We start from the raw sequence: 446,700 nt of genomic DNA, 5'->3' as shown, positions 1-446,700 counted from the left end.
TGGCGCTGGGGCAGGAGCCTTATGCGCGGGCGGCGACGGAACGGATCGCGCTGGTCGGCGAGACGCAAGGCCAGGTCCGCGACGTCATGATCGAGGGTGTCTCCGGGCTGCTCTCGATCCACACGCGCTGGGAGCGGCCGAGTTGGTATCCCTCGCGGCGTCGGCTCGAATGGCCCAATGGCGCCATCGCGCAGGCCTTTTCGGCGGAAGATCCGGAAGGGTTGCGCGGCCCGCAATTTGGCGCCGCCTGGTCCGATGAACTGGCGAAATGGCCGAACCTTCAGGAGACCTGGGACATGCTGCAATTCGGGCTTCGCCTCGGCGACCGGCCGCGCCAGATCATCACGACGACGCCGCGTCCCGTGCCGCTGATCAAGCGGCTGCTGGCTGATCCTGAAGTGGCCGTCAGCCGCGCCGCGACGAGCGCCAACCGCTTCAACCTCGCGGCCGATTTCATCCGCAGCGTGACGCTCAGCTATGGCGGCACGCGGCTCGGCCGGCAGGAACTCGACGGCGAACTGGTCGAGGAAAGCGCCGATGCGCTCTGGACGCGGGCGATGATCGAGGACTGCCGCGAGCCGGCGGCGCCGGCTCTGGCGCGGATCGTGGCGGCGGTCGATCCGCCGGCCTCGTCCTCGGCGCGGGCCGATTCCTGCGGGCTGGTCGTCGCCGGCGTCGACAGCGACGGAATCGGCCATGTGCTGGAGGATGGGACGGTGGCGGGTGCCCGCCCGCATGAATGGGCGGCCAAGGCGGTCGCGCTCTACCGGCGCTTCGAGGCCGATGCGCTCGTCGTCGAGGTCAACCAGGGCGGCGAGATGGCGACCGCGGTCATCCGCGAGGTCGATGCCGGCGTGCCGGTCAGTGCGGTCAGGGCGACGCGCGGCAAATATCTGCGGGCCGAGCCAGTGGCGGCGCTCTATGCGCAGGGGCGGGTGCGCCATGCCGGCGCCTTTCCGGCGCTGGAAGACGAGATGTGTGATTTCGGCCCCGGCGGCCTCAGCTCCGGCCGCTCGCCCGACCGGCTCGACGCGCTCGTCTGGGCGCTGACCCATCTGATGCTCGGCCCCAAGGGCCGGCCGCGGGTGAGGGGGATTTAGACCTCGTCATTCTCGGGCGTAGCGCAGCGAAGACCCGAGAATCTCGGGACGAGAAGACCCTGGTTTCCGAGATGCTCGGGTCGAGCCCGAGCATGACGGCAAGGCCATCAACGCTTCAACAGCGAGACGTCCATGCTCAATTTCCTTCGCCACCTGCGCGGCTCCGCCGCGCCGGAACGCAAGCGCTCGCGCGTCGGGCCGCTGATCGCGCTGCATGAGGCCGGCCGCCCGGTCTGGACGCCGCGCGATTATGCGGCGCTCGCCCGCGAGGGCTATGAGCGCAATCCGGTCGTGCACCGCTGCGTCAGGTTGATCGCCGAGGCCGCGGCGCAGACCCCGCTGATCGCCAAGGTCGGCGACCGGGAGAGGCCCGAGCATCCGGCACTCGCGCTGATTGACAGGCCCAATCCGCGCCAGGGCGGCATCGCCTTCCGCGAGATGCTGTTCGGCCATCTGCTGGTCGCCGGCAACGCCTATGTCGAGGCGGCCGGCACGGGCCGCGAGCCGCGCGAACTCTACGCGCTGCGACCCGACCGGATGAAGGTTGTGCCCGGGCGCGATGGCTGGCCGGAGGCTTATGATTACAGCGTCGGCGGCGACACCATCCGCTTCCGGCAGGATGACGGCGTGGTTCCGCCGATCCTGCATCTGACGCTGTTTCACCCGGTCGACGACCATTACGGCCTCTCGCCGATCGAGGCCGCCGCCTGCTCGCTCGACATCCACAATGCCGCCAGCGCCTGGCACAAGGGCCTGCTCGACAATGCGGCCCGACCCTCCGGCGCGCTGGTTTATGACGGGCCCGACGGGGCGAGCCTCACCGACGCGCAGTTCGAGCGGCTGAAAGCCGAGCTGGAGGACAGCTTCCAGGGTGCCCGCAATGCCGGACGGCCGCTGCTGCTGGAGGGCGGGCTCGACTGGAACCAGTTGTGCTCAATGGACACCGAAGATAGGACTGCTTCGGCGAGGACATCATGCACGACACCACAGCGGCTAAGCCCAAGGCATACAGCTACCTGCGATTTTCCACGGCAGAGCAGAGCAAGGGGGACAGTCACCGCCGCCAGCTTGCGCTCGCCGAGGAATACTGCCGCCAGCGAGGTTTGGAACTCGACCGTACAACCTCCTTCGAGGACCTTGGCGTCTCGGCCTTCTCGGGAAAGAACCGCCGCAAGGGTGGGGCCTTGAGGGCATTCCTCGACGCTGTCGAAGAGGAGATCATCCCATCGGGCAGCTACCTTCTCGTTGAAAGTCTGGACCGAGTTTCCCGCGAGGCCATCCTCGACGCGCAGGCCACATTCCTTCAGATCGTCAATGCCGGCATCGTCCTAGTAACCCTGAAGGGCACGCCGAAGGAATACTCCAGGGCAACCGTCAACGCGAACCCTATGGACCTTCTGGTCTCCCTTCTGGAGATGATCCGCGCGAACGAGGAGAGCGAGACCAAGTCCCAGCGGATCAAGGCCGACTGGACCCGGAAGCGAACTCGGGCGGCTGCGGGGGAGGCCATCACGTCGCTTGTTCCGGCATGGCTCCAGCGGGTCGGCAAGGGGTTTGAGGTCATAGAGGAGCGGGCCGCCATCGTGCGCCGCATCTACGATCTGACCCTCCAAGGACTGGGGCAGCATGCCATCACCGCGATCTTCAACAAGGAGGGCCTCAAGCCTTTCGGAAGAGCGAAGTGGTGGCATCGATCCTATGTACGGCTCGTCCTCAATCACCCGGCCGTGGTCGGGACGTTCGTTCCCCATCGGATGATTGGTGGGCGTAGGGAGCCGCTGGAGCCGATCCTCAACTACTATCCTGCCGTCATCGCCCAAGAGACCTTCGAGGCCGTAAGAGCCCTCGATAAAGCCGTAGCGGGACCGTCGACTAGGGCCATCGCCTCGATGTTCTCGGGGCTGGTAAAGTGCGAGGAGTGCGGCGGCCCGATGGTTCGGACGCGGAAGGGGCAGGCTCCCAAGCCCTTCTATCACGTCTTCGTCTGCCAGAATGCGAAGCTCGGCCAATCCTGCGAGTGCCGCACGGTGCGACAAGAGACCTTGGAGGACACGCTTCGGGACCAGATGTTCAAGTTCATCGAGGATGCCCCGACACATGACGCGGACCTCACCGAGGAGCTTAACCAGATCGAGGTGGGGATCAGCGAAACGCAAGATCTGGCCCGCTCGTTGGTCGAGGCCATCTCGCAACGTCCCTTGCCGCAACTCGTCGACCGATTGGCGCTGCTGGACGAGGCGCTTGGCCTGCTGCCGGTTTCGTGGACACCGAGATTGGGTGTTTCATGAAGCCGGAGGTGGCAGATGCAGCGAAGACGATTTGGGCGTGAGTTCAAGATCGAGGCGGTTCGCCTGATCAAGGATCGCGGTGTGAGCGTCGCGCAGGCGGCTCGGGATCTGGAGGTCCACGAGAACCAGCTGCGCAAATGGGTGAAGGAATTTGCCGCCGATCCGGCGCAGGCCTTTCCCGGACCTGGTCAGTTGAAGCCCGAGCAGCTCGAGATCGAGCGGCTACGGCGTGAGGTGACCAAGCTCAAGGCGGAGCGCGACATCCTAAAAAAGGCCGCAGCCTACTTCGCGAGGGAAGCGATATGAGATTTGCTTTCATCGCGAGGCACCGTTCGATCTGGCCGGTGGCATGGCTTTGCGACGCGCTGGATGTCTCCCGCTCCGGATTCCATGCCTGGCTGACGCGCTCGCCGAGCCAGCGCTCCGTGGACGACGAGGTGGTTGGCGCCAAGGTCCGCGCGAGCTTCAAGGCCAGCGACCGAACCTATGGCGCTCGTCGGGTCTGGCGCGATGTCTTGGCGGAGGGCGTCTCCTGCGGTTTGCACAGGATCGAACGACTGATGCGCGCTCAAGCCTTGCGGGCACGTCCCCGCCGGCGAGGCCTTCCAAAAGATTGCGGCGAGCGGCCGATCTCGGCTATCGCGCCCAATGTTCTCGATCGCCAGTTCACGGCGATGCGGCCGAATCAGCGTTGGATCGCCGACTTCACCTATGTCTCGACGGCCGAGGGCTGGCTCTACGTCGCTGTCGTGATCGACCTGTTCTCGCGGCGCGTCGTCGGCTGGTCGATGAAGGCCGAAATGACGGCCGCGCTCGTGACAGATGCGCTCATCATGGCGATCTGGCGCCGTGGCAAGCCCGACGCCCTGCTGCACCACTCGGATCAGGGCAGCCAATACACCAGCCAGCACTTCCAGGAACTGCTGGCCGAAAACGGGGTCACCTGCTCGATGAGCCGATCCGGCAACGTCTGGGACAACGCCGCGATGGAGAGCTTCTTCTCCTCGCTGAAAACCGAGCGGATCAGGGGCCAGATCTACCGCACGCGCGACGCGGCCAGGGCAGATGTGTTCGACTACGTCGAGAGGTTCTACAACACCATCCGCAGGCACTCAACCATCGGCTATCTCAGCCCGGTTGAGTTCGAGCGGAACGTGGGATTAGCTTAACTGCGTGTCCACAAAACCGGCAGCAGGCCAGCTCGTCGAGATGAAAGCGCAGAAGCTGGAGATTGAGGTGGCTATCCGTGACACCGCTCAACCCGTCGTGCTGAAGCGCCTGACCGATCTCGACGACCTGCTGGAGAGTGGAGAGGGCGAAGTCCGGCCGAGGGCTCAAATCCTGCTGCGGCAGGTTCTTGACCACGTCATCATCCACTTCGACCGAGAAGCATCACGCAGGAAGCCACGAGGTCACCTTGAGTTCGTCTGGAAAAGCGGCGGGCACTCGTATCTGAACTGGGGCCCGATGTTTTATCCAATCAAGCCGACGAGGCGCACCAGCAGGAGGGCCGATGGCAATGGCGAAACCAAGCCGAAATGAAATCGAGGTCCGCTGGAAGGGCGCTCAACTCGTCGCCCGAGGGTGGCCCGCGAACCTGTGTACTGTCGCTGCAATCCTGCTGTTCATCTGGTGGCTCTCAGCCGAAGGACATGGCCGGTTCTGGTGAGCGCGTGACCTCTCAGGGTGTCTCATTTGGACATCCTAGGGATGAGACAGGAGAGCGTCAGATGCCGACGTCTTCCTCCTCGTCCTCGGCCTCTTCGGCGGCCCGTGCGATCTGCTCCGGCGTCATCACGTCCCGTAGCTGGTTGAAAAGATCGGGGAGCTTCCGGCCGAAGTGAATGGCGAAGGCCATGGCGGCCACCTCGGTGTTGCTGGAGAGCTTGTTGCCGAACTCCTCGGCCAGCCGGTCCGCGTACCTGCGGGACTGCTCGTCCTTGAATGTCTCTGCATCGAACTCAGGTTGAGGCTCCATTCCATCAGCATGCATCCGAGCAGCCCGCCACGTCTCGAAGCACTGGGCGAGGTTGCCAAGGGTTTTCTTGGCGACCCTCATGCGGGCCACTTGTGCCTTGCTGACGCCAGCCTTCGCGGCAATGAAGTTGAGCGAGTAGCTGCCCAGCGCCTCCATCTTCCACGCGTGGTTCTGCTTATCGGCGTTGGTCATAGGCAGGCGGACGTGGGAGTTGCGCTCGCCAGCCTCGGCCAAGGCGTCCTCAACGGTCCCCTCGAAGAACTCGACAGGGACCTCATCCGCCCATTTCGCCTCCTTGTAGGCGGCCATGCGGTGGTGGCCATCGAGCAGGTAGACGTTGTCCCCCGCCGCCCAGACCACAACCGGCGTCAACACCCCATGCGTCCGTACGGCCCTCGTCAGCAGCGAGATGTTCTGCTCGTTCATCTCGCGGGGCTGGAAAAGCTCCTCAAGTATCGTGATGGACACCGCTGGGAGGTTCTTGGGCCGTGGCGGGACCTCCGCAGGCCGGGGTAGGGCACGCAGCTCGCTGATGGCCATGGACGCGGCGGTCCGTTGGAAACTCGTGCTCATGTCAGGTCAGTCAATGCCTTGTGAAAGTCGGCTTTCGCCTGTCCGGCCTGCTCGATGTCGGACCGATGGAGCTTGGCCATGTGAAGCCCAACAACCCCGAGCGTCTCGATCAGCCACCCGCTGATGACGTCTGAAGCACCGGGCGTGAAGTCCCTGTAGGTCCGCCTCACGCGTCCCGTCTGGTGGTCATGCCACTCAGCCACGTTGACCTCGCTGAGGCGCATGACGCGGCGGACCAACTGCGTCCTGAAGGCACTGTCAGAGCGGAACCGACGGGCCTCAAGATCCATCATCATGTACATGGCAAGGACGGTTTCGACGACCACACGGGGCTCAACATCGGCACCGATCCTTACAATGGCCTTGGCCGCCGTCCGCTCGTTCCTGTCGCCCGGCACGCCCCTGCTGGCCTCCGCGAGGATGCCCTTCGCGTGGTCCACGACTGCCCGCCAACGGTCGTCGCAGGTGGCCCATGTGGGGTTGTCCGGGTTCTTGGCGATCCTGGCCCGCACGAGGTCCACATAGGGCTTGAGGACCTCCTTGGTGATGCCCACCTGCCCGGCATCGCCATGCCGCCTCCAGCGGCTCTTGTGGGTCGTGCAGAAGTGCCCGTAGCGGGTGGCCAGCTGGCCGCACCCCGGAGCACGGCATGCGCCAGCCATCCGATGATCCAATAAGTTGCGTCCGTCCCCTGACAGACAGACGCGGAAATACATTCGCGACTGGCGCCTCGCAAGCGGGTTTAGATGGGCGGCTGTCCGTCCTCAGGAAGTGCAGTGACTGCACCCCGCTGAGAGATCGTCACCCTTCCGGCGGTGCCATCTTCACTGGCCCGTTGCTGCCATGCTGATCAATCTCATTCAACATGCGCCAGATGGCGATGCCGGCTAGCTCAAACAGCGCCTTCGCGCTCACCATGTCTAGGGTGGCCTCGGGGTGCGCAAGAGGATTTCGATCTAGGTCTTTGATTTCGCGCAAGGTTATAACGGTCCTTTGATCAGGATGTTCCACCCCCTTGGCCTTGCTCGCCTCTTCGAGTTGCGGAACGAGGTAACCCATCGTCGCCCGCTCCGGGACCGGCCCGATGAAGGCACGATAGTAGCGTTGAAGGATGGCCTCGACCGCTCTTGCAGAGTGGAAGCCGCTCGCGGTCGGCATCTCGAATGCTAAGCATTTGCCTGCCTCTCGGAAGTCGATCAGAGGCGTCCCTTGAAAGTCCTCCCGCCCTCCCAGCTCAGCGCACGAGGCCGCGTCGAGGATCAGCGTAGGGGTGCGATAGCCCCACCGCTGAGGGACGGTGAACGTCGCTGAGTTCGTGAACTCCGCCGCGAGCACGTTATGAAAAAAGTCGATGCTGAGGACGACGAACTCCCATGCCGGGACCGACGAGGCGCCCCAGTTCTTGGAGGTGTCGAGTACTCCGTCCGGCCCGTCGAAGTGGCGCTGTCTTATGCCCCTCAGCTCAGTCAACAGGGTGTAGGCGGGGTTGGCGCTGGTCTCTAGGCGGATCGGGTGGCCGTTATCCACGAGGCGGGAGAGTTTCTCCATGAGGTCGCCGAGAGGGGGCCACGCTTCAAAGAAGGGGACGTCCGCTTCGCGTTTTGCGAATGACTTCAACAGGGCGATCGATCCGCCCAGTTCGACAAAGAAGCTGAGGTTGACGTGCTGCACGCTCTACCTGCGGTGAAGGGGTGGATTGCGATCTGACGTGAGGGGGCACTCGTCCCCTTGTCCAGCTTCCCTTGGGGTGCCCGCGCGGTTTTCCCGCGGATGTCCACTGGAACCGCACTAAGATACTTGGACGGCTGCCTTGCAGGGGGGCACGGATCGATGATTGGAGCCCTCATGCTGGACCTGATCAAACAGTGGGCGCGGGCGCTGAAGCGCGATGTCGTGGCCCTCTGGGTAGCTGCTCGTGATCCTCGCACCCCGTTGGTCGCCAAGCTGGTAGCCACCGTGGTGGCGGCCTACGCGCTGAGCCCCATCGACCTCATCCCCGACTTCATCCCGGTGCTGGGCTATCTCGACGACCTTCTGCTCGTCCCCGCCGGAATAGCGCTGGCGATCAAACTGATCCCGATTGCTCTCATGGAGGAGTTCAGATCGGAGGCCGACCAATGCATTCAGCGGCCTCGAAACACGGCGGGAGCCATCGTGATAGTCGCGGTATGGGCCGCAATGCTTATTGTCGCTTGCGTCTGGCTTTGGGGATGACGGCCGATGGCAACCGCTGAGATTTACGGGCAATCGGGGCAGGGGCATCAGCTACTTCCGGCCGGGCGCTGTCCCTTCAGGATGCGGTGGACGCTGGCCTTCCCGATCCCCAGCTGCCTTGCGATTGCCGACAGGCTCACGTCCTCCGCAGCCAGCGCCACAATCTGCGCCTCCTTCGCCCGCGCTGTCGGAGCCCGGCCCTTGTACTTGCCGGCCGCCTTGGCCTTCGCGATGCCCTCCCTTTGGCGTTCCAGCATGATCTCCCGCTCGAACTGGGCCACGCTTCCCAGTACGTTCAGCATCAGGCGTCCCGTGGGTGTCCCGGTGTCGAGGTTCATGGACAGAATGCGAAGGGTGGCGCCCTTGGCCTCGACGAGCTTCAGTAACTCCATGAGATGGGACATGGACCGGGCGAGGCGGTCCAGCTTGGTTACGACGAGCACGTCCCCCGAACGGAGATTGTCGAGGGCGCGGGCTAGCTCCAGCCGCTCGCCAACGTCCACCGACGAGACCTGTTCAATGTAGGTCCGCTCGCAGCCCACCTCGATAAGGTCCCGGTGTTGGGCTTCAAGGCCGGCTGTCTGGTCGAGGGTGGAGGTGCGAGCGTATCCGATGAGCATGGGCGATCTCCAGTGGTGACGTTCCACTAGGTTCTAAGATGTTGCCGTGAATGTCAATGGACCACTCGTATGGAACGGCATGGGTTGATCGTGGAACGGTCCACTAGGGCAAGCCCTGCGGAACGCTTGTGGTGGAGCTGGGAGCGGCTTGGGGCGGCCATCGGCGTGCGGCTTGAGGGGATGGTGCCCTTGATCCCCGACCGCGGTACGTGGGCGCCGGAAGGCTGTCGACGACCGCGACAGTGGTGCCGGGGCACGGGGGGAAATGGACGCCCGCGCTAAGGTAGATGGGCTCTCAGATTTTTCTGCCGGAGAGCGGGGGTGCTCCGGATCTAACACCCCCGCCCACCTTCAGATCATGCGCTTGATCTCGGTGTAGGCGCCGTTGGTCTTCAGCTTGATCGTGACGTCCGCCCGCCCGCGGTTGCGGAAGAACCAGCCATGCACACCATCGCTCTCGGCAGTGAGAACGCCTTCGTCACTGGCGGCGCCGCGGCCTTGTTTGTAGCTCTTCTCCTTGGCGCCCCCGGCAGGCGTGCCGTGCATGTCATAGTTCACGGCCCCGTTGTCCGTCGCCCAGCTGAAGTTCACCTTCGCCCCCGCCTTCATGGTGAGCTTGTACTCGACCCCCTCATTGGGCTTCAGGGTGATGACCGTTTCATCCGTCCGGGAGGCCGTTTGGGCTTGCGCGGGGGTCACGAAGAGGTTCGCCAGGATGGTGCCAAGCAGGCTCGATTGCTTGTCGGGAGCCGGGGTGGCTGGAGGGGCTTCTGCGGGCGTCGCAGGGGCTTGGCGGTCGCGAGCACGATCCGCCTCGGCCTCTTGAGCGAGCTGGGCCTTGATCTCGCCCATGTCGGTCAACTGCAAGGTTCGCCCTATGCCAGTGGGGTCGATGGCGTACTCCGCCGGTAGGACGATGGTCACAAGGATCGCCACTGCCGACACGAAGGCGATGACGGTGGAGCGCAAGAGCTGCTTGGTCGTTGGCAGCTCGGCGCGGGTCGGAATGTCGGTGTTGTACATCGGATGAGTTCCTTGAAGGTCAGGAGACGAAGAAGCCGGTGAGCTGGTAGCCGACGAGGACGAAGCCCGCGGTGAGCATCCAGACGTTGGCCGCGTAGGCGTGGCGCCAGAACCCTGCGGTGCGGCGCCAGTAGCCCATGGCGATGAGGATCATCGCGAGCGCCGTCAGTTGCCCGAGTTCAACGCCTAAATTGAAGGCGAGGAGGTTCGGGACGAGGCCGTCCGGCGAGATGTTGTACTCAAGGATTTTCGTCGACAGGCCGAGGCCGTGGAACAGGCCGAAGATCAGCGTGGCGGCCTTGGTGTTGGGCTGGAAGCCAAACCATCGCTGGTAGGCCCCCATGTTGTCGAGGGCCTTATAGACGACTGACAGGCCGATGATCGCGTCGATGATGTAGCTGTTCATGCCGACGTTGAAGTAGACGCCGAGTAGCATGGTCGTCGAATGGCCGAGCGCGAACAGGCTGACGTAGATCGCGATGTCGTTCAGCCGGTAGAGGAAGAAGATCACCCCGAACAGGAACAGGATATGGTCGTAGCCGGTGACCATGTGCTTCGCCCCGAGATAGGTGAAGGGCAGCAGATGGATGCCAGTGATCTCCTTGATGTAGCCCTTGTCGCCTTCAGCAACTGCGTGGGCGAAGGCGGCGTTGAGGCTGATGAGCCCCAGCATCGCGACGAGTAGTAAGACGGGCAGCGCACGCAACTTGCGGCGCCCCTCGATTGAGGATCGTTTCATCTGGGTTCCGAGATTGTCGTCGTTGGGGAACGCCGCTGACTGCGGCGCACGTCAGGCGACGAGGCGTCTCGGTGGACGATCTAGGCCGTGCTGGAGGCCTAACGTGGTGCGTTCCTGAATGGCCGGCATGGTCACCCGAACCGGCGCCCGCGTGCGTAGGCCGGGCACGGGGAGGATCATCGCCGCGTCGTGGATGTGGTCGGCAGAGTTGTGGCCGTGGAGATGGCCGGGGAGACGCTCGGCCTCCTCGCCGTCGAAATGGGAGTGCCCATGATCGGCAACTTCGACGGCAAGTTGAGCGTGGCGCTCGGTCTCGGCCTGCACGAGGACAGCCGGGTTATGACTGGTCGCGACGTGGGCCGCGGACAGCAGCATGCCGGCCGCCACCACGAAGGTGACGACGAGCTTCATCAAGTGGGCGGTGCTGCGACGCGTCATTCCCGAGCAATCTCCGGCGTCATTCTTAACGAGGCGTTGATGCTGATGTCGACCCTGTCGGTCTTCAAGCATCCCCCCTAGGGGGATACAAGCGAGGGATGTCAGAGCCCCATCGCCACGCCACCCACCCGGCCATCGTCAAGCGCCTCAAGCGGGCTGGTGGGCACCTCGCCAAGGTCGTCCAGATGATCGAAGAGGGCCGACCCTGCCTCGACATCGCGACCCAGCTTCAGGCGGTCGAGAGCGCCATCTCGCAGGCCAAGCGGACGCTGGTGCAGGACCATCTCGACCATTGTCTCGACGAGGCCGTGGGCGACCTGCCGGCCGAGAAGCGTCGGCCCATCGACGAGTTCAAGCAGATCACCAAGTTCCTCTGAGGCCGGCATGTTCAAGGTACTCGCACATCGCATCTACGGACGGCTCTTCTCCGCCCAGATCATCGCGTTGGTCGGCACTGGCCTTCTAACGGTCGCTCTTGGACTGCTCGCCTTCGACATCGCCGGGGACAAGGCTGGTGCTGTCCTAGGCACGGCGCTGGCCATTAAGATGGTCGCCTACGTCACGGTCGCCCCCTTCGTCGGTGCCTTCTCCGCCCAGCTGCCCCGGCGGGCCTTCCTGATCTCGATGGATTTGGTCAGGGCGGCTATCGCCTTGTCACTGCCCTTCATCACGGAGGTATGGCAGGTCTACCTCGCCGTCTTCGTCCTGCAATCGGCTTCAGCCGCCTTCACCCCGACCTTTCAGGCGACCATCCCCGACGTGCTGCCGGACGAAGAGGACTACACCAACGCCCTGTCGCTCTCACGGCTGGCGTATGATCTCGAAAGCATCGTTAGCCCGATGCTGGCCGCCGCGCTTCTGACCGTCATCAACTTCCATTGGCTGTTTGCCGGGACTGTGGTGGGTTTCCTGATCTCGGCTGCGCTGGTCTTGTCGGTCACGCTGCCCGTCTCCCCAGCCAAGCCGCGCGACGGCGGCATCTATGACAAGACCACCCGCGGTTCGCGCATCTACCTCGCGACGCCTCGGCTTCGAGGGTTGCTTGCGCTGAACATGGCGGTGGCGATGGGGGGCGCATTGGTCATCGTCAACACCGTGGTGATCGTGAAGGGTCGCCTCGGCCTCGACGACAACGCGGTCGCCCTCGCGCTCGCCTGCTTCGGCGCCGGGTCCATGTTCTCCGCCCTGACGTTGCCGCGGGTGCTGGGGCGCGTTGCTGACCGCACGGTGATGTTGACCGCTGCGACGTTCCTCGCCCTCGTCTTGGGGGCCTTCGCGGCAGTTCTTCATGCCAATGGCTGGGCCTTTGCGCCCGCCGCCACGACCTCTGGATGGGGCCTCCTGCTCCTGACGTGGGCCTTGCTGGGGTGCGGGTACTCGGCCACGCAGACACCCTCTGGGCGCCTCCTGAGACGCTCTGCCCACGCTGAGGATCGGCCGGCCGTTTTCGCCGCGCAGTTCGCGCTGTCACACGCTTGCTGGCTGGTCACTTATCCCCTTGCGGGGTGGCTCGGTGCGTCGCTGCCACTGGCGACACTGGCGGGCCTCTTCGCGCTGGCCACCATCGTTGCGACCATCGCGGCCGCAATGCTCTGGCCCGCAGGCACCGCCGGTGCGCTCCAACATGATCACCCCGACCTCCCGGCTGACCATCCGCATCTCATGGGAGACGGTGCACACCATGCCCACGCCGTCGTGATTGACGACCTCCATCCGCGGTGGCCAACGCGAGCCAGCTAGGCGGCCGAGCGATCCACGGCACGCATCTTCGTCGTCCGGTGAGGGGTAGTGCAGAAGATTTTCGGTGTGTTTGGTTGATAGCTGGAAGCCGCTCTCGCTGACGCCGGCGGAACTCGATTTCGTCGCGGCCAAGGGCGTCGCGGCGCGCGAGATCGCGCTCGCCTTCGGCGTGCCGCCGCTGCTGCTCGGCCTGCCCGGCGACAACACCCATGCCAATTTCGCCGAGGCCAACCGCGCCTTCTGGCGCCAGACTGCGATCCCGCTGGTCAGGCGCACCGCGCAGTCGCTGGCGCAGTGGTTGGGGCCGGCCTTCGGCGGCGAGCTGATGCTGGAGCCCGATCTCGACGCCATCGAGGCGCTCGCCGAGGAGCGCGAATCGCTCTGGCGCCGGCTCGGCGCGGCGACCTTCCTCAGCGAGGACGAGAAGCGCGAGGCGGTCGGCTACGGCCGGGCGCCCGGAGGGGGAGGGGTCAGCCCATGAACCTGCTCGACCAGATCGTCACCGCCTTCGTCGGGCGCGCCGATGTCGGCCATCTCGGGTTGCTGCTCTGGGCAGCCTGCGCCTCGGGCTTCGCCTTCTTCGTGCTGCGCGAACTGACCGCCGCCAACCGGCGCTTCGACGATTTCGTGCGCGAACTCAACCGCTTCAACGCCCGTCACGAGGGGGACCAGCCATGACGCGTTCCGCAGACCAGAAGCCCGCCCCGCCGAAAGCCTCCGGCCCGGGCCGCAACCCGCCGCGGCAGCCGGCGCGCGGGCCGGCCAACACCGAGACCTTTGGCCGCTTCCTGCGCCATCTGGCCCGGCTGGAAGGCGGTACGGGTCGCGTCGGCAAGGCCGGGGAGCGGGCGCGATGAGGGCGTTGCCTCCCGCCGGCCCCTTCGCCCGCGAGTCCAAGTTCCTGCCGCTGCCGCCGGCGCGCATCGGCCTCGACGGGCTGTTCGAGGGCTATGCGAGCCTGTTCGGCGTCGCCGATCTCGGCAAGGACATCGTCGAGCGCGGCGCCTTTCGCGAGAGTCTGGTGCGGCGCGGGCCGGGCGGGGTCAAACTGCTCTGGCAGCATGATCCCGCCGAGCCGATCGGCCGCTGGCTCGCGCTCACCGAGGATTCGCGCGGGCTTTTCGTCCGGGGCCAGCTCTCGCTCGCCGTCGCCCGCGCCCGGGAGATCCACGCCCTGATGCGCGAAGGCGCGGTGGATGGGCTCTCGATCGGCTTCCGCTCCGAGCGCGCCCGCACCGAGCCGCGCAGCGGCCTGCGCCGGCTCGAGCGGATCGACCTCTGGGAGATCTCGATCGTCACCTTCCCGATGCTGCCGCAGGCGCGGATCTCCGCCGTCAAGGCGCTGCGCAGCGCGCAGCCTTCATCTCACGCCGCCTTCGCTCACGCCTGAAACCGTTTTTTCCCGAAGGAGAGACCATGACCACTGTCAACCACGCTCCCGAGAGCAAGGCCGCCGGCGCCGATCTGTCGCTGGCCTTCGACGACCTGCGCTACACGCTGGAAAGCTACCGCGTCAGCAATGACGAGCGCCTGGCCCAGATCGAGAGCCGCCGCGGCGTCGACCCGCTGACCGAGGAGAAGATGGCGCGCATCGACACCGCGCTCGACGAGGCGACGCGCCGTCTCGACCGGCTGACGCTCGACCGCAGCCGCCCGGCGCTCGGCCGCGACGAGCCGCGCGACCCGCTGGTCGGCGAGCACAAGGCCGCCTTCGCGGCCTATGTCCGCAGCGGCGAGGCGAGCGGGCTCAAGCGGCTCGAGGCCAAGGCGCTCTCGGCCGGCTCGGGCCCCGATGGCGGCTATCTCGCGCCCTCCAGCGTCGAGAGCGAGATCCTGCGTCGGCTTTCGACGGCCTCGCCGATCCGCGCCCTGGCGACGGTGCGGACGATCTCGTCGGGCACCTACAAGAAGGCGTTCTCGACCACCGGCCCGGCCTCCGGCTGGGTCGGCGAGACCGCGGCGCGCCCGCAGACCGGCTCGCCCACCCTGGCGGAGCTGAGCTTCCCGGCGATGGAGCTCTACGCCATGCCGGCGGCGACGCAGACCCTGCTCGACGACGCCATCGTCAACCTCGACCAGTGGATCGCCGAGGAGGTTGAGAGCGCCTTCGCCGAGCAGGAGGGCGCGGCCTTCGTCAATGGTGACGGCATCGACAAGCCCAAGGGTTTCCTGGCCTATCCGATGGTGGCGGAGGCGAGCTGGAGCTGGGGCAATATCGGCGTGCTCAACACCGGCGTCGCGGGCGCCTTTGCCGCTGCCAGCCCCTCCGACATCCTGGTCGATCTCGTCTATGCGCTGAAGGCCGGCTATCGCCAGAACGCGTCCTTCGTGATGAACCGCAAGACGCAAGGCACCGTGCGCAAGTTCAAGGACTCGACCGGCCAGTATCTCTGGCAGCCGCCGGCCTCGATCGGCGCGCCCGCCACGCTGATGGGCTTTCCGCTGGTTGAGGCGGAGACCATGCCGGACATCGCCAACAACGCCATCGCGCTCGCCTTCGGCGACTTCCGGCGCGGCTATCTGGTCGTCGACCGGGCGGGCGTCCGCATCCTGCGCGATCCCTATTCCGCCAAGCCCTATGTGCTGTTCTACACCACCAAGCGCGTCGGCGGCGGCGTGCAGGACTTCGCCGCGATCAAGGGGCTGCGGTTCGCCGTCTGAGCGGGTCTCTTCGCCCGCCGAGGACGACCGGCCTCAGCGGGCGAACCACCAGCTGTAGCCCGCCGCGGGCTGGGCCCGTTCGGCGAGGCGCGGCCTGGGGCCGAGCGCCAGCAGCCGCGCGGCCGAGTCGGTGATCCAGACCCGGTGCTCGCTGATCGGCGTGATCGCGGTGAAGCCGCCGCAGATGCGCCGCTCGCGCGTGTTGAGCGGGCCGCTCGACCAGCTCACGATCCCGACAAGATCGCGCGAGCGGATGTCGCCGCGCAGGACGGGGCCGCCGGAATCGCCGCGGCAGGCGCCGGCGCCGGGGGTCTCGCCCTTGGCCGCGGCATCGACCGCGACCTTGACCGTGTTCTGCGTTGTGTAGTTGCCGGCATTGACCAGCCGCGTCTCGCGCAGGCGGCGCGCCGTTTTCTTGTTGGTCTCGATCGAGAGGCCGAAGCCGGCCATGGTCACGGTCTCGCCCTGCCAGAGACTGCCGCCCAGGGTGACGGGCTGGATGTCGGCGGGGAGGGGCGCAGCCAGCCTGAGGATCGCGAGGTCGGCGCCCGGCTGCGTGCGCGGAGTCGTTCCGGGCACGAAGCTGGGATGCGGCAAGACGGCGATGACGGCATGCCGGCGGGCGCGGAACCGGGTGTCGAGGCTGACGACGCTGACCGATCCACCGCCCATCAGGCAATGTGCCGCGGTCAGCACCAGTTCCGGGGCGATCGCGGCGCCGGAGCAGAGTTCGCCGCGGCTGGTCTCGACCCGCAGCGTCGAGGCCCGGGCACCGCGCACATCCTGCGACGGCACGCCGCCCACCACCGCCAGCGCCGGCGTGATGCCGACGAGAAGGGCGCAGGCCAGGACGAAGAAAAAGCGGCGCGGTGTCATGATGCGAACCGGTTGAGATACCGCCTTTAATCTAAGGGCTGCGCCGCCGCAGTCCAGCCTTTTGCCTCACGACCCCGGCGACCAGTTGGCACGCTCGCCCCAGCCGGCCAGCGTTCCATCGATCCAGCGGCGTTGCGGCGCGACGAGAACGCCCTGGCTGAGCAGGCCGCAGCTTTTCCCCGAAGGGCCGGTCGACCAGCTCGTGACCGCGACGACACCGTCGCCGTCGCGTCCCACCATCGGACCGCCGGAATCGCCCTGGCAGGCGCCCGGGCCGGCCCTCTTCCCGGCGCCGACGGGGTCGGCCGCCCAGAGCAGCACCTTGCCGGGCCCATAGGGCTCGACCACTGCGAGGGCTGCCGAGCGATAGACGCCGGTGCTGCGGGCCTCGCCCTCGCGCGAGACGCCATACCCGGCCAGCACGACCGGCGCCCCGCTGCGCGGCGGCGCGCCGTCCTGCAGATCGGCCGGCGTGAACCGGCGGGGCAGGGGCTGCGCCAGGCGCAGCAAGGCGAGGTCGATCGAGCGCTGCCGCGTCGCGACGGCGTTGGCGCGGAAGTCCGGATGCATCGCGACGGCGGCAGTGGGCAGCAGAACAGGCTCGCCGCCTTCCTTCCAGTGGATGCGCAGCTCGGTGCCGCCCGCCGCGCAATGGGCTGCGGTGAGAACGCTTCGCGGCGACAGCACGATGCCGGTGCACACGCCGCCGCGTGCGTTCAGGACCATCAGTGTCGAGCCTCCGAGCGGCCCGCCCTCCCGGCCGCCGACCACGGCGCCGGCCGGGGGCACGGCCAGCGCCAGACCGCAGACGACGCTGCCCAGGCTGATCAGACGTCCGATGCGCATCGCGCTTCTCCGGTGAAGGGAGACGCTCGATAGCGCGTCGCTCCCCGCAATTGAACCCTCGATCGGAGCGCCCATGACGCCGCTTGCCCTGACCCCACCGGCCGAGGAGCCGGTCTCGCTGGCCGAGGCGCGCACCTTCCTGCGCCTCGAGGAGGTGGCGGAGGACGATCTGCTCGCCACGCTGATCACGGCCGCCCGGCTGATGGTGGAAGCCGCGTCGGGACGCCTGCTCGTCGATCAGACCTGGCGCATCGTGATCGATCGCTGGCCGCAGGGCGGCGCGCTGCGGCTACCGCTCTCGCCCGTCGGAGCGATCACGGCCGCGCGGGTCTATGACGCGCTCGGCATCGCCCAGCCGGTCGGGCCGTCCGGGCTGCGTCTCGACACCAGCGCCGATCCGCCGCTCCTGCAGGTGGTCGGGGAGGTGCCGGAAATCGGCCGCGCCCAGGGCGCGATCGAGATCGACGTCGTGGCCGGCTTCGGAGCGACCGCGGCCGCGGTTCCGGCCCTGCTCCGACAGGCGGTCCTGCGCCTTGCCGCGCGCTGGTTCGAGCATCGCGGCGACGTCGTCGGGCGCGATGCCGAGGCGCTGCCGCCCGAGATCCTGGCGCTGATCGCGCCGTTCCGCCGCGCGAGGCTCTGAGCCATGGCGCCTTCGAATCAGGATCGGGCCCCCGTCGGGGCGCTGCGGCGGCGGCTTCTGCTGGAGGCGGCGGTGGCGACGCCCGACGGTCTCGGCGGAACGACGCAGGCCTACGAGACGGTCGCCGCCGTCTGGGCCCAGCTCGAATGGCTTGCCGGCGGCGAGCACTGGCGCCGCGGCCGGCCCGAACAGGCCGCGACGCACCGCGTCACCCTGCGCTGGCGCGCCGGGGTCGATGCCGGCCAGCGCCTGCGCGACGGCGACCGCCTCTTCGACATCCGCGCGGTGGCCGACCCCGTTGGCGGCCGGCGCCGGCTGGTCTGTCTGGTGCAGGAGATCGGACCGTGAGCGACTCCATTCTGGCCCTTCGCGCCGCGGTCCAGGCGCGGCTCGAAGCCGATCCTGGCCTCACGGCCCTGATCGGCCCCGCACGCATCCATGACGAGGCGCCGCGTGGCGCTAGCGGCACCTACATCGTGCATGGCGAGGTCGAGGCGCGCGACTGGTCGACCGGCAGCGACAGCGGTTGCGAGCAGGAGTTCGGCCTCACCGTCTGGGCCGGCGAGAGCGGCTCGTCGCGGCTGGCGCTGGAAGCCACCGCACGCATCGTCGTTCTGCTCGACGGGGCCGGTCTCACGCTGTCGGGCCACCGGCTGGTCAATCTGCGCTGGCGCTCGAACCGCCTGGCCCGCGACGCCGCGACCGGTCTGGCATCCGTCGCGATCCGCTTTCGCGCCGTGACGGAAGCGCTCTGATTTCAAGCATATCGTGATGAGGGAGAGGCCGGATGTCGGCACAGAAGGGCAAGGACCTGCTGCTCAAGGCGGCGGATGCGGGCGGGGTGTTCGTCACCGTCGCCGGGCTGAGGGCGCGCCAGATCGCCTTCAATGCGGAGACGGTGGATGTCACACATTCCGAATCCGCCGGTCGCTGGCGCGAATTGCTGGCGGGAGCCGGCATGCGCCGCGCCGCGATCAGCGGCGCCGGCATCTTCAAGGACGAGGCCTCGGACGCGCTGGTCCGCCAGATCTTCTTCGACGGCGTGATCCGCGACTGGCAGGTGATCGTGCCCGATTTCGGCACCGTGACCGGCCCGTTCCAGCTCTCGAGCCTGGAATATCGCGGCGACCATGCCGGCGAGGTCACCTTCGACCTGTCGCTGGAATCGGCCGGCCAGCTCGCCTTCACGACCCTCTGAGGAGACGGCGATGATCAACCGGCACAGGGGCGACACCGCCCTGATGGTCGAGGGCGAGGCGCTGCCTATGCGGCTGACGCTGGGGGCGCTGGCCGAACTCGAACATGCCTTCAGCGTCGACAGCCTGCCGGCGCTGGGCGAGCGCTTCGCCTCCGGCCGGCTTTCGGCGCGTGACGTCGCGCGCATACTCGGTGCCGGGCTGCGCGGGGCCGGCGCCACGATCGACGATCGCGAGGTCGCCGAGCTCGGTTTCGATGGCGGCCTCAACGGGGCCATCAGGGCCGCGATCGCCCTGCTCGACGCGACCTTCGCCGATCCCGCCGCCGAGCCCATCGCCGGCTGCGGCCCGCAGGAGACGCCGCCGCGCCCTCCCTCGCCGCCGTCGGCCTGAAGCCGGCGGCGGCCCCCTTTCCCTGGGGCGAGGTCATGGCGTTCGGGCTCGGGCGGCTGGGCTGGCCGCCTGCCGTCTTCTGGGCCGCCAGCCCGCGCGAGATCGCCGCGGCGCTGCGGGCGCACGGGCCTGCCGGAACGGCGCAGGCGCCCGGTCGCAGCGTGATCGAGGCTCTGATGGCGGCCCATCCCGACGACCCGACCGGGCCTGCTTCCAATGCTCCCTCCGAGGTGCCCCATGCTCGATGACGAGATCGACCTGTCCTCCCGCCTCTCCGACCTGCGCTCGCTCGGCTCGCTGACGCAGAGCCTCGACAAATCCGCAGCAAGCTTCGGCAAGTCGATCACCAACGCCTTCGCCAAGGGCATCATCGAGGGAAAGCGCTTCGAGGACGTGCTGCGCAGCGTCGGTCGCTCGATCACCGAAACGCTGCTGAAATCGGCGCTGAAGCCGCTCCAGTCGAGCCTCTCCAGCCTGCTCGGGGCGGGAATCAAGGGGCTGACGGGCCTGTTCGGCGGCGTCGGCCTGGGAGGAGGGGCCGCCGCTCCGGTCGCCCCCTTCGCCGAAGGCGGGGTGATCGCCTCGCCCGCCTATTTCCCGCTCGGGCGGGGGCTCGGGCTGATGGGCGAGCGCGGGGCCGAAGCGATTCTGCCGCTGTCGCGCGGCGCCGACGGCAAGCTCGGCGTCCGCTCCTCGGCCGAGACGCGCCGCCCGCTCAACGTCGTCGTTCAGGTCTCCACACCGGATGCCGACAGCTTCCGACGCTCGGAGGCACAGGTGTCGGCCGCGATCGCGCGGGCCGTCGCCCGCGGCGGCCGCGCGCTCTGAAACGGGGGGCTCATGAGCGATTTCCACGAGATCCGCTTTCCGACCGACATCGCCCGTGGGGCGCGTGGCGGGCCCGAGCGCCTGACGCAGATCGTCGCGCTCGCGTCGGGCCGCGAAGTGCGCAACAGTCGCTGGGCCCATTCCCGCCGGCGCTACGATGCCGGCCTCGGCATCCGCACCCTCGATGCGCTGGCGGCGGTCGTCGCCTTTTTCGAGGAGCGCCGCGGCCGGCTCTACGGGTTCCGCTGGCGCGATGGCCTCGACTGGAAGAGCTGCCCGCCCTCGCAGAGCCCCACGGCGACCGACCAGGCGATCGGTACCGGCGACGGCGTCACGGCGAGCTTCCAGCTCTGCAAGCATTACGGCACGGGCCTGGCGACCTACCGCCGGCCGATCCGCAAGCCGGTTCCCGGCGAGGTCGCGGTCGCGATCGGCGGCACCGCCGTCGACCCCGCCCGGGTCACCTGCGACGCGACGAGCGGTCTGGTGACCTTCGCAGCCGGCCATGCGCCCGCGCCGGGCGCCGTCGTCACGGCGGGCTTCCTGTTCGACGTGCCGGTGCGCTTCGACCTCGACGCGATCGAGATCGATCTCACGGCCTTCGAGGCCGGGGAGATCCCGCGGATTCCGGTCGTCGAGATCCTGTCCTGAAGCCCTGCAGGAGCTGTCCCATGCGCGCGATTCCCGAGGCTCTGGCCGACCATCTGGCCCAGGGCGCGACCACGCTGTGCCGCTGCTGGAGCCTGACCCGGCGGGACGGCCTCGTCCTCGGCTTCACCGACCATGACGGCCCCCTCGTCTTCGACGGCGTGACCTTCGCGGCGACGACCGGGCTCGAGGCGGCGGAGACGAGTGCCGAACTCGGCTTCGCGGTCGGCGGCGGCGACGTCTCCGGCGCGTTCGCGGCGAGCGGACTGAACGAGGCCGATCTCGCCCGCGGGCTCTATGACGATGCCAGGGTGAGGCTCTGGCTGGTCAACTGGGCCGATCCCGCCCAGCGCCTCCTTATCGAAATCGGCTTCGTCGGCGAGGTTCGCCGCAGCGACGGCGCCTTCACGGCCGAGGTGCGGGGGCTGGCCAAGGCCTTCGACGAGGAGCGCGGGCGGCTCTACCTGCGCTCATGCTCGGCCGATCTCGGCGATGCCCGCTGCGGTGTCGCGCTAGCGCCCGCCGAAGCCGCCGTGATGACGACGGACGGCCGGTTGAGCCTGACGGCGACGGCGCTGGCCGCCTTCGCGGACGGATACCTCACCGGCGGCCGGTTGGTCTTCACCGGCGGAGACGCCGTCGGTTTTGCGACCGAGGTGAAGCGCCACGCCGCGACCGGAACGGATGCCTCGCTGGAACTCTGGCAGGCGTCACCGGCGGCGATCCGGCCGGGCGATCCCTTCACCGTCTCCCCCGGCTGCGACAAGAGCTTCGCCACCTGCCGGGCCAAGTTCGGCAACGGGGTCAATTTCCGCGGCTTCCCCCACATTCCCGGCAACGACTTCATCATCGGCGGCGTCCGGCCGGGTGATGGCGCCCTCGACGGCGGCAGCCTGTTCCGATGAAGGCGCCCCTGCTCCGTGACGACATCGTCGAGGCGACGAGGGGCTGGATCGGCACGCCCTATCACCACCAGGCTTCCCTGCGGGGCGTGGGCTGCGACTGCCTCGGGCTCGTGCGCGGCGTCTGGCGCGATCTCCATGGCAGCGAGCCGGAGCAGCCGCCCCCCTACACGCCGGGCTGGGCGGAAAGTCTCGGGACGGAAACGCTGGCCGCCGCGGCGCTGCGCCACCTCGTCCCCGTCGAGCCGGGCGAGGCACGCGCCGGCGACGTGCTGCTGTTTCGTTGGCGGGACCATCTGCCGGCGAAGCACTGCGCGATCCTGAGCGCGACCGATCGCATCATCCACGCCCATGACGGTGCGGCGGTCGCCGAGGTCGCCTTCACGCCGTGGTGGCGGCGGCATCTCAGCCACGCCTTTTCCTTTCCCGGAGTGACCGACTGATGGCGACTCTCCTTCTGCAGGTCGCGGGCAGTGCGCTCGGCAGCGCGGTCGGCGGCCCGATCGGCGCCGTGCTCGGCCAGGCGCTGGGCGGCATCGCCGGGGCGCGCATCGACCAGTCCCTGCTCGGCGGGTCCGCGTCGACGCGCCGCGTCGAGGGCCCGCGCCTGACCGAGATCAGCGGCCTGGCCTCGACCGAGGGCGCCGCGATCCCGCGGATCTATGGCCGGGCCCGTCTCGGCGGGCAGCTGATCTGGGCGACCCGCTTCGAGGAGGAGATCAAGGTCACGGTGACCCGGACCAAGACGGGCGGAAAGGGCAGCCCGCGCGCGAAGACGGTCGAGACCACCTATGCCTACCATGCCAACCTCGCGATCGGCCTCTGCGAAGGGCCGATCGCCTTCGTGCGCCGCATCTGGGCCGATGGGCGGGAACTCGACGTCACGACGGTCGCGATGCGCGTCCATCTGGGCGACGAGGCGCAGGAGCCGGACCCGCTGATCGTGGCGAAGGAGGCCGGGGAGACGCCGGCCTATCGCGGCCTCGCCTATGTCGTGTTCGAGCGTTTCCCGCTTGCCGATTACGGCAACCGTGTCCCGCAATTTTCCTTCGAGGTCGTGCGGCCCGTCGAAGGCCTCGCCCAGATGATCCGGGCCGTGACGCTGATCCCCGGCGCCGGCGAGTTCGTCTACGAGACGCGGGCCGTCAGCCACGAGCCCGAGCCGGGCGTCACCGAAAGCCTGACCCGCCATCAGCTCTACGGCGGCGCCGACGTCGACACCGCGCTGGCGCATCTGACCGCGCTCTGCCCCGCTCTCCGGCGGGTTGCGCTCGTCGTCACCTGGTTCGGCGACGATCTGCGGGCGGGCGCCTGTACGATCGCGCCGCGCGTCGAGATCGCCCATAAGCCGACGCTCGGCGCCGAATGGGCGGTGGCGGGCCTCGGTCGTGCGACGGCCCGCGTGGTGAGCCAAGCCGAGGGGCGGCCGGCCTTCGGTGGCACGCCCTCGGATGAGAGCGTGATCCGCTTCATCCGCCGCCTGCGCGACGACTACGGCCTCGACGTGGTGCTCTACCCGTTCGTGATGATGGACATCCCGGCCGGCAATGCCCTGCCGGACCCGGTATCGGGCCTGCCCGGGCAGCCGCGCTATCCCTGGCGCGGGCGCATCACCTGCACGCCTGCGCCAGGGGCGCCCGGAAGCGCAGATGGCACCGCCGAGGCCGAGGTCCAGATGGCGGCGTTCCTGGGCAGCGTCGCCGCCTCGGATGTCGTCATCGAGGGGGAGCGGGTCGTCTGTGCGGCTCCGGACGAGTGGAGCTACTGCCGCTTCGTGCTGCACTACGCCAGGCTGGCGCAGATTGCCGGCGGCGTCGCAGGCTTCGTGCTGGGTTCGGAAATGCCGGGCCTGACCCATGTCCGCGGTACGGGCGGCTACCCGATGGTCGCGGGCCTCGTCGACCTCGCCGGGCAGGTGGCAACCATTCTGCCGGCCGCCACGCTGACCTATGCGGCCGACTGGACCGAATACGGCGCCGATGTCCGCAATGGCGGCAGCGACGTCGCCTTCCCGCTCAACCCGCTCTGGGCCTCGCCCGCCATCGGCGCGATCGGCATCGACTTCTACCCGCCGCTCTCGGACTGGCGCGACGGCGCCGGCCATGCCGACAGCGCCGCGGCGACGGGACCGGCCGATCTCGGCTATCTGCGGGCTCGGCTGACCGGCGGCGAGGCCTATGACTGGTACTATGCCGATGCTGCCGGTCGCGCCGCGCAACTGCGTTTGCCGATCACGGACGGAAGCCACGGCAAGCCCTGGGTCTTCCGTCCGAAGGATCTCGTTGGGTGGTGGAGCAACCCGCATGTCGAGCGGTTGGGCGGCGTCGAAACGTCCCCCACCGCCTTTGTGCCCGGAGCCAAGCCGATCTGGCTGACCGAGATCGGCATTCCCGCCGTCGACAAGGGCGCGAATGCGCCCAACGTCTTCCCGGACGCGAAATCCGCCGAGAGCGGCGCTCCCTATTTCTCCAGCGGTGCGCGCGACGACCTCGTCCAGGCACGCGGGCTCGAGGCGGTCATCTCCGGCTTCGATCCGGCGCGCGAGGGTTTCGAGGCCGCGCGCAACCCGGTCCATCCGGGAACCGGCATCCGCATGATCGACCCGGCGAACATCTTTGTCTGGAGTTATGACGCCAGGCCGTTTCCCGCCTTTCCCGATCTCGGAGGGATCTGGGCCGATGGCGCCGCCCACGACACGGGGCACTGGCTCAACGGCCGCATCGAAGGCACCCCTGTCGACCGGCTGCTGCATCGAATCCTCGCCGATTTCGGCCTGCCCGCCGCCGACGTGATCGCCGTCGACGGCTTCCTCGACGGTTATGTGCTGGAACGGCCGCTTTCGGCCCGCCAGGCGCTGGAGCCGCTCGGCCAGGCCTTCGGCTTCGACGCGACCATGAGCGCGGGCAAGCTCGTCTTCCGCGGCCGCTCCGGCCCCATCGCGCGCCGGGTCGCGAATGACGATCTCGTCCTCGATCGCGAGGGCCGCCCCTTCGCGTTGCGCCGGGCCGAGGAGAGCGAATTGCCGCTCGAACTGCGCCTCGGCTTCACCGACAGCGAGACCGACTACCGCGGCACGGCGGCTCGCTCGCGCCGGCTGGCCGGTGCTGCGCGCCGCGAGATCGGCGTCGACACCGCGATCGTCACCCGCCCGGCCGAAGGCCAGCGGCTGGCCGATCAGCGCCTGCAGGAGATCTGGGCCGGCCGCGAGACGCTGGACCTCGACTTGTCACCGCGCTGCCTCGATCTCGAGCCCGGCGACGTGGTGGCCCTGCCGGTGGCGGGCGATGACAGGCTGTTCCGGCTGACACGGATCGAGGAGGGCGCGACCCGCCGGGCGAGCGCGCGTGCCGTCGAGCCGGCGATCTACCGCGACAACGGCGTGCCCAGTCTGCCGCGCACGCCGCGCGCGCCGCCGCCATTGCCCGGTCGGCCCCTCGCCATCCCGCTCTCCCTGCCGATCGTGCGCACGCAGCCGCCGCCGCTGCTGTCGCTCGCCGCCTTCGCCCAGCCCTGGCCCGGCGCACTCGCCGTCTGGCAGGCGGATGGCGCGGGGCAGTTCGCGCTGCTGCGCCTGGTCGAGGCCCCCTCGATCGTCGGTGAGACGCTGACGGCACTGCCGCCGGGTCCGCTCTGGCGCAGCGACCGCTGGGCTACTCTGGAGGTGCGGCTGCGGGGCGGCGTGCTGTCCTCGGTGACGCCGGAGGCGGCGCTGGGTGGGGCCAATGCGCTCGCGCTCATCGGCGCCGATGGCGTGATCGAGATCGTGACCGCGGCGCAGGTCGAGTTGATCGGCCCGCAGCGCTTTCGCCTGTCGGGCCTGCTGCGCGGGCTGGGCGGCTCCGAGATGGCGGCGGGTCGGACCCTGCCGGCGGGGGCACGCCTCGTCGTGCTGGACGGCGCCGCCGTGACCCTGACTGACGACCTCGCCGATCTCGGGCGCGAGCAACGCTACCGGGTCGGTCCCGTCCAGCGCGACATCGGCGATCCGTCCATGGCGGAGATCGTGGCGACGGCGGGGCCGGCGGCCCTGCTGCCGCTGTCGCCGGTGCATGCCAGGGCCCGGCGGGCAGCGGGTGGCGTCGCCATCGACTGGATCCGCCGCAGCCGCATCGACGGCAATTCCTGGGATCTGGCGGAGGTTCCGCTCGGCGAAGAGGCCGAACGCTATGACGTCGCGGTCCGGCTGGGCGGCGTCGTCCTGCGTCGTGTGACCACCGAGCGGGCGAGCTGGTTCTATCCGAATGCCGAGGAAATGGCCGATTTCGGCGCCCCGCAGGACGAGATCGAAATCGTGATCGCCCAGATCAGCGCCGTCATTGGGCGGGGGCAGGAATACCTTGGACGCCTGGCGATCCGCTGACATACTCAGGGCGGATCGCAGCATTCATGGCGTGTTCACGCGTGCGGGATTAGCCGATGTCGATCATGCCCGTCGAAACCTTCCTGGCCCTGTCCCTGCTGGCGACTCCGTTGCCGATCCACCGGATCGACAATCCGGAGCCGATTTCCTGCCTGTCCGCAGACGAAACGCGCGACGCTGTGGCCGAAGGCCGCGTCATCCAGCCGGCGCAGGCGTCCCGTCATGCCCGACAGGCCGCTCCGGGCGAGGTCGTCCGCATCAGGCTCTGCCGCCAGGGCGACGAATACGTCTATGTGGTCACGACGCTGAAGCGCGACGGCCGCGTCGCCCGCGTGACGCTCGAGGGACAGTCGGGCAAGGTCGGCACAATTCGCTGAGCGCGCCGGGCGTTCCCAGCCCAACAGGAGTTGATCCGCCGTGAGATTGCTCGTCGTCGAAGACGACAAGGACCTGAACCGCCAGATCGTCACCGCACTCGAGAACGCCGGCTATGCCGTCGACAAGGCGTTCGACGGGGAGGAGGGCCTCTATCTCGGGGAGACCGAGCCCTATGATGCGGTGATCCTCGATCTCGGCCTGCCCAAGGTCGATGGTGTCGCCGTGCTGCAGGGCTGGCGACGCGCCGGCAAGACGATGCCGGTGCTGATCCTGACCGCGCGCGACCGCTGGAGCGACAAGGTCGGCGGTTTCGACGCCGGTGCGGACGACTATGTCACCAAGCCCTTCCATGTCGAGGAACTGCTGGCGCGCGTGCGGGCGCTGCTGCGGCGCGCCGCCGGGCACGCCACGTCCGAACTCGTCTGCGGCCCTGTCAGGCTCGATACGCGCGCCAGCCGCGTCGTCGTCGACGGCAATCCGGTCAAGCTGACCTCGCACGAGTATCGGCTGCTGGCCTATCTGATGCACCATCAGGGTCGCGTCGTCTCCCGCACCGAATTGGTCGAGCACCTCTACGACCAGGATTTCGATCGTGATTCCAATACCATCGAGGTGTTCGTCGGGCGCCTGCGCAAGAAGCTGGGGGTCGAGGTCATCGAGACCGTCCGCGGCCTCGGCTACATCTGCGCCGCGCCCGCCAAGGTCTGATCGACGGCGATGCCGTTCCGCCCGCATCGCTACTCCCTCGGCGCACGGCTCTTCGTCTCGGCGGCGGTCTGCTGCGCGCTGGTGCTGGTGCTGGCGGGCGCCGGGTTGACGACGTTCTACCGTCGTTCGGCCGAGCGGGGCTTCGACGAGCGCCTGAGCGTCTACATCAAGGAACTGATTGCCGATCTCGCCGCGCCGCCCGAGACGGAGCGCCAGGCGATCGGGGATCTCGGCGAGCCGCGCTTCGATCTGCCGCTGTCGGGTTGGTACTGGCAGATCATCCGCCTCGACGGCGAACGCCCGACGATCCGCGCCTCCCGCTCGCTCGTCGGCGGGCAATTGCCCAAATTGCTCGACCAGCCGATCCTCCCCAATGCGCGCGGAATCCGCGAAAGCTACATTTCCGGTCCCGACGATCGTTCGCTGCGCATTCTCGAGCGCGAGATCGACGTCGGCGAGGATGGCCGCTTCACGGTCGCGGTCGCCGCCCCCTCCGACGAACTCGACGCCGATATCCGCGAGTTCCGCTTCGCGCTGACCATGACCTTCGTGCTGCTCGGGCTGGCGCTCGTCGCCTCGACGATCGTCCAGGTTCGCTTCGGCCTTCGCCCGCTTGCGAGGCTGCGAAGCGCCGTCGGGATGGTGCGCACCGGCGAGACGCCGCGCATCGTCGGGGAGTACCCGCCCGATCTCGCCCCGCTCGCCGGCGAGCTGAACCTGCTGATCGACGCCAATCACGAGATCCTCGATCGCGCCCGCACCCAGGTCGGCAATCTCGCCCATGCCCTCAAGACGCCGCTGAGCGTGATGCTCAACGAGGCGGAGATCGGCGATGGCAACCTCCCGCAGACCGTCAAGGCCCAGGCCGCGGTCATGCGCGATCAGGTTCAGTACTATCTCGATCGCGCGCGCGCGGCCGCGCTCTCCGGCGCGCTGGGCGGCGTCACCGAGGTGGTCCCGTCGCTCGAAGCGCTGATACGGACCTTCGCCAAGATCTCGCAGGGCCGTGGCATCGCCGGGAGCCACAGCGTATCAACCGGCGTGCGCTTCAGGGGCGACAGGCAGGATTTCGAGGAAATGCTGGGAAACCTCCTCGACAATGCCTTCAAATGGGCGGAGTCCACGGTCGCCGTTTCGCTCGATCCGGCGCCCACCGGTTCGGGGAGGATCGTCCTGTTGATCGACGACGACGGCCCGGGGCTGCCTGACGATGCGCGTGCCGACATGCTCAAGCGCGGGCGGCGCCTCGACGAGGGCACGCCCGGCTCGGGCCTCGGCCTGTCGATCGTCGTCGATCTGGCGAAGCTGCACGGCGGCGCGCTCTCGCTGGAGCGCTCGCCGCTCGGTGGGCTGCGGGCGCGCCTGACATTGCCTTCGGTCTGACGAGATGGTGCACCGCGTGACCCTATGTCGCCATCATCGGGGCATGAAGCGGCGGCCGCTTTTGGCTATGAGCTTAGCATGCTGATCTGGATCATCTTCGCGGTCATGACCGGGGCCTCCGTCTTTGCCCTGCTCTGGCCGCTCGGCCGGGGCCGGTCGCTCGCATTCGCCGATGTCGGGGACGCCACGAGCCTCTATCGCGCGCAACTCGGCGAGATCGACCGCGACCTCGCCCGCCGCCTGATCGGGCCGGTCGAGGCCGAGGCCGCACGCGCCGAGGCTGCGCGTCGCCTGCTGCGCGCCTCGGGGGATGATGCGGCGCCCGCCGGCGAGACCGAATCCTCGCTGCGCCGCCGCCGCGCCAGCTCGGCGCTGGCTCTGTCCTGCGTGCCGCTCCTCGCCTTGCTGGTCTACGGCGCCTATGGCTCGCCCGGAAAGCCGGACCAGCCGCTCGCGGCGCGTCTCCAGGCCGATCCGTCGCGGCAGGATTTCGCGCTCGCGCTCGCCCGCATCGAGGCTCATCTCGCCGCCAACCCCTCCGACGGCAAGGGCTGGTCGGTCATCGCGCCGGTCTACATGCGTCAGGGCCGCTACGAAGACGCGGCCACCGCCTTCGCGGCGGCCATTCGCCATGGCGAGGCGAGCGCCGATGCCTATGCCGGCCTCGGCGAGGCGCGGGCGTTGGTGGCGGGTGGCGTCGTCACCGCCGCCGCTCGCGAGAGTTTCGCCGGCGCGCTGCGTGTCGATCCGAAGAATGCCCGGGCCCGGTTCTTCCTCGCCATCGGGCAGGAGCAGGATGGCGACACGCCCGGCGCCATCGCCAGCCTGCGCGCCCTGCTCGACGAGGCCGCCGCCGACGCGCCCTGGACCCAGACCGTCCGCCAGCGCCTGGCGCGGCTCGAAGCCGAGACGGGTGCCGGGGGAATCGCGGCGCTGCCGCCGGCCGAGCAGCAGGCGGCGATCCGCGGCATGGTCGAGGGCCTCTCGGCGCGGCTGAAGGCAGGCGGCGGCACGCTGCCGGAATGGACGCGCCTGATCCGGTCGCAGGCTGTTCTCGGCGACAAGGTGGCGGCGCGCGAATCGCTCGCCGTGGCGCGCGAGCGGCTGTCGCAGGAGGCCTCGGCCGCTGCGGCGCTGGACGCGCTGGCCGGGGAACTCGCCCTCAAGGAGACTGCGCCATGACCGCCGTCGAGCCCCTGCGCCCGCTCGCCGGGAAGCGCCGCTATACGCGAAAGCAGCGTCGGCTCATGCTGATCGGCGCCGCCGGACTCGTGCTCGCGCTGTCGGCCGGGCTCGTGCTGTTTGCGCTGCGCGACACGATCGTCTTCTTCTACGGCCCGACGGAGATTTCGGAGAAGGGCGTGACGCCCGGCACGCGCATGCGCCTGGGCGGTCTGGTGGAGCAGGGCTCCGTCGTTCGCGGGCCCGGCCAGCGCGTTGTCTTCTCGATCACCGACAGCCGCACCACCATCAAGGTCACCTATGAGGGGCTGCTGCCTGACCTGTTCCGCGAGGGGCAGGGCGTCGTGACCGAGGGCGTCTTCCAGGGCGGCGATCAGTTCCGCGCCGACTCCGTGCTCGCCAAGCATGACGAAACCTATATGCCGCGTGAGGTGGCAGACACGTTGAAGAAGCAGGGCCATTGGCAGCCGGGCGGGACGGGGACATCGGCTTCCCCGTCGAAGCCGGCCCCACAGGCGTCGCCATGAGGCAGTCATGATCGTCGAGATCGGCCATTTCGCGCTGGCGCTGGCGCTCGGCGTCGCCGTGGTGCAGTCGCTGGTGCCGCTCTGGGGCGTCGCGCGGCACGACCGGGCGCTCGCCAGCGTCGGCTCGGCGGCGGCCGTCACCTGCTTCCTGCTGGTCGCGCTCGCCTTCGCCGCGCTGGTCACCTCCTATGTGCGCTCCGACTTCTCGGTCGAGAACGTCGTCGCCAACTCGCACTCGACGCAGCCGCTGATCTATAAGCTGACCTCCGTCTGGGGGAACCACGAGGGCTCGATGCTCCTCTGGGTGCTGATCCTGACGCTGTTCGGCGCGCTCGTCGCGCTGTCGCGCCGCTCGCTCCCGTTGCGTCTGCGGGCCGGGACGCTCGCCGCCCAGGGCATGGTCACGGTCGCCTTCCTCGCCTTCACCCTGCTAACCTCGAATCCGTTCCGCCGGCTGGTTCCGGCCCCGCCCGAGGGACAGGATCTCAACCCGATCCTGCAGGACCTCGGCCTCGCGATCCATCCGCCGCTGCTCTATGTCGGCTATGTCGGCTTCTCGATCACCTACGCCTTCGCGGTCGCCGCCCTGATCGACGGGCGCATCGATGCCGTCTGGGCCCGTGCGGTCAGGCCCTGGACGCTGCTCGCCTGGGTCTTCCTGACGCTCGGCATCGCGATGGGCTCCTACTGGGCCTATTATGAGCTCGGCTGGGGCGGCTGGTGGTTCTGGGATCCGGTCGAGAACGCCTCGCTGATGCCCTGGCTGGCCGGCACGGCGCTGATCCACTCCACGGTGGTGATGGAGAAGCGCGACGCGCTCAAGGTCTGGACGATCCTGCTCGCGATCCTGACCTTCTCGCTTTCGCTGCTGGGCACCTTCATTGTCCGCTCCGGCGTGCTGACCTCGGTGCACTCCTTCGCCACCGACCCGGAGCGCGGGCTCTTCATCCTGATGATCCTGGTCTTCTTCGTCGGCGGCTCGCTGGCGCTCTTCGCCTGGCGCGCGCCGCTGTTGCGGCAGGGCGGCCTGTTCGCGCCGGTCTCGCGCGAGGGCGCGCTGGTCGTCAACAACGTCTTCATCGCGACCGCCTGCGCCACGGTCTTCATCGGCACGCTCTATCCGCTCGTGCTCGAGATGGTGACGGGCGACAAGATCTCGGTCGGCCCGCCCTTCTTCAACGCCACCTTCGTGCCTGTGCTGGTGCCGCTGCTGCTGCTCCTGCCGCTCGGCCAATCGCTCGCCTGGAAGCGCGGCGACCTGCTCGGCGCCGCGCAGCGCAACCTCGCGGCCTTCGGCCTGGCGATCCTCGCCGCGCTCGCGCTCATCGCCCTGACCTGGGGCGGCCCCGTGCTGGCCCCGCTGGGCATCGGCCTGGGTGTCTTCCTCGTCGCCGGTGCCGCCTTCGATCTCGGCGAGCGGATCGTCAGCCGCGCCAGCGGGTGGCCGGCCGTCTGGTCGCGGGCCAAGGGGCTGCCGCGTTCGGCCTGGGGCACCGCGCTCGCCCATGCCGGCGTCGGCCTGAGCGTCATCGGCATCGCCGCCGTGGCCTGGAGCACCGAAGCGATCGGCGTGCTGAAGCCGGGCGAGCGCCTCACCAGCGGCCGCTACACCGTCGTGCTGGAGTCGGTCATGCCGCGCACGGGTCCCAATTTCCGGGCGGATGTGGCGCGTTTCCAGGTGTTCTCGGGCAACCGCGAGCTCAAGCCCGTCGAGGCCGCAAAGCGTGTCTATCTCGCCCGCAACATGCCGACCACGGAAGCCGGCATCCGGACCGATGGCCTGAGCCAGGCCTATGTCGCGCTCGGCGAACCGCAGGAAGACGGTGGCATCGCGGTGCGGCTCTACGACAAGCCGCTGATCCTGCTGATCTGGATCGGTGCGATCGTGATGTCGCTCGGCGGTGCGCTGTCGCTGACCGACCGGCGCTTCCGGCTGGCGGCGCCGCGGCGCGCCAGGGCCGAGCCCGTCGCCGCCGCTCCCCAGCCGGCGGAGTGAGCGTCATGCGTCGAGCCCTCTGGCCGCGTCTCGCCCTCGCCATCCTGCTGACACTCGCGCCCGGCCTTGCCGCGCAGGCGGTCCAGCCGGGCGAGATCCTGCCCGACCCGGCGATGGAGCGCCGCGCCCGCGCGATCTCCGCCGAGCTGCGCTGCCTCGTCTGCCAGAACCAGTCGATCGACGATTCGGACGCCCCGCTCGCCAAGGATCTGCGCGTGCTCGTGCGCGAACGGCTCGTCGCCGGCGACAGTGACACGGCGGTGCGCGATTTCGTCGTCGCCCGCTATGGCGATTTCGTGCTGCTGCGGCCGCCCTTCGACGTCAGGACGGCGTTGCTCTGGGCCGCGCCGCTGTTGATCCTGCTCGCGGCGCTGCTCTTCACCTGGCGGCGCGGCCGCGCCATGCCCGCCCCGGCGAGCGCGGCGCCGCTGTCCGATGAGGAACGCCGTCGCCTGCAGCGCCTGCTGGATTCCGAGACGCCCTGAAGCGGCGCGACCGCTGCAGCAACATTTCGCAACCTTACGAAACAGTCATCTTCGGGCGAAATCGGCGTAAGGCTGTGCCCGTCATGGTCCTCGTCACGAGCAGGGAAGGCCCTGCCGCTGATTTCGAGGTTCTCGCCATGACGACCCAGACCACCCCCTCCCGTTCCATCCTGAAGCGCGGCGCGCTGCTCGCCGGCGCGGCCACCCTCGGCATCGGCCTCGCGGCCGGCCTCGCCGACGGCGCGCTCAAGCTCGACCACCCCGCCTTCGCCCAGCCGATCGAGCTCTCCGGCGTTCAACCGCAACTGCCATCCTTCGCCGACATGGTCGAGAAGGCCAAGCCCGCCGTCGTCTCCGTCCGCGTCAAGCAGACGATCGACGCCGCCGATGACGGCCAGGGCAGCCTCGACGACCTCCCGCCCGGCCTGCGCCGCTTCTTCGAGCAGCAGGCGCCGCGCGGCGCCGTTCCGGGCCGGCCGCAGCCGCGCCAGGGGATGTCGCAGGGCTCGGGCTTCTTCATCAGCCAGGACGGCTATGTGGTGACCAACAACCACGTCGTGGACAAGGCCTCCGAGGTCCAGCTCGTCACCGACGACGGCAAGACGCTGAACGCCAAGGTCATCGGCACGGACCCGCGCACCGACCTGGCCTTGCTCAAGGTGACCGAGGGCGGCAGCTACCCCTTCGTACGGCTCGCCACGGCCAAGCCGCGCATCGGCGAATGGGTGCTGGCGGTCGGCAACCCCTTCGGCCTCGGCGGCACGGTCACGGCCGGCATCGTCTCGGCCCAGGGTCGTGACATCGGCTCCGGCCCCTATGACGACTTCCTGCAGATCGACGCGGCGGTGAATCGCGGTAATTCGGGCGGGCCGACCTTCAACCAGAAGGGCGAGGTCGTCGGCGTCAACACGGCGATCTTCTCGCCCTCGGGCGGCAATGTCGGCATCGCCTTCGCGATTCCCGCTTCGACCGTCGAGCAGGTCGTGGCGGCCTTGAAGAAGGACGGCAAGGTCTCGCGTGGCTTCATCGGCGTGCAGATCCAGCCGGTCACGCCCGAGGTTGCGGAGGCGATCGGCCTGAAGGATCCGCATGGAGCGCTTGTCGCCGCCGCGGAGAAGGAGGGCCCCGCCGCCAAGGCCGGCATCAAGCGCGGCGACACGGTCCTCGCGGTCGATGGCGCGAAGATCAAGGATGCCCGCGAGCTCTCGCGCAAGATCGCGACCTACGCCCCGGGCTCGAAGGTGAAGATCACCATCTGGCGCGACGGCAAGGAGCGCGAGATCGGCTTCGAGGTCGGCCGCCAGCCGGCCGTCTGATCGGTCCCATCTCCCGCGTCGGCCGCGACGGCCGGCGCGGGACAAAGGCAAGGCTCGCGTGCTCCCGGCAGTCAGTCGCCCCCGCGCCGGGGGACCAGCCTTCACCGCGGCAGGCCGGATGCGTATCCTCCGGCCTGCCGTTTTTTGTCATTCTGGGATAGGCTTGGCCGATGCGACTGCTGATCGTCGAAGATGATGCCGAGGCCGCGGCCTACCTGACCAAGGCCTTCCGCGAGGCCGGTCATGTCGCCGACCATGCGGGCGACGGGCTGGAAGGCTATGCCATGGCCGAAGGCGGCGGCTACGACGTGCTCGTGGTCGACCGCATGCTGCCGCGGCTCGACGGCCTCTCGCTGATCCGCTCGCTTCGCGAGCAGAAGGACGCGACCCCGGCCCTGATCCTCTCCGCCCTGGCGCAGGTCGACGACCGCGTGAAGGGGCTGCGCGCCGGCGGCGACGACTATCTGCCCAAGCCCTATGCCTTCTCCGAGCTTCTCGCGCGGGTCGAGGTGCTGGCACGTCGGCGCGGCGCCCCGGCCTCGGAGCCCACGAGCTACCGTGTCGGCGATCTCGATCTCGACCGGCTCGCCCATCGCGTCACGCGCGCTGGCACGGAGCTCCCGCTGCAGCCGCGCGAATTCCGGCTGCTCGAATATCTGATGAAGCATGCGGGGCAGGTGGTGACGCGCACCATGCTGCTTGAGAATGTCTGGGACTATCACTTCGACCCCCAGACCAACGTCATCGACGTGCATGTCAGCCGGCTGCGCGCCAAGGTCGACAAGGGTTTCGAGCACCCGATGATCCACACCATCCGCGGCGCGGGATACATGGTCCGTGACACGCAACGCTGATCCCTCCGCGGGGGAGACGAGGGTTTCGCCGCGGCCGGCGCAGCGCTTCCTGCCCAACCTTTTCCGCACGACCGCCTTCAAGCTGACGGCGGTCTACCTCGTCGTCTTCGCGCTCTTCGCGGGGCTTCTGCTCGGCTATGTCGCCTGGAACGCCAAGCGCCTGCTCGACGACCAGATCCGCTCCACCATCGACGCCGAGATCCAGGGCCTGGCCGAGCAGCAGCGGCAGGGCGGGATCCGGCGGCTGGTCAACGTGATCGAGCGCCGCTCGCGCGCGCCCGGCGCCTCGCTCTACCTCGTCACCACTCCGGTCGGCGAGCGGATCGCCGGCAATGTCGAGGCGCTGCCCCCGGGCACGCTCGACCGTCCGGGCGAGGCCGAGATCGAATATGCCCGCACCAGCGAGGCGGTGGACAGACCGAGCCGGGCCATCGTGCGCGTCTTCGTGCTGCCGGCCGGCTTTCGTCTGCTGGTCGGCCGCGACGTCGAGGAGCGCGAGCGCCTCGGCATCGTCATCCGCCGCGCCGCGGGCTGGTCGCTTCTCCTCGTCTTCGTGCTCGGCTGCCTTGCGAGCTGGTTCGTGGCGCGGCGCGTGCTCAAGCGCATCGACGACATGACGGGCACCGCCCAGTCGATCATGGCCGGCGACCTCAAGGGCCGCCTCGCGATCTCGGGCACGGGCGACGAGCTCGACAGGCTCGCCCTCAACCTCAACGCCATGCTCGAGCGCATCGGCGAACTGATGACCGGCATGCAGCAGGTCTCGGACAACATCGCCCATGACCTCAAGACGCCGCTGACGCGGCTGCGCAACCGGGCCGAGGAGGCGTTGCGCACCGCGAACTCGCCCGACGAACTGCGCGCCGCGCTCGACGGCTCGATCGACGAGGCGGACAACCTGATCCGCGTCTTCAACGCCCTGCTGATGATCGCACGGCTCGAGACCGGCCGGATTCAGGACAGCATGGACACGCTCGACCTCTCCGAGATCGTCTCCGGCCTGGCCGAACTCTACGAGCCGCTGGCCGAAGAGGCGGGGCTTTCGCTCGTCACCGAGGTGTCGCCGGGTCTGCGCGTCTCCGGCAACCGAGAACTGATCGGCCAGGCGCTGGCGAACCTGATCGACAATGCTCTGAAATACGGCGAGCCCGCGGCCGGCGAACGGGCGCAGGTGACGGTGGCGGCCCGGCAGGAGGGGAGCGAGATCCTGCTCTCCGTCGCCGATCATGGGCCGGGCATCCCGGCGGAGGACCGCGCCCGCGTGCTCGAGCGCTTCGTTCGGCTCGACGTCAGCCGCAGCAAGCCGGGCTTCGGGCTCGGACTCGCGCTCGCGGCCGGCGTGGTGCGCCTGCATGGCGGCCAGCTGCGCCTCGAGGACAATGCCCCGGGCCTGCGCGTCGTGATCGCCCTGCCGATGCAGGCCAACTCACCCGTCAAGCGGGACGGGATCGAGGCCCAGGGCGCGCCCAAGCCTGTGGACATGCCGCCGTCCCGCGCGCGTCCCGGCTCGACAGACGCGCCAAACCCTGTTGGCGTCCCCTCGCTCTGAGGGGAGACGAGGCATGGCCGGGCGGCTCTGTGACCGATTGAACGCCGCGCCGGTTCTGCCGGCCCGCACCCGCGCCGCGAACCTGCTGGCGAAGGATCTGATCGAGCGGCTGCACGACGAAGCGTCCGCTCAGGCGCTGGCGGCCCATTTCGCCGAAAACGAACGCAGCGCCGCCTTCGTGGCAGGCCTGGTCGCGCATGCGCCCTTCCTCACCCAGATCATGCGGCAGGACCCGGCGGGGCTGCTCGCCTGCCTGACGGGCGAACCGGAGGCGCAGCGCAATGCGCTGCTTGCCGAGGTTGCCCGCGCCGGGGCGGCGGCGACCGAGGCGCCCGAACTCATGCGCCTGCTGCGCCGCTTCCGGCGGACCATGGCGCTGCTGATCGCGCTCGCCGATATCGGGGGCGTCTGGGACGTCGAGACCGTCACGGCGGCCCTCACGGACACGGCCGACACCGCCGTCAGGCTCGCCACCGACCACGTTCTTTGCCAGGCAGCCGATCTCGGCCGAATCCGCCTGCCGGATCTCACCGATCCGGGGGCGGGCTCCGGGCTCGTCGTGCTCGCGCTCGGCAAGCATGGCGCGGGCGAGCTGAACTACTCCTCCGACATCGACATCGTCGTCTTCTTCGACCCCGACGTGGCCGAGGCCGCCGGCGTGGGCGAACCGACCAGCTTCTATGTGAAGCTCACGCAAGCGATCGCCCGGATCATCCAAGAGCGGACGCCCGACGGCTATGTCTTCCGCGTCGATCTGCGCCTGCGGCCCGATCCCGCCTCGACCCATGTCGCGGTGCCGCTGCCCTCCGCCTATGCCTATTACGAGACCGTCGGTCAGAATTGGGAACGCGCGGCGATGATCAAGGCGCGTCCCGTCGCGGGGGACATCGCGCTCGGCCAGCGCTTCCTGAAGGACCTCGCCCCTTTCATCTGGCGCAAATATTTCGACTTCGCGACCATCGCCGACATCCATGCGATGAAGCGCCAGATCCAGACGGTGAAGGGCCATGAGACGATTGCGGTCGCCGGCCACAATGTGAAGCTCGGCCGCGGCGGCATTCGCGAGATCGAGTTCTTCGTGCAGACGCAGCAACTCGTCTTCGGCGGCCGGCGCACCGCCCTGCGCGGTCCGCGCACGCTGGAGATGCTGGCGGAGCTGACGCAGGAGGGCTGGATCACGCCCGCCGCCCGCGACGAGCTGGCGGAGTCCTATCGCTGGCTGCGGACGATCGAGCATCGCCTGCAGATGCGCCACGACGAGCAGACGCAGACCCTGCCCAAGGCGGCGGCCGATCTCGAGGCCTTCGCCCGCTTCTGCGGCTATCCCTCGACGGCCGCCTTCGGCAAGGCCCTGACCGCTCATGCCCGGCGCGTCGAGGGCCATTACGCACTCCTGTTCGAGGAGGGGCCGAGCCTTGCCAGCGAGGCCGGCACGCTGAGCTTCACCGGCTCGGATCTCGATCCGCAGACGCTGGAGACACTGCAGAAACTCGGCTTCCGCCAGGCCGGCACGGCTGCGGAAACGGTGCGGGGCTGGCATTTCGGCCGTCGTGCCGCCGTCACCAGCGCCCGCGCCCGCGAGGTTCTGACGGAGTTGACGCCGGCCCTGCTGGTCGCGCTCGGCCGCACCGCCGATCCCGACGGCGCGCTCGCCCATCTCGACAACGCCTTCGTCCGCATGCCGGCCGCCGTCGAACTGCTGACGCTGCTGCGCTCGCAGGGCTCGCTACTGACGCTCTTCGCCGAGATCCTCGGCAGCGCCCCGCGCCTGGCCAGGGTCGCGGCGCTGCACCCGCATGTGCTCGACGGCGTCATCGACCCCGCCTTCGGCCAGGCCTCGATCGACTGCGACGCGCTGGTGCGCCGGATCCGCGGCGTCGTCGGCTCGCCGCCGCCGAGCGTCGAGGAGGGGCTGGACCGGTTGCGCGACGCCGCCCGGCAGGAGAATTTCCTCGTCGGCGCGCGTCTCCTCTCCGGCGTCTATCCGGCGCAGGCGGCGGCCCAGGCCTATGGCACGGTGGCCGAGGCCTGCCTGCGCGTCGCCTTCGACGATACGCGCGCGGCCTTTGCGGCCGATCACGGCGTGATCAGGGGCGCGCAGAGCGTGGTGGTCGGGCTCGGCCGGCTCGGTGCGGGCGAACTCACGCCGTCATCGGATCTCGACCTGATGCTGCTTTATGACCGGCCGGAGGATGCCGAGCCCAGCAAAGGTCGCCGCAGCCTCGATCCCGTGACCTGGCATGTCCGCTTCACCCAGCGCCTCGTGGCGGCGCTGACGGTGCCGACCCGCCGCGGCACGCTCTACGAGGTCGACATGCGGCTGCGCCCGTCGGGCAACAAGAGCCCGGCTGCGACCCAGTTCGCGGGCTTCGAGGCCTATCACCGCGGCGAGGCCGAGATCTGGGAGGAGATGGCGCTGACCCGCGCCCGGGTCGTGGCGGGCGATCCCGAACTGGCGGAGCGCGCCGAGGCTTCGATCCGCGTGATCCTGAGCCGCCGCCGCGAGCCGGCGAAGGTGGCCGCGGCCGTGGCCCAGATGCGCGCCCTGATCGCAAAGGAGAAGGGCGAGAAGAATCCCTGGGACCTCAAGCTTGCCCTCGGCGGCCTGACGGACCTCGATTTCCTGGCCCAGTATCTCGTGCTGGCCCATGCGGCCGATCACCCGGCCCTGCTGGTGCGGGACACGGTGTCGGTCTTCGGCGCCGCGCGCGCGGCCGGGCTGCTGGCGGCGGCCGATGGGGCTGCGCTGGAGGAGGCGGCGCGGCTGATCGGCGATGTCCAGCTCTGGCAGCGCTTCACCGTCGAGGAGGCGTTCGATCCCGCCGCCGTGCCGGCCCGCGTGCTGACCCGGATCGCCACCGCGGTCGGGCGGCCGGACGCGAAGGTCCTGCGGGCTGAACTGGACGAGGTGCGCGGCGGCGTCCGCGCGATCTTCAACCGGGTTCTCGGCGCCGCCCGCAGCGGTTGATGGTCAGGCCGCCCGGGCCATGACCCGGCCGGCGCCGCCATCCAGCGGCAGATGGACCATGACGATGGTGCCGGCGCCGATCGCGGAGCGCAGCCGCAGCGACCCGCCATGCAGTTCCGCCAGCGAGCGGGCGATGGCGAGGCCGAGGCCCGAGCCCTTGTAGCTGCGGGTGAGGTCGCCCTCAACCTGCTCGAAAGGCCGGCCGATGCGGTGGATCTTGTCCCTGGGAATGCCGATCCCGCTGTCCTCGACGAAGATGTTGACGGCGCCTGGGACGGGTCGGATGCGGATGGCGACCTGGCCCTCCTCGGGGGTGAATTTGACGGCGTTGTCGAGCAAATTGCCGAGGATCTGGAAGAGCGCGTGCGGATCGGCCTCGAGATGGGTGTCGCGCGGCCCTTCGATGGTGAGCGCGAGGCCCTTGCGGTCGATCTCGTCCTGCACCTCCCGCACGGCCTCGTCGATGACGAGCCCGATCGCGATGTCGGATTTCTCGAGGCTGACCTTGCCGGATTCCAGCCGCGACATGTTCAGGATGTCGTTGATGAAGCGCAGCAGGTATCCGCCGCTCGAGTGGATGTCGCGGACATAGTCGCCGTACTTGTCGTCCAGCTGGCCGAAGAGGCCGTCCCGCATAATCTCGGAGAAGCCGATGATGGCGTTGAGCGGCGTGCGCAACTCGTGGCTCATATTCGCCAGGAATTCGGATTTGGCGCGGTTGGCGCTCTCGGCCGCAGCCTTCTGCTCGAGATAGCGCTCGGCCATGTCGGCGAGCTGTTGCGCCTGCGCCTCCAGCTTCTGGCGCGAGGCCTTGAGATCGGTGACATGCATCAGGAGTTGGTGCTCCGATTGCGTCAGCCGCTCCTCCTGCTGCTTGAGCTTGGTGATGTCGGTGCCGACCGAGACCGAGCCGCCGTCCTTGGTGCGCCGCCCGTTGATCTGGAGCCAGCGACCGTCCGACAGGCGGGCCTCGTAGGACGACGAGCCATCATGGCCGCGCGTCAAGCGCATCGGCTCCTGGTCGATGCTCGGCTGGGCGCTCGAGCGCATGATCTCGTCATGGCAGACGCCGGCGATGGCGAGTTCGGGCGGCAGCTTGTGGAGCTGCTGGTATTTGGCGTTGCACAGGACGAGGCGGTTGTCGGCATCCCACAGGACGAACGCTTCCGAGATGGCTTCGACAGCGTCGCGCAGGCGGGCATCGGCGGTGGCGGTGCGCTCGGCCATGCGGCGCTGCTCCGAGATGTCGACGACGATGCCGACGAGGTGCTGCGCCTGGGTCCGCCGGTCGACGACGAGTTCGGCGCGGGCCTTGAGCCAGATCCAGTTGCCGGCGCTGTCGCGGACCCGGAACTCCTGGTCGAGATGCCTGGCTTCGCCGCGGCTGATCGCGTCCGCCAGCGCATAGAGGTCGACGTCGTCATGGTGGATGAAGCCGCTGACCTCGCCGAAGGACATGTACTGTCCCATCCGGGCATAACCGAGCATGGCGTACATCGAATCCGACCAGTAGATGCGGCCGCGGGCGAGGTCCCAGTCCCAGAGGCCGCAATGGCCGCGGTTCAGCGCCGTGTCGATGCGCTCGCGGATGCAGTCGCAATCCTCGTCGGCGGCGCGTGCCCGGCGCGATTGCACGATGAAGCCGATCGTGATGGCGGTCAGCACGAGGGCGGCGGTCGCAAAGAGGAGCGCCAGCCCGCTGCGCCGCTGCTGCCAGATCGACAGCACCCGGGAGACCGGGTGCAGCACCGCGACCTGGCCGAGCGGCGCGGCGAGGTTGCGGACCGCGGCGATGGCCTCGACGCCGTCGGGCAGGATGATCCGCATGACCCCGGCTCGGTCGCCGAAGGCGGTGAGCGGCTGTGTCGGGCCGAGAAAGTCGACGAGGCTTCGCTTGGTCTGCCCGATGGCGGGTTGGCTGGAAATGACGTGTCCGTCCTCGGCGCTCACATGCACGATGCGCCCATGCGCGGCGAGGTGGCGGGACGCGAGGGAGGCGAGCACGGCCGCGGGAGCGACCCCACGCTGCGAGGCGCTGTCGAGTTCGCGGGCGAGCAGGGCCGAGACGAGGTCCATGTCGCCGGCGGCATCGGCCAGCGCGTCCTCGCGCATCGCCGTCGTCTGGATGGCGCCGCCGGTGGCGAGGAGGAGGATAAAGAGGGCGACGAGACCGGGGATAACGGTGCGGAATGTCGGCTCGAGGGACTCAAAACGCTGGTACAGTGGATGTGTCAGCGATCGTGCGACACCCAGAATCGAATCTGCGCGCACAGTTGCGCAGTCCGCGTTGGCACGCGTCATGCCCGTCCCCCTTCGGATACCTTGCCGTCAGTAGATCGGGAGACGTGCCGCATCCCCGCGAATCACTTTCAGTTGAATCCGAGTGACAAGATTTGTCTAGCCAGGAGTTGAATCGGAGACGTCGAATTCGCCTTCAGGTTGTGGCGTGGGAGTGATTGAATCTTGTGCGCGTAATGAAACGTTAACCTTTTCGACAGGCTGCCGTTAACCTTCTCAGGCCAGCGTCCGTTCGGCGATGTCGGCCACGTCGCGGGAGAGGTTGGGCGTCCGCGCCACCATCGCCAGCTTGGCCTCCGCGAGGGCCTTGCGCCGCGGTTCCAGCATCCGCCAGCTCTTGAACGAGGCGAGCAACCGGGAGGCGACCTGCGGATTCGTGCGATCCAGTGCGATCACGATCTCCGCCAGGAAGGCATAGCCTTCGCCGTCCGTGCGGTTGAACTGGGTCAGGTTGGCCGCGAAGCCGCCGATCAGCGCGCGCACACGGTTCGGGTTCGTCAGCGAGAAGGCCGGGTGCTGCATCAGCGTGCGCACGCGGTCGAGCGTGCCGCTTTCGGGGATCAGCGCCTGGGCCATCAGCCATTTGTCGAGGACGAGCGGTTCGGCCGCATAGGTCTTGGCGAACCGCGCGATCAGGGCCTCGCGACCGTTGCCTGGGATCAGCGTCATCGCGGCGAGTGCCGCCAGCCGGTCGGTCAGGTTGTCGCCGGCCGCGAACTGGGCCTCCGCCAGTTGCGCGCCGCTGTCGGGGGCGGACAGCGCGATGAGCCCGAGCACCTCGTTGCGCAGCGCCCGCCGGCCGGCCGAGGCCGCGTCGGGGCTGTAGCGCGCCGCCGAGGCCAGCCGCTCGCGAAGCTCCAGCAGATCGCGCCCGAGTTGGCGACCGATCTCGGTCGAGAGGCGGCGATGGGCCGCCTGGATCGCATCGGGGTCGACATCGCGCCCGATCTCGCGTGCGACGTCGCCAAGCGCCGGCAGCCGGAGGACCTGCGCCGCGAAGGCGGGGTCGGCGGGGGCCTCGGTCTTGAGGAATTCGCGCAGTCCCGCAGCCAGGGCCTCGCCTGTGCCGGCGAGGGCGTCGAGGCGGCCGGGGTCGCGTCCGGTCTCGACGAGCGCGCGCATCGCCACCGTCTGCCAGGCCTGCCAGCGGTTGAACGGGTCGCTGTCGGCCGAGAACAGGCGCAGCAGCGCGGCTTCGTCGAGATCGAGTTCGAGCCGCACCGGGGCGGAGAAGCCGCGCAGCAGCGAGGGGATCGGCGGCTCGGCGACATCGGTGAAGGTCACCGACAGCGACGGCTGGTCGAGGATGACGACCCCGTTGCCGGCATAGGCCTCGGACGCCGTCGCGAGCGGCAGGTCGCCTCGGCCTCCGACGAGCCCGAGCGCGACCGGCAGGACAACGGGCTGCTTCTCCGGCTGGCCGGGCGTCGGCGCCGTCTTCTGCGCCAGATCCAGGGTGTAGCTGCGCGCCGCCGCGTCGTAGCGGCCCGAGGCGACGATGGTGGGCGTGCCGGCCTGCTCGTACCAGCGCGCAAAATGCGTCAGGTCCTGGCCCGAGCTCTCCGCGAAGCAGGCGAGGAAATCCTCGATCGTCGCCGCCGTGCCGTCGCAGCGCTCGAAATAGAGGTCCATGCCGGCGCGGAAGGCGGCCTCGCCCACCAGCAGCTTGAGCATCCGGATCACCTCCGCGCCCTTCTCATAGACGGTGGGCGTGTAGAAGTTGTTGATTTCCTTGTAGGCGCGCGGGCGGACGGGGTGAGCGAGCGGCCCGGCATCCTCGGAGAACTGCGTCGTGCGCAGCGTCCGCACATCGGCGATGCGCTTCACCGGCCGCGAGCGCTCGTCGGCGGAGAACTCCTGGTCGCGGAAGACGGTGAGACCTTCCTTCAGGCAGAGCTGGAACCAGTCCCGGCAGGTGATGCGGTTGCCGGTCCAGTTGTGGAAATACTCATGCGCGATGATCGCCTCGATCGAGGCGTAGTCGCCGTCGGTCGCGGTCTGCGGGTCGGCCAGTACGTATTTGTCGTTGAAGATGTTGAGGCCCTTGTTCTCCATCGCGCCCATGTTGAAGTCGGACACGGCGACGATGTTGAACACGTCGAGATCGTAATTGCGGCCGAAGACGCGCTCGTCCCAGCGCATGCAGCGCACCAGGCAGTCCATCGCCCAGCCGGCGCGGTCGGCCTTGCCGGGCTCGACATAGACGGCGAGTTCGACGCTGCGTCCCTCGGCGGTGACATAATTCTGCCGGACATGGTCGAGCGCGCCGCCGACCAGGGCGAAGAGATAGGCGGGCTTGGGGTGAGGGTCGTGCCAGACCGCGAAATGCCGCTCTCCGCCGGGCAATTCGCCCGCGGCCACGCGGTTGCCGTTCGACAGAAGCACCGGCGCAATCAGCTTCCGGGCCTCCAGCCGCACCGTGTAGACCGACATCACGTCGGGGCGATCGAGGAAATAGCTGATCCGGCGGAAGCCATCCGCCTCGCACTGGGTGCAGTAGACATGCGAGGAGAGATAGAGCCCCATCAGCTTGGTGTTGGCGGAGGGGTCGACCTCGGTGTCGATCATCAGCGTGAAGCGCCGCGTCGGCGGGGCATGCAACGTCAGCTGCTGCGGGGTGACGCTGTAGGCGGCATCGTCGATCAGCAGCCCGTCGAGCCTGATCGCCACGAGCTTCAACTCGTCGCCGTCGAGCACGAGCGGCGCGCCGGGCCGCCCGGCCGGGTTGGGGCGCAGGGCGAGCTGGGAGCGGATGCGCGTCTTCGTCGGGTGCAGGCTGATGTCGAGATCGACCGTGTCGATCAGCCAGTCGGACGGGCGGTAGTCCTCGAGACGGATCAGCGGGGTGTCGTCGGAGCGCATGCGGAACTCGGAAAATGCGGCGTTTCGGGTCATCCGGCGCGCCGGATCATTGAGGTGGTCTGTAGCCCGCCGACCCGACGGCCGAAAGGGTGCGCCGCGTCGCTCAGCCAGGAGCGTGCCCGACAGGGCCTGCTCCTAGCTTGCCGGTCCCGCAATGGTCGGCTCGGCATGGCTGACCAAGCGGCAGACCTGCGGCCGCGCGATCCTGATCGCCCGCTCGATCTGGTCGACGGCGGCATGGACCGAGGCGACGTCGAGGGCAGGGTCGACGCGGCAATGGTAGTTCACCACCAGGCCGTTCAGGGTCTGGCGGACCCTGACATTGTGGATGTCGTGGATCGGTCCTTTCAGCGTCGCGGTCTCGCTGGCCAGCGCCTTGCCGATGTCCTCGACCGTCTCCCAGGCCGCGCCATGGCCGGCTGGCGCACCCGTCTCCATCGGCTCGATATGCGTCTCGACCTCGGTCTCGCCACCGAATTCGTCCCGGATAGCGGCCTCCAGCCGTGTCGCGATCTCGTGCGCCTGGCCAAGCGGCAGCCGTGCCTCGACCTCCATGTCGAGGCTCACCGAGAGCCGCTGGCCGATCGTGTGCACCGAGACGTGGTGCACCGGGATCTTGAGCTTGAGCGCGATCAGCAGCACGCGCTCCAGCGCGGTCTCGTCGTCGACCTGCACCGGGTCGGTCGTGACAGCGATCGCGGCGCCGGGTTCGATCCGCTCGAACTCCGCCGTGAGCGCCTCGCGGATCGCCGCCACCCGCTCCAGCGGCAGCGTGCGCGAGACGGTGATGCCGATTTCGCCATGGATGCGCCCGCCCGTCGGGCGGACCTTGAGCCAGTTGACGCCGACCACGCCGGGCACGCCCTCGGCGCCCTCGCGCAGGCGCTCGCTCACGCCCTTGGGCGCTGCGTCGAGCAGGGTGTCGATGGTCCGCCGCCCCAGCCGGTAGGCCGACAGCGCGGTGAAGGCCGCGATCGCGAAGGCGGCGATCGTGTCGGCCCGGGCGACGCCATACCAAACGCCGATCAGGCCGGCCAGAACGAGGGCGGAGCCGACGAAATCCGCCGAGAAATGCGTCGCCTCGGCGGCCAGCGCCTCGCTCCCGGTCTCCTTCGCGACTTTCGTCAGCGAGCGCCAGCGGATCGCATCCACCACCATCGAGAGCAGCATGATGCCGATCACGATGGGCGTGACCGAGACGGTCTCGATCAGCCCCGTCCAGAGCCGGTTGCCGGCTTCCCAGAGGATCGCGCCCGCCAGCGTGAACAGGATCGCGGTCTCGACCAGTGCCGCCAGCGCCTCGACCTTGCCATGGCCGTAATGGTGCTCGTCATCGGCCGGCTTGTCCGAGACGCGCACGGCGAACCAGGTGAACAGCGTCGAGCCGACGTCGATCAGGCCCTGGAGCGCGTCCGTCAGCAGGGCGAGCGAGCCCGACAGGATCGCGCCGACGAATTTGGCGCCGGTGAGCAGCAGCGTCGCCATCACCGAGAGGATCGCGGCCCGCTGCTTGATCTGCGCCATCTGGGCGGCGGTGGCGCGGACGGGCGTGCCCTCCAGGCCGTCTTGCGTTGAGCTCATGGCCTGTCCTGCCGTCTGCGTCTTGGAACTGTGTTCACGAGCGGCGATGCTTTCGCCCGATTCAACGGCAGGATCAACCCGGTCCCGACCGACGGGCCCCGCCATCACGAGCCCGGCTCCGCAAGGCCAGCCATGGTGGATGACCGACATGCGTTATCTCCAGACGGTCGCGCATGGGGCGATTCGGACTGGCCCGGTTCAATAAGTGGAATCCGCAAGGGTGGTAATCGCCGCACTTATTGTTGAGGATCTGGATTTCGGCGCCTTCCGTGAAGGCGGTCGCGGTTTTGCGTTGCTGATTTTTCACCGCGGCGTGGGCTGCAACCTGAAGAGCGGTTTTGAGTGTCGGACTGTGGCGGCGGACGGACCATATCAGCCCTCACCGCCCAATCGCCGATCCGTTATTTCAGAAGCCTGCTGATGATCGCCACCACCATTGCTACCCCAGCAGCAAACAGAAGCATGGAGGGCGTTTCTCTGATCCTGTTCTCGTAAAAACTGTCTGGGTGTCTTTCCAGCTTTAGAATGGGTGCAAGCTCAGGATAAACAATTGCACCGATCAAAAGAATGATCAAAATGGCGAAAATTGCCACAATCAAAAAAACGACTGGCCACTTGGGCCTCCATTCGCCAGTCGCCACAATGCAAATCCTCGACACGGGTCATTGGGTGAAACCCTGCAAAGCAACCGGTTTCAAGCGCAGGTTAGGCTGAGTTATTTAAAACATACGAAACAGACGGTGTTAATGTGCTTGTCTCCCATAAACCGACATCCCCCAAGTGGAGTACTACCTTACGTCAATGGCGCCTGATTCTGCTCGCTGGAGAGGTGTGTTGCGCCCCGAGCGGTGGCGAGGTCGATGACGGTCGGCGTCATGTCGGGCCTATGACGATCAGGCTTTCAAGGGTGATGAAGCCCGGGCAGGCGCTGGCGAACGCGATGTGCACCCGACTGGCAGTCTCGGTGACGCGGCCCGCGACCTTGAATCGCTGCGACAATCCGAGCTGTCTAATCCGAACTATTAGAGGTCAGTTCCCACGCCGAGACCATGCGGGAGAAAATGAGCGAGGCAGGGCTCGCTATCGGGGCAACTCCATCAGGCTTGACCTCGATGCAGAGGTGCCGCGCTTGTTCGCGTCGTGAGTGCCAAATACAAGGTCGCGCAAGTGTCGGGCATCAACAAAAAGATCGTGCTAGCCTGATGCAAACAGACGTTCCACGCCAGCGCAAATTGCGCAATGTTCGTAAGAGGTTGAAACAACGATGCGCTATCTCCACACCATGGTCCGCGTGACGGATCTCGCGGCTTCGCTTGATTTCTACGTGAACAAGTTCGGCCTCGTCGAAACCCGCCGGATCGAGAACGAGAAGGGGCGCTTCACCCTGGTCTTCCTGGCTGCGCCCGACGAGGTCGAGACGGTGCGCCAGCAGGGCAGCCGCGGCCGCCCGACGCTGGAACTGACCTACAACTGGGATCCCGAAACCTACACGGGCGGGCGCAATTTCGGCCATCTCGCCTATGAGGTCGACGACATCTACGCCACCTGCGACAAGCTGATGAAGGCCGGCGTCACGATCAACCGCCCGCCCCGCGACGGCAACATGGCCTTCGTCCGCTCGCCCGACAATATCTCGATCGAACTGCTCCAGAAGGGCGATCCGAAGCCCCCGGCGGAGCCTTGGGCGAGCATGCCGAACACCGGCGTTTGGTGACGATTGGCGTCTGACTACCTCCGTGATATCATGGAGTGATATCACGGAGGTAGTCATGGGTATTCTCGTGAGAGACGAGAAGATTGATCGGCAGGTTCGGGAGCTGGCGGCCAAGTCGGGGACAACGCTGCAGGGAGCGATTGGCCGGGCCGTTGAGAACGAACTCAAGCGGATTGAGGCGCGGCGCCAGCAGGTTGAAAGGGCCTTTCGGCGCGCTCAGGAGCGCTTGGCTGCATTTCCGCTGGTCGATGATGGGCTGACGCACAAGGAGTTCTTCGACCGCGAATACGGCGACGCGTGATGTTTCTCGATGCGTCCGTGATCATTGCCGTGTTGGCCGGCGAACCCGAAGCCTTTGCTCTCAAGGCGGCGATGATTGATACGGAAACCATGGCGACGTCACAGGTCGCCATTTTCGAGGCGTCGTGCAGGCTCGCTAAGCTGCGGGGCCTGTTGATTGCGGACGCGCATTTCGAGGTCCTCGATTTTCTCCAAGCCCTCGGTGTCGAGAGAGTTTCGATCGACGACGATGTCGGAGCGGCCGCCCACCACTGCGCCGCTCGCTACCATCACCTTACGGGCCACCCCGCCCGCCTAAACATGGGCGATTGCTTCGCCTATGCGGCCGCCCGGACCTCGGGATTGAAACTCGCCTACAAGGGTAACGACTTCGTCCATACCGATATCGACGGCGTCCGCTTCGGCGCCGAATCTGTGCCGTCACGCCCATGACCGGCGTCTTCTGCCTGGGCATCTCGACGCTGGACTATGTCTATAGCGTCGAGACCCTTCCTACTCGAGGCGAGAAATATCGCTCGAAGGGCCTCGCCGTGGTCGGCGGAGGCTGCGCCGGCAATGCCTCGGTCGCGATCGCCAGGCTCGGCGGTCGCTGCTGGCTGGCGACGCGCCTCGCCGACGATCTGCCGGGCGATGAAATCGTCGCCGACCTCATGCGCGAGGGCGTGGAGACCGGCTTCGCCCGCCGCGTGCCCGGCCTGCGCTCGCCGGTCTCGGCCATCCTCGTCGATGCGCAGGGCGAGCGCATGGTGATCTCCTATTCCGATCCGGAGATGCCGGAGGACACCGACTGGCTCCCGACGGTCTTGCCGGAGGGGGCGCGGGCCGTGCTCGCCGATACGCGCTGGGGCGAGGGCGCGCTCGCGGCGCTGCGGCTGGCCCGCGCCGCCGGCGTGCCCGGTGTGCTCGACGGTGACCGCAAGCCGCCCCATCCCGACCTGGTCGAAACCGCCAGCCATGTCGCCTTCAGCGCCCAGGCGCTCGCCGAACTCTCCGGCGAAGCGGACCCCCGCGCCGGCCTCGCCCGGATCGCATGCGAGGGATCGACCTGGCTGGCGGTGACCCTCGGCAAGGATGGCGTGCTCTTCGTCGAGAACGGGGCCGTCGCCCATCTGCCCGCCTTCGCGGTCGAGGCCGTCGATACGCTGGGCGCTGGCGACGTTTGGCACGGCGCCTTCGCGCTCGCGCTGGCGGAGGGGCAAAGCGAGCGCGCGGCGATCCGCTTCGCCTCGGCGGCCGCGGCGATCAAATGCACCCGCTTCGGCGGCAGGGCCGGCGCGCCGCGACGCGATGAGATCGAGGCCTTTCTGGCGCAGCGCGGCTGATCGCTGGCGAGGCGGCGATTGCCCATCATTTGGGCAGCCGAGGCGGGCGAGGCTCTTGCCGGGAAACGGCGCGCGCGGAAGATTGCAGCATCGTTCGACTTCGCCAGCCCGCTCCGGGAACCTTCATGTACGCGCCGCCCGTTCCGGCCGCCTCCGATCCGCTGCTTCCCGCCTATGTCCGCGCCGCGGGCGGGGTGGCGCTGCGCTTCGGCCGCGTCGGTGCGCAGACGCTGCGGCTGGACCTCTCCGAATCCGGCGGCTACCGCGCCCGTTTTCCCACCACCTTCGACGCGACCAGCGAGGCCGTGCTGATCAACACCGGCGGCGGCATGGCCGGCGGCGACGCGATGGGCGTGACGGTCGATCTCGGCCCCGGCAGCGAGGCGATCGTCACCACCCAGGCGGCCGAGAAGATCTACCGCAGCCAGGGCGCCGACACCCGGATCGAGACCCGCCTGACCGTCGCCTCCGGTGCCGCGCTGGCCTGGGTGCCTCAGGAGAGCATCCTGTTCTCCGGCGCGCGCCTGAATCGCCACCTCACCGTCGATCTCGCCGCCGATGCCCGGCTGGTCGCCTGCGAGAGCGTGTTCTTCGGCCGCAGCGCCATGGGCGAGAGCGTGCAGCGCGGCGCTTTGCGCGACCGCTGGCGCATCCGCCGCGAAGGGCGGCTCATCTTCGCCGAGGATGTCCGGCTGGAGGGCGCGATCGCGCAGACGCTGGGGCGCTCGGCGATCGGCGCCGGCGCCCGTGCCGCCGCGACGGTCCTCGTTGCCGGTGGCGACCTCGCCGGCAGGCTGGAGCCCGTCCGCGCGCTCGCCGGGGACTCGCAGGCCGGCGCGGTCGAGCTCGGCGCCGGAGTCGTCTCGGAGCTTCTGGTCGTTCGCCTTCTCTCCCCCGATGCCCAGGCCCTGCGTCGCGTGCTCGTCACGCTGCTCGGGCATCTGACCGGCCGTGCGCTGCCGCGCACCTGGTCAACTTGAGGAGAGCATCATGCTGGCGATCCAGGGTCTGAAATGCATCTATGACACCGGCGCGCGGGGCTGGGCGATCGAACTGGCGCTGAGCGGCGAGGGCGAGGAGGCGGTTCGTCGCTTCGATGTCGACGGGCCCGACGACGCCGAGATGCTGATCGAAGCCTTCGAGGAATCGACCTCCAGCGCCTTCGACCCCGCGACGGGCGAGATCGTCTTCGCCTATGAATATGCCGATTTCGGCGTCGAGGACGAAGACGAGTCGGAAGACGAGGACGGCGAGGACGAGGATTCGGACGGCGCCGACGAGGACGAAGAGAAGGGCAAGCAATGAATCTGACGCCGCGCGAAAAGGACAAGCTGCTCGTCGCCATGGCCGCCATGGTCGCGCGACGCAGGCTCGAGCGCGGCGTCAAGCTGAACTACCCAGAGGCCGTCGCGCTGATCACCGACTTCGTCGTCGAGGGCGCGCGCGACGGCCGGTCCGTCGCCGACCTGATGCAGGCCGGCGCCCATGTGGTGCGGGCCGACCAGGTCATGGACGGCATCGCCGCCCTCATCCACGACGTCCAGATCGAGGCGACCTTTCCCGACGGCACCAAGCTCGTGACCGTCCACGAGCCGATCCGTGGCGCCTCCGACGCGATGAAGCCCGGCGAGGTGACGACGCTGCCGGGCGACCTCGTCATGAACGAGGGCCGCGAGAGCCTCTCGCTCACCGTCTCCAACACCGGCGACCGGCCGATCCAGATCGGCTCCCACTACCATTTCTTCGAGGCCAATCCGGCGCTGTCCTTCGAGCGCGACAAGGCCCGCGGCTTCCGCCTCGACATCCCGGCCGGCACCGCCGTGCGCTTCGAGCCGGGCCAGACCCGCGAGGTCCGGCTCGTGGCGCTCGCTGGCAAGCGCGAGGTCTATGGCTTCCGGCAGGAGGTGATGGGGAAACTGTAGGGCATTTGTTGCCTTACTTCGGGAGCCGCCTTACATTGGGTCAATGTAAGGCGAAGGCGGAGGCTGGTGATGTCGATCACGATTGACGCGACCCTCACGTCGAAAGGGCAGTTCACGCTGCCGGCCGAGATCCGGCAGGCGCTCAACCTGCGTTCTGGCGACCAATTGCGCTTCGAATTGACGGACGACATGGAGCTCAAGGTCGTGCCGAAGCGGCGCCGGAGCATCCGCGAGTTGCGGGAACTCCTGCCGCCGCTGACCTTGGGCCGTCCGCTGACGCAGGCCGACATCGACGATTCTGTGACAGAAGCGATGAACGAGCAGGAAGAGCGTGTGCGCTCGGGTCGCTGATGCGCGGGATCGACACCAACATCCTGGTGCGAACCGTCGATCTCACGGATGAGCGGCAGACGGCAGCCGTCGAGCGGCTGCTCGACGAGGCTGCCGAACAGCCGCTATTCGTCAATCACATCGTTCTGAGCGAATTCGCCTGGACCCTCGAGCGACGATATAAACGCTCACGGGCGGAGATCGCCGTGCGCTTGCGGAATATTCTTGAGGCGCCGGACTTCATCGTGCCTCAGCCGACGCTCGTCGAACAGGCGATCGGCGCATTCGAGGCCGGCAAGGCGCAGTTTCCCGACTGCCTGATCGGTGTCGCGAATCTTGCATCTGGCTGCAAGACGACGTTGACCTTCGATGGCGACGCCGCCGAGATGACCCAGATGTTTTCGCCCGTCCCGCGCTGAGGCTCAAGCCCATGCCCTTCAACTACCCCCGCAACGCCTATGCCGCGATGTTCGGCCCCACCACCGGCGACACGGTGCGCCTCGGCGACACCGAACTCGTCATCAAGGTCGAGAAGGATTTCACCACCTATGGCGAGGAGGTGAAATTCGGCGGCGGCAAGGTCATCCGCGACGGCATGGGCCAGAGCCAGGTCCGCAATGCCGACGGCGCGGTCGACACTGTCATCACCAACGCGCTGATCCTCGACCACTGGGGCATCGTGAAGGCCGATATCGGCATCCGTGCCGGCCGCATCTGCGCCATCGGCAAGGCCGGCAATCCCGACATCCAGAGCGGCTTCGGCAATTTCGACCCGGCCGAGACGATCATCGTCGGCCCCGGCACCGAGGTCATCGCGGGCGAGGGCAAGATCGTCACCGCCGGCGGCTTCGACAGCCACATCCACTACATCTGCCCGCAGCAGATCGAGGATGCGCTGATGAGCGGGCTCACCACCATGCTCGGCGGCGGCACCGGCCCGGCCCATGGCACGCTGGCGACGACCTGCACGCCCGGCCCCTGGCATCTCGGCCAGATGATCAAGGCCGCCGACGCCTTCCCGATGAACCTCGCCTTCGCCGGCAAGGGCAACGCGGCGCTGCCCGGCGCCTTGGTCGAGATGGTCGAGGCCGGCGCCTGCGCCATGAAGCTGCACGAGGACTGGGGCACGACGCCCGCCGCGATCGACAACTGCCTCTCCGTCGCCGACGACTACGACGTGCAGGTGATGATCCACACCGACACGCTCAACGAGAGTGGCTTCGTCGAGGACACGATCGCCGCCTTCAAGGGCCGCACCATCCACGCCTTCCATACCGAAGGGGCGGGCGGCGGCCATGCGCCCGACATCATGAAGGTGGCAGGGCTGGAGAACGTCCTGCCGTCCTCGACCAATCCGACGCGGCCCTTCACGGTGAACACGCTCGACGAGCATTTGGACATGCTGATGGTCTGCCATCACCTGTCGCCGTCGATCCCGGAGGATCTCGCCTTCGCCGAGAGCCGCATCCGCAAGGAGACGATCGCCGCCGAGGACATCCTGCACGATCTCGGCGCGCTCTCGATGATGTCCTCCGACAGTCAGGCCATGGGCCGCGTCGGCGAGGTCATCACCCGCACCTGGCAGACTGCCCACAAGATGAAGGTCCAGCGTGGCACGCTGGCGCAGGATGTCGGCACCGGCGCCGACAATTTCCGGGCCAAGCGCTATGTCGCGAAATACACGATCAACCCGGCCATCGCGCATGGCATATCCCGCCATATCGGCTCGATCGCGATCGGCAAGCTCGCCGACATCGTGATCTGGTCGCCGGCCTTCTTCGGCGCCAAGCCCGATCTGATCATCAAGGGCGGCATGATCGCCGCCGCGCCCATGGGCGACCCCAATGCCTCGATCCCGACGCCGCAGCCGGTGCATTACCGCCCGATGTTCGGCGCCTTCGGCAAGGCGGTCACTTCGACCTCGCTGGTCTTCGTCTCGCAGGCGGCGATGGCCAACGGGCTGCGCAACCGGCTGGGCACCGAGAAGGAGATGGTCGCGGTCGAGAACACCCGCGGCGGCATCTCCAAGAAGAGCATGATCCACAACGACGCCACGCCCGACATCCAGATCGATCCCGAGACCTATGCGGTCGTCGCCGACGGCGAATTGCTGGTCTGCGAGCCCGCCAAGGAGCTGCCGCTGGCGCAGCGCTATTTCCTGTTTTAGTTCATGAACAAGCTATCGGATGCGGAGCTTATGTCGCGGCGTCCATCAGCTGCCAGCCGAGAGCGATGAGGGATTTAGTAGCACGAACGATCAATCGTGCTACTAAAACGAAATGAAGCGCATCCCGCTGAACATCCAGACGCTCTATGCCGATCTGCAGCAGCAGGTCGAGATGGCGTCGCCGGACGAGGCCACGGTCGTGGCGACGACTGTGGGTGGCATCGCATATCTGCGCCTCCAGCGCTGGGTCGGTGCGAGCCGGACGATCGAGCATCTCGGACGTGGCGACGATCCCGATGTGCAGGCGCGTGCCGAAGCGGCCAGAACGGAAATGGCCCACCGGCAGGAACGGCGAAGGCTGGTCTCGACGCTGCGCCGCCTCATTCCCGCGCCCGCGCCGATCCTCGGCAAGGTGTTGGATGCCGTGTCGCAGGCCGGTCTGTTCCGGCGCGGGGCGGTGCTCGTGGGAACGGCCGCCTATCAGTGCTACGCGCCGCTGCTCGGGACGATCCTGCCGTCTGCGACCGTGATGACGCAGGATGCCGACCTGGCGACCGCTGATCTCGCTCTGCAGGGCGATAGCGAGGGCGAAAGCCTGCTGGGCATCCTGCACAGGGCGGACAAGACCTTTGCCGGCCTGCCGGGCCTCGATGTAAAGGCGCCGCCGGCGCGATTTCGCAATGCCGAAAACTTCGTCGTCGATCTCCTGACACCCCAGAGACGCCGCACGGATCGCAATCCGATGCCGCTGCGCCGGCTGGCCGCCGGAGCCATCCCTCTTCAGCATCTCGACTGGCTGATTTTCGAACCGGTTCCCGCCGTGGTCCTGCATGGGGCCGGCATTCCCATCGTCTTGCCGCAGCCGGCGCGGTTCGCGGTCCACAAGATGATGCTGGCCCAGAAGCGCGGGGCTCACGAAGCGGCCAAGAGCCGCAAGGATCTTGAACAGGCAGCGGCGCTCGTCGCGGCGCTGCGGGAGACCGCCCCCTTTGCCCTCTCAGATGCCATGGCCGATGCGAGCGCTCGCGGCCGCGAGGGCTGGGCGAAGCCGATCGAGCGTTCGCTGTCGCAGATCGGCGCGGGCTTACCCTGAGCCATACTGCATCCGCCGCCTGCTCCACCGTGTAGCCGGACTCACATCCGTTGCCGTCCGGAGCCTGGCCTGTTGTCCGACCCCTTTATCGTCATCGCCCGCATCGAGGTTCGCCCCGATGCCTGGGAAGAGTTCGTCGCCGCCGCGGGCACCTGCATCGAAGCCACCTGCCGAGAGCCCGGATGCCTCGCCTACGAGATCCATGAAAGCCTGACGCGGCCCTGCCGCTTCGTGTCGTTCGAGAGTTGGGAGACCCGCGCCGACATCGACCGCAACATGACCTCGCCGCACATGCGCGCCTTTCTGGAGGCCGCGAGGGCTTGCGTCACGGCGCCTCCGGTGATCGAAGTGATGGAACCGCGGTCGATCGACCGCCTCTGATCGTCGCTTCAGTCACGGACTTCATCATCATGCTTCGCGCCACCTCCGTCGTTCGCAAGGCCGCCGTCAGGCAAGACCGCGTCGTCGATACGCTGACGCTCGACCATGACGACCGCAACCGCCGCCGCCTCGCGCTCAAGGCCGATGGCGGGCTCGGCATCCTGCTCGATCTCGACAAGGCGACCGCGCTCGGCGACGGCGACGCCGTCAAGCTCGAGGATGGCCGCCTGGTCCTGGTCAAGGCCGCGCCGCAGAGCCTGCTGGAAATCCGCGCCGAAAACCCGCTGCGGCTGATGCGGGTCGCCTGGCATATCGGCAACCGGCATACGCCGGCCGAGATCACCGCCGACGCGATCTATATCGAGAACGACCATGTGCTGGCCGAGATGGTCCGCGGCCAGGGCTGCGCGATGAACGCGGTGATGCGCCCGTTCCAGCCCGAGCGCGGCGCCTATGACCACGATCACGCCAATTGCGACCATCCCAGCCACGCCCATGGCCACAGCCATGGTCATGACCACCACGACCATGGCCACGACCACGCCCATCATGGTCACGATCATGCCGCCCATGATCACGGCCATAAGCCCCATGCGCACACCGAGGCTCATAGCCATGCGCATGCCCATGGCGACGCCTGCGGCTGCGGCCACGATCACGCCCATCACGACCATGGCCACAAGCACGGCGCCGAACACGGCCCCAAGGGCCACAGCCACGATCACTGAACAGCCCGCATGGCGGCCCATCTGCCCCTGATGATCTGGCTGTCGCCGTCCTTTCCGGTCGGCGCCTTCGCCTATTCGCACGGCCTCGAATGGGCCTTCGAATGCGGCGACCTGCATGACGCCGAAACCCTGCGGGACTGGCTCGAGGCGCTGGTCGTTCATGGCTCGCTGCGCAACGACCTGATCCTCTTCGCCTGTGCCGCTCGCGCCATCGAGGCCGGCGACGATGCGGCGCTCGGCGAGATCGCCGAACTGGCGCTGGCGTTGGCGAACTCCGCCGAGCGCCGGCTCGAGACGGTGACCCAGGGCAATGCCTTCGTCGCGGCGCTGCGGGCCGCCTGGCCCTGCGCGGCGATCGAGCGCCTGAAGCGGGTCTGGCCGGGTGACGTCGCCTATCCGGTCGCCGTCGCGGCGGCCAGCGCGGGGCATGCCCTGCCGCTTGCCGCGTCGCTGGAGGCCTATGGGCTGGCCTTCGTCGCCAATCTCGTCTCGGCCTCGGTGCGGCTGGGCATCGTCGGCCAGACCGACGGACAGAGGCTCACCGCCGCGCTGGTTCCCGCCGTCCAGGCGGCGGCTGCGGAAGCCGAGCCTGCGACGCTGGACGATCTCGGCGGCTGCGCCTTCCGCTCCGATCTCGCCTCGCTGCACCACGAGACCCAGTATTCGCGGCTGTTCCGCTCGTGAGCGCGGCGCGCGAATTGCAACCACCGTCATCCACTCTCCGGGCCGCACCAGCCTGCTGCACCGCCTGACCGTCAAGGGATTTCAAAGATGTCGCGCTCTCCCCACGGCCCTCTCCGCGTCGGCATCGGCGGCCCCGTCGGCTCCGGCAAGACGGCGCTGATGGAGGTGCTCTGCAAGCGCATGCGCGACCGCTACGACCTCTGCGCCATCACCAACGACATCTACACCAAGGAGGATGCCCGGCTTTTGACGGTGGCCGGCGCGCTGCCGCAGGAGCGCATCATGGGCGTCGAGACCGGCGGCTGCCCGCACACCGCGATCCGCGAGGATTGCTCGATCAACCTCGCGGCCGTCGAGGAGATGCGCGGCAAGTTTCCCGACCTCGACATGATCCTGATCGAGTCCGGCGGCGACAATCTCGCCGCCACCTTCTCGCCCGAACTGGCGGATCTGACGATTTATGTGATCGACGTCGCGGCCGGCGAGAAGATCCCGCGCAAGGGCGGCCCCGGCATCACCCGCTCCGACCTGCTGGTCATCAACAAGACCGATCTTGCCCCCCATGTCGGCGCGGATCTTGCAGTCATGGAACGCGACACGAAGACGATGCGCGGCAAGCGGCCTTACGCCTTCACCAACACCAAGGCGGGCGAGGGCGTCGATGTCGTCATCGACTTCATCGAGATGGCGGGTGGCCTGCGGGCCGCTCCGGCCGCGTGACGGACATGCAGGGGAGACGGCGATGCGCGCGATGGCAAGACGGACGGGGCCGGTGGTGATCGCGACGGCGCTCGCCGGGCCGGCCCTGGCGCATACCGGCGTCGGCGCCGTGCATGGCTTCGGGGCCGGCCTAATGCATCCGCTCTTCGGCGTCGACCACGTGCTTGCCATGGTCGCGGTCGGCCTCTGGGCCGGGCTCACCGGCGGGAGGGCGCGGCTGGCCTATCCGCTCGCCTTCGTCGGCATGATGGTCCTCTCCGGCCTCTGGGGCATGTCCGGGGCCGCCTTGCCCGGCGTCGAGATCGGCATCGCCGTCTCCGTCGTCGTACTCGGCCTCGCCATCGCGCTGCGGGCGACGCCGCCGCTGGCGGCGGGCGCAGCCGCCTGCGCGATCTTCGCGATCTTCCACGGTCATGCCCATGGCGCCGAACTGCCGCAAGGCTCGAGCGGGCTCGCCTATGCGCTCGGCTTCGTGCTGGCGACCGCTGCCCTGCACGGTGCCGGCCTCGGGCTGGCCGGCCTGCTGGCGGCGCGTGCGCCGCTGCTCGCCCGCGTCGCCGGCGGCGGGCTCGCGCTGGCGGGTGTCGCCATTCTCGCGAGCTAGCCGTTTGAGCAAGCCGGCCGCCCTTTGCAGGGAGGGCCGTAGTCGGCCGACGCGAGCCTGCGGCCTTCAGATGATGCGGCGCCGCAGCCAGCCGCCGATCTGCTCGACCGCGACCACCAGTGCGAAGACGGCCAGGATGATCGTCAGCGCGGTGTCGTAGTCGAACAGGTCGAACGCCACCTTGAGCTCGACGCCGATGCCGCCGGCGCCGACCAGCCCGAGCACGACCGAGGCCCGCGTCGCCTTCTCCACGCAAAACAGCGAGGTCGCGATGAAGGACGGCATCGCATTGGGCACCACCGCCGAGAAGATCAGACCGGTCTTGCTCGCGCCGATCGTCGAGAGCGCCTCGCGCGGGCCCTTGTCGGTCTCCTCCATCGCCTCGGCGAAGAAGCGCCCGGCATAGCCGATCGTGTCGATCATCAGCGCCAGCACCCCGGCCGCGGGGCCGAGCCCGACGGCGATGACGAAGAACAGCGCCCAGATCAGATCCGGCACCGTCCGGAAGAAGGCGATCAGCCCGCGCGCCAGCGTCCGCACGATCGGATGCGGCGAGAGCCCGTCGGCGGCGAGGATCGCCAGCGGAAAGCTCAGGATCAGGCCGAGCACGCAGCCCGACACCGCCATCTGGAAGGTCGTCGCCAGCGACCAGAAGATCTGTTCGATGCGGCTCAGATCGGGCGGGAACATCCGGGTCAGGATGTTGCCCATATAGGGGATGCCGCGGATCAGCTTCTCGGCCGACAATTCGGAGCCGCTGAAGGACCAGATCACCAGCGCCAGCGCCAGGAAACCGCCCATGAAGGCGACGGCGCTCGGGCGTTCGAAGCGGTCGACGGCGAAGGTCGGCCGTGCAGTCTGGGGCAGGCTCATGCGAAAACCGGCGCCGGCGCGCGCGCCGGCTCCTCTTGGGGCTCGGAGCGGTCGCCCGGCTCCTCGAAGAAGGCGGCGAGTTCGGCCTCGGTGCAATGACCGGCCCGGCGGTTGAGCGCGATCGTGCCGCCACCAAGCCCGACGATGCGGTCGGAAAAGCGCAGCGCATGCGCCATGTGGTGGGAGACGAAGACCAGGGTCAGCCCCTTGTCGCGCGTCAGCCGGAACAACAGCTCCATGATCTCGCGGCCGGCGCGCGGGTTGAGGCTCGCATCGGGCTCGTCGGCGAGCACCAGCTCGGGCCGCTGCATCAGCATGCGTGCGATGGCGACGCGCTGCGACTGCCCGCCCGAGAGGGAATCGGCCCGTTGCAGTGCCTTGTCGGCCAGCCCGACGGCCTCCAGGCAGGCCATCGCCTCGTCGCGCACCGCGGCCGGCGCGAGCGACTGGGCCCATGTGCGCGGGCCGGAGCGACGCGCCTGCACGCCATGCACGACATTGGACAGCGCGCTGAGCCGCGCGACGAGATTGTGCTTCTGAAAGACGACGCCCACCCGCGCCCGAAAACGCTTCAGCGCCGATCCGCTGAGATCGCCGACCGTCTCGCCGAGAACGCTCAGCCGGCCCTGGTCGGCTTCCGCCAGCCGCACGATCATGCGCAGCAGCGTCGATTTGCCGGTGCCGTTCGCCCCGATGAGCGCCAGCGACTCGCCGGCCGGGACGGAGAGGTTGAGCCGCTCAATGATCGTGCGGGGCCCGAAGCTCTTGCGCAGGCCGTCAATAGCGATGACGGGGGCGCCGGCCCCCGTCATCATCGGCCCGGTGGCGGGCGAGGATGTCATCACTCGATGAACTTGTTGAATTCGGTGATGCCGATCGTGGCGTAGATCGAGCGGACATAGTCGTAGTCGCTGTCCTTGACCTCGGGCAGGAAGACGCCGCCGGTGAATTTGCGGTTGTCGTCGGTGCCGGTGACGACCGCCTTCATCAGCTCCGTGCCGTGGTTGAGGAAGGCCTTGCGCACCCTGGCGACGATCTCGGGCTTCACCTTGGGGCTGGCGATCATCACGTCGTTGGGCAGGTCGCGGCCGCGCGCCACCACGGTGAAGCCGGTCTTGCTGTCGCTCTCGCGGATGCGCTGGAGATGGGTGAGGTTGAGGCCGATGGCGGCGATGTCGCCGCGCTTCATCGCCTCGACCGCGACGTTGCGCTTCACGAAGATCGGCTTGTAGTCGACATTGTACTTCAGGCCGAAATCGGCGAGCGCCTGCGCGGGCCCGAGATGCTGCGAGGTCGAGCCGATCTCGCCGAAGGAGATCGTCTTGCCCTTGAGATCGGCGACGCTCTTGATCGGTCCGGTCGCGAGCACCGCGACCTGGCTGAAATAGTCCGGACGCTGCCAGCCGACCACCGGCACCGCCTGGGTGCGGGCCTTGAACACGACATATTCGGCAGGTCCCGTCAGCACGAAGTCGACCTGGCCGGCGGCCATCGCCTCGACCGCGGCGGTGCGGCCGGACACCGCGAAGAACTGCACCTTGACGTCGGCGACCTTCTCGAAGGCGGCCTTGAACGGGCCGAATTCGCGCTGGAGCGATTCCGCCCCGTCGATGTCGGTGACGGCGAAGCGGATCGCGTCCTGCGCCTGGGCGGCAGGCGTGGCGAAGGCGGCCGCTGCGGCGAGCAGCGCGACGGCGATGGGCTTCAGCATGGGGCGGTCTCCCGTTTGACGATGGGTCAGCGGCTAGTGAAGCCTTGCGACGCAAGGGTGACGGCTGCTTGACGGTTCGGTGACGATGTCTGTCATGCGGCCGTCATCCCCGGATTCCATGCGCGGTCGGCCGCACCCTTCGATCGCGGCAGGGAGATGGATGTGGCGATTTCGATTACGGGCGGCGATATCCTGGGCGATGGCCTCGAGCGTCGCGACCTCGCTGTGGCTGACGGCCTGATCGCCGCCTTCGACACCGCGCCGCGCGCGGGCGCTCTCAGGCTCGACGCGACGGGGCTCCTGGTGCTGCCCGGCCTCGTCGATTGCCATGGCGACGCCTTCGAGCGCCACATCATGCCGCGGCCGCGCGTCGCCTTCGACATCGATCTCGCCCTGAAGGATGCCGACCGGGCGCTTCTGGCCAGCGGCATCACCACCGCCTTTCACGGCGTCACCTGGTCCTGGGAGCCGGGCCTGCGCGGGGCGGAGAATGCCCGCGCCCTGGCCGAGGCGATTGCGCGGCTACAGCCGGAACTCGGCGCCGATACGCGCTTCCATCTGCGCCACGAGACCTTCAACCTCGAGGCCGAGCCGCAGATCATCGACTGGCTGGCGGAGGGGCGCGTCGGCGTGCTCGCCTTCAACGACCACACCGAGGGTACGCTGAAGACGCGCCACCGCCCCGACAAGATCGGCAAGATGGTCGAGCGCACGGGCCTCTCGACGGAGGCCTTCATGGCGCTGGTCGAGACCGTCTATGCCCGCAAGGGCGAGGTCGAGGGCTCGATCGCGCGGCTCGCCGCAGCGGCGCGCGCGGCTCGTGTGCCGATGTTCTCCCATGACGACATGACGCCCGCCATGCGCGCCTGGTACCGCTCGCTGGGCGTAGCCGTCGCCGAATTCCCGATCGACGAGGCGACCGCCCGCGAGGCGGCAGCCCACGGCGAGGCGATCGTCTTCGGTGCGCCCAATGTCGTGCGCGGCGGTTCGCATACGGGCTGTCCGAGCGCCGAGGAGATGGTGCGCGCCGGCCTTTGCACCATCCTGGCGTCGGACTACTACTATCCGGCCCTGGCGCTCGCGCCATTCCTGCTGGCGCGCAGCGGCGCGGCCTCCTTCGCCGAAGCCTGGGCGCTGGTCTCGCGCGCGCCGGCCCACGCGCTCGGCCTCCACGACCGTGGCGTCATCGCGCCGGGCAAGCGCGCCGATCTCGTCCTCGTCGAGGAGGGACCCCATCCCCGCATCGTGGCAACGATCGCCGCCGGCCGCCTCGTCCATCTCGCCGACCAGCGCCTGCTGGGGTGAGGCTTGCGGGGCCTCGTGGCCCATGCGCCCGGGGCTGGTCGCGGCCTGATCCTGCGGGTGGCCGCCGCAGGTGCATCGCGTCGCATTTTCGGCTAGTCAGCCGCCATGACCGCCCTTTCGCCCGAGCAGCTGCGCTTTTCCGTCGCGCCGATGATGGACTGGACCGACCGGCACTGCCGCGTCATCCACCGCCTGATGTCGCGCCGGGCGCGGCTCTACACGGAGATGGTGACCGCGCAGGCCGTGATCCGGGGTGACCGCCAGCGGCTGATCGGTTTCGACGCGGTCGAACATCCGGTCGCGCTGCAGCTCGGCGGCAACGATCCCGCGCTTCTGGCGCAGGCGGCCCGGATCGGCGCCGATTTCGGCTATGACGAGATCAATCTGAATTGCGGCTGCCCTTCGGACCGCGTCCAGGGGGGCGCCTTCGGGGCCTGCCTGATGCGCGAGCCGGCGCTCGTCGGCGACTGCGTCGCGGCGATGAAGGCGGCGGTCGCGATTCCCGTCACGGTGAAATGCCGCATCGGCGTCGACGACCAGGACCCGGAAGCCGCGCTCGACGCGCTGACGCGGGCGGTGACGTCCGCCGGCGTCGATGCGCTGATCGTCCATGCCCGCAAGGCCTGGCTGCAGGGCCTCTCCCCGAAGGAAAACCGCGAGATTCCGCCGCTCGATTACGACCGCGCCTACCGGCTGAAGGCGGCCCATCCCGATCTGCCGGTCGCGATCAATGGCGGCATCCGCGCCCCGGAGGAATGGGCCCGGCATCTCGCGCATCTCGATGGCGTCATGATCGGGCGCGAGGCCTATCAGAACCCGGAGATCCTGCTGCGGGTCGATCCGCTGCTCTTCGGCGAGGAGGCGCCGGTGGCGGACGCCTTCGGCATGCTGGAGGCGCTGGAGCCGCATCTCGCGCGTTATCTCGAGGCCGGCGGGCGGCTGCATGCCTTCACGCGCCATCTCGTCGGGCTGTTCCCCGGTCGTCCCGGCGCGCGCCAGTTCCGCCGTCATCTCGCCGAGCATTGCGTCGCCGCCGATGCGGACCTCGCGGATCTGCGCGCGGCGGTCGCCCATGTTTCGCGGCACGACACCATCCGCGCCGCCTGAGGAGGCATGACGATGGCCGAGGCTCCTTCCGACACCGAGATCGCCCGCCGCGTCGCCGAGAGCTTCGACAAGCAGGGCTTCATGACGACGCTGGGCGCGCGCCTTCTGCGGGTGGCGCCGGGCGAGGTTGAGATCGAACTGCCGGTCGGGCCGCAGGTCTCGCAGCAGCACGGCTTCGTCCATGCCGGTGCGGTCGCGGCCATCGCCGACTCCGCCTGCGGCTATGCGGCGCTGACGCGGATGCCGGCGGGAGTGGGTGTCCTGACGGCCGAGTTCAAGATCAACCTCTTGGCTCCCGCTGCCGGCGAAAGGCTCATCGCGCGGGGCCGGGTGGTCAAGGCTGGGCGGACGCTGACGCTGGCCCTCGCCGAGGTCTTCGCGGTCCGGGACGGAGCCGAGAAGCTCTGCGCCATGCTGACCGCCACCTGCATGGCCGTCGGCGGGCGCGAGGGCGTGTCGGATTGACGCGCCCGTCGCTGTTGACGCACCCGGCCGCCCCAAGGTAACTTAACGCAATGGTTAAGTTGGAATCCTCGCAGCTGGATCGGACCTTCTCCGCACTGTCGGACCCGACCCGCAGGGCCATGCTCGCGCGTCTCGAAGGCGAAGAGGCGGTCTCGGTCAGCGAACTGGCGCGGCCTTTCACGATGTCGCTGCCGGCGGTGATGAAGCATCTCGACGTCCTGTCGGATGCCGGGCTGATCACGCGGACGAAGACGGGCCGTACCGTCTCCTGCCGCCTCAATGCCGACCCGATGGAGGAGGCGATGGGCTGGCTCGCTCGCTATCAGAGATTCTGGACGCAGCGCCTCGATGCTCTGGAGGCGATGCTGGAGGCGCGCCGCAAGGCCCCCACCGAGGCCGAGTGAACGCCCCGAGAGAGGACCGGCCATGCACGAGCGCGTCGCGACCACGCCGAGCCTGACGATCAAGCGCCGGCTCAACGCCACGCCGGCCGAGGTCTTTGAGGCCTGGACCGATCCCAGGCTGCTGATGCAATGGTTCGGGCCGGAAAACGTCGTGACGCAGGAGGTCTCGGTCGACGCCCGTATCGGTGGCGGTTTTCGCGTGGTGATGCTGGAGGATACCGGCGAGCGTCATGAGGTCTCCGGCACCTATTACGAGGTCGTCGCGAACGAGAAGCTGGTCTTCTCCTGGTCCTGGATCACGACACCAGAGCGCGTCTCGCAGGTCACCGTGACCTTCAAGCCCGATGGCGCGGGCACGATCCTGACCCTGCTGCACGAGCAGCTCTTCGACGAGCAGGCGGTCAAGGGCCACACCCATGGCTGGACCGGCTCGCTTGCCAAGCTGGAGTCGCTCTTCGCCTGACGTCCAGATCCCGTCATTGCGAGGAACGCAGTGACGAAGCAATCCAGGGGCCGCCGAAACCGACGGGCTGGATTGCTTCGCTGCGCTCGCAATGACGGCTCAGCGCAAGGCCCGTTCAGCCCGGCCCGGCGCCCTGCGTGCCCAGATAGAGCGCGTAGATCGACTGGCTCGCCGCCATGAACAGCCGGTTCCGCTTCGGCCCGCCAAAGCAGATGTTGCCGCAGACCTCCGGCAGGCGGATGCGACCGATCAGCTTGCCGGCGGGGTTGAAGATGGTGACGCCGCTATAGCCGACATTGCGCCCGGCATTCGACGAGGCCCAGAGATTGCCCTCGACATCGCAGCGTAAGCCGTCGGGCCCGCAATGTACGCCCTCGATCATGCAGTCCGAGAAGACGCGGCCATTGCTGAGCTTGTTGTCGGCCCCGACATCGAAGACATGGATGTCGCCCTTGCCGCCCGGCCCGGTATCGCCCGGTCCCTTGCCGGTCGAGGCGATGTAGAGCCGCTTGAAATCGGGCGAGAAGCACAGGCCGTTGGGGTCCGGCACCTGCGATTCCGGCACGACGAGCTCGACGCGCCCGCTCGGGTCGATGCGGTAGGTGTTGGTCGGCAGCTCGCGCTTGGCGAGCCCGATGCCCGGCGGCTGGCCGAGGCGGGGATTGATCTTGCCATTGGCGTTGCTCGGCCCGCCGGGAGCGTCAGGCGCACCCTCATAGAGCTGCCCGCCATAGGGCGGATCGGTGAACCAGTAGCTGCCGTCCGGGTGGGCGACGATATCGTTGGGCGAGTTCAGCTTCTTGCCGTCGAACGAGTCGGCGAGCACCGTCGCCGAGCCGTCGAGCTCGTAGCGCACGACGCGGCGGTTCAGATGCTCGCAGGAGAGCTGCCGGCCCTGGGAGTCGAAGCTGTTGCCGTTGCTGTTGCCGGACGGCGCGCGGAAGACGCTGACATGGCCGTCATCCTCGATCCAGCGCATCTGGCGGTTGCGCGGGATGTCGCTCCAGACGAGGTACCGGCCCTGGGCGTTCCAGGCCGGTCCCTCGACCCACAGGCCGCCGGTCCAGATCCGCTGTATCGCGGCATTGGGCTGGGCCAGCCCATTGAAGGCCGGATCGACGGCGATCACGTCCGGGTCCCAGAAATAGGTCGTCGGGGCGCCCTGGCGGCTGAAGTCGCGTGGTGGCGTGGTGATGGTGGTCGGTGGGGACGGCCGGTTCGCGCTGGATTGGGCGAAGGCCGGCCCAGTGGCGGCGGCGAGCGCTCCGAGCCCTGCGGCGTGGATCAGGCGGCGCCGCGACAGGGTCGCCGCTTGCGTCTCGGTGGGATCGTGGTCGTGAACAGTAGGGTCTGTCATCGCTTTATCCTCCCAGATGATGGTTGTGGTCCGGCCTGATGCCGGCCTTGGTTTCGTCTCGACGCTCTCCTTTGCAGGGGTTCGCCCGCGACGGGCGGGCGACCCGCAGATCATCAGGGCGGGCGGCCGGGGTCGAGCGGCGCCGGCGTGGGGACTGCCGCGCAAGGCTAGCATGCGCGGAGGCTCTCCGCGGCATCCGTCTTGCTGGGCGCAGGGCATGGCTGGGCCCCGCTGTCGGATCACCGCTGCATATCGGCTCCGCCCTGCCGTGCTTGCTCCGGCGCCGGAAATCCCCCACAGCAGCCTCCCCTCCTGTCGGAACGCTGTCATGCTTGCTGGAATTCCCGTCGGCGACCTCGTCTTCCTCGCCGTCTCGCTGGTTGCGGCGGGCGCCGTCACCGGCCTGCTCGCGGGCGTCTTCGGCGTCGGCGGCGGCGCGGTGATCGTGCCGATCCTCTACGAGGTGTTCCGCGTCATCGGCGTGCCCGAGGATGTCCGCATGCCGCTCTGCGTCGGCACCTCGCTGGCCGTCATCATCCCGACCTCGATCCGCTCCTTCAACGCCCATCGCGCCAAAGGCATGGTCGACATGTCGATCCTGAAGATCTGGGCGGTCCCCGTGGTGCTCGGCGTCATCGTGGGCAGCTACATCGCTCGCTTCGCGCCCGCCGACCTGTTCAAGATCATCTTCGTGATCGTTGCGTTCTTCAGCGCGCTGCGCCTGCTCTTCGCCTCCGACCGCTGGCAGCTCGGCACGGAGATGCCTGGCCGGGTGCTGATGACGATCTATGGCGGCGTCATCGGCGTGCTCTCGGCACTGATGGGCATCGGCGGTGGCCAGCTCTCCAGCCTGTTCATGACCTTCTATGGCCGCCCGATCCACCAGGCGGTGGCGACCTCCTCGGGACTCGGCGTGCTGATTTCGATCCCCGGCGCGCTCGGCTTCATCTATGCCGGCTGGCCGAAGATGGACGTGCTGCCGCCGCTGTCCCTCGGCTATGTCTCGCTGATCGGCTTCATCCTGTTCATCCCGACCTCGATCTGGACGGCGCCGATCGGCGCGCGCCTCGCGCACCGTCTCTCGAAGCGCAAGCTCGAGGTCGTCTTCGGCCTGTTCCTGCTGCTCGTCGCGGCCCGCTTCATCTGGTCGCTGGTGGTCTGACCGTCTCAGAACCGTTGAACTCGTCGCGGGAGCAGAGAGGAAGCCGGTGAGGGCGTCTGGACTTCCGCCCGGACAGTGATCAAGCTGGCGGGATGAAGAACGTGTCGCTGGCTGAGATGAAGGATCGCCTCGCGGAACTAGCGAACGCCGTCGAGGCAGGCGAGACGATCGTCGTCACGCGCGATGGTCGTCCGATCCTCGATCTCGTGCCGCATCGCGCGCGGCCCCGGCTGAATCTGGCGGCGCTGGATGTCTTCAAGAAGGAGCGCGGGATCGACCGTATCGTGACCTCGATCGCCGACGATTTCGACGAGCCGCTGGCGGCAGATTTCCTGCTGCAGCCATTGCCACCCGGCCGATGAGGCTTCTGCTCGACACGCATGTCTTTCTTGCCTTGATCGAGCCGCAACTCACGGGATTCCGTCCCTTGACGCGATGGCTGGCGCGACAGCCCGACGCCGAGCTGAGCCTCAGCATCGCTTCGCTTTGGGAGATCGCGATCAAGCGGCGGCTCGGAAAGCTCGATCTGCCCGTTGAGCTGTCCGAACTGCCGGGACTTGCGCGGTTGCTCGGGATCGAGTTGATCGTGATCACGGCGCAGCATGTCCTGTCGCAGCTCGATCCGGAGCCCGTGACGCGTGATCCCTTCGATCGCCTGCTGCTGGCGCAGTGCGGCGCGGAAGATCTCAGGCTTCTGACGGCCGATCGCGCTCTGGTCCGCCATCCCCTTGCGTTCGACTGGTCGTAGCGGCGTCGTGCCTCGGCATCCCTCGCTCCGTCAGCGTCGCCATCACGGCCAGGCGCTCCGCCTCACTCATCCTCTGCCAGCCCGCGATCTCGGCGAGCGTCCGGCGGCAGCCTTCGCAGAGCCGGTTGACCGGATTAATGACGCAAACTCTGATGCAGGGCGTCGCGATGGCGCTCATCGACCCGCTCCAAGCATCAGTGCAAAGCCCAGATAGAGCGCGATCTCGTCGAGCTGCTGCGTGGCTCCCGCGATGTCGCCGGTTTGGCCGCCGATCAGCCGGCGGCAGAGGCGCCTGACGAGAAGCGCGTTGAGGGCAACCAGCGCGAGCCCGAGCCCCAGCCCGGCGAGCGGCAGCCGGCAGGTGAGCGCGAGCCCGCCCGCGAGCAGAAGGCCAATGACGGAAGCCAGCCAGGCCGTCGGCAGGCTCGGCCGCCCGACCGACGCCGAGGCGCCCGCCGGGCGGGCCGGCGCCATCCCCGCCAGCAGATGCAGGCCCGACAGGCGCGACAGCACGCCCGCCGCCACGAGCGCGCCGCTCGCTGCAAGAGGCCCGGCCCGGTCGAGGATCAGCGCCAGCGCGAAGACGCGCAGCAGCAGCGCCAGTCCCATCGCCAGGGCGCCATAGCTGCCGAGCCGGCTGTCTTTCATGATCTCGAGCCGGCGCTCGGGCGTGCGCCCGCCGAAGAGCCCGTCGGCACTGTCGGCGAGTCCGTCCTCATGCAACGCGCCCGTCGTCACCGCCAGCGTCGCGACCGCGAGCGCAGCCGAGAGCAGCCCGCCGAGCCCAGCGGCGCCCGCTGCGGCCAGGATGAGCGCGGCCGGAAGGGCGATGACCAGCGCCGCGAAGGGCAGGGCGCGCGGCACGGTGCGGAAATCGGGCGCGGCATGGGGATCCGCCTCGCCGGGCAGGGCCGGGACCGGCAGACGCGAATAGAAGCGGATGCAGATCGCGGTCGCGACGATCCAGCCGGGCCAGGCCGGCTCGGCGTCCGCCGGCGGCATGGGCGCGTCCTGCGGCGGCGCGGCGTCCCTGTCCTCGATTGTCTTCATCCGCCGCAGCCTATAGCAGCAGCGGCAACCGCGGGGCCATCGCCGAAGCGCCGCCGCCCGTCCTTAGCCACAGAGTCCGCCATGGCCGTTTCTGGATTGCCCTTCGACGACATCCGCGAGCTGATCGCCGCGATGCCCGGCCCCGATATGGCGGCCGCGAACATGGTGCGCGCCCGCGACAAGGACCTCACCAAGCCCGCCGGCAGCCTCGGCCGCATGGAGGAGATCGCCGAATGGCTCGCCGCCTGGCAGGGCAAGGGCAAGCCTTCTGTCGACCGTCCGCTGGTCTGCGTCTTTGCCGGCAATCACGGCGTCGTCGCCCAGGGCGTCTCGGCCTTTCCGCAGGCGGTGACGCGCCAGATGCTGGAGAATTTCGCGGCCGGCGGGGCCGCGATCAACCAGATCTGCGCGGCGTTCGATCTCGGCTTCAAGGTCTTCGATCTCGCCCTCGACCTGCCGACGGGTGATTTCACGCAAGGTGACGCGCTCGACGAGCGCGCCTGCGTCGCCACCATGGCCTTCGGCATGGAGGCGCTGGTCGGCGGCACCGATCTGCTCTGCCTCGGCGAGATGGGCATCGGCAACACCACCTCGGCGGCGGCGATCTATGCCGCGCTCTATGGCGGCGACGCCGCCTTCTGGTGCGGTCGCGGCACGGGGCTGGACGATGACGGCCTGAAGCGCAAGATCGCCGCCGTCGAGGCCGGCATCGCGCTGCACCGCGCCCATCTCAAGCATCCGCTGGAGGTGCTGCGCCGGCTGGGCGGGCGCGAGGTCGCGGCGATCTGCGGCGCCATCATCGCCGCCCGCTCGCAGCGGATTCCCGTGATCCTCGACGGCTATGTGGTGACGGCCGCCGCCGCCATCCTGCACGCGATCGAGCCCTCCGCGATCGACCACTGCATCGCCGGCCATCTCTCGGCCGAGGGCGCCCATGCGCAGGTGCTGGCGACGCTCGGCAAGGCGCCGCTGCTGGCGCTCGACATGCGGCTGGGCGAAGGCTCGGGCGCCGCTCTCGCCGCCAGCCTCGTCAAGGCGGCGGCCGCCATCCACAACGGCATGGCGACCTTCGCGCAGGCGGGCGTGGCGGGGAAGGATCAGGCCTCGTAGCTCGTCTTCAGCCCCGCCCGCTCGGCATGGCGCTCCTGCGCCAGCTCGACCAGCCGCGTCAGCAGGGCGGGGTAGGGCATGCCCGAGGCTTCCATCATCTTCGGATACATGCTGATCGCGGTGAAGCCCGGCAGCGTGTTGATCTCGTTGAAGAAGAAGGCTCCGCTCTGGCGGTCGAGGAAGAAGTCGACCCGCGCCAGACCGTTGCAGTCGAGCGCGACGAAGGCGTCGATCGCCAGTTGCCGCACACGCGTCATCTGCGCCGCGTCGAGCTTGGCCGGCAGATCGACGCTGGCGCCGTCCTGGTCGATGTATTTCGCCTCATAGGAGTAGAATTCGTGTTGCGGGCCGGCATTGAGCTCGCTGGCGACGCTCGCCACCGGCGGTTCGCCATCGAGCACCGCGACCTCGATCTCGCGGGCGTCGATGCCCTGCTCGATCAGCACTTTGAGATCGTATTCGAAGGCGTCCGCGAGCGCGGCGTCGAGATCCTCCCAGCGCTTCACTTTGTGGACGCCGACGCTGGAGCCCATATTGCAGGGCTTGACGAAGACCGGCAGCGTCAGCCCGGCACGGGCAGCTTCCGTGGCGGCGGCAGGGTCCCGGCGATAGTCGCGGCGTGCGACCGCGAAATAGGGCGCGACGGGAAGGCCCGCCAGCGCCGCCAGCCGCTTGGCGATGTCCTTGTGCATGGAAACCGCCGAGCCGAGCACGCCCGAGCCGACATAGGCCGCGCCCGCGAGTTCGAGCAGCCCCTGCAGCGAGCCGTCCTCGCAGAGCGGGCCATGGATCACCGGGAAGACGACGTCCACCGGCGCGATCGCGGCGGCATCGGCGTCGCTCGGCAGGATCGCGGTGCGCCCATCCGCCTGAGGTTCGACGCGGATCGCCGGCGAGTCGGCGGGAATCGGCAGGCTCTCGGTGTTGGCGGCCTCGATCCGGCGCAGATCATGGCACTGCCAGCGGCCGTCCTTGTCGATGCTCACCGGCACCGGCTCGAAGCGCTCGCGGTCGAGATAGCGCAGCACGGACGCCGCCGACTTGAGCGACACCTCGTGCTCGCCCGATTTGCCGCCGTAGAGCACCGCGACGCGCGTTTTCCGGTTCATGATCGAGCAATCCGAGAGGGAGGAGAGACAGAGCGCGCAGGGCAGGGCGGACAAGATGTCGGCGAAAGCTGTGGCACGATTCGGGCGGTGGTCACGCGGCGCGCGTCTCCGGTTCGGGCAGGGCCGCGAGCGTGTCCATCACGCGCACCGGCGGCAGGGTGATCGTCACCTCGGTGCCGGCGCGCGGCTTGGATTTCAGGCTGAAACCGCCGCCATGCAGGTCGATCAGCCCCTTGACGATCGGCAGGCCCAGCCCCGAGCCCTGTTCGGCCGTCTTGATCGCCAGCGAGCCGCGCCCGAAGGTCTGCAGCACGATCGGGATCTCGTCCTCGGGAATGCCGGGGCCGGTATCGGCGATCGAGACATACTGCCCTCCATTGGCGGTCCAGCCGACCTTGATGGTGATCTCGCCGCCCGGCGGGGTGAACTTGATCGCGTTCGAGAGGATGTTGAGAACGACCTGGCGGATCGCGCGCTCATCGGCCCAGACCCTCGGCAGATCGGGCTCGAAGGCCTCGCGGATCGTCTGGCTCTTGGCCTTGGCGCGCAGATTGAGCATGTGCCGGCAGTCCTCGGCGATGTCGGCGAGCGAGAGCGCCTCCTCATGCAGCTCGTATTTGCCGGCCTCGATGCGCGATAGGTCGAGGATTTCGTTGATCAGCTCGAGCAGATGCTGGCCGGAGCCGTGGATGTCGCCCGAATACTCCTTGTAGGCGGCATTGGCATGCGCGCCGAAGACCTCGTTCTTCATCACCTCGGAAAAGCCCAGGATGGCGTTGAGCGGCGTGCGCAGCTCGTGGCTCATCGTCGCCAGGAAGCGCGATTTGGCGAGATTGGCTTCTTCCGCCTTGCGTCGCGCCTCGTCGGAATTGGCGTTGGCCGTTTCCAGCTCCGCGATCAGCGCGTCCTTCTCGGCGCGGAAGGCGATGGTCGAGACCGAGCTGACATAGAGGCGGTTGGCCAGGAAGACGAAGAACAGCTGCGCCGCCGCCGCCATGACCGCGGTCGTCAGGCTGTCCATGTCCGTGCGCCCCCAGAAATAGGCGGCGATGCCGATCATGATCGGCACGATGCCGGCATAGACCGCCATGGGGATGGAGGCGGCAAGCATCACGGTGAGCGCGCTGACGATCAGCAGCGTCGTGGTGACGAAGACCTTCGCGCCGGGCGCATCGACCTGCGCGAAGACGAGCAGCATCATCGCCCAGCTGATGCCGTGGAAGCCCTCCGCCAGCGCGAAGCCCCGCCGCCAGGGCCGGATCGGCACCTCGGCCGCGGGTTGCGCCAGGAAGCGTCGGCTGAGGACGACGATGACCATCGTCGCCAGCAGCACCGTGCCGACCCAGGGCGTGACCCGCTCGATGGGCACCCAGAGGCAGGCGGCGGCGGCCACGGCCAGAGCCAGGATCAGCGTTCCGACCGAGCCGTTCATCCGGTATTCGGCGAAAACCCGCAGCAATTCGTTGTCGAAGGCGCGTTCCAGGCCGGTCGAGGAAGTCAGCCGCTCGCGCACTGACTTGACCTCGCGGGTGACGAGCTTGCGGCGTGCGACGGCCGTCGGGTCCGGCCCGCGCCCGCGCTGCACCTGTTCGGCTGTCACTTCCGGCATGATGGCGCGATGCGGGTCCTCTTCCTGCGCGCGGTCTGCGCGACGGGCCTGCCATCATGGTCGGCAAATCGTTAAGCTCTTCCTGATGACGCGCCTCGGATTCACACGGTGGAGGAACGGACCGCTCGGTTGGCGGCGCGTCGGGCGCCCTGTCGACATCGTCGTGGCGCTCGGGATCCTCGGGCTCCTGGCGATCGCCGGCGCCGTTCTGCAGTATCGTCTCGGGCCGGCTCGCACGCTGGTCGGCGTGGCCCGCGCCATCGACGGCGATTCCCTGCGCATGCTGGGCGAGGAGTTGCGGCTCGAGGGCTTGGACGCGCCGGAGATGCGCCAGAGATGCAGCGACGCCGGCGGGCGGGAGGTCGATTGCGGGCGGGCCTCGCGTCGCGCGCTGGAGGCGCTGCTGGCGCGTGGGCTCGTCACCTGCGAGATCGGCAAGATCGACCGCTACGGCCGCGGTCTCGCCCGCTGCCGGCAGGGCGAGACCGACATCAACGCGACGCTGGTGCGGGAGGGGCATGCGGTCGCCTATGGCGGCTATCGCAGCGAGGAGGCGCAGGCGAAGGCTGCCGGCCGCGGCATCTGGGCGTTTCGGTTCGAGCCGCCGGAAACCTGGCGGCGCAGACACGCCCGCTGATGCGGGGCACCTCTGCCACACAACCATCACGAAACGCCTTGAAAGGATTGACCATCCGCCCTGCGGCATGGTCGGGTCGCGCGGCGACGGGGAGAGGATTTCGATGAAGCTCTATGACGGTGGGCGGGCGCCCAATCCGCGGCGGGTGCGGATCTTTTTCGCCGAGAAGGGCGTCCCGCTGCCCGAAATCGTCCCGGTCGACATCGGCAAGCGGGAACACAAGAGCGAGGCCTTCACCCGGCTGAACCCCTCCCAGCGCCTGCCTGTGCTGGTGCTGGACGACGGCACGGCCCTGGCCGAAACCATTGCGATCTGCCGCTACATCGAGAGCCTTCACCCGCAGCCGCCGCTGTTTGGCCGCGACGCCCGCGAGCAGGCCCTCGTCGAGATGTGGAACCGGCGCATCGAACTGGGTCTTTTTGCCGCCGTCGCGGCGGTCTTTCGCCATTCTCACCCGTCCATGGCCGAGCTCGAGACTCAGGTGCCGGAATGGGCCGAGGCCAATCGCGAGCAGATCGACGACCATCTCTGGCTGCTCGAACTGCAACTCGCGGGCAGCCGCTTTCTCTGCGGCGAGGAGCTGACGGTGGCCGACATCACCGCCGGCATCGCGATCGACTTCATGAAGCCCTCCCGCATTCCGCTGCCGGAGGAGTTTGTCCAGATCCGGCGCTGGCACGCGGAACTGACGGCGCGGCCGAGCTGGAAGGCGTGATGCGCTCAGCGTTGCTCCTGCTCGGGGTCCTGGTCGCACTGCCGCTGCCCGCAGCGGCGGTGGAGCGTCTCGACGGACAGGCGATCCGCCGGGCCTTTGAGGGCAACACCGTCAGCGGCCGCTACACCAATGGCGGCTTCTTCACCGAGTTCCACGACCCTGACGGCCGGGCGCTCGGCCATAATGGCTGGCAGCCCAACCGCGACGCCTGCTGGACAACGCGCGCCGACCAGGTCTGCTACTATTACGGCCCGCAGACCGACCGAACGGTGCATTGCTTCACGGTCGAGCTGAACCGGGATCTCTACATCCTGCGCAATGCCGGAAACGGCCAGATCAATGCGCTGGCCTCCGTCGAGCTCGGCAATCCGCGCAAGCACAGCGACCAGGGTGAGCCCTGGTATTGCGATGGCCTCATCTCCAAGGCGCCCGCGATCCCGATGACGCGGCGGCGTCTGGCGGCGCGCTGATGCGGCTGCCGGCCGCGGTGACCGTCCTCGTCGCGATGATGGCGGCCCCGGGCCATGCCGGCGCCGCCGAGCGGCTCGATGGCGAGGCGATCCGCCGCGCTTTCGAGGGCAACACCGTCGCCGGGCGCTACGCCGGGACCAACCGCCCCTTCAGCGAGCATCACCATCCCGATGGCCGCGCCACCGGTCACAACCGCGGCGTTCCCAACACCGACGCCTGCTGGACCACCACGGCAGACGCGGTCTGCTACTATTACGGCCCGCAGGAAAAGCGTCGCACCTACTGCTTCACGGTCGAGCGCAGCGGGGCGCTTTATGTCCTTCGCAATCGACCGAGTGGCCAGATCAACGCCATCGCGACGGTCGAGGCTGGAGATCCCCAAGGCTGGAGCGGGACGCCCGCGACCTGGACTTGCGACGGGCTGTTGTCGCAGGCTCCCGGTCGCAGGCATTTGGCCCGACGATGACGGGAGACGACGGGCTCGAGGCGCTGCTGGCGGAACTGAGGGCCTGCCGCATCTGCCGCGATGCACCCTTGCGCGGGCGGCCGCTGCCGCACGAGCCGCGTCCGGTCATCCAGGCCTCGGCGACGGCGCGGCTGTGCATCGCCGGACAGGCGCCCGGCACGCGCGTCCATGCCAGCGGCCAGCCCTTCACCGATCCCTCGGGCGTGCGGCTGCGCGGCTGGCTCGGCCTCGACGAGAGCCGCTTCTACGATGCCGCCAAGGTCGCGATCGTGCCGATGGGGCATTGCTTTCCGGGGCTGGACGCCAAAGGCGGCGATCGGCCGCCGCGGTCCGAATGCGCGCCGGTCTGGAGGGAGCGCGTCTTCGCGGCGCTGCCGGCGGTGGAACTCGTTCTCGCGATCGGGCGCCATGCGCAGCTCTGGCATCTGCGCGAGGTGGCGGCGGGCACCCTGTCGGAGACGGTGGCGGACTGGCGCACGATCTGGGCGCGTCCGGACCGGCCGCGCATCCTGCCGCTGCCACACCCGTCCTGGCGCAACAACGCCTGGCTCAGGCGCAATCCCTGGTTCGAGGTCGAACTCGTTCCAGTGCTGCGAGAGGAGGTGGCGCGCCTGGTCGGCTGAGCCGCCGCCAGCCGTCAGCGATAGATGTAGGAGCCTGAATCGAGCCCGCGGTCGACCTGTCCGCGCATCCGGACGACGGTGCGGACCTCGCCGAAGCTCGAGGGGCCACGGCCTTCGAACTGGACCAGCGCCCCGGTCGAGCTGCCATATCCGCTGCGCGAACTCTTGCCGACATCGACACGAACCGAACCGCCGGCACGAACGCAGAAGGACGAGCCGTCCACCCTGACGAAGCCCGGACCGTATTCGGGGCAGGGCCGCATCGGCTGTGCATCGGCACGAGCGGGTTTCGCGCGCTCCTTGCCGGCTCCACGGCCCGGAATGGGTTCGCCGATCGACTGGGCTTGCGCGCCGGTCACGACCAGCAGGAGGGCGAAGGCGGAACTGGCGATGCGCAGCATGGAAGACTGTCCGATCGTGACCCGGCGCGATCCTGGCCGAACAAGGCGGCGCAGATGTGGCGGACCGATCCTAGGACAGGGCGGCCGAACCGAAAACCCCGGCCTCGCGGCCGGGGTGTGGGGGTAGTTGGGCCGCGATGCGGCCGGTCGCTCCTTGTCAGAGCTGATTGGCCGCGCGCGCGCGGATCATGAAATTGTCGAAGGTGTATTCGGCGATCTGGAACCAGAGATATTCGTCGTTCCGGAAGGCCGCCATCGCGTCATAGACCTTCTTGAAGTCGGCGTTCTTGGCCGAGGTCTCGGCATAGACCTCCTTCGCCGCCTTCAGGCAGGCCTCGAGGATCTCCTGCGAGAACGGCCGCAACTGCGCGCCGGCGCCGACGAGCCGCTTCAGAGCGGCGGGGTTGCGGGCGTCGTATTTGGCGAGCATGTCGACATTGGCGAGGCCCGCGGCCGTGGTCAGCACGGACTTGTAGACCTTCGGCAGCGCCTCCCACTTCGCCGTGTTGAGGAAGAAGTGCAGCGAGGCGCCGCCCTCCCACCAGCCGGGATAGTAGTAGAACGGCGCGACCTTGTTGAAACCGAGCTTCTCGTCATCGGCGGGGCCGACCCACTCGGCCGCGTCGATCGTGCCCTTTTCCAGCGCCGGATAGATGTCGCCGCCGGCGATCTGCTGCGGCACCACGCCGAGCTTGGACAGGACCTGCCCGGCGAAGCCGCCGATGCGCATCTTGACGCCCTGCAGGTCGGCGACGGTCTTGATCTCCTTGCGGAACCAGCCGCCCATCTGGCAGCCGGTATTGCCGCCGGGCAGGGCATAGATGTTGTGCTTCTTGTAGAACTCGTTGAGCAATTCGCTGCCGCCGCCATGATAGAACCAGGCGTTCTGCTGGCGGGCGTTCAGGCCGAACGGAACCGCGGTGCCGAAGGCGAAGGTCGGATCCTTGCCGACATAGTAATAGGACGCGGTGTGGCACATCTCGACGGTGCCGTTGGTCACGGCGTCGGCGGCCTGAAGGCCCGGAACGATTTCGCCGGCGGCGAAGACCTGGATCTGAAACTTGCCGTCTGTGGCCTCCGAAACAGCCTTCGACAGCACCTCGGACGCGCCATAGATCGTGTCGAGCGACTTGGGGAAGGATGAGGTCACCCGCCACCGGACCTCTGGCATGGCCTGCGCGATGGCGGGACTCGCGATCGCGCCCGCAGCGGCACCGGCTCCGGCGACCTTTATGAATTGACGACGCTTCATACTTTATCTCCTCCCCTGGAGCGTTTTCGCGCGCCTGCTGTCCAGGCCATCACGATCACGTCAGAAAAACAGGTCTGCGCGCCAACGCAAGCAAAAAATGCATGCAATGCATGCGTCTAGATCATGAATGCCGCAGCGGAAGGTCTTCGCGCCGCATTCAGCGCACACCTGGACCTGGCGGCGATGTCGCCGCGGCCTGAAACGCAGAAAGCCCGGCCGAGGCCGGGCGTTCGAGCAGCACCACGGGGAGGGCGCGAAGTCCCGCGTCCTCTTGCCGGGATCAGCGGGCGCGCGAGCGCACCTGGAAGACGTCGAAGCTGAGCTCCGCCACCTGCCACCAGAGATACTGGTCGCCGCGGAAGGCGGTCATCGAGTCGATCGCCTTCTTGAAATCGGGGTTCTTCGCCGAGATCTCGCTGTAGAGCTCGTTGGAGGCCTTGAGGCAGGCTTCCAGGATCTCCTGCGAGAACGGGCGCAGCTGCGTGCCGGCGCCGACCAGGCGCTTCAGCGCCGCCGGATTCTGCGTGTCGTACTTCGCCAGCATCTGCGTGTTGGCATAGGTGCAGGCGGCGGTCAGCGCGGCCTGATACGCCTTGGGCAGGGCGTTCCACTTCTCCAGATTGACGAAGGCGTGGACGCAGGGGCCGCCTTCCCAGAAGCCGGGATAGTAGTAGAACGGCGCGACCTTGGAGAAGCCGAGCTTCTCGTCGTCATAGGGGCCGACCCACTCGGCGCCGTCGATGGTGCCCTTCTCGAGCGCCGGGTAGATGTCGCCGCCGCCGATCTGCTGCGGCACGACGCCGAGCTTGGCCAGCACCTGGCCGGCGATGCCGCCGATGCGCATCTTCAGACCCTGAAGATCGGCCGGGGTCTTGATCTCCTTGCGGAACCAGCCGCCCATCTGGGCGCCGGTGTTGCCGCAGGGCATGCCGTGAATGTTGAACTTCTTGTAGAATTCGTTGAACAGGTCGTTGCCGCCGCCCTGGAAGAGCCAGGCGTTCTGGCCGCGCGCATTCAGGCCGAACGGCACCGACGCCGCCACCGCGAAGGTCGGGTCCTTGCCGACATAGTAATAGGACACGGTGTGGCACATCTCGACGGTGCCGTTGGTCACGGCGTCGGCCGCCTGCAGCGCCGGGACGATTTCACCGGCCGCGAAGACCTGGATCTGGAACTTCCCGTCGGTCAGGTCGGAGACCATCTTGGCCATGACCTCGGCGCCGCCATAGATCGTGTCGAGCGACTTCGGGAAGGAGGAGGCCAGACGCCATTTCACCTCGGGGGCCGACTGGGCGACAGCCGGGGAGGCAATCGCCGCGGCGGCGGCACCGGCGGTGGCGGTCTGGATAAACTGACGGCGCTTCATCTCGGGACATCTCCTCGATTGTGACTCGGCGGGCCGAGTGTCGTGATGGGTGGGACGCGGTTCAGCCGCCGTCGCCAAGCATTGGGACTTGCTTGGCTTTCTAGAGGAAGGCGCTGGGCTTCGCGAGCGTTTTCGGGCCGGTCGCATTCAACTTTCGACTAGGTCGTGTGCCCCCTTGGCCGAGCGACCCCGGGGGTGGTTAATGCAGCCGATGCTGGACACCGAACGCTTGCGCCTGCGCCCACCCCAAGCCGATGATCTCGACGCGCTCCATGCGTGGCGCAGCGACCCCGCCGTGGTGCGTTTCGTCGGAGGGCGCACGCTCGAACGCGAGGAAGCCTGGCAGCGTCTTCTGCGCATCGCCGGCCACTGGTCGCTGTTCGGGCATGGCCTGTTCATGGTTCAGGAGAAGACTGGCGGCGCCGTCATCGGCGAGGTCGGGCTGTTCTACGGCCGCCGGAGCCTCGGGCCCGATTTCGACGCTGCGCCGGAAATCGGCTGGATTCTCGCCGCCGAGGCCCAGGGCAGGGGTTATGCGACCGAGGCGGCGCTGGCGGCGCAAGGATGGTTTGCCACGACGCATGGCGAGCGGCGCTGCGTCTGCATGATCGACCCTGCGCACGATGCCTCCTTCCGGGTCGCCGCCAAGCTCGGCTACAAGCGCTATCGCTCGGCCGATTATCAGGGCGGCTCCGTCACGTTGCTGGAAAATCGGCTGGCCTGATTGGCCGCAAGGGGGCATCATGGACCAGGACAAGCTCGCGAAACTCCGGGCGCGCTATGCCGACGCCAGCGGTGCTGACATCCACGACCCGCATTTCGCCAGGGTCGCCGCCGACCAGTTCAAGGGCGACAGGCGTAAATGGCCGTTCTCGGACGTCGCGACCTTCCTCGGCGCACCCTATCGTCCGGATGCCCTGGCCGCCCCGGGGCTCGGCGGCCTCGACGTCGCGATCATCGGCCTGCCCATGGATCTCGGCGTCACCAATCGCGCCGGCACGCGGCTCGGCCCCCGCGCGGTGCGTGCCATCGAGCGCATCGGGCCCATGGACCATGTCATGGGCACCGCGCCGCTGGGCATGCTCAAGGCGGCCGACATCGGCGACGTGCCCTTCCGCTCGCGCTATTCGCTGGAAAGCTGTCACGAGGACATCGAGGCGACCTTCCGCACCATCGTCGAGGCCGGCGTCTCGCCGCTCGCCGTCGGCGGCGACCATTCGATCACATACTCGATTCTCAAGGCGGTGGGAGCAAAGCGGCCGGTCGGCATGGTCCATATCGACGCCCATTGCGACACGTCGGGCCCTTATGAGGGCTCGAAGTTCCACCATGGCGGCCCGTTCCGGCAGGCGGTGCTGGACGGCGTGCTGGACCCGGAGCGCGTCATCCAGATCGGCATCCGCGGCGGCGCCGAATATCTCTGGGAGTTCTCCTATGAGAGCGGCATGACGGTGATCCATGCCGACGAGATCGACGGGCTCGGCATTGAGGCTGTCATCGCGAAGGCGCGGGCCGTGATCGGCGAGGGGCCGACCTATGTCTCCTTCGACGTCGATTCCATCGACCCCGCCTTCGCGCCCGGCACCGGAACGCCCGAGGTTGGTGGCCTGACGCCGCGCGAGGCGCTCGCCATCCTGCGCGGGCTGAAGGGCGCCGACATCGTCGCCGCCGACGTCGTCGAGATCGCCCCGCAATATGACGCGACCTCGAACACCGCCCATTGCGCGGCCCAGGTGCTCTTCACCGAACTCTGCCTGATCGCTGAGGCGAGGGCGCTGGGGAAGGGGCGGCCCTGAGGAGGGCGCTCACGCCTTGCGCGCCAGCCAGATGATGTGGCGGGCGCCGGCCTTGCCGCGATGGGCCCGCACCATCACCTCCTCGACGGCGAAGCCGGCATGCCGCAGCCGCCCCGTGAAACGGCGGTCGGGGCCTTGCGACCAGACCGCCAGGATGCCGCCCGGGCGCAAGGCCGCTTTGGCCAGGCCGAGCCCACCATCCTCGTAGAGTCGATCGTTGGCGGCGACCGTCAGTGCTTCCGGCCCGTTGTCGACATCGAGCAGGATCGCGTCGTAGCGCCCGGCGCCGTCGGCGATGACGCGGCCGACATCCTGCACGGCGATGGTGACGCGGGAATCGTCGAGGCAGCCGGCGAAGAGCTCCGCCATCGGCCCTCTCGCCCAGTCGACCACGGCGGGGATCAGTTCCGAAACCGTGATCTCGGCCCCGGCGGGAAAACTCGCCAGGGCCGCGCGCAGCGTGAAGCCCATGCCGAGCCCGCCGATCAGGATGCGCGGCTTGGTGCGTCCCGCCAGCCGCGTCGCGACCAGCGTGGCGAGGGCTTCCTCCGAGCCGCTCAGGCGGCTGTTCATCAGTTCGATCGTGCCGAGCATGATCGAGAACTCGGCGCCTCGGCGCTTCAGCCGCAACTCGCGCCCTGCGGCACCTGGCAGGGTGGCCGTGTCCAGCAGGGTCCAGGGGATCACGGGCGCATCTCGCGGTTGGAGGGGCTCCCGGCGGGGGGAGGGCGAGGCGGTGGTAGGCAACCCCGGCGGCGCCGTCCAGCGTCTCCGCACCGACAGGGCGCCGGTCGCTTGCCGTATAATTCGGCGCGCGGGCCCAGAAAAGCTGCGCAAGCCCACTTGCGGCCGACCGGCCCCATCGCCCAATCTGTGAGCAGAGCCGGCAATGGGACGGTGAGATCCGGCCGGACGAACCCTGTGGGAGGCATCATGAACGGTTTCGCCAAAGTTTTCGCCGCGGCCCTGCTGACGGTCCTCGGTGCCACCGGCGCGATGGCGCAGGCCAAGGAGTGGAAGGAAATCCGGATCGGCACCGAAGGCGCCTATCCGCCCTTCAACAACCTGAATGCCAAAAAGGAGCTCGAGGGCTTCGAGATCGACTATGGCAACCTGCTCTGCGAGCGGATGAAGGTGAAGTGCACCTGGGTCGTGCAGGACTGGGATGGCATCATCCCGGCGCTGCTCTCCAACAAATACGACATCATCATCGCCGGCATGAACGCCACCGACGAGCGCAAGAAGCGTGTCGACTTCACGGCGGTCTACACCAAGACGCCGATCTGGATCATCGGCCCGAAGACGACGACCTCAACCGACGTTTCGCCCGCCGCCCTGAAGGGCAAGGCGATCGGCGTGCAGGGCTCGACCGTCCATTCGAACTATGTCGAGAAGGTTTACAAGGATTCCACCGCGCGTCCCTATCCGACGCAGGAGGAGGCGAACCTCGATCTGCTCAGCGGCCGTCTCGACTACATCATCGCCAACTCGCTCTCGCTGGAGGATTTCCTCAACGGCAAGGGCAAGGATTGCTGCAAGAAGATCGGCGAGATCACCCGCGATGCCACGATCCACGGCCCCGGCGTCGGTGGCGCCGTCCGAAAGGAGGACACCGCTCTGAAGGCGATGTTCGACAAGGCCATCGCCGAGACGATCGCCGACGGCTCGCACAAGAAGATCGCCGACAAGTACTTCAAGATCCCGATCCTCTGATCGGTTCGGCATTCGCGGCCGGCGCGGCTTCCCCGCGCCGGCTCACGCTTCAAAGGCCCGGCACCCCTCTCGATGTTCGACAAGTTCGCGCTCCTCGGTTTCGGCGATGGCGGCTGGGGGCTGGCCCTGCTTCAGGGTGCGGGCATCACCATCTCGATCGCGCTCGCGACCCTGCCCTTCGGCCTCGCGCTCGGGCTCGTCGTCGCGCTCGGAGCTCGTTCGCAGCGCGCCGTCCCCCGGCTTCTGGCCACGGGCTACACCACCGTCTTTCGCGGCGTGCCGGAGCTTCTGACGCTCTACATCATCTATTTCGGCGTCCAGGTGCTGCTGCAGGAGGCCTGGCGCTGGCTCGGCCTGCCGGGCTCTTTCTCGATGCCGCCTTTCGTCGCCGGCATGATCGCGCTCGGCGTCGTGCTGTCGGCTTTCTCCAGCGAGGTCTGGGTCGGCGCGCTCAATTCCATTCCGAAGGGCCAGCGCGAGGCCGCCGCGGCGCTGGGTCTGACGAAGGGCCAGGCCTTCCGCCTCGTCGTGTTCCCCCAATTGATCCGCGTCGCGCTGCCCGGCCTTGGTAACAACTGGATGGTGCTGCTGAAGGAAACCTCTCTGGTCTCGGTCATCACTCTGCCGGACATCATGTTCATCACCACCCGCGCCAATGTCGCGACCAAGGAGCCCTTCCTCTTCTTCGGCGCGGCGATGGCGCTCTATCTCTTCTTCTCGATGATCTCGGCCTGGGGCATCGGCCGGATGGAAGCGCGCGCCAACCGTGGCATTGCCGCCTTCGGGGGCGCGACGCGATGACCTGGTGCGAATACCCGGGCTGGTTGGTCGGCAGCGAGGTCCTGCAGAACTATGGCTGCCGGATGGCCACTGGCGTCGGGCTGACGCTTCAGCTCGTCGCGATCTCCGTGTCGCTGGGCTTCCTGCTCGCGATTGGACTCGCCGTGGCGCGGCTCTACGGACCGCGCTGGGCGCAGGTCCTGATCAACGGCTACACCACCTTCTTCCGCGGCACGCCGCTGCTCTGCCAGCTTTTCCTGGTCTATTACGGGCTCGGCCAGTTCCGCCTGTTCTGGACCGATCTCGGGCTGTGGTGGTTCTTCCGCGAGCCGTTCTACTGCGCGCTCCTGACCTTCGTGATCAACACCGCCGCCTATCAGGCCGAGATCCTGCGCGGCGCCATCCAGTCGATCCCGCGCGGCCAGTTCGAGGGGGCGCTGGCGCTGGGCCTGCACCGCTGGTCGAGCCTGCGCCATGTCATCCTGCCGCAGGCGATGATCCTGGGCCTGCGGCCGCTCGGCAATGAGCTGATCGTGATGATCAAATCCAGTGCGCTCGCCTCGCTGGTGACGCTCTACGACCTGATGGGGGCGACCAAGCTCGCCTTTTCGCGTTCCTTCGACCTCTCGATCTATCTCTACGCGGCGCTGCTCTATCTGCTGCTCGTCGAGATCGTCCGCCGGGTATGGGACAGGCTGGAAGGGCGGTTGACGCGGCATATGGCCCTGCGCTGAGGGCCGCCGGCCGCCTCTTCGTGGTCAGGCCGGCAGCGTCAGCACCATCGCCCCCTGGGCGGTGGCCACCAGCGTATGCTCATACTGCACGGTCAATGCGCGCGGCTCGCCATAGAGCGTCCAGGGATCCTCGCCATTCTCGGCCCGGGTCGCGCCGAGCGAGAGGAAGGGCTCGATGGTGAAGACCTGGCCCTTCTGCATCACCCGACGCTCGGACCGGTCCGGCCAGGTGGCGAGCTCGGTCGGCTCCTCATGGAGCGAGCGCCCGACGCCGTGGCTGGCGAGATTGCGCACCAGCGTATAGCCGTTCTTCTCGGCGAAGCGGCCGATCGCAGTCCCGATGCCCGACAGCGGCTTGCCGGCGCCGACCTGCCCGATCCCGACCCAGAGCGCGCGCCGACCGTCGCGGCAGAGCCGCTCGGTCTTGCGGGCCACGGGCGGCACGGCGAAGGAGGCGCCGGTATCCGAATAGAAGCCGCTCTTTTCGGCGGAGACGTCGATATTGACGAGGTCACCGGCCTCGATCCGCCGCGCGCCGGGAATGCCATGCGCGATTTCGTCATTGACGCTGATGCAGGTCGCGCCCGGGAACTGGTAGTCCAGCTCCGGCGCCGAGCGCGCGCCCTCCCGCTCGAGCAGGGCCCGCCCGATCCGGTCGAGCTCGGCGGTCGTCATGCCCGGCTCGATCGCCTTGCCCATGGCGGCCAGCGTCTGCGCGACGATGCGGCCGATGTCCTGCAGGCTCTTGAGGTCGTCGTCATTGGAGATCGTCATGGCCGGGTGCCTAGCCCTAACCCGGGCCGCTCACAACCGACACGGCGTCATCGCGCATATGCGGCAGCACAGCCGCGCGCCTTTGCAGAGGGGCAGCCGCAGGCTAAAGCCCTTGCCGAAATCAGAAACAGTCAAGCGGAGCGAAACATGGCCAAAGTCGCGTTCATCGGTCTCGGCGTCATGGGCTATCCCATGGCGGGTCACCTCAAGGCCAAGGGCCACGAGGTCACGGTCTACAACCGCAACCCGACGAAGGCTCAGGCCTGGGTCTCGCAGCATGCCGGCGTCTCGGCGCCGACGCCGGCCGATGCCGCCAAGGGCCAGGAGATCGTCTTCGCCTGCGTCGGCAACGATGACGACCTGCGCTCTGTGACGCTGGGCGGGCAGGGCGCCTTCGCCGGCATGGAAAAGGGCGCGATCTTCGTCGACCACACCACCGCCTCGGCCCATGTCGCGCGCGAACTCGCCGCGGCGGCGCAGGCCGGCGGCTTCGGCTTCGTCGATGCGCCGGTCTCCGGCGGCCAGGCGGGTGCCGAGAACGGCGTTCTCACCGTGATGTGCGGCGGCGAGCCCGAGACCTACGCCCGCGCCGAGCCGGTGATCGCGGCTTATGCCCGCATGTGCAAGCTGATGGGCCCGGCCGGCTCCGGCCAGCTCACCAAGATGGTCAACCAGATCTGCATCGCCGGCCTCGTCCAGGCGCTCTCCGAGGGCGTGCATTTCGCCAAGCGCGCCGGGCTCGATGTCGAGGCCATGCTGGAGGTGATCTCGAAGGGCGCTGCTGGTTCCTGGCAGATGGAGAACCGCGGCAAGACCATGAACATCGGCAAGTTCGACTACGGCTTCGCCGTCGACTGGATGCGCAAGGATCTCGCCATCGTGCTCGAGGAGGCGCGCAGCAACGGCGCGCAGCTGCCCGTCACCGCGCTGGTCGACCAGTTCTACGCCGAGGTCCAGAAGATGGGCGGCCGCCGCTGGGATACCTCCAGCCTGCTCGCCCGCCTCGAGGAGTGAGGCAGGCGGCCTTGCGGCGCGGCGGCCTCAGCGCGCCGCCGCCCCGCTCCGCCCGAAATGGATCGCGATCATCCCGATGATCGTCAGCAGCCACATCAGCACGACGAGCGAGGGCGGCCAGATCGTCACGACGAGGCTGATCGCCACGGTCATCAGTGCGCTGAAGCCGAGCTGAAGCGCGCCCATGAGGCCGGCGGCCGAGCCGGCGAGGTCTGGCCTTGCCGAGAGCGCCTCGGCGGTCGAGCCGGGGATCGTCATGCCGTTGCCGATCGCGTTCACGGCCAGCGGCAGGAACAGCATGATCGGCGACCAGTCCGCCCTCAGCGACAGCGGCACGGCCACCGTCATCGCGACGGAGGAAATGACCAGCCCGAGATGGACCATGCGCGGCGCGCCAATCTTCATGACCAGCCGCGCCATCGCATAGTTGCCGACCATGTAGCCGGCCGCGTTCAGGATGAAATAGGCGCCGTAGGTGTCGCTGCCGCGCCCCATCGTCTCGACGACGATATAGGGCGCCGCCGCGATGAAGGCGAAGAAGGCGGCCGAGCTGGTCGAGACCGCGATCACGTTGAGCACGAAGACGCGGTTGACGATCAGCGTCGGGAAGGCCCGGAAGACGCCGAGCAGCGGCGTGCGCAGTCCCAGATTCGGCGCGGTCTCGGGCAGTTTGACCAGGGTCAGCAAGAGTACGATCACGCCGCTGACGGTCATGAACCACAGGATCATCCGCCAGCCGAAAGCGGTTTCGATCTGCCCGCCGAGCCAGGGGGCGATCATCGGCGCGACCACCATGACCATCGTCACGGTGGCGATCTGGCTGGCGGCCTCGTCCCGGTTGGCCGTGTCGCGGATGATCGCGCGTGAGAGTGCGAAGACGGAGCCGGAGCCGGCCCCCTCCAGGATGCGCGCCAGCAGCAGGACCTCGATCGAGGGTGCGAGCGCGCCCAGCGCCGAGCCGGCGATGAACAGCGCGATGCCGGCATTGACGCAGGGCCTCCGCCCGAAGCGGTCGGAGAGCGGCCCGCTGACGAGCTGGGTCAGGGCGACGGCGACCAGGAACAGCGTCAGCGCGAGCTGGATCGTGGCATAGCTCGAGCCGAAATGGCGCGAGAGCGCGGGCGCCGCCGGCGCGAGCAGGTTGAGCGCGAGCGGCTGCAGGGCCGACATCGCGACCAGCACCGTCAGGGTCGGCTTCAGGGCGCTGGCGCTCATGTCGGGGGCGTGCTCGGCAGCTTGAGCTGCGACTGCGGCACCACCTGCTGCCGGTGCATGGTGTAGAGCCCGCTCGCCACGATCATCGCGATGCCGAGCCCGGCGATCGGGTCGGGCAACTGCCCCCAAACCAGATAGCCCATGATCACCGCGAGTATCACGACCGAATAGCGATAGCCGGAGACCACGCCGACATCGGTGTTGCGATAGGCGCTGATGATGCAGATGCTGCCCGCGGCCATCAGCGCGGCCGCGGCGGCGACATAGGACGTCTCGCGCCGCCAGACCGGCTGCCAGACCTCCAGCAGCCCGTAGCCGCAGGCCACGATACCGACGATGGCGGTGGTCATCAGCGCGATCACGGTGGAGGGGATCTCGTTGCCGATCTTGCGCGTCAGCAGGTCGCGGGCGGCGGCGAGGCAGGCGCTCGCCAGCGCGACCAGAGCCGCGGCGTTGAAGGAATCGGTGGCCGGCCGGAGCACGACCAGAACCCCGCAGAAACCGATGAAGACCGCGGCGGTGCGGCGCCAGCCGACCCGCTCGATCCGCAGCACCACCGCGAGCACGACGATGATGATCGGCGAGGCCAGCAGGATGGCGGTGACGTCGGCCAGCGGCATTTCGGCGAGCGCCCAGATGAAGGTCAGCGTGACCGCGGCGTCGATCAGCCCGCGCAGCAGCACGATCGGCCGCAGCGCGAGGCGCAACTTGGCGCCCTCCCGGAAAGCGAGCACGAGGCCCAGCGCGATGATCAGGGCGAAGCCGGTCCGCAGCGTGATCGCCTGGCCGGCCGGATAGACCTCGCGGGCGAGCTTCATCAGCGCGTCGTTGCAGACGAAGAGCGCCATGGCGGCCAGCATGGCGATGATGCCGCGTCGGTTCTGCTCGGGGCTGGCCACGCGGCTTGGTTCTTTCGTCTCAGGCCGCGAAGCGCGCCAGCGAGAAGGGCGCGAGGTCGAAGCGCGACCGGCCGCTGTCGGAGAGGTCGGCCAGGATTTCGCCGATCGCGCTGGCGAATTTGAAGCCGTGCCCGGAGCAGCAGGAGGCGAAGACCGCCTGCGGCACGCCGGGCACATGGTCGATGATGAAATCCTCGTCCGGCGTCACGCTGTAGAGGCAGCCCTTCAGCGTCAGCGGCTCGCCGGCCGCATCCGGGAGGTACCGCGCGAGGCAGGCGCGGATCAGCTCAACCTGCCGGGGGCTGGGCGTGCGGTCGTCCTCCCGCGGATCCATCGGCTCGCGCCCGAAATGCGGCCCGCCCAGCTTGAAGCCAGGATGCTCGTAGAGTGGAAAGCCGTAGAAGCTGCCTTCCTCGACGGTGAGGATGAAGACCGGGAAGACGCCCTCGCGGTAGAGCTCGGGCTTGCGGGTGGTGAACCAGCCGATCGCCTGGCGCACCGTCGTGACCGTCCGCGCCAGCGCAGGCACCGCGTCGGCGATCCAGCCGCCCGAGGTGATGACGAGCCGCCCGGCGCTGTAGGTGCCGCGCGCCGTCCTGACCGTCACCCCGCCATCGGCGGTCGGCGTCCAGTCGAGCATCGGCTCGTTGGTGCGGATCTCGGCGCCGCGCGACTGGGCGAGCCCTACATGGGCGAAGATCGCCTTCTCGGAGGCGACGAAGCCGCCACCGGGCTGCCACAGCCCGATATGGCCCGATGGCAGCGTGAAGCCCGGAAAGCGCTGCGCGAGCTCTTTCGCGTCGAGCTGCTCGTGCTCGAGCCCATGGTCCAGGCAGGATTGCAACGAGGATTCGACCTCGCCGGAGCCCGCCGGCGCGAGATCGAGCGATCCGGTGACGTGCAGCAGCTTCAACCCGGCCTCGTCGCCTGTTGTCTGCCAGAGTTCATGCGCGCGCTGGACGATCGGCACATATTTCGAGCCCTCGAAATAGGCCAGCCGGATGATCCGCGTCAGCCCGTGCGAGGAGCCCATCGTGTGGCCGAGGTCGAAGCGCTCCAGCCCCAGCACCTTCAGCCCGCGCTGCGCCAGATGCCAGCAGGCGGCCGAGCCCATGGCGCCGACACCCGCGACGATCACGTCATAGCTGTTGCTGTTCATGGCGGCGCTCGCTCGAAGGCGGGAAGCAGGACGGAGGGCATCTGCGCTGATGAGGCGCCGGTCCCGGAGGCTTACAGGCACAGGCCGGAGTGGTCCATGCTCGCCAGCGCGTGAGGCCACCGTCTCCGACACAACAGTCAGACTTTTTTAACCCTATCGGACCATAAAGAATTGTGGCGTGAAGGGACTGGATGGGCCGATGCAGGGCAGGGTTCGACGCTGGCTGAGCCGTCGAAGCCAGGCGCGCACCGCCGAGTCTGCGCAGCCCGTGGAGGCGTTGCCGGCATCCGTGCCGACGCCCGCCGACATCGCCGCCCTTGCCGACCGCGAAGCCGTTTCCGTGCTCGAGCAGGATGTGGTCGCGGCGATGCGGCGGCTGGCCGCCGATCTCGGCCGCGCCGAACAGTCCTCGACGCAATCCGAGACGCGCGCGGGCGCGATCCACGACAGCGTGCTCGGCATGCGGGAGGCCACCACCACGGCGAGTACCAACTCCGCCGCGCTTGTGACCGCCTCTCGACAGGTCTCCGACTCCGCCGAGGAGATCGGCTGCTCGATGAGCCGTGCGCGCGAGCGCCTCGACGCGGCGGCGATCCGCGCCGGCGAGGCGACGGACATGATGACGGGCCTCGCCATGGCCACGGCCGAGATCCGCGGCATCGTCGACTCGATTGCCGAGATCGCCCGCCAGACCAACCTGCTCGCCCTGAACGCGTCGATCGAGGCCGCCCGTGCTGGGGAGGCCGGCCGTGGCTTCGGGGTCGTCGCGCAGGAGGTCAAGGTTCTCTCCGTCGAGGTGCGTGAGGCGGTCGAGCACATTCGCAGCCGCGTCGACCGGCTGACCCAGGCGGCGCATGGCTCCGCGGCGATCGTCACCGATGCGCTGCAGATGGTGCGCGACGTCAATCCCGTCATCGCCGCGATTGGCCAGGCGTCGCAGGAGCAGGCGGCGGCCACGGCCGAGCTGTCGCGCAATGCGGGCGAGACGGCCCGCTTCGTCGAGACCGTCGCCGAGCGTGTGGCCGAGATCGACCGCGTCGCCCTGGCGGCCGCGACCGAGAGCGCCAGCGCGCGCAGGGCGACGGCGCGGGGCGCCAGCCTCGCCGGCGGGATGCTGCGCCGCTTCATCCCGACCTTGCGGCACTCCTCCTTCGCCGACCGACGTCAGCACGACCGCTTTCCCGCCGAGCACCCCGTCGAGGTCAGGCTCGGCGCGCACCAGTTCAGCAGCCGGACGATCGACATCGGCCGTGGTGGCGCGCTGATCGCCCGTCCCGAGCAGGACGAGCTCGCGCCGGGCCTCGGCGGCAGCCTCACTGTGGAGGGCCTGCCATCGATGCCCTGCCGACTGGCTGCGGTCAGCGATCTCGGCCTGCACCTGGCCTTCGACCGCCAGACCTTCGACCATGCGCGGCTGCTCGACGCGTTGCTCGAGCAGACCGAGAGCGGCTACCGGCCGCTGATCGAACGCACCCACGCCTTTGCCGCCGCCGTCGAGTCCTTGTTCTCCGAGGCCCTCGCGCGCGCGCGTCTGACCGAGGGCGACCTGTTCGATGTCGACTATGTCGCGATCGCCGAGACGGACCCGCAGCAATACCGCAACCGCGCTTTGCCGGTGTTGGAGGAGATCCTGCCGCCGCTGCTGGCGCGCTTCGTCGCGGCCGATCCGCGGTTGCTCTTCACCGTTCCGATCGACCGCAACGGCTTCATTCCCGTCCACAACGCAGCTTATGCGCTCCCGCAGCGGTCGGGCGATCCGGTCTGGAACGCGGCGCATGCGCGCAACCGGCGCATCTTCGATGATCGCGCCGGCATCGCGGCCGCACGCTCGATACGTCCCTTCCTCGTCCAGTCCTATCTGCGTGACATGGGCGGCGGGGTCCATGAGATGGTGCGCGAGGTCGATGCGCCCGTGCGCGTCAACGGCCGCCACTGGGGCGGGGTCCGCATGGCCTACGGCATGTAGGCGGGCGGGCAGGTTGCGGGCCGCTCAGAGTCGCTCCCAGACGAAGGCGATGCCCGAGCTGCGAAGGGCCTGCTGCCAGAGCGTGCTCGCCTGTTCGAGCCGTGTCGGATCATAGACGCCCTGAACCTGGTGGACCTGCAGCTTCCAGTCCCGCGCCCCGGAATCCTGCCAAACCTTCGTCACGAGGCGCTTGAGGCGCTCGGGATCGCGCACGGCCGGATTGCTGCCGAAAACCGAGAACGGCGCCGAGTTCTGCATCATGTCCGAGACCAGCACGAGCGACTTGTCGCCCTCGCGGACCCGCGTCTCGGGGCGCGACGCCACGTCGCCGACCGCTTCCACGATCGGCGAGAGATTGCCCTTGGCCGGCTGGGTCAGCACCGCCAGCGCCTCGTCGAGGGGCCGCCCGAACTTCTCCACCCAGCGGATGTAGTCGCGCCGCGGATTGCCGATCAGTTCGCTCGCCGTGCGCCCCGGATTGCAGAGCGACAGCAGGGGCGGAAAACCCGGCTCGAAGGCGTCGTTGAAGACGTAGATCGAGAGCATCCGGTCCGCGGGCAGGCCGTCGCCGATCTGCTTGACCAGCCGCTTCAGGCGCCCGGCCTGGACCTCGCTCCACGGATCGCTCTTGTCTACCAGGACCAGCGTGTGACCCACGGCCCCGGATGTGAGGCACAGCGAGTCGGGGTCGCGCGGCGGGCCCTTCAGCAGCGACGGGGCGGCGAAGAAGCCGACCAGCGCGACGCCCGCCACGATCGAGGCGACGATCGCCCAGCTTTCGCTCTTCATGTCTCGCTCATTACTCGCTGCGTGCCTGTGGGTCTAACGCGGCATTGCGGCGAATTCCGCATTGATCTGTCGCCGCGTCGCCTCGTCCTGCTCGAAGGCGTCGCGCCCGGCTTCGGCGGCCCGCGCCTTCAGCCGCTCGATCTCTCCGGCGAGATCGAGGCCGCGCACGAGGGCGAGTTGCTCGCGCAGCTTCGCCTCCACCAGCGCGGGCATGGTGGCGAGCTGGCGCTCGAAATCGTCGATCAGATTTCGCAGGGCGACATACTCGGCGAGCGGCGTCGGCTGGTCGATCTCGGTGACGTTGAGGGTTTGCGAGAAATAGGCCGGCGGCATGTCGGTCCGCACCCGCAGATTGGCCTCGCGATACTGCATCAGGGCCGCATCCTTGGCCGCGCGCAGCTGGCCGAGCCGCGCGGCATAGAGGTCGCGGGCCTCCTCGGCCGCCGCCTTGGAGCCCTGGAGGCGGCTGCTCTCGCGGGCGCAATCCTCCTTGAAGCCGTCGATCCGCGAGCGCACCGCTTCCAGCTCGGGCAGAAGCTCGACATCGAGGCGCCGCCGCTCCTCCTCGACCGCTTCCCAGCGCTGCCGCCAGCGCTTGTAGGCGCCGCCGTGGCCGGGATAGGTGCCGAAGGCGGAATAGCCCTTCACCGCCGCGGCGAAGGCGACGATGCAGCCGATGATGACGAGCGCCGCTGATTTCAGCTCGGCAATGCCGAAGGGGCTCTCCAGCAGCCGCGGCAGCACCTGCAGCGACCGCGCATCGGGCGTGGCGATCAGCATCTCGCGGTAGTGCCCGACGGCGAGGTTGAACATCACGATCAGGATGATCAGGCCGACATAGGCGGGCAGGGCCCAGAACAGATGCGTGGCGCGCACATGCTGGCAGTAGCGCGCCGGCCATAGGCCCACGAGGAAGCCGAGCGCGATGTTGAGCGCCGAGATGATGACGGCGGTCGCCGCCCCGCCGACCAGGCCGAACTCGCTCGCTTCGGCAAAGAAATTGCCGTTGAGCAGGCTCTCCAGCGTCAGCGGCACGATCAGGAACAGCAGGATGAACTGCCACTTGTCGATCTTGGGATCGGCCGTGCGCTTGTGGATGTAGTTGAAGTATTCGTATTCGCGCTTGGCCTTCAGAGCGTCGTAGACGCGCTGTTCCAGCTCCCCGCCATGGCGGTTGAGCAGCGCGCGCATCGAGGCCTCGATCGAGCGGATGCGGCTCTCATAGCGCTCCTGCGTGAAGGTCTCGCGCCTTGCGGCGATCTCGGCCTGGAGCCCGTTCAGGGTCGCGGAGGCCTCCTGCCGGATCGCGGTGAAGAGTTCGATCACACGCGCCAGCAGTGTCATTTCCGTCTGCGAGGGCACGGCGGAGGAGGGCGCCGGCTGGTTCTCCAGCGCGTCGGCGGCACCGTGGCGTCCCGCTTCGACCACCTCCGCCAGGTGATGGGCCGTGATCGGCGGTAGCGCCCCGGCAGGGCTGCGTTCAGACGCCATGGGCGTCTCGGTTGATGAAGCGCCGCGCCTCGACGATGTCGACATGGAAGTCGCGGAAGCCCGGCCCATTCGGCGTGCGATAGCGGCGCTCGAACCAGATCGTCAGCGTCAGCAGCAGGGCGGTCACGCTCAACACCGCCAGGCCGTCGGTCCGGAGGACGGCCTCATCGCTGAGGCTTGCGAGTGCGGCCGCGACGGCCAGCAGGCTCGACATCGCGAGCAGCACCGCACTGCGGTGGCGGCCAACGTCTCGGGCGATCTGCAGCACCGCGCCGATGGCTGCAGTCACCGCAAAGGCGGCGAGTTCGAGCACGATCGCAGCGGCCAGGATGGCTCCGATCGCCGCGCCGATGCCGCTCGTGGACACTGGCGACAGGGCGAGATGCACGCTGCGGGCGCTGAGCCCCGCCAGGACGATGCAGAAGCCACATAGCAGGGCGACCAGGGCGGCCAGCAGCTTCAGGCGCGGCCACAGGCGCGTCGCCATGATCGCCAGACGTGCGATCTGCATTTCGAGCACGAAGTGCCGGACCGGTCGTCCGATCGCCCTCAGCCGGAACAGCAGTTTCCTCATCATCGAACGCTCGCAACCTCCACGCCGCGCAACCGTCGGACCTTTGGCGAGAGGCGTCAAGGCGCCCTTGCACGCGAAAAAGCGCGCCAAACCTGCCCTAGGGGAAGCGAAACGGCCTGGAAACGTCAGCCGCCGGTGACGCTCATATGGCGCCCGACGGCGGGCTTCGCGCGACGGCGGTCGATGACGAAGTCGTGGCCCTTGGGCTTGCGCGCGATCGCCTCTTCCATCGCCTTGTGCAGCAGCGCGTCGTCGGCGGAGGCGCGCAGGGGCGCCCGCAGATCGGCGGCATCCTCCTGACCGAGGCACATATAGAGCGTGCCCGTGCAGGTCAGCCGCACCCGGTTGCAGCTCTCGCAGAAGTTGTGCGTCATCGGCGTGATGAAGCCGACGAGCCCGCCGGTTTCCTGCACCCGGACATAGCGCGCCGGCCCGCCGGTCCGGTAGGGATCCTCGACGAGGTTGTATCTGTCCATCAGCCGGGCGCGCACCACCGAGAGCGGCAGGAACTGGTCGATGCGGCCCGGCTCGATTTCGCCCAGCGGCATCACCTCGATCAGGGTCAGGTCCATGCCGAGACCATGCGCCCAGATCATCAGGCTCTCGATCTCGTCCTCGTTCACGCCTTTCAGCGCGACCGCGTTGATCTTGACCCGCATCCCGGCCTTGCGCGCCGCCTCGATGCCGCCCAGCACCTTGTCGAGATCGCCCCAGCGCGTGATCTGGCGGAACTTGTCGGGATCGAGCGTGTCGAGCGAGACGTTGATCCGGCGCACGCCGTAATCGGCCATTTCCTGCGCGTAGCGGTTGAGCAGCGAGCCGTTCGTGGTCAGGGTCAGCTCCTCCAGCGCGCCCGACGTGAGATGGCGCGAGAGCGACCGGAACAGGCTCATCACGTCACGCCGCACCAGCGGCTCACCGCCGGTTAGGCGCAGCTTGCGCGTGCCCCGCGCGATGAAGGCGGTGGCGAGACGGTCGATCTCCTCCAGCGTCAGCAGGTCGCGCTTGGGCAGGAAGGTCATGTCTTCCGACATGCAATAGACGCAGCGAAAATCGCAGCGATCCGTCACCGAGATGCGCAGATAGGAGATGTCGCGGCCGAACGGGTCGGTCAGCACCGGTCGCGCCAGGGGGGCGGCGGTGGGCCGGAGCGCGGAAACGGGCAGGGGGCTGTCGAGGAGCACGATCGCTGTCTGTCCACTCGGTTGCCGGGTGTTCGCGGAGCCTGACGCCCATCCGGCATTGCGTTGAGCCGCAGACATTGGCATTGCAGCGGCCGAGGTCAAGCGCAGCGATCGTCGCGGACCGTCGGCGGAGAGCCCCATCATGTCGTCCTGGCCGACCGAGATCCGTCTCTCGAAGGACCGCCGGACCCTGCATGTCTCATTCGACGACGGGGCGAGCCACGCGCTCTCCGCGGAACTGCTGCGGGTCGAGAGCCCTTCAGCCGAGGTCCAGGGCCACGGCCCGACGCAGAAGAAGACCATCCCCGGCAAGCGCGAGGTCGAGATCCTCAAGGTCGAGCCGGTCGGTCACTATGCCGTGAAGCTGACCTTCGACGACATGCACGACACCGGAATCTTCGGCTGGGACTATCTGCGCGAGCTCGGCGAGACGGGCGAGGCGAAGTTCCAGGCCTATCTCGACGCGCTCGAGGCCCAGGGTCTGTCGCGCGAGCCGCTCCGTCGCAGGTGACGGCCGCAGGGGATTCGTCGTATCGTCATCAAACTGTCATCTGGAGCCGACACGAACGCCGGAGATTCACCGATCGGGAGATGTCCATGAGCCTCTTGAAGACACTGGCCACCCTCGCCGGCGCCACTGCGCTGTCCCTCACCTTCTCCGTCAGCGCCTTCGCGCTCGATGCCCGCTTCAAGGATGCCAATGGCGACATGGTCGCCGATACGCCGACGAACCCGGCCGAGTTGATCGACCCGCCGACGCTGATCTTCGCCTATACCCCTGTCGAGGACCCTGCCGTCTACGCCAAGGTCTGGGACGGTTTTCTCAAGCACATGGAAAAGGTGACCGGCAAGAAGGTCCAGTTCTTCCCGGTGCAGAGCAACGCCGCGCAGATCGAGGCGATGCGCGCCGGCCGTCTGCATGTGGCGGGCTTCAACACCGGTTCGAACCCGATCGCCGTCGCCTGCTCCGGCTTCGTGCCCTTCGCGATGATGGCCTCGAAGAAGGACGAGTTCGGCTACGAGATGGAGATCATCACCTATCCGGGTTCGGGTATCGAGAAGATCGAGGACATCAAGGGCAAGAAGCTGGCCTTCACCTCGGAGACCTCGAATTCCGGCTTCAAGGCGCCCTCGGCCCTGCTCGCGCAGGAGTTCAAGATGGACGCCAAGAAGGATTACGAGCCCGTCTTCTCCGGCAAGCACGACAATTCGATCATCGGCGTCGCCAACAAGGACTATCCGGCCGCGGCGATCGCCAATTCGGTCAAGGCCCGCATGATCGCTCGCAACGTCATCAAGCCCGACGCGACCAAGGTCATCTACAAGTCGCAGACCTTCCCGACCACGGGCTACGGCTATGTCTACAACCTGAAGCCCGAGCTTGCGGCCAAGGTCAAGGAAGCCTTCTTCAGCTTCAACTGGGAAGGCAGCGATCTTCTGAAGGAATTCGAGAAGTCGCAGCCGCCGCAGGAGAAGTTCATGCCGATCACCTTCAAGACCCATTGGGAGGTCGTGCGGCAGATCGACAAGGCGCTGAACGTCAGCTACGCCTGCAAGTAAGCCGTCCTGTTCGACTGAGTACCGGCCGCGCTCTCGCGCGGCCGGCCCCGTTTTGGAGGCAGGCATGCTCGTCATCGAGAACCTCACCAAGCGCTACGCCACCGGCGACCTCGCGCTGGAGAAGGTCACCCTGTCGGTCCCCGCCGGGCAGGTCGTCGGCCTGATCGGGCCCTCGGGCGCCGGCAAATCCTCGCTGATCCGCTGCGTCAACCGGCTGGTCGAGCCGAGCGAAGGCACGATCAGGCTCGGCGATCTCGATCTGTCTCGGCTCGCGCGCGGGGCTCTCGGCCAGGCGCGCCGCCGCATGGGCATGATCTTTCAGGAATACGCCCTGGTCGACCGGCTCTCGGTGATGGAGAACGTGCTCTCGGGCCGGCTCGGCTATGTCGGCTTCTGGCGCTCTTTCTTCCGGCGCTTCCCGCAGGCCGACATCGACCGCGCCTTCGCCGTACTGGATCGTGTCGGCCTGACCGAGCATATCGACAAGCGTGCCGATGCGCTCTCGGGCGGCCAGCGCCAGCGCGTCGGCATCGCCCGCGCGCTGGTGCAGGAGCCCGATCTGCTGCTGGTCGACGAGCCGACCGCGAGTCTCGATCCCAAGACCTCGCGCCAGATCATGCGGCTGATCGTCGAACTCTGCGCCGAGCGCAATCTCGCTGCGATCGTCAACATCCACGACGTCGCCCTGGCCCAGATGTTCGTCCAGCGCATCGTCGGCCTGCGCAAGGGCAAGGTCGTCTTCGACGGGCCTCCCGACGGGCTGACACCCGAGGTCCTCACCGAGATCTACGGCGCCGAGGACTGGACTGCGACGATCCGCAAGGCTGAGGAGGAGGAGGAGCAGGCCGCCGCTGCTGGCGCGCCTGTGATTCTCGCCCGCGATACGCCGCTGGTGACAGCGTGAGCGCGGTCTCCCGGCGCTGGACGCCGCCGCCGCTGATCGCCAATCCGATCCTGCGCTACGTCATCTATGGCGGCGTCGCGCTCTATCTGGTGGTCGCCTTCGGCACGGTCGAGCTCAACTGGGCCCGCATGTCGGAGGGCGTGGTGCGGGCCGGCCGCCTCTTCGCCGGCTTCCTCCAGCCCGATTTCACCTCGCGCTGGGACGATATCCAGGCCGGCCTGCTCGAGAGCCTGACGATGACGGTGACCTCGACCATCGTCGGCATCATCCTGTCGGTGCCCTTCGGCATCGGCGCGGCCCGCAACATCGCGCCGCTCCCGGTCTATGCCTTCTGCCGCGCCTTCATCGCGGTTGCGCGCAGCCTGCAGGAGGTCATCATCGCGATCTTCCTCGTCGTGCTGTTCGGGTTCGGGCCTTTCGCCGGCTTCCTGACGCTCGCCTTCGCCACCATCGGCTTTCTCGCCAAGCTGCTGGCCGAGGATATCGAGGATATCGACCCCGCCCCGTTGGAGGCGATCCGCGCCACCGGCGCCGGCTGGTGGCAGGTTCTGGTCTATGCGGTGCTGCCCCAGGTCGCTCCGCGCCTGATCGGGCTGTCGATGTACCGGGTCGACATCAACTTCCGCGAGTCGGCCGTCGTCGGCATCGTCGGGGCCGGCGGCATCGGGGCGACGCTCAACACGGCGATGGACCGCTACGAGTTCGACAGCGCCGCGGCGATCCTGCTGATCATCATCGGCATCGTACTGGCCTGCGAATACGCATCCGGCTTCATCCGCGCGAAGGTGCAGTGATGCCGGTCTCGATCGCACAGGACGGCACGAAACTCTGGCAGCGGCGCACCAGCCGGGCCGAGTGGCTGCACTATGCCGGCTGGTTCGCCCTGCTCCTGCTCTTCGTCTTCACCTGGCAGGTGATGACGCGCGACACGATCTGGGCCTTCGTGCTGGACGCCCCCCGCCAGGCGGCCGATATCGGCTCGCGCATGTGGCCGCCGCGCTGGTCCTATATGAGCGCGGTCTGGAAGCCGCTCTGGGACACGATCAACATGGCGACGCTGGGCACGCTCCTGGCGATCGTGCTGGCGGTGCCGCTGGCTTTCCTCACCGCGCGCAACACCACGCCGAGCGCCAGGTTTGTCCGCCCCGTCGGCTTGCTGATCATCGTCTCCTCGCGCTCGATCAACGCGATCATCTGGGCGCTGGTGCTGGTGACGATCCTGGGACCCGGTGTGCTCGCCGGCATCCTGGCGATCGCGCTGCGTTCGATCGGCTTCATCGCCAAGCTGCTCTATGAGGCGATCGAGGAGATCAGTGTCGAGCCCGTCGAGGCGATCCGCGCCACCGGCGCCTCGCCGCAGCAGGTGCTGGCCTGGGGCATCTGGCCGCAGATCACGCCGGCCTTCGCCGGCATCAGCGTCTTCCGTTGGGACATCAACATCCGCGAGGCGACGGTGCTGGGGCTGGTCGGCGCCGGCGGCATCGGCGTCAACCTCGAGAGCTCGCTGAACACACTGGCCTGGCCGCAGGTCACCCTGCTGCTGCTGGTCATCCTGGGGACGGTGGTCGTCAGCGAGTGGGTCTCGGCGAAGATCCGCCACGCGATCATCTGAGACGGGAAACGCGGCTCAGTAGAGCCGCAGCCCGTCCATGGTCGAGACATGGGCGGAAATCACCTTCCAGCCCAGCTCCGGGAAGCGCACCCAGCTCTGGCTCTGCCGGCCGATCAGGTCGCGCCCGCGCACCTTGAACTCGAGGTTCACGGTGGCGATGTCGCGGCCCAGCGTCAGGATCTCCAGCCGGATCCGCTTCTCCTTGATGCCGGGACCGGGCGGCCGAGCGACGCGGTGGGCATGGATTGCGTCGAAGCCGTAGCCGTTCTCGTGCAGCGCGTAGCGGATCGTGTGCGGGCTGTTCCAGAAAGTCGCATCGAGGACATCGACGTTCTTGTCGATCAGCGCCTGCTCATAGGCCTCGAACAGCGCCGAGACCTCGGCGACGACCTCCGGCCGGTTGGGGGTGAGATCGGTCATGCGGCGGCTCCCATGGCCTGAGCGACGGCGATCAGCGTGGCATCCGTGCCGCGCCCGCCGATGATGGAGAGGCCGACGGGGGACCCGTTGACGGTCGCGCCGGGCAGGCTGACCTGCGGCGAGCCGGTGAGGCCGCCCTGCGAGCACAGGCAGCTGATCCGGTCCTTGAGCGGCTGCAGCACCGGCTGCGAAAGCCCGCGCAGGGGCGCCGGGAAGGCGGTCGTCGGCAGGCACAGGATCGTGCCGGGCGGCAGCAGATGGCGAAGCCGCGCGCGCGCCTCCAGCCGCATCATCTCGGCCCATTGCTGCTCGCCCGCCGGCATCCGCGCGCCGTTGAGCAGGCCGGCTGCGACGCTGAAGGCCATGCGCGGATTGGCGGTCTCGACCCAGTGGCGGAAGGTGTTCCAGGCCTCGACCGGCTGCAGCGTGCGCTGTGCCCTTGCCCAGACGGACAGGCCCTGCGGCGCCATGATCTCCTCGCGCACCTCGCCGACGATCCGGCTAAGCCGTGCGACCATGGGCTGCAGCGCCTCCGCCACCTCCGGATCGGCGAAGGCGAAGGCATCCGTCGCGATCAGCAGCCGCGTCGGCAGCGCCCCCGGCGCCTCGCCCAGCAGCGCGGTGGAGACGCGCGCGAAGGTCTCGGCGTCGCGTGCGAACCAGCCTGTGGTGTCGGAACTCGGCGCCTGCGGCAGCATGCCGGTGAGATCGAGCCGGCCATGCGTCGGGCGGATGCCATAGAGTCCGCAGAAGCTCGCGGGCACGCGGACCGATCCGCCCGTATCGGTGCCGAGTGCTGTGTCGCACAGCCCCGCTGCCACGGCTGCTGCCGAGCCCGAGGAGGAGCCGCCGGGCACGCGCTCGGGCGCGGCGGTGTTGATCGGCGTGCCGTCGAAGGCATTCTCGCCGAGGATGCCGAGCGAGACCTCGTCGGTGATCGTCTTGCCGACGAAGCCGGCGCCTGCGTCGAGCAGGGTCTGGACGGCCCAGGCATGGCGCTGAGGGACAGGATTGACCAGAGCCCAGTCATGATTGCCGCCGCCGGTCGGCAGGCCTGCGACATCGAACAGGTCCTTTACGGCGAAGCTCAGCCCGTCGAGCGGCCCCCCGGCCTTCCCGCGGATGGGGGCCAGAGTGCCGGGTACGAAGGCGTTGACGATGTGGTCCATAATCGATCCTGAAAAAGGCCGGGTCCCCCCGCTCGCAAGCAGGATGCCAGCCCGGGGCCCCAATGGAAAAGGGCCGCCCCGGAGGACGGCCCTTGCGTAGGGAGCAGAGGTCTCGGCTCAGCGCGCGACGACGACGCGGGTGCCGACCTTCACGCGCTCGTAGAGGTCGATCACGTCCTCGTTGAGCATGCGGATGCAGCCGGAGGAGACGGCCTGGCCGATCGTCTCCGGCTCGTTCGAGCCGTGGATGCGGTAGAGAGTCGAGCCGAGATACAGAGCGCGAGCGCCCATCGGGTTCTCCGGGCCGCCGGGCATGAAGCGCGGCAGGTCGGGGCGGCGCTTCAGCATCTGGGCCGGAGGCGTCCAGGTCGGCCATTCCTGCTTGCGGGTGATAGTCTGCGAGCCGGCCCAGTCGAAGCCGGGGCGGCCGACGCCGACGCCGTAGCGCATCGCCTTGCCGTCCGGCATCACCAGATACAGGCGGCGCTCGCTGGTGTTGATCACGATGGTGCCGGGGCGCTGCTTGCCGTCATAGGAGACGATCTCGCGCGGGATCGCGGTGGCCTGCGCCTTGGCCGGGTCCTCGAACACGAACAGCGGCTGGCGCGTCAGCGGGTCGATCTCGGCGCGGGCAGTGGTCGCCAGCGCGAGCAGGCCAAGACCACTCAGCGTGGCCATACGGAAGAAGCGGTTCATCGGGACCTCGGGCGGCGGCAAGAAGGGGGCGGACGGCAAAAAGCTGACGCGAAAACGTCAACATCTCCTCAATTTTCTGTCAGAGTCCGGCCACGGGCGCAATCGAAGCCGCATCACATCGGTGCGATCCAGCGGGCTTTGCGGGGCCTCGTTGCGTGCCGGCAACATGGCATGGGGCGTTGCCTCGGATGGCGACGCGGCCGCCCCCCGGCCGCCACTTATCCGCGTCGCTTACAAAAGCTCGTTGCGGCGGACGAGGGGCGTATAATGTTGGGCTTCGTCCGCCCCCCGAACCCGTGCCGAGGTTGCCGCGTGTCCCATCCACCGCTCTACATCGACTTCCTCAACGCGCTCGACGTCGAGGCTCTGAAGCTCACCGATGCGGAGATCATTGCCGCCGTCGAGGCCGGTCTTGCCGCCCAGGGCCGCGGCCAGACAGAGATCGAGCCGCGCGTGCATCTGATGCCGAAGGCCGGCGCCAACGGCCATTTCAACGTGCTGCGCGGCGCCTTTCGCGCACCGATTGCCCGCGCCGGGGTCAAGGTCATCGGGGACTATGTCGACAACTACAAGCAGGGCCTGCCCTCCGAGATGGGCCTGCTGCTGCTGATGGACCCGCTGACCGGCGTGCCCACCGCGATCGTCGACGGCAGCCATCTGACCGACATGCGCACCGGCGCGATCACCGCCATCGGCGCCAAATATCTCGCCCGCAAGGGCTCGAAGGTGCTCGGCCATGTCGGCGCCCGCGGCACCGCCTACTGGAATGTCCGGCTGCTCGATTCGCTGTTCGACTTCGACGAGATCCGGGTCCATTCGCGCCGCCCTGAAAGCCGCGAGGCCTTCGGGGCGCGCCTCTCGGCCGATCTCGGTAAGCGCGTGGTCGTCACGCAGGACTGGAAGAGCTGCGTCGAGGGCGCCGACATCGTCGTCGAGGCCTCCAGGCTGAACGCGCCGGAGCCGATGCTGAAGACCGAATGGATCAAGCCCGGCGCCTTCGTCGTGCCCTATGGCACGATGAGCGCGGTCGAGCTTTCGCTCACCGACATCATGAGCAAGCTCGTCGTCGACGATTGGGGCCAGTGCAAGGGCGGCCCCTTCGGCAGCCTGCGCGCCCATGTCGAGGCCGGCAAGCTCTCCGAACAGACGCTCCATGCCGAGATGGGCCAGATCGTCGCCGGGCTGAAGCCCGGCCGCGAGCGCGAGGACGAGACCATCCTGTTCTGGCATCGCGGCCTCTCGCTGTCGGACATCGCGCTCGGGCATTTCATGCTGGAGAAGGCGAAGACCATGGGTCTCGGCCAGAGGCTGCGCTACGCGTGAGGCTCATTGCCAATGCCCGCATGTATGCCGTCGATGCCGCGACGGCGGCGAACTGGACGGCACTCTTCGCCCGGATCGCGGCGATGGCCGGCGTTCCGCTCACGGTCATCTCGCATGCCGCACCGGCACCGCTGGAAGACCTCTGGCGACGCGACGATCTCGGCCTCGCCTTCATCTGCGGCTACCCCTTCGCGCGCGGCGGCTTCCCCGTCACGCCCGTCGCCGCGCCCGTTCCCGCCTCGGGCGATGGCCGCCCGCTCTATGCGAGCCATCTCGTCGTGCGGGCCGACAGCGACATCGCCACGCTCACGGACAGCTTCGGTCGCCGCCTCGGCTGGACGGTCGCGCACTCGCAATCGGGCTTCAACGCGCTGCGGACCCACCTCCTGCCGCATTGGCAGGCGAGGGGGCCGCTCTATGCGGAGAGCATAGGCCCGCTGCTGACGCCGCGCCGCATCATCGACGCGCTGCTGGCCGACGAGATCGATATCTGCCCGCTCGATTCCTATTTCCACGACCTGCTGCTGGCGGCCGAGCCTGACACCGCCGCGCGGCTGCGCATCGTCGAAACGACGGCGCTGCGGCCGATGCCATTGCTAATCGCATCGGACGGGGTTGGCGAAGAGGTCGTCATGCGGCTGCGGGCGGCGCTCCTGGCGGCGCATCAGGACGAAGAGGGACGCGCGATCCTCGCCCGGCTGCGGCTATCGGGCTTTGCTGCCGTCGAGCCGGAGGCCTATCGCGTGCTGGTCGAGGAGGCGGACGCGGCGGATAGCGCAGGATACCTCCAGCCGGGCTGAGGCGAAACGGGCCGTCATTGCGAGTGGGTTGAATGTCTCGGAACCACCGCCGTCATCCCGGGCTTGCCCCGGGTGGGGATCCATCATAGGGCTCCGGAGCTTTACGATGGATTCCGGATCGGCGCGGCTACGCCGCTTGTCCGGAATGACGGTCCGTTTCCGAGTCAAATCGGCATGCTCTAGGACAATGCCGTACCCGCGCTCCGCGCCCGGATGCCGGCGAGCGTGATCCGCCCCAGCGCCGCGCCGTTCTCGCTCCGGATCGTTGCGGCGTCGCGGCCCTCGGCCAGAAGCGCCGACAGCACCTCCCGCACCGAGAGCGTGCCCGGCAGCGCAAATCCGTCCGCCGCCTCGCCCGGCTCGACCGCTTCCGTCGCGCGCACCAGCGAGAGCCGGCGCAGCGCCCGGTCGGCGCCGACGAAATCCGCGACGAAGTCGTCGGCCGGCGCCGCCAGCAGCCGGTCGGGCGTGTCGTATTGGACGAGCCGCCCGTCCTTCAGGATCGCGACGACATCGCCCATGCGGATCGCCTCGTCGATGTCATGCGTCACCAGGATCACGGTCTTGTTCAGCCGCTTCAGGATGGCGAGAAACTCCTCCTGCAGCCGCCCGCGCACGATCGGGTCGACGGCGCCGAAAGGCTCGTCCATCAGCATCACCGGCGGGTCGGCCGCGAGCGCGCGCGCCACGCCGACGCGCTGGCGCTGCCCGCCCGAGAGATGGCGCGGATAGCGGTCGAGGAACTGCGTCGGATCGAGCCCGACGAGCTCCAGCATCTCCGCGATGCGCGCCTTGATGCGTGTCGGCTCCCAGCCGAGCAGCTTCGGCACGGTCGCCACGTTCTGCGCGATCGTCATATGCGGGAACAGGCCGATCTGCTGGATGACGTAGCCGATATGGCGGCGCAGTTCGACAGGGTCGGCCTTGGTGACGTCGCGGTCGCCGACAAAGATCCGGCCCGATGTCGGCTCGATCAGCCGGTTGACCATCCGCATCGTCGTGGTCTTGCCGCAGCCCGAGGGGCCGATCAGCACGCAGACCTGTCCGCTCTCGATCGTCAGGTCGAGCGCGTCCACGGCCGGTTTGGCCACGCCCGCGAACAGCTTGGTGACCTTCTCCAGCCGGATCGTCATGAGGCTCCCATCCGCAGCTGGCGTGTCATCAGGCGTTCGATCCCCGCAAAGCCGATCTCGACCGTGAGCGCGAGCAGGGCGACCGCGACGGCGCCGGCGATCAGCTGCGGGAAGTTGAAATTCGCCATGCCCGCCGTGATCAGCTCGCCCAGGCCCCCGCCGCCGATGAAGGCCGCCAGCGTCGCTGCTGAGACGATCTGCACCGCCGCGGTGCGGATGCCGGCGAAGATCACCGGCAGCGCCAGCGGAATCTCGATGCGCGTCATCACCTGGGCATCGGAAAATCCCTGGCCGCGCGCGGCATCGACGATGTCGGCATCGACCTCGGTCAGGCCGGTATAGGTGTTGAGCAGCAGCGCCGGCAGCCCATAGAGCGTCAGCGCCACCACCGAGGGCAGGAAGCCGGTGCCCAGCAGCGGCAGCATGATCACCAGCAGCGCCAGCGAGGGCACCGTCCGCAGGATATTGACGATCGCCATGGCGGCGTTGGCGAAGCGGCGCTGGCGAGTCAGCAGGAGGCCGAGCGGCAGTGCGATCAGCAGCACGGCGGACAGCGCCACGCCCGTGAGCCAGAGATGATTCTGCAGCGCGACGATGAAGATTTTGGGGTTGGCGGCGATCCACTGGGTCATCAGGCCGCCTCCGCCTGGTTGGCGCGCAGCCGCAGCTCGACCTGGCGCAGGCTCTCGTCGCAGAGCACCGCCAGCGCCGAGGTGGTGACCGCGCCGACCACGACCTTCTCGCCGAAATCCTGGGTGATGCCCTGGAAGATGATGTCGCCGAGGCCGCCGGCATTGATGAAGGCGGCTACCGTCGCCACCGACACCTGCGTGACGACGGTGATGCGGATGCCGGCGATGATGACCGGGAGCGCCAGCGGCAGCTCGATGGCGAAGAGCCGGCGCCAGCGGCCATAGCCCATGCCGTCGGCGGCATCGAGGATGTCGGGCGCGATCTCCTGCAGGCCGGTCGCGACATTGCGGATGATGATCAGGAGCGCATAGGCGACGAGCGCGACGATCGCCGGCCAGAAGCCCAAGCCCAGATAAGGGATCAGCAGCGCGAAGATCGCCAGCGCCGGCACGGTGTAAAGCGCACCCGAAACCAGCAGAACGACGAGCGCGAAGCCCGGCCGCCGCGCCGAGAGCACGCCGAGCGGCAGGCCGATGGCAAGCGCAATCGCCAGCCCGACGCCGACGAGCTGGATGTGCTCCCACAGCGCGATCAGCAGGCGGTCCCAGTTTTCGATCGTCCAGGTCATGGGTCGATCTCGGGCAGCCAGGCTAGGCCGGCCTGCATGAGATCGCCGGCCTCGATCGCGAGCGCCAGCGCCTCATAGTCACGCCCCATCGGCCGATCGTCGTCGAGCCGGGCGATATGGCCGCGCACGAAAGCATGCGCGACGGCCGTCCCGCGCCCGAGCCTGATGGCGCCGCGCAGATCGACGGCCTCGGCGGCCACCACGAGTTCGATCGCTGCCAGCCGGGTCAGGCGCCGGGCAATGGCATGCGTCTTCTCGACGATGGCCGGCGTCATCGGCGCGTAATCCTCGACGCCGTCGGCGACGGGCAGCGTCATGGCGCCGAGCGGCAAAGCGAGATGGCGGATCTCGGCCTCCAGCGCCGCGGCCGTCTTCTGCGTCGTCGCGAAGCCGGAATGCGAACCGCCATGCCGCGTCAGGAAGCGCGGCAGATCGGTCATACCGGCGTCCATCAGCTTGACGATCCGCGCCGCCGAGGTCGCCGCCAGATGGGACAGCGCGAGACCGGCCGCCTCGAAGGTCAGGGCCAGCTCGGTCGTGTCGAAATTGACGCTGGAGAGCAGGATATCGCGCTCGACCAGCACGGCCGGGCTATCGGGCGCGCTGGCGAGTTCATTCTCGACGGCATGGCTGGCTGCTGCGACGGCGTTGCGCGCATGACCGGCGACGGGGGCGAGGCAGCGGAAGGACAACGGGTCCTGCAGCCGCCGCGCCGTACCGGGTTTGAACAGGTCGCTGCCGGCCAGCAGGCCGCGCAGCCAAGCGGCCCCGGCGCGGTGGCCGAGAAGCGGCCGCATGTCCGCCAGCCCCTCGTCGAGCGGCGAGAGATTGGCGCGGAAGGCCTCGAGCGAGAGCGCACCAGCCATGAAGCCCGCGTCGAGCGCCTTGTTCATCGCATCGACCGCCAGAGCGCCCAGCCCGACGCTCTGGGCGTTGGCGTTGAGCAAAGCGAGCCCATCCTTGGGGCCGAGCACAGGCAGCGCGATCCCGGCTGCCGCCATCGCCTCGCCGCCGGGCAGGAGGGCGCCCCGGAATTCGCACTCGCCCTCGCCGATCAGCGGCAGGAAGGCCTGCGCCAATGGGCTGAGATCGGCCTGCCCGAGCGAGCCGATCCGACGCACCACGGGGTGGACGCCCGCGTTCAGCATGGCGGCGATCGTCTCCGCCAGCGCAGGCGAGAGGCCCGACGCACCATGACAGATCGCGACGAGCCGGGCCGCCAGCAGGGCCCGCACCTCGACCGTCGAGAGGGGCTCTCCGACGCCCACAGCCCGCGCGCGGATCGCACGGGCCTGGAAGGCGGGAATGGCATCAGCGTCGAGGCGCGTATCGACAGCCGCTCCCAGCCCGGTCGTCAGCCCGTAGACGCTGTCGCCCCGTTCGAGAGCCCGCAGCACGACCGCGCGGGCGGCTTCGAGCCGAGGCACGACACAGTCGTGCAGGCGCACCGGCGCAAAATCGACAGCGATCATCCAGATCGCTTCGATGCCGGCATAGGCCCCGCCGATGACAACTGGCGCGTGTTTTCCGGCGCTTTCGGCGCCGGGTGCGGCAGCGAGGCTCAGTTCACCAGCCCCTTGGCCTTGAGGAAGGCCGCCGCCACCGTGCGCGGCTCCTTCTTGTCGACCTCGACCTGGCGGTTGAGCTCCTGCATCGTCGGGTTGTCGAGCGCGGCGCCGATCTTCTCCAGGATCGCGACGATCTTGGCGTTGGCGGCGATCTCGGGGCGCACGACGGGCGCGAGGAAATAGGGCGGGAAAAGCGACTTGTCGTCATCGAGCGCGACGAACTTGTCGGCTGCGATCTGCCAGTCGGTCGAGAAGCCGTTGGCGACCTCGATCTGCTTCTGGTTCAGCGCCTCGTAGCGCAGGCGCAGCGCGGCGAACTGCTTGAACTCGGCGAATTCGGCGCCATAGACCTCCTTCAGCCCCTTGATGCCGTCGCGACGGTCGACGAACTCCGTGCCCGCGCCGAGCCGCAGCTTGGACGAGGCCTTGCCGAGATCGCTCAGTGTCTTGAGGTTGAATTCCTTGGCGGTCTCCGGCCGGACCACGATCGCATAGCCGTTGTTGATGTTCGACGGCTTCAGCCAGGTCAGGTTGAACTCCTTCTCGTAGAAGGCCTTGACCATGCTGCGGACCTTCTCGGGGTCGGTCTCGGTCACCCCTTGCGCCTTCATCACGGCGTTGAGGCCGGTGCCGGTGTATTCGGGATAGAGGTCGATCGCGCCGCTCTTAAGCGCCTCATGTGCCACCAGCGTGCCGCCGAGATTGATCTTCCGCTCGACCTTGAAGCCGGCGGCTTCCAGCGCGGCGCCATAGAGTTCGGCGACGACGAATTGTTCGGTGAAGTTCTTCGAACCGATCTTGATCGTTTGGGCCGAGGCTGCGGACAGCCCCGCCGCCAGCAGGGCCGCGGCCCCCAACAGCGTTCTGACAAGGCGCATGGCTGGATTCCTTCCAAGGGCTCGTGAGGTCAGGCTAGCGGGCGTGGGGCGCGATGCAAGGATAGGGCAGGACAAAGACGTGTGATACCGGCGCCGGTGGTCGCAGCGCTTTAACGGACAGCATCTCGTTCGCCGGCCCGGACCGCCACCGGCAGGCGGTTCTCCGGCGGCGAGAGCGGGCAGACCCAGGCCTCGGAATAGGCGCAGGAGGGGTAATAGGCGAAGTTGAAGTCGAGGATCAGCCGGCCCGCGCCGTCGCTGCCGAGATCGGCGCTCTTGATCGTGTCGAGCAGGTAGCGGCCGCCGGCAAAGCTCTCCCGGCCATTGGTCGCATCGCCGAACGGCAGGAAGACGCCGCCGCCATAGCTCTCGATCCAGTACAGCGTGAGCTCCTTGCCCAGCGGTTGCGCGAGCCCGGCCGTCAGGGCGAAGGGCAGAAGCGTCATCGTGCCGTCCTTGCCGGCCTCGACGCGGATGACCTCGCGGTCATGCGCCGGCGCGGTGGCGACGGTGAACCGCAGCGCGGGGTCATAGGCGAAGCAGTCGACACCGCGGAACTGCGCGCGCCGCGCCGTGGAAAGCGGCGATTGCGGATGCTCGCGGAACAGCCGGTCGCGGACGCTGCGCCAGTGCAGCCAGCCTTCCTCGCCGGGCAGGGCGCGGATGGCCGCATAGAGGTCGGCCACCTGGCGGCGCCAGTCGTGCAGGCTGGAGAAGCGTTCCAGCAGGCCAGAGGCCGCCGTGTTGCCGGCGCTGTCGATGATGTCGCCCATGATGTTCCACCCCAGACACTGCCTACGCCGCGGCGGCGATCGCGGATCAACGCGCGGGAGCCGATCGGGTTTCAGGTGGGCAGAATGACGACAGCGGCTGTCAGCTCCCGTCAGGGGCCGACGCCGCAGGGAAGGGCGACCGCCGTCCGGCCGGCGTCAGAGCGCGAGATCGACCCAGAGTGCGGCATGGTCGGAGGCGGCATCCTCGGGGCGCTTGAGCTCCGCATAGGCCTCCCATTTCCGGGGCCGCACGCCGGGCCACATCCCCTTTCGGAAGATGCCCCCGCCCGTCACCGTGGCGAACAGGGCCGGCGACAGCAGGATGTAGTCGATCTTGTTGGCGGCGGAGCTGGCGCCATAGGTACCCGGAAACCCGCCATCGTCGAAGCTGGGGTGGGCGGAGATGTCCTTGAGCGAGGAGCCTTCGACCAGCGGCTGCAGCGGCGCGCTGCCGGGCGTGTCGTTGAGATCGCCCATCACTGCCACGTGCTCGACTCCGCTCGCGATCAGCCCCTGATAGATCGCGGCGACGCGCTCGGCCTGGGCCCGGCGCCGCGCATTGGAACTCGCCTGGCTGCCGAAGCCCTTGCTCTTGAAGTGGTTGACCATCACCACGAGCCGCGCCCCGCCCGGCGTCGTCAGCTCGAACTCCGGGCAGTCCCGCGAGAACACCGGCACGCCCGCCGGCGTCAGGTCGTCGACATGGCTGCGCATCGCGCCGATCGGATAGCCCGAGCGGGTCATCAGCCCGACATCGATGCCACGCTCGTCATTGCCGTCGATCAGCATGACATGCCGGAAGGGCTGGCCGCCGACCGCCGGCAGGATCTCGCGGTTGAAGGCGGACAGCACCGGGCGGCTTTCCGCCTCGACCACGCCGAGCACATCCGCCTGAAGGTCCGCCATGACGCGCGCCGTGTTGCGCATCGCATGCTCGTTGATCGGCTCGTCGCGCAATTCGAGCGAGCCAACCCAGTCGGCGCGGCCATCGGCGACGATCTCGATGCCGCCGGTCTTGGGGCGCTTCAGCAGCCCGCCGCGGTTCCGGCGCAGCAGCACGAACGGCCCGGTATCGGACCTCTCCATTCCGAGTTCGGCGATCAGCGCGGCCATGCGCGCCTTGTCGGCGGTGCTGTAGGAGACCTGGCCGAGCAGGGTGTTCAGCGCCGCGAACCGTTCCAGCACCGGGCGGCCCTCGGCCCAGCTTTCGAGGTTCATTGCCTTGGCGCGGTCGAACAGGTTTTCGACATTGTAGACGGCAAGCCGCATCGCATCCTCCCCCCAGGGTTGAGACGTCGTCGTGGGCAGTGTCCGTGAGCGACGTGACAATCGCGGGAAGACGGCAGCCGAACAAGGCCGGAAAGGGCTGATTCAGCCGCTTCGCCGTCATATATTTGCGTGCGCGCCCGGCCTCAGGTCAGCCGGCGCTTCTCCAGCTTCCGCGCCAGCGTGCGCCGATGCATGCCCAGCCGCCGCGCCGTCTCGGAGATGTTGAAGTCGCTCTCCACCAGCGTCTCGTGGATGCGCTCCCATTCCAGGTTCTTGAGCGAGGTCTGGCGCTGGGTCAGCGGCACTTCGGCATCGCCGTCGGTCTTGTCGAAGGCGGCCTCGATGTCGTCGGTATTGGCCGGCTTGGCGAGGTAGTGGCAGGCGCCGAGCTTGATCGCCTCCACCGCCGTGGCGATGCTGGCGAAGCCCGTCAGCACCACGATCTTCATCTCCGCATCGCGCTCGTGCAGCAGGCGGACACATTCCAGTCCCGAGCCGCCGACCACCTTGAGATCGACCACGGCGTAGCCCGGCGTCACCGTCTCGAGCAGGTCCCGCAGGCTCTCGATGCCATCGCAGGCTTCCACCAGATAGCCGCGCCGCTCGAAGGAGCGGCGCAGAACTGGCGCGAAGGCCGGGTCGTCCTCCACGATCAGCAGCGTCTTGTCGTCGCTCATCGGGCATCCTCCTCGGAGACCTGTACGGGCGAGAGGGCGGCGAGGGGCAAGGTCACGGTGACGCAGGCGCCCCCGCGGTCGCGGTTGCGGGCGTTCAGCGTGCCGCCGAACTTGCGCATGACGTTGCTGACGAGGAACAGGCCGAGCCCGCCGCCTGGCCGCCCCTTGGTCGAGCGGTAAGGCTTGCCGAGCCCGGCCAGAATGTCGGGCGGGAAGCCGGGCCCTTCGTCGGCGACGATGATGGCGAGGTCCTCGCCCCGCCGCTCGACGCGCACCGCCATCGCCTGGGGCGAGGCCTCCTGCGCGTTGTCGAGCAGGTTGCCCAGCACCTGCCTGAGGGCGGGGTCGGAGACGATGGGCTCGTCGGGGGTGAAGGCGTTGGCATAGTCGAGCCGCATCGGCGCCCGATGCGAGCGCCATTGCTCGATCAGTTCGTCGACGAAGGCGCGCGCGGTGGTCCAGCCCGGATTCTCGGCACGGGTCTCGCCCGAGGACATCAGGATGCCGGAGACGATCGTCTTGCAGCGGTCGAGTTGGGCCTGCATCTCGCCGATCTCGGCGATCAGCTCCGGCTCGGACTTGAACACCGGCATCCGGCGCCAGTCGTTGACGATGACGGACAGGGTCGAGAGCGGCGTGCCGAGTTCATGGGCCGCCCCGGAGGCAAGCAGGCCCATCCGGACGATATGGTCCTCCTCGACCGCGCGCTGGCGCAGATCGGCGAGCTTCTCGTCACGCAGGCGCAGATTTCGGCTGATCCGCTGCAGGAACAGCACGAGAAGTCCGGCGGCGATCAGGAAGCAGACGAAGACGCCCTGCAGATAGAGCCGCGGCACGCCGTCATCGAGCGCGACCGGCAGCGCGAGCGGCCGATGCGCGCCCATCAGCGCGACGAAGCCGAGGCTCGCCAGCCCTACCAGGACCCAGGTCGACCAGCGCTCGAGCAGCACCGCCGCGAGCCCGATCTGCAGCAGATAGAGCGAGATGAACGGGTTGCTGGCGCCGCCGGCGAGATAGAGCTGCGTCGTCAGCGCGCCGAGATCGAACAGCAGCGCGCCGAACAATTCGCCATTGCGGACATCGGCCGCGACGCGGCGATGGCGCAGGAGGCTCGCCAGGTTGAGCAGGATCAGCAGAAGCAGAACCAGCATCATCTCGCCGAGCGGCAGGGTGATGCCGAGGATGCGGTCGACGAAGAGGATCGTCACCACCTGTCCGCCGACGGCGAGCCAGCGCAATTGCACCAGCAGCAGCAGGTTCGTCTGGTTGGTGGTGTCCTGGAACCTAATCGGCCTGCTCCCGTACCCGCCGCAGCCTGGATTCGTGGCGTAGCACGAAGCCGAGAGCGCCCGCGAGCATGACCGCCAGCGCGAACCATGTGGCCGCGTAGACGAGATGGTTGTCCGAAAACCGCACCACCGTCAGCCCGCCCACGGGAAAGCCGCCGGGATTGGGCGTGGCGTCGGCATCGACGAAATAGGGCGCGACCGGCGACAGGCCGCGCGCGGCGGCGATGGCCGCGACGTCGCGGGAATGCCAGCGGTCCTCGGCCGGTGCGTTCGTTCGGAGGAAGCCGCCGCCGGGCTCGCTGAGCCGCAGCAGCCCGGTGACGGTGACAGTGCCCTCCGGCAGGGCCTGCGCACGGCTGGCGCGCTCGCGCCGCTCCGGCGGGACGAAGCCGCGATTGATCAGGACCGTGAAGCCGGCCTCGGTGACCAGCGGCGTCAGCACCCAGGAGCCGGCGCCGCGCTCCGTCACGGCCTGGACCAGCGCCTCGCGGTCATGCAGGAAGCGGCCGGTCAGCGCCACGCGGGTGTATTCCGCCTGCTCGATGTCGGGCCAGGCGGCAGGCCCCGGCGCGGCGACGGGGGCGGCATGGATGCGGGCCTCGACCCGCTCGATCAGCGCGCGCTTCCAGAACAGCCGCTCGACCTGCCAGACCCCGAGCCGCGCAAAGCCGGCGATCCCCGCGAGCGCCAGCAGCGCGACGAGGACGAGCGTCGCGCGGGACCGCGGCGCGCGGGCCGCGGCGGCGGAGGTCACGGCATCTGCCTCATGTCGTGCACCGGCATCATGTTGGTGTTGAGGTGGTACATCACCCATAGCGACCCGGCGAGCGTGATCACCACGACGATCACGGTGAAGACCAGCGCCAGCAGCGTCCAGCCACCTTCGACGCGGCCGTTCATGTGCAGGAAGTAGATCATGTGCACGACGATCTGGACGACGGCGAAGCCCATCACCACGAAGCCGGTGAGCTGATTGTTGCCGAGCGCGCCGGACATCACCAGCCAGAACGGGATGGCGGTGAGGATCACCGACAGCCCGAAGCCGGTCATGTAGCCGCGGAAGGAGCCATGGGCCTCGTCCTCGGGATGGGGCTCGTAACCCGGCTGGTGCTGGGCGTTCGTCTCGGAGCTCATCGCAGCATCCCCATCAGGTAGACGAAGGTGAAGACGCCGATCCAGATGACGTCGAGGAAGTGCCAGAACATGCTCAGGCACAGGAGGCGCCGGCGGTTGGCGGTGATGAGCCCGTGCCGCGCGACCTGCACCATCAGCACCGTCAGCCAGACCAGGCCGAAGGCGACGTGCAGCCCGTGCGTGCCGACCAGCACGAAGAAGGAGGAGAGGAAGGCGCTGCGCTGCGGCGTCGCGCCGAGCGAGATCAGGTGGTGGAACTCGTAGAGCTCGATCGCGAGGAAGGCGAGGCCGAACAGGCCCGTCACCGCCAGCCAGCCCTGCGTCGCCGCGACCTTGCCCTTGGCCATCTCCAGCATGGCGAAGCCGAAGGTGATCGAGGAGAAGAGCAGCATCGCGGTGTTGATCGCGACGAGGTTGAGGTCGAACAGGTCCTTCGGCGCGGGACCCGCCGCATAGTTTGCCCCGAGCACGCCGTAGATCGCGAACAGGATCGCGAAGATCAGGCAGTCGCTCATCAGATAGAGCCAGAAGCCCAGCGGCGTGCTGTGGCCCTCGGGATGCGGGTGCTCGTCCTTGAGATAGAAGACGGGCGCGTCGCCGCCCTGCGGAACGGTCATCGTCGATGCCATGATGTCAGGCCCCCGATCCCGCGAGGAGGCGGGTGCGTGCGTTCTCCGCGGCGACGACCTCTTCTGCGGGAATGTGGAAATCGCGGTGGTAGTTGAAGCTGTGGCCGATCGCGACCACCAGGATGCCCGCGAAGGACACCGCCGCCAGCCACCAGATGTGCCAGATCAGCGCGAAGCCGAGCGCCACCGAGATTCCCGCCAGCACGAGGCCGGTCGGCGTGTTCTTCGGCATGTCGATCGACTTGAAGCCCTCGACCGGGCGGACATAGCCGCGGCGCTTCATGTCGGTCCAGGCGTCGTTGTCGTGCACCACTGGCGTGAAGGCGAAGTTGTAGGCCGGGGGCGGCGAGGACGTCGCCCATTCCAGCGTGCGCCCGTCCCAGGGATCGCCGGTGAGGTCGCGCAGCTCGTCGCGCTTCCAGATGCTGTAGGCGATCTGGGCGATGAAGCTGACGATGCCGAGCAGGATCAGGAAGGCGCCGAAGCCGGCGATGATGAACCAGATCTGCAGCGAGGGATCGTCGAAGACGCGCATCCGCCGCGTCACGCCCATCAGGCCGAGCACATAGAGCGGCATGAAGGCGAACAGGAAGCCGAGCGTCCAGAACCAGAAGGAGAACTTCCCCAGCAGCGGGTGCAGCCGGAAACCGAACGCCTTCGGCCACCAGTAGATCATGCCGGCGAAGAGCCCGTAGAGCACGCCGCCGATGATGACGTTGTGGAAATGCGCCACCAAAAACAGGCTGTTGTGCAGCACGAAATCGGCCGGGGGCACGGCGAGCAGCACGCCGGTCATGCCGCCGATGACGAAGGTCAGCATGAAGGCGATGGTCCACATCATCGGCAGCTCGAAGCGGATGCGGCCGCGATACATCGTGAACAGCCAGTTGAAGATCTTCGCCCCGGTCGGGATCGAGATGATCATCGTCGTGATTCCGAAGAAGGAATTCACGCTCGCGCCCGAGCCCATCGTGAAGAAATGGTGCAGCCAGACCAGGTAGGACAGGATGGTGATCACCACCGTCGCATAGACCATCGAGGTGTAGCCGAAGAGGCGCTTGCCCGAGAAGGTCGAGACGACTTCGGAGAAGATGCCGAAGGCCGGCAGGATCAGGATGTAGACCTCCGGATGGCCCCAGATCCAGATCAGGTTCACGTACATCATCGGGTTGCCGCCGAAGTCGTTCGTGAAGAAGTTGGTCCCGACATAGCGGTTGAGCGTCAGCAGGGCGAGCACCGCCGTCAGAACCGGGAAAGTCGCCACGATCAGCACGTTGGTGCACAGCGAGGTCCAGGTGAACACCGGCATCTTCATCAGCGACATGCCGGGGCAGCGCATTTTCACGATCGTGCAGATCAGGTTGATGCCTGAGAGCGTCGTGCCCACGCCTGCGATCTGCAGCGCCCAGATATAATAGTCGACGCCGACCTCCGGACTGTAGGAAATCCCCGAGAGCGGCGGGTAGGCCAGCCAGCCCGTGCGCGCGAACTCGCCGACGAAGAGCGAGATCATCACCAGCACCGCGCCGGCCGTCGTCATCCAGAAGCTGAAATTGTTCAGGAAGGGGAAGGAGACGTCGCGCGCGCCGATCTGCAGCGGCACGACGTAGTTCATCAGCCCCGTCACCAGCGGCATGGCGACGAAGAAGATCATGATCACGCCATGAACGGTGAAGAGCTGGTCGTAGTGATGGGCGTTGAGATAGCCCTCGGACCCGTTGAAGGCGATCGCCTGCTGGATGCGCATCATCACCGCGTCGGCGAAGCCGCGCAGCAGCATCACCAGCCCGAGGATCATGTACATGATCCCGATCTTCTTGTGGTCGACGCTGGTCAGCCAGTCGCGCCACAGCCAGCCCCAGAGCCGGTAATAGGTCAGCGCGCCGACCACCGCCGCGCCGCCCAGCACGACGACGGCGAAGGTCGCGACCAGGATCGGCTCGTGGATCGGGAAGGCGGCGAGCGAAAGCTTGCCGAAGATCGGGGAGGTGGCAACGGAAGCGTCGGTCACGGGGATTCTCGCTTCAGGACTGTGACGAACGGGCGAGGCCGAGCAGCTCGGTGAAGGTCTGCGGCCGGCGCGGCGTCAGGGGGGCGAACGTCATCGGGGGAACCGCCAGGCCCAGGCCCCGGATCGGGGTCAGGTCGCGCGGGGTGGTGTCGGGCGGCGCCACCGCCATCATGGCCTTCGCCTCCTCGACCGTGCAGATCGAGGCGATGTAGCGCGGCTCCTCGCCGAAGGGCGCCGCGTTGCCGCCGCGGCGCGAATACTTGTCATAGGCCAGCGGCAGCGTCGTATGCAGCCCGGCGAGGCCGAGCCCCCCCTTGGCGTCGAGCGCCATCATCTCGCTCATGCACATCTTGCCGGGCTGGACGCAGAGATTGCGGATGGCGTCGAACAGCCGCGGCTCGGTCGCGCCGAAGCGCTGCACCGCGACGTTCTCGCTCGGCCGCTCGAGCCGCAGATAGGCGGCGCGGTCGAGCCGGGCTTCGCTCTCTCTGTTCTTGGCGACCCAGCCCTCGAAATCGCCCTCGCTCATGCCGAGGAAAGCGAAGCGCATGCCGGAGAAGCCGGCGCCGCTGTAATTGGCCGAGAAGCCCTGATAACGGCCGGGCCGGTTGATCACGGCATGGAGCCGCGTCTGCATCGCCGGCATCGCGTAGATCTGGCCCGCGAGCGCCGGGATGTAGAAGGAGTTCATTACCGAGGAGGAGGTGAGCTTGAAATGGATCGGCCGATCGACCGGCGCGGCGAGCTCGTTGACGGTGGCGATGCCCTGCTCGGGGTAGATGAACAGCCATTTCCAGTCGAGCGCGACGACCTCGACCTCGAGCGGGCGGGTGGTCGCCGGCACCGGCTTGCCGGAGGCGATCCGGTCGAGCTTGCGGTAGGGGTCGAGCAGATGCGTGCCCATCCAGGTCAGCGCGCCCAGCGCGATGATGATCAGGAGCGGCGCCGCCCAGATCACCAGCTCGAGGCCGGTCGAATGGTTCCAGTCCGGCTTGTAGGTCGCCTCCTTGTTGGAGGCGCGGTAGCGCCAGGCGAAGAACACCGTCAGCGCCATCACCGGCACGATGATCAGCAGCATCAGCACCGTCGAGATCACGATCAGGTCGCGCTGCTGCGCGGCGATGTCGCCCGATGGCGCCATGACCACGAGGTTGCAGCCGCCGAGCGCGGCGAGCAGGGGAAGCAAAGCGAGGACACGCAGGGGGCTCAAGGCAGACACCTTTCGCTGATCGGCTTGTCCGGAGAGCTAGCTGCGGTGCAGCGAAGGTAACATTGGACAATTTGCCCAATGCCGCCCGCAGGCCCGATGGGGCACTAGGACCGGTGCCGCGGCAGGGTGCGACGCACCATGCCCTCATGAGACCGATGCGCGACGGGACAGATCATGGCTCAGATGCCGACCACGGCGGAACGCGACGCCAGCCATCTCAGCGAGAGCCATGGCGAGGTGAACCCGGGCGAGATGGCGATCGGCGTCATCATCGGCCGCACCTCGGAGTTCTTCGACTTCTTCGTCTATGCCATCGCCTCGGTCATCGTCTTCCCGAAGCTGGTCTTCTCCTTCGCCGATCCGCTGACCGGCACGCTGTATTCCTTCGCGATCTTCGCGCTCGCTTTCATCGCGCGCCCCTTCGGCACGGTCCTCTTCACCGCGATCGACCGCAAGGCGGGCAAGAGCGCCAAGCTGACGCTGGCCCTGTTCCTGCTGGGCACCTCGACCTGCGCCATCGGCTTCCTGCCGAGCTATGACAGCATCGGCGCGGCCTCGATCTGGCTGCTCGCGCTCGCCCGCATCGGCCAGGGCATCGCGCTCGGCGGCACCTGGGACGGGCTCGCCTCGCTGCTCGCGCTCAACGCGCCGCAGCGCCATCGCGGCTGGTATGCGATGATCCCGCAGCTCGGCGCGCCCTTCGGCCTGATCGTCGCCAGTGGCCTCTTCGCCTTCTTCGTCGGCAATCTCTCGGCCGAGGATTTCTACAGCTGGGGCTGGCGCTACCCCTTCTTCGTCGCCTTCGCGATCAATGTCGTGGCGCTCTTCGCCCGGCTGCGCATGGTGGTGACGCCGGACTACCAGAACCTGTTCGAGACGCGCGAGCTCCAGCCGACCAAGATCGTCGACACGCTGCGGGCCGAGGGGCGCCATGTCGTGATCGGCGCCTTCGCCCCGCTGGCGAGTTTCGCCATGTTCCACATGGTCACGGTCTTCCCGCTCTCCTGGGTCTTCCTGTTCACCAAGGAGGGGCCGGCGCGCTTCCTCGTCATCGAGGCCGCGGGCGCGGTCTTCGGCGCGCTCGCCATCGTCGCCTCGGGCCTGATCGCCGACCGGATCGGCCGGCGCGCGCTGCTCGGCGGCTGCGCCATCGCCATTGCGGTCTTCAGCGGCTTCGCGCCGCAGCTGCTCGACGGCGGCCTCATGGGCGAGCTCGTCTTCATGATCGGCGGCTTCATCCTGCTCGGCCTGTCCTTCGGCCAGTCTTCGGGCTCGGTCGCCTCCGCCTTCTCGCCGACCTATCGCTACACCGGCTCGGCCCTGACCTCGGACCTCGCCTGGCTCTTCGGCGCGGGCTTTGCGCCGCTGGCGGCGCTGCTGCTCTCGACCCAGTTCGGCCTGATCTCGGCGGGCGCCTATCTGCTCTCCGGCGCCGCCGTGACGCTGCTGGCGCTGCGCCTCAACCGGCGCTGGGAGATGCGCCGGGCCGATGAGGGGCGCGGGTGAGGCGGGGTGCGACAGCCGCGCTGCGGCGCGCCGGAGGGCGCTAGCGGAGTGTGGCGAGATCGGCCTTCAGTCGCGCGACTTCCAACTCCAGGAGGCGGATGCGGTCGTCTCGGTCGGCAAGGGCCGCTTCCACATCGGCGGCCTCAAATCGCTGCGGGATATGCTGCGGGCAGTTGGCGTCCCAGGCCGTGATGGTGAAGAGCATGATCTGTTCGGGGCGCGCGCTGTACCCGTCCGGCATCAGCTGCGCGGTCAGATCGGCGTCACCCTCGACGACGCGAGCCTCGCCCCAGATCTTGATCCGCCGTTGTTGGGCGTAGTCGATCAGGAACAGGTAAGCTTTCGGATTGTCCGCGAGGTTTCCTTGGGAAATGTACTGGCGATTGCCGGAAAAATCCGCGAAGCCGAGGGTCTTGCTGTCGATGACCCTCAGGAATCCTCTGGGGCCGCCGCGGTGCTGGATATAGGGTTGGCCATCCGCATTGGCGGTGCCGAGGAAAAAGCTCGTCTGGGCTTCCACGAACGACTGCAGCGCCGGTGTGACCTGCGTCTGCCACGAGCCGCCGGCTTCCATCCGCGCATAGCCCGTGCGTGACCCCTTGCGTTGCTGGATGGCTTTGACGGTCGGCGTGAAGGCGATGTCGCTGGAGACAGCGTTACTCATTTTCATGGTCACCTCCCTAGAGTCCGAGATCGCTCAGGGACGGGTGTTCGTTGGGTCTGCGACCCAGCGGCCAGTGGAACTTCCGATCCTCCGTCCGGATCGGCATGTCGTTGATGCTGGCATGGCGACGCCGCATCAGGCCGTCCGGGCTGAACTCCCAGTTTTCATTGCCGTAGCTGCGGAACCAGTGGCCGCTGTCGTCGTGCCACTCGTAGGCGAAACGGACGGCGATCCGGTTGCCGTCGAAGGCCCACAGTTCCTTGATGAGCCGATAGTCGAGCTCGCGCGACCATTTGCGCTCCAGCATGGCCACGATCGCGTCCCGGCCGACCGGAAACTCGACGCGGTTGCGCCACAGGCTGTCGGGCGTATAGGCGAGCGCGACCCGGTCGGGCTCGCAGGAGTTCCAGGCATCCTCGGCCAACCGGACCTTCTGGGTGGCCGATTCTGCCGTGAACGGGGGCAAGGGAGGGCGGCTTGTCATGGGCACCATCACGAAAAGGAAAAGGGGACATTCAGCGGTAGCGGTGGCTATGCGTCGGCCGTGACATCGATGACCGGCTTGCCGAAATGCCGGGCCGCTTTGAGCGCGCCATAGGCCGCTGGCAAAATCAGAGCGCGTATTCCCAGTCGGCTGGCAGCCAGCGCAGTCCGCTGCCATCCTTCACGATCCGGCCGAGGCCCGGGAACGGCATGTGCGTCGCGGCCAGGAGGGACTTCTCGGCTGCGGCCTTCGGGAAAAAGCGGGCGCGGGCCGCGTCCGCTGCCGCCTTGTCCTGCTCGAAGAGAATCCCGAGGCCCGGGATGGCCGGGTGCGCGGCGGGATGGAACAGCATGTCCGCCACGAGCAGCAGGCTGTCCTTGCCGTCCTCGATCCGCACGCCGACCTGGCCCGGCGTATGGCCGCCCAGATCGAACACCGACAGGCCGCGCGCAATCTCGCGGTCGCCATCGATGCGCTGCAGGCGCGGATAGAGCGCAACCACCTCCCGGGACGTCGCGAAACTGCTCTTCAGCAGGTCCGGGGCCGCATTGGCTTTCGCGGCGTCGGTGAAGTGATTGATGTCGCGCCGGTCCACATAGATCTCGGCAGTCGGGAAATTGGCGCGTCCGCCCGCGACGAGGCCCGCGATGTGGTCGACATGCATGTGCGTGACGATGACCGCGTCGATCTGTTCGGGCTTGACGCCGATCGCCGCCAGAGCGGCGGGGAGCCGCCCGGATGTCTTGCTCACGGTCCCGGCAGGGCCGGCGTCGACCAGAACGAGTTGGTCGCCATCGCGAATGAGCCAGACGGTGAAGCCGGAGCGGACCCCCGTCGGGCGGGCGGCGAAGAACGAGCTCACGGCCTGCTCGACCGCTGCGGGAGGCGCTCCGGTGAACAGGGAAAACGGAAAGTCGATGAAGCCGTCCGACAGGAACGTCACCTCGAACCGGCCGACCTGGATCCGCGCCAGGGGAGCGATCGAGGGGAGTGCGCTCGTGCCGCGGGCGGGTGCGAGGGTCGGCAGCGCCGGAACGGCCGCTGCAGCGAGCAGGGTGCGGGCAAAGGCCCGGCGGGAAAGATCGATCATGGTCGACGTCCTTGTCTGGCGCTGGGGCCGGGCCTTGCGCGGCTGAAAGAAGGGGACACGCGGCAGCCCGCGCAGGGCGAGATCGCCGCGTGTCGGTTTCTCGGGCTGCTTACTGGTTGAGCTTCGGCCAGTTCTGCTCGGCCTTCGCGACGAGGGCGGTCTGGTCCGCCTTGAACAGCTTCAGGATGTCGCCGTTGAACACGACAAACAGCTTGCCATCGGTGATCGTCCAGCCATCGGCGGGATCGATGTCGAAGAGCTTTCCGTTCGCCACGCCCCAGGCACAGAAGCCGCCGTACTGGGGCAGGTATTTCGCGGGTTCCTTCTCGAAGGCCGCCTTGTGGGCGGCATTGGCAAAGCGCCAGGTCAGCCCCGCATTCGTCGCGGTGATGGTTTCAAGCCCCTTCTGGGCCTTGCCGCCCGTGAAGTACGCAACCGGATCATAGCCCTTGAGGCCGAGGCCGGCGTACATCGAGTGCGGCGATCCGCCGGTGCGCGATTGCGCGAGGGCAGGGGATGCCAGGCTCGCCCAGGCGAGCCCGAGGGCGGCGGTGGCCAGCGCGGTCCGGCGCGACGAGATCATGGTCATGGTGGTTCTCCTGTTGTCTGGGGCGTCTTCGGGCAGGCTGCGCTTCAGGCGGCCTTGCGGGCGGTGACGACGGGGAAATCGATGGTCGTCTCGGCGACGCTGTTGACGTAGTTCGTCCAGGTGTTCAGGGCGACGTGCAGCACGATCTCGACGATCTGCGCGTCGTCATACCCTGCGGCCTTGATCGCGCGGACGTCGTCGTCGCTCACATGGCCCCGTCGACGGACGACCTCGGCGGCGAAGCGCAGGGCGGCATCGGCCTTGGGATCGTTCGATGCGCCGCTGCGATTGGCGGTCATCTCGGCATCGTCCAGCTTGGCCATGTTCTTGCCGATATAGGTGTGGGCCGAGAGGCAGTAGTCGCAGCCGTTGATCTCGGCGACGGCGAGAGCGATCCGCTCGCGCGTCGGGGCAGGCAGGGTGCCCTTGCCCAGGGCACCCGACAGGCCGAGATAGCCTTCCAGGGCGGCGGGGCTGTTCGAGACGAGGCGAAACAGGTTCGGCACGACGCCGATCTGCTTCTTGACGGCTTCGAGAAGCGGCTGGGCGGCAGCCGGCGAGGCTTCGATGGATGCGGGGATGGCAAGGCGGGGCATGGTCGGTTCCCTTCACGGCGCGGCCGGAACGGCCTGCTGTCCATGGAGGTAGCCCCTTCCAAATTCACCCGGCAGTCGGCAATATCGAAAAGGATTCTCCCAGAATTTGGAAGAGACATGGATCGTCTGGAATCGATGTCGATCCTTCTCGAGGTCGTCAAAGCGGGCAGCTTCTCTGCGGCAGGGCGAAAACTCGGCGTGCCCCTTGCCACGGTCAGTCGCAAGATCTCGGATCTCGAAACCTTCCTGGGGACCCGCATCTTCAATCGGTCGACCCGGCAGTTCGCGCTGACCGAGGCGGGCTTGACCTATGTGGAGGCCTGCGAGCGGATTCTGGAGGAGTTGCGAGAAGCGGAGAAGGCCGTCGCGGGTGAATACAGAGCGCCGCGCGGGAATCTCACGATTGCCTCGCCGGTGGTCTTCGGACGGATGCACCTCGTCCCGGTGGTCGTCGAGTTCCTCAACGCCTACCCCGACATCGATGTCCGCATCGTGCTGGCGGATCGTGTGCCGGAGCGGATGATCGATCTCGTCAGGGAGCATATCGATCTGGCCGTCCGGATCGGACGTCTGCCGGACAGTTCGATGCATGCGTCGAAGATCGGCACGGCGCAGTTTACCGTCTGCGGAAGCCCGCGCTATTTTGCCGAGCGGGGCACGCCGTCGGATCCCGATGATCTGGATTCACATCTTTGCGTGACCTTCGAGGGACTGAATTCGCCCACCGGATGGAACTATGTCCGGGACGGGGTCGAGCTCGTCGCGCCCATTCGGTCGCGGCTCATCGTCAATACCGCGCAGGCGGCGATCGAGGCTGCCGCAGCAGGTTTCGGCATCACGCGGGTGCTATCTTATCAAGTCAAGGATCTGATTGAATCTGGAGAAATGATATCGATATTGAATCAATTCATGCCGAAACAATATGATGTCAATATCGTTTACGCAAATCAACCGAACCTGCCGCAGAAAATCAGAGCCTTCATCGATTTCTCCGGTCCGCGGTTGAAGTCTCGCTTGGCTTAGGTCGCCGCGAAAGGTCTCTTTGCTTCGTTCATGGCGTTGGCGTGGCCCGGTCGGTAGACCAGCCGCGACCTGAGCGCGTTATGATCGGACGGGAGACACGGCTGGTTGAGCAAAGGAAAATGGTGGGCGACACAGGGATCGAACCTGTGACCACTCCCGTGTGAAGGGAGTGCTCTACCGCTGAGCTAGTCGCCCGCACCGGCGCCTCTCCTAGTCGGCGCGCGCCGCGTCGTCAAGAATGCGCGGCGACGTTCGCAGCCGTGGCGGCCCCGGCCGCGCCCAGCACCTGCCGCACGGCCGCGGGCAGGGCGTCGAAATGCTGGATGACGACATCGGGCTCCAGCGTCTCGATCGGCACATCGGTATAGCCGAAGGGCACGCAGATCGTCGGGATGCCGGCGGACTTGGCGGTGGCGATGTCGGTGCGCGAATCGCCGATCATCACGGCGCGCGCGGGATCGCCCCCGGCGGCCTCGATCGTCAGCGTCAGATGGCGCGGATCGGGCTTGTGGAAGGGGAAGCTGTCGCGCCCGGCGACCAAAGCGAAGCGCGGCGAAATGCCGAAATGGTTGAGGATCAGCCGCGTGTGCAGGATCGGTTTGTTGGTGCAGACGGCGAGCAGATAGCCCTCCGCCGCAAGCTGATCGAGCGCGCCGAGCACGCCGTCGAAGAGATGGCTGTGGGAGGCGACATCCTCGGCATAAATCAGCAGGAAATCCTCGAACAGCCGCTCCAGCGTCTCCTCGTCGAGCGGCCGGCCCGAGACCTTGAAGCCGCGGGATATCAGAGCCCGCGCGCCGGCGCCGACCAGTTCGCGCGCCCGCTCCAGCGGCAGGGCCGGAAGCCCCTCGCGCACCAGGATGACGTTGAGCACGCGCATGATGTCGGGGGCGGTTTCGGCGAGCGTGCCGTCGAGATCGAAGACGACGATCGGGGGCAGGGTCATGGGAAAGGCCGCTCCTGGCGCATAGGTCGCAGCGCATAAACGGGTTCGCCCCGCATTTGGCAAGGCGCCGGGCCGCCATCCCGGACTGCCGGGCGGATGCCATCATCGCCTCCGGCATTGATGCTATCGTGCCGGCGATTCGTGGAAGGAACCGTATCGTGTCTCGATCCCCCGGACGTTTCGTCACCCTGGCGCTGGGTCTCTGGCTGTCGCTGGCCGGTGCCGCCGTCGCCGCGCCCTTCGATTTCGCACCCGCGCCCCAGACCGACCTCAATCGCGTCTACCGCATCGACAAGGCGACCGGTGAGGTCGCCGCCTGCCAGTTCCAGCTCAAGGAGGGTGGTGTCGGCGTCACCGTCTGCTTCCCGCCGGGCGAGGGCGCCGGCGCGCAGGCGCCGAGCGACTACACGCTGATGCCCTCGCGGCACGAGCGCGAGGGCGGCATCTTCCGGGTCAATATCCGCACCGGCGAGATGAGCATCTGCTACGTCTTCGACGACAAGACGGTCTGCACGCCCCAGGCAAAGTAGGGCGCTTGCAACATTAGGCCATGGCGGGCCGGTAAAACCGCAGGACCTATGGCGGGCATGCATCCGCCTGCGGTCGTCAGCCGCGCGGGCCGCATGCTAGACCACGTGACGACATTCCCTTTCGCGTCACGGAAGCCCGCCATGCTGAAGCTGAACGATCCCTCCCTTCTCAAGTCGCAGTGCCATGTCGACGGCGCCTGGATCGGCGAGGGCGTCGATGCGGTCGACAACCCGGCCACCGGCGAACTGCTGGCGAAGGTGCCGCGCTTCGGGGTGGACGAGACGACGGCCGCCGTGGAGGCCGCCTCGCGCGCCTTCAAGCCCTGGGCGAAGAAATCAGCCAAGGAGCGCTCGATCATCCTGCGCAAATGGTTCGACCTGATCATGGCCAATCAGGAAGACCTGGCGCAGATCATGACCGCCGAGCAGGGCAAGCCGCTGACGGAATCGCGTGGCGAGGTCGCCTATGCAGCCTCCTTCGTCGAGTTCTACGCGGAAGAGGCCAAGCGCATCTATGGCGAGACCATTCCCTCGCCCTTCCCGAATTCGCGCATCATCATCCAGAAGCAGCCCGTCGGCGTCTGCGCCGCGATCACGCCCTGGAATTTCCCGGCCGCGATGATCACGCGCAAATGTTCGCCGGGGCTGGCCGCCGGCTGCACCTTCGTGGTCAAGCCCGCCCCCGACACCCCGCTGACGGCCTTTGCCCTGATCGAGCTCGCCATCCGCGCCGGCTTCCCGAAGGGCGTGCTCAACATCGTCACGGGCGATGCGGTCGCGATCGGCAAGGTCATGACGACGCATCCCGCCGTGCGCTTCATCGGCTTCACCGGCTCGACGCCGGTCGGCAAGCTTTTGATGCAGCAGGCGGCGTCCACCGTGAAGAAGGTCGGGCTCGAGCTCGGCGGCAACGCGCCCTTCATCGTCTTCGACGACGCCGATGTCGACGCCGCCGTGCAGGGCGCGATCACGGCGAAGTTCCGCAACATGGGCCAGACCTGCGTCTGCACCAATCGCCTGTTCGTGCAGGACGGCATCCATGACGAGTTCGTCGCCAAATTCGCCGGCGAGGTCGCGAAGATGAAGGTCGGCAACGGCACCGAAATCGGCGTCGTCCAGGGCCCGCTGATCAACGAGCGAGCCATCGAGAAGGTCGAGCGCCATGTCGCGGATGCCGTCGCCAATGGCGCCAAGGTCGTGGTCGGCGGCAAGCGCCATGCGCTCGGCCGCACCTTCTACGAGCCCACCGTGATCGCCGGCGCCACCACCACCATGCTGATGACGCGCGAGGAGACCTTCGGCCCCGTCGCGCCCGTCTACCGCTTCAAGAGCGAGGACGAGGTCGTCGCGCTCGCCAACGACACGCCCTTCGGGCTCGCCGCCTATTTCTACACGAAGGATCTCGGCCGCGCCTTCCGGGTCGCCGAGGAGCTCGAATACGGCATGGTCGGCATCAACTCGGCCATGCTCGGCACAGAGGTCGCCCCTTTTGGCGGCGTCAAGGAATCGGGCCTCGGCCGCGAGGGTTCGCTCCACGGCATCGAGGAGTTCGTCGAGATCAAATACATGCTGATGGGCGGCCTCGGGGCTTGAACCGGGCCGCGACCGCCGTCATTGCGGGGAGCGGAGCGACGAGGCCATCCGGGGGCGGCAGAACGCCATGTCCGTTGGGTGCCTTCGCTGCGATCGCACTGACGTCTATCTGAGGACAATACCATGAGCCCCGACGATCTGAAGAAGCAGGCCGCCGCGCGCGCACTCGAACTGGTGACACCGGGCATGCGGCTAGGCCTCGGCACGGGCTCGACCGCGAAGCACTTCGTCGACCTGCTCGGCGCGCGGGTCGCGGAGGGGCTCGACGTCCTCTGCGTCTCAACCTCGGAGGTCACGGAGGCGCAGGCGCGTGCGCTGTCGATCCCGATGTCGACGCTGGACGAGACGCCGGAGCTCGACCTCACCATCGACGGCGCCGACGAAGTCGACCGCGAGCTTCGCCTGATCAAGGGCGGGGGCGCCGCCCTGCTGCGCGAGAAGATCGTCGCGGCCGCCTCGGCCCGCATGGTCGTGATCGCCGACGACACCAAGCTGGTCGAGCGGCTCGGTCGTTTCCCGCTGCCGATCGAGGTCGTGCCCTTCGGCCTCGAGGCGACGCGCCGTGCCGTCCTTGCGGCGATGGCGACCGCCGGCGCGCCGGGCGAACTCGTGCTGCGTCGCCGGCCGGACGGGAGCATCCTGCTCACCGATGGCGGCCATTACATCCTCGACGCCCATCCCGGAGTGATCGTCGATCCGGAGGGCCTTGCGACGGCCCTGTCCGCCATTCCGGGCGTGGTCGAGCACGGGCTGTTCCTCGGCCTCGCCAGCGCCGCGATCCTCGCCGGCAAGGATGGGCTGATCGTCCTGGGCAGCCTCGACTGAAGCCTGCCCGCTGCGCTCGCCGGGCCGCCGCATCGGCTCGCAAACAGCGCACGCGACATCGCATCGCCGCATTATGGCTTTCCACTCGGCACCGTCATGCTCTATGGAAACCCGCGATGCGCGTCTGCGGCATCGGCTCCTCCCGCGAGTCGGGCGGCGCCGGGCATGACCGGGACGTCAGGGATCGCTTGCCCCGCACGGCGCGGCCTTCCATTCTCGAACACAGCGCGATGCGGCGCATGACGAAGGGGCTTTGCATGATCCGTCACCACCTTGCCGGCGCGGCCGTCAGCCTGGCGCTTCTGCTCGCCGGCCCGGTTCAGGCGCAGACGGCAGCGCCGCAGGCCAAGGCCGATATTCCGCAGAGCTGGCTCGAGGCGGGCCGCGACGTCGTCATCGTGTCCGGCCTGGCCGAATCCTTCGAGTCGATCTATCTCGAATTCCGCGAGCGCGTGACCCAGGCGGTCGGCACCACGCGCCCCGAGATCCGCAAGGACATGGAGCAGATCATCGAGGACCTCCGGCCTGAAGCCGATAAGAAGCGCCAGGAGATCATCGCCTCGGCCGCCTATATCTTCGCCAAGCGCATGAGCGAGGCCGATCTCAAGGAGGTCGCCGCCTTCTTCCGCTCGCCGGTCGGCCAGCGCTACAACGCCATGCGCCCGCGCGCGATCGACGAGATCTTCGCGCTGCTGCAGCCCTGGAGCCTCCAGACGAGCAATTTCCTGTTCGATCGCTTCAGCGAGGAAATGCGCAAGCGCGGCCACCAGCTCTGAGGCCGGGCGTTCGCGCCTGGTCAATCGAAGCCGCCGGTTAGCGCCGGCGGCTTTTTTGATGCCGCCTCCCTTCGCTTCAGCTTGGGATGGCGCGTGCCGGCGAGCGGCAGGGAGCCCCGCATGGACAGACCACCCGTTCTCGTCACCGGCGGCTCCGGATTCCTTGCCGGCCACTGCATCCTCGCCTTGCTGCAGGCGGGCCACCGGGTGCGCACCACGCTGCGCTCGCCCGCGCGGGAGACCGGCCTGCGCGCCGCGCTCGTGGCGGCCGGGTGCGATCCGCTGGACCGGCTCGCGGTGGTGCAGGCCGATCTCCTGCAGGATGCCGGCTGGGACCGCGCCGCGTCCGGCTGCTCCCATGTGCTCCACGTCGCATCGCCGCTCTCGGCCGCTGCCCCCAGGCACGAGGATGAACTGATCCGTCCCGCCCGCGAAGGCACCCTGCGGGTGCTGAGGGCGGCGAAGGCCGCAGGCGTCGGCCGGGTGGTCCTGACCTCCTCCTTCGCCGCGATCGGCTATGGCCGCGTCCTCTCGCGGCCCTTCTCGGAAAGCGACTGGACCGACGCCGCGGCTGAAGATCTCGCTGCCTATCCCAAGTCGAAGACCCTCGCCGAGCGGGCCGCCTGGGACTATGTCGATGGTAAGGGCAGGGGTCTCGAACTCGCCGTGATCAACCCCGTCGGCATTTTCGGGCCGCTGCTCGGCCCCGATCTGTCGGCCTCGATCCTGCTGGTGAAGAGCATGCTGGAAGGCCGCCTGCCGGCCGTGCCGCGGCTGATGTTCGGCGTCGTCGATGTTCGCGACGTCGCCGACCTGCATCTGCGCGCCATGACGCACCCGGCCGCCGCCAATGAACGCTTCATCGCCACCGCGGGCGACTTCTTGACCATGCAGGAGATTGCTCTGGCCCTGCGCGAGCGGCTCGGCCCGGCGGCGGCCCGCGTCTCGACGCGCGTGTTGCCGGACTGGCTGGTGCGGCTCGTCGCCGTCTTCAGCGCCGCCGCGCGGCAGGCTGCCACGCCCGAACTTGGCCGCCGCAAGACCGCCTCCAGCGCCAAGGCGCAGGCCATGCTGGGCTGGGAGCCGCGCGCCGCCGCCGACGCGCTGGCGGCGACGGGCGAGAGCCTGATCCGGCTGGGGCTCGTCGGCGCGGGCCGCCGGGCGGCTCTCAGTCCTCGCTCGCCTTGAAGCGGTTCAGCCCCTTCATCACGAAGGGGGCGACCAGGGCGATGAAGGCCAAGGTCAGCAGCGTCGCCGAGATCGGGTTCTCGAGCAGGATCATCGGGTCGCCCAGGCTGATCTGCAGCGCGCGACGCAACTGCGCCTCCGCCATCGGACCCAGGATCAGCCCGACGACCATTGGCGCGACCGGATAATCGTAGCGCCGCATCAGATAGCCGAGATAGCCGAAGGCGAAGAGCAGGCCGAGTTCGACCGGCGAGGCGTTGACCGCGAGCGTGCCCATCGTGGCGAAGACCAGGATGCCGGCATAGAGCCAGGGCTGCGGCACGGCGAGCAGCTTCACCCACAACCCGATCAGCGGCAGGTTGAGGATCACCAGCATGACGTTGGCGATGAACAGCGAGGCGATCAGCCCCCAGACCAGATCGGGCTTCTCGGCAAACAGCAGTGGCCCGGGGTTCAGCCCGTATTGCTGGAAGCCCGCCAGCATGATGGCCGCTGTTGCCGAGGTCGGCAGGCCCAGCGTCAGCAGGGGCACCAGCACGCCGGCGGCCGCGGCGTTGTTGGCGGCCTCCGGCCCTGCGACGCCTTCGATCGCGCCCTTGCCGAACTCGTCGGGGAATTTGCAGAGCTTCTTCTCGGTCGAATAGGAGAGGAAGGTCGGGACCTCCGCGCCACCCGCCGGCAGCGCGCCGATCGGGAAGCCGAAGGCGGTGCCGCGCAGCCAGGGCGCCCAGGAGCGCTTCCAGTCCTGCTTGCTCATCCACAGCGACCCCTTGATCGGGACGATCTCCTCCGGGTCGCGAAAGCGCTTGGAGGCGACGAAGAGCGCCTCGCCCACCGCGAACAGGCCGACCGCGAGCGTCGTCACCTCGATGCCGTTGAGCAGTTCCGGCACGCCGAAGGTCAGGCGCGCCTGGCCGGTCAGCTTGTCGATGCCGACGAGCCCGAGCGTGATGCCGATGAACAGGCTGGTGAGCCCACGCAAGGGGGAATCGCCGAAGGTCGCCGAGACCGTGACGAAGGCGACGATCATCAGCGCGAAATAGTCCCAGGGGCCGAACTTGATCGCGACCTCGACCAGCCACGGCGCGAGGAAGGTCAGCCCGATCGTGGCGATCAGCCCGGCGACGAAGGAGCCGATCGCGGCGGTGGCGAGCGCGGGGCCGCCACGACCGGCCTTGGCCATCTTGGAGCCTTCGAGAGCGGTGGCCATCGAGGCGCTCTCGCCGGGCGCATTGAGCAGGATCGCGGTCGTCGAGCCGCCATACATGCCGCCATAATAGATGCCCGCGAACATGATCAGCGAGCCGGAAGGGTCCAGCTTGAAGGTGACGGGCAGCAGCAGCGCCACCGTCAGGGCGGGACCGATGCCCGGCAGCACGCCGACCGCGGTCCCGAGGAAGACGCCGACGAGGCAGAAGAGCAGTTTGGATGGCTCAAGCGCGACGCTGAAGCCATTGAGGAGCGCAAGGGTGGTATCCATGGCCGGCGGTCCTCAGAGGAACAGGCGTTCGAGAGGCCCGGCCGGCAGCAGCAGGGTCAGGAGCTTGGCGAAGACCAGGAAGATCGCGAGGCCGAGCACGAAGCCGATCGCCGCATCCACCGCCAAAGCGCGGCGGCCGAAACCACGCGCCGTGCAGGCGAACAGGATGGTCGTGGCGAGGGTGAACCCGGCGCCGAAGGCAATGCAGGCGATCAGACCGACGAGGCCGCCGACGATCCAGAGCAGGGCGCCACGATCAGCCGCCTCGGGTTTGGGCAGGCCATCGCGGAACGCGACGAAGAGATGCGCCAGCCCGAGCAGCACCAGCCCGACGCAGGCGACATAGGGCATCGCCGTCGGGCCGACGCCGTAATTCGAGGTGATCGTCTGCTGGGAAGCGTCGTAATAGACCACGCCTGCCACCGCCAGCAGCAGCAGGCCGACGACGAGGGCGGGCCGGTCGGCGCCGCGTGCCGGAGTGTCGTTCGTCATGGCGGGTCCATCGTCGGCTGATCGGGCAGCGGGGGCTGCAGAGGCAAAAAAGGGGGCCGATCGCCGGCCCCCTCGTCAGGGTTGGCTTGGGGTCGGCTTCACTTCACCAGGCCGACATCCGCCATGACCTTGGCGACGCGCACCTGCTCCGCCTTCAGGAAGGCCTCGAATTCGGCGCCGCCGAGATAGGCGTCGTCCCAGCCGCGGGCCTTGAGGATCTCGGCCCATTCCTTGGACTTCGCCATCTTGCCGATCGCCTCGGACAGGACCTTGGTCTGATCGGCGGATAGGCCGGGAGGCGCCACGACCGAGCGCCAGTTCATCAGCTCTAGATTGACGCCGCCTTCCTTGAGAGTCGGGGCGTTGGGCGCATTCGCCAGACGGGCCGCGGACGAGACGCCGATGACGCGCAGCTTTCCGGCCTTGATCTGGCCTTCGAACTCGCCATAGCCGGAGATGCCGGCGGTGACGCGTCCGCCGAGCATGGCGGCCAAAGCCTCACCACCGCCCGAGAACGGGATGTAGTTGATCTTCTTGGGGTCGCCGCCGGCGGCCTCGGCGAAGAGCGCCGCCAGGATGTGGTCGGCGCCGCCCGCCGAGCCGCCGGCCCAGGTCACCTTGGCCGGATCGGCCTTGACCCGCTCGGCCAGGTCCTTGGCGGTCTTGATCGGCGAGTCCGTCGGCACCACGATGACCAGCGCTTCGGCGGTCAGCCGCGCGATCGGCGTCGTCTGCGACAGGTTCACCGGCGACTTGTTGAGCAGGATCGCGCCGACCATCACGAAGCCGTTGACCATTAGCTGCGAGCCGTCGCCCTTGGCGTTGATCAGCTGCGCGAGGCCGATCGTGCCGCCGGCGCCGGTGACGTTGGTCACCTGCACGCTCTTGGCGATGCCCGACGCGGTCAGCGCCTGCTGCATCGAGCGCGCGGTCCCGTCCCAGCCGCCGCCGGGCGAAGCCGGCGCCATGATCTTCAGTTCGAGTTGGGCGAAGGCGGCCGTTGAAAGCCCGGCAACGGCGACGGCGACGAGGGCGCCGCGCTTGAGAATGGATGACAACATGGTGTTCCTCCGCTCGCGGATTGGTCCGCGCAATTCTTGGGTGACGCCGCCAGTGGCACTTCGCCGCGTCCGCCGTCAATTGCGCCCGATTGCACAATCGCGAGTCAAGATATTTCGCGGCTGGGGCATGCCGAAGCCGCGATCGGGGGCCCGCACAGCGCGAATCACTGGTGGGACAGGATGCGATGGCGTAATCGCTGCGGCATGAATCTCACCGTTCTTCCCGGCGCAGGCCTGCGGCGTATCGAGGGTCCCGTTCCAACGCGGCTCGCTGCGCTCGGCACGGGTCTGCTGGTCGCCATGCCGCTGGTGATGTGGATCGCGAACCGCTCCGCGCCGCTGGTCCTGGCGCTCGCCGCGGTCGCCTTCGTCGCCGCGGGGCTGACGGCCGAGGGCTGGCGTCCCGCCTGGCGGCGCCTCGTGATGATCCTGCGCAGCCCGATCGGGCTCGCGCTCGTCGGTTTCATCCTTCTGGCCCTGATCTCGCTGGCCTGGAGCCACCGCCCTGCTCAGGGGCTGGCCGCCTGGGGCGAATTCGTCCTGCCGGTGGCCTGCGGCGCCGCGATCATGGCCTCGGGCCGGTTTCGTCCCGACCGTCTCGTCGTCCGGGCGCTCGCCGGGGCGATCATCGTCGCCATCGTCTTCATGATGGCCGAACTGGCGACCGGGCTGTCGCTGCGGGCGACGCTCGAGATCGGCCGATCCCAGAGCTACATCTTCAACCGCCCGGTCCTGACCTGCCTGATGCTGTCGGCGGCGGCCTATGCTCTGCTCCGTGGCGGGGCGGCCGTGACCCGATGGGACGCGGCCTTGTGCGCGCTGCTCGTCCTGGCACTCGGCTGGGCCTGCTTCGGTTCCGACAGCGGCGCCGCCGGGCTCGGCTTCCTCGTGATGGTCGGTGTCGGCCTGACCGCCCGGCTCGCACCTCACCTCGTGCTCGCGGCCGTTGCGGCGGGCTTCGCCGCCACGATGGCGCTGGCGCCGGTGGCGGGCCGCCTGGGGGACGCCGTGCTCCCGGCCTCCCTGCACGAGCGCCTCGCCGGCTCCCACTCGCGCGACCGCGTCGACATCTGGCTCTCTTTCGGCGAGGCGGCGCTGGCGCGACCGGTGTTCGGCGCGGGCTTCGGCACCTCGCCGACGCTCGACCGTCACCCCGTTGCGATCGAGGTCTCGCCACCCCGTCGCACCCTTCTCGCCGTCGGCCATCCTCACAACGCACCGCTCCAGGCCTGGGTCGAGACGGGTGCGCTCGGCGCGCTGCTGCTGACCTTGGCCGGCCTGGCCTGCCTGGCGCGCCTGCGCCGGTTCGCGGCGGCCGATCTGGCGCCGCGGCTGGCGCTCTTCGCCGGCGCCTTCGCCGTCGCGTCGGTGGCCCATGGCGCCTGGCAGGGCTGGTGGATCGCGGCGCTCACGGCTGCGGCCCTGTGGCTCTGCGCGCCGCCGCCCGCCGCCCTATCATCACCGCCAACCGAAGCTGAAGAGGCGCATCATGGCTGAGTTCGACGTCGATCTGTTCGTCATCGGGGCCGGCTCCGGCGGCACCCGCGCCGCCCGCATCGCAGCCGGCCACGGCGCCCGCGTGATGATCGCCGAGGAGGACCGCATCGGCGGCACCTGTGTCATCCGCGGCTGCGTGCCCAAGAAGCTCTTCGTCTATGCCAGCCGCTTTGCCGAGGATTTCGAGGACGCGACGGGTTTCGGCTGGACCGTACCCAAGCCGAGCTTCGACTGGCCGACGCTGCGCGATGCGGTCGCCAATGAGGTCTCCCGGCTTTCCGGGCTCTACCGCAAGGGCCTCGACGGCGCCGGCGTGACCATCCGCGAGGAGCGCGCCACCGTCGTCGATGCCCACACGGTTCGCCTCGCCGAAAGCGGCGAAACCATTCGCGCCCGCCATATTCTTGTCGCGACCGGCGGCTGGCCCGCCTTCGACCCGCCGATCCCGGGTGGCGAACTCGGCATCTCCTCCAACGAGATCTTCCATCTGCCGAGCCTGCCGAAGCGGATGCTGGTCGTCGGCGGCGGCTACATCGCGCTCGAATTCGCCAGCCTCTTCGTGCGGCTCGGCGTCGAGGTCACGGTGCTGCACCGCGGCGACAATGTCCTGCGCGGCTTCGACGAGGACATCCGCAACCGCCTGCGCGACGCGCTCGAACATGCCGGAATTCATTTCCGCCTGGGCTGCACGGTTCAGCGCATCGAGCTATTGCCCGATGGCTGCCGCCGCGCCCATTGCGCCAGCGGCGATCCGATCGATGCCGACGTGATCCTGGTCGCGACCGGCCGGCGCCCGCACACGACCGGTCTGGGTCTCGCCGAGGCCGGGGTCGAGCTCGGTCCGGTCGGCGAGGTGATCGTCGATGGGAACTCCGGCAGCAGCGTGCCCTCGATCCACGCCGTCGGCGACGTCACCAACCGCGTCAACCTCACCCCCGTCGCGATCCGGGAGGGGCACGCCTTTGCCGACTCGACCTTCGGGAACAAGCCCTGGCAGATGGACCACGGCCTGATCGCCTCGGCCGTCTTCACCACGCCGGAGATCGGCACGATCGGCCTGTCGGAGGTCCAGGCGGCGGCCGGCGGGCGCGAGCTTCGCATCTTCGAATCCGCCTTCCGCCCGATGAAGGCGACCATCTCCGGCCGGGCCGAACGCATTTACATGAAGCTCGTCGTCGACGCGAAGACGGACAAGGTCCTCGGCGTCCACATCCTCGGCCACGACGCCGGCGAGATCATCCAGGCCGTCGCCATCGCCGTGACGATGGGCGCCACCAAGGCCGATTTCGATCGCACCATCGCGCTGCATCCGAGCGCGGCGGAGGAACTGGTGACGATGCGGACGCCGCGGGCGGGCTGATTGCATCGTGGCGGAAACGCGCCTATTCTAGAATTCGCGAACGAGCGTTCTAGAACGGGACTGTCGCCATGGGCATCAGCATCAAGAACGACGAGGTCGAGGCGCTCGCCCGCAGACTCGCCGCCAAGCACGGCAAGGGCCTGACCGAGATCGTCCACGAGGCGCTTCGCGAGAAGGCGCAGCGCGAGGCTGCCGAGCCGACGCTGTGGGAGAAGCTCGCGCCGATCCATGCCAAGCTAGCTGCCATGCCAGATAGCGGCCTTCCCGCCGATCGGGCCTTCTATGACGAGATCAACGGCGAGGATGAACGACTTTGATCGTTATCGATGCGTCGGCGCTCGTCTCGATCTTGATGCCCGAGCATGATGGCGCTCTCCTGTCCGACCTCCTTGGCCGAAACCGGTCCTCGCAGCGCTTCGTCTCTACGGTCTCGATCTGGGAGGCTGCATGCGCGGTTGGCAGGCTCAAAAACTGCGACCGAAAGCTAGGCCTGCAGTTGGTCGACGAGATCATGTCGACGCTCGCGATCGCCCCCATTGCTCCCGACATCGCAGTCACAGCACTCGCTGTCGAGGCGGCCGAGCGTTACGGGATGGGACCGGGACGTCCTGGCATCCTCAATCTCGGGGATTGCTTCTCCTACGCCACGGCCCGGCATTTGAAGGCCCGGCTGCTGTTCAAGGGCGACGACTTCAGCCGCACGGACATCGAGCCGGCCTGACCCGAGGCAGGCGGGCAACGCTCGCCATCGGCGTTGAATCAGCGTTCGAACCGGTTGAACTGCAATGTCATTGCGTTCATGCGCGATGTGATGAGCCGGAATCGATCTGCGAGCCCCCGCCGGCAAGCGGCTGAACCGATTCAGCTTTCGCCAACCAAAGCGCCGCCGCGCCGGTCTCCGCCGGACTTGCTCGCTATGGTGGCCTTCGCGGCGCCTTGGGTGTATAGGCGCGCCTTCGCGCTTACGAACAGGTTAACCGGCGCGGAGTGAAGTCAGGAGCAGGACCCATGTCGGAGCGGTGGACGCCCGAGAGCTGGAGGGCAAAGCCCGTCCAGCAGATTCCGGATTATCCGGACCAGGCAGCCCTGAGGGCGGTCGAGCAGCAGCTCGCCGGCTTTCCGCCCCTCGTTTTTGCGGGTGAGGCGCGCAAGCTGAAGAAGGCGCTCGCGAAAGTCGCAAGCGGCGAGGCCTTCCTGCTCCAGGGCGGAGACTGTGCCGAAAGCTTCGGCGAGCATTCGGCCGACAACATCCGCGATTTCTTCCGGCTCTTCCTGCAGATGGCGGTGGTGCTGACCTTCGCCGGCGGCTCGCCCGTGGTGAAGGTCGGGCGCATCGCCGGCCAGTTCGCCAAGCCGCGTTCGGCTCCGACGGAGACCCTCAACGGCGTCGAATTGCCGAGCTACAAGGGCGATATCGTCAACGACAACGCCTTCACGCCGGAAGCCCGCATCCCCGATCCGCGCCGCCAGCTCGAGGCCTACAGGCAGTCGGCGGCGACGCTGAACTTGCTGCGCGCCTTCGCCACCGGCGGCTACGCCAACCTCGACAACGCCCATCGCTGGATGCTCGGCTTCGTCAAGGATGCCCCGGCTTCCTCGCGCTACAACGAGGTTGCCGAGCGCATCACCGAGGCGCTCGACTTCATGCGCGCCATTGGCATCGATCCCGAGACGCATCCCGAGATGCGCTCGACGGAGTTCTACACCAGCCACGAGGCGCTGCTGCTCGGCTACGAGCAGGCGATGACGCGCGTCGATTCCACCACAGGCGACTGGTACGACACCTCCGGCCACATGGTCTGGATCGGCGACCGCACGCGCCAGCTCGACCATGCCCATGTCGAGTTCTTCCGCGGCATCCGCAACCCGATCGGGCTGAAATGCGGCCCCTCGACCACGGTCGACAGCCTGCTCAAGCTGATCGACGTGCTCGATCCGCAGAACCAGGCCGGCCGCCTGACGCTGATCGGCCGCTTCGGCGCCGACAAGGTGTTCGACACGTTGCCGGCGCTGGTGCGCGCCACCAAGCGGGAAGGGCGCAACGTCGTCTGGTCCTGCGACCCGATGCACGGCAACACCGTGAAGGCCGCCAGCGGCTACAAGACCCGGCCCTTCGACCTGATCATGACCGAGGTGAAGAACTTCTTCGCGGTGCATCAGGCGGAAGGCACCCATGCCGGCGGCCTGCATTTGGAGATGACCGGCAAGAACGTCACCGAATGCACCGGCGGCGCGCGCGGCATGACCGATGCCGATCTCAACGACCGCTACCACACGGTCTGCGATCCCCGCCTCAACGCCGAGCAGGCGCTGGAGCTCGCCTTCCTCGTGGCCGAACTGGTCAAGCGCGAGCGGGCCGGGCGGGTCCGTCCGGAGGTCGAGGCGGCGGAGTGAGACGCCACCGTTCGAGGGGCTGAAACAGGAAAGCCGGGGCGTGCCGCCCCGGCTTTTTTCATGTCGGTCGAGACAGGCGGCGTCAGAACTTCAGCGCAGCGGCAACACGGCCGGTGTTGATCGTGGCCGTGGTGCCTTCGACATCGGCGAAGCGGATGATCTGGTATTCCGCGCGCAGGAACAGGTTCTCGGTGAGCGCCATGTCGATGCCGCCGCCGGCGGTCAGGCCGAAGCCGTAGACATTGCTCTTGGTGGAGCCGACGCGCAGCGGATAGCCAGAGGCCACGACATTGTTGTCGATCGCACCGGTGATGGGGTTGGTGCGGGTGAAGCGCCAGGTCGCATCGATCGTCGACGTCGTGTCGAAACGCCCCACGGCGCCGCCGATCGTGGCGAAGGGCATGATGCGCCCATAGGCCCAGCCCATCCGGATGCGCGCGGTAGCGTAATCCTTCAGTGCGGCGCCATGCCGCGTCGTCAGGGTGTAGTCGTTGATCGTGCCGTCGGATGTCGTCGAGCGGCGCCCGATGAAGTCGCTGAGCAGATATTCGTGGTTGGACTTGGTGTAGTCCGCCTCCAGGCCGAGGATCACATCGCCGAAGGCGAAATTGTAGCCGGCGAAGCCGAAAAACGTCGCGCCGCTGTCGGTCTTCGACGGCAGATTGCCCACCAGACTGCCCATGTTCACCTCGCTGCCGAGCAGGGTGTTGCGGTAGGCGAAGTTGGCGAGGTTCTGCAGCCCGTTGCCCGGCTCGAACTTGGTGGAGGAGACCCCGGCGCCGCCGCCGACATAGAAGCCCGACCAGTTCGTGTTGCCATCGAAGAATTCCGGCGCGGGCGGCGCGTCGTCGATCTGGGACCCGCGCAGGACGGGGTAGTCGGCCGCTCGCGCCTGCGAGAGGGCACCGAGCGTGCAGGCAGCGAGGGCGGCGAGGGCGAGGCTTCGGCCCGGTCGATGAGTCTGGCGGGTACGCATGGTCGCTTCTCCGAACGACGGCCGGCAATCTTGCAGGAGCGGCTCGTGTCCCATTCATGACCGCTTAACCCTAACGTCCGGTTAAGCGCGGCCGCGGGCGGGCCTGCGGCGCGCCGTTGCCCGGCCGTGCGCGCCGCGCTACAGCCACGGCCATGACCGCAAGCTTCTTCCGGCTCGCCCTGGCGCAAGCGAACGCCACGCTCGGGGACGTCGCGCGCAATGCCGACCTCGTCCGGGCCGCGCGCCGCGAGGCGGCCCGGGCCGGGGCCGATCTCGTCCTGTTTCCCGAGCTGATGCTGGCGGGCGGGCAGCCAGCCGGGCTGACCCTCGTTCCGGCCTTCCAGGACGCCTGTCGCCGCACCTGCGAGGCGCTCGCGCGCGAGACGGCCGATGGCGGTCCCGCGGTTCTGCTCGGCCTGCCCTGGGTCGAGGGCGGCCGGATCTACAATGCGCTGGCGCTGCTCGACGGCGGCGTGATCCAGGCGGTGCGCTTCAAGCACCGCCTCGGCGCATACGGCGGTGTCGACGAGGCGAGGGTGTTCTCCACCGGGCCTATGCCGGGGCCGGTGCCGTTCCGCGGGCAGGTCCGTCTGGGGCTGGCGATCGGCACCGATATCGCCGACGAGGAGGTGGCGGAGTGCCTGGCCGAGACGGGCGCCGAGATGCTGCTCGTCGCCGATGCCTCGGCCTATCGCCGCGGCATCGGCGACGTCCGCATGAACGCCGCCGTCGCGCGCGTCGTCGAGACGGGCCTGCCGCTGGTCTGGCTCAACGCGGTGGGCGGACAGGACGAGCAGGTCCTCGACGGCGCCTCCTTCGCGCTCGGGCACGAACGCAATCTGACGCTCCAGCTGCCCGCCTTCGCGGAGGCGCTCGCGGTCATGCCTTGGAGCCGCGAGCGCGGCGCCTGGCGCTGCGAGACGGGAGAGATCGCGCCGGTGCCGACCGCGGATGCGGCCGATTACGCCGCCTGCGTGCTCGGTCTGCGCGACCATGTCCGCCGGACGGGCACGGCCGGAATTCTGCTCGCACTCGGCGGGCTGGCCCCTGCGCTCGCGGCCATGATGGCGGTCGATGCGGTCGGGCCGGAGCGCGTCTGCGCCGTCGTGCTGGACATGGCCGGGGACGAGGAGCGGGAGCAGGCGGAGAGTCAGGCGTTCGCTCAGAGCCTCGGCATCCCGTGCCGGGTGGTGCCGATCGCACCGCTCGGCGCGCTGCTGGCCGAGACGCTGGGCGAGGGCATCGATGCAACGGGCGCAGCGCTGACGGCCGCTCGCGGTGCCCTGCTGACGGCGCTGGCGGCTCAGGAGAGCCGCACCCTCCTGAGCGAAGCGACCGCGGCCCCGCTGGTCGATGTCTTCGATCCGGTCAGGCCTTTCTCGGAGACCGAGATCGCCCGCCTCTGTGAGCTGCGTCAGGGCTGGAAGCCCGCGGGGGCGCTCGGGCGCGACGGCGCGATCGTTCCGGCGGCCTGGCTCGCGCAGCGCCCCGATCCGCAGCGGGACGAAATCCTGTCCGCGCTCGGGCTGGGCCGGCGCGTCGCCGAGATCGTCGCGGACGGCCATGCCCGACAGACCGTGATGGTTCTGCAGGAGGAGTTTCGCCGCAGGCGCCGGGCAGTCCTGGGTCCTGCCGGCGTCCGACTGACGGACGAGGGGCCGCGCCAGCCACCGCGCCATGGCTTCGTCGACGGCGGCGAGCCGGTCCATGAGCCGGATGCCGCGCTGGTCCGCGGTGTCGGCCGCAACGGCGGCGAGAGCATCGATTTCTGAGGCCGGCTCGCCCGGGCTTCAGTGGACGGCTGCTGGCCCCGCGTCGCCCTTGTCGTGCCGCCCGAAGCGGTCGACCATCGTCGCGCTGGCCTCGTTGAGGCCGAGCACCTCGACCTCCGCCCCGTTCTTGCGCAGGCGCAGCACCACCTTGTCGAGCGCGCCGATCGCCGAAATGTCCCAGAAATGCGCATGCGTCAGGTCGATCGTCACGCGCGCGGGCCGCTCCTCGAAGGAGAAATCGCGGAGAAAGCTCTCGACCGAGGCGAAGAAGATCTGGCCGCGGACCACATAGGTAACGGCCGTGCCATCCGCGCTGTCGCGCTTCTCGACGGCGACGAGGCGCGCGACCTTGCCGGCGAAGAACACGCCCGACAAAAGCACGCCGACGAGCACGCCCTTGGCGAGGTCATGCGTCGCCACCACGGTCGTCACAGTCGCCAGCATCACGATGGAGGAAGGCAGGGGATTGGTCCGCAGGTCGAGGATCGAGCGCCAGGAGAAGGTGCCGATCGAGACCATGATCATCACCGCGACCAGGGCGGCCATGGGGATGATCCGCACGAGATCGTCGAGCACGAGAATCAGGAAGAGCAGGAAGGCCCCGGCCACGAAGGTCGAGAGCCGGCCGCGCCCGCCCGAGGTCACGTTGATCACCGACTGGCCGATCATGGCGCAGCCGCCCATGCCGCCGATCAGCGCCGAGGCGATGTTGCTGGCGCCCTGGCCGTAGCATTCCTGGCTCTTGTTGCTGGTCGTCTCGGTCATGTCGTCGACGATCTGGGCCGTCAGCAACGATTCCAGCAGCCCCACCGCCGCCAGCGCGACCGAATAGGGAAAGATGATCCGCAGCGTCTCGAAGGTCAGCGGCACCTGCGGCAGCGCGAAGACCGGCAGCGTCGAAGGCAGTTCGCCGAGATCGCCGACGGTGCGCAGATCCAGCCCGAGACCCCAGGCCAGCGCCGTCAGCACCGCGATGGCGACGAGTGGGGAGGGGATCGCCTTGGTGACATAGGGCAGGAGATAGATGATCGCGAGGCCGCCCGCGATCATCGCATAGGTCAGCGAGGGCACGCCGATCAGCTCCGGCAGCTGCGCCATGAAAATCAGGATCGCGAGGGCGTTGACGAAGCCGGTGATGACCGAGCGCGAGACGAAGTTCATCAGGCGCCCCAGGCGCAACGCGCCGGCCCCGAGCTGGATCAGCCCCATCAGGATCGTCGCGGCGAAGAGATAGGGCAGGCCGTGTTCCTTCACCAGCGTGACCATCAGCACGGCGGTGGCGGCAGTGGCCGCCGAGATCATCCCTGGCCGCCCCCCGACGAAGGCCGACACGCAGGCGATCGCGAAGGAGGCGAACAGCCCGACCTTGGGGTCGACGCCGGCGATGACCGAGAAGCCGATCGCCTCCGGGATCAGCGCGAGCGCCACGACGATGCCGGAGAGGATGTCGCCCCGGATGTTGGAGAACCATTCGCGGCGATAGCTGGACAATCGTGTCATGAAAAAAACCCATAGCGATCGGACCCGGCGGCAGGCGCAGGCTTCAGGCGGGATCGGCAGTTGGGTTGTCCGGCGGATCGGCGGCCGGAAGAGCCACCCGGATTTTCACCGGGTCCATTCGAATGCCATCATTAAGCCGGAGATTGTGCTGCGCTGCAATGGCGGCGTTCGCATCGCATCATGCCCCCTGCACATGGCCGGCGGAGGCGATTGTCGCTGCCGGCCAAAAGCGCCATAAGCGCCGCCATGACCAGCCCCGCGCCTTCCCGCCCGCCGCTCCTACGCTTCGCGCCCTCGCCGACGGGCTATCTGCATATCGGAAATGCCCGCTCGGCCCTGTTCAACGGGCTCTATGCCCGGCGCCATGGCGGGCGCTTCATGCTGCGTTACGACGACACCGATCTCGCGCGCTCGAAGCCGGAATACGCCGCCGCCATCGCCGAGGATCTCGCCTGGCTCGGCATCACGCCCGATCTCGTCATCAGCCAGTCGCAGCGCCTCTCGCTCTATGATGCGGCGGCGGAGGATCTGCGCGCTGCGGGCCGGCTCTACCCCTGCTATGAGACCGCCGACGAACTCGACCGGCGCCGCAAGCGCCAGCTTGCCCGCGGCCTGCCGCCGATCTACGACCGCGCCGCGCTGAAGCTCACCGCCGAGGACCGCGCGAAGCTCGAGGCGGAAGGGCGCCGGCCGCATTGGCGCTTCCTGCTGGAGCCACGCGTTGTCGCCTGGACCGATCTGATCCGCGGCGACGCCCATGTCGATTGCGCCTCGCTCTCCGACCAGGTGCTGATCCGCGAGGACGGCAGCTATCTCTACCATCTGCCCTCGGTCGTGGACGACGCGGCGACCGGCGTGACCCACATCATCCGGGGCGAGGACCACGTCACCAATACGGCGGTGCATATCCAGATCTTCCAGGCGCTGGGGGCGGCGCTGCCGGCCTTCGGCCACCACAACCTGCTGACCACGGCGAGCGGCGAGGGGCTCTCGAAGCGGCTCGGCCATCTTTCGCTGCGCGGCCTGCGCGAGGCCGGCGTCGAGCCGCTGGCGGTCGCGGCGCTCGCAACGCTGACCGGCTCGTCGGATGCGGTGCGCCCGGTGTCGAGCCTCGACGAACTGGCCGGTCTGGTCGATCTCGCCCATGTCTCGCGCGCACCGGCCAAGTTCGACGAGCACGACCTCGACACGCTCAGCGCCCGCACGCTTCACCAGCTGCCCTATCAGGCGGTCGCAACGCGTCTGGCGGCACTGGGCATCGGAGGGGCGGAACCGTTCTGGCTCGCGATCCGCGGCAACCTCGCGAAGCTCGACGACGCCCGCCTCTGGGACGACGTCGTGCGCGGGCCGATCAGGCCGGTCATCGCCGATGCGGAGTTCGCCGCGACCGCGGCGTCCGTGCTGCCGCCCGAGCCCTTCGACGCGACCACCTGGAAAAGCTGGACGGCCGCTGTCCAGGCCGCGACCGGCGCCAAGGGCAAGGCCCTGTTCATGCCGCTGCGCCAGGCCCTGACTGCGCAGGATCACGGGCCCGAACTGGCGGCCCTGCTGCCGCTCTTCGGCCGTGACAAGGCACTGCGTCGGCTCAGGGGCGAGAGCGCCTGAGCGTTAGCGGAGCGGCGGCGTCATTCGGATCATTCAGGGACGGATCGTTGCGGTTCCGAGGTTCGGCGCGAGGTTCGGCGCGACGATCCGGACGGTGCGGCGTTCGCCGGTCACGCTCTGCGTCTCGCGCTTGAGACCGTCGCCCTTGTCGAGCACGCGCTCGCCGACCGATTGCGGGCCGACACCCGCCGATTCCGTGCCGGCCGTCGGCGAATTCTCGGACGGCATCGGCTTCTCGTCGGGGATTTCGACTGCGGCCGGCTGCGGGGCCGGCGGGGCGCCGCGGCGCCGCGGATCGGGCTTCGCCTCCTTGGGGCGCGAGAGCTCCGCCGCGCGCTGCTCGGTGACGATGACGTCGCCCTTGCGCTTGTCGAGCAGGTATTCGGCCTCCTTCAGCGCCTGGGCCCAGCTCTGGCCGGGCGCGCGGCAGGTGCAGGCGGCGTCGAAGCTGCGCTGGTATTTCCCCGCATTCGGCAGCGAGGCATAGGGCTGCCCGGTCGAGCGTGCGACCGCGTTCTGGATCTCGCCGCCATTGGTCATGCCATAGGCCAGGGTCTGTGTGCCCGGGCAGAGCGCCTGGCACATCTCGTCCGAGCTGTCGCGACCGCCGGGATTGTTCGCGAGCGGGAAGAAGAAGCCGTCGCAGGTCCGCACGCAGACCGTCTGCGGCCCGCCGAGGCGCGGCTTTTCCGGCTCCAGCGGCTGCTCCGGGTCGAGCTCAGGCAGGGTCGAATCGATTTCGCCGCGGCGCGGCTCCAGGCCGAAGATCGTCTCGAAGAAGCCGCGTTGCTGCGGCGCCCGGCAATTGGCATTGATCGCCGCTGCCAGCTGAGCGCGGCGCTGCTCGAGCGCGCCGCCCCGGGCCATCTGCTGCAGCCGCGCATATTGTCCCTGCAACTGGCCGATCTGCGCGCGCAACCCGCCGCATTCGCGGGGCGGTCCCTCGCCGAAGAAGGTGAAGCCGCCGCGCTCGCAACCCATCGCCCGGTACTGGTTCGTCGCCTGGGCGAGCTGGGAGCCGACACGCTGCGCCATCTGCGCGGCGCGCGGATCGCCGCCGCCCTGGCCCTGCAGACTCGCCAGCTCCGAGCGCCAGGCGTTGCAGGCGGGGGACTGCGCCACCGCGCCGCCGCCCATGGCCGCCAGGGCAACGAGCGCAGCCACGAGGCGCAGGACGCGCCGCGGAGGGGAGGATCTCGATGTCATCGGGAGTCGGATCACGTCACCTGCTTGTCGGTCTCGAATGCCGGACGATCCTTGCCCCTGGCTGGCGGCTCGTCCCCGTCGCCGACAACAGCCTCCAAACGCGACGGAACTATGGAGCGATGCCCGCGGGCACCGGACGATGTCGGGTCCGCATGCCATATTCGCCCTCGCCGGGCAATCGCTGCGCCGCCAGCGCTCGTGGATCGAGGGCGGTTGGCGTGCGCGCGCCGACTGTCTAGAAGGCTCGCACCCGCCGGCGCATGTCGCGCCGGCGTTGTGACCGGGCGATGCCGACATGACCCTTCCTCTGGCGCTGGAAGCTGCCTTCATCCCCGAACTGCCGAACTATTATCGCGGCAAGGTTCGCGAGAACTACGATCTCCCTGACGGGCGCCGCATCCTGATCTCGACCGACCGGCTGAGCGCCTTCGACCGCGCCATCGCCGCGATCCCCTGCAAGGGCCAGGTGCTGACGCAGACGGCGCGCCACTGGTTCGAGCAGACCGCCGACATCTGCCCCAACCACGTGCTCGAATATCCCGATCCCAATGTCGTCATCGGCAAGCGGCTCGACATCCTTCCCGTCGAGATCGTGGTGCGCGGCTATCTCGCCGGGACGACCGGCACCTCGATCCTGACCCTGTACAAGCAGGGGCAGCGCGCGATGTACGGGATCACGCTGCCCGACGGCCTGCGCGACAATGAGCGCCTGCCCGAGGCGATCATCACCCCGACCAGCAAGGCCTTCGACGGCGGCCATGACGAGCCGCTCTCCGCCGCACAGATCATCGACGAGGGGCTTTTGACCCGCGAGCAGTGGGAGACGGTCAGCCGCTATGCGCTGGCGCTCTTCGCCCGGGGCCAGGCGATGGCCGCCCAGCGCGGCCTGATCCTCGCCGACACCAAATACGAGTTCGGCACCGACACCGACGGCACCATCCTGCTCGCCGACGAGATCCACACCCCCGATTCCAGCCGCTACTGGATGGCCGGCAGCTATGCCGCGCGGTTCGAGACCGGCGAGAAGCCCGAATCCTTCGACAAGGATTTCGTCCGCAACTGGGTCGTCGCCCGCTGCGATCCCTACAAGGAAGAGCTGCCGCCCATCCCGGCCGAACTGATCGCGCAGACCTCGGAGGTCTATGTCCGCGCCTTCGAGACCATCACGGGCCGGACCTTCGAGCCGCCCCCGGCCGGCGAACCGCCGCTGGAGCGCATCCGCCGCAATCTCGCGCGGTTTTTTGATCGACAGCCGTCAATTAGCGGGGCGATCTAACGTCGTCTGCGACCTTCGTCGGTTTCCTCACCGTCATTCCGGACAAGCCGCGCAGCGGCGCCGATCCGGAATCCATCATAGAGCGCCGTCGGGCCTTACGATGGATTCCGGGCCTCCGCTTCGCTGCGCCCGGAATGACGACGCGGGAGAGGTAAGCGGTGCAAGACGGAGCCCTCAGCCCTCGTCGTCGCGATAGCTGCCGGCGAGGTGGCGGCTGCGCTCCGTCAGGGTCGAGAGCACGCGCTCGAAGACCTTGAGCTCCTCGGGCGCGATGCCCTCCGTCCAGCGCGCCTGGAAGGCGAGCGCCAGCGGCACGATCTGGGCGTAGATCCGCTCGCCGGCTGCGGTCAGCGCGACGAAGGATTCGCGCCGGTCCTGGCGGTTTTCGGCCCGCGAGACGAGCCCGCGCTTTTCCAGCTCCGTGACGGCGCGCGAGACCTTGGTCTTGTGCATCTGCGCGAGTTCGCCGATGTCGCGAGAGGTCAGCTTGCCGAATTCGCCGAGCTGCGCCACCACCCGCCATTCGGGAATGCCGATGCCGAACTGCGCGTCGTAGATGCGCCCCAGCGCGCGGGCCGAGTGGAAGGCCACGACATTGAGGCGATAAGGCAGGAACTGCTCCAGCCGGAGCGGCGTGTCCGGCTGGGGAGACAGGGGCTTGGTCGTCATCGGCTGGCCGAAGCCTCCCGTGATCGGGCGCTCAGCGCGCTTTGAGCCGGTTCATGAAGCTGTCGAAGGACAACTCCGCCACCTGCCACCAGAGCAGGTTCTCGCCGCGGAAGGCCACCATCGAATCATAGCCCTTCTTGAAGTCCGCGCTCTTCGCGGAGGTCTCGGCGTAGTATTCCTCGGCCGCCTTCAGCGCGGCTTCCATCACCGGAAGCGGGAAGGGGCGAAGCTGCGCACCCTGCGCCACCAGCCGGCGCAGGCCACCCGGGTTCACGAAGTCGTATTTGCCGAGCATCCAGTTGTTGGCCGCCTCGCAGGCTTGGCTGACGATCGCCTGGTAGTGCTTGGGCAGCTTGGCCCAGGCCTCCTTGCCGATGATCAGGTGCAGCATCGCGCCGCCCTCCCACCAGCCGGGATAGTAGTAGTATTTGGCGACGCGGATGAAGCCGAGCTTCTCGTCGTCATAGGGGCCGACGAACTCGGCCGCGTCGATCGTGCCGCGCTCCAGCGCCGGGTAGACGTCGCCGGGCGCGATCTGGGTCGGCACCACGCCGAGCTTGGCGAGAACCGCTCCGCCCATGCCGCCGACACGGAACTTCAGCCCCTTGAGGTCGTCGAGCCCCTTGAGCTCGTTGCGGAAGAAGCCGCCCATCTGGCAGCCGGAATTGCCGCAGGGGATGGAGTACGCATTGAAGCGATCGAGCACGCCGTTGACGATCTGCTCGCCCCCGCCGAAATACCACCAGCTGTGCTGCTGGCGGGCATTCAGGCCGAAGGGGATGCCGGTGCCCAGCCCGAGCGTCGGGTCCTTGCCGATGTAGAAATAGGTCGGCGAATGCGCGCATTCGACCGTACCGGAGGAGACCGCGTCGAGCGCCTGCAGGCCGGGCACGATCTCGCCGGGCGCGAAAACCTGGATCTGGAACTTGCCGTCGGTGGCATCGCTGACCAGCTTGGAAAACTGCTGCGCCGTGCCGAAGATCGTGTCGAGTGACTTCGGGAAGCTCGAGGTCAGCCGCCACTTCACCTCGGGCTGCGACTGCGCGATCGCAGGCATCGCGACCGGCGTCGCGGCGGCGGCGAGAGCACCTGTTTTCAAAAAGTCGCGGCGTTTCATAAGGTGATCCTCCCACGGGCTTGTTGAACTCTTATTGGCGTGTCGCGCGCGGATTGGAAAGACATGAAACTCGCTTCGCTTATGCATGGTCGGGATGGCCGCCTGGTCGTCGTCTCGCGCGATCTGACCCGCGCCACCGACGCCTTTCCCGTGGTGCCGACACTGCAGGCGGCGCTCGACGACTGGGACCGGCAAGCCCCGCGTCTGGAGGACCTTGCGGTCAGTCTGGAGCACGGTTCGGTGCCCTCCTTCCGCTTCCACGAGCATGACTGCGCCGCGCCCCTGCCGCGCGCCTTCGGCCGTCTCGTCGCGGCCGGCCAGGCGGGGGATCTCGCCCCCGCCCGCTCCGCCGGGGCGCTGGGGCCGCGCCAGCCCGTGCGGGCCCTGGACGAAGCGGCCGGACTCGCCGCCGAGGTGGGCCTGGCGGCGATCGTGGGCGATGTCCCGGCCGCTGCGAGCCCGGCCCAGGCCGCGGCGCTGGTCAGGGTGGTGATGCTGGGCTGCCGGGTGATCGAGACGAAGGACAATGAACGCGCAGGCGGCGCGTTGGGACGGGAAGTGGCCTGCAGCTTTTCGCCTGTCGTCGTCACGCCCGACGAGATCGGCCCCTCCTGGCGCCAAGGGCGCATCGACCTGCCGCTGCTGTTCAGGGTCAACCAGCAGCCGCCTCGGCCCGGCCAGGCGACCGGCGCCGTGGCGGCGGGCGACCTGCTGGCACGGGCGGCCGAGCGGCATGACCTGCAGGCGGGAACGATCCTGGCCTGGTCCGTCCCGATGCCGCAGGAGCAGCCGTTGCGCTTCGGCGATATCGTCCGCATCGAGATGAAGGACGCCGCCGGCCACTCCATCTTCGGCGCGATCGAGCAGGAGATCCTGCCGGCCGGGTGAGGGACCTCTCGCGCGGTCCCTGCGCCGCAGCGCTCGGCGTCATAGCGCTTGGCGCCTGCGGGGCCTCCCGCTACCCTGTCGCCGAACCGCCAAGCCCGCCGCGAGAGCCTCCGCCTGATGATCGACCCCGTCGCCTTCTATCCCGAGACCATCCCGCTCGCCGTCTTCGTCTGGGGGCCGGTGCTGGTGATGGTGCTGTTCTGGGTCGCGGGCATCTGGTCGAGCCGCCAGGGCGTGCCGCGCATGCTCGAGAACGACTGGAACGGCTACAACGCCGCCGATGTCGAGAAGCTCTTCGCCCTCTATGGCGAGACGCACCGCGCCCGCTATCGCAACCGGGTGCTGCCGGCCGATGTCGCCTTCGCCTTCACCTATGCGATCGTCGGCGCCATGCTGATCGCGGGCCTCGCCATGCGGGGCCAGCCCTGGTGGGTCGCGGCGCTCTGCGGCGGCGGCTGGCTGCTCGGCGGGCTCTGCGATGTCGCCGAGAACCTCGCCGTCGCCCGTCTGCTCGACAAATACCCGAAGGTCGAGGCGGGCGACGTCGCCTTCGCCAGCCGCGCGACGCAGCTCAAGCTCGTGCTCTTCCTGTTCGGCATCGTCGGCGCCATCGCCGCCGCCTATCTCGCCTTCAAGCCGCTGGCGGCCTGACTCCGCCCCCGCCAGTCCGCGCCGTTCAGGCGAAACTGCGCACCGGGCACCGGCGGATCGCCGATCAGCACGGCCGAAGCCTCGGCCTGGCGCGTGAAGCCGAGCTTCTGCGCGAGCCGGCAGGATGCCGCGTTCTGCGGATGGGTCAGGATCGCGAGGGCGGGCAGGCCCAGCGTCGCGATACCGTGGGCGACCACCCGTTCGGACGCCTCGAAAGCGTAGCCCTTGCCCCAGTGGCGCGCCTCGAAGCGATAGCTGAGCTGGGGCTCCTCACCACTCGCCCCGCCCGGAATCAGTCCGACATAGCCGAGGAACTCGTCCGCCACAGCGCGGCTGAACACGCTCCAGTATCCGAGCCCGATCGCGACATGGCTGAAGCTGCGCGCCGCGACGGCCTCCCGGCCCATCTCTGCCGAGCCCGCCGGCGCGATATGGCGCATGACCTGCGGATCAGCGTTGAGCCGCGCGATCCGATCGAGATCGGTCATCGTGCGCGGGCGCAGGGTCAGGCGTTCGGTTGAAAGCGTGGGCAGGTCGCTCGGCATGCGGACATCTCATTGGGGCTGGCGCCGTCGGCTCGCGGCTCCCATATCCGGCCCGGTGCCGGTTGAGAACGGCTTAGGAGAATGAGAATGCGTGCCCGCCGTCCTGTTGTCGCCGTCCTGGCCGCTCTTGCCTTGGCCGCGGGTCTAGCAGCCCCGGCCGCTGCGCAGGAAGACCTGATCTTCAAGAAATCGACCGTCTGGAAGATGCTGACGCCGGACCACAAGCTCGCGGTCTATGGGATCGACGATCCGATCGTCGAGGGCGTGGCCTGCCACTACACCGTTCCTGAAAAGGGCGGCGTCGCCGGCATGTTCGGCGTTGCCGAGGAGGTCTCCGAGATCTCGCTCGCCTGCCGCCAGATCGGCCCGATCAAGTTCAAGGAAAAGTCCGAACAGGGCGATGTCGTCTTCCGCGAGCGCCGCTCGCTGATCTGGAAGAAGATGCAGATAGTCCGCGGCTGCGACGTCAAGCGCAACGTATTGATCTATATGGCTTATTCCGACAAGCTGATCGAGGGCTCGCCGCAGAATTCGACCTCGACCGTGCCGATCATGCCCTGGGGCGGCGTCGGCGAGCCTGCCAAGTGCGCCGACTGGATCAAGTGAGAGGAAACGACCCTCAGTCTTGCAAAGCGTACGCTATTTTGTATGATTTTTGAGTTCGCGCGCTGGGGTCGCCCATGGAGTTCGAATGGGACGACGCCAAGCGGCAAGAGGTCGTGGACCGAAGGGGCATCGACCTGCTTTTCGCTGCAGGTATCTTCGAAGGTCGCGTGCTGACGCGTTTGGACCCTCGGGACTACGGGGGCGAGACGCGTCTGGTTTCGATTGGAATCGTTGAGGGCGATTATTTTGTCGTTGTTCATACTGAGCGGGAAGGGCGGACGCGCCTGATTACTGCCTGGAGGGCTGGCAGACATGAGCGAAAGCAATATCAAGCGAGCATCGCTGGCAGAAATCACGGCGATGCGTAAGCGCGGCGAGCTTTACTACAACCCCGACGCGCCTGAAGGCCCGAGCCTCGGTCCTGATTTTTGGGCCAACGCCGAAATTGTCGAGCCGAAAGGCACGACCTCCGTCCATCTCAAGCTCGATGCGGATGTGTTCGACTACTTCAAGCAGGGCGGCAAGGGCCACCTCACGCGGATGCAGAACGTGCTGAAGGCCTATGTCGATGCGATGCGCAAGGCGGGCTGATCACGAAGGCCGGCTCACAGGCCTCAGCCCCCGCAGGTGATGACCAGCGGCTGATTGGGCACTGCGGCGGGTGTGGCTTTCGTCTTCGACAGCGAGCCGGTGAAGTCTTCGCGCGAGGCGAGGCCGAAGGCGCTCGCGCGGGCGTAGCCCTGTGACTCGCACCAGGCGTCGGCGACGATCTTGCCGCATTCCGACTTGCTGGAGATGCAGTCGGCGACGCCGTAGCCGTCTCCGGCCGGGATCAGGAAGGTGCGCTGCTCGCTGGGCGCCGCGTTGGTGCGCGTCGTCGGCAGCACGGACAGGGAAAGCCCGGCTCCGATGATCCCGAACAGGCCGACCAGGGCAACGGCGCGACGCATGGATGTGGTTCCTCGTTCGGACGACGGGCGCTCAACCCTCGACTCAAGAGGATGGTTCCGATCGGTTAAGAATTGAATAAAATGGCCCGCATCTGGCATGGCTGCGGCAAAAGCGGGGCGCCCTCTTGACGGAAAGCGCGCGCGAAGGCAAGCCTATCGGGATGACGCGGGCCTTCAACCCTATTTGCATGATTTGCCGCTAGCTTTCGCTGGCCGGCTGCTCACGTCCTCATCCTGAAACGGTAAAGACAGACAGCGCCCCGGCCAGCGGCCAGGATCGCCCACCGTCACGCTTTCGCCGTTCGCCAGGATCAAGACCCCGATGCCGACCCTCAGGCTCTACAACACGCTGACCCGGACGAAGGAGGACTTCGTCCCCGTCGATCCCGATAATGTCCGCATGTATGTCTGCGGGCCGACGGTCTATGACTACGCCCATATCGGCAATGCCCGCCCGGTCATCGTCTTCGACGTGCTCTACCGGCTGCTGCGGCATCTCTACGGGGCCGATCACGTCACCTATGCCCGCAACCTCACCGACGTCGACGACAAGATCAACGCGCGCGCCGCCCGCGATTTCCCCGGCCTGCCGCTGAACGAAGCGATCGCGAAGGTCACGGAAGCGACGACGGCGCAGTTCCATGCCGACATCGCCGCGCTCGGCTGCCTGCCGCCGGACGAGGAGCCCCGCGCCACCGACCATATCGGGCAGATGCAGGCGATCATCCACCGCCTGATCGCGCGCGGCGTGGCCTATGTGGCGGAAGAGCATGTGCTGTTCCATGTCCCGGCCGTGGCGCATCTGCGCGCCGCGCCGAAATACGGTGCGCTGGCCCGCCGTCCGCTCGACGAGATGATCGCCGGCGCGCGGGTCGACGTCGCTCCGTACAAGCGCGACCCGATGGATTTCGTGCTCTGGAAGCCGAGCCGCGACGGCATCGATCCCGGCTGGCTCTGGCCGAACGGCGCGCCGGACGGCATCACCCGGCCCGGCCGCCCGGGCTGGCACATCGAATGCTCGGCCATGTCGATGGCAAAGCTGCTGGAGCCCTTCGGCGGCGGCCTCTCCTGCGACGATCCTGCGAGGAACGTCTTCGACATCCATGGCGGCGGCATCGACCTCGTCTTCCCCCACCACGAGAACGAGATCGCCCAGAGCTGCTGCGCCTTCGGCGGCGCGGACGGCAGCGGCCGCATGGCGAATTACTGGATGCACAACGGCTTCCTGCAGGTCGAAGGCGAGAAGATGTCGAAGTCGCTCGGCAACTTCGTCACGATCAACGAACTGCTGGAGACGGAAAAGTTCGGCGGGCGGAAATGGCCGGGCGAAGTGCTGCGCCTGGCTATGTTGAAGACGCATTACCGCCAGCCGATCGACTGGACGGTGAAGGCGCTGGAGGAGGCGGAGAATACACTACGCAGCTGGGAGCCGCTCGTTCGTACCATCTCAAACCACCCAACCGAGGCTCCGCGCAATGTCAGCGAGGACATGGTGGAGGCTCTGCTTGACGACCTGAACACTGCCAAAGGCATGGCTGCGCTTCATTCACTGGCCCGAGCCGCGAGAAACGGGGATGGTGAGGCGGCATCGTCCCTTGCTGCGACGGCAGATTTTCTTGGTTTGCGAAGGCATGCCTGGGACGCTGCCGAGCAAGCTCTGACGTTCAAAACTGCGACTGACGACGCCTTTGACGCGAAGATCGAAGCGCTGATCGAAGCCCGCCTTGCCGCCCGCTTGGCCAAGGACTTCAAGCGCTCCGACGAAATCCGCGACGAGCTCGCCGCGATGGGCATCGCCCTCAAGGACGGCAAGGACCCCGCCACCGGCGAGCCGACCACGATCTGGGAGGTGAAGCGATGAGCGCCGTTGCCGACTTGCTGTCGCCTCCGAGCCTCGCGGCCGTGGCCGAGGCTCTCAACGCCTATGCGCGCCTCGTCGCGGCAACCTATGGCGACCGCCTGGTTGGCTTGTATCTGTTCGGCAGCCGTGCTCGCGGCGACCACCATGCCGGCAGCGACGCGGATGTTGCCGTGATCCTGCACCGCTTCGAGGGCTCGGCGCTCGACGAGAAGATGCGGCTGGTCGATCTTGGCTTCGACGCGTTGACTGACGCAGGGCTGATGATCCAGCCTTGGCCTTTCACTGAGGATGAGTGGAGCGCGCAGGAGGCACGTGGCCGCTTTGCCGGCCTGCTTGCCGCAGCACGGCGGGATGCCAAGCCGCTTGAAGGCGCGCTATGAGACCGCATCTCGAAAAGGCGCGGCAGTCCTTGCGGTCGGCCGGCCTGCTCCTGCAGGCGGCAGACTTCGATGGCGCGGTGAATCGTGCCTACTATGCCTGCTACGATGCAGCGCGGGCGGTTCTGGAGACGATCGCACATCTGGATACCCGCGAGGTCAAGACGCATGCCGGCCTCATTCGCCTGTTCAATCTCAAGATCGTGAAGCCGGGATTGATGCCGCTGGCCATTGGCCGATTGATCGGCCGCGAGGAGCAGTTGCGGCTGTTCGCGGACTACGGAGACGGCGTCCAGGAGCGCGCCGAGGCAGAGTTGGCTGTCGTTCAGGCCACCGATTTCGTTACGGCATGCGCTGATCTCATCGAACGCGATGGTGGAGGAACGCCATGATGTCGCCCGCCTCGCGCGAGCCCATCGTCATCGCGGACGCCGGCCCCATCCTGCGGCTGGCGGCGGCGGGGCTGTTGCCCATGCTGGCGCGCCTGAACCGCCGCATCGTGCTGGTGGACCGCGTCGAGGACGAGCTCGTCGGCGATGCGGCCAAGCCCTACGCCGTCGAGATTGCCGCCTGGATCGCGGCCGAGGGGGATGCGCTGCTGCGCGTCCAGACGATCATCGGCGAGGGCATCGCTGCGCTGAAGGGCCGCGCCCGCACGCCCGACGAGGAGGCGCGTCTCAAATCCGGCCTGCGCAACTCCGGCGAACTGGCGCTCCGCGAATTCGTCGATCTCTGGCGGCCCGACAGCCTCGCCTCGGCGGTGGTGCTTTATGAGGACCGCAAGGTGCCAAACCTCTTCCTGGAGGTCGACTATCCAGTCACGCTGATGACGACCCGCGCCTTCGTGCGGACGGTCGCGTCCTGGGGGATCAATCTCGACGCGCCCGCCGCGCTGGAGGCGGTCGCCGCGCTCTACGACCTGAAGCCCGCCATGATCGGCGAAATCGATCCGCAAACGCCCGTCGATCTGCGACGGCTACCTGTCCTTCAGCAAGAAAAAGAAAACCCATGACCCCGAAAATCCGCCCCGCCGGCTCGCTCTCCGTCGCCATCAAGCTCGTCATGCTCGCCATGGTTGTGCCGCGCGTGCTGCGCTTCAAGCTGCGGCGCAAGCCGTGACCGCCCAGCGCATCCATCTGTTCGACACGACGCTGCGCGACGGCGCGCAGACGACCGGCGTCGACTTCTCGCTCGACGACAAGCGCGCCGTGGCGGGCCTGCTCGACCGGCTCGGCATCGACTATGTCGAGGGCGGCTATCCCGGCGCCAACCCGCTCGACACCGCTTTCTTCGCGGCAAAGCCGACGAAACACGCCAAATTCGCCGCCTTCGGCATGACCAAGCGGGCCGGGCGCTCGGCCGCGAACGACCCCGGCATCGCCGCGCTGCTCGAGGCGAAGGCGGATGCCATCGTCTTCGTCGCCAAGAGCTGGGACTACCATGTCCATGTCGCGCTCGAGATCCCGCTCGAGGACAACCTGGCCGGCATCCGCGAAAGCGTCGAGGCGGCGAAGGCCGCCGGCCGCGAGGTCATGCTCGACTGCGAGCACTTTTTCGACGGCTACAAGGCCAATCCCGATTACGCGCTCGCCTGCGCCCGCACGGCCTTTGAAGCCGGTGCGCGCTGGGTCGTGCTCTGCGACACCAATGGCGGCACGCTGCCTGACGAGATCGGCGCGATCGTCGCCGCGGTGGCGAAAATCGTGCCGGGCGATCATCTCGGCATCCACGCCCATGACGATTGCGGCTGCGCCGTCGCCAATTCGCTCGCCGCCATCGACGCCGGCGCGCGCCAGATCCAGGGCACGCTCAACGGGCTGGGCGAGCGCTGCGGCAACGCCAATCTGGTGACGCTGATCGGCGCGCTGAAGCTGAAGGAGCGCTATCGCGAGCGCTTCGCCATCGGCGTCGACGAGAAGCAGCTCGGCGAGCTCAGCCAGGTCTCGCGCACCCTCGACGAGATGCTGAACCGCGCGCCCAACCGGCATGCGCCCTTCGTCGGCGCCTCGGCCTTCGCCACCAAGGCCGGCATCCACGCCTCGGCGGTGCTGAAGGACCCGCGCACCTATGAGCATGTCCCGCCGGAAGCGGTCGGCAACCGCCGCAAGGTGCTGATCTCGGACCAGGGCGGCAAGTCCAACCTCGTCGCCGAGCTGGAGCGCATCGGCGTCACGCTCGGCCGCGACGATCCCCGGCTCGGCCGCGTGCTGGAAGAGGTGAAGGAGAAGGAGGCGCAGGGCTACGCTTTCGAGGGCGCCGACGCGTCGTTTTATCTGCTCGCCAGGCGGATCATGGGCGAGGTTCCGGCCTATTTCGAGGTCGAGCGCTTCAAGGTGAATGTCGAGCGCCGCTACAATGCGCTCGGCGATCTCGTCACCTTCTCGGAGGCGATCGTGAAGGTGAAGGTCGGCGACGAGGTGCTGATCTCGGCCGCCGAGGGTGCGGCCGGCCCGGTCAACGCGCTCGACGTCGCGCTGCGCAAGGATCTCGGCCGCTACCAGTCGCTGATCTCAGGGCTTCGCCTCGTCGACTACAAGGTCCGCATCTTCCAGGGCGGCACGGACGCCGTCACCCGCGTCCTGATCGAGTCGGCCGACGAGACCGGCGAGCGCTGGACCACGGTGGGCGTCAGCGCCAACATCATCGACGCGTCCTTCCAGGCGCTGGTCGACTCGATCACCTACAAGCTGATGCGATCCGGCGCGACGGGGTAGAAAAGGCATCCTATCCACGCTGTCATCCTGGGCGGCCGGAGGACGACCGGGATCCATCATAGATGCTGTCCAGCCCGATGATGGATCCCGGCCTGCGCCGCTGCGCGGCTGGTCCAGGATGACGGGGAGGGTGGGGCAGCCCCCCCTCACTCCGTCAGGCGGATGACCCTGTCCTTGCAGAGATTCATGTCCTCGGCGTCGGTCTCGACGGCGTCGTCGAAGCGGGCGAGCAAGAAATAGCTGCAGCCGGCCGGCTTGTTCAGCTTCACGGCGATGCTCTTGCCCGGCGCCAGCGGCTTGGCGATCTTGCCGACGAGGCGGGGCTGGTCGCCGCCGGTGGCGATCTCGAACAGCGTCAGCGGCACGGAGCGCATGTTGGTGACGGTGATCTGGGCCGGCGGCTTGGCGTTCTGGGCGAAAGCCGGCAACGAAGCAGGCAGAAGGCCGGCGGACATCGCGAGCAGACCCGCGAGGACAAGTCGGTGGATCGTCATGGTGTCGTTTCCCCGATGACGCGCTGGCAGCGCTGGCTAATCTGACACCCGGCTTTCGACCGAAGCAAGGCGGGCCGGTGGAAGGTTGTTCTGCAGACCCCCATGCATTCGCAGGCGTTTGCCCCTATACCGGCCTCCCAACCTGGAATCGTCCCAAGATGTCACCGCCTGCCGCGCCCCCTCCGGCGAAGACCTTCGCACGCTCCGCCGTGCTCCAGCCGGGCTCGGGCTTCGTGGAAACCTTCCGCGCGCTCTGGCCCTATCTCTGGCCGGCCGACCGCGCCGATCTGCGCCGCCGCGTCGTGCTCGCCTTCGCCTTGCTGGTGCTCGGCCGCGTCGTGCTGATGGGCGTGCCCTTCACCTTCAAATGGGCGACGGATGCGCTCGCCGCGACGCCGTCCACGCTCGGCGCCTGGCTGCCCTGGCTCGTCGGCGCGCCGCTGGCGCTGACGGTGCTCTACGGGCTGGCGCGGGTCGGCTCGGCCGCCTTCATCCAGGCGCGCGATGCGCTGTTTGCCCCGGTCTTCATGCATGCGGTGCGGACGCTCGCGCTGCAGACCTTCGGCCACCTGCACCATCTTTCGCTACGCTTCCATCTCGAGCGCAAGACCGGCGGGCTGACCCGTGTTCTGGAGCGCGGCCGCAACGGCATCGAGGAAATGGTCCGGCTCGGCCTCAACCAGCTCGTTCCGGTGACGATCGAGCTCGTTTTGATCACCGCCGTGCTGCTGACGATCTTCAACTGGCTCTATGTCGTCGTGCTCGTCGTGATGGTGACCACCTACATGGCCTACACCATCAAGGCGACGGAGTGGCGCATCGCCATCCGCACCCAGATGAACGAATCCGACACCGATGCCAATTCGAAGGCGATCGACTCGCTCTTGAACTACGAGACGGTGAAGTATTTCGGCGCGGAGGCCCGTGAGACCGCCCGCTACGATCTCTCGATGGCGCGCTATGAGCGCAACTCGATCAAGGCCTACACCTCGCTCGCCTGGCTGAACTTCGGCCAGGCCGCGATCTTCGCCACGGGCCTGACGATCTCGATGGTGATGGCGGTGCAGGGCTTCCGGGCTGGCACGCTGACCGTCGGCGATTTCGTGCTGATCAACGCCATGCTGATCCAACTCTACCAGCCGCTGAATTTCATGGGCACCGTCTATCGCGAGATCAAGCAGGCGACGCTCGACATCGAGCAGATGTTCTCCCTCATCGGGAAGGACCCGGAGATCCAGGACAAGCCGGGCGCCAAGCCGCTCGTCGTCCCCGCCGGCGAGGTCACCTTCGAGGATGTGCACTTCGCCTATATCCCCGAGCGGCCGATCCTGAAGGGCATCTCCTTCACCGTGCCGGCGGGCAAGACCATTGCGATCGTCGGCCCGTCCGGCGCCGGCAAGTCGACGATCTCGCGCCTGCTGTTCCGTTTCTACGAGCCGCAACAGGGGCGCATCCTGATCGACGGCCAGCCCATCGCCGACGTCCAGCAGGTATCCTTGCGCGCCGCCATCGGCATGGTCCCGCAGGATACGGTGCTGTTCAACGACACGATCCGTTACAACATCGAATATGGCCGCCCCGATGCGACGGAGGCCGAGATCGAGGAGGCCGCGCGCCTCGCCCAGATCGACCGCTTCATCAAGTCGCTGCCCGATGGCTACGCCACCTCGGTCGGCGAGCGCGGGCTGAAGCTATCGGGCGGCGAGAAGCAGCGCGTCGCCATCGCCCGCACCATCCTGAAGGGCCCGCCCGTGCTGGTGCTGGACGAGGCGACATCGGCGCTCGATTCCTTCACCGAGAAGGAAATCCAGGACGCCCTCGATCTCGTCAGCCGCGGCCGCACCACGCTGGTCATCGCCCACCGGCTCTCCACCGTGATCAATGCCGACGAGATCATCGTGCTCGACAAGGGGTTGATCGCCGAGCGCGGCAGCCATGCCACGCTGCTGGCGGCCGAGGGCATCTACGCCTCGCTCTGGAACCGCCAGCGACAGGTCGACGAAGCCAAGGCGACGCTCCAGCGCGCCAGCGCCGAGGAAGAGCCGAGCGTGCGGGTTTCTCTGGCGCCCTGACGGCGGCGGGGTCATGCCGCTGGCCCCGGCGGCGCGCTTCCTGCATCCTGCCGGTGCCGACGCAGGCTCCATCCGACGAGGCGACGCGATGTTCAATCCCCTGAGTTTCGTCGGCTTCCACACCTGGCTCAGCCTCATCGCCATCGTCGCCGGGGTCCCGGTCGCGGTGGGGTTGCTCAGGGGCCATGTCAGCCCGCGCTGGACGGGCGTCTTCCTCTCCACGGCCTTTGCCACCAGCGCCACCGGGTTCGGCTTCCCCTTCAGCGGTGTGCTGCCCTCCCACATCATCGGGGCGGTCGCGTTGGCGCTGGTCGTCGTCGCAGGGTTTGCGCTCTATGCCCGGATGCTGATCGGCCCCTGGCGCGGCATCTACGCGGTCACGGCGATGCTGAGCTTCTATCTGCTGCTCTTCGTGCTGGTCGCGCAGGCCTTCCAGAAGGTGCCGGCGCTGCGGGCGCTGGCGCCCGCCGGATCCGTGCCGCCCTTCGCGCTCGTCGAGGGCGTGCTGCTCGCGGTCTTCGTCGGTCTGACCTGGCTGGCGGCCCGGCGCTTCACAACGTACCGCCCCGTCGCGTGAGCGGCCTCAGCCGCGCGCGGTTGCGCGCATCCGCAGCGGCTGCTTCGGCCGCAGCGTGATCTTGAGCGTCGGCTCGGGGGCCTGGCCGGGCATCGGCTCGAGCCGCAGCGCCGGCAGCAGCACGGCCAGGATCGCGACCGCCTCCATCGTCGCAAAGGCGCTGCCGATGCAGATCCGCGGCCCCGCGCCGAAGGGCAGATAGGCGTAGCGGTGGCGTCCGCGCCCGGCATCGCCGAGGAAGCGCGAGGGGTCGAACTGCTCGGGCCGGTCCCAGAGCTTCTCGTGACGGTGCATCGCCTGGATCGGGACATAGAGCACCATGCCCGGTTTCAACGCGACGCCGCCCAGCGTGAAGGGTTCCTCGACTTCGCGCGTGATCACGGGAGCAGGGGGATAGAGCCGCATCGCCTCCTGAAACACCGCCTTGGTCAGCGGCAGCGAAGCGATATGGCGCGGCAACAGCGGGCCCCCTTCCGTGACGGCCGCGATCTCGTCGAGCAGCTTCGCTTCCCAGTCGCGGTTCTGCGCCAGCAGGTGGAAGGTCCAGGCCAGGCCGAGCGCCGTCGTCTCATGGCCGGCGGTGACGAAGGTCAGCAAATTGTCGACGATCTCCTCGTCGCTCATCGCCCGGCCGGTCTCGGGGTCGGCGCTCGCCAGGAGCATGTCGAGCAGGTCGCCGTTCTCCGGCGGCTCGGCTCGGCGCTGCGCCACCAGCGCCCTCAGATTCTCGCGCAGATACACGACGGAGGCGCGCGCCTTCGCCCGGCCCGGATAGGGCAGCCAGCCCGGCAGACCGAACAGGTGGTAGATGAACATGTAGTTCGACGGTTCGAGATAATCCGAGATCGCCTGCTCGACCTTGCCGACATCCAGCGCCTGCGCGCCCGAGAGCATCGTCTCGATGATGATGTCGAAGGTGGTGCGCATCATCTCGTGGCCGATGTCGAGCGGCGCGGAGGCCGCCTGCCAGCGCCCGCGCGTCGCCTGCGCCGCCTCGATCATCGCCGGCAGGAAGCCGAGAAGCTTCTCGTGCTGGAAGCCCGAGGCCACGGCCTGTCGCTGCCAGCGCCAATGGCCCCCGTCGGCGGTCAGCAGCCCCTCGCCGATGGCAGGCCCGAGCACCTTGCGGATGAGGTCCCCCTTGCCGAGCCTGCCGGCCTGGCGGGTCAGCGCCTCCTGGATCAGAGCGGGGTCGCAGACATAAAGGCTCGTCCGCCCGCCCGTCTTCGCCAGCACCAGCCGCTCGCGATAGACCTCCGGGGGGATCGCCTGCAGCGGGTTGCGCAGCAGCGAGGCGATGACGGAGAGCGCCGGGCGGCTGCTCTCCACCAGGCCGTCCGGCACCGTCGCGGCGAGGGCATCGAGTGTGGTCAAGGCAGCGCTCCTGTTCGGCCCGGAAGGTGGTCGGCGAATGGGGCGCGGCGATGACGCTCTTCCCTGCGCGGCCCGAACCCCCTAAACAGCGCCCAGACTGGCGGTCCTTCTCCGCCGCAGACCACATCGGGAGGCGCGACGGCCGCGCGCTCCGCATCACGGAATTCAAAACCCATGTCGCTCGTCGATTCCGTCCGCAAGGTGATCGTGCCCATCCACAAGGAGGGTTACGTCTTCATCGCGATAGCGCTCGTCGCGACGATCGTGCTCGCCAATCTCTGGTCGCCCTTCGGCTGGATCGGCGCGATCATCACGCTCTGGATCTGCTATTTCTTCCGCGATCCGATCCGCATCACGCCGCAGCGCGAGGGGCTGGTGATCTCGCCGGCCGATGGCCGCGTGAGCCAGGTCGCCTCGGCCCTGCCGCCGCCGGAACTCAACCTCCCGGCCGAGCCGATGACGCGGATCTCGATCTTCATGAACGTCTTCGACTGCCATGTGAACCGCGCCCCCGTGCCGGGCCGCATCGTCAAGATGGCCTATACGCCCGGCCTCTTCCTCAACGCCGAACTCGACAAGGCGAGCGATGACAATGAGCGCAACGCGCTCGCGATCGAGACCGCCCATGGCATCGTCGGCGTCGTCCAGATCGCCGGGCTGATCGCCCGTCGCATCGTGCCCTTCGTCAAGGAAGGCGAGGTCATCGGCACCGGCGAGCGCTTCGGCTTGATCCGCTTCGGCTCGCGCGTCGACGTCTATCTCCCGCTCGGCGTCGTGCCGCTGGTCGGCGAGGGCCAGACCGCCTTCGCCGGCGAGACGGTGCTGGCCGACTTCGCCGGCAGCGAGCCGGCGCCGCGCAGCTTCCGGGGGATTTGACGACGGGGCGCGTCATTCTCGGGCTTGCCCCGAGAATCTCCGGCCGAAAGGGTGTAGGTGCCTCCTGCTGCACGAGATGCTCGGGTCAAGCCCGAGCATGACGGTGTCCTGACCAAAAGCCCCGCCTAGCCTCCGCTCCCAAAACCGCGTATCCCGGCTGGCATGAGCGATCTGTTTCCTCCCTTCGAGCCCGAGCGCGTCGAATCGAAGCGCGCCCGCTTCAAGCCGATCCCGTTCCGGCTGATCGCGCCCAACGTCATCACCCTGCTGGCGCTCTGCCTCGGGCTGACGGCGATGCGACTCGTCGTCGAGGGCAAGCTCGAGACGGCGACGATCTGCATCCTCATCGCCGCGGCGCTGGACGGCGTCGACGGCCGCCTTGCCCGGATGCTCAAGGGCACGTCGCGCTTCGGCGCCGAGCTCGATTCGCTCTCGGATTTCGTCAATTTCGGCGTCGCCACCGGCTATGTGCTCTGGATCTTCGTCCTGCACGATCTGAAGTCCTTCGGCTGGATCATCGTGCTGACGCTGGCCTGCGCCATGGCGCTGCGTCTGGCGCGCTTCAACGTCATGATCGACGATCCCGACCGCCCCGAATGGCAGAAGAACTTCTTCGTCGGGATGCCGGCCCCGGCCGGCGCGATCACCGCCATGCTGCCGCTCTACCTGCATTTCATCGGCGTGCCCGTGCAGGATTACGGCGCGGTGCCGGTCGGGCTCTACATCCTCTTCATCGCCTTCCTGACGATTTCGCGCATCCCCTGCTATGCCGGCAAGACGCTCGGCACGCGCATCCCGCGCGACAAGGTGCTGCCGATCTTCGTCGCGGTCGTGGTCGTGGCGGGGCTGCTCTTCGCCTACCCGTTCGAGATGCTGGCGCTGGTGGTGATCGCCTACCTCGCCCTGATCCCGCTGAGCGCCGCCCGATACCGCAAGCTCGATCGCGAGCATGCTGCGGCAGGGGCGGCCGCTGCCGTCGCCGCCGAGCCGCCCGTGACGAGCGTCTGACACGCTCTTTCAGAAGGCGGGTCGTCCCGGGTTGCGCGGTCTAGGGACCGGTCAGCGCTTGCGGCCCGTCAGCCGCGCCGCATTGGCGCGGGTGCGCTTGGAGAACGGCTCCAGCGTCGAATGGGCTAACTTGGCGGCTTCTTCGGCGAAATCGACCGCCGCCAGCGGGTTGAGCGCGACCCCCCACCAGAACATCACGGCAGCCTGGCTGGCGGCGAAACCGCTTTCCATCACCGCCGACATCTTCTCGCTGACGGCACTGGCCGCCTCGCGCTGGCCGTGGCTGTCGCCGAGCGCACCGCGCAGCAGGATCGGCATGCGCATCGCGATCGTCATTCCGGCATCGGCCTGCAGCGTCGCCATACGGGCGGCGAGCGCCCGCGCCTGGCCCCCCGCGGCAATCGCGGGACGCGGCTTCCTGCTCGATGAGGCCATGGGACAAGGCTCCGGATGGGGATGGGGCGACGCAGTGCCGAAAGGCGCATCAGGCCAGATGACGAGGTCGCCCCCATGATGGGCGCAATTAGGCCGTTCGCGGTCTTGCGTGCAACGCAGCATGGCGCTGTTGGTTGCACGAATGATGCGCATGGTGAATGGCTCTCTGCAAAACTGCGCTGATGCATGCGTTAAAAGCAAGGCCAGATTTGGCGGTCGGGCCCTTATTTGTCCGGTAGGGAAAATGCTCTAGAGCCTGTTGACAGGCGCGGCGCCCCGCCCGCGCCGCAATCGGTTCGGTCCGCCCTTGAGCTTCTTTTCCTCTCCCAAACATCCCGGTTGGCGCCCGATGCTGGTCCTGGCCTCGGCCTCGCCGCGTCGGCTCGCTTTGCTCGAGCAGGTCGGCCTCAAGCCGGACGCGCTGCTGCCGGCCGATCTCGACGAGACTCCGCTGAAGGGCGAGCGCCCGCGCGACCTCTCCAGGCGCCTCGCCCGCGAGAAGGCCCAGGCCGCCCGCATCGGGGCCGCCGCGCGGCCCGACCTCGAAGGCTGCTACATCGTCGCCGCCGACACCGTCGTCGCGGTCGGTCGCCGCATCCTGCCCAAGGCCGAGATCGTCGACGAGGCGGCCGCCTGCCTGCGCCTGCTGTCCGGCCGGGCCCACCGGGTCTACACCTCGGTCGCGCTGGTGACGCCGAACGGCGCGATCCGCGAGCGCGTCGTGGAGACGCGGCTGCGCTTCAAGCGGCTCTCGACCGAGGACATCGAGACCTATCTCGCCTCGGGCGAATGGCGCGGCAAGGCCGGCGGCTATGCCATCCAGGGGATCGCCGGTTCCTTCGTCGTCAAGCTCGTCGGCTCCTACAGCGCCGTCGTCGGCCTGCCCCTGCACGAGACCGTCAATCTGCTGGGCGGCGAGGGCTTCCCGGTCCGCTTCGGCTGGATGAACGTGGTTTAGCGGCGTTCCCGGTTCCGCGGCGTCCGCGATCCGGCGTCACCAGAACCGGCTGCCGGGAATTCCCTTGAAGGGGCCGGCGACATGCGACGTGATCCAGCCGCCATAGAACCCGCCGGGCTGGGGCGTGACCGGCGCGCCATCGACCAGGCATTCGTCGAAAGGGGCGGCATAGAACGCCACGAAACCGGCCAGCAGCCGAAAGGCCGGCATCGGCGAGGGATAGAGCCAGCCGACCTGGCGGAGTGTCTCGCCGCCGATCTCCAGATCGACATAAGACGCCTGGCCCTTCCATTCGCAGATCGAGCGATGCGGGGACGGCCGCAGCCGCGCATCCTTCAGGCTGTCGGGCGGTAGATAATAGCTCGGCGGGTGGCTGGTCTCGATGACGCGGACGGCCTGCGTCGTGTCGACGAGCGTCGCGCCGCGATGGCGGATGACGATGCGCCGGGCGCAGGGTTCGGCGCGGGCCGGGCGCGGAAACGACCAGACGCTCTCCTGTCCCTCCCCGACAGGCTCGGGAACGATGGGCATGGGGTTGTCTCCTCGTCGGGGGCGATGTCGGATCAGAACACCGCGTGGTCGCCCCGCTCGGGCGCGGCGGCGCCGCCCAGCACGGCGCGATAGAAGTCGAACAGGGTTTCCGTCCCGGTCGAGGGCGTCGCCGTCGCATCGTAGCGGCCGGTCGCCGGGTCCAGCACCAGCATGGATTCGGTGGCGTAGTAGCGGCCGATCCGCGCGAGTTCCGCCTTGGCCGCCAGCGACGGCACCACGGCGCCGCCGAGGCTCAGGCCCGTGATGATCGCATCGAGCAGCGCGACGGGAACCTGGCGAAACCGGGTCGGGCGGCCGAGCAGCGCAAACAGCGCCTCGCCCTGCTGGCGCGGCGTGATCGCCTCGCCCGGCCCCCCGATCGGCAGGACGCGGTTCCACCGGCTCTCCTCCTCGAGGCAGCCTGCGATGAAGTCCGCGAGGTCCCCGTCGCTGATCGGCTTGCAGGCGGTCAGGGTTCCGTCGCCGAAGAGCAGGAAGGGCTTGCCCGCGCGGACGCGCTCGATCTGCCCCGAGAGCGACTTGAAGAAGGCGGTGGGCCGGACGATCGAATAGCGCAGCCCGGAGCCGATCAGCGCCGCCTCGAAGGCGAGCTTCGCCTGCTGGAAGGCGAGCAGCGGCTTCTGCACGCAGATGGCGGACAGCAGCACGAAATGGCCGACGCCGGCCTGCCTGGCGGCTTCGAGCACGGTCAGATGCGTGCGGTGGTCGACGGCCCAGGCGTCGGCCGGCGCGCCCGTGCGCGACGCCATGCACGACACCACCGCATCGAACGGCTCCCCCGCGAACCCGTCGCGGGCCAGTGCGACAGGATCGGACACATCCACCACGCGGACGGTCACGCCCTCCGGGAGGCCGGCGATCGCGGACCCCGGCCGTGCGGCAGCGCCGTTCGCATGGGGCCGCACGAGGCAGACGACGTCATGGCCACGCCGCAGCAGGGCGTCGGCGGTCGCACGACCGATCGTGCCGGTCGCCCCGAGCAGGCCGATCCGCTGGCGGGTCGTCCGGGTCGGTGCATCCGGCTGCGCCGTTGCGGCAGGCAGGTCCATGGGCGCGGAATCCGGCGCTGCGCTGTCGATACCCGTCAAAGGCCCTCCACCGCCGAGGACTCGGCCAACGCGCTTCCGGGAGGATCAGAGCGCCTGCCGCCGCCCCTGACAAGAGCGCCGAGGTCGGCCGTCCGCCTTGCGCCTGAGCGCAGAACCCCCGATCCTGCCCGCCGCGAACGCAGCCGGCCTCACAAGGGCTGCGCGCCAGGGAGGACTACGCATGTCGGGACGTCTCAGGGGCAAGGTCGCGATCGTGGCTGGGGCCGGGTCGATCGGGCCCGGCTGGGGCAATGGCAAGGCCACCGCCACAGTCTTCGCCCGCGAGGGCGCCAGGGTCATCTGCGCCGACATCAACCGCGACGCGGCGGAGGAGACTGCCGCCATCATCCAGAACGAGGGCGGCCAGGCCTTCGCGGTCGAGACCGACGTAACCAACTCGGATGCCATGGCCGATCTCGTCGGCCGCACGCTCGGCCGCTATGGCCGCATCGACATCCTCGACAACAATGTCGGCATCGCCGAGGTCGGCGGCGTCGTCGAACTGTCCGAGGAGGTCTGGGACCGCGTCTTCAAGGTCAACCTCACCGGCGCCTTCCTGGCGATGAAGCATGTCATCCCGGTGATGCAGCGCCAGTTCGAGGAGAGCGGGGAGGGCGGCTCGATCATCAACATCTCGTCGATCGCCTCGATCCGCTACACCGGCGTGCCCTATGCCAGCTATTCCGCCACCAAGGCGGCGCTGAACCAGCTCACCCGCACCACCGCCGTGCAATACGCCCCGCAGAAGATCCGCGTGAACGCGATCCTGCCCGGCCTGATGAAGACGCCGATGGTCGAGCACTCCGCCGGCCTCGCCCAGGCCTATGGCGAGGGCGACGTCGAGGCGATGTGGGCGGCGCGTGACGCGCAGGTCCCGATGGGCCATATGGGCGAGGCTTGGGACGTCGCCTACGCCGCTCTGTTCCTGGCGAGCGACGAGGCGCGCTATGTCACCGGCCTCGAAATGGTCGTCGATGGAGGGATCACGCTCAAATATGGCTGACAACGAGAACACCCCGCCGGCGACCGAACCGCCCCCAGTGAAGCCGCTCAAGCCCTGCGCCGTCTGCGGCAAGCCGGCGCAGCCCCGCTACAAGCCCTTCTGTTCGGCGCGTTGCGCCGATATCGATCTCGGTCGCTGGCTGAAGGGGAGCTATGTGATTCCCGGAGAGCCGGTCGATGAAGCCGAAACCGGCCTGCCGTCACAGGAACGTGACCCGGAAGCCTGATGGGTGCCGGCCGGCGGCCGATCTGCCGCGGCGCGTTTCAGCCGCCATTCATCCGGCGCCGGTTAGGGCAGACGCAACGGTCGATCGCGCGGTCACCGCGATGAGACGGCTGATGTCAGGAGATGGAATGATGATGTTCAAGCTCGCACGGGTGGTGATGGCTGGAGCGCTGCTGCTCGGCGCCTTGCCGGCCGGCGCCCAGGTCTATGATCCCTTCGCCAGCATCCGCCCGGGCCCGGGGCGCGAGGCACCGCCTCCGCCGCCTCCGTCGCAGCGCCAGTGGCAGCAGCAGGCCCAGCCCTACGATCGCGGCTACGACCGTGGCTATGATCGTCGCGATCGCGGCTATGATCGGGGTTACGATCGTGGCTATGACCGGGGCTACGACCGCGGCCCGCGCTATGGCGACGACCGGCCGCGCTATCGCGAAGGCGGCCGGGGCGGCAGCTTCTGCGTCACCTCGCGCGGCTCCTGCTCGGGGCCGCCGGCCCCGCGGGGCGCGCCCTGCCGTTGCGACATCGATGGGCTGACCAAGCGCGGCGTCATCCAGTAGCCGCGCCATGGCCTATGCCGACGAACTCGACGCGGTGGTCGCGGCCGAGCAGGGCCTGCGCCGGCGGATCGCCGAGCGCATCGCCCTGGAGCAGGGCGCGAGCGACGAGGGGCTGCTCTCGCCGCAGCATCTCGCCGCGGCGGACGCCGCGATCGAGAACTGGGCCGAGGTGGGCGAGGAGGAACTCGACCCGCAGGCCTTCCGGCCGCTGACGCCGATTCAGGTTCTGCTGGCCGAGCACCGGGCGGTGTGCGACCGCATCCTCGACATCCGCGACCGTCGGCTGGGCTGATCCGCCTCAGGCCGCCTGGTCGAGCGTCTTCGCCGTCGCGCCGTCCATCCGGCCGATGGCTGCGAGCACCGGTGCGAGCTCACGCAGCGACATTTGCTCGAAGGGCAGGTTGACGAAGGCCGACACCCGCGCCGCCAGGGCCCGGTAGCTCTGCAGGAAGGCGGCCCGCCGGGCCTCTTCCGGCCCGGTCGCGGCAGCCGGATCGTCGAGCCCCCAATGGACACGCAGCGGCACGCCGGGGAAGGCGGGGCAGGCGCTCTCGCTGGCGTCGTCGCAGACCGTGACGACCAGGTCGAGCGGCGGCTCGTCCGCCCCCAGGAACTCGTCCCAGGATTTCGACCGCATCCCCGAGACGTCGTAGCCGAGATCGGCGAGGAGACGCAGCGCCAGGGGATGCGGCGCCTCCTGCGGGCGCGAGCCGGCCGAAAACGCCTGGATCCGCCCGAGACCTTCGCGGTTGAGCACCGCCTCGGCCATGATCGAGCGGGCCGAATTGCCGGTGCAGACCACCAGGACGCGCAGCGGGTGCTCGCTCGCCACGGGGTCGCGTCGCGCCGGAAAGGCCGGCGCCGCATCCGCACAGGGCAGGGGGCCTTCGGTGCAGCAGGCCTCGGCCAGGAAGGCCTGCAGCGCATCGGCGCGCGCGGCCTGGGCGGCGAAGATGATGTGGCGGCCGTCGCGCCGCGACGCGAGCAGCCCGACCTGCTCGAGCGCGGCCAGATGCGCCGACAGCGTGTTGTGCGCGACCGCGAGCAGCCGGCCGATATCGCCGGCCGCCAGGCCATGCGGCCGGTAGCGCATCAGCAGCCGGAAGATCTCGAGCCGCGTCGGTTGCGCCAGCGCCCCCAGCAGGGCGACGGCGTCCATCGTGTCGAGCTTCGGCGGGAGCCGTCCTGCGTTGGGGCGTCTGGGCGTCAAGCGGCGTCTTCCCTCGGTGCTCCAGCGACGCCGGCGGGTTCGCGGCGGCCCGTATCCTTGCCGATCGCATCGAGCCGGTGCTGCAGCGCCATGCCCTGCAGGGTCGCCAGCGGCAGACTCGCGAAGATCGAGATGCGGTTGTTGAGCATGCGGTAGGCGTCGGCAAAGGCAAGCGCCTTCTGGACATCGTCGCCCTCGAAGGCGGCGGGGTCGGGCAGGGTCCACAGGGCGGTCATCGGATTGCCGGGCCAGGCTGGTGGCGCGGCGTTGGCGGCGGTCTCCGAGAGGGTGAAGACGAAATCGAGTTCGGGCGCTCCCGGCCTGGCGAAGTCGTCCCAGCTCTTGGGCGCCAGACCGGTGAGGTCGTGGTTCAGCGAGGTCAACAGCCGCACCACGAAGGGATTGATCTGCGGCCGGGGCTGCGATCCCGCGCTGAAGACGGTGAACTTCGCGCCGGGCAGCCGGCGCATGATCGACTCGGCCATGATCGAACGGGCGTGGTTGCCCTTGCAGACGAAGAGAACCTTGAGAGGGGACGTTTCCATGTCTTCATCTCGTTATGTCGGTGGATGACGACATGATCATTGCCGCACAATATGTCGGATTCAACCGACATATTGACATGTTCCCGTCATCCGGTTCATGGACCCTGAGGATCTGGCGCAGGGAGCAGGGATCATGCGGGTCGGCATCAACGGCATGGGGCGGATCGGGCGGCTGGCGCTGCGGGCGGCGCTGGGAGCGGCCGACCGGCAGGGCGACGATCCGCGCGCCGGCAACCGGCTCGATATCGTCCATCTCAACGAGTTGAAGGGCGGTGCGGCCGCGACCGCCCATCTGCTCGAATTCGACAGCATGCAGGGCCGCTGGCGCGGCGGCATCGCGAGCGCCGGGGAGGATGCGATCACGATCGGCGGGCGCAGCTTGAGCTTCTCGGCGGCGGGCGAGCCGGGCGAGATTCCCTGGGGCGATCTCGGCGTCGATGTCGTGCTCGAATGCACGGGCAAGTTCCTGACGCCTTCGACACTGGAGGGGCATCTGAAGCGCGGCGCCAAGCGCGTCATCGTCGCCGCCCCGGTGAAGGACGCCTCGGTCCTCAACGTCGTCGTCGGCGTCAACGAGCATCTCTACGATCCGGGCTCGCACCCGATCGTCACCGCCGCCTCCTGCACCACCAACTGCCTCGCCCCCGTGGTGAAGGTCGTGCACGAGAACCTGCGCATCCGGCACGGCCAGATCACCACGATCCATGACCCGACCAACACCAATGTCGTGGTCGATGCGCCCCACAAGGATCTGCGCCGCGCCCGCTCGGCGATGCTCTCGCTGCAGCCGACGACGACCGGCAGCGCCACCGCGATCGCGCTGATCTATCCCGAACTCAAGGGCAAGCTCGACGGTCACGCCGTGCGCGCGCCTGTCCTCAACGCCTCGCTGACCGACTGCGTCTTCGAACTGGAGCGGCCGACGACCGCTGCCGAGGTCAACGCGCTGTTCGAGGCGGCGGCGCGCGGACCGCTCGCCGGCATCCTCGGCTTCGAGCCGCGCCCGCTGGTCTCGATCGACTATCAGCGCGACACGCGCTCGGCCATCGTCGACGGCCTCTCGACGCTGGTCACCGACGGCACGATGCTGAAGGTCTACGCCTGGTACGACAACGAGATGGGCTATGCCTGCCGCATGGTCGATCTCGCCTGCCATCTCGAACAGGTCGGGATCTGATCGGGTGACGGCAGGAGCCCGCAACTACGCCATCGTCACCGCCGCCTATTGGGGTTTTACCCTGACCGACGGCGCGCTGCGCATGCTCGTGCTGCTGCATTTCTTCCGGCTCGGCTATTCGCCTTTCACCCTCGCCTTCCTGTTTCTGCTCTATGAGGCGGCCGGGATCGTCGCCAACCTGATCGGTGGCTGGCTCGCGGCGCGCTATGGCATCACCCGCATGCTCGCGGTGGGCCTGACGACGCAGATCGCCGGCTTCCTGCTGCTGTCGGGCCTGTCGCCGGACTGGACGGCCGCGGCCTCCGTCGCCTGGGTGGTGATGGCGCAAGGGATCTGCGGCGTCGCCAAGGACCTGACCAAGACGGCCTCGAAATCCGCGATCAAGGTCGCCGAGGCCGCGGCGCGCAGCGAAGACTCCGAGGGACGGCTGTTCCGCTGGGTCGCCTGGTTCACCGGCTCCAAGAACGCGATGAAGGGCGTCGGCTTCTTCCTCGGCGGGCTCCTGCTGGAGGCGCTGGGCTTCCGCGGCGCACTCTGGGCGATGGCGGCCATGCTGGCGCTGATCCTGTTCGGCGTACTGACCTCGCTCCCGGCGATGATGGGCAAGGCGAGGGCGAGCAAATCCGCCCGCGAACTCTTCGCCAAGAACCGCGCCGTCAACCTGCTGGCGCTGGCACGCGTCGCGCTGTTCGGGGCGCGCGACGTCTGGTTCGTCGTCGGCGTGCCGGTGTTTCTCTACGCCTCGGGCTGGACCTTCACGATGGTCGGCACCTTCCTGGCCCTCTGGACGATCGGCTATGGTCTGGTCCAGGCCGCGGCCCCCGCCGTCATCCGGCGCAGCGCCGACGGGCTCTCGTCGGAAGTGCCTGCCGCGCGGCTCTGGTCGCTGGCGCTGGCGGCCATCCCCTTCGGCCTCGCCGCGCTGCTGGCGGGCGGCTCCGGCCTGCGGCCCGATCTCGTGCTGGTCGTGGGCTTGAGCCTGTTCGGCTTCGCCTTCGCGGTCAATTCGTCGCTCCACTCCTATCTGATCCTGGCCTATGCCGGCTCGGAGAAGTCGGCCGAAGATGTCGGCTTCTATTATGCCGCCAACGCGCTCGGCCGCTTCCTCGGGACCCTGTTGTCGGGCCTGCTCTACCAGTGGGGCGGCCTCCAGGCCTGCCTGATCGGCTCGGGCCTGATGCTGGCGGCCTGTGTCGTCGCGACGGTTGCTCTGCCGCAGCGCGCCGAGGCCGTTTCGTCCGGGCGGAGCGCCTGAGCGCCGGCCGTCAGGCTTGCCAGGCTCCCGTTCAAGCGGCAAACTCTATATTGGGCAGGTTCAACAGGTCGCCGGGCCAGCTCGGTCGGGCGACGCGCAGTCGGGATTGTTGTGTGATGATCAAGCGTGATGAAGCGGCCCTGCGCGGCCTTCGGCTGGAGCGGCTCGACCGCCGCTCTTTCCTTGCCGGCTCCGCCGCCGGCCTCGGCGCGCTGGCGCTGGGCGGCTGCGTCACCCAGGACGGGATGAGCCTCGCCGAGGCGAAGAAGCTCTACGGGCCGGTCGAAGACAAGAAATTCCCGATTCCCGCCGCCGACGTCTCCAAGGTCGATCCGCAATACTGGCGCCGCACCGTGCGCTACGAGAGCAAGGAAGCGCCGGGCACGATCGTCGTCGATCCCGGCAACTATTATGTCTATCGCATCGAGGGCGACAACAGCGCCACGCGCTACGGCGCCAATGTCGGCCGCGACGGCTTCCGTTGGAGCGGCGATGCCTATGTCGGGCGCAAGTCGGAATGGCCGACCTGGACGCCGCCGCCGGAGATGATCAAGCGCCAGCCGGAAGCGGCGAAATATGCCCGCGGCATGCCGGGCGGCCTCGACAATCCGCTGGGCGCGCGCACCCTGCATCTCTACCAGAACGGCCGCTACACGCTCTACACGATCTACGCCTCGCTCGACGAGGAATCGATCGGCTCGGGCATCACCAGCGGCTGCGTCGGCCTTCTGACGCAGGACATGATCGACCTCTACGACCAGACCCCGGTGAAGACGAAGGTCGTCGTCCTGCCCGCCTGATCACGTCGAACGGGTTTAGCGCGCGGCCCCGACGCTGCCGGCGTCGGGGCCGCGTACTTTGATGCTCCCATCCTCAGCGCTGGGCGAGCGGCCCGAGCCCGGCCCGGCTGCTGCGCGGCGTCGCCAGCAGCAGATGGGTTTCGGACGCCGCGATGCCGGCGATCAGGCGCAGCCGCGTCAGCACCCCGTCGAGGGCGGTCAGGCTGTCGGTGCCGAGTTCCGCGACGAGGTCCCATTTGCCGCTCGTCGTGTGGATCGCCGTGACCTCGGCGAAGCCCGTCAGCGCCGCGACCACGCGGTCCTTGGCGCGCCCCTCGACCTCGATCAGGGTGATGCCACGCACGGGGGCCGAGACCGCGTCGGCCCGCAGGATCACCGTGTAGCCGACGATCTCGCCGGCCTGCTCGAGGCGCTCGATGCGCGCCCTGACCGTGGCACGCGACACGCCCAGTTCGAGCGCGAGATCCGACACCCCGCGACGTCCGTTCCGGCGCAGCAGCGTGATCAGGCGCTGGTCGAGCTCGTCCATCGGGCGACTGTCCATTATGAGCAGTTCTCCTTTCCATAACGGAAATCCGGCTGGTCATCCATGCCAATCTGGCGGGTTCATCCCGCCATCGCCGCGCCCTAACCTCGCTGCAGGGAGGCGATCGCGCATGAGACAGACAACCTGCATTCTGCTGGGCGCTCCGGTCCAGGACGGCACCGGGCGGCTCGGCTGCGACATGGGGCCCAGCGCCTTCCGCGCCGCCGGCATCGGGCCGGCACTGCAGTCGCTCGGCCACACGGTGATCGACCGCGGCAACCTCGTCCCGGCACCGCGACGCGACCTGACCCACGCCAACCCCGCGCTGCACGGCCTGCCCGAGATCGTGGCCTGGACCGAGGCTCTGTCGCAGACCGTCTACGAGACCGGCGCCCAGGGCCTGACCATCGTGCTGGGCGGCGATCACAGCCTGGCGGCCGGCACGCTGGCCGGCCATGCCCGCCGCGCCAGCGAGGACGGCCGCAAGCTCTTCGTGCTCTGGCTCGACGCCCATCCGGATCTCCACACGCTGGAGACGACGGAGAGCGGCCATCTCCATGGCGTGCCGATGGGCTACGCGCTGGGTCTCCCCGGTTTCGCCGGGACATTTCCGCCGCTGGCGGCTGTGCTCGATCCCTCGCGGGTCTGCATGATGGGGCTGCGTAGCGTCGATGCGGCGGAGCGGCGGGTGCTGGCCGGCAGCGGCGTGCATGTGCACGACATGCGCGCGATCGACGAGAACGGCGTCGGCGTGCTGCTGCGGCGCTTCCTCGACATTGTCGAGGCGCAGGACGGCATCCTGCATGTCAGCCTCGACGTCGATTTCCTCGATCCCGATATCGCGCCGGGCGTCGGCACCACCGTCCCGGGCGGAGCCACCTTCCGCGAGGCGCATCTGATCATGGAGATGCTCCATGACAGCGGCCGAGTCGCCAGCCTCGACCTCGTCGAGCTCAACCCCTTCCTCGACGATCGCGGCCGCACGGCCCGGCTGATGGTGGATCTCACCGCGAGCCTGATGGGCCGCAGCGTGCTGGATCGCCCGACGCGGAGCTACTGAGCATGGATCGCAAGCTCAATCTCGTGCGCTTCGTCAGCGTCGACCGAATGATGCGAATCATCGGCCGGCACGGGATCGAGCGCGTGCTGACCGACCTCGCCGCCTGCATCGAGGCCGATTTCCGGCGCTGGGAGGCCTTCGACAAGACCGCGCGTGTCGCCTCGCACAGCCATGACGGCGTCATCGAGCTGATGCCGACCAGCGACGGGCGGCACTACGCCTTCAAATACGTCAACGGCCATCCGCGCAACACGCGCGACGGCCGCCAGACCGTCACCGCCTTCGGCGTCTGGGCCGATGTCGCGACCGGCTATCCGCTGCTCTTGAGCGAGATGACGATCCTGACCGCGCTGCGCACGGCAGCGACCTCGGCGATGGCGGCCAGGCATCTGGCGCCGCGCGGGGCGTGCACCATGGCGCTGATCGGCAATGGCGCGCAGTCGGAGTTCCAGGCGCTCGCCTTCAGGGCGGTGCTCGGCGTCGATCGCCTGCGGCTCTACGACACCGATCCGGCCGCGAGCGTGCGCTGCGCGCACAACCTCGCGGGCTTCGGCTTCGACATCGCGATCTGCGCCTCGCCGGACGAGGCGGTGCTGGGCGCGCAGATCGTGACCACCGCGACCGCCGACAAGGCCAACGCCACCATCCTGACCGACAACATGGTCGGCGCCGGCATCCACATCAACGCCGTCGGCGGCGACTGCCCGGGCAAGACCGAGCTCCATGCCGACATCCTCCGGCGCAGCGACATCTTCGTGGAGTATCCGCCGCAGACGCGCATCGAGGGCGAAATCCAGCAACTCGCCGCCGACCATCCCGTGACGGAACTCTGGCGCGTGGTCACGGGGCAGGCCGAAGGCCGGCGCGAGGCGCGGCAGATCACGCTGTTCGACTCGGTGGGGTTCGCGATCGAGGATTTCTCGGCCCTGCGCTGGCTCGCCGGGGAGGCCGCCCGCACGGGCGAATACGATGAACTCGACCTGCTCGCCGATCCCGACGAGCCGCGCGACCTGTTCGGCATGCTGCTGCGCGCCGGGGCGAGCCCCGCCGTGCATTGAGCGGTGGTCACGATCGTAAGGCGTCAGCCGCCGCGGAAGACCGGCTCATGCGAGAGGCTGTCCTGGCTGACGGGCGCGAGACAGCCCGTCACCAGTCGACGAGGACCGGCCTCGGCACGGTGTATTTGACGACCAGCAATCTCAGCATCTCGACGATGTCGCCATCGCTGCAAGCCACGATCAGCAGCCAGATGTCGCCCGCGACTCGGAGCAGCAGCTCTTCGAGCTGCTCATACGCCAGATCGGAAAAATCGAAGCCGATCCGGGTCGGGCTGGCGCGATTGACCACCTGATACGCGCTCAGGCGCTCGATGATGGTGCTGAGCGTCTCCTTCGTCTCCGGCTGCCGCGCCAGTTGCCTGGCGAGGATGGCGCCTTCGGCCGCCAGCGACAGAATCCGTCCGATCATGATGTGCCTGTCCAGCACGCTCATGGATTTGAGGCTGCCGCTGAACCTGGGGGTGAAGGACGCCCTCCGCGACGATGTGACGCTGGCTCCGAAGCAGGCAGCGCAAGGTTTCGCCGGCGGCAGAGGCATGAAATACTCGAGATCACAGGCGACGCCGCTGCACCACACCCTCTGCGAGCTGATCTCGACGGCGATGATTCGACCTGTCGCAGAGCGCACCTCGGCGGGCTCCGCATCGAAATAGCCGTTGGTCTCGAGCATCCATTGGCGCCGGTCGCGCTCCGGGCTGCCGAGGGCAGAGCCGGCAGCCAGCAGCTCCTTGTTCTCGATTTCCGGCCAGACCCGCTCGATCAGCCGCAGATAACCGGCATTGGCGGCGAGATAGTGGGATCCGGTCAGCCCGGCGGTCGAGAGGCAGGCGGGCGTCTCGGCAAGCTGTACGAGATCGGCGGTGAGCGTGCGGGTCGAAACCATGCGGGCGTCCATGAGTGCGCGATCGGCGCGATCGGGGATTGAATATTCTCGATTCGGGCTAACTGCAGCAATTTTGTTTCCTGGTCTCGGCGTATCGCTCCGTTGCGTGGATGGTCCGTTAACCCGATGCCGGAAAGCGCGCCGCGTGAGACGTCCGACAGGAAATAAGTGGCTCGTCGCCTGTGCGCGCGGCCCGCTGCCCTGCGTCTACCGGTGATCCGCCGACCGCCGCGCCGGCCAGAGCAACCTCCAGGCGCGCAGATCGAGGACGACCTTGGCGGACGCCAGCACCACGAGCAGGCAAAACGCCGCCTTCGACAGCGGCTCCATGGTCCCGTCGACCAGCCAGGCATGAACGACGCTGCCGACCACGATCACGACCGCGAGCGTCGTGTGACCGATGCGCCAGATCCTCGGTGGCATGCGAAAGCGAGTCCGCCACGCCGCGAGGGCGGCCGTGGCGAAGGCGGCCCACATCGCGACGACGCCCCAGGCCGAGAAGGGCGTGGGGGACGCGAACAGCAGGGCGTCGATCACGTCCGGGGCGCTCGTCAGCCACAGCCCCGCGACATGGAGGAGGATCAGCGCGACGAGAGCGGCGCCGAGCCAGACGTGAACGTGCCGGCCGCGCCGGGCCCGCAGTGCCGGCAGATAGCCGCCGGCCAGCAGCGGTTGCACGAGCAGCAGTGCCAGCGCCAGCACCCCCGCGAAGCTCGAGGCGACATAGATGCCGTCGCGCCACGCGAGCAGCGGGCTCCCGGCCGCGAGAGCGATCGGAATCGCCACCGCAACGGCGAGGGCGACCCAGATCAGAACGCTCCGAACTGACGGCAAGCCGCTCAGGCCGGCTGGAGCACGAAATGGGCGCTGAGGCTGGTGTCGCGCGACCGGGCCATCACGGGCCGCAGGAAGACCGTCTTGAAGCCGTCGCCCTCATAGGCGAGGTGGCCATGCGCCTGCCCGAAGGCCGGGATGATCTGGGGCATCTCCAGCCGGAAGGTTCCATCCGCCCCGGTGAGCGTGGCGCCATGGCTGTGGCGGTCGTTCTCGCGCCCTTCCGTGGTGTGGGCCCAGATCTGGATCCGCACTCCGGGCAGCGGCGCGCCGTCGCCCGCACGACGCACAGTCCCCGTCATCCAGAACCCGCCACCGCCGATGCGGCTGACGATGGGCGCGCCGGGGATGTAGTTGTTCGCGCCGCCCGGCATCGTCGGCGTCGGGGCGAGGCCCTGCGCCCGGGCGGGCAGCACCAGACCGGGCGCTCCCGTCAGGAGCGCCGCGCCGGCGAGCGCGGAGCCATGAGCGAGAAAAGCGCGGCGGGTCGATCGATCATGGCTCAACGCGGCGTCTCCATGGTTGGTGACAATCGAGAGGCGGCGGGGCCGCGCCGCGGGAAGACACGGGGCTTCCCGGACGCGCACCCTGCCGGCACACCCGCCCCATAAAGGTGGCGGCCGGCGGACAGGCAAGGGGCGCTCGGGCCCAAACGACGCCCGGCTTGCGACAGCCTCGCGCGAGGAGGCGTCATTCTCGGCTTGATTTCAGTAGCTTGCGTCGCCTCTATTCCGATTGGTCGTGTGGGTCGCTCGTCTTCACAAATTCGAGCGACCCGCGGCAGACCCGTTGAGGCCTCTGTCACAGCGATCGGCGCAATCGTCTCCAGGGCGGCACAGGTCCCACCTCAACATGCCGCCGAGGCCGCTCATGCCTCTGGGATCAGATCCTGTCTTGAGTCGCTGCAAGCTGCGACTTCCTGAAAATGCCTGTTGCCGCACGACCGAGGACGATCGGGCCGTCGTGCCCGTCGAAGAACAGCCGTGTCTCGCCTCTGTCGATGTGCTGGACTTCGGTCAGCCGCTGGCCGTTCACGACGAGCGAACGGCCCAGCTTGAGGAAGGGCGGATGCGGCAGCGACTTGTCGAGTTGGCCGAGTGATTGCTTGACCAGCATCGGCGTCGCATGGGCCGGGACGATGCGCGTGTAATCTCGCTCGGCTACGAGCGCCACGAGCGCCGCAGGCCGCAGCAACAGGGCGCGCTGTCGGGATCTGACGCGCAACACCGCATTCTCGACCGCGCCCGGCCCGTTGGGCGAGCCGAGTGCGGGCGGAAGCCGCGCCAGCGCCGCCGAGAGGCGCTCCGGCCTGACGGGCTTGAGGAGATAATCCGTGGCCTGCACCGCAAACGCCTCGACAGCGTAGTCGGCATGGGCGGTCACGAAGATGATCGCGGGCGGTCGCTCCAGGGTCCGGACGAGGTTGAGGCCGGTGGCATCCGCCATCTCGATGTCGAGGAAGATGACGTCGGGCCGCGCGGCGTCGATCAGGGCGCGTGCCTGCGATGCCGATCCGGCCTCGCCGACGATCCTGACATCGGGATGGGCGGCCAGAAGCGTACGCAGGCCCTGGCGCGCCAGGGGTTCGTCATCGACCAGGATCACGTCAGGCATGGCAGCCCCGATAGCCGGAGTTCGGCGACGACAAGGTCGCCCGCTTGCACCAGCGTGAATTGATGCCCGTTCGGATAGTGCAGTTCGATCCGCCGAAGCAGCACGGCCAAACCGACGCCGGGCGTCCCCGCGACGCGCCAGTCCGGCCGCAAGGTGCCCGGGCTCGTGACACGCATCCTGATGTGCTCGCCGTCGATGACGACGCCGATCTCGATCAGCAGGGGTCTCCTGCCCGATCTCAGCCCATGCTTGATCGCATTCTCGACGAGCGGCTGCAGCAGGAAGCCGGGCGTCGATCGCGCCAGCGCAGGTGGCGCCGCCTCGATGCGGAAGTCGAGATCATCGCCGAAACGCGCCTTCTGCAGTTCGAGATAGGCGCGGATCGCCGCGACCTCGGCCGCGAGCGTCACCGGCTTGAGATCGCGGTGGTCGAGTGAATAGCGCAGGAAATCCGCCAGCTCGCGCACCATCTCGCTGGCCCGGTCGGGATGGACGGGAATTTCGGCATCGATGCCGTTGAGGGCGTTGAACAGGAAATGCGGATCGAGCTGGTGGCGCAGGTGCTGCAGTTCGCTGCGCAGCGCCTCGGTCTCGGCCGCCATGGCGCGCTGGCGGGCTGTCGCCGCCTCGATCTGGGCGGCCGCCCAGAGATGGGCGAGGCTCCAGCTCAGCAGGATGAAGGTGTAGTAGGAGAAGGGCAGCGCCCAGCTCTGGCCCGGGCTCCAGCTCGCCACCGCCCAGCCGCCCGTCGCCAGAACGAGCTTGGCGATCGCCGACTGGCACAACGCGCCGGCCATGCTGAGCAGTGCGACGAGCCCGACCGTGCCGGGCGTCAGCCTCGTGTCGAAGCCCAGCCGGCGAAAGACCAGCCTGAGGCCGATCGCGATCAGGCAGGCGAACGGCTCCAGCAGAATGGAGACGATCATGGCGCGGTCGACGCCGCCATAGAGCGGCGTGCGGATGAAGGTGCCGTAGATCGTCAGGATGCCCAGCGCGACGAGATCGGCCGACCAGTCGCCGGGATAGCGCCATCTGCCCGTCGCCGTCACTGCGGTTCCCCCATCCCTTCGTGACCCCGGCTGATGCGTGTGGGGTTCATTGCGGTCTCTCTAGCGCGGTCTCGGTGAGCCTGTCTGCGGAGCTCTGCCCGGTTCGTCGACAATCCTGCCCGGTTCGTCGAAATGACGTGGCGTCAGCCATGCCGCTGCCCTGAAGAAAGGCGGGCCGTGCGTTCCAGGACGATGCGCGGCCGGCGCGGGCGCTCGCCCGCAGGGTTGACGGTGGAGACCGCCTCGGAATGGCTATGAGACAGGTTTCGGGGCGCGGCATGCGCCAGGCCGGCAAGGCCCGCGCCGCGCTTTTCGGCAGTGTTTCGCTGATCGCGCTGGCCGTGACCGGCGGCGAGGCCGTGGCGCAGATCGTGGAGACCTGGAAGGCGGTGCCGGTCGACGGCGTTTACAGCAACGGCGGCAACTGGGTCAGTGGGACCGCGCCAGTGAACTCCCGGATCGCCGAGTTCGACGCCTCGAACCTCACAGCGATTGACATCACGGGGTCGATTTTCCCCTACGGTATCCGCGTCCGCAGCGGGGATTATGTGTTCGGAATCGGCAATGGTGTCGTGCTGGGCATCAGTGACGGCGGATTCGTCGTTCAAGGCGGGAGCGCAACCATCAATAATCGGGCTGGGGGAACGCTACAGCTCACTAGTGCTGGCGTCGTCCGAGGTGCAGTCGTCAACAACGATGCAGGAGCCATCATCTCTCTTGGAGGGGGCGCGTCTCTTGACAACACGGCCATCGCCAATGCCGGCCAGATATCTTTGTTCGGAGGCGCGAGCCTCGGCAACGCCACGCTCGCGACATCGGCAGGAGGATCGATCACGGTGACAGGCTTTGCCGCCGGCGGAACCGCAGCGCTCAGCTTCACCGGAAATGGCAAGCTCGACATCTCCGGCCTCGGCTCCGCAGCCTTCGCTGTCGGCTCGTTGGCGAGCGCGAGCGCGACCAGCGAGATCATTCTCGGCGCGAAGGGATTGTCGATCGGCGGCAGCAATGCCAGCACGACATTCGCCGGCGCGATCTCGGGCGCCGGCGGGTCTATCACCAAGACCGGAACAGGGATCCTGACCCTGACGGGCAGCAACAGCTACACCGGCGCGACCACAGTCAACGGCGGAACGCTGGTGGTCAATGGCGCCATCACGGCCTCGTCGGGGCTGACGGTCGCGGCGGGCGCGACCATCGGCGGCTCCGGGCAGTTGCCCTCGCTGACGGTCAACGGCACGCTCTCGCCCGGCAACTCACCGGGCACGCTCACCGTCAACGGCAATCTGACGCTGGGCGCGGGCTCGGTCTATGTCGCCGAGGTGCAGGGTGCGGTCGCCGACCGGATCAACGTGAGCGGGACGGCCGCGCTCGCCGGCACGCTGCGGATCGTCCCGCTCGGCGGCGCTTACCTGTTCAATACACCCTACACGCTGCTGTCGGCCCAGGGCGGGCGCAACGGTTCCTTCGGCACGGTTGATGCGACCGGCTCCTTCGGCGACGGCGTCACCACCGGCGTCGCCTATACCGCGACCGACGTGCAGTTGACCCTGACGCCAAAGCCGCTGGCACCGATCGTTGCCGATCCTGCGCCGATCGCCGCCGTGGCCGCGGCCCCTGTGTCCTTGGGTCTTGCCTCCGGCCAATCGACCAATGCCTATGCGGTGGCGCGCGGCATCGACCGGGCCGTGGCGGGTGGCGCCAGCCCGTCGGCGCTGTTTGCGATCTACAATCTGCCGGCGGCCGCCATCCCCGCTGCCGTGAACCAGCTCTCGGGCGAGGCCCACACCGCCGCTCCCGCCATGGCCAACAGCGCCACGGGGCAGTTCCTCCACACCATGCTCGATGGATCGGGCGCCGGCAGGCTCGCGGGCGCCTCGGGCGGCCCCGGCGGTGCGGCCGGCTTCACAGCCGACCTGCCATCGTGGCAGGACGGGCCGGGGCGGGCGCGCTTCGACCCGGCGCGCTTCTCGCTCTGGGGCGCGACATTCGGTTCGACCGGGCGCACTGACGGCGACGCGGTCGCGGGCTCGGCGAGCCGCAACCTCTCCGACGGTCATGTCGCGGTCGGAGCCGATGTCAGGCTCGGCTCCAACACGGTCGCGGGTCTCGCTGTCGCCGGCGGCCAGTCGCAGGCCTCGCTGTCGGGCGGGCTCGGCAAGGCGAGGGCCGATGTCTTCCAGGCCGGGCTTTACGGGCGCACCACGCTTGGCACGGTTAATCTCGCCGCCGCGCTCGGCTATGCCCGTCTCGATACCGACACCCATCGCGCGATTCCCGCGCTCGGCCGCACCGGTGTGGCCGCCTCTTATGTGACGCAGGCCTGGAGCGGCCGGATCGAGGCGAGCCTGCCGGTGATGAGCTGGAGCGGCATCACGCTCTCGCCGCTGGCCGCCTTCCAGCTGGTCCGGGCGAGCAGCCCGGCTGCCGTCGAGCGCGATGGGGCGGGCGCGGGTGCGGGCATGCTGATGCTGGCGCGGCGCTCCGACACCGCCAGCCGGAGCGAGCTCGGCCTGCAGCTCGATGGCCGTATGATGGCCGGCGCCACGCCCGTGACGGGCTTCGTCCGCGCCGCCTGGGCGGCCTACCACCAGCGCGACGCCGACCTCACCGCCTCGATCAACGGGCTGGCCGGCGCCAGCTTCAGCGTCACCGGCGCGAGGCCGGGCCGCAATACGGCCCTCGTCGCCGCTGGGGCCGATATCAAGCTCAGCTCCAGCATGAGCCTCGGCATGCGAGTTGACGCCGAAATCGCAGTGCACACGCGCCACATGGGCGGCACAGCCCAGTTGAGAGTCAGCTTCTGAGAGCGGCACCACCGATGAGCCAATAGCCGCCTGACCGCCGTCGGCAGGCGTCCTCAACCTCCGGGCTCAGAATGGCGTCCCGAGTCTCCGGGACCAAACATCCAGGGCGTCGTGCGACCGCGCTCGCGGGCGATCATGGCGGCCTCGACGAACCGGCGGAGCTGGCGCTGCGACCCGCCGCGCCAGTTGTCGGCGATCAGGTCACACGCGGTGCCGTCGAGCGGCTCGAACCAGGCCGCCGCCATGACCCGCTCGCATGCGACGTCGTTCATGACGATCGCCCGCAGCGCGTCGCGGTGCTCCGCCGCTGGCTGCGGCACGGAAACAGCCCGCATGCGGTCGCGCCGCGGGGCCGGCAGCGGATCGAGACGGTAGGCCGTTCCGCGAAGCGAGACATCGCCGAGATCGCATTCGACGGGGAGCGACGGATCGAGGCGCCAGCGTCTGGGCAGGCTGTGGGTCAGCAAAGACGGGCGGCGGCGGAAACGTCTCAAAGCCTCCTCGATGACGATCAGAACCGATCTCGCCCGTTGGCGGGCGACCAGTGGGCTGCTGGTTCTCAGCGAGCGCCGGACGTCCGTCTTCCCGAGGCTCGCGGCCAGGTCCACTGGAACCGCCTTGCGGATCCAGAAGACATGACTGCGCCTCGACAGACAGGCTCGGTCGAATCGATGCATACGAGAAACGCCCCCGTGCTGTGACGGGCGGCTGTGACAGAATCGTCTTCGGGAGAGACGAACCGCTTACGCAATATCAAGGACTTAGGAGTGGCGGAGACGGAGGGATTCGAACCCTCGATACCCTTGTGGGGTATGCTCATTTAGCAAACGAGTGCCTTCAGCCTCTCGGCCACGTCTCCGTTGGATGCTCTATGCCCGATGGCCGGCCGCTTTGACAAGCCGTCGCAGCGCGGTTTCGCGCAGCTTTTGCGGCGGTCGCTCGGCAGCGGGGTGGGGCGCCCCACTGCGGCAACCGGATCGTGACCGGAAAGCCGACGAAGCGACTGGACAGCCCCGCCGTCACTGGCTATACCGCGCCCACCAACAGGGATGCGGCTTTCGCATCCCCGGCGCCCAGATAGCTCAGTTGGTAGAGCATGCGACTGAAAATCGCAGTGTCGCTGGTTCGATTCCAGCTCTGGGCACCACTCCTTCTCCTTGAAATCGTTAGACGAATTCCGTTGCCCCGCGGACAATCCTTCTGGGGCAGTTTTCTTTGGGGGCACGCCGGGGACACGGTGCGCCTGGGTCGAGCCCCGACCGCGATAGCGACGGCGCGCGAGTGGGCCGCGGCGCTAGAAGGCGAACAACATAAGCCACGGGCGAATCGCGGGGTGATTCGACTTCAGCTGCGCCGAACGGCTAAACATTGAGGAATAACGGATACGGCCGGCAAAGGGGGGCGGGATTGAGAGCTGCGGTTGTATTGCTGATTTTGGGTTCTCCCAGCGCAGCGCTTTCTCAAGCACTGAATCGCCCCTAGATTCGTGGACGCCTTCTTCCCTAATTTTGAGGCAAGGAGGCCATGATGGGCAACGCCAGATTCAGCGACGAGTTCAAGCGCGACGCGGTGCGTCAGATGACCGAACGGGGCTATCCCGTTGCAGAGGTCTCGCAGCGATTGGGTGTCAGCCAGCATTCCCTCTACGAGTGGCGCAAGAAGTTTTCGAAGCCCGCCACGGGTTCTGGTGAGGATGATCAGGCGGCCGAGGTCCGGCGGTTGAAGCGTGAGCTAGCACGTGTCACCGAGGAGTGCGACATCTTAAAAAAAGCGGCCGCGTACTTCGCCAAGGATGCAAAGTGAAGTACTCGTTCGTAGCCGAGCATCGCCTGATCTTTTCGATCCGTGCCATGTGCCGCTGCCTCTCGGTCCAGCCAAGCGGATTCTATGCGTGGCTGAAGGCTCCGCTGAGCAGGCGAGCGCAGGAGGATGAGCGGCAAGCCAAACTGGTCAAAGATGCATGGGAAGTCAGCGGCAAGGTCTATGGCTATCGCAAGCTCCACGATGACCTGATGGACATAGGCGAGACCTGCTGCCGGAACCGGGTGGCCAGGCTTGCGCAGATTGCCGGCATTCGCGCGCAAATCGGCAACAAGAAGCGTCCCGGCAAGTATGGTGGCAAGCCCTCGCTGGCTGTCGACAACACCCTCGATCGCCAGTTCGATGTGGAGGCGCCGGACAAGGCGTGGGTCACGGATATCACCTATATCCGCACCCATGAGGGCTTTGCCTACCTGGCCGTCGTGCTCGATCTCTTCTCGCGCCGTGTCATGGGCTGGGCGATGCAAGGCCGGCAGACGACCAACGTGGTTCTGCAAGCCCTGCTGGCTGCTGTGTGGCGCCGGAAGCCGAAAAACCGCGTGCTGGTGCATTCAGATCAGGGGTCGCAGGGCGGATTCAACCGGTCGTCGCAACACCCAGAGATTGGAGGTTGTGACGATGGCGGGTCGACGAGCTTCGGAACGATGCACACGGCGGAAGTTGCGTTCGCCAGGACGACCACCTGCCTGGCAGCGTGAGCATTATTGCCGTTTCTGGCAGGCTATCGCGCGCGGACGTACGAGCGAGCAGGCGGCCGTCGACGCCGGCATTTCGACGCCGCTGGGGCCGCGCTGGTTTCGGAGTTCGGGAGGGATGCCGCCAACCCACCTTGCGCCTTCGGCGCCTGTGCCCACCGGAAGATCTCTGTCCTTCGGCGAGCGCGAGGAGATCGCGATCGAGCTTGCCAAGGGAACGGCGATCCGTGCGATTGCACGGAAGCTTGCGCGCTCGCCTAGCACTATCTCACGCGAAGTGCGCCGCAACGCCGCCACGCGCGGTGGCAACCTCGACTATCGCGCCATCGCGGCGCAATGGCATGCCGATCGCGCGGCACGACGACCCCGCCCGGGCAAGCTGGCCAGCAACCCTGCTCTACGCGCCTATGTCGAGCGGCGTCTCTCGGGTCAGGTCACGAACGTCGATGGTGCCGGCTTCGCGGGTCCCAAGGTGATATGGAAGAAGCGTCGCGCTGTGCTTCGGCAGAGCCGGCGCTGGTCAACCGCGTGGAGCCCCGAGCAGATCGCCCATCGACTTCGGATCGATTACCCGGAGGATCCCACCATGCGCATCAGCCACGAGGCGATCTACCAGTCCTTGTACATCCAGGGGCGCGGGGCGTTGCGCCGTGAGCTGACGGCTTGCTTGCGCTCGGGCCGAGCTCTGCGTGTTCCGCGTGAGCGGACCCGCGGCCGTGGAAAGTCCTTCGTGGGCGATGCCGTTATGATCAGCGAACGGCCGCCAGAGGTCGAAGACCGGGCGATCCCGGGACACTGGGAAGGTGATCTCATCCTGGGCCCGCACAGCTCGGCGATCGGTACTCTCGTCGAACGCAGCTCGCGCTTCACGATGTTGCTGCACCTGCCGCGCCAAAAGGGGTATCAGCGTGGACAGGGGGTCAAGAACGGCCCGCCAAGTGCGGGCCACGGTGCTGAAGCCGTACGCACGGCCATTGTCCAATCCATGAGCGAACTACCCAGGACGCTTCGTCAATCGCTCACCTGGGACCAGGGAGCCGAGATGGCTCAGCACGCTCGGCTCCGCATCGAGACTGGGCTGGAAATCTACTTTTGCGATCCGCAAAGTCCGTGGCAGCGCGGCTCTAACGAAAATACCAACGGCCTCTTGCGCCAATACTTCCCGAAGGGGACCGATCTCAGCCTGCACTCAACCGGCGAGCTGGCCGCCGTCGCTCACGCAATGAACACGCGGCCTCGCAAAACGCTGGGATGGAAAACACCGATCGAGGTGCTCGATAAGTTCCTCGCTCAGCAGTATGATGATCGTGTTGCGACGACCGGTTGAATCCGCCCAGTTCACCAGCATGGAATGGGCCTCGTTCCTGAAGCACCACAATCTTGAGCCATCGATGAGCCGACGCGGCAACTGCCATGACAACGCGGTAGCCGAGAGCTTCTTCAATCTGCTCAAGCGCGAACGCATCCGCCGGAAGGTCTATCGAACAAAGGCCGAGGCGCGCCAGGACGTGTTCGATTACATCGAGATGTTCTATAACCCTACCCGCAAGCACGCGCGGAACGGGATGCTGTCACCCGTCGAGTTCGAACGACAGCACAAAACGCTATCCGAGGGCGTCTAGAAAACTCGGAACGTTCATCCCGTGCAGAACCTGGCCCATAGTGCCTCCTTTCATTCGATGGAAAAGATCGCACCATCAAAATCCGGGATCAAACACCGAGGAGCGCTTGCCGATGCGGTCCAAGCCTATGAAGGCCAGCCCGATAATGCCTTGCAATGGACCTAAACAACGACCTCTCGCGTGGAATCGCGAATATGACGGCAATCTTAATTTGCGTTGTGCCGGTGATTGGGATGTATTTTTGCATCATCAGGCTGCGGTTGGGCGATGTTGTCCTCCCGGGTTCTGATCTGTTGCAGCTGCCTGGAGCCCGCACATGTTTAACCTGACGTCCCGCCTTTCCACTGTTTGTCTCGCCCGCCTGGCGGGAGCTATGGTCCTTGGCTTGGCTTTGACGGGCCCCACGCTCGCCCAGCAAGCCGCGGCTGCGCCAGCCGCGGCTGTGCACGCCCCGACCGCGCCTGCGGGAGCTAATGCCGAGGCCAAGAGCGGCACGATCCGCAGCGTCCTCGCCGATCTGGCGCTGGGCTACCAGCTCTATGGCATCGGCCAGGAGCGCAAGGATCCTCTGGTCGTGATCGCGGCAGCGCGCCTGATCGCATCGGTACCGCTGGCCGACCGCCAGCGCGAGAAGGTTGAGCGAGGCGGCACCGATTCAGCAGGAGCCGACAAGAAGCCGCTCGATCTTGCCGCAGTGCTGACCGGCGCGCGTACCCTCGCTGCGGGCGACAAGACCCTGCTCGCCATGATCGCCGATGTCGAGGCCACAGCCTCGCGCGGACGCGTCGGCGGTGTGGGCCGGACGAGCACCCGCGTTCGCGCCGGCGCCACGGACGTCTTCACCGAACGCTTTCGTGGTCGGGAATCGGCCGAAGTCTCCGTGTCTGGCGACGGCGACACCGATCTCGATCTTTATGTCTATGACGAGAACGGCAACCTTATTTGCAAGGACGACGACTATACCGACCAACTCTTCTGCCGGTGGAACCCGCGCTGGACCGGTTTTTTCCGCGTCGAAGTCGTCAACCGTGGCTCCGTCTACAACGCATACACACTCGTCACCAACTAAGACGGCCGACACGCCGCCGGCTCCGGCAAAGGCTCGAGCCGGCGGTTGTAGGTCCCAAATACGCATTTATCAGCGTAAGGAGCTCGGTCGTGACGCGCGTGCGCAACAGTATCGGCCTCGACCGTTCGCTTGCGAACCTAGCCGCAATGGCGACGGCGATGCTCTTGGCGACCGTGGCGCCGGATGGCGCCACGGCGCAGACGGCCGGGCCGCTCGGCACCGCACAGGCCGTGCCGCAAGCCGGCCCGGCTGCCATCGACGAACGGCTGACGGCAGCCGACATCGAAACGCTCAACGGTCAGGTGGAACAGCTTTATACCGCCCGCATGCTCGTTGAGGCCGAAGCTGTCGCCCGTCGCGCTCTTGTTGGAGCCGAACGCATTTACGGCAAAGGCCACATAGCAACTGTCACAAGTATCAACATTCTTGGAAAATCGCTAGGCGGACAGGGCCTGCTAGACGAGGCGGAGACTTTGCAACGACGCGGGCTCTCGATCCGTGAAAAGGCATTGCCAACTGATCATACCGACATTGCTCAATCGCTTAACGACCTCGCTATAACCCTTAATTCTCAGGTCCGCCTCAACGAAGCCGAAGCCCTGCACCTAAGGGCGCTCTCGATCCGCGAAAAATCTCGGCCTAACGGGCACCCCGACATTGCTGCGAGCCTCAATAATCTTGCCTCAGTGCTGGCCTCGCAAAACCGGCTTGTCGAGTCCGAAAATTTACTGCGGCGCGCGCTCACAATCCGCGAGAAAGCTTTGCCAGAAATTCAAATCGACGTCGCAATCAGCCTTAACGACCTGGCCGTGGTCCTGCATGCGCAGGAGCGGCTTCCTGAGGCCGAGGCGCTCAATCGCCGGGCGCTAGCGATCCGAGAAAAGGCACTACCAGCAGGCCACCCAGCTATCGCCACGAGTCTTGCTAATCTGAGTTTGGTGTTGGCTCGCTCCAATCGTTTAACTGAGGCCGAGGCCTTATTGGTGCAGGCTCTGTCAAAGTTCGAAAAATTACCAGCAAAAGATCCGCGCTTCTCTCAAGGGCTTGCTAGTCTCGCAGTACTGCGAGCACAGCTCGGGTGGCCCGACGATGCAGAGATTTTGCTGAGGCATGCGTTAAACATTCAGGAGCATATTTTACCCAAAAACCACCCCCTTATCGGCGAAACTCTGTACAACCTCAGCGCGCTCATGCTTGGATTTCAGCGGTTCAGCGAAGCCGATATATTGAATCGACGCGCACTGGATATCGCAATGAATTCGATGCCTGCGGACCATCGCCTTGTTGGCACGTTTCAGGCTAATTTGGCTGTCAGTGTAGCCTCGCGTGGACAATTTGTTGAAGCATTATCGCTTCTAGATGGGTCGGTAACAGTCTTTACAGCCTTTCGAAATCGGACTTCGGTCAATCCACACTATTGGAGGGCTAGTTTAGACTGGCGTATGGGGCTCTCCTCGGACTATTTGCGACGCGACGGGGTCTCCGCGACCGACCACGTCGCGGACGCCCGTCGTTCTGCCTTCCGTGATCTTCAGTGGGAGCGGTTGGGCGGGACTGGCGGCGCGATTGCGGCTGCTTCGGCGCGGTCTCAGGCGGCCGATCCGGAGGTGGGTCGGCTTGCGCGCGAGCGTGACCGGTTGCTGGGGGAGCTGAAGCGCTCCGACGACCGGTTCATTGCGGTTTCGTCCTCGACGACGTTGCCGCAGGACGAGCGCAGCCGGCGGATGGCGGAGCTGCGGACAGGGTCGGAGGCGCTGCGGCGAGCTCTGGAGGTGGCCGACGCCGAGATCGGCCAGCGTTTCCCGGCCTATGCCGAGCTGGCCGAGGGTCGGCCGCTTCCGGTCGAGGAGCTGCAGCCGCTGCTTGGCCCCGACGAGGTGCTGGTCTCGATCACGCCGTATGACGGCGGTGGCTTCGTCTTCGCCTATGGTCGCGAGGACGGACGGGTCGCGACGCTGCCGCAGGTCGGCGACGTTGCGGCTCTGGCGGCGCGGCTGCGCTGTTCGGCGGCGCTGCCGGACAGGACTTGCGCACCCGGCGGCCCGACGGCCCAGCCCGCGCCCGCAACCGCAGTCGCCATGGCCGCCGGCGCCGCGCCCGGCGCATCAGCCCCGGCTGGGGCGGGCGCCGTCCGCGGCCCCGAGGAGGAGGCCCTGGGCCGTCCTGATCTGGCGGCGGGCGGGGCGCCCTTCGACCTGGCGCTGGCGCATGATCTCTACACCCGCCTGTTCCCCGAGGAGATCCGGGCGTTCGTCAAGGGCAAGCGGCTTATCCTCGCCCCGGCCCCCGAGCTGCTGGCGCTGCCCTGGCACCTGCTGCTGACCGCGCCGCCGCCGGAGGGCTGGGACGCCCCCGGGACCGACCGCGTCGCGCTCTACAAGCAGGCGCCCTGGCTGTTCCAGTCCCACCCCGCCATCACCGTCCTGCCGACCATTGCCTCGCTGCGGGCGCTGCGCGGCAATGCCGTCGTACGCGCCCCGGCCGACCGCGCCTTCATCGGCCTCGGCGATCCCGTCATCGGCCGCACGCGAGCCGAGCGCGACGCAGCCCCGCTCGACTGCGCCCCCGCCGCCGCCGCGGCCGGGCCGGTCCAGGTCGCCGCCCTGCGCGCGCCTGGCAGCACCGAGAACGTCTTCGGCGACGCCCGCGGCGAGGACGGCTTCGTGCTCGCCAGCGTCGAGGCCGTGCGCGGGCAGCCGCGCCTGCCCGACAGCCGCTGCGAACTGATCCAGATCGCCGACACGATCGCCGCGCGCCAGGCGCAAGCCGAGCCGGGGCGGGACACTGCCTTCCCCGCCGTCCCCCGCCCGGCCCGGGCCGGCGTCGACATCCTGCTGGGACCCGATGCCAGCGAGACCCGGCTGAAGGCGCTCAACACCAGCGGTGAGCTTGCCCGCTACCGCATCCTCCACTTCGCCACCCATGGCCTCGTCAGCGGCGAACTCCAGCTCCCCGAACCCGCCCTTGTGCTATCCCCGCCGGCGAAGGCCTCGGTCCAGGATGACGGTCTGCTCACCGCCAGCGAGATCGCCACCCTCACGCTCGCCGCCGATTGGGTCGTGCTTTCTGCCTGCAACACTGCAGCCGGCGACGCAAAGGGCGCCGAAGCCTTCACAGGCCTGGCCAAGGCCTTCTTCTATGCAGGAGCCAAAAGCCTGCTGACCTCGTCCTGGCCAGTCTACTCCGACGCAGCCGTCGCCATCACAACGCTCGCATTCCAGAACCAGCACGACGGACGCGCCAAAGCCCTCAACCACGCCATGCGCGACACCCTCGCCGCAGCCAACTCCGAACACACCGCACACCCCGCTTACTGGGCTCCCTTCGCAATCGTCGGAGACGGAAGGTGAGGGCGTCGAACGTCGAATTTCTCGACGATCAAACAAAGAAGAGACGAATGCCAATTACCCAGCTTGAATCAGCCTTGATCTCCCGTCGCAGGGCGCTGCAGTGGATGACCGCGAGCGCCGCGCTAGCGGGGATGGACGGCGTCTATATGACCGCCATGGCACAGCCAATTGGTGGACTCGACGCGGCGTGCCGCCCAGTGAGGACCATCGTTCGCGCGGCGCGCGAAGCAGTGGTGAGCATTCTTGTACGGCAGCCAGCAAGACGGGATACTCCCGACGTTGAACCGGTAGTGGACGAAAGCCAGTTCGCGCCCAAGGCGAGCGGCTTTTTGATCCGTAGCGAAGGCATTCTGGTCACCAACAACCATGTCCTGGCGGCCGAGGGCGACATGCGCGTGCGCCTCGTCGATGGGCGTTTATTCGCGGTCAAAGTCATCGGTGCAGACCCTGTCACCGATCTGGCGGTCTTGCGGCTACATGGCGAAGGTCGCTTTCCAGAACTGATGCTATCAGCGACGCTCAGCGTCGAGCCTGGTGACGAAGTCTATGCGATCGGAGATCCATTCGGTTATCGCGCAACCGTGACACGCGGCATCGTGTCGAGCTTGGAGCAACGCTACTCAGATAGCGACTCGATCGGCTACATCCAGCACGATGCAGCTATCAATCCGGGGAGCTCGGGGGGCCCCATCATTGATGCATGCGGCCAAGTGGTCGGCATCAACACTGCGATCGCAGACGAATCCCATGCATTCGTCGGCATCGCATTGGCGATTCCGAGCCCTCTGATCACCACGGTCGTGTCAGAACTGCTGGAAGACGGACAGATCAATCGCGGCAGTCTGGGCGCTGGCTTTCAGCAGCTTAACACAGAACTGGCGCAAGGCCTGCAGGTATCACCTCCAATAGGGCTTATCGTATCTCGCATCAAGCCTGGCAGCGCCGCTGACCAAGGTGGGCTGGGGGTAGGAGACATCGTTCGGGCTATCAATGGCGCTCCGGCTACAAAGCTTCGCGACCTTGGTCGCCATCTGCTCCTTGCCCGTACTGGGACACGCCTAGACCTGTCGATCTTGCGCGGGGGGGTAGCCAGCGCCGTCACGATCATTCTCGGTCCAGCCGAATCGATTGCCGGGCACACTCGACCGGCTTCCTTCGCGCGCCCTAAATCTATCTCGGGTCAGCCCCAGCGAGGACAGCCTCTCGCTTTCGGGGCAGATTTTGTCGCTGACTCCCGATCAACGTCGGCATCAGAAGCGTCCGTCATACTCAGCCAAACAAGCGATACGGGTGCAGCTTATCGTGCCGGTTTGGCCCCCGGAGACGTTATTCATTCGGTAGGTGGACATCCGGTGACTTCACCAGAAGACTTGTTACGCCTTTGGCAAACGCTGCAGCTTCCCGCTCTAGCCATGCTCGTATCTCGCCCGCCTTATGCTGCCGAATTTGTTCTCGTGCCCCGTTTAGACGGGGAGGGGCGCCGCCAGAAGATTGGAAACCAGGCGACGACGCCGAGCATCGATTATTGACGATGGGCCCATTGTCGATTCTGGTGGTCGAGGACCACCCTGAGATTGCTGCGAACATCCTAGATGTCTTACGACAGAATGGCTGGATATGTCAGCATACGACCAGTGTAGAAGATGCCGTTCGGCTTGTCGATCACGAGAAGTTCGACGTTCTAGTTTTAGATCGAATATTGGAGGACGGTGACGGACTCGACGCGTTACGTCGGATCCGTATGCAAGGAAACATGGTGCCCGCCCTCGTTTTGAGCGCCCTCGGCGAACCGAGCCACAAGGTTGAAGGTTTGAGCTATGGCGCAGACGACTACATGGAGAAACCGTACTCCAGCGCCGAACTCGTCGCGCGAGTCCAAGTTCTGTTACGGCGTGTGGCCTATCGCGAAGAGGTCATCCGATCAGGACGACTCGAGATACTCGCCGAATCTCGGTCCGCGCGTTACGCAAATCACCGACTGGAGCTGACGAATCGCGAATTCGAGCTCCTCTTGTACCTTGCTAGGAACAAGGGGATCGCGGTGTCTCAGGATATGATCCGCCAGCACGTCTTCAACATGCCGTTTGACCCAGGCAGCGGCATCGTAGAAGTTCATATTTTCCGATTGCGCTCAGAGTTAAAGCGGTTGGGCGCTCCGAAGGACGTCATTGCAACAGAACGCTCCGTAGGCTATCGCTTTGATTAAGGAAGCGGTGAGCCGATCTTACGCTTACGCGCTGTTGCGGGCAGGCGTGCTTTCTTTTATTGCAATTTGTATTGTTTGGTCGATAGTAATCGCCTTTTTTTCTGCAAGGTTGAATGCGGATGTGTATCGTCAAATCGATGATGAGATCACTCGCGTAAAGTTTTTGCAGGGTCCCAACGAGATTGCCGATTTGCTCAAGAGAGAGGTCATGTTCGGCCTCGGGGGTGAAAACCGTCACCGGTATGCTCTACTGGACAAGAACGGCTTGTGCGGCGCTCCGCAGAAATCGCTTTCGGCAACCTGCCCGGTTTCGTCGATCGACGAACCAGGCCGGATCCTGTTCGAAGAAGACCAGACCGCAGCGTTCGATCAAGCCAACGGTGAAGGGCGGGTCGAGCGCTGGCTAGCCAAGCGAGCAATGATATCCGAAGGGCTTTGGTTGATCGTGAGCTCTTCAACCAAGGGCGCCACAGCCCAATTGCGCGCTCTGGTCGTTGCTGGTCTGGTTTCAATAGCGGCCGTTCTCGTAATCTCGGTTGGAAGCGCATGGGCAGTCTCACGCCAGATCGTTCATGATATCAATGGCATCGCGACCTTCTGCGGAACCTACCGTCTTTCGGGCTCTATGCGGCGGCTCGCAGTTTCTCACACCTTGCGTGAGACAAGTCAGATCGCTGCCCACATCAATGCGATGCTCGACACGATCGACGATCAAATTCATGGGCTAGAAGCATATTCAGAGCGCGTGGCGCACGAGCTGCGAACGCCCTTGACCCTCGTTCGGACGGAAATTGAGCGCCTAGAAAACCAGGTTGCAAAGGGCCAGCCTGCCAGCTTCAAGCGCGTGACCGAACTCGTCGAAGCTATTTCGCACACGTTCATGGGGCTTTATCGTATCGCGACAGTGCGGGGCATGCCCCCCACCAGCGACTCCGTCGATCTGACTGCGCTGGTAACAGAACTTGGTGAGATCGCGATGGTTGTGGCGAGTCCAAGTCAAATCAATTTCGCCATGCAAGCCGATGGCGATTTCGTCGTGTTGGGGGATCAAGCCTTGTTTCGACAGATGATTTGGAACGTAATCGACAATGCCATCAAATACGCTCCGCTTGGCTCAGCCGTTGCAATGCGTCTGGAACAGCAGGACAACTTCATCAGATTGGTCGTGACGGATAAGGGGCCTGGCATTCCCGCCGATCAGCGAGAAAGCGTCTTGAGGCCCTTCTATCGCATAAAGTGCGCTCATGGCGGCGCTGGTTCTGGTATTGGGTTAGCTCTGGTATCGGCAATTGCCAAGCAGTTTGGCGTTGGGTTGAAATTCGAAGACAACGAGCCGGGACTTCGCGTTGTATTCAGCTTTCCCGCCGCCGCTTGTGGCTGATTATGCGGTCTCCCTCCGTCCTCACCTTCCGTCTCCGACGATTGCGAAGGGAGCCCAGTAAGCGGGGTGTGCGGTGTGTTCGGAGTTGGCTGCGGCGAGGGTGTCGCGCATGGCGTGGTTGAGGGCTTTGGCGCGTCCGTCGTGCTGGTTCTGGAATGCGAGCGTTGTGATGGCGACGGCTGCGTCGGAGTAGACTGGCCAGGACGAGGTCAGCAGGCTTTTGGCTCCTGCATAGAAGAAGGCCTTGGCCAGGCCTGTGAAGGCTTCGGCGCCCTTTGCGTCGCCGGCTGCAGTGTTGCAGGCAGAAAGCACGACCCAATCGGCGGCGAGCGTGAGGGTGGCGATCTCGCTGGCGGTGAGCAGACCGTCATCCTGGACCGAGGCCTTCGCCGGCGGGGATAGCACAAGGGCGGGTTCGGGGAGCTGGAGTTCGCCGCTGACGAGGCCATGGGTGGCGAAGTGGAGGATGCGGTAGCGGGCAAGCTCACCGCTGGTGTTGAGCGCCTTCAGCCGGGTCTCGCTGGCATCGGGTCCCAGCAGGATGTCGACGCCGGCCCGGGCCGGGCGGGGGACGGCGGGGAAGGCAGTGTCCCGCCCCGGCTCGGCTTGCGCCTGGCGCGCGGCGATCGTGTCGGCGATCTGGATCAGTTCGCAGCGGCTGTCGGGCAGGCGCGGCTGCCCGCGCACGGCCTCGACGCTGGCGAGCACGAAGCCGTCCTCGCCGCGGGCGTCGCCGAAGACGTTCTCGGTGCTGCCAGGCGCGCGCAGGGCGGCGACCTGGACCGGCCCGGCCGCGGCGGCGGCGGGGGCGCAGTCGAGCGGGGCTGCGTCGCGCTCGGCTCGCGTGCGGCCGATGACGGGATCGCCGAGGCCGATGAAGGCGCGGTCGGCCGGGGCGCGTACGACGGCATTGCCGCGCAGCGCCCGCAGCGAGGCAATGGTCGGCAGGACGGTGATGGCGGGGTGGGACTGGAACAGCCAGGGCGCCTGCTTGTAGAGCGCGACGCGGTCGGTCCCGGGGGCGTCCCAGCCCTCCGGCGGCGGCGCGGTCAGCAGCAGGTGCCAGGGCAGCGCCAGCAGCTCGGGGGCCGGGGCGAGGATAAGCCGCTTGCCCTTGACGAACGCCCGGATCTCCTCGGGGAACAGGCGGGTGTAGAGATCATGCGCCAGCGCCAGGTCGAAGGGCGCCCCGCCCGCCGCCAGATCAGGACGGCCCAGGGCCTCCTCCTCGGGGCCGCGGACGGCGCCCGCCCCAGCCGGGGCTGATGCGCCGGGCGCGGCGCCGGCGGCCATGGCGACTGCGGTTGCGGGCGCGGGCTGGGCCGTCGGGCCGCCGGGTGCGCAAGTCCTGTCCGGCAGCGCCGCCGAACAGCGCAGCCGCGCCGCCAGAGCCGCAACGTCGCCGACCTGCGGCAGCGTCGCGACCCGTCCGTCCTCGCGACCATAGGCGAAGACGAAGCCACCGCCGTCATACGGCGTGATCGAGACCAGCACCTCGTCGGGGCCAAGCAGCGGCTGCAGCTCCTCGACCGGAAGCGGCCGACCCTCGGCCAGCTCGGCATAGGCCGGGAAACGCTGGCCGATCTCGGCGTCGGCCACCTCCAGAGCTCGCCGCAGCGCCTCCGACCCCGTCCGCAGCTCCGCCATCCGCCGGCTGCGCTCGTCCTGCGGCAACGTCGTCGAGGACGAGACGGCGAGGAACCGGTCGTCGGAGCGCTTCAGCTCCCCCAGCAACCGGTCACGCTCGCGCGCCAGCCGACCCACCTCCGGATCGGCCGCCTGAGACCGCGCCGAAGCAGCCGCAATCGCGCCGCCAGTCCCGCCCAACCGCTCCCACTGAAGATCACGGAAGGCAGTTCGATGCGCTTCGACCACTTGATAGGTCGCAGGGACCCCATCGCGTTTACTTAGCATCACCAAGCCAATCCGCTGGCGCGCATACCAGCGCCAGTTTTGGCCCGCGATCAGGGTCTTGTTCTGCGGCGCGGTCAAGATGGCTACGCTCGCAGTCAATAGCGCTTTTGGCTCCTCAGTCCGTCCCCGTCTCGCGAGAGTAAGACCCAAATTCTCAAGGCTCTTGGCGATGTCCGGGTGGCCCTCGGGCAATGCCTTCTCGCGGATCACCAGCGCCTGCCGGTTCAGCGGCTCCGCCTCGGTGAGGCGGTTCTGCAAAGCTAGCACAAAGCCGAGGTTATCGAGGCTTGTGGCGATGTTCGGATGGCCCTCGGGCAGCGCCTTCTCGTAGATCGCCAGCGATAGTCGTTCTAGCGCCTCCGCCTCACTGAGGCGGTTCTGTGAGCGTAGCATCGCGGCGAGGTTGCCGAGGCTCGTAGCGATTGCCGGATGGCCCTCGGGCAGGGCCTTCACGTAGCTCGCTATCGCTCGCAAGTGCAACGGCTCCGCCTCGGCGGCACGGTTCTGCAAAGTTAGCAGCCGGGCAAGGTTAGCGACGCTCTGGGCTATGTCGGGATGGCTGTCTGGCAGCGCCTTCTCGCGGATCGCCAGTGCCCGCCGGTGCAGCGGCTCCGCCTCGGTGAGGCGATTCTGCGAATCTAGCACATCAGCCAGATTGTTGAGGCCCGTAGCGATGTCTGGATGCCCCTCGGGCCATGCCTTCTCGGAGATCGTCAGCGCTCGCCTGTACAATGTTTCCGCCTCAATGAGGCGGTTCTGCGAAGCTACTACATTGGCGAGGTTGTTGAGGCTCACGGCGATGCTCGGGTGACCCTCGGGCAGGGCCTTTTCGCGGATCGCTAGAGCCCGCCAGTGAAGTGCCTCCGCCTTATTGAGACGGTTCTGCGAAGCTAGCACCCGGGCGAGGTTGTTAAGGCTCGTGGCTGTTTCGATGTGATCGGCGCCGTAGCGCCGCTCGGCTGCAGCCTGAACGCGGCTGGCAACAACTTCGGCCTCAGCGAGCTTGCCGGCAGCATACAGTCGTGCAAATTGATTGTTGAGCGTGTCAATTGCGGCTGCCGTGAGCGGTTCGTCGTTGGCCGACGGGCCGGCTTGCGGTGTTGCATGGTTTGCGCCGGGCGGCTCGGCCGCCTGCGCCGTCGCGTCGTTCAGCGCCACGGCCACAAAAATCGCTGCCATCGCCACTGAGGCGAGGCTCGGAAGCAAGCTGTCGAAGCCGATGCTGCTCCACGATCGCGTCACGACCAAGCTCCTTGCGCTGAGGAAAGCGGGCTGGCGACTGCCTTGGGCGGAGTGCAACAGTCACCATTGCGCGAGGAGCCTGAGTACGCAGAACGTGAATAGGATTGTCAATGGAGTGCGCCCCTGCGGGTAGACAGGATCAGGCTGCGGTTTTGACCGTGAGCCGGGCGTGTTGATCCTCGAACTGCTGCGGACTGAGATAGCCGAGCGCGGAGTGCAGTCGGCTGGCGTTGTAGACCTGATCGATGAAGCGCGGAAGGTCGGCAGCAACATCGTCGAACGTCTCATAGGCCATCGGATAGACGGCCTCGACCTTGAGCGTTTTCATGAAGCTCTCGGCCTTGGCGTTATCATAGGGATTGCCGCGGCGCCCCATCGATCCGACCAGGCCTTGTTCGGCGAGAGCTTGCCGGTAGCGCCCGGCCGCGTATTGGGCGGATTCAACCGGTCGTCGCAACAACCAGAGATAGGAGGTTGTGACGATGGCTGGTCGACGAGCATCGGAGAGATGCACGCGGAAGAAGTTACGTTCGCCAGGAAGGCCACTTGCCTGGCAGCGTGAGCACTATTGCCGTTTCTGGCAGGCTATCGCGCGCGGACGTACGAGCGAGCAGGCGGCCGCCGACGCCGGTGTTTCGGCGCCGCTGGGGCCGCGCTGGTTTCGGAGTTCGGGAGGTATGCCGCCAACCCACTTTGCGCCTTTGGCGCCGATACCTATCGGAAGATACCTGTCTTTCGGCGAGCGCGAGGAGATCGCGATCGAACTGGCCAAGGGAACAGCGATCCGTGCCGTCGCACGGAAACTGGGACGCTCGCCTAGCACGATCTCACGGGAGGTGCGCCGCAACGCTGCAACACGCGGCGGCAAGCTCGACTATCGCGCCATCGCCGCTCAATGGCATGCCGACCGCGCGGCACGACGGCCTGGCCCGGGCAAGCTGTCCAGCAACCCTACTCTACGCGCTTATGTCGAGCGGCAACTCTCGGGTCTCGTCACGAACGTCGATGGCACCGGCTTCGCGGGTCCCAAGGTGATATGGAAGAAGCGTCGCGCCGTGCTTCGGCAGAGCCGGCGCTGGTCAACCGCGTGGAGCCCGGAGCAGATCGCTCAACGACTTCGGATCGATTACCCGGAGGATCCCACCATGCGCATCAGCCACGAGGCGATCTACCAGTCCTTCTATATCCAGGGTCGCGGTGCATTGCGTCGGGAGCTGACGGCCTGCTTGCGCTCGGGTCGAGCTCTGCGTGTTCCGCGCGAGCGGACCCGCGGCCGTGGAAAAGCCTTCTTGGGCGATGCCATCATGATCAGCGAACGGCCACCGGCGGTCGAAGATCAGGCGATCCCGGGCCATTGGGAAGGCGATCTCATCCTGGGTCTGCACAGCTCGGCGATCGGCACTCTCGTCGAACGCAGCTCGCGCTTCACGATGCTGCTGCACCTGCCGCGCCAAGAAGGGTATCAGCGTGGACAGAGGGTCAAGAACGGCCCGCCGCTTGCCGGACACGGTGCTGAAGCCGTTCGCACGGCGATCATCCAATCCATGAGCGAACTACCCAGGACGCTTCGTCAATCGCTGACTTGGGATCAGGGAGCCGAGATGGCTCAGCACGCACGGCTTCGCATCGAGAGCGGACTGGAAGTCTACTTCTGCGATCCGCAAAGCCCGTGGCAGCGCGGCTCGAACGAAAACACCAATGGCCTTCTGCGGCAATACTTCCCGAAAGGGACCGATCTCAGCCGGCACTCAACCGGGGAGCTGGCCGCCGTCGCTCACGCGATGAACACCCGGCCCCGCAAAACGCTCGGGTGGAAAACACCGAGCGAAGTGCTCGATCAGTTCCTCGCCCAGCAGTATGATGCCGGTGTTGCGATGACCGGTTGAATCCGCCGTCTCGACGAGCTCGGTGTCGTCGATGCTGATGGCCGGCTTATCGTAGTAGGTCGAGCGCGCGATCCCCATCAGCCGGCATCCTTCTGCGACAGAGATGCCGCGGGGCCGGTGACGACGGATGTAGTCGTGCTTCTCGGCCGCGGTCCGTGCTTTAGAGCCCCCTTTAGAAACTCGATCTCCAGGGCCTGCCTGCCGACGAGCCGCCCCAGCGCGGCGATGCGCGCCTCGTAGGCTTCGATCGTATCGACAGCGGCGGCCTCGTCGTCAAAGGCGCCGCCCTCGAATTTTTGAATCCAGATGCGGATCAGGTTGCGCGACAGGTCATGTCGACGGGCAAGGCTATGGAGCGTCTCGCCAGCTAGGTAATTCTGCGCCACCTGGCGCTTGAACTCGATGCTGTGGGTGCGGTGTCGGGCCATGGGCTTTCATCCTTCTAAAGCCCGGCTCCCCGGTCAATTCCCTGTCGTCACACTGTCCGCCTCAAGGGGCGCACTCCACTATCGTCTGCGACCTTGAACGGCGACGGACCGTGACGCTTCTGCGCGCGGCGCCTGGGTCGCGAGGATCGTGACGATGCGCCCACCTCCGACACTACGGCCACAGGCTGCGCAATCACAGCCGGCACGAAGGCAGGCAGCACCTCCGCCGCCTTGCGCGCCTCGCGCCGCCAGGTGAACAATTGCTGTGGCGTCAGGCCATGGCGGCGGGCAACCGCCGACACCACCGCGCCTGGCACCAGCGTCTCCACCAGGATCCGCGCCCGCTCATCGCCGCTCCAGCGACGGCGGCCAATCGCACCGTTGATCACCTCAAAGCGCCGGACTTCGCCCTCCGGCTCAAGTCTATGGTCAAGCCTAGACACAAAACGACCCTCCAATCAGGATCGTCACACTGACCGCTCAGGCCCCTGCGAAGAAGGTGCGATCGGGGCGCCGCTTACAGATGATCCGTACCAGGGCCGTCGCTGGCATGCCGTTATGGATGGATCGCGCCGCCGACAGCCTCGTGGCGTCGTTCTGCAGCGGCGTCAGAAAGGACGAAGCGGCGTACCCCTACGAGCTCGGCCGTCTTGAGGATTGATGCTTGGGGGTGAGAATGTGTCTGTATGGACGTCTATACAGGCACACCGATCAGTCGGCTTGAGATCGTTGAGCGGGGCGGTCGGCGGCGCTTCAGCGATGAAGCGAAACTGCGGATCGTTGAGGAGAGCTATTCGGGTCGGCGACTGGGCTCGGCGACGGCGCGCAAGTACGCGATCACGCGCTCGCAGTTGAACGATTGGCGCGATGCCGCACGTGCCGGTCGGCTTGGTCCCGCTTCAAGCGCTGGGTTCATTCCGGCTGTGATCGTGCCGGAGGTGACGGCGACGACCAGCCCGCTGCCGGTGGATGGCAGCCGGATCGAGATCGTGACGTCGAACGGGCGGCGTGTCGTCGTCGACGGAAGGGTTGATGTTGATACGCTGCTTCGTATCATACGCGGCCTGGAGACGCTGCGATGATCCCGGTCCCGCCGGGGGTGAGGGTCTGGCTTGCGACGGGTTACACCGACATGCGCCGTGGCTTTCCGGGCCTGTCGCTGCAGGTTCAGGAAGTGCTTAGCCGTGATCCGCTGAGCGGGCATCTGTTCTGTTTCCGAGGGCGCCGCGGCGATCTTTTGAAGGTGATCTGGCATGATGGCCAAGGGGCCTGCCTGTTCACCAAACGGCTGGAGCGGGGACGCTTTTTGTGGCCGAGTCCGGCGGATGGGGCAGTGACGATCTCTACGGCTCAGCTCGGCTATCTTTTGTCGGGAATCGATTGGCGTAGCCCCCAGGAAACTTGGCGTCCGACGCGGGTCGGCTAGGATTTGCCTTTGAAATCGCAGGCTAAATCTGATTCACTGGCTTCGTGATGGTGAAGCCGGACGATCTTCCTTCGGACCTCGCGAGTGCCTTGGCGGCGCTGCGGGCCGAACGCGAGGCGCGGTTGCAGGCCGAGGCGGTGGCCGCCAGCGCGCAGGCGAAACTCTCGGACACCGAGGCGTTGATCGCGCATCTGCAGCTGATGATCGAGAAGCTGAAGCGCGAGAAATACGGCCAGCGTTCCGAACGCACGGCACGGCTGATCGAGCAGATGGAGCTTCAGCTCGACGAACTCGTGACCGCGGCGAGCGAGGACGAGCTTATCGCCGCCGCCGCGGCGACGAAGAGCGGGACCGTGCGCGCCTTCACGCGCAAGCGGCCGGTGCGCAAACCTTGGCCCGAGGACATCGAGCGCGAGCGGATCATCATCGATCCACCCTCTGCCTGCGCCTGCTGCGGGGGATCGCGGCTGTCGAAGCTGGGCGAGGACGTGACGCAGACGCTGGAAGAAATCCCGCGCCGCTTCAAACTGATCGAGACGGTGCGCGAGAAGTTCAGCTGCCGGGATTGCGGGAAGGTCAGCCAGCCGCCGGCGCCGTTCCATGCGACGCCGCGCGGCTTCATCGGCCCGCAACTGCTGGCGACGATCCTCTTCGACAAGTTCGGCATGCACGCTCCGCTCAACCGTCAGAGCACGCGCTTCAAGGCCGAGGGGATCGACCTGCCGCTGTCGACGCTGGCCGACCAGGTCGGCCACGGCACCTTCGCCCTGAAGCCGGTCTTCGATCTGATCGAGGCCCATGTGCTGGCGGCCGAGCGCCTTCATGGCGACGACACGACGGTCCCGATCCTGGCGAAGGGCAAATGCGCGACCGGGCGGATCTGGACTTATGTCCGCGATGATGGCCCCTTCGCCGGACCTGCGCCGCCGGCGGCGGTGTATTACGCCTCAAGCGATCGCCGCGGCGAGCACCCTCAAAAGCATCTGGCCGGGTTCGCCGGCATCCTTCAGTGCGACTGTTACAATGGCTTCGAGCCGCTGTTCGACCCGCAGCGGAAGGAACAGCCGATCACGCCGGCCTTTTGCTTCGCCCATGCCCGGCGCGGCTTCTTCGAGCTGGCCGACATCGCGAAAAAGGCCCGCGATGGCGTGAAGGGAAAGCCGGTCTCCCCGGTCGCCCTGGCGGCGGTGAAACGCCTCGACGCGCTGTTCGAGATCGAGCGCGCGATCAACGGGCGCAGTGCCGAGGAGCGGCGGGCAGTGCGGCAGGAGAAGAGCAAGCCGCTTCTCGACGAGATGCATGCCTGGCTGCTGCATGAGCGAGAGACACTCTCGCGCTCCGCCGAGGTCCTGAAGCCGATCAACTACATGCTCAAGCGCTGGGCCGACTTCGCCCGCTTCCTCGACGACGGCAGGATCTGCCTCAGCAACAACGCGGCCGAAAGAGCGCTACGAGGCATCGCTCTGGGGCGGCGCAACTGGACCTTCGCCGGCAGCCAGCGCGGCGCCGACCGCGCCGCCGTCATGCTCACGCTCATCGCCACGGCTCGCCTCAACGACGTCGATCCGAAAGCCTGGCTCGCCGACGTCCTGGCGCGCATCGCCGATCTGCCCGTCTCATGTCTGCACGAACTGCTGCCGTGGCAGTGGCGCCTCCTGCGCGAAGCCGAAAAGCCCGCAGATCAGAAGGCCGCCTGAACTTCACGTGCCGCCATCATAGCCCCCGTGGCCCTCGCGCGAAGGCTTCCGTCATGCGGCCCTCCTCGTATGCGTACGAAGCGGCCGTTCGAGCCGCCGTCACATCGCCTTGGTCGAACGGGCAGACCGAAGGCCAAATCACGAAGCTCAAGCTCGTCAAACGTCAGATGTACGGCCGTGCAAAGATCGACCTGCTTCAGGCTCGCCTCATCGGTGCGATCTGACCGAAGCTGCAGCGAGTTTGCGTCAGATCCAAATTTGCACGCCGAAACACAAATGGGCGCATATCGGTCAAGAAGGAGGGCCGTAGGTATAAGTTTTACTATTACATCTGTCGGAGATTACAATCTAGGTGCCACTGATACTAAAGCGGCGGCATCGGAGCCCACGGTTGCGATCGGCAAATGATCGGCGTATTGATCGCGATGGCGACGGCATCTCTCGGTAGCAGCTACCGATGGCTCGTTCGGCTTTGTCGATGGTTTTAAGAAGGCGTGTGTTGTTGCCCCTCAAAGCAATCGGCAGCAGGCCAATCCTCGCGGCACTTTCATGTCCAAGTAATGGGGGCTGACGTTGGCGGCTGATGATGCTGACTCCTCGGCTTTTCACTTACCGTCTCCGACGATTGCGAAGGGAGCCCAGTATGCGGGGTGAGCGTTGTGTTCGGAGTTGGCTGCGGCGAGGGTGTCGCGCATGGCGTGGTTGAGGGCTTTGGCGCGTCCGTCGTGCTGGTTCTGGAATGCGAGCGTTGTGATGGCGACGGCTGCGTCGGAGTAGACTGGCCAGGACGAGGTCAGCAGGCTTTTGGCTCCTGCGTAGAAGAAGGCTTTGGCCAGGCCTGTGAAGGCTTCGGCGCCCTTTGCGTCGCCGGCGGCGGTGTTGCAGGCGGAGAGCACGACCCAGTCGGCGGCGAGCGTGAGGGTGGCGATCTCGCTGGCGGTGAGCAGACCGTCATCCTGGGCCGAGGCCTTCGCTGGCGGGGAGAGCACAAGGGCGGGTTCGGGCAGCTGGAGTTCGCCGCTGACGAGGCCATGGGTGGCGAAGTGGAGGATGCGGTAGCGGGCAAGCTCACCGCTGGTGTTGAGCGCCTTCAGCCGGGTCTCGTTGGCCTCGGGTCCCAGCAGGATGTCGATGCCGGCGCGGGCCGGGCGGGGCGCGGCAGGGATGGTGGGGTTTTGCGGCTCGCTCTCCCCCTGACGCGCGGCGATCGTGTCAGCGATCTGGATCAGTTCGCAGCGGCTGTCGGGCAGGCGTGGCTGCCCGCGCACGGCCTCGACGCTGGCGAGCACGAAGCCGTCCTCGCCGCGGGCGTCGCCGAAGACGTTCTCGGTGCGGCCAGGCGCGCGCAGGGCGGCGACCTGGACCGGCCCGGCCGGGGCGGCGGGGGCGCAGTCGAGCGGGGCTGCGTCGCGCTCGGCTCGCGTGCGGCCGATGACGGGATCGCCGAGGCCGATGAAGGCGCGATCGGTAGGCGCGCGTGCGACGGCATTGCTGCGCAGCGCCCGCAGCGAGGCAATGGTGGGCAGGATGGTGATGGCGGGGTGGGACTGGAACAGCCAGGGCGCCTGCTTGTAGAGCGCGACGCGGTCGGCCCCGGGGGCGTCCCAGCCCTCCGGCGGAGGCGCGGTCAGCAGCAGGTGCCAGGGCAGCGCCAGCAGCTCCGGGGCCGGGGCGAGGATAAGCCGCTTGCCCTTGACGAACGCCCGGATCTCCTCGGGGAACAGGCGGGTGTAGAGATCATGCGCCAGCGCCAGGTCGAAGGGCGCGCCACCCGCAGCCAGATCAGGACGGCCCAGGGCCTCCTCCTCGGGGCCGCGGACGGCGCCCGCCCCAGCCGGGGCTGATGCGCCGGGCGCGGCGCCGGCGGCCATGGCGACCGCGGTTGCGGGCGCGGGCTGGGCCGTCGGGCCGCCGGGTACGCAAGTCCTGTCCGGCAGCGCCGCCGAACAGCGCAGCCGCGCCGCCAGAGCCGCAACGTCGCCGGCCTGTGGCAGCGTCGCGACCCGTCCGTCCTCGTGACCATAGGCGAAGACGAAGCCGCCGCCGTCATGGGGCGTGATCGAGACCAGCACCTCGTCGGGGCCCAGCAGCGGCTGCAGCTCCTCGACCGGAAGCGGCCGACCCTCGGCCAGCTCGGCATAGGCCGGGAAACGCCTGGTTATCTCAGTATCGGCCACTTCCAGCTCGCGGCGCAGCGCATCCGACCCCGTCCTCAGCTCCGCCATCCGCCGGCTGCGCTCGTCCTGCGCCAGCGTCGTTGAGGATGAGACGGCCAGGAACCGGTCGTCGGAGCGCTTAAGCTCCGAAAGCAGCCGATCGCGCTCGCGCGCCAGCCGACCCACCTCCGGATCGGCCGCCTGAGACCGCGCCGAAGCCGCAGCGATCGCACCGCCAGTCCCGCCCAACCGCTCCCACTGAAGATCACGGAAGGAGGAGTGATGGGCTTCACGCACGACATCAAGCGCTGGCGTGCCGTCGCGGTCCCAAATCGTCAAAGCAAGGCCAATCTTTTGCGCTGCGACCGAGCGCATTCTCGACGGGGCAATAACTGCTCTGTTCTGTGGATCGCTCCAGATCGCTGCGCTTGTAGTCAGCAGCATCAACGCTTCATCACTCCGTCCCTTGTAGGCAGAGGCTCCCATTGAGTTATCGTGGCTTGCGCCAATGTCAGAACGGTCTTTGGGCGACGCTTTTTCCAGCGTCAAAAGTGATCGAGGAGCGACAACATCAACTCCGCTACGACGGTTTTTTAAACTCAGGACTTTCGCTAGATTACCAAGGCCAACAGCAACGGTGGGATGTCCCTTGGGGAGTGCGCTTTCAAAAATCCCTAGTGCCCGGCGGAGCAGCGCCTCTGACTCATCATAGCGGCTCTGCTGGACCAACGCCATGGCGAGGTTATGGAGGCTCATGGCGATATCGGGATGGCCCTCGGGCAGAGCCTTCTCGTTGATTGCCAGCGCTCGCCGGTACAGGATCTCCGTCTCGCCAACCTGATTTTGCGAGTGTAGCGCCAAGGCTAGGCTGTTGAGGCTTGCCGCGATGGCCGGGTGGCCCTCGGGCAAGGATTTTTCTAGAATTTGTAAAGCGCGACGGCTCAGCGCGACTGCTTCACTATAGCGGTTCTGCGACGTGAGTAGATTAGCAATATTAGTGAGACTATTTCCGATTCTTGGGTGAACTTCGGGCAGTACCCTCTCTAGGATCGACAATCCCCGTCTGTACAGCGCCTCCGCCTCAAATGTTCGGTTCTGCAGACGCAGCACTTCGCCCAAATTGTTTAAGCTCGTTGCGATGTCGGGATGCTCGGGAGTGAGTATAAATTCGTATATTGACAGCGCGCGACGGTGCAGTGTTTCGGCCTCTATCAATAAATTCTGTGTCGCTAATACATTACCGAGATTGCCAAAACTCTCAGCGATCTTTGATTGATCGTTCGGATATATGTTTTGTCGCATAACAAGCGCACGCCGATGGAATGACTCTGCATCCTTGAGGCGATGCTGCAATCGCATTAATTCACCAAGGTTGTTCAATATTTGAGCTGTGTCGGAATGACCGGCGGGGAATGCGTTATCCATAAGCTGAGCGGCCATTCGATACATATTTTCAGCTTCAGATGAACGATTTTGTGATGCATATAGCAACGCCAAATTGTTCACGGTTTTGATGATTTCGGGATGTTCTTTAGGTAATATTGCCCTCTGTAGCGCTAACGCCCGTCGGTACTGAATTTCTGCCTCGTCTGTTCGGTTTTGGGAGGCGAGAAGCAAACCATAATTGGTGAGGCTGCTTGCCAAGTGGTAGCTGCTTGTTGGCAAAGCCTTGTCGAAAATCACTGACGCCCGACGAAAAAGCGCCTCCGCCGCACCGAATCGGTTCTGCGCTGCTAGCACGGTGGCAAGATTGCTGAGGCTGTGAGCTATCGCAAGGTCGCCCACGCCAGATATTTTTTCTCGTATTGCGAGCGCCCGCCGGTGGAGCGCCTCCGCCTCACTTAAACGATTCTGAGACCGGAGCACTTCAGCTAAGTTGGTAAGGCTCGTTGCGGCGACTGGATTGCCTTTGGGTACATCCCGTTCCGCAATCCTGAGCGCTCGCCGAATTAACATCTCCGCCTCAGCGGCGCGATTTTGAGAATAAAGTACAGATGCCAAACCGTTGAGACTAGTCGCAATAGAGATACTGTCCTTAGGAAGGGTATTTGAACGAATTGCTAGTGAGCGTCTATGCAATGATTCGGCTTCGCGCAAGCGGTTCTGTATTTGTAGTATATCACCGAGATTGCTAAGAGCCGTGGCGATAGAGGGGTGGTCTTTGGGCAGCGCCCGCACTAGAATTGTTAACGCTCTCCGAAAAAGCGCCTCAGCCTCCCTAAACCGGTTCTGGGAAGTTAACGTTAGGGCGAGACCAGAGAGACTGATGGCGATCTCGGTATGACCTTTAGACAGTACTTTTTCGCGAATAGCCAACGCTCTTTTGTGCAACGCTCCTGCTTGTACGAAACGTTTTTGCAACCTAAGAACTTCGGCTAGATTGTTTATGCATAAGGCAATCTCAGAATGATTTTCCGGAAGGGTCTTTTCAAACTGAACCAGCGCCCGCCTAAATAGTGATTCAGCCTCGCGGAGGCGGTTTTGCGCTGAAAGCACTAATGCTAAGTTGCTGAGACTCCTCGCGATGTCAGGGTGATCATGGTGGAGAGACTTCTGCCAGATTGCTAGCGCCCGTCGATGCAGCGCTTCTGCCTGCGACAAGCGGTTCTGAGACCGAAGCGCCTCTGCTGTTTGATTGAGCGTATAGGCTATGTCAGCGTGCGCCGCAGGCAAAACCTTCTCCTGGATCGCCAGCGCCTGCGTATGTAATCGCACCGCGTCCGCGGAGCGACCGCGACGCTGTAGCACCAGACCGAGGTTATTCAAGGCCGTAGCGGTGTCTTTATGGCTCGCGCCATACACGCGTTCGGCGACAGCGAGGGCGCGGCGCGCAACGGCTTCGGCTTGTACGACCTGTCCCGCTTCAAAAAGGCGAATTCCCTCGTTATTAAGCCTGTGCAAATTCGCTGCGGTATTCGGTGCGTCCGTCGTGGCAATCGGGCGTTCGGACTGCGTCTTCTGGACTGTTTGCGCACGTGCTGTCACGCCGGCCGACATCAGTGCTGCTATAAAATATGAAGTAATCATCGTAACGGGCTTTGAAAACATCCGCTTTCGAGCGATCAAGATCGTTTCTGCATTGATCCATTTCATGTTGTCATCCAAAATGATAAATGCGTCAATCAAACGAACAAATATAGTAATCATCGGGATATAATTTAATTGCAAATATTATAATTCGTTAATTATATTGATTATCAGTTATATTAATTTGTTACCAACCAATAAATGTTTCCTGCGTGACCGTTATTGACGATGTGGATGGTGAATTCACCCTCGAAACGCGGCGTCCAGCGGCAGAGTTCGCGGTCGGAGTAGCCTGTCTGCTCGCAGACGGTGTTGCCGAACTCATCTACGACCTTGAGATCAAGATCCGTCTTGCCATCGCCTTGGATATAGACGGCTGCCTCACGTTGAGCTTCGAAACGGACCGCCTTGAAGTTGTCCGTGTCCTGCGGGCGGATTTCATCCCTATGTCGGATCGGCCCACTGACGACGCCGCGCGCCTGGGCGCTTCGGACGTCGGCGATCAGGGCCGTCAGCACCTTGTCGCCATCGGCGAGGACCGTCGCGTCGCGTAGGAGCACCTCGGCTTCGAACATGTCGACCGGCTGTCGTGTGGACGGTTTGGCAGATCCGGCGAGCCTGCCTAAACCCTCTTTGACGCCGACCGTAAGACGCAGTTTAGCGGCTGCCACGAGGGCGACCGGATCGCGCGTCCGCCGCGCCCATGTCGCCAGCTCGGCGCTGGCATGGAGAGTGCTGACCGCTGCACTGGCCTCGGTTGAAGCCGGTTTGGCCTCAGCGTTAGGCGAGGCGGCGAGGCTAACCGACGGCAGTGTAACCACGCCAATGAGCACGAGTGCTAGAGTCTGCCTCAAAATAAACCTGCAAACTTGAGAAGCATTCATAACGAAGCCTTTCTTCAATGTGTCGAGCGATGGGAGTTGATGGTTTGCCGGAGCGGTATTGCCTCGGCCTATTCGGGGGCGCGGACGTCAAGGCGCAGCACCGCAACGTGCGCACGCGATAGCGCCGTTCGCTGAAGCGTCCCGTTGCGCAGACCGCTCCGACCCATGCCGAGGTCGAAGAGGGCGTCGATGGCCCTGTCGCTGGCGGATGCAGGAGGAGTGATGCTCGACCTGGTCGGCGGCATGCGTCGTTCGGCGCAACTTCCCGCTAGAAAGTCGAACGTGAATGGCGTGTGCAGTTCATCAACTGATCGCCGCTCAATGCCGATGACGACAAACCGCTCGAGTCCCGTGCTGGATGGCTCGTTCCGGCGCAGATTCCAGGTTCGGTAGGGAACGGCCACGACCCGCGCAGGCTGGTTCGGATGGAGCCGCGGGTCCTCCGAGATCCGACGCAGATAGGAGATGCAGCCAACCTCATCGACGTGAAGCACCGTCAAGTCCATTGGATGCTCGCCTTGATTCTGGACTGACAGGTACACGACGTCGCAATGATGAATACGAGGCGTCTCTATCGCTGCGACGCCGATTGACTGGGCTGGCACGGTATCGCGAGCCGTCAGCGGTGGACAATCACGTCGGTCTGTCACCGGTTGTGTCGATGAATTCGATTGCTCATCGCGCAAGACATAAGACGAAACCAAAAGCGTACTGTCGCGTGCCGCGCTGAGATGCGAGGCGATGCGTACGAGATTTCGGGCTCGGGTGATAGAGGCGATGGCGCTACCGAGATTGCGAGCGGTGACTTCAGCGGTGTCTCCGATGCGAACTGAAGGGGTCGTCTGCGCGCGCCGCGAACTCTGATGTCGCGGCCAGTCGCCTGCCTCGTTCAGGATCCAGATCCGTCCTGCCTCGATGCGGAGACGAAGATCGGCAGGTTGGCTCGGCGCGGCCATCTCTAGCGCCACCCCGTCTCGGGCAGAGGGGGTGGCGAGGATGCGACCAAGCGCTGCGCGCGCATGCGATTGCTCTTCTTCATTTCCATCGGCTGAGAATGGCTCTGCGATTGTCGTCCTCGTCGAGACGACCGTACTCCTGATCTCCCCGAGCAGACGGCGGGGCAGGAAGGTTCCGGGATCCGCACGAATGGTCACAACTGCACGGCTGAGCTCGACGGTCTCGACGATCCCGGTCGCGACAGGGGCTGCAAAAAGCTCGCTCGGCAAACGAAAACTTAACTCCGACCCGACAGCCAGCCCATGCAACAGACCGCCAGAGAGCTCCCAACGCTCGCCAGCGATCTGCTCAGCGAGTAGTTGTCGGCCACTATTCTCGCTGCCGGCTCCCAGAGCCGGCCGATCAAGCTCGCCTTCAAAGTAAGGCGTCGGCATCGTTTGCCGGGATCGATCGTAGCCCGCGAGCACCGCGACAGCCAATTCGCGATAGGTTGCGCCGGGGTGCTGCAGCATCGCGGTTGCCAGATTATAAGTCAGCGCCCCATGCTGACGGCGTTCGGCGGCCAGTAAGTCGGTTGGATGCAGAAACTCTTTCGCCTGTTGATCTGGCTGAGATGCAAAGAAGGCTACAAAGCCGCCAGCCAAGTCGCCGTCGAACTCGGCGTCGCGTCCGATCAATCTCCCTGCCCCTTCGGATGAGCGGGTTCCCACTCGGGCCGGAACGCCGAGGAGCGACGGGTCGACTGATCGCGTGGCCACGTCATTTTCGCCGGCTCCGCGGGTCATGGTAGCGGAATGGCAGCTGTCGAAGATGATCCAGACGAACGCACCTTTTTGACGGATCCGCCGGACAACATCGGCGATTTCGTCGTCGATGATGGCGTTCTGGACTGACGCCTGGGCCGCCTCCCACGGACCAACGTCGAGCGGTAGAAAGATCTCGTCTAGCTGGTCTGGCTCCTGAGAACGTCCCGGCGGCTCCGGTTGTTGCGAACCATGACCTGAAAACTGGATGTGGATGACATCCGCGGGTCGTGCGCGTTCAACCAGTTGCTCGAGCTCGGCCATGATCAATGCACGTGTCGGGAGGCCGGACACCTTGAGTCCCGACGCCCAATCGGGCAGCTTGTCCGCGAGAACGGTGATGTTATCAGCGGCAACGCCACGTCCCAACAGCACAGAGTGCATCAAGGCTATGTCGTTGGGAGGACCGGTCAACGGGCGTCCGAACGTGTACCCCGAGACACCAACTAGAAGAGCGCGTGTCTCAGCGGAAGCAGCCGTACCTGTCACCAAGAAACAGGCCGCGATCGCAGAAAAAATTTTTGTCGTCGATCGCAGACACATGGCGACATCCTGTCTATCCAAAACGTAATGAATCATAGACACGCTAGCCGAGGTCAGCACATGAATATTCCGGTCATCTTGGTTGGGATGGTTCATTTTGAAGCGCGGCCGGGGCCCTCATCACGACAATGACCGACGTGTTGCCGCGGGTCGCACGCACGGCGACCTGTCCCTGGAGGCTGGTGAGCACCGCGCGCATCGCCTCGCCGGAGGGCGTCGCGCGATCATTGATCGATTCGACGACATCTCCAGCCGCCATGCCGTTGCGGGCGGCAGGGCTACCTGCTTCCACCGACGCGACCATCATGCCCTTCACCCCACGTCTGGCAAGCGGATGGTCCTTTCGCAGCTCCTGGAACGTTGCGCCTAACAGTGCGAGCTGATCGGGCGAAACGCTTGGAGCCTCGATTTGTACGTGCACTTCGATCTCTTGGCCGGAGCGATTGATTGCCAGCCGCAGCGTGCCGCCATTTGGAGCCAGGCCGACGGCGGTGCGTAGTTGGCTTGCAGTGCGGATTGGCTTCCCGTCGATGCCGACGACAACATCGCCAGACTTAAGCCCAGCGCCTGCTCCGGACGAAGCGGGGCCGGCAGCCTTGATCAGTGCGCCCGTCGACACCGACAGGCGCAATGCGGCAGCCAGTTCCTGTGTCAAATCCTCAATTTCGACGCCGAGGCGGCCGCGCTGAACCTCTCCGTAGCGCACGAGCTGATCCATGATGGCCATGGCGATGCGCGACGGGACCGCGTAGCCGATGCCGACATTCCCAGCGTCGTGCTGACGGCGGAAGATAGCAGTGTTGATTCCTACCAGCCGGCCGCGCGAGTCAACAAGAGCGCCGCCGGAATTACCAGAATTAATTGAGGCATCCGTCTGGATGAATTCTTCGAATTCCAGCCCGATCCCCGTGCGGCCCAATCCGCTGACGATCCCCATGGTGACGGTCTGGTCGAGGCCAAACGGGTAGCCGATGGCCATGACCACATCGCCGACAGCGAGATTATCGGAGGGCGCGACCGTCATCCCGATCAAGTCTCTGGGATCGATCTTGACGACGGCGATATCTGTGGCTTGGTCGGAGCCGACTATGGTGCCGACGACGATACGGCCATCGGGGAACCGGACCCTTACCTCTCGCGCACCGGCCACGACGTGGTGATTTGTGAGAACCAAGCCACTCTGCGGATCGACGATCACACCAGAGCCCGAGCTCCCGGAGGGTGGTTGTTGACGTCCGTCGCCCGGCAAAACCAAGCCTGGTGGGAGTTCGTCCGCCCGGCTGAAGTCGGTCCCGGTGCGGACCATGATCTGGACAACGCTTGGCAGTGTAGGGCCGATGGCGGGAGCGAAAGTCAACACGCCCCGTTGTGGGTCAAGCGCTGGCATAGCGGCGACTTGGGCCATGCCGCTGGATTGCATCGTCAGCGTGATGAGCGCAGCAATCATCAGGCGCGAATTGTTAAGCGGCATCAAAAGCTCCTGGAAGGTCGACCGAATTGCTGAAAAGTTAGCTTTCACCGTCCGTCGCCGACAATTGCGAAGGGTGCCCAGTAAGCGGGGTGAGCGGTGTGTTCGGACTGAGCTGCGGCGAGTGTCTGGCGCATAGCGTGGTTGAGTGCTTCTGCGCGTCCGTCGTGCTGGTTCTGGAAGGCGAGTGTGGTGATGGCGACTGCAGCGTCGGAGTAGACTGGCCAGGAAGAGGTGAGCAGGCTTTTGGCTCCTGCGTAGAAGAAGGCTTTGGCCAGGCCGGTGAAGGCTTCGGCACCCTTGGCGTCGCCGGCGGCGGTGTTGCAGGCGGAGAGCACGACCCAGTCGGCGGCGAGCGTGAGGGTGGCGATCTCGCTGGCGGTGAGGAGCCCGTCATCCTGGGCTGAAGCCTGGGCTGGCGGGGAGAGCACGAGGGCGGGTTCGGGCAGCTGGAGCTCGCCGCTGACGAGGCCATGGGTGGCGAAGTGGAGGATGCGGTAGCGGGCGAGTTCGCCGCTGGCGTTCAGCGCCCGCAGCCGGGTCTCGGTCGCATCGGGACCGAGAAGAAGGTCGATGCCGGTGCGGGTGGGTCGGTCGGCGATGGGCATGGCGCTGCCCTGATCCGGCGCCTGGGCTTTCGATTGTTGGGAGGAGAGGCTAGCGGCGACGGTGATCAGTTCGCACCTGCTGTCGGGCAAGCGGGGCTGCCCGCGTACGGCCTCAACATTGGCGATGGCAAAGCCGTCCTCGCTGCGGGCGCCGTTGAACACGCTGTCGGGGCTGCCGGCCGAGCGCGAGGCAGCGGCGATCTGGAAGGGCCTCGCCGGGTCGGTCGGCTTGCAGTCGAGCGGTGCTGCGTTGCGCTCGGCTTCCGTCCTGCCGATGGTGGGGTCGCCCAGGCCGATGAAGGCGCGGTCGGCGGAGGCTCGGGTGATAGTATTGTTACGCAGGGCGCGTAGCGAGGCGATGTTCGGAAGGATGGTGATGGCCGGGTGGGCCTGGAACAGCCACGGCGCTTGCTTATAGGCCTTGGCGCGGTCTGCGCCGGGGGCGTCCCAGCCTTCGGGCGGCGGGGCGGTCAGGAGAAGGTGCCAGGGCAGGCTCAGCAGCTCTGGGGCCGGAGCGATTATCAGCTTCTTGCCGGCGATAAAGGGGCGGATTTCCTCGGGGAAGAGGCGCTGGTAGAGATCCTGAGCCAGTGCTAGGTCGAAAGGGTTGCCACTGGGCGTGAGTTCGACCAGCCCGAGCTCTTCCTCGGCCGGCCCACGAACGGCGGTCGTCCCGGCGGACGGCGTGGCCGATGCGACCTGCGCGCCGGCGGCCGGGACAGGTGCGGCCGGCGCTGCTGCGGGCCGGCAAGCGGGGTCGGGCAGTGCTGCCGAGCAGCGCAGCCGCGCGGCGTACCCCGCAGCCTCGCCGGCCTGCGGCAACATGAGAACGCGGCTGTCGTCTCGACTGACGGCGAAGAAGAAACCGCCAGTACCGTAGGGCGTGACCGAGACCAGCACCTCGTCGGGACCGAGGAGAGGTTGCAGGTCCTCAAATGAGAGTGGCAGGCCCTCGGATAGTTCCGCATAGGCGGGGAAGCGCCGGGCGATCTCGGCATCAGTAGCCTCGAGGCCGCGGCGAAGCTGCTCGGAGGCGCCTCTCAATGCCTCCAGCTGGCCGCTGCGCTCGTCCTGCGGCAGAGCCCTCAATGACGAGACTGCAATGAAGCGGTCATCTGAGCGCTTGAGTTCGCCGAGCAGCCGGTCGCGCTCGCGCGCCAGACGCCCCACTTCCGGATCGGCCGCCTCCGACCGCGCCGAGGCCGCTGCGATCGCGCGCCCCGTACCGCCCAGCCGCTCCCACTGTAGATCACGGAACGCAGCGCGGGCCGCGGTGCGAGCCTGCTCGATCGTCAATCCGTCAAGACTACGCTCGAACGCGAGCGCTAGGGCCAAGCGGGCGTTCGCATTCATCCGCCAGTTCTCAATATCGACCCGGCCACGATTCTGCGCTAACGCTTTAATTGAAGTAGCTTCTTCAAATAGTCGTATAGCCGCGCCAAAAGCTTTAGCTTGGACTGTAACGGCTGCTAAGCTCTCACGCGTTACCGCAATCGATAAATCGGCGTGTGGCAACGAAAAATTTTCGACTGCGACTGCCCTCTGGAGGAAAGTCTCTGCCTCTGCAAAACGGCCTGTGTTAGAACTAAAAATAGCCGCCCCAATATTGCTGAGTGTTGTAGCAATATTGCGGTGAAATTCAAAGAATGAAGATTCCCATATATATAACGCTCTCCGGTATAGCTTCTCACCTTCGCCAGTACGACCAGACTTTACAAGTAATGATGCAATATTATTTAATATTTCTGCAATTTCTGGGTGCTCTGTCGGCAACGTTTTTTCCTTGATTATCAATGCTCGGCGAAGCAAAAATTCGGCCTCAGCAAGTCGGTTTTGTCTATTTAAATTACTAGCGAAATTCGTAAGACTTGTAGCAACATCTGAGTGATCCTTGCCGAGAACATTTTCACGAATGGCAAGGGCGCGCCGTTGAAGAGGCTCGGCCTCCTCGAGACGATTCAGTTTGGAAAGCAACACGCCCAAATTGTCGAGGCTTGTCGCGATATCCGGATGATCCTCCGGCAAGGCCCTTTCGTTGGCCGCAAGCGCCCGGCGGTGGAGGGTCTCCGCCTCGCTGGCGCGACCGAGCATGTCCACCGCAATGGCAAGTTGGTTCAAGCTCTTCGCGATATCCGGATGATAGGAAGGCAGTTTGTTTTCGCGAATTGCTAACCCACGACGATGAAGAGCCTCCGCCTCAGTTACGCGGTCGATTGTCCTGAGCGCCGCCCCGAGATCGTCTAAGCTACGGACAATCTCTATACTATCGCTCCCGTAGTTGCGCTCGGCCTGCGCGAGGGCTCGGCGAGCTGCAATCTCAGCTTCGCGAAAGCGCCCTGCTTTGAACAGCCGAGCTGTGAGATAGTTGAGGCTGGTCGCGATATCGGGATGGCCCTCCGGCAGAGTCTTCTCTTGTATCGCCAGCGCCCGCCGAAGCAGCGCCTCCGCCTCATCGGAACGGTTTTGTTGGTCGAACACGAAGGCGAGGTTTGTGAGGCTTGCAGTGACATCACGATGGCCCTCTGGCAGAATCTTTTCCCGGATCGCCAGCGCGCGTCTCAGCAGCGCCTCTGCCTCGGCCTGATGGTTCTGTGAAAATAGCACCGTAGCTAAATTGTTGAGACTCCGGGCGATTTCGGGATGGTCCTCCGCCTGAACCTTTTCCTGAATTGCCAGCGCCCGCCGATACAGCTCCGCCACCTCAAACGGGCGGTTCTGTGATCGCAGTGCTTCAGCGAGGCTGCTGAGGCTTCTGGCTATGTCAGGATGGTCGCTGGGCAGGACCTTCTCGCGGATCGTCAGAGCGCGGCGCTGGAGTGCCTCCGCCTCGCTATTGCGGTTGAGGGCAGATAGCACGACCGCTAAATTGTTGAGCATGGTCGTGGTCTCAATATGATCCTTACCATGTATACGCTCTGCCAGCGCCAGAGCGTTGCGCGCGGTGGCCTCTGCCGCCCGAAATTGGCCTGCATCGCGCAGCTTTGACGCTTCGTCGGTGAGGTTCTTGATGGCGGCTGCGGATAGGGGAGCGTCTGCTGTTTGAGGCTTAACCGTCACCACAAATGCGTCCACCGGCACCGCGTTATTGGCATGCGCTGGCATTTCAAGGCTTGAGACAGTAGCCCACCCTGTGATCGAGCAAGCAGTCAGCGCGGCCACTTTATGTGCCAACGAGTGCTTCTTCATCATTTTCGCTCACCGACAACCATCTTGAACCACACTGACAAATCAACGTCTAGCCGGAGCACTACAAATTAACGATGCTTCCCGGCGCGCAACATGGGGCAAAATTATAGAATGAGGGATACTTGTAGTTAAAAATATTTGTTCAGATAGGTTACGTCTCCGTACGTGTTCAAAAAAAGAAACGAGGTCCAGTGTGGTCTCAGCGGAAATATAATGAAATAATCCAATTTGAGAATTGATTAATTGATGCATCAGGATCTGTTTTATTTGTTACAATCTATAGTCGAAAATTCTTTTGGCCCTTATCTACGTTAGCGCCCGGGAGATTTATTACTCTTAATAATTCTGCAGCGTATCCGCTAAGATCTGACATCCAAATCATAAATCCGGACAATGAGCCTGTGTTGGTTGGAATCCAAGCGGCTACGTTTATGTCACAGTCTTTAATTTTTGAAATATCATTCAAATATGATGGATCGAATCCGATCCATGGAAGAGAGGAAACGTTGTTTATAACACTTCGTAGATCATCATGCATCATATCGCTGGGGTCTATTGGTTGCCCAGAATCGTCTGTAAACTCAAATGCACTCGATAAGCCCGCCATATGAACAAAGCATGCACTTTCTCCAGCTCCAGTTACCGTCCGTTTTCCACCAGATTGATATATCTTGCCCTCCGCATTAGATTTAAATCCAACGCCATATTTTTCGACCAAGCTTGCAATCAAATCAGATTCATTGATTTGTCCGTTCCCTTTATAAGAAAACCGACCAACAGATACTATCTTGTTATTATTTATTCGACTTTCATGTATTAATATCAAATATTCATCCTTCTTCTCGCTAACTAAAATAGTACCAGAAACAAAGGCGGCATTTATTGTTTTGTCTTTTAAGCCAAATTTATACTTTTTTTCAATTTGAATTGAAGAGCTAATGACAGCCTCGGCTTGATCTGGGGTCATGCCAATTTTGATCCCAAGTATATCATTAGATATTGATTTTATGCCATTCTGACGTGATTCGAAGTTCTGGATACCTTTTATAGCCGGTGGTTTTCCAACTAGATCCGGCTTTGTCTGCGCGAGCGGAATCCCAGGCAAGATAGACGTTAGAACAGCCACCGATATTATGCTTTTCATATTTTCTACCCCCAGTTTTCTAACAACATCGCAAGCAAAATGATACTGATCCGGGCTCAGTACCGCAAGCGGCTAAGTCGCTGCCGTCCCTTGGGGCATCCGGCTGGTTGATCGGTAATGATGAATGCGGTGCTCGGCTGCCGCATCAATTGTTTACGATAACATATGCGTTGTAGACGCTTCCGCGATTGACGATCTGGATGCGGAAGGCGCCGGTCCAGCGTGGTGTCCACCGGCAGAAGAGCCTGTCTGTGAAATCGTCGTCCTTGCAGACCTGGTTACCGTTCTCGTCGTAGACGTAGAGGTTGAGATCGGTGTCGCCGTCGCCGACCACGGCGATCTCGGCCACCTCCTGCCCGCGGAAGCGCTCGGTGAAGGTGTCCGTGCCTCCAGCCCTGACGCGGGTCGAGGAGCGCGCCGAGCCACCAACGCGCCCTCGCGAGGCTGTCGCCTCGACGTCGGCGATCATGGCGAGGAGGGTCTTGTTGCCCTGGGCGAGGGTGCGCGCGCCGGCCAGCACAGCGGTGAGGTCGAGCGGCTTCTTGTCAGCGCCCGTCGCATCGGTTCCGCCGCTCTCAACCTTCTCGCGCTGGCGGTCGGCCAGCGGCACCGATGCGATCAGGCGTGCTGCTGCGATCACGACCAGAGGATCCTTGCTCTCCTGGCCGATGCCGTAGAGCTGGTAGCCCAGGGCGAGATCACCGAGGACGCCGCGGCTGACCCCGCTTTTGGCCTCGGCGTTGGCGCCGGTGGGAGCGGTCCCCGCGGGGGCGGCCGGGACTGTGGCGGGGGCGGCGGGCGCGGGCGCGGCCTGCTGGGCGAGCGCCGGGCCGGCGAGAGCCAGGCCGAGGACCACGGTCCCGACCAGACGGCCGAGGCCCGCGGGAACAATGTGATGCATGAAATGCGACATGATCAGTTTCCGGGCGGTTGCGACGGCTCTGGGCCCAGGAAGACCTCGCCCCCTCAGCACCCCGATGACACAAAGGTACAACCCAGAGAGCGTGACATTGCAAATGAAGATTGCCGTCATGTTCAAACCGACGCGGGCAGCGAGGTGACGGTCAGCACAGCGTCATCTCACCATCCCGGACACCACTTGCGGCGCCGACGGCGGATAGCTCTCTGGCTTCATCCGTCCTCACCTTCCGTCTCCGACGATTGCGAAGGGAGCCCAGTAAGCGGGGTGTGCGGTGTGTTCGGAGTTGGCTGCGGCGAGGGTGTCGCGCATGGCGTGGTTGAGGGCTTTGGCGCGTCCGTCGTGCTGGTTCTGGAATGCGAGCGTTGTGATGGCGACGGCTGCGTCGGAGTAGACTGGCCAGGACGAGGTCAGCAGGCTTTTGGCTCCTGCATAGAAGAAGGCCTTGGCCAGGCCTGTGAAGGCTTCGGCGCCCTTTGCGTCGCCGGCTGCAGTGTTGCAGGCAGAAAGCACGACCCAATCGGCGGCGAGCGTGAGGGTGGCGATCTCGCTGGCGGTGAGCAGACCGTCATCCTGGACCGAGGCCTTCGCCGGCGGGGATAGCACAAGGGCGGGTTCGGGGAGCTGGAGTTCGCCGCTGACGAGGCCATGGGTGGCGAAGTGGAGGATGCGGTAGCGGGCAAGCTCACCGCTGGTGTTGAGCGCCTTCAGCCGGGTCTCGCTGGCATCGGGTCCCAGCAGGATGTCGACGCCGGCCCGGGCCGGGCGGGGGACGGCGGGGAAGGCAGTGTCCCGCCCCGGCTCGGCTTGCGCCTGGCGCGCGGCGATCGTGTCGGCGATCTGGATCAGTTCGCAGCGGCTGTCGGGCAGGCGCGGCTGCCCGCGCACGGCCTCGACGCTGGCGAGCACGAAGCCGTCCTCGCCGCGGGCGTCGCCGAAGACGTTCTCGGTGCTGCCAGGCGCGCGCAGGGCGGCGACCTGGACCGGCCCGGCCGCGGCGGCGGCGGGGGCGCAGTCGAGCGGGGCTGCGTCGCGCTCGGCTCGCGTGCGGCCGATGACGGGATCGCCGAGGCCGATGAAGGCGCGGTCGGCCGGGGCGCGTACGACGGCATTGCCGCGCAGCGCCCGCAGCGAGGCAATGGTCGGCAGGACGGTGATGGCGGGGTGGGACTGGAACAGCCAGGGCGCCTGCTTGTAGAGCGCGACGCGGTCGGTCCCGGGGGCGTCCCAGCCCTCCGGCGGCGGCGCGGTCAGCAGCAGGTGCCAGGGCAGCGCCAGCAGCTCGGGGGCCGGGGCGAGGATAAGCCGCTTGCCCTTGACGAACGCCCGGATCTCCTCGGGGAACAGGCGGGTGTAGAGATCATGCGCCAGCGCCAGGTCGAAGGGCGCCCCGCCCGCCGCCAGATCAGGACGGCCCAGGGCCTCCTCCTCGGGGCCGCGGACGGCGCCCGCCCCAGCCGGGGCTGATGCGCCGGGCGCGGCGCCGGCGGCCATGGCGACTGCGGTTGCGGGCGCGGGCTGGGCCGTCGGGCCGCCGGGTGCGCAAGTCCTGTCCGGCAGCGCCGCCGAACAGCGCAGCCGCGCCGCCAGAGCCGCAACGTCGCCGACCTGCGGCAGCGTCGCGACCCGTCCGTCCTCGCGACCATAGGCGAAGACGAAGCCACCGCCGTCATACGGCGTGATCGAGACCAGCACCTCGTCGGGGCCAAGCAGCGGCTGCAGCTCCTCGACCGGAAGCGGCCGACCCTCGGCCAGCTCGGCATAGGCCGGGAAACGCTGGCCGATCTCGGCGTCGGCCACCTCCAGAGCTCGCCGCAGCGACTCCGACTCCGTCCTCAGCTCCGCCATCTGGCGGCCGCGCTCGTCCTGCGCCAGCGTCGTCGAGGACGAAACCGCAATGAACCGGTCGTCGGAGCGCTTCAGCTCCCCCAGCAACCGGTCGCGCTCGCGCGCCAGCCGACCCACCTCCGGATCGGCCGCCTGAGACCGCGCCGAAGCCGCAGCGATCGCACCGCCAGTCCCGCCCAACCGCTCCCACTGCAAATCACGGAAGGCGGAGCGGCGGGCATCGGAAATGGGGACGGCGGCAGCGAAGCCGTCGCGTTGTTCGATCGTTGTTCCAATGCCAAGTCGCTGTTTCGCATACCAGCGCCAACCTCCCCCCGCAACGACAGCCATGTTCGGCGGCGCGGTCCTAATCGCCGCGCTTGCAGACAAGAACACTTGCGCCTCAGTATTCCGCGCCAGCTTCGTTAGCGAAACTCCCAAATTTTCGAGACTCGTGGCAATCATTAAGTGACTCTTAGGCCGAGCCTTTTCTAAAATTGCCAGCGCCAGCCTGTGAAGCGCCTCCGCCTCGCCGAAACGATTTTGCGAACTTAGAATCTCAGCAAGGTTATTGAGGCTCACGGCGATGCTTGGGTGATCTTCGGGCAGGGCCTTCTCAAGGATAGCCCGCGCGCGCCGGTGAACCGCCCCCGCCTCGCCGAGCCGCTTCTGTAACGCAAGCACCTGACCGAGGTTGTTCAGGCTTATAGCGATGTCGGGATGGCTCTCTGACAGTGCCCTCTCGCGGATCGCCAGCGCGCGCCGATGCAGCGACTCCGCCTCACTGAGGCGGTTCTGCGAAGATAGTACCGCAGCGAGGTTGTTGAGACTCGCCGCGATATCAGGATGTCCTTGTGGAAGGGCCTTCTCGCGGATCGCCAGCGCCCGCCTGTGCAGCGCTTCCGCCTCACCCAGGTGACTCTGCGAAACCAGCACTTCGCCGAGGTTGTTGAGGCTCGTGGCGATGGTCGGGTGACCCTCGGGCAGCGCTTTCTCGACGATCGCCAGGCCCCTTCTGTATAGTGACGCTGCCTCACTGACACGGTTCTGCGACGCTAACACAAAAGCGACGTTGCCGACGCTCACGGCGATGTCAGGATGGCCCTCAGGCAAGGCATTCTCCAAGATCGCCAGCGTCCGCCTGAAGAGCGCCTCCGCCTCAACGAGGCGGTTTTGCGTGGCTAACACAAAGGCGAGATTGTTGAGGCTTGTGGCAATGTTTCGGTGGCCTTCCGGCAGCGCCCTTTCGTTGATCGCGAGCGCCCGCCGATGCAGCGTTTCCGCCTCACTGAGGCGGTTTTGCAAAGTGAGAACTTGGGCAAGACCGTCGATGGAGATGGAGATGTAAGAATGCCCTTCGGGCAGAGCCCTCTCGCGGATTGCCAGCGCCCGACGATGCATAACCTCCGCTTCATTGAGCCGGTTCTGCGAAGCTAGCACTCCGGCGAAATTGAAGAGACTTGTGGCGATGTGGGGATGGCCCTCGGGCAACGCCTTCTCGCGGATCGCCAGCGCCCGTCGATGCAACTCCTCCGCCTCACTGAGCTGGTTCAGCGACCGCAGCACCACGGCGAGGTTGTTGAGGCTTGTAGCAACATCGATGTGATCCGCGCCCAAAAGCTGCTCGGCTTTAGCGAGAACGCGGCGTGCGACAGATTCAGCCCCGGCGAAATTGCCGGCAACATACAGACTTTCAGTCTCTTCGTTGAGCGTATTGATGCCTTCAGCCGTCAACGGCTGGTCGGCGGCTGCCGGACCGGCCTGCGGCGTGGCCTGTTTAGCCGCGGGGGGCGTGGCCATTTGCGCTGTGGCGCGGTTTGGCGCTGCAATTGCGAGGATCGCCGCCGCCGCCATTGCGGCGAGGTTCGCAAGCAAGCGGTCGAAGCCGATGCTGCTGCGGGCTCGCGACACGATCAGGCTCCTTGCGTTGCGCTACTAGGGCGGGTTGACGGTCCACAACCGCCGGCTCGAGCTTTTGCCGGAGCCGGCGAGCGTCGCACGCTTCAGTTCGTGGCGAGGAAGTAGGTGTTCCTGATGGAGCCGAGGTTGACGATCTCGATGCGGAAGAACCCGGTCCAGCGCGGGTTCCATTGACAGAAGGTCCGGTCGGTGAAGTCGGTGTCCTGGCAGATCAGATTGCCGTTCTCGTCGTAGACATAGAGGTCCAGATCGGTATCGCCGTCGCCGGTTACCGCGACCTCGGCCCGTTGTCCGCCGCGGAAGCGCTCGGTGTAGACGTCGGTCGCCCCGGCGCGCACGCCGCTGGCCGTGCGACCCGGGCCCCCCACACGCCCGCGCGAGGCTGTGGTCTCGACATCAGAGATCATGGCGAGCAGGGTTTTGTCGCCTGCAGCGAGGGTCCGCGCACCCGTCAGCACGGCGTCAAGATCGAGGGGCTTCTTGTCGGCTCCTGCGGTATCGGTGCCGCCTCGCTCAACCTTTTCGCGCTGACGGTCGGCCAGCGGCACCGCCGCGATCAGGCGTGCTGCTGCGATCACGACCAGAGGATCCTTGCGCTCTTGGCCGATGCCATAGAGCTGGTAGCCCAGCGCCAGATCGCCGAGGACGCTGCGGCTCGTGCCGCTCTTGGCCTCGGCATTGGCTCCCGCAGGCGTGGTCGGTGCAGGCACGGCCTGCTGAGCGAGCGCCGGGCCCGTTAGAGCCAAGCCAAGAACCAAAGCTCCCGCCAAGCGGGAAAGACAAACGGTGGAAAGGCGAGACGTCATCAGGTCGAACATGCTGGGGCCCCCAGGTAGCTGCAACAGATCAGTACCCGGGAGGACAACATCGCCCAACCGCAGTCTGATGAGGCAAGAATACATCCCAATCACCGGCACAACGCAAATTAAGATTGCCGTCATATTCGGGATTGGTCGGACGACGACAAGGCAAGGATCGTGGCGGAGAGCTACGAGCCGGGCGCAACGGTGAGCGCGATTGCGCGCCGCCATGCCTTGTCTCCGCAGCAGCTTTTCGGCTGGCGGCGACTTTTGCGGCGAGCACCAGAGCTGGCATCATCGCCCATGTTCGTGCCCGCGGTGGTCGATGCAGTTCGTTGCGAACCCGAGACAGTGAGTCAGCCGGCCACGCGTCATCGTCGCACTGTCGCCAGGCCAAGCGGCGGTATCGAGATCGAGATCGAGATTGACGGCGTCGTGGTGCGGTCGGAACCGGTGCGAGGACAAGCCGACGCCGATGACGACTTGGATCAGGACGCTGCTTGATAAGAAGCCTTTCAGGCTCGTTTTCGTCGCGCTCGCCAACAAACTTGCCCGGATCGCATGGGTGCTGTTGACGCGGAAGGAGACCTACCGACCCATCAAATCGCCGCCTGAGAGGCCGATCTAGGAGACAACCCGAATTGGTAACAGCAGTCGATGACGAGTACCGATCGAGCCAATGACGAGGCCAACCCGCATGATTCAATGCGCTCCAGCAGCGCGCCAGTTTGAAAAGGCCCTCGTCGGCGGATTTCCATCAGGGCCAGCGGCAGACATCCCGCCGCGCAAACAGGCCGAACATATGAAAGCAACCGATCAAGTCATCCCGACAAAAGGCCTTGCCACCGGGGGCGTCCACATATGAATCACGAAATCGCCGCCGCTGGAATCAGCCCGACGCGCTTATGGGTTTACGGCCTAGTAAAGCCGGTTTACGCGTATTGCGCGCTATGCTTTCTGAGACAGACCAGTATCCCCCCGAGAGCTTCTGCCGCTTAGCGACATGAGGATGGCAACATGAGGACGCCGGATATCAAAGACGCGAGGCCACTGCGCGAGTACGTGCTCGGACCAGCGCACGTCGCGGTACTCCTTATAGATATCGTCTCGGGGGACGATATGGAGTACGCGCACCTTCTCGCCGTCTATCGGGATGGAACTACAGGACCGATTGCCGTAGTAAGTGCCGAGCGGGCAGAGCAAAGTGCCGAATTCCTAGCAGAGTTAGGGCTGGAACCCGGCGACGTCGCGCCCGCCGACGGATCGCACTTCCTCTGCGTGTTTCACGACGATCAACATCTCAACTTCGGTGCCGATGACAAATGGGCGGATGTTGCCGAGTTCGAGTTGGAGGCTCTGGCAGTTTTGTCACGGCTCGGTGTTCTGGAAACTACGCAATGAGGCGCTTCGTTGCCAGCTTTTCAGAGTGACGCCACAGTTAGCTGCTGCCCTGAGCGGCTCTCAACTTGTCCAGATCTGCCCTCGCGGGCTCGTGTGAGCACTTTTGTACGCTGTTTTGCAAAGGGCGCACTTCACGGGCAAAAGATGCCTTTTTTGCTAATATTGCGCATGTACAGGGCAACCAAAACACGTCGAGGTCTGCCTAATCCGCCGAACGGTGAATTGATTTTGTTAAAGATACAAAGAAAATGAATCGCCTCTTCATCCATCTTTCCCTGTTTGCGAACCGCGTTTCGCGTTTTGGCGTCCGACACAAGGGCGCGCTTCAGGCTGTTGCTAGCTTACTGGCACTGAGCCTCGGTTTCTGGGGTTGGATGATTGAGAAACCGCCGGAAGACATCAGTGGCACACTGAGCAACCTCTTTCGTACATTTCAGCTCATCACGCTCAACTTCCCCTTAGAGATCGACCGCGAATTGTCGTGGCAGCTTCAGGTAGCGCGGCTGGCCGTGCCCGTGGTGGCCGCCATGGCAACGTTCAACATCCTGGTGGGATCGATCACCCGCCCGGCCCGGCTGGCGCTTTTGCCGCACACAGAAGGGCACATCGTAGTCGCCGGTGCTGACCGTCTCACTGAAGGCGCGCTGAAGCGGCTGGCCCTTTCCGGCAAGCAAATCGTCACGGTGGCGCAAACTGTTGATCCGACCCGGCGCGACGAACTGGAAGGGCTCGGTCTCACCATTGTCGAGGCGGATCCGCTGCGTCCCATGGCATTGAAAGCCCTCAACCTGACCGGGGCGGCTGCCATGTTCGTCCTGCATGAGGATGACCTGACCAACATCAACATTGCCATGCGGGCCATTGGCCAGATCGGCCAACGCGCGGCCAATGCCGGGCGGCTCACGCTCGTCGTGCTCATCAACCAGGAAGAGCTGGCCGACGAGCTGGAAGTCGCGCTGGATGGCCTCTCGCGCAAGCATGGACTGCGCTACCAGAGGATTTGCGCCGATAGGGAAGCCCTGCGCTCCGAGATGGCGCGGTTCGCACCGGTTCTTCTGAAAGAAAATCCTGAACGCCCCAGCCACATCCTTATTGTTGGTTTAAGCGGCAACTGGCAGCAGAACCTGATGCAGCTGATCGTTTCGGGACAGGATCATCCTGATATGCCGCCGATGCTGTCGATCGTTGCAACGGCGGATGAAATCGAGAGCCTTCGATCCTGGCAATCCGCCAAACCCGAGCTGGGGCTGGTGGTAGATGTTAACGTCATCGCTGTCGAAGCCGATGCATTGCCAGAGGCCGAGAAGGCGAGGTCGTGGCGCAATACCTATGGCCAGCCCGATCTAGTGATCATCCAGCGCGACGACGCAGCAGCGATGATGACCAGCCTGAGATTGCGAAGAGCGGATTGTGATCTGGACATAGGCAAGGCACCAATTCTCGTTCGGCAGGAGCGCGAAGACCATATTCTTCCTAGCCTGGCACTGGTTGAGGCGGGCCCGCGGAACATGGCCAACCTCGTTCCCTTTGGCGGCATGATCCGGGCGGAGACAATTGCCCGTGCGCTTGACCGTTCTGGCGATGAACGCGCGCTGGCGCTGCATGAGGCCTATCGCAGGGCCAATCGTACGGCTGAGAACGCCCATACTCCGTCTATGGCGGCATGGGATGACCTTACGGAGGGCATGCGCGAGGCAAATCGCTCATCGGCGGCGCATGCGCCCATCATGCTGGCCTCAATCGGGTTGAAGTTACTGGCTGGTCAAGTTGCACCGGATTTATCCGATGCTCAACTTGAGCGATTGGCTCGTATCGAGCATCGTCGCTGGTGTGCAGACCGGATCGAGCGGGGCTGGCGGTTTGGCGCAGTGCGAGACGATGTCAGAAAAATCCATCCGAGTTTGGTGCCATTTGACGAACTCTCGGATGGGGATCGTGAGAAAGACCGAAGCTCGGTAAAAATTGTTTTGACCGTTGCAAATGTCCACTGAGTATCTGCGATGATCTTATTGGCATCCATAAACAGATGTCCCAACAATGTCGATTGAATCACCTCTAGTTTCGCGCGCGTCTTGTTACTTAAATTTGAGGGACGGAGGCGATCATGAGCAACGCCAGATGTAAAACGGTAGGCCATAAACCTCCAGTCGCCCCTCCTAAGTTGACCCCACCCGTGCCGCTCAAGGTCGCTGACACTGCGATGTAAATCAACCGTTTGATGGGTGTCACGGTTGGGCGCCCATAGGCGATAAAGTTCGGAGCCGATACACCTAAAAGCCCAAGGGAGATGTCAAACTGGGCCAAATTATTACTGATCAGTCCGCGCCCGGCGGAATTTGCAATAATGGACCATCAATGCAGCCCTACCTCGTATTCTTGTCTTCGCCAGGCGACGTGCAGATCGAACGCGATCGTGCGGAGCTTGTCATCAACCGAATCAATGCCGAGCGGCATTCACAGCGCACGATCCAGCTGATCCGCTGGGAAAACGATTACTATCTCGCGGACAAGTCGTTCCAGGACCAGATCGAGAAGCCGGACAACTGTGATCTTGTGATCTGCATATTTTGGAAAAAACTCGGATCCGAACTGCCGGACAGTTACGCGCGGCCCGATGGCACAATCCCGACTGGGTCGGAATATGAATTCGAGGTAGCGCTAGGCGCGGCGTCCAGTCGCGAGGTCAAGTCGCCGGACGTGTTGGTTTACCGCAAGACAGCGGAGATCACCTTCTCGTTGGAGTCACTGGATCAGGAACGGGCGCAATATGACCGGTTCATGACCTTTTGGCAGCGCTGGTTCCGCAACGAGAAGGGGCATTTCCTCGCTGGGTTCCATAGCTTTTCCGATCCCGACGGATTTGAGGCGGCATTCGACCGCAATGTGCGTTCGTGGTTGAATGACCGCGAACAATCTGTCGAGTGGCGCAGCGGTTCACCCTACCGCGGGCTGGAAGCGTTTCAGATTGAACATGCGCCGATCTTTTTTGGGCGTCAACGCGAGACGGAGCGTGCTCGCGCACGCCTCATCCAAGCCGCCATGGGCGGCACGGCCTTCTTGCTGATCACTGGCGCTTCGGGCGCGGGTAAGTCCTCGTTGGCGCGGGCCGGGCTCATCCCTCTGTTGTCTCAGCCCGGCGGTCTTGGATCCCTGGCACAGGGCACGCGCTACGCGACCCTGACACCCGGCGAAATTCAGGCAGATTGGAAGCGCGGCGTGGCGCGGGCGTTGCTAGAGGATACGGCCCTTGGCCGGGAATTGCAGAACAGTGATTTCGGCGACGTAGGCATGCTGGCAGAGCTTTTCTCAAATGCTCATTTAGTGTCGGCTGCGCCGGTGGTTGGTGCGCTCCGGCGGGCCGGGGCTGAAGTAGCCAAGGAACAGGGTCGGGCGCAGCCCGCCCATATCACTCTGGTGCTGCTGGTCGACCAGCTCGAAGAGATATTCATATGGCCGCACGCAGAAGCGGAAGCCTTTCTGCGCGTGCTGCGGATGTTTTCGACGTTGCCGGAGTGCCCGATATGGGTTGTCACAACGATGCGATCGGATTTTCAGCACCGGCTTGCCGAATTTGTCGACCTTGAGGCGCTCGCCGGGCGGAGCGAAATTCGCGGGCCTGGCGAGAGCGAGCGCACGCTTGAACTGATGCTGCCCAAAGCGGGCGACCTACGCGCGATCATCACGCGCCCGGCGCGTGCCGCCGGGCTGACTTTCGAAACGGACGGCGAACGCGATCTGGCGCAACTGATCGAGGCGCAGGCGCGGCCAGAAGTGATGCCGGCGATCCAGTTGCTGCTGAACGAATTGTACCAGCGGCGGAACGGCGACGTGCTCACCCTCGCTGCTTTTGATGCGTTCGGCGGCGTCGAAGGCGTGATGGCCCGTCGCGGCGACGAGGTATTCGCTGCCGCCTCGCCGGCGGCGCGGGACGCGTTTCCTCGTCTCGTTCGCGCGCTAGTGACGCAGTTGCATGGAGATTCGCCGCCCAGCGCGCGGCGTGCACCGGAGGCTGCGTTTACCAAGGATGCCGGCGGGCGCGAACTCATCGCGTCGTTCCGGTTGGCGCGTCTGGTTACTTCGCACCGGGGAGAACTGCGCTTTGCCCATGAATTTATTCTTACCGGATGGGACCGGTTGCGCACGCTGATTTCGGATGAGCGCCGGTTATACGAGGCACGTGAGCGTATCGAGGATGCCTGCCGACGCTGGAACGATGCGACGGGAAAAGCGCTCGCACGAGGTGACGGGCTACTGCTGGCCGGTTTGGAATTGGCGGAGGGGCGTGATCTGCTGATGCGCTGGGGCGCGGACAGCCTGAATGACAAACAGGCGAATCTGTCGGACTTCATTGCCGCGTCCGATGCTTTGGAAAGGCGCGGACGCAGTCGAGCCGTAATGGTCGCCGCTGCGGCTGCGGCTTGTTTTGCGCTCGCCGCCGTATTGATGGGTCTGCTGTGGCGCGATGCGGACGCAGCGAAGAAGCAGGCGGAGGTTGCGTTGGTAGAGGCAGCTGCCCAGCGAACGAAGGCCGCGTCGTCGCTGGCGGTCGCCGAATCTCGTCTTCGCCTTTCAGAAGGTGATCTGCCGACCGCTGCGGGATGGGCAGTCCAAGCGTACGAACTGCTGCCGACAGTGGAATCCCGCAGTGCGCTTTTTCAGGTCGGTATCGAGGTATCGCCGTTCCTAGAGGCGATTTTGCCCAAGAAATACTATCCTCCCTCGATGATTTGGCTTGACAACGACACATTCGTGACTGATTTTTTTAATGAAATTATGGGATTCCGGATTGATGGCGACAATCTTATTAAAGAAAAAGGCAGATTTTTTCTGCCTAACAAAGAATTTAACGAAATTTCTAGGATCAAAAGATTGGCGTCCGGGCAAATTTTTGTTGCATTAACGACAGGATCTATTGTTGCATTTGAACCTAATGGAGATATATACACGCCATACGTCTCGATCGTGCCTGAAAATCGCGAATTACAGATCGATCGAATTCTTGATGCTGGACAAGATACTGCGATTATACTGTACAAACACGGAAAAAACCGTATTATTCGCACCTGCATAGCAGAAAGTGGAAAAAATGTTGTATCTTGCAAAGATAGGAGCATGCCTTTCGAGAGAAATGTGGAGATTCTAGGCATTGACCGTCGAGGGCACCGTCTGTTCGTCTACCGCACTGAATTAAAGAATGCGGTCTTGGAGGCGGTTATTGAGATCATTGATGAGACTGGTGCCGCGCTGCGCCCGCCGATCCCTTATTCAAGCGGCACCTTTACAATAGGCTCGCCCGACGCATTGATCTCACCAAACGGAGACCTGCTTGCAGTATCTTTCAATGATGAAATCCGGCTGTTCGATCTGCGTGAAGGCGCACCAGACCGCTCTTCCGACGGCAAGCAGACCTCCGGTCTGATTGCCTGGCGGCCCAACTCCGCCGGATTTTCGCATGTCTGCCAGACCCATGTGATCTGTAACTTCAGCGTACAAACGCAAGTCGGCAATACGCTGGAGGTAAAGGCCACGACCTCGTTCGCGGGGCACCGCGATCGCCTGACGGACATGGCGTGGAACCCGGCGGGGACGCGTCTGCTGTCGCGCGACTCCAACGGCGAAATCATGATCTGGTCCGACCGGCAGTCACGGGAAGTCGCGCGCCACCTCGCTCCGGGTCGCAACGATAGTACCTGGCCGAGCGTTGCCCTGTCTCCCGACGCCACCAAGCTGCTGATCTCGGACGAAATTTCCAACCGGTTTGAGATCCTCGATGTTATTGATGATAGCGGTAAGCCGCCGGTGCTTGTCGAATTATCTGAACCCGTGACGGCGCTTGCGGCTACTCGAACCCAAGCTTTCGCGGACCTGCAGAGCGATTTTGTGATCGCCCCGATCAGAGGGGGTGAGGTCAGTCAGCATGTGCGCCTCGGGCAGGATCGCTGGGTTAAGCGCCGGGGCGAGAGCGCGCTCTGGTCGGGTCTTGGTGAGGAGGTCATTCTGCGGCTCAACAATGACCAGATTGTTGTTATGGACGCTCCAGCCGGCAAGACCGCAATGCAGCGGGTATTCGACGACGCGCCCAAATCAGAGCACAAGGAGCACTCCACGTCTGGTCTGGCCATCGACCACACGCGCGGCCAAGCGCTGGTCAGTTATCTGCACGGCCCCATTGTTGCATATGATATCGCGGCGGGAAAGGTCGTAGATGTGCTGAGTTACGGACGAGATGAACCTCCAACTGGTGTTAGGAGTCTATCCGTCCAAGCAGACGGCTCGCTCTTGGCGGCCTCCGGCAGTAGCGCTTTCATCGATCTGTATGACTTAAAGTCCCGCGTCATCACAGCACGTGTGAAGGCACAGCGCGGCGCGGTGATCTCAGTTGCGTTCAGCCCCTCAGGCAATAAGTTGGCGGCGCTCGACGCCGAGGGCAAGATCACGATCTGGGACATGCAGGGTGCAAGAGCCACGCTTTCTCTAGCTGCGCGCACACTCACCCTTGGTGAGATGCACCAGACCATAGGCAAAAATGACGCTATGCCGACGAAGTTGATGTGGACCGACAACGACCACATCATTCTTGCCGGCGGGATCGCACCGCTGCGGATCATCGCTCTCGACGAGGAGGGATGGGCAAGGCGCATGACTAAACTCGGATACCGTCTTGACAAGTCGCCGGAATAGGCGAGCTCCGTATGTTGAACGTGATCGACGAGTTCACCCGGGATGACCTGAGACCCTGATCCTCCTCCAGATTTGAGTAGAGTCCTTCACTCAAGCAGACGGACGATGCGCCCCTAACGATTTACGGAAGAGCAGATCATTGGGATGCTGGAGGAGCAGGAGGCCGGAGCGGCGACGGCTGACGTCTGCCACAAGCACGGCATCTCCTCAACGACCTTCTACAAGTTCAAGGCCGAGTATGGCGGGATGGACGTGTCGGATGCGCGCCGGCTGAAGACCCTCGAGGACGAGAATGCCCGCCTCAAGAAGCTGCTGGCCGAACAGATGCTCGACAACGCGATCCTCAGGGATGTCGCCGCAAAAAATGGTGACGCCCGATGCGAAGCGGAAGGCGGTGGCTCATGCCTGCACGGTGCATGCGGTGAGCCAGCGTCGGGCGTGCCTGGCCTTGAAGATCGACCGCTCGACGGTGCGTTACACGAGCACCCGGCCGGACGATGCCCTGTTGCGCGAGGCGATGAAGGCCGTGGCAGGAGAGCGCCGGCGGTTCGGCTACCGCAGAATCCACGTCATGCTGGACCGCCAGGGCATCGTGATGAACCAAAAGAAGCTGCGACGGCTCTATCGCGAAGAGAAATTGCAGGTCCGCCGCCGCGGCGGCCGCAAACGGGTATTGGGCACGCGCAGGCCCATGCTCGTGCCTGATCGGGCCAATGCGCGTTGGAGCCTCGATTTTGTCTCCGACACGATCTCGGACGGTCGCCGCTTCAGGGTGCTCGCCATCGTCGACGACTATACGCGCGAGTGTCTGGCACTCGTCGCCGACACCTCGCTTTCGGGTCTGCGCGTGACCCGCGAACTGGATGGCGTCATTCGCCTGCGCGGCCGGCCGGGGACGATCGTGTCCGACAACGGCACCGAGTTCACCTCGATGGCGATTTTGCGCTGGTGCCAGGAGACCGGCGTCGAGTGGCACTACATCGCCCCCGGCAAGCCGACGCAGAATGCCTTCGTCGAGAGCTTCAACGGACGCTTCCGGGATGAGTGCCTCAACGACACGCTGTTCTCGACGCTCACTGAAGCCCGCAACGCCATCAGCTCATGGAAGGAGGACTACAACCGGAACCGACCCCACTCGGCCCTCGGCAACATCACGCCCGCCGAGTTCGCCCTCAAATCCACGCTGGAAAAACAGGCCGCTTAAGGCCAGAAATCAAACTCAAGACTCTCCCTCAGGTCGGAGGAGAAAAGGGTCTCAGGTCAGGCAGGCCATAATCAGAATTAGTCATTTAACAGAAAAAGACGTCGAATGACGTCGTGACTCTCATTAACGCCATGTCTTTCTTCCATATACGAAAAATTCGGGCCAAGTTGTTGGGCGAACTCATCCCCGGGTTGCTCAGACCCAATGAAGATAGTTTGCAGCGCTTTCAGGCCGGCGATAGAGAAGAGGCTGCTGACCTTTGTTCCCTGAATACCAAGCGCATCGAGGGAATTGAGGCTAGCGATTGGGGTCAGGTCACTGATGTTGGTCCGGCTGATCCAAAGTGATTCAAGTGCAGGGAGGTTCGAAATTGGGGTCAGGTCACAGACGCTTGTTCCGCTGATGTTAAGAGACTCAAGCGCGTTGAGCTCGGAAAGTGGGCTGAGATCAGTGACCGCCGTACCACCGAAGTCAAGGTGCGTGAGCATCTTGAGCCCGGCAAGCGGCGTGAGGTCTCTGACCATTGTATCGTCGAAGTAAAGGTTAGTAAGTGCCTTGAGATTGGCGATTGCAGCAAGGTCGCTGATTTTTGTCTTACTAAAAAAAAGAGATTCAATTGAACTAATATTATAAATGGGAGAAAGGTCGCTGACCTCTGTCTCTGAGAGGCCGAGCGTTTTCAGAGCGGTCAGGCTTTTTATCGGCGACAGATCGTTGATCGGTGTTCTCTGAAATTCAAGATTTATCAACGCCTTGAGATCGGTTAATGCGGTAATATCATTGATATTCGTTTCTCTGAAAGCGAGAGATTGTAGTGATTTCAATTTAGTGACTGGAAAAAGATTAATTATATTTGTCTCTGAGAAATTAAGCATCTCCAATGCGGTAAGGTTTTCTATCGGTGATAGATCTGTTATATGTGTCATCTGAATATCAAGATTTCGTAGTCCGGTAAGATTACTCAATGGCGCGAGATCGCTTATTTTTGTGCCATAAAAATGCAGGTCGTCAATCCACGGATGCCACTCCTGCGGCGGCACATGACCGGCAAGGATCATCTCCTTTGCGGCCGCAATACTAAACCCTTTGGGCGGGCGGGAGCCAGTGCGCTGCATTTTGCCGAGTCTACCCTGTGCGTTCAAATTTTTGCAGGCTGCGAGAGGTTTTCGCTGAGTTTTAAGCCGTTATACCATCGAGCTCAAATTCAGTGGCAGAACGGTACGCGCGGACTTCGGTTTATAGGAGTTATTGATCTGCCGGGACTTGTTTGCTTTCCTTTTCCGTCTCGCGGCCTGCCTGACCGCGCCAGCTCGCTTGTGTCAGGACCTGGCTACCCTGTTGCAACTGAGGAGCCAAGCCGTACGGACAGCGCGCGCTATTGGAAGGAGAGGATCGAAATGATGATCTGGTGGGCGAACGAGATTTATCGAATGTCGAAGGTCGAAAAGATTGTAGCGATGGAGAGCAGTGCGCTTGGAGGAAATTCGCCTTCACGTGCCGACGTAAGCCAATACGATCTTGTCGCCAAATCGCGCGCAACGTCTGATTTTGTGGGTACGCTGTGTAAGACAAATATATCTTGGCATCTCGGAACGCGAGCTACCGCAAGATTGAGATCACCAATCAAATTCATAGGCATGTTAGGAATTGCCCTTTTCGGTTCGTTAGGGGCTGCTCGTTCAGAAGATTCTCAGGCATGGCTTAGATGCCGCCGGTCTTTGGACGAGGCAGTCGTATCAATCAACGCCTGCACAGAGATTATTGATAAAAGTAATTTGACTGGCGAGAGGCTCGCTTCCGCTTATTCCCATCGTATTGTAGCCTATGATTTACAAAAGGATTCCGAAAATGCAATTAAATATATTAGTCAGGCGATCAATATCGATTCGAATAATGATAAACGTTATATGATGCGAGCTTTTTAATATTTTGGTAGTCGCAGTTACAGTCTCAGTGCAATAGATTTCGATCATGTCGCGAAAATCAATACTGAAAATATTTATAGTTTACGATTCCCTTGTATTGTTCGAACATATTCGGATGAATTGCAGCGCGCGCTCAGCGATTGCAATATCTGTTTGAAAAAAGAGCCAAAAAGCGACGTATTGTTTCATCGTGGCATTGTATTTTTTAAACTAGGACGTTTTCAAAGTGTTATTGATGATTTCGACGCTGATCTAAAGCGAAAGAGCGAGCCTTTTGAACGTGCTCTTTCTCTTTATGGCCACGATATCTCAATAATTAGAAGCGGCGACAATAGAAGGGGAAGGATCGACATTGCGTCAGTGAAGTTTCTCGATGTCGCTTCAGAGAAACATTTCATTGATCATGGCATCAAGGAATGAAAATAAACAAACGTCACGTCGAAAAATAATAATACCAAATCCGTTTGAGGCTGAATCATGCCAAATCCGCTTGAGGCTGACTCACGGGGGATTTCCAAACCAGGTTCGGCATGATTCAACGTCGCATGCTGAAGGAGGCTTGCGATGGCGGCGGCGATCGATCTGCGTCTGGACTTCAATGGAGACGGTTTGCGGCGCGTCGCTCGGGCGAGCAGGGACGGTCGGCAGGTCCGGCGGCTCCTGGCCCTGGCGGCGATCTATGATGGCGCCACCCGTAGCGAGGCCGCTCGCATTGGCGGCGTCGGGCTTCAGATCGTGCGCGACTGGGTGGTGCGGTTCAACGAGCGGGGCCCGGATGGTCTGATCGACGGCAAGGCGCCGGGCGCCCAGCCGCTGCTCAGCATGGAGCAACGCCATGCGCTCCTGCGCATCGTCGAGGCCGGACCGATCCCGGCGTCGCATGGCGTCGTGCGGTGGCGGCTGATCGACCTGGCGCAGTGGATCTGGGACGAGTTGCGATCTCGATCAGCAAGCAGACGCTGAGCCGCGAGTTGCGCACCTCGGGCTATCGCAAGCTTACCGCGCGGCCGCGTCATCATGCTCAGGACGCTGATGCCATCCCCGCTTTTAAAAAGGTTTCCCCGCCCGGTTGGCAGCAGTCCGGGCAACGCTCCCCCGCGGCACGCCCGTAGAAATCTGGTGGCATGACGAGGCTCGGGTCGGTCAGAAGAACGGGATCACCCGTCGCTGGGCAAGGCGCGGCTCACGACCATCGGCGCCCAAGGATCAGCGGACCAACTCCGCCTACATCTACGGGGCCATCTGTCCTGACGAGGGCAAGGCTGCGGGCCTCGTTCTACCCCGTTGCAACACCGAGGGCATGACGCTGCATCTCGCCGAAATCTCCGCCACGGTGGCACCCGGCGCACACGCCGTGCTGGTGCTCGATCAGGCTGGATGGCATGGCTCGGACGCGCTCGTCATGCCCGCTAACATCACGCTGATGCCGCTGCCGTCAAAGTGCCCCGAGCTCAATCCGGTCGAAAACGTCTGGCAGTTCATGCGCGACAACTGGCTCTCGAACCGCATCTTCAAATCCTCCGACGACATCCTCGACCATTGCTGCTTCGCATGGAACCGCCTCGTCGATCAGCCATGGCACATCATGTCCATCGGACGACGGAAATGGGCTCATGTGTCATGATCCATGGGATTTGGTATCACCCGGAAGATCCGCACGATCCATGGCGCCTCGCACAAGACCTATGGCCCCCGCGCATTCACGCCGAGCTCAAGGCCGAGGGCGTGGCGATCGGCAAGAAGCGCGTGGCTGGCTGATGAGCGCCGCCGGGCTTGTGCGCCCGCCCGAAGTCAGTCGGCGGGCGCTGAGGTTCCAGAAGGAGCCGCAGCATATCGCGGCCTTCGGCGCTCAGATCAGTCACATGGTTGGCGTCAGTCTTCATGGCGTGGTCCCGTCGGGCGCGTTGAGAATTTCTGGCATGGGCAGTGACGCGGTGGCGGTCGCGACCTCGTCGAGGTGCAGCCGAACGGCTTTGTCGATTTCCGCCATGACGTGAGCGGGGTCGGCGCTGACGGCCGCCGCGATTTGCTGGCCGTAGCGGTTGCCGAAATTGATCCACTTGTCGCGGATGAGCCGGCTGAAACCGGCCATCGCCAAAGCCACCGACCGGCGGTCAACAAGATCGCGTGCCTCGCGAGATATCTGCAGCCGGACCATCTGTGTGTCCGCCAAGATTTTGAGGCGCCGGGCCTCGACCAAGTCGATTTTGCCGATCTCGGTTGTAGCGGCCGAATTCGCCCCACCGCGACGCGGGGCGATGTTCGCAGACACCCACCGCAGCCCCTCGGCGACATTGATCTTGCCGTCCTGAATAGGGAGCCCGGCCTTGATCAGAGCGTTGACGCGCGGCCGGGTGACGCCGAGGCGCCGCGCAAACGCCGCCTGGCTCTCCCGCTCGGTGCTCGGATCGATCTGGTCGGGAATGTTCACTTGTTCACCGAAATTGAAATTTCAGAGACAGCGGGTAGGAGGCGGTTGCCGAGCACCCGCCACCCCCAGGGGTACGGGGAAGTACCTTTGCAACCTTGCGAAACGCGCTGGCATGGGGCGCACGTCGCACCCCGCGACTCCCCGGCCATCACGCGGCCGGCAGTTCGACGTCGTGGGCCAGCAACCAGCGGGCAGAGGCATCGACGCGGCTGGCACATGGATGCGGCAAGGGCCGTCCGGCACCGACGGACTGTCTCGCGCGCGGCGGTGAGGTCGGGCGCCACACCGTCTGTCATCGAGCGGGAGTGCTGTTCGAGGGAGGCCATGACGGCATTCGCCGTGACCAATGAGCGTCGCGCGTCTTTCAGGATTTCGTTCTTCGATTCCTGGACGGTCAGCGCGTTGGACGAGGCCTGGACGATTGCGACCAAGCGATCAATGTCGATGGGAGAGGATGCGTTTTTCATGAGACGATTATAGCGCCTCTGAATCTCAGGAAAATTAAGCCGAATCCGTTTTCGACCAATCGCTAAATAAGATAATTTTGGAATTTATATTTATCGGACAGAGCAGCAGAGCGACATTGATCTTGTAGCGACCGATTTTAAGCCAACTCTGGTGACGTGTCGGGGTGCCCCTGAGCCCGCATGAAAAGCTCGCGGAGGCCGCAGCTATGCAGTTCGAGGCTTGCGATTGGCGTGGCAAACACGGCAGGGGGCATGCCTGAGACACGTGAGTCAGATGAGTCAGTTTCAGCCCGCTTCCCGGAATTGGCAGAAATATTAGTTGCGTTGGTAACTGCCAATTCTCCGCGTAGGGCTGAAACTGACTCATCTGACTCACATGACTCAGGTTCTTGAACTTTGAGCGGCGGGATCATCCCGTCACGCGCCAGCGGGCAGCCCCCGCATAACCTTCCACTTGTTTGAGCGTCAGTCCGCCGTGTTGTTGATCCTTTGCTTTCTTGAGGAACGATCCGAATATATGCGCGTCGAAGTCGCCGCGCTTTCCACTGAAATCGCCAAGCTCGTCGGCAAAGCTCGAGTCTCGCATGGCACGCTGCTTGATATCGGCAGCGGTGAAGACGCCTGCAAATTTTAGCGCGCTGAACGCCATCATCGCCCGTTCGCGAACGGGGTTGTCAGCTTGGAGCGCTGCCGCATTGCCCAACGGGTCCGCATAGCCCGTCCAGACAATCGCGGCCCGGACCGTCTCGCTCCAATCCTCAAATGATCCCATAGCGCTCAACACGGGTGGCTTGGTACCGATAAGGAAACCTCGCACAACAGTCAGGGCCGAAATGACGAGCTTGGCTCTGTTAGCCAGAAAAAATGCGATGACGTCCCTGTCGAACTTTCGATCCTCGGGGCGCTCGCACTTCGCATCAAGCCGAATGAGGCAGACGCGACGGCTCATGTCCCCAGCTATGGCCAGGTTGTTGCCGGTACAAAACCACGTCGCAATCGAAGGCAAATCGCAGTTGCGACTCTCTCCGAGCACGCGAACGTTCACGTGTGTTTGTGTAAGAATGGAGCACAAAAGGTCACTCCTGAGAGGCCCCGACAAATTGTCCAGGCATACCAGGGGGTCGCCCGCCATGAGGCAGGAGCCGAGGCGCTTCTCAAGCTCGGCCTCATCGACGCTTCCTGAGATGACTGGCGCAACACGGCCCGTAGCGAGGATGGCAGCCAAGTCCGCCAACTTAGATTTGCCGGTGCCGGCGCTCGGCGCGGTGATGGCAAAAAGCGGCGCGGTTGAGAGGGCCGGCCGGAGGACGGCTGTGATCATTGCCGCCAACGCCGCAGAGAGATCAGTTTTGTCGACAAACGGAAAACTCGAGAGGGCATCTTCGAGGATTTCCATCGCAAATTCGCATTCGGCTAGTCCCGGCTCGGCCGGCATTCGCGGCCATGCCAAGTCTGACACGAAAAGAAGCTGAGACGCTTCGTCGTAGCCCGGCTCGGAGATCAGCGTGCCGTCAGATCGGAGGCATGGCGTCCGGATGATCTGTTTGAGAGGCCTGATAGACGAACCATGTCCGCGCCGAGCCAGGATGGTTCCGGCGATGGCCGTGGGGCAATCCTTCGCAATCCATTCCTTGCCACGGGCATCAAATTTCTTGAACGAGGCCTCGCGCGTCAGCACATCGACGAGCGCGGCCTCGTCAACCGGAGCCAGCACCACGGCACCCTCGGGACGCTGAACGGCTTCGCGCTTGGAGCGCCCCCTGAGGGTCGGCGGGGCAGCGGCCCATATCGTCGGGCGGACAAGCGAGGGACCGCGGCTATAGATGCCGAGGCGCGGATTGCTGAGAATTTCGACGGCTCGATCCGCCTGCTCGGGCAAGGTTCCGCCGACGAGCAGGATAACAGGCTCGCCGTTGGGGCCCGAGGTGGGGGGCGAAATGTAATCGGAACCAGCACCTGCCGGCGCCCGCTTGCGCGACGACCGCGCTCGCGCCGCTCCGAAATCGACGACGTCGTCGTCCTGGCTGTCGGTCATGACGTCGCCCCAGCGGGGCGACGCGGCTTGATCCCGAGGCTCTGCGCCAGACGGGCAACCGTGACGGAGTGCCGCTCGTCTTTGACCAACGACCACAACTCGCTGAGGCCGTGGCCATAGCGATTGTTTTGATTCTCGTTGACCGAGACCGTCCATGCATCGCCGGGGGACACCTCAATGACCTCGCCGGCCTGGGTGCAGGTAAATCCCCCGTTTGAGCCGAACACGCCAGCCGGAAACCAGGCACGCAACACCTTCTCGCGCATGGACAGCAGCGCGGCATCGACCTCGCTGACGGACGCACCATGCCAGAGCGCCTTGGCCTCTGCCTCGGCAAGGGCAGTCGCGTCCTGCAGGGCGCCGTACATCTCGGACGCGACGTCGTTGACCTGGCCTGCCAGACTGCACAAATCGGCATCTAGCGGGTTGAGGAATTCGATGGACCGCCCGATTTTGTTGAGGTCAGCGTGCAGGCACGCAACGACATCCAAGGTGTCACCGTCGTCATTGATGCGGCGCAACCCCCAATTCATGATCAGGATGTTGGCGTAATCAGGCACGCCAGGGTCGCCATACGTGGTGGCAGTCCGATCAAACTCCGCGCGGCTCGGCCGGTGTAGATGCGGGCCACGGTTTGCATTCTGCAAATTTTTGCCTTGCGGGGCACAGTCATTTTTTATAGTCATGAGATGCTCTTAAGAATACCTAAGCTCCGGCAAGCGCGATGGTAAATACAGATCAAGCGGCGCTTGTTTCAGGCGCCGTTTTTATTTGGGCGGATCATGCCCCGATCTTTTCGAGAAGCTCCGCGAGCGCGCGCTGCGGGATCAACGTCTTGTTGTCGATCTTCACATGGCGAAGGCGGCCGTCTTTCATCAGTTCGTAGATCTTGGACCGCGAGATGCCGAGCAGACTGCCGGCGCGCTCGACCGGGTGGAGCAGCGCCTCGGTACCGGAATTGAATGCGATGGAATTCGAGATCATCAGAAGTTCCCATGCTCGTGATGTGCGTATCGCCTGATCCGATATCCGTATGGACAGCGGTGGAAGGCTGAAACCATTCAAACACACAGTGATGTGGGTTCGATTGCGAGGCTTAGGACGTACGCTTTCCGTTATTGGTGACCGGTAGCCCTTCGAGGAACGCCTCCCAATCTTTGCGCAAGATGAACGTGGCGCGGCCAGCCTTGCGGGCAGGGAGCTTTCCTTCCTTGATCAGGCTGAAGATATGCGTCCGCCCGAGGGGGCCCTGTGCGGCAAGATCCTCAATGCGGCTGGCGAAGCTCTGGCTCTCGTTGTCCTTGATCGACATTTGTATTCCCCTGAACGCAACCGAACGATTGCTTGTTCAGGAGAGTGGACACCGATCTGGAAATTTGCAAATCCAGGCGGAACACATGACCAAAAATCATGTGGTCGGAGAAAAAATAACCCTTATGAATCAACTATAAAATAAATATGCCGGGACGATTTTAAAGGGTTGGTAGCACACTGGTAGCAGCCCTACGGTAACGTACTGTAACCTTGTGATTATTTAGGTCGCCCATTCGGATGGTCGAATTGATGACTTTGCTTGCCTCCTTGGCGTTGATGTGCCGGCGCTGCGTTCTCCTCTACAAGTTCGGCGAGCTTGACGAAGGCCGCCCGCTTTTCGGCTAGGCGATCATACTGGTCATAATGCCGACCCGTGACGTCCCTGCGCGTATGGTTCAAGGCAGCGGCTACGTCGTCGGAAGAGAAGCCAAGGGATGACATTCGGGTTGCCGCCGTCCTCCGCAGGTCATGCGGCGTCGGCGGCTCAACGCGCCACGACGCTTTGGCGGGCTCCGTGTCAGGCAATTCCTTAACGAGACGAGCCATGGCAACGGCGAGGCTATGTGCCGTGATGGCCGTGTTACGGACCGACGGGGAGGGGAACAGGTAGGGTTCATCATCATCGACCAGGGAAAGCGCTTCCTGGATCGTCTGGACCGCCAATGGCGACAGCGGCACGATCATCGCCATGCCGTTTTTTGAGCGATCCGGCGGTATGGTCCACGTCGCCCGGTCGCGCAGATCGAGGTCAAGCAGCTCCGAGCGGGCTATGCCAGCGACCTCGCCGGCACGGGCAGCGGTCAACAGAGTGAGACGCAGGGCCAGCCCTACACGGTGCGATATCGGCCGCCGGATGCTCCGCTTCCAAAAAAGCGCAATCTCTGCGTCGTTCAGGACGCGGCGCTTGACCCTCTCTTGCCCGGGGCGACCAATCCGGAAAGCCGGATTGACGCTAACCGCGCCACGGTCGAGCGCGAAGTTGAAGACCTTCGATATCAGAGCGAGGACTCGGTTAGCTTGCGTCTTCTTGTCCGCACTCACCATACCGTCGAGCAATCCGATCACGTCAAGACGACTGATTTGGTCGGTGCGGCGGGTGCGCCAGTGAGGTAGCACGTGCAGCCGCAAGTTCCGGTCGTCAGCATCGGCCGTGCGCTTCTTAGGGCGCGCATGCTTTTCGAGATATATTTCCGCTAGCGCGCCAAACGTTTTCGTCTTCGCTTCCTCTCGGTTTTTACGCTTTTGCTCGACCGGATTTACGCCGTCGCGTCGGACGCCTTTCCGCATGTCGTCTGCCACCTGGCGCGCGGCTGCCAAGCTGACATCGGGATAGGTTCCTATCGTCGCGCGAGCGACCTTGGCGGAAACCGGGTCGCGGAACCGGAAGCTGAAGGATTTGGCGCCTGCTGCCGTGACGCGAAGCGACAGTCCGGCGCATCTCTGGTCGGCTATCTCCAATCTGCCGACGGCAGGCAGGGGAGCGCTTTTGATCGCGGCGTCCGTTAGAGAAATCTTCATCGCGCCGGTCCCCAAATTCTGTTGCCCCCAGCTTGATAGCGCTATGCCGAAGCGGGGGCAACGATCAATGTGGGGACACGCCGGGGACACAAAGTCCACCGAACGTCAGCGAATTTGATAGCGTTCAGAACAAGCCAAGTGATCAAAATAGATCAATAAAATCAAAAGTTTGATGGAGTGCGGTTCGTGCTAGAACGTTCGCCTGAATTCAAGAGCATACGACTGAAAATCGCAGTGTCGCTGGTTCGATTCCAGCTCTGGGCACCATTCTCCTCTCCTCAGACGACATCATCTCCTCGGCTCGTTCCCGGGTCCGCGCCGGCACGTCGCCGCGCCTGACCTCGCACGATCACGGCGCTGGCGAGCAGACCCCCTGCGCCTGCATGCCGGGCGCGCCGCTTCCGGCGTTGAAGCGCGCCCGCCGCTGTGGTCGTCTCGGTCCAACAAGCCGCCGCGGCCCAGTGTCGCGAGCGGAGGGCCCGGGAGGACAGCCATGCGCATCGCCAGAATCGAACCCTTCATCCTGCATATCCCCGTCACCGGCGGGTCGATCGCCGATTCGACGCATCGGATCAGCCATTGGGGCGTGGTCGGCACGAAGATCGTCACGGAGGAGGGGCTGGAGGGCTATGGCTTCACCGGCACCCATGCCGATCTGCCCTCCGACCGGCTGATCACCGCCTGCATCCGCGATTGCTATGCCCCGCTGCTGGTCGGCGAGGATGCGTCGGAGAGCAACCGGCTCTGGCTCAAGCTCGCCCGCCATCCGGCGCTGCAATGGGTCGGCCGCGCCGGCATCACCCAGCTCGCGCTCGCCGCGGTGGATGTCGCGCTCTGGGATCTCAAGGCGAAGAAGGCCGGCGTGCCGCTCTGGAATCTCCTTGGCGGCGCCAGCAAGCCGCGGCTGGAAGCCTACAACACCGATATCGGCTGGCTCTCGATCCCCAAGGACCAGCTCGTCGAGGGCTGCCGTAGGGCAGTGGAGAAAGACGGCTTCCACCGCATCAAGGTCAAGGTCGGCCATGCCGATCCGGGCATCGACATCGGCCGGCTCGAGGCGGTGCGCCACGCCGTCGGGCCCCATGTCGCGCTCGCCATCGACGGCAACGGCAAATGGGACCTGCCGACCTGCAAGCGCTTCTGCGCCCGGGCCGAGCCGCTCGACATCTTCTGGTTCGAGGAGCCGCTCTGGTATGACGATGTCGGCTCGCATGCGGCGCTCGCGCGCGACACCTCGATCCCCGTCGCACTTGGCGAACAGCTCTATTCGCTGGACGCCTTCCGCGCCTTCATCGCAGCCGATGCGATCCACTACGTCCAGCCCGATGTCACCCGGCTCGGCGGCATCACCGAATACATCCAGGTCGCCGATCTCGCGCTCGCCAGCCGCCTGCCGGTTGCGCCCCATGCCGGCGAGATGAGCCAGGTCCATGTCCATCTCGCCTATTGGCACCAGGCGACGCCGGTTCTGGAATACATCCCCTGGATCAAGGACGCCTTCGAGGAGCCGGCGAATGTCGTCGACGGCTGCTTCCTGAAGCCCCAGCGGCCGGGTGCCGGCACGACGCCGACGAGCGACGCCTCCGCTCGCTTCGCCAAGCCGCTGGGCTGACCTCGACGGCCTCCAAACGCGAAGGCGGGCATCCCTCGAGCGTGCTGAGTTGTCTCGGAACCACCGCCGTCATCCCGGGCTTGGCCCGGAATCCATCGGAGGGCTCCGGAGCCCTCCGATGGATTCCGGATCGGCGCGGCTGCGCCGCTTGTCCGGAATGACGCTCTGTTTCCGAGTGAAATCAGCACGCTCCCATGTGCAGTTCAGGAGGACATGGCCGCCCTGCCTTGCTCAGGCCGTCATGGCAAACTAGATTGACGGTGATCCGTTGGGGTGCCGCAAGGCTGAGAGGCGCACGACGCCAACCCATCGAACCTGATCCGGATAATGCCGGCGAAGGGAACGGTCGTCGCAGCGTCGCTTCACCCGTCCTGCCACGGCCGCAGCCTTCACGGCCGCGAGGGTAGGGCATGCCGCACGCATCCATCCAGTCCCGGTCCAACCCACCGCTGCGGGTCGGCATCGTCGGCGCCGGCGTCGTCGGCCTCGCCTGCGCGGTCGAGCTGCTCGGCCGCGGCGCCGAGGTCGAGCTGTTCGAGCGCGGTGAAACGGCCGGGGCCAGGGCCTGCTCCTGGTGGGCCGGCGGCATGCTCGCCCCCTGGTGCGAGGGCGAGAGCGCCGAGGAACCGGTCGTCCGGCTCGGCCAGGAGGCGGCGAGTTGGTGGGAGCGCCATGTCGAGGGCGTGGTCCGCAAGGGCACGCTCGTGGTCGCCCCCAGCCGCGACCGGGCGGAATTGCGCCGCTTCGCCAGCCGCACCTCCCATCTCGTCGAGATCGATGCCGACGCCATCGCCGCGATCGAGCCCGATTTGGCCGGGCGCTTCGGCAAGGCGCTGTTCTTCGAGAGCGAGGGCCATCTCGATCCGCGCCTGGCGCTGGCGGGGCTGGCGGCGAAGGTGATCGCGCGGGGCGGGCGCATCCATTACGGCCGCGAGGTCGCGCCCGAGGACGTCGCAGCCGACGCGGTGCTGGACTGTCGCGGGCTCGCCGCCCGCGAGGCGCTGCCCGATCTGCGCGGCGTCAAGGGCGAGATGCTGCTGCTGCGCACCCGCGACGTCACCCTGTCGCGCCCCGTTCGGCTGCTGCATCCGCGCATCCCGCTCTATGTCGTGCCGCGTGCGGACGGCATCTTCATGGTCGGCGCGACGATGATCGAGGGCGGCGACCGCAGTGCCGTCACCGCGCGTTCGATGCTGGAACTGCTCGGCGGCGCCTATGCGCTGCATCCGGCCTTCGGCGAGGCGCAGATCGTCGAGATCGGCGTCGATGCCCGCCCGGCCTTCCCCGACAACCTGCCGCGCCTGACGCGCCGCGGCCGGGTCATCCATGTCAACGGCTTCTATCGGCACGGTTTTCTGCTGAGCCCCGCCATGGCGCGGCTGGCGGCGGAGGCCCTGCTCGATCCCGCCAGCATCCCGGAGAGGCTTCATGACGTTGCTGCTTAACGGCGAGCCGCGCGAGGTCGCCGCCACCACGCTCGATCAGGCGCTGGCCGAGCTCGGCTATGCCGGCAAGGTCGTGGCCACCGCGGTGAACGGCGATTTCGTCCCGGCGCGCAAGCGCGAGACGATCACGCTCAACGAGGGCGACCGCATCGAGGTCGTCGCCCCGATGCAGGGCGGCTGAGAGGATCACCGACATGGCGAGCTTCTATGGTTTCGAGCCGAAGAGCCGGCTCTTTCTCGGCACGGCGCAATATCCGTCTCCGGCCATCCTGGCGGAGGCGGTGAAGACGTCGGGCGTCGAGATCGTCACCGTCTCGCTGCGGCGCGAGGCCGGGGAGGGCGGGGCGGGACAGGCCTTCTGGTCGCTGATCCGCGACCTCGGCGTGCGCGTTCTGCCCAACACCGCCGGCTGCCACGGCGTCAAGGAGGCGGTGACGACGGCGCAGATGGCGCGCGAGGTCTTCGGCACGAACTGGATCAAGCTCGAGGTCATCGGCGAGGACGACACGCTCCAGCCCGATGTCGTCGGCCTGATCGAGGCGGCGCGCATCCTCACGAACGATGGCTTCGAGGTCTTCCCCTACACCACCGAGGATCTCGTCGTCGGCGGGCGCCTGCTCGATGCCGGCTGCGAGGTGCTGATGCCCTGGGGCGCGCCGATCGGCTCGGGCCGCGGCCTGAACAATGTCTACGGCCTGCGCAGCATGCGCGCGCATTTCCCCGGCATCCCGCTCGTGGTCGATGCCGGCATCGGCCTGCCCTCCCACGCCGCCCAGGCGATGGAGCTGGGCTATGACGCGATCCTGCTCAACACGGCGGTGGCCAAGGCGGGCGATCCCGTGTTGATGGCGCAGGCCTTCGCCCGCGCGATCGAGGCCGGTCACCAGGCCTTCCAGGCGCAGCCGATCGAGGCGCGCGACATGGCGGCGCCCTCGACCCCGGTCATGGGCAAGGCCTTTCTCTCGTGAAAGCAGCCTCGATGAAGCTCGACCCCTTCTACCCGATCTTCGACAGCGCCGACTGGCTCGCCCGCATGCTGCCGCTCGGCGTCAGGCTGGTGCAGCTGCGCGTCAAGGACCGGAACGAAGCCGAGACCGGCCGCGAGATCGCCCGGGCGAAGACGCTGTGCGCGCAGGCCAGTTGCGTGCTGGTCGTGAACGATTACTGGCGGCTGGCCATCGAGGAGGGCTGCGACTTCGTCCATCTCGGCCAGGAGGATCTCGACGGCGCCGATCTCGCCGCGATCCGTAAGGCCGGGATGCGGCTCGGCGTCAGCAGCCATGACGAGGCGGAGCTGGAACGCGCGCTGCGCACGCAGCCAGACTATGTCGCGCTCGGCCCGGTCTACCCGACCATCCTGAAGGCGATGAAATGGGCGCCGCAGGGGCTGGAACGCGTCACCGAGTGGAAGCGCCGCCTCGGCGACATCCCGCTCGTCGGCATCGGCGGCGTCTCGCTGGAGCGCGCAGCGGGCGTCTTCGAGGCCGGCGCCGACATCGTCTCGGCGGTCACCGACATCACGCTGAACGCCGATCCGGAAGCGCGCCTGAAGGCCTGGATCGCGGCGACGCGCAGCCGCGCCGCCTAACCCCGGCCAGCCTGACTCCGAACCACCGTCGTCATCCTGGACAAGCGGCGCAGCCGCGCAGGCCGGGATCCATCATAGGGCGCCGACAACGCCCGATGATGGATCCCGGACGACCTTTGGTCGCCCAGGATGACAGTGTGGTTCCGAGGGCGACCAAATCGCGCTCAGACGCTCTCAACCGCCGCATGCCCGTCGACATGGCCGAGGTTGCGCTCGGGGTCGAGACGGTCGCGGACGCGCTGCTTGAGCACCTTGGAATCGGGGAAGCCGCCCTCGCTCTTGCGGTCCCAGATCAGCTCGCCCTCGTAATGGATCTGGAAGATGCCGCCGGTGCGCGGGATCAGCGCGACCTCGCCGAGATCCTGCCCGAAGGTCGAGAGCAGTTCCTGGCCGAGCCAGGCGGCGCGCAGCATCCACTGGCACATCGAGCAATAGGTGATGGTGATGCGGGGCAGGGTCTTGGGTTCGGTCATGGGGACACCTTGGGGGCGATGCGCCTGCATCGGCCGTCGCGGCTGCGCTGGCAAGCCTGTTCAGAACATGGCCGGCCAGCGTCAGCGGTGCCCTAAGTCATTGTCTGGAATGAATTTAATCTGCCTCGCTCTCAACCGCCATAGCGCCGCTGCAGATGCGCCTTGAACACCGAGGCATCGAGCGGGCGGCCCGTCGCCTGCGTCAGCAGATCGTCGGTCTCCAGCAGGCAGCCCTGGCTGTGGATATGGCTGCGCAGCCAGGCCAGCAGCGGCGCGAAATCGCCCCGGCCGATGCCGGGCAGGATCTCGGGCTGGGCCTGGCAGGCGGCCTCGAAGATCTGCGCGGCGGTCATGGCGCCCAGCGTATAGGTCGGGAAATAGCCCCAGCCGCCGCTTGGCCAATGCACGTCCTGCAGGCAGCCGAGGCGGTCATGGGGAACGGTGACGCCGAGCAGATCCTTCATCCCGGCGTTCCAGGCGGCGGGAAGCTCCGACAGCGGCATCGCGTCGGCGATCAGCGCCTTTTCCAGCCGGTAGCGCAGGATGACATGGGCCGGATAGGTCACCTCATCGGCATCGACGCGGATGAAGCCCGGCTCGACCTTGGTGTAGCGCCGCCACAGCGCCTGGGTCTCCCAGGCCGGGCCGGAGCCTCCGAAGGCCTCGCGCATCAGCGGCGCGGCATAGGCGATGAACTCTTCGGAGCGGCAGGCCTGCATCTCGACCAGCAGCGACTGGCTCTCATGCAGACTCATGCCCCGCGCCTGGCCGACCGGCTGGTGGAGATAGGCCTGCGGCCGGCCCTGCTCGTAGAGCGCATGCCCGGTCTCGTGCAGCACGCCCATCAGCGCCTTGGCGAAATCGGCCTCGTCATAACGGGTGGTGATGCGGACATCGTTGTCGGCGCCGCCGCAGAACGGATGGGTCGAGACGTCGAGCCGCCCGCGCTCGAAATCATAGCCCAGCGCCGCCATCATCCGGAGGCCGAGCGCCCGCTGCGCCTCGATCGCGAAGGGCCCTTCCGGATCGGGCGTCTGCGGGCGCCGCGCCTGAACCGCGAGCGCCTCTTGCGTGAAGCCCGGCAGGAAGGCGGCGAGATCGTCGAACAGCGCATCGATCATCGCCGAGCGCCCGCCCGGCTCGTAGTCGTTGAGCAGCGCGTCGTAAGGCGACAGCCCGAGCTTCTCGCCCTTGGCCCGGCCGATCTCCCGCTGCAGCGTGAGCACCTCGGCGAGGAAGGGCAGGAGCCCGGCGAAATCGCTTTCCGCCCGCGCCTGCCGCCAGCGCATCTCGCAGGCCGAGATCGCCTTGGAGGAGGCCTCGACGAGATCGGCCGGCAAGGCGGTCTCGACGGTCCAGAGCCGCCGGATCTCGCGCAGATTGGCCTGCTCCCAGGGCCCGAGCCCAGCATCCGCGTCGGCATCCGCCAGCCAGTCGCCGATGCGCTCGTCCGTGGTCAGCCCGTGATGCATCACCCGCAGCAGCGCCAGGCTCTCGGCCCGCGTGCCGGCCGCGCCCTTGGGCATCATCACGTCATTGTCCCATTGCAGGATGCCGATGGCGTTCCCGAGCGCGGCGGCCCGGCCGAAATGGGCGGAGAGGTTGGCATAGGCGGTCATGGCGGCTCGTCTCGATTGATTGTGGCAAATCCCGCCGTGTCATCCCGGGCGACCGAAGGGAGACCCGGGATCCATTCCGGAACGATAGCGGAAAGGGTCAGGAATGGATCCCGGCTCTCCGCTGCGCTCCGGCCGGGATGACGGCGGAGACTGAACCCGCGCTCACCCGAACAGCGTCTTGAACTGCCGCGGCTGCGAGCGGAGATACTGGTTGGGCACCTTGACCGTGGCGCCGAGCTGCGCGGCGGCGTGCCAGGGCCAGCGCGGATCGTAGAGGATGCCGCGCGCGATGCCGACGAGATCGGCGTCGCCCGTGCCGACGATCGCCTCCGCCTGCTCGGCCTCGGTGATCAGCCCGACCGCGATGGTCGGCAGGCCGGTCGCCTGCTTCACCGCCCGCGCGAAGGGCACCTGGTAGTTCGGACCGAGCGGGATCTGCTGCGCGCCGGAATTGCCGCCGCTGGAGACATGGATGAAATCGGCCCCGCGCGCCTTCAGCGCCTGCGAAAAGGCGAGCGTCTGCTCGAGGTCCCAGCCACCCGGCACCCAGTCGGTCGCCGACAGCCGCACGCCGACCGGGTAGCCGGCGGGGACGACGGCCTTCACCGCCTCGAAGGCGGCGAGCGGGAAGCGCATCCGGTTCTCCAGCGAACCGCCGAACGCGTCTTCGCGCTTGTTGGAGAGCGGCGAGAGGAACTGGTGCATCAGATAGCCATGGGCGCCATGCAACTCGATCGCGGCGAAGCCGAGCCGCACCGAGCGCTTCGCCGCTTCAGCGAAGCGCTCGCAGAGCCGTGCAATGTCGTCGGTCGTCAGCGCGCGGGGATTGCGGGCATGGCCGTCGAAGGCGACCGCGGAGGGGGCGACCGTCTCCCAGCCGCCGGCCTCGAGGGTGAGCTGCCCGCCGCCATGCCAGGGCTGCGCCACGGAAGCCTTGCGCCCGGCATGGGCGAGCTGGATCGCGATCGGCATGTCGGAATGAGCGCGCACGGCCTTCAGCGTCCTCGCCAGCGCGGCCTCCGTGCCGTCATCCCACAGCCCGACATCCTGCGCGCTGATCCGCCCCGCCGGCTCGACGGCCGTGGCCTCGATGATCAGCAGGCCGGCGCCCGAATGCGAGAGATTGCCGAGATGGATCGTGTGCCAGTCTGTCGTATGGCCGTCCTCGGCCGAATACTGGCACATCGGCGCGATGACGATGCGGTTGGCGAGGGTCAACCCGCCGAGCTGGAAGGGGCTGAAGAGCTGGCTCATCGTTAGTCTCCTGATGCGGCCACCCGTATAGGCGTCGGGCGGCGCGCCCGCCACTGGCTGCAACCGCCATCGCGCGATGGTGCGGATGCGAAGGTCAAGTGCCGATCGCCAGATTGCGTCCATCGACAGGGACTGGCTCCCGGGTAGGCTCGACATCTGCGGTCGTCGGCTCCGGCGCGAAAGAAGCCAGCGGCCGACTCCGGCTCGAATGCATACCGATATTGCTCGTCAATACAATTTGTATTACCATGCCATGGTCATGTTCGAATGGGACGACGACAAGAACGCAGCCAACATCGCCAAGCACGGCGTCAGTTTTCAGCGCGCGTCGCGCATCTTCGAGAGCCGGGTTCTGACCGTAATCGACAGCCGGGCGGATTATGGTGAGGTCCGCGAGATCTCGATCGGCATCGTCGAGGCCATCCTGTTCCTGACTGTCGTGCACACCGATCGGCAGGGTGTCGCCAGGATCATCTCCGCGCGGCGAGCCAACCGGGCGGAAAGGAGACGTTATGAAGAAGCGCTACGAACAAGAGCCGACGATTGACGAACTGGCCGCAACGCCGGAATCCGAGATCGACTACAGCGACATTCCCGAACTCGGCGACGCGTTCTGGAAGAGGGCCCGCGTCGTCGAGCCCGATCTGACGCGACCTGTGACCCTGCGCGTCAAGCAATCCGTGCTCGACGCCTACAAGGCGACGGGCAAGGGCTATCAGACGCGGATGAACGCCGTTCTGGAAACCTATGCGCACGCGGTTTTGAAACCCAGATCGTAGTGAGAGGTTTCGGCCAGCCCCCTGCACAGGGCAGCCGAAAGCCCTACGTGGCTGCAGGCTTCCGGTAGGGCACCCGCACCCCCTGCTCGGCGAAGGTGGAGCGGTTGCTCTGCTGGCGCTTCTTGACCTCGGCGCGGGCGACCGTGCGCAGGTGCACCTCGTCGGGCCCGTCGATGAAGCGCAGGGCCCGGCCCCAGCTGTAGATGAAGGCGAGCGGCGTATCGTTGGAGAGCCCCGCCGCCCCGAAGACCTGCATCGCCCGGTCGGCGATCTTCGTCTGCAGACGCGTCGCCACCACCTTGATCGCGGAGACCTCGGTGCGGGCGGCCTTGTTGCCATGTTTGTCCATCATCCAGGCCGCGCGCAGGCAGAGCAGCCGCGCCTGGTCGATCTCCATGCGCCCCTCGGCGATCCAGTCCTGCACATTGGCGTAGTCGGAGAGGGTGCGGCCGAAGGCCTTACGCTGCAGGGCCCGCTCGACCATCAGCGCGAGTGCCACCTCACACTGCCCGATCGAGCGCATGCAGTGGTGGATGCGCCCGGGGCCCAGTCGCGCCTGCGCCAGCGCGAAGCCCGCCCCTTCCTCGCCCAGCAGATTGGCGGCGGGCACGCGCACCGCGTCGAAATCGGTCTCGGTGTGCCCCTCCGGCGAATGGTGGTTGAGCAGCGGCAGGTTGCGCATCACGCTGACGCCGGCTGCGTCCATCGGCACGATGATCATCGAATGGCGCTTGTGCGGGTCGGCGTCCTCGGCGAGGTCCGACAGCCCCATCACGATGCAGAACTTGACGTTGGGATGAAGCGCCCCGGTCGTCCACCATTTCCGCCCGGTGACGATGTAGTCGTCGCCGTCGCGGATGATCGTGGTCTGCAGGTTGGTCGGGTCGGAGGAAGCGACGCCGGGCTCGGTGATGCCGACGCAGGAGCGGATTTCGCCGTTCATGAGGGGAACCAGCCAGCGTTGACGCTGCTCCGGAGTCGCGAAGAGATGCAGGATCTCCATGTTGCCGGTGTCGGGTGCGTTGCAGTTGAACACCTCCGACGACCAGTAAATCCGCCCCATGATCTCGGCGAGCGGCGCATATTCGAGGTTGGAGAGCCGCGTGCCTGGCTCATCGGGCTTCAGCGCCGGCAGGAACAGGTTCCACAGCCCTTCCACCTTGGCCCGCGCCTTCAGCCCGTCGATCAGTGCCATCGGATAGTGCCCGGCCTCGACCTCCTCGCGCCAGCGCGCATCGGCGGGCTGGACATGGGCGTCCATGAACGCCTGCAGCCGCGTGCGCAGCTCCTCGACCCTGGCGGAATAGGCGAAATCCATGATGTCGTTCCTCAGTCGCGGCCGTCGATCACGGCCTCTGCGCGCAGCGCGAAACTCTCCGCCATCTCGCCGACCGCGACCGCATTCTCCGCCGCGGCGTTGCCGGCCTTCGCCCGCGCCGCGATGCCGTCGAGGATGACCGCGAAGCGCAGCAGCGAGAAGGCCAGATGGAAGCGGCCTGGCCCCTCGGCCCGGCCGGCAGCCCTGCAGTAGCGGTCGAGATAGGCTTCTTGCGTGGGAATGCCCAGCGCCGCGCGGTCGAGCCCGACGATGCCGGCATACATGGCCGGCGTCGAATGCCAGGGCAGGCAGGAGAAGGCGACATCCGAGAGCGGGTGGCCGAGCGTTGAGAGTTCCCAGTCGAGCACGGCGATGACGTCCGGCCGATCGGGCGCGAACATCAGGTTGCCGAGCCGGAAATCGCCATGGACGATGGTCGTCTCCGGCGTCTCGTCGAGATGCGCCGCCAGCCAGGCGAAGACGCGGTCGACCGCCGGGATGTCCTGCGTCTTCGTCTCCTGCCATTGCCGGCCCCAGCGGGCGATCTGGCGGGCGTAGTAGTTGCCGGGCTTGCCGTAGTCGGCCAGCCCCGCCGCCTGCCAGTCGAAGCCGTGCAGCGCGGCCAGAGTCTCCGCCATGGCGAAATACATCGCTTCCCGATCGCCGGGCGTCACGCCGGGCAGGGCGGTGTCGTGGAAGACGCGGCCCTCCAGCCGCTCCATCAGGTAGAAGGGCGTGCCGACGATCGCCTCATCCGCCTCGAAGAGCCGCACGGGCGGCACCGGGACGGCCGACCCCGCCAGCGCCTTGAGGATGCGGTATTCGCGGTCGACCGCATGGGCCGAGGGCAGCAGCGGCCCGGGCGGCTTCTTGCGCAGGACGAGTCGGGTGCCCGCCTCCGGATAGGACAGGAAGAAGGTCGGGTTGGACTGGCCGCCGCTGATCCGCTCCAGCGTCATCGGCCCCGCGGCCCGGCCGGGCAAGGCGGAGCGCAGATAGGCATCGAGACGGGCAGCGTCGAAATCCAGCGGGGCGGGGGCGGGCGCAGGCATGGTCGGCATCATCGGCAGGGCAAGCGGCGGGGTCAACGCGACGGGCCGGTCACGATGTCGCGCCGCCCGGGCCAAAATGTGCCTTCGGCCTCGCGGGCTCGCCCCGTCAGGCGGCCGGTCGCAGGCTTGCCAGGAAATGCGCGACGAGGTCGCTGATCATGCCGGCTGAGGCCTCGACCTGCACCGCCGCGCTGTCGAGCTCGATCGACATCTTGGCGACGTCGCCGATCGAGAGCCGCGCGGCCTGGGCGGAGCCGAGGCCCTCGCGGGTGCGGGTCGCGGCCTCCTGGGTGTCGGCGGCCATGTCGGTCGTGGCGCTCGACTGCTGCTGCACCGTCTGCGCGATCGAGGCGGCCGATTGCTCGAGCCGCCCGATCGTCAGGCTGATCGAATCGACATGCCGGACGCAGATGTCCGTCGCCGCCTGGACCTGGGCGATCTGGGTCGCGATCTCGCCGGTGGCGCCGGCGGTCTGGTGGGCGAGCGATTTCACCTCGGCGGCGACGACGGCGAAGCCGCGGCCAGCGGCGCCGGCCCGCGCCGCCTCGATGGTGGCATTCAGCGCGAGCAGGTTCGTCTTCGTCGCGATCTGCTCGATCAGCGTGACGATCGAGCCGATGCGCCCGGTCGCCTCGGTCAGCATCGCCATCGAATCGGAAACCTCGCGCGTATCGGCGACGGCCGCTGCGGTGATCGTCGAACTCTGCTGGGTCTCGCCGCTGACATGGTTGAGCGCGCGGACCAGCACGTTCGTGGCGGCCACGGCGCGGTCGATCCGGTCCGTGCAGTCACGCGCGGCATCCTCCGCCACCGTCGCCTCGCGGTCGGCCTGCTCGCTGCGATAGAGGCTGGTCGCCGCATAGTCGCGCAGCGTGCTCGCGGCGACCCGCAGGCTTTCCGAGAGCTGCCCGATCTGCGTCTGGAAGGAGGAGGCGGCCAGATGCAGCTCGTTTTCGCGTTGCGTCAGCCCGATGCGGCTGGCGCGCTGGTGGCAGGATGTCGCGGCCAGCGCGTCGCACAGGATCAGCCGCGTCAGCGCCGCCGCATCCGCCATGGCGGCGCGGCTGCTGAAGCGCCGCCGCCGTCCGATCTCGGCGAAGAGCGGCTCGATCAGCCGCAGCGCGGTGCCGAGCCGGGTGCGGATGCCCATCGCGTCACCGAAGGCGCTGGTGGCGGCGCGATTGAGATCGGCCGCGTAGTCGTCGCCGAACTCGGCCCGGAACAGCATTTCGAAATGCTGCTGCTCGGCCTCGACGATCGGCGCGCGGTGCCGTTCGACATGCACCTTCATGTCCGCGACTTTGTGCTCGAGATGGTCGCAATAGTCGGTGGCGGCGGCGCGGGTCCGGGCGGCCACGATCGGCAACAGGGATCGCGCGGCGCTGCGCGCGCGCTCGTCGACGCCCGATGCGACGAGCAGTTTCTCGATGCCCGCACGCGTGATCGCGGCGGGTCGCTCGGGAGACGTTGAATCCTGGGTCAAGACACGCCTCAGCCGAAATTGCGCCGGCTAGGACCGTCTCACGAATCCCTTAAACAAAACTGGCGCGAATTGAGCAGCTTTTTTGCGCCGATTTGGGCAGGTTCTTAAGCCGCGTCGAGCCCGTAGAGCGAGTGCAGCGTGCGCACCGCGAGCTCCGTATAGGCCGCGTCGATCAGCACCGAAAACTTGATCTCGGAGGTGGTGATGGCGCGGATGTTGATGCCCTTTTCCGACAGCGCCCGGAAGGCGCGCGCCGCCACGCCGGCATGGCTGCGCATGCCGACGCCGATCGCGGAGACCTTGACCACATCGGTCGCGCCCTGCAGCGCCTGGTAGTGGATCTGCCCGTGCAGGCTCTCCAGCAGCGTCTTGGCGCGCTCGTAATCGGCGGTGGGGACAGTGAAGGTGATGTCGGTCGTCGCCTGATCGTCCGAGACGACCTGGATGATCATGTCGACATTGATGTTGGCGTCCGCGAGCGGTCCGAAGATTGCGGCGGCGACGCCCGGCTTGTCGGCCACGCGCCGGAGCGTGATCTGGGCTTCGTCGCGCGAAAACGCGATGCCGGTGACGATCTGCTGTTCCACGATGTCGTCCTCGTCGCAGATGAGGGTGCCTGGATTGGGATGGGTGGGGTCGTCGAAGGAGGAGCGCACATAGGTCGGCACGCGATGCACCATCGCGATCTCGACCGAGCGGACCTGGAGGACCTTGGAGCCGAGCGAGGCCATCTCCAGCATCTCCTCGAAGGAGACCCTGTCCATGCGCCGCGCCTTGGGCACGACGCGCGGGTCAGTGGTGTAGACGCCATCGACATCGGTGTAGATGTCGCAGCGATCGGCCTTCAGTCCCGCCGCGATCGCGACCGCCGAGGTGTCCGAGCCGCCGCGCCCGAGCGTGACGATACGGTTCGTCTGCGCATGCATGCCCTGGAAGCCCGAGCACACCGCGATCTCGCGGTTGCGGTCGAAGCCGGCGAGGATGCCGGCGCCGTCGACGCTCTCGATGCGCGAGGAGCCATGCGCGTCGGAGCCGAAGATCGGGATCTGCCAGCCCTGCCAGGAGCGGGCCGGCAGCCCCATCTCCTGCAGCACGATCGCCATCAGCCCGGAGGTCACCTGCTCGCCCGAGGCGACGACGACGTCGTATTCGGCGCGGTCATAGAGCGGCGCGGCTTCCTTGCACCAGCCGACCAGCTCGTTGGTCTTGCCGGACATGGCGGAGACGACGACCGCGACCTCGTGGCCGGCGTCGAATTCCCGTTTGACATGCCGGGCCGCGTTCTTGATGCGCTCGACGGTTGCGACGGACGTGCCGCCGAATTTCATCACCAGACGGGCCATGGCGGTCCAGAGGCTCTCAAAACCAAAGAAGATCCCGACGGGCGGGACGAAAGGTCACCCTCGCGCCGGGCGCGGGGCGCGTGTAGATGACGGGGAGCGGCAGGCCTGTCAATGCGACGATGGCCCGGCCGGCACCGGTGAATGGAGCACGAGCATGGCGGCGACCGCACGCACCGACGGCGCAACCCGGGACGGTTCCACCATCGATCCCGCCGAGGTGGCACGCTTCGAGGGCATCGCCCGGACCTGGTGGGATCCGAAGGGCCCCATGGCGGTGCTGCACAAGTTCAACCCGGTGCGCCTCGCCTTCATCCGCGACCTCGCCTGCGCCCGTTTCGGCCGCGATCCGAAGACGATGCGGGCGCTGGAGGGGCTGACGGTCGTCGACATCGGCTGCGGCGGTGGCGTGCTCAGCGAGCCGCTGGCGCGTCTGGGGGCGCAGGTGACGGGGCTCGATCCGGCGCCGACCAATGTCGCGGTCGCCCGCGCCCATGCCGAGGCGTCGGGCCTGACGGTCGATTATCGCCAGCAGACCATTGAGGCGCTGGTGGCCGAGGGCGGGCGCTATGACATCGTGCTGGCGATGGAGGTCGTCGAGCATGTCGCCGATGTCGAGGCCTTCGTCGCGGCCTGCTGCGCCGCGGTGAAGCCCGGCGGCATCCTGATGATGGCGACGCTGAACCGTACGCTGAAATCCTATGCGCTCGCCATCGTCGGGGCGGAATATGTCCTGCGCTGGCTGCCCCGCGGCACCCATGACTGGGAGAAATTCGTGACGCCCGGCGAACTCGGCGACGCCATCATGCGCTGCGGGCTCGACCTCGGCGAGACCACGGGCGTGACCTACAACCCGCTGACCGACCGCTGGTCGGCCTCGCGCGACACCGACGTCAACTACATGATCGCGGCCGACAAGCCGGCCTGAGGCCAGCAGGGGCTCAGAGCCAGCGCCGCAGCGCCGTCAGCGCGATCAGCAGGGCGAGCCCGCTCCCGAGCGCCACCAGCGAGGTCGTCAGCGCCGGGTTGGTGCCGATCGTATAGCCGAGCTTGCGCCAGGCGAGCGTGCCGAGCACCGCGCCGCCGATCACGATGAAGCCGTTGAGGATGATGCCGAAGGCCCCGTCGCGCAGCAGCAGGTCCGAAATCCAGCCGAACAGCAGCAGCGTCACCCCGACGATCGCCATGAACAGCACGAGCTGCGGCGTCGACATATCCGGCAGTCCAAGCATCAGGATCAGCGTGCGCACCGAGCATCCTCCGGAGAGACCGCTATTGTAGGCGGCGCGGGTTAAGGGGATGCTGCCGTCGGCAAGGCCGGCGGCTGCGTCTGCCCGCGGGCTCGGGGAACCGTTGGAAGGGAGCGCTCGGCGACGACGCCAGCGCCATCCTGTTGCGTTGCATCATAGTTCGTTCGGCCTATGGCGCGGCGCAACATATGGTGCATGATCTCGGTCAAATCTGCCGCAGCCGCCCAGGCGACCGTCAATCGGCAGACCAAGCAGGGGAGAGACGACCATGTCGAAGACGCAGGCCGCCGCGCAACCGCTCAAGGATCTCTACGAACTGGGCGAACTGCCCCCGCTCGGCCATGTGCCGGCCAATATGTATGCCTGGGCGATCCGGCGCGAGCGCCACGGGCCGCCGCAGGAGAGCTTCCAGGTTGAGGTCGTGCCGACCTGGGCGATCGGCGAGGAGGAGGTGCTGCTTCTCGTGATGGCCGGCGGCGTCAACTACAACGGCATCTGGGCCGGTCTCGGCCAGCCGATCTCGCCCTTCGACGTCCACAAGCAGTCGCTCCACATTGCCGGCTCCGATGCGTCCGGCATCGTCTGGGCGGTCGGCTCCAAGGTGAAGCGCTGGAAGGTCGGCGACGAGGTCATCGTCCACTGCAACCAGGACGACGGCGACGACGAGGAGTGCAATGGCGGCGACCCGATGTTCTCGTCATCCCAGCGGATCTGGGGCTACGAGACGCCCGACGGCTCCTTCGCGCAGTTCTGCCGGGTCCAGTCGCGCCAGCTCATGGTCAAGCCCAAGCATCTCTCCTGGGAGGAGGCTGCCTGCTACACGCTGACGCTCGCCACCGCCTATCGCATGCTCTTCGGCCATGCCCCGCACACGATCAAGCCGGGCGACAACGTGCTGGTCTGGGGCGCCTCCGGCGGTCTCGGCGTCTTCGGTGTGCAGCTCTGCGCGGCGTCGGGCGCCAACGCCATCGGCGTGATCTCGGACGAGACCAAGCGCGACTATGTGCTGGGGCTCGGTGCCAAGGGCGTGATCAACCGCAAGGATTTCAACTGCTGGGGCCAGATGCCCACCGTCAACAGCCCGGAATACGATGTCTGGGTCAAGGAAGCCCGCAAGTTCGGCAAGGCGATCTGGGACATCACCGGCAAGAAGGACGTCGACATCGTCTTCGAGCATCCCGGCGAGGCGACCTTCCCGGTCTCCTGCCTCGTCGCCAAGCGCGGCGGCATGGTGGTGTTCTGCGCCGGCACCTCGGGTTTCAACATCACCTTCGACGCCCGCTATGTCTGGATGCGGCAGAAGCGCGTGCAGGGCTCGCATTTCGCCCATCTCAAGCAGGCGAGCGCGGCCAACCAGTTCGTCATCGACCGGCGCCTCGACCCCTGCATGTCCGAGGTCTTCCCCTGGGACAAGATCCCGCTCGCCCATCACAAGATGTGGAAGAACGAGCACGCGCCCGGCAACATGTCCGTGCTGGTCTACGCCCCGCGTACAGGCCTGCGCACCTATGAGGACGTGGTCGAGGCGCTGGCGGGGTAGGGGCGGTTCGGACGGAGCGGCGCTCAGGCGGAGCGCTTCAGCGCCGCCTTGCCCGCCGTCTGCTCGATGAAGGCCGACCGGCTCACGCCGCGGGCGCGCGCAGCCTCGTCGATGGCCCTCAGGACCTTCCGGTCCAGCATGACGTTGATGCGCTCCTTCGGCGGGGCGATATCGTCGAGCGGAATGTTCTCCAGAACCGCTCCGCTCCGCAGATGGTCATCGACGAAGATGTCCTTGATCTCCGAGATGATGTCAGGATCGCCGAGAAGTTCTTTCAGGGTACGGGCGTGGGGAACGTCGTCCCCGTCCGCGCGCAACGCTGCGATATGGCCGGCAAGGGCTTCTCGCGCCTTCTTTCTGGCTTCCTCATCTGTGGCTCCCGACGAAACGCAGCCGGGCAGATCGGGAAAGGTCACACCCCAGGTCGCCGATCCCGGCTCGGGCAAATGAAGCAGGGCAAAATAGCTGGCCGACATCAAATCCTCCATCGCGAGTTTCGCCACCGCTCAGGCTCAAGCCAGACCCGGCTGCCGTCTCACAGATTTCACCGTTTTTGGATGCATGTCCTTGACGGGGTGCGGCAGCGTGACCTTGCCGGGCTTCGAGGGGTGTTTGAAATGGTGATGGCTGCCGGTCACGGAGTGACGCACCCATCCATCGCGCTCCAGTTCCTTGATCAAGTCGCGCGAATCCATCGGCCCTGAATCCCGACTGATTGTGGATATTTTACACATGCAACTCCCGTTGGCCAAGGTGGCGGATTGCGCTGAGGTCTGAGATCGACATCGCCGTCTCTCAACTGCGTAAATGGTCCACCAAATCTGTCTGCTGCGGCGGCGCTTGCGTTCCAGCGCGCAGACAGATATCCGTTCGGTAAAGTAATTCACCGGACGAGGCGCCGATGTCGCTCCAGCTCTATGCCCATCCCTTCTCCTCCTACTCGCAGAAGGTGCTGGTCGCCCTCGACGAGAACGAGACGCCCTTCACATTGCGCCTGCTCAGCAGCGAAGACCCGCAGACCGGCGCGGAATTCGCAGCGCTCTGGCCGCTGAAGCGCTTCCCGGTGCTGGTCGACGGGACCGAGACGGTCGTCGAATCCAGCATCATCATCGAGCATCTCGAACTGCATCACCCCGGCCCGCGCCCGCTGCTGCCCCGGCAGCCGCAGGAAGCACTCCCCGTGCGGGCGATGGACCGCTTCTTCGACAACTACATCATGAGCCCGATGATGCGGATCGTCTTCGACCGGATCCGGCCGGCGGAGGAACGGGATGCGCTCGGCGTCGCCGAGGCGCGCGCCCTGCTCGACACCGCCTATCAATGGCTCGACGGCCAGCTTGGCGGCCGGGACTGGGCCTTCGGCGGCGGCTTCTCCATGGCCGACTGCTCGGCGGCGCCATCCCTGTTCTATGCCGACTGGGTCCATGAGATCGACGCGGCCTTCCCGAACACCCGCGCCTACCGGGCGCGGCTGCTGGCGCGGCCCTCCGTCGCGCGCGCCGTCGAGGCGGCCCGGCCCTATCGTCACCTCTTCCCCCTCGGCGCCCCGGATCGGGACTGAGCCGTCCCGGCGGCTCCGGCATGGCGGCAGCGCGCCGCGGCGCTGTCATGGACTGAGGAAGGCCTGTAGAGCATCTCGCTCGCAAAGGCGTTCCATGCTGTCCTCACCCTTCTTCCTGCGCATCGTGCCGCTCGTCTTCACCTTCCTCTGGTCGTCGGGGTGGATCGTTGCGGGCTATTCGGCGCAATATGCCGACCCGCTGACGTTCCTCGCGGTGCGCTTCGCCACGGCGGGCGTGCTGCTGGCAGCCTTGTCGCTGGCGGTCGGCGCACGCTGGCCGGCAACGCCGCGCGCCTGGCTCGACTGCGCGATCTCGGGCATCCTGCTGCACGCGCTCTATCTCTGCGGCGTCTGGTGGGCGGTCCGGCACGGCCTGCCGGCCGGGATATCGGGCCTGATCGCGGGCCTGCAGCCGATCCTGACCGCGCTGCTGGCGCCGGCGCTGGTCGGCGAGCGCATCTCGGCCATCCGCTGGGCCGGCATCGTCTGCGGCTTCCTCGGCATCGCGCTGGTGCTGGAGCCCAAGCTGGTCGGGGTTGATCCGGTCGCGCTCTGGGGCATCCTGATTCCCGTCGCGGTGAACCTCGTCGGCATGGTCGCGGTGACCTTCGGCTCCTTCTTCCAGAAGGCCCGCATTGTCTCCGGCGATCTGCGCACCGTCACGACGATCCAGTATGCCGCGGCCGTCGCCTTCACGCTGCCGCTCGCCTTTGCGCTCGAGCCGATGCGGATCGAGTGGAACCTGACCATGGCGCTCGTCCTGGCCTGGTCGGTGCTGGCGCTGTCGCTGGGGGCCATCGGGCTCTATCTGCTGATCCTGCGTCGCGGCGAGGTCTCGCGCATCGCGACCTTCCTTTATCTCGTGCCGGCTTTGGTCGCGGTCGAGGCCTGGATTCTCTTCGGGGAGACGCTGGCGCCGATCCAGATCGCCGGCATGGCGCTCACCATCATCGGCGTCGCGCTCGCCAGCCGCAAATAGCGCCGCTGCGGCATAGGCGTGCCATGCGGCGATCTTGCGCCGAAAGAGGCATTCCGGCTTTCGAAATCTCGCCCTATGCTGCGACGCACAAGGGAGAGCAATCATGAGCGCACAAGCCGCCGCCATTCCTGTCGCCGAGCCGGCCCCCGAGAGCGCCACGGCGCTGATCGCCGCCGCGCTGCCGGGCTTCGAGACCCTGCTGCAGAATGCCATCGCCGCCGTGCGGGCGAGGGTGACGGTGGAGGGGAAGATCTCCTCCGCCCGCCTCGAAGCGCAGCAGCACGCCGCGCATGGCCTCGCTTGGCTGGCGACCTATGTGATGTCGCTGCGCGAGCTGAAAGCCTATGGCGAGCGCCTCGCGGCGGAAGACCGCTATGGCGCGATCGAGGACCACGCCATCCGCATCGGCGCCGGCGAATACGCCGCGCAGATCTTCGGTGGCATCCCGATGAGCCAGGGCGAGATCATCAGGCTTGCCGCGCTCGGCCTCTCCGAAAAGGCGATCGCCGCCGCGAATACTCAGGCCGCCCAGGCCCTGATCGCGCAGGGCAACACGCCTGAGAACCGCGCCCGCCTCGTCGATCTGTTCAGCCAGGATGACGGCGCTGCCGGCGTCGGCGATCCCGGCCTCGACGAGACGCTGGAAGCGATCCGCTCCGAGATGCGCCGCTTCTGCGCCGCGGAGGTGACGCCCCACGCGCATGAGTGGCACCTGAAGAACGATTACATCCCGATGGAGGTCGTCGAGAAGATGGCCGAACTCGGCGTCTTCGGCCTGACCATCCCCGAGGAATTCGGCGGCATGGGCCTGACCAAGGTCTCGATGTGCGTCGTCTCGGAGGAGCTGTCGCGCGCCTATATCGGCGTCGGCTCGCTCGGCACCCGCTCGGAGATCGCCGCCGAACTCATCCTCTGCGGCGGCACGGCCGCGCAGAAGGAGAAATGGCTGCCGAAGCTGGCTTCGGGCGAGGTCCTGCCCACCGCCGTCTTCACCGAGCCCAACACCGGCTCCGACCTCGCCAGCCTGCGCACCCGGGCGATCAAGGAAGGCGAGGGAGATCAGGCTGTCTGGAAGGTCTCCGGCAACAAGACCTGGATCACCCATCCCGTCCGCGCCGACATCATGACGCTGCTGGTCCGCACCGACCCGTCCGAGAGCGGCTACAAGGGCCTCTCCATGCTGATCGCCGAGAAGCCGCGCGGCACGGATGAAGATCCCTTCCCGGTCGAGGGGCTGACCGGCGGCGAGATCGAGGTGCTCGGCTATCGCGGCATGAAGGAATACGAGCTCGCCTTCGATGGCTTCACCGTCAAGGCCGAGAACCTGCTCGGCGGGGTCGAGGGCCAGGGCTTCAAGCAGCTCATGCAGACCTTCGAGGCCGCCCGTATCCAGACGGCGGCCCGCGCCGTCGGCGTTGCCCAGTCCGCCTTCGATCTCGGCCTGCGCTATGCCCGCGAGCGCATCCAGTTCGGCAAGAAGCTGATCGCCTTCCCGCGCGTCGCCGACAAGCTGGCGATGATGGCCGCCGAGATCATGATCGCCCGCCAGCTCACCTATTTCGCCGCCCGCGAGAAGGACGCCGAGCGCCGCTGCGATCTCGAGGCCGGCATGGCCAAGCTGCTCGGCGCCCGCGTCGCCTGGGCGGCGGCCGACAACGCGCTGCAGATCCATGGCGGCAACGGGTTTGCGCTCGAATACGCGATCAGCCGCGTGCTCTGCGACGCCCGCATCCTGAACATCTTCGAGGGCGCCGCCGAAATCCAGGCGCAGGTGATCGCACGGCGGCTGGTGGAAGAGGGGCAAACCGCCCGCTCTGCCTGATGTTTAGGCATCCGGAACAACGCCAAATTTACGCTTCGCGTGCTTGGCTGATGGTGATGTGCCGCTGCGGAACTGTTTCCGGATGCTTCTGATCACCGACCGGTCTGATGGGAACCCGGAGCTGGCGCGCCGGCTCGGCCTCCTGAAGCCGTGTGCGGTCCTGATTCTGGGGCGCGAGGCGCCAAAGGCCGACCAGCCCGCATCGATGATCGTCGGCGATGTCGATCTCGGCCGGCGCGAGAGCGTCGAGGCGATGCGCGACGCTCTCGCCCGGCATCGCGGCAAGGCTGCGCCCTTTCTCGGCCTGCTGCGCGAGATGACGGTCCGCTCCGCCATCCAGGCCCGGGCCATCGGTGCGACGGAGGTGCTGCCGGCGGACACCGCGGCCGCGTTGCTGGTCAAGACCATCGAGCAACTCCTCGGCGAAGGGCAGGGGAGCGATCCCGCCACGGGCACGGTCGCCTTCACCCGGGCCCAGCTGGCCACCGCGGCGGCCTCGCTCGCGGACATGCTCGGCTCCGTGGCGAGCGGGGCCCCGGTTCCGCTGCGGGCCGTCGAGGCCTCGGTCGAGGCGATCGAGCAGGCGGCCGGCGCCAGCGACATCGGCGATCTGCTGCAGGTCGTCTGGAGCTATGACGACCTCACCTATCAGCACTGCATGCTGGTCGCCGGCCTGGCCGCGAGCTTCGGCCATCAGCTCGGCTTCTCAGGGGAGGACCGCAAGCTGGTGACGCGCGCCGCCGTCCTCCACGACATCGGCAAGGCGCGCATTCCGCTCGACATCCTGCACAAGCCTGGCGCGCTCGATCCGGACGAGCAGGCGGTGATGCGCGGCCACCCGGTGATCGGCTACGAGATGCTGGTGAAGCAGGGCGGGCTGCGGCCCGAGGTGCTGGCGGCGGTGCGCTCCCACCACGAATATCTCGACGGCTCGGGCTATCCCGACGGGCTGAAGGACGCGGAGATCGGCGACATCGTGCGGATGATCACGATCTGCGACATCTATGCGGCGCTGATCGAACGCCGCAGCTACAAGCCGCCGATGGCGCCCGACCAGGCCTATGCCATGCTGGTGCTGATGGGCACGAAGCTCGACGCCGCGCTGGTGCGGGCCTTCGAGGCCGTCGTGCTGAAGACCTCTCAGGCGACGTAAAGCAGCGGAAGGTGTGAAACGTTACAGCAAGATGAGCGGCCAAGCTGCAACGGCCGTGTTCAGCCTCAGGCGGCGACCACGGACAGCCTGAGCCCGAGCGCCTTCGTCGCCTTGGCCAGGGTTTCGAGCGTCGGATTTCCGCCCGGGCGGAAAGCCCTGTAGATCGCCTCGCGGCTGAGACCGCTCTCGGCCGCAAAGGTGGTGACGCCGCGCGCACGGGCGATGTCCCCGAGCGCGGCGGCGATGAAGGACGGATCGCCCCCTTCGAGCGCGGCCTCGATATAGGCGGCCTGCTCCTCGGGAGTCTTCAGATAGTTCTGGACGTCGAATTCACGCATTGCGCTCGGCATCGACCAACTCCTTCAGCAACAGCTTGGCCCGCGCGATGTCCGCGGACTGGCGGCGTTTGTCACCGCCGCACAAAAGCACCACCAGCTTCGGGCCTCGCTGGACGAGATAAAGCCTGTAGCCTGGGCCATAATCGATCCGCATCTCGCCGATGCCGTCGAAGAACTTGACGTCCCCCAGATTGCCGAGCTGCGCCCGTCTGATCCGGACGAGAATACGGGCGCGGGCCGAGAGATCGCGAAGATTCTCCAGCCACCCAGAGAATTCAGCCGTCTCCACGACCTCGATCATGTGCATCATAGTACACAGGCGTTCGCCTGCGGGTCAATCGGCAGCGGTGCTCCGCCAGCCGCTGACGGGTTGCCCAGCCCTATACCTCCCGCAGCGAACGCGGCATGGTCACGGGCCGCGCCTCGCGCGCCTGCGCCGCTAGCCGCACCGGCGCGTTGACTGCCCCGAAGCCGGCATAGCCGCTGCGCCGTTCGACGATCTCGAAGAAGAAGCGCTGCGCGAAGACATGGGTGTAGACCTGCAGGAACTCGGCCTCGCCGTCGCGGTCATAGAGGATGTGGTGGTCGCGCAGCGCGTCGATGAAGGTGGGATCGAGCCCGTGCCGCGCCTCGAGGTCCTCATAGTAGTTCTCGGGGATGGTGAGGAAGGACAGCCCCGCCTGCCGCATCGCCTGGACCGCCGCAAAGATGTCGGGCGCGCTGAAGGCGATGTGCTGGACGCCCGAGCCGAAATGCTCCGAGACGAAGCGCGAGGACAGGGTCCGCGTCGCCTGCGAGCCGTTGAGGACGAAGCGCACCCCGCCCTCGGGCGAGACCAGCGGGCGGCTCTCGACCAGCCCCGCCGGATCGGCGATGGCGAGCTGCGGAATCCGCTCCAGCGCGAAGAGCGAGGAGTAGAACAGCAGCCAGGACAGCATCTCCTCATAGTCCATCGACTGCGAGATGTGGTCGACCCGCGCCAGCCGGTCGGGGGAGGGCGCGCCGGCCGCGGGCGGTACCGCCTCGAAATCCCGGTCCCAGATCCGGCCGAGTTCGCCACTGGGCTGGGTGAAGTAGATCAGAGATCCGCCCACGCCGCGGATGGCGGGGATGTGCAGCTCGCCCGGCCCGACCGGCTGCTCGAAGCTCTGGATCTTCAGCCCCAGCGCGCGGGTCATCGCCTGCTCGACATCGTCGACGCGCAAGGCAATCGCGCAGGCGCCCGCCCCGTGCATGATCGTATGCGATTGCGCGAAACCGTCCGTCTCGGTGTTGAGCAGCAGGTTGATGCCGCCTTGGCTCCAGCGCGCGACCGCCTTGCTGACATGCTGGCCGGTGTGGCGGAAGCCCAGCGCCGCCAGCAGCTGCGCGAGGTCCGCCCCGGTCTCCTCGTCGAGCGCGAATTCGATGAACTCGACATCGAGCACCTTGGCGCGCGCCGGCAGATGCGGCTCTGCCTGGTCGGAAAGCGCGATCAGCGAGCGCATGCCGTCGGTCGCGAGGCGCCGCGCCGAGCCGGCGCGGAACTGGTCGTTGAAGATCTCGTGCGAGAGCGGCCCGGCATAGCCGGTCTGCGCCACCGCCCGCATGAACTCGGCCACCGCGAGATCGCCCTGGCCCGGAAAGCAGCGGAAATGCCGGCTCCAGCTCAGGACGTCCATGTCGAGCCTCGGCGCATCCGCCAGCTGGACCAGGAAAATGCGGTCGCCCGGAATTGAGGCGATCGGCCCCAACGGCGACGGACGCGCCAGCGTGTGGAAGGAATCGAGGATCAGCCCGATCCGCTCATGCTCCGCCCGGCGCACGATCTCCCAGGCGTCGCGGTAGTCGTTGACGTGGCGGCCCCAGGCCAGCGCCTCGTAGCCGACGCGCACGCCGAAGCGCCCGGCGAGCTCGCCGAGCGCGTGGAAATCCGCCGCCGCGCGGTCGATGCCGCCCAGCGCCTGCGGCGAAACGTTCGAGCAGATCAGCATCAGATCGGTACCGAGCTCGTTCATGATCGCGAATTTTCGCTCGGCCCGGGCAAAGCCACGCGCCCGCAGCGGCTCCGGCATGCCCTCGAAATCGCGGAAGGGCTGGAAGGCGCAGATCCTCATGCCGAGATCGGCGACCATGCGGCCGACCTCGCGCGGCCCGCCGTCGAAGGTCAGGAAATCGTTCTCGAACACCTCGACCGCGTCGAACCCGGCCGCCGCGATCGCCTGGAGCTTTTCCGCCAAATCGCCGCTCAGCGAGACGGTGGCGATCGAGGTCGGGTTCGGCGCGGGATTCGTCATGACTATCAGCCCTCCATCCGGTCGAGGGTGACGGGCTCGCCCCGCCGCGCCGCCTGCGCCACCGCCTCGATCACCGCCAGCGTCCGGGCCGCATCCGCCGCATCGGTGATCGGCTGCTCCGCGCCGCTGATCACCGCGCAGAAATGCCGGATCTGCTCGGCCAGCGGCTCCAGTGGCGTCAGCGCCAGCGTCTCGCGCAGCAGCGGCTCCCACCAGCCCTGGCGGCCCTCGTAGTGCCAGCGGTTGAGCGCCGGCACGGAGAGCGAGCCTTCGCTGCCGGCGATCAGGTAGCAGAGCCCGTCGCGCTGCGGATAGACCTTGTTCTCGCCGGAGGACAGTTCCCAGCTCCAGGGCGTCGGCGTCACGTCGGAGACGGTGGCGGTGCCCAGCGCCCCGTTTTCGAAGCGTAAGACGAGGGCGGCGGTGTCCTCCACCGCAAAGCCCCGCGTCGCGTTCGAGGTCATCGCCTGCACGCTTTCGATCTCGCCGCAGATGAAGCGGAGATTGTCGATGTCGTGGATCAGGTTGATCAGCACCGGCCCGCCGCCGGGCTCGCGCCGCCAGGCGACGTCGAAATAGTCGTCCGGCTTGCGGATCAGGAAGAGCGAGGTCACGGCGACCAGCCGGCCTATCCCGCCCTCGCGCACCAGCTTGCGCGCCGCCTTGACGATCGGGTTGTGGCGCCGGTGGTGGCCGCCGAGAACCGGCACGCCGGTCCGCTGCTGAGCGGCGACCAGCCGCTGCGCCGCCGCGACACTTTCGGCCAGAGGCTTCTCGATCAGCACCGGCACGCCGGCCTCGAGGCATTCGATCGCGCCGGGAACATGCAGCGCATTGGGCGTCGCGATGATCGCCCCGTCCGGCGTCATCGCCGACAGCATGTCCGTGATCGAGGCGAACCAGGGCGTGCCGCGGTCAGTCGCCAGCGCCTTCGCCGCCTCGGTCGGATCGCAGATCGCGGCGCAGTCGCAATCGGCGGACGCGTCCAGCCGCTCCAGATGCGCGCGCCCGATCAGCCCGGCGCCGACGAGGGCGATGTTGAGGGGGGTGGTCACGGGACAGATCTCCAGGCCAGGCAACGACATGACGCTCCGCACCGCATGCGGGAGGAGGGGGTAGCTCCGCGGGTCGTTATGCGAAAGCCCGCCATCACGCAGCGTCCGTCAGGGCGCCGCCCAAAAACAGCTGCGCCACCCGCGGATCGGCGAGGATCTCCGCGGCCGGGCCCTGCATCCGGGTCTGGCCGAGTTCGAGCACGAGGCCCTCGTCCGAGATTTCCAGGGCCGAGCGGGCGTTCTGCTCGATCATCAGGATGGTGACGCCCTTGGCCCGCAGCTCCATCAGGATCGCGAAGGTCTCCTGCACCAGCATCGGCGACAGCCCGATCGAGGGCTCGTCGATCAGCACAAGCTTGGGGTTGAGCAGGAGCCCGCGCACGATCTCGAGCTGTTTCTGCTGCCCGCCCGAGAGCGTCGAGGCTTGGACATCGGCCTTGGCGCGCAGCGCCGGGAAACGGTTGAGCGCCGCCTCGATACGCCGGGGCATGTCGGTGATGTGCGCGCCCGCTGCGACCGCGCCGAGCTCGAGATTGTGGCGCACCGACAGTTCCGGGAAGATGTTGCGCCCCTGCGGCACATAGCAGATGCCGGCCTCCAGCAGCTTGCGCTGGCTCCAGTTGGTGATGTCGGTGCTCTCGAGCCGGATCCGTCCCTCGCGCAGCTTGAGCAGGCCGAAGATCGCCTTGAACACGGTCGATTTGCCGGCCCCGTTCGGGCCGATCACCGTGGTGATGGCGGCGCGGCGCACCTTGAACGTCGTGCCGTTCAGGATGGTCATGGCGCCATAGCCGCCGACCACGCCGTCGAGTTCGAGGATGGGGGTGGTCATGGCATCTTGCTCCACGAGGATCGCATAGGCGCTTCCCCTCCCCCTTGTGGGGAGGGGAGAGGGGTGGGGGTCGGGAGGCTTGGTGCGTGATTGATAGACGAGGCTCCGCCGCCGCGGTTAGTCCGCCCGCCGCTCACCCGGCGGCGCCACCCCCATCCCCAACCCTTCCCCACAAGGGGGAAGGGGGCTCGCGTCGCGCCCGTCATCGTTAATGCCCCAGATACGCGTCGATCACGGCCGGGTTGGCGCGGATTTCGGCCGGCGTGCCTTCCGCCAGCACCCGTCCCTCCGCCAGCACGATCACGCGCGAGCACAGGCTCATCACGAAATCCATGTTGTGCTCAATGACGACGAAGGTCGCGCCCTGCTCGGCATTGATCGCCCGCAGCCGCTCCTTGAGGTCGCCGAGCATGGTGAGGTTCACGCCCCCCGCCGGCTCGTCGAGCAGCACGAGGCGGGGGCCGGCCATGAAGGCCATCGCCGCGTCGAGCAGCTTCTGCTGGCCGTAGGAGAGCCCGCCCGCCTTGGCGTCCGCGAGATGGCCGAGCTTGAAGAAGCCGATCATCTGCTCGGCCTTCTCGGTGAGTCCGGCATCGCGCGCCCCGAACAGGCGCGACAGCATCGAGCCCTCATGCTCCTGGCCGGCCAGGATCAGGTTCTCGCGCACCGACAGTTCGGGGAAGACCTGCAGCAGCTGGAAGGTGCGGCTGACGCCGAGCCGGTTGAGCTCGGAGGGGCGCATATGGGTGACCTCGCGGCCGTCCAGCTTCACGCGGCCTTCCGTCGGCTCGAGCTGGCCGAGGATGCAGTTGAACAGGGTCGACTTGCCGCAGCCATTGGGGCCGATGATGCCGAGGATCTCGCCCTCCTTCACCGAGAAGGACACCCCGTCGACGGCCTTGATGCCGCCGAAGGCCTTGTGCAGATTCTTGACTTCGAGAACGGTGTCGACTTCCAGAACCGTGTTCATCGGCCGTCTCCCCGCTTGCCGGTGAGTTTCGCCCAGGCCCGCTCCATCAGCCCGCTCACCCCTTGCGGGCAGGCGATCAGCAGCAGCATCACGATGGCCGCGAAGATGATCAGGTAGAGCGAGCCGGCGAAGCGCAGCCATTCCGGCAGCACGACGCCGAGCAGCGCCCCGACGAAGGGCCCGAGCAGATAGCCAGAGCCGCCCGCCACGACCATCAGCAGCAGGAAGAAGCTCTGCGACAGCGAAAACGGCGACGGGTCGATGAACTCGACCAGCGGCGCATAGAGCGCGCCGGCGAAGCCCGCATAAGCGGAGCCGATGGCGAAGGCGAGCAGCGTGTAGGCGCGGGTGTCGATGCCCAGGCTCGCGGCGCGGATCGGGTTCTCGCGCAGCGCCGTGAAGGCGCGGCCCCAGGGCGAGCGGATCAGCCACCAGAGCGCCACCGCCAGGATGAAGGTCACCACCACGACGAAGCGGTGGAATTCCAGCGCGCCGAACAGCTTGATGCCGAAGAAGTCAGGCCGGTTGATGTTGGAGATGCCGAAGACGCCGCCGGTCAGCCACTGCTCGTTGCGCAGGATCAGCCAGACCAGCGTCGAGAAGGCGAGCGTCACGAAGGCGAGGTAATGCGCCTTCACCCGCAGCGCCGGGAAGCCGAGCACGATGCCGACCGCGAAGGTCAGCAGGCCCGACAGCCCGAAGGCGGCATACCAGGAGACGCCGTATTTCGTCGTCAGGATCGCGGTGGTGTAGGCGCCCAGCCCCATGAAGGCGGCCTGCGCCAGCGATTTCAGCCCGGCATAGCCCAGCGTCAGGTTCAGCCCCATCACGGCGATGCTCATCACCAGCCAGAGCGAGAGCACATAGGTGCCGTAGCGGCCCATGCCGACGGGCGCGAACCAGAGGATCACGGCGCCGGCGACCAGCGTCAGGAAGGCGCCGTCGAAGGTGCCGCCGAGCGGCAGCCGCGCGAGGCGAGGGGAGGCGGCGTCGCGGGTCGCTTGCACGCTCATACGCGGCGCTCCTCTTTGCGGCCCATCAGGCCTTCCGGCTTGAGCAGGATGATCACGACGAGCAGGACGAGCGGCACCGCCAGCCGGTAGGAACTCGAGACATAGGCCGCCGCCATCGAGTCGACGACGCCGACGATCAGCCCGCCCACCAGCGCGCCGCGGACCTGGTTGAAGCCGCCGACGATGGCGGCGATGAAGGCGAACAGGCCGATGACCTCGCCATTCGAGAACTTCGCCAGGTAGATCGGCGAGATCAGCACCGAGGCGACGACGGCGAGCGCGGCATTGATCACGAAGGTCAAAAGCACCATCCGCTCGACGGGGATGCCGAGGATGCGCGCCACCGTCGGGTTCTGCGCCGTCGCCTGCATCTGCCGGCCGAGCCGCGTGCCGCCGACGAACCATTGCAGCAGACCGATGACCGCGAAGGCGCAGGCGATGATCGCCAGATGCTGCAGCGAGATCGCGGCGCCGAAGACCTCGATCGTCGAGGTCGGCACGAAGGAGGGGAAGTTCTGCGCCTCGGCCGAGAAGCCGTCCTTGGCGCCTTCCTTCATGATGATCGACAGCGCCATGGTGGCGATCGCCAGCGGCAGCACGCCGTGCTTGATCATCGGGTCGACCACGGTGAGCTTGAAGCCGACGCCGAAGATCAGAATGAAGGCGGCGATGCCGATCAGCGCGCCCAGCCAGACCGGCGCCCCGAAGAGCTTGATCGCGAGCAGCACCAGCACCGCCGGCAGCATGACGAACTCGCCCTGGGCGAAGTTGATCGTCTGCGAGGTCTGCCAGACCAGCGTGAAGCCGATCGCAGCCAGCGCATAGATCGCGCCCGTGGCGATGCCGGCGATGAGATAGGCGATGAATTCGGCCATGGGGGTGCCTCGCTCGATTAGGCTGTTTGAAGCGCGATGATGTCGCTCAACCCTCCGCCGTCATCCTGGGCGACCGAAGGTCGTCCCGGGATCCATCATAGGGCATCGTCGGAGCCCTATGATGGATCCCGGAGCTGCGCCGCTTCGCGGCTTGTCCAGGATGACGCCGTGTTTCCGAGCAAAATCACCTTGCTTGGCTCGACCGTTCCCCTCCCCACGAGGGGGAGGGGTCTCGGTCGTGGTTCCCGCGGCTTACGGCTTGATCTTCGGCAGCGTCGCCGTGATCACCTGCTTGCCGTTCTGCACCTCGGCGAGGAAGCTCTCGCGGTCGATGTCGCCATTGGCCTCGATCGTGGTCTCGATCAGGATGCCGGGCTCCTCGGAGGGCTTGATCGTCGCGCCGCGCAGGGTGTCGGCGACGCCCTTCTTGTCGAACTTCTTCTGCTTCTCGGTCGCCCACTTGATCATGTAGACGGCCATGTAGCCCTTCAGGCCGTTATGATCCGAGGCGTAGTTGTACTTCGCCTGGAACTTCTTGCCGAATTCCTGGAAGGCCGGGATCGGCGCGTCGATCGACAGGCCGACATGGCCGCGCACGCCGTTGGCGGCGTCGCCCGCGAGCTCGATCACCTTGGCGCCGAGCAGCGTCGTCTCGCCGACCATCGGCTTGGTGATGCCCTGCTGCTTGGCGGCGCGCAGGAAGCGGGCGCTCTCCTCCTCGTTCAGATAGACGAAGACGGCATCGGCATTGGCGTTCTTGATCTTGATCGCGTCGGCGGCGAAATCGGCCTGGCCCTGCTCGGTCGAGACGTCGGCCGCGACCTTGATGCCGACCTTCTGGAGTTCGGGGATGATCGCGTCGCGCCCGCCCTTGCCGAAGTCGTTGTTGACCCAGACGACGGCGACCGAACCGGCCTTGACCGTGTTCTTGAGATAGGCGGCGATCTTGGGCATGGCCGCGCTCTGGCTCAGCGAGGTCCGGAAGATGTACTGGTTGCCCTGCTTGGTCAGGCCGGCGGCCTCGCCGCCGACGATCTGCGCGATCTCGGCGCGCTGGGCGATCTGCATGGAGGCGCCGATCGGGCCGGAGAAGACCGGGCCGAGCACCGAATAGGTGCCCTCGTCGATGGCGCGCTGCACGGCGGCGCGGGTGTTCCCCGGGTTGGTCTGCGTGTCGTAATGCACGATCTCGATCTGTCGGCCGAGAATCCCGCCCTTGGCGTTGATGTCGGCGACGGCGAGGTCGATGCCGTTCTTCCAGTTCGTGCCGGCGGTCGCGCCCGCGCCCGACAGCTCGACCACGTTGACGAGCTTCACTTTCTCCTGCGCGAGCGCGGGCGCGGCCAGCCCGACTGTTACGGCCGCGGCGATGATCCATGGGGTCTTCATTGTTGTCTCCTCCAGCTCTTGGTTCGTTTTTTCTTGGTCTTCGCGGGTGGCCCGCGGGCCGTCTTCGAAGTGGGGTGACCTCACGCTGCGCGGTGCCTGGCCTCCTGCGCGGCGAGCGATCGGTCGAAGGCGTCGGCGATCGCGCCGTCCGGGGGCTGCACCCCCGTGAACAGCGCAAAGGCGTCGACGGCCTGGTTGATGCTGAGCTCACGCCCCGTCATCACCGTGGCGCCCGCCTTCTGCGCGGCTTTGAGCAACGGTGTCCAGAGGGGATGATAGACGGCGTCGGCCACCCACTGCGACTTTCGAATGAGATCGGCCGGCACGGGGCTGTCGCGGTTGGGCAGCATGCCGACCGGCGTGCCGTTGACGAGGCCGGCCGCGCCCGACACCGCCGCCTCGACGCTGTCGCAGATCGTAACCCGCGCACGCTCGCCGATCTGGTCCGCCAGCGCCTGCGCCTTGGCGCGGTCGCTGTCGTAGAGCCGCAAATGGCTGACGCCGGTGGCGGCGAGCGCGAAGCCGATCGCCTTGCCCACCCCGCCCGTGCCGATGATCGCGACGGGGGCGTCGCCATCGGCGCGGCCGAGCGCGCGATAGGCGGTGGCGAAGCCGGTCGCATCGGTGTTGTGGCCGGTCAGCACGCCGTCGCGCGCCACCACCGTGTTGACGGCCCCCATGGCCCGCGCTTCCGGCGAGAGCGCATCGAGCAGCGGCACCACCGCCTCCTTGTAGGGGTAGGTGACGTTGATGCCCGAGAAGCCCATGCGCCGCACGCCATCGAGGATCGCGACCAGATCGGCGCGGCCTGCGCCGGCGACCTCGATCAGATGGTAGTGCAGCTCGAAGCCGGCCGCGCGTGCGGCGGCCTCATGCATCGCCGGCGCGGCGGAATGGGCGATCGGCGTTCCGATCAGGCCCAGCAGCACGCGCTTCGTCCGGTTGGCGATGGCAATGTCCGGCATCGTCTCGTCCCTGTGTGGCTCGCCCATCGTCTTAGCAGGCGTTGCCGCCGTCAGATAAGCCGATCGCTCGCGCTAACGCGATGACCAATTTGATCGCATTACCTAACCTGATGTTATCCTGCCAGCCGGCTGCGGGCCTCTGGGGCACGCGGCCTGACCACCGCGTCCATTTCCTGCCGCAGCAGCGTCACGAAGGTCTCGGCATAGACGGACGGCGCCTTGTCGTTCTTGATCGCGACATAGGTCTGGAACTGCGTCGGCTCGGCGATCGGGATCGTGGCAATGCCCTGCATCGAGCCATGCGCCACGGTGAACTGGTCGATCACCGCGATGCCGAGCCCCGCCCGCACCAGCGAGCAGACGGTCGTGCCGAAGCGGGCCTTGATGACGATGTCGTAGGCGAGGCCCTGGCGGCTGAAGATCTCGGCCATGATCCGGCCATAGGGGTCGTTGGGGTCGATGCCGATCAGCGGGTGGCGCACGATCTCGGAGGCCGAGATGACGGTCCGCGTCGCCAGCTCATGGCCCTCGGGCACGATGCACAGCAATTCGCCCATCGACAGCGGCACGAAGTCGATGCCGGGATGGTCGAGCTTGTAGCTCATCGCTGCGATCTCGCCGCGGCCCAGCAGCAGATAGTCGAGCGCCTCCTCGATCTTGAGGATGTTGATGTCGAGCCGCAGATCGGGGTGCTTGCGCTTCAGCTTCTCGATCGCGCGCGGCACCATGACGTGGCAGATGCTCGGCACCGAGCCGATCCGCAACTCGACGCCGCCGCCGCGCTCGATCCGCGCCAGCGTGTAGTGGAGGTCGTCGACCTTTTTGTAGACGCCGTTGATCTGCTCGAAGATGTCCTTGGCTTCCGGCGTCGGCACATAACGCCCATGGCGACGCTCGAACAGCTTCAGCCGCAGTGTCCTTTCGGTATGCTTCATCAGCCGGCTGATGCCCGGCGCCGACACCGCGAGCAGCTTCGCCGCGCCGCTGATCGTGCCGGTGATCATGATGGCGCGGATCACCTCGATCTGCCGCAAGGTGAGCATGGCCGTTTTTGTCCCCTCAGCGTCTTTTGACGCCGAGCGGAGGGGAGCGGCGTTCGGCTGTCAAGGGATCGGAGCCGGGGAGGCGGCTACTGCGGCTTCGGTAGCGCCTTCGCCTCGGCATCCAGCTTCTGCAGCACCGGCAGCGTCTGTTCGGCGAAAGCCCTGAGCTCGGGGTCGGAGCCCGTCTCGGCATAGGCCGCGATCACGGCGAGGCTCTCCTCCTGCGCCGCGCGCTGGGCCAGCACATAGGCGCGGTCGAACTCCGGACCCTGCAGCGCAGCGAGGTCGCGCAGCAGATCGAGCTGTCGCCCGTCGGGGCGCTGCGGCAGCGCGATGTCCGAGCGCCGGGCGATGATCTGCCTCAGGCTGCTGGCGGTGGTGCCGCGGTCGTCGGCGAGCCGGTGGGCGAAGCTCTTGATCTCGGGCGAACTCGTCTTGTGCAGGGCGAGCGTCGCCGATTCGACCGCGAACATCGTCGAGACCGCGGCCTTGTGGACGAAATCCTGCGGCGGCATCGGGGTCTGGGCCGCTGCACTGAGCGACCACAGCAGGGTCGCGGTCATGATCGGGAGAAGCCGTTGCATCGCGGCATGCTGCCTTTCCGGAAAGCGGATGGATGCAAGGTCAACCCGGTCGCGCCGCAGCGGTTCCCGGTCTGCGCCGTCGCGGCGCCGTCGCTGCAGGGGTGGTCTCGCGGCCGCTGCTCGTGCAGGGTGCCGCCCGAACACCGGCCAGGCCGGGACGACGAGGACAGGGACGAGACGCCATGCCGACCACCCAGGAGACCCTGCGCGCCGCGCTGGTCGCAAGCCGCCGCGACAAGAGCCTGATCGAGATGGCCGAGCAGCCGGTGCCGGGCTCGTTCCTCGACGGGCTGGCGATCCAGGCCGACATCGCGAAGGCGCTGGGCCATGCGCAGGCCGGCTGGAAGGTCGCCATCGCCGAGGACGGCACGCCCGTGGCCGGTCTGATGCCGGGTCCCTGGCTCGCTCCCGGTGACGTCTATGACGGCGCCATCGGCGCCGAGCTGCGCGTCGAGATCGAGATCGCGCTGCGGCTGGCCAAGGACGTGCCGATGCGCCCGAACCAGCCCTATTCGCGGGCCGAGCTGCTCGGCCATTGCGACAAGGCCTATCTCGGCATCGAGATCGTCGAGAGCCGGCTCGCCAACTGGCAGGGCGTGCCCTTCGCGCTCTGGTTGGCCGACGCGCTCGGCCATGGCGGTTACTATCTCGGCCAGGAGCTCGACATGAAGGTCCTGGACGACCTGACGGGCCTCGGCTGCTTCATCTCACTCAACGGCGTCACGATCTACGACCAGCCGGCGGTCCATGGAAACGGCGATCCGATGGCGCCGTTCCTCGCCTGGGCCAACCGCAAGGACGAGTTGATGGGCGGCCTGCGCGCCGGCCAGATCGTCACCACGGGCAGCCTCTGCGGCGGCGTGCTCTCGCCGGGCAAGGGCGAGATCGTCACGAAGCTCGCTCCGCTGGGGTCGGTATCGCTAACGCTTCGTTAGCCAAGACGATCGAATCCACCGCATTTGCCCGCGCTCGATATCTTTCTGTATGGTCGACCGCGGAACATCGGTAGGATGGTCCGGTTGCGTGGTGCGGGGGGTTGCTTGGAGGTCGGATGCGGTTATGGCGGAGAGCGGGCAGCGCGGTTGCGCTGAGCGGCACCTGTGCGCTCGCCCTGATGGCCGCCCTGCGGCCGGTGCCGGTGCAGGCCTTCGATCTGTCGTCGCTGGATCTGTTCGGCCTCTTCACCAAGAAGGACGAACCGCCCGCCGTCACGGCTGCGACGCTGCCCTACCAGCTCGACTTCGATCTCGGCGAAGCCGATGACGCGAAGTCGCTGACCCGCATCCTCCAGGACGCCTCGCTGCTCTACCGGCTGCGTCAGGATGCACCGCCCGACGGCGAGACCCTGGCGCGCCGCATGGCGGCCGACCTCAATCCGCTGGTCGATGCGCTCTGGTCGCAGGGCTATTTCAATGCCGAGGTCGCGCTCGTGGTCGATGGCGTCGCGCTGCGCGTCGGGGCCGAGCCCGATGCGAGGCTGATCCGCGCGCTCGAATCGCATCGCAACCGCGAGCCCGTGCCGATCACCGCGACGATCAGGCCGGGTCCCGTTTTTGCGCTGCGCCAGGTCGATGTCGCCGAGCGTGGCGCGTCCGGCGCGCCCGCCATCGCCGATCCGCTCAAGGTCAGCCGCCTCAACCCGGGCGACCCCGCGACCTCCGCCTCGCTGCGGGCGGCGCGGGCGGCGCTGGTCGATCATCTGCGTGCCCAGTCGCGCCCGCTCGCCAAGGTGGTCGAGCTGCGCCCGGTCGTCGACCACGCCGCGCGCGTGATGGACATCACCTATGTGGTCGAGCCGGGTCCGATCGCCGGATTCGGCGCGGTTTCGGTGACGGAAACCGGGGACATCCCGCCCGCCGTCATCCGCTCCTTCATCTATCTCGAGCCGGGCGATCCCTATTCGCCCAAGGCGCTCACCGACACCCGCAAATCGATCGCGACCGTGCCCGCCGTCGGCTCCGTCCGGATCCGCGAGGCCGAGAGCCTGGACGGCACCGGAAACCTGCCCATCTTCGTCGAGGTGACCGAGCGGCCCAAGCGCCTGCTCGGCTTTTCGGCGCGCTATTCCACGATCGACGGCCCGGCGGTGAAGACCTACTGGGAACACCGCAACCTGTTCGGGGGCGCCGAGCGCCTGCGGCTCGAGGCCGACGTCTTCCTCGCGCCCCGCATCGACGGCACCAAGATCACCAAATTCGAGGATTTCGAGCGCTCCGATCTCGGCGGCCGTTTCTCCTTCAGCTTCCTCAAGCCCGCGCTCGGCGGCAGCCGCTATGACTGGCTGCTCGACGGCGTCGCGACGCGCCAGCGTGTCGGCACCAACCGCTTCGGCGGCTACACCGCCCGCTACGGCAACGTCACCACCGCGATCCAGCGCCGCTTCAGCGACACCTTCTCGGTCCAGGCCGGCCTCGAGGTCGAGCGCGGCCAGACCAGCGACGTGCTCGGCCAGGTCGACTACACTCTCGTCGGCATCCCGCTTTCGGTGAAATACGATTCGACCGACAGCCTGCTCGACGCCACCCGCGGCATCCGCGCCACCGCCTCGGTCGCGCCCTATCCGACCTTCCTCGGCTCCACCGTTGGCATCGTCCAGAGCAAGGCGTCGCTCGCCGCCTTTTACGCGCTCGACGAGGACGCCCGCTATGTCCTGGCGGGACGCGTCGGGCTGGGCTCGATCGCGGGCGCCGATCTCGACGACATCCCCGCCACGCGTCGCTTCTATGCAGGCGGCGGCGGCTCGGTGCGCGGCTATGCCTATCGCTCGCTCTCGCCGCTCGGGCCGCTCTTCCGGCTGACCGGCGGGCGCAGCCTGTTCGAGGCCTCGCTCGAGGCGCGCATCAAGATCACCGATACGATCGGCGTCGTGCCTTTCTTCGATGCCGGCACCGCCTTCGAGGGCAGCGTGCCCGACTTCAAGCAGCGCCTGCAGATGTCCGCCGGGCTGGGCCTGCGCTACTACACCGCGATCGGGCCGATCCGCGTCGACGTCGCCGCGCCGCTCAACCCGCGCAAGGGCGACAAGCCGGTCGCGCTCTATGTCAGCATCGGGCAGTCCTTCTAATGCGCCGCGTTCTCACATCGCTGCGGCCGCTGACGCTCCGCCTCGCCCTGCCGGCCCTGCTGCTGCTCGCGGGCCTGCTCGCCTTCGCGCCCTTCGGCGGCTTCGCCCAGAACGCCCAGACCGATCGCGGCGTCGTCGCCGATCTGATCTCCAAGGCCCTGTCGAGCGACACCAGCCAGGTCTCGATCGGCGCGGTCAACGGCGCGCTCTCATCGGATGTCGAGATCCTGGACATCGTCCTGTCGGACCGCGACGGCCCCTGGCTGCGGCTCGACCGCGTGCGCCTGATCTGGACGCGCAGCGCACTGCTGCTGCGCCGGCTCGATGTCGACCGGCTCGAGATCGGCCGGCTCGAACTCCTGCGCCGTCAGGCGCCGCAGCCGGCGGGCGCCGCCCCGCCGAGCGACCAGCCGATCCTGCCGGAATTGCCGTTGAAGGTCATCGTGCGCGCCTTCCAGTTGAACGAACTGGTTCTGGGCGAGCCGGTCCTGGGCGTGCCCGCGACGCTGGGCGCCACCGGTTCGGCGACGCTGGGCCCGCCGAGCGAAGGCCTCGACCTCAAGCTCGCGGCGCGCCGGCTCGATGCCGGCGGCCAGTTCAACGTCAGTATCGTCTTCGTGCCCGAGACGACCCGCCTGCAGCTCGACGTCAAGCTCGACGAGCCGGCGGGCGGGCTGATCTCGAAGGTCGCAGGCCTGCCGGGCGAGCCGCCGGTGACGCTCGATCTCGGCGGCGACGGCCCGCTCGATTCCTTCGGCTCGACCCTGATCTTCAATGCCGGCCCCACCATCGGCGCCCGCGGCGATGCCCGGCTCGATCGCACCGGGACCGAACGCAAACTCGATCTCGCGCTGGATGCCCGCATCGAGGGGCTGATGCCGGCGCCCGTCGCGCCGGTCTTCGCCGGCTCGACCCGCCTCGACGGCTCGGTCGGCTTCGCCGATGGAGGCGCCATCGACATCCGCAACATGGCGCTGGTCTCGGCCCTGGCCCGGCTCGACGTGCTCGGCCGCTACACCGCCGACAAGATGCTCGACCTGCGCGTCACCGCCGCCGCCCGCCCCAATGCGGAAGGCAAGACGGTCGCCTCGGGCACCGAGATCGGCAAGCTCGCCTTCGACGCCACGATCAAGGGGCCGGTTGCGGGGCCGACGATCGTCGCGACGCTCGACGCGCAACAGGCCAGCCTGCCGGCCGGTGGCTTCGCCAGCCTCGGGCTCACCTTTAACGCCACGCCGACAGGAACCATCGGCGAGCCCGGGACGCGTGTGACCCTCACGGCCGACGGCGAGGCCACCGGCATCACCCTGGCTGACCGCGCGCTGGCGCGTGCCGTCGGTGATCGGGTCGGCTTCACGCTCAGGGGCGTCGCCCAGGACGACGGCACGGCCGATTTCGAGAGGCTGCGGCTGGCGATGTCGGGCGTGGAGCTGGACTACACCGGCAAGGCGGGCAATGCCCGCGTCCTCGGCCGGCTTCAGGCCGTGCTGCCCGATCTCGCCCGGTTGAGCGGCCTCGCCGGTCGCCCGCTCGCGGGCCGGGCCGAATTCGGGGCCGAGATCGACGCCACGCCCCGCCGCAACGATTACGCCGCGACCCTGAGCGGGCGAGGGGACCGCCTGTCCACCGGCGATGCCCGGCTCGACCGGCTGCTGGCCGGCAATCTGACGCTCGACGGCCGGGTCCGGTCGCAAGCGGGCGACCTCACCGTCTCCGGGCTGAGGCTGGCTGGTGAGCACGCCGCCATCACCGCGGACGGCGGCATCGGCCGGCAGGCCTCTGATCTCGGGCTCGCCTTGTCGATGCCCGACCTCAGGCGCGCCGATCCGCGCCTCTCGGGCCGCGGCGACGTCACCGCCCGGATCACCGGCCCGCGCGACCGGCTCGACGCCACCGCCCGCATCGCGGTCGCCGATGCCACCGCGCTCGCCCGGCCGATCCCGCGGCTCGCGATCGATGCCGTCGTTCGCGATCTCCAGGGCGCGCTCGACACCCGCCTGACCCTGGACGGCGAGATCGACTCCAAGCCCGCCACCGGCACGCTGGCCCTGGCGCGCCTGCCGGGAGACGGCTGGAACCTGTCGTCGCTCGACATCGCCATCGGCTCGGTACGCCTGAACGGCGCGCTGACGCTCGATCCCACCACCCGCGCCGAAGGCCGGCTGACCCTGGCGGCGCGCAATCTCGACGATCTCTCGGCACTCGCCCTGACCAAGCTCGGCGGCCGGCTCGACGCCGACATCCGCCTCGCCGTCGTCGAGGGCCGCCAGAACCTCGATCTCACCGCCAAAGGCACGAAGCTCGCCGGCCCCTCGCTGGCGATCGACCGCCTCGACACCACCGCGGCCGCCCGCGACGTCTATGGCCGCCCGCAGCTCGACGCGTCGCTCGCCATCGACCGCGCGGTCGTGGCCGGCGAGGCGATCAGCGCCATCCGCTTCGACTCGAAAGGCGCGCCGGACGCCAGCGCCTTCACCCTGAGCGCGGCCGCGCGTGGCTTTGCCCTCAACGGTGCCGGCCGGATCGTGCCCGGCGAGCCGCTCAGCCTCGAACTGGCGAGCTTCGAGGCCCGTCGCGACGGCCGCCGCATCGCGCTCGCCAACCCCGCCAGCCTCCGCTTCCCGGCGGGGGGCGTCGAGATCGACGGCTTCGCGCTGGCGGTCGAGAAGGGGCGCCTGACGCTGGCCGGCCGGGCGGGCGACACGCTCGATCTCGACATCGCCGCCCGCAACGTCCCGCTGTCGGCGGCCCGGATCCTCGCGCCGGGGCTCGATCTCTCCGGCACGCTCGAGGCGCAGGCGAAGATCGGCGGCAGCGCGGCCGCGCCGACCGGACCCTGGAGCGTCAAGGTCGCGCGTCTGGTGACGCCCGAGACCCGCCGGGCCGGCCTGCCGCCCGTCGAGATCGCGGCGTCGGGCGCGCTCCAGGGCGACGTCACGACCGTCGACGCCCAGGTCGATGCCGGCCGCGGCGCCAGCCTGACCCTGCGCGGCACGGCCCCGCTGAATGCGCAGGGCATGCTCGACCTCGCCGCGCGCGGGCGGCTCGATGCCGCGCTCGCCAATCCGCTGATCGGCGCGCAGGGGCGGCGGGTCACCGGCGCGGTCGCGCTCAACCTGCGCGCGGCCGGCAGCCTATCCGACCCGCGCCTGTCGGGCACCGCCACCCTCACCGGCGGCAGCTTCACCGACGTGCTGCAAGGCATCCGCCTGACGGCGGTCGAGGCGCGCATCGCCGCGCAGGGCGAGAATCTCACCATCGAGCGCGCCAGCGCCAGCACGCCCAATGGCGGCACGCTGACGGCCAGTGGCCGCGTCGCGCTCAACCCAGCGGCGGGCTTCCCCGGTTCCGTCCGGGTCCGGGGCAACCGTGCGCAGCTCCTTTCCAGCGACATCGTCACCGCGGTCGCCAATCTCGATCTCGAACTCGCCGGGCCGCTGGCGCAGCGCCCGCGGATCGGCGGGCGCGTCGATGTCCTCTCGCTGACCGTCACGGTTCCGAGCAGGCTCCCCGCGACGCTGCGTCCCGTCGATGGAATCAAGCATGTCCGCGCGACCGGCACCGCCGCCGCCCGTCTCGCCGCGCAAAAGCGCGCCGGCCGCGCGACGACGCGCGGAGGCCGGCCGGCACCCGCCTTCGACGCGGCGCTCGCGCTGACGGTCTCGGCTCCCAACCGCGTCTTCGTCCGGGGCCGCGGCATCGATGCCGAACTCGGCGGCCAGCTTCGCGTCGGCGGCAGCCTGGCGTCGCCGCAGCTCGACGGCGGTTTCGAGCTGCGCCGCGGGCGCCTCTCGGTCCTGAGCCAGCGGCTCGATTTCAGCCGCGGCCGTCTGACCTTCACCGGCGGCACGCTGCCGGAACTCGATTTTGTCGCGGAAACCCGCGCGGGCGACGTCACCGCCCGCGTCATCGTCACCGGCCCGGCCGATCAGCCCGCCTTCGCCTTCACCTCCGATCCGGACCTGCCGCAGGACGAGGTGCTCTCGCGTCTCCTGTTCGCGCGCGCCTCGGGTTCGCTCTCGCCCTTCCAGGCGCTGCAGCTGGCGCAGACGGCGGCCCAGTTCGCCGGCGGCGGCGGGGATGATTCCTTCGAGCGGCTGCGCAAATCGCTCGGCGTCGACAATCTGGACATCGGCGTCGGAGAGGGAGGGCCCACGATCGGCGTCTCGCGCTACATCAGCGACAACGTTTCCGTCGGCGTGAAGGCCGGGGCGCGGCCCGAGGACACGGGCGTGTCGGTCAACATCGACCTGACCCGCCGGCTCAAGCTCCAGGCCGAGACCAATGCCGAGGGCGGCGCGGCCGTCGGCGTCGGTGCCGAGTGGGAATACTGAAGGGCGCCGAGGGGAATCGCTCCCCGGCCTGCCGCAGCGGTCTCGCCCGAAGCGATGCCCGTGATTCTGCTTTGGAACGGCTCCAAATCGCCCCTGCCGGCGCGGTGCAGTTAACCGGGTGTAAATTTCGACCCTCAAACCGTGGCCTGCCTGCAACACCGGGTTCCAAAGCACCCCCGGGGACCTCGCGGCGGCGTGATCGCGGTTGATCGGCGGAGGGGCTTTCGTATGGTTGTCCTGCGTCGGGACGTTCCCGGTCGCTGTTTTTCGTCTTCGCCTCTGAATGGTCAGGGACGCGGGCGAAAGACCGGGAACAAGCCGGTTCGGTGAAAGGGTCTCCTGGGGCCTCTCACCAATGAAGCGGTGGAAGCCCGAGGGTCTCGAAACTCTTTTGGAGGTTACCAATGAAGCTCGTTAAGAGCCTCCTCCTCGGTTCCGCCGCCGGCTTCGCCGCGGTCGCCGGGGCTCAGGCCGCCGACCTTCCCTCGCGGAAGGCCGCTCCGGTCGAATACGTTCGCGTCTGCTCCGCCTATGGCGCAGGCTTCTTCTACATCCCCGGCACCGAGACCTGCCTCCGCGTCGGCGGCCGCGTTCGCGCCGAGTACACCTTCGGTGAGCGCTGGAGCGAGCGTCAGGATTCCTACGGCACCCGCGCTCTCGGCCGTATCTTCGTCGACGCCCGCACCGCGACCGCCTATGGCACGCTGCGCACCTTCATCCGTCACGACATCAACACCCGTACCGGTTCGTACCGTTACGGCGCGCTGAACAACGGCGTGAACCCGTTCAGCCTGAACGGCCGCCTGAACGAAGGCAATGGCGCCTCGCTCGACAAGGCGTTCATCCAGTTCGGGCCGATCACCGCTGGTAAGGCGCAGTCGTTCTTCGACTTCTACGCCAACGACCTCGGCTTCAGCTCGCTGCGCACGTCGGACCGTTCGACGAACCTGTTGGCCTACACCGCTTCGTTCGGCGGCGGCTTCACGGCCACCCTGTCGCTCGAAGACGGCAACACCACGGGCTTCAGCAACGTCCTCAGCGCCGCTGGTGCTGCTGGCGGTCGCGTTTACCAGGGCTCCGTGATGCCTGACATCGTCGCCTCGCTGCGCGTCGATCAGGGTTGGGGTTCGGCCCAGCTGTCGGGTGCTGTCAGCGATCGCGGCACGAATCGCGTTGCCGTCGGTCGCGTGGTGGATAGTGGCGATGACTTCGGCTTCGCCATCCAGGGTGGTGTGAAGTTCAACCTGCCGATGATCGCCGCTGGCGATCAGCTCTGGTTGCAGGCGGCTTATGCCGACGGCGCGATCGGTTATCTCGGTTGGGGCGGTGCGGCAGGCGTTGGTCGTGCTCTGGGCGTGGTCGGTGACTTCACCGTCAACCCGATCACCGGCGTCGGCACCAAGTCGACGACGGGCTTCGCGATCGTGGCTGGCTTCCGTCACTTCTGGACCCCGCAGATCCGTTCGGACCTCATCGCTTCGTATTCGGAGCTCACGATGGGCCGCGTGGCCGGTCCGGTCGTCGGCGGTGTCGCCACCACCCTCAAGGGTCTGAACCCGAAGGAACTGGTGCTCGGCGCGAACCTCGTCTGGTCGCCGGTCTCCGGCCTGGATATCGGTGTCGAGGTTCTCTACTCGCGCGTCGAGTTCAGCCGCCGCATCGCCGACGCCAAGTCGGTCGCTCTCGGTGGTCCGGCCCGGACGATCAAGTCGGACGACGCCTTCGCTGGCCGTCTGCGCATCCAGCGCGACTTCTGATCGTCTCAAGCGATCTCAGTCAGGAAGCCCCGGGGAAACCCGGGGCTTTTTTTGTGTTTTCCTGTTTCTCCCGGCGCCGCCGCAGGCGGTTCGCCTGTTGACAGTCGCTGAGCGAGACGCCTTGTTGGTGAGGTCGCCGCGTTCGGACGGGGACCGTGATCTCCGCTCGACCAGGAGCACCCGTCGCGGCTTTCCATCCGTACCGCAGTACGCCGCTTCCGGTGCTCGAGCCTCGACGCGTCCGGCCCGGGGGCGAAGGGGCTTGGGGGTGAGGAATGTCGCAGCCGGGACGTTGGCTTTGGGGACTTGTGCCGCTGGCGCTGCTCTGGGGTGCCGGGAATTGGGTTCTCGACGAGTCCATCGAGCGCGACGTGACACGGCGCGCTGTCGCCGCGGCGGTCGCCGTCGCAGGCGAAGCGCCGGGTGCGCGCCCGGTCACAGCTCAGATCGACGGGCGCGACGTCACGATCAGCGGCGAGGCCCTGTCGGCTGACGGCGCCGCGCGGGCTCTGGCGCGGTTGCGGGCCGAATTCGGCGTCCGGCGCGCGCTCGGCGGGCTGTCCCAGGTTGTCCCGCAACGTCCCTATAGCTGGTCGGCCGCGCGCCAGGGCGAGGTCGTGACGCTCGGAGGCTTCGTCCCCGACGAGGAGACCGCCCGCGCGCTCGTCGCCGCGGCGGAAAAGGCACTGCCGGGTGCCAAGGTCGAGGACCGTCAGACCTTCGCGTTCGGCGCACCGACCGGTTTCCGCACGATGGCGGAGGCGACCCTGGCCGAACTGCCGCAACTGGCGACCGGCAAGGTCGCGCTCGACGACACGCGCTTCTGCCTCGAGGGGCGGGCGACGGGGCCGGACGCTTATCTCGGCTTGCAGGCGGCCCTTGGCCGCCTGGCGCGCGACGGCTTCCAGGCCGTGCCGTGCAGCCTCGAGCCCTCTGTGATCTCGCCCTATCGCTGGAGCATCGAGCGGTTGGCGGGCGATGTCGTGCGGCTCGAGGGGTTCTACCCGTCCGACGCGGTGCGACAGCAGGTTCTGGCCCTGCTGCGCCGCGCCTTCCCCGGTCCGATCGTCGTCGACGACCGGCTCAAGCCCGGCGCGGGCCAACCGGCTGCCTTCCTGGTCAAGGTCGGCCGCGCGCTTGCGGACCTGGCGCGGCTGCGGCAAGGCAAGGCTGAACTGGAAGGGGACACCTATCGGCTGTCCGGAGAAGGCCCGGACACCTATGCGGCCTGCCAGTCGCTGCGGCTGCAGATCGCCCAGGGCGACGGCCCCGATTCGGTCGCGCAAGCCACGATCGCCTGCCCGCCGGAACCGCCGCCGCCCATCGAGAGCCTGATGCCGCCATTGCCGGCGATCCCGGAGCCGGTCTTCCTGCCGTCGGACATGCCGCCACCGCCGCCGACCCCGCCGCCGCCACCGGTGGAAAGCCTGATGCCGCCGTTGCCGGAGATTCCGGCGCCGATCTTCCTGCCATCGGAACTGCCGGCTCCGGTTCCGACGCCGCCACCCGTCGAGGTTGCCGCACCCCCGCCACCCGTCGAGATCGCCGCGCCCCCGCCACCGCCGCCGGCCAGGGCTTTGGCGTGGTCCGCCGCGATCGGGAAAGATGGTGTCGCATTGCAGGGCCTCGTGCCCGATGCCGCCACGCGCGAGGCTCTGCTGGCGCGGGCTCGCGGCCTGACCGCTTCGGGCGCCGTCGTCGACCGCATGGCGGTGGAAGCGAATTTGCGCGACGCTGCCGATTATGCTGCGGCGACGGGTTTCGCGCTCGATCTGCTCGGCCGCCTCAGGGAGGGGACCGTGACCCTGGCCGGCTCGGCGCTGAGTCTCGCCGGGCAGGTCGCCGATGGAAGCGCCTGGGCCGAACTCGATGCGGCTCTGCGCCGCCGGCCGCTGCCGGCCGGCCTGTCTCTCGTCGGCGAGGGGGCCGCGACGGTGGCGCTACGCCCCTATGGGCTGTCGATCTCGGCGGACCGGACGGGGCTTTCGCTCTCGGGTCATCTGCCGGACGTCGCGACTCGCGAGGCCTTGCGTGCGCTCGTCGAGGCGTCGCCCCTCCAGGGCAAGATGAGCGACGAGACGCAGATTGTCCCCGGCGCGCCCGAGGGCTTCGCCGCGGCGGCCATCATGGCGGTCACCAATCTGCTGCGGCTGGATCTCGGCTCGGCCGCGATCGTCGACGACCTCGTCACCCTGCGCGGCCTGACCTGCCGCGATCTGATCCAGCGCGAGGTCGAGACCAGCGGCGGAACCGGGCTTCCGCCGGGGTTCCGTGCCGATGTCTCGATCGGCCTGCGCCAGACCGGTTGCGTCGTCGATCCGCCGGCGACCTGCCAGAACGATCTCGACGCGCTGACACGCAACAACACCGTGCTCTTCGCCCAGGGAACCTCGGTCGTTCAGCTCGATGCGCCGACCGAGCGCGTCATCGCGGAGGCGGTCGCGATCCTGGCGCAGTGCCCGACGACGCGCATCACCATCGAGGGCCACGCCAACCGCGACGGCGAGCGCAGCGGCTTCAACAATCTCGATCTCTCGGCCCGGCGGGCTCTGCGGGTGCGGGACGAACTGGTCCAGCGCGGCATCGATCCGGCGCGGCTGGAGACGCTGGGCTTCGGGAGCACGCGGCCGCTGGTGCCGCATGGCGCGCCGGAGGCCCGGTCGATGAACCGGCGCGTCCAGTTCACGGTCGCGAAGTAAGGGGGCGGACATGCTGTATCTCACCAGCCAGTTCGTCTGGTTTCTCGCCGCGGCCTTCGCCCTCGGCCTCGTCATGGGCTGGATCGGCCAGGATGGCAGCCCGTTGCGGCCGGGGCGCGGCGCCGGCTGGCTCGCAGCCCTCTGGGCGGTCGGCGCCGGCCTGACCTGGCTGCAATTGCTGAACGGCGTTGCCGCCGTCTGGGTCGAGACGGCGCTGCTGTTCACCGCGGTCTATGTCGCCGGCTGTGTCGTGGGCGCACTTCTGTCCGGCGCGCGCGCCTCGACCGAGCCCCCAATCGAGAGCACCGTCGCGACACTGCCTCCGGTGCCGGGAGAAGCCGATATTCCCGGGCAGCGCCCGGCCGGGCTCGTCGCGGCCAGGGAGGCCGGGCCCGACGATCTCAAGCTGATCAGGGGCATCGGGCGGCAGAACGAGGATCGGCTGCAGGCGCTCGGCATCTGGCATTTTACCCAGATCGCCGCCTGGACACCGGCGAATGTCGAATGGGTCGGCAGCTATCTCGCCTTTCCCGGCCGGATCGAGCGGGAGGACTGGGTCGGCCAGGCCAAGACGCTGGCTGAAGGCGGCGAGACCGAATTCGCCGTGCGGGCCCGGGCCGGGCTGGTCGAGAGTTCGCGCGACGAGGACGAGCCGGCCAAGGCGTGAGCGGACCTCAGGCCGCCCGGCGTTCCGCCCGGGCGATCAGCCGGCCGATCCGGCGCACCATGTCCTTGCTGCCCAGAATCGGCGCATGGCCCTGGCCGGGCGCGACGAACGTCTCGCAGTCCGGGTGGCGCTCGCCCATCTCGACCAGCGTCTTCTCCGCCAGCAGATCGGAATTGGCGCCGCGGATCGCCAGCATCGGCACGGCGTTGAGCCCGTCGAAATAGGGCCAGAGGATCGGCAACGGCGCCTCGAGGTCGAGTTCCTCCAGCACCTTCATCAGATTGGTGTCGTAGTCGGGCCGCAGCGGCCCGTCGCGGTCGGTCCAGGTCCGCTGCGCCATCATCTCCCATTCCGCCTCGCCGAAGAGCGGGAACTGCTGGTCGGAGAGCCGCTTCAGGATTTCGGCGCCCTCCGCGAAGCTGCGCGGCAGCGGCAGCTTGCCGACATAGCCGCGGATGCGCAGCAGTCCGCGCGCGTCGATGATCGGGCCGATGTCGTTGAGCACGACGCCCCGGATCGCGCCCGGCCGGGCCGCCCCCATCGCCATGGTCAAAAGCCCGCCGCGCGAGGTGCCGACGAAGATGGCCGCCTCGATCCCGGTCGCCACCAGCACCTGCATTAGATCGTCGAGCTCGATACGGATGTCGTAGTTCTTCCAGTCCTTGTCATAGCCGGACAGGCCGCGCCCGCGGTAATCCAGCGCCAGCACGCGCCGCGGCTTCGCCTCGTCCTGCGACAGCGCGAGCGCCAGCTCATGGAAATCGGCCGCCGTGCGCGCGAAGCCCGGCAGGCAGACGACCGGCAGGGCGGTGGACGCCAGCGGGCCGTAATCGCGCAGATGCAGCCGCAGGCCGTCGCGGGCGCTGATGAAACGCGAGGTGAAGCCTGAGTGGTCGGGCATTCGGAACTCCACTTCGCTGTCCCCATCCGCGGGTCATCCCGGACGCAGCGAAGCGGAGATCCGGGATCCATTCCAGAGCGCTGGCAAAGATGGTCCGGAATGGATCCCGGGTCTCCCTGCGGTCGCCCGGGATGACAGCGCATGAACTGGTAAAAAATCAGGGCGCGACCCTAATCTCGCCGCCCGCCGCGCTTCAAGTCGTGGTCGATCAGATAGGCCGTGCGCTGGTTCAGCCGCTGGCGGTAGACCTGCAGGTTCTCCATCACCCGCTGCACATAGTTGCGCGTCTCGTAGAAGGGAATTCGCTCGATCCAGTCGACCGCATCGACCTCCGGCTTGCGCGGGTCGCCATAGGCCTCGATCCATTTGCGGACATTGCCGGAGCCGGCATTGTAGGCCGCGAAGGTCAGGATGTAGGAGCCGCGCCACTCCTTCAGCAAATCGTTGAGATGGGCGGCGCCCATTTGCGCCGAATAGAGCGGGTCACGGCCGAGCCGAGGCCAGTCGAAGGGCAGGCTGGCGCGCCGCGCCGTCTCGCGTGCCGTCGCCGGCATCATCTGCATCAGCCCGCGCGCGCCGGCATGGGAGGTCGCGGTCGGGTCGAAGGCGCTCTCCTGACGGGCGATGGCATGGACGATGGCGCGCTCCATCGGGTCGCCGAGCACGGGAAATTCCGGCACGCCCGTGGTCGGGAAGGCGGCGGTGTCGAGCGGGAAACCGCGCTGCAGCGCACTCTTGCCCAGCGCCAGCAGGGCGCGCGTGTCGCCTTCCCGCTGCGCGATGACCGCCAGAGCCTCGAGGGCAGGGGTGGTGTGGAGCCGCTGTCCGAGATCGACGAGCATCTGCGCGGCGAGATCGCGCTGGCCGATCCGGTAGAGCAGGCGCACGCCGGCATGGCCGGGCAGATGCTGCAGCGCCGCCGCCGCAGATCGCCGCAGCGGCAAATCGGGAAGGCGCAGCCGCGCCCGCGCCAATTGCCCGTAATAGGCGATCGGATGCTCGGCGGCGCGCTCATAGGCCGCCCGTGCGTCCTCGGCCCGGCCGATCGCCTCGAAGGCGCGTCCCTGCCAATAGGCCGCGCGCGAGACCGAGATCGGCGTCTCGGCATGCCGGGCGGCTTCCGTGAAATGCTCCAGCGCGATCCCTGGCTGGTCGCGGAAGCGCAACGCCACGAAGCCGGCATGCCATTCAGCGTCGATCCGCTCCGCCGCATCCTCGGCGCCATGGCCGGCCGCGACCTCATAGGCGGTCGCGGCATCGCCGTCATCGAGCAGCTTGCGGGCGATCAGGCGCCGCTCCGTCCACCAGCCGTCGCCATCGCCGAGGAGGGACGGGTCGCGCGGCACGCCGGCCAGCAGCTTGGCCGCCTCCTGCGGCTTGTCCGCGCGCCGCGCCTGCTGCGCCTGCAGGAAGGCGAAGGAGACATCGCCCTTCAGCGAGGCCGGCACCGCGGCGATCAGCGCCGGCGCGATCGGCCGTCGTGCCTTGCCGCTGGCGAGCCGGGCCCGCGCGAGCAGCACGTAATCGGCCGAGACCCGCGCCGCATTGCGCAGCGCCGCGCTGTCGTTGCCGCGGAAGATGTAGCGCTCGGCCCGCAGGCGATGATCATCCGGCGTCAGAACCGCGCCGAACGCCGCCAGCACGATCTTCTCGAGCGTTGCGCCGAGATGGTCCTGCAGCCAGCTCTCGCGAGCGAGCGCGTTCGCCTCCTCGCTGCGGCCCTCCGCCGCCAGCGCCAGCGCGAGCGCGATGCGGCCGGCGGGGCTGACCGGCGCCTGGCCCTGGAAGAACGCCCGCACGACGTCCGGCTTCTTCCGCTCCGCGACCAGCATCTCCTCGGCGCGCCTCCGGAACAGCGTCGTCGCCGGGTAGTTCGGATTCGCCTTCAGGAATCCGTCGATCCGGGCGAAGGGCAGCACGCTCGTGGCGCTCCGGATCGCGACCCATTCGAGCAGCGCGCGGGCCGTGGGCTCGTCGAGCGAGGCAGCGATGGCGTCGCCCTCCGACAATTGGCCCCGGCGATAGGAGGCGACGCCCTTGGTCAGGACGTCGAGATCGACCTCCGCGGCCCGCAAGGCGTCGGCCGGGTAGGGCGGCAGCGCCGCCGTGGTCTCGACATCGACGGCGCCGACCGGATCGCGCTGGGACGAATGGCCGGCGTCGTCGCCGGCGAGCGAGGGCGTCGCGAGCAGGAGCGGCAGCAAGAGGGTGATCATCCGCGAGCGGATGGCAGGCGAGGCCATGGCGGGCTCCACGGTCGGATGCGTCGACCGTGATGCTCGGCCAGGGGGGTTTATGAAGCCTTAACCATGCAAGGGCCTGTTTTTATGGCAGCCCGGCTTTGCCTGCCGTCGGGGACGGTTTATGTGTGACGCCCTCGTCACGAAATCTCGCTCCAGGACGCCGCTTCCATGACCCAGCATCCCGCCTTCACCGGTTCGCTCCCCGCGCTGGTGACGCCGTTCAAAGGCGGCCGGATCGACGAGGACGCGCTGCGTGCGCTGGTCGAGTGGCAGATCGAGTGCGGCTCCACCGGGCTGGTTCCGGTCGGCACCACCGGCGAGAGCCCGACGGTCTCCCATGACGAGCACAAGCGCGTCGTCGAGATCGTGATCGCGCAGGCGAAGGGCCGCGTGCCCGTCATCGCCGGCGCCGGCTCGAACAACACCACCGAGGCGATCGATCTCGCCGTTCATGCCGAGAAGGCCGGCGCCCAGGCCGTGCTCGTCGTCACGCCCTATTACAACAAGCCGACCCAGGAGGGGATGTACCGCCACTTCCAGGCGGTGAACGATGCGGTCGGCATCCCGATCATCATCTACAACATCCCGCCGCGGTCGGTCGTCGACATGTCGGTCGAGACGATGGCGCGGCTCTACGAGCTGAAGAACATCGCGGGCGTGAAGGACGCCACCGCCAATCTCGCCCGCGTCTCGCAGCAGCGCCACGCCATGGGGCCGGATTTCATCCAGCTCTCGGGCGAGGACATGACGGCGCTGGCCTATATGGCCGCCGGCGGCCATGGCTGCATTTCGGTCGTCGCCAATGTCGCGCCGCGCCTCTGCGCCGATCTGATGAGCGCCGCGCTGGCGGGCGACTATGCCGGCGCGCTGAAGGTGCAGGACCGCCTCGTGCCGCTGCATGACGCGATCTTCAAGGAGCCCGGCCTCGCCGGCGCCAAGCATGGGCTCGCCTTGCTCGGCCGCATCGAGGAGGAGGTCCGCCTGCCGCTGCTGCCGGTGACGGCAGAGACCGGCAAGGTCATCCGCGACGCCATGGTGTTCGCCGGCCTGCTGAATGACTAGATAGGGAGTCTGCGTCCGTCCGGTCCCCCGGCCGACGCCAGGGAGACCGAGGATGTACGAGCCCAGCCATTTCAAGGTTGAGGATCGCGCGGCGCTCTTCGCCGTCATGCGCGCCCACCCGCTCGCGATGCTGGTCAGCGCCGGCGAGGACGGGCTGATCGCCAATCCGGTCCCCTTCGTGCTGCATGAGGGGGAGGGCGCGCAGGGCGTGCTGCGGGCCCATCTCGCCCGCCCCAACCCGCAATGGAAGGCGATCGCGGCCGGCGCGCAGACGCTGGTGATCTTCACCGGCACCGAGCGCTATGTCACCCCGGCCTGGTACGCCTCCAAGCGCGAGCACGGCAAGGTCGTGCCGACCTGGAACTACGTCACCGTCCAGGTCCGTGGCCCCGCCCGCACGATCGAGGAGCCCGCCTGGCTCCACGCCCAGCTCGACTCGCTGACGCGCCAGCAGGAGGCGCCACGCGAGGAGCCCTGGAACGTCACCGACGCGCCGGAAGCGTTCGTGGCGGCGCAGATGCGCGGCATCGTCGGCATCGAGATCGAGATCGCCTCGCTGGTCGGCAAGTTCAAGCTCAGTCAGAACCGGCAGGACGCCGACAAGCTGGGCGTTTTCAACGGGCTGGCGGCCGATCCTGAATCGGAATCGCAGGCGATGGCGAGCCTCGTCAAGGCCCATGCACTGGGAGGGACGGCATGAAGAAGCCCGATCCGGAGCGCTACAAGCTCGCGGCCGACAACCGCAAGGCGCGCTACAATTACGAGATCACCGAGACGCTCGAGGCCGGCATCGCGCTGCAGGGCACCGAGATCAAATCGCTGCGCGGCGGCAAGGCGACGATCGGGGAGAGCTACGCCGGGCCGATGGGCACCGAGCTCTTCCTGTTCAACGCGCATATCCCCGAATATCTCGAGGCCAACCGCTTCAACCACAACGTCAAGCGGCCGCGGAAGCTGCTGCTGCACCGTCGCCAGATCAACAAGCTGATGGGCGCGATCCAGCGCGACGGCTACACCGTGATCCCGCTCAAGGTCTATTTCAACGACAAGGGCCGGGCCAAGGTCGAACTCGGCCTCGGACGCGGCAAGAAGCTGCACGACAAGCGCGAGACCGAGAAGAACCGCGACTGGAACCGTGACAAGGCGCGGATCATGAAGGCGGGGGCATAAGCTCCGTCATTCTCGGGCGGAGCGCAGCGGAGACCCGAGAATCTCAGGCAGCATTTGGCGCAGGAGACGTCTGGTCCTGAGATGCTCGGGTCAAGCCCGAGCATGACGGTGGGTTCTTATCCCCGCCCCCCGAACCCATGCCTATTCTCCCCTCGCTCCGCCCGACCAAGGGGGCTGTCGCGAGGCATCGTGCGGCCGGGCGGGGTTGCGGGTTTCGTCGTTCGAGGCCGTTGCGGGCCGAAGGCGGCGGAGGCGCAGATCGCCATCGCGCGGGTGAGTCAGGCCGCGCGACCCGTGACCCGGATAACCAGAAGGCGATCTGGTCGGCACAAAACACCTGCGCGCGGGACGAGGTGGCGGCTGTTGGCGCTGCTTCGACACGACATTCGACATCGACATCGGCACGCAGCCGTCGACTGCGACGCCGCCAGCGTCCCGCGCATCCCCTCGGATACGCACTTGAAGAGCCCGAAACCCCGCGGCGAACAGCCGGCCGGGGCTTTCGGTGCGTCGTGACTTATCCCTCGGCGGGCTCGTCGCCCTGTCGGATGCCGTAGCGCCGCTCCAGCCCGGGATTGCCGGGCGTCACGGGCCCCCCCGGCGCACCACCACCGCCGCTGCGGGCGTTGCGCTCGGAGGGGTCGCGGCCGATCTTCTGCATCAACTGGGCGATGTCGATGAACTCGTCGCATTGCCGGCGCAGATCGTCGGAGACCATCGGCGGGCTGGTCGACACCGTCGAGACCACCGAGACCTTCACGCCCTTGCGCTGCACTGCCTCGACCAGCGGGCGGAAATCGCCATCGCCCGAGAACAGGTAGATCTGGTCAAGATGGGGTGCGAGTTCGAGCATCTCGATGGCGAGCTCGATGTCCATGTTGCCCTTGATCCGCCGGCGCCCGGTCGCGTCGGTGAACTCCTTGGCCGCCTTGGTGATGACGCGGTAGCCGTTGTAGTCGAGCCAGTCGACCAGCGGCCGGATCGAGGAATACTCCTCGCTCTCGATCAGCGTGGTGAAATAGAAGGCGCGGATCAGGTTGCCGCGGCCCTGGAATTCCCGCAGCAGCCGGCGATAGTCCATGTCGAAGCCGAGCTGCTTCGAGGTCGCGTAGAGATTGGCGCCATCGATGAAGAGCGCGATGCGCGGGTCGGCCGCCATGGAATCACTCCGTCTGAAATCGCTTCAAAAAACTCAAATGAAAAGCAAAGGCGGTGGAACCATGTCCGAGCGCAAACGAAGGCGCGTCAGGGCCCGCGGGACGCTGTGACCTCTCGCCGCAGCCGGCAAAGGTGATGGTGTTCAGACGCTCAGGCCCCGGCTGCCGGGCTTGGTGGCGGGAATGGCCGCGAGCTCCGGCGGCAGCGCGTCGGGCGCGTAGTCGGGCACGGCGTAGTCCATCAGGCTGACCAGCTCCATGCCGAGCTCGGCGCGCCCGGCCGAGCGGTCGATCAGGCAGGCGGCCCCGACGATCGTGCCGGGCTCGTCCTTCACCGAGTCGCGGCATTCGCGCAGCGAGAGGCCGGTGGTGATGATGTCCTCGATAATGATGCAGCGCGCGCCCGCCGGCAGGGTGAAGCCGCGGCGCAGCCTGAAGCTGCCGCCCTCGCGCTCGACGAAGACCGCCTTGGCGCCCAGATGCCGGGCCGTCTCGTAGCCCGGCACGATGCCGCCGATCGCGGGCGAGACGACATAGTCGATTGTGCCGAAGCGCGCCTCGACCTTGGCCGCCAGCGCCTTGCACAGCCGCTCGGTGCGCACCGGGTCCTGGAAGACGAACATCTTCTGCAGGAAGATGCCGCTGCGCCGGCCCGACGACAGGATGAAATGCCCCTCGAGCAGCGCACCCGCCTCGCGGAATTCGGCGAGAACCTCGTCGTTGGTCATGGCAGGCCCCGTCATCAATCCGTCGCGTGTCGTATCGTGTGCGCGATAAAGGGCATCGGCGCGCAAAACTCAAGGCCGCGACGTCTCAGGCGACGGCCTTCGCCACCATCTCCGGATACTGCGCGATCACGCGCACATAGGCGACGGCGAAGTCCGGCGCGGTTACCCGGGCCTGCTCCCAGTCGCGCAGCGTACCGACCGGGACGCAAAAGCGGCTGGCGAACTCCGCCTGCGAGAGGCCGAGCCCGGTCCGCGTCCGGCGGATCAGGCGGGCGCGCTGCGCGCGGTCCAGGGCCTCGACCGTCACGTCGAAATCGGCGGCATCCGTGGGGTCAGCGGCCACTGCGATAGGCGCGTTCTTCACCCTGATTGCTCCTTCTCACCGAGATGAAGCGGGGCGCATCGCCCCGCCAGACGAAGACGCCGGTAAAGAGCCTCGCGCCGACGATCCCGATCACCTTGAAGCGCTCCTCCCCGTCGATCTCGCGGATCGAGGGCAGGATCAGATGGTTGTCGTCGGCAAAGATCCTGTCGCCGAAGGCCAGCGAGACTCCGTGCTTGTCGCGGTTGGCCGCGTCCTTCGCAGGGTCGAACCGATCGTCCGTCATGCCAACGAAAGACTACGGGATTCCCGTATCGATGGCAAATCCTCCGCGCGCCGGCAACCGGGGATGCGCGGTGCAATCGACGCTCAGCCCTTCGGGAACTCCAGCCCCATCTCGCGATAGCGGGCCGGGTCGTCGCTCCAGTTCTCGCGCACCTTCACGAACAGGAACAGATGCACGGTCGCCTCGGCGGCTTCCGCGATCTCGATGCGGGCCTTCTGGCCGATCGCCTTGATCGTCTGGCCGCCTTCGCCGAGCACGATCTTCCGCTGGCCCTCGCGCTCGACATAGATCGTCTGCTCGATCCGCACCGAGCCGTCCGGCCGCTGCTGCCACTGCTCGGTTTCGACCGTCGAGCGATAGGGCAGTTCGTCATGCAGCCGCTCGAAGATCTTCTCGCGGGTGATCTCGGCGGCGAGGAAGCGCAGCGGCGCATCCGAGATCTGGTCCTCCGGATAGAGCCAGGGACCCAGCGGCAGGCGCGTCTCCAGCCAGGCCAGGATGTCCTTGACGCCGTAGCCCGTCAGCGCCGCGATCATGAAGGTCGTCTCGAAGGTGCCCAGCGCGTTCACCTTGGCGGTGATCTCGAGGAGCTTGTCCTTGGCGATGATGTCGATCTTGTTGAGGATCAGGAACTTCGGCTGCTTCAGCTCGGCGAGCTTTTCCAGAAGCCGCGTGTTCTCCTCGTTGTCGAAGCGCTCGACATCGATCAGCACGCCGATCAGGTCGGCGTCGGTGGCGCCGCCCCAGGCGCTCGTCACCATCGCGCGGTCGAGCCGGCGCTTGGGCTGGAAGATGCCGGGCGTGTCGACGAAGATGATCTGCGCCGCGCCCGACATCGCGATGCCGCGCACCTGGGTCCGCGTCGTCTGCACCTTGCGCGAGACGATTGAGACCTTGGCACCGACCAGCTGGTTCAGCAGCGTCGATTTGCCGGCATTGGGCGCGCCGATCAGTGCGACGAAGCCGGCCCGCGTCGGCGCCCGGGGCGCGCCGTCCGTCTCGTCAGCCATGGTCGCTCTCCATTGTTTCGGTCCACAGCCCCTCGCGGCGCAGGAAGGCTTCGGCGGCAGCCTGCTCGGCCAGTCTCTTGGACGGCCCCTGGGCCTCGGCATCGACGAGGCCCGTGATGCGCGCCGCGACGCGGAACATCGGGGCATGGTCGGGGCCCGAGCGGCCGCGTTCGGAATAGGTCGGTGTCGGATAGCCCTGGCCCTGGGCCCATTCCTGCAGCGCCGTCTTGGCGTCGCGCAGCGGCCGCACCGGCTTGAGCAGGCGCTCGCCGAAGGCGCGTTCGACCAGCGCGCGCGCCGCCTCATAGCCGCCGTCGATGAAGACGGCACCGATGATCGCCTCGCAGGCATCGGCCAGGATCGCCTTGTTCTTGCGCGCGCCGCCGAGGATCTCGCCTTCGCCCAGCCGCATGAAGGCGCCGAGATTCCAGGCGATCGCGACCTCGGCGCAGGTTTCCTTGCGCACGAGGTCGGCGAGCCGGCGCGACATGTCGCCCTCGGCCGCGGTCGGATAGCGCGCGAACAGCATGTCGGCGATGCACAGCCCCAGCACCCGGTCGCCGAGGAATTCGAGGCGCTGGTAGCTCTGCAGCCGCGGGCCTTCCGCGCTCATATGGGTCAGGGCGGTGTTGAGCAGCCCCTGGTCCTGGAAGGCATGGCCGAGCGTCGCCTGCAGGCGGGCCGTCTCGGGCGGCTTGCGCCCGTTCTCGCCGGGCTTGCTCACGTGCGGATCCCGCTCACTTGATTGCGCTGAACAGGCGGCTCCAGCGCACCGTCCAGGGCCATTCCCAGAGTTTCCAGGCGGATTCCCCGTCCTCGATCGAGAAGAAGATGATCTCGGCCCGGCCGACGAAGTTCTCGAAGGGCACGAAGCCGACGCTGCGGTCGCGCGAATCCAGCGAGTTGTCGCGGTTGTCGCCCATCATGAAGAAGTGGCCGGGCGGCACGACGAAGACCGGCGTGTTGTCGAAGGTGCCCCTGTCGCCCTCGCGCTCGATGATCTGGTGCGAGACGCCGTTGGGCAAAGTCTCGCGATACTGGATCGCGGGCGAACTGCGGCCCCAATTGTCGGTGGTGACGAAATCGGCGATGCGCTCGCGCTTCACCGGCTGGTTGTTGATGTGCAGGATGCCGTCGATCATCTGGATGCGCTCCCCGGGCAGCCCGATCACGCGCTTGATGTAGTCGGTGGAATTGTCGGTCGGCAGCTTGAACACGGCGATGTCGCCGCGCTTGGGCTCGGCCGCCCAGACGCGGCCGGAGAACAGCGGCGGGCTGAACGGGATCGAGTGCTTGGAATAGCCGTAGGTGTATTTCGAAACGAAGAGGTAGTCGCCGATCAGCAGGGTCGGGATCAGCGAGCCCGAGGGAATGTTGAAGGGCTGGAACAGCAGCGTCCGGATCACCAGTGCGATGAGCAGGGCCTGCACGACGACCTTGATGGTCTCGACGATGCCGCCCTCGTCCTTGGCGGTCTTCTTCTTCGAATCGACGTCGTTGGCCACGCGGGCGCTCCTGGGACGGGGGTCCAGCGCGCGGTCTAGCGGAATGTCGCCCGCCAGACAACGCCGGCAGAGGTGCGGGGCGTCGGCGCCGGCCGGCAGGCCAACGCGCGTCGTCATTTTCAAGCGACGATACGTCTTTTAACATGGACGGCGCGCCGAACCGGTCTAGGAAAGCGTGGACCGCCGGTTCCGACGGTCCTCTCCCCGCGATCCCCGCCGTCTTGAAGACCAGACCGTCCAGGATACCGTGAAGCTCCTCCTTCGCTCACCGCCGCTCGTCTCGCAATCGCGGCCGGCCGTCCAGGCGACCGTGGCGATCGCACTGGCCGGCCTCATATCGGCCGCTGCCACGGGGGCCCGCTTCGCCCTCGAAGGCACGCTGCCGCCCGGCTATCCCTTCCTGACCTTCTTTCCCGCCGTGATCATCACGAGCTTCCTGTGCGGGACGGCGGCCGGCACGCTCTGCGCCGTGCTCTGCGGTCTGGCGGCCTGGTACTGGTTCATCCCGCCCAGCGGCTTCGCGCTCAACCGGCAGAGCGCCTTCGCGCTGGCGTTCTACGTCTTCATCGTCGCCGTCGACATCGCTCTCATCCATCTGATGACGCGTGCGATGCGACGACTCGAGGCCGAAAAGCGCGTCTCGAACGCGCTCGTCGAGCAGCAGCGGACGATGTTCGAGGAGCTGCAGCACCGTGTCGCCAACAACATGGCCTTCGTCGCCAGCCTTCTGAACATGTCGCATCGGCGCCTCAAGGCCGATCCCTCGGCCGCGCCCGCCATCCTCGACGAGGCCCGAAACCGCATCGAGACCATGGCGCGGATTCACCGGCGCCTGCACGACCCAAACCAGGTCGACCTGCCGGTGGGGGCCTATCTGAACGACCTCTGCGCCGACGTCATCGAGGCGAGCGGAGTGTCCGGCGTCGCCTGCGATGTGGATGTGCCGGAGATGACCCTCGACATCCGCAAGCTCACGACCCTCTCGATGCTGGTTTCCGAGATCGTCACCAACTCGCTCAAGCATGCCTTTCCCGATGGCCGGGCCGGGCGGATCCGGGTTGCCATCCGGCTCGTCGACGATGCGACGGCGGAACTGACGATCGCCGATGACGGCGTCGGGCTGCCGGCCCATCCCGAGGGCGCCCTTCCCGGCCACGGGCTGGGCAACCGCATCGTCGAGGCCCTGTCCCGGCAGCTGAAGGGGACGGTCTCGCGCGAGACTGGCCCCGGCCTGACGACGCGCATCACATTCCAGCGATGATCCCGCTCAGTGCGCGGTCCGTTCGCGGCCCGGCGCGGCCTCGGCCCGCCCGGTGCTGCGGTCCGGCGTCGTGTCCGCCCGCAGACGCGGCAGCGCCCGCGGATGCTCGCGCTGGAGAAAGGCGACGATCTGCTCCCGCATGGTGCAGCGCAGATCGAAGGCCTGCCCTGCCGATCGGGCACTGACGAGGATCCGGATCTCCATCGTCGAATCCTTGAAATCGGTCACCTGAACATTGACCACGCGCCCGTCCCAGAGCGGGGTTGCGGCAGCGATCCGCTCGGCTTCGGCCCGCAGGGCGTCGATCGGCGTCTCGTAGTCGAGATAGATCATCACCGAACCGATCAGCGCCGCATTGTCGCGCGTCCAGTTCTGGAACGGCCTCTCGATGAAGTAGCTCAGGGGCAGGATCATCCGGCGCCAGTCCCAGAGCCGCAGAACGACATAGGTCGAGGTGATCTCCTCGACATTGCCCCATTCGCCTTCGACGAGCAGGGCATCGTCGATCCGGATCGGCTGCGTCACCGCGAGCTGGATGCCGGCGAAGATGTTCTTCAGCACCGGCTGCAGCGCCAGGCCGACCACGAGGCCCGCCGCGCCCGCCGAAGCCAGCAGGCTGACGCCGTACTGCCGGACGCTGTCGAAGGTCATCAGCATGGTCGCGACGCCGACGATGATGATCAGGATGTCTCCGACCCGTCGCAGGATGCGGGTCTGCGTGACGTGCTTGCGCGCCAGCAGATTGTCGTCGGCATCGAGCTTGAAGCGCCGCAGATAGACGGTGGTCCAGATATGAAGCGCCGCGGTCGCGATCCAGGCGACCAGCGCGATGAAGCACAGCAGCAGGACCTGCCGGATCAGCGCCGCTTCCCCGCTCGTCAGCGGCGACAGGCTGGCGGCGAAGCCCAGCGCGATCGTGATGACGGCGAAGCGTGTCGGCCCCTGGGTCCGGGCGACCAGGGAACGCCAGAACAGGTCCATCTGCGCCACGAACCGCGTCACGATCGTGAAGATGATGCGGTGGGCCAGGATCGCGACCGCCAGTGCGCCGGCGAAGACGGCGAGGCTGATCAGCCAGTTCGGGAGGGTGAGCATCGTTTCGCCCAGCCAGATGCGGGTCTGGTTCATGTGCAGCCTTCTGTCGCGGGATACGGTGCCAACGCATCCGGGACGGCAGAGGTTCACCGGTTTTCGCAATGGCGGACCGGTTGACCTGCCGGAATCCTGCGCGCACGATCTTTCCAGGCTCGGGGGAGGCTGGATCATGAATGGCAGGAAATACGCAGCGGAGGCGATCGGGACCTTCTGGCTGACCTTCGCGGGATGCGGCAGCGCCGTGATTGCCGCGGGCTTTCCGCAGGTCGGCATCGGCCTGCTCGGTGTCTCGCTCGCCTTCGGACTCACTGTCGTGACCATGGCCTACGCCATCGGCCACATTTCCGGCTGCCATCTCAACCCGGCCGTCACGGTCGGACTGGCGGCGGGCGGGCGCTTCCCGACCAACCAGATCCTGCCCTACATCGTGGCGCAGGTGGCCGGCGCCGTCGTCGCGGCGGGCGTGCTCTATCTCATCGCCAGCGGGGCGCCGGGCTTCGACCTCGCCAAGGGCTTCGCCTCCAACGGCTATGGCGAACACTCGCCGGGCAAGTACGGCCTCTTCGCCGGGTTCCTCACCGAAGTCGTGATGACGATGATGTTCCTCTTCATCATCATGGGCGCGACCCATGGCAAGGCGCCGGCCGGCTTCGCGCCGCTCGCCATCGGCCTGGGGCTCTGCCTGATCCATCTCGTCAGCATCCCGGTCACCAACACCTCGGTGAATCCGGCGCGCAGCACCGGCCCGGCGCTCTTCGTCGGCGGCTGGGCGATGGGGCAGCTCTGGCTGTTCTGGGTCGCGCCGCTGATCGGCGGGGCGCTCGGCGGCATCCTCTACCGCTGGCTGAGCGAGGAGCCGAGCGGCCAGGTCGTCGGAACCGCGCCGGCGGAGTAGGCCCTCCTCAGCCGCCGGAAAGCGGCCGCGCCTCGATCACCACGAAGGCCTGCGCCATCGGCGGGTCGTCGGTCATCGAGACATGCACGAAGGCCTCGTGCCCGGGCGGCGTCATGGCCGCAAGCCGCGCGGCCGCGCCGCCGGTCAGCCGCAGCGTCGGCCGTCCGCCGGGCAGGTTGACGACCTCCATGTCGCGCCAGAACACGCCGGCGCGCAGCCCCGTGCCCAGCGCCTTGGAGCAGGCTTCCTTGGCCGCGAAGCGCCGGGCATATGAGGCGGCCCGCGTCGAACGCCGCTCCGACTTGGCGCGCTCGCCTTCGGTGAAGATGCGATGGGTGAAGCGCTCGCCGAAACGGTCGAGCGACTTCTGGATGCGGTCGATGTCGCAGAGATCGGAGCCGATGCCGAGGATCATGCGCGAGACTTACGTCGCGGCGCGCCCCTCGTCCATCGCCTGCCGCATCCGCAGGAGCGCGGCGTCGAGGCCGACGAAGATCGCTTCGCCCATCAGAAAATGGCCGATGTTGAACTCGACGAACTCCGGCACCGCCGCGAGCTGCCGCGCCGTGTCGTAGTCGAGCCCGTGCCCGGCATGGACCTCGAGCCCGAGCGAGGCGGCGAAGGCGGCGCCCTTTGCGAGGCGGATGAACTCGGCCTGCGCCTTGTCGGCGTGGCCGTCCGCGACGGCATGGCACCAGGTCCCTGTATGCAGTTCGATCACCGGTGCGCCGAGCTTGGCCGCCATCGCGATCGGGGCCTCGTCCGCCTCGATGAAGAGCGAGACGCGGCAACCGGCCGCTTTCAGCCGCGCGATGGCGGGCCGCAGCGCCGCCTCCTGGCCGACGACGTCGAGCCCGCCCTCGGTGGTTCGCTCCTCGCGCTTCTCGGGGACGAGGCAGGCCGCATGCGGCCTCAGCTTTTCAGCCAGCGCGATCATTTCCTCGGTCGCCGCCATCTCGAAGTTCAGCGGCTTCGTCAACTCAGCGGCGAGGCGGGCCATGTCGACGTCGCGGATATGGCGCCGGTCCTCGCGCAGATGCGCGGTGATGCCGTCGGCCCCCGCGGCGACCGCCTGATGCGCGGCGCGCACCGGGTCGGGCAGGGCGCCGCCGCGCGCATTGCGCACCGTCGCGACGTGATCGATGTTCACGCCCAGTCGCAGCCGGTTCGCCATGGGTCAACTCTCCTCGGGACCCGGCGTGCATAGACGACAATGCGCTGCCGTCTCAAGACACGCATTGTCACGGCCGACCCCACGAAAACTGATGGGTCGCGACGATTGACGGTCGGGCCTTGGCGCTTCGGTAACCGCGTCCTCAGCGCAGGCGAGCGCCTGGCCGCCAATAAGGCAATCGTAAAGACTCAACCCTAAGGTGAAACGCGGGGAATCTGAATGTCATGGGGCGCGTATCGTGCAGCTTGCCGTAAAGTCAGGAGCGTTCGAGACCGAGGTGACGCGCGACCGGCGCGATCACGCCCAGGACCCCGATCGTTCGCTGGGCCGGGTCGTCTCCTGCGACGGCTCGCGCGCGACCATCGCCAGCACGGTGGCCGGGATGGCGCGGCTCGGTCCGGAATCCTGGACCGTCGGGCGGATGATCTCGATCAATCTCGGCCGCACCCGCATCGTCGGGCTCGTCTATGAAATGTCGGCGGTGAATGCCGTCTGGGACGAGGGCACCGACAACGCCATCCATGTCCAGGTCGAACTCCTGGGTGAAGTCATCGAAGGGGCCGATGGCGGCACGAGCTTCCAGAGCGGCATCTCAACCTATCCGCCGATCGGCGCCGTCGCCCATCGCATCCGGGCGGGCGATCTCGCCCTCGTCCACGACCTCGGCACCCGCAAGGCCGTCGCCATCGGCACGCTGACGCAGGACCCGACGATTCCCGCCACGGTCTGCATCGACGACATGCTGGCGCGGCATTTCGCGCTGGTCGGCACCACCGGCGTCGGCAAGTCCAGCGCCGTCTCGCTGCTGCTGCGGCGCGCCATCGCGGCCCGCCCGCGGCTGCGCGTCCTCATCCTCGATCCGCACAACGAATATGCCTGCGCCTTTCCCGACCGTGCGCTCGCGATCGACGCCGAGGCGCTCAACCTGCCGTTCTGGATGTTCAAGCTGGAGGAATTCGCCGAGGTCGTCTTCCGCGGCCGCACGGCCTTCGACGAGGAGGCTGACATCCTGCGCGAGGTCGTGATGGGTGCGCGCGAGCGCTATCGCGCCGGCAGCTCCCGCAACACCATGCGCGATCTCAACTCCACCCTGCTCAAGCGGCCGCTCGACGCCGGCATGGGGCGCCGCGAGGAGGGAACGGGCAGCGCCAGCGACATGCCGACGCCCTACCGCATCATCGACGCCATCGCGATCATCGACGAGTTCATCGGCCTGCACGAGAAGCGCTGGCCGCACGCCTCGCTGCGCTCGCTGAAGGTCCGGCTCGAGACCCTGCACAACGACCCGCGCTACCAGTTCATGTTCGCCCGCGCCAACATGATGGAGACCATGGCGCCGGTCGTCGCGCAGATCTTCCGCGTGCCGCATCACGGGCGCCCGATCACGGTTTTCCAGCTCGGCGGGCTGCCGTCCGAGGTCGTCGATGCGGTCGCCTCCGTGCTGGCGCGGCTCTCCTTCGATCTCGCCTGGGCCAGCCAGGGCACCTACGAGATTCTGCTGCTCTGCGAGGAGGCCCATCGCTACGTGCCCGCCGATCCGTCGCTCGGGTTCCTGCCGACGCGTCAGGCCATCGCCCGAATCGCCAAGGAGGGCCGCAAATACGGCGCCTATCTCGGCGTGGTGACGCAGCGCCCGGGCGAACTCAACCCGACGATCCTGTCGCAGTGCTCGACGGTCTTCGCGATGCGGCTGGCCAACGAGCTCAACCAGCAGATCATCCGCTCCGCCATCTCGGATGCCTCGGCCAGCACGTTGAAATTCCTCTCCTCGGTCGGCAACCGCGAGGCGATCGCCTTCGGCGAGGGCGTCGCCACCACGATGCGGATGCGCTTCGCCGAACTCGCCCCGCATGAATTGCCGGCGATGGACCTCGTCACCGGCGGCGATGGCCGGCGGGAACCGGGGCTGGACGAGATGGTTCGTCGGATGCGCGGCTGATCGCGCGCGGGGGCGACGCCAATCTTGCATCCGCGGTGCTTTGCCTGTAATGGCACGCGCTACCCATTTCCCTGCATCGCGACAGATCAGAAGGAGCCGCCCATGGCTCGCGTCACCGTTGAAGATTGCATCGACAAGGTCGACAACCGCTTCGAGCTGGTCCTGCTCGCCAGCCATCGCGCCCGCATGATCCAGTCGGGCTCGGCGATCCTGGTGTCGCGCGACAACGACAAGAACCCGGTCGTCGCGCTGCGCGAGATCGCCGACGAGAAGCTCAAGCCCGAGGATCTGAAGGAAGACCTGATCCACTCGCTGCAGAAGCATGTCGAGGTCGACGAGCCGGAGGCCGAGACCGTGCCGCTGCTCGCCGCCCCCGGCCAGAGCGCCTCGACCCCCGATTCGGAAGTCCAGTTCGACCGCATGAGCGAGGACGACCTGCTGCGCGGCCTCGACGGCCTCGTGCCGCCGACCGAGAGCGCCGACGACGAGGATTGAGCCCGGCGCGGCCGGTTCGGAACGATCTCTTCACCCAATCCGCTAAAGCCCGGCGCCGCCGGGCTTTTTCGTGCCTTGATCCGGGAATACGCCTTGCTGCCGTCCCATGCTGCCCCGATATTGGGCAACTCCAGATCAGGCAGGCGTGACAGAGGGCCCGTATGGGCATGATGCGGCAATACGAACTCGTCGACCGGGTTCGAAGCTACAATCCCAACACCGACGAGGACCTCCTCAACCGGGCCTATGTCTATGCCATGCGCGCCCATGGCACGCAGAAGCGTGCCTCCGGTGACCCGTTCTTCGCCCATCCGCTCGAGGTCGCGGCCCTCCTGACCGACCTCAAGCTCGACGATGCGACGATCGTCGCCGCCGTGCTGCACGACACGGTCGAGGACACCGAGGCGACGCTCGAAGAGATCGAGAGCATGTTCGGGCCCGACATCCGCCGGCTGGTGGACGGGCTGACCAAGATCAAGAAGCTCAACCTCGTCTCAAAGAAGGCGGCCCAGGGCGAGAATTTCCGCAAGCTCCTGCTCGCCATCGTCGACGACGTCCGCGTGCTCCTGGTCAAGCTCGCCGACCGGCTGCACAACATGCGCACGCTGCATTTCATGGCGCCCGAGAAGCGCCTGCGCATCGCCGAGGAAACCGCCGAGATCTATGCCCCGCTCGCCGGGCGCATGGGCATGCAGGAGCTGCGCGAGGAGCTGGAAGAGCTCGCCTTCCGCCACATCAAGCCGGAGGCCCACGCCACCGTCACCAAGCGGCTGGAGGAGGTCACTGAGCGCGAGGGCAGCGTCATCGGCGAGATCGAGAAGGACCTCAAGGACAAGCTCGCCGCCAGCGGCATCGAGGCCGACGTCTCCGGCCGGCGCAAGCGGCCCTATTCGATCTGGAAGAAGATGGAGCGCAAATCCATCTCCTTCGAGCAGCTCTCCGACATCTTCGGCTTCCGCGTCATCGTCGCGACGCCGGAGGATTGCTACCGCGTGCTCGGCATCGTCCACATGACCTGGCCGATGGTGCCCGGCCGCTACAAGGACTACATCTCGACGCCCAAGCAGAACGACTACCGCTCGATCCACACCACCGTGGTCGGACCTGGCCACAGCCGCGTCGAACTGCAGATCCGCACCGACACGATGGATCGCATCGCCGAATTCGGAATCGCCGCCCATGCCCATTACAAGGACGGCCGCACCACAGAACTGGCGAATTACGCCGATGAGAGCCGCGCCTATCAGTGGCTGCGCCGCACGGTCGACCTGCTCGCCGAGGGCGACAGCCCGGAGGAGTTCCTCGAGCACACCAAGCTCGAACTCTTCCACGACCAGGTCTTCTGCTTCACGCCCAAGGGCCGGCTGATCGCGCTGCCGCGCGGCGCCACGCCGATCGATTTCGCCTACGCAATCCACACCAATGTCGGCAACAGCGCCGTCGGCGCCAAGATCAACGGCCGCATCGCGCCGCTCCTGACCGAACTCGCCAATGGCGACGAGGTCGAAATCACCCGCGCCGAGGGGCAGACGCCGCCGGCCGCCTGGGAATCCCTCGTCGTCACCGGCAAGGCCCGCGCCGCCATCCGCCGCGCCACCCGCAGTGCGGTGCGCCGGCAGTATTCCGGCCTCGGCCGGCAGATCCTGGAGCGCGCCTTCGGGCGGGCCGACCGGCCCTTCAGCGACGAGAAGCTGAAGGCCGCGCTCAAGCGCCTCGCCCGCAACGCCGTCGACGACGTGCTCGCGGCGGTGGGACGCGGCGAGATGTATTCCGGCGACGTGGTCAAAGCGGTTTATCCCGACCTCGAGCCCGAGAAGCGCGCCACGCCCGATCCCAAGGCGGCCGGGGCCGGCACCGGCAACGGCAAGGGCTGGTTCGAGCTGCGCCAGGGCGAGAACCTGAAGTTCAAGCTGCCGGGCGAGGGGACGGGCGACGAAGTCTCCGGCGACAACGCGATCCCGATCCGCGGTCTCGGCGGCGACCTGCCGGTGCGCTTCGCGCCCAATGGCGGGGCGGTGCCGGGAGACCGCATCGTTGGCATCCTGACGCCAGGCGAGGGGGTGACGATCTACCCGATCCAGTCGCCCGCGCTCGCCGCCTTCGACAACGAGCCCGAGCGCTGGCTCGACGTGCGCTGGGATCTCGACGACAAGGCGATGCAGCGCTTCCCGGCGCGGATCGCCCTGAACTCGATCAACGAGCCCGGCTCGCTCGCCCAGATCACCACCACCATCGCCGAGCATGACGGCAACATCGACGCAGTCGCGATGCACCGCCCCAACCCGGACTTCACCAACGTCACCATCGACCTGACGGTCTGGGACCTGAAGCATCTCAGCGCCATCATCAGCGAATTGCGCGAGAAGCGGGTGATCAGCCGGGTCGAGCGGGTGGTCGGGTAGGCCTCAGCCGGCCCGGAAGGCCGCGGCGAGTTCCCGCACGAAGGCGTTGGTGCGCGGCGTCGCCACCTGGCTGCGCAGCACGACGCAGGAGGTGCCCAGATCGGGCAGGCCCCAGTCGCGCCCGACATCGACCGTCCCTGTCGGCGCCAGCCGCGCCGCCAGCGGCGAGACGCCGAGCCCGCCCGCGACCGCCGCCAGCACAGCGCTCATGCCGCCACCGATGAAGGCCTCGCGCCAGGCGAGGCCGGCGCGGTCGAGCGCCGCCATGCCATGCTGCCGCAGCCAGCAATCGGGCGTCAGGCTGACCAGCGGCAGCGCCTCGTCGGGCCGCCGCACCAGCCGCGGCGCCGCGAACCAGCCGAACCCATCCTCCCGCAGCACCTCGCCGCTGCGGCCGGGTGCGAGCCGGCGGATGATCGCGACATCGAGTTCGCCGCGCTCGAAGGCCGCCTCCAGCGCCCGCGACGGCTCGATCCGCAGCGCGATCACGAAATCCGGGTGGGCGGTGGCGAGACGCGCCAGCACGGCGGGGATCTCCGCCCCGACCGCCTGCTCGCTGATGCCGATCGCCATGCGCTCCGGCGCGGCGGCAAAGACCGTGAGCGCCTTGGCCTGCGCGGCCATCAGGTCACGCGCCGCGGGCAGGAAGCGCTCGCCCTCGGCCGTCAGCCGCACCAGCCGGGGATGGCGCTGCAGCAGGACCTTGCCCAGCCGCTCCTCCAGCCGCCGGATGCGCGTGCTGACCAGCGACTGCGTCGTGCCCAGCGCCTCGGCCGCCCGGGTAAAGCTGGCGAGATCGGCCGTTCTGAGGAAGGCGGCGACGGCGTCCGGATCGAGCGCGGCGAGCATAATGATCCCTAATCGATATCGCTGATATCATCTTCGATACGGTTTCAGGATGCATTGCGCAAGCTAGGGTCTTCCTCACTGGCGGGACCGCCGCTGTGCCAACGGAGACCTCTCATGCCCCTGATCCGAATTTCGATGCGCCGCGGGCGCCCCGCCTCGCATCCCGCGGCCATCGTCGACGGCGTCTACCGGGCGCTTCGCGCGACCTTCGAGGTGCCGGAGAACGACCTCTTCGCGGTCGTCCACCAGCACGAGGCCGAGGAGTTCGTCTTCGACGCGAATTTCTTCGGCTTCCAGCGCTCGGCCGGGCTGGTGATCATCCAGATCACGGTCGCCAACACCCGCGGCGTCACCCAGAAGAAGGCGCTGTTCGCCGCCATCGCGGCCAATCTCCAGCAGGATCCCGGGCTGAAGCCGGACGACATCTTCATCAACCTGCTCGAGGTCAAGCGCGAGGACTGGTCCTTCGGCGGCGGCGTGGCGCAGTATGTGGCGTAGGCGTCATTCTCGGGCGAAACGAAGACCCGCGAATCTCATGACCAGCGGGCTCTGGTTTCCGAGATGGTCGGGTCCAGCCCGACCATGACGAGCCGGCCCTGTTTCGCCCTGCGGTGTCCTGCCCTAAACCCATCCCATGGAATGGAACGACGAGGGCACGATCATCGGCGTCAGGCGCCATGGCGAGAGCGCCGTGATCCTGGAGGTGATGACCCGTGACCATGGCCGCCATCTCGGCCTCGTCCGCGGTGGGCGCTCCGCGAAGCAGCAGCCGGTGCTCCAGCCCGGCAACGCCGTCGCGCTGACCTGGCGGGCACGGCTGGACGAGCATCTCGGCGAGTACAAGGTCGAACTGCTCGCCTCGCATGCCGCGCGGCTGATCGCGGCGCCGGTCGCGCTCTACGGGCTCGGCACCATCGGAGCGCTGCTGCGTCTGCTGCCGGAGCGCGATCCCCATCCCGGCCTGCACGAGGCGCTCTCCGTGATGGTCGCCCATCTCGACGAGCCGGCGCTCGCGCCGGCGCTGGTGGTGCGCTTCGAGGTCGCGATGCTCTCCGAACTCGGCTTCGGGCTCGATCTCGCGCGCTGCGCCGTCACCGGCTCGCCCGACGATCTCAGCCATGTCTCGCCGAAATCGGGCAAGGCCGTCAGCCGCAAGGCGGCCGAACCCTATCGTGACCGGCTGCTGGCGCTGCCGCCCTTCCTGAGCGAAGGGCAGGGCGCGAGAGCGCCGTCCCCCGCCGATCTCGCCGCCGGCTTCGCACTGACGGGCTTCTTCCTGCGCCGCTATGTCTTGGAACCGCGCGGCCTGGCCGAGCCGCCGGAGCGGGCGCGGCTGGTCGAACTCGCGGCGCGCGCCTCGCTCGCATCCGAGGCCTGAGCGCTGCGCAGCTCCTGCAGCAGCTCGATCTGCACCTCCTGGATCTCGGCCAGCCTCTGCCATTGCCGGTTGACGAGGTGATCCATCTTCTCGTGCAGATGCCGGATCTCCAACTCGGCCTTGAGATTGACCTGGTAGTCGTTGCGCGAGCGGGCCCGGTCCTTCGCCTCCTGCCGCTGCTGGCTCATCATGATCACCGGCGCCTGCACGGCGGCGACGCAGGACAGGACGAGATTGAGCAGGATGAAGGGATAGGGGTCGAAGCTGGTCGCGCCGGCGATGTTGATCGTCATCCAGAAGGCGATGACGACGCCGAACGAGATCAGGAAGGCCCAGCTTCCCCCAAAACTCGCGACATGGTCGGCCAGGCGCTGGCCGAAGGTCCGGTCCCGGTCGATATCGTCATCGGTGTTGCTGGTGATCAGCTCGGAGGAGGCGAGGCTGTCGGCCACCTGCCGGTCGAGTTCGGTCATCTCGCCGCGCTCGCTGGCGAGCAGCGCGTTGACATAGCGCGAGCGATAGGCCGCGACGGCGTCCTGCGAGACCAGCGCATGGGCCGGGAGATCGGGATGGTCGCGGCGGATCGCGTCGGCCAGCGCCGGCCGCAGCGCATCGAGACTGACGAGAAGGCGCCGCGGCAGCGTGCGCCCGGTCAGCGAGCAGACGGCGTTCTCTGCGCTGGGGTCTTGGCTGGTCATGCGGGCCTCCCTCGGGACCGGGCGCGCGCCGGTCGATTGCAACGCTGCTCTTCGCCCGCCAACGTTCTAGCGGGGCGATTCGTGTCGTGCGATAGAGGCGCGTCTGGAATCGCAGCGGGGGTGAACAAGCCATGGGGAAGCCGGTCGATCCGCCGCCGGAGGAGGAGTCCGAGCGCATCGACCTGAAGGCCGCGCTCGAGGAGCGCTACCTCGCTTATGCACTCTCCACCATCATGCACCGCGCCCTGCCGGACGCCCGCGACGGGCTGAAGCCGGTCCACCGGCGCATCCTGCACGCGATGCGCCTGCTGCGGCTCGACCCCGGCCAGGTCCACAAGAAATGCGCCCGCATCGTCGGCGACGTCATCGGCAAGTTCCACCCGCATGGCGACCAGTCGGTCTATGACGCGCTGGTGCGCCTGGCGCAGGACTTCGCCCAGCGCTACCCGCTCGTCGACGGCCAGGGCAATTTCGGCAACATCGACGGCGATAACGCTGCCGCCTATCGCTACACCGAAGCGCGTATGACCGAGGTCGCGCGGCTGCTGCTCGACGGCATCGACGAGGACGCGGTCGATTTCCGCGAGACCTACAACGGCGAGGACGAAGAGCCGATCGTGCTCCCCGCCGCCTTCCCGAACCTGCTGGCGAACGGCTCGCAGGGCATCGCAGTCGGCATGGCGACCTCGATCCCGCCGCACAACGCCGCCGAACTCTGCGACGCGGCGCTTTATCTGATCCAGCACCCGGAGACCTCTTCCGAGCAACTGATGACCTTCGTCCAGGGGCCGGATTTCCCGACCGGCGGCATCATCGTCGAGTCCAGAGCCTCGATGGCGGAGACCTACCGCACCGGCCGCGGCGCCTTCCGCACGCGGGCGCGCTGGGCGGCTGAGGATCTCGGCCGCGGCACCTGGCATGTCGTCGTCACCGAAATCCCCTACATGGTCCAGAAGGGCCGGCTGATCGAGAAGATCGCCGAGCTTCTGAACGACAAGAAGCTGCCGCTCGTCGCCGACATCCGCGACGAATCGGCGGAGGACATCCGCGTCGTCATCGAGCCGCGCGCCCGCAATGTCGATCCGGCTCTGATGATGGAGTCGCTCTTCCGGCTGACCGAGCTGGAATCGCGCATCTCGATGAACATGAACGTGCTGACCGGCGGGCTGGTGCCGCGCGTGCTCGGCCTCAACGAGGCGCTGCGTGCCTGGCTCGACCACCGCCGCGACGTGCTTCTGCGGCGCTCGCGCTTCCGCCTCGGGCAGATCGAGAAGCGGCTCGAAATCCTGCGCGGCCTGCTGATCGTCTATCTCGACCTCGACCGCGTCATCAAGATCATCCGCGAGGAGGACGAGCCCAAGACCGAGCTGATGCGCGTCTTCGAGCTCAACGAGGTCCAGGCCAACGCCATCCTCGACACGCGGCTGCGTGCGCTGCGCAAGCTCGAGGAGATGCAGCTCAAGACCGAGCTCGACGAGCTGACCAAGGAGAAGGGTCAGATCGAGGAGCTTCTGGCCTCGGAACCCGTGCAGTGGAAGCTGATCCAGCACGACATCCGCCAGGTGAAGAAGCTGTTCGGGCCGGAGACCGCGATCGGCAAACGCCGGACCTCCTTCGCCGACATGCCCGACACCACCGACATCGACCTGACCCAGGCGATGGTCGAGCGCGAGCCGGTCACCGTGGTGATCTCGAAAAAGGGCTGGATCCGCGCGCTGAAGGGCCATGTCCAGGACCAGTCGACCCTGACCTTCAAGGGCGATGACGGGCTGAAGACGGCCTTCTTCACCGAGACGACGGCGAAGATCCTGGTGCTCGCCACCAACGGCAAGGTCTTCACCCTGGAGGCGGCCAAGCTGCCCGGCGGGCGCGGCTTCGGCGACCCGATCCGCCTGATGATCGACCTCGAGGAGCATGCCGAGATCGTCGAGGCCTTTCCCTACCGGCCCGGCCTCAAGCTCTTGATGGTGACGACCGACGGGCGCGGCTTCGTCGCCCCGGCCGACGATGTCGTCGCCAACACCCGCAAGGGCCGGCAGGTGCTCAATGTCGACATGCCCGTCGAGGCGCTGCTGGCGACGCCGGCCGAGGGCGACCATGTCGCGATCATCGGCCAGAACCGCAAGCTGATCTGCTTCCCGATCTCGCAGGTCGCCGAGATGGGCCGCGGCAAGGGCGTGCGCCTGCAGCGCTACAAGGATGGCGGCGTCTCCGACGCCAAGACCTTCAGGCTCGCGGATGGCCTGACCTGGCGCGACACCTCGGGCCGGACCTGGACCGTGGCGCAGGCCGAACTGCTGGAATGGCTCGGCCACCGCGGCGAAGCCGGCCGCCTGCCGCCCAAGGGCTTCCCGAAGAACAACAAGTTCGGGGGGTAACGCGGCGATCCGGAGCAACCGACTGGATCGCAGCGGGCGGGGTGGCCGCAACCTGCCTCAGTGAAGCCTCACTTGCGGGGAGATTGATGCGGGCACGTCTCGGCGGTCGGGGCGGCTCGCTGCGGAGAAGCGGTTATGAGGCTCGCCCTTGCTGTCGCGCTCCTGATTCTGAGCGTCGCCGGGCCTCAAATTACGGCCTGGGCGCAAGCTGCCCGTCCCAACGACGCGCCGAAACCCCAACGCGGCGATCCGCTCGCTGACGCGACCTTGGCTGCGTCGAACGGCAACTTTGGGCTGCTGATCGATTCCGGCCCGATCCGGCATACGCCGCCGGGTGTGACGTGCCTCACCCCGTTGGGCCGTGCTCCCAAGGCGGCAGGCCCCTCCGGCGTCGGAGGCGACTTCATCACGCCAGCGATGCATGCGCGATGGCTGTATTCATCTGCCTATAACCGGGCGTTGGTCGACCATCCCGATTATCCTGACGGCGATCTGTGTCGGGCGAGCCGTCAGGGTGATGGCAGCTCGTCACGCTCTTTCGAGCATCTCGCCTCGCCCGCAAGGACGGTAACACAGCCTCCAAGAGACGTTTTCGAGGCCGCGCGGCGTGGCACGGCCGAGGACGTCGGGCGGCTTCTGGCGGGCAGCCCGATCGATGCCCTGGACGTATTCGGCATGACCGCGCTCGCCTGGGCGACCGCGCGCGGCAACGTACCGGTCGTCGAAGACCTTGCATCCCGAGGCGCCGATCCTTGGCAAGGTAGCTACGGAATGTACTTCAGTGCGGTCCGGATCAGTATCGCGCTGGGTCGTGTCGATACGTTCCGCAGGCTGATTGCCCTTAAGCCGAAGCCCATGCATCGCTGGCCCGCCTATGTACTTCGGGACGCGGTCGCGAGCGGCAATACCGAGATCGTCCAGCACATCCTGGCGGAACCGCACGAGTATTATGATGGCTCTGGCGATCTTCCGCCCGCGGCGACGATGGCGCTGGTGCTCGGTGACCCGAAACGGCAGGCCGACGATCTCCTGATCCGAGCGCTCGACAGGTCGGACCGGCTCGATCTGGTGACGCTGGCGCTCTCAACCGGCGCCAATCCGAACGCGACAACCAAAGTCGCTCCCTGGCAATCGGCACTCGGACTCGCGGCGAGGGGCTTTGCGACGATGTCCGTCGACGCCGTCGAGGCGCTGCTGGCGGCCGGCGCGGACGTCAACCTGATGGCGGGTGACCGACGCCCGCTCTGGCACGCCGCGGCGACGCTGAAGATGGGGCGGCTGTCGGACGAAACCGCCGAGCGTGCGCGCGCGATCTTCCTGCTGCTAATCCGGCACGGCGCCGATCCCCGGCTTCTCAATGTCGACGGCAAGCCACCGCTCTGGTCGATGCTATTTCCGCGACCACACGAACCCAACACCCTCGACGGGAGCTTCATGACGGCCGAGTTGCTCCTGCTGTTCGCTGGCGCCGGAATGGATGTCAACGCGCTGTGGAATGGCAGGTCGGTGCTGGCAGAGGTCGAGAAGCAGGCTGGACCCGACTCGCCACTGGCCGCGTCGCTGCGCCAGGTGGGCGGTGTTGCGATCGGCTCGGCCTCCGGCCCGGTGGCCGATCACCGGCCGGCCGAACGCCGTTTTCGCAACGACGAGACGGGAGCCCGGTGACATCCAGGATTGGCGCGACACCTCGAACCGGACCTGGACGGTGGCGCAGTCCGAACTGCTGGAATGGCTCGGCCACCGCGGCGAAGCCGGCCGTCTGCCGCCAAGGGATTCCCGAAGAACAACAAGTTCGGGGGGTAAGGGCGGGGGCTCCCACCACCTTGGACCAGATCGCGCGGGGAACCCTCTCCCGTAGGGAGAGGGCAGGGTGAGGGGTCGGCCGTCGGACGCGTAGGCGCGACCTAACCGCCGCGCGCGGTTGGCGCATCATTCCACGGGTCCAGGGGCCAGCACCTCACCCCTGCCCCTCTCCTTACAGGAGAGGGGTTCCCCGCGCCCAAGCTGCGTTGAGGAGATTGGTAAAAAGCCAATCACACCAGAGATCTGCGCCCTCGGGCTGAATCAACCCCGCAGCCACCTGAATCAATCTCTCAGCGGATGCTCTGGCCGATGACGCCGACTTCGAGGCCAAGCGTGAGATTGTTGGTCACCGCCCATTCAACGCCGGCGCGCGCCTCGGGTCGCACCGCGATGTCTCTGCGCGAGAACGGCGCCGACCACGGCGTCGCGCCCCAGCGATAGGTCTCGTTGGCGGCGGCCATGCCGACCTTGGTGTAAACAAGCACGTCGGGCGTCACCAGCACGCCGGTCTTGATCTGGAAGGCGCCGGCGAAGTCGCGCGTGAAGCTCGCCTGGCCGAAGCCCGGCGTATTGGAGCCGCCGAAGCTCGGCATGTAGTCGAGCGCGCCGACGATCCCGTAGACAAAATTGCCCTCGCGCTTCATCACGCCCGCCTCGAGCCCGAAGGTCGGGCCGGCGCTGCTGCCGAAGCGCTTCGAACTGGTGACGTTGAAGCCCGTCGAGATGCGGGCATAGGAGCCCTCCCAGCGCACGCCGCCGGGCGCCAGCGTCGGCTGCGACCAGGCGAAGGAGGGCAGCGGCGCGAAGCCGTCGAAGGGCAGCCAGGACTGGGCACGGGCCGCGCCCGGCAGGAGCAGGGCGCCGGCGATCACGGCGGAGAGAAGCGGCACTCTCACGGTCAATTCAGTCCTCATTGCAGCCATGCCTCGCAAGCAGGTTATCATGAGGGGGCCGGAATGTCGCGGATTTGTGGCGGCCCGGCGCCTCAGGACAGCTTGGTCTTGAGCTTGAGGAAGCGCATCGTCCGCTCGGCGGTGGCGGCGTCGAGTGCGGCATAGGACTTCAGGTCGTCCTCGGTCGCCGCCTTGGCGAACATCATCCGCCGCCCGCGCAGCTTCAGCACGGCACCGAAGGCGTCCGTCGAGACGCCGAGCGCCCGGCAGGCGACGGCGATCCCGCTGGCGTCGCGCTGCATCAGCACGCGCAGGGCCTGGTCGGTGCTGAGGCTCGCGACCTGGGCGAAGACCAGCGCGAGGTGGAAGGCGCGATCCTCGTCGGCCAGCATGGTGACGATCTCGTCGAGCGGGCGCGTGCCGGCCGAAAGGTCGGCCATCAGCAGCTTGATCTCGAGCCGCTGCTGGCGCGCCTGGCGGGCGAGGCTCAGCGCCTCGCTGCCCGGCTTGTTCCAGAGCGTCCCGTCCTCGCTCATCTGCCCGACGATGCGCATGACGCGCTCGGCGCGGTTCGGGGTCAGGTCGGAGCGCGAGGACAAGGCGAGGCTGATCTGGCCGTCCTGCCCGCCGCGCTCGATCAGTCGGTCGAAGCCCTTCTCGGACAAGCTGGCGCCCTCGTTGGCGCTGACGGTGTGCAGAACCTCGCGGTCGCCGCGCTCGACCAGGATGTCGGTCACGCTCTCGGAGAGCCGGGCGCGCTCGGCGATCGCCACGAGGTGGCGCTGCGACTGCGTCACCGCGATTGCCGCGAGATCGGTATCGGTCAGGACCGGTGAAAGCTTGAGGACGAGGCGGGCCACGTCCGCGTCGGGGTCGGAGGCGAGCGTCACCGCCACGTCGCGCGGCAGGGTAGGCGTCTCGGCGACGCGATCAGCATAGTCGCGCCGCGCATCGACTTCGAGATGCGGCAGCGATTTGAGGGCGATGTCGCCGTAATGCGCCTGCGACGCCTCGTTGGGCGCCTCGTCGAGCAGGAACAGATCGGTGACTGCGTTCAGAAGTTGCCGCCGGCTGTCCGACGACATTTCCGCAGGCATTCGGGACAGTTCGCTGAGCATGGGGCGATCCGGAAACACATCAGAGCGCCAGCATAGCGCCGAGGGTTTGACCGATCATTAAGATGACCCTGCGTGATCCGCGTCATTCGCCCTTCCGGCGGGGGGCGGATGAAGCGCATCGACGCGTCCGGCCCTCAGGCGACGCGCGCCTTCATCCGGATGAAGCGCATCCCGCGCGTGGCGGCGGCGCTGTCGATCTGGGCGTAGCGGCGCAGATCCTCCTCCGTGTCCTTGTTGGCGAACATCAGGCGCCGCGCCCGCAGCGCCAGCACGGCCGCGAAGCCGGCGATGCCGATGTCCAGCGCGCGACAGGCCAGCGCGATGCCGCTGACGTCCCGCTGCAGCAGGGCGCGCAGGGCCTGCTCGACGCCGATGTCGGAAACGCGCGCCAGCACCTGCGCGAGATGGTAGGCGCGGTCCTCCTCGGCCAGCATCACGACGACATCGTCGAGCGGGCGCGTCCCGCCCTTGAGATCGCCGATGAGCTGGTTGACCTCGAGCCGCTGGCGCCGTGCCAGCCGCGCGATCGCGGCCGCCTCGCTGTCGGAGGCGAGGTCGATGTCGTCGTCCTCGCCCAGTTCCACCAGCACGCGCAGGACGCGCTCGGCCCGGGCATCGCTGAGGTCGGAGCGGACGGCGACCGCCCGCGGGATCGCCGCCTCCTCGCGGCCGCGCTCCAGCAGCCGGTCGAAGCCCTCCTCCGAAAAGGCGGCGCCCTCGTTGCCGCCCACGGTCTTGAGCACGACGGTGTCGCCGCGGTCGACCAGGATGTCGGTGATGTTTTCCGACAGGCGCACGCGCTCGGCGATGGCGGCGAGATGGGCCTGCGACTGGTTCAGCGCAATCGCCGCGAGATCGCGGTCGGTGAGGACGGGCGAGAGCCGCAGCACCAGCTGAGCGACCTCGCCATCCGGGTCACCGGCCAGCGCATTGGCGACGCTGCGCGGCAGGTTCGGCTCGGCGGCGACCTCGTCGGCATAACCTTGCCGCGCCTCGCTATCGAGATGGGGCAGGGCGCGCAGCGCGATCTCTCCGTAATGGTGCTTGGAGAGTCCTGTCGGCTCCGGGTCGCAGAAAAACAGGTCCGTCACCGCCTGCAGCAGCTTCCGGCGCGCGTCGGACGAGGTCTCCGCGGCGAGTTTGAACAGGGAGTGCAGCATGACGCCCCCGAAGCCTTTCTCCTGACGGACCCGCCCCGGGGGGCGCCGGCCAATGTGACGCAGCCCGGCGACCGCGAAAACCATTGTCGGAAATTGATATGAACAAAACCTATTGCCGCAGCGTCAACGGCGTCGGCGGTCGTGGAGGGGGCGTCAGCCGAAGCGCTCCCAGCCTTGCGGCAGCAGGCGTTCCTGGGGCAGGAAGCGTTGCTTGTAGGCCATCTTCGGTGAGCCATCGACCCAGTAGCCGAGATAGACGTAAGGCAGGCGCAGCCGCCGTGCCCGCTCGATATGGTCGAGCACCATGAAGGTGCCGAGCGAGCGGGCCTCCAGCGACGGGTCGAACACCGAATAGACCATGGAGAGCCCGTCGCTCAGCGTGTCCGTTAGCGCCATCGCGAAGAGATCGCCCTGGCCGCGGCCGGTGAAGCCGCTGTCGGGGCCGCGGCGGCGGTACTCGATCAGCGCGGTCTCGACATGCGTATCCTCGACCATCATCGCGAAATCCAGCGCCGACATCGTCGCCATCCCGCCGTCGGGGTGGCGCTCGTCGAGATAGGTCCGGAACAGCGAGTAATGCTCCGAGCGGGGCCGGGGCGACAGCCACTCGCCGATGAGGTCGCTGTTGTGCGACATCACTTTGCGGAAGCTGCGCGAGGGCCGGAAATCATCCACCAGCACGCGCACGGAAATGCAGGACCGGCAGGTTTCACAGGCCGGGCGATAGGCGATACTCTGCGAGCGCCGGAAGCCGCCATGGCTGAGCACGTCGTTGAGATCGCGGGCACGCGCGCCGACGAGATGCGTGAACACCTTGCGCTCTTCGCGCCCGGGCAGATAGGGGCACGGCGTCGGCGACGTCAGGTAGAATTGCGGGGCATCCCGCAACGGGCGCGTCACGTCAGGTTCGCTCCGGCATCGGGGTCGAACCTGAGTTTAGCAGCAGCGACGACGGCAACAAGGCCCGCCTGCCGCCCTGCCGTCAGGCGCGCACCACCACCAGCCCGGTGAGCAGGTCGTGGCCGAGGCGCCGGTCGCTGCGCACGATGCCGCAGAGAATGTCGAGCAGCCAGAGCGCTACTGTCGAGGCCGCGACATAAAACAGCAGGGCGTGGACCGCGGCCGCCAGCCCGTCCGGCCGGCCGCCGGTGGCGGTCTCGACGCGCAGGCCGGCCATGCGCATGCCCCAGGTCGCCTGGCGCGGGCCGCCGATGGTCAGCGCGGCGTAGCCGAGGGCCGTTGCAACCGTGGCGATCGGGATCAGCAGCCAGGTCGCGCCGAAGGTGACGATGCCGAGCACGCCGAGCGCGAACCAGACCAGCGTGCCGAGGATGGCGAGGATGATGATGTCGCCGATCCAGGCGAAGATGCGCGAGCCCAGGACGCCGCTGACATCCTGGACGGGTCGCTCGCCCATCGCGACGATCGGGGGCTGGCCGTAGCGGGTGTCGCTCATCGTGAAATCTGTCCTGTTCTCGTTTGGGCCGGTGCGGCTCTGGACATAATGTTTGGTCAGCGACCCGGTTCCGCAAGATCGCGGCCCGCGAGCCCGCGCGGCAGCACGCGATGGGGTGCGAAGCCGCTCTCGCGCAAGGCCGCTTCGATCGCGGCCGAATGGGCGCTGCCACGGGTTTCCACGGTGACGTCGAGCGTCACGCCCTTGGCCGGCACGTCAAGGAAGAGCCGGCCATGGCTGACCTCGAGAATGTTGGCGCCCTGCTCGCCGAGCAGGCTCGCGACCTTGCCGAGCAGGCCCGGCCGGTCGGCGGTCGTCAGCCGGAAGGCGACGATGCGGTCCTCGCGCTCGAGCTCGCGCACCATGATCGCCGCCAGCAGGCGGGTGTCGATGTTACCGCCGCAGAGCAGCAGGCCGACCTTGCGCCCGGCATAGCGCCCCGGCTCCTTCAGCATCGCGGCGAGACCGGCCGCGCCGGCCCCTTCTGCGAGACTGTGTTGAAGACTGGCGTAGGCATAGACCGCGCGTTCGATCAGGTCCTCGCCGACCAGCACGATGTCCGAGACGAGGCTGGAGACGATCGGCAGGGTCTGGACGCCGACCGTCTTGACCGCGATGCCCTCCGCCAGCGTCGGCCCGCCGACGGGCAGGTCGTCGGCGTTGATGGCGTTGAAGAAGGAGGGGTAGAGCGCAGCCTCCACCCCGATCAGCTCGATCGACGGCTTCAGAGCCTTGGCGGCCACCGCATTGCCCGCCATCAGCCCGCCGCCGCCGAGCGGAATGATCAGCACCTCCAGATCGGGGTCGTCGTCGAGCATCTCGCGCGCGATCGTGCCCTGGCCGGCCATCACGGCGGGATCGTCATAGGGATGCACGAAGACCAGTTCCTCTGCCTCCGCGAGTTCGCGCGCCTTCTGCGCCGATTCGTAGAGCGTCTCGCCATGCAGCACGACGCGGGCGCCATGGGAGCGCGTGTTCTCGACCTTCACCAGCGGTGTCGACTCCGGCATCACGATCGTCGCAGGGATGCCGAAGCGCCGCGCGTGATAGGCCACCGCCTGGGCGTGGTTGCCGGCCGACATCGCGATGACGCCGCGCTCCCGCTCGTCCTCGTCCAGCGTCAGCAGCTTGTTGACCGCGCCGCGCTCCTTGAAGGAGGCGGTCGCCTGCATGTTCTCGTGCTTGACCAGCACGGTCGCCCCCGTGAGGGCCGAGAGGCGCGGCGCCGGCACCAGCGGGGTGCGCAGCACATGGCCCTCGATGCGCCGCGCCGCCGCCTCGATATCCGCCGGCGTGATCGTGAAGGGCTCGCTCATGATGGGGGAGTCCGGTTGCTCAAAGGGTAGGGGAAGGACAGGGCAAAGGCACTCAGACGGGCCGTGGCGCCAGCGCACCATCGCCGAAGAAGCCGCCCGGCCGCAGGAGCAGGACCACGGCGAGCAGGGCATAGACGGCGATGTCGCGCTGTTCGATCGGCATCGTCGCCGACCAGAGCACTTCGAACAGGGCGATGCAAAGCCCGCCGAGCGCTGCGCCCGCCGGCGTGCCGATGCCGCCGAGGATGGCGCCGATCAGAGCCTTGAGCCCGAGCGTGAAGCCGCCGGCGAAGCCCATCCCGCCATAGACCGCCGTGACGATGACGCCGGCCATGCCGCTGGCGGCGCAGGCCAGGATCAGCGCCCGGTCATGGACCGCCCTTGGATCGACGCCGAAGAGCGCGGCGGTGCGCGAATCGTCGGCGACCGCGCGCCATTGCCGCCCATAGGCCGAGCGCGCGATCAGCAGGACGAGCCCCAGCGTCGCGCAAAAGCCGGCCGCAGCCACGCCCAGCCCCAGCGGCGTCGCGGTCACGACGAAGCTGCCGGCGCGCGCCAGCGGCATCGGCTCGTTCAGCACGGGCGGCAGCCAGCGCAGCCCGGTGCCCTGCGCCAGCCGCAGATATTCCGACAGGGCGAGCGCAAGGCCCAGCGTCGCGATCAGCACCGCCTGGCCCCGGGCCTGGGCGAGGGGCCTCAGCACGAAGCGCCCCATCGCGAAGCCGTGCAGGGCCGCGACGAGAATGGCGACGACGAAGGCCGCCATCAGCCCCGCAACCGGCGTCGAGGCCGCAACCGAGACGAACAGGGCCGCCCCGACCACCGCAGCCGTCGCGCCCAGCGCCGCGAACTCGCCGAAACTGAGGATGATGCGCCCGCTGAGGCCGTAGATCAGCGCATAGGCGCAGGCCAGCAGGGCGTAGATCGCCGCCGTGGGCAGGGCGCTGAGCCCCTGCTGCAGCCCGTAGGCCATGCCGTGAGGAAGCTCCGGCAGCCAGAGCGGCAGGGCGGCGCCGGGGTCGACCGGCGGATCGACACGGTCCTCCAGATAGAAGCGGCGCAGCAGGTAGAAGCTCGCATCGGTCATCGGCTGGCCGTCGGAGGCGATGCCGATCAGGCCGCCGCGACGCAGGCCCTGGCCCTCGCCGGCGAAGAGGCAGTCGATGCTGCGCCGGCGCACCGGGCCTGAGGCCGGCCCCGCCAGATAGATCATGCGCAGGACATGGGGCCGCGAGCCGGTGCCAGACCGCTCGATCGTGATCGGCGTGCCCGGCGCGTTTAGAGCGGGAATCGCCTGGCGGCAGAGCCGCTGCTGGTCGGTGTCGAAGCGCTCGCTGCAGGAGGCGAGCGCGAGAACCAGCAGAATCGTCGGCAGGAGAGGGCGCATACGGCGCGCAACGTAACGCAGAAGCGGCCGCGCGCCATTCGTCATTGCGAGGAGCGCAGAGACGAAGCAATCCAGGGGGCGTCGAGCGCCATGTCGCTGGATGGATTCGCTGCGCTCGAAATGACGGGAGGAGGCGAGCCCTCAGCCGGCGGCCTTGAGCTTCTGCGCCACCTGCGGCGCGAAATAGGTCAGCACGCCGTCGGCGCCGGCCCGCTTGAAGGCGGTCAGGCTCTCCATCATCGCGCGCTCGCCGTCGAGCCAGCCATTGCCGGCCGCCGCCATGATCATCGCGTACTCGCCCGAGACCTGGTAGGCGAAGGTCGGCACCCGGAAATGGTCCTTCACCCGCGCGACGATGTCGAGATAGGGCAGGCCGGGCTTGATCATCACCATGTCGGCGCCCTCCTCGAGATCGAGGCCGACCTCGGCGATCGCCTCGTCCGAATTGCAGGGGTCCATCTGGTAGGTGCGCTTGTCGCCGACCAGCGTGGCGTTGGTGCCGATCGCGTCGCGGAACGGGCCGTAGAAGGCCGACGCATATTTGGCCGCATAGGCCATGATCTGCACGTCCTCCTGGCCCGACGCGTCGAGCGCGGCCCGGATCGCGCCGACCCGCCCGTCCATCATGTCGGAGGGGGCGATCACGTCGGCGCCGGCATCGGCCAGCGCCAGCGCCTGCTGCACGAGGATATGGACGCTGGCGTCGTTGAGGATGCGCTCGCCGTCCATCACGCCGTCATGACCATGGGAGGTGTAGGGGTCGAGCGCCGCGTCGCAGATGATGCCGATCTGCGGCACCTCGGTCTTGATCGCCCGCACCGCCCGGCACATCAGGTTGCGCGCGTTCAGCGCCTCGGAGCCGGTCGGATCGCGCAGCGCCTTGTCCACGAAGGGGAAGGGCGCGATCGCCGGGATGCCCAGCGAGGCCGCATGGGCGGCCTGGCGCACCGCCTCGTCGATGTTGAGGCGGTCAACGCCCGGCATCCAGGCGACGGGCGTGCGCGCCTCGCTCGAATCCATCAGGAAGAGTGGCCAGATCAGATCATCGGTCGTCAGCCGCGTTTCGCGCACCAGCCGCCGCGACCATTCCGCCTTGCGGTTGCGCCGCATGCGCCGGGTCAGGCCGAGAGCGGGCGAAGCCTGATCCTGGCGGGTTTGCGGCGCCGGGAAAGGCCGCACGTTGCGGGTGTCCAATGAGGCCTCCGTCGGCTCGGTGATGCCGGCAAGGCCGGAAGCATCACCCTAGCACATCGGAACCTTTCCAAAAAAGGGCCTGTGGTCGCAACGGGGCGGGGCGGCCGGGGCGCGTTGACAAGCATCCCGGGCCCGGACCAGAACCGGGGCCGACGCAGCAGGGAGCGCAACCGCATGTCGCAGAGCCCGGAGATCCTGTGCGAGGTGCGCGGTGCGGCCGGCATGGTCGTGCTCGACCGGCCGAAGGCGCTGAACGCGCTCAGCCTGCCGATGGTCCGCGAACTCGCCCGCGCGCTGGACGCCTGGGAGACCGACCCGGCCGTGGAGCGCATCGTCGTCACCAGCACGAGCGACAAGGCCTTCTGCGCCGGCGGCGACATCCGCACCCTGCACGATCTCGGCAGGGCGGGCCGCCATGACGAGATGCTCGCCTTCTGGGGCGAGGAGTACATCCTCAACGCCCGCATCAAGCGCTATCCGAAGCCCTATGTCGCGCTGATCGACGGCATCGTCATGGGCGGCGGCGTCGGCATCTCGCTGCATGGCAGCCACCGCATCGCGGGCGAGCGCTACCTCTTCGCGATGCCCGAGGTCGGCATCGGCTTCTTCCCCGATGTCGGGGCGACCCATGCGCTGCCGCGGCTGCCGGGCGCGGCCGGCATCTATCTCGCGCTGACGGGCGACCGTGTGGGCGCGGCCGATGCGCTGGCGTTCGGGCTCGCGACCCATGCCGTGCCGAGCGCGCGCATGGCGGAGGTGACGGACGCCCTGACGCGCCGTGGTGCGCTGGACGACATCCTCGCCGCGTTCAGCCATGATCCCGGCCCGGCGAAACTCGCCGGCGAGCGCGAGACGATCGCCCATTGCTTCGGCGCGCCGACCCTGCCGGAGATCCTCGCCCGGCTGGCGGCGGCCGCGGGCGCCGGCAGCGCGTTTGCGGCCAAGCTGCGCCAGACGCTCGCGGTGAAGTCGCCGACCAGCGTCGCCATCGCCTTCGAGCAGATGCGCCGCGGCGCCGGCCTCGACTTCGCCGAGGCCATGCGCACCGAATTCCGCATCGTCTCGCGTATCGCCCATGGCCATGACTTCTACGAGGGCGTGCGCGCTGTGGTGATCGACAAGGACCATGCGCCGCACTGGCGGCCGGCCTCGCTCGACGACGTCGATCCCGCCGCGATCGCGGCCTATTTCGCCCCGCTCGGCGCGGCCGAACTGGCGCTGGAGTCCTGAGGCGATGCCGGCGGGCGACACTGACACGCTGCGCAGCGGGCGCATCGAGGGTGGAGCGGGCGGCGGCGCGCAGGCCGCCTCGACGCGCTGGCGCACGCTGCTGGTCTGGATGCTGCGCATCCTCTCCGTGCTCTGGCTCGCCAAGGGGCTGCTCGCCTGGGGCGTGATCTTCGGCGTCTGGGGCGAGGCGCAGCCGCCCTTCGAGAACCGCCTGCTCAGCTTCCAGGCCATCATCGTCTATTTCGCGGTGATCGATCTCGTCGCGGCCGTCGGCCTCTGGCTGACCTCGACCTGGGGCGGCGTGCTCTGGCTGCTGGCCGCGATCAGCCATCTGCTGCTGGCCTTCTTCTTCCCGCGAATGCTGCCGATGACGCTCTGGCTGGCGGGGGCCTATCTCTGCGCGATCCTGGCCTATTTCGTCGCGACCTGGGCCGCCGAGAACGAAAGCGCCTGAGGCCGGACCGTTCGACAGCGGCGAGTCACGGTAACTAACGCTTTAGCTTAAGGCTTTCCGGCTTCACCTTGCATTCACCCAAAGGGGTAAATCCCTGATTCATCCTGATATTTAAACTCGTTTTCATCCGGCCCGCCTATGGTGTTTCTCAGAAGCGGATCGGGAGATCAATCCTGACCGACGGTCAACAGGCGGGATATACCATGAAAGCGAGCGTCAAGACTTCGGTTGTCGAAAGGTCTGACGAGGCTGACCTGAAGGTGAAGCCTCTCTACCTCGAGTCCCTCACGCTGGTGGAGCGGCTGCATCGCCGCCTCCTCGACGTCATCAAGGACGAGTTCGAGCGGCGCGGCCGCGACGACGTCAACAGCGTGCAGGCCCTGCTGCTCTACAACATCGGCGACGCCGAGCTGTCCGCCAGCGAGCTGCGCACCCGCGGCTACTATCTCGGCTCGAACGTCTCCTACAACGTCAAGAAGCTGGTCGAGCTCGGCTATCTCCACCATGCCCGCTCGCGGATCGACCGTCGCTCGGTGCGCATCAGCCTCACCGAGAAGGGCGCCGAAGTGCACAATCTCGTGAAGGGCGTCTACGACAAGCACGTCCGCACGGTCGAGCAGATCGGCGGCATCGCGGCCGACGATTTCGAGCGCATGAACAACGCCCTGCTGCGCCTCGAGCGCTTCTGGACCGACCAGATCCGCTACAAGCTCTGAAGCGGAGCGGGATCGCTCCCGCTCCCGCCTCTTTCGGACGCTGTCGCCGCTCCCGCCTCCGGCCGGGGGCGGCGTCGCGTTGCCTTGGCGCCACAATTCGCCCCTGACTGTTGCCGGATGCGGCCATGCCCTAAATTCGCCGCGCTCATCACGCCTCGTTAATTGTGTTACGGCAGCTTCGCCCGTTATGAGGCTCCCGCACCGGCGGGCGGCCTTCGGGTCCTTGCCGGACCGCGCAGGATGAACGAGTTCGAGAGGGACGTGATGCCGACGATGAGCCTGACCCGCCGCGAAACAGTTCTGGCGCTGCTTTCGGGCGCCGCTGCGACCTCGGCCGTGCCGGCCTTCGCCCAGCAGGCGGAGTGGCGCCAGAGCTACGATGCCGGCGCCCGCAACGCAGTGGCCCGCTCCCATACGCCGATGCTCTCGCCGGAATCGCTTCAGGCGACGGAGGCCGCCATCGTCGCCTATCGCGACCTCGCCGCGCGCGGTGGCTGGCCGTCGGTGCAACTCGGAGACCGGATGTCGGTGGGCGCGAAGGGGCCGGGCGTCGTCGCCCTGCGCCAGCGCCTCATCATCACCGGCGATCTCACCGCCAATGCGGGCACCAGCAACGTCTACGATTCCTATGTCGAGGCGGGCGTGCGCAACTTCCAGGCCCGGGTCGGTCTCTCAACCACCGGCGCGATCAACCGCGCGACCGTCGCCGCGCTGAACGTGCCGATCGACCGCCGCATCCGCCAACTCGAGACCAACGTCATCCGCCTGCGCACCTGGTCCGGCAATCTCGGCAACCGCTATGTCGTCGCCAACATTCCCGCCGCGATGGTGGAGACGGTCGAGAACGGCCATGTCGCGACCCGCCATGCCGCCGGCGTCGGCAAGATCGACCGCCAGTCGCCGCTGCTCTCGACCCGCATTCCCGAGGTCAACTTCAACCCGACCTGGACCGTGCCCGCTTCGATCATCCGCAAGGATCTGATCCCGAAGATGCGCAAGGAGCCGAACTACCTGACCGAGAACAAGATCCGCATCATCGGCCCCAGCGGCGAGATCGCCCCGGAGCGGGTGAACTGGAACTCGGACGAGGCGACCCGCTACACCTTCCGGCAGGATCCGGGCGGCGAGTTCAACTCGCTCGGCTTCGTGCGCATCAACATTCCCAGCCCGCACGGCGTCTACATGCACGACACGCCGGCCAAGGGCATCTTCGGTGACGATTTCCGCTTCGTCTCCTCGGGCTGCATCCGCGTCCAGAACGTGCGCGACTACATCGCCTGGCTGCTCAAGGACACCCCCGGCTGGGATCGCGCCAAGATCGACCAGGTCATCGCCTCGGGCGAGCGCATCAATGCGCGCCTGGCCACGCCGGTGCCCTGTCACTGGGTCTACGTCACCGCCTGGGCGACGCCCGATGGCGGCGTCCAGTTCCGCGACGACATCTACAACAAGGACGGGCTGGGCCCGGCCCCCGTCGCCGCGCTGCAGGGCGAGCAGGACATCTGAGCGGCTGTTTGCGAGCCGTGTGAGACGAGGAAACCCGCCGGCGACGGCGGGTTTTTCGTGGGGGAGTGCTGTGTCTGGTGCGGGTCGGGAGCGGCTCCCCGCGCGGCGCCGACAGCTGACGTCGAGGTAGAGCTTTCGACCCTGCGCTCCCTAGCCGAAGAACGGTGCGGAATTCGGAAACCACCGCCAGCCGCGCCAGCCCCTTAAGCCCGTTTTCGCCGCGCAAGCACCCAAGGCACCACGATGATGGCTGCGGCCATTACCCACAGGCTCATCGACAGCGTGCTTTCATACAGGATCGACAGCTCACCGCCTGAAATGGCAAGGGCATTGCGCAGATTTGTCTCCATCACCTTGCCCAGCACGAAGCCGAGGATGATCGGCGCCATGTCGAAGCCGAGCTTGCGCAACGCATAGCCCACCACCCCGATGCCGAGCATGATGAACACCGACAGCACGCTGGAATAGGCAGTGTAGACACCCAGGACGGAGAGCACGGTGATGGCCGGAATCAGTACCCAATTCGGCAACAGCAGGGCGGAGACGAAGAGCTTCACCATAGGCAGGTTCATGACAAGCAGCATGATGTTGCCGATGTACATCGAGGCGATGAGGCCGCCTACCAGCGCCGGCTGCTCGGTGAAAAGCTGCGGACCGGGCTGGATGTTATAGAGCATCAACGCTCCCAGCATCACTGCCGTGGTGCCGCTGCCCGGCACGCCGAGCGTCAGCATTGGCACGAAGGCACCGGTGGCGGCGGCGTTGTTCGCCGCTTCAGGGGACGCGAGGCCAATGGCGCTGCCCTTGCCGAAATCCCCCTTGTCGCTCAGCCGCTTCTCAGTGGTATAGGCGACCGCGCTGGCGACGGACGCGCCGGTGCCTGGCAGCACGCCGACGATGAAGCCGATGACTGTGGCACGGACGGAGGGCCACCAGATCTCGCGGATGACCTTCCAGCTCGGATAGCTGCCGGTGACCGCCAGCGGCCGGAAGGAACCGCCGGCCTGCTTCTCCAGCATCAGCAGCACCTCGGAGATCGAAAATAGCCCGATCACGAGCACGATGAACTCGATGCCGTCATGCAGCTCCGGCTGATTGAAGGTGAAGCGATACGCTCCCGAGGTCGGATCGAGGCCGATGGTCGTCAGGGCAAGCCCGATCAAACAGCCGATGAGCGTCTTCACTGGCTCGTGGCCCACCATCGAGGACAGCGTGGCGAAGGCAAAGACCATCAGGACGAAGTATTCGGCAGGGCCGAATTTGATAGCCAGCATGCCGAAGAGCGGGGCGAGGAAGGTCATCGCCAACACGGCGATGATGCCGCCATAGAAGGACGAGACGCCCGAGATCACCAGTGCTTCGGTGGCCTTGCCGGCGCGGGCCATGGGATAGCCGTCGATCGCGGTCATGACGGCGCCGGCATCACCTGGGACATTGAGCAGGATCGATGAGATGCGCCCGCCATACTCCGCGCCGTAGTAGACGCCGGCCAGAAGGATCAGCATTGAATCGGGCGGCAAGCCGGCGGTGTAGGCGATGGGCAACAGCAGGGCGATGCCGTTGATCGGCCCGATGGCCGGAAGGCAGCCGATCATCGTGCCGAGAAAGCAGCCGAGAAAGCCGAAGAAGAGGTTCTTCCACTGCAGCGCGACGCCGAAGCCCTGCCAGAGGTAATCAAGGGACATCATGGCCGGCTCCTGACGGTCGGAAGGATGGGATGGGCCGGTATCAGAAACCGAGAGGACCGATAGGGAGGGTGCCGCCCAGCAAAGGGCCAAACAAGGCCCACCAGACCAGAGATTGAGCCACACCGGACGCGAGAGAGACCGCAAAGGACGCGCCGAACATCAGCGCCATGCCGGTGCACAGCACCGTCATCGCCATGATGAACCCGATCCATGGCATTAGCCCGACCGTGAGGCAGGCCAGCGTCATGAAGCCGAGCACGTTGGCCAATTCCTTGCGGTTCGGGGGCGCCTCGCTTTCGCCGGGCTGGATAAAATACCAAAGCCCACACAGCGCCAGCCCGAGGCCAAGCACGAAGGGGAACGTGCGCGGCCCGAGCGGATCGGAGGCGAAAGCGTACTTGATGGTGGTCGAGGCAAAGGCCAGCCCCGCTGCCCCGATGATAATCGCGATGGCCGCCCAACGCCCGCCGCTTAGTCGCTGCCCCTGTCCCGTCATGCGATCCGCTCCCCCCGAAGCACTGATGTCCCGGGCCGGGCTGGAGCGACGGCCACATGATGCCGGGCGGCCTGAAGCCACGAGGCAGAGTTGTCGCGCGCCATGCGGCGCGCCATACTTCGTCGATCAATCCCGGCCTTGGCGACGCGTGAGCCGCGCCGCAGCCAACGGAAAGCCCGATGCGGCTCAGAGCCCGGCTTCTGTCGCGAGCGCGCGGAAGCGCTTCACATCGGCCTTTACGCGCTCGTCATACTGGGTGCCCACCATGTCGAAGGGGAAGAGCCCGCGGGTTTCCTGCTCCTGCTTGAACTCCGGGGTAGTGATCAGCTTGGTCAGCGTGTCGACCCACCACTTGTATTCAGCCTCGGTCACCTTTGGCCCAACGTAAAAGCCGCGCCAGATCGGCCATTCGATGTCGTAGCCCTGCTCCTTGGCGGTAGGAATGTTCGCGAACACACCAGGCAGGCGCTTGTCCGACATGATTGCGAGCACGCGGATGCGGTTGGCCTCGATCAGCTTCACCATTTCCGAAGCGTCGCCCGCAGCGATCTTGATGTGTCCGCCCTGCAAGGCCGTGGTCACCGCCCCGCCGCCCTCGAGCGCGGCATAGCGCATCTTCTTGGGGTCAGCTCCCCCTGCGCGCGCGATCAGCGCCGCCTTCATCCAGTCTTGGCTGCCGACCGCGCCACCGCCGCCGATGGGGAAGCCGGCCGGGTTCTTGGCGTATTCCGTTACCAGTTCCTTCAGCGACTTGATCGGGCTGTCGGGAGCGACCGCAATCACGCCGTAATCGGCGCCGAGCGCGCCGACCCAGCGCACCGCGTTCTCATCGTGATTGCCGAACTTTTTCTGGGCGAGCAGCAGCGCCGAGCCGGAGGAGGCCGCGACAACGAGGCCGCCATCAGCCGGGCGCGAACCGACGACATGATTGTAGGCCACGGCGCCAACGCCACCTTCCATGTAGGAAACAGCCATCGGGTTTCTGATGATCTTGGCGGCTTGAAGCGAGTTAGCAAGCAACCGACAGGTCAAGTCGAAACCGCCGCCAGGTTTTGCGCCGGCCAAACATTCGGTCTTTGCAGGTTGAGCTGTGGCCGGAACTGCAAAGAGTGTTGCAGCAAGGGTGGCGATCGACAGGATGAGCTTCATGTTTGTCTCCCCGAAATTCTGTTGTTATTTTACCAGAATTAGAACGAACTTCACGCGAGAGTCAAAGGGGGCAACGTCAGCGCGACTTTAGTTTATCCGTCACTCCCCAAATGGCCTGCGGTTTGAGGTCAAAATCTGCTCACGATGCCGCTAGGTCAAGCGCTCTCCGTTCCGGACCGGGCGCGGGCTGGCGCCGCCAGGCGGCTTCGAGTGACGGAGGTCAGATGGCGTGGTCATCCTCGGCCCCTTCGTATGCTTCGGCTGGCTTTTCAGCACGCTGGACAGAATTGCTCTGCCCTTTTCGTTGAGTTGGGGTCGAGATCATGGTCAGGCGCATGACGGTGGCGCTCGAAGACGGCGGATGGCAGCAAGGATGGCGGGCATCATCGGAGCGGTGGTGGCCACTTCTAGCAGTTGGAAGGTGATGGCGCGGGCGTGGCGGACGACGCGCGCCCCAATCATGCTTAGCTTGAGCCCGAAAAACAGCGCCAGCCACCGCGTCACCGCCAACAGGACCGCATCATCGAGCCCCCGATGACAGCGCCGGCCCCTTGCCGCTGCACCGGCATCGCCTTGTTGATCGGGACCTGAGACGGCTTGAGCAGGCCGTTCTGCGGCGTCGGCGGAACGGTGAGCCGGATCAGGGGGGCATCGACCTGCGTTCCCGAGATCAGCAGGACCGTGATCGTGCCGGTCTGATCGAAAGGATCGGCTGGACGACGAGGGCAGGGCGGGGCTTTCCGACATCGGCCGTCATCGCAACGGTGACGATGTCGCCGCGCGTCACGCCTCATTCTCGCCGGCGAGATCGGCAACCGCGCCCTCGAGGAAGTTGTTCAGATCGTCATCGGCGGCGTCCGTCGCTGCGACGACGAGCGACTGGCGGCGACACTCTTCGACGAAGCCGGCCCAGTCTCGTGGCATGACGCAGTTCGCGTTCTCCCCCGCGCGCTCATGTCGCCCGCTTCACGCTTGGAAAGGCGCTCCGCCGGTGCTACGGGACCGCCGATGGCGGGATCATGCGCGGATTCCGCAAGCCAGACTGAAACCGCATGGGCCTCCGGTCCGGGCCATGCGGCGATCCAGCGCCGATGGAGCCTCGCCATGAGCCATGACGCCGCCGCTGAAAAGCACCTGTCGAACTCGTTCTTCGGCGCCTCGCTGGCCGATGCCGATCCCGAAATCGCCCGCGCGATCGAGCTCGAACTCGGCCGCCAGCGCGACGAGATCGAGCTGATCGCCTCCGAGAACATCGTGTCGCGGGCCGTGCTCGAGGCGCAGGGCTCGGTGATGACCAACAAATACGCGGAAGGCTATCCGGGCCGGCGCTATTATGGCGGCTGCCAGTTCGTCGACATCGCCGAGAAGCTGGCGATCGAGCGGGCCTGCCGGCTCTTCGGCTGCGGCTTCGCCAATGTCCAGCCCAATTCCGGCAGCCAGGCCAACCAGGCCGTGTTCATGGCCCTGATGCAGCCCGGCGACACCTTCATGGGCCTCGATCTCGCCGCCGGCGGCCACCTGACCCATGGCGCGCCGGTCAACCAGTCCGGCAAATGGTTCAACGTCGTCTCCTACGGCGTCTGCGTCGTCGACCAGCTCATCGACTATGACGCGCTGGAGCGCCTCGCCCGCGAGCACAAGCCCAAGGTCATCGTCGCCGGCGGCTCGGCCTATGCTCGGCACTGGGATTTCGCCCGCTTCCGCGCCATCGCCGACGAGGTCGGCGCTTATCTCTTCGTCGACATGGCGCATTTCGCCGGCCTCGTCGCCGGTGGCGCCCATCCCTCGCCGTTCCCGCACGCCCATGTCGCGACCACGACGACCCACAAGACCCTGCGCGGTCCGCGCGGCGGCATGATCCTGACCAATGACGAGGCGCTGGCGAAGAAGTTCAACTCAGCGATCTTCCCAGGCATCCAGGGCGGGCCCTTGATGCATGTCATCGCCGCCAAGGCGGTGGCCTTCCAGGAGGCGCTGCAGCCCGAGTTCAAGATCTACGCCCGCGCCGTCGTCGAGAACGCCAGGGCGCTCGCTGACACGCTGAAGACAAGGGGCTTCGACCTCGTCACCGGCGGCACCGACAACCACCTGATGCTGGTCGATCTGCGCTCCAAGAAGGTCACCGGCAAGGCCGCCGAGATCGCGCTCGGCCGCGCCCACATCACCTGCAACAAGAACGGCATCCCCTTCGATCCGGAGAAGCCGATGGTCACCTCCGGCATCCGCCTGGGCACGCCCGCCGCCACCTCGCGCGGCTTCGGCGTCGCCGAGTTCAAGAAGGTCGGCGAACTGATCGCCGAGGTTCTGGACGGGCTCGCAGCCAATGGCGAAGAGGGCAACGCCGCGGTCGAGCAGGCGGTCAAGGCCAAGGCGCATGAGCTGACCGGGCGCTTCCCGATCTATTGAGGTTGCGGCCCCGCAGGGCGGCTTGAGATGGCCGCCCTACGGGGTTACATACGGATCGGGCAATGGAGGTCGATATGGGCAAGGCCGCCGTGACGATGCGCGAACTGCAGAAGATGTAGGCCGCGATGATCAAGGCGCTGCCGCATACTGTTCCGATCCAGAGCGACGGGGAAACCGTCGCCTTTCTGACTCCATTGAGGGAGCCCGATCCTGAGGCATGGAAGCGCGTCCTTGACCAAATCGAGGCGCATCATGCCCAGTTGAGCCCGGACACGAAGGCTTGGCTGGAGCAGTTTCTCGACGCGCGCGAAAAGTGAACATCGGCCGCAAACCCTCGACTGCTCTGGTTGTCGACACCAACATCGTTCTGTCGATGGTCCTGGGATTCAAGCTGCGCGGGGTCTGGGACGAAATCGCGACGCGCAGGCGTCTGCTCTTTTCGGTAGAATCCGTTGCGGAACTGATGGCCGTGCTCTGGCATCTCCGAGATCGTGCGCCCGACGCGGAACATGATGCGAGAACCGCATTGAGGCTGATGGAGGTGCCGCAGGAAGCGCGCTATCACTCGTCATTGGTGGCGGCTGCAGACGCGCTCCGCCGTGCGCCGGCCTACCGGAACGGCAGCGTCAAGGACGCCCACATCCTCGCGTTGGCCTGGACCTTTGACGCCGACATCTGGTCGCATGACCGCGATTTTGCGGGAACGGGCTGGCCGTCCTGGTCCAGCGCCAATCTCGCCGCAGCCCTGAGCACGGAGGCCGTCGCCTCCGCTGCGCAACCCTGAGCCCACCATGCGCTGTCCCTATTGCGGCTCCCTCGATACGCAGGTGAAGGATTCGCGCCCCACCGACGATTCCGCCGCCATCCGCCGTCGCCGCGTCTGCCCCGATTGCGGCGGCCGCTTCACCACCTTCGAGCGGGTGCAATTGCGCGAGCTGACCGTCGTCAAGCGCTCGGGCAGGCGCACCGTCTTCGACCGCGACAAGCTCCAGACCTCGATCGAGGTCGCGCTGCGCAAGCGCGCCGTCGCGCCCGAGCGCATCGAGCGTATGGTCAACGGCATCGTGCGCCAGCTCGAAAGCTCGGGGGAGGGCGAGATCGCGAGTTCCGCCATCGGCGAGCTGGTGATGGAGGGGCTGAAGGCGCTCGACGACGTCGCCTATGTCCGCTTCGCCTCGGTCTACAAGAACTTCCGCGAGGCCCGCGATTTCGAGGCGATCCTCGACCAGCTCAGCAGCGACGAGGAGGCGGGCGAGGCCGCCGCGACGCCGCCCCGGTCCGATGGCTGAGCGGGACGCGGACCGCGCCGCCATTGACCGCGAGTTCATGCGCCAGGCGCTGGCCTTTGGGGCACGCGGACAGGGCACGACCTGGCCGAACCCCTGCGTGGGCGCGCTGGTGACGCAGGACACCGCCGACGGGCCGGTCATCGTCGCGCGCGGCCATACCCAGCCCGGCGGGCGCCCCCATGGCGAGGCCAACGCCTTCGACCGGGCCGGCCCCAACGCGGCGGCGGGCGGCACCCTCTACGTTACGCTGGAACCCTGCTCCCACCGCACCATCCGCGCCGCGCCCCCTTGCGTCGAGCGCACCATCCTCGCCGGTGTCCGCCGTGTGGTGGCGGCGATGGCCGACCCCAACCCGCGCTTCCAGGGGCTGGGCTTCGCTTTGCTGCGCACGGCGGGCATAGAGGTGACGACCGGCGTGCTGGAAGCGCAGGCGCAACGGGCCCATCGCGGCCACGTCCTGCGCGTGACGCGGGGCCGGCCGATGGTGACCTTCAAGATCGCCCGCACGGCGGATGGCTATGCCGGCGGACCGGGCGGGGCGCGGCTGGCCGTCTCCTGCCCCGAGGCGAATGGCTGGGTCCATCTCCAGCGCGCCCATCACGATGCGATCATGCTGGGCATCGGCTCGGTGCTGGCCGACGATCCGCTCCTGACCGTGCGCCTGCCGGGGATGGCGGCGCGCTCGCCGGTGCGCGTCGTGCTGGATTCGCAATTGCGGCTGCCCGTGGACTCGCAACTCGTGCGGACGGTCCATGACGTGCCGTTGTGGGTGCTGGCGTCCGAGACGGCTCCGATCGAGCGCGAGACGGCGCTGGTCGCCGCCGGCGCCGAGGTGATGCGCGTCTCTGCCGATGCGCAGGGGCATCTCGATCTTGCTGAGGCGCTGACCCTGCTGGGCACGCGCGGCATCACCCACGTCTTTTCGGAAGGGGGGCCGACCGTGGCGGAGAAGCTGGCGCTCGCCGGGCTGCTCGACGAGGTCGTGGTCTCCACCTCGCCGCGTGCGCTCGGCCAGCCCGGCGTCGTCGCCGTGCGTCCGGGCCTTGCGGCGGCGCTGGCCGACCCCGATCTCTACCGCCTTGCGGAGACCGGCCTGATCGGTCACGACCGTTTCGAGCATTTCGTGAGGACAGGCTGATGTTCACCGGCATCGTCACCGCCATCGGCACCGTCGTCGAGAGCGAGCGCAAAGGCCCGAGCCTGAAGCGGCTGGCCATCGCCTGCCCCTATGACGCCGATGGCATCGAGATCGGCGCCTCGATCGCCTGCGCCGGTGTCTGCCTGACGGTGACGGCGCTGCGGCCGCGCAGCGATGGCGAGCCCGGCTGCGTCTTCCAGGTCGAGGCCGCCGCCGAAACCCTGTCGAAGACTCTGGTCGGGGAATGGGAGGTGGCCAGCCCGATCAATCTCGAGCGCTCGCTCAAGGTCGGCGACGAGCTCGGCGGCCATCTCGTCACCGGCCATGTCGACGGCGTCGGCCGGATCCTGACGATCGAGCCGATCGCCCCCGATCCCGACGAGCCATGGGGCGCGACCGCCCGCTTCCACATCCGCGCGCCGCAGGGGCTGGCGCGCTTCATCGCCGCCAAGGGCTCGATCTGCCTCGACGGCACCTCTCTGACCGTCAACACGGTCGAGGACGACGTCTTCACCGTGCTGCTGATCCCGCACTCCTTCGCGGTCACCACCTGGGGGCAGCGGAAGGAGGGCGATCCCGTCCATGTCGAGGTCGATCTGATGGCGCGCTATGCCGCGCGGCTTGCGGAGGCGCGTGCGGAGGTCTAACCAGCGGCCTCATCGTTTCGAAGTGGACAAGAACCATGGCCGGACCCCGGCAATCCTCGGCCGCACCGGCCGCAACTTCGGCCGTCGATCTCGACGGCGCGCGCGTTCTCGTGGTCGAGGCGCGCTTCTATGACACGCTCGCCGACGAACTGCTGGAAGGCGCGCTCGCCGTCCTCGACAAGGCGGGCTGCCGTGTCGATGTCGTTACCGTGCCCGGTGCGCTGGAAATTCCCTCCGCCATCGTCATCGGCCTGCGTGCCGCCGACGAGGCGGTCGACCCCTATGAGGCGGTGGTCGCGCTCGGCACCGTGATCCGCGGCGAGACAGGCCATTACGACATCGTCGCCGGCGAGAGCTCGCGCGCGCTGATGGACCTCTCGGTCGCCTTCGCGCTGCCGCTCGGCAACGGCATCCTGACCGTCGAGAACGAGGCGCAGGCCTGGGCCCGCGCCAACCGCTCGGAGATGGACAAGGGCGGCGGCGCCGCGGAAGCCGCGCTGTCGGTCCTGCGCTACAAGCGCTCGCTCGGGGAGCAATCCACATGAGCAAGCCGGATTCGAACCGCGCCGAGATGCGCCGGGGCGCCCGGCTCTCGGTCGTGCAGGCGCTCTACGAGATGGAGATCGGCGGGCGCGGTGTGGTCGAGGCCATGGCCGAGTTCGAGGCGTTCTGGATCGGCAAGCTGGTCGAGGACATCGAGTTGCCCAAGGCCGAGATCGCCTTCTTCCGCGATCTGCTGGGCGGTGTCGTCCGCGAGCAGCGCCTGGTCGACCGCTCGGTGGACGAGGCGCTCGCCTCCGGCTGGCCGCTGAAGCGTATCGAGGCGGTGGTCCGGGCGATCTTCCGCGCCGGCGCCTATGAACTCGCGTTCCGCAAGGATGTGCCGGCCCGCGCCGTGATCTCGGAATATGTCGCGGTCGCGCGCGCCTTCTACGAGGGCGAGGAGATCGGCATGGTCAACGCCGTGCTCGACAAGCTCGCCCGCGATTTCCGCGCCGACGAGTTCGACGCGCCCGCGGCGTGAGATGTGAGGTCGGGGAAAGGCATCGTCTACACGATCCACACCCGTGAACGGCTTCGCGAACGCCATATTGCGACGAATTGGGTCGAGGCGATCCTTGATGCGCCTTTGATCGATGAGCCTGATCCCTCTGGTGATGGTCGGCGTCGGTGTTGGGGCCGCGTTCCCGAATTTGGTGACCGCATGCTGCGGATCGTCTATGTTGCCGAGATCGATCTGATCCGTGTGATCACGGTCACGCCCGACCGCAACCGTGGACGCCGCACGCCATGATGCGCGACATCGCCACCACGTATGATCCCGAAGCCGATGCCGCCTATCTGCGGGTCGGCGAGGGCTCGATCGCGCGGACGGAAGAGGTTGCCCCCGGCGTCGTGATCGACTTTGCAGAGGACGGCGGTGTGGTCGGAATCGAGCTGATCGACGTTCGACGGACCGTGGCAGGTGGCCGCATGCATTTCGCTCGGCCGGAAGCGGCGGAGTAGCGGTCTGGAACGCCCCGGCGAATTCGAGCTGATCGCCCGCTATTTTGCGCCGATCGCGGGACCGGGGGGCTCGGGCTGGTCGACGATGCCGGCCTGCTGCGGCCTGCACGGGGCTACGAGATCGTCGTCACCGCCGATGCGCTGGTCGCCGGCGTGCATTTCTTCCCCGATGATCCGCCGGGCTCGATCGCCCGCAAGGCACTGGCGGTCAATCTCTCCGATCTCGCCGCAAAGGGCGCGAAGCCCGAAGGCTTCGTGCTGGCGCTCGCCTTGCCGAAGGGCTGGACCGAAAGCTGGCTCGCCGCCTTTGCCGCCGGCCTGAAACAGGCGGCCGATGAGGCGGGCTGCCCGCTGATCGGGGGCGACACCGTCTCGACCCCGGGCCCTCTGACGCTCTCGATCACCGCTTTCGGCAGCGTTCCGGCCGGCCGCATGGTGCTGCGCTCGGGCGCGAAGCCGGGCAACGTGCTCGCCGTCTCCGGCACCATCGGCGACGGTGCGCTCGGCCTGAAGGTCTATGGCCCCGCCGCGCCGCCTTGGGTGGCAGGGCTGTCGGAGGATCATCGCGCGGCGTTGGCGGATCGTTATCTCCATCCGCAGCCCCGCCTGCGTCTCGCTGCCGCGCTGCAGGCGCATGCCTCCGCGGCGATGGACGTCTCGGACGGGCTGGTCGGCGACCTCTCCAAGCTGCTGAAGGCCTCGGGAGCCGGCGCCGAGGTCGATCTCGACGCCGTGCCGCTGTCGGAGGCGGCGCGCGCTGCGATCATGGCCGATCCTGCGCTGGCGGAACTGGCCTGGACCGGCGGAGATGACTACGAAATTCTCTGCACGGCCTCGCAGAAAGAATATCCTGCTCTGGCAGCGGCGGCAGCGGCCGCCGGCATCCCGCTGACGGCGATCGGCGTGGTGACCGGGACGGCCGGGGTCGTCGAATATCGCGAGAAGGGCAGGGCGCGCAGTTTCGCGGCCGGCTCCTTCGCTCATTTCTGAAGCCGGCCCTCCAGCCGCCTTCGCAGGGACGGCAGAACCATGAACCAGCATGTTCCGGTCGCAGACGCAGACGCGCTCGCCAAGCGCAACTCCGTCGTGCTGGCCTGCGCCCAGGCGCTCGGCGGCGCCAGCCCCTCGATCGTGATCTCGCTCGGCGGCATCGTCGGCTCTCAGCTCGTCACCGACCAGACCTTTGCGACTGTACCGGTGAGCCTGATGCAGCTCGGCATCGCCGTCGGCGTCATTCCCGCGGCCATGCTGATGCGCCGCCACGGCCGCCGCAACGGCTATCTCATCGGCGCGCTGATCGGCGCGACCGCCGCCAGCGTGGCCGCCGCCGGCGCCAGCACGCGGCTGTTCTGGCTGTTCTGCCTGGGCACCTTCGCCTGCGGGCTCTATGGTGCCTTCGTCCAGAGCTACCGCTTCGCCGCCGCCGACGCCGCGACCGAGAGCTTCCGCCCGCGGGCGATCTCCTGGGTCATGATCGGCGGCATTGCGGCTGGCGTGATCGGCCCGCAATCGGTCTACTGGACGCGCGATCTGACGCCGGCCGCACCCTTCGCCGCCAGCTTCCTCGCCCAGGCCGCTCTGGCGCTGATCGCCATGCTCGTCATCCTGCAACTGCGCGCCCCGCCGGTGGCGCAGGTGAAGGCCAGCGGCGGGCGGCCTTTGCCCGAGATCATGCGGCAGCCGAAATTCATCGCCTCGGTGACGGCGGCACTCGTGACCTACGGGCTGATGAGTTTCGTCATGACCGCCGCGCCCCTCGCCATGGTCGGCTGCGGCCATTCGGTCGGTGACGCTGCGCTCGGCATCCAGTGGCATGTGCTGGCGATGTTCGGGCCGAGTTTCTTCACCGGCCGGCTGATCGCGCGCTTCGGCAAGGCCCAGGTCACCATCGCCGGCCTGCTGCTGACCGCACTCGCGGCGGTGATCGGGCTCACCGGCATCAGCGTCGCGCATTTCTGGATCGCGCTGGTCGTGCTCGGAGTCGGCTGGAACTTCGGCTTCATCGGCGCGACCGCGCTGGTGACCGACTGCTACCGGCCGGAGGAGCGGGTGAAGGTCCAGGCTGCCAACGACTTCCTCGTCTTCGGCTCGGTCGCCATCGCCTCCTTCTCCTCGGGCGGGCTGCTCCATGCCGGCGGCTGGGAGAGCGTCAACTGGCTGGTGTTTCCGCCGGTTGCGGTGGCGCTGGCACTGGTTCTCTGGCAGGCCGCGGGCCAGCGCGCCCAGCCGGCCTGATCCTGGCCGGCGCGGATCAAGGACAGGAGACGGCCGATGCGTCCTCACCAGCTTCCACAGATGGCCGGTCGACCCGTCGTCGGCGCGATCGGCCACAATCGCGGCGTGGTGGCGCGCAACTACGCCTTCATGCCGCCCGAGGGCGTCCTCGTCAGCCGTCTGCCGCACTGGGAGCGCACGATCGTGCGCATCCTCGCCGCGCCCGTGCTCGGTGCGCGCTTCGCGCAGTATGTCCTGGAGATCGAGCCGGGCGGGGGCCTGCGCGCGCCTTTCGCCGAGGCCGACATCCAGCATTTCTACTACGGCCTGTCGGGCGAGGCCGCCTTCGCGCTCGACGGGGCGAGCCCTTGCGCCTTCGGACGCGGCAGCTTCGCCTATCTGCCGCCCGGCACCGCATTCAGCCTGCGCAACGAGAGCGCCGCGCCGGTCCGCGTGCTCGCTTTGCGCAAGCGCTATGAGCCAGCCCCCGGGCTCGCCATGCCCGAGCCGATCCTGTCCCACCAGGATGCGATCCCGGTCACCAACCACACCGGCATGGAGGGGCGGGGCTTCCAGTTCCTCCTGCCCTATGGCGATCTTCGCTTCGACTTCGAGATGAACCTGATGTGGTTCAAGCCGGGCACCTGTTTTCCCGATGTCGAGACCCATGTCATGGAGCACGGGCTCTACATGCTGGAAGGGCAGGGGCTCTACTTCCTCGGCCGCGACTGGCACGAGATCTGGGCGCAGGATTTCATCTGGATGGGCGGCTACTGCCCGCAGCAGTTCTATCCGACCGGCTTCGACGACGCCTGCTACCTGCTCTACAAGAACGTCAACCGCGACGTGGCTCTGTAGGCGCTCACGGCCCCGCGGAGGCGAATGCCGTCCGCAGATCCGGCGCCAGCTGCCGGTCATGCGCCGCGAGGTCCGCGCCGGTCGTGAGCCAGGCCGTCTCGTCCTGCCGGATGCGGGCGAGGAGCTGGTTCAGGACCTGCGCCGGGCCGGGGCGACCCGAGACCCAGTCGTGCAGCGTCAGCGTGAACAGGCCGCCGGCCGCCGCGCAGGCCTCCCAGTCGAACAGCCATTCCTGCAGCACCACGACCGGGCTTGTCGGTGGCCAGCGGGCGTCGAGGCCGGTCATCTTGAAGCGGGCCGTGTCTTCGCGGTTCCACGACACCGGCAGTTCCAGAACACCGTCGAGCGTGTAGGGGTGGTCGAGCCCGGCGAGCGAACTGTCATAGAGCCCCTGCGCGCGCAGGAGCGCATGCATCGGCCGCGTCAACTCCCAACCCGGTGCGCGAAACCCCGCCGGTCGCTGCCCCGTCTGTGCGAGGAAGGTGACGATCGAGGCTTCGAGCGCCTCGGCGAAGGCGTCGGTCGAGATTTCGCGCGTCGCCTCATGGGCGAAGCCGTGCAGGCCGACTTCGTGTCCGGCCGCGACCAGATCCGGCAGCAGCGCCGGCTGACGCGCAGCGATCAGTCCCGGCACGAAGAAGGTCGCCTGGACTTCGTGGCGTGCCAGGACCTGCAGCAGGTGCCGCAACCCCGCCCGCAGCCCGTATTGCCGCTGCTCCCGCTCGGAGAGATAGGCGTCATCCGAAGCTTCGCGCAGGCGCCAGAGCAGCGGCGTGTCGGCATCGACATCGATGCTGATCCAGGCGGCCGAGGTCTTGCCGGCGGGCCAGGGGTAGAGGGCGGGTGCAGGCCCTCTGGAGGAGGCCGTCTGCGGTGCCGCGGCGGGTTTCGACAGCGTCATGGTTCCACCGCTCCGGCATTGCGCCCCACGCGTCAATCGCGTTTGCGCTTCCTTGCGAAACTTGCCACAAATTCGCCCGACACTGGCGACGCGAAGCGGGCCGATTAGTCTTTCGGCCCGCATTTCCTGTGCCTGGCGTCCAAAGCGGCAAATGAGGAGCGACAGCGCTCCCTCTCGGTCGGAAGCTCAAGGTCAGGAAACCGAATGTCAGCCCTGCTTATCATCATCGTCTTAAGTGCATTATCGATCGCCTATGGCGTCTGGGCCTATGCCGACGTCATGAAGCGCGATGCGGGCAACCAGCGCATGCAGGAGATCGCGGCCGCGGTCGCCGAGGGTGCGCAGGCTTATCTGAAGCGCCAGTACATCACCATCGGCATGGTCGGTGCCGTTCTCTTCGTCGCGCTCGCCTATCTGCTGGGGCAGTGGGTCGCGATCGGCTTCCTGATCGGCGCCGTGCTGTCCGGCATGGCGGGCTTCATCGGCATGAACGTTTCGGTGCGCGCCAATGTCCGCACCGCCCAGGCCGCCATGCAGTCGCTGGGCGAGGGGCTCGACGTCGCCTTCAAGGCCGGCGCCGTCACCGGCATGCTGGTCGCCGGCCTCGCCCTGCTCGGCGTCGCCGTCTATTACGGCATCCTGACCTCGATGCTGGGCTTCTCGCCCTCGAGCCGCGTCGTCATCGATTCGCTCGTGGCTCTCGGTCTCGGTGCCTCGCTGATCTCGATCTTCGCCCGTCTCGGCGGCGGCATCTTCACAAAGGGGGCCGATGTCGGCGCCGACCTCGTCGGCAAGGTCGAGGCCGGCATTCCCGAGGACGATCCGCGCAACCCCGCCACCATCGCGGACAATGTCGGCGACAATGTCGGCGACTGCGCCGGCATGGCGGCCGACCTGTTCGAGACCTATGCGGTGACGCTGGTCGCCACGATGGTGCTGGCCGCGATCTTCTTCGCCGGCCAGGCGACGCTCGGCACGATGATGCTCTACCCGATGGCGATCGGCGCGGCCTGCATCGTGACGTCGATCATCGGCACCTTCTTCGTTAAGCTCGGCGCCAACCAGTCGATCATGGGCGCGCTCTACAAGGGCTTCATCGCCGCCGGGGTGCTCTCGATCGGCGCGATCGCGGCGGTCAACTACCTCATGTTCGGCGGCTTCGCGACCTCCTTCACCACGGTGCAGGGCGTCACCTTCACCTCGGGAGGGCTCTTCGCCTGCGCGCTGGTCGGCCTCGCTGTCACGCTGCTGATCGTCGTGATCACCGAATACTACACCGGCACCGGCAAGCGCCCGGTGGTCTCGATCGCCCAGGCCTCGGTCACCGGCCACGGCACCAACGTCATCCAGGGTCTCGCGGTATCCTTGGAATCCACCGCCCTGCCGACGATCGTGATCATCGCCGGCATCATCGTCTCCTATGGCCTCGCCGGCCTGTTCGGCATCGCCATCGCCACCACTGCCATGCTGGCGCTGGCGGGCGTCGTCGTGGCGCTCGACGCCTTCGGCCCCGTCACCGACAATGCTGGCGGCATCGCCGAGATGGCCGGCCTGCCCAAGGAGGTCCGCCACTCCACCGACGCGCTTGATGCCGTCGGCAACACCACCAAGGCGATCACCAAGGGCTATGCGATCGGCTCGGCGGGCCTCGGCGCGCTGGTGCTCTTCGCGGCCTATACCTCGGACCTCAACTTCTTCGTCGCCGAGGCCAACAAGGCGGGCTCGACCTCGTTCCAGTACTTCAAGGGCGTGGTCGTCGATTTCTCGCTGTCCAACCCTTACGTCGTCGTCGGCTTGCTGCTGGGCGGCCTGATCCCCTTCCTCTTCGCCGGCATGGGCATGACGGCGGTGGGGCGCGCGGCGGGCTCCGTCGTCGAGGAGGTGCGGCGCCAGTTCAAGGAGAAACCGGGCATCATGGACGGCACCGAGCGGCCCGACTATGCGCGGGCCGTCGACCTCCTGACCAAGGCTGCGATCAAGGAGATGATCGTGCCCTCGCTGCTGCCTGTGCTCGCGCCGATCGTGACCTTCTTCGCGATCAACGCCATCGCCGGCAAGAACCAGGCCTTTGCGGCCGTCGGCGCCATGCTGATGGGTGTCATCGTCACCGGCATCTTCGTCGCGATCTCGATGACCTCGGGCGGTGGCGCCTGGGACAATGCCAAGAAGTCCTTCGAGGACGGCTTCGTCGACAAGGACGGGGTGCGTCACATGAAGGGCTCCGAGGCGCACAAGGCCTCCGTCACCGGCGACACTGTCGGCGATCCCTACAAGGACACGGCGGGCCCCGCCGTGAACCCCGCGATCAAGATCACCAACATCATCGCGCTGCTGCTGCTGGCGATCCTGGCTCACTCCTGAGCCGCATAGCCGTCGCGACAACGACCGACCCCGCGGAGCGATCCGCGGGGTTTTTCATTGGCCGGGCCGCCCTGATCGATTAATAATAGATATTGAATTGACCTATTGGAGGCATGTGGATGGCCGTCAGCGCAGATCTTGGGACTCGCCTGGAACAACTCCTCGAAACGCTGGTGGCATCGGGGCGCTACAACTCCAAAAGCGAGATTTTGCGGGAGGGGGTTCGCTTGGTCGAAGAGCGTGAGAAGCGGCTTCAGGCGCTCGACCTGATGCTCGACGCCGGGCTTGCCGACGCGCAGGCCGGACGGATGTTGGCTGGAGACGATGTTTTCGCCGAACTGCGCGCCCGCTACGGCGAACAAGCGCCGAGCGAGTGATGAAACTTGCCTTCGCGGCAGCAGCGAGGCGCGACCTCTACGAGGTCGGCGATTACATCGCGCGAGACAGCCGTCGGCAGGCTCTGCGTTTCGTCACGGCTCTGGAGGGTTTCTGCGCCACCCTGGTTGCGCAGCCCGAACGATACCCGCTTCTGTCGCACCGTGCGGATGACGAGATCCGTCGTGCTCCTTATGCCGACTACCTCGTCTTCTATCGGGTCAGAGAGAGCACGGTCGAGGTTCTGCGGGTGATCCATGCCGCGCGTGACGTCGGCAGGATCGTCGATGAGCTTTGACGAGGGCCGCCAAAGACGGATCGCGATCGAATAGGGTCAGGCTGAGTTCGGGCGGTCGAGCAGTCGCTCGACCGCCCCCGACGCTCCCGCCGCGACCGTAGCGTTCCCGCATGCCAGCGCGCGCGCCAGCGGGCATGACGTCTCCCATCACAGGAGACCGTTCATGATCCCATCCGCCGCCACCGCACCTCGTTCCGGGGCAGGGCGCTTCACCGACCTTGCCCTTCTGCTCCTCCTCGCCACGCTCTGGGGCGGCTCCTACAGCTTCATCAAGATCGGCGTGGAGACGATTCCGCCGGTGAGCCTGATCGCGGCGCGCACGCTTCTGGCGGGGGCGATCCTGCTCGGGGTGATCGGCTGGCGCGGCCTGCTTCTGCCGCGCGATTGGGCGACCTGGCGGCTCTTCCTGATCCAGGCCTGCCTCAACAGCGTCGTGCCCTTCACGCTAATCGCCTGGGCCGAGCGCAGCGTCGAGGCGGGTCTGGCGACGATCCTGAGCTCGACCAGCCCGATCTTCGTGGTGATCCTCGGCCTGCTGGCCGGCACCGGCGAGCGGCTGCTGTCGGCGCTGAAGCTCGCCGGCATCGCCTCGGGCCTGGCGGGAACCCTGCTGATCGTCGGCACCGAGGCGATGACCGGCTTCGGGGCCGATCTCGCCGCCCAGCTCGCGCTCGTCGCGGCCAGCCTCTGCTATGGCGGCGCGGCGCTGTTCGGGCGGCATTTCAAGGAGCTCGACCCGATCATGCCGGCCGCCGGCTCGCTGATCTGCGGGGCGATCATCCTGATCCCGCTCAGCCTCGCCGTCGACCGGCCCTGGACCCTGACGCCCTCCGCAGCATCGATCCAGGCGCTGCTCGCGCTCTCGGTCTTTTCGACCGCGCTCGCCTTCGTGATCTATTTCCGGCTGATCGCACGGTTGGGCTCGGTCGCGACGACGTCTGTCGCCTATCTGCGGGTGCCCACCGGTGTCCTGATCGGCATGGTTTTCCTCGGCGAGAGCCTGGCGCCGACGGCCTGGGCCGGCCTCGTCCTGATCGTCGGCGGCGTCCTCGCCATGACACGGCCGGCGCGCAAGCGGCCAGCGGCGGCCTGAGGAAGCACCCGGTTCGCGCCACAAAAAACCCGCGGCGCAAGCCGCGGGTTTCGGTGTCTGGAAGCGCCGGCGGTTGCCGCCTCACGCCCCCAGCGGGTTGAAGCGCGTCACGCCGCGGAAGAGGTTGCGCAGGAAGCTCTGCTCCTCGCCGCCGGTGGCGGTGGTGCGGCTGATGAAGTCGAAGATCACGCCGTCCTGCAGGCCGTAATTGGCGATGCGCTCGACCTTGAAGCCCTTGTTGAAATAGATCACCAGCACGGTCTGGTCGACGACCGTCAGTTCCTGGAACTGGAAGCGGCGATAGACCGTCTGGCTGATATAGTAGAAGGTCCGGTTGCCGACCGTCGACGTCGTCGAGGGCGTACCGAGGATCGACAGCACCTGCTGCACGTCCATGCCCACCTTGACCTGCGAGATCAGCGCATCGTCGGCGACGAAGCCGCGCTTGAACTCCTCGTTCAGGCCCGACGAGGTCGCGAGCTTGAAGCCGCCGGCCGTGGGGCCGCAGGCCGCGAGAGCCAGGGACGTCGTCGCGAGGAGGCCGAGGAGGGCTGTGCGGCGGGAGACGGCGTTCATGCGGAGGGTATCCAGTGGCGCTGCGGCGATGGGCCGGGGCCCGCGCCGCTTGTCAAACGGGTCGAGGTTGGCGTAACGCCCGAGGATGGCTTTGGCAAGGCAAGGACGTTTCGCCCGCCGCAGGCCGGAGAGTGCTGACCCCATGTTCGGATTGTTCGCAAAGCGCGAGAAGCGGCAGGCACCGGTCGATGCCGTCTTCGCGCGGGTCGTCGAGGCGTCGCGGCAGCCCGCATTCTATCTCGACGGCGGCATCGCCGACAGCTTCGAGGGGCGTTTCGAATCGCTCACGCTGCACGTCTTTCTGGTGCTGCGACGCCTGCGCGAATTGCCGCCGCCGGCCGACGAGGTCGCGCAGGATCTGGTCGACGCCAACTTCGCCTATCTCGAACTCGGCGTGCGCAATGGCGGCGTCAGCGACATCGCCGTGCCCAAGCGCATGAAGAAGATCGGCCAGATGTTCTATGGACGGGTGCAGGCCTATGAGGCGGCGCTGGTCTCGGACGCGCCGGGCGACCTTGCGGAGGCCCTGCGCCGCAACGCCACGCCGGACGCGCCAGAAGCTGCCACCGCGCTCGCCGCTTATGCGCGGCGCGTGCAGCAGCGTCTGGCGGAGCTCGATCTCGAAGGGCTCCTGAACGAGACCGCCCTGTTCCCGGCGGCGCAGGAGGGAACGGCACGATGACCCCACAAGCCGCTTCGCCGATGACCCGGCCGATCCATGTCGACGACATCAAGATGCGTGGTACCCGCGTGACCGTGCAGGCCGAGCCTGCCGAGCGCGCCGGAATCGCCGATCTGCTCGGGCTGCCCTCGCTCGAATCGCTGGAGGCGCGCTATGTGCTCGCCCGCAACGGCGAGCGCGTGAAGCTCGAAGGCGAGATCGCGGCGGCGTTCCACCAGACCTGCACCGTCACGCTCGAGGCCTTTCCGGTGACGCTGACCGTGCCGATGAGCCTCGATTTCGCGCCGCAGGAACCCGAGGTCCCGCGGCGCAGGGGCGACAAGGATGAGGCGGAGATCGACATCGAGGTCAGGCTCAACGAGGCGGACCCGCCGGAGCCGATCGTCGACGGCACGATCGATCTCGGCGCCGTGACACTGGAATTCCTGGCGCTGGCGCTCGATCCTTACCCGCGCAAACCCGGAGCGGTCTTCGCCGAGCCGGCACCGGAGACGCCGCCCGAATCGCCCTTCGCCATGCTGGCGCGGCTCAAGCGCGGCGAATGAGGCCTCGTCCGGGGCGCCGAGCGGCTTGCGGCGGACGCCCAAGTCGCTATTGTCCCGCCCGCATCGAGCCGCCCCGGCAAGCAGGTCGGCCGCTCCTGGGATCAACCATCACTCCATGACACGACCGGTTACAATCGCGCTCGATGCGATGGGCGGAGACCATGGCCCTGCCATCGTCATCCCCGGCGCCGCGCTGACGCTGGAGCGTCGTCCCGATGCGCGCTTCGTGATCTTCGGGGACGAGGGGCAGGTGCTGCCGCTGCTCGATCAGCACCCGAAGCTCAGGGCCGTGACCACCTTCCACCACACCGAAGTCTCGGTGAAGATGGACGACAAACCGAGCCAGGCGCTGCGCTATGGCCGCTACAAATCCTCGATGTGGCGCGCGATCGACGCCACCAAGACCGGCGAGGCCGACGTCACCGTCTCCGCCGGCAACACCGGCGCGCTGATGGCGATGTCGAAATTCTGCCTGAAGTCGATGCCCGAGGTCGACCGGCCGGCAATCGCCTGCCTATGGCCGACGGTGCGCGGCGAGAGCGTGGTGCTCGATGTCGGCGCGACGATCGGTGCCGACGCCCGCCATCTCGTCGATCTCGCGGTGATGGGCGCGGCCATGGCGCGGGTGATCTTCGATCTCGACCGGCCGACGGTCGGCCTGCTCAATGTCGGCGTCGAGGAGATCAAGGGCGTCGAGGCGGTCAAGGAGGCCGGGCGCATCCTGCGCGAGCTCGACCTGCCGCATCTGAACTATCACGGCTTCGTCGAGGGCGACGACCTCGGCAAGGGCACGGTCGACGTCGTCGTGACCGAGGGCTTCACCGGAAACATCGCGCTGAAGACGGCCGAGGGTACCGCCCGGCAAATCAGTTCCTACCTGAAGGCGGCGATGAGCCGCTCGCTGATGGCCAAGATCGGGTACCTCTTCGCGCGCAGCGCCTTTGCCGCGCTGAAGGACAAGATGGACCCGCGCAAGGTCAATGGCGGCGTGTTCCTCGGGCTCGAGGGCATCGTCATCAAGAGCCATGGCGGCACCGACGCCGTCGGCTTCGCCAGTGCGACCGAACTCGGCTACGAGATGGCGCGCGAGAATCTGATGGCGAAGGTCCGGGAGATGGTCGCGGCCTCGGCCGAACAGGAGGCCGCGGCGCGGGCGGCCGCCGCCCAGTAAGGAAATGGCCTTGTCAATTCTGCGTTCCCAGATCGTGGGCTGCGGTTCCTACCTGCCCGCGCGCATCGTCACCAACGCCGAACTCGCAGAGCGGGTCGACACCACCGACGCGTGGATCGTTCAGCGCACCGGCATCCGGCAGCGTCATGTCGCCGCCGATGACGAGACCACCTCGGCGATCGGCCTCAAGGCGGCGCAGGCCGCTCTGGCGGATGCCGGGATGAAGGCGTCCGAGATCGACCTCATCATCGTGGCGACCGCGACGCCCGATCACACCTTTCCCGCCACCGCGACGCAGATCCAGGCGGCGCTCGGCATCGAGGGCGGTGTCGCCTTCGACCTGCAGGCGGTTTGCTCAGGCTTCGTCTTCGCGCTCGCTACCGCCGACAAGTTCCTGAGCACGGGCGCCGCCCGCACCGCGCTCGTCATCGGCGCCGAAACCTTCTCGCGCATCCTCGACTGGGAGGACCGCACCACCTGCGTCCTCTTCGGCGACGGGGCGGGCGCAGTCGTGCTGAAGGCGGCGCCGGGCGAGGGGACGCTCGCCGATCGCGGCGTGCTGGCGACGCATATCCGCTCCGACGGCCGCTACAAGGACAAGCTTTATGTCGATGGCGGTCCGGGCTCGAGCAAGACGGTCGGCTTCCTGCGCATGGAGGGCAAGGAGGTCTTCCGCCATGCCGTCCAGAATCTCGCCGAGACCGTGCGCCACACCTTTGCAGAGACAGGTCTGAGCGGCGCCGATATCGACTGGTTCGTGCCGCACCAGGCCAATCGCCGCATCATCGACGCGACGGCCGACAAGCTCGGCATCGGCCATGAGCGGGTGGTGATCACGGTCGACCGCCACGGCAACACCTCGGCCGCCTCGATCCCGCTCGCGCTGGCGGAAGCCCATCGCGACGGCCGCATCAAGCGTGGCCAGCTCGTCCTGATCGAGGCGATGGGCGGCGGCTTCACCTGGGGGTCGGCCTTGATCCGGTGGTGAGCGGAAGGGCGGAGAAATCGTCGGATTTTCCGGAATTTCCCGCCGTTTTCATGCAATTTTCATAAGCCGGGTGCATCCGCGCCCGTTCGAGCATTGACCCCGGCTGCGGGTGCGCCTAGCGTTCATCGTCCGGAATGGCGAAAGGCAGGTGGCAGACCCGCCGGCCGAGATAACGCCTAGGAGGATGTGGATGGCGGGGCACACGGTTACGCGGGCGGACCTCTGCGAGGCGGTGTATCAGAAGATCGGCCTCTCGCGGACGGAGTCGTCCAAACTCGTCGAGGCCGTGCTCGACGAGATTTGCGACGCGGTGGCGCGTGGCGAGAACGTCAAGCTCTCTTCCTTCGGCTCCTTCGTCGTCCGCGACAAGGGCGAGCGAATCGGGCGTAATCCCAAGACGGGTGTCGAGGTGCCGATCGAACCGCGGCGCGTGATGGTGTTCAAGCCGTCGAATGTGATGAAGGCCCGCATCAACGGGCAGTTGGGTGAGGGCGACGACGCGTGAGCCTGGAGTTCCACACCGGCGACACAGAGGCCGACATGGACACCAAGAGCCCGGATGCCTTTCGAACCATCAGCGAGGTCGCTGAAGACCTCGATATTCCCCAGCATGTCCTGCGTTTCTGGGAGACGCGCTTTCCCCAGATCAAGCCGCTGAAGCGCGGCGGCGGCCGGCGCTACTACCGGCCCGACGACGTCGCCCTGCTCAAGGGCATCCGCCGCCTGCTCTACGGCGAAGGCTACACGATCAAGGGGCTGCAGCGCATCCTCAAGGAACAGGGGCCGCGCCATGTCCAGGCCATCGGGCGCGGTGCGCCGATCGGTGCGCCGCCGGACGCTGCGAAGGCGCGGGACGGGGCCGCCGCACATCCGGCGCCACCGGGCCGCGCGCCGGTGCCGCCCGGGCTCGACGACATCACCCTGCTGACCGCCGTGCTGGCCGAACTGGGCGAATGCAAGCGCATCCTCAACCGTGCCCTGCAGCCGCCGGCGGAACTGGCCTGACGCCGCTGGTTGAAAGCGCGGGCGGCAACCGCTAGATCGACCGCCGGGGACGACCCCGGCGCAGCGGCGCCTGTTGATCCGGCGTGGACGACCTCGCCCTTTTGACGAGGAGCGCCGTCATGGCCTGGCTCTATCTCTTCATCGCGGGCCTGTTCGAGATCGGCTGGGCCATCGGCCTGAAATACACGCAAGGCTTCTCCCGCCTGATGCCCACCGTGCTGACGCTCGCGAGCATGGCGGTCAGCCTCGGCCTGCTCGGGCTTGCCCTCAAGAGCCTTCCGGTCGGGACCGCCTATGCGGTCTGGACCGGGATCGGCACGGTCGGGACCGCCATCCTCGGCATCGTCCTGCTCGGCGAGCCCGCCACTGCGCTGCGCCTCGCCTGCATCGGGCTGATCGTGGCCGGCATCGTCGGGCTCAAGCTGGTCGCCTGAGTTGTGGCAGCTAGGACCGCCGCCAGGATTCCGGCCAGTAGCCGCCGCGCTCCAGCACGACGATCAGCACGATCACGGCCAGCGTCACCGCCAGCGTGAGCAGCTTGGCGTTCCAGGGCGTGCCGCGGCCGATCAGCCAGATCAGCGTCAGGCCGATCATCAGGGGAACGAGCATCTCCATGATCACAGACTAGAGCAGGTGGCTGCGCGAGGAAACCCGGGGCTGCGCGCCGCTTTGTCCGGCTTGGAGGAGGCGATGGGGCGGGGAACCCATCCGGCCGATGCACGTTCGCTGGAGAGGGGAAGCGCATCGCCGCGAGCGATGCCGGACCGCAACCTTCAGACAGCGCAGACGACAAGGAGTCAGCCATGGGACTGTTTTCCAAGGACATCAAGACGATGGACGACCTCTTCGTTCACCAGCTCCAGGACATCTATTACGCCGAGAAGCAGATTCATAAGTCGCTTCCGAAGATGATCGAGAAGGCGACCGACGCCACGCTGAAGCAGGGGCTCGAGGCGCATCGCACCGAGACCGAAGGGCATATCGCCCGGCTCGAGCAGGTCTTCCGCCAGCATGGCGCCGAGGCGAAAGCCGTGAACTGCCCGGCGATCGACGGCATCCTCGAGGAGGCCGACGAGGTCGCTGGCGAGGTCGCCGACAAGCAGGTCCTCGATGCCGCGATCATCGCCGCCGCCCAGGCGGTCGAGCATTACGAGATCACGCGTTACGGCACGCTCGCGGCCTGGGCCAAGCAACTCGGCCGCGAGGATTGCGCCGCGCTGCTGCAGCAGAATCTCGACGAGGAATATGCCGCCGACGACAAGCTGACCAAGCTGGCCAAGAGTGGGATCAACCGCAAGGCAGCCTAATCCGCCCTCGGCCGATCGGACCCGACATCCAGCCCGCGGCGCACCCCGTCGCGGGCTTTCCTGCGTCAGGTCGGGTTGCCGGGGTCGCCGGGCGGCACCTTCGGCGGCTTGTCGCCGAAGCGCCCGCGCGCCCAAAAGCCGGCCAGGGCTAGGCCGGGCGGGATCGACAGCAGCAGCAGCCAGGCAAGGCCGCTGAGTTCGCCGGCCGCAGCGCTCATGCCGCATCCGTCGGCAAGGCCGCCGCGTCGGACCGCGAGGACAGCGGGAACTGCCCTTCGATCAGAGGCTTCATCCGGCCGAGCTCGGCGGCCATGTAGTCCAGGAACAGGCGCACCCTCGGCGAATGCCGCAGATCCGGATGGGTCAGGAGCCAGAGATCGGCGGAGAAACCGGGGTCGGGCGGGGCCAGCCGGGTCAGAGCGGGCTTCCGGTCGGCGATGAAGCAGGGCAGAAAGCCGATGCCGATGCCGGCCTCGACCGCCTCCGCCAGTCCCAGAACCGTGTTGACCCGGTAGACGATGCGCTCCGGCGCGACATGCTGGGCGAGATAGCGCACCGCCTTGAGCGCCCCGAACGACTCGCCCAGCGACACCCAGTTGCGCTGCCAGAGCGCCTCGATCGGCTCGCTGCCGCCCTCCGGGAAGTCCGCGGCCAGGCCGTAGAGGGCCCAGGCGATCCGCGCCGCCTTGCGGCCAACCAGCGTTTCCGGCGGATGGTCGGTCGCCCGGATCGCGACATCGGCATCGCGCTTGGACAGGTTGAGCGCCTGGTTGCTCAGCAGCACCTCCAGGCGGATGTCGGGGCATTGCGCCAGAAAACCGCCGAAGACCGGCGTCAGCAGATCGACCAGCAGCGTGTCGTTGGTGGTGACGCGCAACTCGCCCGCAGGCTTGATCTCCTGCCCGGCGAGTTTGAGCGCAAAGGCGCTGATGTCGCTGTCGAAGCGCTCGGCGAGCCGCGCCATCTCCTCGCCGGCCGGCGTGGCGACATAGCCGCTGCGGTGGCGCTCGAACAGCCGCGTGCCGACGGCCTCCTCGATCTGGCCGAGGCGCCGGAACACGGTGGAGTGGTTGAGCCCGAGTCCGGCCGCCGCAGCGGGCAGCGAGCGCCGCTCCGAAACCGCCTTGATCAGCCGGAAATCGTCCCAGGACAGGGGTTTGCCTGTCGCGGATTTGCTCGAAGGAGGCTTGCCGGCGGGCGTCTTGTCGGGCGCGTTCATCGCGCCAATCTCCGACAGGATGTCGCCGCCTTCAAGGCCGGGGCCTCGAAGACGGCGAAGCAGACGGGGCAGACGTGCCGTTACGCGGTGACGGGTCGGGCTGCGAGGGCAGGCCGTGCGGGCTTGAGGGCCAGCGCTCCGTCGCCGATCAGGCCATGGGCCAGCGCCGTCAGCGCCAGAAAGGCCGGATATTCCCAGCCGCCATTGGGCGCGTTGAAGACCCAGCCATTGGGGGCGTGGACGAAGAGCGCGCCCAGCAGCACCGGCAGCAGCAGGATCGAGACGATGCGGCCATGGAAGCCGACCAGGATGGCGAGGCCGCCGAGAAGCTCGGCGAGAATGATCGGCCAGGCGAGGAAGGCCGGCAGGCCGACCTGGCCGAGGAAGCCGGCGAAGCCCGCCGGGGTGAAGATCGCGATCTTCAGATAGGCATGGGCGATGAACATCACGCCGAGCGCGACGCGCAGGGCAAGCGCACCATAGGGGGCGAGGCGGGTGTCGATCATGGGGGCAGTCTCCTGAAACGGGACCGGGCTGGTCTCGCCCCAAGAGATCGTCCCCGTCTCGGCGCAATGCAAACGGATATCCGTCAATCATTCGATTGCGTCAGTGCAATGAAGGAGCGCTGGCATTCCGCGTCGGGCGGCCCAATCTCCTCGCCAACGGGGCAGCCCTGCCCAGCACGACGTCGGAAGGATGTCAGTCATGCAGATCAACGGTCTTCATCATGTCACGGCGATCGCCGGTCCGGCGCGCCGCAATCTCGATTTCTACGGCCGCGTCCTCGGCCTGCGTCTGGTCAAGAAGACGGTCAATTTCGATGATCCCGGCACCTATCACTTCTATTACGGCGACGCCGCTGCGGCGCCGGGCTCGATCCTGACCTTCTTCCCCTGGGAGCATGCTGCGCCTGGCCGCCTCGGCGTCGGCGAGACGCAGGAGACGGTGTTTCGCGTGCCGGAAGGGGCGACCGGCTACTGGGCGCATCGCCTGGTCGAGCACGGCGTGCCCCATGACGTGCCGGTGAAGCGCTTCGGCGAGACGGTGCTGGCCTTCCGCGATCCCGATGGGATGCGGCTGGCGGTCGTGGGCGTTCCCGGGATCGAGGCCGAGCCCGCCTGGGCGGGCGGGGACATCCCGGCCGAGCACGCGATCCGCGGCTTCCACGGCGTCAGCCTGCTCGTCGCCGATGCGGCGCCGACGGGCGCGATCCTCGACGACGTTTTCGGCTTCCGTGAGATCGGTCGCGAGGAGACGCTGGTGCGCTACCGTGCCGAAGGCGCGGCCCAGGGCGCGATCGTCGATCTGCGGGTCGCCGGTGGCTTCCTGCCGGCCCGGCAGGGCGCCGGCTCGGTCCATCACATCGCCTTCCGCGCCGCCGATGACGCGGCGCAGGAGGAGATGGTCCGCAAGCTCGCGCAGAACCACGGCATCCGCACCACGGAACAGCGGGATCGGAACTATTTCCGCTCCGTCTACTTCCGCGAGCCCGGCCAGGTGCTGTTCGAGATCGCGACCGACGTGCCGGGCTTCGCCGTGGACGAGCCGGCCGACAGCCTCGGTCAGGCGCTGAAGCTGCCGCCGGGTCTGGAGATGCAGCGCGCCCGCATCGAGGCGGTGCTGCCCGAACTGGCCTGAGCCGACCGCTCCGCCCGGCCGCCGCGCCGGGCGGAGCGGAGGTTGTCCTGAAATCCGAAGGAGGTCCATGATGGACGCGACCGCGACCACCGACTTCATCCATCTCTACGAGCCGGGCGGCGATCCCGCCCGCGCGCCGCTCCTGCTGCTGCACGGCACCGGCGGCGACGAGCGCGATCTGATCGGGCTGGGCCGGACGGTGGCGCCCGGCGCGGCGCTGCTCTCGCCGCGCGGCAAGGTGCTCGAGGGCCCGATGCCGCGCTTCTTCCGCCGGCTCGCCGAGGGTGTCTTCGACGAGGACGACCTGCGCCGGCGCACCCATGAGCTGGCCGATTTCGTCGAGGCGGCGCGCCAGCGCTACGGCCTCGCCCAGCCGGTCGCGGTAGGCTTCTCGAACGGCGCCAACATCGCCGCCAGCCTGCTGCTGCTGCGGCCGGAGGTGCTCGCCGGGGCGGCGCTGCTGCGCGCGATGTCGCCCTTCGCGCAGCCGCCGCAGGCAGATCTGAGCGGCAAGCGGGTGCTGATCCTGTCGGGCGCCATGGACCCGATCGTCCCGGCTGACGATGTCGCGCGGCTGGCCAAGACGCTGTCGGGCAACGGGGCGAGCGTCGATCATCGCACGCTGCCGGCGGGCCACGGCCTGTCCCAGCCCGATATCGGCCTGCTCCAGAGCTGGCTGGCGGCCGGCTGAAGGCCTTCCGGCGGCGTGCGAGCGCCGCCGGCAAAAGCTGATCTGGGCGATCAGGCCGAGGGCGCGGCGGCCTTGCGCCTCGGGGTCTTCGCCGCCGGCGGCGGCGGCGGGGGCTCCGCCGCCTGCTTGGCCAGGCGCTGGGCGCGCAGCGCCTCGATCTTCTTGCGGGCGGCGGCTTCTTCGGCGGCGATCCGGCCGCTCGACTTCTGCTTCTCGCGCGGTGCTTCCTGGACGCTGTTGACGTCGTGCCAGGCGCGCGGGCCCCGGTTGTCCCCTGCCATCGGTCTCGTCCCTTCGTCTTCGTCTCTGGAACGGAGCTTACCCGCGATCGGCTCAGGATACGAGCCGCATCGCGCATGGCGCGCGTCGTCGCCGACGGCGGGCTGCTCGGTGCTCAGGCCAGCAGCGGCAGGATGATCGCCATGCCGATCATCAGGACGGCGAGCGCTCTCAGGAACACGGCCCCCTGTCCGGAGACCCGCAACACGGCTCGACGCGACGACGCAGACATGGCGCACCCCACTCCCGAACGGCAGCATACTGACGTTCCGTCATTGTATGGGGCGGGGCAAGGGCGGGTGCGCGGGGAGCCTGTGGACAACACGGGATCAGGGGCGCCGATCAAACGGCAATCACCACCGACAGGGTCGAATCTCCGGCTTCAGATAAATGGTCGGAGCGAGAGGATTCGAACCTCCGACCCCTTGTCCCCCAGACCATCAAGATAGCTATTTTTGGCACAGCGCACTTGTTTAGGTCGCTTCGTAAGCCCTTGCGGATGTGATGCAAATGCGTTCATATCTATTCACAGGGTTCCAGGCATCACCGCATTCCGTAACCCTGTCGTGACCCAAATTGGCGATCGAGACTAGTGCGCAAGCGAGACAGGGGGCCCAGGACATGCCGGTGGTGAAGCTGACTAGTGCGTTCATTTCGGGCATCAAACCCGCTGAGGCAGGCACCATAGAATTTTGGGATGAGTTGACCCGCGGGCTCTGCCTTCGCGTCTATCCGAAGATCGCGAATGCCACTTGGTCATTCCGTTATCGGGCTCGCGATGGGGGAGGGTACGAGCGCGTCACGATCGGCAAGCTGGCAGATATTGGTCTTGCTAAGGCCAGGGAGAAAGCAACCTCGCTGAGGGCCGCGGTCAATGACGGCGGCGACCCCCAAAAGCAGCGCCGGCAGAGTAGGGAGATTGCGAAGACCGCCCTCCGGTTCGACGCTCTCGCACAGGCCTATCTCGAGGGCTATGCCAAGCTGCACAAGGCGTCTTGGAAGAACGACGAAATCCTGTTGAAGCGGCCCCGAGAGGCGTGGGGCAAAAAGCGTCCGGAGGAGCTGCGCAGGGCCGATGTTTCTGCCTTGCTCTTGGAGATCGCCGCGACCGCCCCGGTGTCTGCGAACCGGACGAAAACGGTCCTGGTAAAGCTATTCAACTGGGCAGTGGATTCTGGCCACGTCCCTGCCAATCCCATTGCCGGGATGAAGAAGGTTGCGGCTGAATCAAAAGGGAAGGATCGGGTTCTAACCAACTCTGAGCTGAGGGTATTTTGGGGCGCTCTGGAATCGTCCGATGACGTCACGCAGGACGTCGCCGATGCCCTCCGCCTGATCTTGTTGACCGGTCAGCGGCCAGGCGAGATCGCCGGCATTGATCAGAGCGAGCTGGTCGACATCGGTAAGCCTGCCGACGCCCGCATCGAAATATCGGCGGCGCGGATGAAGGGTCGGCGCGCGCACGTCGTACCGCTTGCGCCGCTGGCGCTCGGCATCGTGCAGGTCGCGCTAAAGCGCCGGAGAGATGCAGGCGACGACATCGCTCTGTTAGCCTCGCGCTACTATTCCCGAGATACACTCGCCCGGCATTCGCTCTCGCATGCGCTGCGGCGCATCGTTCCGAAGATCGAGGCCGAAGGGGATGATGCCAGGGCGGCCGCATCACTGAAGGCCGATCCACCGACGCCCCATGATCTCAGACGGACCTGCGCCAGCGGCATGTCACGGCTTGGAGTGCCGTACGAGGATCGTCGCGCCGTGCTGGCTCACGTTGCTGACGACGTCCACGGCCAGCACTACGACAAGTACGACCGGCTCGCTGAGAAGCGCCACGCCCTGCAGGTGTGGGAGACGCATATCGCGACAGCGCTGGATCGCGGAGAGCCTGCGAACGTGGTGCCGATTAGGAGGGCCAAGCGGTGAGCGGGAGGCTTGATAAGAAGGCCGGCCCCCCGACCGGGATGGTAGCGCCAGGCAAAGTAGTTTGCCGCTTGCTCGATGAGCGGGAGTTGCGCGAGCTCGATCGAGCCGCGGGTTGGCCAGTTAGCAATCACCGCGATGTGTGGAACGATATCATTCATGGCTTGGTGCTGGGGAGCCTTTCGGATGAAAACCTCCCGACGAGCCGCGAAATTGCGAAGGAACTGGTCAATTTCAGGCAGCGCCTAGACAAGGTGGCGGCCGACATAAGCAGTTTTTTCGACCCGCCAGTCGGCAACATTAAGGTAGGGCGATCGGCCCGCCGCCAGGCTGGCCATATGGCCCGCCATCGTGCATCTGGCCGGGCAGTTGCGGCTCTCAACGACCTAATAGATACGATGCGTGATGATCTTGAAGAGCACGCAAAAGAATTGGAAGATTGTGTCAGGGGTAGAAAAGGTAGTTCCAAGCTGCCGCTCGACCTATTGAGATACGTTCATCTGCCCTGGATGAATGCTGCCATCAATCCAAAATTTATGTCGAACGCAAACGATCTAGACAAAGATTATCCGTATCTGAACTTCGTGGCCTCTCTTCTAACGATGGCAGCAGAGCGCGTCCCGCCTGCTGCTAAGGCAGCGGACGTGGTAGCGCCAACTCGCTTGACCGAAGCGCTGAAGGTCGCCGTCAAAAATGGCAGGCCAACATGGACACTGTCAGAGCGGCTCAAGGAGCTATTCAAAAAAGAAGAATGACCGCCAAATCAGCCCAAAAAAACGCCCATTCATCTGACTGATTTTGCGGGCAACTACAGATACTTAGTACGGGTCCCACCCACTAAAGGAGCGACCCGATGACTTCTAACCACACCGACCGCTGGCTGTTGAAGCCTGATTTGAAGGCCCGCATCCCGCTTTCCCTCAGCTCGATCGAGCGGGGCGTGCGGGAAGGATGGTTCCCGGCCCCCGTCAAGATCGGGCCGCGGCGCATTGCCTGGCGTGAATCCACCATCGCCGCCTGGGAAGAGTCGCGAGTGACCTCGACGACGGATGTGAAGTCGGTCGCGGCCTAGCACTGCCGCGCTCGCTGGCGGGGGCTGTTGCTCCCGCCGCCCGCATCCCACACCGACGGTAACACGATGACCGATCCGAAAGTGCCATCGCGAGATGGCCATGACGCAAATCCGCTGGTCCGATGGCGCCGGCATGCCTATCGCGCGGTTCAAGGTAAGGCTCGCGCAACCGCGCTAATCGGTGTGCTGCCGGTGGTGGTCGGTAGGGAAACATTCGACACGCGAGCTGGCAACGCTTGGTTCAGCGTCGAAACCGGGATGAGCGATTGGCCTGCTGCCGGTTTCGTGGACACCGAGATTGGGTGTTTCATGAAGCCGGAGGTGGCAGATGCAGCGAAGACGATTTGGGCGTGAGTTCAAGATCGAGGCGGTTCGCCTGATCAAGGATCGCGGTGTGAGCGTCGCGCAGGCGGCTCGGGATCTGGAGGTCCACGAGAACCAGCTGCGCAAATGGGTGAAGGAATTTGCCGCCGATCCGGCGCAGGCCTTTCCCGGACCTGGTCAGTTGAAGCCCGAGCAGCTCGAGATCGAGCGGCTACGGCGTGAGGTGACCAAGCTCAAGGCGGAGCGCGACATCCTAAAAAAGGCCGCAGCCTACTTCGCGAGGGAAGCGATATGAGATTTGCTTTCATCGCGAGGCACCGTTCGATCTGGCCGGTGGCATGGCTTTGCGACGCGCTGGATGTCTCCCGCTCCGGATTCCATGCCTGGCTGACGCGCTCGCCGAGCCAGCGCTCCGTGGACGACGAGGTGGTTGGCGCCAAGGTCCGCGCGAGCTTCAAGGCCAGCGACCGAACCTATGGCGCTCGTCGGGTCTGGCGCGATGTCTTGGCGGAGGGCGTCTCCTGCGGTTTGCACAGGATCGAACGACTGATGCGCGCTCAAGCCTTGCGGGCACGTCCCCGCCGGCGAGGCCTTCCAAAAGATTGCGGCGAGCGGCCGATCTCGGCTATCGCGCCCAATGTTCTCGATCGCCAGTTCACGGCGATGCGGCCGAATCAGCGTTGGATCGCCGACTTCACCTATGTCTCGACGGCCGAGGGCTGGCTCTACGTCGCTGTCGTGATCGACCTGTTCTCGCGGCGCGTCGTCGGCTGGTCGATGAAGGCCGAAATGACGGCCGCGCTCGTGACAGATGCGCTCATCATGGCGATCTGGCGCCGTGGCAAGCCCGACGCCCTGCTGCACCACTCGGATCAGGGCAGCCAATACACCAGCCAGCACTTCCAGGAACTGCTGGCCGAAAACGGGGTCACCTGCTCGATGAGCCGATCCGGCAACGTCTGGGACAACGCCGCGATGGAGAGCTTCTTCTCCTCGCTGAAAACCGAGCGGATCAGGGGCCAGATCTACCGCACGCGCGACGCGGCCAGGGCAGATGTGTTCGACTACGTCGAGAGGTTCTACAACACCATCCGCAGGCACTCAACCATCGGCTATCTCAGCCCGGTTGAGTTCGAGCGGAACGTGGGATTAGCTTAACTGCGTGTCCACAAAACCGGCAGCAGGCCACGCTGCATTCATCGCAGGCGAGCGACAGCCAGGACCAGACCATCTTCAATACCTCTGAGGGCGTCTGTGGCGGACGATCAGTCACGCCTCGTCTTCCGCCGCCAGTCGGCGCGCGCCCTCCGAGAACAGGCCCCGGAGAAAACCGCGCGAGACAGCTTGCTCGGCATCCGCCACCAGCGCGGCCTGATCATGAAGCAGCGCGCGGATCGCCTCCCGAGCATCGCCTCCGAACTCCGCCAGGACCTCGTCAATCTCCTCTTCCGTCACCGGTGGAATGGGCGATCGAGCGACCTGGGCAGACATGGATTGCGTTCTCCAAAATGTGAACGTAATGAGAACATCAACGCAGGGGGAGTCAAGCCGTGGCCAGTGTCGAGACGTTCTTTATCCAGCCCTTCAAGACGCATCGGAAGCGGCTCGTGCCTGGGGTCCGCGTCTTATCGAAGACGAAGCATCACGCCCTGCGAGATGGCGAGCGCCTGGGCCGTACGGCGGAGGGCTTGGCCGTCATTCATGTCACGGCCGATGACGAGACGGGGGAGGTAAGCGCACTCGAGGTGCTGGCGCGCCATGGCGAAATTCCCGAGGCGTTTGAAGAGGAGATTAGGGCAATCTAGTGCGACACGGCGGGCGCTGTCCGCCGGAGGAGCTCTTTACCCTCTTGCAATTCTTCGGGAAGTTGATCCTCGCGACGCTCCGGCCGGAAGGATTGAGAATGTGTGACGAGCAAGGCCCACGATACCCGTCTCTGACCCCGCTCGCCGTTCAAGTCCGCTGGAAAGTGCCGACCGAATTTCCTGCCTGCCCCGATGAGTTCACCGACGACGCGCTTCTCCTCTATGCCTCGAGGCTCTCCTTCGGCAGCGTCTTTGCGCACAACCAGTATTCTACCAGCTTGGTCGTTGACCATCACCTCAATGACGATGCGCTAGTCGTTCTCACACGCTTCGCCGACGACAACATCAAGGACTGGGCCGTCGCCCATGTGTCGATCCACGACGGCGCTTTCTTTCATCGCAGCGAATTCACCTTCTTCACCCTGAAGGGCGCCCTGAAGCACTTCTGCGAACTGATTGGGGAGGAACTCGTGGCTTCGATCGACGATGATACTTGATTGGCAATGGCTTGGGTGTCGGGCGCAGCCGGGGCGTTGACCCTGCAACGCGCCAGGTGGATCGACAATGTCGCCGGCGTTGAGCCCTGCCGTACCCCAATCGTAGTCCAGCTATCCAAGCCCAACATCGTGGAGCTTCGCCTGCGGCTGAGGGGAGGTAAACGCTGCAGTATCGACCCGATGAGGCGACGGTCGATTATTTCACGTAGCGAGGTCGTCATCGCGAATTGCGCGTACGATCGACAGGACGGCCGCTGGATCGAAATCGAGCGCATCGGCGAGAGCCAGGAACTCGATAACGTCGATACGGCGTTCCCGCCTCTCAATATCGGCAATGTACGATTGCGGCCGCTGCAGCCGGCGTGCGACCTCGGCTTGTGACAGGCGTTGGCTCTTACGTGCCTCGACGAGAAAAGCACGCATGCGGCGATAGCGAGGGGAGCTGAGGTCTCTTGGCATCCGGCGTTCCGCAAATATGCGGAATCCGAATGATCGGCTTTTCAGATAATCGAGAATTCAGATATATGCTGGAGGAGTTAAACGGCCGTGCGCCGATGCCGCCCGGCTTCGCGGTGCACGGAGAGCGCGCGGGAGCCATATTGATGATTCTTCAGGTCGTTGTGCTCGCTGGATCTTGGCTGATTGCGAGCCCGGTTGTGGCGCAGACCGCATTGCCATTCGCTACGACGGCCGAGGCGTCCAGGCTTTGGGGCGGTTGCATAGGATTGAAGCTAACGCTCCAAACCAGAAGTCGAAACGGCAACCCTTCAGACTGGAAACCGCTCATTCTGACCGTCGCCGATCGCGTCGCCGCTAAAACCAAAATCGATAGCATCGAAATCGATCTGCGCAGGGGAGACGAGTCATCTCGGCCACGTGACGAAAGCAGCCTTGCTCACCTTCTCAGCGACGTGACCCCAAAGTGTAGCCAGCCAATGGCGACATTTTTGCGCGTTGCCTCTCGCTTACTTTCTGAGCGCGAACTGAAAATTCGCGACTTATATGCGTCAATGGCTGCAAGCGGCATTCCAGAGAGAGCTGGCTCGGTTTGTCTGAACAGTTTGCGGGCTGTCGCTAAGTGGATTTCGGCCCTGGCTATGCCGCAACCGGGATTGGCTGCAGCGCGTTGAAGTAGGCCTGATCGGGCGTCTGCCGTCCCAGGCTCTGGTGAGGTCTCCGGCCGTTGTAGAAAGCGAGATAACGGCCGATCGAGGCGCGCGCGTCGGACACGCTGGCGTAGGCGCGCAGATAGACCTCCTCGTATTTGACCGATTTCCAGATGCGCTCGACAAAGACGTTGTCGCGCCAGGCGCCCTTGCCGTCCATGCTGATCCTGATGCCCGCGCCGATCAGCAGGGCGGTGAACTCGCGGCTGGTGAACTGCGAGCCCTGGTCGGTATTGAAGATCTCCGGCTTGCCGAAGCGCGCCATCGCCTCCTCGACGGCCTCGATGCAGAAGGCGACGTCCATGGTGATCGAGAGCCGCCAGGCCAGAACCTTGCGGCTGAACCAGTCGACGACGGCCGTGAGATAGACGAAGCCCCGCGCCATCGGGATGTAGGTGATGTCCATCGCCCAGACCTGATTGGGCCGCGTCACCGGCAGCTTGCGCAGCAGGTAGGGGAAGATCTTGTGCCCCGGCGCCGGCTTCGAGGTATTCGGGCGGCGGTAAAGCGCCTCGATCCCCATGCGCTTCATCAGCGTGGCGACGTGAAGACGTCCAGCCCTATGGCCATCGGCCCCAAGCAGCCCCTGCAACATGCGGCTGCCCGCGAAGGGATATTCCAGATGCAGCGCGTCGATCGCGCGCATCAACGCCAGGTCGGCGGCAGGAACCGCGCGGGGTAGATAATAGACGCTGCCCCGGCTGATCCCGAGCACCTTTGCCTGCCGGTTCAGTGGCAGGTCGTGCGCGCGGTCGATCATCGCTTTGCGCTCAGAAGGCCGGCCTTGCCGAGCGCGCCGGACAAAAAATCGTTCTCCAGCGCCAGCTCCCCGATCTTGGCATGCAAGGTCTTCACGTCGATCGCAGGCGCACCGGCCTCGGACTTCGCCTCGGACCCGAACACGCCGGCAGCCCCCTCAAGAAGCTGGCTGCGCCATTGCGTGATCTGGTTGGGGTGGACATCGAACTGCTGCGCCAGGTCGGCCAGCGTCTTCTCGCCCTTGATCGCCGCCAAAGCGACCTTCGCCTTGAAAGCCGGGCTGTGGTTCCGGCGAACGCGTCTCGTCATATCCGCTCCTGTTCACGGCAATCATGCCGCGTTCAGGCCGAAAATCCACCTATGCCCGGTGTCCAGATTTCCCGAGCCAGCTCTGAGGATCGGGTCGAGAAAGTGGTTGCCCGAATCTTTAAGCTGCCAAAAGGGTTTCGCCTACCGAGTTCAGGCATGTCCAACGATCGGGACCTAAGCCGATTCAACTACGACGTTGATATGATCGATTTGCAGATTGCCATCGACGCCTCAGCGGAGGCGATCAAGCGGTTACCGTAGTGCGTTATGCTCAAACTTGAGTGCGCGGTGACGGCATGAGCCACGGGTAGGCCGATCGGCCAGCCTCGAAGATACCTGCAATGTCGAACGAGCTCGATGCCGATCAACTTTCTGGCCATCGAACGCTAGCGCCGACATGTGACCCCCCGGTGAACCCTCAATGAAAAAGCGCTCCAGAACACTAGTCCTGAAGCGCTTCTAAGTGACTGATTTCACTTCAATTTATGGTCGGAGCGAGAGGATTCGAACCTCCGACCCCTTGTCCCCCAGACAAGTGCGCTAACCGGGCTGCGCTACGCTCCGACGGGTCGGCTTATAGTGGCGGCTTCGCGCGGATGCAATCGGCTTCGCGCGCTTGTTTCATCCGGCGCTCGGCGAGGGGCTGACCTGCGCCAGGGCGGGACAGGGCGGGCTCCTTGCCATTAACCCTCGATTAAGGCTGTGATTGCGGGAGGACGTCGCTGCGCGCATGGTTTTCCGCGGACGGGGAGGGCAGCAGGCGGAGACAACCATGTCATTGGCGACGGTCACGGCGAATCCGGTGCGGCCCGCGCTGCGCGCGGCGGCGCAGTCCCCCGCAACGATCGCGGCCCTGTTCGACGGGCTCGCGCCGGACTGGCACTCGCAATGGGCCTGGGACAACTACGAATCCACCATCCTCGCCTTGGCCCGGCACTATGGTCTGCGCCGGGTCTGCGAGATCGGCGGCGGGCGTGATCCGCTCTTCAGCGCCGAGCAAGCGCAGCGCCGCGGCCTCGAACTGACCGTCAACGACATCGATTCCGGCGAGCTGGCGCTGACGCCGGCCGGGCTGAAGACGGCCTGTTTCGACATTGCAGGCGATCTCTCCGAACCCGACATCGCGCGCGGCGGCTACGACCTGATGGTCTCGCGTATGGTCTTCGAGCATGTCGGCGACGTCGAGCGCGCCTGGACCAACATTCACGCTTTGCTGGCGCCCGGCGGCGTCGCGCTCGCCTTCTTCCCGACGCTCTGGGCCCCGGTCTTCGCGCTCAACCACATCCTGCCGGAGAAGGCCTCGCGCGCCATCGTCCATGCGCTGTTTCCGGCGCGGCGCGACGGCGGCGGCGATCCGAAGTTCCCCGCCCATTACGACTGGTGCCGCGGCAGCCGCGCCACGCTGACGCCGATGCTCACCCGCGCCGGCTTCTCGGACGTGCATATCCAGCGCTTCTGGGGCCACGGCTATTTCGACCGCATGCCCGGGCTGAAGCAGGCCGACCACGCCTTCAACGCGCTGGCCGCGAAGATCGGCTGGGATTTCGTGACGACCTACGCCTATGTGGTCGTGCGCAAGGATCGCGGTTGAGGCGCCGCCTGCGGGGCGACGGGGAGGGCGGCGAGCCCCCAGACCAGGCCGAGCATAAGATACATGTGGCGCCAATGGTCGGTGTCGATCTGCAGCCCCTGCAGGATTGTGACGAACAGCACCGACCACAGCACGATCGCGTGGTTCTGCCAGGGCGAGCGCTGGAAGACGAGGCGCCAGCCGACGAGGCAGGTCGCCGCCATCAGCGCCAGCCAGGAGAAGCCGCCGAGCCAGCCATAGGAGGCGAAGGCGTTGATGTAGACGTTGTGCGGATCCTCCGGGAAGAGCCAGCGGAAGCGCAGCGGGCCGAAGCCGTTCGGCTCCTCCAGCAGCAGCGGGATCGAGCGCAGCTGGTTGCCGAAGCGGCCGGTGACGCCGCCGTCATACTCCTGGACGAGGCTGGCGCGGACCTCGAAGATGCTGCGGATGTTCTCGAAGGAGAGCGCGAAGAGCAGCGCCACCGTCAGCAGGCCGAGCGCCGCTAGCGTCAGCGCAACAACTCGCGCGCGCCGCGCCGCATTCGGGGCGGTCAGGAAGGTCAGCGCTATCATCAGCAGCGCGGCGGCGACGAGATTGCCCCAGGCGCCGCGCGAGAAGGTCAGGAACAGCGCCGCCACCGGCACGCTCATCAGCAGGAGCCCGCGCATCAGCCCGAGCCGGCCGGTCAGGATGTGCTGCAGCACATAGATGATCGGCAGCACCAGGAAGGGGCCGAGCACGTTGGGATCCTTGAACGTGCCCGAGGCGCGGCCGTAGAGCGTGAAGACCGAACCCAGCCCCGCCACGTCGAAATAGCCCAGCAGACCGGCGAGGCCCGCGCCCCAGGCGGCGAAGAGATAGCCCCGGCGCAGCGTCTCGAGCCGTCCCAGCGCGTCGTCGGCCATGATCGCGGCGAGGAAGACCGCGGTCACCATCAGATAGACCGACACGGCGGTGAACCGCACCGAGGCCGATTCATCCATCCAGGGGATCAGCGAGAAGGTGCCGCCGATGTTGTAGAGCAGCAGCAGCAGCGCCAGCGGCAGGAGCTTCTGCGAGAAGCGGATGCCGGTGATCATGAAGACGAAGACGGCCAGCAGGAACACGACTTCGTAGGGCGAGGGCTCGATCAGCGCCAGCCCGCTGGAGGCGGTCAGCAGCCAGAGCGCGCCGCGCTTGAGCGCGGCATAGGAGATGCGCAGGCCGCCGCGGCGCGCCGGCTCCGCACCGCCCCTGTCGGCCAGCGCGCTCAATAGGCGTTCTCGCTCTTGGTCATCAGCGAGAACGGCGTCTTGATCAGGATGTAGAGGTCGAGCAGCACCGACCAGTTCTCGATGTAGTAGAGGTCGTGCTCGACGCGGCGCTGGATCTTGTCCTCGGTATCGGTCTCGCCGCGCCAGCCATTGACCTGCGCCCAGCCGGTGATGCCGGGCTTGACCTTGTGGCGGGCGAAATAGCCGTCGACCACCTGCTCATAGGCGCGGTTCGAGGCGGTGGCGTGCAGCGCATGCGGCCGCGGGCCGACCAGCGAGAGATTGCCCTTGAAGACCACGTTGAAGAGCTGGGGCAGTTCGTCCAGCGAGGTCTTGCGGATGAAGCGGCCGACGCGGGTGACGCGCGGATCGTCCTTCGTCACCTGCCTGGCGGCGGTGTGGTCGGTCATCTCGTGATAGAGCGAGCGGAACTTGAAGACCTCGATCTGCTCGTTGTTGAAGCCGTAGCGCTTCTGCCGGAACAGCACCGGCCCCTTCGAGTCGAGCTTGATCGCGATCGCGGTGGCCAGCATCACCGGCGAGAGGACGATCAGCGCCAGCGCCCCGACGACCTTGTCGAAGGCCCATTTGACGACGATGTCCCAGTCCGCGATCGGCCTGTCGAACACGTCGAGCACCGGCACCGCGCCGAAATAGGAATAGGAGCGCGGCCGGAAGCGCAGCTTCGACATATGGGCCGAGAGGCGGATGTCGATCGGCAGCACCCAGAGCTTGCGCAGCATCGCCAGCAGGCGCGACTCCGCCGAGATCGGCAGGGTGAAGATGACGAGGTCGAGCTTGGTGCGCCGCGCGAACTCTACGAGGTCGTCGATCGTGCCGAGCTTGGGATAGCCGGCGACGAGATCGGGCGAGCGGTCGTCGTTGCGATCGTCGAAGACGCCGCAGATGCGCAAGCCCGTGTCGCGCTGGGCTTCCAGCGCCTTGATCAGCGCCTCGCCGCCCTCGCCGCCGCCGACGATGGCGGTACGCCGCTCGAGCCGGCCCGAGCGCGTCAGATGGCGCACGGCAAACGTCACCGCCAGGCGCTCGCCGAGCAGGGCGGCTGCGCCGACGCTGTAGAAGCCGAGCAGCCAGACGCGCGAGACCTGGTCGCCGATCTTGAGGAAGAAGAAGGCGGCGAGCGTGATCAGGAACAGCAGCGTCCAGCCGCTGGCGAGCCGCACCGCCATCGCGATGAAATTCCGGAGCGCGCCGACATGGTAGAGATGCAGCGCTTGGAAGGCAGCGAGAGCGCCGATCGCGAGCGCCGGAATCGTGACCTGGTAGGGCAGGGTGCTCTCGGTGTTGCCGGCCGCATAGAGCCAGTAGATCAGCCCGCCCGCCGCCAGGATGGCGAGCACGTCGAGCAGGCGCACCAGGCCCTCGATCATCACGGGCGAAAGCGTCGGCTTGACCGGGATCGCCGCGATCCTCTCGGCGAGCGGATGGAACACGCGCGTCCCGCTCCGCGCCGGGCCGAACATCTCCGGCGTGGCCGAGGCGGCCGCATCCGCCTTCATCAGATCGCGGACATCGAAGGCACCCATGACGTCACATCCCCGTCGCGGTCGGCGTGGCCGGTCGCATAGTCCGCAGCCGGCCAGCCGATCTTGCCGCTGGCCTACCGGAAAATGCTCACGGAAGGCTTAATCCGACCGATCGTTGTTTCGCGGGACGCGAAACCGGCGGCGAACGGCTGTCGCGACGGCTCCTTCAGCCCCCCAACGAAAACCGGATTTTTCCCAGTCCGATCAAGGTATTGTTTCAGTCGAAATTGAGTGTTTCATGCGTCGCCCGTCGGCCGAGGGGATTGAAAAAAGACGTGTGAGGTTGACGCAAAGCAATCGCGAGGCTATATCGGTCGGTGATGAGTGTCTGAGAAGCACATGTTTGCGCGATCGAAGTTCCGGCCCTGCCGTCGGAGCGCCGTCGCCGTGCTGCTTTCGGGATTGAAGTTCCGAAAGCCCTTTTCGACCGGATGCTGACCTCAAACCCCAACCTTCGCTGAGCCCTCCGGCGCTGCCTCCGTGGCGCCCGTTGCCGGCTTCGCCCGTGTGCAACATGTCTTCCCATTGGTTCTTCCTGCTCGCGGCCATCGCCGTCGAGATCGTCGCGACGGCCGCGCTGAAATCCGTCGTGTCCGCACCCTGGCTCGTGGCGTTCCTGCCGCTGGCCCTGATCGGCCTGTCCTTCGCCCTGCTCTCGATCGCGCTGCGGGTCATCCCGCTCGCCGTCGCCTATGCGGTCTGGGAGGGGCTCGGCATCGTCGGCATCGCTCTCGTCGGCCATCTCCTGTTCGGCGAGCATCTGACGGCGGAGCGCATCGTCGCCCTGGCCGCGATCCTGGCCGGCATCCTGCTGCTGGAGCGTGGCGTCGGTGACGCCCCGGTCGCCACCGCGCAGGGGAGGCCGGCATGACCTCCGCCCTGCTGCCGCAGACGCTCGCTCTCGCCTGGCTGGCGCTGGCGGTCGTGCTCGAGGTTTTCGGCTCCTGCCTGCTCAAGCTCTCCGACGGCATGCGCCGGCGCCTCCCGGGGCTGGCCGGCATCGCGCTCGTGATCGGCGCCTTCGCCGCCCTCGCCCAGGCGATCCGCGGCATGGACCTGTCGGTCGCCTATGCGGTCTGGGGTGGAGCCGGGCTGGTCATCACCGCGATCGTCGGTGCGCTGGTCTTCGGCCAGCGCATCCGGCCCACGGGCTGGGCGGGGATCGCGCTCGTGATCGTCGGCGTCGTCGCGCTCAAGCTGCTCTGAGCGGTCAGGCGCCCCGGCGCCTTGCCAGCGCGTCGCGATAGGCGGCGGTGACGCCGTCGATCATCGGGGCGAGCCGGAACGTGTCGCGCACATGGGCGGCGAGATCGCTCGCCTGCGCGTGACGATCCGCCTCCGGTGCCGCGAGCGCCTGGCCGATAGCGTCCGCCATGACCAGCGGATCGTTCGGCTGGATCAGCCGGTGGCGATGGCGCGGCCCATAGATCTCGTTGATCCCGCCGACATCGGTCGAGACGAGCGGCTGGGCTGCCGCCGCCGCCTCGAGCACGACATAGGGCAGGGATTCGGCGCGCGAGGGCACGACCATGACCTGCGCGCGCGACAGGGCCTTGCGGATCGGACCCGGCGGCTCGAAGACGCACTGGTCGGCGATCCCGCGCGCGACGGTCAGCGCGCGCAACTCGGCCTCGTCGGGCCCCGAGCCGACGATCAGCATGCGCGGCGTTATCCCGTCACGACTCTTCAGCAGGCTCAGCGCCTCGATCAGCGTGTCGATGCCCTTGGCCGAGCGCAGTTCGCCGAGATAGACGAGGTCGAAACTCGCCTCGCTGTGGTCGATCGGCTCGAATTCGGGGTCTGAAATGCCGTTGAGGACGATGCGGTGGTCCGTCGTCGGCAGATGGCCGACATAAGCCTCGAAGCGCCCGGCGATGAACCGGCTCTCGAACAGGAACATGTCGGTGGCGCGCTCGAGCAGCCGTTCGACGGCCATGTAGACCTTATGCTCGGTGCCGCCGGGCTTGTAGTTGAAGCTGCCGCCATGGGGCGTGTAGGCCGTGACATAGCGCCGCCCGGGGCTGAAGAGCGCTGGAACTCGGCCATACACCCCTCCCTTGGAGCCGTGGCAGTGGACGATGTCGGGATCGAGCCGGCTGCGCAGGCGCATCGCGCTGATCTGCGCGCGCGCGTCGGTGACGCTCGGATAGCGCGACATCGGCACGCGCGTGACTCCCAGAGAAAGCTGGCCCGAGAGCTCCGCGAAGACCTCGTCGGCGCGGCGCCCGCCGGTCGTCGAATCGCAGAAGATGCCGACCGCATGGCCGCGCTCGGCCTGGCCCCTGGCGAGATCGATGGCATGGCGAAACAGCCCGCCGAGCGGCGCCCGGAAGACATGCAGGATCCGCAGGCGCGGCGCGTCCGTCATCGGGCCCCTCCGCGCAGGCTCAGAACCAGCGTTCCTTGATGACGATGGTGTCGCCGGGCTGGACCGCATAGGTGATCGGCACGCTCGCGGTGACGAGCTGGTCCTCGATCTGGCGCGTCACCTCGGCATAGGAGCGCTGGCCGCGCGGCGTGAAGCCGCCGGCGATGGCGACCGCGGTCTGGACGGTCATGCCGGGCACATAAGGAAACTGGCCGGAATTGGTGACCTCGCCGAGCACGAAGAAGGGACGATAGGTGTCGACCTCCACCGAGACCTTCGGCTCGCGCAGATAGCCGGCCCGCAGCTTGGCCTCGATCGCCCGTTCCAGCTCGCGGGTGGTGCGCCCCTGCGCCTCGACGGCGTCGATCAGCGGCATCGCGATCCGGCCGGAGCCGTCGACCGCGTAGATGTTGGAGAGGTTGTCCTGCCCGAAGACGATGATCCGCAGGCGGTCGCCCGTCGCGAGGCGATAGGGGCCGCTCGGCTGGGCCAGCGCGTAATCGGACGGGCCGACGCGCGGCGCGCAGGCGCCTGCCATCATGGCGACGGCCAGAGCGAGGGAAGCGAGACGTCGACTCATCACAAGCAATACCCATGCGAAGCTGCGCGAAGCATGGGCGCGATATGGTTAAGAAAAGCTTCCGCCCGATCCTGTCTGGCCGGGATCGAGACAGGCGTGAGCCGGCCTCTTAACCCGACACTAACCTTACTGGGTTCTGATCGCGACTGCGTCCTGTTCAGGGCGCGAGAGTTTTGCGTGAATGGATGGGTCATGACCGCTCACACCGAGAGCCTTGTCAGGGATGATCTGCGCGAGCCGGCCGCACGCGACGACGGTCGCGGCGACATGCTCGATCTCACGGCGCTCTGGGCCGCGATCAAGCGCCGTCGCGCCTGGATCATCGGGCCGACGCTGGCCGCGCTGGGCCTGTCCTTCGTCGCCGTCAATCTGGTGACGCCCCGCTACACCGGCGAGGCCCGCATCCTGCTGGAGAACCGCGGCACCTTCTTCACGCTGCCCGGGCAGTCCTCGACCGACAGCGTCGGACAGTTCGACTCCGAGGCCGTGCAGAGCCAGGTCCAGATCATCATGTCGCGCGACCTGGCGCGCGAGGCGATCAAGCGCATCGGCCTCGTCGGCAATCCGGAGTTCGATTCCGGCGCCGGCGCGCTCAACGCGCTGCGCAAGGTCGGCGTCCTGATCGGGCTCGGCGGCCATCCGGCCGATCGCTCGCCCGAGGATCGCGTGCTGGAGAAATACTACGACCGGCTGCTGGTCTATCCCGTCGGGCGCTCGCGCATCGTCGCGGTCGAGTTCACCTCGCAGGACCCCGAACTCGCCGCCAAGGGCGCCAACATCATCGCCAACGCCTATCTCGAGCTGCAGGAGGCGGCCAAGCAGGATTCCGCCCGCAGTGCCTCCTCCTGGCTCTCGACCACGATCGAGCCGCTGCGCCAGCGCGTCAGCGAGGCCGAGGCCAAGGTCGAGGATTTTCGCTCCCGCAACGGGCTGCTCGTCGGCGCCAACAACACCACGATCAACGCCCAGCAGCTCGGCGATCTCTCGACCCAGCTCTCCGCCGCCCGCAGCCAGCAGGCCGAGGCGCAGGCCAAGGCCGGCCTGATCCGCGACGCGATCAAGCAGGGGCGCACCTTCGAGATCCCCGACGTCGCCAACAACGAGCTGGTGCGGCGCCTGATCGAGCAGCGCATCAATCTGCGCGCGCAGATCGCGCTCGAATCGCGCAACCTCCTCTCCGAGCATCCGCGCATCAAGGAACTCAACGCCCAGCTCGCCGATCTCGAGGGCCAGTTGCGGGCTGCCGCCGAGCGCACCGTCAGAACGCTCGAGAACGAGGCCAAGATCGCCGGCCAGCGCGTCGAGAGCTTCACCGCCGCGCTCGACGGCCAGAAGAAGAATGTCTCCTCGGGCAATGACAGCGAGGTACAGCTGCGCGCGCTGGAGCGCGAGGCGCGGACGCTGCGCGAGCAGCTCGAGCAGTACATGCTGCGCTATCGCGAGGCCGTGGCCCGCGACACCCAGAACGCCACGCCCGCCGATGCGCGCGTCATCTCGCGCGCCATCGAGCCGACCGAGCCCTCCTTCCCGAAGAAGCTGCCGACGGTGCTGGTCGTGACGCTGGCGACCTTCCTCACCGCGCTGGCCACCGTGGTCTCGCGCGAGCTGCTGAACGGCCAGCGCGACCAGGCCCCGAGCCAGCCGCGGCGCACGCCGGGCTGGGTGGGTGGCGCCGGCACCGGCGCGCATCGCAGCGAGGAATCGCAGGCCGAAGCCCGTCGCGAGCGGGTCGCGGGCCTGCTCACCCATGGCGGGCGGCTGGGACAGATCACGCTCGACCTCGCCCATCCCGAGCAGACGCTCGCCGATCTCGCCGAGCGCATCGACGAGCCGGTCCGCGGCATGGCGCCGATGGTGCTCGTCCTGGACGGATCGGGGGAGGGCGCCACCACGCCGCACGACCTCGCGGATCTCCTGTCGCAGCGCTGCCGCTGCATCATCGTCGATCTTGCGGCCGATGAGGGCCGCGGCGAGCCGGGCTTCTCCGAGCTCCTGGCAGGCGAGGCGCTGTTCTCCGACATCATCACCCGCCAGCCCGGCTCGCGGCTGCACCGCATCGGGCCGGGGCGCGCCGGCCGCGACGCGGTCCTGGCGGCGCCGGACCTCGTCGAGGTCGCGCTGGATGCGCTCTGCGAGACCTATGACTGGGTCTTCGTCGCCGCCGCCTCCAGCGACGAGGCGCAGGTCCTCGGTCCCCTGGCGAAGCGCGCCCAGGGCGGGCTCGTCATGGCCGGCCAGCTCGGCAACGGCCATGCCGTCGAGGCGGCCTATCGCCTGTCCGACCTGACCCGCGCGCCGGTCACCCTGATGCTGGACGCGCCCGAGCCCGCCCGGATGGGCGAGCTGCGCGAGCGCGACCCCGCGCCGCTTTGAGCCAAACTACTCGTCGGCGGCGGGCTTGCGCCCGCGGCTGAGCCAGCCCGAGACGCGGTGGGCGAGTTTCAGCGCCGCAGGCGACGCCTTGATCCGCCGCTTCGCCTCGCGCTTGGCCCGGCTGAACAGCGCGAAGGCATGGCCCCTGGCGGTCAGCGGCAGGAAGCTGTCGACGAGATCGTCGCGCTCGTCGCAGATGGTCGTCTTGTAGCGGGCTTCCCCGACGCCGAGATCGAAGACGGTGATCCCTTCGCGCGATTTCAGCCGGATCAGGTCGACGAGCAGGATCTCGCCCGGGCTCGTCTTCGCCACCTCGCTGTCCATGTCGAAGGAGGTCGCCATGCCGGAGAAGCGCCCGCCCTGGACCGCCCCGACATAGGTCGCGACCGACTGCCCGCCGACGTCGAGCGAATAGAGCTCCAGCACCGGCGGCCGGTCCCCGTCCGACTGCGCGCCGCGTTCGAGGAAGCGGCGCACGGCCGGCGGCGCGAAGGGGTCGGCGATGCCCATCATCGCGAAGCGGGCCGCCTTCTGCCGCAGGAAGGCGTCGATGACGCGGGCGATCTCGGCCGGCGTGCGGGCCCGCACCATTTCGGAGGGGCCGTAAGTCACGAACCGGTTGCGCTTGTTCTTGAGCTTCTTGTGGGCGTGGCTGCTCATCGAGCGCCGCAACGAGCCCTCGCCATCGCAAGGCACGAGGGCGAGCTTGTAGGCGCCGCTCGGGCTCGGCCCGCCGGCGAGCTGCGCCAGCGGGTTCGCCACGCCCTGCCACTGCGTCGGCTGGTTGACGAAGATGAAGGCATCGAGCCCGCCGATGGCCACCCCGATCTCGGCCAGCATGAGCCGGGCGCCGGTGGCGTCGAGCCCGGCGGCGAAGGCGGGGTCGTAGATGCCCATATGGTAGTTGGCGTGCTTGCCGCCGATGAACTCGGCGAAGCGGATGCCGCTGCGGCGGGTGATGACCAGCGGCAGGATCGCCAGCGCCGCCCCGCCGGCATCGCGCAGCACGGCATGGCGGAAGGCCATGCCCTCGGCGGCGCCGACCGTCTCGATGAAGGGCCGCACCCAGCCATAGGCCTGATAGGGCGTCATCACGGCGCGGTCTTCCAGCGCCCGCCAGTCCTCCGCGAGTGCGGCGATGTCCTCGACCACCGACAGGCTCGCCCAGATCTTCGCGGTGCCCGGCGCGCGCGCGACCGGCGCGTCCGTGCGGCGCTGCGTCGGAGCGGTGGGGCTGGGTTCGACGAGCGCTGACATGGATCTGAAAGCCTCGGGAGCAACGGCGATGCCGCCTCTTTAACCCGCTATTGTGAACGGACTGGCCAAGATCGCCCGAGATCGCCTGAGATGGCGCCGCCATCGGACAACAGCGTTAGCGGGCGGTTGCCGCGGAACGGACAGATGAACCTGCGCCACCTTGCCTTCTCCGCCGTCTTCAAGGCGATCGCGGCCACGGGCGCCGACCGCTGGGGCAGGGGCCTCGCGCAGGGCCGCGGCGTCATCCTGACGCTGCACCATGTCCGGCCGCGAGGCGCGGGCGGCTTCCGGCCCAATGGCCTGCTCGAGATCACGCCCGGCTTCCTCGACCGCACCCTCGGCCTGATCCGCGGCGAGGGCTTTGATCTGGTTTCCCTGGACGAAGCGCTCGCCCGGCTTGCGGCGCCGCGCCCGGGCCGCTTCTTCGTCGCACTGACCTTCGACGACGGCTATCGCGACAATGTCGAGCACGCCTGGCCGGTGCTGGCGAAACATGCCGCGCCCTGGACGCTCTTCGTCACGCCGGGCTTCGCCGACCGCACGGCGCGGCTCTGGTGGCTGGAGCTGGAGGAGGCGCTTCGCGCGCTGCCGGCGCTCTCGCTCGCCTTGCCGGACGGCCCCTTCACCGCACGGACGGACAGCGACACCGACAAGCAGCGCGCCTTCGAGGTGCTCTACTGGCGTCTGCGCAAACAGCCGGAAGCGATTCTGCTGTCAGCGATTTCGGATCTGACGTCACAGGCTGGCATCGACCCCGCCGCCCTCGTCGAACGCGAATGCCTGCCCTGGGAGACGCTGCGGGCGCTGGCCGGCGCGCCGGGCGTGACCATCGGTGCGCACACGCTGACGCATCCGATGCTGGCCAAGCATGACGAGGCTTTCGCCCGCGCCGAGATCACCGAGAGCAGGAGCCGGCTCGAAGCGCAGCTCAGCCTCCCCATCCGCCATTTCGCCTATCCGGTCGGTGACCCCACCTCGGCCGGCCCGCGGGAGTTCGCCCTGGCGAAGGCGGCGGGCTTCGCCAGCGCGGTGACGACGCGGCCGGGCCATCTCTTCGCTGAGCATGCCGACCACCTCCACGCCTTGCCGCGCGTCTCGCTCAACGGCCTGCACCAGAGCGAGGCGGCCGTGCGGGCGCTGCTCTCGGGGCTGCCGTTCTGGCTCTGGAACCGGGGGCGGCGGGTGAATGTGGGGTAGGGTCAGTGCGTCATGCTCGGGCTCGACCCGAGCATCTCCGGCAAGGGATTCTCGGGTCTCCGCTGCGCTCCGCCCGAGAATGACGGTCGCTGTTCAGGCTCGGTCCTTCCGCTCCATCCACTTGATCAGCGGCAGCAGCGGCAGCACCCAGGCCAGCCCGAGCGCGATATAGGCGATCGTCTGGACGAGCTTCGGCGCCGTGGTGATGCGCCCCTGCGCCAGCGCCATCGCGACCAGCGCATAGACGCAGACGAAGACGAGGATGAGGACGGTGCCGATCAGCTTGCGGTGGGTCTGTCTCATCGGGTGGTCTCGTCCTGACTTTCGGCGCGGGCGCCGGCCTGCGGCAATGCGGGCGTTGTCGGCCCCGGGCGCGCCGACTATCTGTCACCTGTCATCCCGCTTGTGAAGCGCAGCCCTTGCGACGGAAAGCCCCGGCCCCGTGACGATCGCCCTCGACCGAGCCCTCCCTGCGACCGCGCCAGCGACCAGCCATGCCGGCATTCGCCGCTGGCTCTGGGCCGTGGCCGCCCTCGTCTTCGTCATGGTCGTCGTCGGCGGTGCGACGCGGCTCACCGGCTCGGGCCTGTCCATTACCGAGTGGAAGCCGATCACCGGCGCCCTGCCGCCGCTCTCGGCCGAGACCTGGGCGAGCGAATTCGCGAAGTACCGCGCCAGCCCGCAATACCAGCTGCTGAACCAGGGCATGAGCCTGGGCGAGTTCCAGTTCATCTACTGGTGGGAATGGGGCCACCGCCAGCTCGGCCGCTTCATCGGCCTGGTCTATCTCGGCGGCTTCCTCGTTATCGCGGCGCTTCGCCTTCTGCCCTGGCGCCAGACGCTGGTGCTCTTCGGCATGGGGCTGCTGCTCGGCCTGCAGGGGACGATCGGCTGGATCATGGTCGCCTCGGGCCTGCAGCCCGGCATGGTCGCGGTCGCGCCGGTCAAGCTGACGCTGCACCTGACCTTCGCCGCGCTGTTCTTCGCCTCGGTGGTGGCCTTCGCCACCTGGAAGACGCCGGCGCGCCGGACCGAGCCGGGGCATGGACGCGCGATGGCCTGGCTGCTGCTGGCGCTGCTCTTCGGGCAGATCGCGCTCGGCGGGCTCGTCGCCGGCTCACGAGCCGGCTTTACCTACAACACCTGGCCGCTGATGGACGGCGCGCTGGTGCCGGGCGTCGAGACGCTGTTCGTGCGGCCCGCCTTCTGGGAGAACTTCGTCGACAACGCCGCGCTCGTGCAGTTCAACCACCGCCTCGGCGCCTATCTGCTGCTGGCGCTGGCGCTCTGGCACATGGTCTCGCTGCGCAAGATCGCGCCGGGCTCGGGCGGGGCCAAGCGCGCCACGGCGATCCTCGGCCTGACGCTGAGCCAGGCCGTGCTCGGCATCGTCACGCTGCTGCTGGTCGTGCCGCTCTGGGCCGGGCTTGCCCACCAGGCGCTCGGCTTCCTGGTGCTGGCGATGGGCGTGGTGCATGTGACGCGCAACGAGGGCGCCGTGCGGGGGTGAGCCTCCCGGTCATTCCGGGGCACGCCGCAGGCGTGAACCCGGAACCCACGACCGGGTGAGCGGTCGCGGGGGGCTCACAGAGGAGCGCTCTCGAAGAGGGCGCACCCGGTCGTGGGTTCCGGGTTCGTCGCTGCGCGACGCCCCGGAATGACAGGTTAGACCAGCGCCTGATCCAGATCGTCGATCAGATCCTGCACGTCCTCCAGCCCGATCGACAGGCGGATCACCTGCGGGCCGGCGCCCGACGCCGTCTTCTGCGCGTCGCTGAGCTGGCGATGCGTCGTCGAGGCCGGGTGGATGACCAGCGAGCGCGTGTCGCCGATATTGGCCAGATGCGAGAACAGCTTGAGCTCGGTGACGAGCTTGACGCCGGCGTCGTAGCCGCCCTTCAGCCCGAAGGTGAAGACCGCGCCAGCGCCCTTGGGCGAATAGTGCTTGGCGAGGTCGTGATACCTGTCGCCGGGCAGGCCGGGATAGCTGACCCACTCCACCGCCGGATGCTTCGAGAGATGCGTCGCAACCGCCAGCGCGCTCTCGCAATGGCGCTGCATGCGCAGCGGCAGCGTCTCGATGCCGGTCAGGATCATGAAGGCGTTGAAGGGCGAGAGCGCCGGGCCCATGTCGCGCAGGCCGAGCACGCGGGTCGCGATGGCGAAGGCGAAATTGCCGAAGGTCTCGCCGAGCACCATGCCGTTGTACTCCGGCCGCGGCTTGGAGAGCATCGGGTAGCGGTCGTCGCCGACCCAGTTGAACGAGCCGCCATCGACGATGATGCCGCCGATCGAGTTGCCGTGCCCGCCGAGGAACTTGGTCAGCGAATGCACCACGATGTCGGCCCCGTGCTCGAAGGGGCGGATCAGATAGGGCGTCGCCATGGTGTTGTCGACGATCAGCGGGATGTTGTGCTTGCGGGCGATCTTGGAAATGCCGGCGATGTCGACGATCACGCCACCCGGATTGGCGATGGATTCGATGAAGATCGCCTTGGTCTTCGGCGTCACGGCGGCGGCGAAGGCATCCAGATCGTCGGAATCGGCCCAGATCACGTTCCAGCCGAAGTTCTTGTAGGAGTGGTTGAACTGGTTGATCGAGCCGCCATAGAGCTTCTTGGCGGCCACGAACTCGTCGCCGGGCTGCATCAGCGCGTGGAAGCAGAGGAACTCGGCCGCATGGCCCGAGGCGACCGCGAGCGCCGCCGTGCCGCCCTCGAGCGCCGCGACGCGCTCCTCCAGAACCGCGTTGGTCGGGTTGCCGATGCGGGTGTAGATGTTGCCGAAGGCCTGCAGCCCGAACAGCGAGGCGGCATGATCGACATCGTCGAAGACGAAGGAGGTCGTCTGGTAGATCGGCGTGGCGCGCGCGCCGGTGGCCGCATCGGGCGCGGCGCCGGCATGGATGGCGAGCGTATGGAAACCGGGTGCGCGGTCGGTCATCGTCTACTCCCTGCGATCTTCTGAATGCGAGACATTGCGTTCGTTTTATCGAACGCTCCCGGCAGCGTCAATTCACGGGGCGCGCAGACCCTCACGTCCCCGGGCGGTGGATCGTCAGCTTCTGGAAGCCCTTGCCGGCGAGCACCGGCTTCTTCGACGACAGGATGCGGGAGTTGATGCCCTGCCAGCCGATCTCGCCCGAGAGCCGGCCGTACTCGATCTTGGGGCAGCGGTTCATGATCACGGTGAGGCCCTTCGCCTCAGCACGCGCCGCCGCCTCGTCATTGCGCACCGAGAGCTGCATCCAGATCACCTTCGGCAGCGGCTCGAGCGTCAGCGCCTCGTCGGTGAGCGGCCCGGCGGCTTCCGAGTTGCGGAAGATCTCGACCATGTCGATCGGGCCGGGGATGTCCTTCAGCGACGCGTAGACGGTCTTGCCCAGCAGCGTCTGGCCGGCGAGGCCGGGATTGACGGGGATGACGTCATAGCCGCGGTCGAGCAGGTATTTCGTCACGATCCAGGAGGGCCGCGCCTCGCTGGCCGAGGCGCCGACCAGCGCAATGCGCTTGGTGTCCTTGAGGATCTGGCGGATCTGGGCGTCGGGATAGGCGTCGTGGGACATGGAAAAGGCTCTGATCCGGCAAGGAGAGGCGCGGGGACCCCTCTCCCGTGTGGGAAAGGGGCAGGGGTGAGGGCCGGACGGCAAACCAGTGAAACGATAGCGGGCTGGGGCAGAAATCTGGTCCAGGGGCCGACACCTCACCCCTGCCCCTCTCCTTACAGGAGAGGGGTTCCTCGCGCCTACCCCTCCCAGACTGGCGCACGCTTTTCCACGAAGGCCCCGATGCCTTCTTCGGCATCGCGCGCCAGCATGTTCTCGACCATCACCGCCGAGGCGTGGTCGTAGGCCGCCGCCAGGCCCATATCGCGCTGCTCGTAGAAGGCGCGCTTGCCGATGCGGATCGTGCCTGAGGATTTCGAGGCGATCACGCCGGCGAGACGCTTGGCCTCCGCCAGCGCGCTGCCGGCCGCCACCACGCGGTTGACCAGCCCCATCCGCGCGGCCTCGCCGGCGGGGACCATTTCGCCCAACAGCAGCATCTCCATGGCGTGTTTGGCGGCGAGGTTGCGCGTCAGCGCCACCATCGGCGTCGAGCAGAACAGGCCGATATGAACGCCCGGCGTGCAGAAGCGCGCGCCCTCTCCCGCCACGGCGAGGTCGCAGCTCGCCACCAACTGGCAGCCGGCCGCCGTCGCCGTGCCCTCCACCGCCGCGATCACCGGCTGGGGCAGGGCGGTGATCTGCTGCATCACGCCCGAGCAGCGCCCGAGGATGTCGGCGAAATAGGCCCGCCCGTGATCGGGATCGGTGCGGTGCGCGCTCATCTCCTTGAGGTCGTGGCCGGCGCAGAAGACCGGGCCTTCGGCCGCCAGCACGACCGCCTTGACGCTCCGGTCGGCGGCAATGGTGGTGAAGCTCTCGGCCAGCGCGGCCAGCATCGCCTCGCTCAGCGGGTTGCGCGATTGCGGCCGGTCGAGCGTGAGGACGGCGATGCCCTCGCTGTCCTCGCGCCGCAGCGCGGGCGCGGCCTCGGGGCGGGCATGGGCGTTCATGGCGGTGACCTCGGCGTGTCCGTGAGCGTTTGCCTGTGCGTTTTGCCGTATTGTCCGCCGCGCTCCCCCATGCTGCAAGGGGCATCGCCTCACCGCAGCCTGTGCCGGACCGCCCGAGATGACCCTGCGCGACACCACGCCCCGCATGAACGCCGCGCAGCTCGAGGCCTTCCTCGACGAGGTCTTCCCGCAGCTCCATCTCGGCGGGCGCACCTATTTCGTCGAGGAGGTCGGGCCGATGAGCGCCCGCATGCGCTGCGACTACCACGAGAAGCATCTGCGCCCCGGGGGCACGATCTCCGGCCCGACCATGATGGCGCTGGCCGATCTCGCGCTCTATGCCGCGATCCTCGGCCAGATCGGCCCGGTCGCGCTCGCCGTCACCACGAGCCTGTCCTTCAACTTCCTGCGCAAGCCGGCGCCCGCCGCACTGATCGGGGAGGCGCGGCTGCTCAAGCTCGGCAAGCGGCTGGCGGTCGGCGAGGTCTCGCTCTATTCGCAGGGCGAGAGCGAGATGGTCGCCCATGCGACGGGAACCTATTCGATTCCGGTGGAGCGCTGAGGTCAGCGCGGCGTCATTCTCGGGCCTGACCCGAGAATCTCTGGCCTGAGATGCTCGGGTCGAGCCAAAGCATGACGAGCCTCGACTGCGGTATCTTGATACCGTTTTCGGCATTACTCTGAAAACAATGCGTTTTTCGGGATCTCGTGCGCTCAGTAGCGCTTGACACAGCTCCCGCCAGCCCCTATCCCCCGCTCACATCGCCGCCGGTCCTCCGGCGGCTTGTCCTTTTTTCAACGCTCCGAAGGGTGCCCGCGATGAAGACCATCTCGCTCAAGCCCGCCGATGTCGAAAAGAAGTGGGTTGTGATCGACGCCTCCGGGCTCGTCGTGGGTCGTCTCGCCGCGGTTGTGGCGTTGCGTCTGCGCGGCAAGCACAAGGCGGCCTACACCCCCCATGTCGACTGCGGCGACAACATCATCGTCATCAACGCCGACAAGGTGGTCCTGACTGGCCGCAAGCGCGACCAGAAGGTGTATTACCACCACACCGGCTATGCCGGCGGCATCAAGGAGCGTTCGGCCAAGTTCATTCTCGAAGGTCGCTTCCCTGAGCGGATCGTCGAGAAGGCCGTCGAGCGCATGCTGCCCCGCGGCCCGCTCTTCCGCCAGATCCTCGGCAATCTGCGCGTCTACAAGGGCGCCGAGCACCCCCATGCGGCCCAGTCGCCGGAGGCGCTCGACGTCGCCGCGCTCAACAGCAAGAATGCGAGGGTCTGACCATGGCCGAGGTTCTTCAGTCTCTCGAGCAGCTCGGCCAGGTCGCCAAGACCGCGCAGCCGGATGCTCCCGTCCACGTCAAGAAGGTCGATGCGCAGGGCCGCGCCTATGCCACCGGCAAGCGCAAGAACGCCATCGCCCGCGTCTGGATCAAGCCCGGCACCGGCAAGATCACGGTCAACACCCGTGACCAGGAAGTGTACTTCGCGCGCCCCGTGCTGCGCATGGTCCTCCAGCAGCCGCTGCAGCTCGTCGATCGCCTGACCCAGTACGACGTCGTCGTCACGGTCAAGGGCGGCGGTCTCTCCGGCCAGGCCGGCGCGGTGCGCCACGGCATCTCCAAGGCCCTGACCTTCTACGAGCCCGAGCTTCGCGGCCCGCTCAAGAAGGAAGGCTTCCTGACCCGCGACTCGCGCGTCGTCGAGCGCAAGAAGTTCGGCAAGGCCAAGGCCCGCCGCAGCTTCCAGTTCTCGAAGCGCTGATCGTTTCCAGACTGTCCGATATGTGGAAAGGGCGGCTCGCAAGAGCCGCCCTTTTCGTATTCTCTGTCCCTTCGTCATCGCGAGCGCAGCGAAGCGATCCAGGATCGTGCGCTCGGCCTTTGTCTGGATTGCTTCGCTGCGCTCGCAATGACGGGTTCGGCACCGCTCGAGGAGAGACACCATGACCGCCGCCCGATCCGTTCTCCTCGTCACCGGCGGCAGCCGGGGCATCGGCGCCGCCATCTGCGTGATGGCCGCTCAGCGCGGCTATGACGTCGCGGTGAACTACCAGAGCGCGGCAAAGGCCGCCGCCGAGGTCGTCGCGGCCTGCGAGGCGGCCGAAGCGAAGGCGGTCGCGCTGCAGGGCGACATGGCCGTGCAGGACGACATCGCCCGCGTCTTCGCGGAAGCGCAGGCGGCGCTGGGCCCGCTCACCCATGTCGTCAACAATGCCGGCATCACCGGCCCGGGGAGCAAGCTCGCCGAGGCCGACCCGCAGACCATCCGCACCTGCATCGACGTCAACGTCACCGGCGCGATCCTGGTGGCGCGCGAGGCGACGCGTGCGCTGCTCGCCAATCGCGACGCGAAGGGCAGGGCCATCGTCAACATCTCCTCGATCGCGGCCGGGCTCGGTTCGCCCGACGAGTTCGTCTGGTATGCGGCCTCCAAGGGCGCGATCGACTCCCTGACGCTGGGCATGGCGAAGGAGCTGGCGCCCGCCGGCATCCGGGTCAATGCGGTGGCGCCGGGCATGACCGAAACGGAGATCCACGCTCTGTCCTCGGGCGAGCCCGGCCGCGTCGCCCGCATCGCGCCCTCGATCCCGCTCAGGCGCGCCGCCCAGCCCGACGAGGTCGCGGAGGTCGTGCTCTTCGCCCTGTCGGAGGCGGCGTCCTATGTCGTCGGCTCGATCCTGCGCGTCGGCGGCGGGCGGTAGGACAGCGTGCGCGTCATGGTCGGGCTTGACCCGACCATCTCTTGCAAGAGATTCTCGGGTCTGCGCTTCGCTGCGCCCGAGAATGACGGCAGGGTGCCGCTGTCTCGCTGGCGTCTCTGCCGCTTCGTGCTAAATCGCCCCATGCGCGTCCTCCTGATCCTCATCGCCTTCGGCATGGTCGCCGTGCCCGCCCTGCTCGCGCTGGCCCGCCGCGATCTTCCGCGCGGGCGACGCATCGCCAATGCGCTTGTCATCTTCCTGGCGCCGGCCATCGCGCTCGGTCTGATTCATGGCGTCCCGGAGCTGGATGGGCGTGCGCTGCGGAACCCGGTGGCCTGGACGACGCTGCGGCTGGTGCTCTCGGGCCTCGCCCTGATCCTGCCCTGGTGCCTCTATGTCTGGCTGGTGGGGCGCCGCCCGTGATGAGGGGAGCGTCGCGATGACCGAGCAGGCCGGTCCGGGTTCGATCGACCACGCCTTCACCGGCGAGCGCCGCGGCGGCGCGGCCGACCCGACCTATGCCGGAGCGCTGTCCTTCATGCGGCGGCGCTATGGCAAGGACGTCGCCGGCTGCGATCTCGTGATCTGGGGCGTGCCTTTCGATCTCGCCGTGACGAACCGGCCCGGCGCCCGCTTCGGCCCGCAGGCGCTGCGCCGCGCCAGCGCGATCTTCGACGGCGACCCGCAATACCCCTCCGGCCTCGATCCCTTCGCGCATCTGACGGCGGTCGATTATGGCGACTGCCTGCTGCCGCGCGGCGACCTGCCGGGCTGCGCCCGCGCCATCGAGAGGGAAGCCGCCGGCATCCTCGCCTCCGGCGCGCATCTGGTGACGCTGGGCGGCGACCATTTCGTCACGCTGCCGCTGCTGCGCGCCCAAGTCGCCCGCCATGGCCGGCTCGCGCTGATCCAGTTCGACGCGCATCAGGACACCTGGGATGACGGCGTCGGCGCCATCGGCCACGGCTCCTTCGTGCTGGAGGCGGTGCGCGAGGGGCTGATCGACGTCGAGCGCTCGATCCAGATCGGCATCCGCACCGTCGCGCCGCGCGATGGCGGCATCGAAATCCTCGACGCCTACACCGTCCACGAACGCGGTGTGGCGGGAACGCTCGCGCGGATCCGCGAGCGGGTCGGGGAGGGACCGGCCTATCTCACCTTCGACATCGACGCGCTCGACCCCGCCTTCGCGCCGGGCACGGGCACGCCGGTCTCGGGCGGGCTGTCGGCCGAGCAGGCGCTGCGCCTGGTCTGGGGCCTGCGCGACCTCGACATCCGCGGCATGGACCTCGTCGAGGTCTCGCCTCCTTACGACCATGCGGACATCACCGCGATCGCCGGCTCGACCCTGGTGCAGCACCACATCCAGGCGCTGGCGCTGAAGAAGGCCGGTTGAATCGGACCCGTGCCCGCGACGGCACGGTTTTTTGGCCATCCGCGCCGGTGCGCCCGCGGCGCCCGACGATGCGCCCGGCACAGCGGCAGCCGCTCATCCCTCGCGGGAGAAATGGCGCCGCAGCAACTCGGCGAAGTGCTTCGTCGTCGGCGAACGATCGGGCTCGCATGCATGCAGGAACAGGGCGACCTTGCCCAGCGCCGGAAGACCCACGGCGTCCGCCACAGGTCGCAGATCATCGCAGATCAGGTCGCTCGCCAGCGGTGCGACGCCCAGACCCGCAGTGAGAGCCGCCTTCAGGCCGCCCAGGCTCGGCGTCGTATAGCTGATGGTCCAGTCCGCGCCGGCGGCCTGGAGGGCCGAGAGCGCGAGATCGCGATAGGCACAGGGGTCGGGGAACAGCACCAGCCGCCAGGGGGATGCCGGCACGGCTTTGCGCCCTGCCACCCACACGACCTCGTGCCTTGCGAGCAGCTCGCCGCCGCCATCGTCGGCCGGCCGCTTGGTCAGGGCGAAATCGAGGCCGCCATCGGCCACCATCGCCAGCAGGGACCGGCTGCTGGCGACATCGACGCGCAGTTCGACCGACGGATGGGACTGTGCAAACGCGGCCAGCAGCGCCGTGAACCCGCGCCCGCTCGCGAAGTCGTCCGACATGCCGAGCCTGACGGTCCCGGCCAGCTGCCTCTCGGCCAGGCGAAAGGCCGCGGCCTCATGCAGGCGCAGGATCGAGCGGGCATCCTCGGCGAAACGTTCCCCGGCCGCCGTCGCGGCGACGCTGCCGCCGCGACGGCGCGCGATCAGGCGATGGCCCGCCTGCGCCTCGAGCCGGCGCAGATGGCCGCTGACGGTCGATTGGGTGGCGTGCAACTGGTGGCTCGCCTTGGTGAACCCGCCCTGGTCCAGAACGGCCAGGAAACTGCGCAGAAGGACGGGATCGAACATGTCGCTGACTATCGCGAAAATCACTTACTAGGCAATCCATAATCCATTTTCACGTTTCATGGCGGCGACATAAGGCTTCCCGGGTGCCCTGGGAGCCGAGTGATCATGCCGTCCTTCGTCGTCGATACCCCGACCCTCTCGATCGCCTGTGACGTGACGGGCCCCGAGGACGGCCAGCCGGTGATCCTGCTGCATGGCTGGCCGGACGACGCCCGGACCTGGGACCGAGTCACGCCGGCGCTGCACGCGGCCGGGTGGCGCACCTATGTCCCTTTTCTGCGCGGCTTTGGCCCGACGCGGTTCAGGGCCGGCGTGGCGCAGCGATCAGGCCAACTCGTCACGCTCGCCCTCGATCTGCTCGATCTCGCAGAAACGCTCGGGCTCGCCCGGTTTGCCGTCGTCGGTCATGACTGGGGCGCGCGTGCCGCGTATATGGCGAGCGTGCTGGCGCCCGACCGCATCACCCATTGCGCGGCCCTGTCGGTCGGCTGGGGCACCCAGGCCGCCGACCAGCCGCTGTCGCTGCAGCAGATGCAGAACTACTGGTATCACTGGCTGATGGCGACCGAACGCGGCGCAAGGCTCGTCGAGGACGAGCGGCTCGCCCTGACACGCCACATCTGGACGATCTGGAATCCGGGATGGACCGTGCCGGAGCCCGACTTCGCCGCGACGGCGACCTCGTTCGACAATCCCGACTGGGCCGCGATCACCCTGCATTCCTACCGGGTTCGCTGGGGCCATGCCCCAGGTCACGAGGCCTTCGACGCGATCGAGCGCCGCATCGCGGGCGAACCTGTCATCCATGTGCCGACGCTGACGCTCCATGGCGGCAGCGATCCCTGCAACGAGCCGGCGACCTCGTTGGGCAAGGAGGCGCTGTTCGCGGCCGGCTACCGCCGCGTGCTCCTGGACGGCGTCGGTCATTTTCCGCAGCGGCAGCGGCCGGATCTCGTGCTCGCCGAACTCGTTCCCTTCCTCGGCAGCTAACCCCGGGGCCGCGCCCCATCCCGGACATTGACAGCGCTGCCTCCCTCCCTCATATCCCGCTCATGACCATGAGCCTGTCCCGACGTCGCACCGCACCGGCCGCCCTTGCGCGACCGCGATGACGCTCGGCCTGCAGCCCGACTGTCCGCGACCGCGCCCGGAGCGCGGTTTTTTTATGCCCGAAGCCGGCCAAGCATCTTGAGCCGATCCCCCAGACGCCTTGCGAGGGTCCGATGAGCCAGAACCCGAAATCCATCTTCATCGACGGCGAAGCCGGAACCACCGGGCTCGGCATCCGCGATCGCCTGGCGGCGATGGCGGGCGTCGTCGTCCGCAGCATCGATCCCGAGAAGCGCAAGGACCCAACTGCTCGCCAGGAGATGATGGCGCAGGTCGATCTCGTCGTGCTCTGCCTGCCCGACGACGCCGCCAAGGAATTGGTCGCGCTCGCCGACGCGCTGGGGGCTAAGTCCCCCAAGATCGTCGACGCCTCGACCGCCTATCGCGTCGCGCCCGACTGGGTCTACGGCTTCGCCGAGCTGGAACACGGCCACGCCGCCACCATCGCCAAGGCCACCCGCGTCTCGAACCCCGGCTGCTATCCCACCGGCGGCATCGCGCTGCTGCGGCCTCTGGTCGATGCCGGCTTCATCCCGCAGGACCATCCCGTCACGATCAATGCGGTGTCGGGCTATTCGGGCGGCGGAAAGAGCATGATCGAGGCCTATGAGGCCGGCACGGCGCCGGCCTTCGAGCTCTATGGGCTCGGCCTCAAGCACAAGCACCTGCCCGAGCTGCAGCAATATGCCCGGCTGTCGCGGCGGCCGATTTTCATCCCCTCCGTCGGGAATTTCCGGCAGGGCATGCTGGTCTCGGTGCCGCTGCATCTCGACACGCTGCCGGGCAAGCCCAAGGCGGCCGATCTCGCCGATGCGCTGGCCGAGCATTACGCCGGCTCAACCTATGTCTCGGTCGTGCCTGCAGCGCAGGCCGGCGGCAAGCTCGAGCCGCAGGCGCTCAACGACACCAACAAGCTGGAATTGCGGGTCTTCGGCGACGACGATCTGCGCCAGGCCGTGCTGGTCGCGCGGCTCGACAATCTCGGCAAGGGTGCGTCGGGCGCCGCCGTGCAGAACATCCGGCTGATGCTCGGCCTGCCGGAGAAGTGAGCCGGCGCCCTCGGGCGGTGCTAACAAAAAAGGGCCGCGCGAGCGGCCCTTTTCCAATTGAGGAGGGGCGTCTCAGCCCTGATAGGCCTTGAAGTGCTGCTGCTGCTCGCCGAGGCCCTCGATACCGAGCTTGACGACCTCGCCGCCCTTCAGGAAGCGCGGCGGCTTGAAGCCGAGACCGACGCCGGGCGGCGTGCCGGTGGTGATGACATCGCCCGGATCCAGCCGCATGAACTGGCTGATATAGTGGACGAGATAGGCGCAGCCGAAGATCATCGTCTTGCTCGAGCCGTTTTGGACGCGCTCGCCATCGACTTCGAGCCACATGGCGAGGTTCTGGACGTCCTTGACCTCGTCCGTCGTCACCAGCCAGGGGCCGAGCGGGCCGAAGGTCGGGCAGCCCTTGCCCTTGGCCCACTGGCCGCCACGCTCGATCTGGAACTCGCGCTCCGAGACGTCGTTGCAGACGGCGAAGCCCGCGATCGCGGCCATGGCCTTGTCTTCCGGGATGTAGGAGCCGCCGTCGCCGATGACGATGGCGAGCTCGACCTCCCAGTCCGTCTTCTTCGAGCCCTTGGGGATGATGACGTCGTCATTCGGGCCGACGATGCAGTTCGGCGCCTTGTTGAAGAGAATCGGCTCCTTCGGGATCTCGGCGCCGGTCTCGGCCGCGTGGTCGGCGAAGTTGAGGCCGACCGCGATGAAGTTGCGGACATCGCCGACGCAGGCGCCGATGCGCGGCGCGCCGTCGACCTTGGGCAGCGTCTCGGGATCGATCGCCCGAATTTTCGCCAGCGAGCTGGACGTCAGGGCCTTGCCGGCGAGGTCGGGGATGGTGCCCGAGAGGTCGCGCAGGACGCCCTTGGCGTCGAGGAGACCGGGCTTTTCGGCGCCCGCGGCTCCGAAGCGTAGCAGTTTCACGTCGTTTCCCCCGTTTCAAACGATCTAATTGGGGCGCGATCCTGACAAGAGGCCGGGCCGAAAGACAAGTCCATTCGCGCGCATGGCGTGGCTGCGGCCAGCGGCCGGGCCGGATGTTGCGGGAATGCCACTCCCACCGTCAAAGCGGATTGCCTCTCTGTTGGGCTGGATTGCTCCGATACGAACCAGAAACCGAAAAACCGGCGATAGTTCTTATATAAACGATATCTTTGACGGCGGCGCGGAGCCGGCAACATGAATTATCGTCGATTTCGCGTGATTTCCGCGGTTGCCCAAGCGTCAGAAAGCGGGGCAGGCGGGAAAACGGCACGTTCGCGGCGGGATTGCGGCGGGAACCGCCTCACGGCATGCTCGGATTCGAGCGGGGCCTTGCGCCCCGAAGAAACAGTCAGACGGGATGGATTCCATGAAGGGCATCGTTCGCACAGCCGCCGTGGCCACGGTTTCGATGGCGGCGCTCCTCGCCGCCGGCGTCGCCCAGGCCGGCTCCTTCGCGATCCGCAGCGGCCAGAGCGCGGAAGGCCTCGGCATGGCCTATGCCGGCGCGGCCTCGGGCGGCATCGGCATGGGCGCCATGGCCTGGAACCCGGCGACGATCACCATGTTCCCCGGCCGCAACAGCCAGTGGAACTTCACCTATCTCAACGCCAGCGCCGCCTATGACCCGACCTCGGCGACCCGGCTCGGCTCGCCGGTGGGCCCGCTGAGCCCGATCCAGAACGGCTCCGGCAACATCGGCGGCGACGGCGCCTTCATCCCGGCCTCCTATTCGGCCTGGCAGCTCACCGACCGGTTCTGGGTCGGCCTGACCACCGGCGCGCCTTTCGGCCTGCGTTCCAAGGCCGACAATCAGGTCTATGCCGGCCAGGTCTATGGTCGCTCGGCCACGCTACGCACGATCAACGTCTCGCCGACGATCGGCTACAAGGTCAATGACTGGCTCTCCTTCGGCGCGGCCTTCCAGGTGCAGTACCTTAAGGCGAACCTGAAGAACGCCACCGGCGCCACCCTGCCGGCCGCGATCGGGCCGTTCGCCCCGAACCAGATCCTGAAGGGCGACACGATCGACTTCGGCTTCCGCGTCGGTGCGACGCTGACGCCGCGCGAGGGCACGACGATCGGTATCGCCTACCGCTCCTCGATCCACCAGACGCTGGAGGGCACGATCTCGACGGTCGCCGGCGTCGCCCCGATCAAGGCCAATCTCAACCTGCCGGACTCGGTGGTCTTCGGTGTGTCGCAGGTCATCAACGACCAGTGGCAGGCCCATCTCGGCGTCGAATGGACGAACTGGAGCCGCTTCCGCCGCATCCCCATCGTCAGCCAGATCAGCGGCCTGCCGATCTCGAGCCTGAACTTCGTCTATGACGACAGCTGGTATTTCAGCGGCGCGCTCGAATACAAGTACAACCGCGACCTGACGCTGCGCGCCGGTATCGCCTATGAGCTGTCGCCGGTGAACGACACCAACCGCACCGTCTTCATCTCGGACAATGACCGCCTCTGGCTCTCGGCGGGTGCGAGCTACCAGGTCTCCGAGAAGCTCAAGCTCAACCTCGGCTACACCTACATCCATGTGAACAAGGCCAAGGTGAACTATGGCGGCACCCATCCGCAGCAGGGCCCGGTCTTCTTCGCCGCCGAGGCCAAGCCCTATATCCACATCGTCTCGGCCGGCCTGACCTATCGCTGGGACAACCCGGCCCAGACCATCCCGGTTCAGCCGGCGATTCGCAAGTTCTGAGCGGCCGACCAGCGCCTCACGCGAAAGCCGGCCCTTGCGGGCCGGCTTTTTTGTTGGCGAGTTTTCCGGGCGGCGAGGTCGGGAAGGGCAGACAGGCCGAGTTCAGGCCTTCTTCAGCACATAAGTCCCCGGCGCATCGGCCAGCGCCGGCAGCTTGCCCGCTCCCGGCACCCGCGCCTTGACGCGCCTGGGCGCCTGCGCCTCGACCCAGGAGAACCAGTGCGGCCACCAGGAGCCCGGATGCTCCTGCGCCGCCCCGATCCAGTCCTCATAGGTCCCGCGCGGCGGGCCGCCGGTCCAGTACTGGTACTTCACCTTGCCGGGCGGGTTGACCACGCCCGCGATATGGCCCGAGCCCGCGACGATGTAGTCGACCGGGCCGCCGAAGCACTGCGAGCCGGTGAAGACCGAGCGGGCCGGGGCGATGTGGTCCTCGCGGGTGGCGAGGTTGTAGATCGGGATCGTCACCTTCTTGAGATCGAGCCGCTGGCCGCCGATCACCATCTCGCCCTTGGAGAGCTTGTTCTCGAGATAGCAGTTGCGCAGATAGAAGGAGTGGTTCGCCGCCGGCATCCGCGTCGAATCCGAGTTCCAGTACAGCAGGTCAAAGGGCGTCGGCGCCTTGCCCTTCAGGTAGTTGTTGACCGCATAGGACCAGATCAGATCGTTGGGCCTCAGCATGTTGAAGGCACCCGCCATGCGCGCGCCGTCGAGATAGCCGCTCTTGGTCATCTGCTCCTCGACCGCCCGGATCTGCTCCTCGTCGACGAAGACGGACAGTTCGCCGGCCTGCGCGAAATCGACCTGGGTGGTGAAGAAGGTGGCGCTGTCGATGCGCTTGTCCTTCATCGCCGCCATATAGGCCAGCGTGACGCCGAGCAGCGTGCCGCCGACGCAATAGCCGATGGCGCTGACCTTCTTCTCAGCCGTCGCCTGCTCGATCGCATCCAGCGCCGCGAAGATGCCCTCCCGCATGTAGCTCTCGAAATCCTTCGCCGCGTGCCGCTCGTCCGGGTTGACCCAGGAGATGCAGAACACGGTGAGTCCCTGGGCGACCGCCCAGCGGATGAAGCTCTTCTCGGCGTTGAGATCGAGGATGTAGAACTTGTTGATCCAGGGCGGCACGATCAGGAGCGGGCGCTTCAGCACGGTATCGGTCGCGGCCGCGTACTGGATCAACTCGATGATATCGTTGCGGAAAATGACCTTGCCTGGCGTCGAGGCGATGTTGACGCCGATCTTGAAGGCGCCCGGATCGGACTGGCGGATCTTGAGTTCGCCGCGGCCGGCCTCGATATCCTCGGCCAGCATCTTCATGCCGCGCACCAGATTCTCGCCGTTCTGCTTCAGTGTTTCGCGCAGCAGTTCGGGATTCGTCGCGACGAAGTTGGAGGGCGAGAGCGCGCTGGCGATCTGCTTGACGTAGAAGCGCGCCTTCTCGCGGGTGTGGGGATCGAGGTCCTCGGCCTGGTCGACCATCGTCTCGGCCCAGCGTGAGCCGATCAGATAGGCCTGCTTGACGAAGTCGAACATCGGATGGGCCGACCAGTCGGGGTCGGCGAAGCGGCCGTCGCGCTTGTCCGGCTCGATGACGGGCGTCGCCTCCTCGCCGCTGGCCCGCTTGAGCATCGTGCTCCACAAGGTCAGGAAATCGCCGGTCAGCGAGGCCTGCGCCTCAATGATCTTGCGCGGGTCGGAGACCCATTTCTCGGCGACGCGGCCCAGCGTCTTGACCATTTCGCTGGCCTCATCGGCCTGACCGCCCTTGGCCTCGCCGCGCTCGATCGGTTTGAGATAGGCGGCGGTGACCTTGCCGTATTCCTCGACGAGGCGGCTCATGTTCTGGGCGAAGGCGTCGAGATCGGGCGCCGGCATCTCGGCCGGGCCGGTCGTATCCCCGGACGTCTCCCCGGCTCGCCGGTCCATCGCGTTCTCCCCGTCGCACGTCTTCTCTGGGGATGCTGTCTGCTCCCCATTTTGGTCCTATTAAGGACGTAACGGATATCGACTACAAAGAGAATTCCGCAACGCGCCGGATCGACCCATGCCGCAAGCCCGACACCAGTCCTCGCCGCTCCTGCCCATGCTGATGGTCGCGGGCTGGGCGCTCGCCGCGGCGGGCTGCGCGGGCGAGGCCGGCAAGAGCGTCGCCGAGGCGGCCGGGATAGCCACCACCGCCGCCGAGCCCAAGCCCTTCGTGCAGGAAACGCGGCCGGCGAACACGGCTTATCTGCCGGTCGGCACCTCGTCTTCGGAGTTACCCTTGTGCAAGGCGCATACGGGCCCGGTTGAATTGACGTCGGCAACGGATACCGACCTCTTCGGCCGCCCCGTGATCGTGCCGCGCAAGCCGCCCCCGCCATGCAAGCCGCGCGCCGAGTTCAAGGCGATCGAGGCCGAACTCGAGGCCCAGCGCGCCGCCAACGAGGCTGCCGGAACCCAGGCCAAGACGCTCGGGTCCACGCCCGCCCCCAAGCCCGCGACGCTGCCGACCAACTGAGCAGGCCCGCGTGACCTCGCCATCGACGCCTCGCGTCCGGCGCCGATTGAATCTTGCGTTTTTTGTCTCCTCGTGACCAAAGATGCCGCGAGAGGCGCGCTGCGCGCAACGATCTGAATCGCCAGGGGAGGGCCCGGCACCGTTTGGGGTGTCGCCGCACGTCCTCCCGAAGACAAGGATGCCGGCCCGCCCGGCGAAGGAACCGTTCGAATGGCCGATTTTCACCGCATCAAGCGCCTGCCGCCCTATGTTTTCGAGCAGGTCAACAAGATCAAGGCCGCAGAACGCGCCAAGGGCGTCGACATCGTCGATCTCGGCATGGGCAATCCCGATCTGCCGGCGCCCAAGCATGTCATCGAGAAGCTGGTCGAAACCGCCGGCAAGCCGCGTACCGACCGCTACTCGGCTTCCAAGGGCATCGGCGGCCTGCGCCGGGCCCAGGCGCATTATTATGAGCGCCGCTTCGGCGTGAAGCTGAACCCCGACACCCAGGTCGTCGCGACGCTGGGGTCGAAGGAGGGCTTCGCCAACATGGCGCAGGCCATCACCGGACCGGGAGACGTCGTGCTCGTCCCCAACCCGAGCTACCCGATCCACGCCTTCGGCTTCCTGATGGCAGGCGGCGTGATCCGTTCGGTGCCGGCCGAGCCCACGCCGGCCTTCTTCCCGGCGCTCGAGCGGGCGATGATCCATTCGGTGCCCAAGCCGATCGCGCTCGTCACCTGCTATCCCGCCAACCCGACCGCCTACACCGCTTCGCTCGATTTCTACCGGGACCTTGTCGCCTTCGCAAAGAAGCACGAGCTGATCCTGCTCTCGGACCTCGCCTATGCCGAGGTTTTTTTCGACGAGAACGACCCGCCGCCCTCGATGCTGCAGGTCCCGGGCGCGATGGACGTCACCGTCGAGTTCACCTCGATGTCCAAGACCTTCTCCATGGCCGGCTGGCGCATGGGCTTCGCGGTCGGCAACGAGCGGCTTCTGGCGGCGCTCGCCCGCGTGAAATCCTATCTCGACTATGGCGCCTACACGCCGATCCAGGTCGCGGCGGCGGCGGCCCTCAACGGTCCCGATGACTGCATCCGCGAGATGCGCGACATCTACCGCAAGCGCCGCGACGCGCTGGTTGAGAGCTTCGGCAAGGCCGGCTGGGAGTTCCCGGCGCCGGCGGCCTCGATGTTCGCCTGGGTGCCGATCCCCGAGAAGTTCCGGCATCTCGGCTCGCTGGAGTTCTCCAAGCTCCTGATCGAGAAGGCCGAGGTCGCGGTCGCGCCGGGCATCGGCTTCGGCGAGCATGGCGACGACTATGTTCGCATCGCCATCGTCGAAAACGAGCAGCGCATCCGCCAGGCCGCCCGCAATGTCGGCCGCTTCCTGAAGACGGCCGACGATCGACTGCACAACGTCATCCAGATGCCGAAGGCGGGGTAGGGGGCGCGCAACGCGTCATTGCGAGCGCAGCGAAGCAATCCAGAAGCTGCAGGGCTCGAGGGCCCCTGGATTGCTTCGTCGCTTCGCTCCTCGCAATGACGGTAAGGGCTGCGCCGTTGGACTGGACCGCGACCCCGAAACATGGGAACCCGTCGCCACGGACGTGTCCGTCCGGAATGGGGCTTCCACGCGCGATGATCAGCAAAGGCCGTCTGCTCGCCGGTGGCGTGGTTCTCTTCGCGCTGGTCTGCCTCCTCAGCACCTTCGATTTCTCGCGGGGGCGCGTGCCCGAGACGAGCTCGCCGCTGATTTCGGACGTGCTCGCCGCGACCACCGCCCGCGAATGCGGCCGCGACGCCACGGAGGTGGTCTCCCGGCATCTGCCGCCGGGCATCGAGCAGGCGGCGGCTGAGAAAATCCTCGCCGAGGCCGTGATCGTACCGCCGCGGCCCTGGTTCTGGACGCCCGTCAACGAGTCCGCCACGACCTGGAACGGGGACACGCTGGAAGCGCTGCGCACCATCAAGATCACCGCCTTCGGCACCAATCTGCTGCGCATCCACATGACCTTTGGAGAGGGCAAGCTGCGTCGCCTGGCGGCCGAGGTCGTCTGCCGGTTCGACTAAACACGTCCTGCCGTGGTCAAATCGCCCCGGTATATTGGCCGCGAGCCGGGTAGTCGTTCTTGATGACGAAATCGAGCGCCTGGACCATCTCCGCGAAGTTCGGCCGGACGAACGGCATTGATTGGACGGAGAGATAGTACACGGTCCGGTCCGGCCGAAGCAGGAAGACGCCTGGTTCGGAGAACAAGGCCGGCTCTTCGATGCCGATCGATGTGGTTCCGCGCGATGTGGAGATGTAAAGGCCCCAGTCGCGTGCGTCGCTGAGGCTGAGGTCGTAGCCGACAGGCAATTGGGACGCCCCGATCTTCTCTGCCATCAGCGCCGCACGATCGGCGCCATCACTGCTGACCGCGATGGTCTCGACGCCGCGCGCCACGAACTCCGGCGTCAGCCTTTCGAGTTCCTTCAGATAGTTGGCACAGATCGGGCAATGCAGCCCACGGTAAAAACAGATGAGCGTGAACCGTTCGGGAGAACGGGTCGCGAGGTCGAACGACCCATGAGCCACCGTCTCCAGGACAAGGGCGGGTGCAGTCTGGCGTGGATAGAGCATCTCGAACTCCGATGGCTTGTGAGGAGGTTGCGACCGTGACAGGTTATCGATCATGGCAGGTTCGAAAAACGTGATCGAGAGTTCGCTGGAGTCGCAGGACCGTCTGTCGGTATTCTTCCATCTGTTCGCGCTGTCAGTGGTGCCACTGGCGGCTTCGGACGGCCGCTCGGCCAATCTTCTGATCAGTCAAGACGCAGATGGTTCGGCTTGGCTTGTGCTCGCGGCCCGGGGCGGCTGCGAGCTTGGACCGGGCGTGCGGGCTTCGGCGCGCATCGACTTCGAAAGCCTCGTCAACCCTTTGATGCGCGCTTTACCCGACATGATGAAGGTGCCGCTGCATGATAATCCGGCCTTGGCGACAGTCGCCGATGCGTTCGCGCGAGAATGCGGCGGCGGACGCTGCGGCGCGCCGCTTGCTGCCGACTATCTCGGCCGTCTGCTCCTGTTGATGGCCCTTCGCCATGCCATCGAGAGCGGCGTGGCTGATGCCGGCCTCCTTGCGGCCCTTGGACATCCTCATCTCTATCCGGCACTGGTCGCGATTCATCAAAATCCGGAAAGGCAATGGCGTAGCGGTGATTTGGCTGGATTGGGTGGCATTTCGCGGACCCAGTTCATGACACTGTTCGCAAGGATCGTCGGCACAACGCCCATTGCGTATCTGAATAGCTGGCGCCTCGCGCTCGGCCGGCGAGAATTGGAAAAGGGTGCTCGGATCAAGACCGTGGCACGGCAGGTCGGTTATGGCAGCGCCGCTGCGTTCTCGCGGGCCTATGCGCGCGCATTCGGGCACGCGCCCATCGTTGCCCGGAACCAGACTTCGTGACGGTAGTGGCGAGGCTTCGCCGTTGACTCGGCCGGCCCCCTCATGCGACGCCGCCGCCATGACCAGCGCCTCTGCCCAAACCCCCGCCACCTCCCTCCGCATCGGCCTTGCCGGGCTGGGAACCGTCGGCGCCTCGGTGCTGCGCATCCTGCGCCGGCAGGAGAATGCACTGAGCGAGCGCTGCGGCCGCGCCATCCGCGTCACCGCCGTCTGCGCCCGCGACAGGACCCGTGATCGCGGCGTCGATCTCGGCGGGCTGACCTGGTTCGACGATCCCGTCGCCCTCGCGCGCTCGCCCGAGATCGATTGCCTGGTGGAACTGGTCGGTGGTTCCGAGGGGCCGGCCAAGGCCGCCGTCGAGGCGGCGCTGTCGGCCGGCAAATCGGTCGTCACCGCCAACAAGGCCCTGCTCGCCCATCACGGCGTCGCGCTCGCGACGCTGGCGGAGGAGAAGGGCGTCGCGCTCGCCTTCGAGGCCTCCGCGGCCGGCGGCATTCCGATCGTCAAGACGCTGCGCGAGGCGCTCGCCGGCAACAATGTGACGCGGCTCTATGGAATCCTCAACGGCACCTGCAACTACATCCTCTCGCGCATGGAGATGGAGGGGCTGACCTTCGAGGCCTGCCTGAAGGACGCGCAGCGCCTGGGCTATGCCGAGGCCGACCCGACCTTCGACGTCGAGGGCTACGACACCGCCCACAAGCTCGCGATCCTGACCAGCCTCGCCTTCGGCACGAAGATCGACGCCGAAGCGATTCATGTCGAAGGCATTTCCTCGATCACCCCGCTCAACCTGAAGATGGCCGACGAACTCGGCTACCGGATCAAGCTGCTCGGCGTCGCCGAGCGGACCAAGGCCGGCATCGAGCAGCGGGTGCACCCGACCATGGTGCCGAAGTCGTCGGCGATCGCGCAGGTGATGGGCGTGCTCAACGCCGTCACGGTCGATGCCGATGCGGTGCGCGAACTCACCCTCGTCGGCCCCGGCGCCGGTGGCGACCCCACCGCGTCGGCCGTCGTCGCCGATATCGCCGACATCGCCCGCGGCAGGGCGGAGCTGCCTTTCGGCCTGCCGGTGGCACGGCTCGAGACCGCGGCGCGCACGCCGATGCAGCGCCATGAGGGCGGCTATTATGTCCGCCTCTCGGTGGTCGACCGCCCCGGCGCCGCGGCCGGCATCGCCACCCGCATGGCCCAGGCCGACATCTCGCTGGAGAGCATCGTGCAGCGCCGCTCGGCCGCCGCCGCGGCGCAGGACCCGGCCGGCCGCTCGGGCACGCCGGTGCCGGTCGTGCTGATCACCTACGCCACGAGCGAGGCCGCGATCCGCTCCGCCCTCGAGCAGGTTTCCGCCGACGGCCACATCGCCGAACCGCCGCAAGTCATCCGGATCGAACGGGAGTAGGCTGCTCGCGTTGTCATTGCCGTGACCGCTCGCCGCCGACCGCAAAACCAAAGGGAACCGCTCATGTCAGAAGACCTTCGCATCGCCCCCTCCCAGATCATCGAGCGCTATCTCTCGATGGAACTGGTGCGCGTCACCGAGCGCGCGGCGGTTTCGGCGGCCCGTCTGCGCGGCCATGGCAACGAGAAGGCGGCGGACCAGGCGGCGGTCGACGCGATGCGCCGCGAGTTGAACCGCCTGCCGATCGACGGCGAGATCGTCATCGGCGAGGGCGAGCGCGACGAGGCGCCGATGCTCTTCATCGGCGAGAAGGTCGGCACGCGCCAGGGGCCGAAGGTCCATATCGCCGTCGATCCGCTCGAGGGCACGACCCTCTGCGCCAAGGACATGCCCGATTCGATCGCCGTCATGGCGATGGCGGAAGCCGGCAAGCTGCTCAACGCTCCTGACGTCTACATGGACAAGATCGCGATCGGCCCGGGCTATGCCCGCGGCGTCGTCGATCTCGACGCGTCGCCCACCGACAACATCCATGCATTGGCCAAGGCCAAGGGCGTCAAGCCGAGCGAGATCTCGACGCTGATCATGGACCGCCCGCGCCATGCCAGGCTGATCGAGGAGGTCCGCAAGACCGGCTGCTCGATCCGCCTGATCACCGATGGCGACGTCGCCGGCGTGATCTACTGCACGGAGCCGCACAAGACCGGCATCGACCTCTATCTCGGCATCGGCGGCGCGCCCGAGGGCGTGCTGGCGGCGGCGGCTTTGCGCTGCGTCGGCGGCCAGATGCAGGGGCGCCTGATCCTCGACACCGAGGAGAAGCGGGCGCGCGCCCTGACCATGGGCATCACCGACCCCAACAAGAAATACAGCATGGAGGAGATGGCCTCGGGCGACACCATCGTCTGCGCCACCGGCGTCACCGATGGCGGCATGCTCAAGGGCGTGAAGTTCGGCAAGGACGTCATCGAGACCGAGACCATCGTCTATCGCTCGATCACCGGCACGGTGCGCCGCATTCATGGCGAGCACCGCGACTTCGGGAAGTTCAAGCTCGACTGAGCCGGGGGCCATAACGATCGGCGACAGAACGGCCGGCTTCGCCGGCCGTTCTGCGTTGGGGGCCGACGGACCGTCGCCCCCGGCTCACGGTTGACGAAAGGGCTCGCCTGCGCGACGCCCTCCGCCCATGAGTCTCTTCCCCCCGCGTGCCTTTCTCGGCGTCACCCGTTCCGCCCTGGGCCGGCCCTGGCGCGACCGGCTCGACGCCGCCGGGCTCGGCCGCGCCGAGGTGCTGGCGCAGGTCGAGGGCATTCCCGACATCCTGGCGCGGCTCCTGGCCGGCCGCGGGGTCGAGCCCAACGAGGCGCAGTCCTTCCTCGAGCCGAAGCTGCGCGATCTGCTGCCCGATCCGGGAACGCTGATCGACATGGGCCCCGCCGCGGCACGGCTCGCCCGCGCGGTCGAAAGCGGCGAGCGCGTCGCGATCTTCGGCGATTACGACGTCGACGGCGCCTGCTCGGCGGCGCTGCTGGCGGGCTTCCTGACGGAAGGGGGCGCCCGTCCGCGCATCCACATCCCCGACCGCCTGATCGAAGGCTACGGACCCAACAGCGAGGCGATCCGGCAGCTGGCGGCGGAAGGCGCGACGCTGCTGGTCACGGTCGATTGCGGGACCACCAGCCATGAGCCTCTGGCCGAGGCCAGGCGGCTCGGCCTCGATGTCGTCGTGCTCGACCATCACCAGGCGCCGGAGCGGCTGCCGGAGGTCGAGGCGCTGGTCAATCCCAACCGGCAGGACGATCTGTCGGGACTCGGCCATCTCTGCGCTGCCGGCGTCGTCTTCCTGGCGCTGGTGGCGACGCGGGCCGAACTGCGCCGCCGCGGCGCCTGGGCCTCGCGCGGGGGCGAGCCCGACCTGCTCGCCGCGCTCAACCTCGTCGCGCTGGCGACGGTGGCCGACGTCGTGCCCCTGCGCGGGCTCAACCGCGCCTTCGTGCGCCAGGGCCTCGCCATCCTGCGCGGGCGCGCCCGGCCGGGATTGGCGGCGCTGATGGACGTCGCCGGGCTCGACGGGCCGGTCCAGCCCTGGCATCTCGGCTTCCTGCTCGGGCCGCGCATCAATGCCGGCGGCCGCATCGGCGATGCGGGCCTCGGCGCTCGCCTGCTGCTCACCGCCGACGAGATCGAGGCCCGCACCATCGCCGCCGAACTCAATCGCCTGAACCAGGAGCGCCAGGAGATCGAGCGCCAGGCCGTGATCGAGGCGATCTCGCAGGCCGACCATGCACTGATGCGCGATCCCGCTCTGGCCGTACTGCTGGCGAGCTCGCCGGACTGGCATCCCGGCATCGTCGGCCTGGTCGCGGCGCGGCTGAAGGAGCGCTTCCGCAAGCCGGCCTTCGCGCTCGCCATTAACGGGGAAGGCGGCGCCACCGGCTCGGGCCGCTCGGTCGCCGGCGTCGATCTCGGCCGCGCAGTGCGTGCCGCCGTCGAGGCCGGGCTCGCGGTCAAGGGCGGCGGCCATGCCATGGCGGCGGGCGTCACGCTCGCGCCGGGGCAGGATGCGACCTTCCACGCCTTCCTGGCGCAACGGCTCGCAAGCGAGGTCGCGGCGGCCGTCGAATCGGAAGCCCTCCTCGTCGACGCCGCGCTCAGCGCCGGCGGCGCGACGCCGCGGCTGCTGGCCGAAATCGCCAGGGCCGGCCCCTTCGGCCAGGGCAGCCCGGAGCCGGTCTTCGTCTTTCCCGCGCATCGCCTGACCGATGCGGTCGAGATCGGCAGCGGCGGCCATGTCCGCGTCAGGCTGAAGGGCGGCGACGGCGCGAGCGTGGGCGGGGTCGCCTTTCGCTGCGCCCAGGAGCCGCTCGGGCGCGCCTTGCTGGCTGCGCGGGGCGAGAGCGTCCATCTCGCCGCGACCCTGACCCTCAACCGCTGGGGCGGCAACGAGAAGGCGGAATTGCGCGTCCTCGACCTGGCGAAACCCGTCTGAACCGCGATGGCCGGGGGCGGCATGTCGCAGCCGCGACCCGGGAAAAGCCGAAACGCCCGCTTGCGGAGCCGCAAGCCTGCCACTATACCTCGCCCCGCTTCGACACGGACCGCCCGCGGTTCGGAAGCCCGCGACCTTCGTCTATCGGTTAGGACACCAGCCTTTCACGCTGGGGAGACGGGTTCGACTCCCGTAGGTCGCGCCATCCCTTCATGGGTGCCGCCGCTCCACACAATCTCCAGTCTGCCGGTCCGCACGCAGCGGGGTTCTGCCTCGCCCGGCGCCGCGTTGACAGCCAGCGCGCTGCCATGACAACACCGCGGCAGGGCGACGATCGACCGCGCGAGACGGAACGATTCGCGCCGTTTGCGCACGGAAACAACCCGGACCGGCTCAGCGACATGACGACCCAGCCGAGCGCGCCCGGAGCGCAGGGACGAGGCGCAGGCGGCGCGGCGGGCTGGTTCCTGGCGCTGGTCTTGCTCGCGCTGTTCGCCGCCGCTGCGATGCTGGCCCTGTCGATGCCGCTGCGGCTGCCGCTCGGCGCCTTCTATTGGGATGTCGCCGTCTATCTCGATGCGTTCCAGCGCATCCGCATCGGCCAGATGCCGTCCGTCGACTTCTTCGCCCCGGTCGGGCCGGCGGGCTATTATCTCGGCGCGTGGCTGCACCGGGCCTTCCCGCAGGCGCAGCCGATGCTGCTGGTGAACTGGGCGATCCTGCCGCTCGTCCTGCCGCTGGCGCTCGCCGTGCTGGCGCATCGCGACATGAAGGGGCTGGCGCTCGCGCTGGTCGTCCCGTTCCTGGTCTTCGCGGCCCTGCCGATCAATCTCGCCATCTTCTATCCCGCGCCCGGGCTCGATGGCTTCGGGACCTACAACCGCCACGCCGCGCTGCTGCTCTACTGGCTCGTCGCCGCGCTGCTGTTCTGGCCGTCCTCGCGGGCGAAGACGGCGCTGGTCGCGGCCTTCATGCTGGCGCTGGTCCTGACCAAGGTGACGGGCGCGGTCGCCGGCGCGATCCTGGTCGGATACGCCTGGCTCGCTGGCCGCCTGCGGCTCGCGGACGCTGTCTTCGCCGCGCTGGCCTGTCTTGTCGCGCTCGCGGCCATCGATCTCGCGACGGGCCTGATCAGGGCCTATCTGGCCGATATCCTGACCCTGCTGAGCCTCAACAGCGAGACCCTGCTGCCGCGGCTGCTGACGGTGGCGTCCGCCAAGTTCGGCGTCGTGCTGCCGGCAGCGGCTCTGCTGGCGCTGCTCGTCTGGAGCGGCTGGCGCGAGCCGGGGTCTCTCCTCCAGAGGGCTCGCGGGCTGATCGAGGGGCCGGCCGGCTGGCTGGCGGTCACGCTCTTCGCGCTGGCCCTGTTCGAAACCCAGAACACCGGGTCGCTGGAGTTCGTCGCGCTCTGGCCGGTGCTCTTGCTCGTGCTGCGGCAGGAGCGCCTGCGGATCGGCGGATCGAGGCCGGCGATCCTCATCCTGACGCTGGCGGTGGCCCTGCCCAGCCTGCTCCTCGGCCTCGAGCGCGGGGCGCGCGCGCTCGCCGGGACGCGGGGGGGTGTCGTCGCGCTGCCGGTGCCGGAACTCGGGCCGCTTGGCCGCGTCAGCCTCAAGCGCGGGCTGGCGGAGCGCGCCGGCTTCATGCTCAACCTCTATCCGGCCCATGCCGGCACCTACCGGGCCCTGGCCGAGGCGGGGTACGAGCCGTCGGCGATCTTCCACACCGAAATCGACAGCCAGGCGACCTGGCTGCTCGAGGTGCGGCAGGGACTCCTGGCCCTGCGCGACTGGGAGGCGCGCGAAGGGCGCCGGCTCAACGGCGTCTTCACGCTCGATTTCGTCGATCCGTTCAACGCGCTGCTCAACCGCCGCGCCCCGCGGCGCGTGCCGATCGGGATCACGCCCGGGCGCAACCTGCCGGCGCCCACGGCCGAGGTCCTGGCCGCGCTGGCGCAGACGGACGCGATCCTCGCCCCCAAATGCCCGGTGACACCGGGGCGCGCCGCGATCGCCCGGCACTACGCCGCCGCACTGGCCGGTCGCCCGGTCGTCGCGCTGGCACCCTGCTGGGATTTCTATCCGAAGCCGCGATAGCGCGGCTCCGGGCACAGCGGCAGGCCGCGGCCTTCGATCAGGCCTTGGCGCCGGTGAAGGCCTTGATCACGCGCATCAGCGGCTTGGGCTGGTAATTGGCGTCGAGGGGCAGGGGACGGTTGGGCAATCCGTCCTTGCGGCTGAACCAGATCGGCACCCAGGTGAACTTGTCGCTGATGCCCCAGGTCAGCACCGCCTCGGGCCGGACGACATCGCCGATCGCCTGCAGGAAGGCCTGGGCGCGCGACGCCACGATCTCGTCGCGGATGGCGGGGTCGGGCGGCAGCTTGTCGTCGATGACGTCGAGCTCCGTCACCAGGATCGCCAGGCCCATACCGTGCAGTTCGGAGACGAAGCGCGAGAGACCCTCGCGGTCGATCTCCTTCTCGCCGGGCAGATGGCCCTGCAGGCCGATGGCGTGCAGCGGCGTACCCCGGTCCTTCAGCTCCTTGACCAGCCGCAGGAAAGCTGTCCGCTTCGCCCGGCATTGCCCGGTCGGGTTCTCGAAGCCGAAATCGTTCAGCACGAGCTGCACCTTGGGGTCGACGGCCGCCGTCCGGCGGAACGCCATGTCGATATGCTGCGTGCCCAGCAGATCCTGCCAGAGCGAGGATCGCATCGGCTTGTCGATGGCGGGATTGTCGCTGATCGCCTCGTTGACGACGTCCCAGCTTGGGATGCGCCCCTTGTAGCGCCCAACGACGGTGTCGATGTGCTCGTAGAGCGCCCGCTCCGCCGCCTGTTTCGTGGTGATCGCCTCGGTCCATTTCGGCATGCCGGCATACCAGGCGAGGGTGTGGCCGCGCATCTGCATGCCATGGGCATCGGCGAAGGCGAGCAGGCGATCGGGATGGTCGAACACGAACCGGTCCGCCGCAGGGCGCAGATCGAACCATTTCAGGCCGCCCTCGCCGACGAGCACCTGGCAATGCTCGAGCACGGCGCGGCGGTAATCGGGATCGTCGCGCAGCAGGTCGACCCGCATCGCCGCCCCGAAGGGGATCGCCGCCCGAGGCGCCGTCTTGGCCGGGGGCCGTGCCAGGGCCGGCAGCGCGCCGGCGCAAAGCCCGGCGCTCAGGCCTCCCAGGACGAACTGCCTCCTGCGCATCGCGGCCTCCCTCGGGGAACGAACCGGCGCGGCCCGCCGCAACCCGGCCGCCGGAATACCACAGAAATCGGCGCGAAAGCCGCCGGGTGCGGCTTCGCGTTATGGCATACTTAACGCGATCGGCGTCTGATGTGCCCGGTTGCGTCCGTTGCCGTTTCCCCCTGACAGCGGCGCCAGACGAAAGCGCCGGCAGGGATCGATGGGCCGCAGACAGGCTGTCAACGAGCGATCGGAGCATGTCGCCGCTTGCGTCGGCCGGGCTCGCACGTCCTGCTCCCGGCACGCGTCGGCAGGGCTGACGGCGGCAGGCCCGCGCGGATGACGGAGACGCACATCGCGTCGCGGACCGCGACGGTCACCGGTGGCGAAGGCGGCGGCGCCTCGTCGCTGCTGCTCGTCGTCGTCTTCTGTTTCTTCTGGATCGGGCTCGCCCCCTTTCCCGACCCGAATGCCTCGGGCCTGCTGACGGCCTATGGCACCTCGTCGAACGTCATGAACCAGATCATGGTCGTGGGGCTGGCGGGTCTGGTCTTCCTGGCGCTCGCGAACCACCCGGCCCGCGGGCTGGTCCTGCGCTCCTTCGGCCCCCTCGCGGTGATCTTCTGCTGGCTTTTGGTCACCGCCCTGTTTTCCGACGTGCCCGCGACCGCGTTTCGGCGGATCGTCTACGCGGCGCTGGTGTGCCTGTGCGCCAGCAGCGTCCTGCTGCTCCCCCGCGACAGCGACCAGTTCGGCAAGCTGCTCGGCATCTGCGTGCTCACGGCGGTGCTGCTGGCCTTCCTCGGGGTCTTCGCCTTGCCCCAGCGCGCCATCCACCAGGGCTCCGACGCGCTCGAGCATCAGCTCGCAGGCGCCTGGCGCGGGCATTTCGGCCACAAGAACGTCGCCGCCGCCGCGATGGTGTTTGCGGTCTTCTTCGGCCTGTTCTTCATGCGGATGAGGGCGTTCTGGCAGGGGGCGCTGATCGTCGGCTGCGCCGGGGTGTTCCTGCTGAATGCAGGGGGCAAGACCTCCGCCGCAATGCTCCCGGCGATCCTCGCCGTGGCCTGGCTGTTCGAACGGATCGGGCCGCTGCGGGTCGTGTTCCTGCTCGCCTGCCTCGCGGCGATGAACTACCTGCTGCTGTCAGCCGCGGTCTCGCGCGAGACGCAGGACCTGCTCCTCTCCTGGGGGATCGACCCGACCTTCACGGACAGGGCCTCGGTCTGGCGGCTGGCGCTGGGCGCCATCGCGGAGCGGCCGCTGCTCGGGCACGGCTTCCAGAGCTTCTGGCAGATGGACTCGCTCGTTTATGGCGAGGAGGCCGACACCAGCTGGGCGGTGACGGCGGCCAATGCCCATAACGGCTATCTCGACCAGGTCATCAATGGCGGCTTTCCCCTGCTGGTCATGATGATCCTCTGGCTCGTCGTCCTGCCCTGCCACCATGTCGGACTGGCTTTCAAACGCGCGCAGCATCCCGATCTCGCGCGGCTGTTCATGCGCTGCTGGCTCTTCATGCTGTTCCTGTCCTGCCTCGAGAGCCCGTTTTTCGACAATCGCGGTCCGGTCTGGTTCACCATGCTGATCTCCGTCTTCGGGCTGCGCATGCTCGCTTACGGAAATTTGAAGCCGTCGGCCTATGCACGGACCAGGCCCGCTTCCGGTGCGCAACCCGATCCGGATGGCAAGGCGGCCTGAGCACCTTCTCATGATCGATCGTCAGCAGCGCCCCATGTCCGTCGAAGCCGTCATCTGTATCCCGACCTTTCGTCGCCCGGACTGGCTGCGGCGCACGCTGGCCTCGGTTGCGGCCCAGCAGGGCGATGTCGGCTATGCGGTCGTGGTCGTCGACAATGACGGCGCCAACCCGGTCGGGGCGGCGCTGGCGAGCGAGGTCCTCGGTGCGACCGCGCTGCTCCATACGGTCGTCGTCGAGCACCGGCAGGGCAATTGCCATGCGATCAACCGGGCCTTCGAGGTCGCGCTCGCGACCTATCCCGATGCGCCCTACCTCTTGATGATCGACGACGACGAGATCGCGCTGCCGGGCTGGCTGCAGGCGATGGTCGGCCTCGCCCGCGATCGCGGCGCGGATCTCGTCGGCGGGCCCGTCATCCGCCAGTTCGAGGTCGAGCCCGACGCCACCGTGATGCGGCACCCGCTCTTTGTCTCCATCGACGGCGAGACCCGCCGGATCGATCAACTTCACGGCTCTGGGAATTGCCTGATCCAGCGGCGCGTCTTCGAGCGGCTGCCGGCGCCGCCCTTCGACGTCCGCTTCAATTTCCTCGGCGGCGGCGACATGGAGTTCTTCACCCGCTGCCGGCTCGCCGGGTTCGAGACCTGGTGGTGTGCGGAAGCGGTGGCGCATGAGTTCGTTGCGAGCGGCCGGACGACCGCCTCGTTCCTGATGAAGCGCTCGCTGCGCACCGGCAGCATCAACTACATGATCGACCGGCTGCACCGGCCGCTGCCGGTCGCGCTGGCGAAGAACGCCGCCAGCCTCGGGCTCGGCATGCTGCGCGGCGTCAGTGTGCTCCTGCGCACCGGTTCGCCCCTGCTGGCGAGCCATCCGCTGCTGATGCCGGTCGGCCGCGTCGTCGCCAGCCTCGGCCTGCTGCCGAAGCCCTACCGTTCGTCCACCTAGCGAGCCCCGCTCAACCGCTAAGCAACGCCGCCCGGATCGTCGCCACGGATGTCTGGGTGTGGGACTGGATGGTCAGGCCGAACTGGTCGGGCCGCAATTGCCCGATCAGGTCGCGGACGCCGCTTTCGTCCAGCGCGGGGCCGGACCAGTAGGTCAGGCAGGGCGAGGTTTCGACGCGCTCGTGCCGCTCTTCGAGGGCCGGATCGTTCGAGGCCGCGGCGCCATAGGTCAGATACTCCGAGAAGTGGCGTTGGCGGGCCAGGACCTGCCACCAGGGCCGGCCGTTCACCGCCTCGATCCGGTCCGCCATGGCGCGAACCGTCATGCGGTCCCAGGTGATCATCGGCCCGATATAGTCGTCCCCCGGCAGTGGCGGGGTGACGAGGCCCAGCGCCTTGTGGGCGTTGTCCCGCCAGAGCACATGGCGGGGCAGTTCGGGAGTGATCGCGCGCCAGCGGGTGAAGAGCGGCACGCGGGCGGCCGTGGCGAGGCCCGACAGGTCCGCCGGGCGGCAGAAGCAGATGTCGGAATCGATGCAGATGACCCGCTCGGCCGGCTGGGACAGCGTCAGCGCGAATTTGCGCAGTTGCTGGAGATGCCAGCCATAGATCGGCAGCCCGAGCCCGGGGCGCCAGAGATAGCGCCGCCCTCGCCAGTGCCCGGCCGTCCAGAAGCGCGGCAGCAGCGCCGAGGTCGCGATCACCTCGCGCTTCGGCCCGGCAAGCGGCGCAAACAGCCCGTAATCCGCGTCGTCCACCACGATGAAGTGCCGGGCATAGCCCGTGCAGAAACGGTCCATCGTGTCGCAGAGCAGCCTGCACCGCTCGAGATCGCCGTGATAGCTGGGCGTCACGACGGAAAGCTCACCGATCATCTGCCGTCCCTTGCCGCGCGATCCTCGCCCCGCCAGCGCCGCGATGCCGCCACAGGGCGATCCGTTAACGCGACAATCCTAATTTGACGTTGCACCCTTCCCGGACCGGACGGCCCTTCCGAGCATGTCGAAGCGTTATCTCATCCTCCGCTCGGCGGCGACGGAGACCTGCGGGGTCGAGGAATTCGCGCGGCAGTTGGCGCAGCGCCTGGCCGGTCCCGCGGAGACCTGGGTCCTGGGCGAGGGCTTTGGCCGGTTCCTGGCGCGGCTGCGCACGGTCGACGGCATCATCCTGAGTTTCCCGGTCGTCGCCTGGAAGCGGAAGCTCGTCTGGCCGGCGCTGACGGCGCTCGCCGCCCGGCTGCGCGGCAGGGAGGTGCTGGTCGTCCTGCATGAATGGGCGGCACTCGACTGGAAGCGGAGGCTCGTGCTGGCGCCGGTCATGGCGCTGGCGAGCCGGATCGTCTTCTCGGCGCCGGAGATCGCCACCGAATTCGCCCGAAGCCCGCTGTCGCGCGTCGCGACGGACGACCGCGACGTCATCCCGATCCCCCCGAACCTTCGGGCGCCCCCGCAACGGTGCGCCTCGGCCGCGAGCCGGCGGCTCGACGAGGAGCGTGCCAAGGGCCGCATCATCCTCGCGCAGTTCGGCTCGATCTACCCGAAGAAGCAGTCCAAGGCGGTGCTGCAGGTCGCGGAGCGGCTGATCGCGCGCGGCCATGACGTCTTCACCGTCTTCATCGGCTCCTTCATCAAGGGCAGCGACGATGTCGAGGCGGATTTCCGGGGGAGCGTACAGGCCACCGGGCTGACCGATCGCGTGCTGGTGACCGGCTATGTCGGCGACGAGGCCGAGCTGTTTGCCCTCTTCGAGCGGGTCGACGTCTTCTGCTATGTCTTCGCCGAGGGCCTGACCTCGCGCCGCGCCAGCGTGCTGGCCGCCGCCCTGTTCGGCAAACCCGTCGTCGTCAACGAACCGGCCGCAGCCGATGCGCTGCAGCACCACGGCCTCTATCTCAAGCTGATCGAGACGGGCCTCATTCGCCTGGTCGACATCGACGCCGACACCGACAGTCTGGCGCAGGCCGTCCTGAACGCGACCAATGACGCGCCGTCGTCCATCGACCTGACCTCCGAGCTCGACAGGCTGTGGCAGGCCGTCGCAGACATCATCGCCCTTCGCCGAGGTGCCTGAGGCCGTCGGGGGCCCAATGAGCGGCGCGGCGGCCGGCCGGCGCTACTTCGAATGTCTCAGGATCTGCCAGAGCGCCACGAGGTTCGTCCGGAGATAGCGGCCGAGCAGACGGCGCGGCTCCAGCATGGTGCGGTAGGCCCATTCCAGCCCCGCGGCCTGCATCCAGTGCGGCGCCCGCGAATTGCGCCCCGAGAGGAAGTCGAACAGGCCGCCCGAGGTCTTGATGACGCCGACACCGCGCAGGCGGTCGATATGGCGGGCGACGAACCGCTGCTCGAGCGGCACGCCGAATCCGATCCACAGAATGTCCGGCCGCAGGCGGGCGATCTCGTCGACGATCGCGATCTCCTCGTCCGGGTCGAAATAGCCCGAGCGGGCGCCGGCGAAGACGAGCCCGGGATAGGCCTGTCGGATCCGCTCGATGGCGGCGGCGTTGACCTCGGCGGTGCCGCCCAGGAAGTAGAAGCTGACGCCGGCCTGCTCCGCCAGCCTCGCGACGTCGTGGATCAGATCCGTCGTCGCGACGCGCTCGCGCAGGGGCACGCGCGCCACGAGCGACGACAGGCGCACCATCGGCATGCCGTCGGGATGGATCTGGTCGGCCTCGAGGAGAAGCGCCCGGAACGCCGGATCGTGCCGCGCCAGCGCGATGACCTGACCATTGGCCGAGGTCGAGTAGAACGGCCTCTGCCCCTGGCCGCGCGCGTGCAGCGCGATCTCGACCAGGCGCTGCGCCGAGGCCTTGCGATCGAGCGTCGTGATCGGCAGCCCCCCGATGATCGTCACAGGCCCGCCTGTGAGGGGTTCGATGCCCGCTTCGCTGCTGTCCATCTCGACTCGCGACCTCCGACCGCGGCTTGATCGCATAGGGGGGCAGCGGTTTCCATCGCCGCCCTCGGTTATCGCTAACGTCAGGCGCCGGCTTCGCGCGCCCGCAACTCGCCCGTCACGCTGCGGAACTGACGGGTCAGCGGCTTCTCGACGACGCGATAGACAATTGCCGCCACGAGCAGGGCGAAGAGCGCGGCGACGACCGGATAGGCCCAGGACACATCGAATCCGGAGCGCGCCCCCAGCCGGCTGAAGACGGCGGTGACCATGGGTAGCGCGATCACATGCGTCAGATAGAGCGAATAGGACATGTCGCCGAGATGGAGGCCGGGCCGGAAGACCGACTGCCGGGCGCGGGCCTCGAACTGAAGGCTGCCCAGCACGAGCAGCAGCGCGGGAAGGCCGGACGCCACGGAGCGTGGAAGGGCCGTACCGGCCATCCACAGCACCGAACCGACCGACAGGGCGATCAGCATCAAGCCCGCCGTCGTGCCCAGCGGCCTGCGATGCGTGAACAGATGGCCGGCCAGAAGCCCGAACAGGAACTCGAGGACGATGTCGTTTCCGTAGAAGGCGAGGGGCGTCGTCGGCTGCGCGACCTGCACGGCGACCAGCACGCCAATGACGATCGCCGAGGTCAGCAGGATGCGATACCGGCGCGGCGCCAGGAGGCCGATCGCCACGGCGACGTAGAAATACATCTCGTAGTTGAGCGTCCAGCCCGGGATCAGCACTGGCCAGAGGCCGGGATAGGCTGGATTTGGCCAGGGGAGAAACATGAGCGACGCGAGCACATGGTTCGCCTCGAGGCTCGTGCTGGCGAGCATGCTGGGCACGACAGAGGCCGCAGCGACGATCACCGCCGTGATCGCCCAGTAGAGCGGCACGACCCGCACCGCCCGCCGCGTCAGGAAGTTCAGCGGCCTCGCGTCGATGTCGATCGCCGCGACATACATGATGAATCCGCTGATCACGAAAAAGATGTCGACGCCCCAGTTGCCGATCTCGGCCCAGGGCAACTGCGCTCCCGGGGAAATTCTGGCGATCTGCGTGTCGAGGTGCGTGTAGACCACCAGCGCCGCCGCGAGTCCGCGCAGATACTGGATCACGATCACCATCGGGAGATGATCCTTAGGCAAGAAGAACCGGCTCGCGAAAAAATGAAGCGCTCTTTTAGGGTCAATGACCAAGGGGAACAGCCACCCTCATCGGGCTGAACGCCAATTGGAGCGACGTCGGAGCGGCCTGTCGCGAAGCGGATGTTGTGAGCCACGCGTGGCAGATCCTTCTGGAGGGCGATCGCGCGGCGCTTCGCGTGTCTGGCGTCATAGCCTCCGGCGGGGGCCAACTCCACAACGTCTTGTCATTAGCGTTAGCGCCGCGCGTTGCAGACCCGGGAGCGCTGACAAGGGCGCTCGGCGGATGGTCGTGACGTGACAACGATTCAGGTGCCGCCCGTCCGGCTTGGAGCACGCTGACACGGCTGCCGCCTTTCGGTCTGGGCCGGCGGCTGCGTTGTCGCGATCGCCCATGCAGGCAGGCGCGGTCTCGCGCGCGATCGAGACGGGGCGCGGCCAGGTCCTGTTGCGGCGCGACAGCGGTCGCGGCGGCGGGGCGCCGGGTTGACGCGGCAGGGCAGGCCGGCCCCGTCTTCAGGCCCTCGCCATGGCGGCAAAGGCGCCGGCCGCGACCGGATCGACGCCGAGCTGCCGGCAGATCTTTACCAGCGCCGACTGCTCCTCGACGATGTAATGCCCATCCGCCTCGCCGATCAGCCGGCAGGTCTCGATCAGGGTCTGGGCGAAGCGCGCCTTGCCCTGGAGTCGGGCGATCGTCGACAGCGCGGCGCGCTCGCCGGTTGACGGGTCGATCTCGAAGCGTGCCGTGGCGTGCTCGAACTCGGCCAGCAACTCGCTGCGCGAGCGTTCGTCGACGAGCCCGAAGCGGGAGAGCGACGCCGCCATGCTATCATGCTCGGCCGGCCGCACGACGCCGTCGGCATAGGCGATCAGGGCGCAGGCGGCCGCGATCGTCTCGATCTGCAGGCTGGCTTCCTCGTCGTGCCAGAGGTCGAGATCGCGCTTCAGATCGGCCTGGGTGCGGTGGGAACGGGTCGGCATGGCTCAGGCCCTCCAGTTGCGGGGATGGGACAGGGACGGGCGGCGCCGTCCCAGGACGCGGTTGGCGAGGCCGACGAGGCCCAGGATGAGGATGGCGCCGAGTGCCCAGATGATGATGACGATGATCTCGCTGGCATTGCCGAGGCTGCGGAACGCCCAGGACACCGTTTCGACGATCTCGGGCACGCCCGAGACCTGGTCGGCATTGGCCGCGGCCCAGTTGCTGGTCCAGTCGAGCAGGGCGTGGCCGCCCCAGGCGAGGAGACTCCAGAGCCCCAGGACGACGAGGCCGCCCAGCCAGATGACGTTGCGCATCGCTCAGACCCTCCCGGAGAAGGCGCTGTGCTGCGTCCCGTCGACCGCGCGGAGATGGCGCCGCAGTTCGTCGATGTTCTTGAGGTTGGCGCGGTAGAAGGCGTCGCCGAACCAGCCGACCACCGGGATGGCGCTGATCGCCAGGTCGATGCCGACACGTCCCGCCATGCGGCAGACCGTCAGGGTCGGCAGGCCATGGCGCCTCGCCTCATAGACGAGATAGGCCGAGACGCCCTTGGCGATGACGGTGCCGATGCCGGGGATGACGTTCAGCAGCGCGTCGGCGCCGACGCGGACCTGCGTGCCGGGTACGCGGATGGCCGAGTCGAGCAGCCTTGCGATGGCGTCCAGACGTTCGAGGGTTTCGGCCCGCGAGCGGGCGGGTGACAGGTCGTAGGCGATCGACATGGCGTCGGTGCTCCCAAGATCGGAGCGCAAACAGCGCTCGTCAGGTGGAAGAGTCCGACATCGCAGCGTCGCTGCCAGAGGGGCCCGGACCCGGGTTCCTCCCGGAGATTGGGAGTCGGATCGCATGCGTCAAGGGCAGGTCTGGGTCAATATTTTTGCATGATGCCTCTTGACCGGCGACAGGCCGGTTCCCACCTCGGGCGCACCCGCTGATCCGGGCCCCTCTGGCGAGCGCTGCCGGCGCGTTCGCGATGTCGGATCGTTTTCCGATGTCGCGCCCGGCTGACGGTCGATCATGGATTTCGCTTTCTTCGTCGCCGACTGGCTCGGCAAGCCGGCTTGGATGTGGCTGGCTTTCATCGGCGTCGTCGCGGCCCTGCTCGCCTTCGATCTCGGCGTGCTCCACAAGGAGCACCGGCCGATCGAGGTCCGCGAAAGCCTCCTCCTCTCGGGCACCTATATCGGGCTGGGCCTCGCCTTCGGCGCCTGGGTCTGGTGGTATCTCGGCGCCGAGCCGGGCATGAACTACCTGACCGGTTTCGTCGTCGAGAAGACGCTGGCGCTCGACAATGTCTTCGTCATCGCGCTGATCTTCGCCTTCTTCGCCGTGCCGCCGCATTACCAGCACCGCGTGCTGTTCTGGGGCATCCTCGGCGTCATCGTGCTGCGCGCGATCATGATCGGGCTCGGCGCGACGCTGGTCTCCCAGTTCGGCTGGGTGCTCTACCTCTTCGCGGTCTTCCTGATCGTCACCGGCGTGAAGATGCTGGTGATGGGCGACACGCCGCCCGCGCTCGAGAACAACGCCCTGATCCGGCTGATGCGGCGGCGCTTCAACGTCACCGACGAGCACCATGGCGAGCGCTTCTTCGTGAAGCAGACCGATCCGGCGACCGGCAAGCCGGCCTGGTTCGTCACGCCGCTCTTCATGGCGCTGATCGCGATCGAGATCGCCGACCTGATCTTCGCGGTCGACTCGGTGCCGGCGATCTTCGCGATCACCACCGACCCGTTCATCGTCTACACCTCGAACATCTTCGCGATCCTGGGCCTGCGCGCGCTCTATTTCGCGCTGGCCGCCGTGATCGGGCGCTTTCGCTATCTCAAGCCGGCGCTGGCGATCGTTCTGGTCTTCATCGGCTTGAAGATTTTCATCGCCGACCTGCTCGGGCTGGAGAAATTCCCGCCGGCTGTCTCGCTCGGCGTCACGCTCGGCATCATCGCCGCCGGCATCGTCTGGAGCCTGTTCAAGACGCGCGGCGCCGCCGCCCGCATGGGCGAGGTCTGAGCCGCCGGGCCGCCGCGGAGCCTCAGGCCGCGATTGCCCGTTTCAGCCCGCGGATCGCGGCTTCCGGCGTGGTCACGACGCGAAGCCCGGTCGCCGCCTCGATGGCGGGGCGGGCGCGGGCCAGCGAGAATTGCCCGAGGATCAGGGTGTCGATCCCCGAGAGCTTGGCGGCGGCCTCGGCCGCCAGCCGGTCATGGGTGGCACCGTCGCCGGCCTTCAGCGCGGCGAGAGCCCCTTCGACCATGACGCCGGTCACCTCGACGGGGCCGCCCGCCATCTCGCGGATCTCCTGGGTGAGGGAGGGCAGGGACGGAGCGAAGGTCACCATCAGCCCGATCCGCCCGCCCAGCGCCAGCGCCTCGGCGAAGCCGGATTCGTTGGGCCGCAGCACCGGGATCGGCAGCGCCCGCTTCACCGCGTCGATGGCCGGGCCGAAAGCCGAGCAGGTAAAGAGGATGGCCCTGGCCGGGCCGCTGGTGGCTTCGGTCGCCGCCGCATAGCGCCCGAGCGTCAGGAAGCGCTCGGTCATCGCGTCATCGAGGCGTCCGCGCGCTGCGAGATCGGTGGCGAGCGAGGTGTCGAGCAGATCGAAGGCTTGGGCTTCCGGCCAGTGCGCTGCGAAGGCGGCCCGTGCCGGCAGCACGGATTCCTCCAGCGCGTGAATGAGCGCAATGCGCGGGGCGGGGTCGGATATCAGGGTCATCGGGTCGTCCGTCTCGTCACTCGCTGACCAGCATGCGGGCCTTCAGCACGGCCAGCAGACCTTCGTCACGGCGCGCTTCCAGTTCGGCGATGTTGCGCCCCTGCGCCTCCTCGGCGACGCCCGCCACGATCTTCGCCTGCGTCTCGGCATCGAGCGACGGATCGCCGAGTGACTGCCAGCGCCGCACCTGGCTCGGCCCGAGATGGGCGAGATAGCCGGCGATACCGCCTTCGCCGCCGCCCAGATGATAGGTCATGTGCGGCCCCATCAGCGCCCAGCGCAGGCCGGGGCCGTTGCACAGGGCGGCGTCGATGTCGGCGACGCTCGCGACGCCCTGTTCGACGAGATAGACGGCCTCGCGATAGAGCGCCGAGGCCAGCCGGTTGGCGATGTGGCCGGGCATTTCGCGGTTGAGCACCACGGGCCGGCGCCCGAGCCCGCGATAGAAGGCGGCGGCCCGTTCGACGACGCCCTCATCCGCGCCGACGATCTCGACCAGCGGCACGAGATGCGGCGGGTTGAACGGATGCGCCACGACGACCCGCTCGGGACGGGCGCAGTCGGCGACGATCGCGCTGCGCACCAGCGCCGAGGTCGAACTGGCGATGATCGCGTCCGCGGGCAGCAGGGCGTCGATCTGCGCCAGCAGCGCGCGCTTGACCGCCTCGTTCTCCGGCCCGTTCTCCTGGACGAAGCCGGCGCCCGCGAGCGCTGTGGCGAGGTCCGTCGAGAACGAGACCGCTCCGGTCCCCGTCAGGCCGAGTTCCGTCAGCTGGCTCCGCGCCCGCTCGACATGTCCGAGGAAGCGCTCGCGCGCCGCCTCATGCGGATCATAGGCGCTGACGCTCAGGCCATGGGCGCTGGCGAGCGCCGCCCAGCTCGCGCCGATCATGCCGGCGCCGACGATGGCGAGATGCTGGACGGGCTGGTTCATGACGGTCGGACCTGTGGGCTCACTCGGCCTTGATGCCGCTCGTCTTGATCAGATCGCCCCATTTGGCAATCTCGCTGTCGATGCGCGCGGCGGCCTCCGCCGACGTGCTGGGCTTCGGCACCACGCCCTGCAGGGCCAGAGCCTCCTTGAGCTTCGGGCTCTGCAGCGCCTTGTTCAGCTCGGCGTTGAGCTTGTCCAGGATCGGCTGCGGCGTGCCGGCCGGGGCCAGCATGCCGAACCAGGACGAGACCTCGAAGCCGGCGAGGCCCTGCGAGATCGCCGTCGGCGTCTCCGGCATGAAGGTCGAGACCTCGGTGCCGGTGGTGGCGAGCGCCCGCAGCGAACCCGCCTTCACGTGCTGGAGCACGGCAGGGATCGTGTCGAACATGATCTTGACCTGGCCGGCGACCATGTCGGTCATGGCCGGGCCGGAACCGCGATAGGGCACCACCGGCATCTTCGTGCCAGCCTTGAGGTTGAAGAGTTCGCCCGAGAGATGCTGCGGCGAACCCTGGCCCGAGGAGGCGTAGGAGTAATCGTCGGGCTTGGCCTTGATCAGGGCGATCAGCTCGGGAACCGTCTTGGCCGGCACGGAGGGGTGGACGACGAGCGCCAGGCCGACATTGCCGGCGAGCCCGACCGGAACGAAGTCCTTCTTCAGGTCGAAGCCCGGCTTGGCCTGCAGGCTCATATTGATCGAATGGCTGGTCAGCGCGCCGAGCAGCAGCGTGTAGCCGTCCGGCTGCGCACGGGAGGCCGCGGCCGCCCCGACGCTGCCGCCGGCGCCCGCGCGGTTCTCGACCACCATGCGCTGGCCGAGGCTGTTGGACATCTCTTCCGCGACGACGCGGCCGATGATGTCGGTGGCGCCGCCCGGCGCGTAGGGCACGACCAGCGTGATCGGCTTCTGCGGATAGGCCTGCGCGAAGGCGGTGGCGGGCAGCGCGATGGACAGGCCGGCCAGCAGGCCGAGCAGGTGACGACGGTCGAACATGGGAGAATCCTCCAAGAGGGGGGCGCAAAGGACCGGCTGGTCCGGTCTCGTTCAAGAAGCTTGGGCCGGGCTGGCCGATCAGCAGAAGTCGAAGTCGCAGCCTTCGTCCGCCTGCAGCACGGTGGTGAGATAGAGATGACGATAGCCGCGCGAGGGCTCGGCCAGATGCGCCGGCGGCTGCCATTCGCTCTTCCGCCGTTCCAGTTCGGCCTCGTCGACGAGCAGCGCGATCTCGCGCGCCTCGACGTCGAGCCGGATCAGGTCGCCGTCGCGCACCAGCCCGAGCGGGCCGCCGACGGCCGATTCAGGTGTGATGTGCAGCACGATGGTGCCGAAGGCGGTGCCGCTCATTCGGGCGTCCGAGATGCGGACCATGTCCTTGACGCCGGCCTGGGCCAGCTTCTTGGGGATCGGGATGTAGCCGGCCTCCGGCATGCCGGGCGCGCCCTTGGGCCCCGCATTGGTGAGCACGAGCACGTCGTCGGCCTTCACGTCGAGTTCCGGATCGTCCATGCGTCGCACCATGTCCTCGACCGAGGCGAAGACGACGGCGCGGCCGGTATGCGTCAGCAGGGCAGGCGAGGCGGCCGAGTGCTTGATCACCGCGCCGCCCGGCGCGAGATTGCCGCGCAGCACGGCCATGCCGCCGGTCGGCTTCACCGGGCTCGCGGCGGTGCGGATGATCGTCTGGTTCGGGACGTCCTCGGCCGCATCGGCGATCTCGCCGATCGTGCGCCCGTCGATGGTGGGCGCCGAGCGGTCGAGATGGTCGCCCAGCTCCTTCATCAGCTTGGGCACGCCGCCGGCCCAGTGGAAATGCTCCATGTAATGGTCGCCGGACGGCTTCAGGTCGATCAGCACCGGCACCTTGCGGCCGATCGCGTCGAACTCCTCGAGGTCGATCGAGAGGCCGGCGCGCCGCGCGATGGCGGCGAGATGCACCAGCCCGTTGGTCGAGCCGCCGATCGCCTGCAGCACGGTCAGCGCGTTGCGGAAGGCGGTCCTGGTCAGGAGTTCGCTCGGCTTCGGCCCGCCCTGGGCCAGGCGCACCGCCTCGCGGCCGCTGGCCTCCGCGGCGCGGATACGGTCGGCATGGGTGGCGGGAATGGTGCCCGAGCCGGGGAGCGCGATGCCCAGCGCCTCGACCAGGCAGCCCATCGTGCTCGCCGTGCCCATGACCATGCAGGTGCCCTGCGTTGGCGCGAGCCTCCCGCTGAGCACCTCGATCTCGGCCTCGTCGATCTGGCCGGCGCGATGCTGGCCCCAGAGGCGGCGGCAATCGGTGCAGGCGCCGAGCACCTCGCCCTTGTGATGGCCGACGAGCATCGGCCCGGTGATGAGCTGGATCGCGGGAACATCGGCGCTCACCGCACCCATGAGCTGGGCCGGAACGGTCTTGTCGCAGCCGCCGATCAGCACCACGGAATCGCAGGGCTGGGCGCGGATCATCTCCTCGGTGTCGATCGCCATCAGGTTGCGAAGGAACATCGAGGTCGGATTGGCGAAGGATTCGTGGATGGAGATCGTCGGGAACTCCATCGGCAGGCCGCCCGCCAGCATCACGCCGCGCTTCACCGCCTCGATCAGCCGCGGCACGTTGCCATGGCAGGGATTGAAGTCGCTGAAGGTGTTGGTGATGCCGATGATCGGCCGGTCGAGCGCGTCGTCGGAGAAGCCGGCCGCCTTGATGAAGGCCTTGCGCAGGAACAGCGAGAAGCCGGGATCGCCATAGGTCGCGAGATTGCGGCGCAGGCCGCGCGCCGCAGGAGCCGCGGATGGGGTATCGTCGTCGGAAGCGCTCATGAGGGGCAGCATCATGGCTGTCGCCATGATTGTCAACAATCCTGGCGAGGGTTACGATCGCGCATGCCGGAGACCGCCCTGAAGGCCCAGACCGCCGATCGCGTCCGCACCGTTGCCGCCAGGCTGGAGGAGGAGATCGTCCTCGGCTGGCTCCTGCCGCGCGAGCGCCTCGTCGAGGAGGAGCTGGCGGAACGGCTCGGCGTGAAGCGCCATGTCGTGCGCGAGGCGCTGGCCGAGCTGGAGCGGGTCGGGCTGGTCGAGCGCATCCCCAACCGCGGCGCCGTGGTGCGGCTGCTCGACCCCGCCGAGGTGCGGCAGATCTACTCCGTCCGCGAGGTGCTCGAGACGCTCGCCGCCGAGCAGATTCCGTTGCCGGTTGCACCGGAGGTTTTGGCGCCACTGCGCGCTTTGCAGCAGCTCCATGCCGAGGCCGTGGCGGCCAGCGATGCGCGCGGCGCCTTCCGGGCCAATATCCGTTTCCACGAGACGCTGTTCCGCGCCTGCGGCAACCCTCATTTGGTCGAGCTGATCCAGGGGCTCGCCCAGAAGGTCCATGGCGCCCGCTCGATCACCGCCGCGAGCCCCGAGCATCTCGCGCTCGCGCGCGACGAGCACGCCGCGATGGTCGAGGCGCTGGCCGGAGGCGACCGTAGCCGTCTCGTCGCGCTCTGCCGCCAGCATCTCGGCCCCTCGCGCGACGCCTATATCGCCGCCGTCGAGGCCCGCTTCCTGCGTCCGGGGAGAGGCTCCTGACCAGGCGACCAGGCCCTCCCGACAGGGCCGGCCGGGATTGATCCTTCGCAAGGCGGCGCAGCGCCGGCCGGTCTAGCTCTGCCGGAGGCATCGTCCGACGCGGCACGGGGCAGGGTGGCCAGGCGGCCGCCGGAGCGGAGGATGCATCCCATGGCGATGATCGACAGCAAAGCCGCCGTGCCGGAACCGATCGCGCCGGGCGCGCGACGCCGGGTCCGCGACGACGTTCACCAGCACGAGCCGTTCGAACCCATCGCCGTCGCCCGCATCGCTGTCGCGGCGCTGGGGGCTGCGGCCGTCTGGTTCCGCGTCTACGAGCCCGTCGCGCAGGTCAGCGTGATCGGGCTGCTGGCGCTCGCCTTCAGCGTCTGGCCGGTGCTGCGGGAGGCGCTCGCCAATCTGCTCGCGCGGCGCATGACCATGGAACTCTCCATGCTCATCGCCATCGTCGCCGCAGCCGCGATCGCGGAGATCTTCACCGCGCTCGTCGTCACCCTCTTTGTCCTCGTCGCAGAGGAGCTCGAGCATCTCACGATCGCCCGCGGCCGCCGCGCCATCGGCGATCTCGTTGCCTTCATCCCGCGCGAGGCACGCATCCGGCGCGGCGACGACATGGTGATGGTACCGGTCGACGAAGTGGCGCTCGGCGACATCGTGCTGGTCAATCCCGGCGAGAAGCTTCCCGTCGACGGCGAAGTCGTCGCCGGGCAGTCCTCGGTCGACCAGTCCCGCATCACCGGCGAGTCCATGCCCGTCGACAAGACGGTGGGCGGGGCGGTTTATGCCGGGTCGATCAATCACATGGGCGCGCTCGAGATCCGGGTCGAGCGCGTCGGGCGTGACACGAGCTATGGTCAGATCATCGAGGCGGTCGAAGCGGCCGAGCACAGCCGTGCGCCGGTGCAGAAGCTCGCCGACCGGCTCGCCGGCTACCTGGTCTACGTTGCGGCGATCTGCGCTGCCCTGACCTGGCTGATCACGCGCGACATGCGCGACACGATCTCGGTGATCATCGTCGCCGGCGCCTGCGGCATCGCGGCGGGGACCCCGATCGCCATTCTCGGCGGAATCGGCCGCGCCGCGCGCCTCGGCGCCATCATCAAGGGCGGTATCCATCTCGAGACGCTGGGTCGCATCGACACGCTCGTCCTCGACAAGACGGGCACGCTGACGCTGGGCCGGCCCGGCGTCGAGCAGATCCTGCCGGCCCCGGGCATTGATCCGCTCGAACTGCTGCGCCTGACGGCGGCTGCGGAGATGCGCTCGGAGCATCCGCTCGCCCGCGCCGTCGTCGAGGAGGCGGGCAAACAAGGGCTGTCGGTGCCGGAGCCCTCATCAGCCGAGTTCAAGGTCGCCCGCGGGATCACCGCGGTGGTCGAGGGGCGCACGGTGCTGGTCGGGAACCGGGCGCTGCTGGAGGAGGCCGGCATCACGGTGCCGCCGCGCGACCATCCGGTGATCGGCTCGGATATCGTGGTTGCGGCCGATGGGCGCTTCATCGGCGAGCTCATCGTCGCCGACGCCTTGCGTCCGGAGGCCAGGGCGGCGATGGCGGCGCTCGCAACCATCGGCGTCAGGACCCTGCTGTTCTCCGGCGACACGGCTGCCGTCGCGACCAGCGTCGCGCGCGAGATCGGGATCGCCGAGGCCGTCGGCGACATGCTGCCCCAGGACAAGCTGGTGCGCGTGCGGGCGCTGGTCAAAGAGGGACGCATCGTCGGCATGGTCGGCGACGGCGTCAACGATGCGCCGGCCCTGACGGCCGCCAGCCTCGGGATCGCCATGGGCGCCGGCACGGACATCGCCAAGGACAGCGCCGACATCATCCTGATCGGCAACGACCTGCTGAAGCTCGTCGACACACTGCTGATCGCCCGGCGGACGCGGGGGGTGATCTGGCAGAACTTCGCCGGGACGCTCATCATCGACGCGGTCGGCATCGGCCTCGCCGCAACCGGCTTTCTCAGCCCCGTCATCGCGGCCTTCATCCATGTCGGCTCGGAGCTGGTCTTCCTCGGCAATTCGGCGCGGATGCTGCCGCGCGGGGTCGAGGATGAGCCGGCGCCTCCTGCCGCGCCCGCGACGGTCGAGACAGCCTGAGCCACGGCGTCTCGCGTCAGGCCGCGCTTACGAGCCCCGCCTGCCAGCGCGAGATGTCGACGCGCGCCGTCAGCGGCAGATGGTCCGAGGCCTTGCGGGCGAGCGGCGTGTCATGCACGCAGAGTTCGGAGATCAGCCCTTCCGGCCAGGCCAGGATCCGGTCGAGCGGCAGCATCGGCCGGCGCGAGGGGAAACTCGCCGGGTGCTTCATGTCGGCGAAATGGGGGACCAGCACGTCCAGCGCCGAACGACGGCCGCGCCGCCATTCGTTGAAGTCGCCGAGCAGGATGGTCGGCATCGGGGTGAGTTCGAGAAAGGCGTGCAGCAGCATCGTCGCCTGGTCGATGCGCGAGCGCCGCAGCAGGCCGAGATGGGCCGCGATGACCCGGAAGCGGCCCTCGCCGAGGTCGAACTCGGCGACCACCGCACCGCGCGGCTCGACGCCCGGCAACTTGAGCCTGAAGCGCCGGTAGGAGCGGGGTTCGCCGCGCACCAGCAGCGCGTTGCCATGCCAGCCATGGCCATCGACGACGTCGGATTGGACGAGCAGATGCAGCCCCGTCTCGCGCAGGATCGCGGCGGGGTCGAGCAGGCCGGTGCGCTGGCCAAAGCGCCGGTCGACCTCCTGCAGCGCCACCAGATCGGCCCCGATCTCGGCCAGGACGGAGACGATTCGATCGGGCCGGACGCGTCGGTCGGTGCCGCGGCACTTGTGGATGTTGTAGGATGCGACCTTCACGCGACCTCGCTCATCACCATCACAGATAGGGCATCAACAGCCGCGCGGCCGCATCACGAATTTTCACGATCGGCCAGCGTGCGTCGATCTGCTCCAGGGTCAGGGGCTCTCCGCGCTTGCCGTCGATGAGATGGGCGATGCGTCCCGCCAGCTCCGCGGCATACAACTCCATCGTGATCTCGAAGTTCAGCCGCAGGCTGCGGGCATCCCAGTTGGCGCTGCCGATCAGGCACCAGACTCCGTCGATGGTTGCGAGCTTGGAATGGTCGAACGGTGCGGGCGACCGCCAGATCCGGCAGCCGGCCTTGAGCAGCGGGCGAAGATGGGCCTGCATCGCCCAGCCCATCAGCCGGTGGTTGTTGCGGGCGGGGATGACGATGTCGACCTCGACGCCCCGCAGCGCGGCGAGCTGCAGCGCGGTGATGATCTGCTCGTCGGGCAGGAAATAGGGTGTCGCGATCCGCAGGCTCGCCGAGGCCCCGTTGATCGCAGAGAGCAGGACCAGCATCAGCTGGTCGACGCTCTGGTCCGGACCCGACGAGATCACCCGCGCCGGCGCGGTGCCGACGGCGTGGCCGGAGGGAAACCAGGCCGGGCCTTCCAGCGTCTCGCCCGTCGAGAACGCCCAGTCCTCCTGGAAGCTGTCCATGACCTGTCGCACCACCGGCCCCTCGACAATGAAATGCACGTCGCGAACCGGCTCTCGCGGCCGCGACGCCAGGACGTTCTCCCCGCCGATATTGAGGCCGCCGAGGAAGACCGTCCGGCCGTCGATCAGCAGGATCTTCTTGTGCAGGCGCAGGTCGAGCAGCGGCATCTTCCATGGCAGCAGGGAATGCAGATAGCGTGCCGCGGGAACGCCCTCGCGTCGCAGGGCGTGATAGGCGCGCGAGAACAGGAAGCCCCCGCCGAAGCCGTCGATGAGGACGCGAACCGCCACGCCCCGGCGATGGGCCCGCACCAGGGCCTCGACGAAGCTCTGGCCGAGCGCGTCCTTGCGGAAGATGAAGGTCGAGAGCGCGATGCTGGTGGTCGCGGCCTCGATCGCCGCCAGCATCCGCGGATAGGCCTCGTCGCCGCATTCCATCACGGCGGCGACCGTGCCCGGCTCGGTCGGCGCGCGGGTGATGCGACCGACCGCTCGCTCCAGGCTGCCGGTCGGCCCCGCCACGACGATCGCCTTCTGGCCGCGGCCATGGCCGGCCTCGTCGGCGCCGCGCAGGCGCCGCGCCCGCCGCTTCACGCGGTTGATGCCGAAGCCGAAATAGAGCAGCGGGCCGAAGAACGGCGAAAGCCACGCCAGGCCGATCCAGCCGATCGCCGACGAGACCTCGCGCTTGCGCATCAGCGCATGGATGGTGACCGTGCCGGCCGTGGCGAGATGCAGCGCCGTCAGCAGCAGGGGGGCCTGGGCGACGAGGCTGTCGAGCGGCGCGGCAGAATCCATGACCGGCATCTACTATGAAGCGGCGCGCTTGGACATCCGTGCGACCGCCAACGCTCGCACCATGCGGTCGCAGCCGCCGCGTGCGTCCCTCAGCTCGCCGCGGCGCCCGCGGACCAGCGCCACTCCCGGATCTCCGGCATGTCCTCGCCGGTCTCGCGGATATGGGCCGCATGCGCGATCAGGCGGTCCTCGAAATGCTGGCGTGCGCGCGCCGTCTCCGGACCTTGCTCGGGCAGCCGGTCGACGGCCGCGATGGCGAGGTGGAAGCGGTCGAGTTCGTTCATCACCAGCATGTCGAAGGGCGTCGTCGTGGTGCCTTCCTCGCGATAGCCGTGGACATGCAGCCCGCCATGGTTGGCGCGGTCGTAGGTCAGGCGATGGATCAGCTGCGGATAGCCGTGGAAGGCGAAGATCACCGGCCGGTCCCGCGTGAACAGCGCGTCGAAATCCACATGGTCGAGCCCGTGCGGATGCTGCCGGCGGCTCTGCAGCGTCATCAGATCGACGACGTTGACGACGCGAACCGCGAGATCCGGCAGCGCCTCGCGTAGCAGGGTGGCCGCGGCCAGCGTCTCGATCGTCGGCACGTCGCCGGCACAGGCGAGGACGATGTCGGGGTCGCGGCCCGCACGCTCGGATCCGGCCCACGCCCAGCTTCCGATCCCGGCTTCGGCGTGGATCGCGGCTTCGTCGATCGTCAGCCATTGCGGGGCCGGGGCCTTGCCGGCGACGATGACGTTGATGCGGTCATAGGTCCGCAGGCAGTGATCGGTGACCCAGAGCAGGGTGTTGGCGTCCGGTGGCAGGTAGATCCGCGCCGTATCGGCCTTCTTGTTGGCGATCAGGTCGAGGAAGCCGGGATCCTGATGGCTGAAGCCGTTATGGTCCTGCTGCCAGACATGCGAGGTCAGGAGGTAGTTCAGCGAGGCGATCGGCGCGCGCCAAGGGATCTCGCGCGTGACCTTCAGCCATTTCGCATGCTGGTTCACCATCGAATCGACGATGTGGATGAAGGCCTCGTAGCAGGAGAACAGTCCGTGGCGGCCGGTGAGCAGATAGCCCTCGAGCCAGCCCTGGCAGAGATGCTCGCTCAGCACCTCCATGACGCGGCCCTCCGGCGCGAGATGCACGTCCTCGGGCAGGATCGCCTCCCTCCAGACGCGCTCGGTGACGTCGAACACCGCATCGAGCCGGTTCGAGGCCGTCTCGTCGGGCCCCATGATCCGGAAATTGCGGGCCTCCGCGTTAAGGGAGACGACCTCCTTCAGGAAATGGCCCATCGTGCGCGTCGCCTCGGCGAACGCGCCGCCGGGGCCGGGCAGGGCGATGGCGAAGCGGCGATAGTCGGGCAGCTTCAGCTCGCGCTTCAGCAGCCCGCCATTGGCATGGGGATTGGCGCCCATCCGGCGTGTCCCCGACGGCGCCAGCGCCTGCAGCTCCGGCTTCAGGCAGCCGTCATCGTCGAACAGCGTCTCGGGCGCATAGCCGCGCATCCAGTCTTCGAGCAACTGCAGATGGCCCGCATCGCCGCGCGCATTGGCGATCGGCACCTGATGCGAGCGCCAGAACCCCTCGACCATCTTGCCATCGACGGTCTTCGGCCCCGTCCAGCCCTTGGGGCTGCGTAGCACGATCATCGGCCAGCGCGGCCGCCCCGCGACCCCGGCCCCTGAGCGGGCCTGCGCCTGGATGGCGCCGATGCGGTCGCAGACCAGATCGAGCGTGCCGGCCATCTGCTGGTGCATCAGGTCCGGCTCGCTGCCCTCGACGAAGAAGGGCTCGTAGCCATAGCCGACGAGCAGGCTGCGCAGTTCGTCCGTCGGCATCCGCGCCAGGATCGTCGGATTGGCGATCTTGTAGCCGTTGAGATGCAGGATCGGCAGAACGGCCCCGTCATGCACCGGGTCGAGGAATTTACTCGAATGCCAGGCGGCCGCGAGCGGCCCGGTCTCGGCCTCGCCGTCGCCGACGACGCAGGCGACGATCAGCTCGGGATTGTCGAAGGCCGCCCCGAAGGCATGCACCAGCGCATAGCCGAGTTCGCCGCCCTCATGGATCGAGCCCGGCGTTTCGGGCGCGGCATGGCTGGGGATGCCGCCGGGAAAGGAGAACTGGCGGAACAGCTTGCGCAGGCCCTCGGTGTCCCGCGTGATGTCGGGATAGGTCTCTGTATAGGTGCCTTCGAGATAGGTGTTGGCGACCATGCCTGGCCCGCCATGGCCCGGGCCGCAGACATAGAGCATGTCGAGATCGCGCGCCGCGATCACCCGGTTGAGATGGGCATAGATGAAGTTCAGCCCCGGTGTCGTGCCCCAATGGCCGAGCAGGCGCGGCTTGACGTGCTCCGGCTTCAGCGGCTCGCGCAGCAGGGGATTGTCGAGCAGGTAGATCTGGCCGACCGAGAGATAATTCGCCGCGCTCCAGTAACGGTGGAGGAGCGAGAGTTCATCGGGGCTCAGAGGGCTCGGGCTCGGATTTGCTTGGCTCATCGGGGCGTCCTTCGCGGTTGCCGGCGGAAGGGACCACGGCGTCTGGCCGCGCGCCCTGATCGAGCGCAAGCGATCCCGAAGTTTTGCAACTGCGGGTCGCAGCCGCGGCAGGGTCGGGTGAGGTCAACCGACGAAGGTCAACCGAGACAGGTCAACAGAACGGCTCGTCCGTCGTATAGCTCCGCAACTTCAGCGAATCGCGAGAGTTCCATGGCCAAGCTCTGCCAGTTCACCTCGCCGGCCGACGGCAAGCCGGTTTACGTCAACCCCGACCGGGTCAGCGTCGTCTACAGCTTCAAGGGCGAGCCGCCCGACACGATCATCGCCTTCGGCAAGGACTTCATGCTCGGCGTCGCCGAGAGCCTGGAGGAAACGGTCGCCCGGCTCGACGCCGCGACGGCGCCGCCGCCCTCCACTGGCTGATCGCGCCCGGCCTCAGCCCGGCATCGGGCGGGCGTGCGGAGGCACGTCGCTGCGGTCGAACACGTCCGGGAAGCGCTCCGCCAGCCGGGGCAGGGCGCTCAGGATCTCGCGCAGATGGGTCCGCATCGCCGCCTCGGCCCGCTCGGGATCGCGGGCCTTGATGGCGTCGAGAATGGCCTCGTGCTGGGCGATCAGCAGCGCCAGCGGCGAGGCGTCCGGCAGGCTGAGATAGCGCACCCGATCGGTCTGGGCGCGCGCGCTCTCGACCACGCGCAGCGCCGGGTCGCACTCGACGCAGTCGGCGATGGCGCGGTGGAAGGCCTCGTCGAGCGCATAGAAGCGAGCTGAATCGCCGGCCTCCGCCGCCTGCTTCTGCTCGACGACGAGCTGTTCGATCCGGGCTACGCCAGCTGGATCGATCAGCTCGGCGGCGCTGCGCACCAGCGCGCATTCGATCGCTTCGCGCACGAAGCGGGCGTTGAGCACCTCCCGCACCGAAATCTTGACGACATAGGTGCCCCGGCTCGGCAGCACCTGGAGCAGGCCGGCCTCGGCCAACTTGATGAACGCCTCGCGCACGGGCTGGCGGCTGACGCCGTAGCGCAACGCGACCTCCTTTTCCGAAAGCGCCTCGCCGGGCTTCAGGCGCATCTCGATGATCGCCTGCCGCAGGATCTGGATGATCTGCGGGACGATCGGGTCCGCCAGCTTCAGCGCAACAGGGCCGTTCATCCGTCTTGCCTTCTCCGAAGGTCGGGGTATCATACCGGTATGGTGCCATACTTCAATGCGTCCCGAGACGCAGGAAGCACCGCAGGGAGGCTATCAGATGTTCACCGTCAACAGGCGCACGCTGTGCGCGATCGCGTTCGCAGCCGCCGGCCTGGCGCTGCCGGCCGCCGCCCAGGCCCAGGCCCAGCTCAACGTCAACACCGCGCTGACCCGTGACGACCCGCTCTACAAGGGGCTGGAGCGGATGCGCGACCGCGTCGCCGAGCGCTCCAAGAACCAGCTCACCATCCGCATCTTCCCGGGCTCGCAGCTCGGCAAGGACGAGGACGTGCTCGAGCAGGCCCGCGCCGGCGCCAATGTCGCCGTCGTGGTCGACGGCGGCCGCCTCGCCGTCTTCGTCAAGGAGTTCGGCGTGCTCAGCGCGCCCTATCTCGCCGATGGTTTCCAGGGCGTGCGCAAGGTTGTGACCTCGCCGTTGTTCGAAACCTGGGTCGCCAAGCTGCGGACGACGTCGGGCCACCAGGTGCTGTCGTTCAACTGGTGGCAGGGTGACCGCCACCTGATCACCAACAAGCCCGTCAAGGTCCCCGCCGATCTCGCGGGCGTGCGCATGCGCACGCCGGGCGCGCCGGTCTGGATGGAGACGATCCGGGCCATGGGCGCGACCCCGACGCCGATGGGCTGGGGCGAGGTCTATCCGGCCATGCAGCAGAAGGTGATCGACGCCGTCGAGGCGCAGCACCCCGCCACCGTCGGCTCGAAGCTCTACGAGGTCGCCAAGCACGTCACCAAGACGAGCCATTTCAACCTGATCACCGGCATCGTCACCAGCGCCGCCTGGTTCGACAAGCTGACCCCGGAGTTGAAGACCATCCTGCGCGAGGAATCGCTGGCCGCCGGCGACTACGCCTCCAAGCTGACCGAGGAGTCGCTCGCCGGCTTCGAGGAGACGATGAAGAAGAACGGCATGACGGTGACAGAGGTCGACAAGAAGCCCTTCATCGACGCGACCCAGGGCGTCTACGAGAAGCTCGGCTACACCGATCTGCGGGCCGAGGTCCTGAAGCTCCTCAAGTAACGGCGCCGGCATCCCGCCAGTGACGATCCGGCGGCGCGTCCCGCGCGCCGCCGCCTTTCCGCGCGCATCGAACGGACCAAGCCGCCATGTCGCATGTCCTCATCTCGGCCGAATTCCTGCTGGCCAAGCTGCTGTTGGCGGCGATCGTGGTGCTCGTCTTCATCGCGGCGGTCGGCCGTACGCTCGGCTACCCGCTGATCTGGTCGATCGACGTCGCGCAGTTGCTCTTCATCTGGGTCTGCTTTCTCGGCGCCAATCGCGCCATGCGGCTCAAGGCCCATATCGGCGTCGATCTGTTCGTCCGGAAACTGCCGCGCACGCCGCGCTGGTTCATCGAGATCGGGTTGGCGCTGCTCGCTCTCGCCTTCCTCGTCGCGCTCGCCGTCTCCGGCTATCGGCTGACCGTGCTGAACTGGCAGCGCGTCTATGGCGACAGCGGCATCTCCTATGCCTGGGTCACGGCGGCAGTGCCTGTCGGGGCCGCGCTGCTGGCCGTCACGATCGCGATCAATCTGGTCCATGCGCTGCGGACACGCTCGCTGGTCTTCTATGCCGATCGGGGCCTCGAGCGCTCCGACAGCCATCTCGGGTGAGGCCCAAACCATGCTGACGCTCTGGGGCCTCTTCTTCCTGCTGATGTTCCTCGGCCTGCCGGTCGCGCTGGCCATCGGCATGTCCGGCTTCTCCTTCTTCGTCTTCTCCGGCTCGATCCCGCTCGGCATCGGCGTCCAGCAGATCGCCACCGCCTCGCAGAGCTTCCCGCTGCTCGCCGTGCCGTTCTTCGTGCTGGCCGGTCACATGATGAACAAGACCGGCATCACGCACCGGCTGATCGCCTGCTCAAACGTGCTGGTGTCCTGGATGGCGGGCGGCCTCGCCCAGGTCTGCATCCTGCTCTCCACGCTGATGGGCGGCGTCTCCGGCTCGGCCGTGGCCGATGCCGCCATGGAGGCGCGCATCCTCGGCCCGGACATGATCCGCAAGGGCTATTCGAAGGGCTTCACCTGCGCCGCCATCGCGGTCGGCTCCCTGATCACGGCGACGATCCCGCCGAGCCTAGGACTGATCCTCTATGGCTTCGTCGGCAATGTCTCGATCGGCCGCCTCTTCCTGGCGGGCGTCATTCCGGGCCTGCTGATGATGGCCGCGCTGATGACCGTGGTCTGGCTCGTCGCGCGCAAGCGCGGTTACCACTCCGCCAGCAAGGAGCTCCCGACGGGCAGGGCGGTCTGGCGCGCGGTCGTCGACGCCAAATGGGCGCTGCTCTTCCCGCTGGCCCTGTTGTTCGGCATCCGCGCCGGTATCTTCACCCCCTCCGAGATCGGCGCCTTCGCGGTCGTCTATGCGGTGGTCGTCGGTGTGTTCCTCCATAAGGAACTGACCTTCGAGAGCTTCATGGAAGCGCTGGGCGAGGGCGTGCTCGATGTCGGCGTGATCATGCTGATCATCCTGCTGTCCGGCATGGTCGGCTACGCGCTGATCTTCGAGCAGGCGCCGCAGGAGGTCGCCGAATGGATGCTGGGCCTGTCCCAGAATCCGCTGGTGATCGTGCTGCTTGTGCTGTTCTTCCTGCTGGTCGCCGGCTTCTTCGTCGAGAGCACGGTGCTGGTGCTGCTGCTGACACCGATCTTCGTGCCGATCATCACCAAGCTCGGCGTCGACCCCGTGCATTTCGGCATCCTGATGATGTCGATCGTGACGCTCGGCTCGATGACGCCGCCGGTCGGCGTGGCGATGTACACGGTGTGCTCCATCCTCGACTGTTCGATCGAGGAGTACCTGGTCGAATCGCTGCCGTTCATTGCCGCCATCCTCGCCGTCATCGGCTTCCTCGCCCTGTTCCCGGGCGTCGTGCTGTTCCTCCCCAACCTCCTGATGTGATCCGAGATCGATCCGATGAAACAGACCTGGCGCTGGTTCGGCCCCGACGACGCCGTCACACTCGCCACCGCCCGCCAGGCCGGCGCGAGCGGCATCGTCACTGCGCTGCATCACATCCCCTATGGCGAGATCTGGAGCGTCGCCGAGATCGAGACGCGCAAGGCACAGATCGCGGCGCCGGGTTTCGGGCTCGACTGGTCGGTGGTGGAAAGTCTGCCCATCCATGAACGCGTCAAGCTGGGGGAGGGCGATCTCGAGCCCATCTTCGCCAATTATCGGCAGTCGATGGCGAATCTCGCCGCCTGCGGCCTGAAGACGATCTGCTACAACTTCATGCCGGTGCTCGACTGGACCCGCACCGAACTCGACCATCCGCTGCCCGCCGGCGCCCGCGCCCTGCGGTTCAATGCGCATCAATATCTCGCCTTCGACTGGCTGATCCTCGAGCGGCCCGGCGCGGAAGAGGGCCAGTCCCCGGAGTTGCGCGCCAAGGCGAGGGCGTGGTTCGAAGCCTCGACGCAGGCCGACCGCGACCGCCTGCTCGCCAACATCATGGCCGGCCTGCCGGGGGCCTATGACCGTTACGACGTGCCGGCCCTGCGCGGCATGCTGGCGCGCTATGCCGGCATCGACGCGCAGGCACTGCGGGCGAACTTCGCCCGCTTCCTGCGCGCCGTCGTTCCCGCCGCGCAGGAACTCGGCATCCGGATGTGCGTGCATCCCGACGACCCGCCGCGGCCGCTCTTCGGCCTGCCGCGCATCGTCTCGACGGAGGCCGACATCGAGGCTGTCCTCGCCATGGTCGATCTGCCGGCCAACGGGCTCACGCTCTGCTCGGGCTCGCTCGGCGCCCATCCCGACAACGACGTGCCCGCCATCGCGCGCCGCTTCGCCGACCGGATCTGGTTCGCGCATCTGCGCAATGTCGCCAAGGACCCGGACGGCTCCTTCATGGAGGCGGAGCATCTCGGTGGCGACACCGACATGGTCGCGCTGATCGCGGCGCTGCTCGACGAGGAGGCGAGGCGCCGCGCCGAAGGGCGCGACGACTGGGAAATCCCGATGCGGCCCGACCATGGCCACGAGATCCTCGACGATATCGGCCGCGGCAGCTTCCCCGGCTATCCGGCGATCGGCCGCCTGCGCGGCCTCGCCGAGCTGCGGGGCGTCATGGCTGCCCTCGCGCATCGGCCGGTAGGACGGCAGGGCTGAACCGGCTCCGCGGCCGCCCCGCTGCGGCTCGGGCGGCTAAAGGACCTCGCGCACGCGCAGCAGGGTCGAGTCCATGTGCTGGCCGATGATGCGGCTCAGCTCTGCGGCGTCGCGCTTGAGCAGGGCCGCCATCATCTCCTCGTGCTCGGCCACCGCGCCGGCCCATTTCACCGGCCCTTCATTGCCGACGAATCGCAGCCGCTTGATCCGCGACTGCAGCGTGCCGTGCATCTCCGTCAGCACGGCATTGCCCGAGGCCGCGACGATCGCGCTGTGGATCGCCTGGTTGAGCTTGAAGTATTCGAGCCGGTTGCGCGTCGCGTAGAGCGCCAGCATCTGCTGGTGCAGGGCGTGGATCGCCTCGATCGTCGCATCGGACGCCGTCTCGCAGGCCATGCGCCCGGCGAGCTGCTCGAGTGTCTTCAGCACCTCCAGAACGTCCGCGAGATCGCGCGCCGAGAAGCGCCGCACGATCGCGCCCTTTGCGGGCAGGATCTCGACGAGCCCCTCGCTGGCGAGCGTCTTGATCGCCTCGCGCAGGGGGGTGCGCGAGACGCCGAGCTGCGCGCCCACCAGCCCCTCATTGATGCGCTGGCCGGGCTCGAGCCGTCCCTCGATGATCATGTCGCGGACCCGCTCCAGCACCTCGTCATGGAGGGTCCGTCGCGTGATCCGGGGGTAGTCGATTGCAGGCTCGCTCATCGCCGTGTCACCGATCCTGTCTTTATGCCGGTTACGGCATGGGAACCCGGTGCTGTCAAACGCCGGTGCCAGTCTCGCCCGCGAAGAGTGCGTCCTGGCGCCGGCGCATCGCCAGCAGGCCGGAGGCCTCGTCGATCTCGACATCGCCGAGGCGGATCGCCTCGCCGGCCCTGACGGGGCGCGCCAGCCTTCGGTCGGCGACGAGATAGAACGGCGCAGGCTTGTCATCGGCCAGCGCTGCCGCGGGGCGAACCTCGGCGCCGACATCCGCGATGCTGTGATGGTGCCCGCCCATCGTGAGCACGGTCCCGGCGGCGAGATCGGCCTGCGCCACCGCCACCAGATCCTGCCGCGGACGGTAATCCTCGCCATAGCCGGAGCGGCCGAGCCCGGCGGCGTCGAGCACCGAGGTCGCGACCTCGACGCCGAGCAGATGCCGCGGCAGATAGAGCATTGCCGTCTTGCCCGAGCGCGAGACGACATGCCCCTTGCCGGCCAGCATGTCCCAGGTCTCGGCGTTGTCGCAGGTGACGACGATGAAGACGCCGCCCGCGAAGCTGGCCTCCTCGACGAGGCGCAGATGGTGGAAGACGTCGATGCGCCGTGGGCCGGACATCAGCCCGCCCTGGCTGTGCAGGGAAAACAGCTCCGCCAGTTCCGGGATCCGCGCCGGCGGGGCGTGGAAGCCCGGCTGGTCGGCTTGGAAATCGAGCGCGTTGGCGACCAGCGTCATCTCGCAGAGATCGGGCACGGCGCGCAGCGGAAAGGCCTCGCCGAGAATCCGCGCCCGTGCGGCGGCGGCCTCGACCGGCGTTTCTCCGCCCAGCCAGTGCTCGCGCAGCGCCGGCAGCGATCGCGTCACGCCGTTGCAGGTCACCGCGCCGGTGCCGGGATCGAAGACGAAGTCGTACTCGCTCGATTTGCCGGCTGCGACGATCTCGAGCCCGAGCACCTCGGCCCAACTCGCGAGACCGATCAGCAGGCTCGGCTGATCGCCATCGACCGGCGTCACCACCACGCCGGCCTCGCGTGCGAGCCGGGCGAGCCCCGGCCCGACGACGCTGTCGGCCTCCTTCGAGACCAGCGCGACATGGCGCTTCGCTTCGATCGCCAGCAGGGCGTGGCGCGTCGCGGCTTCGGGGCTGCCGGTCGCCTCGGCGAGAAGCTGGAAGGGAAGGGCGATGACCGTTTCGAGCCGCCCCGCCGCGACGCAGCGGCCGGCATCCCAGGCGGCGCGGGCCTCGGCCGGTGTCTCGCAAAGCGCGATCTCGTCCCGTCCATAGCCGGCCGCCGCGAAGGCCCGGCCCGCGGCCTCTGCCGTCACATCCACCGCGATGCGCGCGTTCACCAGCGGGATCTTGCGGGCCTGTGCGAGGTAGCTGCGGCCGAAACCGCCACTGCCGACGAGGCAGGTTTCGATCGGCTCGCGGATGCCGCCATAATGCGCGTGGAAATTCATCGGCTCCTCCCAGAGCGGCCTGTCGCGGCTGCGCCGCCTCTTTACGCTCTTCCTACCGCAGTTCGGATATGCTGCATACAGCATACTTGTAGCTGCTAGCGGGCTGTGTTAGCGATGGACCATCGAACACGACGCAGAAGCGGAGCAGGGTGATGGAGGAGCGCATGACGGGCGATCTGCCGGTGGTCGCAGTCGCGATGGGCGACCCCTCGGGAATCAGCCCCGAACTGACGGCGCGCATCCTCGCCGAAACCGACCTGCGCGCCGCGGCCCGCTACGTCGTCTTCGGCGATGCGCGGCTGCTGCAGCAGGGCATCACCGATTCCGGTGTCGACCCGCAGGTCCGCATCGTCCGCGACGGTGAGACGCTGCCGCTCGGCGAGCGGCCGGTCTTCGTCGATCTCGTCAACCACGACCCAGCCGACCTTCAGCGTGGCAAGGCGACGCTGGCCGGTGGCAAGGCCGCGACCGAGAATTTCCGCCGTGCGCTCCAGTTCGCCGCCGCCGGCCAAGCCGATGCGGTCTTCTTCACGCCTTTCAACAAGGCGGCGATGCGCTTCGCCTATCCCGCCTATGACGACGAGATCCGCTTCGTGCGTGACGCGATCGGCTTCGACGGGCCCGCCAGCGAGTTCAACATCCTCGGCAAGCTCTGGAATGCGCGGGTGACCTCGCATATTCCGCTGTCGGAGGTTGCCGCCAACGTCACGCAGGAGCGCATCCTCAAGGCGTTGACGCTGGCCGACGCCAATCTGCGCCTCGCCGGCTTCGAGCCGCCGCGCATCGCGGTCGCGGGCATCAATCCCCATGCCGGCGACGGCGGCAATTTCGGCCGCGACGAGATCGACACGATCGAGCCGGCGGTGCGGGCGGCGAAGGCCAAGGGCTTCACCGTCGAGGGGCCGTTCCCCTCCGACACCGTGTTCCTGCGCGCCCGCAACGGCGATTTCGACGCCGTGCTGACGATGTATCACGACCAGGGCCAGATCGCGATGAAGCTGATCGGCTTCGACAGCGGCGTGACCCTGATCGGCGGCTTCCCCTTCCCGATCTGCACGCCCGCCCATGGCACGGCCTATGAGATCGCCGGCAAGGGCATCGCCAATCTCGGCGCGACCCGGGCCGCGCTCGCGCTCGCCGTCAAGATGGCCCAGGACGGCAAGGCGAGGGCCAAGGCCGCCGCCTGAGACCGTCCCCCATTCAAAAACCGCCATTCAAGAGCGGTCGCGAAAACCGATCATCCAGGGAGACAACGCATGAAGAGCTTCAGCATCACAGCCGCGATCGTCGGCGCCATTGCCCTCGGCGGCGCCGGGACGGCCCAGGCCTGGCAGCCGTCCAAGCCGGTCGAGTTCGTCGTCACCTCCGGCGCCGGCGGCGGCACCGACAATTTCGCCCGCATGATCCAGTCGATCATCAGCAAGCACAAGCTGATCGACCAGTCGATCGTGGTCGTCAACAAGGGCGGCGGATCGGGCGCGGAAGGCTATATCCACGGCAAGGGCGGCAAGGGCGACGCGCACCGCGTCATCTTCGGCACCAACAATGCCTATCTGCTGCCTTACGTCGCCAAGCTCGGCTACAAGGTCTCCGATCTGACCCCGGTCGCCGCGCTCGCGCTCGACGAGTTCCTGCTCTGGGTCAAGGGCGATGCGCCCTATGCCGACGCCAAGAGCTACATCGAGGCGGTCAAGGCCAAGCCGATGGGCTTCAAGATGGGCGGCAGCCAGTCCAAGGACACCGACCAGACGCTGACGATGATGATCCAGGAGGCCACCGGCGCCAAGATGATCTACGTCCCGTTCCAGGGCGGCAGCGCCGCGGCCGTCCAGCTCGCCGGCGGTCACATCGATTCCAACGTCAACAATCCCAACGAGAACATCGGTCAGTGGAAGGCCGGCCAGGTGAAGCCGCTCTGCGTCTTCTCGCCGGTGCGCCTCGCCAAGGGCCAGCCCGTCTTCGAGGGCAAGGGCTGGGGCGACATCCCCACCTGCAAGGAAGCCGGCCTGCCGATCGAGACCTTCCAGATGCCGCGCACTGTCTGGCTGCCTGCCGACGTTCCCGCCGATGCCGTCGCCTTCTACGAAGGCGTGCTGGAGAAGGTCTCGAAGTCGCCGGAGTGGCAGGAATTCGTCACCCGCACCGCCCAGACCGCCCGGTTCATGAAGGGCAAGGAACTGGCCGATTTCGTCGCCAAGGACGAAGCAGCGAACAAGAAGGTCTTCCAGGCCGAGGGCTGGGTCGTCAACTGACTCAGCCCGGCTGAAGCCTCTCCGGACGGCCGCCCGGCCGTCCGGCTTTTCTTCCAACGCTCCCTGCCAGTTTCGAGCGGCCGTCCCGGCCGGGAGGAAACGCCCCATGATCACGCGCTTCTGGGCGGAAACCGCGACCTCGCTCGCAACACTCGCCTTTGGGTTGGTCGTCCTCTGGGGCGCGCTCGAATTCGGGATCGGCTGGGATTCGTCCGGGCCCCAGCCCGGAGCCTTTCCCTTCTACACCGGCGTCCTGGTGGCGCTCGCCAGTGTCGGGACGCTCGTGGTCACCTTCGTCCAGCGCCTGCGCGGGGCCGCCATCGTCCGGGAGGTCTTCCTCAACCGCGAACGTGCCGGCCGTGTGATCTCCTTCTTCGCCCCGCTCGTCGCTTTCGTGCTGATCACGGCCTTCGCGGGCATGTATGTCGCCACCATCGCCTATCTGCTCTACGCGATGCGTTTCCAGGGCGGCTTTGGCTGGCTCGTCTCGATCGCCAGCGCGCTCGGGGCCGCCCTCGTCTTCTATGTCGTGTTCGAACGCTTCTTCCAGATCGGACTGCTGAAGGGCCCGATCGAGCGCCTGCTCGGGCTTTAGGCTCGGTTCGTCAGAGAGGACGCCGCCATGGACAACATCGCCTCGCTGATGCACGGGTTTTCCGTCGTGCTCACCACCCACCACATCCTGCTGATGATGGCGGGCGTGCTGCTGGGCATTCTGGTCGGCGTCCTGCCCGGTCTCGGCGCGCCCAACGGCGTCTCGCTGATGCTGCCGCTGACCTTCACCATGGACCCGGTCTCGGCGATCATCCTGCTGACCTCGCTCTACTGGGGCGCGCTGTTTGGCGGTTCGACCACCTCGATCCTGTTCAACATCCCGGGCGAACCCTCATCGGTGGCGACGACGTTCGACGGCCACCCCATGGCCAAGCAGGGCAGGGCGACGGAAGCGCTGTCCTTCGCCTTCCTCTCGGCCGGGATCGGGGCGCTGGCAGGCGTCATCCTGATCACGCTCCTCTCCGGATGGGTCGCGAACTTCGCCCTGCGCTTCTCGTCGCCGGAGTTCTTCGCGGTTTATTTCATGACCTTCGCCAGCTTCATCGGGCTCGGCGGCGCCTCACCCTTCAAGGCGATCGTCGCCATGGGCGTCGGCTTCGCGCTGGCCTCGGTCGGCATGGACTCGGTCTCCGGCAACATCCGCCTGACCTATGAATTCGACATCCTGCTCGGCGGCATCTCCTTCCTGATTGCCGTGATCGGCCTGTTCGGCATCGGCGAATTGCTGCTCACCATGGAAGAGGGGCTGCGGTTCGAGGGCGTCGCCGCCAAGGTCAGCGTCCGAGACGTGCTGCGCACGGCGGCCAAGATGCCGCGCTACTGGGTCGCCCTGCTACGCTCGAGCGCCATCGGCATCTGGATGGGTATCACGCCCGGTGGTCCGACCGCCGCCTCCTTCATGAGCTACGCCATGGCCAAGCGCTCCTCGCGTAACCCGGCGAAGTTCGGCAAGGGCGAGCCCGAGGGTGTGATCGCACCCGAGACGGCCGACCACGCCGCCGGTTCAGCCGCCATGCTGCCGATGCTGGCGCTCGGCATTCCAGGCTCGGCGACCGCGGCGGTGATGATGGGCGGGCTGATGATCTGGGGCCTCAACCCCGGTCCGATGCTGTTCATCGAGCGCCCGGACTTCGTCTGGGGGCTGATCGCCTCGATGTATCTCGGCAATGTCGTCGCGGTGGTCGTCGTGCTCGCAACCGTCCCGCTCTTCGCCTCGATCCTGCGCATCCCCTTCTCGATCGTCGCGCCGCTGATCGTGATGATCTGCTTCATCGGAGCCTATACGGTCGCCAGCAAGGAGTTCGACATCTGGGTCGCGCTCGCCTTCGGCATCGTCGGCTATGTCTTCAAGAAGCTCGACTATCCGATCGCGCCGCTGATCCTGGCCATGGTCATCGGCGACAAGGCTGAGGACGCCTTCCGCCAGTCGATGATCTTCAGCCAGGGCTCGCTCTCGATCTTCTGGTCGAACGCGCTGGTCTCGACGCTGATGGGCATCGGGCTGGCCCTGCTGCTGCTGCCGCTGATCGGCTCCCTTCTGCGCCGGCTCTTCGGCCGCAAAACCCTGGCTCCTGCCGCCTGACCCAACGAGGCACCACCATGACCGAACCCTACAAGGGAATCCTGCCGATCGCCCCCACCATCTTCCACGACAATGGCGATCTCGATCTCGAGGGCAACCGCCGCGTCATGGATCTGATGGTCGACCAGGGCGTCGACGGCATCTGCATTCTCGCGAACTTCTCCGAGCAGTTCCTGCTCACCGACGCCGAGCGCGAGCAGGTGATGCATCTCTCGCTGGAGCAGGTCGCCGGGCGCGTGCCGGTGATCGTCACCACCTCGCATTTCTCGACCCGCATCGCCGCCCAGCGCGCCAAGGCCGCGGCCGATGCCGGCGCCAAGATGCTGATGATGATGCCGCCCTATCACGGGGCTCTCCTCAAGGCCGACGAGCAGGGCATGATCGAGCACTTCAAGCAGGTCGCGGATGCCTGCGGTATCCCGATCATCCTGCAGGACGCGCCGCTGTCGGGCGTCACGCTCACTGTGCCCTTCATGATTAGGCTGGCGAAGGAGGTGCCGCTCGTCCGCTATTTCAAGATCGAGGTTCCCGGTACGGCCAACAAGCTGCGCGCGCTGATCGAGGCCGGAGGCGAGGCGGTCGTCGGCCCCTTCGACGGCGAGGAGGCGATCACCCTGATGGCCGATCTCGACGCCGGCGCGACCGGCACGATGACCTCGGCCATGATCCCGGACCTGATCAAGCCGATCCTCGCCGCCCACGCGGCGGGAGACCGCAAGCAGGCCGCGGCGCTCTATGCGAGGGTGCTGCCGATCATCAATTACGAGAACCGCCAGTGCGGCCTGCGCTCGGCCAAGGCGGTGATGAAGGAGGGCGGCGTGATCAAGTCGGAAGCTGTGCGCCATCCGCTGACGTCGCTGCATCCCAAGACCCGCGAGGGGCTGATCGAACTCGCCCGCGAACTCGATCCGCTCGCCCTGCGCTGGGGCAAATAGGCGGCCGACATCGGTCCGGGTGGCCATCGAGCCCCCGGCACCGGCGCTTGCCGGCTCAGGCCGGCAGAGCAGCCTTGCGGCCCGCCTTCGGCTGCGCATGCGGCGGCCCGTCGACGCGCGGCACCGCCGAGAGCAGCCTGATCGTGTAGGGGTGGCTCGGCGCGCTCATGATCGCGTCGGCCGGCCCGACCTCGACGATCTTGCCGTGATGCATCACCGCGACACGGTCGGCGAGATGGGCGACGACCGAGATGTCGTGCGAGATGAAGAGATAGGCGACGCCGAGCCGGTCCTTGAGATCCGCCAGCAGGTTGACGATCGCCGCCTGCACGGAGACGTCCAGCGCCGAGACCGGCTCGTCGCAGACGATGAAGCGCGGCTGCGTCGCCAGCGCCCGCGCGATGCCGACGCGTTGTTTCTCGCCGCCGCTCATCTGGTGCGGGTAGCGGTCGGCGTAATGCACCGGCAGGCGCACCAGATCGAGCAGCTCGTCGACGCGCCTGGGGATCTCGCCCGCCGGCGCGAGGCCGAAGCGGGCGATCGGTCGGCCGAGCAGCTCGCGGATGGTCTTGCGCGGATTGAGCGAGGAATCCGGGTTCTGGAAGACGATCTGCGCGGTGCGCCGCATCGCTTCGAGCGCGCTCTGCGGCTTGCCGGAGACGGTCTCGCCGCCGATCCGGATGACGCCGGAATCCGCCTCGACCAGCCGCAGGATCGTACGCCCCAGCGTCGTCTTGCCCGAGCCGGATTCGCCGACGAGCCCGACGACCTCGCCCGGCGCGATCGTCAGCGAGATGTCGTCGACCGGCCGGATGCGGATGGCGTCGCGAACCGGCCGCCAGCCCTCGAAGCGCAGCTTGCCGCGGCCGAGCACGAAGCTCTTGGTGAGATGCTCGACCGCGACGACCGGCTCGGCCGTGACAGCCTGGGTGGCGGGTGAGGGGGATCCGACGGCATCGGCCTCCGCCTGGACCGGCCAGGGGGTCTCGCGCAGCGCCTCGGCGGAACTGCAGCGCACCAGCCGGCCGCCGATGTCGCGCAGGCTCTGCGGCGCCTGGCTGTCATCAGTCGCGAAGGGACAGCGCGAGACGAAGCGGCAGCTCGCCGGCGGCTGGCGCAGATCGGGCAGGCGGCCGGGAATGGCGGCGAGCCGCGCCGTTTTGCGCCCGATGCGCGGGATCGCGGCGAGCAGCCCCTTGCTGTAGGGATGGGCCGGCCGCTGCAGCACATCCTCGGTCGCGCCCTGCTCGACGATCTGCCCGGCATAGAGCACGGCGACCTCGTCGGCGATCCGCCGGACGACGCCGAGATTATGGCTGATGAAGAGCATCGTCAGGCCGCGCCGGACCCGCAGATCCTCGAGCAGATCGAGGATCTGCGCCTCGATGGTGACGTCCAGCGCCGTGGTCGGCTCGTCGAGGATCAGCAGCTCAGGCTCGGAGGCGAGCGCCCCCGCGATCAGCGCGCGTTGCCGCATGCCGCCGGAGAGTTCATGCGGATAGGCCTTCGCGACGGCCTCGGGGTTGACGATGCCGACCTCGTCGAGCAGCGCGATGGCCCGCTCGAAGGCGGCCTCCGGTGTGAAGCCACGATGGTGCACGAGGCCTTCGCCGACCTGGTCGCCGATCCGCAAGCTGGGGTTCAGCACCGAGAACGGGTCCTGGAAGACCAGCCCGATGCGCGAGCCGCGCAATTGCCGGCGCGCCTCCGCCCCCATCGTCAGGATGTCGGCGCCGTCGAACAGGATGCGGCCGGAAGGCACCGAGGCCTCCGCCGGCAAAAGCCCCATGGCGGCGAGCGCGATCGTGCTCTTGCCGGAGCCGGATTCGCCTACCAGCGCCAGCGTCGAGCCCCTGCGGGCCTGGAGGCTGACCGAGGACAGCGCCTCGATCTCGCCGCCGGCGGTGCGGTAGCGGACGGTCAGGTCGTCGATGATCAGCATCAGGCCTTCCCCAGCCGCGCCTTGAGGCGCGGATCGAGGCGCTCGCGGGCGCCGTCGCCGAGCAGGTTGATGCCGATCACCAGCAGGCACATGGCCAGCCCCGGTGCCAACGCGATCCAGGGCGCACGGTTGAGGAAGGAGCGAGCTTCGGAGATCATCAGCCCCCAGTCGGAGCTCGGCGGCTGGGCGCCGAGCCCGAGGAAGGACAGCGCCGATCCCAGAAGGATCGCATAGGTCACGCGCAGGCTGGCCTCGACGATCAGCGGCGGCCAGGCATTGGGCAGAATCTCGCGGAACAGGATGTAGGAGGTGCTCTCAGCCCGCGCCTTGGCGGCCTGCACGAACTCCTCATTGGCCAGCGTCAGCGTCACGCTGCGCGCCAGCCGCGCGATCGGCGGGATATAGACGAAGCCGACGGCGAGCGCGGTCTTCCACAGGGCGGGCGGCGTCACGGCGAGCACGAGCAGGCCCAGCATGATCGGCGGGATCGCCATCAGCACATCCGCCAGCCGCATCAGCGCCTCGTCGACCCAGCCGCGGAAATAGCCGGCCGCCAACCCCATCGGCACGCCGATGGCGAGGCTGAACAGCGTCGCGGCCACACCCATGCCGATCGAGAGCCTGGCCCCCATCAGCAGGCGGCTGAGCACGTCGCGGCCATATTCGTCGGTGCCGAGCCAATAGGTCGCGTTCGGCGCCAGGAAGCGCGTGCGCATCGAGATCGTGTCCCAAGGGTGGGGCGCGATCCAGGGCGCGAGCAGCCCGAGCAGAAGGATGGTGCCGGTGATGGCGAGCCCGGCCTTGAGCTGCAGCGGCATCGGCTTGCGCGGCGGCTTTGCGGGCGTGGCGAGGGCTGGTTCAGGCGACATGGCGGCCGAACCGGATTTTGGGGTTGAGGCGGGCATAGAGCAGGTCGGCCAGCAGGTTGGCGAGCGCGTAGATCGCGGCGACCACCAGGATCGCGGCCTGCAGCGTCGGCAGATCGCGATTCTGGATCGAGAAGACGACGAGGCGGCCGAGGCCGGGATAGGCGAAGACGGTCTCGATCACGACGATGCCGCCCATCAGCCGGCCGAAATCCAGCGCCAGCACCGTGATCGTCGGCAGCAGCGCGTTGCGCAGCGCATGGTGGAGCACGATCACCCGCTCGGGCAGGCCCTTGGCGCGGGCGGCGGTGATGTAGGGGCTCTGCATCACCTCGATCATGCTCGACCGGGTCAGGCGCGAGACATGGGCGAGATGGCCGAAGACCAGCGTCATGGTGGGCGCGATCAGGTGCTTGGCCCATTCCCAGACGCCGGCCGAGAGCGGCTCGTAGCCCGAGGCCGGCAGCCAGCCGAGCCAGGCGGCGAAGACGATGATGACCACGATCGCCCAGAAGAATTCGGGCACGGCGATGCCGAGATAGGTCGCGATCGAGACGCCGTGGTCGAGCGGCCTGCCATGGCGCAGCGCCGCGACGATGCCGAGCCCCACGCCGATGACGGCGATCAGCACGAAGGAGAGACCCGTCAGCATCAGCGAGCGCTGCAGCGCTTCCAGCAGCATCGGCCCGACCGGCCGGTTCATCAGCGTCGAGACGCCGAGATCGCCGGTGACGAAGCCGCCCGCCCAGCGCAGATATTGCTGCCAGACCGGGTCGGTCAGGCCGAGTTTGAGTTCCAACGCGTGGACTTGCTCCGGCGTCGCGAAGGCGCCCAGGATCAGATAGGCGACATTGGCAGGCAGCAGCGTCGTCACACCGAAGACGAGCATCGACACCGCCACGAGGACGAGAACCACGAGGGCCAGGCGTCGGGTGATGTAAGCTGCCATCGGGGACGGGTTCCTGCGAGCCGGGGCTGCGCCCGCCCGCACCGCGAGGGCGGGGAGGGCGGACGCAGAGGCGGGATCAGGGCTTGATCGAGACGTTCTTGAGCTCGAGCCACTGCATCGGGGTCGACTTGAAGCCGTCGACCTTCTTGCTGACGCCGTTCACATGCGCCGCCGAGTAGGCGATGATGCCGGGCACGGTCTCTTCGGCGATCGCCTGGAACTTCTCGAAGATCGCCTTGCGGGCGGCCTGGTCATTGGTCTTGCGGGCATCGTCCAGCAACTGGTCGACACGGGCATCCTTGTAGATCCAGAGCTGCTTGTTCCAGCTTCCGCTCGAATGGTAGAAGGGATAGATCGCCGTATCGATCGTCGGCCGGGCGAAATAGCCGTCGACATACATCTGCGCCTTGCCCGCGACATTTGCGGTGTAAGAGGCGAAGGGCACCCGCTCGACATTGATCCGGATGCCGGCAGCCCGGGCCATGTCACGCACCGCGACGCCGACGCGCACGCGCTGCTCGCGCTCCTGCGGAACCTGCATCGGCACGTCAAAGCCGTTGGGGAAGCCGGCCTCGGCCAGCAGCTTCTTGGCCTGGGCGATGTCGGGAGCACCGACCTTGAGGGACTTGTTGAAATAGGGATGGCTGGGGGGAATCGGGCTGAAGGTCGGCTCGCCCTGGCCGAACAGGGCGAGTTCGACGATCGCCGCCTTGTCGATCGTCAGGGCCAACGCCTTGCGCACCCGGACGTCGTTGAAGGGCGGGCGGTCGTTGTTGAGGATGACGCCGTCCCAGGTCGGCGTCGAGACGCTGTCGGCGCGGGCGACCGCGCTGGTCTTCAGCTTGTCGACCGCCTCATAGGGCATGCTCCAAACGATATCGACCGCACCCGATTCCAGCGCTGCCATCCGTGCCGCCGATTCCGGGATGATCCGCAGCGTCGCGCCGTCCAGCTTCGGCAGGCCCTTCTCGAAATAGTCGGGGTTCTTGGTCAGTTCGAGCCGGTCGCCCGGCGACCAGGACTTGAACATGAAGGGGCCGGTGCCGATCGGCCGGGTCGAGAGCTCGGCGAGCTTGTCCTTGGGGACGATGCGCAGCTGCCGGTCGGCGAAGATGTCGGCGAAGCCGGCATAGGGGATGTTGAGCTTGAACACGACCGTCATCGGGTCGCTGGCCGAAATGCCCTCGACCATCGACAGGCTGGTGCGGGCGCGCGAACCCGTCGCCGGATCGAGGATGCGCTTCATCGTGGCGACCACGTCCTCGGCGTCCATCACCCGGCCATGGTGGAACTTGACGCCCTGGCGCAGCTTGAAGGTCCAGGTCTTGAGGTCGTCGGAGGCCGTCCAGCTCTCGGCGAGATCGGGCTTCACCGTCATGTCGGGGTCGATGCGCGAGAGCCCGTTGAACAGCAGGTGGACATAGACGTACTCGTCGCCGATCGTCGTCCTGGCCGGGTCGAGCTGGCTCAGGGTCGTCCCGAGCGCGACGCGCACGGTACCCTGGGCTGCGGCGGGCAGCGCCGTCAGCGCGGTCGAAAGGCCGATCGTGACGGCCAGTGTCGCAAGATGTCGTCTCATGGTGATCCCCTCGTTGTCGGTGGTCAGCTCTTCGGCCGGTTCGCGATGGCGGTGTCCGGATCGACCGCCCGCGTCACGTAGAGATCGGCGACGGGCTCGTAGTCGCGCCAGAGGCGCCCGAGCGTCGCGATCGGGTCTGCATCGCCGTCGACCCGCAGGTCGACATAGGGAAAGGCCTGCTCATGCGCGACGATCAGCGCGGTCGAGACCAGCGGCTTGAACTCGCCGCCCGCCTCTTCGCCGGCTTGCAGGGCCGCGATCAGTCGCGCGGCGAGCGGCGCCGCCGGATCGGCCTCGAAGGCGCGCACCATGGCGGCGGGCACCTCCTGCGAGCGCACGATGTTGCCGAGCGCGACGCAGTCGCGCCCATGGACTTCGGCCAGTTCAGGCTGCACGTTTCCGCCGCTGAAGCTCGCGGTGCGGCCGGTGGCGTCGATGACGGCGAGCTGGCGCCAGTCGCTGCGTGGCGTCGCGGCGGCTGCGGCTTCGACGGCCTGCCGGGCGGAGTAGCCGCGCCGGAGCAGGTCCAGCATCAGCGGGCCGAGCCGCGGATCGGTCATGTGCTGCGTCAGCGCTGCGCCGATGCCGGCCGCGGCATGCTGGCAGCGCGATCCGACCGCGATCGAGGAGGTGGTGACCACCGCCCCGAGCATGCCCGTGCGAGCGCAGCGACCGGCGAGCGAGAACGTCATCGCGCGCCGTTCCGGATGGCGACGATATCGACCTCCATCAGCAGCTCCGGGCTGGCGAGCCCCTTGATGATGACGCTGGTGAAGGCACTGGCATTGTCGCCAAGACGCTCCCGGACGACTGCATTGACCTCGGCGAGGAAGGCCCGGTCGGTGACGTAGACGGTCGCCTTGGCGACATCGTCGAGGCCTGCCCCGGCTTCCGACAGCAGCGTCGCGACATTGTCCATCGCGACCTGCGCCTGCACCTTCGCGTCACCGGCGCCGTAGAGCACCTCGTCGAGCCCCATTCCGGTCTGGCCGCGCAGCGTGACACGGTCGCCCGACACCACCGCCATGCAGAACTCGCAGTCGAGCGGCTGCTGCTCGGTGCCGTAACGCGCCGCGCTCGAGTGATAGGTCCGCAGCCGCTCATGCGGCTTTCCGCCCGGCTTGCGGACGACCGTGACGTCGATCTCGAAGAGGATGTCGGGCCTGGCGAAGCCGGTCGTGACGATGCCGGTCGAGACCGGCCGGACACCGGCGAGGTGCTTGCCGATCATCGGGTAGACGCCGGCGCGATAGGCGCGGTCGGAGATGTAGACGGTGATCTTGCAGATGTCCTCGACCGCGGCGCCGGCCTCCGCCAGCAGCGTCTTCAGGTTCGCCATGGCGAGGTCCGCCTGGGCGGCCGAGTCCGCGACGCCGCGGCCCTTGGCGGTGACGCCGCTATGGTCGAGCCCCGCGCCGGTCTGGCCGCGCAGGAAGAACTCCTCGTCGGTGGCGAGCACCATGGCGCCTTTCCAGGGGAAGCCCTGGCCGTGCCAGCTCTCGAAGGTGTAGGGCCGTGTGTGACGGGGAGGCGAGGACGGGATCGCGGCCTCCGCGTCGATCTGGACGATCAGCTCCGGCAGGGCCAGCCCGGCGACGACCAGCCCGGTGCTGACCGCGCGGACCTCGGGGAGACGCTGTGCGATCACGGCATAGACCTCGGCGCGATAGCCGCGGTCGACGATGCAGGTGGTGAGCTTGGTCAGGCTGGCGAGTGAGCCGCCGGCCTCCTTCAGCGCCGCCTCGAGCCGGTCGAGTGCGGCATGGGTCTGGGCGGCAGCGTCGCCGATGCCGGTGATGCTGCCATCGGGGTTGAGCGCGCTCGCGCCGCTGAGGAAGACGCGTTCGCCGGCGCGCACCGCTCCGGCAATGGGGAGATTAGCGATGCCGGGAAGGGCGGCGGGCGCGATGGCGTGGCGTTGCATGGGGTCTCCGCGGCGCGCGCCCCGCCTCCCGGCGGCAGCGCGTCTCAGGCCGTGCCGGCGATGCAAGAACGGAGCCCGCGGCGGCGGACCCTGCGCTTGCATCCCGGCACATCACGGAGGCTAGGCCGGAACCGGCGCGGGGATCGAATTAAAAACCGGCCCGCATTATTCGCCGCGCTTATAGGCCGCCCGCGGGCAGCCTGCGCTCTCAGCTGGCGTTGTCGGCGACCCATTGCGCGAGCACGGTGGCGGCGGCCATGAAGTCCTCGATCGCCATCGCCTCGCGCGGGTTGTGGCTGCCATGCTCGTTGCGCACGAACAGCATCGCCACCGGCACGCCCGCGGCCGCAAAGGCGGCGGAATCATGCGAGGCGGGGCTGCCGAGCGGCATGGCGGGGATGCCGAGCCTCTCCGCCGCGTGCATCAACGCAGTCCGGATACCGGGATCGACGGGCCCGACGGCGGCCGAGGCGCGCGCACCGAGTTCGAACACGACGCCGCGCTCGGCCTCGATCCGCGTGATCGCGGCGTGCATCCGCGCCTCGACGCCGGCGAGCACCACCTCGTCGTAGGCGCGCACATCCAGGCTGAAGCGGAACTCGCCCGGCACGGTGGTCATGCCATGCTTCTCGGCATCGGTGTGGAAGCGCCCGAAGGTCACGGCCATGCCGTCGCCGCGCGCCTCGTGCTCCGCCCAGATCGCGTCCAGTTCGGCGGCCAGCGCCATGCCGGCCATGGCGGCGTCGCGGCGGAAGCGACGTGGCGTGCCGACATGGTCGTAGCGGCCGAAGATGCGCGCCTCCGGATAGCGGAAATTGCCGGGGATGCCGGTGCAGATGGCGATTGGGAAGCCGGCTTCGACGAGGCTCGGCGCCTGCTCGATATGGATCTCCAGGAAGGCCCGGATGCGTTCGGGGTCCAGGCTCCGGTCGCCGCGCCGCAGCGCCTCGGGATCGCCGCCGCAGTCGCGGATATGGTCGGCGAGGGGGCGGCCCGTGTCGATGCGCCGGGCCTCCAGCGCGCCCTCGGGCAGCGTGCCCAGCGCCCCGCGGCTGCCGATATAGGAGACCTGGAACCAGACGCTCTCCTCGGCCCGGACCCCCATCACCGTCAGGTCGCAGCGCGGCGCCACGCCGAGGTCGCGTAGTGCCGCGAGGGTGACGAGGCCCGCGATCACGCCGGCGGCGCCGTCGAAATTGCCGCCATGGGGGACGCTGTCGAGATGCGAGCCCATCAGGATGGCGGGCGCGGTGGGATCGCTACCGCGCCAGGTCGCATAGGTGTTCATCGAGGCGTCGGTGGTGACCGTGAGGCCGGCCGCCGCGGCGGCTTCCGCGAAGACGCGATGGCCGAAATCCTCGCCCGCGCCATAGGTGTCGCGCATGATGCCGGGGTTTCCCGGGCTGCCCTCGGCCAGCGTCCCGAACAGCCGCTCGGCCAGGCCGCGCTGGGCCGCGACCGCCGCCGCCAACCGTTCC

At 67.2% G+C, this 446,700-nt stretch carries 439 protein-coding genes, 5 tRNA genes, 7 pseudogenes, 1 riboswitch and 1 other annotated feature (2 of these 453 cut by a window edge); of the genes and pseudogenes, 250 read left to right on the top strand and 201 right to left on the bottom strand.

The window, feature by feature from the left end; translation table 11 throughout:
* The 5 genes and pseudogenes from SJY11_RS19205 to SJY11_RS19185 all read left to right on the top strand — a co-directional run.
* Positions 1-1,100, top strand: the 3' portion of a protein-coding gene (locus SJY11_RS19205) for a DNA-packaging protein (protein ID WP_465247445.1). The gene continues 205 nt to the left of window position 1, outside the view; the window shows 1,100 of its 1,305 coding nt (coding positions 206-1,305); the start codon falls outside the window, past its left edge; it ends in the stop codon at positions 1,098-1,100.
* A gap of 132 nt (positions 1,101-1,232) precedes the next feature.
* A pseudogene (locus SJY11_RS19200) lies at positions 1,233-2,069 on the top strand (phage portal protein); the annotation flags it as partial.
* A 5-nt stretch (positions 2,070-2,074) separates the two neighbouring features.
* Positions 2,075-3,388 carry a recombinase family protein gene (locus SJY11_RS19195; protein ID WP_376988340.1) on the top strand — a complete coding sequence of 438 codons (1,314 nt, stop codon included), beginning with the start codon at positions 2,075-2,077 and terminating at the stop codon, positions 3,386-3,388.
* A 15-nt stretch (positions 3,389-3,403) separates the two neighbouring features.
* Positions 3,404-4,557, top strand: a protein-coding gene (locus tag SJY11_RS19190; RefSeq protein WP_376988016.1) for an IS3 family transposase whose coding sequence is annotated in 2 segments (ribosomal slippage) — positions 3,404-3,653 and positions 3,653-4,557 — 1,155 coding nt in all. Because the reading frame shifts where the segments join, the coding sequence is not laid out codon by codon here.
* 4 nt (positions 4,558-4,561) lie between these two features.
* Positions 4,562-4,930: a hypothetical protein gene (locus tag SJY11_RS19185; RefSeq protein ID WP_376988339.1), complete on the top strand. Its 369-nt coding sequence runs from the start codon at positions 4,562-4,564 to the stop codon at positions 4,928-4,930.
* 184 nt (positions 4,931-5,114) lie between these two features.
* Here the strand turns inward: SJY11_RS19185 and SJY11_RS19180 are convergent, their stop codons facing one another.
* The 3 genes from SJY11_RS19180 to SJY11_RS19170 form a co-directional block, all read right to left on the bottom strand.
* Entirely contained in the window at positions 5,115-5,906 is a 792-nt protein-coding gene (locus tag SJY11_RS19180) for a ParB/RepB/Spo0J family partition protein (RefSeq protein WP_376988338.1), read from the bottom strand.
* Between the two features lie 29 nt (positions 5,907-5,935).
* Complete coding sequence (locus tag SJY11_RS19175; protein ID WP_376988337.1) at positions 5,936-6,493, bottom strand: hypothetical protein; 558 nt, start codon at positions 6,491-6,493, stop codon at positions 5,936-5,938.
* A gap of 247 nt (positions 6,494-6,740) precedes the next feature.
* A complete protein-coding gene (locus SJY11_RS19170) occupies positions 6,741-7,610 on the bottom strand; it encodes a hypothetical protein (protein ID WP_376988336.1) in 870 nt (289 codons plus the stop codon).
* Between the two features lie 174 nt (positions 7,611-7,784).
* Between SJY11_RS19170 and SJY11_RS19165 the strand changes: the two genes are divergently transcribed.
* Complete coding sequence (locus SJY11_RS19165) at positions 7,785-8,153, top strand: YkvA family protein (protein ID WP_376988334.1); 369 nt, start codon at positions 7,785-7,787, stop codon at positions 8,151-8,153.
* A 47-nt stretch (positions 8,154-8,200) separates the two neighbouring features.
* Here the strand turns inward: SJY11_RS19165 and SJY11_RS19160 are convergent, their stop codons facing one another.
* From SJY11_RS19160 to SJY11_RS19145, 4 genes are all read right to left on the bottom strand, one after another.
* Positions 8,201-8,773 carry a recombinase family protein gene (locus tag SJY11_RS19160; RefSeq protein ID WP_376988333.1) on the bottom strand — a complete coding sequence of 191 codons (573 nt, stop codon included), beginning with the start codon at positions 8,771-8,773 and terminating at the stop codon, positions 8,201-8,203.
* 351 nt (positions 8,774-9,124) lie between these two features.
* Positions 9,125-9,796 (bottom strand): transmembrane anchor protein, encoded by a 672-nt coding sequence (locus SJY11_RS19155; RefSeq protein ID WP_376988332.1) that lies wholly within the window; start codon positions 9,794-9,796, stop codon positions 9,125-9,127.
* 19 nt (positions 9,797-9,815) lie between these two features.
* Entirely contained in the window at positions 9,816-10,535 is a 720-nt protein-coding gene (locus SJY11_RS19150) for a HupE/UreJ family protein (protein WP_376988331.1), read from the bottom strand.
* A 51-nt stretch (positions 10,536-10,586) separates the two neighbouring features.
* A complete protein-coding gene (locus tag SJY11_RS19145) occupies positions 10,587-10,973 on the bottom strand; it encodes a hypothetical protein (protein ID WP_376988330.1) in 387 nt (128 codons plus the stop codon).
* A 98-nt stretch (positions 10,974-11,071) separates the two neighbouring features.
* Here SJY11_RS19145 and SJY11_RS19140 point away from each other — a divergent pair, with 98 nt between their 5' ends.
* The 7 genes and pseudogenes from SJY11_RS19140 to SJY11_RS19110 all read left to right on the top strand — a co-directional run bounded on the left by SJY11_RS19140 (position 11,072) and on the right by SJY11_RS19110 (position 15,374).
* Entirely contained in the window at positions 11,072-11,350 is a 279-nt protein-coding gene (locus SJY11_RS19140) for a metal-sensing transcriptional repressor (protein ID WP_376988329.1), read from the top strand.
* A gap of 7 nt (positions 11,351-11,357) precedes the next feature.
* Positions 11,358-12,713 (top strand): MFS transporter, encoded by a 1,356-nt coding sequence (locus SJY11_RS19135; RefSeq protein ID WP_376988328.1) that lies wholly within the window; start codon positions 11,358-11,360, stop codon positions 12,711-12,713.
* Positions 12,714-12,795: 82 nt separating this feature from the next.
* Positions 12,796-13,194 (top strand): annotated as a pseudogene (locus tag SJY11_RS19130) (phage portal protein); the annotation flags it as partial.
* Positions 13,191-13,391, top strand: a complete 201-nt coding sequence (locus SJY11_RS19125) for a hypothetical protein (protein WP_326912541.1) — start codon at positions 13,191-13,193, stop codon at positions 13,389-13,391. The pseudogene SJY11_RS19130 and the gene SJY11_RS19125, both read left to right, overlap by 4 nt.
* Positions 13,388-13,570, top strand: coding sequence for a hypothetical protein (locus tag SJY11_RS19120; protein ID WP_376988327.1), 183 nt, complete (start codon positions 13,388-13,390; stop codon positions 13,568-13,570). Before SJY11_RS19125 ends, SJY11_RS19120 begins: the two co-directional genes overlap by 4 nt.
* A complete protein-coding gene (locus SJY11_RS19115; RefSeq protein ID WP_376988326.1) occupies positions 13,567-14,103 on the top strand; it encodes an HK97 family phage prohead protease in 537 nt (178 codons plus the stop codon). The genes SJY11_RS19120 and SJY11_RS19115 overlap by 4 nt, the downstream gene beginning before the upstream one ends.
* 26 nt (positions 14,104-14,129) lie before the next feature.
* Positions 14,130-15,374 (top strand): phage major capsid protein, encoded by a 1,245-nt coding sequence (locus SJY11_RS19110; RefSeq protein WP_376988325.1) that lies wholly within the window; start codon positions 14,130-14,132, stop codon positions 15,372-15,374.
* 33 nt (positions 15,375-15,407) lie between these two features.
* On the opposite strand, the gene SJY11_RS19105 is transcribed toward SJY11_RS19110, so the two are convergent.
* On the bottom strand, positions 15,408-16,250 hold the full coding sequence (locus SJY11_RS19105; protein ID WP_326912545.1) for a S1 family peptidase: 843 nt from the start codon (positions 16,248-16,250) through the stop codon (positions 15,408-15,410).
* Positions 16,251-16,316: 66 nt separating this feature from the next.
* Positions 16,317-17,096, bottom strand: a complete 780-nt coding sequence (locus tag SJY11_RS19100; protein WP_376988324.1) for a S1 family peptidase — start codon at positions 17,094-17,096, stop codon at positions 16,317-16,319.
* 73 nt (positions 17,097-17,169) lie between these two features.
* On the opposite strand from SJY11_RS19100, the gene SJY11_RS19095 reads away from it, so the two are divergent.
* The 22 genes from SJY11_RS19095 (at position 17,170) to SJY11_RS18990 (ending at position 39,412) form a co-directional block, all read left to right on the top strand.
* Positions 17,170-17,739: a head-tail connector protein gene (locus SJY11_RS19095; RefSeq protein ID WP_376988323.1), complete on the top strand. Its 570-nt coding sequence runs from the start codon at positions 17,170-17,172 to the stop codon at positions 17,737-17,739.
* A 3-nt stretch (positions 17,740-17,742) separates the two neighbouring features.
* Positions 17,743-18,087: a phage head closure protein gene (locus SJY11_RS19090; protein WP_376988322.1), complete on the top strand. Its 345-nt coding sequence runs from the start codon at positions 17,743-17,745 to the stop codon at positions 18,085-18,087.
* The gene (locus SJY11_RS19085; protein ID WP_376988321.1) at positions 18,084-18,494 is read left to right on the top strand and encodes a DUF3168 domain-containing protein; all 411 of its coding nucleotides are present in this window, start codon (positions 18,084-18,086) and stop codon (positions 18,492-18,494) included. Before SJY11_RS19090 ends, SJY11_RS19085 begins: the two co-directional genes overlap by 4 nt.
* Positions 18,495-18,526: 32 nt before the next feature.
* A complete protein-coding gene (locus SJY11_RS19080; RefSeq protein WP_376988320.1) occupies positions 18,527-18,937 on the top strand; it encodes a phage major tail protein, TP901-1 family in 411 nt (136 codons plus the stop codon).
* Positions 18,938-18,947: 10 nt separating this feature from the next.
* The gene (locus tag SJY11_RS19075; protein ID WP_376988319.1) at positions 18,948-19,328 is read left to right on the top strand and encodes a gene transfer agent family protein; all 381 of its coding nucleotides are present in this window, start codon (positions 18,948-18,950) and stop codon (positions 19,326-19,328) included.
* Positions 19,277-19,576, top strand: coding sequence for a phage tail assembly chaperone (locus tag SJY11_RS19070; protein ID WP_376989373.1), 300 nt, complete (start codon positions 19,277-19,279; stop codon positions 19,574-19,576). Before SJY11_RS19075 ends, SJY11_RS19070 begins: the two co-directional genes overlap by 52 nt.
* On the top strand, positions 19,566-20,156 hold the full coding sequence (locus SJY11_RS19065) for a phage tail tape measure protein (protein ID WP_376988318.1): 591 nt from the start codon (positions 19,566-19,568) through the stop codon (positions 20,154-20,156). Before SJY11_RS19070 ends, SJY11_RS19065 begins: the two co-directional genes overlap by 11 nt.
* Positions 20,157-20,168: 12 nt before the next feature.
* Positions 20,169-20,807, top strand: coding sequence for a phage distal tail protein, Rcc01695 family (locus SJY11_RS19060; protein WP_376988317.1), 639 nt, complete (start codon positions 20,169-20,171; stop codon positions 20,805-20,807).
* A 20-nt stretch (positions 20,808-20,827) separates the two neighbouring features.
* A complete protein-coding gene (locus SJY11_RS19055) occupies positions 20,828-21,709 on the top strand; it encodes a DUF2163 domain-containing protein (protein ID WP_376988316.1) in 882 nt (293 codons plus the stop codon).
* Complete coding sequence (locus tag SJY11_RS19050) at positions 21,706-22,149, top strand: NlpC/P60 family protein (RefSeq protein ID WP_326912619.1); 444 nt, start codon at positions 21,706-21,708, stop codon at positions 22,147-22,149. Before SJY11_RS19055 ends, SJY11_RS19050 begins: the two co-directional genes overlap by 4 nt.
* The gene (locus tag SJY11_RS19045; protein ID WP_376988315.1) at positions 22,149-26,066 is read left to right on the top strand and encodes a baseplate multidomain protein megatron; all 3,918 of its coding nucleotides are present in this window, start codon (positions 22,149-22,151) and stop codon (positions 26,064-26,066) included. Before SJY11_RS19050 ends, SJY11_RS19045 begins: the two co-directional genes overlap by 1 nt.
* Positions 26,067-26,122: 56 nt before the next feature.
* Positions 26,123-26,443 carry a PepSY domain-containing protein gene (locus SJY11_RS19040; RefSeq protein WP_376988314.1) on the top strand — a complete coding sequence of 107 codons (321 nt, stop codon included), beginning with the start codon at positions 26,123-26,125 and terminating at the stop codon, positions 26,441-26,443.
* Between the two features lie 40 nt (positions 26,444-26,483).
* Positions 26,484-27,152 carry a response regulator transcription factor gene (locus SJY11_RS19035; RefSeq protein WP_069054503.1) on the top strand — a complete coding sequence of 223 codons (669 nt, stop codon included), beginning with the start codon at positions 26,484-26,486 and terminating at the stop codon, positions 27,150-27,152.
* Positions 27,153-27,161: 9 nt separating this feature from the next.
* Positions 27,162-28,535: a sensor histidine kinase gene (locus tag SJY11_RS19030; RefSeq protein ID WP_376988313.1), complete on the top strand. Its 1,374-nt coding sequence runs from the start codon at positions 27,162-27,164 to the stop codon at positions 28,533-28,535.
* A 78-nt stretch (positions 28,536-28,613) separates the two neighbouring features.
* Positions 28,614-29,717, top strand: a complete 1,104-nt coding sequence (ccmI, locus tag SJY11_RS19025) for a c-type cytochrome biogenesis protein CcmI (RefSeq protein ID WP_376988312.1) — start codon at positions 28,614-28,616, stop codon at positions 29,715-29,717.
* The gene (gene ccmE / locus SJY11_RS19020; protein WP_376988311.1) at positions 29,714-30,244 is read left to right on the top strand and encodes a cytochrome c maturation protein CcmE; all 531 of its coding nucleotides are present in this window, start codon (positions 29,714-29,716) and stop codon (positions 30,242-30,244) included. Before ccmI ends, ccmE begins: the two co-directional genes overlap by 4 nt.
* Before the next feature lie 7 nt (positions 30,245-30,251).
* A complete protein-coding gene (locus tag SJY11_RS19015) occupies positions 30,252-32,240 on the top strand; it encodes a heme lyase CcmF/NrfE family subunit (protein ID WP_376988309.1) in 1,989 nt (662 codons plus the stop codon).
* Positions 32,241-32,245: 5 nt separating this feature from the next.
* Positions 32,246-32,725, top strand: a complete 480-nt coding sequence (locus tag SJY11_RS19010; protein WP_376988308.1) for a cytochrome c-type biogenesis protein — start codon at positions 32,246-32,248, stop codon at positions 32,723-32,725.
* A 137-nt stretch (positions 32,726-32,862) separates the two neighbouring features.
* Positions 32,863-34,041 (top strand): trypsin-like peptidase domain-containing protein, encoded by a 1,179-nt coding sequence (locus SJY11_RS19005; RefSeq protein WP_376988307.1) that lies wholly within the window; start codon positions 32,863-32,865, stop codon positions 34,039-34,041.
* Positions 34,042-34,211: 170 nt separating this feature from the next.
* Positions 34,212-34,895, top strand: a complete 684-nt coding sequence (locus tag SJY11_RS19000; protein ID WP_326912627.1) for a response regulator transcription factor — start codon at positions 34,212-34,214, stop codon at positions 34,893-34,895.
* Positions 34,896-34,944: 49 nt separating this feature from the next.
* A complete protein-coding gene (locus SJY11_RS18995; RefSeq protein ID WP_376989372.1) occupies positions 34,945-36,444 on the top strand; it encodes a sensor histidine kinase in 1,500 nt (499 codons plus the stop codon).
* A 13-nt stretch (positions 36,445-36,457) separates the two neighbouring features.
* Entirely contained in the window at positions 36,458-39,412 is a 2,955-nt protein-coding gene (locus SJY11_RS18990) for a bifunctional [glutamine synthetase] adenylyltransferase/[glutamine synthetase]-adenylyl-L-tyrosine phosphorylase (RefSeq protein WP_376988306.1), read from the top strand.
* Between the two features lie 3 nt (positions 39,413-39,415).
* Here SJY11_RS18990 and SJY11_RS18985 read toward each other — a convergent pair whose 3' ends face one another.
* The 4 genes from SJY11_RS18985 to SJY11_RS18970 all read right to left on the bottom strand — a co-directional run bounded on the left by SJY11_RS18985 (position 39,416) and on the right by SJY11_RS18970 (position 46,794).
* The gene (locus SJY11_RS18985) at positions 39,416-41,524 is read right to left on the bottom strand and encodes a PAS domain-containing sensor histidine kinase (protein WP_376988305.1); all 2,109 of its coding nucleotides are present in this window, start codon (positions 41,522-41,524) and stop codon (positions 39,416-39,418) included.
* Positions 41,525-41,926: 402 nt separating this feature from the next.
* Positions 41,927-44,572, bottom strand: a complete 2,646-nt coding sequence (pepN, locus tag SJY11_RS18980) for an aminopeptidase N (protein ID WP_376988304.1) — start codon at positions 44,570-44,572, stop codon at positions 41,927-41,929.
* A gap of 135 nt (positions 44,573-44,707) precedes the next feature.
* Positions 44,708-46,153 (bottom strand): cation diffusion facilitator family transporter, encoded by a 1,446-nt coding sequence (locus SJY11_RS18975; protein WP_376988303.1) that lies wholly within the window; start codon positions 46,151-46,153, stop codon positions 44,708-44,710.
* Between the two features lie 401 nt (positions 46,154-46,554).
* Entirely contained in the window at positions 46,555-46,794 is a 240-nt protein-coding gene (locus SJY11_RS18970; protein WP_376988302.1) for a hypothetical protein, read from the bottom strand.
* Between the two features lie 623 nt (positions 46,795-47,417).
* On the opposite strand from SJY11_RS18970, the gene SJY11_RS18965 reads away from it, so the two are divergent.
* The 10 genes from SJY11_RS18965 to ureC all read left to right on the top strand — a co-directional run bounded on the left by SJY11_RS18965 (position 47,418) and on the right by ureC (position 53,908).
* A complete protein-coding gene (locus SJY11_RS18965; RefSeq protein ID WP_376988301.1) occupies positions 47,418-47,867 on the top strand; it encodes a VOC family protein in 450 nt (149 codons plus the stop codon).
* 55 nt (positions 47,868-47,922) lie between these two features.
* On the top strand, positions 47,923-48,168 hold the full coding sequence (locus tag SJY11_RS18960) for a type II toxin-antitoxin system VapB family antitoxin (RefSeq protein ID WP_376988300.1): 246 nt from the start codon (positions 47,923-47,925) through the stop codon (positions 48,166-48,168).
* Positions 48,168-48,599 carry a type II toxin-antitoxin system VapC family toxin gene (locus SJY11_RS18955; RefSeq protein WP_376988299.1) on the top strand — a complete coding sequence of 144 codons (432 nt, stop codon included), beginning with the start codon at positions 48,168-48,170 and terminating at the stop codon, positions 48,597-48,599. Before SJY11_RS18960 ends, SJY11_RS18955 begins: the two co-directional genes overlap by 1 nt.
* A complete protein-coding gene (locus SJY11_RS18950) occupies positions 48,596-49,489 on the top strand; it encodes a PfkB family carbohydrate kinase (RefSeq protein WP_376988298.1) in 894 nt (297 codons plus the stop codon). Before SJY11_RS18955 ends, SJY11_RS18950 begins: the two co-directional genes overlap by 4 nt.
* Positions 49,490-49,614: 125 nt before the next feature.
* Positions 49,615-50,469: an urease accessory protein UreD gene (locus tag SJY11_RS18945; protein ID WP_376988297.1), complete on the top strand. Its 855-nt coding sequence runs from the start codon at positions 49,615-49,617 to the stop codon at positions 50,467-50,469.
* Positions 50,470-50,479: 10 nt separating this feature from the next.
* Positions 50,480-50,794, top strand: coding sequence for a hypothetical protein (locus SJY11_RS18940; RefSeq protein ID WP_376988296.1), 315 nt, complete (start codon positions 50,480-50,482; stop codon positions 50,792-50,794).
* Entirely contained in the window at positions 50,791-51,411 is a 621-nt protein-coding gene (locus SJY11_RS18935; RefSeq protein ID WP_376988295.1) for an urease subunit gamma, read from the top strand. The genes SJY11_RS18940 and SJY11_RS18935 overlap by 4 nt, the downstream gene beginning before the upstream one ends.
* Positions 51,412-51,480: 69 nt before the next feature.
* Complete coding sequence (locus tag SJY11_RS18930; RefSeq protein WP_376988294.1) at positions 51,481-51,762, top strand: AbrB/MazE/SpoVT family DNA-binding domain-containing protein; 282 nt, start codon at positions 51,481-51,483, stop codon at positions 51,760-51,762.
* Complete coding sequence (locus tag SJY11_RS18925) at positions 51,762-52,160, top strand: PIN domain-containing protein (protein ID WP_376988293.1); 399 nt, start codon at positions 51,762-51,764, stop codon at positions 52,158-52,160. Before SJY11_RS18930 ends, SJY11_RS18925 begins: the two co-directional genes overlap by 1 nt.
* An 11-nt stretch (positions 52,161-52,171) precedes the next feature.
* Complete coding sequence (gene ureC, locus SJY11_RS18920) at positions 52,172-53,908, top strand: urease subunit alpha (protein WP_376988292.1); 1,737 nt, start codon at positions 52,172-52,174, stop codon at positions 53,906-53,908.
* Positions 53,909-53,936: 28 nt separating this feature from the next.
* On the opposite strand, the gene SJY11_RS18915 is transcribed toward ureC, so the two are convergent.
* Positions 53,937-54,182 carry a hypothetical protein gene (locus SJY11_RS18915; protein WP_376988291.1) on the bottom strand — a complete coding sequence of 82 codons (246 nt, stop codon included), beginning with the start codon at positions 54,180-54,182 and terminating at the stop codon, positions 53,937-53,939.
* A 24-nt stretch (positions 54,183-54,206) separates the two neighbouring features.
* Here SJY11_RS18915 and SJY11_RS18910 point away from each other — a divergent pair, with 24 nt between their 5' ends.
* From SJY11_RS18910 to SJY11_RS18885, 6 genes are all read left to right on the top strand, one after another.
* Positions 54,207-55,001 carry a GSU2403 family nucleotidyltransferase fold protein gene (locus tag SJY11_RS18910; RefSeq protein ID WP_376988290.1) on the top strand — a complete coding sequence of 265 codons (795 nt, stop codon included), beginning with the start codon at positions 54,207-54,209 and terminating at the stop codon, positions 54,999-55,001.
* 72 nt (positions 55,002-55,073) lie between these two features.
* Positions 55,074-55,382: a putative quinol monooxygenase gene (locus SJY11_RS18905; protein ID WP_376988289.1), complete on the top strand. Its 309-nt coding sequence runs from the start codon at positions 55,074-55,076 to the stop codon at positions 55,380-55,382.
* A gap of 29 nt (positions 55,383-55,411) precedes the next feature.
* Positions 55,412-56,110: an urease accessory protein UreE gene (locus SJY11_RS18900; protein WP_376988288.1), complete on the top strand. Its 699-nt coding sequence runs from the start codon at positions 55,412-55,414 to the stop codon at positions 56,108-56,110.
* Positions 56,111-56,119: 9 nt separating this feature from the next.
* Positions 56,120-56,794 carry an urease accessory protein UreF gene (locus tag SJY11_RS18895; RefSeq protein ID WP_376988287.1) on the top strand — a complete coding sequence of 225 codons (675 nt, stop codon included), beginning with the start codon at positions 56,120-56,122 and terminating at the stop codon, positions 56,792-56,794.
* Positions 56,795-56,881: 87 nt separating this feature from the next.
* The gene (ureG, locus tag SJY11_RS18890; protein ID WP_376988286.1) at positions 56,882-57,514 is read left to right on the top strand and encodes an urease accessory protein UreG; all 633 of its coding nucleotides are present in this window, start codon (positions 56,882-56,884) and stop codon (positions 57,512-57,514) included.
* Positions 57,515-57,536: 22 nt separating this feature from the next.
* Positions 57,537-58,118, top strand: coding sequence for a HupE/UreJ family protein (locus tag SJY11_RS18885; protein ID WP_376988285.1), 582 nt, complete (start codon positions 57,537-57,539; stop codon positions 58,116-58,118).
* A 66-nt stretch (positions 58,119-58,184) separates the two neighbouring features.
* Here the strand turns inward: SJY11_RS18885 and phnE (SJY11_RS18880) are convergent, their stop codons facing one another.
* The 3 genes from phnE (SJY11_RS18880) to SJY11_RS18870 are packed head-to-tail and all read right to left on the bottom strand — an operon-like array spanning position 58,185 to position 60,702.
* On the bottom strand, positions 58,185-58,991 hold the full coding sequence (phnE, locus tag SJY11_RS18880) for a phosphonate ABC transporter, permease protein PhnE (protein ID WP_376988284.1): 807 nt from the start codon (positions 58,989-58,991) through the stop codon (positions 58,185-58,187).
* Positions 58,988-59,833: a phosphonate ABC transporter ATP-binding protein gene (locus SJY11_RS18875; protein WP_376988283.1), complete on the bottom strand. Its 846-nt coding sequence runs from the start codon at positions 59,831-59,833 to the stop codon at positions 58,988-58,990. The genes phnE (SJY11_RS18880) and SJY11_RS18875 overlap by 4 nt, the downstream gene beginning before the upstream one ends.
* Positions 59,833-60,702 carry a PhnD/SsuA/transferrin family substrate-binding protein gene (locus SJY11_RS18870; protein WP_376988282.1) on the bottom strand — a complete coding sequence of 290 codons (870 nt, stop codon included), beginning with the start codon at positions 60,700-60,702 and terminating at the stop codon, positions 59,833-59,835. Before SJY11_RS18870 ends, SJY11_RS18875 begins: the two co-directional genes overlap by 1 nt.
* 162 nt (positions 60,703-60,864) lie before the next feature.
* On the opposite strand from SJY11_RS18870, the gene SJY11_RS18865 reads away from it, so the two are divergent.
* The 5 genes from SJY11_RS18865 to SJY11_RS18845 all read left to right on the top strand — a co-directional run bounded on the left by SJY11_RS18865 (position 60,865) and on the right by SJY11_RS18845 (position 64,446).
* Positions 60,865-62,007 carry an alpha-D-ribose 1-methylphosphonate 5-triphosphate diphosphatase gene (locus SJY11_RS18865; protein ID WP_376988281.1) on the top strand — a complete coding sequence of 381 codons (1,143 nt, stop codon included), beginning with the start codon at positions 60,865-60,867 and terminating at the stop codon, positions 62,005-62,007.
* Positions 62,008-62,112: 105 nt separating this feature from the next.
* The gene (dusA, locus tag SJY11_RS18860) at positions 62,113-63,114 is read left to right on the top strand and encodes a tRNA dihydrouridine(20/20a) synthase DusA (RefSeq protein WP_376988280.1); all 1,002 of its coding nucleotides are present in this window, start codon (positions 62,113-62,115) and stop codon (positions 63,112-63,114) included.
* 12 nt (positions 63,115-63,126) lie between these two features.
* Positions 63,127-63,579: a PaaI family thioesterase gene (locus tag SJY11_RS18855; protein ID WP_376988279.1), complete on the top strand. Its 453-nt coding sequence runs from the start codon at positions 63,127-63,129 to the stop codon at positions 63,577-63,579.
* A 119-nt stretch (positions 63,580-63,698) separates the two neighbouring features.
* Positions 63,699-63,983, top strand: a complete 285-nt coding sequence (locus SJY11_RS18850) for an ArsR/SmtB family transcription factor (RefSeq protein ID WP_326912655.1) — start codon at positions 63,699-63,701, stop codon at positions 63,981-63,983.
* Between the two features lie 22 nt (positions 63,984-64,005).
* Complete coding sequence (locus tag SJY11_RS18845; protein ID WP_376988278.1) at positions 64,006-64,446, top strand: SRPBCC family protein; 441 nt, start codon at positions 64,006-64,008, stop codon at positions 64,444-64,446.
* Between the two features lie 115 nt (positions 64,447-64,561).
* Here SJY11_RS18845 and SJY11_RS18840 read toward each other — a convergent pair whose 3' ends face one another.
* Positions 64,562-65,803 (bottom strand): SMP-30/gluconolactonase/LRE family protein, encoded by a 1,242-nt coding sequence (locus tag SJY11_RS18840; protein ID WP_376988277.1) that lies wholly within the window; start codon positions 65,801-65,803, stop codon positions 64,562-64,564.
* Between the two features lie 328 nt (positions 65,804-66,131).
* Between SJY11_RS18840 and SJY11_RS18835 the strand changes: the two genes are divergently transcribed.
* From SJY11_RS18835 to SJY11_RS18825, 3 genes are all read left to right on the top strand, one after another.
* The gene (locus SJY11_RS18835) at positions 66,132-66,965 is read left to right on the top strand and encodes a sulfite exporter TauE/SafE family protein (RefSeq protein WP_376988276.1); all 834 of its coding nucleotides are present in this window, start codon (positions 66,132-66,134) and stop codon (positions 66,963-66,965) included.
* A gap of 92 nt (positions 66,966-67,057) precedes the next feature.
* A complete protein-coding gene (locus SJY11_RS18830) occupies positions 67,058-67,327 on the top strand; it encodes a type II toxin-antitoxin system Phd/YefM family antitoxin (protein WP_376988275.1) in 270 nt (89 codons plus the stop codon).
* Positions 67,324-67,713 carry a type II toxin-antitoxin system VapC family toxin gene (locus SJY11_RS18825; protein ID WP_376988274.1) on the top strand — a complete coding sequence of 130 codons (390 nt, stop codon included), beginning with the start codon at positions 67,324-67,326 and terminating at the stop codon, positions 67,711-67,713. Before SJY11_RS18830 ends, SJY11_RS18825 begins: the two co-directional genes overlap by 4 nt.
* Here SJY11_RS18825 and SJY11_RS18820 read toward each other — a convergent pair.
* Positions 67,652-67,891: a DUF1289 domain-containing protein gene (locus tag SJY11_RS18820; RefSeq protein ID WP_376988273.1), complete on the bottom strand. Its 240-nt coding sequence runs from the start codon at positions 67,889-67,891 to the stop codon at positions 67,652-67,654. The genes SJY11_RS18825 and SJY11_RS18820 overlap by 62 nt on opposite strands.
* Positions 67,888-68,763, bottom strand: coding sequence for an adenosylcobinamide-GDP ribazoletransferase (locus SJY11_RS18815; RefSeq protein WP_376988272.1), 876 nt, complete (start codon positions 68,761-68,763; stop codon positions 67,888-67,890). The genes SJY11_RS18820 and SJY11_RS18815 overlap by 4 nt, the downstream gene beginning before the upstream one ends.
* Positions 68,764-68,844: 81 nt before the next feature.
* On the opposite strand from SJY11_RS18815, the gene cobT reads away from it, so the two are divergent.
* Positions 68,845-69,873, top strand: coding sequence for a nicotinate-nucleotide--dimethylbenzimidazole phosphoribosyltransferase (cobT, locus tag SJY11_RS18810; protein WP_376988271.1), 1,029 nt, complete (start codon positions 68,845-68,847; stop codon positions 69,871-69,873).
* Here the strand turns inward: cobT and SJY11_RS18805 are convergent.
* The gene (locus SJY11_RS18805; protein WP_376988270.1) at positions 69,861-70,982 is read right to left on the bottom strand and encodes a D-alanine--D-alanine ligase family protein; all 1,122 of its coding nucleotides are present in this window, start codon (positions 70,980-70,982) and stop codon (positions 69,861-69,863) included. The two genes, cobT and SJY11_RS18805, sit on opposite strands and share 13 nt — an antisense overlap.
* A gap of 91 nt (positions 70,983-71,073) precedes the next feature.
* Complete coding sequence (locus tag SJY11_RS18800) at positions 71,074-72,591, bottom strand: sensor histidine kinase (protein ID WP_326912663.1); 1,518 nt, start codon at positions 72,589-72,591, stop codon at positions 71,074-71,076.
* Positions 72,592-72,754: 163 nt separating this feature from the next.
* Between SJY11_RS18800 and SJY11_RS18795 the strand changes: the two genes are divergently transcribed.
* From SJY11_RS18795 to SJY11_RS18775, 5 genes are all read left to right on the top strand, one after another.
* Positions 72,755-73,228: a thermonuclease family protein gene (locus SJY11_RS18795; protein WP_376988269.1), complete on the top strand. Its 474-nt coding sequence runs from the start codon at positions 72,755-72,757 to the stop codon at positions 73,226-73,228.
* Between the two features lie 103 nt (positions 73,229-73,331).
* On the top strand, positions 73,332-73,943 hold the full coding sequence (locus SJY11_RS18790) for a glutathione S-transferase family protein (protein WP_376988268.1): 612 nt from the start codon (positions 73,332-73,334) through the stop codon (positions 73,941-73,943).
* On the top strand, positions 73,943-74,413 hold the full coding sequence (locus SJY11_RS18785) for a hypothetical protein (protein ID WP_376988267.1): 471 nt from the start codon (positions 73,943-73,945) through the stop codon (positions 74,411-74,413). The genes SJY11_RS18790 and SJY11_RS18785 overlap by 1 nt, the downstream gene beginning before the upstream one ends.
* On the top strand, positions 74,413-74,880 hold the full coding sequence (locus tag SJY11_RS18780) for a hypothetical protein (protein ID WP_376988266.1): 468 nt from the start codon (positions 74,413-74,415) through the stop codon (positions 74,878-74,880). Before SJY11_RS18785 ends, SJY11_RS18780 begins: the two co-directional genes overlap by 1 nt.
* Positions 74,877-75,503 (top strand): uracil-DNA glycosylase family protein, encoded by a 627-nt coding sequence (locus SJY11_RS18775; protein ID WP_376988265.1) that lies wholly within the window; start codon positions 74,877-74,879, stop codon positions 75,501-75,503. Before SJY11_RS18780 ends, SJY11_RS18775 begins: the two co-directional genes overlap by 4 nt.
* 14 nt (positions 75,504-75,517) lie before the next feature.
* Here the strand turns inward: SJY11_RS18775 and SJY11_RS18770 are convergent, their stop codons facing one another.
* From SJY11_RS18770 to SJY11_RS18760, 3 genes are all read right to left on the bottom strand, one after another.
* Complete coding sequence (locus SJY11_RS18770; protein WP_376988264.1) at positions 75,518-75,904, bottom strand: hypothetical protein; 387 nt, start codon at positions 75,902-75,904, stop codon at positions 75,518-75,520.
* Positions 75,905-76,061: 157 nt separating this feature from the next.
* The gene (locus SJY11_RS18765; RefSeq protein WP_376988263.1) at positions 76,062-77,156 is read right to left on the bottom strand and encodes a TRAP transporter substrate-binding protein; all 1,095 of its coding nucleotides are present in this window, start codon (positions 77,154-77,156) and stop codon (positions 76,062-76,064) included.
* Positions 77,157-77,436: 280 nt separating this feature from the next.
* The gene (locus SJY11_RS18760) at positions 77,437-78,522 is read right to left on the bottom strand and encodes a TRAP transporter substrate-binding protein (protein ID WP_376988262.1); all 1,086 of its coding nucleotides are present in this window, start codon (positions 78,520-78,522) and stop codon (positions 77,437-77,439) included.
* A gap of 211 nt (positions 78,523-78,733) precedes the next feature.
* Between SJY11_RS18760 and SJY11_RS18755 the strand changes: the two genes are divergently transcribed.
* Together SJY11_RS18755 and speB (SJY11_RS18750) are read left to right on the top strand one after the other, a co-directional pair.
* Positions 78,734-79,246 (top strand): GNAT family N-acetyltransferase, encoded by a 513-nt coding sequence (locus tag SJY11_RS18755; RefSeq protein WP_376988261.1) that lies wholly within the window; start codon positions 78,734-78,736, stop codon positions 79,244-79,246.
* A 19-nt stretch (positions 79,247-79,265) separates the two neighbouring features.
* Complete coding sequence (gene speB, locus SJY11_RS18750) at positions 79,266-80,318, top strand: agmatinase (RefSeq protein WP_376988260.1); 1,053 nt, start codon at positions 79,266-79,268, stop codon at positions 80,316-80,318.
* A 9-nt stretch (positions 80,319-80,327) separates the two neighbouring features.
* Here the strand turns inward: speB (SJY11_RS18750) and SJY11_RS18745 are convergent, their stop codons facing one another.
* Positions 80,328-81,005 carry a spermidine synthase gene (locus tag SJY11_RS18745; protein WP_376988259.1) on the bottom strand — a complete coding sequence of 226 codons (678 nt, stop codon included), beginning with the start codon at positions 81,003-81,005 and terminating at the stop codon, positions 80,328-80,330.
* A gap of 246 nt (positions 81,006-81,251) precedes the next feature.
* Here SJY11_RS18745 and SJY11_RS18740 point away from each other — a divergent pair, with 246 nt between their 5' ends.
* From SJY11_RS18740 to SJY11_RS18730, 3 genes are all read left to right on the top strand, one after another.
* Entirely contained in the window at positions 81,252-82,031 is a 780-nt protein-coding gene (locus SJY11_RS18740) for a transporter substrate-binding domain-containing protein (protein ID WP_376988258.1), read from the top strand.
* A 72-nt stretch (positions 82,032-82,103) separates the two neighbouring features.
* Positions 82,104-82,832, top strand: coding sequence for an ABC transporter permease (locus SJY11_RS18735; protein ID WP_376988257.1), 729 nt, complete (start codon positions 82,104-82,106; stop codon positions 82,830-82,832).
* Positions 82,829-83,545: an ABC transporter permease gene (locus SJY11_RS18730; RefSeq protein WP_376988256.1), complete on the top strand. Its 717-nt coding sequence runs from the start codon at positions 82,829-82,831 to the stop codon at positions 83,543-83,545. Before SJY11_RS18735 ends, SJY11_RS18730 begins: the two co-directional genes overlap by 4 nt.
* 24 nt (positions 83,546-83,569) lie before the next feature.
* On the opposite strand, the gene map is transcribed toward SJY11_RS18730, so the two are convergent.
* Entirely contained in the window at positions 83,570-84,319 is a 750-nt protein-coding gene (gene map / locus SJY11_RS18725; protein ID WP_376988255.1) for a type I methionyl aminopeptidase, read from the bottom strand.
* Positions 84,320-84,325: 6 nt separating this feature from the next.
* Here map and SJY11_RS18720 point away from each other — a divergent pair, with 6 nt between their 5' ends.
* Positions 84,326-85,333 (top strand): NAD(P)-dependent oxidoreductase, encoded by a 1,008-nt coding sequence (locus tag SJY11_RS18720; protein ID WP_376988254.1) that lies wholly within the window; start codon positions 84,326-84,328, stop codon positions 85,331-85,333.
* 27 nt (positions 85,334-85,360) lie between these two features.
* Here the strand turns inward: SJY11_RS18720 and SJY11_RS18715 are convergent, their stop codons facing one another.
* The 3 genes from SJY11_RS18715 to solA are packed head-to-tail and all read right to left on the bottom strand — an operon-like array spanning position 85,361 to position 88,606.
* A complete protein-coding gene (locus SJY11_RS18715; protein WP_376988253.1) occupies positions 85,361-86,548 on the bottom strand; it encodes a multidrug effflux MFS transporter in 1,188 nt (395 codons plus the stop codon).
* Positions 86,545-87,447, bottom strand: coding sequence for a DMT family transporter (locus tag SJY11_RS18710; RefSeq protein WP_376988252.1), 903 nt, complete (start codon positions 87,445-87,447; stop codon positions 86,545-86,547). The genes SJY11_RS18715 and SJY11_RS18710 overlap by 4 nt, the downstream gene beginning before the upstream one ends.
* Before the next feature lie 19 nt (positions 87,448-87,466).
* Complete coding sequence (gene solA, locus SJY11_RS18705) at positions 87,467-88,606, bottom strand: N-methyl-L-tryptophan oxidase (RefSeq protein WP_376988251.1); 1,140 nt, start codon at positions 88,604-88,606, stop codon at positions 87,467-87,469.
* Positions 88,607-88,895: 289 nt separating this feature from the next.
* Between solA and SJY11_RS18700 the strand changes: the two genes are divergently transcribed.
* Positions 88,896-90,572 carry a methyl-accepting chemotaxis protein gene (locus SJY11_RS18700; protein WP_376988250.1) on the top strand — a complete coding sequence of 559 codons (1,677 nt, stop codon included), beginning with the start codon at positions 88,896-88,898 and terminating at the stop codon, positions 90,570-90,572.
* Positions 90,573-90,596: 24 nt separating this feature from the next.
* Here SJY11_RS18700 and SJY11_RS18695 read toward each other — a convergent pair whose 3' ends face one another.
* The 4 genes from SJY11_RS18695 to moaA form a co-directional block, all read right to left on the bottom strand.
* On the bottom strand, positions 90,597-91,361 hold the full coding sequence (locus SJY11_RS18695; protein WP_376988249.1) for a hypothetical protein: 765 nt from the start codon (positions 91,359-91,361) through the stop codon (positions 90,597-90,599).
* Positions 91,362-91,394: 33 nt separating this feature from the next.
* Positions 91,395-92,852 carry a hypothetical protein gene (locus SJY11_RS18690; protein ID WP_376988248.1) on the bottom strand — a complete coding sequence of 486 codons (1,458 nt, stop codon included), beginning with the start codon at positions 92,850-92,852 and terminating at the stop codon, positions 91,395-91,397.
* The gene (locus tag SJY11_RS18685; RefSeq protein WP_376988247.1) at positions 92,842-93,429 is read right to left on the bottom strand and encodes a hypothetical protein; all 588 of its coding nucleotides are present in this window, start codon (positions 93,427-93,429) and stop codon (positions 92,842-92,844) included. Before SJY11_RS18685 ends, SJY11_RS18690 begins: the two co-directional genes overlap by 11 nt.
* Before the next feature lie 122 nt (positions 93,430-93,551).
* The gene (moaA, locus tag SJY11_RS18680) at positions 93,552-94,541 is read right to left on the bottom strand and encodes a GTP 3',8-cyclase MoaA (RefSeq protein WP_376989371.1); all 990 of its coding nucleotides are present in this window, start codon (positions 94,539-94,541) and stop codon (positions 93,552-93,554) included.
* Between the two features lie 211 nt (positions 94,542-94,752).
* On the opposite strand from moaA, the gene SJY11_RS18675 reads away from it, so the two are divergent.
* From SJY11_RS18675 to phnE (SJY11_RS18655), 5 genes are all read left to right on the top strand, one after another.
* A complete protein-coding gene (locus SJY11_RS18675) occupies positions 94,753-95,121 on the top strand; it encodes a gamma-butyrobetaine hydroxylase family protein (RefSeq protein ID WP_376988246.1) in 369 nt (122 codons plus the stop codon).
* A gap of 86 nt (positions 95,122-95,207) precedes the next feature.
* Positions 95,208-96,170 carry a phosphate/phosphite/phosphonate ABC transporter substrate-binding protein gene (gene phnD / locus SJY11_RS18670; RefSeq protein WP_376988245.1) on the top strand — a complete coding sequence of 321 codons (963 nt, stop codon included), beginning with the start codon at positions 95,208-95,210 and terminating at the stop codon, positions 96,168-96,170.
* A gap of 64 nt (positions 96,171-96,234) precedes the next feature.
* Positions 96,235-97,074, top strand: coding sequence for a phosphonate ABC transporter ATP-binding protein (phnC, locus tag SJY11_RS18665; RefSeq protein ID WP_376988244.1), 840 nt, complete (start codon positions 96,235-96,237; stop codon positions 97,072-97,074).
* The gene (gene phnE / locus SJY11_RS18660; protein ID WP_376988243.1) at positions 97,071-97,868 is read left to right on the top strand and encodes a phosphonate ABC transporter, permease protein PhnE; all 798 of its coding nucleotides are present in this window, start codon (positions 97,071-97,073) and stop codon (positions 97,866-97,868) included. Before phnC ends, phnE (SJY11_RS18660) begins: the two co-directional genes overlap by 4 nt.
* Entirely contained in the window at positions 97,868-98,686 is an 819-nt protein-coding gene (gene phnE / locus SJY11_RS18655; protein ID WP_376988242.1) for a phosphonate ABC transporter, permease protein PhnE, read from the top strand. The genes phnE (SJY11_RS18660) and phnE (SJY11_RS18655) overlap by 1 nt, the downstream gene beginning before the upstream one ends.
* Positions 98,687-98,701: 15 nt before the next feature.
* Here the strand turns inward: phnE (SJY11_RS18655) and hpxZ are convergent, their stop codons facing one another.
* The 3 genes from hpxZ to SJY11_RS18640 all read right to left on the bottom strand — a co-directional run bounded on the left by hpxZ (position 98,702) and on the right by SJY11_RS18640 (position 100,971).
* Positions 98,702-99,106, bottom strand: a complete 405-nt coding sequence (gene hpxZ / locus SJY11_RS18650) for an oxalurate catabolism protein HpxZ (protein ID WP_376988241.1) — start codon at positions 99,104-99,106, stop codon at positions 98,702-98,704.
* The gene (locus SJY11_RS18645) at positions 99,103-100,275 is read right to left on the bottom strand and encodes an amidase (protein WP_376988240.1); all 1,173 of its coding nucleotides are present in this window, start codon (positions 100,273-100,275) and stop codon (positions 99,103-99,105) included. The genes hpxZ and SJY11_RS18645 overlap by 4 nt, the downstream gene beginning before the upstream one ends.
* 117 nt (positions 100,276-100,392) lie before the next feature.
* The gene (locus tag SJY11_RS18640; protein WP_305690407.1) at positions 100,393-100,971 is read right to left on the bottom strand and encodes a L,D-transpeptidase; all 579 of its coding nucleotides are present in this window, start codon (positions 100,969-100,971) and stop codon (positions 100,393-100,395) included.
* A gap of 312 nt (positions 100,972-101,283) precedes the next feature.
* Here SJY11_RS18640 and SJY11_RS18635 point away from each other — a divergent pair, with 312 nt between their 5' ends.
* Positions 101,284-102,294, top strand: coding sequence for an ornithine cyclodeaminase family protein (locus SJY11_RS18635; protein WP_376988239.1), 1,011 nt, complete (start codon positions 101,284-101,286; stop codon positions 102,292-102,294).
* Positions 102,291-103,094 (top strand): phosphate/phosphite/phosphonate ABC transporter substrate-binding protein, encoded by an 804-nt coding sequence (locus SJY11_RS18630; protein ID WP_376988238.1) that lies wholly within the window; start codon positions 102,291-102,293, stop codon positions 103,092-103,094. Before SJY11_RS18635 ends, SJY11_RS18630 begins: the two co-directional genes overlap by 4 nt.
* 179 nt (positions 103,095-103,273) lie before the next feature.
* On the opposite strand, the gene SJY11_RS18625 is transcribed toward SJY11_RS18630, so the two are convergent.
* The 14 genes from SJY11_RS18625 to cyoA form a co-directional block, all read right to left on the bottom strand.
* A complete protein-coding gene (locus tag SJY11_RS18625) occupies positions 103,274-104,227 on the bottom strand; it encodes an ABC transporter ATP-binding protein (RefSeq protein WP_376988237.1) in 954 nt (317 codons plus the stop codon).
* Positions 104,224-104,859 carry an ABC transporter permease gene (locus tag SJY11_RS18620; protein WP_069054568.1) on the bottom strand — a complete coding sequence of 212 codons (636 nt, stop codon included), beginning with the start codon at positions 104,857-104,859 and terminating at the stop codon, positions 104,224-104,226. Before SJY11_RS18620 ends, SJY11_RS18625 begins: the two co-directional genes overlap by 4 nt.
* A complete protein-coding gene (locus SJY11_RS18615) occupies positions 104,859-105,488 on the bottom strand; it encodes an ABC transporter permease (protein WP_376988236.1) in 630 nt (209 codons plus the stop codon). The genes SJY11_RS18620 and SJY11_RS18615 overlap by 1 nt, the downstream gene beginning before the upstream one ends.
* The gene (locus SJY11_RS18610) at positions 105,485-106,966 is read right to left on the bottom strand and encodes an HAL/PAL/TAL family ammonia-lyase (RefSeq protein ID WP_376989370.1); all 1,482 of its coding nucleotides are present in this window, start codon (positions 106,964-106,966) and stop codon (positions 105,485-105,487) included. The genes SJY11_RS18615 and SJY11_RS18610 overlap by 4 nt, the downstream gene beginning before the upstream one ends.
* An 83-nt stretch (positions 106,967-107,049) precedes the next feature.
* Positions 107,050-107,934: a glycine betaine ABC transporter substrate-binding protein gene (locus SJY11_RS18605; RefSeq protein ID WP_376988235.1), complete on the bottom strand. Its 885-nt coding sequence runs from the start codon at positions 107,932-107,934 to the stop codon at positions 107,050-107,052.
* 110 nt (positions 107,935-108,044) lie between these two features.
* Complete coding sequence (locus SJY11_RS18600; RefSeq protein WP_376988234.1) at positions 108,045-108,707, bottom strand: DUF1684 domain-containing protein; 663 nt, start codon at positions 108,705-108,707, stop codon at positions 108,045-108,047.
* A 156-nt stretch (positions 108,708-108,863) separates the two neighbouring features.
* Positions 108,864-109,976 (bottom strand): endonuclease/exonuclease/phosphatase family protein, encoded by a 1,113-nt coding sequence (locus SJY11_RS18595; protein WP_376988233.1) that lies wholly within the window; start codon positions 109,974-109,976, stop codon positions 108,864-108,866.
* Between the two features lie 143 nt (positions 109,977-110,119).
* A complete protein-coding gene (locus SJY11_RS18590) occupies positions 110,120-110,653 on the bottom strand; it encodes a response regulator transcription factor (RefSeq protein ID WP_326906698.1) in 534 nt (177 codons plus the stop codon).
* A complete protein-coding gene (locus tag SJY11_RS18585; protein WP_376988232.1) occupies positions 110,650-111,897 on the bottom strand; it encodes an ATP-binding protein in 1,248 nt (415 codons plus the stop codon). Before SJY11_RS18585 ends, SJY11_RS18590 begins: the two co-directional genes overlap by 4 nt.
* A gap of 40 nt (positions 111,898-111,937) precedes the next feature.
* A complete protein-coding gene (locus tag SJY11_RS18580) occupies positions 111,938-112,696 on the bottom strand; it encodes an SURF1 family protein (protein ID WP_376988231.1) in 759 nt (252 codons plus the stop codon).
* Positions 112,693-113,076 (bottom strand): cytochrome o ubiquinol oxidase subunit IV, encoded by a 384-nt coding sequence (gene cyoD / locus SJY11_RS18575; protein WP_376988230.1) that lies wholly within the window; start codon positions 113,074-113,076, stop codon positions 112,693-112,695. The genes SJY11_RS18580 and cyoD overlap by 4 nt, the downstream gene beginning before the upstream one ends.
* On the bottom strand, positions 113,073-113,705 hold the full coding sequence (gene cyoC, locus SJY11_RS18570) for a cytochrome o ubiquinol oxidase subunit III (RefSeq protein ID WP_376988229.1): 633 nt from the start codon (positions 113,703-113,705) through the stop codon (positions 113,073-113,075). The genes cyoD and cyoC overlap by 4 nt, the downstream gene beginning before the upstream one ends.
* A gap of 4 nt (positions 113,706-113,709) precedes the next feature.
* Positions 113,710-115,716 (bottom strand): cytochrome o ubiquinol oxidase subunit I, encoded by a 2,007-nt coding sequence (gene cyoB / locus SJY11_RS18565; RefSeq protein ID WP_376988228.1) that lies wholly within the window; start codon positions 115,714-115,716, stop codon positions 113,710-113,712.
* A gap of 13 nt (positions 115,717-115,729) precedes the next feature.
* The gene (gene cyoA, locus SJY11_RS18560; protein ID WP_376988227.1) at positions 115,730-116,926 is read right to left on the bottom strand and encodes a ubiquinol oxidase subunit II; all 1,197 of its coding nucleotides are present in this window, start codon (positions 116,924-116,926) and stop codon (positions 115,730-115,732) included.
* A gap of 174 nt (positions 116,927-117,100) precedes the next feature.
* Here cyoA and SJY11_RS18555 point away from each other — a divergent pair, with 174 nt between their 5' ends.
* Positions 117,101-118,432, top strand: coding sequence for an MFS transporter (locus SJY11_RS18555; RefSeq protein ID WP_376988226.1), 1,332 nt, complete (start codon positions 117,101-117,103; stop codon positions 118,430-118,432).
* A 40-nt stretch (positions 118,433-118,472) separates the two neighbouring features.
* Here the strand turns inward: SJY11_RS18555 and SJY11_RS18550 are convergent, their stop codons facing one another.
* The 5 genes from SJY11_RS18550 to SJY11_RS18530 all read right to left on the bottom strand — a co-directional run bounded on the left by SJY11_RS18550 (position 118,473) and on the right by SJY11_RS18530 (position 121,855).
* Positions 118,473-119,102 carry a pyridoxamine 5'-phosphate oxidase family protein gene (locus tag SJY11_RS18550; RefSeq protein WP_376988225.1) on the bottom strand — a complete coding sequence of 210 codons (630 nt, stop codon included), beginning with the start codon at positions 119,100-119,102 and terminating at the stop codon, positions 118,473-118,475.
* 10 nt (positions 119,103-119,112) lie between these two features.
* A complete protein-coding gene (locus SJY11_RS18545) occupies positions 119,113-119,580 on the bottom strand; it encodes a nuclear transport factor 2 family protein (protein ID WP_376988224.1) in 468 nt (155 codons plus the stop codon).
* A gap of 127 nt (positions 119,581-119,707) precedes the next feature.
* Positions 119,708-120,670 (bottom strand): MBL fold metallo-hydrolase, encoded by a 963-nt coding sequence (locus tag SJY11_RS18540; protein WP_376988223.1) that lies wholly within the window; start codon positions 120,668-120,670, stop codon positions 119,708-119,710.
* Between the two features lie 109 nt (positions 120,671-120,779).
* Entirely contained in the window at positions 120,780-121,259 is a 480-nt protein-coding gene (locus SJY11_RS18535) for a YHS domain-containing (seleno)protein (RefSeq protein ID WP_376988222.1), read from the bottom strand.
* A gap of 44 nt (positions 121,260-121,303) precedes the next feature.
* The gene (locus tag SJY11_RS18530; protein WP_069054581.1) at positions 121,304-121,855 is read right to left on the bottom strand and encodes a carboxymuconolactone decarboxylase family protein; all 552 of its coding nucleotides are present in this window, start codon (positions 121,853-121,855) and stop codon (positions 121,304-121,306) included.
* 117 nt (positions 121,856-121,972) lie between these two features.
* Here SJY11_RS18530 and SJY11_RS18525 point away from each other — a divergent pair, with 117 nt between their 5' ends.
* Positions 121,973-122,878, top strand: a complete 906-nt coding sequence (locus SJY11_RS18525; RefSeq protein ID WP_376988221.1) for a LysR family transcriptional regulator — start codon at positions 121,973-121,975, stop codon at positions 122,876-122,878.
* A gap of 120 nt (positions 122,879-122,998) precedes the next feature.
* On the opposite strand, the gene SJY11_RS18520 is transcribed toward SJY11_RS18525, so the two are convergent.
* Positions 122,999-123,073, bottom strand: a tRNA-Val gene (locus SJY11_RS18520).
* 37 nt (positions 123,074-123,110) lie between these two features.
* Positions 123,111-123,824: an HAD family hydrolase gene (locus tag SJY11_RS18515; protein WP_376988220.1), complete on the bottom strand. Its 714-nt coding sequence runs from the start codon at positions 123,822-123,824 to the stop codon at positions 123,111-123,113.
* Between the two features lie 158 nt (positions 123,825-123,982).
* Between SJY11_RS18515 and SJY11_RS18510 the strand changes: the two genes are divergently transcribed.
* From SJY11_RS18510 to SJY11_RS18490, 5 genes are all read left to right on the top strand, one after another.
* Positions 123,983-124,354 carry a hypothetical protein gene (locus tag SJY11_RS18510; protein WP_376988219.1) on the top strand — a complete coding sequence of 124 codons (372 nt, stop codon included), beginning with the start codon at positions 123,983-123,985 and terminating at the stop codon, positions 124,352-124,354.
* Between the two features lie 141 nt (positions 124,355-124,495).
* On the top strand, positions 124,496-125,947 hold the full coding sequence (locus SJY11_RS18505; RefSeq protein ID WP_376988218.1) for an NAD-dependent succinate-semialdehyde dehydrogenase: 1,452 nt from the start codon (positions 124,496-124,498) through the stop codon (positions 125,945-125,947).
* Between the two features lie 123 nt (positions 125,948-126,070).
* A complete protein-coding gene (gene rpiA, locus SJY11_RS18500) occupies positions 126,071-126,772 on the top strand; it encodes a ribose-5-phosphate isomerase RpiA (protein WP_376988217.1) in 702 nt (233 codons plus the stop codon).
* Positions 126,773-127,011: 239 nt separating this feature from the next.
* The gene (locus SJY11_RS18495) at positions 127,012-127,548 is read left to right on the top strand and encodes a DUF2059 domain-containing protein (protein WP_376988216.1); all 537 of its coding nucleotides are present in this window, start codon (positions 127,012-127,014) and stop codon (positions 127,546-127,548) included.
* Positions 127,549-127,668: 120 nt separating this feature from the next.
* A complete protein-coding gene (locus SJY11_RS18490; protein WP_376988215.1) occupies positions 127,669-128,736 on the top strand; it encodes an SDR family oxidoreductase in 1,068 nt (355 codons plus the stop codon).
* Here SJY11_RS18490 and SJY11_RS18485 read toward each other — a convergent pair.
* From SJY11_RS18485 to SJY11_RS18475, 3 genes are all read right to left on the bottom strand, one after another.
* Positions 128,717-130,216 (bottom strand): tripartite tricarboxylate transporter permease, encoded by a 1,500-nt coding sequence (locus SJY11_RS18485; RefSeq protein ID WP_376988214.1) that lies wholly within the window; start codon positions 130,214-130,216, stop codon positions 128,717-128,719. The two genes, SJY11_RS18490 and SJY11_RS18485, sit on opposite strands and share 20 nt — an antisense overlap.
* 12 nt (positions 130,217-130,228) lie before the next feature.
* A complete protein-coding gene (locus tag SJY11_RS18480; RefSeq protein WP_376988213.1) occupies positions 130,229-130,708 on the bottom strand; it encodes a tripartite tricarboxylate transporter TctB family protein in 480 nt (159 codons plus the stop codon).
* Positions 130,709-130,806: 98 nt separating this feature from the next.
* Positions 130,807-131,769, bottom strand: a complete 963-nt coding sequence (locus tag SJY11_RS18475) for a Bug family tripartite tricarboxylate transporter substrate binding protein (protein WP_376988212.1) — start codon at positions 131,767-131,769, stop codon at positions 130,807-130,809.
* 204 nt (positions 131,770-131,973) lie between these two features.
* On the opposite strand from SJY11_RS18475, the gene SJY11_RS18470 reads away from it, so the two are divergent.
* The 5 genes from SJY11_RS18470 to SJY11_RS18450 all read left to right on the top strand — a co-directional run bounded on the left by SJY11_RS18470 (position 131,974) and on the right by SJY11_RS18450 (position 137,020).
* Positions 131,974-133,266: an O-antigen ligase family protein gene (locus tag SJY11_RS18470; RefSeq protein ID WP_376988211.1), complete on the top strand. Its 1,293-nt coding sequence runs from the start codon at positions 131,974-131,976 to the stop codon at positions 133,264-133,266.
* Complete coding sequence (gene gor, locus SJY11_RS18465; protein WP_376988210.1) at positions 133,259-134,626, top strand: glutathione-disulfide reductase; 1,368 nt, start codon at positions 133,259-133,261, stop codon at positions 134,624-134,626. The genes SJY11_RS18470 and gor overlap by 8 nt, the downstream gene beginning before the upstream one ends.
* A gap of 68 nt (positions 134,627-134,694) precedes the next feature.
* Positions 134,695-134,943 carry a type II toxin-antitoxin system VapB family antitoxin gene (locus tag SJY11_RS18460; protein ID WP_326906657.1) on the top strand — a complete coding sequence of 83 codons (249 nt, stop codon included), beginning with the start codon at positions 134,695-134,697 and terminating at the stop codon, positions 134,941-134,943.
* Positions 134,940-135,347: a type II toxin-antitoxin system VapC family toxin gene (locus tag SJY11_RS18455; protein WP_376988209.1), complete on the top strand. Its 408-nt coding sequence runs from the start codon at positions 134,940-134,942 to the stop codon at positions 135,345-135,347. The genes SJY11_RS18460 and SJY11_RS18455 overlap by 4 nt, the downstream gene beginning before the upstream one ends.
* 287 nt (positions 135,348-135,634) lie before the next feature.
* A complete protein-coding gene (locus SJY11_RS18450; RefSeq protein ID WP_376988208.1) occupies positions 135,635-137,020 on the top strand; it encodes a class II 3-deoxy-7-phosphoheptulonate synthase in 1,386 nt (461 codons plus the stop codon).
* Between the two features lie 82 nt (positions 137,021-137,102).
* Here SJY11_RS18450 and SJY11_RS18445 read toward each other — a convergent pair whose 3' ends face one another.
* Entirely contained in the window at positions 137,103-137,996 is an 894-nt protein-coding gene (locus SJY11_RS18445) for an outer membrane protein (protein ID WP_376988207.1), read from the bottom strand.
* 152 nt (positions 137,997-138,148) lie between these two features.
* On the opposite strand from SJY11_RS18445, the gene SJY11_RS18440 reads away from it, so the two are divergent.
* Positions 138,149-139,768, top strand: coding sequence for a nitrilase-related carbon-nitrogen hydrolase (locus SJY11_RS18440; protein ID WP_376988206.1), 1,620 nt, complete (start codon positions 138,149-138,151; stop codon positions 139,766-139,768).
* A gap of 18 nt (positions 139,769-139,786) precedes the next feature.
* Here SJY11_RS18440 and SJY11_RS18435 read toward each other — a convergent pair whose 3' ends face one another.
* Positions 139,787-141,268, bottom strand: coding sequence for a SulP family inorganic anion transporter (locus tag SJY11_RS18435; protein ID WP_376988205.1), 1,482 nt, complete (start codon positions 141,266-141,268; stop codon positions 139,787-139,789).
* A gap of 63 nt (positions 141,269-141,331) precedes the next feature.
* Positions 141,332-141,387: a sequence feature (sul1 is cis-regulatory element that is thought to sense ions involved in sulfur or methionine metabolism; They are found in Alphaproteobacteria), on the bottom strand.
* Positions 141,388-141,514: 127 nt separating this feature from the next.
* Between SJY11_RS18435 and gltX the strand changes: the two genes are divergently transcribed.
* Positions 141,515-142,873 (top strand): glutamate--tRNA ligase, encoded by a 1,359-nt coding sequence (gene gltX / locus SJY11_RS18430; protein WP_376988204.1) that lies wholly within the window; start codon positions 141,515-141,517, stop codon positions 142,871-142,873.
* Between the two features lie 33 nt (positions 142,874-142,906).
* Here gltX and SJY11_RS18425 read toward each other — a convergent pair whose 3' ends face one another.
* Positions 142,907-144,079: a DUF2865 domain-containing protein gene (locus tag SJY11_RS18425; RefSeq protein WP_376988202.1), complete on the bottom strand. Its 1,173-nt coding sequence runs from the start codon at positions 144,077-144,079 to the stop codon at positions 142,907-142,909.
* Between the two features lie 295 nt (positions 144,080-144,374).
* On the opposite strand from SJY11_RS18425, the gene SJY11_RS18420 reads away from it, so the two are divergent.
* Positions 144,375-145,355, top strand: a complete 981-nt coding sequence (locus SJY11_RS18420; protein ID WP_376988200.1) for a phosphoribosylaminoimidazolesuccinocarboxamide synthase — start codon at positions 144,375-144,377, stop codon at positions 145,353-145,355.
* A gap of 174 nt (positions 145,356-145,529) precedes the next feature.
* Here the strand turns inward: SJY11_RS18420 and SJY11_RS18415 are convergent, their stop codons facing one another.
* Positions 145,530-146,024, bottom strand: coding sequence for a MarR family winged helix-turn-helix transcriptional regulator (locus SJY11_RS18415; RefSeq protein WP_376988198.1), 495 nt, complete (start codon positions 146,022-146,024; stop codon positions 145,530-145,532).
* 31 nt (positions 146,025-146,055) lie between these two features.
* Positions 146,056-147,141: a TRAP transporter substrate-binding protein gene (locus SJY11_RS18410; protein ID WP_376988196.1), complete on the bottom strand. Its 1,086-nt coding sequence runs from the start codon at positions 147,139-147,141 to the stop codon at positions 146,056-146,058.
* A gap of 63 nt (positions 147,142-147,204) precedes the next feature.
* On the opposite strand from SJY11_RS18410, the gene SJY11_RS18405 reads away from it, so the two are divergent.
* Together SJY11_RS18405 and SJY11_RS18400 are read left to right on the top strand one after the other, a co-directional pair.
* Positions 147,205-148,029: a fumarylacetoacetate hydrolase family protein gene (locus tag SJY11_RS18405; protein WP_376988194.1), complete on the top strand. Its 825-nt coding sequence runs from the start codon at positions 147,205-147,207 to the stop codon at positions 148,027-148,029.
* Between the two features lie 117 nt (positions 148,030-148,146).
* Positions 148,147-148,680, top strand: coding sequence for a hypothetical protein (locus tag SJY11_RS18400; protein ID WP_376988193.1), 534 nt, complete (start codon positions 148,147-148,149; stop codon positions 148,678-148,680).
* Here the strand turns inward: SJY11_RS18400 and SJY11_RS18395 are convergent.
* Positions 148,650-149,225, bottom strand: a complete 576-nt coding sequence (locus tag SJY11_RS18395) for a GNAT family N-acetyltransferase (RefSeq protein ID WP_376988192.1) — start codon at positions 149,223-149,225, stop codon at positions 148,650-148,652. The genes SJY11_RS18400 and SJY11_RS18395 overlap by 31 nt on opposite strands.
* Positions 149,226-149,312: 87 nt before the next feature.
* Here SJY11_RS18395 and SJY11_RS18390 point away from each other — a divergent pair, with 87 nt between their 5' ends.
* The 3 genes from SJY11_RS18390 (at position 149,313) to SJY11_RS18380 (ending at position 150,422) form a co-directional block, all read left to right on the top strand.
* Positions 149,313-149,831 (top strand): CreA family protein, encoded by a 519-nt coding sequence (locus SJY11_RS18390; protein WP_376988191.1) that lies wholly within the window; start codon positions 149,313-149,315, stop codon positions 149,829-149,831.
* A 74-nt stretch (positions 149,832-149,905) separates the two neighbouring features.
* On the top strand, positions 149,906-150,199 hold the full coding sequence (locus SJY11_RS18385; protein ID WP_376988189.1) for a BrnT family toxin: 294 nt from the start codon (positions 149,906-149,908) through the stop codon (positions 150,197-150,199).
* Positions 150,144-150,422 carry a BrnA antitoxin family protein gene (locus SJY11_RS18380; protein ID WP_326906632.1) on the top strand — a complete coding sequence of 93 codons (279 nt, stop codon included), beginning with the start codon at positions 150,144-150,146 and terminating at the stop codon, positions 150,420-150,422. Before SJY11_RS18385 ends, SJY11_RS18380 begins: the two co-directional genes overlap by 56 nt.
* A gap of 23 nt (positions 150,423-150,445) precedes the next feature.
* Here the strand turns inward: SJY11_RS18380 and SJY11_RS18375 are convergent, their stop codons facing one another.
* Positions 150,446-150,781 carry a hypothetical protein gene (locus tag SJY11_RS18375; RefSeq protein ID WP_376988188.1) on the bottom strand — a complete coding sequence of 112 codons (336 nt, stop codon included), beginning with the start codon at positions 150,779-150,781 and terminating at the stop codon, positions 150,446-150,448.
* Between the two features lie 322 nt (positions 150,782-151,103).
* On the opposite strand from SJY11_RS18375, the gene cysS reads away from it, so the two are divergent.
* From cysS to cimA, 5 genes are all read left to right on the top strand, one after another.
* On the top strand, positions 151,104-152,642 hold the full coding sequence (gene cysS, locus SJY11_RS18370) for a cysteine--tRNA ligase (RefSeq protein WP_376988187.1): 1,539 nt from the start codon (positions 151,104-151,106) through the stop codon (positions 152,640-152,642).
* A complete protein-coding gene (locus tag SJY11_RS18365) occupies positions 152,639-153,022 on the top strand; it encodes a nucleotidyltransferase domain-containing protein (RefSeq protein WP_376988186.1) in 384 nt (127 codons plus the stop codon). Before cysS ends, SJY11_RS18365 begins: the two co-directional genes overlap by 4 nt.
* Positions 153,019-153,411: a HEPN domain-containing protein gene (locus SJY11_RS18360; protein WP_376988185.1), complete on the top strand. Its 393-nt coding sequence runs from the start codon at positions 153,019-153,021 to the stop codon at positions 153,409-153,411. Before SJY11_RS18365 ends, SJY11_RS18360 begins: the two co-directional genes overlap by 4 nt.
* Entirely contained in the window at positions 153,408-154,031 is a 624-nt protein-coding gene (locus SJY11_RS18355) for a hypothetical protein (protein ID WP_376988184.1), read from the top strand. Before SJY11_RS18360 ends, SJY11_RS18355 begins: the two co-directional genes overlap by 4 nt.
* A gap of 103 nt (positions 154,032-154,134) precedes the next feature.
* Positions 154,135-155,733 (top strand): citramalate synthase, encoded by a 1,599-nt coding sequence (gene cimA / locus SJY11_RS18350; protein ID WP_376988183.1) that lies wholly within the window; start codon positions 154,135-154,137, stop codon positions 155,731-155,733.
* A gap of 146 nt (positions 155,734-155,879) precedes the next feature.
* Here cimA and SJY11_RS18345 read toward each other — a convergent pair whose 3' ends face one another.
* Positions 155,880-156,227: a hypothetical protein gene (locus SJY11_RS18345; RefSeq protein WP_376988182.1), complete on the bottom strand. Its 348-nt coding sequence runs from the start codon at positions 156,225-156,227 to the stop codon at positions 155,880-155,882.
* Positions 156,228-156,385: 158 nt separating this feature from the next.
* On the opposite strand from SJY11_RS18345, the gene SJY11_RS18340 reads away from it, so the two are divergent.
* Both SJY11_RS18340 and SJY11_RS18335 read left to right on the top strand, forming a co-directional pair.
* Entirely contained in the window at positions 156,386-158,299 is a 1,914-nt protein-coding gene (locus SJY11_RS18340; protein ID WP_376988181.1) for an ABCB family ABC transporter ATP-binding protein/permease, read from the top strand.
* A gap of 88 nt (positions 158,300-158,387) precedes the next feature.
* The gene (locus SJY11_RS18335) at positions 158,388-158,876 is read left to right on the top strand and encodes a hypothetical protein (RefSeq protein WP_376988180.1); all 489 of its coding nucleotides are present in this window, start codon (positions 158,388-158,390) and stop codon (positions 158,874-158,876) included.
* A 6-nt stretch (positions 158,877-158,882) separates the two neighbouring features.
* Here the strand turns inward: SJY11_RS18335 and SJY11_RS18330 are convergent, their stop codons facing one another.
* The gene (locus tag SJY11_RS18330) at positions 158,883-160,250 is read right to left on the bottom strand and encodes a cytochrome P450 (protein ID WP_376988179.1); all 1,368 of its coding nucleotides are present in this window, start codon (positions 160,248-160,250) and stop codon (positions 158,883-158,885) included.
* A gap of 63 nt (positions 160,251-160,313) precedes the next feature.
* Between SJY11_RS18330 and SJY11_RS18325 the strand changes: the two genes are divergently transcribed.
* On the top strand, positions 160,314-161,126 hold the full coding sequence (locus SJY11_RS18325; protein ID WP_376989369.1) for a phosphatidylserine decarboxylase: 813 nt from the start codon (positions 160,314-160,316) through the stop codon (positions 161,124-161,126).
* Positions 161,127-161,288: 162 nt separating this feature from the next.
* A complete protein-coding gene (locus SJY11_RS18320; RefSeq protein ID WP_376988178.1) occupies positions 161,289-162,134 on the top strand; it encodes a CDP-alcohol phosphatidyltransferase family protein in 846 nt (281 codons plus the stop codon).
* Between the two features lie 51 nt (positions 162,135-162,185).
* Here the strand turns inward: SJY11_RS18320 and SJY11_RS18315 are convergent, their stop codons facing one another.
* Positions 162,186-162,569, bottom strand: coding sequence for a hypothetical protein (locus SJY11_RS18315; RefSeq protein ID WP_376988177.1), 384 nt, complete (start codon positions 162,567-162,569; stop codon positions 162,186-162,188).
* 349 nt (positions 162,570-162,918) lie between these two features.
* On the opposite strand from SJY11_RS18315, the gene SJY11_RS18310 reads away from it, so the two are divergent.
* Positions 162,919-163,527 carry a Maf-like protein gene (locus SJY11_RS18310; RefSeq protein WP_326906613.1) on the top strand — a complete coding sequence of 203 codons (609 nt, stop codon included), beginning with the start codon at positions 162,919-162,921 and terminating at the stop codon, positions 163,525-163,527.
* Between the two features lie 36 nt (positions 163,528-163,563).
* Here SJY11_RS18310 and SJY11_RS18305 read toward each other — a convergent pair whose 3' ends face one another.
* Together SJY11_RS18305 and SJY11_RS18300 are read right to left on the bottom strand one after the other, a co-directional pair.
* A complete protein-coding gene (locus SJY11_RS18305; RefSeq protein WP_376988176.1) occupies positions 163,564-164,058 on the bottom strand; it encodes a DUF427 domain-containing protein in 495 nt (164 codons plus the stop codon).
* Between the two features lie 32 nt (positions 164,059-164,090).
* On the bottom strand, positions 164,091-165,062 hold the full coding sequence (locus tag SJY11_RS18300) for an NAD(P)H-binding protein (protein ID WP_376989368.1): 972 nt from the start codon (positions 165,060-165,062) through the stop codon (positions 164,091-164,093).
* A gap of 286 nt (positions 165,063-165,348) precedes the next feature.
* Between SJY11_RS18300 and SJY11_RS18295 the strand changes: the two genes are divergently transcribed.
* The 4 genes from SJY11_RS18295 to SJY11_RS18280 all read left to right on the top strand — a co-directional run bounded on the left by SJY11_RS18295 (position 165,349) and on the right by SJY11_RS18280 (position 167,241).
* On the top strand, positions 165,349-166,170 hold the full coding sequence (locus tag SJY11_RS18295; RefSeq protein ID WP_376988175.1) for an SDR family NAD(P)-dependent oxidoreductase: 822 nt from the start codon (positions 165,349-165,351) through the stop codon (positions 166,168-166,170).
* Positions 166,163-166,396, top strand: a complete 234-nt coding sequence (gene yacG / locus SJY11_RS18290) for a DNA gyrase inhibitor YacG (RefSeq protein WP_376988174.1) — start codon at positions 166,163-166,165, stop codon at positions 166,394-166,396. The genes SJY11_RS18295 and yacG overlap by 8 nt, the downstream gene beginning before the upstream one ends.
* A 127-nt stretch (positions 166,397-166,523) precedes the next feature.
* Positions 166,524-166,949, top strand: coding sequence for a hypothetical protein (locus tag SJY11_RS18285; RefSeq protein ID WP_376988173.1), 426 nt, complete (start codon positions 166,524-166,526; stop codon positions 166,947-166,949).
* A 7-nt stretch (positions 166,950-166,956) separates the two neighbouring features.
* Positions 166,957-167,241, top strand: a complete 285-nt coding sequence (locus SJY11_RS18280) for a hypothetical protein (RefSeq protein ID WP_376988172.1) — start codon at positions 166,957-166,959, stop codon at positions 167,239-167,241.
* A 6-nt stretch (positions 167,242-167,247) separates the two neighbouring features.
* Here SJY11_RS18280 and SJY11_RS18275 read toward each other — a convergent pair whose 3' ends face one another.
* Together SJY11_RS18275 and SJY11_RS18270 are read right to left on the bottom strand one after the other, a co-directional pair.
* A complete protein-coding gene (locus tag SJY11_RS18275; RefSeq protein ID WP_376988171.1) occupies positions 167,248-168,159 on the bottom strand; it encodes an arsenate reductase/protein-tyrosine-phosphatase family protein in 912 nt (303 codons plus the stop codon).
* Positions 168,156-168,704, bottom strand: coding sequence for an arsenate reductase/protein-tyrosine-phosphatase family protein (locus SJY11_RS18270; RefSeq protein ID WP_376988170.1), 549 nt, complete (start codon positions 168,702-168,704; stop codon positions 168,156-168,158). The genes SJY11_RS18275 and SJY11_RS18270 overlap by 4 nt, the downstream gene beginning before the upstream one ends.
* Positions 168,705-168,837: 133 nt before the next feature.
* Here SJY11_RS18270 and SJY11_RS18265 point away from each other — a divergent pair, with 133 nt between their 5' ends.
* From SJY11_RS18265 to SJY11_RS18255, 3 genes are all read left to right on the top strand, one after another.
* Positions 168,838-169,881, top strand: a complete 1,044-nt coding sequence (locus SJY11_RS18265) for an ArsJ-associated glyceraldehyde-3-phosphate dehydrogenase (RefSeq protein ID WP_376988169.1) — start codon at positions 168,838-168,840, stop codon at positions 169,879-169,881.
* A 4-nt stretch (positions 169,882-169,885) separates the two neighbouring features.
* A complete protein-coding gene (arsJ, locus tag SJY11_RS18260; RefSeq protein WP_376988168.1) occupies positions 169,886-171,136 on the top strand; it encodes an organoarsenical effux MFS transporter ArsJ in 1,251 nt (416 codons plus the stop codon).
* A 116-nt stretch (positions 171,137-171,252) separates the two neighbouring features.
* On the top strand, positions 171,253-171,936 hold the full coding sequence (locus SJY11_RS18255; RefSeq protein WP_376988167.1) for a L,D-transpeptidase: 684 nt from the start codon (positions 171,253-171,255) through the stop codon (positions 171,934-171,936).
* Positions 171,937-172,009: 73 nt separating this feature from the next.
* On the opposite strand, the gene SJY11_RS18250 is transcribed toward SJY11_RS18255, so the two are convergent.
* Positions 172,010-172,465: an Lrp/AsnC family transcriptional regulator gene (locus SJY11_RS18250; protein ID WP_376989367.1), complete on the bottom strand. Its 456-nt coding sequence runs from the start codon at positions 172,463-172,465 to the stop codon at positions 172,010-172,012.
* Between the two features lie 127 nt (positions 172,466-172,592).
* Between SJY11_RS18250 and rocF the strand changes: the two genes are divergently transcribed.
* On the top strand, positions 172,593-173,522 hold the full coding sequence (gene rocF, locus SJY11_RS18245; RefSeq protein WP_267519200.1) for an arginase: 930 nt from the start codon (positions 172,593-172,595) through the stop codon (positions 173,520-173,522).
* Positions 173,523-173,524: 2 nt separating this feature from the next.
* Entirely contained in the window at positions 173,525-174,580 is a 1,056-nt protein-coding gene (locus SJY11_RS18240; RefSeq protein WP_376988166.1) for an ornithine cyclodeaminase, read from the top strand.
* 88 nt (positions 174,581-174,668) lie between these two features.
* Here SJY11_RS18240 and SJY11_RS18235 read toward each other — a convergent pair whose 3' ends face one another.
* The 5 genes from SJY11_RS18235 to SJY11_RS18215 all read right to left on the bottom strand — a co-directional run bounded on the left by SJY11_RS18235 (position 174,669) and on the right by SJY11_RS18215 (position 178,960).
* A complete protein-coding gene (locus tag SJY11_RS18235; RefSeq protein WP_376988165.1) occupies positions 174,669-175,475 on the bottom strand; it encodes a hypothetical protein in 807 nt (268 codons plus the stop codon).
* Between the two features lie 195 nt (positions 175,476-175,670).
* Positions 175,671-176,297, bottom strand: coding sequence for a ferric reductase-like transmembrane domain-containing protein (locus SJY11_RS18230; RefSeq protein ID WP_376988164.1), 627 nt, complete (start codon positions 176,295-176,297; stop codon positions 175,671-175,673).
* A gap of 5 nt (positions 176,298-176,302) precedes the next feature.
* Positions 176,303-176,803: a peptidase associated/transthyretin-like domain-containing protein gene (locus SJY11_RS18225; RefSeq protein ID WP_376988163.1), complete on the bottom strand. Its 501-nt coding sequence runs from the start codon at positions 176,801-176,803 to the stop codon at positions 176,303-176,305.
* 376 nt (positions 176,804-177,179) lie between these two features.
* Entirely contained in the window at positions 177,180-177,911 is a 732-nt protein-coding gene (locus SJY11_RS18220) for a LytR/AlgR family response regulator transcription factor (protein WP_376988162.1), read from the bottom strand.
* Positions 177,899-178,960 carry a sensor histidine kinase gene (locus SJY11_RS18215; RefSeq protein WP_376988161.1) on the bottom strand — a complete coding sequence of 354 codons (1,062 nt, stop codon included), beginning with the start codon at positions 178,958-178,960 and terminating at the stop codon, positions 177,899-177,901. The genes SJY11_RS18220 and SJY11_RS18215 overlap by 13 nt, the downstream gene beginning before the upstream one ends.
* Positions 178,961-179,214: 254 nt before the next feature.
* Between SJY11_RS18215 and SJY11_RS18210 the strand changes: the two genes are divergently transcribed.
* The gene (locus SJY11_RS18210; RefSeq protein ID WP_376988160.1) at positions 179,215-181,764 is read left to right on the top strand and encodes an autotransporter outer membrane beta-barrel domain-containing protein; all 2,550 of its coding nucleotides are present in this window, start codon (positions 179,215-179,217) and stop codon (positions 181,762-181,764) included.
* A gap of 53 nt (positions 181,765-181,817) precedes the next feature.
* Here SJY11_RS18210 and SJY11_RS18205 read toward each other — a convergent pair whose 3' ends face one another.
* Together SJY11_RS18205 and SJY11_RS18200 are read right to left on the bottom strand one after the other, a co-directional pair.
* The gene (locus SJY11_RS18205) at positions 181,818-182,441 is read right to left on the bottom strand and encodes a DUF6538 domain-containing protein (protein ID WP_376988159.1); all 624 of its coding nucleotides are present in this window, start codon (positions 182,439-182,441) and stop codon (positions 181,818-181,820) included.
* A gap of 91 nt (positions 182,442-182,532) precedes the next feature.
* Positions 182,533-182,623, bottom strand: a tRNA-Ser gene (locus SJY11_RS18200).
* Between the two features lie 212 nt (positions 182,624-182,835).
* Here SJY11_RS18200 and SJY11_RS18195 point away from each other — a divergent pair.
* The 9 genes and pseudogenes from SJY11_RS18195 (at position 182,836) to SJY11_RS18155 (ending at position 193,908) form a co-directional block, all read left to right on the top strand.
* Positions 182,836-182,911, top strand: a tRNA-Phe gene (locus SJY11_RS18195).
* A gap of 380 nt (positions 182,912-183,291) precedes the next feature.
* A pseudogene (locus SJY11_RS18190) lies at positions 183,292-184,154 on the top strand (IS3 family transposase); the annotation flags it as partial.
* Between the two features lie 49 nt (positions 184,155-184,203).
* On the top strand, positions 184,204-185,607 hold the full coding sequence (locus tag SJY11_RS18185) for an IS30 family transposase (protein WP_376988158.1): 1,404 nt from the start codon (positions 184,204-184,206) through the stop codon (positions 185,605-185,607).
* A 4-nt stretch (positions 185,608-185,611) separates the two neighbouring features.
* Positions 185,612-185,902, top strand: a pseudogene (locus SJY11_RS18180) (IS3 family transposase); the annotation flags it as partial.
* 316 nt (positions 185,903-186,218) lie between these two features.
* On the top strand, positions 186,219-186,971 hold the full coding sequence (locus SJY11_RS18175) for a hypothetical protein (RefSeq protein ID WP_376988157.1): 753 nt from the start codon (positions 186,219-186,221) through the stop codon (positions 186,969-186,971).
* An 89-nt stretch (positions 186,972-187,060) separates the two neighbouring features.
* On the top strand, positions 187,061-190,321 hold the full coding sequence (locus tag SJY11_RS18170; protein WP_376988156.1) for a CHAT domain-containing tetratricopeptide repeat protein: 3,261 nt from the start codon (positions 187,061-187,063) through the stop codon (positions 190,319-190,321).
* Positions 190,318-191,850, top strand: coding sequence for a trypsin-like peptidase domain-containing protein (locus SJY11_RS18165; protein WP_376988155.1), 1,533 nt, complete (start codon positions 190,318-190,320; stop codon positions 191,848-191,850). Before SJY11_RS18170 ends, SJY11_RS18165 begins: the two co-directional genes overlap by 4 nt.
* A gap of 11 nt (positions 191,851-191,861) precedes the next feature.
* A complete protein-coding gene (locus SJY11_RS18160; protein ID WP_376988154.1) occupies positions 191,862-192,527 on the top strand; it encodes a response regulator transcription factor in 666 nt (221 codons plus the stop codon).
* Positions 192,528-192,534: 7 nt separating this feature from the next.
* On the top strand, positions 192,535-193,908 hold the full coding sequence (locus SJY11_RS18155; protein ID WP_376988153.1) for a sensor histidine kinase: 1,374 nt from the start codon (positions 192,535-192,537) through the stop codon (positions 193,906-193,908).
* 21 nt (positions 193,909-193,929) lie between these two features.
* Here the strand turns inward: SJY11_RS18155 and SJY11_RS18150 are convergent, their stop codons facing one another.
* Together SJY11_RS18150 and SJY11_RS18145 are read right to left on the bottom strand one after the other, a co-directional pair.
* Positions 193,930-197,064 (bottom strand): CHAT domain-containing tetratricopeptide repeat protein, encoded by a 3,135-nt coding sequence (locus SJY11_RS18150; protein ID WP_376988152.1) that lies wholly within the window; start codon positions 197,062-197,064, stop codon positions 193,930-193,932.
* A gap of 139 nt (positions 197,065-197,203) precedes the next feature.
* A complete protein-coding gene (locus SJY11_RS18145) occupies positions 197,204-197,578 on the bottom strand; it encodes a transposase (protein WP_376988151.1) in 375 nt (124 codons plus the stop codon).
* Here SJY11_RS18145 and SJY11_RS18140 point away from each other — a divergent pair.
* Entirely contained in the window at positions 197,547-198,950 is a 1,404-nt protein-coding gene (locus SJY11_RS18140; protein ID WP_376988150.1) for an IS30 family transposase, read from the top strand. The two genes, SJY11_RS18145 and SJY11_RS18140, sit on opposite strands and share 32 nt — an antisense overlap.
* Positions 198,951-199,027: 77 nt before the next feature.
* Here SJY11_RS18140 and SJY11_RS18135 read toward each other — a convergent pair whose 3' ends face one another.
* Both SJY11_RS18135 and SJY11_RS18130 read right to left on the bottom strand, forming a co-directional pair.
* On the bottom strand, positions 199,028-199,378 hold the full coding sequence (locus SJY11_RS18135) for a transposase (protein ID WP_376988149.1): 351 nt from the start codon (positions 199,376-199,378) through the stop codon (positions 199,028-199,030).
* A 47-nt stretch (positions 199,379-199,425) separates the two neighbouring features.
* Entirely contained in the window at positions 199,426-199,695 is a 270-nt protein-coding gene (locus SJY11_RS18130; protein WP_376989366.1) for a transposase, read from the bottom strand.
* Positions 199,696-200,064: 369 nt separating this feature from the next.
* On the opposite strand from SJY11_RS18130, the gene tnpA (SJY11_RS18125) reads away from it, so the two are divergent.
* From tnpA (SJY11_RS18125) to tnpC, 3 genes are read left to right on the top strand one after another with little or no spacing between them, the layout of a single operon-like run.
* Positions 200,065-200,460 carry an IS66-like element accessory protein TnpA gene (gene tnpA, locus SJY11_RS18125; protein WP_376986773.1) on the top strand — a complete coding sequence of 132 codons (396 nt, stop codon included), beginning with the start codon at positions 200,065-200,067 and terminating at the stop codon, positions 200,458-200,460.
* Entirely contained in the window at positions 200,457-200,804 is a 348-nt protein-coding gene (tnpB, locus tag SJY11_RS18120; RefSeq protein WP_376986771.1) for an IS66 family insertion sequence element accessory protein TnpB, read from the top strand. Before tnpA (SJY11_RS18125) ends, tnpB begins: the two co-directional genes overlap by 4 nt.
* Before the next feature lie 47 nt (positions 200,805-200,851).
* Complete coding sequence (tnpC, locus tag SJY11_RS18115; protein ID WP_376986770.1) at positions 200,852-202,501, top strand: IS66 family transposase; 1,650 nt, start codon at positions 200,852-200,854, stop codon at positions 202,499-202,501.
* 605 nt (positions 202,502-203,106) lie between these two features.
* On the opposite strand, the gene SJY11_RS18110 is transcribed toward tnpC, so the two are convergent.
* From SJY11_RS18110 to SJY11_RS18070, 9 genes are all read right to left on the bottom strand, one after another.
* Entirely contained in the window at positions 203,107-207,825 is a 4,719-nt protein-coding gene (locus SJY11_RS18110) for a tetratricopeptide repeat protein (protein ID WP_376988148.1), read from the bottom strand.
* Between the two features lie 38 nt (positions 207,826-207,863).
* Positions 207,864-208,517: a hypothetical protein gene (locus SJY11_RS18105; RefSeq protein ID WP_376988147.1), complete on the bottom strand. Its 654-nt coding sequence runs from the start codon at positions 208,515-208,517 to the stop codon at positions 207,864-207,866.
* Between the two features lie 119 nt (positions 208,518-208,636).
* Entirely contained in the window at positions 208,637-210,967 is a 2,331-nt protein-coding gene (locus tag SJY11_RS18100) for a caspase family protein (RefSeq protein ID WP_376988146.1), read from the bottom strand.
* The gene (locus SJY11_RS18095) at positions 210,945-212,390 is read right to left on the bottom strand and encodes a trypsin-like peptidase domain-containing protein (protein WP_376988145.1); all 1,446 of its coding nucleotides are present in this window, start codon (positions 212,388-212,390) and stop codon (positions 210,945-210,947) included. The genes SJY11_RS18100 and SJY11_RS18095 overlap by 23 nt, the downstream gene beginning before the upstream one ends.
* A complete protein-coding gene (locus SJY11_RS18090) occupies positions 212,387-216,136 on the bottom strand; it encodes a CHAT domain-containing tetratricopeptide repeat protein (RefSeq protein WP_376988144.1) in 3,750 nt (1,249 codons plus the stop codon). Before SJY11_RS18090 ends, SJY11_RS18095 begins: the two co-directional genes overlap by 4 nt.
* Positions 216,137-216,410: 274 nt before the next feature.
* Complete coding sequence (locus tag SJY11_RS18085) at positions 216,411-217,100, bottom strand: hypothetical protein (RefSeq protein WP_376988143.1); 690 nt, start codon at positions 217,098-217,100, stop codon at positions 216,411-216,413.
* 322 nt (positions 217,101-217,422) lie between these two features.
* Complete coding sequence (locus SJY11_RS18080; protein WP_376988141.1) at positions 217,423-218,310, bottom strand: hypothetical protein; 888 nt, start codon at positions 218,308-218,310, stop codon at positions 217,423-217,425.
* A gap of 108 nt (positions 218,311-218,418) precedes the next feature.
* Positions 218,419-221,934: a CHAT domain-containing tetratricopeptide repeat protein gene (locus SJY11_RS18075; protein WP_376988140.1), complete on the bottom strand. Its 3,516-nt coding sequence runs from the start codon at positions 221,932-221,934 to the stop codon at positions 218,419-218,421.
* A gap of 92 nt (positions 221,935-222,026) precedes the next feature.
* Positions 222,027-222,761: a hypothetical protein gene (locus SJY11_RS18070; protein WP_376988139.1), complete on the bottom strand. Its 735-nt coding sequence runs from the start codon at positions 222,759-222,761 to the stop codon at positions 222,027-222,029.
* Between the two features lie 123 nt (positions 222,762-222,884).
* Here SJY11_RS18070 and tnpA (SJY11_RS18065) point away from each other — a divergent pair, with 123 nt between their 5' ends.
* The 5 genes from tnpA (SJY11_RS18065) to SJY11_RS18040 all read left to right on the top strand — a co-directional run bounded on the left by tnpA (SJY11_RS18065) (position 222,885) and on the right by SJY11_RS18040 (position 232,029).
* Positions 222,885-223,247 (top strand): IS66-like element accessory protein TnpA, encoded by a 363-nt coding sequence (gene tnpA, locus SJY11_RS18065; protein ID WP_376989365.1) that lies wholly within the window; start codon positions 222,885-222,887, stop codon positions 223,245-223,247.
* Between the two features lie 513 nt (positions 223,248-223,760).
* Positions 223,761-224,144 carry a hypothetical protein gene (locus tag SJY11_RS18055; RefSeq protein WP_376988138.1) on the top strand — a complete coding sequence of 128 codons (384 nt, stop codon included), beginning with the start codon at positions 223,761-223,763 and terminating at the stop codon, positions 224,142-224,144.
* A 248-nt stretch (positions 224,145-224,392) separates the two neighbouring features.
* On the top strand, positions 224,393-226,135 hold the full coding sequence (locus SJY11_RS18050) for a RyR domain-containing protein (protein ID WP_376988137.1): 1,743 nt from the start codon (positions 224,393-224,395) through the stop codon (positions 226,133-226,135).
* A gap of 364 nt (positions 226,136-226,499) precedes the next feature.
* Positions 226,500-230,825, top strand: coding sequence for an NACHT and WD repeat domain-containing protein (locus SJY11_RS18045; RefSeq protein ID WP_376988136.1), 4,326 nt, complete (start codon positions 226,500-226,502; stop codon positions 230,823-230,825).
* A 144-nt stretch (positions 230,826-230,969) separates the two neighbouring features.
* Positions 230,970-232,029 (top strand): IS3 family transposase gene (locus SJY11_RS18040; protein WP_376988135.1). Its coding sequence is split into 2 segments (ribosomal slippage): positions 230,970-231,187 and positions 231,186-232,029, totalling 1,062 coding nucleotides; the frame shifts between segments, so codons are not numbered across the junction.
* A 77-nt stretch (positions 232,030-232,106) separates the two neighbouring features.
* Here SJY11_RS18040 and SJY11_RS18035 read toward each other — a convergent pair.
* Positions 232,107-233,087, bottom strand: a complete 981-nt coding sequence (locus tag SJY11_RS18035) for a leucine-rich repeat domain-containing protein (RefSeq protein ID WP_376988134.1) — start codon at positions 233,085-233,087, stop codon at positions 232,107-232,109.
* Here SJY11_RS18035 and SJY11_RS18030 point away from each other — a divergent pair.
* The 3 genes and pseudogenes from SJY11_RS18030 (at position 233,070) to SJY11_RS18020 (ending at position 235,578) form a co-directional block, all read left to right on the top strand.
* Positions 233,070-233,954 carry a tetratricopeptide repeat protein gene (locus SJY11_RS18030; RefSeq protein ID WP_376988133.1) on the top strand — a complete coding sequence of 295 codons (885 nt, stop codon included), beginning with the start codon at positions 233,070-233,072 and terminating at the stop codon, positions 233,952-233,954. The two genes, SJY11_RS18035 and SJY11_RS18030, sit on opposite strands and share 18 nt — an antisense overlap.
* A 120-nt stretch (positions 233,955-234,074) precedes the next feature.
* Entirely contained in the window at positions 234,075-234,374 is a 300-nt protein-coding gene (locus SJY11_RS18025; protein ID WP_376988132.1) for a tetratricopeptide repeat protein, read from the top strand.
* Between the two features lie 144 nt (positions 234,375-234,518).
* Positions 234,519-235,578, top strand: a pseudogene (locus tag SJY11_RS18020) (IS630 family transposase).
* A 76-nt stretch (positions 235,579-235,654) separates the two neighbouring features.
* Here the strand turns inward: SJY11_RS18020 and SJY11_RS18015 are convergent.
* The 7 genes from SJY11_RS18015 to SJY11_RS17985 form a co-directional block, all read right to left on the bottom strand.
* Positions 235,655-235,837: a hypothetical protein gene (locus tag SJY11_RS18015; protein ID WP_376988131.1), complete on the bottom strand. Its 183-nt coding sequence runs from the start codon at positions 235,835-235,837 to the stop codon at positions 235,655-235,657.
* Positions 235,834-236,385 carry a hypothetical protein gene (locus SJY11_RS18010; protein ID WP_376988130.1) on the bottom strand — a complete coding sequence of 184 codons (552 nt, stop codon included), beginning with the start codon at positions 236,383-236,385 and terminating at the stop codon, positions 235,834-235,836. Before SJY11_RS18010 ends, SJY11_RS18015 begins: the two co-directional genes overlap by 4 nt.
* An 876-nt stretch (positions 236,386-237,261) precedes the next feature.
* Positions 237,262-238,887, bottom strand: coding sequence for a hypothetical protein (locus SJY11_RS18005; protein ID WP_376988129.1), 1,626 nt, complete (start codon positions 238,885-238,887; stop codon positions 237,262-237,264).
* Positions 238,884-239,447 carry a hypothetical protein gene (locus SJY11_RS18000; RefSeq protein ID WP_376988128.1) on the bottom strand — a complete coding sequence of 188 codons (564 nt, stop codon included), beginning with the start codon at positions 239,445-239,447 and terminating at the stop codon, positions 238,884-238,886. The genes SJY11_RS18005 and SJY11_RS18000 overlap by 4 nt, the downstream gene beginning before the upstream one ends.
* 220 nt (positions 239,448-239,667) lie before the next feature.
* Positions 239,668-239,871 carry a helix-turn-helix domain-containing protein gene (locus SJY11_RS17995; protein WP_376988127.1) on the bottom strand — a complete coding sequence of 68 codons (204 nt, stop codon included), beginning with the start codon at positions 239,869-239,871 and terminating at the stop codon, positions 239,668-239,670.
* Positions 239,872-239,983: 112 nt separating this feature from the next.
* Positions 239,984-240,199 (bottom strand): DNA-binding protein, encoded by a 216-nt coding sequence (locus tag SJY11_RS17990; protein ID WP_376988126.1) that lies wholly within the window; start codon positions 240,197-240,199, stop codon positions 239,984-239,986.
* A 218-nt stretch (positions 240,200-240,417) separates the two neighbouring features.
* Positions 240,418-241,719, bottom strand: a complete 1,302-nt coding sequence (locus tag SJY11_RS17985; protein WP_376988125.1) for a tyrosine-type recombinase/integrase — start codon at positions 241,717-241,719, stop codon at positions 240,418-240,420.
* A gap of 493 nt (positions 241,720-242,212) precedes the next feature.
* On the opposite strand from SJY11_RS17985, the gene SJY11_RS17980 reads away from it, so the two are divergent.
* The 5 genes from SJY11_RS17980 (at position 242,213) to SJY11_RS17960 (ending at position 246,364) form a co-directional block, all read left to right on the top strand.
* A complete protein-coding gene (locus SJY11_RS17980) occupies positions 242,213-243,331 on the top strand; it encodes a mandelate racemase/muconate lactonizing enzyme family protein (RefSeq protein ID WP_376988124.1) in 1,119 nt (372 codons plus the stop codon).
* A 259-nt stretch (positions 243,332-243,590) separates the two neighbouring features.
* Positions 243,591-243,690, top strand: a riboswitch (TPP riboswitch).
* Between the two features lie 90 nt (positions 243,691-243,780).
* A complete protein-coding gene (thiO, locus tag SJY11_RS17975; protein ID WP_376989364.1) occupies positions 243,781-244,776 on the top strand; it encodes a glycine oxidase ThiO in 996 nt (331 codons plus the stop codon).
* Entirely contained in the window at positions 244,760-244,957 is a 198-nt protein-coding gene (thiS, locus tag SJY11_RS17970) for a sulfur carrier protein ThiS (RefSeq protein ID WP_376988123.1), read from the top strand. Before thiO ends, thiS begins: the two co-directional genes overlap by 17 nt.
* 13 nt (positions 244,958-244,970) lie before the next feature.
* Entirely contained in the window at positions 244,971-245,744 is a 774-nt protein-coding gene (locus SJY11_RS17965; protein ID WP_376988122.1) for a thiazole synthase, read from the top strand.
* Between the two features lie 11 nt (positions 245,745-245,755).
* A complete protein-coding gene (locus SJY11_RS17960; RefSeq protein ID WP_376988121.1) occupies positions 245,756-246,364 on the top strand; it encodes a thiamine phosphate synthase in 609 nt (202 codons plus the stop codon).
* 164 nt (positions 246,365-246,528) lie between these two features.
* On the opposite strand, the gene SJY11_RS17955 is transcribed toward SJY11_RS17960, so the two are convergent.
* The 3 genes from SJY11_RS17955 to SJY11_RS17945 form a co-directional block, all read right to left on the bottom strand.
* Positions 246,529-246,837, bottom strand: coding sequence for an Rdx family protein (locus tag SJY11_RS17955; RefSeq protein ID WP_376988120.1), 309 nt, complete (start codon positions 246,835-246,837; stop codon positions 246,529-246,531).
* 131 nt (positions 246,838-246,968) lie between these two features.
* Positions 246,969-248,456: a carboxypeptidase M32 gene (locus SJY11_RS17950; protein ID WP_376988119.1), complete on the bottom strand. Its 1,488-nt coding sequence runs from the start codon at positions 248,454-248,456 to the stop codon at positions 246,969-246,971.
* A gap of 162 nt (positions 248,457-248,618) precedes the next feature.
* Positions 248,619-249,710 (bottom strand): NADH:flavin oxidoreductase/NADH oxidase, encoded by a 1,092-nt coding sequence (locus SJY11_RS17945; RefSeq protein WP_376988118.1) that lies wholly within the window; start codon positions 249,708-249,710, stop codon positions 248,619-248,621.
* A gap of 208 nt (positions 249,711-249,918) precedes the next feature.
* Here SJY11_RS17945 and SJY11_RS17940 point away from each other — a divergent pair, with 208 nt between their 5' ends.
* Positions 249,919-250,257: a BrnT family toxin gene (locus tag SJY11_RS17940; protein ID WP_376988117.1), complete on the top strand. Its 339-nt coding sequence runs from the start codon at positions 249,919-249,921 to the stop codon at positions 250,255-250,257.
* Positions 250,223-250,489, top strand: a complete 267-nt coding sequence (locus SJY11_RS17935) for a BrnA antitoxin family protein (RefSeq protein ID WP_376988115.1) — start codon at positions 250,223-250,225, stop codon at positions 250,487-250,489. The genes SJY11_RS17940 and SJY11_RS17935 overlap by 35 nt, the downstream gene beginning before the upstream one ends.
* 43 nt (positions 250,490-250,532) lie before the next feature.
* On the opposite strand, the gene SJY11_RS17930 is transcribed toward SJY11_RS17935, so the two are convergent.
* The 4 genes from SJY11_RS17930 to SJY11_RS17915 form a co-directional block, all read right to left on the bottom strand.
* Positions 250,533-251,807 (bottom strand): acyl-CoA dehydrogenase family protein, encoded by a 1,275-nt coding sequence (locus tag SJY11_RS17930; RefSeq protein ID WP_376988114.1) that lies wholly within the window; start codon positions 251,805-251,807, stop codon positions 250,533-250,535.
* A gap of 11 nt (positions 251,808-251,818) precedes the next feature.
* Complete coding sequence (locus SJY11_RS17925) at positions 251,819-252,859, bottom strand: phosphotransferase family protein (RefSeq protein WP_376988113.1); 1,041 nt, start codon at positions 252,857-252,859, stop codon at positions 251,819-251,821.
* Between the two features lie 106 nt (positions 252,860-252,965).
* A complete protein-coding gene (locus SJY11_RS17920; RefSeq protein ID WP_376988112.1) occupies positions 252,966-254,342 on the bottom strand; it encodes a methyl-accepting chemotaxis protein in 1,377 nt (458 codons plus the stop codon).
* 104 nt (positions 254,343-254,446) lie between these two features.
* The gene (locus SJY11_RS17915) at positions 254,447-255,685 is read right to left on the bottom strand and encodes an aspartate kinase (protein ID WP_326911730.1); all 1,239 of its coding nucleotides are present in this window, start codon (positions 255,683-255,685) and stop codon (positions 254,447-254,449) included.
* A gap of 154 nt (positions 255,686-255,839) precedes the next feature.
* Here SJY11_RS17915 and ubiG point away from each other — a divergent pair, with 154 nt between their 5' ends.
* Positions 255,840-256,610, top strand: a complete 771-nt coding sequence (ubiG, locus tag SJY11_RS17910; RefSeq protein ID WP_376988111.1) for a bifunctional 2-polyprenyl-6-hydroxyphenol methylase/3-demethylubiquinol 3-O-methyltransferase UbiG — start codon at positions 255,840-255,842, stop codon at positions 256,608-256,610.
* Between the two features lie 13 nt (positions 256,611-256,623).
* On the opposite strand, the gene SJY11_RS17905 is transcribed toward ubiG, so the two are convergent.
* The gene (locus SJY11_RS17905; protein WP_376988110.1) at positions 256,624-256,932 is read right to left on the bottom strand and encodes a hypothetical protein; all 309 of its coding nucleotides are present in this window, start codon (positions 256,930-256,932) and stop codon (positions 256,624-256,626) included.
* Positions 256,933-257,200: 268 nt separating this feature from the next.
* Between SJY11_RS17905 and ccrA the strand changes: the two genes are divergently transcribed.
* Complete coding sequence (gene ccrA / locus SJY11_RS17900) at positions 257,201-258,472, top strand: crotonyl-CoA carboxylase/reductase (RefSeq protein ID WP_376988109.1); 1,272 nt, start codon at positions 257,201-257,203, stop codon at positions 258,470-258,472.
* 23 nt (positions 258,473-258,495) lie between these two features.
* Here the strand turns inward: ccrA and SJY11_RS17895 are convergent, their stop codons facing one another.
* The gene (locus SJY11_RS17895) at positions 258,496-258,975 is read right to left on the bottom strand and encodes a type II toxin-antitoxin system HicB family antitoxin (RefSeq protein WP_376988108.1); all 480 of its coding nucleotides are present in this window, start codon (positions 258,973-258,975) and stop codon (positions 258,496-258,498) included.
* A 9-nt stretch (positions 258,976-258,984) separates the two neighbouring features.
* Positions 258,985-259,167 carry a type II toxin-antitoxin system HicA family toxin gene (locus SJY11_RS17890; RefSeq protein WP_376988107.1) on the bottom strand — a complete coding sequence of 61 codons (183 nt, stop codon included), beginning with the start codon at positions 259,165-259,167 and terminating at the stop codon, positions 258,985-258,987.
* Between the two features lie 206 nt (positions 259,168-259,373).
* Here SJY11_RS17890 and SJY11_RS17885 point away from each other — a divergent pair, with 206 nt between their 5' ends.
* The 4 genes from SJY11_RS17885 to SJY11_RS17870 all read left to right on the top strand — a co-directional run bounded on the left by SJY11_RS17885 (position 259,374) and on the right by SJY11_RS17870 (position 263,987).
* The gene (locus tag SJY11_RS17885; RefSeq protein ID WP_376988106.1) at positions 259,374-260,033 is read left to right on the top strand and encodes a glutathione S-transferase family protein; all 660 of its coding nucleotides are present in this window, start codon (positions 259,374-259,376) and stop codon (positions 260,031-260,033) included.
* Positions 260,034-260,127: 94 nt separating this feature from the next.
* The gene (locus tag SJY11_RS17880) at positions 260,128-261,012 is read left to right on the top strand and encodes a DMT family transporter (protein WP_376988105.1); all 885 of its coding nucleotides are present in this window, start codon (positions 260,128-260,130) and stop codon (positions 261,010-261,012) included.
* 103 nt (positions 261,013-261,115) lie between these two features.
* Positions 261,116-262,834 carry an acyl-CoA dehydrogenase family protein gene (locus SJY11_RS17875; RefSeq protein WP_376988104.1) on the top strand — a complete coding sequence of 573 codons (1,719 nt, stop codon included), beginning with the start codon at positions 261,116-261,118 and terminating at the stop codon, positions 262,832-262,834.
* An 82-nt stretch (positions 262,835-262,916) separates the two neighbouring features.
* The gene (locus SJY11_RS17870) at positions 262,917-263,987 is read left to right on the top strand and encodes an HD-GYP domain-containing protein (protein ID WP_376988103.1); all 1,071 of its coding nucleotides are present in this window, start codon (positions 262,917-262,919) and stop codon (positions 263,985-263,987) included.
* Positions 263,988-264,052: 65 nt separating this feature from the next.
* Here the strand turns inward: SJY11_RS17870 and SJY11_RS17865 are convergent, their stop codons facing one another.
* From SJY11_RS17865 to SJY11_RS17810, 12 genes are all read right to left on the bottom strand, one after another.
* Positions 264,053-264,337: an addiction module antidote protein gene (locus SJY11_RS17865; protein WP_376988102.1), complete on the bottom strand. Its 285-nt coding sequence runs from the start codon at positions 264,335-264,337 to the stop codon at positions 264,053-264,055.
* On the bottom strand, positions 264,318-264,626 hold the full coding sequence (locus SJY11_RS17860; protein WP_376988101.1) for a type II toxin-antitoxin system RelE/ParE family toxin: 309 nt from the start codon (positions 264,624-264,626) through the stop codon (positions 264,318-264,320). Before SJY11_RS17860 ends, SJY11_RS17865 begins: the two co-directional genes overlap by 20 nt.
* Before the next feature lie 79 nt (positions 264,627-264,705).
* Positions 264,706-266,601 carry a bifunctional sugar phosphate isomerase/epimerase/4-hydroxyphenylpyruvate dioxygenase family protein gene (locus tag SJY11_RS17855; RefSeq protein WP_376988099.1) on the bottom strand — a complete coding sequence of 632 codons (1,896 nt, stop codon included), beginning with the start codon at positions 266,599-266,601 and terminating at the stop codon, positions 264,706-264,708.
* A 5-nt stretch (positions 266,602-266,606) separates the two neighbouring features.
* The gene (locus SJY11_RS17850) at positions 266,607-267,656 is read right to left on the bottom strand and encodes a Gfo/Idh/MocA family protein (protein ID WP_376988098.1); all 1,050 of its coding nucleotides are present in this window, start codon (positions 267,654-267,656) and stop codon (positions 266,607-266,609) included.
* 94 nt (positions 267,657-267,750) lie between these two features.
* The gene (locus SJY11_RS17845) at positions 267,751-268,488 is read right to left on the bottom strand and encodes an ABC transporter ATP-binding protein (RefSeq protein WP_376988097.1); all 738 of its coding nucleotides are present in this window, start codon (positions 268,486-268,488) and stop codon (positions 267,751-267,753) included.
* Between the two features lie 208 nt (positions 268,489-268,696).
* Positions 268,697-269,458, bottom strand: a complete 762-nt coding sequence (locus tag SJY11_RS17840; protein WP_376988096.1) for an ABC transporter ATP-binding protein — start codon at positions 269,456-269,458, stop codon at positions 268,697-268,699.
* Entirely contained in the window at positions 269,455-270,471 is a 1,017-nt protein-coding gene (locus SJY11_RS17835; RefSeq protein WP_376988095.1) for a branched-chain amino acid ABC transporter permease, read from the bottom strand. The genes SJY11_RS17840 and SJY11_RS17835 overlap by 4 nt, the downstream gene beginning before the upstream one ends.
* Entirely contained in the window at positions 270,468-271,346 is an 879-nt protein-coding gene (locus SJY11_RS17830) for a branched-chain amino acid ABC transporter permease (protein ID WP_267519079.1), read from the bottom strand. Before SJY11_RS17830 ends, SJY11_RS17835 begins: the two co-directional genes overlap by 4 nt.
* Before the next feature lie 252 nt (positions 271,347-271,598).
* A complete protein-coding gene (locus SJY11_RS17825) occupies positions 271,599-272,735 on the bottom strand; it encodes an ABC transporter substrate-binding protein (protein ID WP_376988093.1) in 1,137 nt (378 codons plus the stop codon).
* Between the two features lie 80 nt (positions 272,736-272,815).
* Positions 272,816-273,700, bottom strand: a complete 885-nt coding sequence (locus SJY11_RS17820) for a shikimate dehydrogenase (RefSeq protein ID WP_376988092.1) — start codon at positions 273,698-273,700, stop codon at positions 272,816-272,818.
* Positions 273,701-273,813: 113 nt separating this feature from the next.
* Positions 273,814-274,743 carry a LysR family transcriptional regulator gene (locus SJY11_RS17815; RefSeq protein WP_376988091.1) on the bottom strand — a complete coding sequence of 310 codons (930 nt, stop codon included), beginning with the start codon at positions 274,741-274,743 and terminating at the stop codon, positions 273,814-273,816.
* Between the two features lie 86 nt (positions 274,744-274,829).
* Entirely contained in the window at positions 274,830-275,327 is a 498-nt protein-coding gene (locus SJY11_RS17810; protein WP_376988090.1) for a DUF4142 domain-containing protein, read from the bottom strand.
* Positions 275,328-275,509: 182 nt separating this feature from the next.
* On the opposite strand from SJY11_RS17810, the gene SJY11_RS17805 reads away from it, so the two are divergent.
* From SJY11_RS17805 to SJY11_RS17780, 6 genes are all read left to right on the top strand, one after another.
* Entirely contained in the window at positions 275,510-276,262 is a 753-nt protein-coding gene (locus tag SJY11_RS17805) for a hypothetical protein (RefSeq protein WP_376988089.1), read from the top strand.
* A 116-nt stretch (positions 276,263-276,378) separates the two neighbouring features.
* A complete protein-coding gene (locus SJY11_RS17800) occupies positions 276,379-278,391 on the top strand; it encodes an autotransporter assembly complex protein TamA (protein WP_376988088.1) in 2,013 nt (670 codons plus the stop codon).
* Positions 278,391-282,725 carry a translocation/assembly module TamB domain-containing protein gene (locus SJY11_RS17795; protein WP_376988087.1) on the top strand — a complete coding sequence of 1,445 codons (4,335 nt, stop codon included), beginning with the start codon at positions 278,391-278,393 and terminating at the stop codon, positions 282,723-282,725. Before SJY11_RS17800 ends, SJY11_RS17795 begins: the two co-directional genes overlap by 1 nt.
* A gap of 404 nt (positions 282,726-283,129) precedes the next feature.
* Entirely contained in the window at positions 283,130-284,482 is a 1,353-nt protein-coding gene (locus SJY11_RS17790; protein WP_376988086.1) for a porin, read from the top strand.
* 275 nt (positions 284,483-284,757) lie between these two features.
* Positions 284,758-287,181, top strand: coding sequence for an OmpA family protein (locus SJY11_RS17785; RefSeq protein WP_376988085.1), 2,424 nt, complete (start codon positions 284,758-284,760; stop codon positions 287,179-287,181).
* A gap of 10 nt (positions 287,182-287,191) precedes the next feature.
* Positions 287,192-287,848 carry a hypothetical protein gene (locus tag SJY11_RS17780; protein WP_376988084.1) on the top strand — a complete coding sequence of 219 codons (657 nt, stop codon included), beginning with the start codon at positions 287,192-287,194 and terminating at the stop codon, positions 287,846-287,848.
* A 7-nt stretch (positions 287,849-287,855) separates the two neighbouring features.
* On the opposite strand, the gene SJY11_RS17775 is transcribed toward SJY11_RS17780, so the two are convergent.
* Both SJY11_RS17775 and SJY11_RS17770 read right to left on the bottom strand, forming a co-directional pair.
* Complete coding sequence (locus SJY11_RS17775) at positions 287,856-288,749, bottom strand: alpha/beta fold hydrolase (protein WP_376988083.1); 894 nt, start codon at positions 288,747-288,749, stop codon at positions 287,856-287,858.
* 170 nt (positions 288,750-288,919) lie between these two features.
* The gene (locus tag SJY11_RS17770; protein ID WP_376988082.1) at positions 288,920-290,992 is read right to left on the bottom strand and encodes a lytic transglycosylase domain-containing protein; all 2,073 of its coding nucleotides are present in this window, start codon (positions 290,990-290,992) and stop codon (positions 288,920-288,922) included.
* A gap of 168 nt (positions 290,993-291,160) precedes the next feature.
* Here SJY11_RS17770 and dapA point away from each other — a divergent pair, with 168 nt between their 5' ends.
* The 3 genes from dapA to smpB are packed head-to-tail and all read left to right on the top strand — an operon-like array spanning position 291,161 to position 293,224.
* Positions 291,161-292,054, top strand: a complete 894-nt coding sequence (gene dapA / locus SJY11_RS17765; RefSeq protein WP_376988081.1) for a 4-hydroxy-tetrahydrodipicolinate synthase — start codon at positions 291,161-291,163, stop codon at positions 292,052-292,054.
* A 52-nt stretch (positions 292,055-292,106) separates the two neighbouring features.
* Positions 292,107-292,754 (top strand): FMN-binding negative transcriptional regulator, encoded by a 648-nt coding sequence (locus tag SJY11_RS17760; protein ID WP_376988079.1) that lies wholly within the window; start codon positions 292,107-292,109, stop codon positions 292,752-292,754.
* The gene (gene smpB, locus SJY11_RS17755) at positions 292,751-293,224 is read left to right on the top strand and encodes an SsrA-binding protein SmpB (protein ID WP_267519057.1); all 474 of its coding nucleotides are present in this window, start codon (positions 292,751-292,753) and stop codon (positions 293,222-293,224) included. Before SJY11_RS17760 ends, smpB begins: the two co-directional genes overlap by 4 nt.
* Before the next feature lie 517 nt (positions 293,225-293,741).
* Here smpB and SJY11_RS17750 read toward each other — a convergent pair.
* The 7 genes from SJY11_RS17750 to lepB form a co-directional block, all read right to left on the bottom strand.
* Entirely contained in the window at positions 293,742-294,383 is a 642-nt protein-coding gene (locus tag SJY11_RS17750; protein WP_376988078.1) for a LabA-like NYN domain-containing protein, read from the bottom strand.
* A 141-nt stretch (positions 294,384-294,524) separates the two neighbouring features.
* The gene (pyrE, locus tag SJY11_RS17745) at positions 294,525-295,109 is read right to left on the bottom strand and encodes an orotate phosphoribosyltransferase (RefSeq protein WP_376988077.1); all 585 of its coding nucleotides are present in this window, start codon (positions 295,107-295,109) and stop codon (positions 294,525-294,527) included.
* An 85-nt stretch (positions 295,110-295,194) separates the two neighbouring features.
* Positions 295,195-295,473 (bottom strand): helix-turn-helix domain-containing protein, encoded by a 279-nt coding sequence (locus SJY11_RS17740; RefSeq protein ID WP_305696546.1) that lies wholly within the window; start codon positions 295,471-295,473, stop codon positions 295,195-295,197.
* On the bottom strand, positions 295,442-295,717 hold the full coding sequence (locus tag SJY11_RS17735) for a BrnT family toxin (protein ID WP_376988076.1): 276 nt from the start codon (positions 295,715-295,717) through the stop codon (positions 295,442-295,444). Before SJY11_RS17735 ends, SJY11_RS17740 begins: the two co-directional genes overlap by 32 nt.
* Before the next feature lie 83 nt (positions 295,718-295,800).
* Positions 295,801-296,727, bottom strand: coding sequence for a GTPase Era (era, locus tag SJY11_RS17730; protein WP_376988075.1), 927 nt, complete (start codon positions 296,725-296,727; stop codon positions 295,801-295,803).
* On the bottom strand, positions 296,720-297,451 hold the full coding sequence (gene rnc, locus SJY11_RS17725) for a ribonuclease III (RefSeq protein ID WP_376988074.1): 732 nt from the start codon (positions 297,449-297,451) through the stop codon (positions 296,720-296,722). Before rnc ends, era begins: the two co-directional genes overlap by 8 nt.
* A 13-nt stretch (positions 297,452-297,464) precedes the next feature.
* Entirely contained in the window at positions 297,465-298,232 is a 768-nt protein-coding gene (gene lepB / locus SJY11_RS17720) for a signal peptidase I (protein WP_326911762.1), read from the bottom strand.
* A gap of 247 nt (positions 298,233-298,479) precedes the next feature.
* On the opposite strand from lepB, the gene SJY11_RS17715 reads away from it, so the two are divergent.
* Complete coding sequence (locus SJY11_RS17715) at positions 298,480-299,493, top strand: sensor histidine kinase (RefSeq protein WP_376988073.1); 1,014 nt, start codon at positions 298,480-298,482, stop codon at positions 299,491-299,493.
* Positions 299,494-299,499: 6 nt separating this feature from the next.
* Here SJY11_RS17715 and SJY11_RS17710 read toward each other — a convergent pair whose 3' ends face one another.
* Positions 299,500-300,621 (bottom strand): mechanosensitive ion channel family protein, encoded by a 1,122-nt coding sequence (locus SJY11_RS17710; RefSeq protein ID WP_376988072.1) that lies wholly within the window; start codon positions 300,619-300,621, stop codon positions 299,500-299,502.
* A gap of 136 nt (positions 300,622-300,757) precedes the next feature.
* Between SJY11_RS17710 and aqpZ the strand changes: the two genes are divergently transcribed.
* Complete coding sequence (gene aqpZ, locus SJY11_RS17705) at positions 300,758-301,483, top strand: aquaporin Z (RefSeq protein ID WP_376988071.1); 726 nt, start codon at positions 300,758-300,760, stop codon at positions 301,481-301,483.
* 7 nt (positions 301,484-301,490) lie between these two features.
* On the opposite strand, the gene acpS is transcribed toward aqpZ, so the two are convergent.
* Complete coding sequence (gene acpS / locus SJY11_RS17700) at positions 301,491-301,898, bottom strand: holo-ACP synthase (protein ID WP_326911766.1); 408 nt, start codon at positions 301,896-301,898, stop codon at positions 301,491-301,493.
* Positions 301,899-301,907: 9 nt separating this feature from the next.
* Positions 301,908-302,657, bottom strand: a complete 750-nt coding sequence (locus tag SJY11_RS17695; protein ID WP_376988070.1) for a pyridoxine 5'-phosphate synthase — start codon at positions 302,655-302,657, stop codon at positions 301,908-301,910.
* Between the two features lie 238 nt (positions 302,658-302,895).
* Here SJY11_RS17695 and SJY11_RS17690 point away from each other — a divergent pair, with 238 nt between their 5' ends.
* The 3 genes from SJY11_RS17690 to SJY11_RS17680 all read left to right on the top strand — a co-directional run bounded on the left by SJY11_RS17690 (position 302,896) and on the right by SJY11_RS17680 (position 307,493).
* Complete coding sequence (locus SJY11_RS17690) at positions 302,896-304,596, top strand: ATP-binding protein (protein WP_376988069.1); 1,701 nt, start codon at positions 302,896-302,898, stop codon at positions 304,594-304,596.
* A 102-nt stretch (positions 304,597-304,698) separates the two neighbouring features.
* On the top strand, positions 304,699-305,091 hold the full coding sequence (rpoZ, locus tag SJY11_RS17685) for a DNA-directed RNA polymerase subunit omega (RefSeq protein ID WP_054141122.1): 393 nt from the start codon (positions 304,699-304,701) through the stop codon (positions 305,089-305,091).
* Between the two features lie 167 nt (positions 305,092-305,258).
* On the top strand, positions 305,259-307,493 hold the full coding sequence (locus SJY11_RS17680) for a RelA/SpoT family protein (RefSeq protein WP_376989363.1): 2,235 nt from the start codon (positions 305,259-305,261) through the stop codon (positions 307,491-307,493).
* 3 nt (positions 307,494-307,496) lie between these two features.
* Here SJY11_RS17680 and SJY11_RS17675 read toward each other — a convergent pair whose 3' ends face one another.
* Positions 307,497-308,342 carry a LysR substrate-binding domain-containing protein gene (locus tag SJY11_RS17675; protein ID WP_376988068.1) on the bottom strand — a complete coding sequence of 282 codons (846 nt, stop codon included), beginning with the start codon at positions 308,340-308,342 and terminating at the stop codon, positions 307,497-307,499.
* Positions 308,343-308,456: 114 nt separating this feature from the next.
* Here SJY11_RS17675 and SJY11_RS17670 point away from each other — a divergent pair, with 114 nt between their 5' ends.
* Positions 308,457-308,840 carry a tautomerase family protein gene (locus SJY11_RS17670; protein ID WP_376988067.1) on the top strand — a complete coding sequence of 128 codons (384 nt, stop codon included), beginning with the start codon at positions 308,457-308,459 and terminating at the stop codon, positions 308,838-308,840.
* A 136-nt stretch (positions 308,841-308,976) separates the two neighbouring features.
* Positions 308,977-309,720, top strand: a complete 744-nt coding sequence (recO, locus tag SJY11_RS17665; protein ID WP_376988066.1) for a DNA repair protein RecO — start codon at positions 308,977-308,979, stop codon at positions 309,718-309,720.
* Here the strand turns inward: recO and SJY11_RS17660 are convergent.
* On the bottom strand, positions 309,627-310,418 hold the full coding sequence (locus SJY11_RS17660; protein WP_376988065.1) for a DUF1003 domain-containing protein: 792 nt from the start codon (positions 310,416-310,418) through the stop codon (positions 309,627-309,629). The genes recO and SJY11_RS17660 overlap by 94 nt on opposite strands.
* A gap of 131 nt (positions 310,419-310,549) precedes the next feature.
* On the opposite strand from SJY11_RS17660, the gene parC reads away from it, so the two are divergent.
* Both parC and SJY11_RS17650 read left to right on the top strand, forming a co-directional pair.
* Complete coding sequence (gene parC, locus SJY11_RS17655; RefSeq protein ID WP_376988064.1) at positions 310,550-312,796, top strand: DNA topoisomerase IV subunit A; 2,247 nt, start codon at positions 310,550-310,552, stop codon at positions 312,794-312,796.
* Positions 312,797-312,931: 135 nt separating this feature from the next.
* Positions 312,932-314,461: an ankyrin repeat domain-containing protein gene (locus SJY11_RS17650; RefSeq protein ID WP_376988063.1), complete on the top strand. Its 1,530-nt coding sequence runs from the start codon at positions 312,932-312,934 to the stop codon at positions 314,459-314,461.
* A gap of 428 nt (positions 314,462-314,889) precedes the next feature.
* On the opposite strand, the gene SJY11_RS17645 is transcribed toward SJY11_RS17650, so the two are convergent.
* The 8 genes from SJY11_RS17645 to hemB form a co-directional block, all read right to left on the bottom strand.
* Positions 314,890-315,495: an outer membrane protein gene (locus tag SJY11_RS17645; RefSeq protein WP_376988062.1), complete on the bottom strand. Its 606-nt coding sequence runs from the start codon at positions 315,493-315,495 to the stop codon at positions 314,890-314,892.
* Positions 315,496-315,584: 89 nt separating this feature from the next.
* Positions 315,585-316,610 (bottom strand): DUF2336 domain-containing protein, encoded by a 1,026-nt coding sequence (locus tag SJY11_RS17640; RefSeq protein ID WP_376988061.1) that lies wholly within the window; start codon positions 316,608-316,610, stop codon positions 315,585-315,587.
* Positions 316,611-316,744: 134 nt separating this feature from the next.
* Positions 316,745-317,770 (bottom strand): DUF2336 domain-containing protein, encoded by a 1,026-nt coding sequence (locus SJY11_RS17635; protein WP_376988060.1) that lies wholly within the window; start codon positions 317,768-317,770, stop codon positions 316,745-316,747.
* 153 nt (positions 317,771-317,923) lie between these two features.
* Positions 317,924-318,670, bottom strand: coding sequence for an arginyltransferase (locus SJY11_RS17630; RefSeq protein ID WP_376988059.1), 747 nt, complete (start codon positions 318,668-318,670; stop codon positions 317,924-317,926).
* Between the two features lie 82 nt (positions 318,671-318,752).
* A complete protein-coding gene (locus tag SJY11_RS17625; RefSeq protein WP_326911778.1) occupies positions 318,753-319,226 on the bottom strand; it encodes an RDD family protein in 474 nt (157 codons plus the stop codon).
* A gap of 56 nt (positions 319,227-319,282) precedes the next feature.
* On the bottom strand, positions 319,283-320,542 hold the full coding sequence (locus tag SJY11_RS17620; protein ID WP_376988058.1) for a threonine ammonia-lyase: 1,260 nt from the start codon (positions 320,540-320,542) through the stop codon (positions 319,283-319,285).
* A 52-nt stretch (positions 320,543-320,594) separates the two neighbouring features.
* Complete coding sequence (locus SJY11_RS17615) at positions 320,595-321,929, bottom strand: branched-chain amino acid ABC transporter permease (RefSeq protein WP_376988057.1); 1,335 nt, start codon at positions 321,927-321,929, stop codon at positions 320,595-320,597.
* A gap of 141 nt (positions 321,930-322,070) precedes the next feature.
* Positions 322,071-323,108 carry a porphobilinogen synthase gene (gene hemB, locus SJY11_RS17610; RefSeq protein WP_376989362.1) on the bottom strand — a complete coding sequence of 346 codons (1,038 nt, stop codon included), beginning with the start codon at positions 323,106-323,108 and terminating at the stop codon, positions 322,071-322,073.
* Positions 323,109-323,297: 189 nt separating this feature from the next.
* Between hemB and SJY11_RS17605 the strand changes: the two genes are divergently transcribed.
* From SJY11_RS17605 to SJY11_RS17590, 4 genes are all read left to right on the top strand, one after another.
* Positions 323,298-324,353: an enoyl-CoA hydratase/isomerase family protein gene (locus tag SJY11_RS17605; RefSeq protein ID WP_376988056.1), complete on the top strand. Its 1,056-nt coding sequence runs from the start codon at positions 323,298-323,300 to the stop codon at positions 324,351-324,353.
* Positions 324,354-324,357: 4 nt separating this feature from the next.
* Positions 324,358-324,807: a DUF6163 family protein gene (locus SJY11_RS17600; protein ID WP_376988055.1), complete on the top strand. Its 450-nt coding sequence runs from the start codon at positions 324,358-324,360 to the stop codon at positions 324,805-324,807.
* Between the two features lie 203 nt (positions 324,808-325,010).
* On the top strand, positions 325,011-325,523 hold the full coding sequence (ldtR, locus tag SJY11_RS17595) for a transcriptional regulator LdtR (protein ID WP_192641961.1): 513 nt from the start codon (positions 325,011-325,013) through the stop codon (positions 325,521-325,523).
* A 264-nt stretch (positions 325,524-325,787) separates the two neighbouring features.
* Positions 325,788-327,029: a L,D-transpeptidase family protein gene (locus SJY11_RS17590; protein ID WP_376989361.1), complete on the top strand. Its 1,242-nt coding sequence runs from the start codon at positions 325,788-325,790 to the stop codon at positions 327,027-327,029.
* A 203-nt stretch (positions 327,030-327,232) separates the two neighbouring features.
* Here the strand turns inward: SJY11_RS17590 and SJY11_RS17585 are convergent, their stop codons facing one another.
* The 5 genes and pseudogenes from SJY11_RS17585 to SJY11_RS17560 all read right to left on the bottom strand — a co-directional run bounded on the left by SJY11_RS17585 (position 327,233) and on the right by SJY11_RS17560 (position 331,286).
* Positions 327,233-328,717 carry a tripartite tricarboxylate transporter permease gene (locus SJY11_RS17585; RefSeq protein WP_376989360.1) on the bottom strand — a complete coding sequence of 495 codons (1,485 nt, stop codon included), beginning with the start codon at positions 328,715-328,717 and terminating at the stop codon, positions 327,233-327,235.
* 40 nt (positions 328,718-328,757) lie between these two features.
* Positions 328,758-329,213 carry a tripartite tricarboxylate transporter TctB family protein gene (locus SJY11_RS17580; protein ID WP_376988054.1) on the bottom strand — a complete coding sequence of 152 codons (456 nt, stop codon included), beginning with the start codon at positions 329,211-329,213 and terminating at the stop codon, positions 328,758-328,760.
* Between the two features lie 186 nt (positions 329,214-329,399).
* Positions 329,400-330,362, bottom strand: coding sequence for a Bug family tripartite tricarboxylate transporter substrate binding protein (locus tag SJY11_RS17575; RefSeq protein ID WP_376988053.1), 963 nt, complete (start codon positions 330,360-330,362; stop codon positions 329,400-329,402).
* A 327-nt stretch (positions 330,363-330,689) separates the two neighbouring features.
* A pseudogene (locus SJY11_RS17570) lies at positions 330,690-330,839 on the bottom strand (IS1380 family transposase); the annotation flags it as partial.
* 306 nt (positions 330,840-331,145) lie between these two features.
* A complete protein-coding gene (locus tag SJY11_RS17560) occupies positions 331,146-331,286 on the bottom strand; it encodes an antitoxin MazE-like protein (protein ID WP_376988052.1) in 141 nt (46 codons plus the stop codon).
* 180 nt (positions 331,287-331,466) lie between these two features.
* Here SJY11_RS17560 and glyA point away from each other — a divergent pair, with 180 nt between their 5' ends.
* The 13 genes and pseudogenes from glyA (at position 331,467) to allE (ending at position 340,420) form a co-directional block, all read left to right on the top strand.
* Positions 331,467-332,768, top strand: a complete 1,302-nt coding sequence (gene glyA / locus SJY11_RS17555) for a serine hydroxymethyltransferase (RefSeq protein ID WP_376988051.1) — start codon at positions 331,467-331,469, stop codon at positions 332,766-332,768.
* 125 nt (positions 332,769-332,893) lie between these two features.
* Positions 332,894-333,085: a hypothetical protein gene (locus SJY11_RS17550; RefSeq protein WP_376988050.1), complete on the top strand. Its 192-nt coding sequence runs from the start codon at positions 332,894-332,896 to the stop codon at positions 333,083-333,085.
* Positions 333,082-333,552, top strand: a complete 471-nt coding sequence (locus SJY11_RS17545; protein ID WP_376988049.1) for a PIN domain-containing protein — start codon at positions 333,082-333,084, stop codon at positions 333,550-333,552. Before SJY11_RS17550 ends, SJY11_RS17545 begins: the two co-directional genes overlap by 4 nt.
* 7 nt (positions 333,553-333,559) lie before the next feature.
* On the top strand, positions 333,560-334,057 hold the full coding sequence (gene nrdR / locus SJY11_RS17540; RefSeq protein ID WP_376988048.1) for a transcriptional regulator NrdR: 498 nt from the start codon (positions 333,560-333,562) through the stop codon (positions 334,055-334,057).
* Positions 334,050-335,195 carry a bifunctional diaminohydroxyphosphoribosylaminopyrimidine deaminase/5-amino-6-(5-phosphoribosylamino)uracil reductase RibD gene (gene ribD, locus SJY11_RS17535; RefSeq protein WP_376988047.1) on the top strand — a complete coding sequence of 382 codons (1,146 nt, stop codon included), beginning with the start codon at positions 334,050-334,052 and terminating at the stop codon, positions 335,193-335,195. Before nrdR ends, ribD begins: the two co-directional genes overlap by 8 nt.
* Positions 335,195-335,842: a riboflavin synthase gene (locus tag SJY11_RS17530; RefSeq protein ID WP_376988045.1), complete on the top strand. Its 648-nt coding sequence runs from the start codon at positions 335,195-335,197 to the stop codon at positions 335,840-335,842. The genes ribD and SJY11_RS17530 overlap by 1 nt, the downstream gene beginning before the upstream one ends.
* 35 nt (positions 335,843-335,877) lie before the next feature.
* Complete coding sequence (gene ribH, locus SJY11_RS17525; RefSeq protein WP_376988043.1) at positions 335,878-336,387, top strand: 6,7-dimethyl-8-ribityllumazine synthase; 510 nt, start codon at positions 335,878-335,880, stop codon at positions 336,385-336,387.
* Positions 336,384-336,866: a transcription antitermination factor NusB gene (nusB, locus tag SJY11_RS17520; protein WP_326911794.1), complete on the top strand. Its 483-nt coding sequence runs from the start codon at positions 336,384-336,386 to the stop codon at positions 336,864-336,866. Before ribH ends, nusB begins: the two co-directional genes overlap by 4 nt.
* A 3-nt stretch (positions 336,867-336,869) precedes the next feature.
* The gene (locus tag SJY11_RS17515; protein WP_376988042.1) at positions 336,870-337,136 is read left to right on the top strand and encodes a DUF4258 domain-containing protein; all 267 of its coding nucleotides are present in this window, start codon (positions 336,870-336,872) and stop codon (positions 337,134-337,136) included.
* Positions 337,133-337,348 carry a DUF2283 domain-containing protein gene (locus SJY11_RS17510; RefSeq protein WP_376988041.1) on the top strand — a complete coding sequence of 72 codons (216 nt, stop codon included), beginning with the start codon at positions 337,133-337,135 and terminating at the stop codon, positions 337,346-337,348. Before SJY11_RS17515 ends, SJY11_RS17510 begins: the two co-directional genes overlap by 4 nt.
* Positions 337,349-337,352: 4 nt before the next feature.
* Positions 337,353-338,338: pseudogene (thiL, locus tag SJY11_RS17505) on the top strand (thiamine-phosphate kinase).
* 39 nt (positions 338,339-338,377) lie between these two features.
* The gene (locus SJY11_RS17500) at positions 338,378-339,583 is read left to right on the top strand and encodes an MFS transporter (RefSeq protein ID WP_376988040.1); all 1,206 of its coding nucleotides are present in this window, start codon (positions 338,378-338,380) and stop codon (positions 339,581-339,583) included.
* 36 nt (positions 339,584-339,619) lie between these two features.
* On the top strand, positions 339,620-340,420 hold the full coding sequence (allE, locus tag SJY11_RS17495) for a (S)-ureidoglycine aminohydrolase (RefSeq protein ID WP_376988039.1): 801 nt from the start codon (positions 339,620-339,622) through the stop codon (positions 340,418-340,420).
* Positions 340,421-340,424: 4 nt separating this feature from the next.
* Here the strand turns inward: allE and SJY11_RS17490 are convergent, their stop codons facing one another.
* Entirely contained in the window at positions 340,425-341,321 is an 897-nt protein-coding gene (locus SJY11_RS17490; RefSeq protein ID WP_376988038.1) for a polysaccharide deacetylase family protein, read from the bottom strand.
* 204 nt (positions 341,322-341,525) lie between these two features.
* Here SJY11_RS17490 and SJY11_RS17485 point away from each other — a divergent pair, with 204 nt between their 5' ends.
* From SJY11_RS17485 to SJY11_RS17470, 4 genes are all read left to right on the top strand, one after another.
* The gene (locus SJY11_RS17485; protein WP_326911799.1) at positions 341,526-343,682 is read left to right on the top strand and encodes a sodium-translocating pyrophosphatase; all 2,157 of its coding nucleotides are present in this window, start codon (positions 341,526-341,528) and stop codon (positions 343,680-343,682) included.
* Between the two features lie 119 nt (positions 343,683-343,801).
* Complete coding sequence (locus SJY11_RS17480) at positions 343,802-344,059, top strand: type II toxin-antitoxin system ParD family antitoxin (protein ID WP_376988037.1); 258 nt, start codon at positions 343,802-343,804, stop codon at positions 344,057-344,059.
* Positions 344,059-344,355 (top strand): type II toxin-antitoxin system RelE/ParE family toxin, encoded by a 297-nt coding sequence (locus tag SJY11_RS17475; protein WP_376988036.1) that lies wholly within the window; start codon positions 344,059-344,061, stop codon positions 344,353-344,355. Before SJY11_RS17480 ends, SJY11_RS17475 begins: the two co-directional genes overlap by 1 nt.
* 163 nt (positions 344,356-344,518) lie before the next feature.
* Positions 344,519-345,448, top strand: a complete 930-nt coding sequence (locus SJY11_RS17470) for a DMT family transporter (RefSeq protein ID WP_376988034.1) — start codon at positions 344,519-344,521, stop codon at positions 345,446-345,448.
* An 81-nt stretch (positions 345,449-345,529) separates the two neighbouring features.
* Here SJY11_RS17470 and SJY11_RS17465 read toward each other — a convergent pair whose 3' ends face one another.
* Entirely contained in the window at positions 345,530-346,024 is a 495-nt protein-coding gene (locus SJY11_RS17465) for an outer membrane protein assembly factor BamE (RefSeq protein WP_326911803.1), read from the bottom strand.
* A gap of 142 nt (positions 346,025-346,166) precedes the next feature.
* On the opposite strand from SJY11_RS17465, the gene SJY11_RS17460 reads away from it, so the two are divergent.
* The 7 genes from SJY11_RS17460 to sugE all read left to right on the top strand — a co-directional run bounded on the left by SJY11_RS17460 (position 346,167) and on the right by sugE (position 350,849).
* A complete protein-coding gene (locus SJY11_RS17460; protein ID WP_376988032.1) occupies positions 346,167-346,706 on the top strand; it encodes a ubiquinol-cytochrome C chaperone family protein in 540 nt (179 codons plus the stop codon).
* On the top strand, positions 346,703-347,251 hold the full coding sequence (locus tag SJY11_RS17455; protein WP_376988031.1) for a YceD family protein: 549 nt from the start codon (positions 346,703-346,705) through the stop codon (positions 347,249-347,251). Before SJY11_RS17460 ends, SJY11_RS17455 begins: the two co-directional genes overlap by 4 nt.
* 115 nt (positions 347,252-347,366) lie before the next feature.
* Entirely contained in the window at positions 347,367-348,422 is a 1,056-nt protein-coding gene (plsX, locus tag SJY11_RS17450; RefSeq protein ID WP_376988030.1) for a phosphate acyltransferase PlsX, read from the top strand.
* A gap of 4 nt (positions 348,423-348,426) precedes the next feature.
* A complete protein-coding gene (locus SJY11_RS17445) occupies positions 348,427-349,410 on the top strand; it encodes a beta-ketoacyl-ACP synthase III (protein ID WP_376988029.1) in 984 nt (327 codons plus the stop codon).
* Positions 349,411-349,600: 190 nt separating this feature from the next.
* Complete coding sequence (locus tag SJY11_RS17440; RefSeq protein WP_069054799.1) at positions 349,601-349,915, top strand: integration host factor subunit alpha; 315 nt, start codon at positions 349,601-349,603, stop codon at positions 349,913-349,915.
* 35 nt (positions 349,916-349,950) lie between these two features.
* Positions 349,951-350,415, top strand: a complete 465-nt coding sequence (locus tag SJY11_RS17435) for a MerR family transcriptional regulator (protein ID WP_376989358.1) — start codon at positions 349,951-349,953, stop codon at positions 350,413-350,415.
* Positions 350,416-350,534: 119 nt separating this feature from the next.
* Positions 350,535-350,849 (top strand): quaternary ammonium compound efflux SMR transporter SugE, encoded by a 315-nt coding sequence (gene sugE, locus SJY11_RS17430; RefSeq protein WP_376988028.1) that lies wholly within the window; start codon positions 350,535-350,537, stop codon positions 350,847-350,849.
* Between the two features lie 10 nt (positions 350,850-350,859).
* Here sugE and SJY11_RS17425 read toward each other — a convergent pair whose 3' ends face one another.
* Entirely contained in the window at positions 350,860-351,024 is a 165-nt protein-coding gene (locus SJY11_RS17425) for a hypothetical protein (protein WP_376988027.1), read from the bottom strand.
* A 194-nt stretch (positions 351,025-351,218) separates the two neighbouring features.
* Here SJY11_RS17425 and SJY11_RS17420 point away from each other — a divergent pair, with 194 nt between their 5' ends.
* Entirely contained in the window at positions 351,219-351,722 is a 504-nt protein-coding gene (locus SJY11_RS17420; RefSeq protein WP_326911810.1) for a YciE/YciF ferroxidase family protein, read from the top strand.
* Positions 351,723-351,787: 65 nt separating this feature from the next.
* Here the strand turns inward: SJY11_RS17420 and SJY11_RS17415 are convergent, their stop codons facing one another.
* From SJY11_RS17415 to SJY11_RS17405, 3 genes are all read right to left on the bottom strand, one after another.
* Entirely contained in the window at positions 351,788-351,940 is a 153-nt protein-coding gene (locus tag SJY11_RS17415; protein WP_376988026.1) for a hypothetical protein, read from the bottom strand.
* Positions 351,937-352,941: a LysR family transcriptional regulator gene (locus tag SJY11_RS17410; protein ID WP_376988025.1), complete on the bottom strand. Its 1,005-nt coding sequence runs from the start codon at positions 352,939-352,941 to the stop codon at positions 351,937-351,939. Before SJY11_RS17410 ends, SJY11_RS17415 begins: the two co-directional genes overlap by 4 nt.
* Positions 352,942-353,021: 80 nt before the next feature.
* Entirely contained in the window at positions 353,022-353,447 is a 426-nt protein-coding gene (locus SJY11_RS17405; protein WP_376988024.1) for a DoxX family protein, read from the bottom strand.
* A 199-nt stretch (positions 353,448-353,646) separates the two neighbouring features.
* Between SJY11_RS17405 and SJY11_RS17400 the strand changes: the two genes are divergently transcribed.
* A complete protein-coding gene (locus SJY11_RS17400) occupies positions 353,647-354,579 on the top strand; it encodes a ring-cleaving dioxygenase (RefSeq protein WP_376988023.1) in 933 nt (310 codons plus the stop codon).
* Positions 354,580-354,646: 67 nt separating this feature from the next.
* On the top strand, positions 354,647-355,270 hold the full coding sequence (locus SJY11_RS17395; RefSeq protein ID WP_376988022.1) for an alpha/beta hydrolase: 624 nt from the start codon (positions 354,647-354,649) through the stop codon (positions 355,268-355,270).
* A gap of 50 nt (positions 355,271-355,320) precedes the next feature.
* On the opposite strand, the gene SJY11_RS17390 is transcribed toward SJY11_RS17395, so the two are convergent.
* Positions 355,321-355,551, bottom strand: coding sequence for a hypothetical protein (locus tag SJY11_RS17390; RefSeq protein ID WP_376988021.1), 231 nt, complete (start codon positions 355,549-355,551; stop codon positions 355,321-355,323).
* Positions 355,552-356,170: 619 nt separating this feature from the next.
* On the opposite strand from SJY11_RS17390, the gene SJY11_RS17385 reads away from it, so the two are divergent.
* The 5 genes from SJY11_RS17385 to SJY11_RS17365 all read left to right on the top strand — a co-directional run bounded on the left by SJY11_RS17385 (position 356,171) and on the right by SJY11_RS17365 (position 360,023).
* Positions 356,171-357,472 carry a tyrosine-type recombinase/integrase gene (locus SJY11_RS17385; protein ID WP_376988020.1) on the top strand — a complete coding sequence of 434 codons (1,302 nt, stop codon included), beginning with the start codon at positions 356,171-356,173 and terminating at the stop codon, positions 357,470-357,472.
* Complete coding sequence (locus SJY11_RS17380; protein ID WP_376988019.1) at positions 357,469-358,224, top strand: hypothetical protein; 756 nt, start codon at positions 357,469-357,471, stop codon at positions 358,222-358,224. The genes SJY11_RS17385 and SJY11_RS17380 overlap by 4 nt, the downstream gene beginning before the upstream one ends.
* A gap of 98 nt (positions 358,225-358,322) precedes the next feature.
* Positions 358,323-358,541 carry a helix-turn-helix transcriptional regulator gene (locus tag SJY11_RS17375; RefSeq protein ID WP_376988018.1) on the top strand — a complete coding sequence of 73 codons (219 nt, stop codon included), beginning with the start codon at positions 358,323-358,325 and terminating at the stop codon, positions 358,539-358,541.
* A gap of 66 nt (positions 358,542-358,607) precedes the next feature.
* Positions 358,608-358,895, top strand: coding sequence for a hypothetical protein (locus tag SJY11_RS17370; protein WP_376988017.1), 288 nt, complete (start codon positions 358,608-358,610; stop codon positions 358,893-358,895).
* A protein-coding gene (locus SJY11_RS17365; RefSeq protein ID WP_376988016.1) for an IS3 family transposase occupies positions 358,870-360,023 on the top strand; the annotation gives its coding sequence in 2 pieces (ribosomal slippage) (positions 358,870-359,119 and positions 359,119-360,023; 1,155 coding nt in all). The genes SJY11_RS17370 and SJY11_RS17365 overlap by 26 nt, the downstream gene beginning before the upstream one ends.
* A gap of 111 nt (positions 360,024-360,134) precedes the next feature.
* On the opposite strand, the gene SJY11_RS17360 is transcribed toward SJY11_RS17365, so the two are convergent.
* On the bottom strand, positions 360,135-360,356 hold the full coding sequence (locus tag SJY11_RS17360; RefSeq protein ID WP_376988015.1) for a hypothetical protein: 222 nt from the start codon (positions 360,354-360,356) through the stop codon (positions 360,135-360,137).
* A 59-nt stretch (positions 360,357-360,415) separates the two neighbouring features.
* Between SJY11_RS17360 and SJY11_RS17355 the strand changes: the two genes are divergently transcribed.
* Both SJY11_RS17355 and SJY11_RS17350 read left to right on the top strand, forming a co-directional pair.
* A complete protein-coding gene (locus SJY11_RS17355; RefSeq protein ID WP_376988014.1) occupies positions 360,416-360,670 on the top strand; it encodes a hypothetical protein in 255 nt (84 codons plus the stop codon).
* 44 nt (positions 360,671-360,714) lie between these two features.
* The gene (locus SJY11_RS17350; protein ID WP_376988013.1) at positions 360,715-361,167 is read left to right on the top strand and encodes a hypothetical protein; all 453 of its coding nucleotides are present in this window, start codon (positions 360,715-360,717) and stop codon (positions 361,165-361,167) included.
* A gap of 201 nt (positions 361,168-361,368) precedes the next feature.
* Here SJY11_RS17350 and SJY11_RS17345 read toward each other — a convergent pair whose 3' ends face one another.
* Entirely contained in the window at positions 361,369-361,590 is a 222-nt protein-coding gene (locus SJY11_RS17345; protein WP_376988012.1) for a helix-turn-helix domain-containing protein, read from the bottom strand.
* A 65-nt stretch (positions 361,591-361,655) separates the two neighbouring features.
* Between SJY11_RS17345 and SJY11_RS17340 the strand changes: the two genes are divergently transcribed.
* A complete protein-coding gene (locus SJY11_RS17340; RefSeq protein ID WP_376988010.1) occupies positions 361,656-362,297 on the top strand; it encodes a hypothetical protein in 642 nt (213 codons plus the stop codon).
* Here the strand turns inward: SJY11_RS17340 and SJY11_RS17335 are convergent.
* A protein-coding gene (locus tag SJY11_RS17335) for an IS3 family transposase (protein WP_376984629.1) occupies positions 362,263-363,401 on the bottom strand; the annotation gives its coding sequence in 2 pieces (ribosomal slippage) (positions 362,263-363,143 and positions 363,143-363,401; 1,140 coding nt in all). The two genes, SJY11_RS17340 and SJY11_RS17335, sit on opposite strands and share 35 nt — an antisense overlap.
* 486 nt (positions 363,402-363,887) lie before the next feature.
* Positions 363,888-363,965, bottom strand: a tRNA-Pro gene (locus SJY11_RS17330).
* 208 nt (positions 363,966-364,173) lie between these two features.
* Here SJY11_RS17330 and SJY11_RS17325 point away from each other — a divergent pair.
* Positions 364,174-364,992, top strand: coding sequence for a class I SAM-dependent methyltransferase (locus SJY11_RS17325; RefSeq protein WP_376988009.1), 819 nt, complete (start codon positions 364,174-364,176; stop codon positions 364,990-364,992).
* On the opposite strand, the gene SJY11_RS17320 is transcribed toward SJY11_RS17325, so the two are convergent.
* Positions 364,962-366,224, bottom strand: a complete 1,263-nt coding sequence (locus tag SJY11_RS17320) for an O-antigen ligase family protein (RefSeq protein WP_376988008.1) — start codon at positions 366,222-366,224, stop codon at positions 364,962-364,964. The genes SJY11_RS17325 and SJY11_RS17320 overlap by 31 nt on opposite strands.
* Positions 366,221-367,771 carry an undecaprenyl-phosphate glucose phosphotransferase gene (locus SJY11_RS17315; RefSeq protein ID WP_376988007.1) on the bottom strand — a complete coding sequence of 517 codons (1,551 nt, stop codon included), beginning with the start codon at positions 367,769-367,771 and terminating at the stop codon, positions 366,221-366,223. Before SJY11_RS17315 ends, SJY11_RS17320 begins: the two co-directional genes overlap by 4 nt.
* A 514-nt stretch (positions 367,772-368,285) precedes the next feature.
* Here SJY11_RS17315 and SJY11_RS17310 point away from each other — a divergent pair.
* Both SJY11_RS17310 and mdtI read left to right on the top strand, forming a co-directional pair.
* Positions 368,286-368,642, top strand: a complete 357-nt coding sequence (locus tag SJY11_RS17310; RefSeq protein WP_376988006.1) for a DMT family transporter — start codon at positions 368,286-368,288, stop codon at positions 368,640-368,642.
* Positions 368,639-368,977, top strand: coding sequence for a multidrug/spermidine efflux SMR transporter subunit MdtI (mdtI, locus tag SJY11_RS17305; protein WP_376988005.1), 339 nt, complete (start codon positions 368,639-368,641; stop codon positions 368,975-368,977). Before SJY11_RS17310 ends, mdtI begins: the two co-directional genes overlap by 4 nt.
* Before the next feature lie 4 nt (positions 368,978-368,981).
* Here mdtI and SJY11_RS17300 read toward each other — a convergent pair whose 3' ends face one another.
* Positions 368,982-370,139 (bottom strand): glycosyltransferase, encoded by a 1,158-nt coding sequence (locus tag SJY11_RS17300; protein ID WP_376988003.1) that lies wholly within the window; start codon positions 370,137-370,139, stop codon positions 368,982-368,984.
* A gap of 19 nt (positions 370,140-370,158) precedes the next feature.
* On the bottom strand, positions 370,159-370,719 hold the full coding sequence (locus SJY11_RS17295) for a polysaccharide biosynthesis/export family protein (protein WP_326911823.1): 561 nt from the start codon (positions 370,717-370,719) through the stop codon (positions 370,159-370,161).
* Positions 370,720-370,911: 192 nt separating this feature from the next.
* On the opposite strand from SJY11_RS17295, the gene SJY11_RS17290 reads away from it, so the two are divergent.
* Positions 370,912-373,092: a GumC family protein gene (locus SJY11_RS17290; protein ID WP_376988002.1), complete on the top strand. Its 2,181-nt coding sequence runs from the start codon at positions 370,912-370,914 to the stop codon at positions 373,090-373,092.
* A 6-nt stretch (positions 373,093-373,098) separates the two neighbouring features.
* Here SJY11_RS17290 and SJY11_RS17285 read toward each other — a convergent pair whose 3' ends face one another.
* Positions 373,099-374,349 carry a GNAT family N-acetyltransferase gene (locus SJY11_RS17285; protein WP_376988001.1) on the bottom strand — a complete coding sequence of 417 codons (1,251 nt, stop codon included), beginning with the start codon at positions 374,347-374,349 and terminating at the stop codon, positions 373,099-373,101.
* 144 nt (positions 374,350-374,493) lie between these two features.
* On the opposite strand from SJY11_RS17285, the gene SJY11_RS17280 reads away from it, so the two are divergent.
* Entirely contained in the window at positions 374,494-375,546 is a 1,053-nt protein-coding gene (locus tag SJY11_RS17280) for a polysaccharide deacetylase family protein (RefSeq protein ID WP_376988000.1), read from the top strand.
* 93 nt (positions 375,547-375,639) lie between these two features.
* Here SJY11_RS17280 and SJY11_RS17275 read toward each other — a convergent pair whose 3' ends face one another.
* Entirely contained in the window at positions 375,640-375,849 is a 210-nt protein-coding gene (locus SJY11_RS17275) for a DUF2842 domain-containing protein (protein ID WP_069054812.1), read from the bottom strand.
* A 139-nt stretch (positions 375,850-375,988) separates the two neighbouring features.
* Here SJY11_RS17275 and SJY11_RS17270 point away from each other — a divergent pair, with 139 nt between their 5' ends.
* Positions 375,989-377,056, top strand: a complete 1,068-nt coding sequence (locus SJY11_RS17270) for a COX15/CtaA family protein (RefSeq protein WP_376987999.1) — start codon at positions 375,989-375,991, stop codon at positions 377,054-377,056.
* A gap of 155 nt (positions 377,057-377,211) precedes the next feature.
* On the opposite strand, the gene SJY11_RS17265 is transcribed toward SJY11_RS17270, so the two are convergent.
* From SJY11_RS17265 to SJY11_RS17255, 3 genes are all read right to left on the bottom strand, one after another.
* A complete protein-coding gene (locus SJY11_RS17265; protein WP_376987998.1) occupies positions 377,212-378,489 on the bottom strand; it encodes an O-acetylhomoserine aminocarboxypropyltransferase in 1,278 nt (425 codons plus the stop codon).
* 91 nt (positions 378,490-378,580) lie between these two features.
* Complete coding sequence (locus SJY11_RS17260) at positions 378,581-379,111, bottom strand: CoA-binding protein (protein ID WP_376987996.1); 531 nt, start codon at positions 379,109-379,111, stop codon at positions 378,581-378,583.
* A gap of 179 nt (positions 379,112-379,290) precedes the next feature.
* Positions 379,291-380,103 (bottom strand): enoyl-CoA hydratase, encoded by an 813-nt coding sequence (locus SJY11_RS17255; protein ID WP_376987995.1) that lies wholly within the window; start codon positions 380,101-380,103, stop codon positions 379,291-379,293.
* Positions 380,104-380,221: 118 nt separating this feature from the next.
* Between SJY11_RS17255 and SJY11_RS17250 the strand changes: the two genes are divergently transcribed.
* The 6 genes from SJY11_RS17250 (at position 380,222) to speB (SJY11_RS17225) (ending at position 384,202) form a co-directional block, all read left to right on the top strand.
* A complete protein-coding gene (locus tag SJY11_RS17250) occupies positions 380,222-380,665 on the top strand; it encodes a PaaI family thioesterase (protein ID WP_376987994.1) in 444 nt (147 codons plus the stop codon).
* Between the two features lie 257 nt (positions 380,666-380,922).
* Entirely contained in the window at positions 380,923-381,384 is a 462-nt protein-coding gene (gene rplM / locus SJY11_RS17245) for a 50S ribosomal protein L13 (RefSeq protein WP_054207811.1), read from the top strand.
* 2 nt (positions 381,385-381,386) lie between these two features.
* Positions 381,387-381,866 carry a 30S ribosomal protein S9 gene (gene rpsI, locus SJY11_RS17240; protein ID WP_326911832.1) on the top strand — a complete coding sequence of 160 codons (480 nt, stop codon included), beginning with the start codon at positions 381,387-381,389 and terminating at the stop codon, positions 381,864-381,866.
* Between the two features lie 181 nt (positions 381,867-382,047).
* Positions 382,048-382,806 (top strand): SDR family oxidoreductase, encoded by a 759-nt coding sequence (locus SJY11_RS17235; RefSeq protein WP_376987993.1) that lies wholly within the window; start codon positions 382,048-382,050, stop codon positions 382,804-382,806.
* 141 nt (positions 382,807-382,947) lie between these two features.
* Positions 382,948-383,229 (top strand): hypothetical protein, encoded by a 282-nt coding sequence (locus SJY11_RS17230; RefSeq protein WP_376987992.1) that lies wholly within the window; start codon positions 382,948-382,950, stop codon positions 383,227-383,229.
* A 16-nt stretch (positions 383,230-383,245) separates the two neighbouring features.
* A complete protein-coding gene (gene speB / locus SJY11_RS17225) occupies positions 383,246-384,202 on the top strand; it encodes an agmatinase (protein WP_376987991.1) in 957 nt (318 codons plus the stop codon).
* A 93-nt stretch (positions 384,203-384,295) separates the two neighbouring features.
* On the opposite strand, the gene SJY11_RS17220 is transcribed toward speB (SJY11_RS17225), so the two are convergent.
* Entirely contained in the window at positions 384,296-385,147 is an 852-nt protein-coding gene (locus SJY11_RS17220) for a LysR family transcriptional regulator (RefSeq protein ID WP_376987990.1), read from the bottom strand.
* 105 nt (positions 385,148-385,252) lie between these two features.
* On the opposite strand from SJY11_RS17220, the gene SJY11_RS17215 reads away from it, so the two are divergent.
* Both SJY11_RS17215 and argC read left to right on the top strand, forming a co-directional pair.
* Complete coding sequence (locus tag SJY11_RS17215) at positions 385,253-386,137, top strand: alpha/beta fold hydrolase (protein ID WP_376987989.1); 885 nt, start codon at positions 385,253-385,255, stop codon at positions 386,135-386,137.
* Positions 386,138-386,370: 233 nt separating this feature from the next.
* Entirely contained in the window at positions 386,371-387,306 is a 936-nt protein-coding gene (gene argC, locus SJY11_RS17210) for an N-acetyl-gamma-glutamyl-phosphate reductase (RefSeq protein WP_376987987.1), read from the top strand.
* Positions 387,307-387,378: 72 nt separating this feature from the next.
* On the opposite strand, the gene SJY11_RS17205 is transcribed toward argC, so the two are convergent.
* Entirely contained in the window at positions 387,379-388,227 is an 849-nt protein-coding gene (locus SJY11_RS17205; protein ID WP_326911838.1) for a fumarylacetoacetate hydrolase family protein, read from the bottom strand.
* Positions 388,228-388,654: 427 nt separating this feature from the next.
* On the opposite strand from SJY11_RS17205, the gene SJY11_RS17200 reads away from it, so the two are divergent.
* Positions 388,655-389,992, top strand: a complete 1,338-nt coding sequence (locus tag SJY11_RS17200) for an OmpP1/FadL family transporter (RefSeq protein ID WP_376987986.1) — start codon at positions 388,655-388,657, stop codon at positions 389,990-389,992.
* Positions 389,993-390,094: 102 nt separating this feature from the next.
* Here the strand turns inward: SJY11_RS17200 and phaC are convergent, their stop codons facing one another.
* Positions 390,095-391,867, bottom strand: a complete 1,773-nt coding sequence (gene phaC, locus SJY11_RS17195; RefSeq protein ID WP_376989357.1) for a class I poly(R)-hydroxyalkanoic acid synthase — start codon at positions 391,865-391,867, stop codon at positions 390,095-390,097.
* 169 nt (positions 391,868-392,036) lie between these two features.
* On the opposite strand from phaC, the gene SJY11_RS17190 reads away from it, so the two are divergent.
* From SJY11_RS17190 to SJY11_RS17180, 3 genes are all read left to right on the top strand, one after another.
* Entirely contained in the window at positions 392,037-392,492 is a 456-nt protein-coding gene (locus SJY11_RS17190) for a hypothetical protein (protein ID WP_376987985.1), read from the top strand.
* 210 nt (positions 392,493-392,702) lie between these two features.
* Positions 392,703-393,923 carry an LL-diaminopimelate aminotransferase gene (locus tag SJY11_RS17185; RefSeq protein ID WP_376987984.1) on the top strand — a complete coding sequence of 407 codons (1,221 nt, stop codon included), beginning with the start codon at positions 392,703-392,705 and terminating at the stop codon, positions 393,921-393,923.
* Positions 393,924-394,117: 194 nt separating this feature from the next.
* Positions 394,118-394,549, top strand: coding sequence for a hypothetical protein (locus tag SJY11_RS17180; protein WP_376987983.1), 432 nt, complete (start codon positions 394,118-394,120; stop codon positions 394,547-394,549).
* Positions 394,550-394,565: 16 nt separating this feature from the next.
* On the opposite strand, the gene SJY11_RS17175 is transcribed toward SJY11_RS17180, so the two are convergent.
* Positions 394,566-395,102: a peroxiredoxin-like family protein gene (locus SJY11_RS17175; protein WP_376989356.1), complete on the bottom strand. Its 537-nt coding sequence runs from the start codon at positions 395,100-395,102 to the stop codon at positions 394,566-394,568.
* Positions 395,103-395,154: 52 nt separating this feature from the next.
* On the opposite strand from SJY11_RS17175, the gene SJY11_RS17170 reads away from it, so the two are divergent.
* The 6 genes from SJY11_RS17170 (at position 395,155) to SJY11_RS17145 (ending at position 402,421) form a co-directional block, all read left to right on the top strand.
* A complete protein-coding gene (locus tag SJY11_RS17170; RefSeq protein ID WP_376987982.1) occupies positions 395,155-395,928 on the top strand; it encodes a helix-turn-helix transcriptional regulator in 774 nt (257 codons plus the stop codon).
* 58 nt (positions 395,929-395,986) lie between these two features.
* Positions 395,987-397,333, top strand: coding sequence for a homoserine dehydrogenase (locus tag SJY11_RS17165; protein WP_376987981.1), 1,347 nt, complete (start codon positions 395,987-395,989; stop codon positions 397,331-397,333).
* Positions 397,334-397,396: 63 nt separating this feature from the next.
* The gene (glpX, locus tag SJY11_RS17160) at positions 397,397-398,395 is read left to right on the top strand and encodes a class II fructose-bisphosphatase (protein ID WP_376987980.1); all 999 of its coding nucleotides are present in this window, start codon (positions 397,397-397,399) and stop codon (positions 398,393-398,395) included.
* Positions 398,396-398,522: 127 nt separating this feature from the next.
* Positions 398,523-400,325 carry a single-stranded-DNA-specific exonuclease RecJ gene (gene recJ / locus SJY11_RS17155; RefSeq protein WP_376987979.1) on the top strand — a complete coding sequence of 601 codons (1,803 nt, stop codon included), beginning with the start codon at positions 398,523-398,525 and terminating at the stop codon, positions 400,323-400,325.
* Positions 400,326-400,455: 130 nt separating this feature from the next.
* Positions 400,456-400,530, top strand: a tRNA-Glu gene (locus SJY11_RS17150).
* A 196-nt stretch (positions 400,531-400,726) separates the two neighbouring features.
* Positions 400,727-402,421, top strand: a complete 1,695-nt coding sequence (locus SJY11_RS17145; protein ID WP_376987978.1) for a hypothetical protein — start codon at positions 400,727-400,729, stop codon at positions 402,419-402,421.
* A gap of 37 nt (positions 402,422-402,458) precedes the next feature.
* Here SJY11_RS17145 and SJY11_RS17140 read toward each other — a convergent pair whose 3' ends face one another.
* The gene (locus tag SJY11_RS17140) at positions 402,459-403,529 is read right to left on the bottom strand and encodes an endo-1,4-beta-xylanase (protein ID WP_376987977.1); all 1,071 of its coding nucleotides are present in this window, start codon (positions 403,527-403,529) and stop codon (positions 402,459-402,461) included.
* A 318-nt stretch (positions 403,530-403,847) separates the two neighbouring features.
* On the opposite strand from SJY11_RS17140, the gene SJY11_RS17135 reads away from it, so the two are divergent.
* Positions 403,848-405,209 (top strand): O-antigen ligase family protein, encoded by a 1,362-nt coding sequence (locus SJY11_RS17135; RefSeq protein WP_376987976.1) that lies wholly within the window; start codon positions 403,848-403,850, stop codon positions 405,207-405,209.
* A gap of 34 nt (positions 405,210-405,243) precedes the next feature.
* Entirely contained in the window at positions 405,244-406,158 is a 915-nt protein-coding gene (locus SJY11_RS17130) for a glycosyltransferase family 2 protein (RefSeq protein WP_376987975.1), read from the top strand.
* A 10-nt stretch (positions 406,159-406,168) separates the two neighbouring features.
* Here the strand turns inward: SJY11_RS17130 and SJY11_RS17125 are convergent, their stop codons facing one another.
* Positions 406,169-407,032 (bottom strand): DUF6492 family protein, encoded by an 864-nt coding sequence (locus SJY11_RS17125; protein ID WP_376987974.1) that lies wholly within the window; start codon positions 407,030-407,032, stop codon positions 406,169-406,171.
* A gap of 124 nt (positions 407,033-407,156) precedes the next feature.
* Between SJY11_RS17125 and SJY11_RS17120 the strand changes: the two genes are divergently transcribed.
* A complete protein-coding gene (locus SJY11_RS17120; RefSeq protein WP_376987973.1) occupies positions 407,157-408,227 on the top strand; it encodes a glycosyltransferase in 1,071 nt (356 codons plus the stop codon).
* Positions 408,228-408,269: 42 nt separating this feature from the next.
* Here the strand turns inward: SJY11_RS17120 and SJY11_RS17115 are convergent, their stop codons facing one another.
* The 5 genes from SJY11_RS17115 to SJY11_RS17095 form a co-directional block, all read right to left on the bottom strand.
* A complete protein-coding gene (locus SJY11_RS17115) occupies positions 408,270-409,058 on the bottom strand; it encodes a WecB/TagA/CpsF family glycosyltransferase (protein WP_376987972.1) in 789 nt (262 codons plus the stop codon).
* An 80-nt stretch (positions 409,059-409,138) separates the two neighbouring features.
* A complete protein-coding gene (locus SJY11_RS17110) occupies positions 409,139-410,176 on the bottom strand; it encodes an acyltransferase family protein (RefSeq protein WP_376987971.1) in 1,038 nt (345 codons plus the stop codon).
* A 534-nt stretch (positions 410,177-410,710) separates the two neighbouring features.
* On the bottom strand, positions 410,711-411,178 hold the full coding sequence (locus SJY11_RS17105) for a TerB family tellurite resistance protein (protein ID WP_376987970.1): 468 nt from the start codon (positions 411,176-411,178) through the stop codon (positions 410,711-410,713).
* A 3-nt stretch (positions 411,179-411,181) separates the two neighbouring features.
* Positions 411,182-411,493 (bottom strand): hypothetical protein, encoded by a 312-nt coding sequence (locus SJY11_RS17100; RefSeq protein WP_376987969.1) that lies wholly within the window; start codon positions 411,491-411,493, stop codon positions 411,182-411,184.
* A 3-nt stretch (positions 411,494-411,496) separates the two neighbouring features.
* Entirely contained in the window at positions 411,497-411,901 is a 405-nt protein-coding gene (locus SJY11_RS17095; RefSeq protein ID WP_376987968.1) for a DUF4112 domain-containing protein, read from the bottom strand.
* A gap of 295 nt (positions 411,902-412,196) precedes the next feature.
* Between SJY11_RS17095 and SJY11_RS17090 the strand changes: the two genes are divergently transcribed.
* Positions 412,197-413,189: a TerC family protein gene (locus tag SJY11_RS17090; protein ID WP_376987967.1), complete on the top strand. Its 993-nt coding sequence runs from the start codon at positions 412,197-412,199 to the stop codon at positions 413,187-413,189.
* Positions 413,190-413,211: 22 nt separating this feature from the next.
* Here the strand turns inward: SJY11_RS17090 and SJY11_RS17085 are convergent, their stop codons facing one another.
* From SJY11_RS17085 to SJY11_RS17070, 4 genes are all read right to left on the bottom strand, one after another.
* On the bottom strand, positions 413,212-413,892 hold the full coding sequence (locus SJY11_RS17085; RefSeq protein ID WP_376987966.1) for an aspartate/glutamate racemase family protein: 681 nt from the start codon (positions 413,890-413,892) through the stop codon (positions 413,212-413,214).
* A gap of 16 nt (positions 413,893-413,908) precedes the next feature.
* Positions 413,909-414,826 carry a 3-hydroxyacyl-CoA dehydrogenase family protein gene (locus SJY11_RS17080; protein WP_376987965.1) on the bottom strand — a complete coding sequence of 306 codons (918 nt, stop codon included), beginning with the start codon at positions 414,824-414,826 and terminating at the stop codon, positions 413,909-413,911.
* 19 nt (positions 414,827-414,845) lie between these two features.
* On the bottom strand, positions 414,846-415,820 hold the full coding sequence (locus SJY11_RS17075) for a Bug family tripartite tricarboxylate transporter substrate binding protein (protein WP_376987964.1): 975 nt from the start codon (positions 415,818-415,820) through the stop codon (positions 414,846-414,848).
* A 78-nt stretch (positions 415,821-415,898) separates the two neighbouring features.
* Positions 415,899-417,623, bottom strand: a complete 1,725-nt coding sequence (locus tag SJY11_RS17070) for an IlvD/Edd family dehydratase (protein WP_376987963.1) — start codon at positions 417,621-417,623, stop codon at positions 415,899-415,901.
* A 63-nt stretch (positions 417,624-417,686) separates the two neighbouring features.
* Here SJY11_RS17070 and SJY11_RS17065 point away from each other — a divergent pair, with 63 nt between their 5' ends.
* Together SJY11_RS17065 and SJY11_RS17060 are read left to right on the top strand one after the other, a co-directional pair.
* On the top strand, positions 417,687-418,376 hold the full coding sequence (locus SJY11_RS17065) for a GntR family transcriptional regulator (RefSeq protein ID WP_376987962.1): 690 nt from the start codon (positions 417,687-417,689) through the stop codon (positions 418,374-418,376).
* A 150-nt stretch (positions 418,377-418,526) separates the two neighbouring features.
* Positions 418,527-420,476 (top strand): heavy metal translocating P-type ATPase, encoded by a 1,950-nt coding sequence (locus tag SJY11_RS17060; RefSeq protein WP_376987961.1) that lies wholly within the window; start codon positions 418,527-418,529, stop codon positions 420,474-420,476.
* A gap of 16 nt (positions 420,477-420,492) precedes the next feature.
* Here SJY11_RS17060 and SJY11_RS17055 read toward each other — a convergent pair whose 3' ends face one another.
* From SJY11_RS17055 to SJY11_RS17045, 3 genes are all read right to left on the bottom strand, one after another.
* Complete coding sequence (locus SJY11_RS17055) at positions 420,493-421,215, bottom strand: endonuclease/exonuclease/phosphatase family protein (protein ID WP_376987960.1); 723 nt, start codon at positions 421,213-421,215, stop codon at positions 420,493-420,495.
* Between the two features lie 19 nt (positions 421,216-421,234).
* Positions 421,235-422,662: a phospholipase D-like domain-containing protein gene (locus SJY11_RS17050; RefSeq protein ID WP_376987959.1), complete on the bottom strand. Its 1,428-nt coding sequence runs from the start codon at positions 422,660-422,662 to the stop codon at positions 421,235-421,237.
* Between the two features lie 89 nt (positions 422,663-422,751).
* Entirely contained in the window at positions 422,752-425,151 is a 2,400-nt protein-coding gene (locus SJY11_RS17045; protein ID WP_376987958.1) for a phosphoketolase family protein, read from the bottom strand.
* Positions 425,152-425,361: 210 nt separating this feature from the next.
* On the opposite strand from SJY11_RS17045, the gene SJY11_RS17040 reads away from it, so the two are divergent.
* A complete protein-coding gene (locus SJY11_RS17040) occupies positions 425,362-425,574 on the top strand; it encodes a hypothetical protein (protein ID WP_376987957.1) in 213 nt (70 codons plus the stop codon).
* A 12-nt stretch (positions 425,575-425,586) separates the two neighbouring features.
* On the opposite strand, the gene SJY11_RS17035 is transcribed toward SJY11_RS17040, so the two are convergent.
* Complete coding sequence (locus SJY11_RS17035; protein WP_376987956.1) at positions 425,587-426,306, bottom strand: GntR family transcriptional regulator; 720 nt, start codon at positions 426,304-426,306, stop codon at positions 425,587-425,589.
* A 97-nt stretch (positions 426,307-426,403) separates the two neighbouring features.
* Here SJY11_RS17035 and SJY11_RS17030 point away from each other — a divergent pair, with 97 nt between their 5' ends.
* The 4 genes from SJY11_RS17030 (at position 426,404) to uxuA (ending at position 430,477) form a co-directional block, all read left to right on the top strand.
* A complete protein-coding gene (locus SJY11_RS17030; RefSeq protein WP_376987955.1) occupies positions 426,404-427,384 on the top strand; it encodes a C4-dicarboxylate TRAP transporter substrate-binding protein in 981 nt (326 codons plus the stop codon).
* A gap of 86 nt (positions 427,385-427,470) precedes the next feature.
* Positions 427,471-427,977: a TRAP transporter small permease gene (locus SJY11_RS17025; RefSeq protein WP_376987954.1), complete on the top strand. Its 507-nt coding sequence runs from the start codon at positions 427,471-427,473 to the stop codon at positions 427,975-427,977.
* Positions 427,978-427,987: 10 nt separating this feature from the next.
* Complete coding sequence (locus SJY11_RS17020; RefSeq protein ID WP_376987953.1) at positions 427,988-429,265, top strand: TRAP transporter large permease; 1,278 nt, start codon at positions 427,988-427,990, stop codon at positions 429,263-429,265.
* 15 nt (positions 429,266-429,280) lie between these two features.
* Complete coding sequence (gene uxuA, locus SJY11_RS17015) at positions 429,281-430,477, top strand: mannonate dehydratase (RefSeq protein WP_376987952.1); 1,197 nt, start codon at positions 429,281-429,283, stop codon at positions 430,475-430,477.
* A 36-nt stretch (positions 430,478-430,513) separates the two neighbouring features.
* Here uxuA and SJY11_RS17010 read toward each other — a convergent pair whose 3' ends face one another.
* Together SJY11_RS17010 and SJY11_RS17005 are read right to left on the bottom strand one after the other, a co-directional pair.
* Positions 430,514-431,179, bottom strand: a complete 666-nt coding sequence (locus tag SJY11_RS17010) for a GntR family transcriptional regulator (RefSeq protein WP_376987951.1) — start codon at positions 431,177-431,179, stop codon at positions 430,514-430,516.
* A gap of 55 nt (positions 431,180-431,234) precedes the next feature.
* Positions 431,235-432,638: an NAD(P)H-dependent oxidoreductase gene (locus SJY11_RS17005; RefSeq protein ID WP_376987950.1), complete on the bottom strand. Its 1,404-nt coding sequence runs from the start codon at positions 432,636-432,638 to the stop codon at positions 431,235-431,237.
* A gap of 164 nt (positions 432,639-432,802) precedes the next feature.
* Here SJY11_RS17005 and SJY11_RS17000 point away from each other — a divergent pair, with 164 nt between their 5' ends.
* The 5 genes from SJY11_RS17000 (at position 432,803) to SJY11_RS16980 (ending at position 437,962) form a co-directional block, all read left to right on the top strand.
* Positions 432,803-433,825, top strand: coding sequence for a 4-hydroxythreonine-4-phosphate dehydrogenase PdxA (locus SJY11_RS17000; RefSeq protein ID WP_376987949.1), 1,023 nt, complete (start codon positions 432,803-432,805; stop codon positions 433,823-433,825).
* Positions 433,826-433,894: 69 nt separating this feature from the next.
* Entirely contained in the window at positions 433,895-434,890 is a 996-nt protein-coding gene (locus tag SJY11_RS16995; protein ID WP_376987948.1) for a Bug family tripartite tricarboxylate transporter substrate binding protein, read from the top strand.
* Between the two features lie 106 nt (positions 434,891-434,996).
* Positions 434,997-435,485 carry a tripartite tricarboxylate transporter TctB family protein gene (locus SJY11_RS16990; RefSeq protein ID WP_376987947.1) on the top strand — a complete coding sequence of 163 codons (489 nt, stop codon included), beginning with the start codon at positions 434,997-434,999 and terminating at the stop codon, positions 435,483-435,485.
* A 27-nt stretch (positions 435,486-435,512) separates the two neighbouring features.
* Entirely contained in the window at positions 435,513-437,027 is a 1,515-nt protein-coding gene (locus SJY11_RS16985; RefSeq protein WP_376987946.1) for a tripartite tricarboxylate transporter permease, read from the top strand.
* A 17-nt stretch (positions 437,028-437,044) separates the two neighbouring features.
* The gene (locus SJY11_RS16980; protein ID WP_376987945.1) at positions 437,045-437,962 is read left to right on the top strand and encodes a dihydrodipicolinate synthase family protein; all 918 of its coding nucleotides are present in this window, start codon (positions 437,045-437,047) and stop codon (positions 437,960-437,962) included.
* Between the two features lie 55 nt (positions 437,963-438,017).
* On the opposite strand, the gene SJY11_RS16975 is transcribed toward SJY11_RS16980, so the two are convergent.
* The 7 genes from SJY11_RS16975 to SJY11_RS16945 all read right to left on the bottom strand — a co-directional run.
* Positions 438,018-439,904, bottom strand: coding sequence for a dipeptide ABC transporter ATP-binding protein (locus SJY11_RS16975; RefSeq protein ID WP_376987944.1), 1,887 nt, complete (start codon positions 439,902-439,904; stop codon positions 438,018-438,020).
* Positions 439,904-440,773 (bottom strand): ABC transporter permease, encoded by an 870-nt coding sequence (locus SJY11_RS16970; RefSeq protein WP_376987943.1) that lies wholly within the window; start codon positions 440,771-440,773, stop codon positions 439,904-439,906. Before SJY11_RS16970 ends, SJY11_RS16975 begins: the two co-directional genes overlap by 1 nt.
* Positions 440,763-441,719 (bottom strand): ABC transporter permease, encoded by a 957-nt coding sequence (locus SJY11_RS16965; RefSeq protein WP_376987942.1) that lies wholly within the window; start codon positions 441,717-441,719, stop codon positions 440,763-440,765. The genes SJY11_RS16970 and SJY11_RS16965 overlap by 11 nt, the downstream gene beginning before the upstream one ends.
* A 76-nt stretch (positions 441,720-441,795) precedes the next feature.
* A complete protein-coding gene (locus SJY11_RS16960; RefSeq protein WP_376987941.1) occupies positions 441,796-443,298 on the bottom strand; it encodes an ABC transporter substrate-binding protein in 1,503 nt (500 codons plus the stop codon).
* Positions 443,299-443,321: 23 nt separating this feature from the next.
* Complete coding sequence (locus SJY11_RS16955; protein ID WP_376987940.1) at positions 443,322-443,990, bottom strand: DUF1028 domain-containing protein; 669 nt, start codon at positions 443,988-443,990, stop codon at positions 443,322-443,324.
* Positions 443,987-445,222 (bottom strand): RidA family protein, encoded by a 1,236-nt coding sequence (locus SJY11_RS16950; RefSeq protein ID WP_376987939.1) that lies wholly within the window; start codon positions 445,220-445,222, stop codon positions 443,987-443,989. The genes SJY11_RS16955 and SJY11_RS16950 overlap by 4 nt, the downstream gene beginning before the upstream one ends.
* A 208-nt stretch (positions 445,223-445,430) precedes the next feature.
* Positions 445,431-446,700, bottom strand: partial view of a Zn-dependent hydrolase gene (locus SJY11_RS16945; protein WP_376987938.1) — the 3' portion only. 11 nt of this gene lie beyond the right edge of the window; only the last 1,270 of its 1,281 coding nucleotides appear in the window; the start codon falls outside the window, past its right edge; it ends in the stop codon at positions 445,431-445,433.

Origin of the sequence: Allobosea sp. R86505, from assembly GCF_042466375.1 — a bacterium.
GTDB lineage: Bacteria > Pseudomonadota > Alphaproteobacteria > Rhizobiales > Beijerinckiaceae > Allobosea.
This window is presented reverse-complemented; position numbering and strand designations above follow the sequence as displayed.

Excerpts from the sequence above, each read along its gene's own strand:
- SJY11_RS19195 (WP_376988340.1), top strand. The coding sequence starts at position 2,075 with ATGCACGACACCACAGCGGCTAAGCCCAAGGCATACAGCTACCTGCGA.
- SJY11_RS19180 (WP_376988338.1), bottom strand. The coding sequence starts at position 5,906 with ATGGCCATCAGCGAGCTGCGTGCCCTACCCCGGCCTGCGGAGGTCCCG.
- SJY11_RS19165 (WP_376988334.1), top strand. The coding sequence starts at position 7,785 with ATGCTGGACCTGATCAAACAGTGGGCGCGGGCGCTGAAGCGCGATGTC.
- SJY11_RS19160 (WP_376988333.1), bottom strand. The coding sequence starts at position 8,773 with ATGCTCATCGGATACGCTCGCACCTCCACCCTCGACCAGACAGCCGGC.
- SJY11_RS19155 (WP_376988332.1), bottom strand. The coding sequence starts at position 9,796 with ATGTACAACACCGACATTCCGACCCGCGCCGAGCTGCCAACGACCAAG.
- SJY11_RS19150 (WP_376988331.1), bottom strand. The coding sequence starts at position 10,535 with ATGAAACGATCCTCAATCGAGGGGCGCCGCAAGTTGCGTGCGCTGCCC.
- SJY11_RS19145 (WP_376988330.1), bottom strand. The coding sequence starts at position 10,973 with ATGACGCGTCGCAGCACCGCCCACTTGATGAAGCTCGTCGTCACCTTC.
- SJY11_RS19140 (WP_376988329.1), top strand. The coding sequence starts at position 11,072 with ATGTCAGAGCCCCATCGCCACGCCACCCACCCGGCCATCGTCAAGCGC.
- SJY11_RS19135 (WP_376988328.1), top strand. The coding sequence starts at position 11,358 with ATGTTCAAGGTACTCGCACATCGCATCTACGGACGGCTCTTCTCCGCC.
- SJY11_RS19125 (WP_326912541.1), top strand. The coding sequence starts at position 13,191 with ATGAACCTGCTCGACCAGATCGTCACCGCCTTCGTCGGGCGCGCCGAT.
- SJY11_RS19120 (WP_376988327.1), top strand. The coding sequence starts at position 13,388 with ATGACGCGTTCCGCAGACCAGAAGCCCGCCCCGCCGAAAGCCTCCGGC.
- SJY11_RS19115 (WP_376988326.1), top strand. The coding sequence starts at position 13,567 with ATGAGGGCGTTGCCTCCCGCCGGCCCCTTCGCCCGCGAGTCCAAGTTC.
- SJY11_RS19110 (WP_376988325.1), top strand. The coding sequence starts at position 14,130 with ATGACCACTGTCAACCACGCTCCCGAGAGCAAGGCCGCCGGCGCCGAT.
- SJY11_RS19105 (WP_326912545.1), bottom strand. The coding sequence starts at position 16,250 with ATGACACCGCGCCGCTTTTTCTTCGTCCTGGCCTGCGCCCTTCTCGTC.
- SJY11_RS19100 (WP_376988324.1), bottom strand. The coding sequence starts at position 17,096 with ATGCGCATCGGACGTCTGATCAGCCTGGGCAGCGTCGTCTGCGGTCTG.
- SJY11_RS19095 (WP_376988323.1), top strand. The coding sequence starts at position 17,170 with ATGACGCCGCTTGCCCTGACCCCACCGGCCGAGGAGCCGGTCTCGCTG.
- SJY11_RS19090 (WP_376988322.1), top strand. The coding sequence starts at position 17,743 with ATGGCGCCTTCGAATCAGGATCGGGCCCCCGTCGGGGCGCTGCGGCGG.
- SJY11_RS19080 (WP_376988320.1), top strand. The coding sequence starts at position 18,527 with ATGTCGGCACAGAAGGGCAAGGACCTGCTGCTCAAGGCGGCGGATGCG.
- SJY11_RS19075 (WP_376988319.1), top strand. The coding sequence starts at position 18,948 with ATGATCAACCGGCACAGGGGCGACACCGCCCTGATGGTCGAGGGCGAG.
- SJY11_RS19065 (WP_376988318.1), top strand. The coding sequence starts at position 19,566 with ATGCTCGATGACGAGATCGACCTGTCCTCCCGCCTCTCCGACCTGCGC.
- SJY11_RS19060 (WP_376988317.1), top strand. The coding sequence starts at position 20,169 with ATGAGCGATTTCCACGAGATCCGCTTTCCGACCGACATCGCCCGTGGG.
- SJY11_RS19055 (WP_376988316.1), top strand. The coding sequence starts at position 20,828 with ATGCGCGCGATTCCCGAGGCTCTGGCCGACCATCTGGCCCAGGGCGCG.
- SJY11_RS19050 (WP_326912619.1), top strand. The coding sequence starts at position 21,706 with ATGAAGGCGCCCCTGCTCCGTGACGACATCGTCGAGGCGACGAGGGGC.
- SJY11_RS19045 (WP_376988315.1), top strand. The coding sequence starts at position 22,149 with ATGGCGACTCTCCTTCTGCAGGTCGCGGGCAGTGCGCTCGGCAGCGCG.
- SJY11_RS19040 (WP_376988314.1), top strand. The coding sequence starts at position 26,123 with ATGTCGATCATGCCCGTCGAAACCTTCCTGGCCCTGTCCCTGCTGGCG.
- SJY11_RS19030 (WP_376988313.1), top strand. The coding sequence starts at position 27,162 with ATGCCGTTCCGCCCGCATCGCTACTCCCTCGGCGCACGGCTCTTCGTC.
- ccmI (WP_376988312.1), top strand. The coding sequence starts at position 28,614 with ATGCTGATCTGGATCATCTTCGCGGTCATGACCGGGGCCTCCGTCTTT.
- ccmE (WP_376988311.1), top strand. The coding sequence starts at position 29,714 with ATGACCGCCGTCGAGCCCCTGCGCCCGCTCGCCGGGAAGCGCCGCTAT.
- SJY11_RS19015 (WP_376988309.1), top strand. The coding sequence starts at position 30,252 with ATGATCGTCGAGATCGGCCATTTCGCGCTGGCGCTGGCGCTCGGCGTC.
- SJY11_RS19010 (WP_376988308.1), top strand. The coding sequence starts at position 32,246 with ATGCGTCGAGCCCTCTGGCCGCGTCTCGCCCTCGCCATCCTGCTGACA.
- SJY11_RS19005 (WP_376988307.1), top strand. The coding sequence starts at position 32,863 with ATGACGACCCAGACCACCCCCTCCCGTTCCATCCTGAAGCGCGGCGCG.
- SJY11_RS19000 (WP_326912627.1), top strand. The coding sequence starts at position 34,212 with ATGCGACTGCTGATCGTCGAAGATGATGCCGAGGCCGCGGCCTACCTG.
- SJY11_RS18990 (WP_376988306.1), top strand. The coding sequence starts at position 36,458 with ATGGCCGGGCGGCTCTGTGACCGATTGAACGCCGCGCCGGTTCTGCCG.
- SJY11_RS18985 (WP_376988305.1), bottom strand. The coding sequence starts at position 41,524 with ATGCGCGAGGACGCGCTGGCCGATGCCGCCGGCGACATGGACCTCGTC.
- pepN (WP_376988304.1), bottom strand. The coding sequence starts at position 44,572 with ATGCGCTCCGACGACACCCCGCTGATCCGTCTCGAGGACTACCGCCCG.
- SJY11_RS18975 (WP_376988303.1), bottom strand. The coding sequence starts at position 46,153 with ATGAGCTCAACGCAAGACGGCCTGGAGGGCACGCCCGTCCGCGCCACC.
- SJY11_RS18965 (WP_376988301.1), top strand. The coding sequence starts at position 47,418 with ATGCGCTATCTCCACACCATGGTCCGCGTGACGGATCTCGCGGCTTCG.
- SJY11_RS18960 (WP_376988300.1), top strand. The coding sequence starts at position 47,923 with ATGGGTATTCTCGTGAGAGACGAGAAGATTGATCGGCAGGTTCGGGAG.
- SJY11_RS18955 (WP_376988299.1), top strand. The coding sequence starts at position 48,168 with ATGTTTCTCGATGCGTCCGTGATCATTGCCGTGTTGGCCGGCGAACCC.
- SJY11_RS18950 (WP_376988298.1), top strand. The coding sequence starts at position 48,596 with ATGACCGGCGTCTTCTGCCTGGGCATCTCGACGCTGGACTATGTCTAT.
- SJY11_RS18945 (WP_376988297.1), top strand. The coding sequence starts at position 49,615 with ATGTACGCGCCGCCCGTTCCGGCCGCCTCCGATCCGCTGCTTCCCGCC.
- SJY11_RS18940 (WP_376988296.1), top strand. The coding sequence starts at position 50,480 with ATGCTGGCGATCCAGGGTCTGAAATGCATCTATGACACCGGCGCGCGG.
- SJY11_RS18935 (WP_376988295.1), top strand. The coding sequence starts at position 50,791 with ATGAATCTGACGCCGCGCGAAAAGGACAAGCTGCTCGTCGCCATGGCC.
- SJY11_RS18930 (WP_376988294.1), top strand. The coding sequence starts at position 51,481 with ATGTCGATCACGATTGACGCGACCCTCACGTCGAAAGGGCAGTTCACG.
- SJY11_RS18925 (WP_376988293.1), top strand. The coding sequence starts at position 51,762 with ATGCGCGGGATCGACACCAACATCCTGGTGCGAACCGTCGATCTCACG.
- ureC (WP_376988292.1), top strand. The coding sequence starts at position 52,172 with ATGCCCTTCAACTACCCCCGCAACGCCTATGCCGCGATGTTCGGCCCC.
- SJY11_RS18915 (WP_376988291.1), bottom strand. The coding sequence starts at position 54,182 with ATGCTCGATCGTCCGGCTCGCACCGACCCAGCGCTGGAGGCGCAGATA.
- SJY11_RS18900 (WP_376988288.1), top strand. The coding sequence starts at position 55,412 with ATGCTTCGCGCCACCTCCGTCGTTCGCAAGGCCGCCGTCAGGCAAGAC.
- SJY11_RS18895 (WP_376988287.1), top strand. The coding sequence starts at position 56,120 with ATGGCGGCCCATCTGCCCCTGATGATCTGGCTGTCGCCGTCCTTTCCG.
- ureG (WP_376988286.1), top strand. The coding sequence starts at position 56,882 with ATGTCGCGCTCTCCCCACGGCCCTCTCCGCGTCGGCATCGGCGGCCCC.
- SJY11_RS18885 (WP_376988285.1), top strand. The coding sequence starts at position 57,537 with ATGCGCGCGATGGCAAGACGGACGGGGCCGGTGGTGATCGCGACGGCG.
- phnE (WP_376988284.1), bottom strand. The coding sequence starts at position 58,991 with ATGAGCCTGCCCCAGACTGCACGGCCGACCTTCGCCGTCGACCGCTTC.
- SJY11_RS18875 (WP_376988283.1), bottom strand. The coding sequence starts at position 59,833 with ATGACATCCTCGCCCGCCACCGGGCCGATGATGACGGGGGCCGGCGCC.
- SJY11_RS18870 (WP_376988282.1), bottom strand. The coding sequence starts at position 60,702 with ATGCTGAAGCCCATCGCCGTCGCGCTGCTCGCCGCAGCGGCCGCCTTC.
- dusA (WP_376988280.1), top strand. The coding sequence starts at position 62,113 with ATGACCGCCCTTTCGCCCGAGCAGCTGCGCTTTTCCGTCGCGCCGATG.
- SJY11_RS18855 (WP_376988279.1), top strand. The coding sequence starts at position 63,127 with ATGGCCGAGGCTCCTTCCGACACCGAGATCGCCCGCCGCGTCGCCGAG.
- SJY11_RS18850 (WP_326912655.1), top strand. The coding sequence starts at position 63,699 with ATGCTCGCGCGTCTCGAAGGCGAAGAGGCGGTCTCGGTCAGCGAACTG.
- SJY11_RS18845 (WP_376988278.1), top strand. The coding sequence starts at position 64,006 with ATGCACGAGCGCGTCGCGACCACGCCGAGCCTGACGATCAAGCGCCGG.
- SJY11_RS18840 (WP_376988277.1), bottom strand. The coding sequence starts at position 65,803 with ATGACAGACCCTACTGTTCACGACCACGATCCCACCGAGACGCAAGCG.
- SJY11_RS18835 (WP_376988276.1), top strand. The coding sequence starts at position 66,132 with ATGCTTGCTGGAATTCCCGTCGGCGACCTCGTCTTCCTCGCCGTCTCG.
- SJY11_RS18830 (WP_376988275.1), top strand. The coding sequence starts at position 67,058 with ATGAAGAACGTGTCGCTGGCTGAGATGAAGGATCGCCTCGCGGAACTA.
- SJY11_RS18825 (WP_376988274.1), top strand. The coding sequence starts at position 67,324 with ATGAGGCTTCTGCTCGACACGCATGTCTTTCTTGCCTTGATCGAGCCG.
- SJY11_RS18820 (WP_376988273.1), bottom strand. The coding sequence starts at position 67,891 with ATGAGCGCCATCGCGACGCCCTGCATCAGAGTTTGCGTCATTAATCCG.
- SJY11_RS18815 (WP_376988272.1), bottom strand. The coding sequence starts at position 68,763 with ATGAAGACAATCGAGGACAGGGACGCCGCGCCGCCGCAGGACGCGCCC.
- cobT (WP_376988271.1), top strand. The coding sequence starts at position 68,845 with ATGGCCGTTTCTGGATTGCCCTTCGACGACATCCGCGAGCTGATCGCC.
- SJY11_RS18805 (WP_376988270.1), bottom strand. The coding sequence starts at position 70,982 with ATGAACCGGAAAACGCGCGTCGCGGTGCTCTACGGCGGCAAATCGGGC.
- SJY11_RS18800 (WP_326912663.1), bottom strand. The coding sequence starts at position 72,591 with ATGCCGGAAGTGACAGCCGAACAGGTGCAGCGCGGGCGCGGGCCGGAC.
- SJY11_RS18790 (WP_376988268.1), top strand. The coding sequence starts at position 73,332 with ATGAAGCTCTATGACGGTGGGCGGGCGCCCAATCCGCGGCGGGTGCGG.
- SJY11_RS18785 (WP_376988267.1), top strand. The coding sequence starts at position 73,943 with ATGCGCTCAGCGTTGCTCCTGCTCGGGGTCCTGGTCGCACTGCCGCTG.
- SJY11_RS18780 (WP_376988266.1), top strand. The coding sequence starts at position 74,413 with ATGCGGCTGCCGGCCGCGGTGACCGTCCTCGTCGCGATGATGGCGGCC.
- SJY11_RS18775 (WP_376988265.1), top strand. The coding sequence starts at position 74,877 with ATGACGGGAGACGACGGGCTCGAGGCGCTGCTGGCGGAACTGAGGGCC.
- SJY11_RS18770 (WP_376988264.1), bottom strand. The coding sequence starts at position 75,904 with ATGCTGCGCATCGCCAGTTCCGCCTTCGCCCTCCTGCTGGTCGTGACC.
- SJY11_RS18765 (WP_376988263.1), bottom strand. The coding sequence starts at position 77,156 with ATGAAGCGTCGTCAATTCATAAAGGTCGCCGGAGCCGGTGCCGCTGCG.
- SJY11_RS18760 (WP_376988262.1), bottom strand. The coding sequence starts at position 78,522 with ATGAAGCGCCGTCAGTTTATCCAGACCGCCACCGCCGGTGCCGCCGCC.
- SJY11_RS18755 (WP_376988261.1), top strand. The coding sequence starts at position 78,734 with ATGCTGGACACCGAACGCTTGCGCCTGCGCCCACCCCAAGCCGATGAT.
- speB (WP_376988260.1), top strand. The coding sequence starts at position 79,266 with ATGGACCAGGACAAGCTCGCGAAACTCCGGGCGCGCTATGCCGACGCC.
- SJY11_RS18740 (WP_376988258.1), top strand. The coding sequence starts at position 81,252 with ATGAACGGTTTCGCCAAAGTTTTCGCCGCGGCCCTGCTGACGGTCCTC.
- SJY11_RS18735 (WP_376988257.1), top strand. The coding sequence starts at position 82,104 with ATGTTCGACAAGTTCGCGCTCCTCGGTTTCGGCGATGGCGGCTGGGGG.
- SJY11_RS18730 (WP_376988256.1), top strand. The coding sequence starts at position 82,829 with ATGACCTGGTGCGAATACCCGGGCTGGTTGGTCGGCAGCGAGGTCCTG.
- map (WP_376988255.1), bottom strand. The coding sequence starts at position 84,319 with ATGACGATCTCCAATGACGACGACCTCAAGAGCCTGCAGGACATCGGC.
- SJY11_RS18715 (WP_376988253.1), bottom strand. The coding sequence starts at position 86,548 with ATGAGCGCCAGCGCCCTGAAGCCGACCCTGACGGTGCTGGTCGCGATG.
- solA (WP_376988251.1), bottom strand. The coding sequence starts at position 88,606 with ATGAACAGCAACAGCTATGACGTGATCGTCGCGGGTGTCGGCGCCATG.
- SJY11_RS18695 (WP_376988249.1), bottom strand. The coding sequence starts at position 91,361 with ATGAAGAGCGAAAGCTGGGCGATCGTCGCCTCGATCGTGGCGGGCGTC.
- SJY11_RS18690 (WP_376988248.1), bottom strand. The coding sequence starts at position 92,852 with ATGGCGTCTGAACGCAGCCCTGCCGGGGCGCTACCGCCGATCACGGCC.
- SJY11_RS18685 (WP_376988247.1), bottom strand. The coding sequence starts at position 93,429 with ATGATGAGGAAACTGCTGTTCCGGCTGAGGGCGATCGGACGACCGGTC.
- SJY11_RS18675 (WP_376988246.1), top strand. The coding sequence starts at position 94,753 with ATGTCGTCCTGGCCGACCGAGATCCGTCTCTCGAAGGACCGCCGGACC.
- phnD (WP_376988245.1), top strand. The coding sequence starts at position 95,208 with ATGAGCCTCTTGAAGACACTGGCCACCCTCGCCGGCGCCACTGCGCTG.
- phnC (WP_376988244.1), top strand. The coding sequence starts at position 96,235 with ATGCTCGTCATCGAGAACCTCACCAAGCGCTACGCCACCGGCGACCTC.
- phnE (WP_376988242.1), top strand. The coding sequence starts at position 97,868 with ATGCCGGTCTCGATCGCACAGGACGGCACGAAACTCTGGCAGCGGCGC.
- hpxZ (WP_376988241.1), bottom strand. The coding sequence starts at position 99,106 with ATGACCGATCTCACCCCCAACCGGCCGGAGGTCGTCGCCGAGGTCTCG.
- SJY11_RS18645 (WP_376988240.1), bottom strand. The coding sequence starts at position 100,275 with ATGGACCACATCGTCAACGCCTTCGTACCCGGCACTCTGGCCCCCATC.
- SJY11_RS18640 (WP_305690407.1), bottom strand. The coding sequence starts at position 100,971 with ATGAACCGCTTCTTCCGTATGGCCACGCTGAGTGGTCTTGGCCTGCTC.
- SJY11_RS18625 (WP_376988237.1), bottom strand. The coding sequence starts at position 104,227 with ATGACGATCCGGCTGGAGAAGGTCACCAAGCTGTTCGCGGGCGTGGCC.
- SJY11_RS18620 (WP_069054568.1), bottom strand. The coding sequence starts at position 104,859 with ATGACCCAGTGGATCGCCGCCAACCCCAAAATCTTCATCGTCGCGCTG.
- SJY11_RS18615 (WP_376988236.1), bottom strand. The coding sequence starts at position 105,488 with ATGACCTGGACGATCGAAAACTGGGACCGCCTGCTGATCGCGCTGTGG.
- SJY11_RS18605 (WP_376988235.1), bottom strand. The coding sequence starts at position 107,934 with ATGCGCCTTGTCAGAACGCTGTTGGGGGCCGCGGCCCTGCTGGCGGCG.
- SJY11_RS18600 (WP_376988234.1), bottom strand. The coding sequence starts at position 108,707 with ATGGGCGACATCATCGACAGCGCCGGCAACACGGCGGCCTCTGGCCTG.
- SJY11_RS18595 (WP_376988233.1), bottom strand. The coding sequence starts at position 109,976 with ATGCGGCTTGCCGTCTACAATGTCGAAAACCTGTTCGACCGCGCCAAG.
- SJY11_RS18590 (WP_326906698.1), bottom strand. The coding sequence starts at position 110,653 with ATGAGCGACGACAAGACGCTGCTGATCGTGGAGGACGACCCGGCCTTC.
- cyoD (WP_376988230.1), bottom strand. The coding sequence starts at position 113,076 with ATGAGCTCCGAGACGAACGCCCAGCACCAGCCGGGTTACGAGCCCCAT.
- cyoC (WP_376988229.1), bottom strand. The coding sequence starts at position 113,705 with ATGGCATCGACGATGACCGTTCCGCAGGGCGGCGACGCGCCCGTCTTC.
- SJY11_RS18555 (WP_376988226.1), top strand. The coding sequence starts at position 117,101 with ATGGCTCAGATGCCGACCACGGCGGAACGCGACGCCAGCCATCTCAGC.
- SJY11_RS18550 (WP_376988225.1), bottom strand. The coding sequence starts at position 119,102 with ATGAAAATGAGTAACGCTGTCTCCAGCGACATCGCCTTCACGCCGACC.
- SJY11_RS18545 (WP_376988224.1), bottom strand. The coding sequence starts at position 119,580 with ATGACAAGCCGCCCTCCCTTGCCCCCGTTCACGGCAGAATCGGCCACC.
- SJY11_RS18540 (WP_376988223.1), bottom strand. The coding sequence starts at position 120,670 with ATGATCGATCTTTCCCGCCGGGCCTTTGCCCGCACCCTGCTCGCTGCA.
- SJY11_RS18535 (WP_376988222.1), bottom strand. The coding sequence starts at position 121,259 with ATGACCATGATCTCGTCGCGCCGGACCGCGCTGGCCACCGCCGCCCTC.
- SJY11_RS18530 (WP_069054581.1), bottom strand. The coding sequence starts at position 121,855 with ATGCCCCGCCTTGCCATCCCCGCATCCATCGAAGCCTCGCCGGCTGCC.
- SJY11_RS18525 (WP_376988221.1), top strand. The coding sequence starts at position 121,973 with ATGGATCGTCTGGAATCGATGTCGATCCTTCTCGAGGTCGTCAAAGCG.
- SJY11_RS18515 (WP_376988220.1), bottom strand. The coding sequence starts at position 123,824 with ATGACCCTGCCCCCGATCGTCGTCTTCGATCTCGACGGCACGCTCGCC.
- SJY11_RS18505 (WP_376988218.1), top strand. The coding sequence starts at position 124,496 with ATGCTGAAGCTGAACGATCCCTCCCTTCTCAAGTCGCAGTGCCATGTC.
- rpiA (WP_376988217.1), top strand. The coding sequence starts at position 126,071 with ATGAGCCCCGACGATCTGAAGAAGCAGGCCGCCGCGCGCGCACTCGAA.
- SJY11_RS18495 (WP_376988216.1), top strand. The coding sequence starts at position 127,012 with ATGACGAAGGGGCTTTGCATGATCCGTCACCACCTTGCCGGCGCGGCC.
- SJY11_RS18490 (WP_376988215.1), top strand. The coding sequence starts at position 127,669 with ATGGACAGACCACCCGTTCTCGTCACCGGCGGCTCCGGATTCCTTGCC.
- SJY11_RS18485 (WP_376988214.1), bottom strand. The coding sequence starts at position 130,216 with ATGGATACCACCCTTGCGCTCCTCAATGGCTTCAGCGTCGCGCTTGAG.
- SJY11_RS18480 (WP_376988213.1), bottom strand. The coding sequence starts at position 130,708 with ATGACGAACGACACTCCGGCACGCGGCGCCGACCGGCCCGCCCTCGTC.
- SJY11_RS18475 (WP_376988212.1), bottom strand. The coding sequence starts at position 131,769 with ATGTTGTCATCCATTCTCAAGCGCGGCGCCCTCGTCGCCGTCGCCGTT.
- SJY11_RS18470 (WP_376988211.1), top strand. The coding sequence starts at position 131,974 with ATGAATCTCACCGTTCTTCCCGGCGCAGGCCTGCGGCGTATCGAGGGT.
- gor (WP_376988210.1), top strand. The coding sequence starts at position 133,259 with ATGGCTGAGTTCGACGTCGATCTGTTCGTCATCGGGGCCGGCTCCGGC.
- SJY11_RS18460 (WP_326906657.1), top strand. The coding sequence starts at position 134,695 with ATGGGCATCAGCATCAAGAACGACGAGGTCGAGGCGCTCGCCCGCAGA.
- SJY11_RS18450 (WP_376988208.1), top strand. The coding sequence starts at position 135,635 with ATGTCGGAGCGGTGGACGCCCGAGAGCTGGAGGGCAAAGCCCGTCCAG.
- SJY11_RS18445 (WP_376988207.1), bottom strand. The coding sequence starts at position 137,996 with ATGCGTACCCGCCAGACTCATCGACCGGGCCGAAGCCTCGCCCTCGCC.
- SJY11_RS18440 (WP_376988206.1), top strand. The coding sequence starts at position 138,149 with ATGACCGCAAGCTTCTTCCGGCTCGCCCTGGCGCAAGCGAACGCCACG.
- SJY11_RS18435 (WP_376988205.1), bottom strand. The coding sequence starts at position 141,268 with ATGACACGATTGTCCAGCTATCGCCGCGAATGGTTCTCCAACATCCGG.
- gltX (WP_376988204.1), top strand. The coding sequence starts at position 141,515 with ATGACCAGCCCCGCGCCTTCCCGCCCGCCGCTCCTACGCTTCGCGCCC.
- SJY11_RS18425 (WP_376988202.1), bottom strand. The coding sequence starts at position 144,079 with ATGACATCGAGATCCTCCCCTCCGCGGCGCGTCCTGCGCCTCGTGGCT.
- SJY11_RS18420 (WP_376988200.1), top strand. The coding sequence starts at position 144,375 with ATGACCCTTCCTCTGGCGCTGGAAGCTGCCTTCATCCCCGAACTGCCG.
- SJY11_RS18415 (WP_376988198.1), bottom strand. The coding sequence starts at position 146,024 with ATGACGACCAAGCCCCTGTCTCCCCAGCCGGACACGCCGCTCCGGCTG.
- SJY11_RS18410 (WP_376988196.1), bottom strand. The coding sequence starts at position 147,141 with ATGAAACGCCGCGACTTTTTGAAAACAGGTGCTCTCGCCGCCGCCGCG.
- SJY11_RS18405 (WP_376988194.1), top strand. The coding sequence starts at position 147,205 with ATGAAACTCGCTTCGCTTATGCATGGTCGGGATGGCCGCCTGGTCGTC.
- SJY11_RS18400 (WP_376988193.1), top strand. The coding sequence starts at position 148,147 with ATGATCGACCCCGTCGCCTTCTATCCCGAGACCATCCCGCTCGCCGTC.
- SJY11_RS18395 (WP_376988192.1), bottom strand. The coding sequence starts at position 149,225 with ATGCCGAGCGACCTGCCCACGCTTTCAACCGAACGCCTGACCCTGCGC.
- SJY11_RS18390 (WP_376988191.1), top strand. The coding sequence starts at position 149,313 with ATGCGTGCCCGCCGTCCTGTTGTCGCCGTCCTGGCCGCTCTTGCCTTG.
- SJY11_RS18385 (WP_376988189.1), top strand. The coding sequence starts at position 149,906 with ATGGAGTTCGAATGGGACGACGCCAAGCGGCAAGAGGTCGTGGACCGA.
- SJY11_RS18380 (WP_326906632.1), top strand. The coding sequence starts at position 150,144 with ATGAGCGAAAGCAATATCAAGCGAGCATCGCTGGCAGAAATCACGGCG.
- SJY11_RS18375 (WP_376988188.1), bottom strand. The coding sequence starts at position 150,781 with ATGCGTCGCGCCGTTGCCCTGGTCGGCCTGTTCGGGATCATCGGAGCC.
- cysS (WP_376988187.1), top strand. The coding sequence starts at position 151,104 with ATGCCGACCCTCAGGCTCTACAACACGCTGACCCGGACGAAGGAGGAC.
- SJY11_RS18365 (WP_376988186.1), top strand. The coding sequence starts at position 152,639 with ATGAGCGCCGTTGCCGACTTGCTGTCGCCTCCGAGCCTCGCGGCCGTG.
- SJY11_RS18360 (WP_376988185.1), top strand. The coding sequence starts at position 153,019 with ATGAGACCGCATCTCGAAAAGGCGCGGCAGTCCTTGCGGTCGGCCGGC.
- SJY11_RS18355 (WP_376988184.1), top strand. The coding sequence starts at position 153,408 with ATGATGTCGCCCGCCTCGCGCGAGCCCATCGTCATCGCGGACGCCGGC.
- SJY11_RS18345 (WP_376988182.1), bottom strand. The coding sequence starts at position 156,227 with ATGACGATCCACCGACTTGTCCTCGCGGGTCTGCTCGCGATGTCCGCC.
- SJY11_RS18340 (WP_376988181.1), top strand. The coding sequence starts at position 156,386 with ATGTCACCGCCTGCCGCGCCCCCTCCGGCGAAGACCTTCGCACGCTCC.
- SJY11_RS18335 (WP_376988180.1), top strand. The coding sequence starts at position 158,388 with ATGTTCAATCCCCTGAGTTTCGTCGGCTTCCACACCTGGCTCAGCCTC.
- SJY11_RS18320 (WP_376988178.1), top strand. The coding sequence starts at position 161,289 with ATGAGCGATCTGTTTCCTCCCTTCGAGCCCGAGCGCGTCGAATCGAAG.
- SJY11_RS18315 (WP_376988177.1), bottom strand. The coding sequence starts at position 162,569 with ATGGCCTCATCGAGCAGGAAGCCGCGTCCCGCGATTGCCGCGGGGGGC.
- SJY11_RS18310 (WP_326906613.1), top strand. The coding sequence starts at position 162,919 with ATGCTGGTCCTGGCCTCGGCCTCGCCGCGTCGGCTCGCTTTGCTCGAG.
- SJY11_RS18305 (WP_376988176.1), bottom strand. The coding sequence starts at position 164,058 with ATGCCCATCGTTCCCGAGCCTGTCGGGGAGGGACAGGAGAGCGTCTGG.
- SJY11_RS18295 (WP_376988175.1), top strand. The coding sequence starts at position 165,349 with ATGTCGGGACGTCTCAGGGGCAAGGTCGCGATCGTGGCTGGGGCCGGG.
- yacG (WP_376988174.1), top strand. The coding sequence starts at position 166,163 with ATGGCTGACAACGAGAACACCCCGCCGGCGACCGAACCGCCCCCAGTG.
- SJY11_RS18285 (WP_376988173.1), top strand. The coding sequence starts at position 166,524 with ATGATGATGTTCAAGCTCGCACGGGTGGTGATGGCTGGAGCGCTGCTG.
- SJY11_RS18280 (WP_376988172.1), top strand. The coding sequence starts at position 166,957 with ATGGCCTATGCCGACGAACTCGACGCGGTGGTCGCGGCCGAGCAGGGC.
- SJY11_RS18270 (WP_376988170.1), bottom strand. The coding sequence starts at position 168,704 with ATGGAAACGTCCCCTCTCAAGGTTCTCTTCGTCTGCAAGGGCAACCAC.
- SJY11_RS18265 (WP_376988169.1), top strand. The coding sequence starts at position 168,838 with ATGCGGGTCGGCATCAACGGCATGGGGCGGATCGGGCGGCTGGCGCTG.
- SJY11_RS18255 (WP_376988167.1), top strand. The coding sequence starts at position 171,253 with ATGATCAAGCGTGATGAAGCGGCCCTGCGCGGCCTTCGGCTGGAGCGG.
- SJY11_RS18250 (WP_376989367.1), bottom strand. The coding sequence starts at position 172,465 with ATGGACGAGCTCGACCAGCGCCTGATCACGCTGCTGCGCCGGAACGGA.
- rocF (WP_267519200.1), top strand. The coding sequence starts at position 172,593 with ATGAGACAGACAACCTGCATTCTGCTGGGCGCTCCGGTCCAGGACGGC.
- SJY11_RS18240 (WP_376988166.1), top strand. The coding sequence starts at position 173,525 with ATGGATCGCAAGCTCAATCTCGTGCGCTTCGTCAGCGTCGACCGAATG.
- SJY11_RS18235 (WP_376988165.1), bottom strand. The coding sequence starts at position 175,475 with ATGGACGCCCGCATGGTTTCGACCCGCACGCTCACCGCCGATCTCGTA.
- SJY11_RS18220 (WP_376988162.1), bottom strand. The coding sequence starts at position 177,911 with ATGCCTGACGTGATCCTGGTCGATGACGAACCCCTGGCGCGCCAGGGC.
- SJY11_RS18210 (WP_376988160.1), top strand. The coding sequence starts at position 179,215 with ATGAGACAGGTTTCGGGGCGCGGCATGCGCCAGGCCGGCAAGGCCCGC.
- SJY11_RS18205 (WP_376988159.1), bottom strand. The coding sequence starts at position 182,441 with ATGCATCGATTCGACCGAGCCTGTCTGTCGAGGCGCAGTCATGTCTTC.
- SJY11_RS18185 (WP_376988158.1), top strand. The coding sequence starts at position 184,204 with ATGGCGGGTCGACGAGCTTCGGAACGATGCACACGGCGGAAGTTGCGT.
- SJY11_RS18175 (WP_376988157.1), top strand. The coding sequence starts at position 186,219 with ATGTTTAACCTGACGTCCCGCCTTTCCACTGTTTGTCTCGCCCGCCTG.
- SJY11_RS18140 (WP_376988150.1), top strand. The coding sequence starts at position 197,547 with ATGGCTGGTCGACGAGCATCGGAGAGATGCACGCGGAAGAAGTTACGT.
- SJY11_RS18135 (WP_376988149.1), bottom strand. The coding sequence starts at position 199,378 with ATGGCCCGACACCGCACCCACAGCATCGAGTTCAAGCGCCAGGTGGCG.
- tnpA (WP_376986773.1), top strand. The coding sequence starts at position 200,065 with ATGGACGTCTATACAGGCACACCGATCAGTCGGCTTGAGATCGTTGAG.
- tnpB (WP_376986771.1), top strand. The coding sequence starts at position 200,457 with ATGATCCCGGTCCCGCCGGGGGTGAGGGTCTGGCTTGCGACGGGTTAC.
- tnpC (WP_376986770.1), top strand. The coding sequence starts at position 200,852 with ATGGTGAAGCCGGACGATCTTCCTTCGGACCTCGCGAGTGCCTTGGCG.
- SJY11_RS18100 (WP_376988146.1), bottom strand. The coding sequence starts at position 210,967 with ATGAACCATCCCAACCAAGATGACCGGAATATTCATGTGCTGACCTCG.
- SJY11_RS18090 (WP_376988144.1), bottom strand. The coding sequence starts at position 216,136 with ATGATGAAGAAGCACTCGTTGGCACATAAAGTGGCCGCGCTGACTGCT.
- SJY11_RS18085 (WP_376988143.1), bottom strand. The coding sequence starts at position 217,100 with ATGACCCCAGATCAAGCCGAGGCTGTCATTAGCTCTTCAATTCAAATT.
- SJY11_RS18080 (WP_376988141.1), bottom strand. The coding sequence starts at position 218,310 with ATGACGGCAATCTTCATTTGCAATGTCACGCTCTCTGGGTTGTACCTT.
- SJY11_RS18070 (WP_376988139.1), bottom strand. The coding sequence starts at position 222,761 with ATGTTCGACCTGATGACGTCTCGCCTTTCCACCGTTTGTCTTTCCCGC.
- SJY11_RS18055 (WP_376988138.1), top strand. The coding sequence starts at position 223,761 with ATGAGGACGCCGGATATCAAAGACGCGAGGCCACTGCGCGAGTACGTG.
- SJY11_RS18050 (WP_376988137.1), top strand. The coding sequence starts at position 224,393 with ATGAATCGCCTCTTCATCCATCTTTCCCTGTTTGCGAACCGCGTTTCG.
- SJY11_RS18045 (WP_376988136.1), top strand. The coding sequence starts at position 226,500 with ATGCAGCCCTACCTCGTATTCTTGTCTTCGCCAGGCGACGTGCAGATC.
- SJY11_RS18030 (WP_376988133.1), top strand. The coding sequence starts at position 233,070 with ATGACCGGCAAGGATCATCTCCTTTGCGGCCGCAATACTAAACCCTTT.
- SJY11_RS18035 (WP_376988134.1), bottom strand. The coding sequence starts at position 233,087 with ATGATCCTTGCCGGTCATGTGCCGCCGCAGGAGTGGCATCCGTGGATT.
- SJY11_RS18015 (WP_376988131.1), bottom strand. The coding sequence starts at position 235,837 with ATGAAGACTGACGCCAACCATGTGACTGATCTGAGCGCCGAAGGCCGC.
- SJY11_RS18005 (WP_376988129.1), bottom strand. The coding sequence starts at position 238,887 with ATGACCGACAGCCAGGACGACGACGTCGTCGATTTCGGAGCGGCGCGA.
- SJY11_RS17995 (WP_376988127.1), bottom strand. The coding sequence starts at position 239,871 with ATGATCTCGAATTCCATCGCATTCAATTCCGGTACCGAGGCGCTGCTC.
- SJY11_RS17990 (WP_376988126.1), bottom strand. The coding sequence starts at position 240,199 with ATGTCGATCAAGGACAACGAGAGCCAGAGCTTCGCCAGCCGCATTGAG.
- SJY11_RS17985 (WP_376988125.1), bottom strand. The coding sequence starts at position 241,719 with ATGAAGATTTCTCTAACGGACGCCGCGATCAAAAGCGCTCCCCTGCCT.
- SJY11_RS17980 (WP_376988124.1), top strand. The coding sequence starts at position 242,213 with ATGCGCATCGCCAGAATCGAACCCTTCATCCTGCATATCCCCGTCACC.
- thiS (WP_376988123.1), top strand. The coding sequence starts at position 244,760 with ATGACGTTGCTGCTTAACGGCGAGCCGCGCGAGGTCGCCGCCACCACG.
- SJY11_RS17965 (WP_376988122.1), top strand. The coding sequence starts at position 244,971 with ATGGCGAGCTTCTATGGTTTCGAGCCGAAGAGCCGGCTCTTTCTCGGC.
- SJY11_RS17960 (WP_376988121.1), top strand. The coding sequence starts at position 245,756 with ATGAAGCTCGACCCCTTCTACCCGATCTTCGACAGCGCCGACTGGCTC.
- SJY11_RS17955 (WP_376988120.1), bottom strand. The coding sequence starts at position 246,837 with ATGACCGAACCCAAGACCCTGCCCCGCATCACCATCACCTATTGCTCG.
- SJY11_RS17950 (WP_376988119.1), bottom strand. The coding sequence starts at position 248,456 with ATGACCGCCTATGCCAACCTCTCCGCCCATTTCGGCCGGGCCGCCGCG.
- SJY11_RS17945 (WP_376988118.1), bottom strand. The coding sequence starts at position 249,710 with ATGAGCCAGCTCTTCAGCCCCTTCCAGCTCGGCGGGTTGACCCTCGCC.
- SJY11_RS17940 (WP_376988117.1), top strand. The coding sequence starts at position 249,919 with ATGCATACCGATATTGCTCGTCAATACAATTTGTATTACCATGCCATG.
- SJY11_RS17935 (WP_376988115.1), top strand. The coding sequence starts at position 250,223 with ATGAAGAAGCGCTACGAACAAGAGCCGACGATTGACGAACTGGCCGCA.
- SJY11_RS17930 (WP_376988114.1), bottom strand. The coding sequence starts at position 251,807 with ATGGATTTCGCCTATTCCGCCAGGGTCGAGGAGCTGCGCACGCGGCTG.
- SJY11_RS17925 (WP_376988113.1), bottom strand. The coding sequence starts at position 252,859 with ATGCCTGCGCCCGCCCCCGCCCCGCTGGATTTCGACGCTGCCCGTCTC.
- SJY11_RS17915 (WP_326911730.1), bottom strand. The coding sequence starts at position 255,685 with ATGGCCCGTCTGGTGATGAAATTCGGCGGCACGTCCGTCGCAACCGTC.
- ubiG (WP_376988111.1), top strand. The coding sequence starts at position 255,840 with ATGGCGGCGACCGCACGCACCGACGGCGCAACCCGGGACGGTTCCACC.
- ccrA (WP_376988109.1), top strand. The coding sequence starts at position 257,201 with ATGTCGAAGACGCAGGCCGCCGCGCAACCGCTCAAGGATCTCTACGAA.
- SJY11_RS17890 (WP_376988107.1), bottom strand. The coding sequence starts at position 259,167 with ATGGATTCGCGCGACTTGATCAAGGAACTGGAGCGCGATGGATGGGTG.
- SJY11_RS17885 (WP_376988106.1), top strand. The coding sequence starts at position 259,374 with ATGTCGCTCCAGCTCTATGCCCATCCCTTCTCCTCCTACTCGCAGAAG.
- SJY11_RS17880 (WP_376988105.1), top strand. The coding sequence starts at position 260,128 with ATGCTGTCCTCACCCTTCTTCCTGCGCATCGTGCCGCTCGTCTTCACC.
- SJY11_RS17875 (WP_376988104.1), top strand. The coding sequence starts at position 261,116 with ATGAGCGCACAAGCCGCCGCCATTCCTGTCGCCGAGCCGGCCCCCGAG.
- SJY11_RS17870 (WP_376988103.1), top strand. The coding sequence starts at position 262,917 with ATGCTTCTGATCACCGACCGGTCTGATGGGAACCCGGAGCTGGCGCGC.
- SJY11_RS17865 (WP_376988102.1), bottom strand. The coding sequence starts at position 264,337 with ATGCCGAGCGCAATGCGTGAATTCGACGTCCAGAACTATCTGAAGACT.
- SJY11_RS17860 (WP_376988101.1), bottom strand. The coding sequence starts at position 264,626 with ATGATCGAGGTCGTGGAGACGGCTGAATTCTCTGGGTGGCTGGAGAAT.
- SJY11_RS17855 (WP_376988099.1), bottom strand. The coding sequence starts at position 266,601 with ATGACGAATCCCGCGCCGAACCCGACCTCGATCGCCACCGTCTCGCTG.
- SJY11_RS17845 (WP_376988097.1), bottom strand. The coding sequence starts at position 268,488 with ATGACCACCCCCATCCTCGAACTCGACGGCGTGGTCGGCGGCTATGGC.
- SJY11_RS17840 (WP_376988096.1), bottom strand. The coding sequence starts at position 269,458 with ATGAACACGGTTCTGGAAGTCGACACCGTTCTCGAAGTCAAGAATCTG.
- SJY11_RS17835 (WP_376988095.1), bottom strand. The coding sequence starts at position 270,471 with ATGAGCGTGCAAGCGACCCGCGACGCCGCCTCCCCTCGCCTCGCGCGG.
- SJY11_RS17830 (WP_267519079.1), bottom strand. The coding sequence starts at position 271,346 with ATGGCCGAATTCATCGCCTATCTCATCGCCGGCATCGCCACGGGCGCG.
- SJY11_RS17825 (WP_376988093.1), bottom strand. The coding sequence starts at position 272,735 with ATGAAGACCCCATGGATCATCGCCGCGGCCGTAACAGTCGGGCTGGCC.
- SJY11_RS17820 (WP_376988092.1), bottom strand. The coding sequence starts at position 273,700 with ATGCCGGACATTGCCATCGCCAACCGGACGAAGCGCGTGCTGCTGGGC.
- SJY11_RS17815 (WP_376988091.1), bottom strand. The coding sequence starts at position 274,743 with ATGCTCACCTTGCGGCAGATCGAGGTGATCCGCGCCATCATGATCACC.
- SJY11_RS17810 (WP_376988090.1), bottom strand. The coding sequence starts at position 275,327 with ATGCAACGGCTTCTCCCGATCATGACCGCGACCCTGCTGTGGTCGCTC.
- SJY11_RS17805 (WP_376988089.1), top strand. The coding sequence starts at position 275,510 with ATGCCGACCACCCAGGAGACCCTGCGCGCCGCGCTGGTCGCAAGCCGC.
- SJY11_RS17800 (WP_376988088.1), top strand. The coding sequence starts at position 276,379 with ATGCGGTTATGGCGGAGAGCGGGCAGCGCGGTTGCGCTGAGCGGCACC.
- SJY11_RS17795 (WP_376988087.1), top strand. The coding sequence starts at position 278,391 with ATGCGCCGCGTTCTCACATCGCTGCGGCCGCTGACGCTCCGCCTCGCC.
- SJY11_RS17790 (WP_376988086.1), top strand. The coding sequence starts at position 283,130 with ATGAAGCTCGTTAAGAGCCTCCTCCTCGGTTCCGCCGCCGGCTTCGCC.
- SJY11_RS17785 (WP_376988085.1), top strand. The coding sequence starts at position 284,758 with ATGTCGCAGCCGGGACGTTGGCTTTGGGGACTTGTGCCGCTGGCGCTG.
- SJY11_RS17780 (WP_376988084.1), top strand. The coding sequence starts at position 287,192 with ATGCTGTATCTCACCAGCCAGTTCGTCTGGTTTCTCGCCGCGGCCTTC.
- SJY11_RS17775 (WP_376988083.1), bottom strand. The coding sequence starts at position 288,749 with ATGCCCGACCACTCAGGCTTCACCTCGCGTTTCATCAGCGCCCGCGAC.
- SJY11_RS17770 (WP_376988082.1), bottom strand. The coding sequence starts at position 290,992 with ATGGCCTCGCCTGCCATCCGCTCGCGGATGATCACCCTCTTGCTGCCG.
- dapA (WP_376988081.1), top strand. The coding sequence starts at position 291,161 with ATGACCCAGCATCCCGCCTTCACCGGTTCGCTCCCCGCGCTGGTGACG.
- SJY11_RS17760 (WP_376988079.1), top strand. The coding sequence starts at position 292,107 with ATGTACGAGCCCAGCCATTTCAAGGTTGAGGATCGCGCGGCGCTCTTC.
- smpB (WP_267519057.1), top strand. The coding sequence starts at position 292,751 with ATGAAGAAGCCCGATCCGGAGCGCTACAAGCTCGCGGCCGACAACCGC.
- SJY11_RS17750 (WP_376988078.1), bottom strand. The coding sequence starts at position 294,383 with ATGGCGGCCGACCCGCGCATCGCGCTCTTCATCGATGGCGCCAATCTC.
- pyrE (WP_376988077.1), bottom strand. The coding sequence starts at position 295,109 with ATGACCAACGACGAGGTTCTCGCCGAATTCCGCGAGGCGGGTGCGCTG.
- SJY11_RS17735 (WP_376988076.1), bottom strand. The coding sequence starts at position 295,717 with ATGACGGACGATCGGTTCGACCCTGCGAAGGACGCGGCCAACCGCGAC.
- era (WP_376988075.1), bottom strand. The coding sequence starts at position 296,727 with ATGGCTGACGAGACGGACGGCGCGCCCCGGGCGCCGACGCGGGCCGGC.
- SJY11_RS17710 (WP_376988072.1), bottom strand. The coding sequence starts at position 300,621 with ATGAACCAGACCCGCATCTGGCTGGGCGAAACGATGCTCACCCTCCCG.
- aqpZ (WP_376988071.1), top strand. The coding sequence starts at position 300,758 with ATGAATGGCAGGAAATACGCAGCGGAGGCGATCGGGACCTTCTGGCTG.
- acpS (WP_326911766.1), bottom strand. The coding sequence starts at position 301,898 with ATGATCCTCGGCATCGGCTCCGATCTCTGCGACATCGACCGCATCCAG.
- SJY11_RS17695 (WP_376988070.1), bottom strand. The coding sequence starts at position 302,657 with ATGGCGAACCGGCTGCGACTGGGCGTGAACATCGATCACGTCGCGACG.
- rpoZ (WP_054141122.1), top strand. The coding sequence starts at position 304,699 with ATGGCTCGCGTCACCGTTGAAGATTGCATCGACAAGGTCGACAACCGC.
- SJY11_RS17680 (WP_376989363.1), top strand. The coding sequence starts at position 305,259 with ATGATGCGGCAATACGAACTCGTCGACCGGGTTCGAAGCTACAATCCC.
- SJY11_RS17675 (WP_376988068.1), bottom strand. The coding sequence starts at position 308,342 with ATGCTCGCCGCGCTCGATCCGGACGCCGTCGCCGCCTTCCTCAGAACG.
- SJY11_RS17670 (WP_376988067.1), top strand. The coding sequence starts at position 308,457 with ATGCCCCTGATCCGAATTTCGATGCGCCGCGGGCGCCCCGCCTCGCAT.
- recO (WP_376988066.1), top strand. The coding sequence starts at position 308,977 with ATGGAATGGAACGACGAGGGCACGATCATCGGCGTCAGGCGCCATGGC.
- SJY11_RS17660 (WP_376988065.1), bottom strand. The coding sequence starts at position 310,418 with ATGACCAGCCAAGACCCCAGCGCAGAGAACGCCGTCTGCTCGCTGACC.
- parC (WP_376988064.1), top strand. The coding sequence starts at position 310,550 with ATGGGGAAGCCGGTCGATCCGCCGCCGGAGGAGGAGTCCGAGCGCATC.
- SJY11_RS17650 (WP_376988063.1), top strand. The coding sequence starts at position 312,932 with ATGAGGCTCGCCCTTGCTGTCGCGCTCCTGATTCTGAGCGTCGCCGGG.
- SJY11_RS17640 (WP_376988061.1), bottom strand. The coding sequence starts at position 316,610 with ATGCTCAGCGAACTGTCCCGAATGCCTGCGGAAATGTCGTCGGACAGC.
- SJY11_RS17635 (WP_376988060.1), bottom strand. The coding sequence starts at position 317,770 with ATGCTGCACTCCCTGTTCAAACTCGCCGCGGAGACCTCGTCCGACGCG.
- SJY11_RS17625 (WP_326911778.1), bottom strand. The coding sequence starts at position 319,226 with ATGAGCGACACCCGCTACGGCCAGCCCCCGATCGTCGCGATGGGCGAG.
- SJY11_RS17620 (WP_376988058.1), bottom strand. The coding sequence starts at position 320,542 with ATGAGCGAGCCCTTCACGATCACGCCGGCGGATATCGAGGCGGCGGCG.
- SJY11_RS17615 (WP_376988057.1), bottom strand. The coding sequence starts at position 321,929 with ATGCGCCCTCTCCTGCCGACGATTCTGCTGGTTCTCGCGCTCGCCTCC.
- SJY11_RS17605 (WP_376988056.1), top strand. The coding sequence starts at position 323,298 with ATGTCGCAGAGCCCGGAGATCCTGTGCGAGGTGCGCGGTGCGGCCGGC.
- SJY11_RS17600 (WP_376988055.1), top strand. The coding sequence starts at position 324,358 with ATGCCGGCGGGCGACACTGACACGCTGCGCAGCGGGCGCATCGAGGGT.
- ldtR (WP_192641961.1), top strand. The coding sequence starts at position 325,011 with ATGAAAGCGAGCGTCAAGACTTCGGTTGTCGAAAGGTCTGACGAGGCT.
- SJY11_RS17590 (WP_376989361.1), top strand. The coding sequence starts at position 325,788 with ATGCCGACGATGAGCCTGACCCGCCGCGAAACAGTTCTGGCGCTGCTT.
- SJY11_RS17585 (WP_376989360.1), bottom strand. The coding sequence starts at position 328,717 with ATGATGTCCCTTGATTACCTCTGGCAGGGCTTCGGCGTCGCGCTGCAG.
- SJY11_RS17580 (WP_376988054.1), bottom strand. The coding sequence starts at position 329,213 with ATGACGGGACAGGGGCAGCGACTAAGCGGCGGGCGTTGGGCGGCCATC.
- SJY11_RS17575 (WP_376988053.1), bottom strand. The coding sequence starts at position 330,362 with ATGAAGCTCATCCTGTCGATCGCCACCCTTGCTGCAACACTCTTTGCA.
- SJY11_RS17560 (WP_376988052.1), bottom strand. The coding sequence starts at position 331,286 with ATGCCACGAGACTGGGCCGGCTTCGTCGAAGAGTGTCGCCGCCAGTCG.
- glyA (WP_376988051.1), top strand. The coding sequence starts at position 331,467 with ATGAGCCATGACGCCGCCGCTGAAAAGCACCTGTCGAACTCGTTCTTC.
- SJY11_RS17550 (WP_376988050.1), top strand. The coding sequence starts at position 332,894 with ATGATCAAGGCGCTGCCGCATACTGTTCCGATCCAGAGCGACGGGGAA.
- nrdR (WP_376988048.1), top strand. The coding sequence starts at position 333,560 with ATGCGCTGTCCCTATTGCGGCTCCCTCGATACGCAGGTGAAGGATTCG.
- ribD (WP_376988047.1), top strand. The coding sequence starts at position 334,050 with ATGGCTGAGCGGGACGCGGACCGCGCCGCCATTGACCGCGAGTTCATG.
- SJY11_RS17530 (WP_376988045.1), top strand. The coding sequence starts at position 335,195 with ATGTTCACCGGCATCGTCACCGCCATCGGCACCGTCGTCGAGAGCGAG.
- ribH (WP_376988043.1), top strand. The coding sequence starts at position 335,878 with ATGGCCGGACCCCGGCAATCCTCGGCCGCACCGGCCGCAACTTCGGCC.
- nusB (WP_326911794.1), top strand. The coding sequence starts at position 336,384 with ATGAGCAAGCCGGATTCGAACCGCGCCGAGATGCGCCGGGGCGCCCGG.
- SJY11_RS17510 (WP_376988041.1), top strand. The coding sequence starts at position 337,133 with ATGATGCGCGACATCGCCACCACGTATGATCCCGAAGCCGATGCCGCC.
- SJY11_RS17500 (WP_376988040.1), top strand. The coding sequence starts at position 338,378 with ATGAACCAGCATGTTCCGGTCGCAGACGCAGACGCGCTCGCCAAGCGC.
- allE (WP_376988039.1), top strand. The coding sequence starts at position 339,620 with ATGCGTCCTCACCAGCTTCCACAGATGGCCGGTCGACCCGTCGTCGGC.
- SJY11_RS17490 (WP_376988038.1), bottom strand. The coding sequence starts at position 341,321 with ATGACGCTGTCGAAACCCGCCGCGGCACCGCAGACGGCCTCCTCCAGA.
- SJY11_RS17485 (WP_326911799.1), top strand. The coding sequence starts at position 341,526 with ATGTCAGCCCTGCTTATCATCATCGTCTTAAGTGCATTATCGATCGCC.
- SJY11_RS17480 (WP_376988037.1), top strand. The coding sequence starts at position 343,802 with ATGGCCGTCAGCGCAGATCTTGGGACTCGCCTGGAACAACTCCTCGAA.
- SJY11_RS17475 (WP_376988036.1), top strand. The coding sequence starts at position 344,059 with ATGAAACTTGCCTTCGCGGCAGCAGCGAGGCGCGACCTCTACGAGGTC.
- SJY11_RS17470 (WP_376988034.1), top strand. The coding sequence starts at position 344,519 with ATGATCCCATCCGCCGCCACCGCACCTCGTTCCGGGGCAGGGCGCTTC.
- SJY11_RS17465 (WP_326911803.1), bottom strand. The coding sequence starts at position 346,024 with ATGAACGCCGTCTCCCGCCGCACAGCCCTCCTCGGCCTCCTCGCGACG.
- SJY11_RS17460 (WP_376988032.1), top strand. The coding sequence starts at position 346,167 with ATGTTCGGATTGTTCGCAAAGCGCGAGAAGCGGCAGGCACCGGTCGAT.
- SJY11_RS17455 (WP_376988031.1), top strand. The coding sequence starts at position 346,703 with ATGACCCCACAAGCCGCTTCGCCGATGACCCGGCCGATCCATGTCGAC.
- plsX (WP_376988030.1), top strand. The coding sequence starts at position 347,367 with ATGACACGACCGGTTACAATCGCGCTCGATGCGATGGGCGGAGACCAT.
- SJY11_RS17445 (WP_376988029.1), top strand. The coding sequence starts at position 348,427 with ATGGCCTTGTCAATTCTGCGTTCCCAGATCGTGGGCTGCGGTTCCTAC.
- SJY11_RS17440 (WP_069054799.1), top strand. The coding sequence starts at position 349,601 with ATGGCGGGGCACACGGTTACGCGGGCGGACCTCTGCGAGGCGGTGTAT.
- SJY11_RS17435 (WP_376989358.1), top strand. The coding sequence starts at position 349,951 with ATGGACACCAAGAGCCCGGATGCCTTTCGAACCATCAGCGAGGTCGCT.
- sugE (WP_376988028.1), top strand. The coding sequence starts at position 350,535 with ATGGCCTGGCTCTATCTCTTCATCGCGGGCCTGTTCGAGATCGGCTGG.
- SJY11_RS17425 (WP_376988027.1), bottom strand. The coding sequence starts at position 351,024 with ATGCTCGTTCCCCTGATGATCGGCCTGACGCTGATCTGGCTGATCGGC.
- SJY11_RS17420 (WP_326911810.1), top strand. The coding sequence starts at position 351,219 with ATGGGACTGTTTTCCAAGGACATCAAGACGATGGACGACCTCTTCGTT.
- SJY11_RS17415 (WP_376988026.1), bottom strand. The coding sequence starts at position 351,940 with ATGAGCGCTGCGGCCGGCGAACTCAGCGGCCTTGCCTGGCTGCTGCTG.
- SJY11_RS17410 (WP_376988025.1), bottom strand. The coding sequence starts at position 352,941 with ATGAACGCGCCCGACAAGACGCCCGCCGGCAAGCCTCCTTCGAGCAAA.
- SJY11_RS17405 (WP_376988024.1), bottom strand. The coding sequence starts at position 353,447 with ATGATCGACACCCGCCTCGCCCCCTATGGTGCGCTTGCCCTGCGCGTC.
- SJY11_RS17400 (WP_376988023.1), top strand. The coding sequence starts at position 353,647 with ATGCAGATCAACGGTCTTCATCATGTCACGGCGATCGCCGGTCCGGCG.
- SJY11_RS17395 (WP_376988022.1), top strand. The coding sequence starts at position 354,647 with ATGATGGACGCGACCGCGACCACCGACTTCATCCATCTCTACGAGCCG.
- SJY11_RS17390 (WP_376988021.1), bottom strand. The coding sequence starts at position 355,551 with ATGGCAGGGGACAACCGGGGCCCGCGCGCCTGGCACGACGTCAACAGC.
- SJY11_RS17385 (WP_376988020.1), top strand. The coding sequence starts at position 356,171 with ATGCCGGTGGTGAAGCTGACTAGTGCGTTCATTTCGGGCATCAAACCC.
- SJY11_RS17375 (WP_376988018.1), top strand. The coding sequence starts at position 358,323 with ATGACTTCTAACCACACCGACCGCTGGCTGTTGAAGCCTGATTTGAAG.
- SJY11_RS17370 (WP_376988017.1), top strand. The coding sequence starts at position 358,608 with ATGACCGATCCGAAAGTGCCATCGCGAGATGGCCATGACGCAAATCCG.
- SJY11_RS17360 (WP_376988015.1), bottom strand. The coding sequence starts at position 360,356 with ATGTCTGCCCAGGTCGCTCGATCGCCCATTCCACCGGTGACGGAAGAG.
- SJY11_RS17345 (WP_376988012.1), bottom strand. The coding sequence starts at position 361,590 with ATGCGTGCTTTTCTCGTCGAGGCACGTAAGAGCCAACGCCTGTCACAA.
- SJY11_RS17340 (WP_376988010.1), top strand. The coding sequence starts at position 361,656 with ATGATCGGCTTTTCAGATAATCGAGAATTCAGATATATGCTGGAGGAG.
- SJY11_RS17325 (WP_376988009.1), top strand. The coding sequence starts at position 364,174 with ATGTCATTGGCGACGGTCACGGCGAATCCGGTGCGGCCCGCGCTGCGC.
- SJY11_RS17315 (WP_376988007.1), bottom strand. The coding sequence starts at position 367,771 with ATGGGTGCCTTCGATGTCCGCGATCTGATGAAGGCGGATGCGGCCGCC.
- SJY11_RS17310 (WP_376988006.1), top strand. The coding sequence starts at position 368,286 with ATGTCTTCCCATTGGTTCTTCCTGCTCGCGGCCATCGCCGTCGAGATC.
- mdtI (WP_376988005.1), top strand. The coding sequence starts at position 368,639 with ATGACCTCCGCCCTGCTGCCGCAGACGCTCGCTCTCGCCTGGCTGGCG.
- SJY11_RS17300 (WP_376988003.1), bottom strand. The coding sequence starts at position 370,139 with ATGACGGACGCGCCGCGCCTGCGGATCCTGCATGTCTTCCGGGCGCCG.
- SJY11_RS17295 (WP_326911823.1), bottom strand. The coding sequence starts at position 370,719 with ATGAGTCGACGTCTCGCTTCCCTCGCTCTGGCCGTCGCCATGATGGCA.
- SJY11_RS17290 (WP_376988002.1), top strand. The coding sequence starts at position 370,912 with ATGACCGCTCACACCGAGAGCCTTGTCAGGGATGATCTGCGCGAGCCG.
- SJY11_RS17285 (WP_376988001.1), bottom strand. The coding sequence starts at position 374,349 with ATGTCAGCGCTCGTCGAACCCAGCCCCACCGCTCCGACGCAGCGCCGC.
- SJY11_RS17280 (WP_376988000.1), top strand. The coding sequence starts at position 374,494 with ATGAACCTGCGCCACCTTGCCTTCTCCGCCGTCTTCAAGGCGATCGCG.
- SJY11_RS17275 (WP_069054812.1), bottom strand. The coding sequence starts at position 375,849 with ATGAGACAGACCCACCGCAAGCTGATCGGCACCGTCCTCATCCTCGTC.
- SJY11_RS17265 (WP_376987998.1), bottom strand. The coding sequence starts at position 378,489 with ATGACCGACCGCGCACCCGGTTTCCATACGCTCGCCATCCATGCCGGC.
- SJY11_RS17260 (WP_376987996.1), bottom strand. The coding sequence starts at position 379,111 with ATGTCCCACGACGCCTATCCCGACGCCCAGATCCGCCAGATCCTCAAG.
- SJY11_RS17255 (WP_376987995.1), bottom strand. The coding sequence starts at position 380,103 with ATGAACGCCCATGCCCGCCCCGAGGCCGCGCCCGCGCTGCGGCGCGAG.
- SJY11_RS17250 (WP_376987994.1), top strand. The coding sequence starts at position 380,222 with ATGACCCTGCGCGACACCACGCCCCGCATGAACGCCGCGCAGCTCGAG.
- rplM (WP_054207811.1), top strand. The coding sequence starts at position 380,923 with ATGAAGACCATCTCGCTCAAGCCCGCCGATGTCGAAAAGAAGTGGGTT.
- rpsI (WP_326911832.1), top strand. The coding sequence starts at position 381,387 with ATGGCCGAGGTTCTTCAGTCTCTCGAGCAGCTCGGCCAGGTCGCCAAG.
- SJY11_RS17235 (WP_376987993.1), top strand. The coding sequence starts at position 382,048 with ATGACCGCCGCCCGATCCGTTCTCCTCGTCACCGGCGGCAGCCGGGGC.
- SJY11_RS17230 (WP_376987992.1), top strand. The coding sequence starts at position 382,948 with ATGCGCGTCCTCCTGATCCTCATCGCCTTCGGCATGGTCGCCGTGCCC.
- speB (WP_376987991.1), top strand. The coding sequence starts at position 383,246 with ATGACCGAGCAGGCCGGTCCGGGTTCGATCGACCACGCCTTCACCGGC.
- SJY11_RS17220 (WP_376987990.1), bottom strand. The coding sequence starts at position 385,147 with ATGTTCGATCCCGTCCTTCTGCGCAGTTTCCTGGCCGTTCTGGACCAG.
- SJY11_RS17215 (WP_376987989.1), top strand. The coding sequence starts at position 385,253 with ATGCCGTCCTTCGTCGTCGATACCCCGACCCTCTCGATCGCCTGTGAC.
- argC (WP_376987987.1), top strand. The coding sequence starts at position 386,371 with ATGAGCCAGAACCCGAAATCCATCTTCATCGACGGCGAAGCCGGAACC.
- SJY11_RS17200 (WP_376987986.1), top strand. The coding sequence starts at position 388,655 with ATGAAGGGCATCGTTCGCACAGCCGCCGTGGCCACGGTTTCGATGGCG.
- phaC (WP_376989357.1), bottom strand. The coding sequence starts at position 391,867 with ATGCCGGCGCCCGATCTCGACGCCTTCGCCCAGAACATGAGCCGCCTC.
- SJY11_RS17190 (WP_376987985.1), top strand. The coding sequence starts at position 392,037 with ATGCCGCAAGCCCGACACCAGTCCTCGCCGCTCCTGCCCATGCTGATG.
- SJY11_RS17185 (WP_376987984.1), top strand. The coding sequence starts at position 392,703 with ATGGCCGATTTTCACCGCATCAAGCGCCTGCCGCCCTATGTTTTCGAG.
- SJY11_RS17180 (WP_376987983.1), top strand. The coding sequence starts at position 394,118 with ATGATCAGCAAAGGCCGTCTGCTCGCCGGTGGCGTGGTTCTCTTCGCG.
- SJY11_RS17175 (WP_376989356.1), bottom strand. The coding sequence starts at position 395,102 with ATGCTCTATCCACGCCAGACTGCACCCGCCCTTGTCCTGGAGACGGTG.
- SJY11_RS17170 (WP_376987982.1), top strand. The coding sequence starts at position 395,155 with ATGGCAGGTTCGAAAAACGTGATCGAGAGTTCGCTGGAGTCGCAGGAC.
- SJY11_RS17165 (WP_376987981.1), top strand. The coding sequence starts at position 395,987 with ATGACCAGCGCCTCTGCCCAAACCCCCGCCACCTCCCTCCGCATCGGC.
- glpX (WP_376987980.1), top strand. The coding sequence starts at position 397,397 with ATGTCAGAAGACCTTCGCATCGCCCCCTCCCAGATCATCGAGCGCTAT.
- recJ (WP_376987979.1), top strand. The coding sequence starts at position 398,523 with ATGAGTCTCTTCCCCCCGCGTGCCTTTCTCGGCGTCACCCGTTCCGCC.
- SJY11_RS17145 (WP_376987978.1), top strand. The coding sequence starts at position 400,727 with ATGACGACCCAGCCGAGCGCGCCCGGAGCGCAGGGACGAGGCGCAGGC.
- SJY11_RS17140 (WP_376987977.1), bottom strand. The coding sequence starts at position 403,529 with ATGCGCAGGAGGCAGTTCGTCCTGGGAGGCCTGAGCGCCGGGCTTTGC.
- SJY11_RS17135 (WP_376987976.1), top strand. The coding sequence starts at position 403,848 with ATGACGGAGACGCACATCGCGTCGCGGACCGCGACGGTCACCGGTGGC.
- SJY11_RS17130 (WP_376987975.1), top strand. The coding sequence starts at position 405,244 with ATGTCCGTCGAAGCCGTCATCTGTATCCCGACCTTTCGTCGCCCGGAC.
- SJY11_RS17125 (WP_376987974.1), bottom strand. The coding sequence starts at position 407,032 with ATGATCGGTGAGCTTTCCGTCGTGACGCCCAGCTATCACGGCGATCTC.
- SJY11_RS17120 (WP_376987973.1), top strand. The coding sequence starts at position 407,157 with ATGTCGAAGCGTTATCTCATCCTCCGCTCGGCGGCGACGGAGACCTGC.
- SJY11_RS17115 (WP_376987972.1), bottom strand. The coding sequence starts at position 409,058 with ATGGACAGCAGCGAAGCGGGCATCGAACCCCTCACAGGCGGGCCTGTG.
- SJY11_RS17110 (WP_376987971.1), bottom strand. The coding sequence starts at position 410,176 with ATGGTGATCGTGATCCAGTATCTGCGCGGACTCGCGGCGGCGCTGGTG.
- SJY11_RS17105 (WP_376987970.1), bottom strand. The coding sequence starts at position 411,178 with ATGCCGACCCGTTCCCACCGCACCCAGGCCGATCTGAAGCGCGATCTC.
- SJY11_RS17100 (WP_376987969.1), bottom strand. The coding sequence starts at position 411,493 with ATGCGCAACGTCATCTGGCTGGGCGGCCTCGTCGTCCTGGGGCTCTGG.
- SJY11_RS17095 (WP_376987968.1), bottom strand. The coding sequence starts at position 411,901 with ATGTCGATCGCCTACGACCTGTCACCCGCCCGCTCGCGGGCCGAAACC.
- SJY11_RS17090 (WP_376987967.1), top strand. The coding sequence starts at position 412,197 with ATGGATTTCGCTTTCTTCGTCGCCGACTGGCTCGGCAAGCCGGCTTGG.
- SJY11_RS17085 (WP_376987966.1), bottom strand. The coding sequence starts at position 413,892 with ATGACCCTGATATCCGACCCCGCCCCGCGCATTGCGCTCATTCACGCG.
- SJY11_RS17080 (WP_376987965.1), bottom strand. The coding sequence starts at position 414,826 with ATGAACCAGCCCGTCCAGCATCTCGCCATCGTCGGCGCCGGCATGATC.
- SJY11_RS17075 (WP_376987964.1), bottom strand. The coding sequence starts at position 415,820 with ATGTTCGACCGTCGTCACCTGCTCGGCCTGCTGGCCGGCCTGTCCATC.
- SJY11_RS17070 (WP_376987963.1), bottom strand. The coding sequence starts at position 417,623 with ATGAGCGCTTCCGACGACGATACCCCATCCGCGGCTCCTGCGGCGCGC.
- SJY11_RS17065 (WP_376987962.1), top strand. The coding sequence starts at position 417,687 with ATGCCGGAGACCGCCCTGAAGGCCCAGACCGCCGATCGCGTCCGCACC.
- SJY11_RS17060 (WP_376987961.1), top strand. The coding sequence starts at position 418,527 with ATGGCGATGATCGACAGCAAAGCCGCCGTGCCGGAACCGATCGCGCCG.
- SJY11_RS17050 (WP_376987959.1), bottom strand. The coding sequence starts at position 422,662 with ATGGATTCTGCCGCGCCGCTCGACAGCCTCGTCGCCCAGGCCCCCCTG.
- SJY11_RS17045 (WP_376987958.1), bottom strand. The coding sequence starts at position 425,151 with ATGAGCCAAGCAAATCCGAGCCCGAGCCCTCTGAGCCCCGATGAACTC.
- SJY11_RS17040 (WP_376987957.1), top strand. The coding sequence starts at position 425,362 with ATGGCCAAGCTCTGCCAGTTCACCTCGCCGGCCGACGGCAAGCCGGTT.
- SJY11_RS17035 (WP_376987956.1), bottom strand. The coding sequence starts at position 426,306 with ATGAACGGCCCTGTTGCGCTGAAGCTGGCGGACCCGATCGTCCCGCAG.
- SJY11_RS17030 (WP_376987955.1), top strand. The coding sequence starts at position 426,404 with ATGTTCACCGTCAACAGGCGCACGCTGTGCGCGATCGCGTTCGCAGCC.
- SJY11_RS17025 (WP_376987954.1), top strand. The coding sequence starts at position 427,471 with ATGTCGCATGTCCTCATCTCGGCCGAATTCCTGCTGGCCAAGCTGCTG.
- SJY11_RS17020 (WP_376987953.1), top strand. The coding sequence starts at position 427,988 with ATGCTGACGCTCTGGGGCCTCTTCTTCCTGCTGATGTTCCTCGGCCTG.
- uxuA (WP_376987952.1), top strand. The coding sequence starts at position 429,281 with ATGAAACAGACCTGGCGCTGGTTCGGCCCCGACGACGCCGTCACACTC.
- SJY11_RS17010 (WP_376987951.1), bottom strand. The coding sequence starts at position 431,179 with ATGAGCGAGCCTGCAATCGACTACCCCCGGATCACGCGACGGACCCTC.
- SJY11_RS17005 (WP_376987950.1), bottom strand. The coding sequence starts at position 432,638 with ATGAATTTCCACGCGCATTATGGCGGCATCCGCGAGCCGATCGAAACC.
- SJY11_RS17000 (WP_376987949.1), top strand. The coding sequence starts at position 432,803 with ATGACGGGCGATCTGCCGGTGGTCGCAGTCGCGATGGGCGACCCCTCG.
- SJY11_RS16995 (WP_376987948.1), top strand. The coding sequence starts at position 433,895 with ATGAAGAGCTTCAGCATCACAGCCGCGATCGTCGGCGCCATTGCCCTC.
- SJY11_RS16990 (WP_376987947.1), top strand. The coding sequence starts at position 434,997 with ATGATCACGCGCTTCTGGGCGGAAACCGCGACCTCGCTCGCAACACTC.
- SJY11_RS16985 (WP_376987946.1), top strand. The coding sequence starts at position 435,513 with ATGGACAACATCGCCTCGCTGATGCACGGGTTTTCCGTCGTGCTCACC.
- SJY11_RS16980 (WP_376987945.1), top strand. The coding sequence starts at position 437,045 with ATGACCGAACCCTACAAGGGAATCCTGCCGATCGCCCCCACCATCTTC.
- SJY11_RS16975 (WP_376987944.1), bottom strand. The coding sequence starts at position 439,904 with ATGCTGATCATCGACGACCTGACCGTCCGCTACCGCACCGCCGGCGGC.
- SJY11_RS16970 (WP_376987943.1), bottom strand. The coding sequence starts at position 440,773 with ATGTCGCCTGAACCAGCCCTCGCCACGCCCGCAAAGCCGCCGCGCAAG.
- SJY11_RS16965 (WP_376987942.1), bottom strand. The coding sequence starts at position 441,719 with ATGGCAGCTTACATCACCCGACGCCTGGCCCTCGTGGTTCTCGTCCTC.
- SJY11_RS16960 (WP_376987941.1), bottom strand. The coding sequence starts at position 443,298 with ATGAGACGACATCTTGCGACACTGGCCGTCACGATCGGCCTTTCGACC.
- SJY11_RS16955 (WP_376987940.1), bottom strand. The coding sequence starts at position 443,990 with ATGACGTTCTCGCTCGCCGGTCGCTGCGCTCGCACGGGCATGCTCGGG.
- SJY11_RS16950 (WP_376987939.1), bottom strand. The coding sequence starts at position 445,222 with ATGCAACGCCACGCCATCGCGCCCGCCGCCCTTCCCGGCATCGCTAAT.